Source organism: Roseateles noduli, from assembly GCF_050626985.1.
GTDB classification, from domain to species: domain Bacteria; phylum Pseudomonadota; class Gammaproteobacteria; order Burkholderiales; family Burkholderiaceae_C; genus Roseateles; species Roseateles noduli_A.
In genome coordinates this window covers 222,984-672,027 of record NZ_CP192463.1, presented here as the reverse complement: position 1 = coordinate 672,027, position 449,044 = coordinate 222,984, and the positions used below count along the sequence as shown (strand labels likewise).

Sequence of the window (449,044 nt, the reverse complement as noted above, 5' to 3'; positions counted from 1 at the left end):
CAGCACGGTGCGCGCGGCCACGCCCAGGTCCACGCCGTCCAGCGTCAGCGCGCCGCCCGAGCGGGCCACGCGCGTCACGTCGCGGTGCATCTTCGGCGGCTTGCCCAGCAGCACGTCCATCGGCATGTCGATGGCGCGTTCACCGTCGGTGCCGTCCTCCAGCACCAGCTCGCGCTGCTCGGTCGTCACGCCGACGACGGCGAAGGGGCAGCGCTCGCGCTCGGCCATCGCGGTGAAGAGCTCGAGGCTCTCCGGCGCGATCACCAGGACGTAGCGCTCCTGGCTCTCGTTGCACCAGATCTCCTTGGGCGCGAGGCCGCTCTCCTCGAGCGGAACCTTGCGCAGGTCGAAGATCGCGCCCCGGCCGGCGTCGTTCACCAGCTCCGGGAAGGCGTTGGAGATGCCGCCCGCGCCCACGTCGTGCACGGCCAGGATGGGGTTGCGTTCGGCCAGGCCCCAGCAGTGGTTGAGGACTTCCTGCGCGCGGCGCTGGATCTCGGGGTTGCCGCGCTGGACCGAGTCGAAGTCCAGGTCGGCGGTGTTGGTGCCGGCGGCCATCGAGCTCGCCGCGCTGCCGCCCATGCCGATGCGCATGCCGGGACCGCCCAGCTGGATCAGCAGCGAACCGGCGGGGAAGGCGATCTTCTTCGTCAGGTCCGAGCGGATCGCGCCCAGGCCGCCCGCGATCATGATCGGCTTGTGATAACCGCGGCGGATGCCGTCGACGTCCTGCTCGAAGACGCGGAAGTAGCCGCCCAGCGCGGGCCGGCCGAACTCGTTGTTGAACGCGGCGCCGCCCAGCGGGCCCTCGGTCATGATCTGCAACGCGCTGGCGATGTGCGCGGGCTTGCCGACGGGGTTCTGCTCCCAGGGCTCGGACAGGCCCGGCAGGTGCAGGTTGGAGACCGAGAAGCCGGTCAGCCCGGCCTTGGGCTTGGCGCCGCGGCCGGTGGCGCCCTCGTCGCGGATCTCGCCGCCGGCGCCGGTGGACGCGCCCGGATGCGGCGAGATCGCCGTCGGGTGGTTGTGCGTCTCGACCTTCATCAGCACATGGGCCGTCTCGGCGCGCGCCTCGTACTTCGGCGCACGGCGATCGCCGGCGGCCATCCAGCGCTCGATCACGTGGCCTTCCATCACTGCCGCGTTGTCGGCGTAGGCGATCACCGTGTGCTGCGGGTGCAGCTTCTCGGTGTTGCGGATCATGCCGAACAGCGACAGCGGCTGCGCCTGGCCGTCGATGGTGAACTGGGCGTTGAAGATCTTGTGGCGGCAGTGCTCGCTGTTGGCCTGCGCGAACATCATCAGCTCGACGTCGCTGGGGTCGCGGCCCAGCTTCGTGAAGGCGGCGACCAGGTAGTCGATCTCGTCGTCGGACAGCGCCAGACCCCAGGCGCCGTTGGCTTCCTCCAGCGCGGCGCGCCCGCGGCCCGACACGTCCACGTGCGCGAGCGGCTGGGCCTGCTTGTCGTCGAACAGGTGCGCGCCGGCTTCCCGCGACAGCAGCACGCTCTCGGTCATGCGGTCGTGCAGCAGATCGGCGCAGGCGAGGATCTCGGCCTCGGTCAGCGGCTTCGCGCCGCCGGTCAGACCGGCCGTCAACTGGTTGAGCAGGCCGGACTTCAGCGTCAGGCGGAATTCGGTGACGCGCTCGACGCGGTGGATCGCGAGACCGCAGTTGTGGGCGATGTCGGTGGCCTTGGAGGCCCAGGGGCTGAGCGTGCCCAGGCGCGGGGCGACGACGATCAGCGCGCCATCCGAGGGGCCAGACGGGCCTTCGTAGGCGTCGCCGTAGTCCAGCAGCGCGGCCAGCTTGCCGCGGCCTTCGGCGTCGATGGCGGCGTCGGTCCAGACCCAGTGGACGTGGCGCGCGTGCACCGCGGCGATGCGATCGCTGACGGCCTGCAGACGCGCCAGCAGCGCCGCGGCCCGGAAGGACGAGAGGGCATTGCCCCCCTCGAAGTGAATCAGATGCTTGGAGGAGGTGGTGCTGGCCATGGGGTCCCAGGGGTTTGCGCCGCGCGCGCCGCGACGGTGAGCCCGCCATTCTAGCCAGCGCGCTCGCGCGGCCCGGGTTTACTCCCTCCGCCGACCGCCGCCGCCTCGCGTCAGCGGCAGTCCGTGAGGCGCTCCAGCGCCAGATGGAACTGCTGGTCGGACAGCTTGCCGCGCTGCGGCTGCACCCAGACGCCGGGCGTGCCGGTGATGAGCGGCTTGAGCGCCACCACCTTCACCGGCTCCGGCTGCAAGGGACGCTCCCGGTCCAGCGACCACCAGCCGTCCGGCACCGTGCAGGTCATACCGACGTCGACGGTGACCGGGGCCGCCACGGCACCGGTCGCATCGACGGCCAGGGCGCACCACCCGATGACAGCGGGCAATACGCGGGCAATTACATGCAACTTCACGCCAACTCCCTGGAACATTCTTTGAGTTTCCGAATGTATCGACGTCCCGCGACGTAATCGCCCGGGGATGTCGACATTCGCCCAAATTACTGTCCCTCATTCAGGGGGTGGCACCGCATTGCCCGTCCTTGCGCCGCCCCCTGGTGCGCCGGGCTCTTCCAACCGGCGTATGGCGGGGGTCACGGCTTGTCGCTACATTGGTCGGCTCTCGGACCCGGCGCGCGCCTCCAACGAAGCTGGCGCGCGCGGGTCGTCCATCGCCACTGGAGACCACCATGTCCCGCAAGACCCCCATCGAGCTCTACCGCAACATCGGCATCTCGGCGCACATCGACGCCGGCAAGACGACGACGACGGAGCGCATCCTGTTCTACACCGGGGTCAATCACAAGATCGGTGAAGTGCACGACGGCGCCGCGACGATGGACTGGATGGCGCAGGAGCAGGAGCGCGGCATCACCATCACGTCCGCGGCGACGACCTGCTTCTGGAAGGGCATGGACCGGTCGTATCCGGAGCACCGCATCAACATCATCGACACCCCGGGGCACGTGGACTTCACGATCGAGGTGGAGCGTTCCATGCGCGTGCTGGACGGCGCGGTGATGGTGTACGACTCGGTCGGCGGCGTGCAGCCGCAGTCGGAGACGGTCTGGCGCCAGGCCAACAAGTACAAGGTGCCGCGTCTTGCCTTCGTGAACAAGATGGACCGCGTGGGCGCGGACTTCTATCGCGTGCGGCAGATGATGGTGGACCGGCTCAAGGCCAACCCGGTGCCGGTGGTGCTGCCGATCGGCGCGGAGGAGCACTTCAAGGGCGTGATCGACCTGCTGAAGATGAAGGCCATCCTGTGGCACGACGCCACGCAGGGCATGACCTTCGATTACCAGGAGATCCCGCCGGAGCTGAAGGCGCAGGCCGACGAGTGGCGCGAGAAGATGGTCGAGGCGGCGGCCGAGGCCGACGAGGAGCTGATGAACAAGTACCTCGAGACCGGCGAGCTCGACGAGGCCGAGATCAAGCGCGCGATCCGCCAGCGCACGATCGCGGGCGAGATCCAGCCGATGCTGTGCGGCACGGCGTTCAAGAACAAGGGCGTGCAGCGGATGCTGGACGCGGTGATCGACTTCATGCCCTCGCCGGTGGACATCCCGCCGGTGCACGGCATGGACGACGACGACCAGGACACGACGCGCGCGGCCGACGACAGCGCGAAGTTCAGCGCCCTCGCCTTCAAGCTGATGACCGATCCGTATGTGGGTCAGCTGACCTTCGTGCGGGTGTACTCGGGCATCCTGAAGTCGGGGGATTCGGTCTACAACCCGACGCGCGGCAAGAAGGAGCGCATCGGGCGGATCCTGCAGATGCATGCCAACCAGCGCGAGGAGATCAAGGAGATCCTGGCCGGCGACATCGCCGCCTGCGTGGGCCTGAAGGACGTCACGACCGGCGAGACGCTGTGCGACCCCGAGGCCATCATCACGCTGGAGCGGATGATCTTCCCGGAGCCGGTGATCTCGCAGGCGGTGGAGCCCAAGACCAAGGCGGACCAGGAGAAGATGGGCATCGCCCTCGGGCGTCTCGCGGCGGAGGATCCTTCCTTCCGCGTGCGCACGGACGAGGAGTCGGGCCAGACCATCATCTCCGGCATGGGTGAGCTCCACCTGGAGATCATCGTGGACCGGATGAAGCGCGAGTTCAGCGTCGAGGCCAACGTCGGCAAGCCGCAGGTGGCCTACCGCGAGACGGTGCGCAAGGCGGTGACGGACGTGGAAGGCAAGTTCGTGCGCCAGTCCGGCGGCAAGGGCCAGTACGGGCACGTGGTGTTCTCGCTGGCGCCGCAGGAGCCGGGCAAGGGCTTCGAGTTCGTCGACGCGATCAAGGGCGGCGTGGTGCCGCGCGAGTTCATCCCGGCGGTGGAGAAAGGCGTCATCGACAGCCTGCCCAACGGCGTGCTGGCCGGGTATCCGGTGGTGGACGTGAAGGTCACGCTGACCTTCGGCTCGTACCACGACGTGGACTCGAACGAGAACGCGTTCAAGATGGCGGCGTCGCTGGGCTTCAAGGAGGCCTGCCGGCGCGCGAATCCGGTGATCCTGGAGCCGATGATGGCGGTCGAGGTCGAAACGCCCGAGGACTACGCCGGCACGGTGATGGGCGACCTGTCCAGCCGCCGCGGCATGGTGCAGGGCATGGACGACATGGTCGGCGGCGGCAAGATCATCAAGGCGGAGGTGCCGCTGTCGGAGATGTTCGGGTACTCGACCTCGCTGCGCTCTGCGACGCAAGGCCGCGCGACGTACACGATGGAGTTCAAGCACTACTCCGAGGCGCCGAAGAACGTGGCGGACGCGATCATGACGTCGCGGGCGAAGTAAGGCTCCCCCCCTACCGGCTGACGCCGGCCCCCTCAGGGGGCGAGCCCGGTGGCCTGGCAAAGCCAGTCCACGGGCTCCGCTTGGCTTTTCTTTGCCTGCGTTGCCTACGGCGCGCTCTGGTGACTCGGCAGGCCGGACTCGCGGACCTGCTGGTCGATGTTGGCATCGCTTTCGCGGGCGGCTTCGAGGTCCTGGCGTGCGCGCTCGGCGTCGCCCTGCTGCTGCCAGACGAGGCTGCGTCCGTACAGCGCCCAGGCGAAGCCGGGCTTCAGCCGGAGCGCCGCGTCGAAGGCCGTCCTGGCGCGCGGCAGGTCGCCCATGAGCAGCCTCGTCCAGGCCAGGGAGTCCTGGAAGTTGGACGAGGTCGCGTCGATCGCGACAGCGCGCTCGCAATCCTGCACGGCGATCGCCAGCTCCAGGTTGCGGACGGTGCGCATGAAGCAGCGATCGTTGTAGGCATTGCCGTAGTTGACGTCGCGCCGATGGGTGTCCATCCACAGCTCCCACTGCCGATGCGCCTCGGGCACCCGATCCAGGCCGCGGTAGATCACGGCCATCCTGAAACGCTGATCCGCGTCGCGCGACAGGCGGGCGTCCAGTTGCGCCAGGGCGGCGAGCGCGTCGTCCCGCCGGTTCAGCCGCGTATGGGCGCGCGCCTGCTCCATGATGGCGTCGTCCAGTTGGGGATCCAGACGGAGCGCCTCGTCCGCATCGTCGAGCGCGGCCTGAGCATCACCCAGCGCCACGTGGATGCGGGCGCGAGTCAGGAACTGGCTCGCCACGTCGGGTTTGAGCGCGATCGCGCGATTCATGCCTTCGAGCGCGGCCGGGTAGCGCCTCAGCTCATAGTCGAGCGCGGCCCGGCTCGCCAGTGCCAGCACGTCCTCCTGACGCGCTGGCGGCGGCGCCGCGAAACGCGCATCGAAGCGGTTCTCCGAGGCGCCTTCCCGAGCGGCGAAGACGTCGCCGCCGTTCCAGGTCGCATAGACCTTGCGCTGCAGGTACGAGACGTAGATGCGGTGGGCCAGCATGTAATCGACGCCCAGGCTCATGCCGTAGTCGCCGTCGCGTCCGGCGTCTTCCACCTCCAGCCGCTGGTGGGTGATGCGCTCGCCACCGAGCTGGAAGCTGTCGACGTCGGTCAGCCATTGGCGCGAGCGCCCGGCGGGCTCGGTGACCTGCAGGCGGCTCTCCGGGATCCCCGCCTTGCGGGCCGTGCTCCGCGACAGCGTGGACGTCTGCGAACCCGTGGAGAGCATGGCCACGGCCGGCGTGTCGTTGATGCTTACCGGCAGCCGGATCATGGTGTCGCGGTCATCCCGCAGCGGAGCCATCGGCACCTCGATGACCGGCGCGTCGCCGGCCCAGTACGCGAGGCTGACCTTCTTGCAGTCGCCCAGGGGGAAGACGAGCCGCACGACGCCGCGGGCCAGGTCGTATTCCGTGTCGCCCGCGGCGAGGATGTCGCGGCCGATGACGCCCTGAAGTTCGAGGCCGGGCCTGACGTCGGTCACGACGAAGTTCACGTTCCTCAGCGCCAGGCCGCCGAGCGTGAGCCGGTCCACGACCGTCGTGTGCGACTCGAGGTTTTCGCCGTTGCCCGAGAGGTGCTGCCCGAACGGCATCATGGTCAAGGGCAGCTTCAGCGCCGCGGCGATCTTGGGCGACAGCACGGAATACTGAGCGCTGCTGCCCACCATCATCGGCACGTCCAGGCCGTTGATCTTCAGGACGGCCACGACGCGGTTCTGCACGACGAGCACCGGGAGCGTGGTCGGCTGCATCTTGCAGTCGGCGGCCCAGGCGGGCGTGGACATCACGGTCAGCGCCGCAAGGACTGACCCCGCGATCGATCGCAGACGCGCTGCGGCTTCACTTCTTCCTTGCACCATGAACTCCCTCATCGGCGGGCGTTGAATACGCCCTCTCTTGTCGGTCCCGCGGCTCTGCGGCTGGCGGGGTGCGGCACTCTAACGCAGGGCGGGTTCGTGTCGGCGCGTACTGTCGCCAAAGAGTCGGTCGCAGCGGAAGGATCCGTGGCGCTTGTCGGCGGGATGAACTCAGCCGAACTGCTCGGCCCCGCCCGGATCGCTCGTGGCTGATCTACACCTGCACCTTCGAGGTCGGGCCGTGCGGGCTGCGATGGCCGCTGGAACCGCCCGTGGTGTGGATGTTTGATCGGCAGCCACGGCGGCGCTTTGCGAGGTTGCGGGCGTACATTCACCGCCACCGACAAGAGATCGAGCGGTGGCAGAGGGAACCGTCTTCATGACACCCCAACACCGCTTCCGCGCGTTCGAGGAGATTCGACGATGAGACTGCTGCTGCTCGGTGCCACGGGGCTGGTGGGAAGCGAGGCGCTGGAGCTTGCGCTTGCCAGTGATGCGATTTCCGAAGTCATTGCGCCAACGCGCAGGCCATTGACGCCCGCCGGGAAGCTCGTGAACCCGGTGGTCTCACGCCTCGAAGACCTGATTCCGCAGTTGGCGTCGTTCAGACCTCAGGCAGTGATCTGCGCGTTGGGCACGACCCAGGCCAAGGCTGGCTCGAAAGAAGCGTTCCGACACGTCGACCACGAACTTCCGGTCGCGTTCGGAAAGGCCGCGCACGCCGCGGGCGTCGAGACCTTCGCCCTCGTGAGCGCGGTCGGCGCGTCAGCGGACTCCCGGTTCTTCTATACGAGCATCAAGGGCGAAGTGGAACGCGACATCCAGGCCATCGGGTTCCGATCGCTGACGATCTGCAGGCCCAGCCTCATCGGCGGAGAGCGCCAGGAAACCCGGCGTGCCGAAGGCGCGGCCATGACACTGATCCGGCTCCTGACGCCAGTACTGCCGAAGAGGTTCCGCATCAATCCGGCGAGCCGCATCGCGGCGGCGTTGCTCGGCGCGGTCACGGAGGCAAAGCCGGGATGCCGGTGGATCTCGTCGGAGGAAATGAACTGACCTCCGCGCACCCGATACGCCCTCCGCACGGCCATTCGTCATGCCCTCGCAAACCCGGTCGGGTTTGCGCGTAGGCGGCCCCTATGCTGCCGGCACTCTTCATCCCAGGGTGCCCCATGACGAACAAGATGCTCACGAAGCAGGCCTCGCCGACGACCGTCCTGAACGCCTTCACCGTCACGCCCGCGCGCGCGGGCGTGATCGCTTTTGGCCTCGCGCTGCAGGCCGCGGCTTTCGCCGCTGACGCTCCCGCAGCGGCGCCCTCGCCCGCCGCGGCTGCCTCCGCGCCCGCCGCGAAGTGGAACGTCAACCAGCCCCCCGGCGAGAAGAAGATCGCCAACATCGACGTGCGCACCGGCACCTGGATGTCGGTCGACGTCAGCCCCGACGGCCGGCAGATCGTCTTCGACCTGCTCGGCGACCTCTACGTGATGCCTGTCGGCGGCGGCGAAGCAAAGGCGCTGACGCACTCGATCGCCTGGGAGATGCAGCCCCGCTTCTCCCCCGACGGCAAGCAGATCGCCTTCGTCTCCGACGCCGGCGGCGGCGACAACATCTGGGTCATGAACGCCGACGGCTCCAACGCCCGCGCGATCTCGACCGAAGACTTCCGCCTGCTCAACAACCCGGTCTGGCATCCCAGCGGCAAGTACATCGCCGCCCGCAAGCACTTCACCGGCACCCGCTCGCTGGGCAGCGGCGAGATCTGGCTCTATCACCTCGACGGCGGCAAGGGCCAGCAGCTCAACGAGAAGCCGAACTGGCAGAAGGACCTCGGCGAGCCCGCGCTCTCGCCGGACGGCAAGTACCTGTACTACTCGCAGGACAGTACGCCGGGCCGCCAGTTCGAATACAACAAGGACAGCACCGGCGAGATCTTCCGCATCTACCGCCAGGACCTGACCGACGGCACCAACGAGCCCTTCGTCACCGGCCCCGGCGGCGCGATCCGGCCGACGCCCTCCCCCGACGGCAAGTACCTCGCCTTCATCCGCCGCCTGCGCGACGCCTCGGGCAGCCGCACGACGCTGTTCCTCAAGGACCTGAAGACCGGCCGCGAATTCCCCGCCTGGACCGGCATGGAACGCGACCTGCAGGAGTCCTGGTCCGTGCACGGCGTGTACCCCGGCATCGCGTGGATGCCCGATTCCAAGCAGGTTGTGGCCTGGGCGCAGGGCAAGCTCTGGCGCATCGATCCGTTCAAGTCCAGCGCCGCGGAGATCCCCTTCCACGTGAAGGACGAGCGCCAGATCACGCCCGCCCTGCGCTTCGCGCATGAGGTCGCGCCCGCGACCTTCGACTCGAAGATGCTGCGCTGGGTCAAGGTCTCGCCGGACGGCAAACGCGTGGTGTTCTCGTCCGCCGGCTATCTCTACACGAGCGAGCTGCGCGACGGCCAACCGGTCGGCGAAGCGCGCCGACTCACGTCGCAGACGGAACGCTTCGAGTACTTCCCGGCGTTCTCGCGCGATGGGAAGCAACTCGTCTACGTGAGCTGGACCGACGCGGACCAGGGCCGCGTGCGCGTGCTCGACCTCGCCGGCGCCCGCGACACGATCGTCACGCCGGAGCCCGGCAAGTACCTGTCGCCGGCCTTCTCGCCCGACGGCAGGACCGTCGCGTATCAGAAGGCCAAGGGCGGCTTCCTGACCTCGCCCTGGAACAGCCTGGAGCCCGGCGTCTACGTCGCCGCTGCAGACGGCAAGGGCCAGCCGCGCCGCGTCACCAAGGACGGCGAGGCGCCCCAGTTCGGCGCCGACAACGACACGCTCTACGTCACGCGCAAGCAGACGACGGGCGAGGTCGATTCGAATCACCAGCTGGTGCGCCTGAACCTGGTCGAGCGCAGCGAGTTCGCCGTCGCCAAGAGCGAATTCGCGACGCGCTTCACCGTGTCGCCGGACGGCCAGTGGCTCGGCTTCACGGAGCGCTTCCATACCTACGTCACGCCGCTCGCGCCCGCGGGCAAGCTGCAGACGGTCGGCCCGAAGGCCGAGGCGATGCCGGTGAAGAAGCTCGACGTCAACGCGGGCGACGACCTGCAGTGGTCGGGCGACGGCAAGTCGCAGCCGTATGCGCTGCACTACGCGCTGGGCAACGAGCTCTTCACCGTGCCGCTGACGCAGGCGCTGCAGCCGGGCTTCAAGCCGGCGGAACGCGGCGCGCCGATCAAGCTGACGCTGACCGCCGACAAGCCCAAGGGCCGCATCGCGATCGTCGGCGCGCGCATCGTCACGATGAGCGCGAGCAAGCCCGATGAAGTGATCGAGGACGGCGCGATCCTCGTCGACGGCGACCGCATCGCGGCGATCGGGCCGCGCGCGTCGGTCACGATCCCGGCGGGCACGGAAACCATCCAGGCGGCCGGCAAGACGGTGATCCCGGGCCTCATCGACGCGCACTGGCACGGCACGATGGCCGAGAGCGAGATCGTCCCGCAGCAGAGCTGGATCAACTACGCGTCGCTGGCCTTCGGCCTGACGACGCTGCACGATCCGTCCAACCGCACCAGCGACATCTACACGCAGTCGGAGATGCAGCGCACGGGCCGCGTGGTCGGCCCGCGGATCTTCTCGACGGGCACGGTGCTGTACGGCGCGAAGGCCGATTTCTCCGCGGTGATCAACAGCCTCGAGGACGCGCAGACGCATCTGAAGCGGTTGAAGTCGGCCGGCGCGATCAGCGTGAAGAGCTACAACCAGCCGCGGCGCGATCAGCGCCAGCAGGTGCTCGAAGCCGCGCGCGAGACCGGCATGATGGTCGTGCCTGAAGGCGGCTCGCTGTTCCAGCTGAACATGTCGATGGTCGTCGACGGCCACACCGGCGTGGAGCACGCGCTGCCGGTGGCCAAGGTCTACGACGACGTGAAGCAGCTGTGGCCGCAGACCCAGGTCGGCTACACACCGACGCTGAACGTCGCCTACGGCGGACTGGACGGCGAGCACTACTGGTACGCGCGCACGGACGTGTGGCGCCATCCGATCCTCAGCAAGTTCGTGCCCAAGGCCGTGCTGGAGCCGCGCAGCGTGCGCCGCGAAACCGCACCCGAGGAAGACTTCAACGTCATCCAGGTCGCAAAGACCGCGACCGAGCTGCAGCGCGCGGGCGTGCCGGTGAACATCGGCGCGCACGGGCAGCGTGAAGGGCTCGGCGCGCATTGGGAAATGTGGATGATGGGCCTGGGTGGGATGACCTCGTTGGAGGCGATCCGCACCGCGACGCTCAACCCGGCGCGTTACCTCGGCCTGGACAAGGACATCGGCTCACTGGAGGCGGGCAAGCTCGCGGACCTGGTCATCATCGACGGCGACGTGTTGAAGGACATCCGCCAGAGCGATCGGATCAGCCAGGTCATGCAAGGCGGCCGCGTCTTCGACATCCCGTCGATGAACGAGGTCTGGCCAGCGAAGAAGGCGCGCAAGCCGTTCTTCTTCGATGGGGCGAATGCGAGCGCGCCGGTGGATGCGATGGCTGCAGGCGTCGAAGAAGGACACGGGCACGGGGATTGACCCCGGTCGGCCATGCGCGGGTAGACCGCGGTCAGCCCAGCACGGCTGGACTCCGGTTAGCCGAGCGCGGGCAGACCCCGGTCGGCCAAGCGCGGGCTCTCCACGGGGCATGGGGCATCCCTCCGGGAACCCCAAGCCCCATTCCGGCCCCACTCACTCTCGCTGACTCCAGTCTGCGATTGACCGGTCCAACTGCAAAGTCGGTGTCGGTGTCGGTGTCCGAGTCGACTTCAACGTCCGAGTCCGAGTCCCAGTCAGGTTGGAAAAGGGTGAATGGGGTCAGGCCTTGCCGGTCGACCCGAAACCGCCCTCGCCGCGCGAGGACGCGTCGAAGTCGTCGACGACACGGAAGGTGGGCTGCACCACCGGCACGATCACCATCTGCGCGATGCGCTCCATCGGCTGGATCGTGAACGTGTCCTTGCCGCGGTTCCACACACTGACCATCAACTGGCCCTGGTAGTCGGAGTCGATCAGGCCGACCAGGTTGCCCAGCACCACGCCGTGCTTGTGGCCCAGGCCCGAGCGCGGCAGGATCATCGCCGCCAGGCCCGCATCGCCGATGTGGATCGCCAGACCCGTGGGCACGAGCACCGTGTCGCCGGGCGCCAGCGTGATCGCCTCGTCGAGGCAGGCGCGCAGGTCCAGGCCGGCGCTGCCGGTCGTCGCGTAAGCAGGGAGTTGCTCGGCCATGCGGCGGTCGAGCACCTTCAGATCAATGGTGGTCATGGAATCAGTCGAAGAAGCGGTCGAAAGGGAAATCGGAAGATCTGAAGGTCGCTGAAGGCGGCCTCGGCTTCAGGCGCCGTAGGTCGTCAGCCGCTGCGCGATCTCGCGCACCAGCTCGCGGGCCAGCGTCAGCTTGTCGGCGCGCGAGAGTTCGCGTTCGCCGCGCGCGTCGACCAGCGTCAACGCGTTGTCTTCCTGGCCGAAGGCGGCCGGGCCGATGTTGGCCACGATCAGCGGCACGTTCTTGCGCTGGCGCTTCTCGCGCGCGTGCTTGATCAGGTCCTGGCTCTCCGCCGCGAAGCCGACACACAGCGGCGGATGCGGCAGCGCGGCGACCGTCGCCAGGATGTCGGGGTTCTCCGCCAGCGTCAGCGCGGGCGCGACCGCCTCGCCGGCCTTGGCGTTCTTCTTGATCTTGTGTTCGGCCGTCTGCGCCGGCCGCCAGTCCGCGACCGCCGCCGTGGCGACGAAGACCTGGTGCGTCGCGGCGCGCGGCAGCACCGCGTCCAGCATCTCGCGCGCGCTCTGCACGTCGATGCGGGTCACGCCCAGCGGCGTGGGCAGGTGCACGGGGCCGGCGACCAGCGTCACCTCGGCGCCCGCCTCCGCCGCCGCGCGCGCGACGGCGAAACCCATCTTGCCGCTCGAGCGGTTCGTGATGCCGCGCACCGGATCGATCGCCTCGTAAGTCGGGCCGGCCGTGATCAGCAGCTTGCGTCCGGCCAGCACCTTCGGCTGGAAATGCGAGACCACGTGCGCCAGCAGTTGCATCGGCTCCAGCATGCGGCCGTCGCCGACTTCGCCGCACGCCTGGTCGCCGGAACCGACACCCAGCACCAACGTGCCGTCCGCCTGCACCTGCGCCAGGTTGCGCTGCGTGGCCGGATGCGCCCACATCTCGCGGTTCATCGCCGGGGCGAGCAGCAGCGCGCACTTGTGCGCCGGACGCGCCAGCGCCGTCAGCGACAGCAGATCGTCCGCGCGGCCTTGCGCCAGCTTGGCGATGACATCCGCGCTGGCGGGCGCGATCACCATCACGTCGGCCTCGCGCGTCAGGTTGATGTGCGCCATGTTGTTGTCGGGGCGCGCATCCCATTGGCTGGTGAAGACGGGGCGGTTGGAGAGCGCCTGCATGGTCACCGGCGTGATGAAGGACTCGGCGGCCTCCGTCATGATGACCTGCACCGTGGCGCCGGCCTTCACGAGCAGCCGCGTGAGCTCGGCGATCTTGTAGCAGGCGATGCCGCCGGACAGGCCCAGGAGGACGTGCCGACCGGCGAGGGAGTTGGATTCGGACATAGGAAGGAACTCTACCAGCGCGACCTTTTGGCGATGCCTGAAAGCCCTTGCAGGTCCTTCCGTGCCTGACCTTCGTCACGCACGTTCCCGCCGCGCCGGGCGCGGTGGGGGAACTCGCCCCGACGGGCCCGATGAGTGACTTGCCTCGACGATGGGAGCAGTCGGCGGGTCAGACCTTGCGCTTGAAGACCAGATCCCACACGCCATGGCCCAGCTTCAGGCCGCGGTTCTCGAACTTCGTCAGCGGGCGGTACTCGGGCTTGTCGGCGTAGCCGTCCGCGCGGGTCGAGGTGTTCTCCAGATCCGGATCGGCGCGCAGCACCTCCAGCATCTGCTGGGCGTAGGGCTCCCAGTCGGTGGCCAGGTGCAGGTAGCCGCCGGGGGCCAGGTGTTGCACCAGCTTGGCGACGAACGGCGGCTGCACGAGCCGGCGCTTGTTGTGGCGCTTCTTGTGCCACGGATCGGGGAAGTAGATGTGCACGCCGGCCAGCGAGCCCTTGGGGATCATGCCGTCCAGCACCTCGACGGCGTCGTGCTGGAAGATGCGGATGTTGGGGATGTCCTGCTCGCCGATCAGCTTGAGCAGCGCGCCGACGCCGGGTTCGTGGACCTCGCAGCCGATGAAGTCGACGCCGGACAGGGTCTGCGCGATCTGGGCGGTCGGGCCGCCCATGCCGAAGCCGATCTCGAAGACGACGGGCGCCTTGCGTCCGAAGGTGGCCTCGTAGTCCATCGCTTCAGGCTTGAACGGCAGCACGAACGTCGGTCCGAGTTCCGTGAGCGCCTTGACCTGTCCGGTGCCCATGCGACCGGCGCGCACGACGAAGCTGCGGATGCGTGCCTTCGGATGGTTGACGCCCTCGCCCGCCGCCGGCGTGCCGGCCTTGTCGCTGGCGTCGTCACTGTCGATGGGATGGTCGATGGGGTCGATGGAATCGGACATGTCGGGAATCAGGAATCGAGGGCCGGGATTCTACCGAGCCCGAGGCCCGATCACCTGACTCGTCCGGTCTGCGGGACCCGGTGCCGGCCGACCGATTTGCGGAACATGTGCAGCGTATGAGGGCGGCCGGCACCGGGTCCCGCAGACGTGCTCGGTCTCAGCCGAGTTCCGCCATGACGAGCGGCGCTGGCGTCCAGGAGGGCGCGTCGCCGATGGTGACGGCGGCGAGCACCTGCGCGATGGCGCGGTCGGCCGAGGCCTCGTCGGCGGCGTGGACGAAGGCGATCGGATCGCCTGCGGCCACGACATCGCCGAGCTGCGCGAAGCGGTCCAGCCCGACGCGCATGTCGAGCGCATCGCCGGGCAGGCGGCGGCCGCCGCCGAGCTCGACGATGACGAGCCCGAGGTCGCGCGTGTTCATGCCGACGATGCGGCCCGCGCGCGGTGCCGGGATCGGAAGGACGACCGGCGCTGCCGCGAGGTGAACCTCGGGCCTCTCCAGCAGATCCACCGGGCCGCCGAGCGCCGCGACCATCTTCGCGAAGCGTTCCGCCGCCGCGCCGCTGTCCAGCGCCGCCAGCAGCTTCACGCGCGCCGAGGCCGTGTCGGCCGCGATGCCGCCCAGCACCAGCATCTCGGCGCACAGCGCCAGCGTGAGTTCATGGGTGCGGGTTTCGCGTGGCCGGCGTCCGGTCAGGTAGTCGATGGCGCCGCGCACTTCCAGCGCGTTGCCGACTTCCTGTCCCAGCACCTGGTTCATGTCGGTGATCAGCGCCCGGGTCCGCAGGCCCGCGCCGCCGGCCACGTCGACGATGCTCTGCGCGAGCTCGCGTCCGAATTCCGGCGTGGACGCGAACGCGCCGTTGCCGCACTTGATGTCCATCGCCAGGCCCTGCAGCCCGGCCGCGAGCTTCTTGGACAGGATGCTCGCGGTGATCAGCGGCACGCTCTCCACCGTGGCCGTGATGTCGCGCACCGCGTAGAAGCGCTTGTCGGCCGGCGCCAGATCGCTGGTCTGGCCGATGATGGCGCAGCCCAGCGTGCGCACGATGCGGTCGAAGTCGGCCGGCGCCGGCGTCGTCGTGTAGCCGGGGATGGCCTCGAGCTTGTCGACGGTCCCGCCCGTATGCCCGAGCCCGCGTCCCGCGATCATCGGCACGTAGCCGCCGCAGGCCGCCACCATCGGCGCGATCATCAGGCTCAGCTTGTCGCCGACGCCGCCGCTCGAATGCTTGTCCAGCACCGGGCCCGGCATGTCCGGCCAGCTCAGCACGCGGCCGCTGTTCATCATGGCGCGCGTCAGCGCGACCGCTTCGTCGCGCCCCATGCCCCGCAGGAACACCGCCATGCCGAGCGCGGCCACCTGGCCCTCGCTCCAGCTGCCGTCCACCAGCCCGCGCACGAAGTGCCCGATCTGGGTCTCGTCCAGCGCGCGCCCCTCGCGCTTGGTCCGGATGATTTCCTGCGCCAGCATGATCGCCGCGTCCCTTCGATGTGTTGTCGTTGTGCGCCCGCCCCTCGTCGGTCGGGGCGGGTCGTCGCGGCTTGCGCGCTGTTTGAGCGCTTCCCGTGCGCTTGTCGAGCGCTGCTTCAGTGGTGCTTCAGCGCTTCTTCGGCGCCTCAGTACGCGGCGCTGACCGCCGCGCTGCCCTGCCCGGCCAGCACCGCCTCGATGTCGCCCAGCAGCCCGCTCGCGCCGAAGCGCAGGCGATGCGGCGTCAGCGCGGCGGCGCCGAGCGCCTCCGCCGCCAGCTGCAGATAAGCGCGGGCCTCCACCACCGAGCGGATGCCGCCCGAGGCCTTGAAGCCCGCGTTGCCGAGCCCGCTGCCGGCGATCTCGCGCAGCATCGTCACGGCCGCTTCGGGCGTCGCCGACACCTTGGTCTTGCCGGTGCTCGTCTTGACGAAGTCCGCCCCCGCCATCAGCGCCTGGCGCGTGGCCTCGGCGATGCGCGCGGTCGAACCGAGTTCGCCCGACTCGATGATCACTTTCAGCGTCAGCGGCCGCGTCGCATGCCGGACCTCGGACAGGAATTCACCGACCTCGGTCGACTGCCCCGCCATCAGCGCGCGGTACGGCAGCACGACGTCCACCTCCTGCGCGCCGGCCTGCGCGATCGCGTCGATCTCCGCCAGCACGCGCGGCAGATCCAGGCTGCCATCGGGGAAGTTGGCGACCGCGGCGACGCGGATGTCCTTGGGCAGCGCGGCGCGCGCCTGCGCGACGAACTTCGGCCACACGCACACGGCGGCGACGTGGCCGCGCTCCGGCGCGCCGATCGCGCGCGTGCACAGGGCCTCGATGTCGGCGGCGGTATCGCCGTCGTTCAGGCTCGTCAGGTCCAGGCATTGCAGCGCCAGGCGCGCCGCTTGTTCGAGACTCATCTCCGACTTCATCGACTACTCCTACTGCTCTACCCTGAAGGTCGCGCGCGACCGCCGCGGCCCGTCACGTCCGTGGACACGGGGCCACCGGGACGCGGCGCGTCCCGATCTTCGCTCCCGGCCGCTCAGGCCTTGAGCGATTCCAGCGTCGCCAACGAGGCCAAGTAGTGGCCCAGGTAGGCCGCCGCGCGGTCGCCCGAGACCTTCGCCTGCTGCAGCGTCAGCGCGTGCGTCAGCGCCTCGTCGGACATGCCCGCGGCCATGTTGGTGATCAGCGCAAGACCGGCAACGCGCAGGCCCGCGTGACGCGCCAGGATGGTCTCCGGCACGGTGCTCATGCCGACCGCGTCCGCGCCCCAGGCGGCGAACATGCGGATCTCGGCCGGCGTCTCGAAGTGCGGGCCGACGGCCCACACGTACACGCCCTCGGTCAGCACCATGTTGTGCTCGCGGGCGATCTTGAAGCCCTGCTGGCGCAGCTCGGCGTCGTAGGCGACGCTCATGTCGCAGAAGCGGTCGCTGCCCGGCAGGCCCGTCAGCGGCGAGCGCTGCGGCGCATTGATGTGGTCCGAAATCAGCATCAGGCTGCCCGGCGGCTGGTGCGAGCGCAGGCTGCCCGACGCGTTCGTCAGCACCAGCACCTTCACGCCCCAGGCCTTCAGGCTGCGGATCGCGCCGGCCATGCCGGTGCAGTCGCCGCTCTCGTAGGTGTGGGCACGGCCGCGCAGCATCGCCACGCGTTGCTGGCCGACGCGGCCCACGGCGATCTCGGCCACGTGGCCTTCGACCTTGGGCTGCGGGAACGCGGGCAGCTGCGCGTACGGCAAATGCTGCACGTCCTGCAGTTGGTCGACGGCGCCGGACCAGCCGGAGCCCAGCACGACGGCGACTTCAGGCCCTTGTTCGCCGAAGATCGACTTCAGCGTGGCGATGCTGGCGGTGATGGCGGCGTCGAGCTCGGCGCCTTGCAGGGGGATGGACATGTTCGTTCTCCTGTCGCGGCCACGACGGCCGCGTCGATTGGGATGTTCAGGGCTTCAGGTGATCCGGACCGAAGCTGGCGGGCAGCAGCTGCTCCAGGGTCCAGTGCGCGCGCACGCCGGTGGCGTCGCCCGCGATCACGATGAGGTCGTCGGGCCGCGCGAACTCGCGCAGCTTCTGGCGGCAGCCGCCGCAGGGGGTGATGATCTCCGAGCCCGCGCCGGTGACCATCACCGCGCGGGCCACGCGCCCGCCGCCCATGATCATGTGACCCAGCGCGTTGGTCTCCGCGCACCAGCCTTGCGGGTAGGCGGCGTTCTCGATGTTGCAGCCGGCGTGGATGCGGCCGTGCTCGTCGAGCACCGCGGCGCCGACGAAGTACTTCGAATACGGCGCATGCGAATGCTGCCGCGCATCGAGCGCGGCCTTCAGCAGGCGTTCGATGACGTCGGCGGGCAGCGGGATCGCCGCGATCAGGCTTTGGTTCGCGCTCATGATCAGCGCTCCTTCACGTAGGGCTTGCTCAGCGCCTTGGGCGCGATCGCCTGGCCGATGAAGCCGGCCAGCAGCACCACGGTCAGGATGTAGGGCAGCGCCTGGATCAGTTGCACCGGCACCTCGCCGATGCCCGGCAGCGACACGCCTTGCAGGCGGATCGCGACGGCGTCCAGGAAACCGAACAGCAGGCAGGCGCACAGCGTCGGCACGGGCTTCCACTTGCCGAAGATCATCGCGGCCAGCGCGATGAAGCCGCGGCCCGCGGTCATGTTGGGGGAGAACGAGGCGTTCTGCGCCAGCGTCAGGTAGGCGCCGCCCAGGCCGCACAGGATGCCGTTGAGCGCCAGCGCGGTGTAGCGCAGCCGCGGCACGGAAACGCCGGCCGCGTCGACCATCGCCGGGTTCTCGCCGACCGCGCGCAGGCGCAAACCGGGGCGGGTGCGCTCCAGGAAGAACCACACGACGACGACCAGCGCGAAGGCCAGGTAGACCAGCGCGTTGTGGCTCAGCAGGCCGTGGCCGATGACCGAGGCCACCCAGCTGCCCGGCGTCGGCTCGGCCCACTGCGGCAGCAAGCCGGTGATGCGCTGCTCGGCACCGATCGGCGGCGTCTGGCCGCCCTGCGCGAACCACGCGATGCCCAGCACCACGGTCAGCCCGGCGGCCACCATGTTGAGCGCGACGCCGGAGACGACCTGGTCGCCGCGGTGCGTCACCGTCGCGAAGCCGTGGATCATCGACATCGCGATGGCCACGCCGATCGCGGCCAGCAGGCCCAGCGTCGTCGAGTGCGACACGCTGGCCACCGCCGCCGCGGCGAACGCGGCGGACAGCATCTTCCCTTCCAGCCCGATGTCGACGACGCCGGAGCGCTCCGACAGCAGGCCGGCCAGCGCGGCGAACAGCAGCGGCGTGGTGACGCGCAGCGTCGACGCCAGCACGGAGCCGATCAGGACCTCATCCATTCGACTTCCCTCCAGCGACGCCTGCGCCGCCTGCAACGCCTGCGCCGCGTTTGCGGGCCACGGCCGCATACAGCTTCGCGAACATGGGCGCGCTGACCATCGCCATCGCGCCGGCGAACAGCACGATCAGGCCCTGCACCGTCACGACCATCTCGCGGCTGAAGCCGGGGACCTCGAACGAGACCTCGACGCCGCCTTGATACAAGGTGCCGAACAGCAACGAGGCCAGCACGATGCCGACCGGATGGTTGCGCCCCATCAGCGCCACCGCGATGCCGGTGAAGCCCGCGCCCGCAACGAAGTCCAGCGTCAGCTTGCCCTGCACGCCGGCGATCTCATTGACGCCGACCAGCCCGGCCAACGCGCCCGACAGGCCCATCGCGGCCAGCACCTGCCAGCGCGGCTTGATGCCGGCGTAGTGCGCGGCGCTCGGGTTGGAGCCGACCGCGCGCAGCACGTAGCCGGCGCGGCTCTTCCACAGGAACCACCAGACGAAGACGCAGGCCGCGACGGCCAGCAGGATCGACAGGTTCAGCGGCGAGGACGGCCATTCGATGCCCACCTTCGCCAGCAGCTCATGCACCGCCGGCATGCGCGCCGAGTCGGCGAACGCATCGCTCTCGACCGACATCGAGCCGTTCGGGCGCAGCCAGTTCACGAGCAGGTAGCCGTTGAAGCTGGCCGCGAGGAAGTTGAACATGATGGTCGTGATGACCACGTGGCTGCCGCGCCAGGCCTGCAGGTAGCCGGGCACCGCGGCCCACACCATGCCGAACAGCGCCGCCGCGACGATCGCCAGCGGGATCATCACGAACCCGGGCAGCTTGGGCGCGAGCCACAGCGACAGCAGCGCCACGCCGATGCCGCCCAGCGTCGCCTGCCCTTCCCCGCCGATGTTGAACAGGCCGCCGTGGAAGGCGACCGCGACGGCGAGGCCGGTGAAGATGAAGGTGGTCGTGTAGTACAGCGTGTAGCCGAGGCCACGCGCGCTGCCGAGCGCGCCTTCCAGCAGCACCGACAGCGCCTGCATCGGGCTCGCGCCGATCAGCAGCACCACGCCGCCGGCCACCGCCAGCGCGATCAGCAGGTTCCACAGCGGCAGGAGGACCAGGTCCATCCAGCGCGGCATCTGCAAGGCTTGGCTGCTCATGGGGCCACGGCCGCGCCAGCGGCCTTCTCGTGAGTGGGGGAAGCGGACATCAGCAGGCCCAGGTTCTTCTCGGAGCACTCGTCGATCGCGAGCTCCCCAGTGATGCGCCCGGCGTTCATGACGATCACGCGATCGGCCAGCGCCAGGATCTCGTCGAGCTCGCTGGAGACGACCAGGATGGCGCAGCCGGCGTCGCGCAGCCGGCGCAGCTGGTTGTGGATGAATTCGATCGCGCCGATGTCGACGCCGCGCGTCGGCTGGCCGACCAGCAGCACGGCGGGACTCTGGCCGATCTCGCGCGCCAGGATCAGCTTCTGCTGGTTGCCGCCGGAGAACTTCGACGAGCCCAGCTCCGCGTTGCGCGGGCGGACGTCGAAGCGCTCCATCATCTCCGCGGTCTGAGCGCGGAGGTGGCGCTGGTTCATGCCCAGGCCCATCGGGCCGGCGCGGTAGGCGTCCTGCTCGTGATAACCGAGCGCGGCCGTTTCCCATGCGGGGAAGCTCAGCACCATGCCGAGCGCGTGGCGGTCCTCGGGCACGTGCGCGAGCTTGAGCTCACGCGCCGTGCGCGGATCCATCCACGACGTCGGGCGGAAGTCGCGGCCCGCGACGTGCAGCGTGCCGGCGTCCGGCGCGCGCATGCCCGCCAGGACTTCCAGCAGCTCGCTCTGGCCGTTGCCGGAAACACCGGCCACGCCGACGATCTCGCCCGGACGCAGCGCCAGCGTCGCGTTGCTCAGCAGGTGCACGCCGGAGCCGCTGTCGCCGGCGACGGTCAGGCCGCCGGCCTTCAGCACCGGCTGGTCCGACGGGGGCTTGACGGCACCGCCGTCGCGGCCCAGGTTGACCTTGCGGCCGACCATGCTCTCGGCCAGGTCCTCGGGACTGGTCTCGCCGATCGCGCAGGTCTTGATCACGGCGCCCGCGCGCATCACGGTCACAGCGTCGCACAGCGCCATCACCTCGCGCAGCTTGTGCGTGATCAGCAGGATGGTCGTGCCGCGCTCGCGCAGGCGGCGCAGCACTTCGAAGAGCTGGTCGGTTTCCTGCGGCGTCAGCACCGCCGTCGGCTCGTCCAGGATCAGGATCTTCGCGCCGCGGTACAGCGCCTTCAGGATCTCCAGCCGCTGCATCTCGCCGACCGGCAGGTCGGCGACGGTCGCGTCCAGACGCACCGTCAGGCCGGTGTCGCGCATCAGCGCCTCGAGCTCCTGGCGCACCTGGCGCTTCGCGCGGGACAGGAAGAACGCCGGCTCCGCGCCGAGCATCACGTTGTCCAGCGCGGACAGCGTATCCACCAGCATGAAGTGCTGATGCACCATGCCGATGCCCAGTGCGATGGCCTGCTGCGAACTGGCGATGGTGACGCGCTGGCCGTCGACCTCGATGTGGCCCTCGTCGGCGTGGTAGTAGCCGTAGAGGATGGCCATCAGCGTGCTCTTGCCGGCGCCGTTCTCGCCGACCAGGCCGTGCACCGTGCCGCGCTCGACGGCCAGGCTCACCGCCCGGTTGGCCTGCACCGCGCCGAAGCGCTTGGAGATCTCGCACAGACGGACCGCGGGCGCGGCGGCGCCGCGTGGGGACTGTGTCATGTCAGGAACGCTCGCTCGCGAGGGGTCAGTTCTTGCAGGCGTTGTCTGCCATGTAGTCCGCGACCTTGATCTTGCCGGCGATGATGTCGGCCTTGTACGCGTCCAGCCGGGTCTTGATCGCGGGAGCGATCAGCTTGGCGTTGTTGGCGTCGACGGCGTACTCGACGCCGCCTTCCTTCAGGCCCAGCACGCTGATGCCGGGCTTCCATTCCTTGAGCACGTTGTAGACGGCAACGTCCACGCGCTTGACCATCGAGCTCAGCATCGTGCCGGGCTGGATGTGGTTCTGGTTGCTGTCGACGCCGATGGCCAGCTTGCCGGCATCCTTGGCCGCCTGGTAGACGCCGACCCCGGTGCCGCCGGCCGCGGCGAAGACCACGTCCACGCCCTTGGCGAACTGGGCCTTGGCCAGCTCGCCGCCGCGGGTCGGGTCGTTCCAGGCCGAGGCCGTCGTGCCGGTCATGTTCTTGAAGACCTCGACCTTGGCGTTGGCCGCCTTGGCGCCCTGCTCATAGCCGCACTCGAACTTGCGGATCAGCGGGATGTCCATGCCGCCCACGAAGCCGACCTTGCCGGTCTTGCTGGTCAGCGCGGCCAGCGCGCCGACGAGGAAGCTGCCTTCCTGCTCCTTGAACAGCACCGACTGCACGTTGGGCTGGTTGACCTTCTCGTCGATGATGACGAACTTGGTCTTCGGGAAGTCCTTGGCCACCTGGTTCAGCGCCGAGGCCTGGGCGAAACCCACCGAGATGATCGGGCTCGCGCCGCGCTCGGCCATGCGGCGGATCGCCTGCACGCGCTGGGTCTCGTTGCTGATCTCGAACTCGAGATACTTGCCGCCCGTGTCCTTCTTCCACTGCTCGACGCCGCGGTACGCGGCCTCGTTGAACGACTTGTCGAACTTGCCCCCCATGTCGAAGATCACCGCCGGGGTGGTCTGCGCGGCCGCCGCGCCGGCGGTCAGGGCCAAGGCCAAGCCAGCCGCGATGGGGGAGAACGACAGGAAGGACTTCATCATTTGCGGTCTCGATGCGAAGGTGAGGAGCAGCCGGGCATTCTAAGAAGGCGCGAGTGTAAGCCACCTCAAGGTAAACGCTAAACGTTTGCGGGGGCGTCATTTCCAGGAGGTCGCTCCCTGGTCGGAGTCATGGCGCCACGCTGGAAATGCCGCTATCGAGTAGCACGTCTTGTGCCTGCGTTGCTCGACGCCGATCTGCCAGGCGCGGGCTCTCCACGACTCAGGGGGCGTCCCTCCGGGAACCCCCAGAGTCATTCCGGCCCCACTCCCACTGGCTGACCTCGGTCCGTCTGGCGCTCGTTGACTTCGGGCGAGGCGACGTCGCCTCGTCTCGCTGCGGTCGCCCCCTTTCGAGGGACCACGTTTTGGGCGAATCGCAGTGCGCCCTCGGGTTGACCGAACCCTCACCCCCGTTCGGCGAGAGAAGTTGAGAATCACTATCATTTAGAATCTTTCGCTTCGCAAGCCCGCAGGCTCCTCCCGAGATACCTACGACATGAGCGCCGTTCTCCAAGTCCCCACCCTCGCGCAGGCCACCATCGGTCAGGCGCACCGCGTCAAGGCGCTGCAGGCACCGGCGCATGCGCCGGAATGGAAACAGATGCTGGAGGAACTGGGCTTCGTCGCCGGCGAGCACGTCGCCGTGCTGGCCCGCGCCATGCCCGGCGCGGACCCGCTCGTCGTGCGCATCGGACAGTCGACCTTCGCGCTGCGCCGTGCGGAAGCGGAATGCGTGGAGCTCGAAGGCGCCGCGCCCGGCGGCCTCACGGCGGCGGTCGACGCGGGCGCGGGCCAGGCGGGAGCCGCCCATGCGTGAGTCCGTCGTCCACATCCACCCGGCCGGGCCGCTGCTGGCCTTGGTCGGCAATCCGAACTGCGGCAAGACCGCCCTGTTCAACCGCCTGACCGGCAGCCGGCAGAAGGTCGCCAACTACGCCGGCGTGACCGTGGAGCGCAAGGAAGGCCGCCTCAAGACCGCCGCCGGCAAGCTGCTGCGCGTGCTGGACCTGCCGGGCACCTATTCGCTGTATCCGCGCTCGCCGGACGAGCGCGTCACCGTCGACGTGCTGGCTGGTCGTGCGCAAGGCGAGAAGCGCCCCGACCTGATCGTCTGCGTGCTGGACGCGACCAATCTGCGCCGCAACCTGCGGCTGTTCCTGTCGGTGCAGCGTCAGGGCCTGCCCTGCGTGGTCGCGCTGAACATGGCCGACCTGGCGCAGCGCCGCGGCATCGTGGTCGACACGCAGAAGCTCGGCACGCTGCTCGGCGTGCCGGTGATCCGCACCGTGGCCACCGACGGCGAAGGCATCGACGACCTGCGCGCGGTGCTGGACGAGCCGGAGCGCTGGCGCACCGAGTCCGTCACCGCCGAGGGCGAGGACACCGCGCGCATCAACCACATCCTGAAGGAGCTGGGCCTCGACGCGCTGCAGGGCGAGCTGCCCAGCGACAAGGTCGACCGCTTCGTGCTGCATCCGGTGCTGGGACCGATCCTGCTGGCGGTGCTGCTGTTCTTCCTGTTCCAGGCGGTGTTCGCGTGGGCCGAGGCGCCGATGGGCTGGATCGAGGCCGGCACCGCGTGGCTCGGCGAGCAGGCCGGCGCGCTGCTGCCCGAAGGCCATCTGCGCAGCCTGGTCGTGGACGGCCTGATCGCGGGCGTGGGCGGCGTGCTGGTGTTCCTGCCGCAGATCCTGATCCTGTTCTTCTTCATCCTGCTGCTGGAAGAGTCCGGCTACCTGCCGCGCGCGGCCTTCCTGCTGGACCGGCTGATGGGCTCGGTGGGCCTGTCGGGCCGCAGCTTCATCCCGCTGCTGTCGAGCTTCGCCTGCGCGATCCCCGGGATCATGGCGACGCGCTCGATCGCGAATCCGCGCGACCGGCTCGTCACCATCCTGATCGCACCGCTGATGACCTGCTCCGCGCGGCTGCCGGTGTACGCGCTGCTGATCGGCGCCTTCATCCCGCAGCGCGAGCTGTGGGGCGGCATCGAGCTGCAGGGGCTGGTGCTGTTCGTCCTGTACTTCGCCGGGATCATCGCGGCGATGGCCGTGGCCTGGCTGCTGAAGCGCTTCACCGACGCGGGCCGCCAGGTGCGCCCGCTGATGATGGAGCTGCCCAGCTACCACTGGCCGCATGCGCGCAACGTCGCGATCGGGCTGCTGCAGCGCGCGGAGATCTTCATCAAGCGCGTGGGCGGCATCATCCTGGCGCTGACGCTGCTGCTGTGGGTGCTGTCGACCTTCCCCGGCGCGCCCGAAGGCGCGACCGGTCCGGCGATCGAGTACAGCTTCGCCGGCTACCTGGGCCGCGGGCTGGCGACGATCTTCGAGCCGATCGGCTTCAACTGGCAGATCAGCCTGGCGCTGGTGCCGGGCATGGCGGCGCGCGAGATCGCGGTCAGCGCGCTGGGCACGGTGTATTCGCTGTCGGCCACCGGCGACGAGGCCGCGCAGGCGCTGACGCCGCTGATCGCCTCGACCTGGGGCCTGCCGACGGCGTTCTCGCTGCTGGCCTGGTTCGTCTTCGCGCCGCAGTGCCTGTCGACGATCGCGGCGGTCAAGCGCGAGACCGGCGGCTACAAGATCCCGGCCGTCATGCTCACCTACCTGTTCGTGCTGGCCTACGTGGCCTCGTGGCTGACCTTCCACATCAGCCGGTGGTTGCTGACGTGATGCCGGGCTGACGTCGGACCGACGCAGGACGGCGGTCGGATCGATGTCGACCTGAGGCCGGACACGGCATCGACACACAAGGGCGCCGTTCGCATCGAACGGCGCCCTTTGCTTTTGGCACGCTGTCGCCGCGGGTCGCGCAAAGCTATGCTCGCGCCCCATGATGAATCGCCCCACCCGTCACACCCTCTCTGCGCTGGCCGTGGCCGCGCTATCCAGCTTCGGCGCGCTGTCCGCCGGCATCGCCTCCGCCGCCGACGCGCCCCAGCCGACGCGCGGCGTCATCAAGCTCGCGCCGGACCAGACCCTGGACGCCGACACCCGCTTCCAGCGCCTGGCCGACGACTACATCGAAGCACTCTGGCGCCTGGACCCGGACGCGGCCATCGGCGCCGGCCGCTATGAATTCGCCGCGGAGCTGCCCGCGCCCGACCGCGCCATGCGCGCCCGCTCGCTGAGCTTCACGACCGAGTGGCTCAAGCGCTTCGAGGCCGTCGACGTGAAGACGCTGAGCGCGGCCTCGCGCACCGACCTCGGGCAACTGCTCAACAAGCTGCGCAGCGACCGCTTCCAGCTGACCGAGCTGCGCGAGTACGAGTGGAATCCGTCCTTCCTCAACATCGCCGGCCCGATCGACTACATCCTCGCGACGGACTACGCGCCGCTGCCGGTGCGGCTGAAGACGATCTCGGCGCGACTGGCGCAGGTGCCGGCGTACTACCGCGCGGGCGCGGCGCTGCTCAAGCAGCCGACGCTGGAGCACACGCAGCTGGCGATCGACCAGGCGCCGGGCGTGCTGAGCGTGCTCGATGAAGTGGCCAAGGCCGCGCAAGGCGCGGACGCCGCCTCGCTGACCGACGCGGAGCGCAAGCAGCTGGCCGATCGCATCGCGGGCGCGAAGGCTGCCGTCGATGGCTATCGCACGCACCTGAAGCAGTTGCTGGCCGACGGCAAGGCCAGCGGCAAGGCGCGCAGCTTCCGCCTGGGCAAGGCGCTCTACGAGCAGAAGTTCGGCTACGACATCCAGTCGGCGCATTCGGCCGAGCAGATGTACCAGCGCGCGTTGGCGGCTCGCGAGACGCTGCTGAAGCAGATGGCGCAGATCTCCGACCAGTTGTGGACGCAGACGATGGGCGACGCGCCCAAGCCGGAGGACCGCTTCGCCCGCATCGGCGCGGTGATCGGCAAGCTCAGCGAGCAGCACGTCAAGCGCGAGGACTTCGTCAAGGAGATCCGCGCGCAGATCCCGCAGCTGGAACGCTGGATCACCGACCACGACCTGCTGACGCAGGACGCGAGCAAGCCGCTGATCGTGCGCGAGACGCCGGTCTACCAGCGCGGCGTGGCCGGCGCCGGCATCGAGGCGCCCGGCCCCTACCGGCCGCAGGACCGCACCTACTACAACGTGACGCCGCTGGACGACCTGACCCCCGAGCAGGCGGAGAGCTCGCTGCGCGAGTACAACCGCTGGATCCTGCAGATCCTCAACATCCACGAGGCGGTGCCGGGCCACTACACGCAACTGGTGCACGCGAACAAGTCGCCGTCGCTGGTGAAGACGCTCTTCGGCAACGGCGCGATGGTCGAAGGCTGGGCGGTCTACGGCGAGCGGATGATGCTGGAGTCCGGCTACGGCGGGAACGCGCCGGAGATGTGGCTGATGTGGGGCAAGTGGAACCTGCGCAGCGTCACCAACACGATCCTGGACTACAACGTGCACGTGCTGGGCATGACCGAGGCGCAGGCGCTGGACCTGCTGCAGCGCCAGGCCTTCCAGACCGAGCGCGAGGCACGCGAGAAATGGCGCCGCGTGCAGCTGACCTCGGTGCAGCTGACGAGCTACTTCAGCGGCTACAGCGACATCATGGAACTGCGCGATCAGCGCAGGGTGGCGATGGGCAAGGACTTCAAGCTGAAGGACTTCCACGAGCAGTTCCTGAGCTACGGGAACGCGCCGGTGTCGGTGATCGCGGACCTGATGTCGCAGCCGGTCGCGAAGGCGTCGCAATGAGCGGGGATCAGGGCGAGACCGGCAACACCGACGGCAGCGATGCCACGGCGCCGGAGGTCCGGATCCTCGAGGCCCGCGTCACGGAGCTGGAGATCAAGGCCAGCTTCGCCGAAGACCTCGTCGACCACCTGAACGCGCAGGTCGCGAAACAGCAGGAGCAGATCGACGCGCTGGTGCGCGAGGTCATGCAATTGCGCCGGCATGTGCCGGAAGGCCGCGGCGACGGCACCGGCGGATTGCGGGACGAGTTGCCGCCGCATTACTGAGTGAGGCCGCTGGCCCTCACCCCTGCCCTCTCCCGCAAGCGGGAGAGGGAGCAAGAATGGTGGTGGCATGGCTCTCTCTTCCGCTTGCGGAAAAGACGCAGGAAGGGCGCCAGTCGGCCCCCTCTCCCGCTTGCGGAAACGACGCAGGAAGGGCGCCAATCGGCCCCCTCTCCCGCTTGCGGAAAAGACGCAGGAAGGGCGCCGGTCGGACTCCCTCTCCCGCTTGCGGGAGAGGGTGGGGGTGAGGGCCAGCAGCGGTGGAAGTACTGAGCCTTTTCAGGCTGCCGGACGCGCCGGGATGTTCAGTCCGCGCTTGACGGCATCGCGCGCCAGGAACGCTTCCAGCACGCGCTGGACGTTCTTGAACTCGCTGAAGCCGACCAGGTCGCCCGCGCCGTAGAAGCCCACCAGGTTGTTGACCCAGGGCCAGATCGCGATGTCGGCGATCGTGTACTCGTCGCCCATGATCCAGCCGCGGCCGGTCAGGCGCTGTTCGAGCACGCCCAGCAGGCGCTTCGACTCGTTGAGGTAGCGGTCGCGGGGACGCTTGTCCTCGAAGTCCTTGCCGGCGAATTTGTGGAAGAAGCCGACCTGGCCGAACATCGGCCCGATGCCGCCCATCTGGAACATCACCCACTGCAGCGTCTCGTAGCGGCGTGCCGGGTCTTGCGGGATCAGCTTGCCGGTCTTCTCGGCGAGGTAGACCAGGATGGCGCCGGACTCGAACAGCGGCAGCGGCTCGCCGCCGGGGCCGTCGGGATCGATGATCGCGGGGATCTTGTTGTTCGGGTTCAGCGACAGGAACTCGGGCGTGAGCTGGTCGTCGGTCTGGAAGCTGACCAGGTGCGGCTCGTAGGCCAGGCCCAGTTCCTCGAGCGCGATCGACACCTTCACGCCGTTGGGCGTCGGCAGCGAGTACAGCTGCAGGCGTTCGGGGTGCTGCGCGGGCCACTTCTTGGTGATGGGAAAACTGGACAGGTCCGTCATGAAAGTTCCGTCGGAATGTTGTGAAGGCGCCGATGAGGCGCCAACGAGGCGTGATTGACGAACCATTCTCTTCGGCGCCCGAGAGACCTTGCGCGCGACGGGTCAATGCGATCCGTGTCTGCTTAACGCAGCGGTGCCGCGAACCGATCCCAGCGCGGCGCCCAGTGCCCGGTGATGTCGGCCGAGACCAGCACGCGATGCGCCTGCCCGATGATCAGCCGCCGCGGCACGAGGCCGATGAAGCGCGAGTCCTCGCTGTTGTCGCGGTTGTCGCCCATCATGAAGAACTGGTCGGCCGGCACGACGATCGGGCCGAAGTCGCGCCGCGCGCGGACCTCGGGCAGGAACTGCACGACGCGGCGCTGGCCGCCCCAGTGCTCGACCGCGCGCACGCCGCGGACCTCGACGCCGGGCGCGAGCGCCTCGGCCACCTCCTCCACCGGCGCGTAATCCGCCGGTTGCCCATTGAGGATGAGCCGGTCCGCGCGCAGCTCGACGGTATCGCCGGGCACCGCGACGATGCGCTTGATCAGCCGCGTGCCGTCGCGCGGCGAGCCGAAGGTGACGACGTCGCCCCGCTGCGGCTCGCCGACGCGGCGCAGCGAGATGTCGGTCAGCGGCAGCTTCCAGTCGTAGGCGACGCGCTCGACGAAGACGACGTCGCCTTCGAGGATCGTCGGTCGCATCGAGCCGCTGGGCACGGGGTTCCAGTCCGCGATCGCGGTGCGGAAGAACAGGAAGCCGGCGAGGAACAGCAGGAAGCTGCGGTTCTCGCGGAACCAGACGGCGACGGGGATCTTCATGGCAACACTCCAGGGTCGGGCGACGATGCACCAGTGTGTCCAGCAGCCGGGCCCCATGGCGGTCATGTGCGGCGATTGGCGGGAATCCGCGCCTGAGTGGCGGCATGCCCAGCGTCTGCCCGACGATTGCCCCGCATTCATCGGCAGCTTGCCCGCGGTCCGCTCGCCCTTCGCCTGCTCTTCGCCTGCTTTCGCCCACAGTTCGCCCACAGTTCGCCCCCGGCATGACGACAGCTTCGCGACAGCCTGACGTTCGGCCGGACGCCTCGCGACCCTCATAATTCCGCGCCATGCGCAAGCACCTCCTGCACTTGCTGCTCCCGCTGTTCATGCTGCTGTCGCAGCAGGGCGCGGTGTGGCACGGCATCGGTCACCTGACCGGTGCGCGGGGGCATGCGCCCGCCGGGCCCGTCCTGGCGCAGGCGCCCACGACGGCCACCGCGCAGGATGGGCACGACGACGTCGCCCACGCCGATCCGGACGACCTGTCCGCCAATCAGCTGTGCGAGGTCTGCCTGGCCTTCGACGACCTGGCCGCGTCGGCCCGCGCCGAGGCGCCGGTGCTCGCACTCGCCGAGGCCGTCCACGTCCAGGCGGCCGCCGTCGAGCGCGCCACGCGCTCGCTGCCCGCGCCCCCGCCGCGCAGCCGCGGCCCGCCGCTGGCGATCTGAGCTCGACCTCCTGACCGCAACGCCGTCCGCCCGCGCCTGAACGCTTCGAACGCTTCGTCGAAGCCTTCGGCGACCGGGCCTCGATGGCCGGCCTGCGTTCGACCGATTTCAGATTTCCAGAGTCTCACCATGACCCATCCTCCTCTGCGCGTGCTCGCGCTGTCCCTGTCGCTCGCCTATCCGCTGCTGCACGCGCTGCCGGCACGCGCCGACGACACCACCGCCCCCTCGTCCTCCGTCTCCTCCGCCGCCGCGACCAGCACCGTCGAAGCGCCCACCGCCGCCGGCGGCACGCCGCTGCCCACGGTCCAGGTCCAGGGCGCGCGCAGCCGCCTGGACGCGGCGCGCAACGGCCTGTCGCCCGACACCGGCAGCACGATCTACAAGTTCGACAGGAACGACATCGCCCGCCTGCCGCAAGGCGACGACACGCCGCTGAACCAGGTGCTGCTGCAGACGCCCGGCGTCGTGCAGGACTCCTACGGCGGCCTGCACGTGCGCGGCGACCACGCCAACCTGCAATACCGCATCAACGGCGTCGTCATCCCCGAGGCCATCAGCGGCTTCGGCCAGACGCTGGAGACGCGCTTCGCCGACAGCATCAGCCTGCTGACCGGCGCGCTGCCGGCGCAATACGGCTACCGGACCGCCGGCATCGTCGACATCACGACCAAGGGCGTCGGCGACGACGACAAGCCCTTCGCCGGCAGCGCCGGCATCACGCTGGGCACGCAGCGCTCGCGCGAGCTCGACCTGTCGGTGCACGGCACGCAGGGCCGGCTGAGTTACGAGTTCAGCGGTTCCTTCCTCGGCAACGACCTGGGCATCGAGAACCCGACGCCGTCGCGCGACGCGCTGCACGACCGCACGCACCAGGGCAAGGGCTTCGGCCTCGTCTCCTACCTGCTCGACGACGACAGCCGCATCACCGCGATGGCCGGCGTCACCGACAACCGCTTCCAGATCCCGAACTCGCCGGGGCAGTCGACCGCGTTCACGCTCGACGGCACGCCGGACAAGGACTCGAGCACGCTGGACGCGCACCAGCGCGAGCGCAACCGCTTCGCCGTCGTCAGCTACCAGAGCGTGATCGGCAGCGACGTCGACTACCAGGTCTCGCTGTTCCACCGCTACACCGACGTCCACTACTCGCCGGACCAGACCGGCGACCTGCAGTACCTGGGCGTCGCCGCCAACATCCTGCGCCGCAACGAGGCCAACGGCGTGCAGGCCGATGCCAGCTGGCGACTCGACAGCGCGCACACGATCCGCACCGGCCTCTTCGCGCAGCGCGAGCACGCCAGCACGGTCAACGACGCGCTGGTCTTCCCGGCCGACGACGACGGCAACCAGACCAGCGGCACCCCGGTCAGCATCGCCGACAGCGGCCGGCTGAGCGGCCACCTGTGGGGCGCCTACCTGCAGGACGAATGGAAGCTGGATCGCACGCTGACGCTGAACTACGGCGCGCGTTACGACGAGGTCGACACGGTCACGAAGGAGCACCAACTGAGCCCGCGCATCGGCCTCGTCTGGGACGCGGCGCCGACCGTGCGCCTGCATGCGGGCTACGCGCGCTACTTCACGCCGCCGCCGACCGAGAAGATCGACACCACCTCGGTGGCGGCATTCGCCGGCACGACCAATGCGTTGCCGACCGACGCGGACACGGCGGTGCGCTCGGAGCGCTCGAACTACTACGACGCCGGCGCGGCCTGGCAGGTCACGCCCAAGCTGACCTTGGGCGTCGATGGCTACTACCGCGCGGTGCAGCACCTGCAGGATGAGGGCCAGTTCGGCAACGCGCTGATCTATTCGGCCTTCAACTATGCGAAGGGCCGCATCTACGGCGTCGACCTCTCGGCCAGCTACAAGGAGAAGACCTGGTCCGCGTACGCCAACCTCGGCACGACGCACGCCCGCGCGCAGCAGGTCGAGACGGGGCAGTTCAACTTCGAGCAGGACGAGCTGGACTTCATCGCCAACCACTGGGTGCACCTGGACCACGAGCAGAAGCTGAGCGCCTCGGCGGGCGTCAACCTGCGGCTCGACGACGGCTACGCGGTCGGCGCGAGCGCGCTCTTCGGCAGCGGTCTGCGCAACGGCTTCGCCAACACGACGCACCTGCCCTCCTACACCAGCGTCAACGCCGACGTGAGCAAGAAGTTCGACCTCGGCGGCGGCGGTCCGGTGGAAGCGCGCCTCTCGGTGCTCAACCTCTTCGACAAGGGCTACCAGCTGCGTGACGGTTCGGGCATCGGTGTCGGCGCGCCGCAGTACGGCCAGCGCCGCACGGTCTACGTGAGCCTGACGAAGGAGTTCTGACCGCAGGAACGACAGCGGCTGCGAGGGGCCGCTGTTCGTTGCCGTGCGTCGTCCTGTCGCTTGTATCGGGCGAAGGTGGGATGGCGCACGGCGAAGGCGATCTGCTCGCGGTAGGCTGTGGCGCATGAGTGCCGAGCCGACCGCCATCCCTCCTCACCCCGACGACGCAGCGCCCGCCGCACCGCAGGGCGACCGGCTCGCTGCATCGCAGCCGGAGGCGCCGGGGCCCCTTGAAGCGAATGCCGAGCGTGAGGAGGCGATTGAGCGGAAAGGGGCCCCGGCGCCTCCGGCTGACGCTCGGTCATCGCCCGGTGAAGTGCCCTTGCCGTCCGACGTCTGGGATCGCCGCTACGCCGCCCAGCCCCTGAGCCAGGACGAAGCCTGGTTGAGCAACTGGCAGCACCGCCTGCCCGGCGTACGCCGCGCGCTGGACATCGGCTGCGGCGACGGCTGGGAGACGGCTGCGTTGCTGGAGCTGGGCGTCGACGTCACCGGCATCGACATCTCGGCCGAGGCGCTCGCGCGCTGCCGACAGCAGTCGCCGCGGGCGCGACACGTGCTGGCCGACGTGCGCGCGATGCCGATGCTGGCCGACGGCGAATTCGACCTGGCCGTGGCGCAGTTGTCGCTGCACTACTTCGACCGCGACGACACGCGCCGCGCGCTGTGCGAGATCGCCCGCGTGCTCGCGCCGGGCGGTCGGCTGATCGGTTGCGTCAACGCCGAGGACGACTGGCACTACGGTGCGCCGGACGACGCGTCGTCCTGGACGCTGACGGTCGTCGACGGCGTCGCCAAGCAGTTCTTCACCCGCGAGAAGATCGAGGACGCGCTCGCCGCGTGCTTCGACATCGAACACCTCGACAAGCGCACGCTGAGCCGTTACGGCAAGCCGAAGTCGGTGTGGGAATTTTTCTGCACGCGCAAGGCGGAGTGAGCGGGGGCCGCGCGGCCTCGCCGTCCGCGTCGCGCGGCTTCGTCAAAAATTCGCTTGCAATTCATTCGTACACGAATTAAAGTTCACCCCATGGCACGCACCACCACCCCCAAGCAGCAGAAGGCGACCGGCACAGCCGCCAACGCCAGCGCCGTCTGCCCGCCGCTGGAGATCGATCAACAGCTCTGCTTCGCGCTCTACTCGACGATGCTGGGCATGAACAAGGTCTACCGCGAACTGCTGAAGGACCTCGATCTGACCTACCCCCAGTACCTCGTGATGCTGGTGCTGTGGGAACGCGACGGCCTCACCGTCGGCGAGATCGCCGAGCGGGTGTTCCTCGACTCCCCCACCGTGACCCCGCTGCTGAAGCGGCTGGAAGCCGCGGGCCTGGTCAGCCGCGACCGCTCGCCGCAGGACGAGCGCCAGGTGCTGATCACGCTGACCACCGCCGGCCGCGCGCTGCGCAAGCGCTCGACGCATCTGCCGCAGTGCATCGTCGACGCCTCGGACTCGGACCTCTCCGAACTGATCGAACTCCGCGATCGTCTGCTCGTGCTGCGCGAACGGATGGCCCGCAGGGCCGGTTGAGCGCCAACCTGACGAACTCGAACACCGCTTTCCCGCACCATTTACTTCGCACACAAACAATTAGCAAGCAACTCTAATCCCTGACACCTGATCCCGCAGCACCAACCCACCTTTCCACCCCTCTCACCCCACCCAAGAAGGAGCCCACCATGAACGCCATCGCCACCCTCGCCCGCCAATCGCGTCGTCAACTGCTGGTCCTGTCGACGCTGGCCGTCGCCGCCGCCGGCGCGATCGCCACGCCGGCCCTCGCCGCCGACGCCAAGTCCTCGCCGGCGCCGGTTGTCAGCGCACAGCCCTCGGGCTCCTACATCACGACCAAGGACGGCGTGCAGCTCTACTACAAGGACTGGGGTCCGAAGAACGGCCAGCCCATCGTGTTCAGCCACGGCTGGCCGCTGAACTCGGACAGCTGGGAATCGCAGATGATCTTCCTGGCCGACCAGGGCTACCGCGTGATCGCCCATGACCGCCGCGGCCATGGCCGCTCCAGCCAGCCCTGGGACGGCAACGACATGGACCACTACGCCGACGACCTGGCCACCGTCATCGAGACGCTGAACCTGAAGAACGCCGTGCTGGTCGGCTTCTCCACCGGCGGCGGCGAAGTCGCCCGCTACATCGGCCGTCACGGCACCTCGCGCGTGGCCAAGGCCGTGCTGGTCTCGGCCGTGCCGCCGATCATGGTCAAGTCCGACAAGAACCCCGGCGGCCTGCCCATCGCGGTCTTCGACGGCATCCGCAAGGCCCAGCTCGACAACCGGTCGCAGCTCTACAAGGACATCCCCGCCGGCCCGTTCTACGGCTTCAACCGTCCCGGCGCCAAGGTCTCGCAGGGCCTGATCGACAACTGGTGGTTCCAGGGCATGCAAGGCGGCCACAAGAACACCTACGACTCGATCAAGGCGTTCTCTGAAACCGACTTCACCGAGGACCTGAAGAAGTTCGACAAGCCCACGCTGATCATCCACGGCGACGACGACCAGATCGTGCCGATCGACGCCGCGGGCCGCGCCTCGGCCAAGCTGATCAAGGGCTCGGTGCTGAAGGTCTACGCGGGCGCGCCGCACGGCCTGACCGACACCCACAAGGATCGCGTCAACGCCGATCTGCTGGCCTTCATCCGCCAGTAAGGCCCTGCAACGCCGGAGCCCCGGCCGCCTTCCAGGGTGGCCGGGCGACCGGGTAGCAAGACCCGTCCCCCACCTTCGGGGGAAGTCAGACGCGGGGTTTCGCCAGTCGCTTCGTTTGGTACGCTTGGTGATCTTTCCGATGGCCGGCGTCTCGACGCGCCGGCGCGTGGACCCGCCGATGCCGACCCCCCTCCCGCTCTCCTCTTCGCTGCCCAATGTCCGCGTGTTCGAACTCCAGGCCAGCGATGAGGACCTGCTCCAACGGTTCTACGAACGGAATCCGCTGTACTTCGAGCAGGTGAACGGCGCCCCACCCCGTCCCGACGAAGCCCGCGAGGAGATCCGCGACCTACCGCCCGAGGGCTGGAGTTTCAGTGCCAAACGGTTGCTGGGCTACGCCGACGACGCGGGCGAACTGGTCGCGATGGCCTCGATGGTCTCGGACCTGATGGCGCCCCGGGTCTGGCTGGTGGGACTGTTCATCGTCGCCACGTCCCTGCACGGCTCGCCGGCCGCGCGCGAGATCTACGGGGAACTGGAGCGCTGGATGCAGCGCAACGGGGCTCAGTGGGTGCGGCTGGGGGTGGTCGTCGGCAACCAGCGCGCGGAGCGCTTCTGGGAACGCCAGGGCTTCACCGAGGTCCGCCGTCGCGACGGGCTCACGATGGGACAACGCATCAACGAGCTGCGTGTGATGGTCAAGCCGCTGGCCGGCGGCCGGATCGACGATTACCTGGCACTGGTCCCCCGCGACCGACCCGGGGAACCCTGATCAGCCTCCCCCGCCGGAGGGACGTCGGAAAGAACGAAGGGTCCTAGCGGACCCTTCGTCGTCATGCATGCCGGCATGCACCTGATCACGGGGCGCCGGCCGTGACCGGCGCCGCGGCGAGGCTTACTTGCCGACTTACTCGCCGAGGTAGGCCGCGCGCACCTTCGGGTCGTTCAGCAGCGTCTTGCCGTCGCCTTCCATCGTGATCGCGCCCGACTCCATCACGTAGCCGCGGTTGGCCAGTTCCAGCGCGCGGCTGGCGTTCTGCTCGACGAGCAGCACGGTCACGCCCTGCTGGTGGATGTCGTTCACGACCTCAAAGATCTTGTCGACCATGATCGGCGACAGGCCCATCGACGGCTCGTCCAGCAGCAGCAGCTTGGGACGCGCCATCAGCGCGCGGCCCATGGCCAGCATCTGCTGCTCGCCGCCGGACATCGTGCCCGCGAGCTGGTTGCGCCGTTCCTTGAGCCGCGGGAACAGGCCGAAGACCTTCTCGATGTCGGCCTCGATCTCCTTGTCCTTGCGGATGAAGGCGCCCATCTGCAGGTTCTCGGTGATCGTCATGCGCGTGAAGGTGCCGCGGCCTTCGGGCACCATCACCAGGCCCTGCTTGGCCAGGTTCCAGGCGCCCTGGCCCTTGATCGACTGGCCCAGGAACTTCACGTCGCCGACGTTGAGCGGCTGCAGTCCGGTGATGGCCTTGAGCGTGGTGGTCTTGCCCGCGCCGTTGGCGCCGATGAGCGAGACGAGCTCGCCCTCGCGCACGACGAAGTCCACGCCCTTGACCGCCTGGATCCCACCGTACGCGACCTTGAGGCCCTCGACCTGGAGGAGGATGTTGTCTGCCATCTTTTCGATTTCCTTGGGTCGCGCTCAGGGAGCCGCGTGGACTTCTTGCGCCGCATGGGCGCCGAGGTAGGCCTCGATCACCTTGGGGTTGCGCTGCACGTCGGCCGGCGTGCCTTCGGCGATCTGCTTGCCGTAGTCCAGCACCGAGACACGGTCGCACAGGCCCATCACCAGCTTCACGTCGTGCTCGATCAGCAGGATCGTGCGGCCGTCGTTGCGGATGCGGTCGATCAGCTCGCGCAGCACGACCTTCTCGGTCGCGTTCATGCCGGCGGCGGGCTCGTCCAGCGCGATCAGCTTCGGATCGGTGGCCAGCGCGCGCGCGATCTCGAGGCGACGCTGGTCGCCGTAGGACAGCGTGCGCGCCTTGAAGTCGGCATGCCGGCCGATGCCGACGTAGTCCAGCAGCTCGCGGGCGCGGGCGGTGATCTCGGCCTCTTCCTTCTTGAAGCCCGGCGTGCGCAGCACCGCGCCGATCAGGCCCGAGTGCGTGCGCACATGGCGCCCGACCATCACGTTCTCCAGCGCGGTCATGTCGGCGAACAGCCGGATGTTCTGGAAGGTCCGCGCGATGCCGGTCTTGGCGACCTGGTGCACCGCCTGCGGCTTGTAGGGCTGGCCGCCGAGCTCGAACGTGCCGCCGTCGGGCACGTAGAGCCCGGTGATCACGTTGAAGAAGGTCGTCTTGCCGGCGCCGTTGGGTCCGATCAGGCCGTAGACCTGGCCCTGCTTGATCTCGATGCCCACATCCGACAGCGCCTGCAGGCCCCCGAAGCGCTTGGAGGCGCCGGCCACTTTCAGTACGGTTTCAGTCATTGGTTCTTGCTCCTGGCGCGGGTCAGGTGGCGTTGATCGCATTGCCGGCATTCGCGGGCGGCTGCGCGCCCGGCGGCAGCGGCCGCGACTTGCCGTGCTCCGGCGAGGGCCACAGGCCGCGCGGACGGATCAGCATGATCACGATCATGGCCAGCGCCACCAGCAGCTGACGCAGGATGGACGCGTCCAGGCGGCCGTCGGTCATCTCCTGCAGCGGGCCGGCGACGTAGCGCAGCACTTCCGGCAGCGCGGCCAGCAGCAGCGCCCCCAGGATCACGCCAGGGATGTGGCCGATGCCGCCCAGCACCACCATGGCGACGATCATGATCGACTCCTGCAGGCTGAACGATTCCGGCGAGACGAAGCCCTGGAACGCGCCGAACATCGAGCCCGCCACGCCGCCGAAGGTCGCGCCCATGCCGAAGGCCAGCAGCTTCATGTTGCGGGTGTTGATGCCCATGGCCTTGGCGGCGATCTCGTCCTCGCGGATGGCCATCCAGGCGCGGCCGATGCGCGAGTTCTCGAGCCGGTAGCAGACCAGCACCGAGCCCACCACCAGCGCCAGGAACAGGTAGTAGTACATCGACACCGAGTTGACGGCGAAGCCGAGGATCTCGTGGTTCTGGCTGAACTCGAAGCCCCAGAAATGGACGCCGTCGATCTGGCCGATGCCGCGCGGGCCGTTGGTGATGTTCAGCGGATATTCCATGTTGTTCAGGAACACCCGGATGATCTCGCCGAAGCCCAGCGTCACGATGGCCAGGTAGTCGCCGCGCAGCTTCAGCGTCGGCGCGCCCAGCAGCACGCCGAACAAGCCCGCCAGCAGCGCCGCCAGCGCGATCGCCAGCAGCAGCGGCAGATGCAGCCCGTTGGGGAAGGCGGCGGCGATGTGCTCGAAGTTCTCCGCCAGGTGCGGGCTGTTGAGCAGCGCGAACAGATACGCGCCCACCGCGTAGAACGCGACGTAGCCCAGGTCGAGCAGGCCGGCGTAGCCGACGACGATGTTCAGGCCCAGGGCCAGCAGCACGTACAGCAGGGCCAGGTCGATGATGCGGACCGGGCCGTTGCCGAACTGCTGCGCGAACAGCGGCAGCACCAGCAGCAGCGCGCCGGCGATCAGGAAGGTGATCAGCTTGGAGGATTTGGTCTGGAACATGTGCGGCTCCTCAGGCGCGGTCGGCGACGCGTTCGCCCAGCAGGCCGGACGGCCGCAGCGTCAGCACCAGGATCAGCGCGATGAAGGCGAAGATGTCGGAGTAATGGCTGCCCAGCACGCCGCCGGTCCAGTCGCCGAGGTAGCCGGCGCCGATGGCCTCGATCAGGCCCAGCAGCACCCCGCCGACCATCGCGCCGGCCAGGTTGCCGATGCCGCCCACCACCGCGGCGGTGAAGGCCTTCAGGCCCGGCAGCACGCCCATCGTGTGCTGCGCGGTGCCGTAGTTGGCGGCCCACATCAGGCCGGCCACCGCGGCCAGCGCGGCGCCGATGATGAAGGTCAGCGAGATCACCGCGTCGGGCTTGACGCCCATCAGCGAGGCGACGCGCGGGTTCTCGGCCGTGGCGCGCATCGCGCGGCCCATCTTCGTGTGGTTCACCAGGAACAGCAGGCCGCCCAGGATCACGACCGTCGTCACCAGGATCACGATCTGCGTCACCGTGATCACGGCGCCGCCGATGTGGATCGGATCAGCCGGCAGCAACTGCGGGAAGGGCTTGGGGTTCGGCTTCCAGATGATCATCGCCAGCGTCTGCAGCAGCAGCGACATGCCCATCGCGGTGATCAGCGGCGCGAGTCTGGGCGCGCTGCGCAGCGGCCGGTAGGCGATCTTTTCGATCGTGTAGTTGAGCAAGGTGCAGATCACGACCGCGCAGAGCAGCGCGATCAGCATCAGCGCCCAGCCGGGCAGGCCCAGCGACGCCAGCGCCGTGACCACGGTCCAGCTGACGAGGGCCCCCACCATCAGCACGTCGCCGTGCGCGAAATTGATGAGGTTGATGATGCCGTAGACCATCGTGTAGCCCAGCGCGACGAGGGCATACATGCTCCCCAGCACCAGGCCGTTGATGATCTGCTGAAAAAGTATCTCCATAAGGCCCCAGCATGTAGTTGGACGCGGCTCGCACCGCGTGACGGCGCTTCGGGGTGCAACCCCCGTGCCAAGCGCTGCGTTTCAAGGGTATTCACCGACAAGGTGACATCCGTGCGTACGAGGCGACGTTGTGTTCCCAGTCTCGGCGACGCAACGAGGTGCGGAAATCCGCACAAACCGCCTAGCCAGCCGGGCGATTCCTCGCCAGTCACAAAAAAGCCGCCGCGCCGGGTGCAAGGCGTGCGCCAAGTTGGGCACACTGGGCGTCGATTTTTCGTCTCCCATGCCCTCGGTCGCCTCCTCCTCCTTCGCCTCGACATCGGTCCGCCAGCGGCTGGCGCATTTCCTCGGCCGGCCGACCTTCTACCTCTACCTGACCGGTGTGCTGATGCTGCTGGGCCTGCTGCTGGGCCATCGCTTCAGCGAACGCGCCAGCCTGGACCAGCTCAGCGCGCTGGCCACCGAACGGCTGGAGCTCTACGCGTCCAACCTGCAGACCGAACTCGGCCGCCACGCCTATCTGCCCAGCCTGCTGGCCATCGACGGCGATGTGTCGCGCCTGGTCGAACATCCCGAGGACGAGGCCCTGCGCAAGGCCGCGAGTCTGCTGCTGGCCCGGGTCAACGTGCGCGCGGGGACGACGCAGATCTTCGTCGCCGATCCGGACGGCCGCGTGCTCGCGGCCAGCGAGCCGCTGACCCCGCCGCTGCGGCTGCAGCAGGCGATCGAGCAGGACCGGCACCACTTCTTCGCCTCCGACGCCGGCCAGACGGGGCTGAGCGGCTCGACCAACTTCTTCCTGCTGCATCCGCTGCGACGCAACCAGCAGCTGCAGGGCGTGATCGTCGTGAAGCTCAACCTGGCGCCGCTGGAGTCGACCTGGGTGGACCTGGGGCTGCGCTCGCAGGGGGAGCGGATCCTGGTCTCGGACGACCAGGGCGTGGTGATCATGAGCTCGGTCGAGGACTGGCGCTACGCGGTGCTGAACCGCGCCGACGCGTCCGAGCGCGACCGCCTGCAGGCCAGCGCGCGCTACCCCAAGGTGGGGCCGGACCTGGGCCTGCCGGGCGCGCTGGAGGCCTACAACAGCCTGCTGGTGCGGGCGCCGGCGCCGGCCAGCGCGACACTGCTGGCGCAGGAGCGGCAGCTGCTGCCGCTGGGACTGCGGCTGCTCGCCCTGTCCGACCTGTCGGAAGTGCGGCGCCAGGCACGCCTGGCGGCGTGGAGCGGCGCGGCCTTCGGCGCGGCGATCGGCATGCTGCTGCTCTACCTCGCGTCGCGACGGCGCGCGCTGCGGCAGCTCTTCCACGCGAAGACCGAATTGCAGAACGCGCATGCGCAGCTGGAGCTCATCGTCGATGAACGCACGGCGGAACTCCGCCAGACCAACGAAGAATTGCTCGACCAGATCGCCCAGCGCCGACAGGCCGAGGGCGAGCTGCTGCAGACCAGCAAACTGGCGGTGCTGGGGCAGATGTCGGCGGGCCTGTCCCATGAAGTGAACCAGCCACTGACGGCGCTGCGCGCGCTGGCACGGAATTCGCAGAGGTTGCTGGAGGCCGGCCGCACGCAAGCGGTCGCGGACAACCTGCAGACGATGGACGACATGGTCGAGCGGATGGGTCAGATCACGCGCCAGCTCAAGAGCTTCGCCCGCAAGGCGGAGCCCTCGCGCACGGCGGTGTCGCTGCTGGCGAGCGTGAACAACGCGAGACTGCTGCTGGAGCACCGCACGCGTCAGCTGGACCTGCCCGTGGAGGTCGACGTGCCGCCGGGGCTGCGCGTCAGCGCCGAATCCAACCGGCTGGAGCAGGTGCTGGTGAACCTGCTGGCCAACGGCATCGACGCGATCGCGTCGGAGCCGGCGCACGATGGCCACGAACGGCGGCTGCGCGTCGCGGCCGTGCCGACGGACGACGGCCGGCGCGTGCTCGTGCAGGTGCAGGACACGGGACCGGGGCTCAGCGAATCGCTGCTGCCGCGGCTGTTCGAGCCGTTCTTCACCACCAAGCCCGCCGGCGAAGGCCTGGGGCTGGGGCTGGTGATCTCGTCCAAGATCGTCCACGAGTTCGGCGGCGCGCTGCGGGCGCACCGCCTGGACCATGGCATGTGTTTCGAGTTCGACCTGGAGGTCGACACCTGGCAGGCCGAGGAGGGGCAGTATGTTTGAAGGCTACAAGGTCGTGTTCGTCGAGGACGACCTGCCGGTGCGGGTCAGTCTGACCCAGACGTTGGAACTCGAGGGGCTGGCCGTGGTGCCGTGCCGCTCGGCGGAGGAGGCGCTGCCGCATGTGCAGCCCGGCGCGCAGGTCATCGTCATCACCGACGTGCGCCTGCCCGGCATGGATGGACGCGCGCTGCTGGCGCACGTGCAGGCGACCGATCCGCAGATCCCGGTGATCCTGATCACCGCGCACGGCGACGTGAACATGGCCGTGCAGGCGATGCGCAACGGCGCCTACGACTTCATCGAGAAGCCCTTCGCGCCGGAGCGGCTGCTGGACACGGCGCGGCGCGCGCTGGACCTGCGCCTGATCCGCCACTCGGCCGACGAGTTGCGCGCGCAGTTGTCGGCGGCCAGCGGCATCGAGGCGGCGCTGCTCGGCAAGTCGGCCGCGATGCAGCAGTTGCGGCGGCAGGTGCTCAACCTGGCGTCGACCTCGGCCGACGTGATGATCCTCGGCGAGACCGGCACCGGCAAGGAACTGGTCGCGCGCTGCCTGCACGACCAGAGCCCGCGGCGCGATCGCAACTTCGTCGCGATCAACTGCGGCGGCTTGCCCGAGGCGCTGTTCGAGAGCGAACTCTTCGGCCATGAGTCCGGCGCGTTCACGTCGGCGGGCAAGCGCCGCATCGGCAAGATCGAACACGCCAACGGCGGCACGCTGCTGCTCGACGAGATCGAGACCATGCCGGTCGCGTTGCAGATCAAGCTGCTGCGCGTGCTGCAGGAACGTCGCGTGGAACGGCTCGGCTCCAACGAGGAACAGGTCATCAACGTCCGCTTCATCGCGGCGAGCAAGGCCGACCTCAAAGAGATGGGCGAACGCGGACAGTTCCGCAGTGACCTCTACTATCGGCTCAACATCGCTACGCTGGTGCTGCCGCCGCTGCGCGAGCGCCGCGAAGACATCCCGCTGCTGTTCGAGCACTTCGTCGCCCAGGCCTGCAAACGCTACGAGCGCGACGCGCCCGAACTCACGCCCGAGAAGCTTCGCGAACTCATGGCCCACGACTGGCCAGGCAACGTGCGCGAGATCCGCAACGCGGCCGACCGGTTCGTGCTGGCGCTCGATGACCTCGATTCATCGGCCGCGATCCAGGCCGTGCCCAACCTGGCACTGGCGCGTCAGATGGAAATGGTCGAGAAAGCACTCATCGAACAGGCGCTGCGGCGCTCAGGCGGCAAGGTGCCGGCGGCGATGGAGCTGCTCGGGACACCGCGCAAGACGCTCTACGACAAGCTGCACCGCCACGGGATCCAGCTCGACGACTTCCGCTGATCCGCTAATCCGCTGAACGCGAGCCCGCTCTTCTTCCCCCTCTCCCGCTTCTTACCCCTCTCCCGCTTGCGGGAGAGGGCGGGGGTGAGGGCCAGCGGCGGTGGAAGTGCGGAATCCCTCTTCCTTCCCCCTCTCTGCGTCCGCATGGGGGAAAGATTTTCCCGGCTCCGCCGCGAAAACCCTTCCCCCATACACCGACACAGCACCGCCCTTCGACGGTCGCGCACCAAGGACTTCGGAAGACGTTGTTCGTGGCGTTCGGGCCTTCAGACGTTCGGCCTTCAGGCGGCCTGACGCGACGTGAGCGGCGCAGCATCCAGCACCGCCTTCAACTGATCGATCGTCGCGGGCTTGACCAGGTAGGCGCTCGCGCCGCGACGGATCGCCTCGGCGGCATCGCCAGGATCGGACGTGCCTGTCAGCATGACCACCGTCATCGGTCCCTGCAGCAAGGCCTCCGTCAGGAAATCCATGCCCTGCCCGTCCGGCAGCGCCCGGTCCAGGATCAGGACGTCCGGCCGGTGTTCGGCGATGCGCTGGCGCGCTTCGCGCAAGGTGCCGGCAGTGGCGGCGGTGTAGCCCTCCAGTTCGAGGAGGATGCCCAGCGTTTCGCTGGACTCGAGGTTGTCGTCGACGATGACGGCGTGGGGAGGCATGGCAAACCCTGCGGCAAGAGGTCCACGGAACAAGCCGGCGGGCGCGGCGCGAGCCGGCGCGCGACGAGCGTGCGATAAGAGGAATCGGGGCGACTCGGCAAATGGCGTGCCTCCCTCGACGACTCCCCTCTGAAGGACGGTTCGACATTCTTGCCGCGATCGCTCGCGTGCGCTGGACCCCTCGTCCGTAGGGGGCGGGACGGATGTTTGCCCTGGGCCTTTCTGACCATAATCCGCGCCTTCGCGGAGAGGGGTTGCGGCAAGTCCTCAACGTGCCCAACCCGCGACGCGCGCCCGCCTTGTTTGCCGAGCTTCATGACGACGACCGACGCCACGATCGACACCGACCTGCTCCCCCGCCTGCGCCGCAGCACCGGGCCGCTGCATGACGACATCGAGGCGCTGCTCCGGCTGGAGGCGCCGATGCCGCTAGTCCGCTACGGCCGCATCCTGCGCGGCTTCCACGAATTCCTGCAGCTGTGGGAACCGCGCGCGCGCCAGGCGCTGCCGGAGCGGCTTCGCCCCTGGTTCGACGCCCGTGTGCGATCACCGTTCGCCGCGCACGACCTCGCCGCGCTCGAGATGCCGGAGGACGCCGCGGACACCGCGATGCGCGCGTCGGCGCTCGCGGCGCTGCACGGGCTGCGGCTGGACTCGCCGGCGGCGGCCTTCGGATCGCTGTACGTCATCGAGGGCTCGGCGCTGGGCGGCCAGGTGCTGACGCCGAAGCTGCTGGCCGCGCACGGCCTGACCCCCGAGCACGGGGCGGCCTACTTCCATGGCTTCGGCACGCGGACCGGCGCGATGTGGCGCGAGTTCCGCCAGCTCGCCCAGGCCGAAGCCGGCGGCAACGAAGACGATCGCACCACCGTCTGCCACGCGGCGGTGGAGACCTTCCGTGCGTTGATCGCGACCTTCGGGCCGCTGGACGCGCCAGCAACGTCCGCAGCGCCGCCGAGGTCATGATGAATACCGACACGCTGGCGACGTCGCCGACGGACCTGCAGGTCGCGCAGTGCGCGAGCGAGCCGATCCGCATCCCCGGCGCGATCCAGCCGCACGGCTGGTTGGCGGTGGTGGACTGGCGCAACGGCGGCCTGGTCGCGTTCAGCGAGAACTGGTCGACCTTGCTGCAGTCCACGCCGGACATGCTGGCCGCGCGCATCGAAGGCGCGCTGGACGCGGTCAGCGGTGTGCGGCCGGGGCTGATCGACGGCGAAGGCCCCGTGTCCTGCGGCACGTTGACGATCGGCGGACGGCGCCTGCACGTGTCGGGCCACCGGCTCGGCGGGCTGGCCTACTTCGAGCTGGAAGCCGACACCGACGACGCCGGCAACCGCGCGCCGATCTACAGCCTGGCGCGACACCTGGTGCCGATGATGCAGCGCACCGACGCGGTGAACGAACTCTGCCGCATCGTGGTCGCGGAGATGAAGCGCCTGACCGGCTTCGGCCGCTGCCTGGCTTACCGCTTCGACGCGGACGGCCACGGCGAGGTGCTCGCCGAGGCGCTCGACCCCGGCTACGAGGCCTACGCCGGCCACCGGTTCCCGGGCTCGGACATTCCGCCGCAGGCGCGCGAACTCTACCGCATCAACCACATCCGGCTGATCGCCGACGCGCACTACGAGCCGGTGCCGGTGCGCTTCGTCGACGGGCGCGACGGCACGGCGCTGGACCTGTCGCAGGCCGCGCTGCGCAGCGTGTCGCCGGTCCACCTCGAGTACATGCGCAACATGCGGACGCTGGCGTCGATGTCGGTGTCCATCATCGTGGACGGGCAGCTGTGGGGACTGGTGTCCTGTCACGACCATGCGCCGCGCCAGTTGTCCTGGCAGGCGCGCATGGCCTGCGAGCACCTGGGCCAGCTGCTGTCGCTGCAGATCGAGGCCAAGGAAGAGAACGAGCAGGTCACCGAGCAGTTGCGGCTGCGTCAGCAGACGCTGGCGATCGTGGCGCACCTGGCCGACAGCGACGCCACGCTGCAGCGCCTGGTCGAGGAACCCGGCCCGCTGCTGCGCCTGGCGCGCGCCACCGGCGCCGCCGTGATCCTGAACGACAGCTGCTGGGCCGTCGGCGAGACGCCGGACCACGCCACGCTGCTGGCACTCGGCCAATGGCTGGGCAACCGCATCGACCAGGTCTGGCACAGCGACCGGCTGCCGGTGGAGGCGGCGTCGCTGGGCAGCGAGGCAGGCGACGAGATGGGCAACGCGGCCGGCGACAAGATGGGCAACCCGCTGGGACCGACGGCGGGGCTGCTGGCGATCTCGATCTCGAAGCTGCATCGGCATCACATCGTCTGGTTCCGGCCCGAGATCGTCCAGACCATCCTTTGGGCCGGCGACCCGCGCAAGGAATCGTCCATCGGCGAAGACTCGCGGCTGCATCCGCGCCGCAGCTTCGCCAGTTGGAAGCAGCAGGTCAGCGGCCGGTCCCTGCCCTGGACGCCAGGCGAGGTCCACGCAGTGCAGGAACTGCGGCAGGCGCTGATCGGCATCGTGCTGCGGCGCGCCGAGGAGATGGCTGAGGTCGCGATGGAACTGGGCCGCGTCAACAAGGAGCTGGAAGCCTTCTCCTACACCGTCTCGCACGACCTGCGCGCGCCGATGCGCCACATCGCGGGCTTCGTCGACCTGGTGCTGGAGATGGAGGGCGGCGCGCTGTCCGAGCGCTCCCGCCGCTACCTGGCGCATGTGAAGGAGGCCTCCGCGCATGCCGGCCAGTTGGTGGATGCGCTGCTGGATTTCTCGCGCATGGGGCGCTCGGCGATCAAGCCCGGCTCGATCAACACGGACCACCTGATCGACGACCTGATCGCGGAGCAGAACACGCTGAACAAGGACCGCCGCATCGAGTGGGCCGTGTCACGCCCGCTGCCGCGGCTGTGGGGCGATCCGATCCTGCTGCAGGTCGCCGTCCGCAACCTGGTCTCCAATGCCGTCAAGTACACGCGGCCGCGCGATCCGGCGCGCATCGAGATCGCCGGCTTCGAGACCGGGGACGGCGTCGGACTCAGCATCTCGGACAACGGCGTGGGCTTCCAGATGAAGTACGTGAACAAGCTGTTCGGCGTGTTCCAGCGCCTGCACCAGACCGAGTCCTTCGAAGGCACCGGCATCGGCCTGGCGAGCGTGCGACGCATCGTCGAGCGGCACGGCGGCCAGGTCGAGGCCTGGGGCGAAGCCGACCGCGGCGCACGCTTCCGCTTCACGCTGCCCACCCGCGAGATGGCGGAAGCCCAAGCCATCGACCCCGCCCCCGGCCACGGGGCATTCCCCCCTGACGGTGCCGCCGTGACCGACTTCGAGCGATCGGTCGGCACCGGCAACTCCCTTCTCTGACCCCCAAGCCCCCCCCGAACGCCATGCTCAAGCCCATCCTGCTTGTTGAAGACGACGCCCGCGATCTCGAACTGACGCTGGTCGCCCTCGAACGCAGCCAGCTCGCCAACGAAGTGATCATCGTGCGCGACGGCGCCGAGGCGCTGGACTACCTGAACCGCGAAGGCGTCCACGCGGACCGCGCCGAGGGCAATCCGGCCGTCATCCTGCTGGACCTGAAACTGCCGAAGGTGAACGGGCTGGAGGTGCTGAAGGCGGTCCGCGCCACGGAACGGCTCAAGAGCATCCCGGTGGTGATGCTGACCTCGTCGCAGACCGAGTCGGACGTGGTCCACAGCTACGAGCTGGGCGTGAACGCGTATGTCGTGAAGCCGGTGGAGTTCAAGCAGTTCGTCGCGGCGATCGCGGACCTGGGCGTGTTCTGGGCCGTGCTGAACGAACCGCCGCCCGGATCGCTGCGCGCCACGCGCCGCTACGAATGAGCCATGACTGACACGTCACCGCCGCCCGACGACGCGGGTTCGCCGCCGCTGGAGATCCTGCTGCTGGAGGACTCGACCTTCGACGCCGAACTGCTGCTCGCGTCGCTGGAGACGACGCATCCCCGCGCACGGGTGACCTGGGTGAAGGACGAGCCGCAACTGCTGGGCGCGCTGGAGACACAGCGCTTCGACCTGATCCTGTCCGACTACCAGTTGCCGGGCTTCACCGGGGCGGAGGCGCTGACGCTGGCGCAGCGGCTGGTGCCCGGCACGCCCTTCATCTTCGTGTCCGGCGTGATCGGCGAGGAGAACACGGTGGAGCTGCTCAAGCGCGGCGCCACCGACTACGTGATGAAGGGCCGGCTGACGCGGCTGCCGGTCGCGATCGACCGCGCGCTGCGCGAGGTGCGCCAGCGCGAGGCGCAGATCCAGGTCGAGGCGCAACTGCGCGAGGCCGACGCGCTGTATGCGCGGGTGGTCGATTCGCTGCAGGACCACGCGGTGATCCTGCTGGACACCGAAGGCCGCATCCGGGACTGGAACCGCGCGGCGGGGATGATCTTCGGCCATGCGCTGGACGACGTGCGTGGCATGTCGGCGGAGATCCTGCTGACGCCGGAAGACCGCGCGGCGGGCGTGCTGGAGAACGAACTGGCGCAGGCGCTGACGCAGGGCGCGGCGCGCGACGACCGCTGGCTGATGCGGCAGGACGGCACGCGGCTGCGCGCCGAGGGCGTGGTGACGCCGCTGTTCAGCGCGGCGGGCGTGACGACGGGGTTCTCGAAGATCATCCGGGACACGACGCCGGCCTACGAGGCGCAGCAGGCGCTGCGACAAGGCAAGGAAGAGGCGGAGCGGGCCAACGAGCTCAAGGACCAGTTCCTCGCGGTGCTGTCGCACGAGCTGCGCTCGCCGCTGAGCGCGATCACCGGCTGGGCGGACATCCTGACCAATTTCTCCGACGCTCATCCGCTGCTGGGCAAGGCCTCCACGGTGATCCGGCGCAACGCGCAGCTTCAGGCGCGGATGATCAACGACCTGCTCGACATGAGCGCGGTCGTGGCCGGCAAGCTGATGCTGCAGACGACGCCGATGGACCTGGCGGCGCTGGCGGCGGACTCGGTGCTGGGCGCGCTGCACGAGGCGCAGGGCAAGGGCGTGGCGCTGAACTGCCATGCGGCCGCGCCGGTGTGGATCCCGGGCGATGCGCAGCGCCTGTCGCAAGTGATCACGAACCTGATCGGCAACGCCATCAAGTTCACCGAGAGCGGCGGCCGCGTCGACGTGCAGGTCGAGGTCGAGAACGGCTGCGCGCTGCTGCGCGTGCGGGACACGGGTCGCGGCATCTCGCCGGAGTTCCTGCCCTTCGTCTTCGACCGGCTGCGGCAGGAGGACGGCTCGAAGACGCGCAAGGTCGGCGGCCTCGGCCTGGGCCTGGCGATCGCGCGCGCAATCGCGCAACTGCACCAGGGCCGCATCAGCGCCGACAGCCCGGGCCCGGGCCGCGGCGCGGTCTTCGAGCTGCGCCTGCCGATGCTGGCGGAGCAGGCCCTGGCGCCCTCGCCGTGCGCGGAGCCGGTGGAGTTGTCGGAAGACACGCTGTCGGGCGTGCGGGTGCTGCTCGTCGATGACGAGGAGGACGCGCGCGAGGTCGGCCAGGTGGCGCTGAGCCGCCTGGGCGCGAAGGTCAGCGTGGCGACGAGCGCGGCGGAGGTGCTGTCGCGGCTCGAAGATGGCGAGGAGCACTACGACCTGCTGGTGTCCGACATCGGGATGCCGGAGATGGACGGGCGCTCGCTGATCCGCGCGGTGCGGCAGCTGCCGGGAGGCAGCCCCGACAAGCTGCCGGCGGTGGCGCTGACGGCCTTCGCGATGGTCGCGGATCGGCAGGAAGGCCTCGCGGCCGGGTTCCAGGGCTACGTGGCCAAGCCGATCGAACTGGCCGCGCTCACGCGCGCGGTGCAGGAAGCGCTGGGGCGCAAGGCGGGCGGGGATTGAGGGTCAGCGTCGAGGACCAGCGGCAGTCAGTGCACGGCGCTTGTGCGGTCGAAACGGTTCCGCAGATTCGCGAGGTTGCAACCGAGGTCGATAGCGGGCTTGTACCCCCATGTACTGCGCCTTAGTGACGGCGCCACTCTTATAGAGGTCGAAGAACGTTCCGCGCATCATCAGCTGAGAAATGTTCAGGGACTTGTGCATCGCAATCCATTTCGAAGAGGTGTCCAGAATCAACGTGGCACTCGCGCGCCCTTGCATCGAGCGACAAGAAGTGCCGAGCGACCTCTCGGCAATCCTGCTCCGTCTGGCGATCCATATTCGCCTGATCGCTCTTGGTGAAACCGTAAACGAAAAACCAATGCCCCGATTGACGAGTGGCCACGATCGTCCGAAAGCCACCACGCTTTCCTTGACCATTTCGAGCAACGCGCTTCTTCACCAGACCGCCGCCAAGCCTCGCATCGATCAATCCCTGCGCCATCTCGTGCACAGCTCGACACAGATCGGTTTCCGCAAGCCCGTACTGATCCATCCAGCGCCTGAACCAACGCACCACGTACACCGCCACATCGACCTCCGCGCATCACTGCGATGAAGGTCAGTGCCAGGTCTTGCGTGCGAACGATTCGTTCTGAAGACGGCCTACTGATGGGGGGCGTGGCGCCAGCCCGATTTCAGAATGTGGATCTGCGGCGTACCAGACTCGGCACGGCCAGCAGGACGATCAACACCGCCTCGAAGAGATCGAAGGCGAAGGGACCGTCCGATGCGTACAGCTCCATCACGTGGCGCCAGCCGAAGAAGACGATGCTGAGCGCATACAGCACCAGCAGCAGCACCGCGCCGATGCGGCGCACCGGTTGCGGCACGAGCAGCATGATCAGCAGCCCCGCGAGCACACCCGCCGGCACGAGCGCCCAGAACGGCGGGGACGCATACGTGAACGCGTAGGCAAAGAGCCGGAAGCAGATCACGGCGATGACGGTCAGCGTCAGCAGCACCGTGAGCAGCACGCGAAGGGCCTTGAGGAGCGCCTCGAGCGACTGCGTTTCCTGATTCATGAACTCATCCTGATGCCGGTTGATCGAGGACCGATTGTGACGCCACGGCCCCTGCCCTCGGCTCAAGGGCTCGCCACAAGCGGAACGGGCCGCGCCCCTTTCGAAGTGCGGCCCGCGATCAGCGGATGTCGTTGCGGACGTCGATCCGGATCAGAACCGCTGCGACTGCATGTAGTCGTCGAAGCCCGCTTCCGCGAAGCGGAACCACAGGTTCTGGTCACGCCGGAAGTTGGCGTAATCCTCGTAGACCTTCTTCCAGTTCGGGTTCTTCGCCGACAGCTCGGCGTACAGCGCCATCGACTCCTTGAACGCCAGGTCCATCGTGTCCTTCGGGAAGCGCATCAGCTTGGTCTTGGCCGCCACCAGTTGCTTGAGCGCCTGCGGATTCAGCACGTCGTACTTGGCTTGCATGTCCACATGCACGTACGCGGACGCCGCTTCCACGATCGCCTTGTACTCGGGCGACAGCCCTTCATAGGCCTTGGTGTTGATGAAGAAGTCGACCTGCGGGCCGCCCTCCCACCAGCCGGGGTAGTAGTAGAACGGCGCGACCTTGTTGAAGCCCAGCTTCAGGTCGTCGTACGGACCGACCCATTCCGCGGCGTCGATCGTGCCCTTCTCCAGCGCCGAATAGAGCTCGCCGCCCGGCAGGTTCTGCGGCACGCCGCCCATGCGCTCGATCACCCGGCCGGCGAAACCGCCGATGCGGAACTTCAAGCCCTTGAAGTCCGCCGCCGACTTGATCTCCTTGCGGTACCAGCCCGCCATCTGCGCGCCGGTGTTGCCGCCGGGGAAGTTGATGATGTTGTAGTTCCGGTAGAACTCGCGCATCAGCTTCAGGCCGTTGCCGTGGAAGGTCCACGCCGTCATCTGCCGCGAGTTCAGCCCGAACGGGATGGACGCGCCGATCGCGAAGGTCTCGTCCTTGCCGAAGAAGTAGTACGGCACCGTGTGCGCGATCTCGACCGTCGCGTTCTGCACGCCGTCGACCACGCCGAACGCCGGCATCAGCTCGCCGCCCGCATGCACGCTGATCTGGAACTTGCCGCCGCTCAGCTCGCTGACCTTCTTGGCGAAGACCTCGCCGCCGCCGTAGATCGTGTCGAGTTGCTTGGGGAAGCTCGACGCCATCCGCCACCGGATGTTGGCCTGCGCATGCACGATGGCCGGTGCCGCACCTGCGGCCAGCACGCCGGCCAGGCCGGCATTCTTGACGAACGAACGACGCTCCATGAAGTCTCCTTTTTCGTTGGTATGGAGCACCCTCCTGGGTGCCCGAGCGAAAACAGGATTAACCACTGGACGGCTGGCGTCAACCTGACAACCACCACCCCACACACCGCCGACGGATCACGGAAGCCCGAGAGGCCCGAGAGACCCGAAAGACCCAGGAGGCCCAGGAGGCCCGGAAGGCCGGCAGGCCCGAGGAGGAATGCGGAGCCTGCGACGCGATTGACGACGCGGGCCTGCCGGCCTTCCGGGCCGGCGCTCGGTGATCGCAGGACGGAACGCCGCGTCAGGCGCCGGCGAGCTTCATGTTCTCCAGCAGGATCGATCCCACCGTCTTGCTGCCCAGCGTGTAGGTATCGGCGCCGATGCCCACGATCTGCTTGAACATCTCCTTGACGTTGCCTGCGATCGTGATCTCGTTGACCGGGAAGGCGATGACGCCGTTCTCGACCCAGTAGCCGCTCGCGCCGCGCGAGTAGTCGCCGGTCACGTAGTTGACGCCCTGCCCCATCAGCTCGGTGACGAACAGGCCGGTGCCGAGGCGGCGCAGCATCGTCGGCAGATCGTCGCCGGGTGCGGTCGCCTTGCTGCGCATCGTCAGGTTGTGCGAGCCGCCTGCGTGGCCCGTCGTGCGCAGGCCCAGCTTGCGCGCCGAATAGGTCGACAGGAAGTAGCCCTTGAGCACGCCCGCCTCGACCACGGTGCGGGCCTTGGTGACCACGCCCTCGTCGTCGAAGGGCGAGCTGCCCTTGCCCTTGACGATGTGCGGATCTTCGACGACCTCCACATGCGGCGACAGGATCTGCTGGTCCAGGCTGTCGAGCAGGAAGCTCGCACGGCGGTAGAGCGCGCCACCGCTGGTGGCCTGCACCAGCGCGCCGAGCAGGCCGGCCGCGACCGGGGCCTCGAACAGCACCGGCACGCTGGCCGTCTTGACCTTGCGGCCTTTGAGTCGCGCCAGCGCACGCTCGGCGGCGTAGCGGCCGATCGATTCGGCGGAGGAGAGATCCGCCGCGTCACGCATCGAGCTGTACCAGGCGTCGCGCTCCATGCCCGCGCCACGGCCAGCGATCGGCGCCACCGACACGGAATGCCGCGAACTCGCATACCCGCCGCGGAAACCGCGCGAGTTGCCCGAATAGAAGTGCGACTGCTGCGCCGAGACCGCCGCGCCTTCCGAGTTGGTGATGCGCGCGTCCGTCTTCAGCGCCGCGTCCTCGCAGCGCAGCGCCAGCTCGGCGGCCTGCTCGGCGGTGATCGCCCACGGATGGAAGAGGTCCAGCGACGGCCGCGCCGCTTCGTCGAGCGACAGGTCCTGCTCGTCCGGCAGGCCGGCGAATTCGTCCTCGGCCGTGAAGCGCGCGATGTCGTAGGCCGCGCGCACGGTGTCCTTCAGCGCCTGCGGCGAGAAGTCCGAGGTGCTCGCGTTGCCTCTGCGCTGGCCCAGGTAGACCGAGATGCCCAGCGACTTGTCGCGGTTGCGCTCGACGTTCTCGAGCTGGCCGCGCCGCACCGACACCGACATGCCGCTGCCTTCGGAGACTTCCGCGCCGGCGTCGCTGGCGCCCTGGCGTTTGGCCTCGGCGAGCACGTCCTCGATCAACTGGCGGAAATGGTCCTGGCTGTAGGCGAATCCTTGCTCGGCTTGACTCATGAATGCGGTCTCTTTGGAAAGCAGCGCGGCCTGGGGGAATCCGAGGCCGCGGCGGGGTGGCGACTATCATACGGGCGCTGTGCCCCGCCCTTCCGGTCGGGGCTTCTCGCTTTCTTCCCCTCATGAACGCCGACCACGACGACCACGACGACCGCGCGGACTTCGACGACTTCGAAGACGACCGCCCCAGCAAAAGCCAGCTCAAGCGCGACATGGACGCGCTGCAGGCGCTGGGCGAAGAACTGCTCACGCTGCCCGAGAAGCGCGTGGCCGCGCTCGACCTGCCGGAATCGCTGCTTGATGCGATCAAGGAAGGCCGCCGCATCGTCGCCGGCACCGCCCGCAGCGGCAAGAAGCGCCACCTGCAGCTGATCGGCAAGCTGATGCGCCAGGTCGACCCCGAACCGATCCGCGAGGCGGTCGCCGAGTTCAAGCTCGGCCGCGCGCAGGACTCGCTCGAACTGCACCAGGCCGAGCGCTGGCGCGTGCGACTGGTCGAGGACGACAACGCGCTGCAGGGCTTCCTCGACGCCTTCGACGAGGTCGATACCCAGCAGCTGCGCAGCCTGATCCGCGCCGCCCGCAAGGACCGCGCCCAGGCGCCCGAGCAGCGCAACGGCCGCGCCTGGCGCGAGCTGTTCCAGTTCGTGAAGGGCCACGTGCTCGCGGGCAAGGGCGACGCGGTCGACGACTCGGAAGCGGCCGGCGAGGATGACGATGAGTGAGCCCGCGGCCCTGCCGGCTGACGGCGTGGCGCTGCCCCCGCCGGAGCCGGTGCGCATCGGCATCGTCTCGATCAGCGACCGCGCCTCCAGCGGCGTCTACGAGGACAAGGGCCTGCCCGCGCTGCAGGACTGGCTGCGCTCGGCGCTGATCAATCCGATCGAGTTCCAGCCGCGGCTGATCCCCGATGAACGCGAGCTCATCGCGCGCACGCTGCGCGAGCTCGTCGACGAGACGCGCTGCGACCTCGTGCTCACCACCGGCGGCACCGGCCCCGCGATCCGCGACGTCACGCCCGAGGCGACCGTGGACGTCGCCGACCGCGTGATGCCGGGCTTCGGCGAGCAGATGCGGCAGATCTCGCTGCGCTTCGTGCCCACCGCGATCCTGTCGCGCCAGGTCGCGGTGATCCGCGGCCAGGCCTTGATCATCAACCTGCCGGGCCAGCCCAAGGCGATCGCCGAGACGCTGGCCGGCCACGAGGCCGCCAGCGGCATCTTCGCCGCGGTGCCGTACTGCATCGACCTGATCGGCGGCCCCTACCTTGAAACACGCGACGCGATCTGCGCCGCGTTCCGTCCCAAGACCGCCCAACGGCCCAAGCGCCCGGGCTGACCACCCCCGCGGCCTCCACGAGGGGCCTCCACAAGAAGCACGCACTGAGCAACACCCCATGAAGATCACCAAGGACACCATCGCCACCGTCGAACTGAAGGTCGCGAACAAGCTCGGCCAGATCATCGAGAAGACCGACGAGCCGATGGCGCTGCTGATCGGCGGCTACGGCAACACGCTGCCGGTCGTCGAAGCCGCGCTGGAAGGCCAGGAGAAGGGCTACGCCACCACGATCGAGCTGACGCCCGAGACCGGCTTCGGCGAGCGCGACGAGAGCCTGCTGATCACGATCCCGAAGAAGGACTTCCCGCCCGGCGTGAAGGTCGGCGGCCAGATCCAGATCCGTCAGGCCAAGGAAGGCGAGGAAGAGCCGGCGGCCGACGATGGCTTCCATGTCTTCACCGTCGTGAAGGTCAAGGGCGACACCGTGCACCTGGACGGCAACCACCCGCTGGCCGGCCAGCACCTGAAGATCAGCGTGAAGGTCACGGACGTCCGCGCCGCGTCGCAGGAAGAGATCGAGCACGGTCACGCGCACGGCGCGCACGGGCACCATCACTGACCTGTCCCCGCTCTTCGCGCTGCCACTCCTCTTTCCCCCTCTCCCGCTTGCGGGAGAGGGTGGGGGTGAGGGCCAGCGGACGAGGCAGTCAGCAAGAAGTCTTCAGCACTTCCACCGCCGCTGGCCCTCACCCCTGCCCTCTCCCGCAAGCGGGAGAGGGAGTGAGCCAGGCTCTGCCGCTTGGCGAATCCAACGGCTCACTTCACCAGCCGCGACAACTCCGCCGCGTCGAAGTGCTCGCCCTGCTGCGCGCCTTGCGGCACGCAGTCCCTGCGCTCTTCCTCGGACAGCTTCGCGATCGCCTGCCACAGCAGCGCGATCTGGTGCTCCTGGGTCGAGGCGTTGTCGATCAGGCCCTTCATGGCCAGCGCCACCGGGTCGTCGCCCTGCGTCACGCCGTAAGCCGAGAAGCCCATGCGCGCCGCCGCCTCCTCACGTCTGGCATCGAGCTTGGCCTCGATGACGCGCGCCGGATTGCCGACCGCCGTCGCGCCCGGCGGCACCGGCTTGGTGACCACCGCGCCGGAGCCGACGCGCGCGCCCTCCCCGACCGTGAAGCCGCCGAGGATGCAGGCATTCGCGCCGACGATCACGCCGCGCTCCAGCGTCGGGTGCCGCTTGGCGCCCTTCACCAGCGAAGTGCCGCCCAGGGTCACGCCCTGGTAGATCGTGACCTCGTCGCCGATCTCGGTCATCTCGCCGATGACGACGCCCATGCCGTGGTCGATGAACACGCGCCGGCCGATGGTCGCGCCGGGGTGGATCTCGATGCCGGTCAGGAAGCGGCCGACGTGGGAGGTGAAACGTCCCAGCCAGCGCAGGCCACGGAGCCAGAACCAGTGCGCACAGCGATGCACCACCAGCGCGTGCAGACCCGGATAACAGGTCAGCACCTCCCAGGCCGAGCGGGCGGCGGGGTCGCGTTCGAGGATGCAGGCGATGTCTTCGCGAAGACGCTGGAACATGGTGGGGGGACCCGATGGCAGCCCGCGAGGGGCTGGAGCTGAGGGTCGGCCAGTTTAGCGGCGGGTCCCGACCTTGCCGGCCGCAGGCCTACTGGGCTGCCGCGCGGGCACCACGACCTCGCCTATTCGTCTCCCCCGAGTGCGGGGGGCGTGCCGGCGGCGGGGTGGGTCTTCTCGATCGCACGGGCGATGCCGCGCAGGATGTGGACCTCTTCCTTCGTCAGCCCGGCGCGGTTGAAGAGCTGGTTCAGCCGCGGCATCAGCTTCTTGGGTGAGGCCGGGTCGAGGTAGCCCAGGTGGACGAGGCTGCCTTCCAGATGCGTCAGCAGCCCCTGGACCGCCTGCGCGTCGGCCAGTTGCGGATCGGCCGTGCGCGGCGCCACCGCGTAGCCGCCCAGCGCCTGGCGCCAGTCGTAGGAGATCAACTGGACCGCCTGCGCCAGGTTCAGCGAGCCGTAGTCCGGATGCGTCGGGATCGACAGCACCGCATGCGCGCGGTAGACGTCCTCGTTGCTCATGCCGTAGCGCTCGGAGCCGAAGAGGAAAGCCACCTGATGGGGGAGCGGCTCCCCCATCGCCAGTTCGGCGAACAGCGATCTGGGCTCGCGCGTCGGCGGTCCGAAATCGCGCGGCGTCATCGCCGTGGCGCAGACGAAGGTACAGCCGTCGAGCGCGTCCTCGACGCGGTCGACGATGCGCGCGCGGGCCAGGATGTCGGCCGCGCCGCTGGCCATGGCCACCGTCTCCTCCTGGCTCAGCACGTCGGCGAAGCGGGGCCGCACCAGCACCAGGTCGCGGAAACCCATCACCTTCATCGCCCGCGCGGTCGAGCCGACGTTGCCGGGGTGGCTGGTCTCGATCAGCACGAAACGTGTCGGATCCGACGTCGGAGGGCGGGCGGTCGTGCCGGAGTCAGCCGGGGGCATAGGGGAAACCACGAGTCTGTGTCAAAATGGTCGATTATCCGCGCCGGTCCCCTCGCTCGCGATTCAATTCGCGCCCGAGGTTCTGACCACAGGCCCCAGGGCCGACGCACGCTCTTTCCTTTCGCCAGTCCACTTCCCACAGGAACCGTCCCGCATGACGCAAGCCGCTCACCATCCCATGCTCAACGTCGCCATCAAGGCGGCGCGTACCGCCGGCGCGATCATCAACCGCGCGTCGATGGACCTGGACATTCTGAAGATCAACACCAAGTCGCCCAACGACTTCGTGACCGAAGTGGACCAGGCCGCCGAGCAGGCGATCATCGAGACGCTGCTGCAGGCCTACCCCGACCACGGCATCCTGGCCGAAGAATCCGGCCGCGAATACGGCGCGAGGCACTCCGAGTACCAGTGGATCATCGACCCGCTGGACGGCACGACCAACTTCATCCACGGCCTGCCGTTCTACTGCGTGTCGATCGCGCTGGCGCACCGCAACATCGTGCAGCAGGCCGTCGTCTACGACCCGACCCGCAACGACCTGTTCTACGCGACCAAGGGCCGCGGCGCCTACCTGAACGACAAGCGCATCCGCGTCAGCAAGCGCACCCGCATGAGTGACGCGCTGATCGGCACGGGCTTCCCGTTCCGCCGCGGCGACAACTTCAAGCGCTACCTGAAGATGTTCGAGGACGTCATGACCCAGGTCGCCGGCGTGCGCCGCCCGGGCGCGGCCGCGCTGGACCTGTGCTACGTGGCCGCGGGCCACTACGACGGCTTCTTCGAGACCGGCCTGAACCCGTGGGACGTGGCCGCGGGCTCGCTGATCATCCAGGAAGCGGGCGGCCTGGTCGGCAACTTCACCGGCGAACCCGACTTCCTGCATCAGCGCGAGATCGTCGCGGGCACGCCGCGCATCTACGGCCCGCTGGTGCAGATCCTGGCGCCGTATACCCGCGTGATCACGCAGGACGCGCTGGACGCGGACGCGGACGCGGCTGCGGGCGGCGAGCCCGCTGACAAGGCAGCCCCCCGGAAGAAGGCCGCGGCCACCACCGAAGGGGGAAGCGAGGCGCCGAAGAAGCGCGCGCCGGTGCGCATCAAGAAGAACGACGGCGGCGCGGAAGCCTGATTCCATCGGCCTTCCCGACGATCCGCGGCGTCCTTGACGCCGATCAACGAAGCCCTCCCCTTGGAGGGCTTTGTCGTTTTTGGCGCGAACGGTTGGAGCGCGAGCCGCTGGAGCAGACCTAGCATGGCTGCAAGCATTTCGCACAACGACCCGTGAGGTGAACGCCATGCCCTCCACCGCCAAGAAGATCTCCGAATACATCCTGGCCCATTTCCTAGAGATCGGTGACCCGATCACGACGGCCAAGCTGCACAAGCTGCTGTACTACGTGCAGGGCTGGCATCTCGCCCACTTCCAGGAGCCCGCCTTCGAAGACCGGATCGAGGCGTGGATGCACGGCCCCACATGCCCTGCCATCGAGCAGCTCTACGACGGTCATTGGCATGTACCCATCGTCAAGCGCACTCCTCCGCCGGAAGACCTGGGCGAGCGATTGCAGAAGCTGGTCGAAGAGATCCTGGAGATCTACGGCGAAGACACGGGATACGCCCTGCATCAGCGCACCCGCAACGAACCGCCTTGGAACGAAGCACGCAAGGGCCTGTCGCGACATGATGACTCGTGCACGGCGGTGATTTCCCATGCCTCGATGCAGCGATTCTTCGCAGCAGAGGGCACTCGCCAGGAGGTCGCATGAACACCAGGAAGACTCCTTCGCGGGCGCAGGTCATTCGAGAGCATCTGGAACAGAAACTTCCGGACCCCTGCCTCCGCTTCTCTTTCAAGCACCTGCAGACCACTCCCAAGTTTGGTTTGCCTGACCTTGACCATGCTGCGTCCTACTTGCGGCAACTGCTCGACCGTTTGCAAGCGGTCTCGACCCTGCATCCGGCGGAATTCCGAACGTCCAAGGGAAAATCTCTTCGCGCGCATCGCCACCTCTGGAGCAAGACCACCGAACAGAATGGCTTTGCCCACCTGCCGCCCTCCTGGCAGCGTGAGGAAGCCTGGCAGTTCCAACTGAGCGCCAACAAGCACGGTCGCGTTCACGGCATCCTGGTCGACGAAGTGTTCTACATCGTCTGGCTCGATCCCGAACACCGTCTCTACCAGTGATACCGGCAGCCCCGATCATGTCCAGCCATGCCCTACACTCTTCTCCCAGTCAGCCACCACAGCGCCCTCCGCACGAGGGCGTTGTCCATTTCCCGTCCGCACCGCTCCCGATGACCAGCGCCGTCCCTGCCGATTTCAGCCACCACACGCCGATGATGCAGCAGTATTTCGGCCTCAAGGCCGAGCATCCGGACACACTGCTCTTCTACCGGATGGGGGACTTCTACGAGGTCTTCTTCGACGACGCCCGCAAGGCCAACGCGCTGCTCGATGTCACGCTGACCACCCGCGGCCAGAGCGGCGGCGAACCGGTCGTCATGGCCGGCGTGCCGGTGCATTCGCTGGAGTCCTACCTCGCCAAGCTGCTCAAGCTGGGTGAGTCCGTCGCGATCGCCGAGCAGACCGGCGAAGTCGGCGCCACCAAGGGGCCGGTCGAACGCAAGGTCGTGCGTGTCGCCACGCCCGGCACCGTCACGGAATCCGAGCTGCTCGCCGACAAGCAGGACTCGATCCTGCTGTCCATCGCCACGCAGGGCAAGACCTTCGGCCTGGCCTGGCTCTCGATGACGCAGGGGCAGATCGGTCTGGCGCAGTGCGGCGAACGCGATCTGCCCTCGTGGATCGCCCGCCTGTCGCCGGCGGAGGTCCTGGTCGATCGCGAGAAACATCCGCAGGCAGTGCTGGGCGCCAAGCTGCCGATCACCAATCGCCAGAGCTGGCAGTTCGATACGAACCTGGGCAATCGCAAGCTCTGCGAGCAACTCGGCGTTGCGAACCTGCAGGGCCTCAACGCGCAGGACCTGCCCGCCGCGCATGCGGCCGCCTCCTGCCTGCTGTCCTATGCCGAGAGCACCCAGGGCAGCCGCGCGCTGAGCCACGTGAAGAGCCTGCGCGTGCTGCGCGCGTCCGACCTCCTGGACCTGCCGCCCGCCACCCAGCGCAACCTGGAGTTGACGCAGACGCTGCGCGGCGAGACCTCGCCGACGCTGCTGTCGCTGCTGGACACCTGCCGCACCGGCATGGGCAGCCGCGCGCTGCGTTTCTGGCTGCTGCACCCGGAGCGTGAACGCACGGTCGCCCGCGAACGTCAGGAGGCCATCGCCGAACTGATGAGCACCGGCTTCGAGCCGCTGCGGGAAGCCTTCCGGCAGGTCTCCGACGTGGAGCGCATCGCCGCGCGCATCGCGCTGCGCCAGGTGCGTCCGCGCGAACTCGCCGGCTTGCGCGCGACCTTGCTGATCCTGCCCGAACTCGCGCAGACGGTCCCTGCCGGCGCGAAGTTGCTCGACGAGTTGTCCGAAGGCCTGCGCGCCTCGCCGCACATCGCGGAGCTGTTGAGCCGCGCGATCGCGGAAGAGCCGCAGGCGCTGATCCGCGAAGGCGGCGTGATCGCCAAGGGCTTCGACGAGGAGCTCGACGACCTGCGCGCCGTGCAGACCGACTGCGACCAGTTCCTGCTCGCGATGGAAGTCCGCGAACGCGCGCGCACCGGCATCGGCAACCTGCGGGTCAAGTTCAACAAGGTGCATGGCTTCTACATCGAGGTCACGAACAGCGGCCTCGAGAAGATCCCCGCCGACTACACCCGCCGCCAGACGCTGACGAACGCCGAGCGCTTCATCACCCCCGAGCTCAAGGCCTTCGAGGACAAGTCGCTGTCCGCGAACGAACGCGCGCTCGCCCGCGAGAAGATGCTCTACGAGATGGTCATCGACCAGCTCACCGAGGAGATGCCGGCGCTTGGACGGCTGGCGCGCTCGCTGGCGTCGCTGGATGTGCTGGCCGCGCTCGCGGAACGCGCCGCCACGTTGAACTGGTGCCGCCCCGAGTTCGTCCCGCATCCCTGCATCGACATCCAGGGCGGCCGCCATCCGGTGGTCGAGGCCCGCCTGCGCGAGACCGGCGCCGGCGAGTTCATGGCCAACGACTGCCGGCTCGACGCGCGCACCAAGCTGATGGTGATCACCGGCCCGAACATGGGCGGCAAGAGCACCTTCATGCGCCAGGTCGCGCTGATCGCGCTGCTGGCGGCCATCGGCGCCTACGTGCCGGCGACCGCCTGCCGGCTGGGGCCCATCGACGCGATCCACACGCGGATCGGCGCGGCGGACGACCTGGCCAACGCGCAGTCCACCTTCATGCTGGAGATGACCGAAGGCGCCGCGATCCTGCACAGCGCGACCGAACAGTCGCTGGTGCTGATGGACGAGATCGGCCGCGGCACCTCGACCTTCGACGGCCTGGCGCTGGCCGGCGCGATCGCCACCCACCTGCACGACAAGTGCCGCGCGTTCACGCTGTTCGCGACGCACTACTTCGAGCTGACCGAGTTCCCGGCCAAGCATCCGCAGGCGGTCAACATGCATGTCTCGGCGGTCGAGAGCGGCGAGAACATCGTCTTCCTGCACGAGATCCAGCCCGGTCCGGCGAGCCGCAGCTACGGCGTGCAGGTGGCGCGGCTGGCCGGCATGCCGGGTCCGGTCGTGCGGCAGGCCCGCGCGGCGCTCGAAGCCCTTGAAGCCCGCGCCACCGAGGGCGAGACGCAGATCGACCTGTTCGCCCCGCCGCCGGAGCCAGCGCCGGGCGCGGTGGCCGAGGAGCCGTCCGAGCTGCTGGACGCGCTGCGGGACCTCGATCCCGACGCGCTGAGCCCCCGCGAGGCCCATGCGGCGCTGTACCAGCTCAAGCTGCTGGCCGCCGGCCGGCACTGAACCCTCCGCCGATCCGACGCGCCAGACCTGACCCCATGGACTCGACCAAGACCCTCGTCTTCTCGCATGCCAACGGGTTTCCGGCGGGCTGCTACCGGGTGCTCTTCGACCGCTGGCGCGACGCGGGCTGGACGGTGCACGCGCTGCCGCGCATCGGCCACGACCCGCGTTATCCGGTGACCAGCAACTGGCCACACCTGCGCGACGAGCTGCTGCACTTCATCCAGGACGAGGTCAAGCCGACCGCGCCGGTGATGCTGGTCGGACATTCGCTCGGCGGCCTGCTGTCGCTGCTGGTCGCCTGCCGCAAGCCGTCGCTCGCGCAGGGCCTGGTGATGCTGGACTCCCCGGTGATCGACGGCTGGCGCGCGCACAGCCTGCGCGTGGTGAAGTCCGCCGGCCTGATCAAGCGCGTCTCGCCGGGCAAGGTCTCTCACCAACGGCGCTACGAATGGCCCAGCCTCGAAGAGGCGCACGCGCATTTCGCCGCCAAGAACAAGTTCGCGCGCTGGGATCCCCGCGTGCTGAAGGACTACATCGCCAGCGGCTTCGACGCGCACGAGGACGGTCAGGTGCGCCTGGGCTTCACGCGCGAGATCGAGACCCGCATCTACAACACGCTGCCCCACAACCTGCCGCGCATCCTGCACGGCCACGCGCCGAAGTGTCCGGTGGCGTTCATCGCGGGCACGCAGTCCGAAGAACTGCGGCAGGCCAACGCGGCCGGGTCCAAGGCGCTCGCCAAGGACCTGTTCCGCTGGTTCGAGGGCACCCACCTCTACCCCTTCGAAAGACCGGACGACACGGCGGCGCTCGTCCTCGAATTGATGGGCGAGATCGAGGCCAAATCGGCATCGCTATAATCTCCTTTTACCACCACGGCGTTTTTGGTTTCCTGCTCGGAAAACCGGCGCTGCAAGACAATGACCAAGTACGTCTTCGTCACCGGCGGTGTCGTGTCCTCTCTCGGCAAGGGCATCGCATCGGCCTCTCTCGCGGCCCTTCTCGAGTCCCGCGGCCTCAAAGTCACCCTGATCAAGCTGGATCCCTACATCAACGTGGATCCGGGGACGATGTCGCCGTTCCAGCACGGTGAGGTGTTCGTGACCGACGACGGCGCGGAGACCGACCTGGACCTGGGTCACTACGAGCGCTTCATCACCACGCGGATGAAGAAGAGCAACAACTTCACCACCGGACAGATCTACATGTCGGTGCTGGAGAAGGAGCGCCGCGGCGACTACCTCGGCAAGACCGTCCAGGTGATCCCGCACATCACCAACGAGATGCAGGACTTCATCCGTCGCGGCGCCGGTCACGGCACGGCGGACGCGGTGGACGTGGCGATCGTCGAGATCGGCGGCACGGTCGGCGACATCGAGTCGCTGCCCTTCCTGGAAGCCGCGCGCCAGATGAGCCTGAAGGCCGGCGCGAACAACGTCGCGTTCGTGCACCTGACCTACGTCCCGTGGATCGCCGCCGCCGGCGAACTCAAGACCAAGCCCACGCAGCACACCGTGCAGAAGCTGCGCGAGATCGGCATCCAGCCCGACGCACTGCTGTGCCGCGCCGATCGCCGCATCCCGGACGACGAGCGCGAGAAGATCTCGCTGTTCACGAACGTGCCCGAGTACGGCGTGATCTCGATGTGGGACGTCAATACGATCTACAAGGTCCCGCGCATGCTGCATGAGCAGGGCCTGGACCAGATGATCTGCACCAAGCTGCAGCTCAACACCAAGTCCGCGGACCTGAAGCGCTGGGACACGCTGGTCAACGAGGTCGAGAACCCGAAGACCGAAGTGACCATCGCCATGTGCGGCAAGTACACCGACCTGTCGGACAGCTACAAGTCGCTGAACGAGGCGCTGCGCCACGCCGGCATCCACAACCACGCCCGCGTCAACATCGAGTATGTGGACTCGGAGACGCTGGACGCCGAGCACTCGCAGCAGCTCGACAAGTACGACGCGATCCTGGTGCCGGGCGGCTTCGGCAAGCGCGGCGTCGAAGGCAAGATCCTCGCCGCCCAGTACGCCCGCGAGCACAAGACGCCCTACCTGGGCATCTGCCTGGGCATGCAGGTCGCGACCATCGAATACGCGCGCCACAAGGCGCACCTGGACGGCGCGAACTCGACCGAGTTCGAACCCGACGCGCCGCACAAGGTGATCGCGCTGATCGACGAATGGCAGGACGCGGACGGCTCGATCCAGAAGCGCAACGCCCAGTCCGACCTCGGCGGCACGATGCGCCTGGGCGCGCAGAGCTCCGACGTCAAGCCGGGCACGCTGGCCTACGAGATCTACGGCCCGGTCGTGAACGAGCGTCACCGCCACCGCTACGAGGCCAACGAGCAGTATCTGGACCAGCTGCAGGACGCCGGCCTGGTGATCTCGGCGATCACGCAGCGCGAGAAGCTGACCGAGATCGTCGAGCTGCCGCGCAATGTGCACCCGTGGTACATGGGCGTGCAGTTCCACCCGGAGTTCAAGTCGACCCCGTGGGACGGCCACCCGCTGTTCATCGCGTTCATCAAGGCCGCGCTGGAACACAAGGCCAAGGCCGGCCACGAGGTCAGCGCGCCCGCGGCGGCCTGAGCCCCGACCGGGTCCGGGACGACTTCAGACACCAACAACAGAGACACCGCCCATGCCCGCCTTCATCATTGCCGACGTGACCGTGACCGACGCCGACCAGATGGCCAAGTACCGTGAATGGAGCACCAAGGCGATGCAGGAGCACGGCGCGGAAGTGCTGGTCCGCGGTGGTGAGATCGAGGTGCTGGAAGGCCCCTGGACGCCGAGCCGCCTGGTGGTGCTGAAGTTCCCCGACCGCGCCGCGGCCAAGGCCTTCTACGACTCGGAGACCTACCAGCATGCGAAGTCGCTGCGCGAGCACGCCGGCGTGATGCGCATGATCGTCGTCGACGGCGTCTGATCCCCCGCCATGCCCTGCACGAGCCATCGCGCCGCCAGCCTGTCCAGACGGACGGCCAGCGGCCCGGTGGCTTTTTTTCGCCTCCGCATTCCATCCTCCGTTTCGTCCCCCAATATCCGGACGCAGGTTGTTCAGCCAAGGTAACCCGTTGCTGGCACCATGCGCGCCGACCGCGTTTTTTCACTTCTGGAGACTGTTCCCATGAGCGCCATTGTTGACATCGTCGGCCGAGAGATCCTCGACAGCCGCGGCAACCCCACCGTGGAATGCGACGTGCTGCTGGAGTCCGGCGTGATGGGCCGCGCCGCCGTGCCGTCGGGCGCGTCGACCGGTTCGCGCGAAGCCATCGAGCTGCGTGACGGCGACAAGTCGCGCTACCTCGGCAAGGGCGTGCTGAAGGCCGTCGAGCACATCAACACCGAGATCTCGGAAGCCGTGCTGGGCCTGGACGCCTCGGAGCAGGCCTTCCTGGACAAGACCCTGATCGACCTGGACGGCACCGAGAACAAGAGCCGCCTGGGCGCCAACGCGATGCTGGCCGTGTCGATGGCCGTGGCGCGCGCCGCCGCGGAAGAATCGGGCCTGCCGCTGTACCGCTACTTCGGCGGCATGAGCGGCAACCAGCTGCCGGTGCCGATGATGAACGTCATCAACGGCGGCGCGCACGCCAACAACTCGATCGACCTGCAGGAACTGATGATCATCCCCGTGGGCGCGCCGTCGTTCCGCGAGGCGCTGCGCTGGGGCGCGGAGGTCTTCCACGCGCTCAAGAAGATCATCGACGCCAAGGGCATGTCGACCGCCGTCGGCGACGAAGGCGGCTTCGCCCCGAACGTCGAGAACCATGAAGCCGCGATCCAGATGATCCTGGAAGCGATCGACAAGGCCGGCTACACCGCCGGCGAGCAGATCGCCCTGGGCCTGGACTGCGCCGCCAGCGAGTTCTACAAGGACGGCAAGTACGTGCTGGAAGGCGAAGGCGGCATCCAGCTGACGGCCGAACAATGGACCGACATGCTGGCCACCTGGGTCGACAAGTACCCGATCATCTCGATCGAGGACGGCATGGCCGAAGGCGACTGGGACGGCTGGAAGCACATCACCGAAAAGCTCGGCGACAAGGTGCAGCTGGTGGGCGACGACCTGTTCGTCACCAACACCAAGATCCTGAAGGAAGGCATCGACAAGGGCATCGCCAACTCGATCCTGATCAAGATCAACCAGATCGGCACGCTGACCGAGACCTTCGCCGCCATCGAGATGGCCAAGCGCGCCGGCTACACCGCCGTGATCTCGCACCGCTCGGGCGAGACCGAGGACTCGACGATCTCCGACATCGCCGTCGGCCTGAACGCTGGCCAGATCAAGACGGGTTCGCTGTCGCGCTCGGACCGCATGGCCAAGTACAACCAGCTGCTGCGCATCGAGGAAGACCTGGGCGACGTGGCGGTGTACCCGGGCCGCGCCGCGTTCTACAACCTGCGCTGAACCACGCGGACGTCCGCTGAGCGGGCGCTCCCCGCGTTCGAAGGGCAGGCCCACGGGCCTGCCCTTTTTCGTTGCAGCTAAACTCGCGGCCTGTGAAAGCCCTGGCCATCGTCCTCACCGCGTTCCTTGTCGCCATCCAGGCCCAGCTCTGGTTCGGCAAGGCCGGCCTGGCCCGCGGGGTCCAGCTGCGCGCCGAACTGCGCGAGCAGGACGAAGCCAACGAGAAGGCCCGCGCGCGCAACACGCAGCTGCAGGCCGAATTGCTCGACCTGCGCGAAGGCCTCGAGATGGTCGAGGAAAAGGCCCGCATGGAACTGGGCATGGTCAAGCCGGACGAAGTCTTCGTCCCGCTGCGCCGCTGAATCACAATTCCGCCTCCCGCCACTCCTGCATGCGCTCGCCGATGGATGCCTTGCTCGCCTGGGCGCTCTCGCCCGCCTTCCACGCCCTCGGCAGCCCGATCAGCTGGCTGGAGCTCGTCGCGTTCGCGCTGGCGATCTGGATGGTCGTCTGCAACATGCGCGTGCAGGTGCTGGCCTGGCCGCTGGCGCTGACCAGCTCGCTGCTCTACTTCCTGCTGTTCTGGAGCGGCAAGCTCTACGGCGAGGCCTCGCTGCAACTGCTGTTCGCCGCACTCGCGCTGTGGGGCTGGTGGCAGTGGATGCGCGGGCGCACGGCCGACGGCCACACGCTGCATGTGCGCACGCTCGGTCCGAAGGGCCGCGTCACCGCGCTGCTGTTCACCCTGGCGGCCTGGCCGCTGCTGGGGATGTTCCTGCAGCACCGCACCGATTCCCCCCTCCCCTATTGGGATGCCCTCCCGACGGTGGCCAGCATCACCGGCCAGTGGCTGCTCGGCCGCAAGTACCAGGAGAACTGGCCCGTCTGGGTGATGGTCAACCTGGTCAGCATCGGGCTGTTCGCGCTCAAGGGCTACTGGCTGACGGTCGTGCTGTACGCGGTGTTCGTGCCGATGTCGGTGGCGGGCTGGCGCGCCTGGCAGCGCCAGCTGCGGCCAGCAGCGATGGCCGCTTGACCGATCGCTCTCACAGCGCAGCTCGTCTGACGCCCCTGCGCGACGCCCTGCCATCATTCCCACCATGACGCTGCACATCGCCCTCGTCGGCGCCGAGAGCACCGGCAAGAGCCGCCTCGGCGTGGCGCTGCTGGAGCACCTGAGCGCCCAGACGCGGCTGCGCTGCGCGCTGGTCGGCGAGTACCTGCGCGAGTGGTGCGAGCGCGAGGGCCGCACGCCGCGCCCCGACGAACAGCGCGCGATCGCCGAGGAGCAATGGCGCCGCGCCGAAGCCGCCGCCGTCGATCACGACCTCGTCCTGCACGACACGACGCCGCTGATGACCGCGGTCTACAGCGAGCAGCTGTTCGACGACACCAGCCTCTATCCATTCGCGCTGCAGGTCCAGGCCCGCATGGACGCCACGCTGCTGATGGCGCTGGACCTGCCCTGGGTCGCCGATGACATGCGCGACGGCCCGCATGCGCAACAGCCGACGGACCGTCTGGTGCGCCGCGCGCTGCGCGAGGCCGGCCTCGGCTACAGCCTGGTCTCGGGCGCCGGCCCGGAGCGCCTGCAACAGGCGCTCAACGCGCTCGGTCCGCTGCTCAGACCGCATCTGGGCCGCGAGGACGGCCTGTTCGGCCGCCTGCTGCAGCGCGAGGAATGCCTGGGCGGCGACTGGCGTTGCGAGCTCTGCGACGACCCCGCCTGCGAGCACGCCAGCCGCACCGCCGAGCGCCTGCCGCGCGCCTGAACGCGGCGCTCACGGCCCGGCCACACAGCCGAGGCACAATCCGCCACTTCGCCGTCGCAAACATTTGCGGACGTCGAGGATTTTCGAGATCACGGCGTTCCTGGAGCCTCCCCGATGAACCGTTCTTCCGTCCGCCCGCTAGGCGCTCTGTCGATGCTGCTGAGCGCGGCACTGCTCGCCGCCTGCGGATCGTTGAGCTCCTCCGGGCCGCAGGCGCCGCTGCCGCCCTCGCTGGAGACATCGGCCGCGGCCACGAAGACCGCGACGCCGACCAGCGGTTCGGTCGCCGTCAAGGTGCTGGCGATCAACGACTTCCACGGCAACCTGCTCCCGCCGGCCGGCGGCATCAAGCTGCCCGATCCGCAGAACCCCGACAAGACGATCACGCTGCAAGCCGGCGGCGCGGAGCGCATGGCCACGGTGGTCGCGCAGATCAAGGCGAAGAATCCCAACCATGTGTTCGTGGCCGCCGGCGACCTGGTCGGCGCGAGCCCGCTGCTGTCGGCGCTGTTCCATGACGAGCCGACGATCGAGTCGCTGGGCATGATGGGACTGGACATCTCCTCGGTCGGCAACCACGAGTTCGACCAGGGCATCGACGAGTTGCTGCGCAAGCAGCGCGGCGGCTGCCACCCGAAGGACGGCTGCAAGGGCCCGACCGAGTTCAAGGGCGCGAAGTACCAGTACCTCGCCGCCAGCACCATCGATGAGAAGACCGGCCAGTCCGTGCTGCCGGCCTACGCGATCAAGCGATTCGACGGCGTGCCGGTGGGCTTCATCGGCCTGTCGCTGAAGGGCACGCCGGAGCTGGTCAGCCCGACCGGCATCAAGGGCCTGCGCTTCGACGACGAGGCGCAGACGATCAACCGCCTGGTGCCCGAGCTGGAACGCCAGGGCGTGCACGCGTTCGTCGTGCTGATCCACGAAGGCGGCTACCCCAGCGGCGGCATCAACGACTGCCCGGAGATCTCCGGGCCGATCGTCGACATCGTCAAGCAGCTGGACAAGCGCGTCGGCCTGATCGTGTCCGGCCACACGCACCGCGCCTACAACTGCCGCATCGACGGCCGTCTGGTCACCAGCGGCGACAAGTACGGCACCCTGGTCACCGAGATCGACCTGACCCTGGACCGCGCCACCGGCACGATGACCGAGGCGCGCGCCAACAACGTGGTGGTGCGCCCGGAGACGGCGAAGGACCCGCGCCAGACGCTGCTGATCAGCAGCTACCAGCACGTCGCTCAACCGCTGATCGAGCGCCAGGTCGGCTTCCTCGCTCTGGCGCTGAGCAAGGAAGGCGAAGACAGGAACGAAGGCGGCGGCTCGACGATGGGCCAGCTCGTGGCCGACGCGATGCTGGCCGCGACGCGCGCGCCAGAGAACGGCGGCGCGCAGGTCGCGTTCCAGAACATCGGCGGCGTCCGCACCGGGCTGATCCATCGCGCGGACGACACGGTCACCTTCGGCGATCTCTTCGCGGCGCTGCCGTTCTCGAATGCACTGGTGGTGGTCGAGATGACCGGCACGCAGTTGCAGGCGGTGCTCGAAGAGCAATGGTGGGCCAGCGATGCGAAGAAATTCCTGCCGCTGCAGACCTCGCAAGGCTTCAGCTACCGCTGGGACAAGCGCCGGCCGCTCGGCTCGCGTGTGGTGCCCGGCAGCATGACGCTCAATGGCCGGGCGATCGCCCCCGATCAGAAGGTCCGCGTCGTCATCAACAACTTCCTGCAGGTCGGCGGCGACAGCTTCAATACCTTCACGACCGCGCGGCTGGTGCAGACCGGGCCGATGGACGTGGATGCGCTGGAGGCCTACTTCAAGGCTCATGGCACCCAGCGCGTGAAGGCAACGGCGCTGGATCGGGTCGTGCGCGTCGATACGCCCTGACGCGACCGGGAAGAACGAGGTCGGAAGGCGGAGCGCGGGCTCTCCGCGAAGCAGGGGGCATCCCTCCGGGAACCCCCAGCATCACTCCGGCCCCACAAGCGCTCGCTGCCCCCCGTTCTTGGCGGGGCGCGGCGCTGGCTGACTCCGCTTCTTGGCGGAGCGCGTAGGCACCGTTACTGGACCTGCTTCGATCCCGGGGCCTGGTTTTGCGGGTCGGTGAACAGCTCGCCGACATCCACCGGGTCGAAGACATAGTGGTTGCCGCAGAACTCGCAGCCGATCTCGACGCCGCCCAGCTCCGCCAGGATCTCGTCCACCTCCTGTCTGCCCAGACCCAGCAGCATGCGCCCCACCCGCTCGCGCGAGCAGGTGCAGGCAAAGCGCGGGTACTGCGGATCGAAACGGCGGACGTTCTCCTCCCAGAACAGACGGCGCAGGATGGTGTCACTGTCCAGCGTCAGCAACTCTTCCGCCGTCAGGGTGGCGGCCAGCATGCTGATGCGGTTGTAGGCATCCTCCATCTCCTCGCGCGCGACGCCCGAGCTGGCACCCGGCTCGAGGTTGCCCTCGCCTTCGATCGGCAGGCGCTGGATCAGCAGGCCGGCGGCCAACTGGTCGTTGGCGGCGAGCACCAGCGTGGTCTCGAGCTGCTCCGACTGCCGCATGTAGTGCTGCAGCACGTCGCTGAGCTTCTCCAGCGGCTGGCCCTGCGGGCCGCTCAGCGGCACGACGCCCTGGTACGGCTGCTGGCCCGGCAGGCGGTCCTTGGGATCGAGCGTGATCGCGACGCGGCCCTGGCCGTGCACGTTGAGCATCTGCTGCAAGGTCGCATCGTCCACCACCGTCTCGCGCGTCTTGGCGGTGGAGCGGAAGCTGGCGTCCGGCTGCACCTCGACGACCGCCAGCTTCAGCGGCCCGTCGCCCATCACCTGGAAGATCAGCGCGCCGTTGAACTTGATGTTGGCCTGCATCAGCACGCCGGCCGCGGTCATCTGGCCGAGCAGGTCGCGCACCGCCGGCGCCAGCGGCTCCTTGCGGCGACCGAGCAGTTCCTTCCAGCTGTCGTCGAGCCGGACCAGCATGCCGCGCACGGGCAGCCCTTCGAAGAGGAATTTGTGGAGCTCGCTCGGAGCGGGTTTGATGGACGTGGCCATGGGCTTCCTTTGAATTCGAGTTATCTGAGGACGGATTGCGGATCGTCAATGCGGACGAGTTCCTCGGCATACCGCCGCCCGTTCTGGACGTAATGGGCGGCGCTCATCGCCAGGCCCTGGATCTGCTGCGGCGTGAGCTCGCGCACGACGCGGGCCGGCGAGCCGACGATGAGGCTGCCGTCCGGGAACTGCTTGCCCTCGGTGACCAGCGCGCCAGCGCCGACGAGGCAGTTGGCGCCGATGCGCGCGCCGTTGAGCACCACCGCGCCGATGCCGATCAGCGCGTTGTCGCCGACGGTGCAGCCATGCAGCATGACCTGGTGGCCGACGGTGACGTTGCGGCCGAGGACCAGCGGCATGCCCGCGTCGGCGTGCAGCACGCTGCCGTCCTGGATGTTGCTGCCGGCGCCGATGGTGAGGTGCTCGCTGTCGCCGCGCAGGACGGCGTTGAACCAGACGCTGACGTCGTCCTCCAGCGTGACGCGGCCGACGACCTGCGCGCTGTCGGCGACCCAGACGCCGGTGCCGAGTTCCGGCGTGTGTTCGCCAAGGCGGTAGACGGCCATGCGATTCTCCAAAAGGGATAATTCTACGAATGGAACTTCGAACCCGCGCGCTGCAGGTGCTTCTGATCGCCGATCCGCAGGCCAAGGCGCGGGCGGCCCGTGAGCTGTACGGCGCGGCCGATGCCGCTGAGCTCGACACCGCCGCCCTCCTCACGCCCGACACCGAGCCGCCCGGCCGCCCGGAGCGCCCCCGCCTCGTCGCGGCGCTGCAGGTGGCGTCGCGCTCGCCGTTCACGCCCGACGGTCGAGCGGCGCTGATCCACGCGATCGCGCACATCGAGTTCAACGCGATCAACCTGGCGCTGGACGCGGTCTGGCGCTTCCCCGGCATGCCGCGCGCCTACTACTTCGACTGGCTGCAGGTCGCCGCCGAGGAGGCGTTGCACTTCACGCTGCTCGACGAGCACCTGCGCAGCCTGGGCCGCGCCTACGGCGACTTCGACGCGCACGACGGCCTGTGGACGATGGCGATGCGCACGGCCGGCGACGTGCTCGCACGCATGGCGTTGGTGCCGCGCACGCTGGAGGCGCGCGGGCTGGACGCGACGCCGCCGCTGCAGGCCAAGTTCGCCAAGGCCGGCGACGCGCGCGCGGTGGAGATCCTCGACGTGATCCTGCGCGACGAGGTCGGCCATGTCCGCATCGGCAACCACTGGTACCGCCACCTGTGCCGCGAGCGCGGGCTGGATCCGCTGACGCTGTATCCCGAGCTCGTCGAGCGCTACGAGGCGCCGCGTCTGCGCCCGCCGTTCAACGTCGAGGCGCGCAGCGCCGCCGGCTTCAGCGACGAAGAGATCGCCTACCTGAGCAGTTGATGGCCGAGCCCCCTCAGGGCCCCTCAGGCCCCTCAGAGCCTCTTAGCGCTCCTCTGAGCTCCTCGCCGACGCTCCGCAAGCCTCCCCTGCCAGCCGAAGAAGGCTGACCCGCCCGTGCCATCCGGCGCGGGCGCCGAGATCCCCGACACTCCCTCCCCATGACCCGCATCCAAGCCAACCTGCTGCTGACCCTCATCGCGATGATCTGGGGCTCGGCCTTCGTCGCCCAGGCCCATGGGATGGAGAGCATCGGCCCGATGATGTTCACCGGCATCCGCTTCCTGATCGGCGCGCTGGTCGTGCTGCCGCTGATCGTGCGCGAGCGGCGCGCCCCGGGCGCGACCGTGCTGCGCGGCAGCGACGCGCTGAAGATCATGGGCCTCGGCGCGCTGCTGACGACGGGCGCGGCGCTGCAGCAGATCGGCATCCAGTACACCTCGGTGACCAACGCGGGTTTCCTGACCGCGCTGTACGTGCCGCTGGTGCCGCTGCTGGGCTGGCTGGTGCTGCGCCACCTGCCGCATTGGTCGGTGTGGCCGGGCGCGCTGGCCTGCCTGATCGGCGCCTTCCTGCTGTCGGGCGCGCATGAGCTGAACATCGGCGTGGGCGACGCCTGGGTGATCGCCTCCTCGCTGCCCTGGGCCGTGCACGTGCTGCTGGTCGGCATGGTGGCGGACCGGATGAACTCGCCGTTCACCGTGGCCGGCGGGCAGTTCCTGTTCTGCGGCGTCGTCGCGCTGGCCTGGGCGCTGGGCTTCGAGTCGTGGAGCTGGGCCGGCATCGAGGCCGCGGCCGGACCCATCCTCTACACCGGCGTGCTGTCGGTGGGCGTGGCCTTCACGGGCCAGGTCGTCGCGCAGCGCTACGCGCACGCAGCGGACGCCGCGATCATCCTGTCGTCCGAGACGCTGTTCGCCGCCGTGTTCGGCTACCTGATGATGGGCGACCGCCTCAACGGCGCCGGGCTGCTGGGCTGCGCGCTGATCCTCGGCGCGATGCTGCTGATCCAGCTGCTGCCGATGCTGCGCGTGCTGCGGCCGCGCACGGCCTGACCCTCGGCGCCCACACGCGATCGGGCGCTCGTTGCCATGCTCGTTTCGATGGGCGATCCAACGCTCAGTCCAGCGGGAACGCGCTCGTCTTCTTGACGGTGCGCAGGACCAGCATCGAGTTCGCCTTCGCCACGCCGGGCAGTTGCATGAGCACGTGGGTGTGCAGGCGTTCGAGGTCCTCGGCGTCCTTGTAGGCGAAGCGCAGCAGGTAGTCGTTGCTGCCGGCGACGTAGAAGCAGTCGAGGATGTCCGGCGCGTCCTTGACCGCCTGTTCGAACTCGGCCAGCGCGGCGGGCGTCATGCGCTCGACGTTGACGATGGTCCAGCTGGTGCCGGGCTTGCCGATCGCCTTGGGGTTGAGCAGCGCGACGACGCGGTCGATCACGCCGGAATCCTCCAGCCGCTTCACCCGTCGCAGACACGCGGACGGCGACAGATGGACCTGCTGCGCGAGGTCCTGATTCGAGATGCGCGCGTCGCGCTGCAAGACCGCGAGGATCGCGCGGTCGATCGCATCCAGTTGCACTTCCTTGATCATGGGCGGCATTCTGTTCGAAGAATCCTTCCGAACGCCGCATCGGATTGCGTCATTGCGGGTTTTCCCGCCGCCGGAACGCTCACCGATTGCGCGTGCGCTTGCCTAGACTGGCCGGATCGATCACGCGCGCCGAACGCGCTCCGGGAGCTCCACCATGTCCACCCCTACCCGCCCCGACCTCGACGCCTACTGGATGCCGTTCACGGCCAACCGCCAGTTCAAGCAGTCACCGCGCCTGCTGACGCGTGCCGACGGCATGTTCTTCACCGACGACCAGGGGCGGCAGATCCTGGACGGCGTCGCGGGCCTGTGGTGCGTGAACGCGGGCCACAACCGGCCGCGCATCGTGAAGGCGATCCAGGAGCAGGCGGCGGAGCTGGACTTCGCGCCACCCTTCCAGATGGCGCATCCGAAGGCCTTCGAGCTCGCGTCGCGGCTCGCGGAGATCTCGCCCGAGGGCATGAACAAGGTGTTCTTCACCAACTCCGGATCGGAGTCGGTGGAGACGGCGCTGAAGATCGCGCTGGCCTACCACCGCGTCCGCGGCGAGGGCCAGCGCACGCGCCTCATCGGCCGTGAGCGCGGCTACCACGGCGTCAACTTCGGCGGCATGTCGGTGGGCGGCATGGTCGCCAACCGCAAGATGTTCGGCACGCTGCTGTCGGGCGTCGATCACCTGCGCCACACGCACGACATCGCGCGCAACGCCTTCAGCGTCGGCCTGCCTGCCCATGGCGCGGAACTGGCCGACGACCTCGAACGCATGGTCGCGCTGCACGACGCGTCGACGATCGCCGCGGTGATCGTGGAACCGGTGGCCGGCTCGGCCGGCGTGCTGATCCCGCCGCAGGGCTACCTGCAGCGCCTGCGCGAGATCTGCGACAAGCACGGCATCCTGCTGATCTTCGACGAGGTCATCACCGGTTTCGGCCGCACCGGCAGCCCCTTCGCGGCGCAGACCTTCGGCGTGACGCCGGACCTGATGACGGTCGCCAAGGGCCTGACCAACGGCTGCGTGCCGATGGGCGCGGTCTTCGCGCAGCAGCGCATCCACGACACCTTCATGACCGGTCCGGAACACCTGATCGAGTTCTTCCACGGCTACACCTACTCGGCGCATCCGCTGGCCTGCGCGGCGGGCCTCGCGACGCTGGACACCTATGCGGAAGAAGGCCTGCTGACGCGCGCGTCGGAGCTGCAGGGCTACTTCGCCGAGCAGTTGCATTCGCTGCGCGGTGAACCCAACGTCATCGATGTGCGCAACCTCGGCCTGGTCGGCGGCGTCGAGCTGGCGCCGCGCGCGGGCGAGCCGACCAAGCGCGCGTTCGAGACCTTCCTCGACTGCTGGCAGCAGGGCGTGCTGATCCGCACGACGGGCGACATCCTGGCGCTGTCGCCGCCACTGATCGCGGAGCGCGAGCACCTGGATCGGATGATCGACGCGATCCGGGTGGCGCTGCGGCGGCTGAAGTAAGTCTGCTTTCCACCTGCCCCGGCCCGGGCGTTGGCCGCCAGGTCGCAGGGCCCTGGCGTCAAGCGCCAGAACCCCGCGACCAGCCGTCCCCGATCACTTGCTGACTGCTCTCAGTTCTTTGCGTACGACGAGCTTGAGACCCGACCACACATCGCTCACGGCGCAGACCTTCACGTCGACCCAGCCCAGCGGCAGACACTCCTCGCGGATGACGTCCTCGGTGATCGTGGTCGGAACCTTCGAGGCCTTCTTCGGCCACGAGATCCACAACGCCGCATCGTCGCGCAGCTTGCCGCGCAAGGCCTTGAGTTGATGCGCGAGTTCCTGTCGCTCGACGAGGAACACATGCGCGACGTCGACCCGGGTCGACGGCTGCTTCGCGCGTGCGACGCCCTCTGGCATCGGCGCGAGCCAGTCCTCGTAGCCCTCGGGCGCATTGAACGTCCACACCGTGCTGCCCGCCTGGATCCCGAGCTTGCGTGCGAGGGGCGTTCCCGAGTAACCCGCCGACGTCGCTCCCACCCCTGTCGCCATGTCTGATCCCTCCCTGCGTCGGGCATCATCACCCACCATGTCCAGCGCCACAACCGACCGGAAACCCGCGTCCTCCGCCACGGCCCCCTCCACGTCTTCCGCGGCCTCCGACGCAGCGTCCGGGACGATCGGCGCACACGGTCACCACGTGCCGTGGCTCTCGTACCTGAGCCTGGCCGCCAGCACCAGCGTGATCGGCAGCTACGTCGGGCTGTCCAAGCTGCTGGTCGTCGTCTTCCCGGTCTTCCTGCTGGCCTTCCTGCGCTTCGGCATGGCCGCCGTGTTCATGCTGCCTTGGCTCAGGCGCGGCCCGGCCGAGAAGCCGCTCACCGGCCGCACGCGCTTCCTGCTCTTCCTCGAATCCTTCTTCGGGAACTTCCTGTTCTCGATCTGCCTGCTGTTCGGGATGAAGCACAGCTCGGCCGTCGTGGCCGGCGTGATCATGGCCGGCATCCCCGCCACGGTCGCGCTGATGAGCTGGATCTTCCTGCGCGAACGCATCGCGCCGCGCACGCTGTTCGGCATCGCGATGGCGGTCGGCGGCATCGTGATGGTGGCGCTCGACCGCCATGGCGGCGGTGAACACCTCGGCGACACCTCCGCCTGGGGCGCGCTGCTGCTGGTCGGCGCGATGTGCTGCGAGGCCAGCTACGTCGTCATCGGCAAGCGCCTGACCGCCGACCTGCCACCGCGCCGCATCAGCGCGCTGATCAACCTGTGGGGCCTCGTCCTCGTCACGCCGCTGGGCCTGTGGCAGGCCGTCGATTTCGACTTCGGCACCGTCGCCATGAAGGACTGGGGACTGCTGCTCTTCTACGCGATCGCCGCCAGCACCGTCACGGTCTGGCTGTGGATGAAGGGCCTGCAGCACGTCAGCGCCGCCAAGGCCGGGGTCTTCATGGTGTTCCTGCCGATCTCCACCGCGCTCGTGGGCCTGGTGCTGCTCGGCGAGCAGATGAGCGGCATCCAGTTGCTCGCCTACGCGCTGGCGCTGGGCGGGGTCGTGCTGGCCACCTGGCCGGGCCGTCCCACGGCTTGACGAAGGCCGGCCGGCCCCCCCCCCTGACGGCGCCCCCTCCCGCGGGAAGGGTCGCCGGCAAGCTCGCGGACGATCCCGACCGGTCCGCTCCGGGACTACACCGGTCTTCATCCAGTTTTACTACCAATGTAATACCATTTCCGGATTCGACCCGCTAAGATGGGTCGATCGAACTTGCCTTGGCGCCTGCCGTCCGGGCCGCCAACCTCCCGCCGATGAACGCGACCGCTCCTTCCCCGGCCTCCACGCCTGGTCTTCCGACAGCCGGCAGCCCCGCCGCCAGCCAGGCCCCCAGCCAAGCCGACTGGGAATCCTGGATCGCCAGCTGGTATGCCGTCCTGCGGCAGCCCTTGCGTACCGGTGTGAGTCCTTTGGCCCCGGATGGTTCCGGTACCACGCCAGGCATTCCAGCCAAGCGCGCGCCGCACGTGCTGGTGTTCGCTCCACATCCGGACGATGAATGCATCGTCGGGGCGCTGCCGCTGCGGCTGCGCCAGGAAGCCGGCTGGCGCGTCACCAACATCGCCGTGACGCTGGGCAGCAAGCAGGACCGCCGCGCCGAGCGCTGGACGGAACTGGGCGCCGCCTGCGACGTGCTGGGCTTCGACCTGAGGCTGCTGGCGGCAGACGGTTTCGAGCAGGTGAAGCCCGAAGCCGCCGCCGCGCGCACGCCGCTGTGGCAGCAGCAGGTCCGGCTGGTCGCCGAGCTGCTGGTCGCCGAGCAGCCCGCGCTGATCCTCGTGCCGCACGCGGGCGACGGCATCCCGACGCACATCGGCGTGCACCTGCTCGTGAGCGAGGCGCTCGCGCAGGCGCGCATCAGCACCGTCTTCGCGCACACCGAGTTCTGGGCCACGCAGCCCTCGCCGACGACGCTCATCGAGACCGGCCAGCGCGACACCGCGCGGCTGGTGCGCGCCCTCGCCTGCCACCATGGCGAGATCGCCCGCAATCCGTATCACCTGCGCCTGCCGGCCTGGATGGCCGACAACGTGCGCCGCGGCGGCGAGCTGCTCGCCGGGCCGGGCGAAACGCCGCCGGACTTCGCCTTCGGCACGCTGTACCGCCTGACACGCTGGATCGATGGCGGCGCCGCCGGCGAGCTGCCGAACACGCACTGGTCCTGCGACGCGCCGCTCGACCCGGACGCGCTGCTCGGCGGCTGAACGGCGCCGCCCCAACCTCAACTCATCGCTGCCCGCGCTTTCGGCATACGCGCCGCGCACGCGGGCGCGGTGCGCGGGCTTGTGCGGGCCTATGCTTCGGGTTCCCTTTTTCGAGCCCATCCGCCCCGCCATGAGCGACGCCCGCACCGATCACCCGACCCACCTCCGCGTCCACCAGTTCGCCGGCCTGAAGCCCGGCCCCAAGCTGCTGGTGACGGCCGCCGTGCATGGCAACGAGGTCGCCGGCGTCGGCGCGATCCAGCGCGTGATGGCGATGCTGGACGAGGGCGTGCTGACGCTGCTCAAGGGCACGCTGACGATGATCCCCATCGTCAACCCGCTGGCCCACCGCCTGCAGCGTCGCGAGGGCGAGCGCAACCTGAACCGCAACCTGCGCGTCAACCCGATCCCGCAGGACTTCGAGGACCGCATCGCCAACCGTCTGTGCCCGTGGATCGCCGCCAGCGACGTGCTGCTGGACCTGCACAGCTTCAACAACCCCGGCCCGGCCTTCGCGATGATCGGTCCGCGCGACAACGACGGCGAACTCGAGCCTTTCCGCCACCAGGCCGCCGAGAGCGCGCTGGCGATGGCGGTGGGCACCTCGCGCATCGTCGAAGGCTGGCTGTCCACCTACGCGCTCGGCCTGAAGCGCCGCGCCGAGAAGGCCGCGGACGGCTCGCGCAGGATGGCGCTGCAGCAGGATCCGCATTACGGCGTCGGCACCACCGAATACATGCGCAGCACCGGCGGCTACTGCATCACGCTGGAATGCGGCCAGCACGCCGACCCGCAGGGCCCCGACGTCGCTTTCAAGGCGATCCTGCGCACGCTGGTGCTGCTGGGCATGATCGCCGCCGAAGGCGTCGAGCTCGCGGACCCGAAGCGTCCCGTCGAGCTGCTGCAGCTCTACGAGGTCGTCGACCGCGAGCGCATGGACGACACCTTCACCCGCGCCTGGGCCAGCTTCGACCCGATCGCGGAAGGTGAGCGCATCGGCACGCGCGCGGACGGAACGCCGGTGCTGGCGCCCTTCGGCGGGCGCATCGTCTTCCCGAACAACAACGCGGAACCCGGCCACGAGTGGTTCTATCTGGCAAAGCCCAGCGACCGCGTGTTGACTTGAGCTTCTGGCTAGAGTCGGCGGCATGAACGACACCACCGCTTCCGCCGCTGCCGCCACGAGCCCGCTGCAGCCCCTGCGCATCGATTTCGTCTCCGACGTCGCCTGCCCCTGGTGCGCCGTCGGCCTGAAGTCGCTGGAGACCGCCCTCGCCCGCGTGCCGGATGTGCAGGTCGACATCCACTTCCAGCCCTTCGAGCTGAACCCGCAGATGGTTCCCGAGGGCGAGGACATCGAGGAGCACCTGACGCGCAAGTACCGCTCGACGCCCGAGCAGCGCAAGGACATCCGCGCGCACCTGAAGCAGCGCGGCGCCGACGTCGGCTTCACCTTCACCGAAGGCGCGCGCAGCCGCATCTGGAACACCTTCGACGCGCATCGCCTGCTGCACTGGGCGGGACTGCAGTCGGCGCAGGCGCAACGCGACCTGAAGCTCGCGCTGCTGACCGCGTATCACACCCACGGCAAGAACCCGGGCGACCGCGAGACGCTGCTGGAGACGGTGCGCGAGATCGGCCTCGATGCCGCCGAAGCGGCGCGTGTGTTCGACAGCGGCGAGTTCGCCGACGACGTGCGCGAATCCGAATCGCTGTGGCAGAGCCGCGGCATCAGCTCGGTGCCCGCGGTCGTGATCAACGAGAAGTACCTGATCTCGGGCGGCCAGCCGCCGGAGGCCTTCGAACAGGCGCTGCGCCAGATCGCCGCCGAACAGGCATGAGGAAGCCCGGGGCCACTGCGCAGCCCTGAGCAGACCTGGGTCGGCAGGCAGCGAGCGCTGCTGGGGCCGGAATGGTGCTGGGGGTCCCTGGAGGGGCGCCCCCTGCACCGTGGAGTGCCCGCGCCAGGCTTCCCGAAGTCCCTCGAGTGACGTAACGGTTCCAAACGCAAGGGGGTTGTTCCGCTGCCGACAGGACCGCCAGACCTGAGACAATCAAGCCATCGTTTGAACGGGGCCCGCGTCGTCCGCGTGGCCCCGTTTTCATTGCTGTCGCTGTATCGTTGTCGCGAGTTGTCGTCCGTATGTTCAAGAACCTGATCGTTTACCGTCTGGCTGCTGACTGGCAGCCCAATGTCGAGAAGCTCGAGGATGCGCTCGAGAACGAGCGTTTCGTCCCGTGCGGTGCCACGGAGGCGCTGTCTGCCGGCTGGGTGCCGCCGCGTGGCGAACCTGGCGCCCGCCTGCTCGAGGAGATCGGCGACCACTGGCTGCTGAGCCTCCGCATGGAAAAGCGTGTGCTGCCCGGCTCGGTCGTGCGAGAGAAGGTCGAGGAGATGGTCGAGCGCGTCGAGCTGGAGACCGGTCGCCGCCCTGGCAAGAAGCAGCAGCGCGACATGAAGGAGCAGGCCACGCTGGAGCTGCTGCCGCGCGCGTTCACGCTGCAGTCGCACCTGCGGGTGTGGATCTCCCCCAAGCAGGGGTTCCTGATGGTGGACGCGGGCTCGATCGGCAAGGCCGACGAGTTGATCACGCTGCTGGTGAAGGCCGACTCGTCGATCAACCTGCACCTGCTGCAGAGCGCCGAGTCGCCCGCCGCCTGCATGGCTGCGTGGCTGATGGACGGCGTGCCGCCGAAGGACTTCGTCATCGACCGCGACTGCGAGCTCAAGGCCGCCGACGAGATGAAGGCCGCCGTGCGCTACGCCCGCCACAACCTGGACACCGACGAGGTGAAGGCGCACCTGACCAGCGGCAAGATGCCGACGCGCCTGGCGATGACCTGGAAGGAGCGCGTGTCCTTCACGTTGACGGACACGATGCAGATCAAGGGCATCAAGTTCCTGGACGTCGTGTTCGACGGCCGCGACAAGCCGGCCAAGGACGAGGCTTTCGACGTCGATGCGGCGCTGGCCACCGGCGAACTTGCGCAGCTGATCCCCGACATGATCGAGGGTCTGGGCGGCGAGCTGGACTTCATCGGCCAGTCGGCCAAGATCGCGGCGGAACACGCGCCGGGCGGCGCGACGGCGAAGCCCGCGGCCACCGAAGCCAAGGCGGCAAAGACACCGGAAGCGGCCTCCTCCGCGAAGGACGAGGACCTCGCCACCGAAGCGGCGCCCTGGGACTGAGCCCGCCATGACGGACGCCCCCGCCGCGGACACCGACTGGGTGCGTCACGGCGCGGGCCACGACGGCCTCGATCGACTCGAGGCCTTTTTTCATGGCGAGGCCTATACGCCGCATCGCCACGACACCTACGCCATCGGCAGCACGCTGAGCGGCGTCCAGTCCTTCACCTACCGCTCAGCGCTGCGCCACAGCCTGGCCGGACACACGGTCGTGCTGCATCCGGACGAGCTCCACGACGGGCACGCCGGCACCGACGCGGGCTTCCGCTACCGCATGCTCTACCTGGCGCCGGTGCGGCTGCAGGAGATGCTCGGGGGCGTCGCCCTGCCCTTCGTGCCGGGCGGTGTCTCCACCGATCCTCGGCTCGCTCGCGCGACGCGCGCGCTGCTGGCGCAACTCGCCGCGCCGCTCGACGCGTTGGAGCAGGACGACGGGCTCTTCGAACTCGCCACCGCGCTGCAACTCGCGACCGGTTCATCGCCGCGGCCCGTGCGGGGCGACTACCGCGCCGCGCGTATCGCACGCGAGTTCATGGACGACCGACTGGACAGCGACATCACGCTCGAGGAGCTCGGCGCCGCCGCGGGCCGCGATCGATGGAGCCTCTCGCGCGATTTCCGCGCCAGCTTCGGCACCAGTCCGTATCGCTATCTGACGCTAAGACGGCTCGACCTCGCGCGACGGTTGATGCTCGCCGGGCAGACCCTCGCGGACTGCGCCGCCCAGGCGGGCTTTTCGGACCAGAGCCATCTGACGCGCCAGTTCGCGAAGGCGTTCGGTGTCACACCAGCACGGTGGCTGCGCATGTCGGGCGAGTCGGGTTCGAACTAGGGCTCGGACCCGGCATCGGGCTCGGGCTCGGACTCGGACTCGGACTCGAAGTTGACGTCGAACCCACGCACGATCGTTCAAGACGGAACGCGGGCGGGTCGCCAAGATGGGCGCTCCGACAGACTTCCACGCGCTGACCGCCTTGAATGCCATGACAACGCCTGCCCCCCAGCCGATCCCCGGCCCCGCCCCGCTCCGGGACTACCGCGCCGTCAATCTCGCCGACAAGCTCTCGTTGCTGCACGAGCAGTGGTCGCAGCGCGTGGTGGCCGAGATGAACGACTACCAGTTCAAGATCGCCAAGGTCGAAGGCGAGTTCCTCTGGCACGCGCATGCCGAGACGGACGAGGCCTTCCTGGTCGTGGCCGGTGAACTGCGACTGGACTTCCGCGACGGCGCGGTCACGCTGCGCGCGGGCGAGCTGTTCGTCGTCCCGCGCGGCGTGGAGCACAAGCCCAGCGCCGCGCAGGAGACGCACATCCTGGTCATCGAGCCCCGCGGCGTGCTGAACACAGGCGCCGCGCACAACGAGCGTACTCAGCCGAACGACCGATGGGTCTGAGAGGCGGACTGACGCCTCTTCCACCATCACGTCAACGTCGGCTGCCAGCCGGATGGGTCGTCTTAGGCCGAGGCCGTGCAGGCGCGTCCGAGGACGGCCGATGCCTGGCCGACGCGAGGGACGGCCGTGGGCTGAACAGGGCAATGCGAGCCCGGGCGTTTGCAACGAATCGCCTCGCAGCGCTGCCAATGAGCCATGAGGGCGCTTCAGCGGAATGATCGTCGGCGGGGGCCTTCCGCGCCGGGAATTTCCCGGCGGCCTCACCATCCCCGACGCCCGGATCTCGCGGTCGCGGCTTGTCGGGCACGGAACCGCAAGCCGGCACCGCCAGGGACCTGCCCTTTGCGGGGACACGCGTGGCGGGTGCTTGGGGTGCCGTCCAGGGTTGCCAAGCCTCGACGTCGGTCAGTTGAAGGAAAGCCGTGGCATCCGACTTCGCCAGGTGAAGCATCCGACGAATGAACTCATCCCTGAAAGACTGGGCCTCGATCCGATCGAATCCCTCGACAGGCCTGGCGCCTTGCGCGATCTTGATGGCGTGGTGCAAGGCGTCGAGGAACCCACGCGTGGTCGCCGGAGCAGCGATGCGGTTGGCGTCGGCCTCCGCCACGGAGCCGCCGCGGACCCGCAGGGTCGCCATGAACTGCTCGGCCGAGCCTCGACGGCGGTGGCCGAAGTAGAGGACTTGCGACGCCCCTTCGCAGTCTCCAGGCAGCTCGCGTCGTTGGTCCTCTTCGCTGAAGCACACGACCGCGGTATCGCCCAGTTCCAGAAGCTCGACAGCCAGGGCGGTCAGTTGCTTGATCGCTCGCTCCCGCATTTCCGGGTCCCACCACTCCCGCTCCAGCCGACTCAAGTTGAAATGAAGCCCCTCCGACTGAACGCGCCGATCAAAGCGCGTCTCCGACGGGCTCAGGGGCCTCCGGACGGTATGCGGCATCAGGACGCTGGTTTCTCCGCGCCAGGTCGTCGGGACATCGGGGCGCTCCCACCACTTGGCAGCGTCCGCGTCCGCGACTGAGGCTGAGGCGCCTTGGAGATTGTTCGATAGGTCGTACAAGGATCGATCTCTGCAATTGACAACGATCCTTGAGTAGCCTGTCCCTGCCGAACGTTCATGCTGCGAGAGCGTCCTGAGACGCAGCCGCTGCGCGACGAAGGACGTGCTAGAACAGATCCTGCTGTTCGCCGACCTGCTGCCCCGTTGCGCGCGCTTCGATCGCGAGGATCTTCAGCTTCGTCACGACGCCCCCCGGCGCGGAGAAGCCCGTCAGGTTCGCCGCCTTGCCGGCGGTTGGCGCTCCCATCACGCGATGGCAGGGGACGATCGGCGCGAACGGGTTGTGGCCCTCCGCGCGGCCGACGGCGCGCGCCGCGTTCGGTTGCCCGAGCCGCGCCGCCACCTCGCCGTAGGTCAGTGTCTGCCCCACCGGGATGCGCCGCGTGAACGCGAGCACCTCGCGATCGAAGGCCGGCACCGCGCTGTCGTCGAGCTCGACTTCCAGCAGATCGCGCGCCTCGCCGTCGAGCAGCGCGCGCACACCGACGCAAGCCTGCTTCACCGGCTCGGGCAGGCGCTCGAAATCCGCCACCTCACGCCCCGCGGGGAAACGCACCTGCATGCGGTCGCGCGTGACGGACAGCGTCTCCTCCGGCAACTGCGAGCCGACGACGCCGCGCTCGGTCCACGCGATGCCGCAGTGGCCGAGCACCGTCGGATAGCAATGGAAGAACACCTGGGGCGCCATGGCGGGATGCTGAGCCGAGGCGCGGTCAGTTCGTGACAGGAGCCTGGGCGGCCGGCTCAATCGCCGCGTCGACGGGCGGCTTGAACGCGGGATGCTGGCTGGCGATCTCGGCAGCCTGCAGGCGGGCGGCGGTGGCGAGCTTCGCGACCTCGCGCGGCGTCATCGCCTTGAGCTTGTGATCCGACCACACCTGACGCCAGCGGCGCGCGCCGGGCAGGCCGTTCCACAGGCCGAGCGCGTGTCGCATCGCCTGCGACCACGGGCGGCCGAGCGCGACCTGCCGATCAAGATAGTCGAGCCACTGGTCCTCGACCTCTTCACGGCTGGCGACGGGGGCGGCCTGCTCGCCGAAGAAGCGCTGGTCCCACTGCGCCATCTGCCAGGGCTCGTGATAGGCCTGCCGGCCGATCATCACGCCGTCGACATGGTCGAGCTGCTGGGCGATCTCGTCGTCCGTCTTGAGGCCGCCGTTGATGGCGATCGTCAGATGCGGGAACTCGCGCTTGAGGCGATGCACGAGTTCGTAGCGCAGCGGCGGGATGTCGCGGTTCTCCTTCGGCGACAGGCCCTGCAGCCAGGCGTTGCGCGCATGGACGAGAAAGACCTCGCAGCCTGCGTCGGCGACCTGGCCGACGAAGTCGCGGACGAAGTCGTAGCTCTCGATCCTGTCGATGCCGATGCGGTGCTTGACGGTGACCGGGATCGCGACCGCGTCGCGCATCGCCTTGACGCCGTCGGCGACCAGCGCGGGCTCCGCCATCAGGCACGCGCCGAACGCGCCGCGCTGGACGCGCTCGCTCGGGCAGCCGCAGTTCAGGTTGACCTCGTCGTAGCCCCATTGCTCGGCCAGCTTCGCGCAGGCGGCGAGATCGGCCGGCTCCGAACCGCCGAGCTGCAGCGCCACGGGGTGTTCCTGCTCGTTGAAATCGAGGTGCCGGGGCTTGTCGCCGTGCAAGATTGCGCCGGTCGTCACCATCTCGGTGTAGAGCAGCGTATGGCGGGTCAGCAGCCGGTGGAGATAACGGCAGTCGGCCGTCGTCCAGTCCAGCATCGGGGCGACGGACAGGCGCCAGGGGGAGAACTTCGAGGACATAGGGGGCGGATTATCCCGCGCCGCCCGGGATCGGGCGCCGGACGGGGCTTCCCCCGGCGTTCACCCGCCGCGGAGCCGTCAACCCCTCCTTAGAGGCAGCTTCTTGTTTCCAATTGCTTCCACGCCGCTGAAGCCGGCGACGCCGGGGCTTGCGTACGTCGTACCATCCCCGCCGCCTCCGCGGTCTCCTGCCCCACGTCCGATGTTCCCGTCCCGCCGCCCGCTCGGCTCCGCCAGCGGCCTTACGCGCCTTCATGGCACCGTCCTCGCGCTGCTGATCGCCGCGGGCGTGGCGCTGCCGTCGGCGCATGCGACGCAGACACCGACGAAGGGCAAGGCGACGAAGGCGACGAAGGCGGCGACGTCAGGCCCCTCGGCGAACGAGCCGGCGTCGAACCTGGCGAAATCCGAACTCGCCGACATCGCCGATCTGCGCAAGCGCATGTCAGCGAAGACGGTGGCCCTGACGCGGCATGCCGAGGTTGCCGACATCGCCATCCAGGTCTGGGCGCGGACGACGCTCCCGAAGAAGTACTACGTCGCCGTGACGCAGCAGGGCACGCTGCGGCGCACGCTCACCGCCAACGATGAAGCCGAAGCCTGGCGCAGCTACGACAGCTTCCGCCGGATGGCCGGCCTGGGCGAGGTGGGACGGCCGGTGCTGCTGGGTCAGCAGATGACCGCCATTCCGGTGCAGCCCTTGCCCCCGCTGGCGCCGCCCCCGCCGCCTTCGTTCTCATCCCCACCGCCGGCCCGCACGCCGGTGGCCACCGCGGCGGTCGGGATGTCAGAGCCGGAGAGCCTCACGCGCGCGCCGTCGTCGAGAAGCAACGTGCCCATGGCCGCCAGGGAGATCTCCGCGACGACGGGCGAGACCGTGGAGTCGCGTGTCGCCGGCTATGCGGTCGAGACACTGCGCCGCGCACGCTTCGGCGACGAGGTGGCGCGGCTGGTCTGGAACGCCGAGAGCGCGCTGTACTTCGTGTCTCTCACGCGCCAGGGCTCGGTCGTGGTCATGCTGCGCAGCCGCGACGGCGCCGAGGCGACCCGGGCCTACGAGGACTACGTGCGGCAGGCCGAGACGCGCGCGGCGTTGCTGCAGGGACGCACGGCGGGGCCGATGTCGTCGGCGTCTCGCTAGCCGCGGCGCCTCGTCCTACAGACATCGCCCCGGGAACGGCGAAGACTCGGTGCATCCGGCCGCCACGGCCATCGAGAGGCACCTCATGATCCGCAAGCTCAGCAACGGTCAGTACCGCCTCTATTCCCGCAACCCGGATCCGAAGACGGGGAAGCGCCGCAACCTCGGCACCTTCGACACCCGCGAGGCCGCGGAGAAGCACGAGCGGGAGGTGCAGTACTTCAAGCGGCATTGACCCCTCAAGGAGCTCGTGGTCCATGCCAGCCGTCACAGCAGTCGAATACCTCCTTCGCTTCGCGCTGTTGATTTCGCATTTCCTCCTCGGAGATATCGCGCCAAAGCTTGTAGTCGGCCATCACTCGACGCTCGCGCAATGTGGTTAGTTGCTTCGCCAAGTGATGGGCCACGCGCATCTGCCGCGCGGGACAAGACTTGGGAGGATCCGCGAGACGTTCGATCAGTTGCTGATGAACACCGTGGACCTTCCGGCTCGACGGGGTCGGTCGAGGAAGCGACTTCGCCCATTCCCGACAGCGGTGATACGCCGCGTAGTAGGCACGACTGATCATCGCCCGCCGACGCGCTTCGGGCGTATGTCCACGCAGGCCTTGCGCATGCACAAGCAGATCCTTGCTTGACGTCGACATCACTCGTCCTCCTCGTCGCAATCATCGTAATGATCGTAGGGGTCCAATTCGTCTTCACCGTCTTCGACGTCCTTGTCGCCGGCAGCCTCCTGGTCGACCGGACCGTCCCAGCGCCCCCTGAATGCAATCTGAAAGCCCAGCGACTGGAGATCACAGTCGATGATTCGCCATGAGCAGGCCGTCGACACCACATGCCCGACTTCCCAAGGGGCATCGATGCGCAGCTCGTAGCGCATGCCAACGAATCCTGCTTCCTTCGGCGAGAAGGTCACTCGTGCCGGGCAATTGCACAGCTGCAGCGAATGTTCCTTCAGGACGTCTGCGGCCACCTGCAGCATCTGCACGACCTGCGACCAACGCAATCGGTGATGCCGCAGCACCTGATCCATGTCTTCGGCCACTTGGTGCCAATCCACGGCCTTCGTCGATCCGGAACAGCTCCCGTCGCACGCCGTCGATGGCTCGCCGAACAGCGCCGTCGGCGCTGCAAGCAGAGCCACGATCTCGTCGAATTCCGCCACAGGCCGTCCCACCACCGGCGGTAGTCGTTTCACCAGATTCTTCGCCTGCGCCAAACGAACATCCATCACCATCACCGTCCTCGCTTTCTCTTGCACTCAAGCAGTCGTTCGATCCGAATGCACGCAGTGTCGAACCGGATCCGCCGATGTCGATTCCCCTCGAAGGGCGATTAAATGGGGGACACACCTTCGTGTGAGTCGCTCCCCCTGCACAAACCGATGCAGGTCATTGCGTCGAAGCCTCTATGCTTGAACGGAACCGGCCCGCCCCGGCGCGCCGACTACCAGAGAGCACAGGGAGACAACATGCGACTTTCCGTTCGACGCGGCCGTGGGCCGCTGCATGCACTGGTCTTGGCCTTGACCGTGGTATCGGCCGTTGGTTCGGCCGCGCTGCTCGCGGGCTGCAACGGCGATGACGACGGGGACGGGACACCCGCCTTCAAGTACAACGCCGAGGTCCGGCGCACCGCCCTGGGCGTGCCCCACATCAAGGCCGCCGACTGGGGCGGCGCCGGTTACGGGTACGGCTACGCGCAGGCGCAGGACGACCTGTGCACCATCGCCAACTCGATGCTCACCTTCCGCGGTGAACGCGCGCGCCACTTCGGCGCCGATGCCGTCATCCCCTTCCAGGGCACCATCGGCCAGCCGAAGAACCTCGACTCGGACTTCTATCACCGCCACGTCCTCAACGACGACGTGATGCAGCGGCTGATCGCCGCGCAGCCGGACAAGCTCAAGCAGCTCGTCGCCGGCTTCGCCGCCGGCTACAACCGCTACGTGCGCGAGATCAAGGCCGGCGCGGAACCCACCGCCCATGCGGCCTGCCGCAACGAGGCCTGGGTCGTGCCCGTGTCGGACACGGACATCTTCCGCCGGATGTACGCCGCGCACTTCGCGGCGGGCTACAGCAACTTCATCGCGCAGATCGCGAACGCCACGCCACCCGCGGCGGCGACACCCGCAGCGGCGACACCGGCGATGGCGACACCCGCGATGGCGACGTCCACGATGGCGACGTCCACGATCGTCCTGGGGGCCGCAGCCACCGAAGCGACCGCAACGACTGCAACGACCGCAGCGACCGCAGCGACCGCAGCGACGGTACAGGCTGCGGCGGCCAAGGCATCGCGACGTGCGCGCACCGCGGCGCCGCAGCGACTCGCCATCGCCACGCAGCACCTGCCCGACTTCCAGGTCGGCGGCAGCGACGGCGTGGGCAGCAACATGATCGGCTTCGGCACCGCCGCGACCGGCGACGGCAGCCCGCTGCTGTTCGGCAACCCGCATTGGTACTGGCGCGGCCCCGACCGCTTCTACCAGGCGCAGCTCACGATCCCCGGCGAACTCAACGTCGCCGGCACGTCCTTCCTGGCGATCCCGGTCATCCAGATCGGCTACACGGACAACGTCGCCTGGAGCCACACCGTCTCCACCGCGCGCCGCTACGGCTTGTTCCAGCTCACGCTGACGCCCGGCGACCCGACCAGCTACCAGCGCGACGGCGCCCCCGTGAAGATGACGGCCCGCGCGATCACCGTGCAGGTCAAGCAGGGCGACGGCAGCGTCGCGCCGGTGTCGCGCACGCTTTATGAGTCGCAGTACGGCCCGATCGTCAACCTCGGCGCGCTCAACGCGGCGCTGGGCTGGAACACGAACACCGTCTTCGCGATCCGGGACATCAACGGCGACAACTTCCGCGTGTTCCGCGTCTGGCTGCGCTGGAGCCAGGCCAAGACGCTGGACGAGCTCGCCGCCATCCAGCGCGAGGAATCCTCGATCCCCTGGGTCAACACGGTCGCCGTCGCGCGCGGCAGCGGCCAGGCCTGGTACGCCGACATCGGCGCGATGCCCAACGTCTCCGCCTCGCAGCTCGGCAGCTGCGCGACGGCCTTGACGACCGCGCTCAGCGCCGCGCTGCCGCGCACGCCGGTGCTCGACGGCTCCAAGAGCAGCTGCGACTGGCAGAGCGATCCCGACTCCAAGCAGCCCGGCGCGCTGGGCCCCGCCCGCATGCCCAGCCTGCTGCGCGACGACTACGTGCTCAACAGCAACGACAGCTACTGGCTGGCCAACACGGCCGCGCCGCTGACCGGGTATCCGGACATCCTCGGACCGGCGGGCACGACGTCGATCAGCTTCCGCACGCGTCTGGCGCATCTGCTGGCCCAAGGACGCCTGGCCGGCACCGACGGCTATGGCAGCAACAAGGCCACCAGCGAGACCGTGCGCGCCATGGTGCTCAACAGCCGCACGCTCACCTCGGAGCTCTTCAGGGACCAGGCGGTCGCGATGTTCTGCGCGCCGCCGACGGCGTTCACCGTGGGCGGCGATCCGGCCACGGGCGAGACCTTCAGCCCGGCGCGCAACGTCGACCCCACCGAGGCCTGCGCGGCACTGCAGGCGTGGGACGGCAAGGCGCTGCTGGCGTCGCGCGGCGCGCACCTGTGGGACGAGTTCTGGACGCGCGCGTCGCGCATCCCTGAGGCCTCGCTGTTCGCGGTGCCCTTCAGCAGCGCCGATCCGCTGCACACACCGCGCGACCTGAACGTCGCCGTGAAGACGACGCTGCAGCAAGCCTTCGGCGCGGCGATCCTGCGCGTGCAGGCCAGCGGCTTCGCGCTGAACGCGACGCGCGGCGAGACGCTCTTCGCCACCCGCGGCAGCGAGAAGATCCCCCTCTTCGGCGGCTGCGGGCAGCCGCAGGGCTACTACACGGTGGCCTGCGCGCTCAGCCGGCTGGACCAGGGCGGCTACGACCTCAACACCGCCACCAGCGCCAACAGCTACATGCAGGTGGTGCGCTTCCCCGGAGAGGGTGTCGAGGCCTACACCTTCCTGACCTTCTCGCAGTCGGACGACCCGGCCTCCGCGCACTACAGCGACTACACGCGCGCCTACAGCGCCGGGCAGTGGCAGAAGGTGCCCTTCTCCGAGGCCGACATCGCCAAGGACACGGCCTTCACGACGAAGACCATCAGCGAATAGCGCGACGGACACGCGCTTGCGACGGCCTGACCGATGGCCAGGCGCGTAAGCCGCCTCGGCAAGGTGGGGCTGAGGTCAGGGCTTGCGTCGGCCATCGCAGCAGTCGAAGACCTCCTGCGCGAGCCCTACTTGAACGCTGAGTTCCCTTCGGTCCAGCTCCTCCGACAGCTTGTAGTCGGCCCGGACCCTCAGCTTTCGCAGTTCGTCGAGGCTGTCGCCAAGCCATCGAGAAAGCTTGGCCTGTTCGCCGGTGCATTGCGTATCAGGTGTTTGAAGTCGCAGGATCAGGCGTTGATGGACGCCGCCGCGCCGCCTGAGTGGATTTCCACGAGCGGGCAACGATCGCTCCCACTCGAGGCAACGGTGATAGCTGGCGTAGTAGGCGCGACTTGCCAGATTGCGCCGGCGTGCCTCAGGCACGACGAGCGGTCGTTCTTTCGCTTGATGAAGCAGGTCATGACTGGTGACGGGCATCGCACTTACCTCACTCCAGGTCCGCTTCACGGCGATCCAGTTCGGCCAGCTCTTCCTCGGTCCATTCGCCGACGAATCCGAACATGAAACCATGCCGATGCATGTCGCGATCGATCAGGCGCCAAATGAACTTGTCGGTGAGCGCCCGAGCCACCTGATGAGGCGCGTCAATTCGGAGGTTGTAGCTGAAGCCGGGCTCCTCCATCTCCGGCGGATAGATGTCGACACACTCGGGATTGCCGCGACAGATTTTCAGGCCACTCTCGCGCAACACTTCCGCTGCAACCTGCAGGACTTCCACCATCGTGGTGGCCGTCATCCAATGCTCTGCTGCGGTCTGATGAGCGACTTGCAGCAACTCATCCCAATCTACGCGTGGACACCTGGCATTCGGATCGACCTCCTTGTCGCCAGGTTCCCCGAACAGCGCGCTCGGTTCTCGCAGTATTGCCATCAGATCATCGAAATGGAACGTCTGCCGGGGCGGAAGCCGCGACATGCCGGCCACCACCATGGTTGCCCGTTCCAACTGCGCATTCATCGTCATTGCACATCTCCTGTTGCCGAGTCCTCGACCCGTGAAGGCATGCAGTGTCGAATCAGAAGCGCGTTTGTCGATTCCCCTCGAAGAGCGAATCGATGGGGGAAATCACTTCGAGTAGGTGAGTCCCCCCGCACATACACATGAGGGTCATTGCGAGGGAACCACCGATGCTCACAGCCCCATTGCTTGCGGCGCCTGCGCCGCTTCGGAGCGCACGGGTCCGTGACGCTGCCGAAGCGGGGTCGATGGCATCAGGCGGGTCGGCGGACGTCACCGACTCCGTCATCCGCTGAACCCGATCGTGTAGCCCCATGAGTTCAGGCGCGCCGGGATCGCGTTGAACGCGAGGCTGATGCGCGTCTGGCCGTCGTTGGGCGGCACCGCATGCATCAGGTAGCTCGGGAACAGCATCAGGTCGCCGGGCGACGGCGAGGGGCTGATCCACTTCTCCGCATTGAACGGCCCCGCGACCATGCCGGGGTGGTCGTTCTTGAAGCTGAAATCGGTGCCGCCCGGCGACTTCATGAACACGGTCCGCGCCGAGTCGTCCGTCCCCGTCAGGTACACGATCCCCGAGGCGAAGCTGTTGGCGTGGTTGTGCATCGCCTGATGGCCGCCGTGCGCCATCACGTTGACCCAGAGCTCCTTGACGCCCCAGGCCATGCGTTCGCCGAAGAGCAGCGCGCCGAACTCCGACAGCGGCCCCGCCAGCAGCGCCGCGACGTCGACCAGCAAGGGGCTGTCGCCCGGCTGGAGCATCCGCGTGTGCACCAGCTTCGCGGAGCTGTTGTTGTCCCGCACGGCCTCCGCGCTGAAGTGCGCCACGAGGGCCGCCACCAGCGTCGGCGGCAAGGCGCCCGGCACGCGCATCACGGGCGTAGGGAACAGACTGAAGGTTTCGGATGCAGGCATCGACGCTCCCCTCACCCGGCGATCGCCGCGATGCGCAGCCACGACCAGTACGCCGCCGCCGAGCCGATCAGGTACAGCAGCGCGGTGCGCAGCCGCCCGGTCCACGGCCATCGGCGCGAGACCCGCCACAGCGCCCAGCAGGCGCCGACCGTCATCAACTGGCCGATCTCGACGCCGACGTTGAAGGTCAGCAGCGCGACCAGCAGGTGGTTCTCCGGCAGGCCGATCTCCCGCAGCGCGCCGGCAAAGCCGAGCCCGTGCACCAGCCCGAACAGGAAGGCCACCAGCGCCGGCCAGCGGCGCGCCAGCGTCTCGTGGCCCTTCGATGGTTTCAGCGCCTCGCACGCGACCAGCACGATGGACAGCGCGATCGTGGCCTCCACCGGCGGCGGCCGCAGCTGCAGCCAGCCCAGCGCGCTCATGCCCAGCGTCAGGCTGTGCGCCGCGGTGAACGCGGTGATCGTCCACAGCAGCTGGCGTCGGAATCCCACCAGGAACAGCAGCCCGATCACGAACATCAGGTGGTCGATGCCGGCCAGGATGTGCTCCACGCCCAGCAGCGTGTAGGCGCGGGCGATCTCGCCCATGCCGCGCCTGTCCTGCGCCGAGCCGAACAGCTGCACCGACGGCTGCCCCGCCGTCAGCGTGTAGACGCTGGTCTGGCCGTCGATCCAGAACACCTTCACCAGCGCGGCCGAGTACTGGCGGCCGACACCGTCCATCGTCAGCGTGCCCGTCAGGCCCGACTTGCCGCAATGCAGGGTCAGGCCCTCCGCCGTGCAGCCCTCGGGCCACGCCGGCGCGAGCACTTCATCGGCGGCGCGCTTCTCGCTCGCCGTCCATTGCCAGATGAATTCACCGGGCGCGGTCTCGCGCACCTGCATCTCGGCCATGCTCATCTCGTGCGCCCGCGCACTGCCGCCCGCCAAGGCGGCCGCCGCCATCAGCAGGCCGAGCATCCGTCGCATCCAGAGGCTCATTTCGATTCGCCTCCGAGGCCGGCGGCCGGCGCGGTGGTCGACGTGGTCGCCGATGTCGCCGTCGTCGGCGCCGTCGAAATGGTCGTCGCCGTCGTCGCGGCGGTCTCACGGCGGATCGTGTACTTGCGGCTCAGCGCGAGGACTGCCGCACTGCGCTGCTCCGACAGCGTCGCATCGGTCCAGTCCTGCAGCACGACGCCGCGCAGCCTGTTGAAGTCGCCGGGTCGGGCCGGTGTCGTCGAGACCAGCCGCATGGCGCGCCAGGCCGGATTGCCGCCTTCAACGGTGCGGAACACACGCCACTCCCCGACGGTCGACGACTCGATCGCCTTCGCGAAGTCCGCGCCGTAGCTCTGCACGAGGTTGGCATGCGGACGGCCCTTGAAGACGCGCAGGCCGGCGCCGGTGTCGCCTGATGCGCCGCCATTCGCGCCATTCGCGCCACCCGCGCCGCCATTGAGCTTGGCGACGAAGGCGCGAAGCGCCGCCTCATCGGCGTCGCCGGCCAGCACGGCCTCCTCGAAGTCGAAGCGCGCGGGATCGTCGTACTTCTCGCGATGCGATTCGAACCAGCCGCGAAGGTGCGTGTCGTCGGCCGGCGGCAGCTTCACGCCGGCGTCGATCATGCTGAGCGACTTGAAGATCACGCGCTCGCGGATGGCGGTGTCGCCCTTGTCGAGCTGCAATGCGAGGCCTTCGCGGTACAGCACCTCGTTGTCGAGCCAGACCTGGCGCAGCGCGGCGAGCTCCTTCGCATCGGGCGCGCGGCCGCGCGAGGCGGTGAACACCTGCGTCGCCTCCGCATCGACCTCGGGGCCGATGACGATGCGCATCGGATCGTCCGCGCGGCTGACCATCACGTGGTCCACGCCGAACAGCACGCCGCCCAGCAGCAGGAAGTGCAGCAGCGGCTCGCGCGTCCACGAGGGCCAGCCGCCCTTGGACGACGAAGAAGAGGTAGAAGCAGCGCGCGCTTCGGCGGGGGGCATCGTCATCGACATGGCAATCGGATCACTTCTGAAAATGGAAATGCGCCGCGCGTCGAAACGCGCGGCGCCGAGGGCTTCAGTGCGACTGGCTTACTTCACACCTGCCACTTGCGTCGAACCGCTCACTTCGATGTAGACGGGGTTGCTGTAGAACCAGAGGTCCGACCAGGCGGCCACGTCGTAGGCCACGTACTTCACGCCGCCGACGGTTGGCAAGTGGTTCGGGCAGCCGTCGATGGTCGTGCCGGTGTAGGTCGTGCCGTTGGCCGGGACGTTGGTTCCCACCGTCGTGCAGGCGATGCGCAGCTTGGACGAGTCGTTGGCGTTGGTGTACAGGTCCGCCAGCGGATTGCCGCTGCCGTCGGTCTCGAACGGCACCGACGCCGGAAGGTTGGTGCCGCGCAGCCGCACGTACTGCGAGGCGGTCACCGCCGGGATCCGGGTGCTCATCTTCAGGAACTGCGTGCTGTCCGCGCCCGAGATCACCTTGACCCACGGCGACGAGCCGGCGCCGTTGAAGCTGCGGATCACCGCGGCCGTCGTGTTCTTCGCCGCGGCGGGGACGTTGGCCAGACCGGTGGTCGTGCCGTCGGTGCGCAGCCAGTTGGTGTTGCGCGGCCATTCGCCGGCGTAGTCGGCCGAGCCCGGCGCGCGGTAGCCGCTGACCAGGCCGCGGATCAGGTCGATGTGGTCCAGCACCGGCTGGTTGATCGGCTGCTCGATGCCGACCTGCTTCAGCGACGGATTCGGGAAGCTGTAGGGCGAGTAGTTCGTGCCCGCCGGATCGCGCACCGCGACGGCGACGACGAGCTCGGCGCCGGGACGCACCACCAGCTTCTCGCCCATCGTGGCGCAGCCGGTCACGTCGGTGTCGGTGTTGCCGGTGGCGGCGTTCAGCGCGAGCTGCTCCACCGAGGCGCTGCTGCGCGCGCCCGGGCCGGCGTAGGACGCGCAGACGACCACGGCCAGGCGGTCGATCAGTTGGCCGGTCGTCGACCAGGCGTTGCCCGAGCGCAGACCGTTGACGATGGCTTGCGGGCGCAGCTTGTCGGTGCCGTTGCGGACCATCGCGTAGGTGCGCTGGTACTCGCCGGGATAGAAGTCCTGCGTCGAGCGGCGGTCATCGGGACCGAAGCTGCCGCGGTTGTGCCAGTCGGAGCTGGCGAAGAACCAGAAGTTGCGGCCCTCGCCGAGCAGCGCGTCCCACACGCCGCCGACCACGCCCGCGTACACGCCGGTGCCGCCGAAGGTCGTGCCGCCGACGGAGTCGACCTTCTCGCTGCCGAAGGTGTTGCGGTTGACCTGGTACTCGCCGCGGTTGGCCGAGGCGCCGTGGCCCGGCTGCGATTCGAAGCCGAAGGCGATGCCCGGGGCGGCGTTGTTGAAGTTGCGCAGGTGCTCGACGTTGAAGCCCTGGTTGCCGTCGGCGTAGAACGGGCCGGCGCGCTCCAGGTGGGCCGGCACGTAGTAGCTGGCGGTCGCATGGTTCTGCGCCATCCACTTCAAGGCCTCGACCGTCTTCAGGTGGCCGCGCGTGCCGACGCCGGCGCCGCCGGCGGGCATCAGTTTCTGGGCCTGTGCGTTCCAGCTCACGTCGGCCTGGCTGTTGCTGCCCGGGACCGCGCAGTTCCAGTTGTTGCCCACGTTGGAGCCGGTGACGTTGCCGCGGCTGCGGTCGGTGTCGCCGCGGTCGAAGCAGTAGGACCACTGCGCCAGCGCGTCCGCGTTGCCCAGCGCGGAGAAGCTGCCGCTGGCGGGCAGCTGCGTGCCATCGATGCCGTTGGGCATCTGGCCCGTGACGATGGACATCGAGCTGTGCTCATGGCCGGCCACCACCGATTCCATGCCGATGAACAGCGGCAGGTTCTTCGCGACCGACAGGTACTCCAGCACCGGGTACTGGAACTCCTGGATCGACTGCCAGCGCCACATGTTGCCGTTGCCGCCGACGCCGCCGTTGTCGCCCTTGATCGCGGCCGCGCCGATGCTGGCGGACCAGGTCGTCGTCGGGCCCCGGCCGGCGACGAAGGGGTAGGACGGCGTGGACAGCGAGGCGTCCTCGACCAGCGTGCAGTTGCGGTTGCCGTTGCCGCCGTGGCCGGCCTGGACGAACCAGTCCAGGCCCCAGGGGGTGTCCTGCTTGTCGGTGACCTTCTTGACCAGCTTCTGCATCGAGATCGAGCCGTCCGAGCAGGTGGTGTGGTTGTGGAAGTCGCCGCTGACGTAGCGGCCGGGGGTCTTGCCCGCGGCGGCTGCCGGCGCGGGGACGGTGCTCAGCGAGAGGGAGCCGAGGGCGGCGAGCGCGGCGAGGGCGACGTCGCGTCGGGCGAAGGGGAAGCGCATGGTGGTTGCTCCAGGAGTCAGCGAGGACCGGATGAGGAAAAAGTCACGCGCAGCGTAGAAAGCCGGCTTGACCGAGCCGTGACAGCGCCGTGGCAGGACCCGGAATCGCGTCCCCTGAAACCAGGGACGCGGGAAACCCGTGGAGCGGGACTTCCGTCACGCGACTGCCTTGGACGGATTCGAGACTCGCGGCCGAAGCGTCCCGACGTGCAGGCCCGATCCGCGCGGCTTGCATGCGGGAGGCAACCCCTGACCCCCACCGGAGAACTCCCATGAAGCGTGCTGCTTCCACCGCCTTGATGTCCCTGGCCGCGCTGTCGGCCCTCGCCCTGTCCGCGGCGCCGGCCCATGCCGCCAACGCGTGGATCGACTTCGACGGCCCGACGAGCTTCGCCTCGGTCGCCGACTACTACAACGGCGGCACCGACGGCGCCGGCCTGAGCGGCGTCAACCTGGGCGTGTCGTTCAGCGGTTCGATCCTGGGCCTGGCCAACGACGGCCTGGCCGACAGCCCGAGCGGCAACTACTTCAGCAACGCCCCGACGATGGGCGGCGTGATGTTCAACAACATGGGCGAGACCGGCCTGATGAACGTCGCCAAGGGCTTCACCGGCGAAGTGTCGCTGTACTACTCGTCGGCAAGCGCGCTGGCCAGCGCGGTCACGATCTACAGCGGCCTGAACGGCACGGGGTCCATCCTGGGTTCGTTCTCGCTGGCCAACAACGCGCAGCTGGGCTGCTCGGAGTCGTCGTACTGCCACTTCGACCTGGCGTCGGTGAGCTTCGCCGGCGTGGGGCGCTCGCTGGTGTTCAGCGGCGGGCTGAACGCGGCGGTCGACAACATCGCCATCACGGCGGTGCCGGAGCCGGGGACCTACGCGCTGATGCTCGCCGGCCTCGCGGCCGTCGGGTTCGTGGCGCGGCGCAAGCGGGCGCAGTAAGTCTCGCCCGGGGGGCTTCCGGCCCCGCACCGACGATCAATGCGCCTGGAGGCGCATTGATCGTCATCAGCTGCCGCAGGTCTTGAAGAGCAGGCGCGCGTCGTAGAGTTGCTTCTTGAGATCGATCTCACTCACGGAGCGGCGCAAACGATAGTCCGCGATCACACGCTGATCCTTCTGGCGGCTCAGGAGCCGGTGCAGGTCGACCGATTGACACTTCTGCTTCGGCGTGCAGGCACCGTTCGGCGCGCCGAGCCTGTCGATCAGGCGCTGATGAATGCCGCCCTGCGGTTTCGCGACTTGGCCGCGCCGGGCCAGCCCACGCTCCCACGCCAGACATCGGTGGAAAGACGCGTAGTACGCGCGGGAAATGGCAGAACGCCGCCACGGCTCACCAACATGCCGGGCTTGCTCGCTGGCCAGTTCCAAAAGGTTTTCGGGTTTGATTGACATGCGATCTCCTCAGTCCAGGTCTTGATCCCAATCAAGACTCTCATCCGCTTCGTCGTCTCCAGCCCCTTGAACGAAGCTGAAGCAGAATCCGTGATAAGGCACGCCAACCTGATTGGCGAGCCCATCGAGTTCACGCGTCAAGTCACTGGCTCGCCTCCAGTCGGTGTCGACGCTCAACTCGATGAAGATATCCATCGTGTCCTCCTCATGGAGGAGAAGGATCGCCATCTCACCAGTGCAGATCCGGACACCATGCTTGAGGAGCACCTCGGCCCCCAAGTGCAGGTGAAACAACACATCGCTGCAGCGAGTTTCCCAGTAGGCGAGGAACTTGCCGATCTCCCGCGGCGCCGATGCCCAGTCGACCGACTCTCCCCGGTCCCTGGCTTTGCGCTCAGACGGAGTTCCAAAGAACTCTTCGGGCACGCGCAACATGCGCATCAGCCGAGCCAATCCAGGCATGCTTTCCAGCGCATCAAGCTCTGCCGCGGTCGACGGGTTGACGGGCGACAATGAAGGCACCGACGCCGTCTCCGGCTCGGTCACGCGTTCATCGAGTGACTCCACCTCCGGCTCCATCTCCAGCTCAGATTCCATTTCTGCAAACGCCATTTGCATCTCTCCATGTCTACTGCAACAACCACCGAGCTCACGGCTCGAATGCATGCAGTGTCGAAGCGAAGTGGCGTTTGTCGATTCCCTCCGAAGGGCGTTCTGATGGGGGGCGTTGATTGAAGTAGGTCAGTCCCCCTGCGTCTACGCAGAAGAGGTCATTGATTCAGCGCAGCGTCAGAAGCTGCGGCGCAGCGTGACGCGCACGGTGCGCGGTTCGGCCGGATGCACGTGGCGATCGGCGACCGGTGCGGCCTCGCCGGGCAGCTGCGACTCGTAGTAGTACTCGATGTCGTTGACCTTGCGGTCGAAGAGATTGAAAACGTCCAGCGTCAGCTCGGTCTTCGTGCCGAAGCGCCGGCTCACGCGCAGGTTGGTCGTCAGCGACGAATGCGAGCGGACGCTGTTGTCCTCGATCAGCGCGCCGCTGCCCAGGTAGCGCCATTGCAGGCTCGCCGACCAGGGCCCGAGTTCCCGCACCGTCACGCCCATCGAGGCGACCTTGTCGACCGCATTGGGAATGCGATTGCCAGCCGGATCGGCGTCGGAGAAACGCGCGTGCGTCCACGCGAGATCCGCATCGATCAGCAGCCAGGGCAGTGGCACGTAGCGGTTGTTCCACTCGATGCCGCGCCGCCGGCTCGGCCGGTTGGCCTCGGTCGCGCCGGCGTCGCCGACATAGACCAGCTCCGAATCGAAGTCCAGCTTCCACAGCGCCACCGAGCTCTGAAGCCCGGGCACGATCTCGCTGCGCAGGCCGAGCTCGTAGCCCCTGGCCTTCACCAGGCCCTGCGCCGGATCGATCGCGCTGGTCACCCCGCGCGCGTCGTTGCTGTGGAAGCCGCGGCCGGCGTTGACGAACAGCTCCGTCTTCGCCCAAGGTCCCAGCACCAGCGAGAACTTCGGCGACACCAGCGTCTCGCGCGCATTGCCGGAGTTGCCTCCCCCAGCGCGGTGGTCCACGCGGAAGCGCCCCTGGTCGGCGCGCACGCCGAGCACCGAACGCGCCCACGGCGCGAGCTCGACGCTGGTCTGGCCGTACACGCCGGACAGCGTCTCGCGCACGTCGTCGTCGCGCGTCGTGTCGGTCGCCGGATCGACGACCACGCGCGCCACCGTCTTGAACAGCCCCAACCGCGCCCGGTCCTGGCGCACCTGGAAGCCGAACTCGGAACGCGCCGGCAGGCCGCCGAGCACGTGGTCGAACGCGTGACTGCCGCTCAGGCCGTAGACCTTGCGGTCGTCCTTCTGCGCGAACTGGTCGCCCACGTCGGGGCGCTCCATCGCGTAGGTGAAGTTGGAATACAGCGCCAGTTGATAGGCCATCGCATAGGCGGCCAGTCGCGTGCTGCTGCCCTCGGCATCGCGCTGCCATTCGGCGGACAGGCTGCTGCGGCGCGTGTCGCCGCCGTCGCTCGGGTCGACCGCATCGAAGCGCCCGAAGGGCCGCCCCTCGAAGCGGCCCGCATCGATCAGCCGCTGCGGCACCTGGTCCGTCGAGGTCCAGTCCGCGCGGTAGTCCATCAGCCCGATGCGCCAGCGGTCGGCCCCGGTGCCGCCCGTGCCCGCGGTGCCGCCCGACAGGCTCAGCACCACGTTGCGACGGCTCAGGTCTTCCGGCAGCTTCCACGGACCGTCGTTGCGCATGCCCTCCGCGGCGCCGAGCAGCTGCATGCCGCCGCCGATGTCCGTCGATCCGGCCGCCAAGGCGCGCCGGTACTTGCCCTCCCCCAGCGTGAGCGCGACGAAGGGATCGTCGAGCCGGCGGAAGTAGCCGATGTCCGCCGACCCCGCGGCTGCGAAGTCGCCGTTGCCGGCGAAGTACGGCCCCTTGCGGTAGTCGATGCGCTCGACCAGTTCCGGGATCAGGAAGTTGAGGTCCGAGTAGCCCTGCCCGTGCGCATGGCTGGGCATGTTGACCGGCAGTCCCATGACCGACGTGGCGAAGTCGGTCCCGTGGTCCAGGTTGAAGCCGCGCAGGAAGTACTGGTTGGCCTTTCCGTCGCCGCTGTGCTGCGTGACGATCAACCCCGGCACGAACTCGAGCACTTCGCCGGTCCGCAGCGCCGGGCGGCTCTTCAGCAGTTCGGCGCGAACGGCACCCTGCGAGGCGGCGTCCGTCGTGCCGATGGCGTTGTCGTAGTGACGGCCGCTGAGCTCGACGCGATCCAGCGTCACGGGCTCCGCCCTGGCGACCTGGACTGGCCTCGAGGGCGGGCTCGGTGTCGGGGTCAGGTCTTGCATCGGCGAAGCCGACTTGGCCTGTGGCACGTCCGCGCTCCCTGGAATCTGGGCACACGCGTGGCCGCAGACCGCCAACACCACCGCGCCGATGCGCGCCCTGTTCGCGGCCCTGGGCCCTCGCCTGATCGTCATCCGTCCGTCGCTCCGAAATCCATCCGCACGGGAGGTGCGAAGTGCGGCGACTCTAGGCGGGCGCTGTGAAGGTTCTCTGAAAACGCGGGGGTCGGGTTTTGCCCGTCACTCACGTGGGGGACAACGCGGGCGATGGGCGACCCGCGGCGTCATCCGCCAGCCCGTCGAACCGCCGGCGGGCCGGTCGAGCCGACGAGCCGACGGACCTCGATCAGTCGATCAGTCGAGCCCGCGCAGCGGGTGCTCGGCGGCCGTCCAGGGGCTCTGGAAGAAGGCCTCGACGTCGGCGCGCGTCACGTCCTCGACGCGGGCCGGGTGCCATTTCGGCGCGTGGTCCTTGTCGATGGCCAGCGCGCGCACGCCCTCGACCGTCTCGCTGGCGGCGCCGGGCCGGAGGTGGAAGCAGTGATGCACCAGATCGCGCTCCATGCGCAGGTCGTCGGCCAGGCTCATCGACGCGGCGCGCCGGATCTGCTCCAGCGTCACCGCCATCATCAGCGGCGAGCGCTGCTTCAGCGTCGCCAGCGTGTGCTGCGCCCAGGGATCGGCGTCCGCCTCGAGCGAGGCGAACAGCGCCGGCACCGAAGCCGCCGAGAAGTGCCTGTTGATCAGCGCGCGCGAGTTCCAGTGCTCGGCGACCGGCGCCAGGTCCACGCGTTCCATCACCGTCGCGACCACGTGCTCGGCGCTGTCCTGCACGCCGGTGCGGAACGCCTCGACGATCGCCGGGAGCTCGCTGCTCTGGACGAAGACATCGCCCAGGCCGAGCTCGATCGCGTCGCCCGCGCCGATGACCTGGCCGGTCAGCGCCAGCCACTCGCCGCTGCGGCCGGGGCAGCGGGACAGGAAGTAGCCGCCGCCGACGTCCGGGAACAGGCCGATGTTGGTCTCGGGCATCGCGAGCCTGGAGTGCTCCGTCAGCACGCGCAGCCGCGCGCCCTGGCTGATGCCCATGCCGCCGCCCATCACCACGCCGTCCATCAGCGCGATGAAGGGCTTGGGGAACTGGTGGATCAGGTGGTTGAGCGCGTATTCCTCGGTGAAGAACGCGTCCAGCGCATCGTCACCGGCGAGCGCGGCCTGGTGGAAGAAGCGGATGTCGCCCCCGGCGCAGAACGCCGCGGGTTTGCCCTCGCGCCCCGCGCCCATCAAGGCGACGGCCTGGATCGCGGGATCCCGGGCCCACGCGGTCAGCAGCGCGGTCATGTCGCGGATCATGGCCAGCGACAGCGCGTTCAGCGCCTGCGGACGGTTCAAGGTGATCAGGCCCAGGCAGCCGTTGACCTCGGCCAGGACCTGCCCTTCGGATTGCAGCGACGGAATCACAGCGACATCTCTCCACTCGTAGAAGCTGCCGGGCGGCGCCACGCGGCCAGCAGCTCATTGCCTATCAATGCGGCCAGCACCATAACACCGCCGAGCCGCGCGGCCCGCCGCATCAGCGGGACGGCGACACGCTGGCTCATGGCATCGGTCGACCTCATCCGGCCCCGTTCATGTTCGTCCGTCCTCATTCTTCCTGGTAGATGCCGACCACCGGCGCGCCGCCGGCCTCGACCCAGCCGCGGTACATGCCTTCGGTGTTGAAGCCGAGCCAGACGTTGCCCAGCGTGTCGACCGCGATCAGGCCGCCGTCGCCGTCCACCGTCGGCAGCTCGTCGAACACGACGCGCGCACAGGCCTCCGCCAGCGGCAGGCCGCCGATGCGCATCAGCGCGCCGACCTCGTGGGCCGCGGCGGCGCGGATGAAGGCCTCCCCGGTGCCCGTGCAGGAGACGGCGACGCTGCGGTCGTCCGCATAACAGCCGGCGCCGGGGATCGGCGAATCGCCGACGCGACCCGGCCGCTTGTTGGTCATCCCGCCGGTGGAGGTCGCCGCGGCGAGGTGGCCCGCCGCGTCGCGCACCACCGCGCCGACGGTGCCGAACTTGGTCTGCTCGTCGATGGGGCCGCCGGCGGTCCCGGGCACGGCGCCCGCATCGGCGAGCGCCTGCTGCCCGTCGTGATCCAGCACCTGGCCGAGCGCCGACGCCCTCGCCTTCTCCAGTTGCGCCAGCCGCTGCGGCGTGCCGAACCAGTCCGGCGCCACGCGCTCCAGGCCCTGCTCGAAGGCGAAGGTGTCCGCCGCCGTGCCGACCAGCAGCACGTGGCCGCTATGCGCCATCACCGCCCGCGCCGCGAGCACCGGATTGCGCACCCGCGTCACGCCGGCCACGGCGCCGGCGCCGCGATTGCGGCCGTCCATCACGCTGGCGTCGAGCTCATGCCGCTGGTCCGCCGTGTAGACCGAGCCCTTGCCGGCGTTGAAGAGCTCGCACTCTTCGAGCCGGCGCACGGCCTCCACCGCCACGTCCATCGCCGCGTCGCCGCGCGCCAGGCGGGACGCGCCGTCGGCCAGGATCTCCGCCAGCGCGGCGCGGTAACGCGCCTCCATGTCCGCGCTCATGCCGGCGCGGCGGATCGTGCCCGCGCCGCCGTGGATGGCGAGCACCGGCCGCGGCAGGGACGTCGCGAACAAGCTGGGAAGCGCGGTCGAGGTGGAGGGCGCGGTCGAGGTCGGGAGCGAGGCGGTCATGGCGGATCTTCGGAGCCCGGAAGCCGCGCATTCTCCCCCCACCCCCGGGATGCCCCTGGCTTTGTCCCGGTCGGGACAGGAAAAAATCGAACGCTCGTGCTAAAACCCGCCGCAGTCCGCAAGGACCACGACCAGTTCAACAAACGCCCGTAGCCTCGATCTGGGATGCACCGTCAGGCGCCAACCGCAGCCATGGCCCGGCCATGGCGAGGATTTGCAACGACGCGGGGCGCCCAAGGCGGGGCTGCGGAGGAGACGACATGGACCTCAACTTCACGCCTGAAGAGCAGGCCTTCCGGGCCGACATCCGCCAGTGGGTGGCCGAGCATCTTCCGAAGGACATCAGCCACAAGGTGCACAACGCGCTGCGGCTGAACAAGGACGATCTGCAGCGCTGGGCGCGCATCCTGGGCAAGCAGGGCTGGCACGGCTGGGCCTGGCCGAAGCAGTTCGGCGGCCCGGGCTGGAACGCCGTGCAGCGCCACCTGTTCGAAGAGGAATGCGCGCTGGCCGGCGCGCCGCGCGTCGTGCCCTTCGGGCCGGTGATGGTGGCGCCGGTGATCATGGCCTTCGGCTCGCGCGAGCAGCAGGAGCGCCACCTCCCCGGCATCATGAGCGGCGACGTCTGGTGGAGCCAGGGCTACAGCGAACCGGGCTCCGGGTCGGACCTGGCCTCGGTGAAGACGCGCGCCGAACGCCGCGGCGACACCTACGTCGTCAACGGCCAGAAGACCTGGACCACGCTGGGCCAGTACGGCGACTGGATCTTCTGCCTCGTGCGCACCGACACCAGCGTCAAGCCGCAGGCCGGCATCTCCTTCCTGCTGATCGACATGAAGTCGCCGGGCGTGACCGTGCGCCCGATCACCATGCTCGACGGCGAGCACGAGGTGAACGAGGTCTTCTTCGACGACGTGGTGGTCCCCGCGGAGAACCTGGTCGGCGAGGAGAACAAGGGCTGGACCTACGCCAAGTACCTGCTCGCGCACGAGCGCACCAACATCGCCGACGTCAACCGCGGCAAGCGCGAGCTGGAACGCCTCAAGCGCATCGCCAAGGCCGAGGGCGTCTACGACGACCCACGCTTCCGCGACCAGATCGCGTTGCTGGAGGTGGACATCGTCGCGCTCGAGATGATGGTGCTGCGCGTGCTGTCGGCCGAGTCCAGCGGCAAGCAGTCGCTGGACGTCGCCGGCCTGCTGAAGATCCGCGGCAGCGAGATCCAGCAGCGCTACACCGAGCTGATGATGCTGGCCGCCGGGCCGTATTCGACGCCTTTCATCCAGGAAGCGATGGAGGCCGGCTGGCAGGGCGACCAGGTCGGCGCGGCCCACTGCGCGCCGCTGGCGAGCCACTACTTCAACTATCGCAAGACGACGATCTACGGCGGCTCGAACGAGGTGCAACGCAACATCGTCGCGCAGACGGTTCTGGGCTGAGGCAGGAGACACGACATGGATTTCGATTTCACCGAAGACCAGAACTCGCTGCGCGACGCGGTGCGGCGCTATGTGGACAAGGACTACGGCTTCGAGCAGCGCCGCGCGATCGTGAAGGCGGGCGGCTTCTCGCGCGAGGCGTGGAACGCGCTGGCCGGACTGGGACTGACCGCGCTGGCCGTGCCCGAAGCGCATGGCGGCCTGGGTTTCGGCCCGGCCGAGGCGATGGTCGTGATGGAAGAGCTGGGCCGCGGGCTGGTGATGGAGCCGTATGCGCAGGGCGGGCTGGTCGCGCCGGCCGTGCTCGCGCACGCCGGCGATGACGTTCAAGGCGAGTGGCTGCCGCGCATCGCGGGCGGCGAAGCACTGGTCGTGCTGGCGCATCAGGAGCGCAAGGCGCGCTACCGGCTCGACGTCTGCGACACGCTCGCGACCGCCGATCACCGCTTGACCGGCGCGAAGAGCGTCGTCCCCGCGGGCGACTCGGCCGACGCGTTCATCGTGCCGGCATGCGCGGGCGGCGCCGGCGCGAACATCGCGCTGTACCTCGTCGCGAAGGACGCGGCGGGCGTCGCGCTGCGCGGATATGCGCTGCACGACGGCTCGCGCGCCGCCGAACTCACGCTCCAGGACACGCCCGCCACACTGCTGGTCGGGCCGGACCGCGGGCTCGCGGTGCTGGAGCACGCCGTCGACATCGCCATCGCCGCGCAGGCCGCGGAAGCGGTCGGTGCGATGGACCGCTTCGTCGCGTTGACGGCGGACTACCTGAACACGCGCAAGCAGTTCGGCGTCGCCATCGCGAGCTTCCAGGCGCTGCGCCACCGCATGGCCGACATCAAGATGCAGCTGGAGCTGGCGCGCTCGATGAGCTACTTCGCCACGCTCAAGCTGAACGAGCCGCCGGACGCGCGCCGCCGCGCGATCTCGCAGGCCAAGGTGCAGCTGGGTCAGTCGATGCGCTTCGTCGGCCAGCAGTGCACGCAGTTGCACGGCGGCATCGGCGTGACCGACGAGTACATCGGCAGCCACTACTTCAAGCGCCTGGCCGTCATGGAGATGCAGTACGGCGACTCGCTGCACCACCTCGGCGAGGTGAGTGCGCGCATGCAGGACACGGCCGGCGTCTTCGCCTGACGCAGCGGCGATTCGGGCGCACCGCGTCGTTGGAAATCCTCGCCATAGCGCTGCTATGGCTCCGGTTTCCGCCTAGCGGTGCATCCCGACTCGCCGCTGCGTACACTGGCGTGGCTCGCCCCTCCTGCGGCGAGGGAGCCTGCCATGTCTTTCGCCCCCTCCTCCCTGATCGTCGGCCTGCTGCTCGCGGCCGGCGTCGTGTCCGCCTCCGCCCAGGACTTCAAGCCCGGGTTGTGGGAGATCAAGCAGAAGCCCCAGCTCGATCCGCAGCGTCAGGCGCAGATGGAGCAGATGCAGAAGCAGATGGCGGCGCTGCCGCCCGAGCAGCGCAAGCAGATGGAATCGATGATGTCGCAGCACGGCGTCAGCATGAACTTCCAAGGCGGCGAGCTGACGCTCAAATCCTGCGTCACGAAGGAACAGGCCGACCGCGCCGCGATGCCCCGCACCGACGGCAAGTGCGAACACGACAGCAAGCGCACCGGCGACACGATGCTGGTGAACTTCCGCTGCACCAATCCGGCCTCGGAAGGGACCAACGAGATCACCTTCCTCGGCCCGGACCATTACAAGACCAAGAGCGAGATCCGCGCGCAGCGCGACGGCAAGACCGAGGTGATCCGTTCCACCGGCGAAGCCCGCTACCTGGGCAGCGACTGCGGCTCGCTGAAGCCGCAGGGTGGCAAGCCTTGAGCGGATCACCGACCGGCGCTTTGACCGGTGGCTTGCCTGACGGGTTGCCCGGCTCGTTGTCCGACGCGGTGTCCGACGCATTGCACGACGCGTTGCCCGAAGCATCGCCCGACGCCGGCGCCCTGTGCGACGTTGCCGGCCTGAAGGTCGGCCACTTCACGCATCCGTCGGTGCCCACCGGCTGCAGCGTCGTGCTGTGCGAGGCCGGCGCGACCGCCGGCGTCGATGTGCGCGGCGCCGCGCCGGGCACGCGCGACCTCGAACTGCTCCGTCCCGAGAACACCGTGCAGCAGGTCCACGCGATCCTGCTGACCGGCGGCAGCGCATTCGGCCTCGCCGCCGCGGACGGCGTGATGCGCTGGCTCGAGGAACGGGGACACGGCTTCCGTGTCGGCCAGGTGCGGGTGCCCATCGTGCCGGCCGCGGTGCTCTTCGATCTCTGGCTGCACGGGGCGCAGACCGCGCCCGATGCGGCGGCCGGCCGCGCGGCCTGCGACGCGGCATCGGCCGATGAGCGCTCGCGCGGACGCATCGGTGCCGGCACCGGCGCGACGGTGGGCAAGCTGCTGGGCGTCGAGCGCTCGATGCCGGGCGGACTGGGTATGGCCTCCGTCCGCATCGGCGGCGTGACGCTGTCGGCGATGGTGGCGGTGAACGCGGTGGGCGACGTCGTCGATCCGCGCGGCGGCGAGGTGATCGCGGGCTCGCGCGGCGCGGACGGCCGGCCGCGATCGACGGTCCAGGCGCTCCTTGACGGCGAACGCCCCGGCGGTGCGCTGCAGGGCAGCGCCACGACGATCGGCGTCATCGCGACCGATGCGCGCCTGACGAAGGCGCAAGCCACCAAGCTGGCCCAGATCGCGCACGACGGCCTGGCGCGCGCGATCCAGCCGGTTCACACGGTGATGGACGGGGACGTGATGTTCGCGCTCGCCACCGGCGCCGCCGACGTCGACGGCGACATGACGTTGCTCGGTGGGGTTGCCGCGGAAGTGGTGGCGCGCGCGATCGTGGACGCGGTCCGGGATCAGTCGCGCTGAGGGTCCGCTCTGGTTTGAGAACCCCGGCCGGCTGTCAGCCTTCCATCCCCGCGACCCGCGCCGGACGGTTCATTGGTCAAGGCAGATCCCGCGCCTCCAGCATCAGGCGGCCGAAGGCCATCAGTGACGCGAGGTCCTCGGGCCGGAACAGCTCCGGGCCGCGATCGCGACGGATGCTCAGGCATTCGTCCAGCACGACATCCTGCAGTTCGTCCGCGAAGATCGGGAAGCGGCGATGCACCTCGAGCAAGGCGTGGGCGGCCGCGAACGTGGCGCCGGTGTGCTGCCCCTGCGCGCACTGGAACGCCACGTGCGCCGTGGACGCCGTGCGGGCCAGATGCACGCTGGTGTCGAGCAATCGCTGGGGCGAAATGGGCTCGTCGTCGTCCACGTGCACCCGGATCCAGTCCAGCGACAGGGACAGGTCGCGCGGCGCATCGCCATCCGCGGCCGGGGTCTGCCGACCGGGCTGGAGGCTGAGCTCGATCTTGCGGACATGGTCTTCGGCCGCGCCCGGCCCCACGCCGCGCAACGGGGTCTCGCGCCCCTTCCGCGCAAAACGGGCGACCCCGTCCTCATTGACGAAGGCCGACTTGTCGCCGTCCAGGGGACTCGCGTGTGCAGGCTGTCTGTCCTTCGACGATCGAAGATCCACCACGCAGCCGATCTGGTGCTTCACGCAGGCACGGGCAAAACACAGCGCCTCCTGGACGGTCGGCGAGGCCATCAGCACCGGACCGTCGCGCAGGCGGCTGGCGTGGGGCAGCCCGTCGCCCAGCAGCGTCTCCTCGTTGAGATGGGCCGGCGTGCGCGAGCCCGCCGGCGCGCGGGGACAGCGCGGCAGCGTCGCTGTTTCGGCTCCCAACTGGTCGTGGAGGCGCCGGCCCTCGACATGATTGCCGGCCTGATTGCCGGCCTGAGCGTCGACCTGAGCGTGGGGGTCGACCTGCCCGTTGAAGGAGATGGAGGTGCGTTGGACGATGGATGGCATGGCGGCGAGGACCGGTTCGGAGGTGCCGTGTAGGTGCTCCTCACGTCCCCACCCATCCCACTGACGAACGTCCAACGTTGACATCGCTCAATTCCTGAACACATTCGCCCGCGAAGCGACAATTCCTCCCCATGACCTCGAGTTCCGCAATCTCCAACAAGTCCGCCAAGCCGGTGGCCCTCGCCCAGATCCTCTTCAGCCAGGGCTTCGGCACCCGCCGGCACTGCGCCGCGCTGGTCCACCACGGGCTGGTCTCGATCGGCGGCACGGTCGTCGACGATCCGCACCAGGCCTTCGACACCGCCGGCCTCGTCTTCGAGGTGGAAGGCCAGACCTGGCCCTACCACGACAAGGCGCTGATCCTCCTGTACAAGCCGGCCGGCTACGAGTGCTCGCGCAAGCCGAGCCACCATCCGAGCGTGTTCTCGCTGCTGCCCGAGCCGGTGCGCAACCGCGACATCCAGCCCGTGGGTCGCCTCGACGAGGACACCACCGGCCTGCTGCTGCTGACCGACGACGGTCCGCTGCAGCACAAGCTGACCAGCCCGAAGTACCACGTGCCCAAGCTCTACCAGGCGGTCTGCAAGGCCGATGTGGACGAGGAACAGCTGCGCCGGCTCGTCGCCGGCGTGCTGCTGGAGGAACGCAACCCCAAGCTCGCCGAGGAACCGGTGCGGGCGGTCTCTGCCGAACGCCTGCCCGACGGGCGCCTGCAGATGGCGCTCACCGAGGGCCGTTATCACCAGGCCAAGCGGATGGTGGCCGCGGTCGGCAACCGGGTGATGAGCCTGCACCGGCAGCGCATCGGCGCGCTGGAACTGCCGGCCGAGCTGAAGGAAGGCGGCTGGATGTGGCTCGACGAGCGTCAGCGCGAGCTCGCCATGTCCGAACCGCCGTCCGGCCCCGGCACTTCGGCGCCCGGCTCGGCCGGCTGACCCGGGGTCCGCGCCCCGGGGCGTCGCCGGACAGCGCCCATTCGCGGGAAGTCCCCGAGTCCATGGGGCGCCATCCTTGGGTAGAAACGCGCCACCGAAGCGCCGCCCTGGAGCAGCGCCAGCAGCAGGAGCCGCATCGGTCGGACACCTCGCCGACCGGGTCGTATGGGAATTTCAGACATCGCACATCACGAGGACAGCGCCGCCAGCGTGGCGATCCAGGTCCGGGCCGAGCGCCTGAGCAGCCTGCAGGCCCGCGTGGCCATGCCCGCGGCCGTGGGCGCGCTGTTCGGCCTGCTGCCGGTCGTGCTGCTGTGGCCGCACCTGCCCGTCGTGGACCTGCTGGGCTGGCTGGGGGCGCGCTGGATCATCTCGCTGTGGCGCACGGTCCAGGCCCGACGCTTCCTCGCCCTGCCGCTGCGGGAGCGCGCCTCGCCGCGCGAGGAGCGGCGCTACCTGGCCGGACTCGGACTCGACGGCCTGGCCTGGGGCGTGATCGGCGCCCTCTTCGCCACCCCCAACCTGCCGGAGATCGACGGCGCGGTCATGACGACACTGGTCGGCCTGGTCGCCTTCACGATGGTGTCGCTGGGCCACTGGGCGCGCGGGCAGGCGCTGTTCGCCTCGCTGGTGATCGCGCCGCTGGCGATCCGGCTCGCGCTGCAGGGCGGCGTGACCGGCTGGCTCAGCGTCGGCGGACTGGCGATGTTCTGGCTGCTGACGGTCCTGGAGTCCCGCCGCATCGAGGCCGGCACGCTGGAACTGCTGCGCCTGCGCTTCGAGCAGGCCCGCCTGGCCGAGCAGCGCCGCCTGGCGCTCAACGCCGCCGAGGAGACCAGCAGCAGCAAGAGCCGCTTCGTCGCGGTGATGAGCCACGAGATCCGCACGCCGCTCAACGGCATCATCGGCATGACCCAGTTGCTGGAGCGCGGCGACCTCAGCGCGCAGCAGCGCGAGCAGGTCGAGATCGTGCGCCGCTCCGGCCGGCACCTGCTGACGCTGGTCAACGACATCCTGGACCTGGCGCGCATCGAATCCGGCAAGCTGGTCGTCGAGGCGCGGCCCTTCGACATCCGCGAGGTCGCCGGCGACGTCGCCCGGCTGCTGGGCGAGTCCGCGCGGGCCAAGGGACTGGACTTCACGCTGAGCGTCGCGCCGCAGCTCCCCGCCCGGGCGATGGGCGACGCCTCGCGCATCCAGCAGGTGCTGCACAACCTGGTGGGCAACGCCATCAAGTTCACCGACCACGGCCGTGTCGGGCTCGAGGTCTCGTCGGTGCTGGACATGCGCGCCGGCACCCTGCTCCACTTCGCGGTCCGGGACACCGGCGACGGCATCCCGGCGGACCAGCTCGAACGCATCTTCGCGCCCTTCGAGCAGGCGGGCGGCCCCGGCACGGACCGCGCCCGCCGCGACGGCGCCGGCCTCGGGCTGACGATCTCCCGCGAGATCGCCCGGGCCATGGGCGGCGACCTGCGCTGCGCGTCGGCGCCGGGCCAGGGCTCGGTATTCGAGTTCACGCTGCCGCTGCAGGCCTGCGCCGCCGAGGCCGCCGCCCCGACGCGCGCCCCGTCCGCCGGCACGCCGCCGCCGCTGCCGCGACTGGAAGGCCGCGTGCTGCTGGTCGACGACAGTCCGGTCAACCTGCTGGTCGCCACGACGATGCTGGAGCGCTGCGGCCTGCGCGTCGTGCCGGCCGAGCACGGGCGCGAGGCGCTCGAGTTGTTGCGCGCCCAGCGCTTCGACCTCGTGCTGATGGACTGCCACATGCCCGAGCTGGACGGTTATGCGACCACGACCGCGTGGCGGCAGGAGGAGGCGCGCCGGCTGCTGCCGCGCACGCCGGTGGTCGCGCTGACCGCCAGCACCGTCGACGAGGACCGCGCCCGCTGCCTGGCCAGCGGCATGGACGGTCTGCTGGTCAAGCCGTTCGAGATGGACGAGCTGCTGGCCGTCGTCGCGCAGCACCTGCCCGGCGCGCCGGCCGCCGCGGCCGCCTGATCGGCGCCTGATCCATCGGATCCGCCAGATCCGCCCGAATCCACGCATCGGCGGCGGCGCCTCGCGCGGCGGCTGATAATCCCCGCCCATGCAGGTTTTCCGCGGCTTCCACCATCCCGGCATCGCGGCGCAATGCGCGCTGACGATCGGCAACTTCGACGGCGTCCATCGCGGCCATCAGGCCATGCTGGCGCTGCTGCTGTCGGAGGCCCGCCACCGCGGCCTGCCGACCTGCGTGCTCAGCTTCGAGCCGCACCCGCGCGACTTCTTCGCCAGGAAGCTCGGCAAGCCCGAACTGGCGCCGGCGCGCATCGCCACGCTGCGCGACAAGCTCCAGGAGCTGGAGCGCTGCGGCATCGACCAAGTCGTGGTGCTGCGCTTCGACGAGGCGCTGGCCTCGCTGCCGGCGCAGGACTTCATCCAGCAGGTGCTGGTCGACGGACTGGGGACGAAGTACGTGCTCGTCGGCGACGACTTCCGCTTCGGCGCCAAGCGCCAGGGTGACTACGCGACGCTGGATGCCGCGGGGCAGCGCCTGGGCTTCGACGTCGCGCGGATGATGAGCTACGAGGTGCACGGCCTGCGGGTGTCCAGCTCCGCCGTGCGCGAGGCGCTGGCCGCCGGCGACATGGACGGCGCCGCGCGGCTGATGGGACGGCCATACGCGATCTCCGGCCACGTGATCCACGGCCAGAAACTGGGACGCCAGCTGGCGGAGACCGCGCCCGGCCGGGGCGACGGTTTCCGCACGCTGAACCTGAGGTTCGACCACGACAAGCCGGCGGCGCACGGGATCTTCGCCGTGCGCGTGCACGGGCTCGACGGCCAGGACCGCCATGATGGCCAAGCGGGCGGCCAGGGCGGCGGCATCGTGCTGGACGGCGTCGCCTCGCTGGGCGTGCGACCGACGGTGGAGGACGCCGGCCGCGTGCTGCTGGAGGTCCATGCGCTGGACTGGCCGGCGGCGCTGGCCGACCGCCTGGGCCCGGGCGAGGCCTACGGTAAACTCGTGCGCGTGGAACTCCTGCACAAACTGCGTGACGAAGCCCGTTTCGACGGTCTGGACGCCCTGACCGCCGCGATCCGCGAGGACGTCCGCCAGGCACGCGCGTACTTCGCCGAACCGGCGACGACCCACGCCGCCGTCCGCCGCCAGACCACCCGCGACCGAATTTGAAGGGCTGAGCACCCGATCGCTCATCTCGACCGCTCATCTCGACCGCTCAGCCGGCGCGCGGGCCCGCCTCTTGTGCCTCCTGCCCCACCGCGCCACCCCTCTTCTCTCGCGGCCCCGTCCACCGGCCGCCTCCTTCGATTGCCGCCGCCATGACCGACGATTCCAAGTCCAACCCCTTGTCCGACGACAAGTCGGGTGCCAAACCTGACTACCGCTCGACGCTGAACCTGCCCGACACCCCGTTCCCCATGCGCGGCGACCTGCCCAAGCGCGAGCCGGGCTGGGTCCAGGAATGGGAAGACCAGGGCGTCTACCAGCGCCTGCGCGTCGCGCGCCAGGGCAAGCCGAAGTTCGTGCTGCACGACGGCCCGCCCTACGCCAACGGCCAGATCCACATGGGTCACGCGGTCAACAAGATCCTGAAGGACATGATCGTCAAGGCGCGTCAGCTCGAGGGCTTCGACGCCGCCTACATCCCGGGCTGGGACTGCCACGGCCTGCCGATCGAGAACCAGATCGAGAAGACCTTCGGCCGCGGCCTGCCGCGCGACGAGGTGCAGGCGAAGAGCCGCGCCTACGCCACCGAGCAGATCGACCAGCAGCGCCTGGACTTCAAGCGCCTGGGCGTGCTCGGCGACTGGGACCATCCGTACCGGACGATGGACTTCAAGAACGAGGCCGGCGAGCTGCGCGTGCTGAAGCGCCTGTTCGAGCGCGGCTTCGTCTACCGCGGCCTGAAGCCGGTGTACTGGTGCTTCGACTGCGGCTCCTCGCTGGCCGAGTTCGAGATCGAGTACGCCGACAAGGATTCCCCGGCCGTCGACGTCGCCTTCCTGAGCGCGGAACCGGAGAAGCTGGCCGCAGCCTTCGGCGTGCCGACGCTGGACAAGGAGGCGTTCACCGTCATCTGGACGACGACGCCCTGGACCATCCCCGCCAACCAGGCGCTGAACCTGAACCCGGAGCTGCCGTACGCGCTGGTCGACACGGAGCGCGGCTACTTCGTCGTGGCCGAGGCGCTGGTCGAGAAGTGCCTGGCCCGCTGGGGCATCGAGGGCAAGACCGTCGCGGTCACGCCGGGCAAGTCGCTGGAGCTGCTGAAGTTCAAGCACCCGCTCGCGCACGTGCACCCGGGCTTCGACCGCGAGAGCCCCGTCTACCTGGCCGACTACGCCACCGCCGACGACGGCACCGGCGTGGTCCACTCGGCGCCGGCCTACGGCGTGGACGACTTCAACTCGTGCATCGCGCACGGCCTGGCGTTCAAGGACATCCTGAACCCGGTGCAGGGCAACGGCGTCTATGAGGCCGAGCTGCCGCTGTTCGGCGGCCAGCACATCTGGAAGGCCAACCCGGTGATCGCCGCGGCGCTGCAGGACGCCGGCCGCCTGATGGCGCACAGCAAGATCCGCCACAGCTATCCGCACTGCTGGCGTCACAAGTCGCCGGTGATCTACCGCGCGGCCGCGCAGTGGTTCGTCCGCATGGACGAGGGCGACGGCGTGTTCACCGTCGACAAGGCCGACAAGACCCTGCGCCAGCTGGCGCTGGACGCGATCGAGCAGACCAGCTTCTATCCCGAGAACGGCAAGACGCGCCTGCACGACATGATCGCCGGCCGGCCCGACTGGTGCATCTCGCGCCAGCGCAGCTGGGGCGTGCCGCTGCCGATCTTCCTGCACAAGGACAGCGGCCAGCCGCATCCGAAGACGCTCGAATTCATCGAGCGCGCCGCGCAACTGGTCGAGGCCGGCGGCATCGAGGCCTGGTCCAAGCTGGACCCGGCCGAGTGGCTGGGCGATGAAGCCGCGCAGTACTCGAAGGGCCAGGACATCCTGGACGTGTGGTTCGACTCGGGCTCCACCTTCCAGCACGTGCTCAAGGGCTCGCACGCCGGCGCTGCGCACGAGACCGGCCCGGAGGCCGACCTCTACCTCGAGGGCCATGACCAGCATCGCGGCTGGTTCCACTCGTCGCTGCTGATCTCCTGCGCGATCAACGGCCGCGCGCCCTACCGCGGCCTGCTGACCCACGGCTTCACCGTGGACAGCAAGGGCCGCAAGATGAGCAAGTCGCTGGGCAACGGCGTCGACCCCCAGGAGACCAGCAAGAAGCTGGGCGCCGAGATCATCCGGCTGTGGGTGGCGGCGTCCGACTATTCGGGCGACATCGCCGGCGACGAGAAGATCCTGGCGCGCGTCGTGGACGGTTATCGCCGCATCCGCAACACGCTGCGTTTCCTGCTGGCCAACACCTCGGACTTCGACGCGGCGACGGATGCCGTGCCGCTGGACCAGTTGCTGGAGGCGGACCGCTACGCGCTGGCCCGCGCCGCGCAGTTCCAGGAGGAGATCCTGGCGCATTACCAGCGCTATGAGTTCCACCCGGTGGTGGCCAAGCTGCAGGTGTACTGCTCGGAGGACCTGGGCGCGTTCTACCTGGACGTGCTGAAGGACCGGCTGTACACGAGCGCGCCGAAGTCGGCGGCCCGCCGCTCGGCGCAGACGGCGCTGTGGCACATCACGAACGCGATGCTGCGCTGGATGGCGCCGTTCCTCAGCTTCACCGCCGAAGAGGCGTGGAAGGTCTTCGCGGGCAAGCAGGCCGGCGACACGATCTTCACCGAGACCTACTGGTCCGTCGGCGTCGCGCACGACGACGGACTGATCGCGAAGTGGAATCGCATCCACGAGATCCGTGACGCGGTGAACAAGGCGATCGAGGAAGTCCGCACGACCGGCGCGATCGGTTCGTCGCTGCAGGCCGAGGTCGCGCTGGGCGTGAACGCCGAGGACCTCGCCCTGCTGAACAGCCTGGGCGACGACCTGAAGTTCGTGCTGATCACGTCGGCGGCGAGCGTGACGCTGGCCGGCGAGCTGAGCATCACGGTGACGCCGTCGACCCATCAGAAGTGCGAGCGCTGCTGGCACTACCGCGCGGATGTCGGCGCCAATCCGGCGCATCCGACGATCTGCGGGCGGTGCGAGAGCAATCTCTACGGCGAAGGCGAAGCACGAACGATCGCGTGAGCGTGGCCGTGATGGCGGACCTGCTGAGGCGCTGATGGGCTGATGCGGTGAATCGCTGTCGAATCAAGCCGCCAGGCCCTGCGCCTTGGCGGCTTTTTTTCGCCCGGATCGTCCGCTCAGCTCAGAGCGTGTCCAGGTCGACGTCGATCTCGATCAGTTGATCGAAGGCCCGGTCCGTCCAGCCACGCGCCTGGAGCGTCACGCGACCGCGGTGGAGACCGGCGGGCAGCTGGGGGTTGTCCTCCCGATGGAAGCGCACCATCACCCGCCCCGCCGACCGCCGCTGGCAGGTGACGGCATCCTCCATGCGCGTCATCTGCCCGCTGCAGAGCGGATCGCGCTGCGCTCGCAGCACGACCTGCCGGTCCCGCTGCGTCACGGCATCGCGGACGGTCACGTCAATCCGGCTGGGAAGCTGGCTGCCACTCCACAGGCCGGTCGCCGGTCCCCACGCCCGCGGCTGCGGCAGCACCGTGTAATAGACCGGGCCATGGGCCGCGAGCTCGGCCAGGTTGGGCGAGACGTAGGCGGCCGTGGTGGAGACCTGACCCCGCAGCAGGTGCCGGACGTCGACATGGAGGGTCACGCGCTCCTGACGGGATCGATCCGACCAGGACAACGCCTCGACATCAAAGCGGCCGACGTACGCGCCGGGCTTCAAGCCGGGGTTGTCCTCCGCTCGAAACGCCACCTTCAAGCGGTTGTCCCGCGAGCCGGGGCACGGCACCGCATCGTCGATCGGCGTGCGGCGGCATCCGGCATCCCGAACCGCGCGGAGCCGGACCTGGGCGGTCGCGCCGGTGCGGGATTCCCTCACATCCACCGTGATCCAGCTCATCCCCGCCGTGCCCGACCATCGCCCCACGGCCGGACCGGCGGCGCCCGCCTGCGGCGGAATGACGAAGAAGACAGCGGGGCCCGACGGATCGTGGGCATGGTTTCGCGAGACGAAGGGGGCGGAAGCGGTCACCGACATGCGCTGCGACTGCAGCACGGCGCCCGGAAAGATGCCCGCGATCCAGGCCGCGTGGCGCGACACCTGCGGGGACATCGCCTGGACGGGCCTCGTCGTGCCTCCGGCGGTCATCCCCGACAACAGCCAATAGCCATCCTGCAGGCGCCACCAGGCGGAGCCGCTGTCGCCCCTGAACGGGAACGCCCAGGACGTACCGGCATTCACCGGGTCATAGCTCGTGTAGATGCCCCGACCTTCGGAGAAGGGACGGCTGATGACCGCTTCGCCTGCCATGCGGCGGTCCTCCCTGGGCAGGTCAAGACGCGTCATGCCCACGCCCGTCAGTCCGTATCCGGCGAAGTGGACGGTCTCCCGGGCCTGCAGATCCGTTTCGGAGATCGTCGGTCGCTCCAGGGGCCTGCCCGCGGCATCGACGGGCGTGGCCCACCGGGGCAATCGCAGCACGGCGATGTCCTCGGCATAGTCCCAGCGCGGTGCGGCATCCGCGGACTGGGGCGGCTTGAACGCCCAACCCGGTCCCGCGGCCACGACGTGGCCGTACCAGTCCTGGAACGTCTGGCGGATGGCCTTCGCCTGGCCGCTGCTCGAGTCGATGCAATGAGCGGCCGTCAAGAGGTAGGTGTGGGGCCCCTGCTCGCCCAACCAGGTGGCCGTGCATCGGTCGATCCAACCCGTGGTCAGGAACTGTGCCGACAGACTGCGCGCACGAAGCTTCGCGGCGACAAGAGGGAAGGTCTGGTCCACCGCTCCCAGGTTCCCGCCGAGCTCGACGAATTTCGCCTCGTTGATGATCAAGGCATGCGCCGTCGGAACGACGGTCAAGCCGCCGACCAGGGCGAATGCCAGCCCCGACATCGGGACGACGATGCCCCCTCTAAAAAATCTCACCGCGACTCCTCGCTTGGAAATGGAGCCGCTCAGTAGATGGCGGGGGCAACCTGTGTCAGGCGTTTTCCCGTCGAGTCGGGAACAACCAGCCGAGACCGGCGCTGGTACCGCCAGGGACCGCGCCGCGCCAGGGTCGATATTCGCAACCGATCCAGCCGTCCCATCCGGTCGCCGCCGCGATCTCGTCGATCGCGGCAAGGGCCCCTCGCCAATCGAGCGAGCCTTCATCCGGCTCGTGCCGGTCCGGGACGCCCGCGATCTGGAAGTGCCCCACACGCCCCGTCGGCAAGTACCGGCGCACCTGCGCGACCACGTCGCCTTCGACGCGCGCGCAGTGGTACAGGTCCATCTGCACCTTCAGGTTCGATGCACCGACACGCTCAACAATCGCGTGCGCCTCGTCCTGCCGCTGCAGCAGGTAGCCGGGGATGTCGTGCGGATTGATGGGCTCGATCGTCAGCCCGATACCGGCGCTCGCAGCCTGCGCCGCGGCCCAATGCAGCCGCTCCTCGTAGCGCGCAATCGCCGCATCGCGGTCGCTCCCCTCAGGCAGCAGCCCGGCCAGCACATGCACGCGCGGCGCGACAACCGCCGAGGCATAGGCGAGCGCACGCTCGATGGACTCGCGGAACTCCCGTTCGCGGCCCTCGACCGACCCCAGGCCCCGATCCCCCGCCGCCCAGTCGCCCGGTGGGGCGTTGATCAGCACGATGTCCAATCCCTCGGAAGACGCGCGGGCGCGCAGCTCGGCCGCAGGGACGTCGTAGGGGAACAGACACTCCACAGCCTTGAACCCATCCCGCGCAGCAGCCGAGAAGCGATCGAGGAACGGCAGCTCCTGGTACAGGAAACTCAGGTTGGCAGCGAAGCGGGGCATGCCCCGTAGTGTCACCGAGCAACGGCGCAAAGTCGCCCGGGGCCGGCGGAGCGGCCTCGCCGGGGCACCAACTCGCTCCGCTCACCTGCGGTTCGCTGTGCTCGAACAGACGGTGCCCCAAGTCAGCCCCAGGGCTCGGCCACTCCGCCGGCCCCGGGCGACCTTGCGCCTATCGACGATTCAAGCGCTTGTCGACGATTCAAGCGCCTATCGACGATTCAAGCGCCTATCGACGATTCAAGCGGACGCAGACGTCCGGTGCCCGCCTGTTGTCGATGCTCAGCAGCAGCGGCCGGTGCGGGAGCTGTAGCGAGCCTCCTGACGCTCGCGGAAGAAGGCTTCGTAGCTCAGCGGCGCCTGGTCGGGATGCGTGCGGGCCATGTGCGCCAGATAGGCGCCGTAGTCCGCGCCGATCAGTTGCTGGCGCACGCCTCGGGCCATGTAGCGGCCGGCCTGCAGCACGTCCGAGGCCGCCGACAACGCGGCCTGGGCCGCTTCCGCCGCCTGCTTAAGCATGACCGCCCGCCGTCGCGCCTTCGGGCATGCGCTCGAACGGCGTCTCTTGCACCGACGGCCTGCGCTCGGCTCGCGCCTTCAGCACCGCCTTCACGCTGTAGACGAGCACGCTCACGACCACGAACATGAAGAGCGCGCACAGCGCCGCGTCGAGGCGGTCGTTGAAGATCACGCGCTCCATCGCCTCCAGGCTCTTGGCCGGTGCCAGCACCTTGCCCGCCGCCAGCGAATCCGCGTACTTCGCGGCATGCGCCAGGAAGCCCACCTTCGGGTCGTCGCTGAAGATCTTCTGCCAGCCCGCCGTCATCGTGCAGATCAGCAGCCAGGCCGCCGGCAGGATCGTCGTCCAGGCGTAGCGGTCCTTCTTCATCTTGAACAGCACCACCGTGCCCAGCAGCAGCGCCACCGCGGCCAGCATCTGGTTGGCGATGCCGAACAGCGGCCACAGCGTGTTAATGCCGCCCAGCGGATCCACCACGCCCTGGTACAGGAAGTAGCCCCAGGCCGCCACGCACAGGCCGGTGGCGATCAGGTTGGCGGGCAGCGACTCGGTGCGCTTCAGGGCCGGGACGAAGGTGCCCAGCAGGTCCTGCAGCATGAAGCGGCCGGCGCGCGTGCCGGCGTCGACGGCGGTCAGGATGAACAGCGCCTCGAACAGGATCGCGAAGTGGTACCAGAAGGCCATCATCGCCTTGCCGCCGACCACCTGGTGCAGGATGTGGGCCATGCCCACCGCCAGCGTCGGTGCGCCGCCGGCGCGCGCGAGGATGGTGTTCTCGCCGACGTCCTTGGCCGTCTGCACCAGCATCTCCGGCGTGATCACGAAGCCCCAGGTGGACAGCGTCGCGGCCACCTGGTCCGGCGTCGAGCCCACCAGCGCGGCCGGGCTGTTCATCGCGAAGTAGACGCCCGGCTCGATGCACGAGGCCGCCACCAGCGCCATCACGGCGACGAAGGATTCCGCCAGCATGCCGCCGTAGCCGATGAAGCGCGCATTGACCTCGTTGTCCAGCATCTTGGGCGTCGTGCCCGAGCTGATCAGCGCGTGGAAGCCCGACACCGCGCCGCAGGCGATGGTGATGAACAGGAACGGGAACAGGTTGCCCGACCACACCGGGCCGTTGCCGGCCGCGAACTGGGTGAACGACGGCATCTGCATCGGCGGCGCGACGATCACGATGCCGATGGCCAGCGCGATGATCGTGCCGATCTTCAGGAACGTGGACAGGTAGTCGCGGGGCGCCAGCAGCAGCCACACCGGGATGCTGGCGGCGACGAAGCCGTAGCCGATCAGCATCCACGTCAGCGCCTTGCCGTCGTAGGTGAACAGCGGCGCCCACGCGGGGCTCTCATGCACCCACTGGCCGCCGATGATGGCCAGCATCAGCAGCACGAAGCCGATGATGGAGACCTCGCCGATGCGGCCCGGACGGATGAATCTCAGGTACACGCCCATGAACAGCGCGACCGGGATGGTCGCCGCCACGGTGAATGTGCCCCAGGGCGAATCGGCCAGCGCCTTCACGACGATCAGCGCGAGCACCGCCAGGATGATGATCATGATCATGAACGCGCCGAACAGCGCGATCACGCCGGGCACCGTGCCCATCTCCTGCTTGACCAGGTCGCCCAGCGAGCGGCCGTCGCGGCGCGTGGAGATGAACAGCACGATGAAGTCCTGCACCGCGCCGGCGAAGATCACGCCGGCCAGGATCCAGAGCAGCCCCGGCAGGTAGCCCATCTGCGCGGCCAGCACCGGACCGACCAGCGGGCCAGCGCCAGCGATCGCCGCGAAGTGGTGGCCGTACAGCACGTACTTGTGGGTCGGAACGAAGTCCAGGCCGTCGTTGTATTTCCAGGCGGGGGTCTTGCGGGTGGGGTCCAGTCCCAGGACCTTGGTGGCCAGGAACAGGCTGTAGTAGCGGTAGCCGATCAGGTACACGCAGATCGCCGCGACGACGACCCACAGCGCGCTCACCGCCTCGCCGTTGGCCAGCGCCACGGTGGCCAGGGCAAAGGCCCCGAGGATGGCCACGCCCGCCCAGGCGAGGTGGCGACTCATGTTTGACATCGATGTCTCCTTTTATCGTCGCGCGCCCGGCGCCCATGAAGAGCGACGACACGCGCGGGCTGTCTTGCGGCGGCAGTTTCCGTTCCTGTGCGCTTTCGCACATCCGTCGCGTGGACTAGCCGACCGGCGTAGGAGCGCTTAAGTGGAAACCCTCGGCGACGTCGCATGACACCCATGGCGGGCGCCTTCGCAGGACACCCCGCGTCCGCGGAGCGAAGCGATGGCGATGGCGATGGCGATGGGCCCGGGCCCGGGCCTCAGGTGTCGTCCCGATGCAGCCCGCGCGCGTGCTCGACCGCGTAGCGGATCAGTTCCGCCTGGCCTTCCAGGTCGAGCTTGCGCTTGATGTTCTGGCGATGGGTCTCGACGGTCCTCACGGACAGGTCGAGCGCCCGGGCGATCTGCTTGCTGGATTCGCCGCGGGCCAGCGCGGAGAGGATCTCGCTCTCGCGCGGCGAGAGGATGGGCCGCGGCTGCTGCGTGCGGAACATCCGCTTGGAAACGCCCGGGCTGAGGAATGTGCCGCCGGCCGCGACCGCGTCGATCGCGGCCACGATCTCGCCCGCCGGCGCATCCTTGAGGACATATCCCCGCGCGCCGGCCTGCAGCGCGCGCTGCACGTACTCGGGGTTGTCGTACATGCTGTACATCAGGACGCGCAGGTCGGGCGCGCGATCCAGCATGGTCTGCGCGAGCTGGATGCCGTTGTGGCCCTTCAGGCCCACATCCAGCAGCACCACCTGCGGCTGCGTGGCGATCAGCATCATCATCGCCTCCTCCGCGGTGCCGGCCTCGCCGACGACGAGGTAGCGCGCCTCGCCCTGCAGCCGCGAGCGCACGCCCTCGCGGACCAGCGGGTGGTCGTCGACCAGCAGGATGCGGACGGGCGCGGACGCGCCGGCCGATGCGGCGGCCGCGGTGGTTGTCGCGGTGGTTGTCGCGGTGGTTGTCGCGGTGGTGCTGGAGGAAGGATCGGCACTCATGGCACGGGATTGTCGCGCGCCAGGCGGCTGATCGCCGACGCCGGCACGATGGCCTCCACCTGCGTGCCGTGGCCCGGGCTGGACTGCAGGTCCAGCACCCCGCCGACCGACGCCATCCGCTCGCGCATGTTGCGCAGGCCGATGCCCTGGCTGGGGTCGGCGCGCTCGGCGTCGGCGGGATCGAAGCCGGCACCGTCGTCGAGCACGCGCAGCAGCACCGTGCCGGTGTCGCCGCGCACCGCCTCCGGCGCGAACTCCAGCGTCATCTCCACGCGCGCCGCGCCGGCGTGCTTGGCGACATTCGTCAACGCCTCCTGCGCGACGCGGAACAGCACCGTGTTGAGCAGCTCCGGCAGCTCGCGCGGCGCGCCGGTGACGCGCAGGGCCACCGGCACCGCGCCCGCCTCGTCGAACTCGCGCGCGAGATGCTCCAGCGCCGCCGGCAGCCCCAGCGTGTCGAGCAGCGCCGGGCGCAGGCGGTGGGACAGGCCGCGCACCTCGCTCAGGCTGGCGTTGAGCCGCTCCAGCGCGCGCGGCAGCAGCGCGGTCGAGCCCGCCTGCTGCGCCGATTCGATCAGCAGCTTCGTCGAGACCAGCGTCTGGCTGACGCCGTCGTGCAGCTCGCGCGACAGGTGCGCGCGTTCGTCCTCCTGAGAACGCACCACGTCGTGCGCCAGCGCGCGCAGCCGCGCCTCGGACTGCCGGTGTTCGCTGAGGTTCAGCGCCAGCGCGCAGGCGCTGATCAACGCGACGCCGAACACCGCGATCGCGGCGATGCCCCACATCGTCCGCGCGATGTTGGCCTGCGCCTCGCGGTCGAGCTGCTCGAGCGTCGCGCGGATGCCGTCGAGGTACAGGCCCGTGCCCAGCATCCAGTTCCAGCGCTCCATCGCGACGACGTAGCCCAGCTTGGGCGCCATCTCGCCGCTGGACGGCTTGCGCCAGAGGTACTCGACATAACCGCCGCCGGCCTTGGCCTGTCCGACCAGCTGCTGGATCGTCGGCCGGCCCAGCGGATCGCGCAGGCCCCACAGGTCGCGGCCGAGCAGCTCCGGCTGGCGCGAATGCATCAGCACCTTGCCCTGCAGGTCGTAGACGAAGAAGTAGCCGTCCTCGCCGTAGTCGAGCGAGGACAGCAGCCGCAGCGCCTCGCGCTTGTCGCGCTCGATATCGGCGTCGGTGGCGCGGGCGGCGAGCGCGGGCGAGCGCTCGTACAGCGGCTGCAGCGTGCTGACGGCCAGCTCCACGTAATGGCGCAGCTCGTCGCGGCGCGCGTCCATGTAGGCGCGCTGCACGGCGGCGTGCTCGCGCTCGAGCAGCTCGCGCTCCTGCTGGCGCACCGCCACCGCGATCAGCAGCAGCGAGGCGACCAGCGGCAGGAGCGCCAGCAGCAGGATCTTCAGGCGCAGTCTCATGGGGTCATCATCGGAACGTCGTCGGAACGTCGTCGGAACGTCATCGGATCGGCTTCGGGGGAAGCGCTCCGGTGCCGCACTCTAGCCGCACGGCGCGGCCTCGGCGGGGCGCTACAGTTGCGGGTTCCGTCCGACGTCCCCATCCCGCAGCATCCATGGCCACCAAGTCCCCGTCCTCGTCGAACAACCGCCTGATCCAGTGGCTGGCGATCGCCCTGCTGGTCATCGTGGCCGATCAGTTCACCAAGGTCCTGATCCTGCACAGCTTCCAGTACGGGGACAGCCACTACGTGCTGCCCTTCTTCAACCTGGTGCGGGTCCACAACACCGGCGCGGCGTTCAGCTTCCTGGCCGGCGCGTCGGGCTGGCAGCGCTGGTTCTTCGTCGGACTCGGCGTCGTGGCGACGATCTTCATCATCTGGATGCTGCGCCGCCACGGGCACCAGACGCAGTTCGCCTGGGCGCTCAGCCTGATCCTGGGCGGCGCGGTGGGCAACATCGTCGACCGGCTGCTGCACGGCTATGTCGTCGACTTCATCCAGCTGCACTGGGCCGGCTGGTACTACCCGTCGTTCAACATCGCCGACAGCGCCATCACGATCGGCGCCGTCCTGCTGATCTGGGACGAGCTGCGCCGCGTCAAGCGCGGCTGAGCGTCCGGCGCGCGGGAGCGCGCCCGCCACGCACGTCCCCTCGCGCCCCTCGGACCGAGGGTTCCTCCGGAGAAACGAGGCTGGCGCTCCTGCATCGGCCTGCGTAGCCTTGCGCCATCGAGGGTTGCCGCCACGCATGCGGCAGCTCGGAGGGGGTTCTTTCGGGCACCGACGCGGACACGCCGCAGGCAGGGCGTCGAGCCGCGCATGGGCGGTCTTCACGCACCGTCGCGCGCTTCGGCACGCCCGCGCGTCCGACGTGACGGAATGGACATCAGGACCATGGACAGGACACGGCCGACGGCGACAATCCGCTGCGACCAAACGTAACCAAGAACAGGGCCTCGCCCCCATGCTCGACTTCTCCTGTCTGACCCACTATGACTGGCTCGATGTGCCCATGTGGGTCTACGACCAGGAGCGTCAGCGCAACCTCTGGGCCAATGCCGCCGCGCTGGGTTTCTGGCGCGCCGACAGCGCCGAGGAATTCCTCTCCCGCGACCTCAGCGACATGAGCCCGTCGGTCGCGGAGCGGCTGGCGGTGACCGCCGCCGACCACACGCAGGGCAAGCTCGTGCGCGAGCAATGGACGCTCTACCCCAAGGGCCAGCCGACGACGGTGATGCTGGTCTCCCGCGGCATCCGCACGCCCGACAAGCGCCAGGTGATGCTGTTCGCGGCGGACTCGCTGGTCAGCGGCGTCGACAAGAGCCTGCTGCGCGGCGTCGAAGCGCTGCAGCACACCTCGGTCCGCATCGCGGTGTTCTCGCTGCGCGACGGCAGCACCCTGATGCGCAACCCGGCCGCGGCGATGTGCTTCAACGGCCTGCGCAAGACCATCGGCGCGACCGACTTCAGCGCGATCTTCCCCGAGCCCGACCTCGCGCGCCGCATCGTCGCGCAGGTGCGCGGCGGGCAGACCTTCGGCGCCGAACTGGAGATCAACACCGCCAACGGCCGCCGCTGGCACGCCATCGACGCGCGGCCGATGCGCGACCCGGTCAGCGGCGAGGTCGTGCTGCAGCTCAACGCGCGCGACGTCGGCGACTTCAAGGCGACGCAGGCGCAGCTCGAGGCCGCGCGCGAGGCCGCCGAGGCCGCCAGCCAGGCCAAGAGCTCCTTCCTGGCCAACATGAGCCACGAGATCCGCACCCCGATGAACGGCGTGCTGGGCCTGACCGAGCTCGTCCTGCAGACCGAGCTCAACGAGCGCCAGCGCAAGTTCATCGAGCTCGCGCACAGCTCGGCCAAGGGCCTGATGGTGATCATCAACGACCTGCTGGACATCGCGAAGATCGAGGCCGGCCGCGTGATCATCGACCAGGCGCCGTTCAGCCTGCACGATTGCCTGCGCGAAGCGCTGCACCCGCTGCTGCTGCAGGCGCACGAGAAAGGTCTGCAGCTGCACGCGCGCGTGCAGCCGGGCGTGCCGCAGCATCTGCTGGGCGATGCGCTGCGGCTGCGCCAGATCATGGTGAACCTGGTCGGCAACGCCTTGAAGTTCACCGAGAAGGGCGAGGTCCGCGTCGACATTCAGCGCGTGGACGGCGGCGGCGACGAGCCGGTCCACGCGGGGCCGCTGCGCCTGCGCATCGCCGTGCACGACACCGGCATCGGCATGACGCGCGAGCAGATCGCGCAGATCTTCAGCCCGTTCACCCAGGCCGACGGCAGCATCACGCGCCGCTACGGCGGCACGGGCCTGGGCCTGACCATCGTGAAGCGCCTGGTGGAACTGATGGGCGGCGAGGTGCAGGTGGAAAGCCAGCCGGGCGCCGGTTCCTGCTTCAGCTTCGAGGTCAAGGTGTCGCAGCCGCTGGTGCTGGACGAAGTGCTGCGCACCGAGACCGTCGACGTGGACGTGCACGAGACGACGGCGGGCTCGCTCGACGGCGAGCCGGCCACCGACTTCGGCGCCGACACCGTGCCCGCGGGGCTGGACGACCTGCCCGCGCCGCGGCGCATCGTCAGCGACGAGGGCGCTCCGGAATCACGGGAATCCCGGGATCCCCGGCATGACCCGCGCGCCGACGACAGTGCCAACGACGCGCTGCTGGACGCCGAGACGGTGGCGGCCGATCTGGATCCGCCGCTCGCTGCCTCCGCCGGTTCAAACCAGCAGCACGCCTGAGCCCGTCGTCGTGCGGGCTTCCAGCTCGCGATGGGCGCGCTGGACCTCGTCGAACGGATAGCGCTGTTCGACCTCGATCTTGACCTCGCCACGCTCGACGGCCTGGAACAGGGCGCCCGAGATCTCCTGCGTCGCCTCGAGCGACGAGAGATGCACGAACAGCGACGGCCGCGTCAGGTAGAGCCCCGACGCCGCCAGCGCCTTCAGCGGCACCGGCGGCACCACGCCGGACGCGTTGCCGAAGCTGACCATCAGGCCGAAGGGCCGCAGGCTCGCGAGCGAGCCTTCCCAGGTCGACGCGCCGACCGAGTCGTACACGACCTTCACGCCCTTCCCGCCGGTGATCTCCTTGACGCGATCGGCGAAGTTCTCCTTCGAATAATTGATCGCGAACTCCGCGCCGTGGTCCAGCGCGAGCTGGCATTTCGCGTCGCTGCCGGCGGTGCCGATCAGCCGCAGCCCGAGCGCCTTCGCCCACTGGCACGCGATGAGTCCGACGCCGCCCGCCGCCGCGTGGAAGAGCACGTGGTCACCGGCCTGCAACCCGCCCTGCGGCAGCGTGCGCTGCAGCAGGTATTGCACCGTCATGCCCTTGAGCATCATCGAGGCGCCCTGCTCGAAGCTCAGGAAGTCCGGCAGCTTCATGACGCACTTCGCAGGCATCACGCGCGCGGTCGCGTAGGCGCCGATCGGCTGGCTCGCGTACGCGGCACGGTCGCCGGGCTTCAGGTGGGTGACGCCCTCGCCCACCGCCTCGACGATGCCGGCGCCTTCCATGCCGATCCCCGTCGGCACCGGCAGCGGATAGACGCCGCTGCGGTGGTAGATGTCGATGTAGTTGAGGCCGCAGGCCGCGTGGCGGATGCGGATCTCGCCGGGGCCCGGGTCGCCGACCTCGACCGATTCGATCGTCAGGACCTCCGGTCCGCCGGGTTGCGAGATGCGCACGGCTCTGTCGCTCATCAGGGTTCTCCTCATGGGGGGGTGTCGCTCGCGCGTCGCCCGACGCGTCGATCGCGGCTATCGTGCCAGTCTCGCGACTCGGGCGCATCGCCGCAATGACCTTGACCCCACGACTGGCCCTGATGCTGACGCTGCCGCCGCTGCTGTGGGCGGGCAACGCGGTGGTCGGGCGCTCGGTCGGGCCGCTGGTGCCGCCGCTGCTGCTCAACGCGACGCGCTGGACGCTGGCCTTCGTGCTGCTGGTGCTGATCGCGCGTCCGGCGCGCGCGCTGCTGCAAGACCTGACCCCGTTGCGCGCGCGCTGGGGCTACTTCGCGCTGACGGGTCTGCTGGGCATGGGCTGCTACAACGCGCTGCAGTACCAGGCGCTGCACAGCTCCACGGCGCTCAACGTGACCCTGATCGCCGCGAGCCTGCCCGTGTGGATGCTGGCTGTCGGCGCCCTGTTCTACCGCGTGTGGCCGACGCGCCGCCAACTGGCCGGCGCCCTGCTCTCGCTGGCGGGCGTGGCGCTGGTCATCTCTCGCGGTCATCTGGAGCGGCTGGCGCAGGTGCAGTTCGTCGTCGGCGATCTGCTGATGCTGCTGGCCGTGCTGAGCTGGGCCTTCTACAGCTGGCTGCTGGCGCGACCGCCCGCCCACATGCAGGGCGAGCGCCGGCCCGACTGGGACTGGGCCGCGCTGCTGATGGCGCAGATGCTGTTCGGGCTGGCCTTCGGCTGGGCCTCGGCGGCCGTGGAGCAGGCCGTCGGCGTGCCGCCGGTGCAATGGGGATGGCCGCTGGTGGCGGCGCTGCTCTACGTCGCGATCGGGCCGTCGCTGATCGCCTATCGCTGCTGGGGACTGGGCGTCGCCCAGGCCGGGCCGACGCTGGCCGCCTTCTTCGGCAACCTCACGCCGGTCTTCGCGGCGCTGATGTCGGCCGCGCTGCTGGGCGAATGGCCGGCGTGGTTCCACGGCGCGGCCTTCGCGCTGATCGCGGCGGGGATCCTGGTGTCGTCGGCGAAACGCTGAAAGGCCGGCTGAGAGCGCCGCTCGGAAACCGCCAGGGAGACTTCCGGCGGCTCAGGCACAGGCACCGGCTTCGCAAAGCCGATGCCGACGATCAGAACGTGCCCGGGTAGGAACCGCCGTCCAGCAGGATGTTCTGCCCGGTCAGGTAACCCGCGTGCGCCGAGCACATCAGCGCGCAGATGGCGCCGAACTCCGCCGCGCTGCCGAAGCGCTGCGCCGGGATCGCGCCCATGCGCTTGGCGCGCACGTCGTCGACCGGCTGTCCGGACTTCTGCGCGCCGGCGGCCATCGTCTTCTGCAGGCGTTCGGTGTCGAACGCGCCCGGCAGCAGGTTGTTGATCGTCACGTTGCGGCCAGCGATGCGCGACTGGCGCGCGATGCCGGCGACGAAGCCGGTCAGACCCGAGCGCGCGCCGTTGGACAGCCCAAGCACATCGATCGGCGCCTTCACCGCGCCCGAGGTGATGTTGACGATGCGGCCGAAGCCGCGCCCCGCCATCTGGTCCACCGTCGCCTTGATCAGCGCGATCGGCGTCAGCATGTTGGCGTCCAGCGCGGCGAGCCACTGCTCGCGTTCCCAGTCGCGGAAATCGCCGGGCGGCGGGCCGCCCGCGTTGTTGATCAGGATGTCCACCTGCGGCGCGGCGGCCAGCGCGGCGGCGCGGCCGGCCTCGGTGGTGATGTCGCCGGCCACGGCCACGACCTGCACGGTCGGGTTGAGCGCGCGCAGCTTCGCGGCTTGCGCCTGCAGCGCCTCCTCACCGCGCGCGGTGATCACCACGTTGACGCCTTCGGCGGCCAGCGCCTCGGCGCAGCCCGCGCCCAGGCCCTTCGAGGCCGCGCACACCAGGGCCCACTTGCCCGTCAGTCCCAAGTCCATGTCGATCTCCGTTCTAGATTCGTCGGCCCTCGCAAGAAGGCGTCAGCACTGCCACCGCCGCGGGCCCTCACCCCTGCCCTTTCCCGCAGCGGGAGAGGAAGAGGGAGCAAGAGGGCTTCAGCTCGTCAGCGCCGCTGGCGCGCGAGCAGCCACACGCCGCCCAGCACCAGCACCGTGCCCGCGACGACCCAGCCGGTCAGCGGCTCGTCGAGGATCAGCACGCCCATCAGTATCGTGGACATGGGGCCGACCATGCCGGTCTGCGCGGCGACACCCGCCCCCATGCGCTCGATCGCCATCATGACCATCAGCACCGGCGCGAAGGTGCAGGCCAGCGCGTTCAGCACGGACAGCCACCACACGGCCGGCGCAAGATCCGCCAGCCCCGACACCGGCCGCGTCAGCAGGAACTGCGCGATGCAGAAGCCGCAGGCGACCGACGTCGCCAGCCCGGTGAGCCGCATGGCGCCGAGGCGCTTGACCCATTCGCCGCTGTAGACGAGGTACAGCGCGTACGACACCGCGCTGCCGAAGACCAGTGCGCCGCCGAGCCACACGTTGGCGCCGGCGACCTGCAATTCATGCCCGAAGACCAGGAGCACGCCGGCGTAGCTGACCGCCAGCGCGCCCGCCTGGCGCAGCGTCACGCGGCGTCCGAACATCGCCCACGAGAGCAGCAGCACGATGGTCGGGTTGAGGTACAGGATGAGCCGCTCGAAGCTCGCGCTGACATAGGCCAGGCCGGCGAAGTCCAGGAAGCTCGCGAGGTAGTAGCCGCTGAAGCCCAGGCCGAGCACGGCGAGCTTCTCGCGTCCGGTGAGGGCCGGCTTGCCGCGGCCCGCCCACCAGGCCAGCAGCAGGAACAGCGGCAGTGCGAGCAGCATGCGCAGCATCAGCAGCGTGATCGCGTCGACGCCGTGGCGATAGGCGAGCTTGACGATGATCGCCTTGCCGGAGAACCCGATCGCGCCGCCGACGGCCAGCAGCAGCCCGCTCAGCGGCACGCGCGACGAGGCCGCATCGGGGGAAGCGACCGGCGTCGCGGAAGGGGAACTGCTCATGCGGTCGATTCTAGGAATCGGGGCGTGGGCCGCATTCGCGAAGGGGCAATGCACGCTTGCCGCCCGAGACTCGAGGCCCAAAGCCCGAAACCCGAACCCCACGGTGCCTCGAAGCCGGCGGCGCCGGTGCCCTTCGAAGCGAATGCCGAGCGTGAGGAGGCGATTGAGCGAAGAGGGGCACCGGTGCCGCTGGCTTCTGCTCGGTCTTCGAAGGCGTGTCCCCTCCCTGTCCCTTATCGCGTGAATAGTTGCGGCCCGCGCCGCCAAGGTGCGGTGGTGCCCTCAAGACCTGGCCCCACCGCGCCGAAGTCCGGGAGCGCCTGCCGCCATCGAGCGGCGCACGGCGGAAGTGGAAGTGGAAGTGGAAGTGGAAGTGGAAGTGGAAGTGGGGATAGGAAACGACAAGGGACCGCGCGTCGACGGACGTGACAGGTTCCGGACCTGCGAGGGACCCTGCCGATGAGGTACACCGAGAGCATTGCCGCCAGCGCACAGGCGCTGCGGACCGCTTTGCCGTTGATGTCCAGACAGCGCGCCGCGCTGCATCCGGTCACGTATGCCGTCTGGTACGAGCACGTGACCGCGATGAACGGCGCGCTCAGCCGCGAGCTGATGGGACTGACCCAGGACGGTGCGACGCTGGACGAGCTGCAGACCTGGGCGCTCTACCGCAAGCACATCGCCGAGCTCGATGAACAGATGGCCGTCACGCTGGCGCGGGACGTCGGCGACGTGCTGCGCGGCGTGTCCGACTGCACCGACCAGGCGGGCCAGCAGGTGCAGCAGTACGCGCGGGCCCTGCAGGGCTGGGAGCGCTCGCTGCGCGACGCCGCGCCGGGGCAGCATGTCCAGGTGCTGGCGGCCGCGCTGCAGGGCACGCAGGACATGGGCCACGCGGTCCTCGGCCTGGTGGCGAAGCTGGAGGCGAGCCGCCAGGAGGTCGCGTCGCTGCGGCAGGAGGTCCACCGCGCGCGCAGCGAGGCGCTGCTGGATCCGCTGACGGGCCTGAGCAACCGACGCGGTTTCGACCGCGCGCTGGCCGACTGCCTGCGCAGTCCCGACGTCGGCACGCCGACGGCGCCGTGCCTGCTGCTGGGCGACATCGACGATTTCCCGGCGCTGCGCGAGCGCCTCGGCGAAGCTCGCCTGAACGACACGCTGCGGCAGGTCGCCAACGCCGTGCGCAGCGTCGCGCAGAGCCACCACGTCGCCGCGCACATCGAGGACGACGAGTTCGCGCTGCTCATCCCGGGCGCCGGCCTTCACGAGGCCTACACGCTCGCTGAACAGTTGCGCCATGGCGTCGCGCAGCTGCAGGTGGACGCGGACCGGCGCCTGAGCCTGTCCGTGGGCGTCACGCAGCTCGGCCAGGGCGACAGCGCGCGGGACTTCATCGGCCGCGCCGACCAGGCGCTGCAGGCCTCGCGCGCCCAGGGCCGCAACCGCGTGACCGTGCTGGCGGCGGATGAGCGTTTCGCCGCATGAGGTCGTTCATCGTCGACTTGCATAATCGGCCGTCACAAGGGTTGAGAGGGACGGACGTGGCCCTGATGAAGACTTCTCTGCGCAGCGCCGTGATCCTGGCGTTGCTGGCGGGCCTGGCCCTGCCGACCGGCGGCGTGCTGCTGTACGAGCAGCAGCTGAGCCGCCGCGTCGTGATGGAGGACCTGCAGCGCGACCTGTCGCGCGTCTCGGAGGTGCTGGCGCTGTCGCTGGCGGAGCCGATCTGGCAGGTCTCGCCCGACCTGGCCGAGCCCATGGTCAAGGCGCAGGTCGACGATCCGCGCTTCGTCTCCGTCGTCGTGACCGAGAACGCCGCGCAGCAGGCCTTCATCGAATTCCACCGCGGCACGCCCGACGACGCGATGACGCTCAGCGAGACACGCTCCGTGCTGCGCGACGGCCGCGAGATCGCCAAGCTGACCGTGGTCATGAGCGCCGAGCCGCTGATGGCGCGCAAGCGCGTCGATCTCTGGAACGCGCTGTGGCGCAGTCTGCTGACGCTGACGGTGTCGTTGGGGCTGATCCTGGTCGTGATGCAGCGCCGCGTGCTGCGCCCGATGGCGCGGCTGTCCGAGGCCGCCGACGAGCTGGCGTCCGGCCAGCTCGACAAGCCGCTGGCCTTCGGCGGCGAGGACGAGATCGCGCGCGTCGGCAAGGCCATGGAACGTATGCGGCTCGCGCTGCTGAAGGCTTTCGACGACCTGCGCGGTCATGCCAGCACGCTCGAGGACCAGGTGGCGCAGCGCACCGTCCAGCTGACCGAATCCAACGCGGAACTCACGCAGGCGCTGGCCAACCTCAAGACCGCGCAGCGCGAGCTGGTCGAGTCGGAGAAGCTCGCCTCGCTCGGCCGGCTGGTCGCGGGCGTCGCGCATGAGCTGAACACGCCGCTGGGCAACGCGCTGACGGTGGTGTCGGCGCTCGAGGACCGCTGGGGCAAGCTCGACCGCATGTTGACCGACAACACGCCGATGCGGCGCAGCCAGCTCGAGGAGCTCGTCAAGGACACGCGGCGCGGCCAGGACATCCTGCACCGCAACGTCCAGAAGGCGGCCGACCTCGTGCGCGACTTCAAGCAGGTGGCCATCGACCAGACCAGCGACACGCGGCGCGACTTCGAGCTGGCGCAGGTCGTCGAGGACGTGCTCGTGATGGTCGAGCCGAGCTTCAAGCACACGCCCTTCCGCATCGTCACCGACCTGCAGCCGGACCTGCGCATGAGCAGCTATCCCGGCGCGCTGGGTCAGGTCTTGACCAACCTCCTGATGAACACGCTGGTCCACGCCTTCGAGGGCGAGGCGCAGGGCGAGGTGCGGGTCAGCTGCCACCGGCTCGACGAGGCCACGGTGGAGCTCTGCGTCGACGACAACGGCCTCGGGATGGACGCGTCGATCGTGCGCCGGATCTTCGATCCCTTCTTCACGACCAAGCTCGGCAAGGGCGGCTCGGGGCTGGGCATGCACATCGTGCACAACATCGTGACGAACGTGCTGGGCGGCCAGATCGAGGTGATCTCGCGGCCAGGCGAAGGCACGTGGATGATGATGCGCCTGCCGGTCGACGCGCCGCTGCGCGCCGCCGGCGAGGACCGGGTCGGGTGACCGGTCCGCGGGGCCGCGTCGCTGGTTGCGACGCGGGCTGACTCGTTTACTGCGAGGCGCCGGAGGCGGCCACCGATGCCGCTTCGGCCGGCAGCGCCGCGGAAGCCGCCGCCATCGCCGCCGAGGCCGCGTCGCTCGCGGCCTGATCGGCGTGACCGCCGGTCACGTCGTGCTTCTCGCCCGTCAGGTCGATGTTGCCGCCGCTCTTCATCAGCACGAACAGCGCGATGGCAGCGAAGACGATGAATCCAACGACGATTTTCCACATGGTTCCGAGATCCTCTTGAGGTTGCCGGTCGCGACAGACTGACCGGGTCGGGGGCCATTGTGGGAAGCAAGCCTGACAGCAGGCTGAGCGCCACCTGTATCCAAGCGTGACGCCTCGCCCCCGCATCCCGCAGGACGGACGCAGAAAGGAACAAGGGCGGCCGAGAGGCCGCCCTTGTCGTTGGCAGCATCAGCGCCGGAGCGCCGATGCCATCGTGCTTGCGCTCGCTCAGTCGCGGGCGTAGATGTCCACGTCCTTGGTCTCGCGGACGAACAGCAGGCCGATCACCAGGGTGAGCGCGGCGATGCCGATCGGGTACCAGAGGCCGTGATAGATGTTGCCGTTCTGCGCCACCATCGCGAAGCTGATCGAGGGCAGCAGGCCGCCGAACCAGCCGTTGCCGATGTGGTACGGCAGGCTCATCGAGGTGTAGCGGATCCGGGTCGGGAACAACTCCACCAGCATCGCGGCGATCGGGCCGTAGACCATGGTCACGTACAGCACCAGCACCGCGAGGATCGCGATCACCAGCGGCGTGTTGACCTTGGCCGGGTCGGCCTTGGACGGGTAGCCCGCGGCCTTCATCGCGTCGGCCAGATCCTTCTTGAACGCGGCGATCTTCTTCGTGCTGTCCTCGTCGAACTTGTGGCCACCGGCGGTCAGCGTCGCGGTCGGCGCCTCGACGATCTTGTCGCCGACCTTGACCTGACCCGAACCGGCCGCGCCGGGCACGGTCTCGTAGTTCGCCGCGGCTTGCGCCAGGGCGCGCTTGGCGATGTCGCAAGGCGTCGTGAAGTCCACGTCGCGCGCGATCGGGCTGCCCTGGAACGAGCACTGCGCCGGATCGGTCGTCAGCGTGATCTGCGCGGTCGCCTGCGCCTTCGCCAGGTCCGGGTTGGCCGCGTTGGTCAGCGCCTTGAACAGCGGGAAGTAGGTCAGGATCGCCAGCAGCAGGCCCGCCATGATGATCGGCTTGCGGCCGATCTTGTCGGACAGCGTGCCGAACACGACGAAGAACGGCGTGCCGATCAGCAGCGCCACCGCCACCATGATGTTGGCCGCGGCCGGATCGACCTTGACCACGCTCTGCAGGAAGAACAGCGCGTAGAACTGGCCCGTGTACCAGACCACGCCCTGGCCGGCCACCAGGCCGAACAGCGCCAGCAGCACGACCTTCAGGTTCTTCCACTCGCCGAAGGACTCGGACAGCGGCGCCTTGGAGGTCTTGCCCTCGGACTTCATCTTCTGGAAGGCGGGCGACTCGTTCATCGACAGCCGGATCCACACGCTGATCGCCAGCAGCAGGATCGACACGAGGAACGGGATGCGCCAGCCCCAGGCCGCGAACGTCGCCTCGCCGAGCGCCGTGCGGGTGCCCAGGATGACGATCAGCGACAGGAACAGCCCCAGCGTCGCCGTGGTCTGGATCCACGAGGTGTACGCGCCGCGCTTGCCGTGCGGGGCGTGCTCGGCGACGTAGGTCGCGGCACCGCCGTATTCGCCGCCCAGTGCCAGGCCCTGCAGCAGGCGCAGGCCGACCAGGATCACCGCCGCGGCGGGACCGATCGTGTCGTAGGTGGGCAGCACGCCGACGATGAAGGTCGACAGGCCCATGATCAGGATCGTCACCAGGAAGGTGTACTTGCGGCCGATCATGTCGCCCAGGCGGCCGAACACCAGCGCGCCGAACGGACGCACGATGAAGCCCGCCGCGAACGCCATCAGCGACGCGATGAACTGCGCCGTCGGATCCAGGCCGGTGAAGAACTGCTTGCCGATGATCGCGGCGAGCGAGCCGTACAGGTAGAAGTCGTACCACTCGAACACCGTGCCCAGGGAAGAGGCGAAGATCACCTTCTTCTCTTCGGCCGTCATCGGCGCATTGGTGGTCACTGCGCTTGCAGTTGCCATGGGATTGTCTCCTCGGGATTTCCCAGAGCCATCGACCGATGGCCCTTGGGGAGCGACTATCCGAGCGCGCTCTGACCCGTTTCTGACGACTTGCTTGCCTCAGGCTGACAAACCCGGGTGCAACCCTCGCTTCGTATTTCTCGATGCGGAATTTCGGTGCCTGCGCGCCGCATCAGAGGGTATGTCCCTACGGCGACATTCGAGGGCGGAGCGCCTTCGTTCCCCTCTTCTCGCGACCTCGTCGTCATCACGACGACCGCTCGCGCTCAACCGCGCTGCACACCCACCGGCAAGGTCCGCGCCGCGTCCCACGCGGGGCCGTCGAACCACGCGTCGCCGTCCAGATAGCCGGTCAGCATCCCGATCGCGTCGAGGCCCCAGAACAGCTTGTCGTCCACGGCCATCGTCGGCACGCCGAAGACGCCGCGCGCGACGGCGGCGTCGGTGGCCTCGCGCAGCGCCGCCTTGACCTCGGCCGAGGCGGGATCGCGCCTGGGCGCGAGCTCCGCCGTCAGCTCGGCCAGGCGCTGCGGATCCGCCGCGTCGAGCCCGCCGCGCCAGACATGGTGGAAGATGCGTTCGACCGCGTAGCGGCCCGGCGTCCCCGGTCCGTCGTGGGCGCTTGGCGCGGTGGCCCACAACAGGCGCAGCAGGGGCAAGGGATTGAAAGGATGCGCCGCCGGCAGGTCCAGCGGCACGCCGAGCCGGTGGCCGAGCCACGACACCTGGCGGTAGGTCCAGTCGCGCTTGCCGGGGATCTCGGCGGGGCCCTTGTGGTCGAGCGCGTTCAGCATCGCGCCGAAGAGGATGGGCACGTAGCGGACCGCGACGCTGCGACCGGCCAGCGCCTCGGGCAGCCGCTCGAAGGCGAGCGCCGCGTACGGCGAGATCGGGTCGAAGTAGAAATCGATCGTGACCATCGTCGCTCCGTTCAGACCTTGGGCAGCGGCTCGGTGGCGAGCGCGCCGTGCGCGATCAGCAGCGCGCGGCGCTCGGGCAGCAGCGCGAGCAGGCGGATGCGCGACTCGTCGTCCGACTTGCTCCAGCCGGCGATCTCGGGAATGGTGCGCGCGCAGCCGCGACACAGCGCGGTGGGCTCATGCATCTTGCAGATGTTGATGCAGGGCGAGGCGACGCGGCCTTCGGGCGTGCGGGCGACGTCGCTCACTGCGCGACCTCGATCACCGGCGCGCCGGTCAGCGCGACCAGCTGTTGCGGCGTCATCAGGAACACGCCGTTCGGATGGCCGGCCGCGGCCCAGATCGCGTCGAAGCGGAACAGCTCCTGGTCGATGAACAGCTGCGGCGCGGCGCGCTCCTCCGCCGGCTGAAAGCCGAGTGGCGACACGCCGCCGATCGAGAAACCGGTACTCGCCTTCACGTAGTCGGCGTCGGCCCGGCCGAGCTTGCCGGTGTGGACCTCGAGCTTGCGCTCGTCGACGCGCTTGTCGCCGGAGGCGATCACCAGCACGGCCGCGCCGTCGGACTTGCGCTTGAACACGACGCTCTTGGCGATCTGCCCCAGCGCGACGCCGAGGGCGTCGGCCGCCTCCTGCGAGCTGCGGGCCGAGACCTCGAGCCATCGCGGCTCGTGTTCATGGGACAGCGCGCGCAGCGCGGCGCGCACGCGGAGGAAACCGTCGGGCCGGGCGGCGTCGCTGGCCGTGGAAGTCGCAGGGGAAGTCGTGTCGCTCATGCCGCGCATTGTGCCAAGGCGCCCGGTGCGCGATTGGCGCATCGGCGTCAGACCACACGGCGCGCACTTCGGTATGGTGTGAGGGGCCGCACCCTGAGCGGTCTCTGGAGATCATCTCGTGGAACTGCGCCAGCTGAGGTATCTGATCGGCGTCGCCGACGCCGGCAGCCTGCTGAAGGCGTCCAGGCTGCTGCACCTGGCCCAGCCGGCGCTCGGCCAGCACATCGTCGCGCTGGAGGAGGAACTCGGCGCGCCGCTGTTCATCCGCTCCAGCCGCGGCATGGCCTTGACCGACAACGGCCGCCGCTTCGTCGAGCAGGCGCGCAAGGTGTTGGCGGAACTCGAGACCGCCAAGGCCTCGGTGCTGGCCGACGAGCAGCACCTCGCCGGCGAGGTCATCCTGGGCCTGCCCACGACCGTCGCGCTGGCGGCGACGGTGCCGCTGCTGCGCCTGGTGCGGACGCGGCTGCCGCTCGTCAAATTGCGCATCGTCGAGAGCCACAGCGGTTTCCTGCGCGAATGGTTGCAGGCGGGGCGGCTGGAACTCAGCATCCTCTTCGAGGACCGCCAGGAGCCATGGTTGTCGCAGCGGCAGCTGCTGACGGAGCAACTGGTGCTGGTGGGCGCCGCGGGTGCCGGCGCGCAGCCGTTGGGGCGCGAGCTCGCGCTGCGCGAGCTGAGCCGCTTTCCCATGATCCTGCCCAACACGGAGCACGGGCTGCGGCGCATCATCGATGCGGCCTGCCGGGCCCATGGCGTCGAACTCGACGTGGTGGCCGAGATCGACTCGCTGCCCGCCGTCAAGAGCGCCATCGCCGCGGGCCTCGCCTACACGATCCTGTCGCCTGGCTCGGTGAGCGAGGAACTGCGCCAGGGCCGCCTGCGCCAGTCCGTGATCCGCGATCCGGAGATCCGGCGGACCATCTGCAGCTGCTTCGCGCTGACCCGTTCGCCAGGGCCCGCGGCGCGCGCGGTGAGCGACCTCGTCGATGAAGTGATCCGGGAACTCGTGCTGACCGGGCAGTGGCCCGCGACGCTCGCGTAACGCGTCGTCGACGTCGTCCCTGACTTCCCGCTTGAGCCCGCGCCTGAGCCCACGCGTGAAGTCGCGCGCCACTCCGCGCGGCGCTCTCCGCAAGCCCGCTAGTCCGGATCCGACTAGCGCCTAGTCGACATCCGTATTTCCCAGCGGCGTCGCGCATCCGTAGGCTGCTTCCATGAAAGGAAGCGCCTCCATGAGCCTTGAGCCCTCCCTCCCCGACGAGCGCCAGCCGCTGTCGGATGTCCTCGTGATCGACCTGTCGCGGCTGGTGTCGGGCAACGTGCTGACGCATGTGCTCGCCGATCTCGGCGCGTCGGTCGTGAAGATCGAGTCGCCGGAGCGCGGCGACGACCTGCGCGCCTGGCAGCGCCAGGGCGTGAGCACCTACTGGATGGAGTACAGCCGCAACAAGGACAGCGTCGCGCTGGACCTGCGCTCGGACGACGGCATGACCTCGTTGAGATCGCTCATCGCGCGCGCCGACATCCTGGTCGAGAACTTCCGCCCCGGCACGCTCGAGAAGATGGGGCTGGGGATGGACGTGCTGCAGCGGCTGAACCCGCGCCTGATCGTGGTCCGCATCTCCGGCTGGGGACAGACCGGCCCGTTCGCGAAGAAGGGCGGCTTCGGTTCGCTGATCGAGGCGATGAGCGGCTTCGCCGCGATGAACGGCCATGCGGACCGGCCGCCGGTGCTGCCGCCCTTCTCGCTCGCCGACTCGGTGGCGGGACTGCACGGCTCGACCGCCGCGCTGGCCGCGCTGCATCGGCAGCGCGCCCATCCCTCGCCGACGGTCCAGGAGATCGACCTCTCGCTCTTCGAGCCGCTGTTCTCGATGCTCGGCCCGCAGGCCTCCGAGTTCCAGCTTACCGGCCAGGCCACGCAGCGGTCCGGCAGCCGCTCGCCGACGCATGCGCCGCGCAACGTCTACGCGACGAAGGACGGTCGCTGGGTCGCGCTGTCCGCCGGCATGGCGGGCACGCTGCAGCGGCTCTTCGCCGGCATCGGGAAGCCCGAGGCCCTGAAGGACGAGCGCTTCGCCACGCACGAGGCGCGGCTCGCCAACATCGACGCGCTCGACGCGCTGATCCAGGGGCACCTGTCGACGCTCACGCTGGCCGAAGCGCTGGCGTTCTTCGAGGAACGCGACATCACCGCCGGCGAGGTCTGCGACATCGAGGACCTGCTCAAGCACCCCTACGTCCGAGAGCGCGAACTGCTGCTGGACGCGCAGACGCCGGACGGCCGCACGGTGTCCGTGCACGCCGTGCCCTTCAAGATCAACGGCGCGCGTCCGCCGGTGCGCCGACCCGCACCGGCGCTCGGCCAGGACAACGACAAATGGCTGAAGGACCAGTGATGAACGCCCGCCCCGCATCGCCCGCATCGCCCGCATCGCCCGCATTGCCGGCATCACCCGTATCCCCCTTGTCGACCGCTCCGTCGCACCGCTTCTACCGGTCCTACCTGTTCGTCCCCGCCGACAGCGAGCGTCTGCTTCAAAGCGCCTTGAACAAGACACCCGATGTCGTGATCCTGGATCTCGAGGACGGCGTGCATCCGAGCAGGAAGGCGGCCGCGCGCGCCGGCGTGGCGACCGCGATCGGGCGCGTGCACGCGGGCGGCAAGGCCGCCGCGGTGCGCATCAACGGCGCGCTGAACACGGCCATCGACGACCTGCGCGCCGCCGTGTCGCCGGGCCTGCGCCTGCTGGTACTGCCGAAGGTCGAGCACGCCCGCGATGTCCAGCTGCTGGCCGGCGTCGTCGACGAGCTCGAACGATCGGCCGGTCTGCCGGCGGGCGAAGTCCGCTTCCTGCTGCAGATCGAGTCCGCCGCGGCGCTGCCCCGGCTCCACGACATCGCTGCGGCCTCGCCGCGCGTGCAATCCATGATGCTGGGCAGCGAGGACTTCTCGCTCGACGTCGGCGGCCTTCCCACGCCCCAGGCGCTGCTCACGCCGAGCCTGATGGTGCTGTACGCGGCGCGCGCGGCCGGCGTGCTGCCCGTGGGCTTCGTCGGCTCGATCGCCAACCTCGGCAAGGTCGAGGAATTCGAAGCGCTGCTGCAGCAGGCCCGCTCGCTCGGCTTCCGCGGCGCGGTGGTCGTGCATCCGAAGTTCGTCGACGCGATCAACGCCTGCTACACGCCGACGCCCGAGCAGGTGACGCAGGCGCGCGCCATCGTCGCCGCCTTCGACATCGCCGATCGCGACGGCCTCGGCGCCACCAAGCTCGGCGATCTGATGATCGACAAGCCGGTCGTCCTGCGCGCGAAGGCCCTGCTCATCGAGGCCGGTCTCAGCCCCTTCGGCGACGGCTGAGCGCACTCGCCGCTTCTGCGTTCCGCGGCCCCGGCGCACGTGTGGACTGAGGCAGTTCAAGGGGAGCGGCGCCCGCACGGCGTACGTGTGCGCGCGGATTAGGGCGAGCGCTCTCCTGCGGTGCACGGCCTTGCGTTATGGTCCGCGCCCATGACCGACGTGAAGAGCCCTTTCGAGCCCGAGTTCACCACCGCCCTGTGCGAGATCTTCGAAAAGCTGATCACCTTCAACCAGGTGCTCGGCGTGAAGATCGACGAGCTGCAGCACGAGATCGTGCGGGCCCACATCCCCATGCGACCGGACCTGGTCGGGCACTACGCCCACAACCGGCTGCATGGCGGCGTGATCAGCGCGACGCTCGATTCGATGGGCGGCCTGGCGGTGATGGCGGCGATCGGCGCGCGCCATCTCGACGAAGCGCCGCAGCAACGGCTGCAGCGTTTCGCCAAGCTCGGCACGATCGACCTGCGCGTGGACTACCTGCGACCCGCCATCGGCGCCCTCTTCCGCTGCGAGGCGGAGGTGATGCGCCTGGGCAGCCGCGTCGCCAACACGCGGATGGCGTTCACCGATGAGCAGGGCCGACTGCTGGCCACCGGCGCCGCAGCGTACATCGTCTCGTGACATTGGCGCCCTTCTTACTCCCTCTCCCGCTTGCGGGAGAGGGTGGGGGTGAGGGCCAGCGGACTCCGCAGTCCACTACACCGCGCTGATCCGATAAGCACAGCGCCGCGCGCCCGCGAGCAGATGCTCGGTGCGCTCGACGGCAAGTCCAGGACCCAGACAGCGCTCGAACAGCGCCAGCTCCGAACGGCAGAAGCCTTGGCAGCTCTGCGCCGCGGCACAGATCGGGCAATGATCCTCCACCAGCAGCCAGTCCTTGCCGATGCGCTCGGCGCGCGCCATGTAGCCCTCTTCCGCGCGCAGCCTCGCGAGTTCACGCACACGGTCACCGGTCGTGCGGCACCGGTCGATCGCCGCTCGATAACGCAGTTCGCTGTCGCGCTCTCGCGCGCCGATCAACTGATCGAGCCCCGCCTCGCCGAAGACCGCGCGCGCCTGCTGGATCAATTGCACCGTGAGATCGGCATGCCGATCCGGGAAACGCCCGTGGCCCGCCGCCGTCAACGACCACAGCTTGCGCGGCCGTCCGGCCTCGCCGCGCTGATCGTCCTGCGCGACGACGAGTCCCTGCTCCTCCAGGCGCGCGAGCAGCTTGTGCGCGCCCATCGGCGTGATGGCGACGGTTGCCGCCAGCGCGGCCGCCGCCTGTGGGCCGCGGCTCTTGAGCTCGAACAGCAGCCGGTCCTCGTTCCCTTGACTCATGAATGGCGCCTCGCGAAGCGGATGAAGCCGATCGCCGCGCCCAGGCACATCGTGCCGCCCAGCAGCATGATCCAGCGCGCGGACAGCATGCCCAGCGCGCCGCCGATCAGCGCGATCAAGGTGTTGGACAGGCAGAAGACCGTCGTCAGCAGACCCATCACGCGGCCTTGGCCATGCGCGGCGAAGCGCTCCGACATCCATGCCGGCATCAGCGCGTTGTAGAACGAGAGCGGCACCCCCAGCAACGGGATCAACGCGAGTCCCAGCCACGAGGGCGCGAGGCTCAAGGCCAGCAGCCCGATCGCCGCGACGACCGCGAAGCGCGCCGCGCGGTGCAGCGGCGTCGGCCCGGAGCCGATGCGCGCCGCGAAGATGCTGGCCGCCGTCATCGCCGCGCACTGCACCGCGGTGACCAGCGCGATGCCGCGGCTGTCCAGCCCCGCCTGCTGCAGCATCCACAGCGGCGCGAACTCGTACAGCGCATTGACGCCCAGCGTGTACGCCAGCTGCAGCAGCGCGAGGTGGCGCAGCACCGGATCCTGGGCGATCAGCCCCAGCGACTGCTGGCGCCGCATCGCGGCGAGCATTCCGCCTTCGGGCTTGGCGGTCGGCCGGTCGTCGGGCAGCCCGAAGCCGAGCAGCACCAGGCAAGGCAGGATCACGACGGCCGCCACGATGAAGGGCACCGCCTCGCCCCAGGGCAGCGTCAGGCCGCCGAGCAGCGGCCCGACCAGCCAGCCGATGTAGAGGCTCGCGTTGAGCCACGCGAAGCTGCGCGTGCGCTCGAGCTGCGGATGCCAGTCGGCCAGCAGCGCCCGCACGACGGCGACGTTGCCTTCGGTCAGGCCCGTCGCGAAGCGCGACAGCACGAACAGCGGATAGTCCCGCGAGGCCAGCGCGAAGGCGCTCAGCCCGTAGCCGACGAGTGTCGCGGTGATGGTGACGCTGAGCACACGGCGCCGGCCGTAGCGGTCGGACATCGGCCCGATCACCAGGCTGCCGACCAGGATGCCGGCCGGGTTCACCGCCAGCGCCAGGCCCATCAGCAGCTCCGGCCGCAGGCCGAGGAAATGGGTGAAGTCGTCGACCGGCCCGCTGACGAAGATCGGCGCCAGGATCGGGTACGGCAGCGCGACGCCGGCGGTGCTCATCAGCGCGAGCGCGCAGACGGCCCAGAGCAGCAGATGCGGATGGCGCAGCGGCGCCGGCGAGGTGGCAGTCGCGGAGGACTCGGAGGAAGACAGCACGGCGCTCATTGTGCGGCCCCTTCGCGGCGCAGACACAAGGCATAGCCGGGCCAGCCGCGATGGCGCCATTCCTCGCGCGCGGCGTCGGCGACCTTGATGCGGTGGTCGTTCATCGACGCGTGCAGCCCGGGCAACTCGCGCGTCCAGTCCTCCTCCGTCGCCTGTCCCGCGTGGACCAGCGCCCAGGCCGGCGCCGGACGCAGTTCCGACAGATAGGTGCCCAGCCAAGCGCGCCAGACGGTGCGCAAGACCTGGCCCTCGTCGACGGCCAAGCCACGTGAGGCGGCGGCCTCCAGCAGCACGCGCAGCGCATGCGTGCCCGTCACCAGGTGCAACGAGGCGAACTGGTGCCGCGACAGGTACACGGCCAGCGAGGCTTCCGCCAGCGCGTCGAGCGTCAATCGCGGGCGCTCCACGTAGCCGTCGAAGCCCGGCAGCGTCGCGGCGCGTTGCATCCGCGTCGTGATCAGCGTGCCTGGCATCAGCGGCATGGCGAGCGCGGGATCGGCACGCACCGCATCGATGACCTCACGAAGGCTTTCACGCCCCTGCCCCGCCGGCACCGGCGCGCCGAGCGGGCTCTCCAGCCCGATCGTCGTTCTCAGCGCCGCGTCGAGTTCCTGACGATGCCCCGACTGCAGCGCATAGGCGAGCCGGATCGCGACATGGAAGGCCTGCGCTTCGGGCGCCGCCAGCACACGACGCAGCGCGTCCTCGACGGAGGGTGGCGGCACCTCGTCATCGTCCGCGACACGTGACAGCGGCGCCCAATGGTCGATGTGACGTTGCAGCGACTCGCGCGGCGCGCCCAGCCGGCCCAGCGCGCCGAGCGCCATCGGCAGATGGTTGAAGAGCGGCAGCGCCTCGGTGCCGTACATCGGGCCGAACTTCACCGCCTGGTCCAGCGCCTCGTGCAGCCCCGCCGGCCAGGGCGGGCCCTTGAGCTCGAGGGCATTGCCGTCGGGATCGAACAGGTACAGCGACGGTCCGTCGCCCTCAGCGCCGTAGCGCGAGCCATAAGTGTCGACGGTGACGCCTTGCGACGTCAGCCAGCGACGCAGCGCGGGCTCGTCGAGCGTCTCGACGCGCAGGCAGAAGTGGTCGACATTGCGCCCCTCCGCGCCCGGGCCCGCGCCACCGACACGGCCGAGCTTGCCGTCCAGCGGCACGAGGTCGATCAACTGCGCGCCCGCACGCAACTGCACCAGCCCGATCTCCTCCTGACGACGCTCGACGGTGCAACCCAGCAGGTCCACGTAGAAGTGCAGCGCCGCCGGCAGATCACGCACGCGCAGCACGAGATGGTCGAGTCCCTGGATCCTGATCATGGCGAGCTCCTTCTGCTTGCGTTGTTGTGACTTCGCGCCTGGCTCCGGCATGGCGTCGAACGAGGCGCTGAACGCCGTGCCGCCATGATCGCGCCGTCCGTTCAATTAATAAACTTTTAGTTGATTAACATCGCCTACAGCAGGGAGACCCGACAATCGGGGGCATGGCTTTCCGACCCCTTCCCCTCCCCGACGCCATCCCGGGCCGGCTGTGGCTGCAGTCGATGCCGGGCCGCCGCGAGTCCTGGGGCGCCTTCCTCGACGAGGCGCGCCTGAATCAGCTCAACGTGGTGGTCTGCCTCAACCCGCTCGAGGAAGTCGCCGAGCTCTCGCCGCCGTATCACAAAGCGATCGCCGAGGGCCGGCTGCCCTTCCGCTGGCTGCATGTGCCGATGCGCGATTTCGGTCTCGCGTCGGACAGCGCGGCGTTCCGGCAAGGTGTGGAGCACATCGCTCAGGGCCTGCGCATGGGCGACCGCGTGCTGCTGCATTGCGCCGCCGGCATGGGCCGCACCGGCACGATGGCCGCGTGCGTGCTGAAGCGGCTGGGCGTGCCCGCGGCGCAATCGCTCGAGGCGGTCAGCGCGGCAGGATCGAATCCGCAGTCGGCGATGCAGTCCGGGTGGATCCACCAGTTCTGAACTGCAACGCCCTTGGGATGACACCTGGACGATGCTTCAACGACGCCTCCATGATTGATCCCACCCTGCCGGCACTGACCATCGTCCATGCGGACAGATGGCGCGTCGTCGTCGACAAGCCGTCGGGCCTGCTGTCCGTGCCCGGCCGCGGCGAGCACAAGCAGGATTGCGCCTGGGCGCGCGTGGCGGCTGAATTTCCGGATGCGCTGATCGTGCATCGGCTGGACCAGTCGACCTCCGGCCTGATCGTCTTCGCGCGCGGCGAGGCGATGCAGCGTGCGCTCAGCGAGGCCTTCGCCGCGAGGCTCGTCGACAAGCGCTATGAGGCGGTCGTGGCGGGCCTCATCGAACGTGACGCGTTCGAGATCGACCTGCCGCTGATCGTCGATTGGCCGAATCGCCCGCGGCAGATGGTCGACCACGAGCGCGGCAAACCCAGCCTGACCCGCGTGCGGGTGCTCGGCCGCGACGTCGCGGCACGCACCACGCGCGTCGAGCTCGAGCCGGTCACCGGGCGCTCGCACCAGCTGCGCGTGCATCTGCTGGCCGCCGGTCATCCCATCCTCGGCGACGCGCTGTACGCGCCGCCGGAGGTCCTCGCGCAGGCACCCCGCCTGCTGCTGCATGCACGGGACCTCAGCCTGCCGACGGTGCTCGATGCGCCGCCGCTTTCATTGCATTCGCCGCCCGATTTCTGAGCGAGCATCCCGCCATCCGCCCAAGGAGCATTCCCGATGTCCTCGACCGTGTCCACCGACTCTTCCCAAGCGCATTCCCTCACGATCATCACCGGCAGCTCGCGCGGCCTGGGCGAGGCGCTGGCGCGCCAGTCGCTCGAGGCCGGCCATCTGGTCATCGGCATCGCCCGGGGCCGCAGCGAGGCGTTGGAGCGCTTCGCCCATGAGCGCGGTCTGCCGCTGCAGCAATGGCAGGCGGATCTGTCGAGTCCGCTGACGATCGCGCAGCACCTGGCCGACTGGCTGCGCACGCAGCCCCGCGACTGGACCACCGCGACGCTGATCAACAACGCCGGCGTCGTCACCACGCCCGGCCCCATCGACGGGGAGTCGCTGGAGGCACTGTCCGCCGCGCTGCGCGTCGGCCTGGAGGCGACCGTGCTGCTGAGCGCGGCCTTCCTCGACGCCACCCGCGACTGGCCCGCCGAGCGCAAGGTGCTGAACATCTCGTCCGGGCTGGGCCGCCGCGCCATGGCCGGCAGCGCGCTCTATTGCGCGGCCAAGGCCGGCATGGACAACCTCAGCCGCGCCATCGCGCTGGACGAGGAACACAAGGCAGCCAAGGGGGAACACGCCGCACGCGTCGTCTCGCTGGCGCCCGGCATCATCGACACCGACATGCAGGCCCAGTTGCGCGGCGGCGATTCGTCGAAGTTCCCGGACCGGGACCGCTTTGCGGCCTTCAAGGCCGAAGGCCAGTTGGCCAGCGCCCAGGACACCGCGGCTCAGGTGCTGAAGTTCCTCGCCAGAAAAGACTTCGGCCAGCAGGTGCTGGCCGATGTGCGGGACGCTTGAACTTCAGGTTGGGGCGTGCGCAGAGCTTGGCCGGGTCCGGCGGCTCGGGCCTCGCGGGCGCGCCAACTCGCTTTGCTCACCTGCGGTTCGCGCCGCTCGGACAGACGGCGCTCAAGTCAGTTTTGGAACGCTCGGCTTCGCCGCCGGACCCGGCCAAGCTCCGGAGATCGTCTGCGCGCGGAAGGCGCGCTCAGCCCACCAGGTTCGCCAGCGTCAGTAGCGCCAGCAGCATCATCCACAAGACAACCGAGCGCCAGACGAGGCCGACCACGCTCTGCAGGTGACCCAGTTGGGGTGGGACACCACCAGTGGAACCTTCCGCCCGCGTCGCATCCATGTCGCCGCCAGATTCGAAGGTCTTGCTGCGGTCCGGCGTGACGCCTGGGGCGGCGCTGCCGCCCAATTGCACGCCGACGGCACCTGCGGCGGAAGCGAGGATGATCCCCTCGTTGTCGTGGGCCCACAGCGCCGAGTCGCGCCGCCAGGAACTCACCGCCTCCTCGAAGTTGCCCACGATCGCAAAGCCCGTCGCCGTCAGGCGCGCAGGGATGTGGTCGATCATCCCGAACAGCTTGCGGGAAAGCTCCATCAGGCGCTCGTTGGTCGGCGCGTCCAGTGTGCGGCTCTTGAAGGCCCAGTAGCGGCCAGCGAATTCAGCCATCCGGTACAGCACCGCCCCCGCCGGGCCCAGGCCCAGCGTCGAGAACAGCACGAACCAGAAGAACACCCCGAAGACATGCCGGTGCGCGGCAAGCAGCGAGTGCTCCAGCACGTGTCTCAGCAGCTCGGTGCGCGGCAGCTCGCTGGCGTCGAGGTGACGCCATTCAGCAAGCAGGCGGCGGGCCTCGAGCTCGTCGCCACGCTCCAGCGCGTCACGGATGTCGGTGAAGTAGTGGCTGAACTGGCGGAAGCCCAGCGTCAGATAGAGCACCAGCACATCCATCGCCAGCGAAAGCAGCAGGCTGTAGGGCCGCACGAGCGCGTAGATCGCCCCGACCAGCAGGGCCGGACCGACGACGGTGATCGTCCACACGACGGCCGCATGGTGCGACCGGCCCGCGTCGAAGTTGCGCCCGGTCCAGCGCACCCAGGCGATCATGCCTTGGTGGACCGGATTCCCGTGCGGCAGAGGCTTGAGCTGCTCGCACACCAGCGCCAGCAAGACCGCGAAGAAGTTCATGGCCCGGGATGATAGCGGCCCGCACACCCGTCGAAGAGGGATCGGTGTCCCCCTGCCCCCTGCCGTGGCTCAGACCTGCAGGAAGCGGTAGAGATTGCGCAACATCGCGGCGGTCGCCCCCCAGATGAAGAACTCCTTCGAAGCGCCCGCCGTCAGCGCCACGTCGGGGTCCACGTTCGACACCGCAAGACCTGGCCCCGTCCACGGCATCGACAGGAACTGCCGTCGGCCTTTCAGGGGGCCGTTGTCGCTGGCGGCCTCCCCGGTCGCGTCGCCCGCGTCGTACTCGAAGGTGTGGCGCTGGTGGTGCGCGGGGTTCATCAGGAACTCCAGCGGGACCTCGAACGCCTCCGCCACCTCGAAGGCATCCAGCCTCAGCGAGAAGCCCGGACGGATCAGTCCCACCACCGGCGTGACCTCGTAGGCCGTCACCGTGCGGTAGACGGGGAGTTGACCGATCAGGTCCACGTAGCGCTCGTCGAGGCCGATTTCCTCCTCCGCCTCGCGCAGCGCGGTGCGCTCGGGCGAGCCGTCCTCCGGCTCGGCGCGGCCGCCGGGGAAGCTGACTTGGCCGGCGTGGTCCCGAAGATGCGCCGTGCGTTGCGTCAGCAGCACGTGCAGGCCTTCGGCGCGCTGGACCAGCGGGATGAGCACCGCGGCCTGCGTCGTCGTGCGGCCCGGGAAGAGGCCGCCGTCGCCGGGCAGCTCCGGGTCGATGCTCAGCGGGTGCAGGAAGCGCTCACGCAGCCAGGCCGGGGTCAGGCGCTCGCGGGGGACGGCGGGGAGATGCGCATCGGTGCCGGTGACGGGGATGGCGCGGGGATCCTGGATGGCGGGACGGCTGGAAGGAGGCGTCGGCATGCGGCAGGGTCGTCCGGTGTGCCGGACTTGTTCGTGGGCGCTCGGGGCGCGAAGCCCCGATTGGACGCCAGAAACGACAAAGCCGCTCCGGGCAGGGCCTTGGAGCGGCTTTGGGGTGGCTTGCGCCGAGGATCAGGCCGACTTGATGGCCAGCTTTTCCTTGATGCGCGCCGACTTGCCCGAACGCTGACGCAGGTAGTACAGCTTCGCGCGACGGACGTCGCCGCGGCGCTTCACTTCGATCGAAGCGATCAGCGGGCTGTACAGCTGGAACGTCCGCTCAACGCCTTCGCCGCTCGAGATCTTGCGGACGATGAAGTTGGAGTTCAGACCGCGGTTGCGGCGGGCGATCACGACGCCTTCGTAGGCCTGCACGCGCTTGCGGGTGCCTTCGACGACGTTCACGTTGACGATCACCGTGTCGCCAGGAGCGAAAACGGGGATGGTCTTGTTCAGGCGAGCAATTTCTTCTTGCTCGAGGGTTTGGATCAGATTCACGAGGATCTCCTGTGATCTTGCCGGCGCGAATCAGGATGATTCCAGGACAGGACACCTTCGAAGGAATTCTTCGGCGCCGCCCGCGTGGGGATTCAACCAACGGTGTCAAAGCACCGCCCTTGCCCCATCAGCCCAGTAGAGGATCGGAAAAACCCGCGATTATAGACGTGGTTGGGCGATCGTCAAACTTCGCCCGTCTTGGCGATCGTTCCGCCCTGGGTCGTGCGCAGCGACGCGAGGAACTTCTCGTCCTTCTTGTCGAGCTTGCCGTCGCGGCGCGCGGCCTCGATCAACTCGGGCCGGCGGCGCCATGTCAGGGCCAACGACTGCTCGCGACGCCAGCGGGCGATCTCGGCATGATGGCCGGACAGCAGCACCGGCGGCACCGGCAACGGGCCGTCGGGCGTCTCCAGGACCTCCGGGCGGCTGAAGTGCGGGCAGTCCAGCAGTCCGTCCGAGAAGCTGTCCTGCTGGTGCGAGGCGGCGTCGTTCAGCACGCCTTCCTGCAGACGCGCGATCGCATCGAGCATCGCGATGGCCGGCAGTTCGCCGCCGGACAGCACGAAATCGCCGAGGCTGATCTCCATCGACACGTGGCGGTCCAGCACACGCTGGTCGATGCCTTCGTAGCGGCCGCAGAGCAGGATGGCGCCCTCGCCTTGCGCAAGCTCTTGAGCCAGCGCCTGGTCGAGCTTGCGTCCGGTGGGGCTGAAATGGATCACCGCCGGAGCGCCGGGATGGGTGGCCGCACGATCGGCCTTCACGGCCGTGAGCGCGCGCTCCAGCGGCGCGGCCAGCATGACCATGCCGGGACCGCCGCCGAAGGGACGGTCGTCGACACGACGGTAGTTGTCTTCCGCATAGTCGCGCAGCTGCCAGAGCCGCACGTCGACCTGTTTGCTCTCGTACGCGCGACGCGTCACGCCGACCCGCAGGAAGGGGTCGAAGAGTTCAGGAAAGAGGGTGAGAACGTCGAAGCGCATGGGCATCGGGCCCGACGGCTTCAATAGTCCAGATCCCAGTCCACGGGGATGACCCGCGCGGCCTTGTCGACGGTGCCGACAAACGCGTTCACGAACGGGATCAGGATTTCCTCGTCCGGCTTGACCGGCGCCGTCTTGCCGGCGGGCAGGATGCGCAGCACGCAGTGCGGGCCGGTGTCGATCAGGTCGATCACCTCGCCCAGCGTCTGGCCGTCCTTGTTGACGACGCTCATGCCGATCAGGTCGACCCAGTAGAACTCGTCCTCGCCGGTGTCCGGGAACACGCTGCGCGAGACGAAGATGCGGGCGCCCTTGAGCGCCTCGGCGCCGTTGCGGTCCGCCACGCCTTCGACCTGGGCGACGATGCCGTCCGCATGGTCGCGGACGGAAAGAATCTTGAGCACGGGGGGCACGACATGCGGCTTGCCCGGCAGGGCCTTCTCGCTCGGTTTCATGAACCAGCGGCGGGAGGCGAAGAGCGCCTGGGCATCGGCGGAATGGCTGAGGATCTTCAGCCAGCCCTTGATGCCCCAGGCGTCCAGCACGCGCCCGACCTCGATGGCGTCCTCCGGAAAGGCCGGGGAACTCTCGATGACGTCGTCGGGCGCCTGCTTCATCTACTGCGATCCGAAGGATTAGGCAGCGACGGCGGCGGCCGGAGCGGCAGCCGACTTCTTGGACACGTCGACCAGGCGGGCGACGGCCGGCGACAGCTGGGCGCCGGTGCCGACCCAGTAGGACACGCGGTCCTGGGCGACACGCAGGCCTTCGGCGTTGCCGGTGGCGACGGGGTTGTAGAAACCGACGCGCTCGATGAAGCGGCCATCGCGACGATTGCGGCTGTCGGTCACGACGATGTTGTAGAACGGACGCTTCTTGGAGCCACCGCGGGAGAGTCGAATAACGACCATGATCTATCCTTCAGGTTTTGAGCGTTCCACCGCACCAGGGAGACACACAGGGGCAAGCAGACAATTGAATCGACTTTTCAAAGGGCACGCGTGTGTCGCGAAAGATCCCCACGAAAGGTCGACAGCTGGCCCTGTAGATACGCCCCCGGACTGTCATCGCACAAGCTCCGGATCAGGAAGCTTCGAAGCGTGACAGCCACACCCAGGGGCCAGCGCCAAAACCCGGCATTATAAACTCGCGTTTGACGCTTTGTCCTCCTCCCCCAATGACGACGACCACCAGCAGTTCCTCCCCCCTCCTGATCCGCCCCAGTCTGGAGGGCGACATCGCCGCGATCCAGCAGATCTACGAGCACGCGGTGCTGCACGGCACCGGCACCTTCGAGACCGACGTGCCCGACCGCGCCGAGATGGGCCGCCGCCGCACCGAGGTGCTCAGCCGCAGCCTGCCGTACCTGATCGCGGAGCGTGACGGGCAGGTGCTCGGTTTCGCCTACGCCAACTACTTCCGCCCGCGCCTGGCCTACCGTTACTTCGTCGAGGACTCGATCTACCTGTCGCCCCAGGCCCAGGGCCAGGGCGTCGGCCGCTTGCTGCTGGCCGAACTGATCGCCCGCTGCGAGGCGGCCGGCGCCCGCCAGATGGTGGCCGTGATCGGCGACTCGCAGAACCTCGGTTCGATCGGCGTGCACCGCAGCCATGGTTTCGAGGACATCGGCGTCATGAAGGCCGCCGGCTGGAAGTTCGGCAAGTGGCTCGATGTCGTGCTGATGCAACGCCAACTGGGTCAGGGCGACACCAGTTCGCCCACCGGTTCGACGCCCGCGACCGCGGCGGCCTCGCCGGCGGCCCCTTCCGCGCCAGCAGAAACGCCCGCCGCATGAGCGCCGTCGCCCCCGACGCCGACGGCGCGGCGGACCTCAAGTCCAAGACCGTCGCCACCTGGCTGAGCTTCGCGCTCGGCAGCCTCGGGGCACATCGTTTCTATCTGCACGGATTCAGCGACAAGCTCGCCTGGCTGCATCCGCTGCCGACGCTGCTTGGCCTGTATGGCGTGCACCGCATGGACACGCTGGGCCAGGACGACGTCGCCGCCTGGTTCCTGATCCCGCTGCTCGGGCTGATGATCGCCCAGAGCATGCTGGCGGGCATCGTCTACGGTCTGATGCCCGACGAACGCTGGGCCGACCGCTTCAACCCCGGACAACCGGTGCACAAGACCGGCTGGCTGCCCATCCTGGGCGTCATCGCCTGCCTGATGGTGGGCGGTGCCTGCCTGATGGCGACGATTGCCTTCTCGGCGCAGCGCTACTTCGAATCGCAGGTCGAGGCGGCCCGCGAGATCAGCCAATAACCCCACACGGCCTCAGCGCCAACCCGATCACTCGTACTCCCCTGGCCCATGGGCAGCGAGCGTGAGTGGGGCCGGAATGAGGCTGGGGGTTCCCGGAGGGATGCCCCCTGCCTCGTGGAGAGCCCGCGCCCGGCCTTTCGCAGGCAAGGCGGGCGGGCAAGGCGGGCAGGCAAAGCGGCCAGGCAAACCTGCCTTAGAACAGCGTGAAGCTGATCCAGTAGAACAGCCCGGCGATGAACGCCGACGCCGGGATCGTGAAGATCCAGGCCCACACGATGTTCCCCGCCACCCCCCAGCGCACCGACGACGCGCGCTGCGTCGACCCCACGCCGACGATGGCGCCGGTGATGGTGTGCGTGGTGGACACCGGAATGCCCAGGGAAGTCGCCAGGAACAGCGTGATCGCGCCGCCGGTTTCTGCGCAGAAGCCGCCAACCGGTTTGAGCTTGGTGATTTTCTGCCCCATCGTGCGGACGATGCGCCAGCCGCCGAACATGGTGCCCAGGCCGATCGCCAGATAACAGACGACGATGACCCAGGTCGGGGGCGAATGTTCGCCGGCGCCCGCGTAGCCGGAGGCGATCAGCAGCATCCAGATCAGGCCGATCGTCTTCTGCGCGTCATTGCCACCGTGGCCCAGGCTGTACAGCCCGGCCGAGACCAGCTGCAACCGCCGGAACCAGTTGTCCACCCGCAGCGGCGAACTGCGTCTGAACACCCAGGCCACGGCCACCATCAGCAGCGAGCCCAGCAGGAACCCCAGCAACGGCGAGACGAAGATGAACAGCACCGTCTTGCCGATGCCGCTCATGATCAGGCCCTTGGTGCCTGCCTTGGCGATCGCCGCGCCGACGAGGCCGCCGATCAGCGCATGCGACGAGCTCGACGGGATGCCGTAGAACCAGGTGATCACGTTCCACGCGATCGCGCCGATCAGCGCGCCGAAGATCACATGGTGATCGACGATGGACGCGTCGATCGACCCCTTGCCGATCGTCGCCGCCACCTTCAGCTCGAAGAAGAGCACCGCGATCACGTTGAAGAAAGCCGCGAACAGCACGGCCTGCTGCGGCTTGAGGACGCCGGTCGACACGACCGTGGCGATCGAGTTCGCCGCGTCGTGGAAGCCGTTCATGAAGTCGAAGGCGACGGCCAGCACCACGAGCATGGCCACGACCCAGAAGGCCACGTGCATCGTTCCCATGGGAGACGCTCCGGGACCGGGTCAGGAATTCTCGAGGACGATGCCCTCGATCAGGTTGGCGACGTCCTCGCAGCGGTCGGAGATCGATTCCAGCTGCTCGTAGATCGCCTTGAGCTTGATCAGCTCGCGCACGTCCTCCTGCTCGCGGAACAGCTTGGACATCGCGGCGCGCATCACGCGGTCGGCGTCGGACTCGAGCTTGTCGATCTCCTCGCAGGCCTTGATGGCGGCTTCGGCGGTCTTGGGCTCGCTCAGCTTGGGCAGCAGCGTCACGGCGTGCTTGACACGCTCGCAGCACTTGGCCGACAGCTCACCCAGGCGCAGCACTTCCTCGGGAATGGAGCGCACGTCGTAGAGCTGCATCGTCTCGCTGGAGTCCTGCAGCAGGTCCAGGATGTCGTCCATCGCGTTGATCAGGCCGTGGATCTGCTCGCGGTCGATCGGCGTGATGAAGGTGCGATGCAGCAGCCGGTTCACCTCGGCGGTGACGCGGTCGGCGTGGTGCTCGGCCTTGTCGACCTCGGCGGCGTATTTCTCGCGCAGCGTCAGGTCGTTGTAGTTCTGGATCATGAGCATGAAGGCGCGCGCGCCTTCGACGATCTGCGTGCCGTGCTCATTGAACAGTTCAAAGAAATTGCCCTCTCGGGGCAGCAGCTTGCCGAAAAACATGGGGGGAGGCTCCGCGCCGTGCGATCCGCGCCGGATCGTCACAATTAATTCATTTCCGTGTCACGGAAAACCCGCGAGTGTAGCCGCCCGTAGCCCGTTGGAGCCATGCCTTGCTCATACCCCGACGATCGCGGGTCTTCCCGCGTCATTCCAGGGACGCCGATTTCAGCTGCGGAAGATGAAGTAGACGGCGCCCATCAGGCACAGACCGGCCCAGAGGTAGTCGGTCTTGAACGGCTGGTTCATGAAGAACATCGAGAAGGGCACGAACACCGCCAGCGTGATCACTTCCTGCGTGATCTTGAGCTGCGCCAGCGTGAAGCCGCCCTGGTAGCCGATCCGGTTGGCCGGCACCTGCAGCAGGTACTCGAACAGCGCGATGCCCCAGCTGATCAGCGCCGCGACATACCAGGGGCGCGCCGCCAGGTCCTTCAGGTGGCCGTACCACGCGAAGGTCATGAACACGTTGGACAGCGTCAGCAGGACGATCGTCTGCCAGCCGGCGGCGGTTGCGAACATGGGGCGAGCTCCCGAAAAGCCTGGACGTTGATTCGATTCGTCAGGGACGGCGAAGGCGCAAGGGCGCGTCCTCGCGTTCGACCACCTGATCGGCGACCGACGGCAGGTAGCCTGCCAGTCCACCAAGGCCCGGCGCGTCCAGCGTCGGAGCCAGCTCCAGCAGCGGGCGCAGCACGAAGGCGCGCTGATGCAGCCGAGGATGCGGGACGATGAGCCGATCCAGGTCGACGGTCTGGTCACCGTAGAGCAGCAGGTCGAGGTCGAGGGTGCGCGGCGCGTTGACGAACGGACGCTCGCGACCATGACGCAGCTCGATGGCCTGCAGCGCCGAGAGCAGCGTCAGCGGCGGCAGCGTTGTCGCCACGCGGGCGACGGCGTTCAGGTAGTCGGGGCCCTCGCAGCCGACCGGCGCGCTGCGCCAGGCGGAGGAGACGGCCTCCAGGGTCAGGTCTTTCACGTCGGCGAGGTCGGCCAGCGCCGCCTCCAGCGTGCGCCGCAGGTCGCCGAGGTTGGCACCCAGACCGACGTAGGCCGTGGTCATCCGCCGGCGATCACTCGTCGTTGGACGGCGTCGTGTCCGCGGGACCCGCGCCGCCTGCCGCGCCACCCGCGGCCTTGGGCTTGCGACGGCGGCGGCGCTTCTTGGCGGGATGACCGGTGCCGCCCTCGCCGTCCATGGCGTCGACCGCTTCGGCATCGATCGGCAGGCCGGCTGCCGACTCGCCACTGACCGGCATGGTCGAGGGCGTGCTCACGGCACCGCGCGGCACGGAGTGCACGCGCCCGCCGCCCGCCTTGGGCTTGCTGCGCGGACCGCCCTGGCGTTGCGTCTCGCGCGCCAGCTCGAGGAGCGCACGACGCTCGTCCTCGGTGCCCAGCGCGAAGTCTTCCCACCAGTCGGCCAGGGCCGGATCGATCTCGCCCGCCTCGGCGCGCAGCGCCAGGAAGTCGAAGCCGGCGCGGTAGCGCGGCTGCTCGATCAGCCGGTGCGGACCGCTGCCGGTGCGGCGCTCGAAGCGCGGCTGCATCATCCAGATCTCGCGCATGTCCGCCGCGAGCTTGCCGCGGCCGGAGATGTCGCCGACGCGCGCGTCGAAGACCAGGTCGACCGCCTGCTGCAGCGCCGCCACCGCGCCTTCGCCGCCGTCGATCAGGCGCGTCCAGCGCTGCTGGACCTCGCCCCACAGCATGCAGGCGAGCATGAAGCTCGGCGCCACCGAGCGGCCCTCTTCGACCCGCTTGTCGGTGTCTTCCAGCGCCAGGCGGACGAACTTGCCGTGCACGTTGTCCGGCAGCGCGCCGTCCTTGTCGAGCACCGCGTCCAGGATCGGGAACACGCCGCGCGCCAGGCCCTGCTTGCGCAGCTCGTCGATGCTGGCCAGCGCGTGGCCGGTCTGCAGCAGCTTGATCATCTCGTCGAACATCCGCGACAGCGGCACGTTCGCGAGCAGCGGCGCCATGACGGGGATCGGCGCGCGGGTCTTGGGCTCGATCGTGAAGCCCAGCTTCGCGGCGAAACGCACCGCGCGCAGGATGCGGACCGGATCCTCGCGGTAGCGGGTCTCGGGGTCGCCGATCATCCGCAGCACCTTCTTGCGGGCGTCGGCCAGACCGCCGTGGTAGTCGACCACCAGCTCGCGCTCCGGGTTGTAGTACATCGCGTTGACGGTGAAGTCGCGTCGCGCGGCGTCCTCGATCTGCGGGCCCCAGACGTTGTCGCGCAGCACGCGGCCGGACGCGTCGACGACGTGCGACTTGCCCTCCAGCGCGCCCTTGGACGTCTTCTCGTTGCCCTGCACCTGCTCGGCGTCGTCTTCCTTGAGCAGCGCGCGGAAGGTCGAGACCTCGATCACCTCGTGCTCGCGGCCACGGCCGTAGACCACGTGGACGATGCGGAAGCGCCGGCCGATGATGAAGGCGCGGCGGAACTGGTTCTTCACCTGTTCCGGCGTGGCGTCGGTGGCGACGTCGAAGTCCTTGGGCCGGCGGCCCAGCAGCAGGTCGCGCACGGCGCCGCCGACGATGAAGGCCTCGTAGCCCGCGTCGGTCAGTCCCTTGACGACCTTGACGCCGCGCTCGTCGAGCAGCGCCGGATCGATGCGGTGTTCCTCCGCGCCGATCTCCACGCGCCTGCCCAGGGGCGTGGCGGTACTTTCGGGCTTGCCCAACAACTTGTTGATGAATTTCTTGATCATTCGAACAGCTTCAATATCGGCCAGCCGCGCTCGCGCGCCAGCGCCTCGAGGGCCGAGGTGGGGTTGGTCGCCACCGGATGGCTGACCCGCTCCAGCAGCGGCAGGTCATTCATCGAGTCGCTGTAGAAATGCACGCGCTCGAAATCCTCCCAGCGGCGCCCCTGCGCCGCCAGCCATTCGTTCACGCGCACGATCTTGCCCGCCTGGAAGGACGGAGTTCCGTGCACGCGCCCGGTGAACGACCCGGTCGCGTCGCGCTCCAGCTGCACGGCGATCAGGTGGTCGATGCCGAAGGCCCTGGCGATCGGCGCGGTCACGAATTCGTTGGTCGCCGTCACCACGACCACCAGATCCCCGGCGTCCAGGTGGCGCTGCACAAGTGCGCGCGCATTGTCGCGCAACATCGGCGCGATGATCCGGGCCATGAAATCGGCGCGGGCCGCCTCGGCCTCGGCCAGCGGCCGGGCGCGCCAGACCGAGGTGGCGAACTCGACGTACTCGTCCAGGTCGAGGTTCCCGCGCTGGTAGTCGGCGTAGAACCCGTCGTTGCGGGCGGCCCAGGCGGCGCCGTCGGCCCAGCCGATCTCCACCATGTAGCTGCCGAAGGCGTGGTCCGAGTCCTGCGGGATCAGCGTGCCGTCGAGGTCGAACAGGGTCAGGTCCACGTCGAAATCCTTGAAAGATCTTGAAAGCGAAGCAACCGGCGGCGTCGCGCCCTCAGGCGTGCGCCCCCTGGTCGGCGAGCATCTGGCGCAGCAGCGGCACGGTGACCGCCCGCTTGCTGGCCATGGCGAATTCGTCCAGCCCGTCCAGCAGCGTCATCAGGTGCTTGAGGTCGCGGGCATAGCGGTTGAGCAGGTAGTCGATGACGTCGTCGGTCAGCGCGATGCCGCGCCGGTCGGCCTCGCGGCGCAGCACGGCGCGCACCTCGGCCTCGGACAGCGGCTGCAGCGCGAAGGTCGGGCCCCAGCCGAGCCGGGTGCGCAGGTCCTCGCGCAGGTCCAGGTCCACCGGCGGCGCGGTACCGGTCGAGACGACCGCCAGCCCCAGCGTGGCCGCCTCGACGAACAGCGCGAAGGCCGCATGCTGCTGGCCCGGGTCGAAGCGCTGGGCGTCGTCGAGCAGCAGCAGGCTGGGGTGGTTCGGCAGTTCCCAGGGCAGCGGGGTGTCGGCGTCGTACCAGCCGACCTGCGCGCCGGCCTGCTGCCAGTGGCGCGCGAGCGCGCGCAGCAGGTGCGTCTTGCCGCTGCCGGGCGGCCCCCACAGGAACACCGGCGGCGAGCCAGTCCCCAGCGCCAGCACATGCGTGAGGGCCGCGGTGTTGGCACCGGTGAGGAGCGTGTCAAAGGTGTAGTCGGGCTCGGGACCGAGCGACAGCGGGATCTGCTTCAAACCACTTCAGCGTTGGATGGCGGGGCGACGTCGGCGACGCGGAGGTCGGCAACAGGGAGGTCACACCCTCAGGAAGAGGGGGATTCTATGCGTCGCCCGGCGCCCCTCCCCCCGTCGTGCACCCTCAATGGAGGGTGGCGGGTCCGCCACCCGCATCGCGCAGCTGCTGCAGACTCTGCTCGAGCTCCGCGCGCTCCCCGCGATCGTCGGGCAGCAGCGCCACGAGTTTGCGCTGGACCGCCAGCAGCCGGGGCAGGTCCTGCTGGTCCATGTGGATCTGCTTGAGGTTGCGCAGCATGCGCGCCAGGATCTGCCGCGGCGCCGCGGTGCCCAGGAAGGCATCCAGCGACATCGGCTCCTGTGGCATCAGGCCCGCGCGCTCGCGCCAGGGGCTGAGGAACTCGTCGAGTTCGCCGCGTCCCAGCGAACGTCCGCTGAACGGGTCCAGCACGACCTCGCCCTGCGGCAGGCGCAGCTTCATCAGGAAGTGGCCGGGGAAGCTGACGCCCTTGACCTGCAGGCCGACGTGCGAGGCCAGCTCCATGTAGATGATCGCCAGCGAGATCGGGATGCCGCGACGCGTGGCGAGCACCTGGTGAAGGTAGCTGTTGCCGACGGCGTAGTAGTCGTTGACGTTGCCCGCGAAACCGAGTTCGCCGTGGAAGTACTGGTTGAGCATGCGCAGCCGGTGGCTGGGCGGCGCATCGGCGGGGAGACGGTGGCGCAGCCGCTCGCCGAGACGATCCAGCTCGGCCATCACCTGCTGCACGTCCAGCCGGGGCACCTCGTCGAGCGCGATCGCCGTGGCGGCCTCGGCCAGGTTCAGCGTGTCGTCGTCGGCAACCAGCGTCGAAAAATAGTCCAGCGCCGACGGCACCGTCCACTGCAAAGGCGAACTCATGCGCCCGAGTCTACGCCCACCGCCGCCGCCGGAAACCGGAGACGACGCCCCCCGGGTTCAGGCCCGGCGGGCGAACTGGCGCAGCTTCACGCCCAGCAGCAGCAGCACGCCGAAGTACAGCAGGGCCGAGGCGCCGAGACTCAGCGCCATCCAGCCGGCGCGCGCCAGCTCGAAGTGGAAGCCCTTGCCGCCGACCCAGGCGACATGCCCGGCCAGCCACCATTGCAGCGCGCCCATCGCGGCGCTGGCGATCAGCACGCGCAGCAGGAACAGCATCCAGCCGGCTTCCGGCGCGTAGGTGCCGAGCTTGCGCAGGCCACGCAGCAGCAGCAGCGCGTTGACGACGGCGCCCAGGCCGATCGACAGCGACAGGCCCGCGACGCCGATCTTGAATCCGAAGACGAAGATCGCGTTGAACACCTGCGTCAGGATCAACACGCCGACGGCGATGCGCACCGGCGTGCGCATGTCCTGGCGCGCGTAGAAACCGGGGGCCAGCACCTTGATCGACACCAGGCCCATCAGGCCCAGCCCGTAGCCCATCACGGCCTGCGCGGTGTGGGCGACGTCCTCCGCCCGGAAGGCGCCGCGCTGGTAGAGCACCGCCACCAGCGGCTCGGCGAAGACCAGCAGCGCGACCGCGCAGGGCAGCGCCAGCAGCAGGGTCAGGCGCAGGCCCCAGTCGAGCAGGCCGGAGTACTTCTCCGTCTCGCCCTTGGCCGTGCTGGCCGCGAGTTGCGGCGTCAGCACGACGCCCAGCGCGACGCCGAGCAGCGCGATCGGGAACTCCATCAGGCGGTCCGCGTAGGTCAGCCAGGAGGCGGCGCCCTCGCCCACCGCGATCGCGATCTGCGTGTTGATCAGCAGCGAGAGCTGGGCCACGCCGACGCCCAGCAGCGCCGGGCCCATCTTGCGCAACACCTGGCGCACGCCTTCGTCGCCGGCGGCGCGGCGCAGGCCGGAGAGGTTCAGCGCGAAACGCGGCATCAGGCCGATGCGGCGCAGCGCCGGCACCTGCACGGCCAGTTGCAGGATGCCGCCGATCATGACGCCGAGCGCCAGCGAGTAGATCGGCTCATAGCCGTGGCGCGCCAGCACGGGTGTCAGGCCGTAGCCGCAGGCCAGCGAAGCGAGGTTCAGCAGCACCGGCGTCACCGCCGGCACGATGAAGCGCTTCCAGGTATTCAGGATGCCGGCCGACAGCGCCACGAGCGACATGAAGCCGATGTACGGGAACATCCACCGCGTCATCACGACGGCGGCCTCGTGCGCATCCCGGGACAACCCCGCTCCCAGCGTCCAGACCAGCACCGGGGCGCCGATCACGCCGATGACGCAGGTCGCCAGCAGCGCCCACAGCAGCACGGTTGCGACGGCGTCGATCAGGTGGCGGGTCGCCTCGTCGCCGTCCTTGGCGCGCGCGGCGGCCAGCGACGGCACGAAGGCCTGCGAGAACGCGCCCTCGGCGAACAGCCGCCGCAGCATGTTGGGAATGCGGAACGCCACGTTGTAGGCGTCGGTCATCGCGTTGGCGCCGAACAGCCCCGCCACCATCTGTTCGCGGACCAGCCCCGTGATGCGCGACAGCAGCGTGAAGACCGAAACGACGGAGGCGGTGCGGAGCAGGTTCATTCAGGCGACGGCGCGGAGGCTCTACGAAGGCAGCACGGAAACGGTGCGTGGAACAATTCCCCTGGAGCGTGAAGCCCCGGCGAACGACCGCGCATTATGGGTGGCCCGCCGCGGACGCCATGCCTCGGGTTTGGTTTTTCCAATCCTGGCTGCTATACTCGCCGTCTTTGCACCAACTGGACCAATAAGACAATGGCAAGCTCTTCCAAAGCCAAGAAGAAAACCGTGCGTCTGGCCTCGGGCCGCAAGCGCGCACGTCAAGACGTCAAGCTGAACGCCGCCAACTCGGCGCTGCGTTCGAAGTTCCGCACGGTCATCAAGAACGTGCAAAAGGCGATCGTCACGGGTGACAAGGCCAAGGCCGCCGACCTGTTCAAGACCGCCCAGCCCGTGATCGACTCGGTCGCCGACAAGGGCATCTTCCACAAGAACAAGGCTGCTCGCCACAAGAGCCGCCTGTCTTCGAAGATCAAGGCGCTCGCCGCCTGATAGCAAAGTCCAGCTCTGGTGCACGGAAAGCCCGCCAATCGGCGGGCTTTTTCGTTGGGCTCAGAGCGGCATCGGCGTCGTGATCTGTCCGACGACCTCGCGCACGTGGAGCCAGTCCACGACATTGCGCGCCACCCATTCCCCATCGTCGAGCGGCAGGTCGTGCCCCGCGTGCCGGTGCAGCCGCAGCGGCGCACCCCACGCCCGGCTGATGGCCTGCGAGCAGCGCCAGTCGACCAGCGAGTCGCCCTGGCTGCACAGCAGCAGCATCGGCGGCTCGGGCTTGGCCAGGCTGGCGCGGTAACGCGCCGCCGCCAGCAGCTGACGCAGCGCATTGCGGCGTCGCACCGGGTGCTGGCGCTGGATCGAAACCCAGTCGTCGATCACCTGGTCCGGCTGACGCTGCATCCGCGTCGTCATCTGCAGCACCTTGGCCTCGCGCTGGCGCAGGCTCAGCCGCGTCAGGCTGAGCAACAGCAATGACCAGTAGTTCGACGGCCTCAGCCGCCGGAAGAAGGCGCTGAAGGGCCGCAGGCTGGTGTTGATCAACACGATGCCGTCGAGCTCGCGCGGATGGCGCGCCGCCCATTCGCTGGCGACCATGGCACCCAGCGACATCGCCAGCACCTGATACGGCGGGGGAACGCCGCGACGACGCAATTCCGCACGGCAAGCCTCCATCATGGCGTCGACGTGGGTCGGACTGCTCTGCCGATGCTTGTCGCCATTGCCGGGCAGGTCGAGCAATTCCAGCCGGGCGTCCGGCTGCTGCACCCGCAACGCGCGCAGCAGGCGCGCGGGGAAGTCCCCCCAATGGCCGCTCTCGCGGGTCAAGCCGCGCAGCAGCACCCAGGTGTGGACGCTCATCGAGCGGTCCTCCGATACCAGCGAATCAACGCCTGCTCCCCGTGATCGATTCTTGTGTCCGGCCCTGGCAACCACCGCAACGCGCTCTGCGTCGCACGTGTCATGAAGTCCATCCAGGCCATGTGCCGTCGCAACACGCGCTGCTGTCGATGTGCGATCAGCGGGTTGAACATGCCGTGCCGGGAGAGTAGCTGGCGCGGGTTTTTCTTCACCCACAGCCATGACCCCATTTCGAGCGTCATCGGCAGGAAGATCCCCCGATCAAGGGAGAGGGACTCGTCGTAGAGGTGGTCCCACAGGTCGCCGTGGGTCAGGTAGTGCCGGCTCTGCGGCTCCATCACGTAGGGATGCGGGGACAGGCATTGATCGAGCACCTCGCACAGCGCGTGGATCTCGGCGAGGTGGTGCATCGGACGGCGCGTGCGCGCATAGGGGAACCAGATGCGGTCGCGCAGGCCGAAACCGCTGTGGAAGTCGATGGCCACGGAGATCGGCCGCCCCAGCAGTTCCTCGCGGACGAAACGGCAGAGCGCGTCGCTCTCGACCTGCAGCGGCGCGCCGGCCAGCCCGCGGTAGTACGGCAGATGCGGGGACAGGCGATGCCCGCCCACCAGGAAGGGCACGCCGCGGTCGGCATCCTGCGGCGCGTTGCGCATCAGGTCGACGCCCTTCGGATTTGCGCGCGACCCGGCCAGCACGCCGCCCGGATTGACGACCGGCAGGAAGACGAGCCGCAGCGACTCGAGCTGCTGATGCAGGCTGAGGTCCCAGCGCAGCCGGCGCACCAGGCTGCCGAGGTAGGCCAGCACCACCTGCGCGCCGATGCGCTCCAGGCCGTGGACCCCGCCGATGAAACCGAGCGCGGGCACCGCAGGATCAGGATTGCCCAGGGTCACGCCGATCACCGGCAGCGGGCCGCCGACGGTGCTCACGGTCGCGAGCTCGCGGGCCTGCAGCATCGACCCGCCCTGGTCGATCAGGCGCAGCAACTGCTGCATTTCCGGCAGGACGGCCGCGGCCCGGGAGCCCGCGTCGGCGGTGAAGACGGCCATTCCAGGGAGCCCGGTGGGGAGGTCGCGGCGAACCCGGCAGCGTAGTCGCAAGGACGCGGGCCGGCGATGGCCCGAACGGGCCAGCGGGCCTTCAGCGCTTCAGGCCTTGCCGGATTCCCGATCGCCGGGCAGCAGGCAGGCGTCGACGACCTGCAGCTTGTTGTCACGGGCGAAGTTCATGACGAACTCCCAGGCCATCGGTTCGACGGACTTCAGCGCCTCGTTGACGATCACGCACTTGATGCCGTCGATGACGCGCGGTACGCAGTAGGGGGAGTAGCCGAGGTAGGCGTCGCGGCCGCTGCGGGTGCCGCCGGGACGGAAGCAGGACATGGCGCCAGCCAGACGTTCGGCCCAGTCGCTCGGGCGGAAGGTGCGGCCATCCGTGGTGATCCCCTGGATGAACACTTCTCGCGGCTTGGGCTGCTCAGTCATTGGCTACGGTCTCACGCGTCCCGGCAAAAACGCTATTGTGCCCTGGATGTGTTGCGCCGCAGCACGGGCGGGCTTTTGCTCGCCCGCTGGTCAGCGCGGCTTGTCTGGCTGTGCAGGAGGAATCTCCTCACCCGCCAGGGTCGACCCGTAGAATCGATCGGCTCCCGCAACCCCGGTCCCGGACCGGGGATTGCCGGGTGCCTTCCTGGAGATGATTCCCCCACCCCTCCCACGTTTTGGAGACTTGATGAACGCCCCGGACTCCTCGTTCGCCGCCCCGACCGAACCCCATGTGATGCACACCTACGGCCGCCTGCCGATCGCCTTGTCGCACGGCGAAGGCGCCTGGGTCTGGGATACGGCCGGCCGACGATACCTGGACGGCCTCGGCGGGATCGCCGTCAACACGCTCGGACACAACCATCCGAGGCTGGTGGCGGCCTTGCGGGACCAGGTGGGCAAGCTCATCCACACGAGCAACTACTACCACGTCCCGCTGCAGGAGCAGCTCGCGGCCAAGCTCTGCGCGCTGTCGGGGCTGACCAACGCCTTCTTCTGCAACTCCGGCCTGGAGGCCAACGAGGCCGCGCTGAAGATCGCGCGCAAGTACGGCCACGACCGCGGCAACGAGAGCCCCGAGGTCATCGTGTTCGAGAAGGCCTTCCATGGCCGCTCGATCGCGACGTTGTCCGCGACCGGCAACCCGAAGGTGCAGGCGGGCTTCGGTCCGCTGGTGCCGGGCTTCGTCCGCGTGCCGTTGAACGACATCGCGGCGATCCGCCAGGCCATCGCCGAGCACCCGAACGTGACCGCGATCTTCCTGGAGACCATCCAGGGCGAAGGCGGCATCAACCCCGCCCACATCGACTTCCTGAAGGACCTGCGCAAGCTGTGCGACGAGCACGACCTGCTGCTGATGCTGGACGAGGTGCAATGCGGCATCGGCCGCACCGGCAAGTGGTTCGCGCACCAGTGGGCCGGCATCGTGCCGGACGTGATGCCGCTGGCCAAGGGCCTGGGCTCGGGCGTGCCGATCGGCGCGGTGGTGTGCGGCGACAAGGCCGCCAAGGTCTTCGGACCGGGCAACCACGGCACGACCTTCGGCGGCAATCCGCTGGCGATGCGCGCGGGCGTCGAGACGCTGACGGTGATGGAAGAGGACGGCCTGCTGGCCAATGCCGCGACCGTCGGCGCCGAGCTGAAGGCCGCGATCGAGCACGGCCTGGCGGGCGAAGCGGGCCTCGTCGAGGTGCGCGGCCACGGCCTGATGATCGGCATCGAACTCGACCGCCCCTGCGGCGTGCTGTTGACGCAGGCGATGGAGGCGGGCCTGCTGCTGAGCGTGACCGCCGACAAGGTCATCCGCCTGGTGCCGCCGCTGATCCTCACGAGCGCGGAAGCGGCCGAGATCGCCGCGCGTCTGGTGCCGCTGGTGAAGGCCTTCCTGGCCGCCCCGGCGTCCGCGCCATGAAGCCGGGGAACACGCTCATGCGTCATTACCTGCAGTTCAAGGACCTGCGCGCGGAGGAGTACACCCACCTGTTCGAACGGGCGGCGACGATCAAGCGACGCTTCAAGAACTACGAGAAGTACCAGCCGCTGCAGGACCGCACGCTGGCGATGATCTTCGAGAAGGCCTCCACGCGGACCCGCGTGAGCTTCGAGGCGGGCATGTACCAGATGGGCGGCTCGGTGGTGCACCTGACCACCGGCGACAGCCAGCTGGGCCGCGCCGAGCCGATCGAGGACAGCGCGCGCGTGATCAGCCGCATGGTCGACATCGTGATGATCCGGACCTACGAGCAGACCAAGCTGGAGCGCTTCGCCGCGCACTCGCGGGTGCCGGTCATCAACGGGCTGACCAACGAGTACCACCCCTGCCAGATCCTGGCGGACCTGTTCACCTTCATCGAGCAGCGCGGCATGGACCGGCGCGGCGCGATCGACATGGACTGCCTGAAGGGACGCGTGGTGGCCTGGGTCGGCGACGGCAACAACATGGCCAACACCTGGTTGCAGGCGGCGGAGATCCTGGGCTTCACCGTGCATGTCAGTACGCCCAGCGGCTACGAGATCGATCCGGCGGTCGCCGGCATCAAGGACACGCGCTGCTACAAGGTCTTCAAGGATCCGAAGGAAGCCTGCCGCGACGCCGACCTGGTGACGACGGACGTGTGGACCAGCATGGGCTACGAGGCCGAGAACGAGGCGCGCCGCACGGCGTTCGCGGACTGGTGCGTGGACAAGGACATGATGGCCCAGGCCAAGCCGGATGCGCTGTTCATGCACTGCCTGCCGGCGCACCGCGGCGAAGAGGTGGCGGCCGACGTGATCGACGGCCCGCAGTCGGTGGTCTGGGACGAGGCCGAGAACCGCATGCACGTGCAGAAGGCGCTGATGGAGTACCTGCTGCTCGGACGCATCGGCTGAGCGCCCTGCCCCGCTCCTGAAACGACAAGGCCCGCCGAGCGCGGGCCTTGTTCCATGGCGCGACGATCGCCGCGCTACTTCGGGACGACGATCGCCTTCAGGCCGTCTTCATACGACCCGGTCGGGTAATGCTTCTGCAGCGTCTTCCAGACGGTGCCGGAGCGTGAGTTCCGCTCCAGCGCGTCGCTCAGCACCTCGCGGTCCTTCGCCGGCAGGTGCCGCGACAGGTAGATCCCGCTGTCGGTCCAGGTGAGCTCCGCCATCGCCTCCAGGCGCAGACGGTCCAGCAGCGGCCGCGTCTTCGAGTCCTGCAGCAAGGTGCCCGCCAGGATCGACGGCGCCATCACCGTCACGTCCGCCAGGTTGCGCTCCAGCGTGCGCACCACCGCCGCCGGATCCGCTTCCACGACCAGCCGGCGCTGCGCCTTCAACGTCCTCAGCAACTGCTGGTAGGGCTCGCCGTAGTCGAAGCCGCGCACCACCGCCACGCGCAACTCCCGCCGCTCGCCGAGCTCGGCCAGGCTCTCGACCGGCGCACGGTCCGACGAGATCGAGATCAGCATCGCCCGCGCCTTCATCATCGGAATGAAGTCGCCGTGCAAGTCCCGCTGGGAGGTGCGCGTCGCCGGCACCAGCACGTCCGCGCCGCTGCCGGCGAACATCGCCTCGACCCGCGCCCGCGGCACGACGACGAAATCGAACTGGCAGCCGGTCTCCGCCGACACCTTGCGCAGCAGGTCCGGATAGACCCCGCTGACCTCGCCGCCCGAGGTCACCACGCTCATGCCGATCGGCGCCATCGGCACCCGGATCGGCCGCGAGCAGTCCGCCCGCGCGGACCCGGTCGCCGACGCGAGCATCAGCCCCACCGCCAGACCACCCGCAGCGCGCGCGGCGAGCCGCAGACGGCCCCGCCAGGGCACGCATGCCCAGCGCTCGATCGCCGGCCCCAGCCCGCGCTCGCGCGCGGGCGGGTCCGGCCGCCCGGATTCCCACGTGTTCATCTTCTTTCTCTCCCATGCCGGAACTGCCGGCGGCGCTGCGCTCTTGCCACATCGCCTCCTGGGCGTCCCATGTCGCCGGCCAGATTAGCAAAGCCCGGGACATCCACAACGCGTCAAACCCGCGAGTCCCCCGATCCATCGCCCATCCGCAGGGGCGTGCCCCTGCGCTTCGGGGGGCTTGCGTCCGCCACTCGCCGTCTTGCGAAGGTTGACGTCAGCCATGCGTGGCATGCTTGCCCCTCGCATCCATGCTGCTTCCATGAAGACCGCCCTGATCTCCGACCTGCACGCCAACCGGCAAGCCTTCGAGTCCGTCCTCGACCACGCCCGGCGGCAGGGCGCCCGGCATTTCGCCCTCCTGGGAGACTACGTCGGTTACGGCAGCGACCCCGGCTGGGTGATCGACCAGGTGCGGACCCTGCGCGCGGAAGGCGCGATCGTCGTCGCCGGCAACCACGACCTGGGCGTGACGCAGGGCCCCCGCCCCACGATGAACGACGACGCTCGCGCCGCCATCGCCTGGACGCGCGCGCGGCTCACCGACGACCAGGTGGCCTTCCTGGCCGGGCTGCCGATGTCGGAGGAAGAGGACGACTGCCTCTACGTGCACGCCAACGCGTTCGACCCGACCGGCTTCGCCTACGTGCAGGGCAGGCTGGAGGCGATGCGCAGCCTGCACGCCACCGAGTGCCGCTACACCTTCTGCGGCCACATGCACGAGCCGATGCTGTACCACCTCTCCGGCACCGGCAAGGCGGGCGACTTCAAGCCGCAGCCCGGCGTGCCGATCCCGCTGCTGCCCAACCGGCAGTGGCTCGTCATCCCCGGCGCCTGCGGCCAGCCGCGCGACGGCAACCCGGCCGCCGCCTACGCGCTGTTCGACCACGACAGCGAGGAACTCAGCTTCCAGCGCGTGCCCTACGATGTGGAAGCCGCCGCCGCCGCGCTGCGCGCCGCGCCCGGCCTGCCCGCCGGCCTGGCCGACCGGCTCGCGCAACGCCTGGTGGCGGGCCGATGAAGATCGATGACCGCAGATGACGGCCGGCCACTTGCTCACTCTCCCGCTTGCGGAAGAGGGCGGGGGTGAGGGCCAGCGGCGGCAGCAGTGCCAATGAATCGATGAACGACGCCCACCCGACGCACGCTTCAAGCTCAGTCCCCGTCCCGATCACCTCGCCGCTGCAACCCGGCCAGGTGCTGGACGGTTTCGTGCTCGAGGCGCGGCTTCACCAGGGCGGCATGGCCAACCTCTGGCAGGTGCGGCGGCAGGATCCGGCGGACCCGGCACATCCTGCCGACGCCCACGCCGTCGACGTCCATCCGGCCGAGGACTTCCCGCTGATCATGAAGGTCCCCCGCATCAAGGGCGGCGAGGACCCGGCCAGCATCGTCGGCTTCGAAGTCGAGCAGATGATCATGCCGGCGCTCAAGGGGCCGCACGTGCCGCGCTTCGTCGCGCGCGGCGACTGGCGCCGCCAGGCTTACATCGTCATGGAGCGCATCGAGGCCGAGAGCCTGCGCCCGCGCCTGGATCAGGCGCCGCTGCCGCTGGTGGAAGTCGTCGAGATCGGCATCCAGGTCGCGCACGCGCTGACCGACCTGCACCGCCAGCACCTGGTCCACCTCGACATCAAGCCCAGCAACATCCTGCTGCGCCCGGACGGCACCGTGGTGCTGGTCGACTTCGGCCTGTCGCGGCACGACTTCCTGCCCGACCTGCTGGAGGAGGAATTCTCCCTGCCGATGGGCACCGGTCCGTACATGTCGCCGGAGCAGGTCCAGTTCGTCCGCAACGATCCGCGCAGCGACCTCTTCGCGCTGGGGGTCATGCTGTACCACCTCTCCACCGGCGAACGGCCCTTCGGCCAGCCGACATCGGTGCGACAGCTGCGGCGACGGCTCTACGTCGACCCGATCCCGCCCCGCGCGATCCGGCCCGAGCTGCCGCCGTGGTTCCAGGAGATCGTCCTGCACTGCCTGGAGGTGCGCGCCGAGCGCCGCTACCAGAGCGCCGCGCAGCTCGCGCTGGACCTGCAGCGGCCGGACGCGGTGCCCTTGACGGCCCGGGCGCACAAGCTGCAGCGCAGCGGCATGGTGCGACGCTTCAAGCGCTGGTTCCTGGCGATGGGCGAGGAACCTCGCGCGCCGGCCTCGGTCGGCGCGCAGGTCGCGCGCAGCCCCGTGATCATGGCCGCCGTCGACGTGTTGGGCGCCACGCCCACCTTGCTCGAGGAATTGCGCGAGGTCGTGCGCCGCCTGATGCAGACCGAGCCCGGCGCGCGCCTGGCCTGCGTCGGCGTGATGAAGACCAACCGCATCGGCATGGACGAGCTCACCGACGCGCAGGGCCGCAGCCATCACGTGCAGCAGCTGATCGCGCTGAAGAACTGGGCGCATCCGATGACGCGGGAACTGGCCCTGGAAGACGGCCGGCTGACCTTCCACGTGCTGGAAGCACCGGACGCCGCCGATGCGTTGATCGAGTTCGCCGCGAAGACCGGCGTCGACCACGTCGTGATGGGCGCGCGCGCCAGTTCGATGATGCGCCGCTACCTGGGCAGCGTGTCGGCGCAGGTCGTCTCGCAGTGTGCCTGCACCGTCACCGTCGTGCGCGAACCCGTGCTGCCCGACGACACGCCCGCGCCCGACAGCACGCTGATCAGCCCGTCGGCGTCGAACTGAAGCCCTTCCCGCGCCGCCCTGCCCTCACCCGTCCTCCGTTGACATGCCGGCCTTCACCGACAACCCCTGCACCCGCTGCGGCGCCTGCTGCGCGAGCTTCCGCGTCGACTTCTCACGCCAGGAGCTGCTCAGCGAAGGCGGCACGGTACCGGACGGCCTGACGGTGGAAGTCACGGACTCGACCTGCCGGATGCGCGGCACCGACCATGCGCGGCCACGTTGCGCCGCCTTGCAGGGAAAGCTCGGCGAGCACGCCGGCTGCGGCATCTACGAATGGCGACCGTCGCCGTGCCGCGACTTCGGCCTGCGCTCCCCCTTGGGCATCGGCGACGACGCCTGCGCCCGGGCGCGCGCGCGTCACGGCCTGCCGCCGCTCGACGCCTGAGTTCCCAAGCCGGCGTCCCCGGCCCGCGGCTGCCGCGGGCTAGCGGACCTGAACCTTCGCCGGCTGCATCTTCGCCTTCAAGCTCTCCAGCTTGGCCGCATAGAGCTGCCGCTGCGGCGCGGTCACGCTGTACTCCTGGGCCTTGGCCAGTTCCGTGCGCACGACATCCCACTTGCCCAATCCCACGTTGGCCAGCGCCATCCAGAAATGGAACTCGTGGTAGTAGGCCGAGCGGTCGATCTCCTTGGCGAAGAGGTCGCGGGCCTGGGCGTAGTCGCCCGCCTTCATCGCGGCCACGCCGAGGTCGAAGAACTTGAACGGCGGATACGGCTGGAGCAGGGCCAGTTGGGTCTCGAGCTTCTGCGCCTCGGCGAACTGACCCTGGAAGCGCAGCGCCTGGGCCAGGTTGGACATGGACTGCACGTTGGCCGGCTCGTGCGCCAGCACATGGCGGAAGGCGCGCTCGGCGAGCACGGTGTCGCCGTGGCGGCGGTAGATCACGCCCAGCGTGTTGAGCGCCGTCAGCATCCGCGGATCGTGCAGCCAGGCGGCGCGGGCCCACCAGTAGGCGCGGGCGATCTGGGCCTGCGCCAGCAGCTCCGCGGCGCGGTTGTTCATGTACATCGCGACGATGCCGCGCTCGTCGATGGGCATCGCGCGCTGGCGCGAGATCTGGGCGCCGGGCAGGAAGTCGACCACCAGCGAGGGCTCGTCGTTGCCCAGCACGCGGAAGTCCGTCCGGCGCCGGCCCAGCGCGATGTTGACGTGGCCGGAGACGACCTGCAGGTCGCCGACGCGGCTCCACTGCTCCTCGTCGTAGATCTGGCGGAACACGAAGGGCAGACCCATCTCGCGCGCGAAGGCGGCCGTCATCATCGCCAGCGACAGGCAGTTGCCGGCCTTGGCATCGAAGGCCTCGGCGGCGGTGCGCGTGGTCTCGGCGTCGTACTCCAGCTGGAGCTCGTTGCGGTTGTAGAGCGCATCCAGCAGCAGGTGGCGCATGTCGCGCGCATCCATCATCAGCGTCGTGCCGTTGGCGCTCGCATTCGGGATGCGGCTGCGGATGAACTCGCGCATCTTCGGCGTCAGCGCCATGACCTGCGCCGGATCGATCACGTCGCGCGACGGCGGGAAGAGCTCGTCGTGGATCAGCGAAGCCGCCTCGATCGGCGGCGTGGCCTCGGGCGCCGTGGCGCACCCTGTCACCGCCAGCGCCGCCAGCAGCGCCGCGCCGAGCATCAGCGCCTTGCGGGCCGAATGGATCGCCTGGATCGTTCCCATGACCGTCTCCGATGCGACCTCGGACGGGGCCGCTGGTGAGCCATGCTACTCCGCCGCGCGAGGCGCGCAGCCCCGTGCGACGGATGGGGTGATCCCTGGCTTGAAAGTCGCCCGGCGAAGGTCCAGACCCGGACGCCCGCGAGGCTACGGCGTCGTAAAGGAACCGTTCAACGAAGCTCGACGACGAACACCGCGACGCTGCGCGCCGGCACCCGGAATTGCCCGCGCACGCCGTCGACCCGCGACTCGTTCCGGATGCGCGTATCCGCCGCGCCGGCGGCGCGCTGCACCGGATGCAGGCGCCAGGTGAAGCCGGCTTCGGCCGGCAAGGTCAGCGACGTCGGCTCGGCGGTGGCATTGACGACGTACAGCAGCCGCTCGAACACGGCATCCGCGCGTCCAGCGCCGTCGAGTCGACCCACGATCACGCCGGCCTGCTGAGCCGGGCCGGTGTTGTGAAAGACGAGCCGGCGCCGGATCTCCTCCGGATCGGCGAGCCGGAACAGCGGCGTGCTCGCGCGGATCCGCAACTGGTCGAGGAACACGCGCCCGGTCCAGTCGATCTGCGCCGGACCGGGCTTGATCGCGGGATCGGCCAGCAGCGGCCGCAGCAGTGCGAAGTCCTGGCCGCTGTCGCGGGCGGGCGGCAGGCCGGCGCCGAAGCCGTTGTCGCGACCGCTCCAGTCCAGCCGGTTGAACCAGTCGCCCGAGTCGTAGCTGTTGCGGTCCATCGACTTGGAGCGCAGCAGCTCCCCGCCCGCATGGAAGTAGGCGACGCCCTGGCTCAGCGCATTGAGCCCGAGCGCGACCGCCTGCGTGCGGGCGCGGTCGTCGGCGCTCGTGGTGCGCGGCAGCTTCAGCACCAGCGCGTCGAACAGCGTCTGGTTGTCGTGGTTCTCGACGTAGTTGACGACCTCCGCCGGCACCGAGGCGTAGCCGGCCGGCTGATCGCCGTAGGGCAGACGTTCGCCGGCCACGCGGCGCCCGTCGGCGGTCTCCAGCTCGAAGCCGCGCAGCGTGCCCGCCATCGCGAGCTTGAGCAGATCGCCCTGGCGCAGCAGTTCCTCGCGGCGCGCGGCATCCCCCGACTGGGCCGGCACGATGAACCCAGGCCGGCGCGCCGAAGTGGCCGCATCGTCACCCGCCGCGCCGCCGCGCACCGCATCGCGGCCGCGATCGCTGAAGGTGCCGATGCCGGTGCCGTTCAGCGACAGCTGCGAGGCCTGCACGAATCGCGCGCTGTTGGCGACCTCGCCGAAGTTCCAGCCTTCACCGATCAACTGGACGTCGCGACCCAGCTCGCGCTTCAGGCGCGCCTGGAGTTGCGTCATCACGGCGCGCGGCTGGTGCCCCATCAGGTCGAAGCGGAAGGAAGCGATCTTGTACTCCCGCGCCCACAGCACCACCGAGTCGACCAGCAGCTTGCCCATCATGCGGTGCTCGGTGGCGGTGTTGTCGCAGCAGGTCGAGCGCTCGACACGGCCCAGCACGTCCAGGCGCTGGTAGTAGCCGGGCACGATGCGGTCCAGCACCGAATGCGGATGCTGCCCGGAGGCCGTCGTGTGGTTGTAGACCACGTCCATGCCGACGCGCAGTCCGGCCGCATGCAGCCCCATCACCATCGCGCGCAACTCCCGCACGCGGACCGCGCCGTCATTGGCATCGCTGGCGAAGCTGCCCTCCGGTACGCTGTAGTGGTACGGGTCGTAGCCCCAGTTGAAGCAGTCGCTGTCGGCGACGGCCATGACGGCCGCCTGCTGCGCGTCGCTGTCGGGCGCGGCCCTCGGCACGCGCGGGACCGCGCAGTGGCGCTCCGGCACGGTGGCCAGATCGAAGACCGGCAGCAGGTGCACGTCCGTCAGGCCTGCCTCGCTGAGCGCGCGCAGGTGGCGCATGCCGGCCGAGCCGGACTGCGTGAAGGCCAGGTACTTGCCGCGCATCGCGGTGGGCACGCTGCGGTCGTCGCGCGAGAAGTCGCGCACGTGCAATTCGTAGACGACCATGTCCGTCGGCGTCTTCACGCGGTCGGGGATGCGGCTGGCCGACCAGCCGCGCGGCTGCAGGCGCGGCTCGGACAGGTCGGCGACGTAGCTGCGCGCCGAATCCGCCGACAGGCTCACCGAATACGGATCGGTCACGAGGTTGCGCACGCGACCGACGCCCGGTACGAAGAGCTCGACGAGGTAGCGGTAATAGGAGCCACTTCGCACGCCCGCCGCGCCGGGTGCGCCGGGTGCGCCGGATACGCCGGGTGCGCCGGGTGCGCCGGGTGCGCCGGGTGCGCCGGGTGCGCCAGCCTCGCCGGACCTGCGCGCCGTGTCGACGGCCCAGATCCCCGTGCGGTCGTCGCGCGCCAGCGGGAGGCGCACGCGGGCAGCGCTGTCGGGGCCGTCGTAGACGCACAGCGCGACGCGATCGGCCGTCGGCGCCCACAGCTTGAAGGCGGCGCCCTTCGGTCCCACCGTGACGCCCAGCGCCGGCTCGTCCTCGGCGGCGGCGTAGATCGCATCGAGCGCGCGCGCCGTCTGCGCCGGACTCCAGCGCCGCACGCGACCCTGCGCGTCCTCGACGACGACCAGCGACTGACCGCGCTGCAGCACGGCCGCATCGACGCCTTCCTCCAACGCGAACTCCGGGCCGGCGCCCAGATAGGCGCCCTGCGCGGCGATCTCCGCGCTCAGCGGCTCGCGGGCGACGTCGACGATCCGGAGCGCAAGGCTGCGGTCGCTCCCGGCCACGCGCCCTTCATTCAAGGTCAATCCGCCAGCCGCCGAGTGATGCCACCGGACGGTCTCGCCGGCGGCCAGCGTCAAGCCCGGCCAGCGCAGGCGGCGTGCATCGAGCCACACCGGCTGCGGCATCGCGGGCGCGGCGGACTGCGGCGCCAGCACCGGCGACTGCGCTGCCAGCACCGTCGCCGTCCCGGCGTCGCAGGCGGCCAGCGAAGGATCGCCCGCAGCGACCCGGGGATCGCTGGCGGTGAACAAGGCATCGCCCGCGGCGATCGAGGAATCGCCTGCGGCGATCAAGGAATCGCCTGCGGCGATGGCCATCGGCACTCCGGCCAGGCCGCTCAGCATCAATACCGCCAGACGTGGCCAGGGGCGGGACAAGGTCGAGCGGACGCCCATCGGATCTCCATCGGAAGGTGGTTCTGGCGCCGGATCCGCCTTCCTTGAAGGCCATGCCGGCACGGCGCTTCAGATGGTAGCAAAACTACATACGAGGGCGATCAGGACTTCCCTTCATAGCCCATACCTTCTATGCTGCGGCGCGATGACGCCTCCGAAGCTTCTTCCGGCGACACCCAGATTTGTACTTTTGCTACAGACAAGATCACAAGACCAGGAGATTCGCGAGATGACTCGTCGCCCCTTCGCCCTCGCCACGGCCACGGTGCTGGCCGTCGCGACGGCCGCCGGACTGACGGCGCCGACGGCGCACGCGGCGCCGACCGCCGCGGTGACGCCGGCCAGGGCCGCGACGCCCGTGGACCTCTCGCCCGTCCAGGAGGTCCGCGGCCACAGCACGCTGCCCGAGGGCTGGCAGCACGGCGCCTTCATCGAGATCTTCGTGCGCGGCTTCCAGGACAGCGACGGCGACGGCATCGGCGACCTGCGCGGCGTGACGCAACGGCTGGACTACCTGAAGGACCTCGGCATCAAGGGCATCTGGCTGATGCCGATCACCGCCAGCGCCGACCACGACCACGGCTACGCGACGACGGACTACCGCGCGATCGAGCCGCAGTACGGCACGCTGGCCGACTTCGACGAGCTGATCCGCGAAGCCCACCGGCGCGGCATCGGCGTCGTCATGGACTACGTGATCAACCACAGCGCGCGCGAGCATCCGCTGTTCCGCGCGGCAGCGGCGGATCCGGCCAGCCCGTGGCGCGACTGGTTCGTGTGGACCCCGCGGCCGCTGGCCGAGCTGAAGGACTGGGACATCTGGGGCAAGACGCCCTGGTACCTGCCCGGCGAGGACGTCCCGCCCGAGCTGCCCGAGGGCGCGAGCGCGCCGCCCAAGCCTGAATCGACGGCCCAGGCGGGCGCCGGATCGCCGCGCTACTTCGCGGTGTTCGGACCGCACATGCCCGACTTCAACATGCGCAACCCGGCGGTGGTGAAGTACCACGCGGACAGCCTGCGCTTCTGGCTCAACCGCGGGCTGGACGGCTACCGCCTCGACGCGGTCCCGCACCTGATCGAGAACAGCGCGAAGGACTGGAACGACCAGCCGGAGAGCCGCGTCCTGACCGGCGACTTCACGCGCCTGATCAAGCGTTACCCGCGGCGCTTCGTCGTATGCGAGGCCACCGCCGAGCCCAAGGTCTACACGCGCGACGACATCTGCGGCAGCGCCTTCGCCTTCGGGCTGGAGCGCGCGGTGATCGATGCCGCCAAGGGCGGCGACGGTTCGGTCGAGGCGGTGACCAAGGTCGCGCGCTTCTTCACCGAGGCGCCGTTGTCGATGGCCACGATGCTGAGCAATCACGACATCTTCGCCGGCAAGCGGGCCTGGGACCAGTTCGAGGGCGACGAGGCACGCTACAAGCTCGCCGCCGCGACCTACCTGCTGCTGCCGGGCACGCCGTTCATCTACTACGGCGAGGAGATCGGCCAGGCCGGCGTCGCCGGTCTGCCGGGCGATGCGCCGTTGCGCGCGCCGATGAGCTGGACCCCGGCGCCGGGCGGCTTCTCGACGGGCACGCCGTTCCGGCCGGCCTCGCCGAACCTCTCGACGCACAACGCACAGGCGCAGGCCGCCGATCCGGGCTCGCTGCTGAACTTCTACAAGGCGATGCTGGCGCTGCGCAACGGCCAGCCGGCGATCGCGCGCGGCCGCTACGAGGCGCCGCTCGCGCAGGGTCAGGTGTTGAGTTTCCAGCGCGCCTACAAGAACGAGCGCGTGCTGGTCGTCATCAACTACGGTCGGAATGCCACCGACGTGACGCTCCCCGGCCTGCCGGCGAAGGCGCGCCTTCGCCCTTTGCACCCGCAGCCTCCGTCGGGCTCGGCGACCGCCATCCAGGCCAGGGCGCTCGCCGCCGATGCGCGGGGTCGGGTCACGCTGACTGCCGCGCCGCTGTCGGTGCAGGTCTTCCGCCTTCGCTGAAGGGCGTGCAGGATGCTGACCACGACGCGCTTCATCGCACGGTTCTCCCCGCGGGCCTCGCTCAAACCTTCCGCCCCCATCGTCTCCACCGTCTCCACCGTCTTCCTCGCCTTGAGCCTTCTTGTCATGACAAACGCTCCCTCCGCCGCGACGGCCGCTCCCGCCTCTTCAACCTCTTCCACCGCTTCCACCGCCCCGGTGACGCTTGATCACGTCGAGCCGCCGGACTGGTGGGTCGGCATGAAGTCGCCCGACCTGCAGCTGATGCTGCACGGCGCGGGCATCGGCGCCTTGCAGGCGGAGCTGGCGCCCGCGCACGGCGTGACCCTGGTCGGCACGCGGCGCGGCGACAGCCCCAACTACCTGTTCGTCGACCTGCGGATCGAATCGTCGGCCCAGCCGGGCACGCTGACGCTGCGCCTGAAGCGCGACGGACAGGTCGTCGTCGAGCATGGCTACGTCCTGCGCGAGCGCGCGCCGGGCTCGGCACAGCGCGAAAGCTTCGGACCGAAGGACGCGATCTACCTGGTGGTCCCGGACCGTTTCGCCAACGGCGATCCGCGCAACGACGAGGTGCCGGGCCTGGCCGAAGGCCTGCGCCGCGACGACCCGGGCGGCCGCCACGGCGGCGACCTCGCGGGCCTGACGGCGCACCTCGACTACATCGCCGCGATGGGTTTCACGATGCTGTGGCCGACCCCGCTGTCGGTGAACGACAGCCCGAAGTGGAGCTACCACGGCTACGGCGCGACGGACTTCTACCAGGTCGATCCGCGCTTCGGCAGCAACGCCGACTACGTGCGGCTCGGCGTCGAGGCGAAACGCCACGGCATCGGCCTGATCCAGGACATCGTGCTGAACCACATCGGCGTGCATCACTGGTGGATGGCCGACCTGCCGACGGCGGACTGGGTCAACGCCTGGCCCCAGTACACCGAGACGCATCACGCGCGCATGTCGCTGCAGGACCCGTACGCCGCGCCGAGCGACCGCAAGCGCTTCAGCGACGGCTGGTTCAGCCCCGGCATGCCCGACCTCAACCAGCGCCAGCCGCTGATGGCGACCTACCTGACGCAGATGAGCCTGTGGTGGATCGAGACCGCCGGCCTGGCCGGCGTGCGCACGGACACCTACAGCTACTCCGACAAGGACTTCCTGGCCGCCTGGTCGCGCCGCCTCAAGGACGAGTATCCGAAGCTGAACATCGTCGGCGAGGAATGGAGCCCCCACCCGGCCGTGGTGTCGTACTGGCAGGCGGGCAAGCACAACCACGACGGCTACGTGTCCTCGCTGCCGAGCCTGATGGACTTCCCGCTGCAGGAGGCGCTGCTGGCCGCCCTGAACCAGCAGGACGCGCACGACGGCGGCTTCACGAAGCTCTATGAGGCGCTGGCGCATGACTTCGTCTATCCGGATCCGGCCAACCTGGTGCTGTTCGAGGGCAACCACGACACGCCGCGCGTCTACAGCGTGCTGCACGACGACGTCGAGCTGACGAAGATGGCCTGGGCCTACCTCGCCTTCGTGCGGCGGATCCCGCAGTTCTTCTACGGTTCCGAGATCCTGATGACCAGCCCGCGCCATCGCGACGACGGCGCGGTGCGCGCGGACTTCCCCGGCGGCTGGGCCGGCGACGCGGTCAACGCCTTCACCGGCGCGGGGCTGGGCGAGCGCCAGGCCGGCGCCCAGGCGTGGCTGAAGCGGCTGCTGAACTGGCGCAAGACGGAGGCGCTCGTGCACGGCGGCGCGCTGATGCAGTACGCGCCGCTGGCCGAGAGCTATGTGCTGTTCCGCTACGACGCGGCCCAGGGCCTCGGCGGCAGGCGCCTGATGCTCGTGCTGAGCAAGGCGAAGGAGCCGCGCGAGCTGGACCTGTCGCGCTTCCCCGAGATGCTGCGCGAGGGCGACACGGCGGTCGACGTCATGACCGGCGAGCGCAGGACGCTGGGCCGGACGCTGACGCTGCCGGCGAGGTCGGTGACGCTGCTGTCGATCGAGTGAGCGACTGAGTAAGAATAGACTCCAGTCCCATCGACTGGAGCCGTCCATGCGCTCTGCCCTCCGGCGGCTGATGTCGCTTGTCTCCGTGTTCGCGTCGTTCACCGCGCTCGCGGTGTCCTTGACCGGCGGCAGCGCGGCCCACGCCGCCGACTACGTCGGCCCGATCTTCGACGCCCACCTCCACTACAACGAGGAAGCCTGGAACGGCCTTGACGGCCCGCATCCGCCGTCGGACGTACTGGCGCGCATGCAGCGCAGCGGCGTGAAGGCGATCCTCGCCAACTCGCGGCCGAACGACGGCACGCGCACCCTCGCGTCGCTGCCGGAGACACGAGCGGCCGGCGTCACCGTCGTGCCGTTCATCCGCCTCTATCGCACCCGTTCCGACTACGACGGCTGGTTCCGCAACGAGAGCATCTATCGCATGGTGCAGGATGAACTCGCGCGCGGGACGGCATCCGGCCCCTACCGCGGCATCGGCGAGTTCCACCTCTACGACAGCGCCAACGCGCGCGGCCCGGTCGCGCAGAAGCTGATGGCGCTGGCGGAGGAGAAGTCGCTCGTCGTGCTCGCGCACGTCGACGACGAGGCGATCGACCTGCTGATGGAAGCCACGCCCAGCAAGGGCCGCGAAGCGCGACTGATCTGGGCCCACACCGGGATCAACGGCGCGCCGGTCGAGCGCGTGGAGGCGCTGCTCGCGAAGTACCCGCGGCTCATGGGTGAACTGTCCTACCGCCCCGGGCTCACCTGCGACGACGGCAAGCTCTGCCCCGCGTGGCGCGCGTTGATCGCGAAGTACCCCGACCGGTTCCTCGTCGGCTCCGACACGTGGGTCAACCAGCGCTGGCAGTCCTACGAGGCGACGATGAAAGGCTACCGCGTCTGGCTGGGCGACCTGCCCGCGGACGCGTCCCGCAAGATCGCCTGGGGCAATGCGGCGAAGCTCTTCGGACTCGGCGACTGACGGCGCTCGCCGGCGCCGAGCGCCCCCTCTGGCAGTTCCAGCATGGCTGCGGCAGCGGCAGAGGCAGAGGCAGAGGCTTCAGCAGCGGCTGCGACGATCATCGGCATCGACGCCAGAGAACAGCCTCACACGTAGCAGCTGCATCCCATCGCGCCCCAGAACGCCTGCGCCGCCGACGCGTCGCGCGCCGCGCTCGCGACCGCCGTGTGATCGTGGGCGTGCACACCGCACGCGCTCGCGCAGGCGCACTGCGCGGCGTACTGGTAGCGGCGCTCGGCATCGCTCAGCGACGACGACGCCGCGGATCTGCGCGCCTGGTAGCCGCCATAGGTGCGCACCGGCGACCAGTCCGGCATCGCCGGCGGCAAGGCCGGCGCGAGCGACGCATAGGCGCCGCTGCCGTGCACCGGCTTGCCCGCGACCACGGTCAGCACGGACGTGATGTCCTGGATCTGGTCCTCCGCCACGGTGAGGAAGTCGCGGTCCAGCACCGCCAGGTCGCCGAACGCGCCCGGCTTCAGCACGCCCTTCTTCCCGGTGTCGCGCGAGAACCAGGCGCCGTCGGCCGTCATCAGCCGCAGCGCGGCGACGCGGTCGAGCCGCCGCTCCTCCGGATACAGCAAGGTGCCGCCGATCGTGCGGCCCGACACCAGCCAGTACAGCGCCTGCCACGGGTTGTAGCTGTTCACCCGCGTCGCGTCGGTGCCCAGCGATACGGGGATGCCCATCTCCAGCATGCGCTTGACCGGCGGCGTCTCGGCCGTCGCCTTCAGCCCGTAGCGGCGGATGAAGTACTCGCCCTGCATCGACATCCGGTTCTGCACCGCGATGCCGCCGCCCAGCCGCTTGATGCGCTCGAGGTTCTGCGGCGTCACCGTCTCGCAGTGGTCGAAGAACCAGCCGAGCTTGTCGATCGGGTGGTCGCGATGGACCTTCTCGAACACGTCCAGGCTGCGCGACACCGTCTCGTTGTAGGTCGCATGCATGCGCCACGGCCAGCCGTTGCCCGCGAGGAAACGCACCACGCCTTCGAGGTCGTTCTCCATCGCCGCCGGCATCTCGGGCCGCGGGACGAGGAAGTCCTCGAAGTCCGCCGCGCTGAAGGCCAGCATCTCGCCGGCGCCGTTGAGCTTGTAGAAGTCGCTGCCGTCGCCCGGCTTGCCGGTGCGCGCCCAGCGCTGGAAGTCGGCCAGCTCCTGCTTCGCCTTCTGCGGGAACAGGTTGTAGGCGATGCGCACCGTGAGGCGGTCCTCCCTGGCGAGCTTGTCGATGATCGCGTAGTCGTCGGGATAGTTCTGGAAGCCGCCGCCCGCGTCGCCGACCGAGGTCACGCCGAGCCGGTTCTCCTCGCGCATGAAGTGCAGCGTCGAGTTCAGCTGCTGCTCGGGATCGAGCTTGGGACCGAGGTTCAGCGTGTTGTAGAGGATGAAGGCGTTGGGCTCGGCCAGCAGCAGCCCGGTGGGCTCGCCGCGCGCGTCGCGCTCGATGATCGCGCCGGCGGGCTGCGGCGTGTCCTTCGTGTAGCCGACCGCGCGCAGCGCCGCGCGGTTGAGGAAGGCTTGGTTGTAGAGGTTGAGCACGAACACCGGCGTGTCGGGCGCGGCGGCGTTGAGCTCGGCCAGCGTCGGCATGCGCTTCTCGTCGAACTGGAATTCGTTCCAGCCGCCGACCACCCGCACCCACTGCGGTGCCGGCGTGCGCGCGGCCTGGTCCTTGAGCATCTGCAGCGCCGCGCCCAGCGAGCGCACGCCGTCCCAGCGCAGCTCCATGTTGAAGTTGAGCCCGCCGCGGATGATGTGCATGTGCGAGTCGGTCAGCCCCGGGATCACGCGACGCTTCTCGACATCGACGACGCGCGTCTTCGCGCCGGCAAGCCTGGCGATCTCCGCGTCCGTGCCCACGGCCATCACGACGCCGTCGCGCAGCGCGATCGCGGTGGCCTCCGGCCTGGCCGGATCCATCGTCGTGATGCGGCCGTTGCGCAGGATCAGGTCGGGCGCGCCGCCCGGCCCCGCCTGCGCAAGCACCGGGCCCGCCATCACGCTGATCCCGAGCGCGGCGGCCGCCTCCATGAAATCTCGGCGGTTGCCCTGCGGCGCGTCCTCGCGGCCGGTACGGATCAGGTCGGTGAACATGGCGAGCTCCTGTGCATGGGAACCGGCCGATTCTTCGCCTGATCGAGGCGCTTCGCTTCTCCCGAAAGGGGGGACACCGATGGGGGATGCGATACCTACGTCGAGGTGATTGCGAGAGATACCGCGAGCCGAATACGCTGCAAGCCCAAGGAGTCGCTCATGAAATCAATACGCGAATTGCACGAGAAGTACGGCATCCCTTACGTTGAACGCACGAGGAAATACCCACCAAAGAATCTCCCACGCCCCGGGGAAGAACGCGCCCCCTCACGCGAAGTGAGTCCGGAGTTCATGGCCATCGTCGAACAGGTCATCGCGGAACATCGCGACGTCCTTCGCGCGCTTGCAAAGCGTTGAACCATGCTGGACGCGAATGAGGTCTTGCGAATCCACGACTCGATCCTTCGAGATGAAGGTGGATTACCCGGTGATCACGGCATGGGCGCGCTGGAGAGTGCACTGTCACGTGTCATCAATCGTATGCAGTTCGCAGGCATGGATGACATCTTTGAGAGATTGCCGCCATGTACGCGGTGGCCATCGCTCGAGGACATGTTTTCAACGATGGCAACAAGAGGACGGCGCTTGCCAGTGCCCTGGCGTATCTGAAGGCCGAGGGGATCAACTTGCAACGGAGCATTGAACTTGAAGAAGTCATGGTCGACGTTGCGCAGGGGCTGCTGAACGAATGCGACCTGGCAGAGTTCCTCCAGTCGCTCCAGCCCGCGACTCATCGGCCACCGGCCGAGTGAGCCGCAATGAGGCGTCATCCCGACGCCTCATCGCGGCCACTTTGGCAGACCACCTTGTCAGGGCCGATCGCGCTTGGGCACCCGCGTCTCGATGGCCTTCACCTGGTACTTCGGCTCGAAGCGGCAGGTCTGCCCCAGCTTCTCCCTGGCCCTCTCGCAGCCGGCGGCGATGGATTCGGGCGTCGGCTTCTTCCCTTGCGTGGCCCAGGTCGTCAGCGCGTCCATCAGCGCCGCGTAGGTCGGGTCGCTGAGGTAGCTGTGGTCCTTGTCGCCGGTGAAGGTCTGCACCAGCGCATCGCCGCGGCCCGCCGCCGTCATCGTACGGCCGAAGCTCTCCTGCAGCTCGACCATCGCCGTCGGGTCGTGGATGGCGTGCACGGTCAGCACCGGCACCGGGATCTTCCCGCCCAGGTCCGCATCGGCGGACAAGGTCGCCACCGCCTTCGCATCGGCCGCGTAGCGCAGCACGCCGGCATTCAGCGCCGCGTCGTCGCTCGAGCCGGCATACACCGCGCCGACGTTGCCGAACGGGCTCGCGCCGCCGGTACGCTTCTGCGCGATGTCCTGGAAGTGCCAGGTCGCCCAGTTCAGATGCGACTGGATGCTGCGCTCCGGGATATGGATCACGTCGACGATGGTCTTGATCTTCGACGCCTGCTCCGGCGTGCGCTCCGCCGCCGGCTTGTTCAGGCCCAGGCAGTCGTCGACGCGCATCGCAAGATCAGGCTGCTTCATGGGCGAATCCGCCGGCAGCCCGATGTTGAGCGGGTACTGCGGTTCGCTCGGCAGCGGATGGTTGTGGCAGAGGTACTGGTAGACGACACGCAGGTCGAGCCGGAAGTCGTAGCTCCGTGTCCCGCCGCCCAGCACGCCGGAAGTCAGCAGCACCGCGTCGTAAGGCTTGCCCTCGGCGAACAGCTCCGCGCCCTTGGCCGCCACGCTCGCGCCCCAGGACTGGCCGTGCAGGTAGACATGCCTGGGCTTGGCGACCTTGTCGATGAACAGGCGCCGCAGGCGCTCGTTGTCCTCGGCCGCGGCGGTGACCGCCACGCCGCCCTGACGGTAGCTCGACGTCGCGAACGCGTAGCCCAGGCGCGGCATGATGGTCCAGCGCTCGACGTCCTCCGTCACGCGCTTGATCGTCGGCGCGCCGAGGAAGGGCCCGCCGTGCGCATGCACGACGAGGTCCCCGTTCCACTGCCTGGGCATCACGATCATGTAGAGCGCGCCGGCGCTGTCCTTGCCCGACAGGCAGCTCGCGCCCTCGCCGACGCCCGACGGACAGGCAGCCGGGGCCGGCGCGATCTCGGCCGCCATGTCGAAGCTCGCGCCCGCCGGGCCCTTCGCGAAGGCAACCGGCGCGCCGGCCACCAGCGACAAGGTCGTCGACAGCGCGACCCACACGCTCGCGCCGCCGATTCCGTTCGTTCGCATCATCCGCTTCATCGTCATCCTCTTCTCCCTTCGGATCATTGCAGTCAGGCCGCCGCGCCGCCGCGCACGAGCGCGGCGGGCATGATGGCCATCAAAGGCGCCGCGGCCGACGCCGCCGCGCGACGTCGACGCAGCATCCACAGCAGGCCCAGACCCAGCCCCGCCAGCGCGAACGACGCCGGCTCCGGCACCGCCGCGGCGAAACCGAGCTGGTCGCTCGCCACGCGCTGCAGCAGCAGCGCGTCGGCCGCGCTGATGCCGAGGTCGCGCGCGGCGATCTCGTTCAGGCCCAGCACCGCCGGATCCAGCCCCGTGATCGTGCCGAACAGCGTCAGCGCGCTCAGGTAGGAGCCGTACTTGCTCGCATGGGTGCCGTCGTCGAACCACAGGTCCAGCAGGCCGTCCGTCGCCGCCGTCGAGGCATACATGTCAGGCGTCGCGATGCCCGCCGCGATCGCGCGCATGAAGGCCTCGCCCACCGGCGCGACGCCGGCGATACCGCCCGAACCGTCCGCGCCCGCCATCAGCGCCGCCGCGGTGTACGCCTGCTTCAGGTCGTCGGTCATCGCCTGCAGCGTCGGGTAGAAGGACGGCGCGGGCTGCCCCGTCGGGATGACCTCGCCGGTGTTCTCGTCGGTGACCGTCGTGCTGGGCGCGTTGACCAGGTTGGGCCGCGCCCAGGTCTGGTACAGGTACACGTCGGCGTTCGCGTTGGCATGGGTGTTCGCCGGCACGTTGCGCAGCAGCGAGCAGGTCCCCGTCGACGCGCCGGTGATCTCCGCGCACTTGGCGTTCGTGCCGCCGATCAGGTCCCGCTCGCGGTAGCTGAGCGCGTTGCCTTGATGGATCCAGTTCTCGATCAGGTTGGTGTAGGTGTTGAAGTAGGCCGGGTTGGAGGCCAGGCCGGGCTGCCTGGTCAGCGGCTCGTCGCTCTGCTCCTGCAGCACCACCTTGTCCCAGGCCTGCGAGCCGATGTTGCCCCGCAGGTCCCAGCCGGCGTTGTTGGTGTTGAGGAACTGCCCGCGCAGCGAGGCCGCATTGCGCGCCGAGATCGAGACGTCGTAGTCCAGCCCGACCTGCACGGTGAACTGCTTGAAGATGCCGGCGACGCCGCCCCACGGATGGGGCTCGAAGCTGTTGGCGCCGCTCGGGTTGCTGGCGTACATCGCCGCCGTCAGGTCGTGGACGTTGGCGGCGTTGTAGCTCATCACCGGATCGACGCGGCCGAAGGTGTAGCTGTTGCCGACGAAGAGGATCTTGGTCGCTTCCGCCTGCGCGCCCAGCGGCACGCAGGCGCCCAGCGCCGCGAAGGCGAGCGCGACCGCGCCGGCCAGGTTCGAGCACCGCCGCGATGGCCGCCCCGAGGACGGCCCCGCGGACTGCCAGGATGACCGCCATGACGTGGTGGAGAGCATGCTGTTCGACATGGTCGTACTCCTTCGTTGCTGCTGGTTGAAGCGAGGGTCAGAAGTTGTGGCGCACGCCGGCCTCGAAGCCGCCGCTGTCGCCGCCGGGCTGCGTCGTCGCGAGACCGACGTTGAAGCGCGTGCCGCGGCCCTTGTTGTCCACCTTGGCGACGTTGGTGTAGAGCGCCGTCCGCTTGGACAGGTCATGCACATAGCCGATCGCGATGTGCGTCGCGTCGCTGGCGACGTTCTTCGCCTTCAGCCAGGTGTAGGCGAAGCGCAGCTCGCCCTGCGGCCACACCTGCCACTGGGTGCCCAGCATGGTCGCGGTCGTGCTGGTGATGCCGACCTCGTTGCGGCCCCACAGCGCCATCAGCTTGGCCGGCCCCCAGGTGTAGGCCATGCCCACGTTGCTCTGCGTGTAGTCGCCGGTGGCATAACGCGTCTTGGAGATCGCCGCCGAGCCGTTGAAGGTCTCGTTGCGCCAGCCAATGCGCACGCCGGTCAACTGGCCGTCCTTGTGCGTCGGACCCGCGCCCTGCTCGCCCAGCGCCAGCATCGCGTGGCCGTAGAAGCCGTTGAGGCCCGACGGCGTGAAGTAGCCGATCGAGTTGGACGCCCGCACGTTGGTGCGCGCCGTCGTGCCGTTGGCGGGCGCCGGGTAGTACATGATCCCGGAGCTGCCCACGCCGTTGGTCCCGAACGGATGCATGGACGTGGTCAGGTTGCCGAAGGACGGCACGTAGTCGCGGCCCAGGCGCAGCTCGCCCCAGTCGGCCGAGGAGATCTGGACGGTCGCACGGCGACCCCAGGTCAGGCCGCCGCTGACCGAGTCCTTGTTGTTGGTGCTGGTCGCGCCGCTGGTGCCGTCGTCGACGGACACCGCCGACTCCAGCCAGAAGCCGACCTTCAGCCCGCCGCCCAGGTCCTCCGTGCCGCGCACGCCGAAGCGGCTGGACGTGTTGCCGTCGCTGTTCACGAAGTAGCGGGTGTCGCTGCCGCTGGCCTTCAGCGCCTGCACGCCGATGTCGAGCAGGCCGAACACCTGCACGCTGCCGCCGCTCTGCGCCTGCGCGCCGCTGGCCGCTCCCACCGCGGTGGCGGCCAGGACCAGGGCCCTGGATGCGTTCCACGCGTTCCTCGACTGTCGTTTCGTCTTCATCAAGCTTGTCTCCGTATGGTTGTCGTCGTGTCCTCGTGCGGGACCGCTCGTCGTACTGCTCACCCGACCGCAGTGGGACCGTTCTCGGACGGTTCTTGGATCGCTTTTCTCGGTATCCGGGCCGGACCTTAGTGACCGGCCTCCATAGCGTCAAATACACTGATCCGCAGAGTCCGAGACGTTTTGAATATGGGACGTACGTAGCTTTGCGCATGGCAGGGCGACGGCGAGCCCGAGGACCAGGAGACAACGCAGACATGGACCTTCGACATCTGCGCTACTTCGTGACGGTCGCGGAGACCGGCCACATGACGCGCGCGGCGGCGCTGCTCGGGATGCAGCAGCCGCCGCTGAGCCAGCAGATCAAGACGCTGGAACAGGAGCTGGGCATCGCCCTGCTGCACCGCCATCCGAAGGGCGTGAGCCTGACCGACGGCGGTCGCCAGTTCCTGGACGAAGCGCGACGGTTGCTGCGCGACTACAACGACATGCGCGACCGCATGGACCGGCTGGCCGGCGGGCAGCACGGGCTGCTGGCGATCGGGTTCACCAGTTCGGCGGCGGCACATGCGTACACGCCGGCGGTGCTGCGCGCCTGCCGCGGCGAGCACCCGGGCATCGCGCTGACGATGACCGAGAACCACGCCGCCGGATTGATCGAATCGATCGTGAAGTCGCGGCTGCATTGCGCCTTCCTGCGCGTGCCGGTCGCGCAGCCCGAAGGCGTCAGCTTCGAGACGCTGCTGACCGAGCCCGCGCTGCTGGCGCTGCCGCTGGACCACCGGCTCGCGACGGTGCCGCGCGCGGGGTCCACGCCGGTGCCGCTGGCGGAGCTCGAGGACGAGGACCTGATCCTAGTCCGCCGCCCGGGGGCGCCGGGCCTCTACGCCAACCTGCTGGCGCTGTGCGAGCGCGACGGCGTCAAGCCGCGCAGCTTCGTGGAGGTCGACCGGATGATGATGAACCTCAACCTGGTGGCGGCCGGTGCTGGCATCACGGTCGTGCCGGCGTCGATGCGCGGCGTGCACGCGCACTCGATCGTGTTCCGGCCCCTGGAGAAGCATGCGCGGCTGGAAGCGCCGTTGACGATCGCGTATCGCTCGCATGACCAGGAGGGTCCGACGGCGACCTTCCTCGCGCTGGCCCGCCGCATCGCGATGGAGCACCGCGATGCGTAGGCGCGCGTTGCTGAACGCCGCCGCGTGGACCGCGGTGGCGGTGCCAGGTCTTGCGCAGGTCGCGGGCGAGCCCTGGCCGACGCGCCCGATCCACCTGATCGTCGCCTACCCGCCCGGCGGCGTCAGCGACGAAACCGCGCGCGCGCTCGCGCAGCACATGAGCGCGCGGCTGAAGGTGCCGGTGATCGTCGAGAACCGCGCCGGCGCGGGCGGGCTGACCGCGTTGGAGTCGCTCGCGCGCGCGGCGCCCGACGGCCACACGCTGGCCTACTGCGCCATCTCGCCGCTGGTGTTCGCGCCGGCCGGCGCCGGCCCCTCCGCGATGGCGCCCGAGGTGGCCCCCGTCGTCAGCATCATGGACACGCCGGTGCTGGTGCTCGCGCATCCGTCGTTCAAGCCGAAGGACTTCGCCGCGATGCTCGCCGCCGCGCGCGCGGCCCCGGGCCGCCTGCGCTGGGCGACGTCGGGCCACGCGACAGTCGGGCACATGGTGCTGGCGCAGGTGCGCGCCGCGGCGCGCGTCGACATCATCCACGTGCCCTACAAGGGCGGCGGCCAGCAGTTGACCGACGCGATCGGCGGGCAGTTCGAGCTGCTGTCCTCGAACGTCGCGTCGCAGCAGCTGCAGTTCGTGCGGCAGGGCAAACTGAAGGCGCTGGCGATCGGCTCGCCGGTGCGGCTGCCGGTGCTGCCCGACGTGCCGACGCTGGCCGAACTCGGCTTTCCGGACGCGAACCTCGTCTCGACGTTCGGGCTCTTCGCGCCGCGCGGTGTGCCGGAGGAGCGGCTGCGATTGATCAACAGCGTCGTCAACGAGGCGCTGCGGCTGCCGGAGATCCGCTCCAAGATCCTCGACGTCAGCAACCTGCCGACGGGCGGCTCGGCGGCGGACTTCGCCGCGCGCATCGCGAAGGAGCGGGAACGCGCGCTGCGCGTGCCGGCGGATTGAGCGTCGTCAACCAAGCCGCGCCACGACCTCTTCGGCGATCGCCAATGCACTCGTGAGTCCGGGCGACTCGATCCCCATCAGGTTCACCAGTCCCGGCACGCCGTGCTGCGCGGGGCCGTCGATGCGGAAATCGGGCGCCGGCTCGTGCGGCCCATGGATCTTCGGCCGCACGCCGCTGTAGGCGGGCTGCAGCGCGCCATCCGGCAGCGCGGGCCAGTAGCGGCGCACGTCGTCGTAGAACACGTCGGCGCGGGCGGGATCGACGGCGTAGTCGATGTCTTCGGGGCTCGCGACATCCAGCCATTGCGCATCGGGGCCGAAGCGCGCCTGGCCGCCGAGGTCCAGGGTGAGGTGCACGCCCAGCCACGCGTCCTGCGGCATCGGGTACACGAGCCGCGAGAACGGCGCCCATCCCTGCAGCGCGAAGTAGCAACCCTTGCTGAAGCGCGCCGCAGGCGGCGGCGGCAGGCCCTCGATCGCTGCAGCAAGCAAGGGGGCGTGCAGCCCCGTCGCGTTGACGACAAGGCGGGCGCCGAGCGTCATGTCGTCGGTGTGGACCACGTGCGCGCCACCGTCGCGACGCACCGCGGTCACCGCCGCGCCGAAGGCGACCGCGCCGCCATGCCGCTCCAGATCGCCTTGCAGCGAGAGCATCAGCCCGTGGCTGTCGACGATGCCGGTCGAGGGCGAGAGCAAGGCGGCCTCGCACTGCAACTGGGGTTCGAGCGCGAGGGCCTCCTCGCGCGTGAGCCAGCGCAGGTCGTCGACCCCGTTCGCTGCAGCCTTCGCCTGCAGCGCGCGCAAGCCCGGCAGTTGTTCGGCCGCGGTCGCGACGACGAGCTTGCCGCAACGCCGGTGCGGCACGCCGTGCGATTCGCAGTGCGCGTAGAGCAGCTGCTTGCCGCGCACGCACAGGCGCGCCTTCAACGATCCCTCGGGGTAGTAGAGGCCGGCGTGGATGACCTCGCTGTTGCGCGAGCTCACGCCGGTACCGATGTTGAGCTCTCGCTCGAGCACCAGCGTCTCCAGGCCGCGCATCGCCAGCGCCCGGCCGACCGCGAGGCCGACGACGCCGGCCCCGATCACCACTGCATCGACTTGATCCATGCCGACGATTGTGCCGAGCCGCTTCTGCCTTCGTCCGTCCTCGGACGGCGATCATGCGCGCAGATCGATCAGCGCGTGCGAATGCTGGAAACCGAAGGCACTGACCGCGGCGGCGTCGTGGCTGAACTCGCCCGCGGCGAGTCGTTGGGCGAGCGTCTCCAGGTCCAGCGTCAGGAACTCGCTGACCTCGCCGTCGCCGTTGCGCGGCGAGAAGCCGGCGGGCAACTGGAGGCTGAAGACATGCAGCACCTCGTCGTGCAGTCCTTCGGGTTCCATGCGCGTGCTGCGCAAGGCGCCGCGCGCTTGCACGGAAGCGCTGACGACCATCGGCACGCCGGCCTCTTCCAGCAGCTCACGACGCGCGCAATCGACGAGGTCTTCATCGGCGGTCAGCCCACCGGCGGCGAGGTTGTCGAGCTTGCCCGGATCGGTCGCCTTCGACAGCGCGCGTCGACCGCACACGAGCCGCGCGCCCGGCAGGAACCCATTGATGTGGACGGCGCGGCTCATCAGGCCGAAGAAGCGGAAGGCGGCGCGCTCCAGACGGAACAGCACCTCGCCGCGCGCGGTGCAAGCATCCTCGACGGGCCGCTCGCAGGCGTAGCGTTCGCCGCGCCAACCGGTGATGGCGCCACGTTCCTTCAGCGCGAGCGCCACGGCGCCGATGCGCTCGGAACGTGCGTCGACATCGAGCGCCTCGGCGTCCCAGCACAACGCGCCCTCGCGGCGCTTCAGCTCAGGCCAGACCTCGCCTAGCAAGACCTGGCGCATCGGATGCACCCGGCCGATCGTGGCGTCACCGAGCCGCAGCGCCATGAGCCCCTCCGGCAGCGGCTGACTCGCCAGTTGCAGACAGCGCGGAAGGACGGCGACGAGCGATGGCGGCAGCAGCGGAGACATGCGCTGATTCTCTCCGCGCATCCCCCGGAAATGACTGAAATGTGCGAGAGACGAGACCCTGTGAACGCAGGATGATCCCGCCCTTTCAGGAGACGCACATGCCCAACAACGAAGCACCAATGGGTTCGCCAAGTAGCACGCCAAAAGTGAGGGTCTTCACCTCCGGCTACTGCCTGATTCTTTTGCTGATACCGCTTTGGACCTTCTTCTGCATTGACTGCATTGCCGCCCTCGCCGACAGGGCACATGTAGAGAAGATTCGCCAAGAAAAAACCCCGCCAACTGGCGTTGACGGGGTTGATCTGGTGGGCGGTGCAGGGTTCGAACCTGCGACCCCTGCCGTGTGAAGGCAGTGCTCTACCGCTGAGCTAACCGCCCGGTATCTGGACCGGGTCTTCCTGAAACTTCCAACAAGAATCCAAAGCGACTCCGACGAAAAACTTCGATGAAGAGACTTTGGTGGGCGGTGCAGGGTTCGAACCTGCGACCCCTGCCGTGTGAAGGCAGTGCTCTACCGCTGAGCTAACCGCCCGGTCTTGTCGTCCGCCACCACTGCTTGCGCTACGGTTTTGGATGTCCGGGAAAGTCGAAGATTATGCCATGAGAATTTGAGTCGATTCAAGCACTCTTTGACTCTCGTCTCTGAGACTCGTCCCCGAGTCGCGCTTCTCAGGCCGCCACGGGCACCTGCCAGATGCGCTTGCCGCCGCTGGCCTTGTCGAGGTCGACCAGCGCCTTGTCGTGCAGCGCCAGTTCCTCGGCCGTCGCCGCGATCACCGGCAGGTCGAAGGCGCTGAAGTCGATGGCCACGACCTCCAACTGGCCGCCCTCGCCCGACGAGGACGACGCGTTGTCGTCGATGACCAGCGAGTCCTGACCCCGCGTCAGCCGGATGAAGACCTCCGCCAGCAGCTCCGCGTCCTTCACCGCGCCGTGCAGGCCGCGGTTGCTGTTGTCGACCTCGAGCCGGCGGCACAGCGCGTCCAGCGAGTTCGCCTTGCCCGGGAACATGTCCCGCGCCATCAGCAGCGTGTCGCGCACGCTCTCCACGCATTCATGCAGCGGCGCTCGCCCGCAGCGCTTGAGCTCGGCATTGATGAAGCCGACGTCGAAGGCCGCGTTGTGCGCGATCAGCTCCGCGTCGCGGATGAACTCGAGGAACTCGTCGACGATCTGCGCGAACTTGGGCTTGTCCGACAGGAACTCGCTGCTCAGCCCGTGGACGCGGAACGCCTCCTCGGGCATATCCCGCTCGGGGTTCAGGTAGAAGTGCAGATGGCGGCCCGTCAACTGACGGTTGACCATCTCCACGCAGCCGATGTCGACGACGCGGTCGCCCGATTCGGGATTCAGGCCGGTGGTTTCGGTATCGAAGAAGATCTGGCGCATGTCTGGTCTCGAAGAGGGATCGCCCCGCTCAGCGGGCCGCGGGCGCGGCCTGCAGCCGGGCGGCGCGCCGGTAGGCCCACAGCATCATGAGGACGCCGATGACGATCATCGGCGCGCTCAGCCACTGGCCCTGGCTCAGGTGCAGCGGCTGCTTGTCGAGCGTGAGGAAGCTGTCAGGCTCGCGGAAGTACTCGGCGACGAAACGCGCCACGCCGTAGCCGACCAGGAACAGCCCCGACACCGCCGCCATCGGCCGCGGCTTGCGCGCGAACAGCCACAGCACGATGAACAGCAGCACGCCCTCGCCCAGGAACTGGTACAGCTGCGACGGATGGCGCGGCGTCAGCACCGCATCATGGGCCTGCGGAAACACCATCGCCCACGGCAGACTGGGATCCGCCTGACGGCCCCACAACTCGCCGTTGATGAAATTGCCCAGTCGCCCCGCGGCCAGACCGGTAGGCACGCAAGGCGCGACGATGTCGCCGACCTCGAGGAAATTGAAACCCCGCCGCCACGCGAAGAAGGCCAGCGCCACGATCACGCCCAGCAACCCGCCGTGGAAGGACATGCCACCCTGCCACACCGCAAGGATCTCGCCCGGATGGCTCAGGTAGTAGCCCGGCTTGTAGAAGAACACGTACCCCAGCCGCCCGCCCAGCACCACACCCAGCACGCCGTAGAACAGCAGGTCGTCGATGTCGCGGCGGGTCCAGCCGCGCGCCGCGTTCCACGGCTTGCGGACCATCCGGTTGCCCAGCCACAGGAACAGGCCGAAGGCCGTCAGGTACATCAGCCCGTACCAATGGATCGGCCACCCGAAAATCGAGATGGCCACAGGGTCGAACTGGGGATGGACCAACATGGAGAAAGCTTTACCGCGTCGCGAAGGGGCGAATCATAAATGGCACCCGTGGGGCAACCAGCGAAGGAGCGACCGCGAGGCAGGCCGGTGCCCCTTTCCGCTCAATCTCCTCCTCGCCGCTCGGAATTCGCTCCAAGGGGCACCGGCCTGCCTCGCTCCGACCCACCGAGGTGATCGTCAGGACCTGCCGAGGTGATCGTCAGGATCCACCGAGGTCCTCGTCGGGAAGCACGAGGCCCTCGTCAGGGAGCGCCGAGCGCGGCGAGCTGCTTGCGGCAGTCCTCGATGTCACCGTTGCTGCCGCGGCGGTTGTCGATGCAACGCTGCAGCGCGACGCGCGCGCCGGCCTTGTCGCCCTTGCCCGCCAACGCGCTGCCCAGGCGCCGGTCCAGGCCCAGTTGCTCGGCACCCAACATGCCGCGGGCGCGTTCGAAGGCGGCCACCGCCTTGTCGTACTGGCCCAGCGCGTCGTATGCGCGGCCCAGACCGTAGGCGCCCATCGCCTGGTTGGGCTGACTCTTGAGCAATTCCTCGAACCAGGGCACCGCCCGTTCCTTCTGCTCGCTGAAGAACAGGTGGCGACCGTAGTCGCTCCACAGCACGCGTTGCTCCAGCAGCAGCTCGGGCCGCTGCGTGCGCACGGCGCGCAAGGCCTTCTCCATCGCCGGCCAGTCCTTCTTCGACGCCGCCACCCGCGCGCGCATCAGGCTCAACTGGGCCGGGTCCTTCACGTCCTGCTCGAGGGCGCGCGCCTTCGACTCCCCGCCCCCGACGAAGCTCGGCAGGGCCAGGTAGTACTGCTGCAGCGCACTGCGGGGCTCGGGCGCGTCGGGCAGCAGCGTCATCGCGCGCTGCGCCAGCTCGCTGACCCGACCCAGCGACCCCAGCGCCTTGAGCTTGCTGCCGCCACGCGCCTGCATCACCAGCGCCAGCGCCAGCGCGTAATGGCAGGCGCCTTCGTTCGGCGTGCGCTGCACGCATTGCTCCAGTCGCTGCGTGTTCTGCTTCAACACCGCGCCGTCGACCAGATCGAGCTGCGCCAGCGCCAGCGCGGCCACCGCCTGCGGATCGTCCGGATCCGCTTTCAGGCGCTGTGCGGCGAGCTTCTCCAGGTCGTCCGCGCGGCCGGCGTCGAGCAGCGCCTGCAGTTCCGCCTCCTTCAACACCGCGGCCTGAGCCGTCGTCGCGAAGGCCACGCTCATGAGCATCGAGAAACCGGTCACGACGCAGATCGCGCCGATCAGGCGACGCCAGGTGACGCGGCGGGCGGTTTCGTCGTTCTTGCGGGGAGCTTTCACGGGAGAAGGTCCTTTCATCAGCGGATGGTCGCAGAAGTCCGCCGGGCCTGCATGCCCCCTGCATGCCGAATACGGAACTTCACCTTCGTCTCCACCATCGGCAACAAACAGGCCGGACCTGCCCCTTCGAGCCCGGTCCGCGCGGGGTCACGCCTTGACTTTCACCTGCCCGCGGACATGGTCGACGAAGCGATGCACCACCGGCGACGCATCGCGGCGCCAGATCAGGCTGGTGTCGCAGGCCGGCACGCGGGCCGACGGCCACGGCCGGTAACGCACGCCGGGCCGCTGCAGCGCGCAGACCGACTGCGGCACCCAGGCCACGCCCATGCCCGCCGACACCAGGTTGACGATGGTCTGCATCTGGATGGCCTCCTGCGCGATGTGGGGCGTCGCGCCGTGCGCGCGGTAGAAACCGAGCAGCGCGTCGAACAGCGACGGCGCGATCTCGCGCGGGAACACGACCAAGGGCTCGCGCAGCACGTCCTCGAGCGACGGACCGCGGCGTCGCGCCAGCGCCCAGTCCTCGGGATGCGCGAGCACCAGCGGCTCGGTCGACACGGTCAGGCAGTCGAAACCGGCCGGTTCGGCGCCCGGCGCGTGGATCGCGAAACCGGCGTCGAGTTCGCCCGTCTCGAAACCGCGCAGCTGGACATCGAGCGTCGCCTCGCGCAACGCGAGCTGCACGTCCGGCAGCGCCTCGCGGAACAGCCGCAGCCAACGCGGCATGTCGCCGTAACCGACGGTCGACACGAAACCCAGGCTCAGCCTGCCGGCTTCGCCGGTGGCCGCCGCGCGGACGCGGGCGGGCACCTGGTCGGCCTGTTCCACCAGCCTGGCGGCGGCCTCGACCAGCGCCAGGCCGGCCGCCGTCAGCGCGACGGTGCGGCGACCGCGCTCCAGCAGCTGGACGCCCAGCTGCGCCTCCAGCTTCTGCACGGCCAGGCTCAGCGGCGGCTGCGTCATGTGCAGCCGCTCGGCGGCGCGGCCAAAGTGCAGTTCCTCGGCCAGCACCAGGAACTGACGCAGGGGGCGGAGTTCGATCATCGATATACAACATGAATCAAAACGCCGACAACTATATATTGGACCCGCAGGAAAGCGCGACGCATACTGGCGCGCTCCAAGCCTCGCTCGCCAGGATGACGCCATGACCGATCCCAAGAACAACGCCTCCGCGCCCCACGACGACGCGCCCAACCGCCGCTCGAAGCACATCACCGAGGGCGTCGCGCGCGCCCCGAACCGGTCGATGTACTACGGCATGGGCTACCAGGAAGGCGACTTCGGCAAGCCGATGATAGGCGTGGCCAACGGCCACTCGACGATCACGCCGTGCAACTCCGGCCTGCAGAAGCTGGCCGACGCCGCGGTGATCGGCCTGAAGGCCGCCGGCGCGAACGCGCAGCTCTTCGGTACACCGACGATCTCCGACGGCATGGCCATGGGCACCGAGGGCATGAAGTACTCGCTGGTCTCGCGCGAGGTCATCTCCGACTGCGTCGAGACCTGCGTCGGCGGCCAGTGGCTGGACGGCGTGATGGTCATCGGCGGCTGCGACAAGAACATGCCCGGCGGCATGATGGGCATGCTGCGCGCCAACGTGCCGGCGATCTACATCTACGGCGGCACTATCAAGCCGGGCCACTACAAGGGCCAGGACCTCAACATCGTCAGCGTCTTCGAGGCGGTCGGCCAGTTCAGCGCCGGCAAGATGAGCGAGGAAGACTTCTGCCAGATCGAGAAACGCGCCATCCCCGGCAGCGGCTCCTGCGGCGGCATGTACACCGCCAACACGATGAGCTCGGCCTTCGAGGCGCTGGGCATGTCGCTGCCCTACTCATCGAGCATGTCCAACGTGGAGGACGAGGTCGTCGAGAACACCAAGCGCGCCGCCGACTACCTGGTCGCCGCCGTCAAGGCCGACCTGAAGCCGCGCGACATCGTGACCAAGAAGGCCATCGAGAACGCCGTCGCCGTGATCATGGCCACCGGCGGCTCGACCAACGCAGTGCTGCATTTCCTGGCGATCGCGCATGCGGCCGAGGTGGACTGGACCATCGACGATTTCGAGCGCATGCGCACGAAGATCCCGGTGCTGTGCGACCTCAAGCCCAGCGGCCGTTTCCTGGCCGTGGACCTGCACAAGGCGGGCGGCATCCCGGCCGTCATGAAGCAGCTGCTGAAGGCCGGCCTGCTGCACGGCGACTGCATCACGATCACCGGCAAGACCGTGGCGGAGAACCTGGCCGACGTGCCGGACCTGTCGCCCGACCAGGAGGTCATCCGCGCCGTCGACGATCCGATCTACGCGCAGGGCCACCTGGCCATCCTGAAGGGCAACCTGTCGCCCGAGGGCTGCGTCGCCAAGATCACCGGCCTCAAGAACCCGGTCATCACCGGCCCGGCGCGCGTCTTCGACGACGAGCAGTCGGCGCTCGCGGCCATCATGGCCAACCAGATCAAGGCGGGCGACGTGATGGTGCTGCGGTACCTCGGACCCAAGGGCGGCCCGGGCATGCCGGAGATGCTGGCGCCGACCGGCGCGCTGATCGGCCAGGGCCTGGGCGAGAGCGTCGGCCTGATCACCGACGGCCGCTTCTCGGGCGGCACCTGGGGCATGGTCGTCGGCCACGTCGCGCCGGAAGCCTACGAGGGCGGCACGATCGCGCTGGTGAACGAGGGCGATTCCATCACCATCGATGCGCTGCAGCTGCTGCTGCAGCTCAACGTCGACGACGCTGAACTCGCCCGCCGCAAGGCGGCATGGAAGCAGCCCGCGCCGCGCTACACGCGGGGCGTGCTGGCGAAATTCGCGAAAAACGCATCGAGCGCCAGCTCCGGCGCGGTGCTCGACAAGTTCGAGTGAGCGGTCCGGCGCCGGCCGACCGGCGCCGAGGACAGCGGATGCGACAGCGGGGCCCTCGGGCCCCGCTGTCGCATCCGCCGGGCGTCTCGTCTCAGCGCTTCTTGCGCGTCTTGTCGCCCTGGCCGATGGCGTCGAGCTGGCGTTGGCGGCGCGATTCCTTCTTCTCGTCCATCTTGTCCATCTCCTTCTTCTTCGTGTAGCCCGTCTTGTCGGCGATCTCCCACCACACGACGGCCACCGGGAAGGGCGACAGCACCCACCACCAGCTCAGCGTTTCAAACGGGCCGACGGCGGCCAGTTTGAGAAGGATCAACAAGACACCGATCACCATCAACCACATCGTCGTTCTCCTCGTGCGCACGCCCGGTCGGCGCGTCCCTCAACACTACAATCGCGCGAGCCCGGAGTCTCCCAGCCACTCGTCGACTTGCGTCGCGACTCGTCATGTCGCCGCGGCGATTGTGGCGCCATTCGGAGGCCCGGCGACACCTGAAAGGATGCCATGAGAAACGCCTTGTTCATCTCCGCGGCCCTCGCCGCTACCTTGACCGCGCCCAGCGCCTTCGCCAGTCCCGAACTGGCGCAGAAGAAGAACTGCATGGCCTGCCATGCGGTCGACAAGAAGCTGGTCGGCCCCGCCTACAAGGACGTCGCCGCCAAGTACGCCGCGGACAAGGACGCGGTGAAGAAGCTGGCCGAGAAGATCATCAAGGGCGGCTCCGGCGTCTGGGGTCCGGTGCCGATGCCGGCCAACACGCAGGTCAGCCCGGCGGAGGCGGAGCAGCTCGCCAAGTGGATCATGTCGACGAAGTGACCGCGGGAAGTGATCGGTCCAAGTGACCGTCGGCGGGGCGTCCCGCGACGCCCCCACCCTGCAGGCCCTTCGGGGCCTTTGCTTTTTCAGGATGGTCGGGCGGGCCCGTGGTGGCCTCGTCAGGCCACGAGCTTGAGCAGTTCGTCGCGCCGCCGCTCGTCGAGGTGGCGGCTCTCGCGGGCGAGATTGACGGCCTTGGCCACCGTCGCGAGCTCGAGGATGGCCTCGTCGATCTTGTAGCCGCCGCGTCCCTGCATCCAGCGCAGCACGTCCCACAGATGCCAGACCGAGGACGAGTTGCCCTCATGGATCGGCGACGGAAAGCTCATCGGGTGCGTGAGCATCAGCTTGCGCATGTTCTGGCGGGACACCCCCACCAGCGCCGCCACGTCGGTCAGGCCGACCATGTCCGGCCCCGCCTCGATCAGCCGCGCGCCGGGGATGGCCTTGCGGACCTCGCGCAGCGCGCCCAGCAAGGCCTGGTCGGCGCGCTCGGCGCCTCTGGCGAAGCTCAGCATCATCCTGCCGCGCAGGCCCACGGCGACCCGCACGTCCTTGCAGCCGACGGATGCGAGCCGTTGTTTCAACGGCTCTTCCTCGCAGTCCGACGGCGGCATCTGGTACTTGAGCGTGAACGAATATTCCACAAACGACTCCTTCTGTGAGGGCGGCGTCTGGCGCGCCGTGTCGCCCGAGCGCCGCCATGATCGCGGGCACCGCTCCTGACGGAACGGAGCCGGCATTCTTGGCCCGGGCGCGTCCGGGCTCCACAACCCGTCGGAGTGTGGATCGCGCGTCCGCTGCCACGTGAAGGTCAGCCGCTCACCAAGGTCGAGGCATCGAGGCGGTTGTCCGCTTGCGCCAGCGCAAGAAAAAGCCCCGCGAAAGCGGGGCTGCGAGGGTCTTCAGAGGAGAAACGCCTGAGGAACCGATGACAACGGGGATGCCACGCGCATCCCGCGCGCGGCATCGGACCGGTGTCCTCAATAGGCCTGTCCGAGCTGTTCCAGGATGGCCGGGTTCTCCAGCGTGGACGTGTCCTGCGTGACGCTCTCCCCCTTCGCGACCGAGCGCAGCAGGCGCCGCATGATCTTGCCGCTGCGCGTCTTGGGCAGGTTGTCGCCGAAGCGGATGTCCTTGGGCTTGGCGATCGGACCGATCTCCTTGGCCACCCAGTCGCGCAGCTGCTTGGCGATGGCCTTGGCCTCGTCGCCGCTGGGACGCGCGCGCTTGAGGACGACGAAGGCGCAGATCGCCTCGCCGGTCGTGTCGTCCGGACGGCCGACGACCGCCGCCTCGGCCACCAGCTCGGTGCAGCTGACCAGCGCGGACTCGATCTCCATCGTGCCCATGCGGTGGCCCGACACGTTCAGCACGTCGTCGATGCGGCCGGTGATCGTGAAGTAGCCGTTGTCGGCGTCGCGGATGGCGCCGTCGCCCGCCAGGTAGTAGCCCTTGAGCTCCGGCGGGTAGTAGCTCTTCTTGAAGCGCTCCGGATCGCCGTAGATCGTGCGGATCATCGACGGCCACGGCTTCTTGACGACCAGGATGCCGCCCTGCCCGTTGGGCACGTCGTTGCCGGTCTCGTCGACGATGGCCGCGGTGATGCCGGGGAACGGCAGCGTGCAGGAGCCCGGCACCAGCGGCGTGGCGCCCGGCAGCGGCGTGATCATGTGGCCGCCGGTCTCCGTCTGCCAGAAGGTGTCGACGATGGGGCAGCGGCCGCCGCCCACATGCTCGTGATACCACTCCCACGCGGCCGGGTTGATCGGCTCGCCGACCGAGCCCAGGATGCGCAGGGAGCTGAGGTCGTAGCGCTTCGGGTGCACGGCCTCGTTCGCCTCGGCCGCCTTGATCAGCGAGCGGATCGCCGTCGGCGCGGTATAGAAGATCGTGACCTTGTGCTTCTCGATCATCTGCCAGAAGCGGCCGGCGTCCGGGAAGGTCGGGATGCCCTCGAAGACGACCTCGGTGCCGCCCAGCGCCAGCGGGCCGTAGGTGATGTAGGTGTGGCCGGTCACCCAGCCGATGTCGGCGGTGCACCAGAAGACGTCGGAGTCCTTCAGGTCGAAGGTCCACTTCGTCGTCAGCGCGGCATGCAGCAGGTAGCCGCCGGTGCTGTGCTGCACGCCCTTGGGCTTGCCGGTCGAGCCCGAGGTGTAGAGCAGGAACAGCGGGTGCTCGGCCTCGACCCATTCCGGCTCGCAGCTCGAGGACTGGCCGGACACCGCGTCGTGCAGCCATTCGTCGCGGCCGTCGACCCAGGCGATGTTGCCGCCGGTGCGCTTGTAGACGATCACGTGCTTGATCGTCGGGCAGCTGTTGTCGGCGAGCGCCTCGTCGACGATGGCCTTGAGCGGCAGCGACTTGCCGCCGCGCGCCTGCTCGTCGGCGGTCAGCACCATCACGGCACCGGCGTCCTGGACGCGGTCGCGCAGCGATTGCGCCGAAAAGCCGCCGAACACCACCGAGTGCGTCGCGCCGATGCGCGCGCAGGCCTGCATCGCGACCACGCCCTCGACCGACATCGGCATGTAGATGACGACGCGGTCGCCCTTCTTCACGCCGCGCGCCTTCAGCGCGTTGGCCAGCTGCGCCGTCCTGGCCAGCAGCTCGGCATAGGTGACGCGGGTCGTGGTGCCGTCGTCGGCCTCGAAGATGATCGCGACCCGGTCGCCGCGGCCGGCTTCCACGTGACGGTCCAGGCAGTTGTAGGAGACATTGAGCTTGCCGTCCTCGAACCACTTGAAGAACGGCGCGTCCGATTCGTTCAGCACGGTCGTGAACGGCTGCTTCCAGGTCAGCAGCTCGCGCGCCAGGCGCGCCCAGTAACCTTCGTAGTCGTCCTCCGCCTCCTTGCACAACGCCTCATAGGCGGCCAGTCCGGACACGTGGGCGCCCTGGACGGCGGATGCGGGGGGGTTATAGATCTTGTCGCTGATCTTGTCGCTCATGGCCTATGTCTCCGTACAGGCAGGGATCTTCGAACTCAGGTTCACACTCGGGCGAACTCTCCGCTTTCACACTGACGATGTGCTTACTCTTGTAGAAGAGGCGTCCGTGCGAACACCGTGCACCTCGCCCGTCCGGAGGCACCGGCGCCCCTCTGCGCTCAATCGCCTGCGCATGCTCGGCATTCGCTTCGAGGGGCGCCGGAGCCTCCGGACTCGGAACGCTTCGTCGGGACGATGCTCTCACTAAAATCGACCGGTTTGGCGGTTCCCGCCAGTTACGACTTGAAGGACTTACCCCGATGACCGACAGCCCGAAGCCCCCGGCCGAGTCCGCGCGCAAGCGCATGCACCCGCTCTCGCATCTGATGTTCGGGAGCCGCTGGCTGCAGTTGCCGCTGTACATCGGGCTGATCCTGGCGCAGGCGGTCTACGTCTTCCAGTTCTGGACCGAGCTCGTGCATCTGGTCGAGGCTGCCTTCGGCAACCAGGAGGCGTTGAAGCTGCTGGTCAGCAGCGTCGGCTACCAGCCCGATGTCCAGGTGACGAAGCTCAACGAGACCATCATCATGCTGGCCGTGCTGGCGCTGATCGACGTGGTGATGATCTCCAACCTGCTGATCATGGTGATCATCGGCGGCTACGAGACCTTCGTGTCGCGGCTGCACCTGGAAGGCCACCCCGACCAGCCCGAGTGGCTGGACCACGTCAACGCGTCGGTGCTGAAGGTCAAGCTGGCGACGGCCATCATCGGCATCTCGTCGATCCATCTGCTCAAGACCTTCATCAACGTCGAGAACCTCCAGGAGAAGACGCTGATCTGGCAGACCGCCATCCACCTGGCCTTCCTGCTGTCGGCGCTGGCCATCGCGATGACCGACAAGCTGCTGTCGCACGGCCCGGCCGAGAAGCACTGAGGCTCGCGCCGAAGCGGCGCACTGGTGTACCAACGACAACGGGGCCCGCGGGCCCCGTTGTCGTTGAGGGATCGCCGCGCCCGGCCGCGTTCAGCGGCGCTTGCGCAGCAGGATCAGCGTCCCGGCGACACCCGACAGGATGGACCCGCCGAGCACGCCTAGCTTGACGCGGGTTTCCCAGTCCGGACCGTGCCCCTCGAACGCCAGGCCGCCGATGAACAGGCTCATCGTGAAGCCGATGCCGCACAGCACGCACACGCCGAAGAACTGGACCCAGTCCGCGCCGCCCGGCTTCTGGGCCAGGCCCAGCCGGATCATCAGCCACGAGCTGCCGAACACGCCGATCGCCTTGCCCAGCAGCAGGCCCAGCGCGATGCCCAGCGACACCGGATGGAGCAGGTCGCCGGCGTGCAGTCCGAGCAGCGACACGCCCGCGTTGGCGAAGGCGAACATCGGCAGGATCAGGAACGCGACCCAGGGATGGAGCGCGTGTTCGAGGTCCTCGGCCGGCGAATGGCCGTGGCCGTCGTCATCGGACGGGATGAAGAGCGCGGTGGCCACGCCCGCCAGCGTGGCGTGGACGCCCGACTTCAACACGCAGGTCCACAGGACGAGACCGACGACGATGTAGAGGTCGGCGCGTCTGACCTTGGCGCGGTTGAGCGCGAAGAGGACGGCGAGGCAGACCGCGGCGCCGGCCAGCGCCGTCAGCGACAGCTGGCTCGTGTAGAAGAGCGCGATGACGACGATGGCGCCGAGGTCGTCGATGATCGCGACCGCCGTCAGGAAGACCTTCAGCGAGGACGGCACGCGGCTGCCCAGCAGCATCACGATGCCGATGGCAAAGGCGATGTCGGTCGCCGCCGGAATGGCCCAGCCGTGCAGCGCGACGGGGTCGCCGAGGTTGAGGCCGGCGTAGATCAGCGCCGGCGCGGCCATGCCGCCGAACGCGGCGACGATGGGCAGCACGGCCTGCGACCGATCCGACAGTTCGCCGCCGACGAACTCGCGCTTGATCTCCAGGCCGACCAGGAAGAAGAAGATGGCCATCCACAGGTCGTTGACCCAGACCAGCAGCGGCTTGGCCAGCACCAGCCAGTCGCCGCCGATGCGGACCTCGCCCTCGATGCGGGTGAAGGCGGCGTAGAGCTCCCGCCAGGGGGAGTTGGACAGGATCAGCGCGACGACCGCGGCGATGGCGAGCACGATGCCGCCGGCCGATTCGCTGGCGAAGAAACGTTTGAGTCCCGGGGTCAAGAAAGTTCCTCCCAAAGTGGTGAATCCAGGGGTGAGTCGCATGGCGCGTCAAGGCGACATCATCGCCGGTGCGCATGACGCTCCCTCGAAAGGGGTGGATCGCGTTCTCCCCAGGACGGCCGTCAAGGGAGCGTTGCTAGCATCGCCGGCTTCATCAATGCGCAGGGACTCGCATTCTTGCGCCGCCAGGGAAACCCACCATGATCCGATTGTTGTTCGCCGCCGCACCGTTGCTCGCCCTCGCCGCCTGCGCCAGCGATGGTGTCACCGCGCAGCCGACGCAGACCGCGCAAGCCGAAGCGGGCCAGAAAGTTGTCTGCGAACGTGAACAGCGCACCGGGTCCATGCTGGGCAAGCGCGAATGCGCCCCCGCGCTGAGCGAGGACGACAAGCGCCGCCTGTCCAATGAGGTCGGCAACATGGTCAAGCCACGCGGTACCACGGCACCGGGCACCTGAGCGCAGGCGTCAGAAGCTGAAGCGCGATCGAGGTACCGGGCGCCGAGGATGGGCGCCCTGTGGCGTTCGCACAAGCGTGCGCACCGCGTCCCGCCGACGCCTCTGGCGACGGGGATTTCATCGGGTAACGGGATAAAAAGGATAATCGCCGTCTCCCGTGACCAGCCTGTCCACGACCATGACCACCATCCGCTACGCCGACCTCGTCGAAAGCGTCGCCGCCGCGCTGCAGTACATCAGCTACTACCACCCGGCCGACTACATCCAGCATCTGGCGCGCGCCTACGAGCGCGAGCAGAGCGTGGCCGCGAAGGACGCGATCGCGCAGATCCTGACCAATTCGAAGATGTGCGCCGAGGGCCGCCGTCCGATCTGCCAGGACACCGGCATCGTCAACGTCTTCCTGAAGATCGGCATGGACGTGCGCTGGGGCGATTTCCCCGGTTCCATCCAGGACGCAGTGAACGAAGGCGTGCGCCGCGCCTACAACCATCCGGACAACAAGCTGCGCGCCTCGGTGCTCAGCGATCCGATCTTCGAGCGCAAGAACACCAAGGACAACACGCCCGCGGTGATCTTCATGGACGTCGTGCCGGGCAACACCGTCGACGTGATCGTCGCGGCCAAGGGCGGCGGCTCGGAGAACAAGAGCAAGGTCTACATGCTCAACCCGAGCGAGAACATCGTCGACTGGGTGCTGAAGACCGTGCCGACGATGGGCGCGGGCTGGTGCCCGCCGGGCATGCTGGGCATCGGCGTCGGCGGCACGGCCGAGAAGGCCGCGCTGCTGGCCAAGGAAGCCCTGATGGACGACATCGACATGTACGAGCTGCTCGAGCGCGGTCCGAAGGACAAGCTCGAGGAGCTGCGCATCGAGCTGTACGAGAAGGTCAACGCGCTGGGCATCGGCGCGCAGGGCCTGGGTGGCCTGACCACGGTGCTGGACGTCAAGATCAAGACCTACCCGACGCACGCGGCCTCCAAGCCGATCGCGATGATCCCGAACTGCGCCGCCACGCGCCACGCGCACTTCGTGCTCGACGGCTCGGGCCCGAGCTACCTGACGCCGCCGAGCCTGGACCTGTGGCCCGACGTGAAGTGGGCGCCGGACTACAACAAGAGCAAGCGCGTCGACCTGAACACGCTGACCAAGGATGAAGTCGCCAGCTGGAAGCCGGGCGACACGCTGCTGCTCAACGGCAAGATGCTGACCGGCCGCGACGCCGCGCACAAGCGCATCCAGGACATGCTGGCCAAGGGCGAATCGCTGCCCGTGGACTTCACCAACCGCGTCATCTACTACGTCGGCCCGGTCGATCCGGTGCGCGATGAAGTCGTGGGACCGGCCGGTCCCACGACGGCGACCCGCATGGACAAGTTCACCGACATGATGCTGGAGAAGACCGGCCTGATCGCGATGATCGGCAAGGCCGAGCGCGGCCCGGTCGCGATCGAGTCGATCAAGAACCACAAGTCGGCCTACCTGATGGCGGTGGGCGGCTCGGCCTACCTCGTGTCCAAGGCGATCAAGCACGCCAAGGTCGTCGGCTTCGAGGACCTGGGCATGGAAGCGATCTACGAGTTCGACGTGGTCGACATGCCGGTGACGGTGGCGGTCGACGCCGGCGGCACCAGCGCCCACATCACCGGCCCGGCCGAGTGGCAGCAACGCATCGCCGCGGGCAAGCCGATCAAGATCCCGGTGGCGGCGGGCTGATCGCCCTTCCCCGCGTGATCGCCAGCGTCGCGATCACGAATGACAAGACCACCCTCGGGTGGTCTTTTTCTTTGGCGATGCCTTCCGGCACTCCGTGTCGTGGTCGCTTCCCGCGTATCACTGCGGGCATGAACGATCCCACCAACAGCTTGGCGCGCCTTCCCCGCCGAACCTTCACGGGCGCCGCCCTGGCGATGCTCGCCACGCCGCTGATGTCCGCGAGGGCCACGACGATGGCGGACGACGCGGCTCCGGCGGCGCCATCGAGCCGTCCGCGGCTGATCGCACCGGGAGGCACGGTCCGCGTGGAAGGCGAGGACGAACTCGTCGGCGAGATCCATCTCGCCTGGCCCGCCGGAGAGCCGTCGCCGACGACGGTGCGGCTGCTCGATGCCGATCGCGGCGATACCTTCGCGGCATTCCAGGACGCCGCGCTCACGCGGCGTCTCGCGCGCATCGACGAGGATCGACTCCTCATCCACGTGGAGCTGCGCTCGCGACCCGGACGGCCTCTGCCACCCCGCCTGTTGCCGGTCGTCGCATGGGCTCCGGACCGCGAGGGTCGAGGCGACGCCCTCGTCGTCTCCGCGGAGAGCGCGACGGTCTTCGGTCCACCGCTCGGAGCAGGCCTGTGGGTCGCGATCCACGATCCCGCCTGGGCGCGCGGTCACCGGCGCGTCGGATTCCAGCAGCCGGATCGTTGGACGATTCCCGGGCGGCATGCCATCGACTTCGTGCAGGTGGACCCGGACGGACGCATCGCGCGAGGCGACGCCGATCGACCCGCCAGCCACTTCGGATATGGGGCACCGGTGCTGGCCGTCGCGGACGGCGTCGTGAGCGCGACGCGGAACGACATGACCGAGGCGACGTCGATCGCCGGCAACCGCCGTCATCCCTTGATCGACGCGCCGGGCAACCACGTCATCCTGTCGCTGGCGGGCCGGGGACACGTCCTCTACGAGCACCTGCGCCCGGGCAGCCTGACCGTTCGCCCCGGCGACCGCGTGCGCAAGGGCCAGGTGCTGGGCGAGCTGGGATTCACCGGCGACTCCACCGGCCCCCACCTGCATCTGCACCTCTGCGACGAGGGCGTGCCGAACAGCGGGGAAGGCCTGCCGTTCGTGTTCGACCGCTTCGAGCGGCTGGGTGGCTATGACGACCTCGCGACACTTGGCCGCGCGCGGTGGCAAGCCGCGCCGGAAGGCGATTCAACGGTCCGCATCCGGGAGAAGCCAGCCCCTCATCGGGTGATCCGCTTCACCACGACGTAGGCCCACCGACAAATGCGCTCACTTCTCCGCGGGCGCGATCGGGCCTTCGATCATCGTCCGCACGACGCGTTGCGGGAACGGAATGTCGATCTCCAACCGGTTCAGCAGCCGCAGGATCGCCAGGTTGACGTCGGAACGCACGCCGCCCTGCCCGTTGTGCGGATCCGAGATCCAGAAGCCGATCGTCAGCTCCAGCCCGTCGGCGGCGAAGTTGCTCAGCGACACCGACGGCGACGGCTCGGACAGCACGCGCGGGACGCGCTTCACTTCCTCGATCAGTTGCGGGAACAGCGCGTCCACGTCGGTGCCGTAGGCCACCTGCACCACCGTCGACACGTTCACCTGCGGGTCGGCGAGCGAGAGGTTCTCGACCCGCGTCGTGATCAGCGACTCGTTGGGCACGATCGCCTCGCGGCCGTTGAGCGCGCGGATCACCGTGTAGCGCGTCTTGATGTCGCTGATGCGGCCTTCGAAGTTGTCGACCTTCACCATGTCGCCGATCCGCAGCGATCGCTCGGCCAGGATCATGAAGCCGGAGACGTAGTTCGCCGCGATCTTCTGCAGCCCGAAGCCCAGGCCCACGCCGACCGCGCCGCCCAGCCAGGACAGCGCGCTCAGGTTCAGGCCCACCATGTTCAGCGCCACCATCGCGCCGACCACGAGCAGCGCCGTGCGCGTCAGGTTGACCGCGATCTTGCGCATCGAGAGGTCGAGCATCGACTTGCCGCGCAGCAGCCGCGACTCGATGGCCGACGACAACCACAGCACGACCAGCATGATCGCGCCCACCTGCAGCACGCCGATCAGGAGGTCGTACACCGTCGTCGATTCGCCCCTGGCGTTCTTCGGCAGGAAGCCCAGCTTGTAGTCGTCGAGCTCGTCGATGAGGATCGGCAGCAGGCCGACGATCCACAGGATCGATCCCAGCCACGCGACCCACGACACGCTGCGCTCCAGCAGCTTGATGCCGATGGAATCGGGCATCGTGGCCCGCAGCACGCGCGCGACAAGGCGGATGACCACCAGCGACAGCAGCACCGGGATCACCACGCGGAACAGCGCGACCGGTTCGCCGATGAACGGCATCAGCCGGCGCGCGCCCAGCGCCAGCAGCAGCGCGATGACCGGGAACAGGACGCCGTCGAAGATGCGGTGGCCGAGCAGCACGGAATGCTGGCCGGGCGCCGACGTGACGTGTTTGCTGATGCGGTAGACGATCAGCCAGGACAGCGCCAGGCAGGCGAGCACCAGGCCGACCTCGATCAGCGCGCGCGGCCGCGCCAGCATGGTGAGCAGCGACTCCAGCTCGCGCAGGCTCAGCGTGTGGTTCAGGGAAGAGGTGGTACCCAAGGTGGCGTTCAAGGAAGAGATCAAGTCGGCATCCGGCGCGGGCCGGGTCGTTCAGTCGAGGGGAATGCGGGGTGGTCGCCCGTGCGTGACGAGTGGGGCGAGCGCGGCTCGTACGGCGAGCGCGTGCGGCAAGCGCGCGCGGCGGGAGCTTGCGGAAGAAGACCGAGGCACCGGCTCAGATCCCGGCCAGCGTCCGCAGGTGCACGCCGACGCTGCGCGCCAGCGCGCCCAGGTCGTAGCCGCCCTCCAGGCAGGACACGATGCGGCCCTTCGCGTGGCGCCGGGCCACGTCCATGATGCGCAGCGTGATCCATTCGTAGTCGGCCTCGACCAGGCCGAGCTGCGCCAGATCGTCGTCGCGGTGCGCGTCGAAGCCGGCCGAGACGAAGATCATCTGCGGCTTGAAGCGCTCCAGCGCCGGCATCCAGAGCGACTCGATCATCTCGCGCACCTCGGCGCCGCGCGTGTAGGGCGGCACCGGCACGTTGAGCATGTTCGCGCCCTTGGGCTCGGTGCCGGAGTACGGATACAGCGGGTCCTGGAAGATGCTGACCATCAGCACGCGATCGTCGCCGGCAAGGATGTCCTCGGTGCCGTTGCCGTGGTGGACGTCGAAGTCGATGACCGCGACACGGTCCAGGCCGCGCACGTCCAGCGCATGCCGGGCCGCGACGGCCACGTTGTTGAAGAAGCAGAAGCCCATCGCCTGGTCGCGCGTCGCGTGGTGGCCGGGCGGACGCACCGCGCAGAAGGCGTTCTCGGCCCGGCCGTCGACGACCAGATCGGTCGCGTGCACCGCCGCGCCCGCCGCGCGCAGCGCCGCGGCCCAGGTGTGCGCGTTGGCGCTGGTGTCGGGATCGAGCGCCTTCGTCGGATGGGGCACGCCCTGCTTCGCCTGCGACTCGAGCGCCTCGAGTTCCGCCTTCAACTCCGCGACGTAGCGGGCCGAATGCGCGCGCTCCAGCGACTGCAGCTCGGCGCGCGGCGCCTCGTGACGGTCGAGCGCGACGTCGACGCCGTGCGCGATCAGCCAGTCCTCGATCGCGCCCAGGCGCTGCGGGCATTCCGGGTGACCGGCGCCCATGTCGTGACGATGGCAATCGGGGTGGCTGATGAAGGCGGTGGACATGGTCGGGGCATGTTCGGAGCTTCGTCGGAGCGAAGGGATTCTGAGATATCGTGCGCCGATGAGTTCCGCCGCTCCGACCCTCGCCTCCCAGCCGCTGACCGACCTGCGCCGGCAGATTAGCACGATCATCAAGGGCAAACAGGCGCAGACGGAGGACTGTCTGGCCTGCCTGCTGGCCGGCGGCCACCTGCTCATCGAGGACCTGCCCGGCGTCGGCAAGACGACGCTGGCGCATGTGCTGTCGATCTCGCTGGGGCTGCGCTTCTCGCGGGTGCAGTTCACGACCGACCTGATGCCGTCGGACCTGCTGGGGGTCAACATCTACCAGCCGGGCGCGCAGGCGGCCGGCGGCAGTCCCTTCCAGTTCCACCCCGGACCGGTGTTCAGCCAGGTCCTGCTGGCCGACGAGATCAACCGCGCCGGCCCGAAGACGCAGAGCGCCCTGCTCGAGGCGATGGAGGAGTACCAGGTCAGCGTCGACGGCACGACGCATCCGCTGCCGCTGCCCTTCTTCGTGATCGCGACGCAGAACCCCAGCGAGCAGCTCGGCACGCACCCGCTGCCGGAGTCGCAGCTGGACCGTTTCCTGATGTGCATCAGCCTGGGGTATCCGGACCGCCAGGCCGAGCGCGAGCTGCTGATGGGCGGCGACAGCCGCGAGCTGCTGCGCGCGCTCAAGCCGGTGATGACGCCGGACCAGCTGCGCGAGCTGCAGCGCGCGGTCCTGGCCATCCATGTCTCGCCGGCGCTGCTGGACTACCTGCAGGCGCTGCTGGAGGCGACGCGTTCCGGCGAATGGTTCCAGGAAGGCCTGAGCCCACGCGCCGGCCTGGCGCTGCTGCGGGCGGCGCGAGCGAAGGCGCTGCTGAGCGGGCGCGACTACGTCTCGCCGGACGACGTGCAGGCGATCCTGCCGCAGACCATCGCGCACCGGCTGCGGCCGCGCGGCGGCAGCGCCCGCGGTGCGCGCGAACAGGTGCGCGCGATGATGGCCGCGGTGCCGCTGCCCTGATCGCGACGCCGCGATCCGCCGACCGCCGACCGCCGCAGCCGAACACCGCCATGCGCGTTCCATCCTGGAAACTCCCCTCGCTGAAGCTGCCGGCGGTGCGCTGGCCGTGGCAGCGGCGCTGGGAGAAGTGGTGGCAGGGCCGCCACCCGGCCAGCGACACGACCGCGCTGACGCAGCGCAACCTGTACATCATTCCGAGCCGCCCGGGCGCCGCGTTCGTCGCGACGCTGCTGGTGCTGCTGCTGGCCTCGATCAACGACCAGCTGAGCCTGGGCTACCTGCTGACATTCGTGCTGGCAGGCGCGGGCATGGCGTCGATGAACGCGACGCACGCCAACCTGCGCGGCCTGAAGCTGGACCTGAAGACACCGCCCGCGACCTCCGCCGGCCAACCGCTCGCGCTGGACATCCGGCTGCACAACACCGGCGCGGCGCGTTTCGGCGTCGGCCTGAGATTGCCCGACGCCAAGGCGGCGGACACGGCCTACGCCGATGTGCCGGCGCAGGGCCATGCGCAGCTCCACCTCCAACTGAGCTTCGCGACGCGAGGCCGGCATGCGCTGCCGCGCTTGCGCATCGAATCGCAATTCCCCTTCGGGCTGTTCGTGACCTGGAGCTACTGGCGCCCGGCGGCGCAGGCCTGGGTCTATCCGGCGCCGGAGCTCGACGCGCCGCCGGCGGCGGCCGTCGAGGAAGGTCTGCCGCAAGGCCAGGGCCAGCCGGGCCTGGGCGACGATCCGGGGCTGCGGCCCTACCGGCACGGCGACTCGCCGCGACAGATCCTGTGGAAGAAATCGGCGCTCGCGCTGGCGCAACCGCAGCCGGCGTCGGGCAGCGGCGGCGGCGCGTCACTGCTGGTGCGCGAGCGCCTGGGCAGCCGCGCCAGCGAGCAATGGCTGGACCTCGCCGCCACACGCGGCCTGCCGTTCGAGCAACGCGTGTCGCGCTTGACGGCCTGGGTGCAGCGGGCGGAGGAAGAGGGCCTGCCCTACGGCCTCAAGCTGCGTGACATCGCGATCGAGCCGGACCTCGGACCGGACCACTTCCGTGTGTGCATGGAAGCGTTGGCGCTGATCCAGGAGTAGTTCGAGCTTGCGGCGCTGGGCAATGCTGGCAGCGTCGCGACCACAGGAATCAGTGGGTGGCGTGGCTCAATCCGGTTGGACTTGCCGCGTAGTTGACCCTCATCGGCCATAGCCAGCAAGACCCGACCCCGCAAGACTGTGCGTCATGACTCTCCGTCAACGCACAGCCTCCATGGCGCGGGTATTGCTCGGCCTTTACCTGATCGGCAATGTCACCTACAGGTTGAGCCTGTGGATCTGCCAGAACCTCCTTCAGGTCCCGTCGATCCACGCGCCGCTGGCCGCGTCGGTGCTGACGTCCCTGCTGGACCTGTCCGTCGTCTACCTCCTCTTCGGCCGCGTACTCCTTGGGAGACTGACCAGCGGCCGAACGTGCCAGTGCGCCGTTCCGCTCGGCGTGTTGATGGCCATCGGCCTCGTCGCATCGATGATCCTCGGAGCGACGTTCGGCGCGGTCAGATGGATCCCCCACGACACCCGCGACGTCCAATGGCTCTACCTGGTCGGCTTTTCATTCCATGCCGCGGTGTCCGAAGAACTCCTCTGTCGATTCCTCGTCCTGGACCGGCTCGGACCGGTCATCGGCAGAGCGCCTGCCTTCGTCTTGCAGATCCTGCTGTTCGTCTACCTCCACCTGTTCGGTCCGCCGCTCGACCTGCGCGCCGCGCTTCACCTGGCCCTGGGCGCCGTCATGATCGGATCGTTCTATCTGTGGAGCCGATCACTGCTCGGCGCGATGGCCTTGCACCTGGCCTACGACGTGCTGGTCTCGCTGGCCTTCGGCGGATCCTTGGACGGGCTGGCCATCTACCCCCTGGTCGCCGGAGACAACTTCTCCCTGCTTCACAGCTATCAGGCCAGCGCCCTCTTCATGTCCTGCCTGTCGGTCTGGATGCTGTGGAACGCCCGACGGCCACGGCGGCTTCCGACCTACATCCTCTGACCCCAATGTCACCCTGACCTGTGCTACGTTGCGTCCTTCCGAGCAACTCCCCTGAACCACCGCCGCGAGACCCGCGATGCGGACGCCGACGCGATGAGCGCCTCCTTCCCTCCGACCGCCGCCGCAGGCGGCTCGATCAAGCACCGCAGCCCCCTGCCGCGCGAAGCGCGCGACACGCTGTTCCTGCTCGCGATCATCGCGGCCACGCTCGTCCCGCACGCCGGCCATCTGCCGTGGTGGTGCAGCCTGCTCACCGCCCTGATGCTCGGCTGGCGCGCGCGCCTGGCCTGGCGCAGCGAGGCGCTCCCCGGACGCTGGAGCCTGCTGGCCGTGCTCGCGCTCGTTATCGGCCTGACCTTCGCCACGCACAAGACCATCCTCGGCCGCGAAGCGGGCATCACGATGCTCGCGATGCTGATGGCGCTGAAGACGCTCGAGCTCCGCGCCAAGCGCGACGCCTTCGTCGTGTTCTTCCTCGGCTTCTTCCTGGTGCTGACGCAGTTCCTGTACTCGCAGTCGCCGCTGATCGCGATCTGGATGATCGCCTGCGTCTGGGCGCTGCTGTCGGCCCTGGTGCTGGCGCAGATGCCGCAGGGCGTCCCCAGCCTGAAACTCGCCGCGCGCATCGCCGCCCGCAACACGCTGATCGGGCTGCCAGTGATGGTGGCGCTGTTCCTGCTCTTCCCGCGCTTCCCGCCGCTGTGGGGACTGCCCAAGGACTCGGGGGCGCGCACGGGCCTGTCGGACTCGATGAGCTTCGGCGCCTTCGCGGACGTCGCCACCGACGACACCATCGCCATGCGCCTGCGCTTCGACGGCGCGCCGCCGCCCCAGCCGCAGCTGTACTTCCGCGCGCAGGTGCTGACGCGCTTCGACGGCAAGACCTGGACGACGCCGCGCGTGACCTGGTCGCCCGGCGACGACGCGCCCGCGCTCGAAGGGCCCGTATTCCGCTACGAGGTCACGATGGATCCGTTGCGCGTGACCGCGATCCCGCTGCTCGAATTCAGTCCCGGTGCCAGCGGGGCACGGCTGCCGCTCGGGCGCCTAACCGCGACCCGCGCGCCGCAGGGCCAGTGGCAGGTGCCGCTGCCGGTCGCCGAGGTGCTGCGCTTCCGGCACGAGGCCTGGCCGCGCGCCGTGCCGAGCACCCGCCTCGGCCGGGCCGACCGCAATGAATCGCTGAGCCTGCCGCCGGGCGTCAATCCGCGCGCCCGGGCCTACGGCGCGTCGCTGAACCAGCGCTTCGCCACGCTGGACGAGGACGCGCTCGCCCAGGCGGTGAGCCGGGAGCTGCTGACGCAGATCCGCCGCGACAGCTTCGGCTACACGCTGGCGCCGGGCGTCTACGGCGAGACGACACCCGATGCGATCGACGAATTCTGGTTCGATCGCAAGCTCGGCTTCTGCGAACACTTCGCGTCCGCCTACGTCGTGCTGATGCGCGCGGCGGGCGTGCCGGCCCGGGTGGTCACCGGATTCCAGGGCGCCGACCCCAACCTGCAGGACGGCGACCTGATCGTGCGCATGAGCCAGGCGCATGCCTGGGCCGAGTTCTGGACGCCCTCGGGCGGCTGGCAGCGCGCCGACCCGACCGCGGCGGTCTCGCCGGAGCGCATCCAGGGCCGGCCGCTGCGGCCGGAACCGGGCCTGTTCACGGGCGCGCTCGACCAGTTGCGCCCCGGCCTGCTGACGGACCTGCGCGCCGTCTGGGAGCGGCTCAACAACCGCTGGCAGCAGTCGGTGCTGAACTTCTCGACCGGCGACCAGATGAGCCTGCTCAAGCGGCTCGGCTTCGACAACCCCGACTGGACCACGCTGGGACAGGTCGCCGGCGCGCTGCTGACGGCGACGGCCGTGATCGGCGCCGGCGTGGCCGCGTGGCAGCGGCGGCCGCACGACCCGTGGTCGCGCCAGCGCCTGCGGGTGCGGCGCGAGCTCGATCGCCTCGGCCTGCCGACCCGCGACGACGAGACGCCGCGCCGCTGGGCGGCCTCGCTCGTCGAACGCCATGGCGCGCGAGCCGAGGCCGTGGCGGCGTCGCTGTTGCAATTGGAAGCGCAGCGCTATCGCCAGGACCTGGCCGCGGCCACGTCACAATGGCAACGCCTGTTCGCGGCGCAATGCGCCGAGCTCCGGCAAGGCCTGACCCGCTGATCCGCTGAGCCGCTGATCTGCCGACCCGCTTCCCCTTGCGCTGCCGTTTCTCCTCCCGATCCGCCGCTCCGCGTCCCTGCATCACCGCCGCGCCCCGCGCGCTCCCGTTCGCAAGACCGCCCGCATGACCGCCCTCCGCCGTACCCGCAGTTCCTCTCCCCGTCGCCTGTTCCTGAGCACGCTCCTGCAGACCGCGATGACCGCCTCGCCGCTGATGGCCGCGCTGGCGGCGACGCCGGCGATGGCGCAGTCGCCGGCCGGATCGCAGGCGGCCCCGCATGCCGCGTCGAAGGCCGCATCGAAGGCCGCCCCGAAGAAGGCGGCGAAGAAACCCGCCCGCAAGCCGGCCGTGCTGCCGGAGTACGGCGATCGTGCCGACGTGATGGCTTTCGCCGATGCGCAGGCCGAGTCGCTCGGCTACCGGCGCGAGGAACTGCGCGCGGTGCTGGCGCTGGCGCGTCCGCAGCCGACGGTGCAGCGGCTGATCCTGCCGGGGCCGCCCGGACAGGCGAAGGACTGGGGCGCGTACCGGCAGCGCTTCGTCGAGCCGCAACGGCTGCAGGCCGGTCTCGCGTTCTGGGCGACGCACGAGGCGGCGCTGGCGCGCGCCGAGGCGACCTACGGCGTGCCGGCGGAGGTCATCGCGTCGATCATCGGCGTGGAGACCTTCTACGGCCGCATCATGGGCGGCTTCCGCGTGCTGGACGCGCTGGCGACGCTGAGCTTCGACTACCCCTCGCCGCTGCCGCCGGGCGCGCGCGACCGCAGTCCGTTCTTCCGGGAGGAACTGCGCCAGTTCCTGATCCTGGCGCGCGAGAACGGTCTGGACCCGATGTCGATGAAGGGCTCGTACGCGGGCGCGATCGGCTGGGGCCAGTTCATGCCGGGCAGCTGGCGCCGCTACGCGATCGACTTCGACGGCGACGGCCACGTGGACCTGGTCAACAGCCCCGTCGACGCGATCGGCTCGGTGGCCAACTTCCTGCGCGAGCACGGCTGGCAGCGCGGCATGCCGACGCATTACGAGGTGCAGGTGCCCAACGACACGGCGGCGCGGGCCCAGCTGCTGATCAGCGACGTGCTGCCGCAACTGGACGCGCGGCAGTTCGAATCGGTCGGCGCGCAGCTGTCGCCGCAGGGCCGCGCGCACACCGGACCGCTGGCGCTGATCGAACTCCAGATGGGCGGCGCAGCGCCCGTGTACGTGGCGGGTACGCAGAACTTCTACACGGTGACCCGCTACAACCAGAGCAGCTACTACGCGATGGCGGTCATCGAGTTCGCCAACACGCTGGCGAGCTGGAGGAAGGCGACGGGGGCCACGGGCTCGACCAGCACGCCCAGCACGACCGGCACAACGGGCGCGACGCCGGCGTCGGGCGCGGCGAGCGGGAACTGAGGCGCATGACCACCCGGGATGCGGAGGAACACCAGCATCCATCTGCATCGCTTCGCGGTAGCGTTGGCCCATGAAAGCCTCGCCTCGTCTTTCCCGCCGCGTGTCGTGCATCGCGCTGCTGATGCCGCTGCTGGCGTCCGGCCAGGCGCCCGCGCCGCAGGCTGCGGAGGCGCCAGCCTCTCCCGCCTCTTCGGCCTCGATGCCCGTTCTGCCGCCGATCGCGGCCAGCCTGCGCTACGACTCACGCCTCGTCGAATTCAAGAAGCCCTTCGGCGCCTTGCCCGCCAAGACCTGGATCGACTTCCAGCTGACCGCCCTGCCCGGCGTCGACAAGCTCGAGCTTGTCATCGAGCGCCGCCGCGTCGAGGGCAATGAAGACCTGATCGCCTACGCCGAAGAAGCCCGCGTGCCGCTGCACAAGGCCGGCGTCGCCGCCGGTCGCGATCGATGGCAGGCGCGCCATCGCTTCGGCTCGCCAGGGGTCTACGGCTACTACTTCATCGCCACGATCGGCGGCGCGCGCTACGTCGTGCAGAACAACGCCGACGCCATCTACTGGACCAAGGAGAAGGGCTCGATGGGCCCCGCGGCCATCGCCCCGCTGCCCGATGGCTCCGATGCCAAGGGGCCGTTCTCGATCCGCCGCTACCGGCAGACGATCCATGCCTCCGACTTCGCCGTGCCCGACTTCGCCCGCGATCTCGTCTACTACTACGTCTTCCCGGAGCGCTTCCGCAACGGCGACAAGCGCAACGACCCGCAGGTCGGCCAGGCGAAGTACCAGGACCACGGCATCGAGCGTCACCCGCGCTGGCTGGACCGGCCCTACAAGCCCGGCAGCGGCGACGGCTCCGACGCGGTCTACAACAACGACTTCTTCGGCGGCGACCTCGCCGGGATCATCGAGAAGCTCGACGATCTGCGCGACCTCGGCGCCAACGCGCTCTACCTGACGCCCGTGTTCCAGGCCGCCAGCAATCACAAGTACGACACCGGCGACTACAAGCGCATCGATCCGGCCTTCGGCAGCAACGCCGACTTCGAGCGCCTGACCAGCGAGGCCGGCAAGCGCGGCCTGCGCGTGATCCCCGACACCTCGCTGAACCACGTCGGCGCGGACTCGCCCTACTTCAACCGCTTCGGCAACTTCCCCGCCGGCGGCGCCTTCGACAACGGCAAGCCCAATCCCGCGTCGCCGTATGCGCGCTGGTTCAAGTTCGATCTTTCCAGGAGCCAGCCCGACGAGCAGTACGCCGCCTGGATCGGCATCAAGGACCTGCCCGAGCTCGACAAGTCCAGCCGCGCGTTCCGCGACTACGCCTTCGGCCGGGACGGCGTGATGCAGTTCTGGCTCGACCGCGGCGCGGCGGGCTGGCGCATGGACGTGGCGCCGTGGGTGCCGGACGATTTCTGGCGCGCTTGGCGTGTCGCGGTGAAGCGCCACCAGCCGGGCGCACTGACGATCGCGGAGACCTGGTTCGACGCGAGCAAGTTCTTCCTCGGCGACACCTTCGACGCGACGATGAACTACATCTTCCGCAACACGGTGCTGGACTACGCGGCCGGCGCGCCGGCGGACCGCGTCTACCAGAACCTCGAGCTGCTGCGCGAGTCCTACCCGGCGCCGTCGCTGTTCGCGTCGATGACGCTGCTGTCGTCGCACGACCAGCCGCGCGCGCTGCATCACTTCGGCGTGCGCGACGACAGCCCGCCCGAGAAGATCGCCGACGGCAAGCGCCGCCTGCTGCTGGCAGTCTTTTTCCAGATGACGTATCCGGGTGCGCCGACGATCTACTACGGCGACGAGGTCGGCCTCGGCGGCGGCGAGGACCCGTACAACCGCGCGCCGTATCCGTGGGCCGACGAGGGCGGCCAGCCGGACCTCGCGCTGCGCGACCAGTTCAAGCGCCTCGTGGCGCTGCGACACGCGCAGCCGGTGCTGCGGCACGGCACCCTGTCGGCGCCGTTGTGGCTCGACGAACACGTCATCGTGCTGCTGCGCCAGGACGGCCGGCGCAACGCGATCGTCGCGATGAACAACGCCACCGAGCCGATGCGCGTCGAACTCACGCTGCCCGCCGCGCTGCGCGGCATCCCATTCATCGATGCGATGACGCCCGGCGCGCCGATGAAGGCGACGACGAACGGCAAGCTGTTGATCGAGATCGGGCCGATGTCGGGGCGGGTGCTGGTGGGGGATTGAGGTCAACCGCCATACGCAGCGCGCTGCAAGGCAAGGTGCGGGCGATCGATCTGCTCGGCAAGCAACTCAATGTCGCGGGAGGCAACACCGGCCCGGAGGAAGTGCTCCTTCCATCCTCCAACGACCCCGGCAACACGAGCGATTTCCGCCTTGGCGTCCTGATCCTTGAGGCCGAACAGTCGGGCCTCCGTCATTGCGTTGTCGATCGTCGAATCGTGCCCTTGCGTGCCAACACGCAATTGTTGATAGCCCAACGCCTGGCCCGATGGCAACACGTCGAACGCCGGCGACAACGCGAGATCCCCACGCTCCGTCCTCAATAGAACATGGTTCTTTTCATGGTCGTCGGTGTTGTCGATGAGGATGTTGAACACCATGCGGCGGAACAGTTCGCGCATCTGCTCCTGGGCCTTTCCATCGACCGTCCCACCTCGGCGCCGCAGCAGTTGAGCCAGCTCCGGGTAGCCGAGTTCCGCTTTCATCGCCTTGAGCGCCACGTTGGCGGACATGGCATGTAAACGGCGGCCGCCCACCCGATCGAAGCGACGAACCGCGACCGCATGTCCCTGCGGCAATCGGATCGCTCGCGTCTTGGCGACGTCGATGCCGGCCAGCGCGCACAGCGTCATCGTCGCGTGCTCAATCAGGGGCATGTCGTAGTCCTCCCCCTGTTCGGAGAACTTGATGACCCACTGGTGACCGTCCATGTCGATCAAACCCTTCGGCCGCGCTCCACCGAAGGTCACGCCCGGTGCGATCAAGCGCCGGTTCGCATCATCCACAGGCTCGCCCGCGAGGATACGGCGTGCGAGCTCCTCCATCGTCGACACGTCGGCGAGCTGCGGCAATGGTCCGAGCCGGCGCGGCAGATACACGTCTTTGGAGGTCGAGACGCCCAGCGCACCGAACCGCTCGTGCCCTGCGTAGTAGAGGTAGTCGAGTACCGACAGGCGCTTGGGACGATCGAGAAAACGGATCACTCGCTCGCCCCACCGGTCAGGACGCGCATCGTCGACCGCGCCGACCGCCGTTTCCTTCTCCGCTGGCAGGATCTCTCCCTTGTCCAGTAGCAGATCCTCACTGAGCGCAAACCCGTGATGGAGCCACGCTTCGGCGTAGGTCAAAGACACGCCCTTGAGCGAACGCACGAGGCGCAGTTCACCGATCAGCCGTGGCAACTCCGGATTCGTGAGCTCCCACAGCCAGAGCATGTCGGTGGGTTCGTAGTTCCCTCGGGACTCTGTCATTCCTCACCCTTCCCCTGCCGTGTGCTCGCGCGTGCGGCCGCATCGACAGCCGCAAGACGCTCGTCGATCGTTGTGCGCTTCCTGACAGCCCGCTGCCGGGCGACCCGTACCGCTTGCTCCAACGCACCGCGGTCATGCTCCGGCGCAGCAAGTTCCGGCAGTGCGGCATCCCGACCCATGAGCCACAACGCCGTCGCGTAGACGGCCATCGAGACCGTGGGATCCCCCTTTTCCATACGCATCAACGTGGGCTCGGAGACTCCGATCCGTTGCGCCCACGACTTCAGCGGCTCTTGTCTGCGCTTGCGAGCGAGCGAGAGGTTTTCCCCAAGCTCGCGCAGATGGGAAAGCACCGCAACCGGCATCTGATCAATCGCGACAGGTCGCTTCGGCATGAAATAGATATTAGTACATTCTTACTTCTATGAATATCTATGTTTGTTCAAAAGAGAATGACTCACCGATCGTCAATGACAACAGCCCCGCCCGGCTTACGCCGGACGGGGCTGCATCGTTCGCAGAACCGGACCCGATCGGGCCCGGCGGTTCAGCCGTTCATCAGAACTTGTAAGTCGCGCCGATCAGGTAGGTCCGGCCCCACTTGATGTACTCCAGCGGACGGTCCTTCGTGGCCGCATACGTGCGGTAGGCCTCGTCGGTCAGGTTGTTGACCTGCGCCAGCAGGCCCAGTCCCTTGAACGGACCCTCGGTGAAGTTGTAGCCGATCTGCGCGTCGACGATGCTCTCGCCGACCACGTAGCGCAGCGTGCGCGCACCGTTGAAGTTGCCGATCTCGCCGATGAAGTCCGAACGCTTGCGCTGGCTGATGCGGGCCTCGAAGCCGTTGGCCTCGTAGTACGCGGTCAGGTTGTACACGCGCTTGGACAGGCCCGGCAGCGAGATGAAGCCCGACCCCACGCTGCTCGCGCTCTCCGGATCCTTGATCTCGATGTTGCTGCTATTGAAGCTGGCGCTCGCGACGATGCCGAAGCCGTTCAGCGACTTGCTGAACAGGTTGAACGGCAGCGAGGCCGTCAGCTCCATGCCGCGCAGCTTGCCGCCCTGGCCGTTGTACGGGGCCGTGTACGTGCCGGTCAGCAGCGCGTCGGGCTGGCCCGGCTGCGGCGTGTAGCCGGCGACGAAGCGCGAGAAGTCGTAGCGGTCGTTGCCCTGCGTGTAGATGTAGCTGCGCAGATCCTTGTAGTAGCCCGCCACCGACACGTAGGCCTTGGAGCCGAAGTACTTCTCCCAGGACAGGTCGACCGCGTTGGCGCGCCACGGATCCAGCTCCGGGTTGCCGCCGCTCGCGCCCGGCTTGCCTGTCGTCGCGTCGACGCCGAAGTCCAGCGCCGAACGCAGCTGGTCCACCTTCGCGCGCGCCATCTGCTTGGCGATGGCGAAACGCAGCGTCTGGTCATCCGTCAGCGACCACGCCAGGTTCAGCGCCGGCAGGTAGTCGGTGTACTTCTTGCCGCCGTTGAGCGGCTTGACCTGCTGGCCCGCCGGGGCCGTGCCGTCGAAGTAGTTCGACTGCGACGACTGGTCCGTGTGCACCACCTGCAGGCCGATGTTGCCGCGCATCGGGATGCCGAAGGTCGACGAGTCGATGTTGCCCTTGAAGAACACCGTCGCCACCTTCTCCTTCACGTCCCAGGCCTTGGAGATCAGGTAGCTCTCCGTGTCCGTCGGGTTGAAGGTCATGTAGCGGCCGACCGCGCCCGGCACGTTCCACGCCGGAATCATGCCCAGACCCGAGAAGCTCAGGTCCACCGGGCTGTACTGCAGGTCCGACCCGATCGCCGTGTTGCCCTGCGCGCCGACGTTGATGTTGCCTTCCGGCTGGCGCTTCTTCTTCGAACGGTCCGCGTAGTTCACACCGACGTCGAAGTCCGAGAACCAGCCGTTCACCACGGCGGGCGCCGGCATGTTGCCCACCAGCTTGAAGCCGGTCAGCTCATCCTTGACGCTCGGCGTCTTGCCGTAGCCCGAGCCGTAGATGGTGTTCTGCAGGTAGAGCTTGGTCGGGTCGGAATAGTTCAGGCCCGGCACGATCTGCGAGAAGTCGCCCGAGTTGAACGCCAGCTTGACGTTGTCCAGCGGGACCGCGCCCGGCGCCGACAGCAGCTGCGTGTTGTTCTCGAGGTTGATCTCGTTGCGCGTGGCGCGCGAGTAGTTCACGTCGGCCGTCAGCGACAGGCCGCTGTCGAACTTCAGCTTGTTGTTCCAGCCGGTGGCGACGATCTTGTCGTCGCGCTTGTTGTACATGCCGCGGACCAGCGGATACGCGTTCAGCAGCGTGCCGCCGGTCTGCGTGTTGGCGCTGTTGGTCGTGACGCCGGACCAGTCGAGCGGCGCGTTGTTGCCGTTCCAGGTCATGCTCATCTCGAACTGGTTGGCCGTGTCCACCGCCTTGGCCTTGGTCCAGAAGCCGTCGACGACGCTGGTCCAGTTCTTGGTCGGGCGGAACTCGACCGTGCCCATCAGCGCGTCGCGTTCGGTCTTGCCGGTGCGGCGCAGCGCCTTGATGCCGCCGGAGTTGTAGGTGCCCGCGGCCAGGCCGGTGCGCGCCGAGGTGTCCCAGGGCTCGTACAGGCCGACCTGCTCTTCCTGCGTCGGCGTCTCCTGGTGCGCGTAGCCCAGCGACACGCCGATGGTGCGGTCGGCGAATTGGTCGATGTAGCTGGCGCTCAGGCGATTGCCGGTGGCGCTGGCGTTGGCCGCCGAGCCCAGCGAGTTGCGCTGGCCGCGCGCGTTCAGCGTGATGACGCGGTTGCTGAAGTTGAGCGGACGGACCGTCTGCATGTCGATCGTGCCCGACAGGCCCTGGCCGACCAGACCGGCGTCCGGCGTCTTGTAGACGACCACGCCGCTGAGCAGCTCGGACGGGTACTGGTCGAACTCGACGCTGCGGTTGTCGCCGGTGGAGACCAGCTCGCGGCCGTTGAGCAGCGAGGTCGCGAAGTCCGGCGACAGGCCGCGGACCGAGATCACCTGCGCGCGGCCGGCCACGCGCTGGGCCGACAGGCCGGGCAGGCGTGCGATCGACTCGGCGATCGACACGTCGGGCAGCTTGCCGATGTCTTCGGCCGACACGGCCTCGACGATGGAGTCGGCGTTCTTCTTCACCGAGATCGCGGCCTCGATGCCGCGGCGGATGCCGGTGACGGTCACGGTTTCCAGCTGGCGGTCCGCGGCGGCCTTCTCGGCCGCCTGCTTGTCGGCTTCCGTCTGGGCCTGGGTCTGGGCTTGTTGCGCGTGCGCGGCGCCGGCCATCAGGGCCAGCGTCATCAGGCAACCGGCAGCGACGGGCTGCACCCGGAACAACTCGCGCGAGGCGTGCGATGTCTTCATTTGTTTGTCTCCTGTTTGAACGACGGTACCCAACGTTCTGAAAGAATTCTGTACTAAAACTAGATCACGATCCAAGCTCTCGCAAACCCTGGACAACAGGAAACGCAGCTTCCATGGTGGAAAAACGACGAAGTTACTTCGGGTTTCCACTGATAAACCTGCAAATTAGGGACGGGAAATGAAAAACGGCGGCCACTCGGGCCGCCGTTGAGAAGTCGTTATGTAGCTGGACTACAACCGACTGTGGCACTCAGCGCACCGACTGCTCCAACGCGAACGCGGCGCCGGCCAAGGCGGTCAACGTGTCGGTGATCAGCACGCAGGGCACCGAGGCCAGGTAGGGCGCGAAACGGCCCTTGTCCTCGAAACGCGCCCGGAAGGACGACTGGAAGAAGCGCTCCCCCAGGCGCGGCACGATGCCGCCACCGATGTAGACGCCACCGCGCGCGCCCAGCGCCAGGGTGACACTGCCGGCGAAGCTGCCGAGGAAGGCGCAGAACTGGTCCATCGTCTTCGCGCAGATCGCATCGCCGGACAGGGAGCCCTCGACGATCTGCTCCGCCGTCAGGCGCTGCGCCGACGGCTGGCCGGCCACGGCCGCCACCGCCGCATGCAGCGTCGGCAGGCCGATGCCGGACAGGAAGCGCTCGGCGGAGACATGCGGGAACTCCTTGCGCGCGGCCGCGAGCAGCTCGCTCTCGTAGTCGTTGGTCGGCGCCAGCGTCATGTGACCGCCCTCGCCCGCCAGCGCGACCCAGCCGCCCGAAGTCTCGATCACGCCGCCCACGCCCAGGCCGGTGCCCGGCCCGATCACCGCCAGCGTGCCGCGCGGCGTCGCCAGCGACGGGCCCGGCACGGCCGCGACCTGGTCCGCGCGCAAGCCCGGCAGTGACAGCGCCAGCGCTTCGAAGTCGTTCAGCAGCCGCAGTTCATCCAGACCCAGGTCGGCCTGCAACTGGCTGCGCGAGAAGGTCCAGTGGCTGTTGGTCAGCTCGATGCGGTCGCTGTTGATCGCGGTGGCCAGCGCCAGCGAGGCCCGCCTCGGCCGCGCCGATACGCCCAGCCCGGCGAGTTCCTTCAGATAGGCCTCGGCCGCGGCCCGCAGCGAGTCATAGTGGGCGACCGGCAGCTTGCGCACGTGCTGGACGCGCTGGCCGGCGCCGTCGACCCAGGCGAAGCGGGCATTGCTGCCGCCGATGTCCGCCACCAGCCACGGATATCCCGCGGCGTCCCCTGTCTGGCTCGAAGCCACACCCTGATCTGCTTGCACTGTTCTTGTCCTGCTGCTGGTTCGGCGGAGTCGCCGGTTCGGCTCGTTGGCGGCGCGTGGCGTGTGTCCGTCGCCGCGCCGGGGGCCGCCCCAATGGCGGCATCCGCGCAAGGTAGCAAAACTACACACATCGCACAAGAGCGAAGTCACCGGGTCGTCGCTCGCCCGCCGCACGATATCAGAGGACGGTTCGACTACCGTCCGCAAGTGATTGTCAGTGATGGAGTTTTCACTCCACCAGATCCGGCCGTAACGTGTTCATATTGCTGTAGTCACACTACACCACCAACCGATGCAAGCCGGCAAACCGCAGCCTCCGCGCGCCTCGCCGCCGCTAGGGCGAACCCTTCCGATCCATCCAGGGCGGCGCGCCATAATCGCCTCCCGGTCACCGCCCCTCCTTCATGCGTGAATTCGACAGTCCCCGGTTGATCGCCGACATCGGCGGCACCTTCGCCCGCTTCGCCCTGGAGACCACCCCGGGGGAGTTCGAGCACATCGCGCTGCTGCGCTGCGCCGAGCACGCCGACTTCCACGCCGCGGTGCGCGCCTACATGGACCGGCTGCCGCGCCAGCTGAAAGTGGCCCACGCGGCGATCGCGATCGCCAACCCGGTCGAGGGCGACCTGGTGCGCATGACCAACTACCACTGGCAGTTCTCGATCGAGGAAGCCCGCCAGCGCCTGGGCCTGGACACGCTGGTGGTCGTCAACGACTTCACCGCGCTGGCGATGGCCCTGCCCCGGCTGCACGGCAGCGAGATCCGCCAGATCGGCGGCGGCGAGCCGCGCGCCCACAGCGTCATCGGCCTGCTGGGCTCGGGCTCCGGCCTGGGCGTCTCGGGCCTGATCCCCGCCGGCGACGGCTGGATCTCGCTCGGCTCCGAAGGCGGCCACACCAACTTCGCGCCGCGCGACGAGCGCGAGATCGCGCTGCTGCGCTTCGCCTGGAACGAGTACGAGCACGTCTCCTTCGAGCGCCTGCTGTCGGGGCCAGGTCTTGAGCTGATCCATCGCGCGATGGCGGACTACCTGAAGCGTCCGTCGGAGCCGCTGAGCGCGCCCGACATCACCGCGCGGGCGCTCGAGGCCGCCGACCCGGTCTGCGAGGCGACGCTGGACCTCTTCTGCACGCTGCTGGGCACCGCCGCGGCCAACCTGGCGGTGACGCTGGGCGCGCTGGGCGGCATCTACATCGGCGGCGGCATCGTGCCGCGGCTGGGCGAGTACTTCGACCGCTCGCGTTTCCGCGAACGCTTCGAGGACAAGGGCCGCTTCACCGACTACGTCGCCGCGATCCCGACCTTCGTGATCACGGCCGAACACGCGACCTTCAAGGGGGCCTCGGCGATCCTGGAAGCGCAGCTGCGCAGCCTGCAGACCAGCGGCGGCGCCTCGGCGATCGTCAGCCAGATCCGGCGCGCGCGCGACGGTCTCTCGCCGGCCGAGCAGCGCGTCGCGGACCATGTGCTGGCGCATTCGCGCAAGGTGCTGAACGACCCGATCGCGGAGATCGCCCGCGCGGCCAGCGTCAGCCAGCCGACGGTGATCCGCTTCTGCCGCTCGCTGGGCTGCGAGGGCCTGTCCGACTTCAAGCTGCGCCTGGCCTCGGGCCTGACCGGCACCGTGCCGGTCAGCCACACGCAGGTCACGCAGGACGACTCGATGGTGGAGCTGGGCGAGAAGGTGCTGGGCAACACCGCCTCGGCGATCCTGCAGGTGCGCAGCCAGCTCAACCGCGACATGATCGACCGCAGCATCGAGCTGCTGCTCAAGGCCTCGCGCATCGAGTTCTTCGCCATCGGCCATTACGGCGTCGTGGCGCAGGACGCGCAGTTCAAGTTCCTGCGGCTGGGGGTCGCCTGCAATGCGTATGTCGAGCCGCGGCTGCAGCTGCTGGCCGCGCAGACGCTCAAGGCCGGCGACGTCGCCGTGCTGATCAGCAGCAGCGGCAAGCTGCCCGAGCTGATCGCGGTGGCGGATGCCGCGCGCGAACGCGGCGCGCATGTGCTGGCGATCACGGCGAGCCAATCGCCGCTGGCGAAGAAGGCCGACGCGGCGCTGATCGTCGACCACGTGGAGGATGTCGCCACGCACCTGCCGATGATCAGCCGCATCCTGCACCTGCTGGTGATCGACATGCTGGCGGTGGGCGTCGCGATGCGACGCGACAACGCGGGCGCGGCCGGACTGGCGCTCGGCGCGGCGCATCCGGAGCTCGACGAGACCGACGCGGACGGCCGCCCCAGCGCGCGCCGTGCCGCGCCCGGGATCAGCCTGGCCTCGCCGCTGGCGAAGCTGACGGCGCACAGCCGCTGAGCCTGCGCGGACGCCGCCGGCAGGGCGGCGGCACGGTCGGCGGAAAGCACGGCAGAAGGGTCGGCAAAGCGCTGCACCAGCAGCGGCGGCGGTTGTCATGCCCCCTCGCAGGCGGTGCTCACTGAAGCGTCTCACTCCTTCGCGTGAGACGCCATGATTCCCTTCTTCCCTGCCTCCCATGATCACGCCGCTCCGCCAGCCGATGCGGACGGCCTGGCCGCCAGCAAGCAACGCGCGGCCGCCGTGGCCAGGACGCTGCAGGGCGAGCTCAAGGACCCGCCGCTGCGGGACACGACGGCGGAGCAGATGCGTCGCCTCGGTGCCCCGCTCGGCACCATCGCCCGGCGGATCTTCGTCAGCGACAGGCCGGATCTGCTGGCCAAGGCGGCGGGTCATGTCGCGGTCGGCATGCTGGACGGGTCGTTCGCGCAGCTCGCGCGGGCCTACGACGACCTGCTGGACGCCTTCACGCGCCCGGGTCTCTCGCTGTCCCAGATCGAAGCGCAAGCGCTGCGGGGGATCGAGCGCCTGAAGGACAAGCTGGTCGAAGGCCTGGACGACCTCCCCACCCACGAGCGCGAAGCGTCGAATGCCCTGGCGGCGTCGTTCCTCCAGCGGCTGCGTGAACCGGCGGCGCCGTCCGTCGACGTGACGCCGCGACGGGCGAGGTCCGCGCCGCAGGACGATCCCGGGCGCGGGGCGGTGATCGCCGTCATGCTGGATCAGCTCACCGATTCGTGGCCCGACGACGAGGCCCTGCTGCCGTCGCTGAGGACCGGGCTGCGCCAGGCCTTCGACCGCCTGCCGCTGTCCGGCATAGACTCGCCGCTGGGCTCCACCGACCTGCGCGCATTGGCGGGGCGCTTGTTCGACGCGATCCTGGACGAGGGTCCGCTGGGGCTGGGTCAGGTCTACACCGCGCTGCTCGAGGCCGAACGCCAGGACCAGGGCGACGCCGGCGCCGGCGCGCGCGCGACAAAGGTCTTCCAGGCCCTGGTCGAGGAGGCGGGCGGGCTCCTGGTCGGCCATGCCGACCCCACGGCCCGGACGGGCACGGTCCGGGGCCGCGAGCTCGCGACCTTCTTCGGCGAACTGCTCGAGGCCAACGGTCCCGACCGACCGTTCACGGTCAGGCTCGACGACCTCCTCCGGGCGCGCCACCGCGGCGTGGCGCAGCCTTCGCGGTTCCGCGCGGGTCTGCGGCTGGCCGCGCTGGACCGTCTGCGCCTGCTGGAAGCCACCGGCGTGATCGGCCCGCTGCGTTTCGTGGCGGCGCCGATCCTGCCCGGGACGCAGGCCGCGGGAATCGACTGGACCCGTGGCCCTGGCGGCTACGAGACCAGCCCCGCCGGCGCCGCGCGCGTGCTGGCGGGCCGCTTCTTCGATCCCGTCCGCGAGCGGATCACCCGGCTGAGCGACTCCGAACTCATCGCGATCCTGCGCGAGCCGTGGAAGAAGTTCATCGCCTTCACCGACAGCATCGCCACGCCGCCCGGCACACCCTCGCGGCAGGGGCTGTCCCGACTGAGGGACCTCGCGAAGGCGATCCTCGCCGACATCGACGGCCTGGGCCGGCTCCCGCTGCTGCAGCGGGCCGTCGTCATGGGGCCGCAGGCCTGGGAGCGCCGGCAGGCCGAGGCGACGGAGCGGATCAAGGCGCTGCGCGCCGAGCCCGCCGTGACGCCGGAGGTCCTCGCCCGCGCCGAGCGGCTGGAAGCGTTGATGACCGACTTCCCCGATCTCTGGCTGGGAGAGTGGGTGAGGCAGTCGGCGCTCGGCTGGCACGCGTTGGGCGGCCTGACGGACACGCAGCCCCTGCCCCTGCTGGCCGCGCTGGCGCCGCAGGTGGGCCAGCGGCTGGATCGGACCACGGGCACCCTCGAACTCGACCTGGGCGCGACCGGCACGCGGGTCTGGCAGGTGCGGGCCTTGAGCGATCCTGCCGACACCGCGGCCCGGGTGGCGCAGGACATGGCGCTGCGCCGGATGGATGCATCGATCATCCGCCGCCATTGGCGCGGCGACGCGGGATCGCTGCAGGAGCTCCCCGCCGCGCTGCGCCTCGTCGACGACGCCCTGGAGGTGGACGGCGGCGTCATCGAGCGGTTCGCGCCCGTCGTCGACGCCACCGTCCTGGCCGAGGCGCTGCCGCCTGTCGATCCGGCGCGTCCGCAAGAGGACGTATCGACGACAACGACCGAGTCGGAGTCGGAGTCGGAGTCGGAGTCGGAGTCGGAGTCGGAGTCGGAGTCGGGCTCGGAGTCCGAGTCGGGCTCGGAGTCGAAGTCGAAGTCGAAGTCGGGCTCGGGCTCGGGCTCGGGCGCAGACTCCGCCTCCGAGGCCACCGGGACCGATCCGGCAGCCGACGGCCACACGACGCCGAGCGACGCCGGTCGCGGGCGGGCCGGCGGGTCCGGCGTCCCCCGGCCGTTGTCGCGCTGGGCGCCGGATCCCACCGGCGCGCTGACGATCGAGCAGCGCGCCACCACGATCGCGGCGGCATTCCAGGCGGCCACCGCCGACTGGAACCTGGCACTTCCCCAGGCCGCCTCACTGCGCGAGCCCCTGCTGAAGGCGCTGCGCGCCGCGGCGGCGGCCCAGCCCAAGGCCTTGCCGGCGGCCGTTATCGACGCCGCGGCCGCGCACCTGCTGGACGCCCTGCTCCTGGGCTCGCCGCTGCGCTGCCGCGATGCCTACCTGGCGCTGCTCGACGCCGTCGATCCGTCGCGGCGCCGCGCGCCCGCCCAGCTGGCGGAGGCCTCTTCCCGTTTCGCCGCGCTCAAGCGCCTGGCCTGGGACCAGGTCGCGCAGGCGAGCCCGGCGTATCAGGCGTCGACTTCCCAGGCGCTGGCCGACCGCTACCTCTCGGCGATCGACGCCGGACCGGGCAAGCCGCTCAAGCTGGGCTTCGACGAGATGAACTTCTCCTCGATGGACAACCGGTCGCGCTCGAAGGACGTCGCCGCCGGCGTCGCCTTCGAGCTCTACGACGTGCTGCGCCAGCTGGAACACGCGGGGCTGATCGGACCGGTGACCTGGACCTCCGGCAAGCGGCACGCCGAAGGGTACTGGCAGCCTGAGCCGGAGAGCACCCGCTTCCTGTCGACCGACGACATGCGCGGCCTGCGCAGCCGGTGGCGTTTCGAGCCGACGGCCGGCCTGCTGGAACTGCTCGAGCGCCGGCCGCTCGAGCCCGTGCCGGTCGACGCCTCCCGACCGCTGCGCACCCTGGCCGCGCTGGCCCCCGACCTGCGGCAGACGCTGGACCGGGACGCGGGCACGGTGCGACTGGCCTGGACCTCCGGGGACACGCGCGGCTACGCGCTCCTGGCCTTCGCCGGCAAGGATCCGCTCACCGCCGCCGAGACGGATGCGCAACTGCGCCAGCTCGACCTGCTGGTCTCGGCCCACGTCGCGCGCGCCGATGCCGCCGACCTGAATGCGCTGCCGGCCCGCCTGACCTTGTCGGACAGGCAGCTCGCCGACAGTGCCCACGTCATCGCCCGCGGCACGCCGTCGGGGTGGACCTTCGAGCACGCGCCGGCATCGTCGGGAGCGAGCGGCGCCGCCAGGCCGATGCCGGTGGACGGCGCCGGCCGCGTCGAGGTGATCGCCTCGCTGCTGCACGGGGCCACCGCCGCCTGGTCCGCGCCGGCCGGCTGGACCGAGGACGGGAAGATCGGCCTCATCGACGCCTTCGGCCTGAGCGCCTTCGATGCCCCCGCCGGCAAGGACAGCCGCACGCTCTCGATGCGCCCCGTGGCCGAGACCCTGCTCGCCGGGATCCTCGATGCCTCGGTCCCCACGCTGCGCCGGGCCCATGACCTGATCATCGGCGCGGCCAGGCCCGGCCGGGATCCCGCGACCGTGCACCGGCAGGCGGCCCGGGTCTTCCGCGAACTGGTCGACCGGGCGACCCCCTTCCTGTCCACCCGGCCCGACAACGGGCAGGCGGCGATGCGCAGCCTCCCCGGGCGCACCCTGGCCGGCCTGTTCGCCGACCTGTTGACGTCCGCCGCCGGCGATGCGCCGCTCACGCTGGACGTCGAGGCGCTGAGGACCGCGCTGGAGCGCCCCTACCGCAACGATCCCGCGGCCACGCGCTACGCGGGCCTGGTGCTGTCCTTGCGCGACCAGCTCCGGCTGATGTCGGCCACCGGCGTCATCGGTCCGATCCGCTACGTCGCCGACCGGGTGCCTCACGACGACGACACGCCGGGCTGGACCTTCGAGGACGGTCGGTGGGCGACGCGGCGCGACATGCTCGCCAAGTGGCCGACGGCCGTCGCCGATCCGGTCACCGCGGAGGTCGAGATCCTGCCCCGCGACGACCTGCGCGAGACCTGGCAGGACTTCGTCGCCGAGCTCGACAGCTGGTCGTACGAGGACGCCGACGACGCCGCGGCGGCCCTCCGGCTCACGGACTGGGCCGACGACATCGGCGACGAGCTCCATGCCTTGTCCGCCAAGCCGGCGGCCGACCGGTCGGCCGCGATGGGCGCCGCCGCCTGGACCCGTCGCCTGGCCCAGGCGCGCGCGCTGCGCGACGAGATCCACGCGATGGACGTGGGCACGGAGATCTCCGGTTTCGCGAACCAGTTGGTGGAGGTCACGAAGGCCGCCGAGCGCCTCGCGGCGACGCCCACCCGACAGGCCGCCTTCGGCCGCGGCACGCTGCCCGCGATCGACGAGACCGCGCCGCTGCCCCTGCTGCGACGGATCGCGCCCGGCGTGTCGCAGCGGCTGGACCGCGCCGCCGGCGTCGTCCACCTGAGGGAGGGCGCGACGACCGTCACCTGGCGCCTGCCCGCGGCGCCCACGACGTCCGTGACGTCCGTGACGTCCGCGAGGCCGGAGATCGACGTGGCCAGGACCTGGCAGCAGGACGAGGCCCTGCGCGAACTCGACGTCTTCGTCGCGGTCCGGCGCTTTTCCCCCGCCGGCCCGCTGTCCCTGGACGGCCTGCCGCCGTCCCTGAGCTACGACGGCAGCGACCTGCGCTCCGGCACCGGCGACCTGCTCGCCCGACGCCAGGTCATCGATCCCGTGCGTCCGCCGTCGACGCGCGCCGCCGTGCGCTCCCCCTACGACACCGGCGCCGACGGCGACATCAGCATCGTGGAATCGACGCCGAGCCCGGACGTCATCCGGGTCGCGCGCCGTCGACCCGCTCCCCGCGAGCTCCCCACCGTAGACAGCCCGTCCGGCAGTCCGTCCGGCAGCAGTCGCGACACGGCCATCGATGTCGACGCGGAGCCGGACGGACTGCGCGCGCCGACCGGCGACCGGGCCCTGCACCGATGGGGCCTCTCCGCGATGGATGTGCTGATCGAGGCCTGGCTCAACAAGCAGTGGCAGGTGGCCGCCAAGGTGCCGGGATGGAGCGCCATCAGCGGGGACGCCCCCCTCCCCCCGCTCCACAAGGTCGCGGCGGCGGCCAAGGACCTGGGCCTGGAAGGCGCGCCGAGGCTCTTCTCGGAGTGGGATGCGTTCACGGCCACCTCCAGCAGCCTGCTTGTCCTGGACGAGAGCCTGCGTCGGCTCGCCGTCGCGCGGCGACGCTCGCGGCCCTGGACGAGGGACGACACCGTCGCGCTGCTGGACGCCGTCTACGACACGCGCCGCTCGCCGTCCGCCCCGGGATCCAGCGCCGGCATGCGAGCCAGGATGCTGTTCGACGTCATCGACGCGGCGCGTCAACGCACGCCCCTGCGGATCGACGTCGACCGTCTGAGGCGATGGCATGACGAGGGCGGCCACCTCGGGCAGCAGATCGCCGCGGAGGTCGCCGACCTGGGCCCCGTCTTCAGGGAACTCTCGCGCCGCGGCGTCATCGGCGACGTGCTCTGCGTGTCGTCCGAGGCCGGCTCCCGGCAACGCGGCCGCTGGCGCCAGGAAGGCGACCGCCATGTCTCCGACAGCCCCTTGCATGAAGTCCTGGGCTTCGGCGAGGAGCTGCCTCACGTCTACAGCCGGGACGACGCGCTGCCCGGCGCCCACCTGACGTCGAAGATGGATTGGACGTCCCGCCAGGTCGGCTTTCCCCGCGCGCGGCTCCGGCCCTCGGGACTGCTGAGAATCCAGATCACCCGCACCGGGAAAGTCAGCGGATTCGACTTCGATCCGCGGGACCGTGGCGACCTCGGCGCCTCGGCGATGGATCTCGACGTGGCGATCGCGCGCCTGATCGGCGACGGGCCGGCGACCCGGCGCCTGCCCCGCGCGTTGTCGTGGGACGGAGAGGATCTCCTGCTGGCGAGATCGGCGCAGCGGCGCGGGCACGCGCCCCCGCTGCTGAGGCGCCAGCTCACCGGGGCCCTGGTGGCGGACGAGACCGCGATCCGGGGCTATCAGGCGTTCGCGGACGACACCGGCGCCCCGGCCGAGCTGCTCGCCCGCCCCGTCGCCCGATGGCGCGACGAACTGACGCCGGGCAAGCAGTTGTCCACCGCCTGGACCCTGCTGAAGCACGAGGTGATGTCGGCGGAGCCGGCGGCCAAGCAGGCCCGCCGCGATCTGAAGATCGTCGTGCTGCAGATGGACGATTCGCCGCAGGCCTTCGAGGCCAGCCTGCGGCATGCCGCGCAGTCCATCGAGCGCTGGCGCGGCGTGCTCTGGCTGCAGGTGGACCGCGAGGGCGGATCCCGCATCGTGACGGGCGAAGGCTTGACCCGGCCGACGACACAGGGCGACGAGATCCAGCTGGTCGTCGTGGGTCAGGGATCCACCGACGACGCTCAGTCGCGACGCCTGAGCGGCTACAGCGGCAGGCAGTTGTCGGAGCGCATCGACCAGGCCCTGCGCCGGCACCTCGACGGCCCGGCGGCCCCGGCCCGCAAGGTCACGCTGCTGGCCTGCGACCTGGAGTCGCCCTACGCGCGCCGTCGTTTCGTGGAGGACTTCGTCGACCACTTCCAGCCCGGCGCCACCTACGAGGTCACCACCTTCCGGGGCCGGGTGCTGTTCTCCGCCGACGACCCCGCCGACCCCGCGCTCACCCGGCGATGGACGCTGGGCTTCGGCGACAGCCAGGCGCTGAACCGCGCCAAGGACGGCGTCTTCGTCACCCGGGTCCTGTCCGATCCGGTCGGGCGGGGGGGCGACACGGTCGCCAAGTACGCGGGCAACAGCCGGCCGGACCGGCTGTCGGAAGCGGAGACCATCGCCGCGCTCGAGTCGGCGCTGGACGTCGACCCGCAAGCCGCCGCGGAGCGGGCCGCCGCCCGGTTGACGCCGCGCCAGCGGACCCTCGAGGCCCGACGGGTGCGGCTGGTGCTGGAGGTGCTGGGGCAACTCCGGCCGGAAGAACTCCTGCGCTTCCAACGCGACCGCGGAGAGCGCGCCTTCGCCATGTCCGACGCGGTCCTGGCCCAGTTGTCGATGGTCTTCGGCCGCACCGACGAGGTGGCCGCGGAGCAGTTGCGCCGGGTGGCCGACCACATCACGCAAGGCCTGCTCAGCGACCCCGCCCGACTGCTGGACGCCTACGAACTCCTCGGTCATCTGAGCCCGCGCGACAGGGCCTCGGTCGCGTCGCGCGGCTGGCAGGCCCGCGCGCAAACCTCGCCGCACATCGCGCGGACCTTGACCGAGATTGCCGGCGGCACGTCCAGCATCACCACCGCGTCCGCCCTGTTCATCCACGCGCTCATCGCGGCACGGGACGGCCTGATCGGGGGCAACCGGACCGGCACCGAGTCCACCAACAGGATCTACGGCCGCACCATCCTCTTCATCGCGGCCGTCGGGGCCGCGGCCTCGGACAGCGCCCTCTACGTCGACCTCTCGGCCCCCCCGCCGGGCGCCGACGGATCTCCGGCGCGGGACATCGATCTCCTGCGCGCCCGCGCGGCGCTTCGTCATCTGCGGGACCTCGGCGCGCTGCAGGAGGTCGTCGCCCTGTCCATCGATGCCCCGCACGCGACGCCGCGCCCGATCGCGCAGGGATGGGGAGAGCCGGACCTCGTCCATCTCCGTTCCCACGGCGATCTGGCCTCGCTCGCCGTCGCCGTCCAGGCCGCGCCCCTCACGGACGCGCTGATCGAGCAGGCCATGCCGCAGGTGACGAGGATCCTGCGGGACGGACAGATCACCTGGTCGAGCACCAGCGCCGCCACGTTCGCCCTCGCGGCAGGCAGGCTGGCGGAGCCGTTCTCGGAGGCCTTCGAACGCCTGCAGACCTGGCAGCGGGAGGCCGAGGGCGCCGCCGCGGACCGGACCGAGCAACTCGTCCTCAAGACCATGATCGACGACCTCGAAGCGAGGCTTCGACGGCAGCACGGCGCCAATGCGCGCGCGTTGACATTGGAGACGCTGCTCCGCGAGGTCCTCGATGCTTCCGGCGTCGAGCACCTGCGCGGTCAGGCGCTCACCGTGGCGGACGTCGCGACCTGGGTCGAGCAACTCGGATCCGACCGGAGCGCACGGATCAACCAGGCCCTGGAGACCTACCGGGACGCCGTGCGCGTGCACGGGGAGCGGGTCGAGCAGCTCCGGGAGGCGCTGGCCGGTCACCTGCCGGGCACGTCCGCCGACGCGATGGACCTGCTGCCCGACGACCGGCCGTTCGCGGCACTGGTGGACCAGGCGTCGAACATGCGCCAATCGCTGGACCGCGCCGCGGGCCTGATCCGGCTCGAGTACCCGAACACCCCGATCGACACGACGCTGCAGCTCGACCCGCTGAGCGCCTATCGATCGGACGGCCTGAGCGAGCACGCCGCCAAGGTCCTGCAGGACATCGACATCCGGACCGCGGAAGCGCTGATTGTCCGGCTCCTGCAGACGTCTCCGCTGGCGCCGCTCGACCATCCGGAAGCGCTGGGGAACCTGCCGCGCCGCATGAGCCTGCGCAACGGCGAATTCAGCGTCAACGAGCAGGTGGTCGCCCGGCGACGCACCGGTGCGCTGGCCGTCGACGACGCCTCGGGCCCGGCGGCCTGGATCCCCGATCCCGACGGCGTCGCCTCGGCGCTGCGTCCGCTTCGATCCTCGGACGGCTGGACGGCGCCGTCGTTCGACAGGAACGATTTCGGCCTCGGACCGCTGCCCGAGCCCGAGGTCCATGGCGTGCCCTCGAAGCTGAAGCTGATCGTCCAGGTGGGGGCCGACCGCGACAGCACCGTCGCGGCCTGGCTGCTGGCCCGCAAGTACGCCGGGATCGCGGCCTGGGTGCAGATGGAAGAGAGCCGCGACCTGTTCCAGCGGCCCCACTTCTACAAGGGGGTCGGGCAGGCGCTGCTGGCAGCGGCCACGTCGGCCACGGAGATCGACATCCTCGTGGTCGGTCACTCCGGGATGCAGCTGGGCGGGCACCAGACCTTGAGCGGCTGGGACCCCTACACGCTGGCCAAGAGCCTGCGCACGGGCGTGTTCGACCACGACGAGGACCCCGCCCTCCTGCCCCGGCTGCGACGCGTCAGCCTGGTCGCCTGCGACATGCACGCCCCGTCGATGGAGACCTCCTTCGCCGCCGAGTTCCTGAAGCATCTGGTCCGCCATCCCGGCTGGACGGACCGCGCCGAAGTGACGGCGCGAACGGGCCACGTCCATGTGGCGGAGGTCGAGGTCGACGAGGGCCCGATGCGGATCATGAAGCTGACCGGGCGCCTGGACGCGCAGGAACGGCTGACCCTGCGGCATCAGATGCCGGGCGATACGAAGCTGCTCCGCATGGACCCGTCCGACGGCGGATTCACGGTCACCGACGTGCATCCCGACACGGACGAATACGACGTCAGGCAGTGGCAGCGGCCGGCCGACGAGCTCCACCTGATGTTCGACTCGGTCCTGCGCGACACGGTGCCGACGCCGCTGATCCGGCTCTTCACCGACGCGGACGGCCAGGTCGACGAGGCCCGCATGCGCCGCGTGGCGGCCGACCCCGCCGAGGTCCGCGTGCTTGCGGACGACCTCGCGTCGGCCCTCGCGTCGCTGCCCGAATCGGCGCGTGACGCCGTCCAGGCGCACGAGCTGCTGTCGCACTCGCTCGCCGGACGTGTCGTCGCGCTCGACGGCCGGATCGACGGCCGGGTCGACGGCAGGGTCGACGGCAGGGATGTGCCGGCGACGGCCGTCCTGCGCGACGAGCGCCTGATGGACGAGCTCGCGCGCCAGACGCTGGACGAGGACACGCTCGGCCTGGACGCGATCTCGCGCACGACGACCGAAGGGGCCCTGCGCTCGCTGCGCGACAGCGGCCTCGTGGCGGTCGATGCGCACGGCCATGCACGACTGGTCGAGCAGCGCCTGCAGGCGCTCGTGGCCGGTGAGGACGATGCCGGACTGATGCGCGCGGGGGCCTCGCTGCTGCATCTGTCCGATGCGGAGTTCGAGGCCTTGCGCGTGGGCGCGGGCCCGGAGGGGGAGCGTCTGCTGGGCAAGGCCCGGGCGGTGCGCGCCGGCTTCGCGGGCCAGCTCGGCACCCAGGCGGAGGCCCTCGCCGGGCACGGCGTGGGCCTGATGAACACCGTCATCGCCACCACGCAGCTCGTGCAGGGCTGGCGCCACATGGACGCGGCGATGAAGGGCCTGCTCGTCACGCAGACGGGCAGCATCGTGATCACGCCGATCACGGTGAAGGTGGGTCAGTGGTTGCGCGAGGCCGCGCGCTCCGCCTCGCTCTCCTCGACCTTGTCGGCCGGGAGCAAGGCCGCCTCGACCCTCGAGTCCGCGCTCTCCACCATCGGCACGGCGCTGGAAGGCGGAGCCGCCGACCTCGGCCTGTCCGCGCTCGGCCTGGTCGTGATCGGCCTGCAGTGGGACGAGTTCCGCAAGAGCGGCCAGGGCACGGACAGCTTCGCCTTCAGGAACCTGGTCGCGAACACGACCATCATGACCTTCTTCACCGCCACCTCGCTGGTGTCGGCCGGCATCCAGGTCGGCGCGGCCTTCGCCGGCGGCGCGGAGGCGATCGCCGGCACCGCGCTCGGCATGGCCGCCGGCGTGGCGGGGGCCGCGGCCCTGCCGCTGGCCTTGCTGATGATCGCGGTCAACGGCGCGGTCGGCAGCTTCATGTGGCTGGAGGAATACGGCGACTACATCCGCCCGTCGACCGATCTGGGCGACCTGATCGGCGCGGGCATCGCCAAGTTCTTCGGCATCGAGACCGACGTGATGAAGCGGGCGGAGGTCGAGAAGAGCGCCGTCGGCGCCGCGTCGGCGCGCGAGCGGATGCTGGACCAGGACCGACGGGCCTACATGGCCTTCCGCGGCGAGCAGCTCGCCAAGTCCGGCTACGGCTCGATCCGGTATCCGCATCTGGATCACGCCGTCGGCCATGCGACCTTCAGGGTGCCGAAGCAGGACCCCGACTACACCTTCGTCCTGCAGGACCGGGAGATCCCCTTCAAGGACCGGGTCCTGGCCGGGTATCTCGCCGGGCAGACCGACCGCTGGGAGTCGCCGACCGCGGAAGGCGCCGGGGCCCGGTCCGGCACGGCCTGGCTCGATCTTCGCCATCACGTCGGCTACGGCCGGTCGGCGACCGCCGACCACGGGCCGCAGATGTTCGAGCTGCAAGGCGCCTGGGGTCAATTCAGCGGCGGCGCGGACCGCGATGTCTTCCTGCTGGACGGGCACAGCCACGCGGACGTGCACGGCAACGGCGGGCAGGACGAGGTCGACCTGGACGCCAGGGACCGTCTCGTGAGGATCCGCCATGACGACCGGCTCGGCGGCCTCCGGCTCGCCACCGACGACCCGGACCAGCCCGCGGACCACTTCATGGACGACGTGCTGCTGGGCATTGAAAGCGTGACCATCCGCGATGCCCTCCGTGCGGAGGTGAGCGGCGGCCCCGGCGACGAGCGCTTCGACGTGACCGCCCTGCAGACCGCCATCACCGGCGGCGGCGGTCGCAACACCTACGTGCTGCGCGAGGGCAACCGCATCGCCAGTTCGTCGAACGATGCCGCCCTCTGGTCCGGCGGCGTGAACGCGTTCATCGACGTCGGCGGCAAACGGCCCGGCAGCCTGCTGCTCAAGGTCGACGTGCCGCACGAGGATCTGAGCTTCCGGCGCTACCACGGCCACCGCCTCGTCATCCGCAACGGCGCGGGCGACGGCGCGGGTTCGCTGACGCTGGAGGGCTTCTTCCCCCGCGTGGCCGCCGGCGCGACGGCCTCGGCCCCCGGGACCGCCGCGGCCCCGGCGTCGCTCTTCATCGTCGATGCCCTCGGCACCCATCTGACGCTGGTCGACCCGCGCCGCCTGGACGAGCGCGAGTCCGCCTCCGCCACGCTCGACAAGCACCTGTTCTTCGACGCGTCGACGCCCGACGCCCGAAGGGCGCTGACCGGCGACCACGGTCACACGCGCCATCACCTCGCCTCGGGCAGCGGCGACTTCCTGCTGCGTCCCCGCACGTCCATGCCGATGGACGTCACGCTGGACGTGCCGCTCGACCGGCTGCGCTATCGCCGCGAGGGCGACGACCTGGTGCTCATCGAGACGCCGTCCGCGCAGGCCCCGGCGGACGTCACGCCCTTGCGACTGACGCTGCCCGGCTACGCCCGGCGCGACTGGGCCGCGTCGCACGGCCTGCTGGCCTTGTGGGCGCGCGGCACCGCGGACCCGGAAAACCGCGCCGTGATCAAGCTGAGCCATCCGTCTCCCCAGGATCCGGACGAAGGCGCCCTGCGGGCCGCGGCGCCGGACGTCGCCCCGGGTGCGGCGTCGACCACGGCTGCCCCGGCGCCTGTGCCATCCACGCCCACATCGACGTTCACATCGACGTTCACATCGACGTCCACACCGACGCCCACATCGACGCCCACATCGACGCCCATACCGACGTCCACATCGACGTCCACGCCGCCACCGGTGGCAGGGACCGAGGCCCTGACCGGCAGCGACGGCGTCGATACCTACGAGGTGGCGACGCGCCGGCATGTCGTGATCGACAACACCGCGATGACGACGACGCGGGACCTCCTCCAGCTCGACGCGATGCCCCGGCGGCTGTGGCGTTCCGGCGCGGACCTGGTGATCGAGACCGAGGGCGGCAGCATCACCGTGCGCCGCCATGCGGTGGAGCCGCTGGCCCGGCACCTCTCGATGGCGATCGACGGCAGGCGCTACGCACTGCCGGTCATCCACGACAGCGGCGTCATGGTCTACGGTCCCGACGCCGAGGACGGCGACATCCTCGCCACGCTGCCCGGCACGCACCTCGTGCTGGGCGCTCCGGACGCCGCGTGGGCGACGGCTCCGGCCGCCCGGTCGGTGGTCGTGGCGTCTCCCTCGGCGGTGCACCGCATCGGTCGCAGCATCGATCTCCGGTCCGACGAGACGCGCAGCCGGGTGATCCTCAAGGAATTCCCGACCTGGGCGAGAGAGGGAGGCGGCCTGCAACTCCGCCTCCCGGACGGGTCGGCGCCGCGGCTCGCGCCTGCCCTGCTCGACGCGGCGTGGCGCGACGCGGTCGAGCGCCAGCAGCGGGCCGGACTGCCCGACGACCTCTTCCTGGCCCGGGCATTCGCGGACGACGGTCTCTGGGACGCAGCGCTGATGACGGCGGTCGTCGCGCTGAGGCAGGACCTCGTCGACGACAGCACGCCCTCGGAGCGCGTCCATCCGGTCGAGGCCGTCCAGGCCTTCCTGCGCATGAGCGGACTCCCCGTCGACATCGCCGATGCCGTCCGCTCGACCACGATCGGTCAGGTCCGACGGATCCGGTCGCTGCTCGCGGCGCTCGGCGATGGCAAGACCTGGCCCTCGGCGGCGCTGCTGGACGACTACGCGACGAGCACTTCCGTGCTGGCGCTGTCGGCGTCGCGCCACGGCGCGATGCTGCGCCGTCTCGTGGCCGCTCAACGGCCCTGGGCCTACCAGGAGGTGGTGCTGGGCGGCGACCTGTCGCCGCAGGCGCTGGACGCTTTCGAGACCTGGGCCACGACCCGGCACGCCGGCATGCCGGACGACGACGCGCTGCTGGAGGACCTGAAGGAATTCAACCGCTTGCTCCTCGGCAGGCCCGATGCCGACGAGGTGATCTCGGCCGATACGCGGGAGCTGCTGCGGATCGCGCTGCGGGTGAAGGGCCGCCCCGACGAGGTGGCGGACCAGATGACCCGCGCGATGATCGCCGTGACGATGGACGAAGCCTGGATCGACGGCATGCTGCAGGCGGGCGTCGTCGATCACGCGGTGCTGCGGGCGTTGTGGGACGCGAAGATCCCGGTGCGGGACGTGCTGCTCGCCAACGCCAACCGCCTGGCCTACGAGGGCACGGGCAATCGCTCCGGCCTGATCGAGGTCCGCGCGGCGGACGCCTTCAGGACGCCCGAGACCACGGTGTCGCGCTACGTCGTGAACCGCTACCTGAAGCTCGACGACAACGGCAACGACTTCATCGTCCATGAGCGGCCCCGGCGCGGTGTCACCTACGACCTGCGGCCCGGCCCGGTGCTCGACGCGGCGGGGCAATCGCCCGCCGCGCTCTCCCCCGCGGAGCGGGCGCGCTTCGAGCAGTCCGTGAGGAGGGACTTCGACCGGGATTGGGACAAGGCCGAAGACCGGACGCCCCGGTCGCCCTGGGACTCCGCGCTCACCTTCAGCCACCTGACGCCCAAGCCTGCCTCCCGGCGCGAGGAGCACTGGCCCGCCACCCGGTTCGCCGCCTTCGCGAAACGCTCGTCGCTGTACGCGATGCTGGAGAAGGGCCTGGTCACCGTGACGCAGGAGACGCTGCCCGGCCGCGACAGCGACGGACGCAGCAGCCCCGCCAACCTGGTGGACGGCGTCGCCCGGGCGGGGGAAGCGACGGCCTGGCGGCCGCCCGCGGACCTTCAGCGGGTGTCGTCGTCCGCGGACGGGAGCGAGGCGCTTCGTGCCCTCGAGTTCGACTTCCAGCACCCCATCGCCTTGTCCGGGTGGCGTCTTGCCCTCCAGCACGAGGGCCAGGTCGACGGCGGCGGCCCCGTCATGGAACGCTGGACGCTGCAGGCGCAGAACCGGCAAGGCGACTGGGTGCATGTCGACGACGGCATTCCGTATCGTCGCTACCGGATCGTCGGCATCCAGGAGGACCTCCCGGCCGGCACCTGGTTCACCGAGGTGAGCTTCACGACGGCCGAGGTCGGCGCCAGCCCGCTGGTCGCGCGACTCCAGTCGGGCGGCTACGACCGGCGGGACGCGCAGGCCCTGCTGGCGTTGGGCCTGCAGACCGACAAGGCGGTGGACCGGGCGATCGAGCTGCGCCGGCTCGGCGGCCCGCTGCGGCCGGACGTGGTCGCACGGCAGGTGCTGGACAAACGGGTCCATGTCTCCGTGCTCATCCAGCGGGCCACGGCCTTGATCGGCCACCTGGCCTACGGCGATTGGAGCAACGGCCGGATCCGTGATCGCGAGCTCGCCCCCTTCCGGTCCGATGTGAAGCGGTCGCTGACGGAGACCCTGCTCGCGGGCGTCGACGCGCCGCCGTCGACGCCGGTCGACGAGGGCCTGGGGCGCCTGTCCGATCTGGTCCTCCGAGCGGCGACCTGCGATCGCGATGCGCTCCTCGAGGCGATCCCTCTGGCCAGCGGCCTGGCCCACCAGGCGCGCACCGGTGACGCGGACGACACGCAAGCCGGTCATGAGACCGAAGCCATTGCGCTGTCGTCCTTGAGCCGGGCCCTCCGCGTCGTGCTGGGATTCTGGGAGTCCCGGCGGGAGCACCTCAGCCTGCAGGAGCAGAGGGCCAGCACCATCGCGCCGTCGATGGTCGCGGACATGCTCTCCGCCCTCGCTTCGGGCACGCCGTACGAGTTCCGGCTGCCGTCCCTCGATCTCACCGAGACCCCGTTCACGCGCGTCCATTCGGGCTCCGGTGTCCGACTCCGCCCCGAGCTGCAGACGAACAACTTCGAGATCCTCACGCGGCAACGCAGTGCCGCCGACATCCAGGCCGCCCGCGACGCCGGTCTGCTGGCGGTGGCCGTGACATCGGAAGAAAAACCCGCGTTCGGCATGCTGGACTGGCGGCAGCGCGGCGACTCGACGGACTGGACCACCGACGCGCCCCTGCCGGCGGTGTTCAACGAGCCCGGCCTGTACATGCTCTCGCACGGCATCGCGGCGACGCGGATCGACGGGATGTTCGCCGCGGGCATTCGGACGCCCGCGCAGCTCGACCGGGCCATCGAGTTCCAGCACGCGCTCCGCGACCACGATCTCGGCATCGCCTGGGCGCTGAGCGATCCGCGTCCGCCGCTCGATGCCGACACCGTCGCCTGGATGCGCCGCATGCGCCAGGAGGGTCTGGGGCCGACGGACGTCCTGCGGATCCTGGCCAACGGCGTGCCGGCGAGGGACCAGGGGGGCGCTGGGACGAGCACGACACGCCCGCCAGGCCCTCAGGGGAGCGAGCCGGTCACGGCGGTGCGACTCGCCGCCGGGCTGGTCCAGGCGATGGCCGCGTCGGACGAGCGCCCGCTCGGCGCGGCAGCTGCGGTCGCGATGTCCGCGTTGCGACCGGATGCGCTGTCGCCGTTGTCGCCGTTGGCGCCGTCACCCGCCTGATCGATCGACGACACGGAGTCCCGGTCGTCCGCACTCACGCGTCTTTCCCGAGACCGTGAGTCCCGATGGCCGATACGACCCTTCCCCTCCGCCTGCCGCCTCCCGGCCCGACGCCGCCGCGGGTCTCCCCGCTGGCGGCGTTGTGCCTGGTGGCCGCCTTCCATGAGATCGCCGCCGAACCCGACGCACTGGCGCACCAGCTCGGCCTCGGTCCGAACGATCCCGTCGAGCCGGACGACCTGCTGCGCGCCGCGCGGCTGCTCGGCCTGAAGGCGCGCCGTCTGCGCGGCGACGCGGCCCGGCTCGCGCGCGTGCCGCTGCCCACGGTGATCTGGCTGCGCGACGAGGGCAGCGCTCCCGACGAGCCCGACGCCCCGGTGCGTCCGGTCGTGCTGGGCCGCATCGGCACCAGCGAGGCCCTGATCGCCGATCCCGCCGTGGACGGCGGCCGCCCCGCCAAGCTCACGCGCGACGCATTGCTGGCGCGCTGGAACGGCGAGCTGATGCTCGTCGCCAGCCGCGCCAGCCTCGTCGGCGAGATGGCCCACTTCGACTTCTCGTGGTTCATCCCGGCCCTGGTCAAGCACCGGCGCCTGCTCGGCGAGGTGCTGCTGATCTCGTTCGTGCTGCAGGGCTTCGCGCTCGCGCACCCGCTGTTCTTCCAGGTCGTCATGGACAAGGTGCTGGTGCATCGCGGGCTGTCCACGCTGCACGTCATCGTGGTGGGCCTGGTCGTGGTGATGCTCTTCGAGAGCCTGCTCTCCGGCCTGCGCCATTACATCCTCAGCCACACGACCAGTCGCATCGACGTGGAGCTCGGCGCGCGGCTGTTCCGTCACCTGGCCGCGCTGCCGCTGGCCTACTTCCAGGCGCGGCGCGTGGGCGACTCGGTGGCCCGCGTGCGCGAGCTGGAGCACATCCGCGCCTTCCTCACCGGCCAGGCGCTCACCGTGGTGCTGGACCTGTTCTTCTCGATCGTCTTCATCGCGGTGATGTTCCTCTACAGCGTGCCGCTGACGCTGATCGTGCTGGCGAGCCTGCCCGGCTACGTGCTGCTGAGCGTGCTGATCGTGCCGGTGCTGCGACGGCGGCTGGACGAGAAGTTCGCGCGCGGCGCCGAGAACCAGGCCATGCTGGTCGAGTCCGTCACCGCGATCCAGACGGTGAAGGCCGGCGCGCTCGAACCCGCCTTCGCGCGCCGCTGGGACAAGCAGCTGGCGGCCTACGTGTCGGCCAGTTTCCGCACGCAGAACCTCGCGGCCTGGGGCCATGAGGGCGTCGGGCTGGTCGGCAAGCTGACGCAGGCCGCGACGCTCTGGTGGGGCGCGCAGGAGGTGATGGACGGCGCGCTGACGGTGGGCCAGTTCGTCGCCTTCAACATGTTCGCGCAGCACGTCGCGCAGCCGGTGATGCGCATGGCCAACCTGTGGACGGACTTCCAGCAGACCGGCCTGTCGATGGCGCGGCTGGGCGACATCCTCAACACGCGCACCGAGGCGCCGCCCGCCAGCGCCGCGCAACTGCCCGCGCTGCGCGGCGCGGTGGCGCTGCGCGACGTGACCTTCCGCTACCGGCCCGAGGCCGCGCCGGCGCTGCGCGGCGTGGACCTGTCGATCCGCGCCGGCGAGGTGGTCGGCATCGTCGGCCGCTCCGGCAGCGGCAAGAGCACGCTGACGACGCTGGTGCAACGCCTGCACCTGCCGCAGGAGGGCCGCGTGCTGATCGACGAGGTCGACAGCGGGCTGATCGACGCGGCGCAGCTGCGGCGCCAGATCGGCGTGGTGCTGCAGGACAACGTGCTCTTCAACCGCACGCTGCGGGAGAACATCGCCATCGCCGATCCGGCCGCGCCGATCGAGGCGGTGGTCCGCGCGGCGCGCCTGGCCGGCGCGCACGACTTCATCAGCGAACTGCCCGAAGGCTACGACACGATCGTCGGCGAACAGGGCGGCTCCCTGTCCGGCGGCCAGCGCCAGCGCGTGGCGATCGCGCGGGCGCTGTTCACCGACCCGCGCATCCTGATCCTCGACGAGGCCACCAGCGCCCTCGACTACGAAAGCGAAGCCGTGCTGCACAGGAACATGGCGCAGATCTGCCGCGACCGCACGGTGCTCATCATTGCGCACCGGCTCAGCGCGGTGCGCCACGCCGACCGCATCATCGTGATGGAACGCGGCCGCGTCGTCGAAGAGGGACCGCACGACGCGTTGCTGGCCTTGCAGGACGGCCTGTACCGGCGCTTGTGGTCGATGCAGGACGGACCGGGAGCACGCGCATGAACGGCCGTTGGAACGCCCGGTGGAACGCCCGGGCCGGGGTCCGGATCCGGCGACTGAGGCGATTGCAGGAGCTCGGCGCCGCACTGAGCCACCGCTTCGGCGCACCGGTGGAGATGCTGCGTCGCCATCGCGAGGTGTTGGCCGCGGCGTGGGCGGCGCGCCGCGACCTCGTCGGACCGGCGCGCCACGCCGAGGAGGCGGCCTTCCTGCCCGCGGCGCTGGCGGTGCGCGACACGCCGCTCCATCCGGCGCCGCGGCGCACGGCCTTCGTGCTGATCGGGCTGGCGGCGATCGCGCTGGTGTGGTCCCTGGTGGGTCGCGTGGACATCGTCGCCGTGGCCGAAGGCAAGCTCGTCGTCAGCGAGCGCAGCAAGATCGTGCAGCCGCTGGAGCGCTCCGTGGTCCACCGCGTGCGGGTGCGCGACGGCGAGCACGTCACGGCGGGCCAGACGCTGGTGGAGCTCGATCCGACGGCGCCCGCCGCGGACCGCGAGAGCCTGGACGAGCAGCGCCTGGCGGCCCTGGCCGAAGGCTGGCGCGCGGAGCGGCTGCTGGCGTCGCTCCAGGCCATCCCGTCGATCCAGTCGCTCCCGTCGATCCAGGAGCCCGGGACGATGGAGACCATCGGGACGACCGGGACGGGTCATGCGGGACGCGGTGCAGCGAGGTCCGTCGCATTGTCCGCCCCCGCTCTGGCGGAGACACCGCCGTCGGACTGGCCCGCGCCGCGACAGCACGAGACGCTGGCGATGCTGCGCGCCGAGTGGGGCGATCTGCAGGCCCGCCTGGGGCGACTGGACGCCGAGGCCGACCGCCGCCGCGCCGAACGCGACACCGCCCTGGCCGCGGCGACGCGGCTGGCATCGGCGCTGCCGCTGGCCGCGCGGCGCGAGGACGACCTGCGCGCGCTCGCGGGCCAGGGATTCGCCTCCACGCATGCGTGGGAGGATCGGCGGCGCGAGCGGCTCGACCTCAGCGGCGAGCTCGACACCCAGCGCGCGCGATCCCGCGAGACCGACGCCGCGTTGACCGAGACGCAGGCGACACGCGCCGCGCTGATCGCCGAGGTCCGCCAGCGCTGGCACACGACGCGCGAGCAGGCCGCCGCGCGGCTGGCGCAGATCGAGGCCGAGCGCCGCAAGGCCGGCCGGCGCGAGGAGCTGACGCGGCTCGTCGCGCCGGTGGACGGCACGGTGCAGCAGCTGGCGATCCACACGCCCGGCGGCATCGTGACCGAGGCGCAGGCGCTGATGGTGATCGTGCCCGACGACGCGCCGGTGACGGCGGAGGTCATGCTCCAGAACAAGGACATCGGCTTCGTGCGCGTCGGCGACGTGGCGGCGATCAAGCTGGAGGCCTTCCCGTTCACGCGTCACGGCACGCTGCCGGCGACGGTCACGCGGGTGAGCCCCGACGCGATCGACCATGAGCAGCTGGGACCGCGCTTCGCCGTGACGCTGACGCTGGACGCGCGCGACATCGAGGTCGACGGCGCTCGCGTGCCGCTGCGACCCGGCATGGCGCTCAGCGCCGAGGTGCGCACCGGGAGCCGGCGCGTCATCGGATTCCTGCTGAGCCCGCTCGAACGCGTCAGGAGCGAGAGCTTGAAGGAACGCTGAGGTGCGATGCGGAACTCCCTCCCGCTTGGGGGAGAGGCGCCGTGCGGAACTCCCTCTCCCGCTTGCGGGAGAGGGGCGGGGGTGAGGGCCAGCGGCGGTGGAAGTACTGAAACCCTTACCAGGCGGCGAGGACCTCTTCCGCCAATCCGAACGCGGTGCTGGCGCCCGTGCCGCTGGTGACCATCACGAGCCGGGTGCGCTCGTCCGGCGCCTCGACGAGGCACGGTGCGGCCGCGCTCACCGGATAGACACCGGTCCAGCGCTCGACCACCTCCACCGACGGCAGCGCCAGCTGGCGCTGCAGTTCGTCGAGGATCAGCCGATCCACTGCCTCGCTCGCGAACGGCGGCAGCACCGGACCGTAGTGATGCGAGTCGCCGACCACCAGCGTGCCGTCGGCGCTCTGCACCACGATCAGGTGGATGCCATGCGCCAGCGCGTCGTGCCGCTGCGCCGACAGGCGTCGCAGCAGCGGCTGCGCCTCGGGCAGCGCGGCGTAGCCTTCATAGCGCACCAGGCTCAGGTCGGCCATCAACGCGGCATTCAGGCGGAAGCCCGACGGCGGCCGCACACGCAGCATCTGCAGCTGGCACAGCGACAAGGCATGCGGTGTCCATCGATCGGCGAAGAGCCCGTGCAGCTCCGCGCCCGAACACACGACGACGAGCTCGGCGCGGTAGCTCGCGCGGGACGTGCGCACGTGCGGGGCCTCGACCTCGAGCACCGATTCGCCGAAGCGGAACTCCACGCCATGCCGCTCCGCCAGCCAGGCGGCGATGCGCGGGATCGCGTCGCGCGATTCGACGCGCAACTCGTGCGGGCTGACCAGCGCGCCGATCAAGCCGTCCTCGCGCAGGCCGGGTTGGCGCGCCGCCGCGTCCGCGGCACCGAGCCACGCGCAGCCCTCCCCCATCTCGGTGGCGAGGAAGGCCTCGAGCAAGGCTTCGGATTCGGCGCAGCGCGCGGCCAGCAGCAGGCCGGCGTGTTCGATGCGCAGGCCGGCCTGCGGCGCGAGCTCGGCCCAGAGATCGCGCGATCGCCGCGCCCGGCGCCAGTGCGCGCCGCGCTGCTGACCGGTCACGGTCACGAAGCCGAAGTTGCGGATCGACGCGCCGATGCAGGCCGCGTCGCGCTCGACGACGACGACGCGCCAGCCGCGCTTCGCGCCGGCCCAGGCATGGGCCAGGCCGACGATGCCGGCGCCGACCACGAGAAGGTCACAGTTCATGGGAATGCCTATCGAAGGAATGAAGCTCGCTGGCTTGGCCCCCTCTCCCGCTTGCGGGAGAGGGCGGGGGTGAGGGCCAGCGGCGGTGGCAGTACGGAAGCTTTCTGGCTGGGGCTATCGGGCTCGCCACCGCTGGGTCCGTTGCACAAGGACGTGGCCGACCAGGCCGATGACACCTCGCCCGATCGCCGCGGTCACGAACAACAACGTCGCCATCGCGGCGGCCGGCGCGGTATCCCCGGCGTCGTCCATCGCGAGCACCGCGATCGCGGCCAGCGTGGTGTCGGGCGAGTACAGGAACACCACCGCCGACACCGTCGTCAGCGCGCTGACGAAGAAGTAGCCCGCCACCTGCACCAGCGTCGGGATGGCGATGGGCAGGTGCACGCGGCGCAGGTGCGTCCAGAACGGCAGGCCGAGCGATTCGGCGACGCGTTCGTATTCAGGGTCGAGCTGCCGCAGCGCGCCGAGCTGCGTCAGGTGCGCGACCGAGTAGTAATGCGCCACCGTGCACTGCACCAGCAGGCCGAGCCCGCCGTACCAGCCGCGCAGCGGATTCCACGGCGCGTTGAAGAACAGGATGTAGCCCAGCCCCAGGGCAAGACCCGGCACCGCCATCGGCAGCGTCGCCAACGCGTTGAGCACGCCGCGCGCGGCCACGAAACCGCGCGGCTTGTCCACGAGCCAGGCCAGCACGAAGCTCAGGCCCGCGCCGGCGAGCGCGGTCCACGCGGCCAGACGCAGCGAGTTCCCATAGCTGGCCCAGCCGCCGCCGTCGCTCATGTCGAACTGGTAATGCGTCAGCGTCGGCGCGAGCTGGTACGGCCAGTACTGCGCGAACGACGCGTACACCGCGATGCCGAAGACGCCGACCAGCGCCGCCGCGACCAGCGCGCAGTACAGCAGCGCGGCGAGGTCCCGTCCCGCGCGCGGCGACGGCACGTGCGGGACGGCGCGCAGGCTCAGCACCGCGCGCTGGCGGGCGCGCAGGCGCTGCTCCAGCACGAAGGCGCCCAGCGCCGGCAACAGCAGCAGCATCGCGACGACGGCGCCGCGGTCCAGGCGCTGCTGGCCGACGACTTCCTTGTAGATGTCGGTGGCCAGCATCGCGGTCTGCCCACCGACGACCTTGGGCACGCCGAAGTCGGTCAGCACCAGCACGAATACCACGACCAGCGAGATCAGCAGCCCGTAGCGGCTGGCCGGCAGCGTCACCGTGCGGAACACGCGCCAGCCGCTGGCGCCCAGGCAGCGCGCGGCTTCGATCGTCCGCGCGTCGCTGCTGGACAAGGTGGTGACGAGGATCAGCATCGCGTGCGGGAAGGTCCACAGCACCGAGCCCAGCACGATGCCGGCCGGGCCGTAGATGCTGTCGATCCCGAGCGCCAGCATCGGGCCCTTCAGCAGGCCCTGGTTGCCGAAGGCGTAGACCAGCCCGATGGCCGCCAGCAGCGAAGGCGCGAGCAGCGGCAGCAGCGCGAGCGCGCGCCACAGGCCCTTGGCCGGCAGCGCCGTGTGCGTCAGCGCCCAGGCGTAGCCGTAGGCGAGCGCGACGCAGACGACGGCGGAGACTGCCGACAGCGCGACGCTGTTCCACAGCGCGCTCCATCGGCCGGTCGAGAAATACGCGATGAAATGCGACGCGCCGACGAAGCGGCCCTGCCCGTCGAGCACGCTCTGCGCGAGCAGCGCCACCAGCGGCAGCAGGATGATCACGGCCAGCGCGACGAGGGCGGCAGCCAGCAGGCCGCGCAGCACCCACGATTCGAGGTGGCGTCTCCGCCGGCGCGGCAGCGGCACCTGAGGTGCCCGCGATGTCTGATCGAACACCAGGCTCACGCGGCTCTCCGCATCGACAACGGCGCGTCGAAAAGCTGGAGCGCCGCGGCGGGCAATCGCAGGCCGCGGACCTCGCCTTCACTGAGACCGGCGGCTTCGCCGCTGGGGATCTCGAGCATCAACGCCCCGCCGACGCCCGCACCGGTGCCAGCGCCCAGCGCTTCGCAACGCAGCAGCACCTGCGTCACCGCGCCATGGAACTGCAGCGTCTCGATGCGGGCGCGGAGCATCGCTCCCTCCCCGTCGATCAGGCGGATCGCTTCCGGGCGGATGCCCACGCGCACGACACTGCCGGTCTTGTAGAGGCGGCTGTCGCAATCGAGCAGCGTCGTGCCGACGCGCACGCGTCCCTCGGCGACGACCTGCCCGTCCATCCAGTTCATCCGGCCGACGAATCCCGCCACCAGCGCGCTGGCCGGCTGGTCGTAGAGCTGCCGCGGCGCGCCCTGCTGCGCGATCTGTCCCTTGGCCAGCAGGACCACGCGGTCGGACATCGCCAGCGCCTCGTCCTGGTCGTGCGTGACCATCAGCGTCGTGATGCCCAGCCGCTGCTGCAGCGCGCGGATCTCGGTGCGCAGCTCCTGCCGGACCTGCGCGTCCAGCGCCGACAGCGGCTCGTCGAGCAGCAGCAGCTTCGGTCCCGGCGCCAGCGCGCGGGCCAGCGCGACGCGCTGCTGCTGACCGCCGGACAGCTGCGCGGGAAACTTGCCGGCCTGCTCCAGCAGGCCCACCAGCGCGAGCATCTCGTCGGCGCGGGCGGCGGCCTCGCGCCGGGGCAGCTCGTTCAGTCCGTAGCGGACGTTCTCGCGCGCCGTCATGTTGGGGAACAGCGCATAGGACTGGAACACCACGCCGAAGCGGCGCTGCGACGCCGGCCAGGCGGTGATGTCCTGGCCGTGCATCAGCACCTGGCCGGCCTCGGGCGTCTCGATGCCGCAGACGATGCGCAGCAGCGTCGTCTTGCCGCAGCCCGACGGGCCGAGCAGCGACACGAACTCGCCCGGGCCCAGGTCGAGGTCGATGCCTTGCAGCACCGTCTGCGGGCCGAAGCGCTTGGTGATCTGGCGCAGATGCAGCATGGGAGGTCCGGATCACTTCTTCTCGGCCTTGGCCTCGTAGCGGCGCGACCACTCGGCGAGGATGCGATCGCGGTTCGCGGCGGCCCAGTTGAAGTCGTTCTTCGCCAGCAGCTTGTCGAGGTCGGAGGGCACGTACTCCAGCTGTTCCTGCACCGAGGGCAGCGCCAGCACGGCGAAGTTCTTCGCGTAGAGCTCGTTGGCCTTTCGGGTCACGGCCCAGTCGGCCAGCGCCCGGGCGGCGTCCGGCTTCTTCGTCGTCTTCATGACGGCGGTGGCCTCGACGTCCCAGCCCAGGCCCTCCTTCGGGAAGACGATGTCGATGGGCGCGCCTTCCTTCTTGGTCTTGTTGGCGCGGTACTCGAAGGACAGGCCGACCGGGAATTCGCCGGCGCCGGCCTGCCGGCAGGGCTTGGAGCCGCTGTGCGTGTAGACGCCCATGTTCTGGTGCAGCGCGTCCATGAAGGCCCAGCCCTTGGCCTCGCCCATCATCTGCAGCCAGGCGGAGACCATCAGGTAGCCGGTGCCGCTGGAGGCCGGATGCGGCATCGTCAGCAGTCCCTTGTAGACGGGCTGTGTCAGGTCGGCCCAGGAGGCGGGCTTGGGCAGCTTGTGCTTCGCGGCCTCGGCGGTGTTGAAGCAGACGGCCGACGACCACAGGTCCATGCCGACCCAGGTCGGCTGCGGACGCGGGTCGCGCATCGTGGCGCGGACCTGCTCCAGGCCCTTGGGCGCGTAGGCCGCGAGCATCCCCTCCTTGTCCAGCAGCATCAGCGAGGTCGCGGCCAGGCCCCAGACGACGTCGGCCTGCGGGTTGGCCTTCTCGGCCAGCAGCCGGGCGGTGACGATGCCGGTGGACTCGCGGACGAACTTCAGCTCGATGGCGGGATGGTCCTGCTCGAAGGCGGTCTTGTAGGCCTTGATCTGGTCGGCTTCGAGCGCGCTGTAGACCAGCAGCTCGGTCTTGCCCTGAGGGCCTTGGGCGCCCTGGGCATGGACCTCGGGGCTGGTGAACGCGGCGATCGCGGCCAGGGCCAGCGCCGCGGCGGCGTGGAGGACGGTCGAGAGGGAGGTCGACCGCGAGGTCGTCAGGGGAGAGATCGGCATGGGCGCTCCATCGGGGGAATCGATGGGGGACACTGTAGGAATGGCATATGTCATTGACGCGTCAAACGCCCCAAGTTCGCGGAAACCGGTATTGGCCGTTTTTGGAGATCCGGGAGATCCGGGAGATCCGGGAGGCCTGCCGTGCTCGTGAACCAGCTGAAGGCCTTCTTCGCCGTGGCGCGGCTGGGGTCTATCACCGGCGCGGCCAAGCAGCTGGGGCTGTCGCAGCCGACGGTGACGACGCAGATCCGCGCGCTGGAGGAGCAGTACGGGGTGGAGCTGTTCCACCGCGGCGGCGGGCGCCTGAGCTTGAGCGACGCGGGCCGGCGGCTGATGCCGCAGGTGGACGCGCTGCTGCAGCAGGAGCTGGACATCGAGTTCGCGCTGCGCGATTCCGCCGAGCTGCGCGGCGGCACGCTGCGGCTGGGCGCGACCGCGCCGTACTACACGCTGACGCTGGCGCAGCGGTTCCGGACGCGGCACCCGCGGGTGGAGCTGAGCATCGCGGCCGGCAATTCACGGCAGATGGTGGACGCGCTGCTGGCTTACGAGGTGGACCTGGCGACCTCCAGCCACCTGGTGGACGACGCGCGGCTGCACCGCGTCGAGCTGGGTGCCGACCCGCTGGTGCTGCTGCTGCCGCGCGGCCATGCGCTGGCGCGGCGCGCGGCGGTGTCGCTGACGGCGCTGGCGGAGGAGACGCTGCTGGTGCGGGAGCGCGGCTCGATGACGCGGACCTTGAGCGAGCAGGCGCTGGACGCAGCCGGCGTGCGCCCGCAGGCGCAGATGGAGATCGCCAGCCGGGAAGCATTGCGCGAGGCGGTGGTGCGCGGGCTGGGGCTCAGCATCTTCGCGGCGCACGAGACCGGGCGGCACCCGGACCTGATCGCCCTGCCCTTCGAGCAGGACGTGCCGCTGGTGCGGGAGTACCTCTACTGCCTGCGGGAGCGGCAGGGGGCGACGCTGGTGGCGGCGATGCTGGCCTGCGCGCGGGCGGAAGACTGAGGTCGGATCGAGTCTTCTGCCGCTCAGGTGACACGCGCGCGGGCGCGGCGGCTTACTGCCCGCCTGGTGGGGTGCCTTGCCCGTCCTTCAGGTGCTTGGCGAGGAAGACCTCCACGCGCCTGGCGAAGTCGACACTGTTGTCTAGGTTCCCGAAGCCGTGGGCTTCGCCGCGGTACGTGATCCATTCGGGCGGACGGCCCGCCTTCACGAGCGCGTCGCGCATGCGCTCGCCATGCTCGATGGGGACGCGGACGTCGCGTTCGCCGTAGGCCAGCAGCAGCGGCGCACGGATGCGGTCGGCCAGCAGCACCGGGGAATTGGCCTTGAGCATGTCGGCATCCTTGACTGCATCGCCGACCATCGTGGGCGCCATGTAGCTGCGGTAGGAGCTGCCGAGGTCGTCATCCACCCAGCTGTCGCCCTTGACCAGCAGCATCAGGTCGGTCACGCCGAGCCAGGCCACGCCGCAGCGATACAGCGCGCCGTCCTTGGCCAGCCCCATCAACGTGGCATAACCGCCGTAGCTGGCGCCCGCGATGCAGGCGCGGTCCGAGGCGAGCTTCTGCTGGCGCGCCCAGACCAGCGAGTCGGCGATGTCGTCCTGCATGGCCTGACCCCATTGGCGGAAGCCGTCGCGATAGTGCTTGTCGCCGTAGCCCTCGCTGCCGCGGAACTCGGGCTCGATGACGAGATACCCGCGCGAAGCGAGGAATTGCGCCCAGCCGTCCCATTCCCAGACGCGGCCGCGCACGAAGGGGCCGCCGTGAACCAGCACCACGGCCGGCGCCGGCTTGCCTGGCGCGACGCCCCGCGGCAGCGTGAGCCACACCGGCAGGTCGGCGCCGTCACGGGCCTTGATGCGGTGCAGCTCCTGGCCGGCCATCGCCCGCGGGTCGACGTCGGGGCGCTGGCGGCCGACCGCCTGCCAGCGGTCGGCCTCGGCGGCGGCGGCCCGGTAGATCCAGTACTCGCCAGGCTCCCGGTCCGAGAAGTTGCGCACCACGGCGACCATGTCCGCCTTGCCGCATCGCGCGCACTGGACGACGTTGACGCCTTCGGTGAAGCGCGCGTCGACCAGTTTCTGGAAGTCACGCATCGCGGGGTCGAACCACGCCGTCGCCTGCGCGTCGGTCTGGTAGCGCAGGCCGACCGTGCGCCCCGCATCCCGAATCACCGCGCTCTGTGCGTCGAACCCTGGGGCACTGAGCAGGGCGCGGGGTTCCGGCTTGCCGGTCTGGAAATCGAAACGGGTGAGCACCTCATAACGTTGCGCGCCTTCGAGCCGTTTCACGAAGAGGCGGCCGGTGTCGTCCACCGCGACGGGAACGAAGGGCAGACCCAGCAGGTCGCCGCGCGTGAGTTCGGACCAGGTCTTCTCGCCCGGTCCGCGCCAGTGGACGACCTGCACGTTCTCCTGTTCGGTGATCACGAGGCGGGCCTCGCCATGACTGTCGAAGAGGAAGCGTACGGCGCCGCGAGGTTCGTCGAAGGTCGCGGGCAACGCGCGGCCGGTGTCGACGTTCAGCCAGAACGGGGTGTAGGCGCTGCGGTTGTTGGAGCGGTTGAGGCCGAACTTGCCGACGAGCACCCGATTGCCCGGTTCGCCCTCATGGGGGAAGGGCACGGTAAGGAGCCGATGATTCCAGGTCAGCGCGCCGCCGAAGGCCTTGCGCTCGCCTTCGGTCTCGTGCTCGCGCTGGACCAGTTGCCGGATGCCGGAGCCATCCGCCGCGACCGAGAACAGCCCGCTGGCCTGGTAGTGGGTCCCGGAGGCGATGCGCCGATCGGTCGCGGAGAAGACCAGCTTGTCGTCGTTGACCCAGTAGAAGTCGCCGACGTCGTCGTTGCTGAACTGGACGACGCGACGGGCCTCGATCTTGGCCCCCAGTTCGAACACGTAGAGGCCGACGCGCAGGCCGGGGCCGCCCGGCGCGGCGACGGCCAGGCGCTTGCCGTTCGGCGAGAGCTTGGCTTCATTGAGCTCGGCGTTCTTGAAGAACACCTCCGGCGGCACGGAGGCCGGCACGGGCGCCGGCTGCGCAAGGGCGACGCCCTGCAGGCCGGCCAGCGCAAGGGCGAGCGACAGCGCGCAGCGGCGCGCGACGGAGATCGGTGTCATCGGGTACTCCCTCGTTCCGCCGCGCCGCGCAGGCGGCCGGCGATGGTCTTTTCTTGGCGGGGGATGCTAGCCGCGTCGCGAGGGGCGATGTCTGGGGGATGTCCCGGAGCGGCCCCACCCCTCGGAGGAACTACCTCCCCGGAGATTCGCCCGGAAAGTGCCACCGCTCGCATCGCAGAGAATCCCCCGATGCGCATCCCGTCCCGCCGAATGCCGAAGGCCAGCCCCGAGTCCCCCAACCGCTGGCAACGGGTTGCCGCTCCCGTGATGGTTTGGGGCGTGCTCGTGGCCCTCGCCGGTTGGTACTTGTGGAAGCTGGTTCGAGATCCCGTCGGCGTGCTCACAGTGACCGCCATGATCGCGGGCGTGGCGGCCGCCTGGTACCTCGGGCGGGGCCTCCCGCAGCTGAGGCGGACGGAAGCAGCCCTGCGCGACCTGGCGGCCGCCCGCGCGGGCCAGTCGATCTGCGAGTTCTCGCGCGATTTCGATCTCCGCGAGGTCGACCCGTGGATCGTGCGAGCAGTCCATGAAGCGTTGCAGAGCGAGATCCACGTCGCCTACCGCTTGAGCGGATTCCCCGTCCGGGCCGACGATCGGATGGTCGCCGACCTCCACATCGATCCCGAGGAGCTCGACTTGAGCGTCGTGGAGACCGTCGCCGACCGCGCGTGCCGATCGCTGGACAACTGGGCCGCCAACCCGTTCCACAAGGACACCGACACCGTGCGCGGCCTCGTGCTGTTCCTCAACGCCCAGCCGCTGGTCCGACCGAAGGCGGCGGCCGCAGCGGCTGCAGCGGCTGCAGCCGCCGCGTAGATACTCGGCGCCTGCGGCCGACAGCGCCGCGCGCCAGCGACCCGAATCGAACGCCACCGATGTCCATTGAAATGCGCCCCCCGATGAGCTCGCTCGTGATCGGCACGATCAGCGCGGCGTTCTTCTTCTGGCTCGCCGCCGTGTCCTTCATGACCGGCACGCACCCCGCGGCCACGCTCGGCACCGCGCTCTGCTTCGGCGTGCTCGGGCTGATGGCGCTGCCCATGGTCGCGGACTACTTCTTCGCCCGCCATCGTCTGTCCGACGAGGCCATCGACTACGGTCGCCGTTTCGGCGGCCGCGGCACGATGCGCTGGGCCGACGTGCGACTCGTCCGCTTCTCGCCGACGATGAAATGGTTCGTGCTCGAGGACCCGTCCGGACACAAGGCGAGGGTGTCGGCCAGCCTCGCCGGGCTGCCGGAGTTCGCGAGACTCGTTCTCGCGCACGTGCCGCCCGAGGCGGTCGACAAGAAGACGCACAAGCTGCTCGTCGATGCAGGCCTTGGCAGGCGGCCCCGCGTGTGGCTCTGAGCGAGGCAAGACCTGACGCTCGAAGGAGCGCGCGGCATCAATCCGCGGTGATCCCCCGCTCCTTCACCAGCTTCGCCCATTGCGGCAGTTCCTTCTCCAGCCGCGCGCGTGCCTGCGCCGGCGTCGACGGCGTAGCCTCGAAACCTTCCTTCGCCATCCGGTCCTTGACCGCCTGGGCGGTGAGCACCGCGTGCAGCGACGCGTTCAGCTTGTCGATCACGGGCCGCGGCGTGCCCGCCGGCGCGAAGACCATGAACCAGGTCTCGAAGGAATAACCCGGGACGCCGGCCTCCGCGATCGTCGGCACGTCCGGCATCAGCGGCGAGCGCTTCGGTCCGGTCACACCCAGCGCTCGCAGCTTGCCCGACTGCACGTGGCCCTGCGCCGCCGACAGCACCGGGAAGGACATCTCGACCTGCCCGCCGATCGTGTCGCTCAACGCGGGACCGCCGCCGCGATACGGGATGTGGACGATGCTCACGCCCGCGACCGCCTTGAAAAGCTCCGCCGACATGTGGAAGGTGCTGCCCGTGCCGGCCGACGCGTAGGAGAGCTTGCCGGGCCGGCTCTTCGCCAGCGCGATCAGCTCCTTGACCGACTTCGCCGGCACCTGCTCGTTGACGACGAGCACGTGCTGCGAGCTCGCGACCATGCCGATCGGCGCCAGGTCCTTGAGCGTGTCGTAGGGCATCTTCGGCGTCAGCGCCGGATTGATCGCGAGCGAGACCGTCTGCAGGCCGATGGTGTAGCCGTCGCCGGCGGACTTCGCGACCTCGGCCACGCCGACGTTGCCGCCCGCGCCGGCCTTGTTCTCGACCACCAGCGGTCTGCCGAGCGCCTTGCCCCACTCATCCGAAATCAGGCGCGCGACGATGTCCGCGCTGCCGCCGGGCGCGTACGGCACGATCAGCCGCACGGGGCGGTCCGGGTAGGTCTGCGCAAAGGCGGTCGCCGGCAGCATCATCGCGGCCAGCGCCGCCGAGCCTGCCGCGATCAGGGATCTGCGAATCATCTTGTCTCCTGTGAAGCCCCGGTCGTGCGCCGGAGTCGGCCCATGCTAGGCCGGAGACGGCCGTCCGGCATGTCGACCCGGATCATTCTTTCGTTCCTGGGGGTTATGAAACCCGCCGCCTGCCGCGCGGCTGTCGATCACCGCTGGCCGAAGCTATTCCGATAGGCGCTCGGGCTGACACCGGCGATGCGCTGGAACTGGTTCCGGAAATTCGCGGCCGAGCCGAGGCCGACGGCCTCGACGATCTGCTCGATGCTCGAGGACCCGGTCTCGAGCATCTCCTGCGCGCGGCGGACCCGCGCCTGGATCAGCCACTGCACCGGCGCGACGCCGAACTGCTCCTGGAATCGTCGATGCAAGGTCCGCGGACTGACGCAGCCCTTGCCGGCGAGCTCGGTCATCGGAATCGGACGGTGCAGCTGCTTCAGCGCCCACGCGATGACTGGCTGCAGGTCGCGATCCGGCGGCAGGTCGGCGGGCTGGATGAACTGCGCCTGGCCGCCCTCGCGCTGCAACGGGACGACCGACAAGCGCGCCATCCTCGCGGCCACGGCCGTGCCGTAGTCGCCGCGCACCATGTGCAGGCAGAGATCGATCCCGGCGGCTGCGCCGGCCGACGTGAGGATCTGCCCGTTGTCGACGAAGAGCACCGAGGGATCGAGGTCGACCTCCGGATGGCGCTGCGCCATCAGCGGAGCGGCGGCCCAGTGCGTCGTCGCGCGCAGTCCGTCGAGCAGTCCCGCCTGTGCGAGCACGAACGCGCCCGTGCAGATCGACGCGATCCGCGCGCCGCGCGCGTGCGCCGCCACGAGCGCGCGCTTCACCGCTGGACTGATCGACGTCGCCGGCGACTCGATGCCCGGCACGACGATCGTGTGCGCACGCCTGAGCGTGGCGAGGCGGCGCTTCACGCCGATCGTGAAGCCGCCGGTGTCGATCTCGTCGGGCTCACTGCAGACCGTGACCGCGTAGCCCTTGCGCCCGTCATCCAGCGCGACGCGGCCGAAGACCTCGCCGGCGATCGTCAAGTCGAAAGGCACCACGCCCGGCAACGCGAGCACGGCGACCTGGATCGGAGAGGCCGCGACAGGTAAAGGCACGGTGGCGGCGGATCGCGAGGTGGGCATGGACAGAAACTCCAACACGGGACATCGACAGATCGCCATTCTCCACGCCTCTGGCTGAAAACAGTCGAAGGACGTCGATTCAGCCACTTTCGGAGACGGCACCAGATCGGAAGAATCCACCGTGTTCCGCCTGGACCTCACGGAGTTCCCGTTGCCTCATTCGTCTCCTCGCTCCGCCGCTCATCGCCTCTCGATGCTTCGACGGCTCTGCCTGCTGGAAGCGTTCACGCTGCTGGCGCTGGTATTGATCGCCGTCCCCTTGAAGCACCTGGCGGATCTACCGATCGCCGTGTCCGTCATGGGCCCGGTACACGGCATGGGCTTCCTCGTCTTCTGCTGGCAGCTCGCGCAAGCCACGACGGAGCGTGCGGTCGACGCACCGACAGCGTGGCGACTGCTGCTTGCCGCGTTCATCCCGCTCGGTGGTCTCTACAGCTGGCGCATGTTGCGTCGTGGAGCCGTGGCGTGATCTACCTCTGGCTCAAGGGACTGCACCTGGCGGCCGTGCTCACCTGGGTGGGCGGATTGGTGCTGCTTGCCATCGCGACTGCCGCGCTCCGCCCCGTCAAGGAGGCGGTCCTGCTGCCGCACGAGAAGCGCCTGGCGACGGCGATCCTGAAGTGGGACCGACGCGTGACCACACCGGCGATGCTGACCGCATGGGCCCTGGGCATCGGCCTTGCAAGTTGGGGCGGCTGGTTCGGCGCGCTCTGGCTGAACGCCAAGCTGCCGATCGTCGTGGGGCTGTCCGGGCTGCACGGCGCCCTGTCGGCGACGCTGCGCCGGCACGTCGATCAGGACGAGCGCCCTGCCCCGGCGTGGATCCGTCATGCGCCGGTCATCGCGATCGTCGGCATCAGCGCGATCGCGCTGCTGGCGGTGATCAAGCCGTGAGCGTTCCCCGGCCCGTGCTCAGACGTCGAAGCCGGGACACTGCCTTCTCGCCTGCCGCAGCAGCGTCGGCCACACGAACGCCCCGCCCAGGCCGCCGGTCTGCACGCGCATCGACTCGGCGGTCCCGCGGATGATCGCGTCGTGGACGGGCGTCAGCTCGACGCCGCCGGCCTGCGCCGCGATCTGGATCTGACAGGCGCTCTCGAAGGTGTACATCGACAGGAAGGCATCGCCGATCGTCTTGCCGACGGTCAGCAGCCCGTGGTTGCGCAGGCAGTAGAAGATCTTGTCGCCGAGGTCGTTCTGCAGCCGCGGCTGCTCGTCGGGGCGGATCGCGACGCCCTCGTAGTCGTGGTACGCGAGCGAGGCCAGCACGAAGGTCGATTGCTGCGAGATCGGCAGCACCCCGCCCTTCTGCGCCGACACCGCCACGCCGGCGCGCGTGTGCGTGTGCAGCACGCAGCCGATGTCGTGCCGCGCCGCGTGGATCGCGGAATGGATGATGAAGCCGGCCTGGTTCACCGGGAACGGCGTCTCCTGCAGCTTGTTGCCCGACGCGTCGACCTTGATCAGGCTGGAGGCGGTGATCTCGTCGAACATCAGCCCGTAGGGATTGATCAGGAACTCATGCGCGTCGCCGGGCAGGCGCGCGCTGATGTGCGTGAAGATCAGGTCGCTCCAGCCGTAGCGCGCGACGAGCCGGTAGCACGCGGCGAGGTCCACGCGCAGTTGCCATTCGGCGTCGCTGACCTGGCCCTTGAGCGAGGGAATGCGGGCGGTGATGTCGTCCATGAGCGTCTCCTGATCGCGCCGGACCATCGAACGGGGCCGGTCAGCGGGGGATCGTGCTACTGGCCGGCCCTACTCGCTGTCGCGTTCACGACAGATTGGATGACGCCTCGGCTCGCTGACATCAGAGATCTAGCGGATCTGAGTTCTATCCATGTCAGCACCTTCTTCGGAGAATGGACCGCCATGTCGCCCATGAGCATCCAGCCGAAGCAGCGGCCCGATCGCCGCCTCGACCCGCAGCGCGCCGCACCGGACCTCACCGATCCGCTGCTCGTCTATTGCCTGAAGGTCACGATCCTGTCGCTGCTGGCAGCCGCGTCACTTCAGGGACTCGCGACCTTCGTCGTCCAATCGATCGGAATACCAACGCCGCGCTTACCCAACCCGCCGCTCCCGGCCGTCGACTGGTTCGGCGCAACGCTTCTTGCGCCGCTCGTCGAGTCGCTACTCGCCTGGGCCGCCGGATCACTGCTCCGAAGCATGACCCGGGCGCGATGGGCCTCAAGCATGGTGATCGGCCTCATCGCAGGAGCCGCTCACGGTGCGATTCATCCCATGTGGTTCTTCGGACCGGCAGCGTCCTTCGCTGTCTTCGCATGGGCGTGGTTGCGATGGAGAGACGCCGGGCGCTCGCATCACTTCCTGATCCTTCTTGTCCCACACATGCTTCAGAACATCGTCGCGATGTCTCTGCAGGCCCTCGTCGAGCGCTTCTGACCGGGATCGTCACGATTCGCCCGGAGACCTCGATGGAAAGGAACCTCCAACGATTTTCACCCGCCCAATCCATATGCAGAAAGATGCAAAACTGCGGTGTTCTGCATATGACTTGGGCAAAGTGACCCGAACAGCTACACGCCTTCGAGCAGGCGCGGAAACTTTCGGGTGCGGAATTCATCCAGCACGTCGGAGGTCCGCTTCCATGCATCGCCAGGGAGATGGGCGATCACCTTGCGCCAGACGTTCTCAAACGCAGCGATCGCATCCGCCTCCTCGAAACGCCTGCCCGCCGGCAGCAGTGGCCCGATGTCGTCGGTCAGACTGGCGATCAGCTTCTTGAGCATGCGCTCTTCGGCATGGGCTCGAGTGATCGTTGTTCCTTCCAGGCCGAGGTAATGGTCGAAGGCCATGATGACCATGCGCGCATCAAGACCGAGAGACTCCAGCCCGTGATGCAGATCGAAGAGGTCGCGATTCTTCCGGCGCTGGAGCAGCGCGCGCAACTTCGTCCCGAAGAGCTCCTCCGGCGCGAAGGTGGTGATGTCGCATGCGCCGCTGTACCAGCCGTTGCGCACGTCGAAAGGCATCTCGTGCAGCCCCATCAGGTTCGCGTGCTCCCGGGTGTTCATCTCGACCTTGAGCAGCAGTCGCTCGTCCGGCGCCCCTTCCGGATTGAACCTGTAGTTCAAGTGCAGCGAATGCGCGGCCACCTTTCGCGACGGCACGCCGAGCCACGCCAACGCCTCCCGGATGGCATCGATGGTCTTGCCGATCGGCTCGGGCCTCGTCTGCACGAGATCGATGTCTTCCGAGTAACGCAGCGGCTCGGGGAACAGCAGCTTGTTGATGGCAGTGCCGCCACGGAAGGCGATCCGGCCCTTCAGGGCCGGCGAGTTGAACAGGTCACACAGCGCGCGGCAGATGATGAGGTCTTGTTCAACCTGTCGTTCATCCACCCAAGGGGCAGTCTGCGCCCAGGCTTCCAGGTACTTCCGAGTAATCAAAGATCGATCTCCACCTCCTGGTTCAACAGGAGTTTCCATTTGGCGTTCTTCTCGAAGTCTTCTGCCAACGAAGGGATCACGGGCTTGGCCACCGGATCCAGCAACACCGTTGTCTTCGCGCCAGCGGCGAAAGGCTCCAGAGCCCTCGCCTGCTTGTCGTGATGAAAGTGCTCGAAAAGAAAACCGAGTCTTCGCACACACGGCGTCTCGTAGTGGGAGGCCAACTGCGCCAAGCGCCCTGATCGGGCCTTGTCGCCGAACGTCATCACCAGCTGCGCGACGCCGTTGATGCCGCCCGCCTTCTCTGAATAGCGAGCCGCATCGAGGAGCGTCAATTCGACCCCCGCCGCTTTTGCAAAGCCAGCCCGCGTCTTGATCGTTGTCAGAAAATCAGCTTGATTCACCGCAAAAAAATCTTCCGCCCCCTGCGTCAGGAACTGGATCCTGCTGCGCCCGATCTCGAAGCTGCGAAGTTGCCTTGGGACGATCACCTGGAAGACCATCGCGGCCTGGTGCGAAGAGCCATGGAGCGCGGCGGCCCGATACAGCGACACGCGATAGTCCAGGTCCAGGTAGGCCATGAGCGGTCCGATCCACTGGGCCGGATCAGGAATGCCATAAGCCCGGTCCTCGGGCCGCATGACGACATAGAAACCCTTGTGGACGTTGACGATCCGTCCGCGCTTTCCCAAGCGCACGAGGGCTGCATCGAGCCCCGCCTTCGTCAAACCCAGCGCCTGCTCCGCTTCTTCCCGCGAAAACGTCGCCTCCCCGACGGTGAGGCGCTGATCCACGAAAAGGTCGAGTGCAGACATTCCCAAACCATATGCAGAAACTTGCAGATTTGCAAGTTTCTGCATACAACTTGGGCACGAAAAAGGGCGCCGTGGCGCCCTTTTCCCCCTAGAAAACCCAGCCTCAGAACGCCGCGATCCCCGTCTGCGCGCGCCCCAGGATCAGCGCATGGATGTCGTGCGTGCCCTCGTAGGTGTTGACCACCTCCAGGTTGACCAGGTGTCTGGCGATCCCGAACTCGTCGCTGATGCCGTTGCCGCCCAGCATGTCCCGCGCCGTGCGCGCAATGTCCAGCGACTTGCCGCAGCTGTTGCGCTTCATGATGGACGTGATCTCCACCGCCGCCGTGCCCTCGTCCTTCATGCGGCCCAGCCGCAGGCAACCCTGCAGGCCCAGCGTGATCTCGGTCTGCATGTCGGCCAGCTTCTTCTGCACCAGCTGGTTGGCCGCCAGCGGCTTGCCGAATTGCTGGCGGTCCATCGTGTACTGCCGCGCCGTGTGCCAGCAGAATTCCGCCGCGCCCAGCGCGCCCCACGCGATGCCGTAACGCGCGCTGTTCAGGCAGGTGAACGGGCCCTTGAGACCGCGCACGTCGGGGAAGGCGTTCTCCTCCGGGCAGAAAACCTCGTCCATCACGATCTCGCCGGTGATCGACGCCCTCAGGCCCACCTTGCCGTGGATCGCCGGCGCGCTCAGGCCCTTCCAGCCCTTCTCCAGCACGAAGCCGCGGATCTGGCCGCCGTCGTCCTTGGCCCAGACGACGAACACGTCGGCGATCGGGCTGTTGGTGATCCACATCTTGCTGCCGCTCAGCGAATAGCCGCCGTCGACCTTGCGCGCCCGCGTCACCATCGAGCCTGGGTCCGAGCCGTGATTCGGCTCCGTCAGGCCGAAGCAGCCGATCCATTCGCCGCTGGCCAGCTTGGGCAGGTACTTGCGCTTCGTCGCCTCGTTGCCGAATTCATTGATCGGCACCATCACCAGCGAGCTCTGCACGCTCATCATCGAGCGGTAGCCGCTGTCCACGCGCTCCACCTCGCGCGCGATCAGGCCGTAGCAGACGTAGTTCAGGCCGGCACCGCCATATTCCTCGGGGATCGTCGGGCCGAGCAGGCCCAGCTCGCCCATCTCGCGGAAGATCGCCGCGTCGGTCTTCTCGTGCCGGAAGGCCTCCAGCACGCGCGGCGCCAGCCGGTCCTGGCAGTAGGCCGCCGCGGCGTCGCGCACGGCGCGTTCGTCGTCGGTCAGCTGCTGCTCCAGCAGCAGCGGATCGTCCCAGTGGAATGCGGCCTTCGCGGCCTTGGATGCGTGGCTCATGTGTCTCTTCCGTTCTTGAATGCGTGGAGGCCGGCGGTGCGCGCTGGCCAAATGCCGTCGTTCGCGGCGGGTCGATGTCGATCCTAGTCCCGTGCCGGCACCACCGCTGTCACCTCGATTTCAAGCTTCGCACGGTCCTCGATCAGACCCGCGACCTGGACGGCGGTCATCGCGATGCCGTACTCGCTGCCCAGCACCTCGCGGTAGGCCTGCCCGACCTCGCGGCCACGGGCGACGTATTCCCGCTTGTCGAGCAGGTACCAGGTCATCCGCACGATGTGCCGCGGCTGCGCGCCGGCTTCGGCCAGCACCGCCTTGATGTTGAGCAGCGCCTGGCGGCACTGGTCGATGAAGTCGTCGCTCTCGAACTGGCATTGGCCGTTCCAGCCGATCTGCCCGGCCACGCTGACCACCGTGCCGGTCGCGGCCACGCCGTTCGCGTAACCGCGCGGCGGCGCCCAGCCCGCGGGCTGCAGCACGCGCTTGGCGGCGCCTGTCCTCTCGTTGTCGTGGCCGTTGTCGTTGTTGTTGTCGTTGTCGTTGTCGTTGTCGTTGTTGTTGCTCATCGTCGTGACTCCTCTACTGCTCTGACGATTGATGGGATTGCTGCTGCTGGACCGCCCGCACCAGCGCGGCGCGGACGTCCTCGGGGAAGGGTTGCGACTGGTGCGTCTCGAGCGAGGTGCACACCAGCACCTGCCCGAAGCTGACGCGCGGACTGTCCGCGCCGTCGAAGCTCACGCGCAGCGACAGCGAGCTGCGCCCGACGCGCTCGATCCACAGCCGCTGCACCAGCCGCTCGCCCAGGCGGCTGATGCGCTCGAAATTGGTCTGCAGCTGCACCGTCGGCAGGCCGACGCGGCGCGGGCCGAGCAGCTCGGCGTACGGCACGACCAGCCCCTCGTTGAACCAGTCCTCGACGAAGGCGTTCAGCATCTCGAAATAGCGCGGGAAGAACACGATCCCCGCCGGGTCGCAATGCCCGAAGCGGATCAGCACCTCGCGCTCGAAAGCAGCCGTCATGTCGTCCTCCTGCTCCTGTCGTTCCGAGTCTCGCCGTGTCCTGCGGGGTCGCTGCGCGTCGCGTGCCGTCATACGCCCAGATGCCGGTGCCACAGCCCGTGATCGGCCGCCAGCGCCGCCGAGTCCCCGCGCCACACGACCTGGCCCCGTTCCAGGATGCTGTGCCGGTCCGCCAGCCTGATCAGCCGCTTCACGTACTTGTCGACCACCAGGATCGTCTGCCCGGCCTGCCGGAGCGTGTCCAGGCAGCGCCAGATGTCCTCGCGGATCAGCGGGGCCAGGCCCTCGGTGGCTTCGTCCAGCACCAGCAGCCGCGGATTGGTCACCAGGGCGCGGCCGATGGCGAGCATCTGCTGCTCGCCGCCCGACAGCTGCTGGCCCATGTTGCTCTCGCGCTCCTTCAGCCGCGGGAAGAGCGCAAAGACGCGCTCGACGGTCCAGGGCTCCGTCGCGCGGCAGCGGTTGGCCTCGAAGGCCCGCAGGTGCTCCAGCACGCTGAGGTTGGGGAAGATCTGCCGGCCTTCGGGCACGATCGCCAGCCCCAGGCGCGCGATGCGGTCGGCGCGCCACCCGGTGACGTCCTCGCCCGCGAAGCGGATGCGGCCGCCGTTCGGCGCCAGCCAGCCGGTCAGGCAGCGCAGCGTCGTGCTCTTGCCCATGCCGTTGCGGCCCAGCAGCGTCGCGACCTCGCCCGCCGCGATGCGCAGGTCCAGGCCGAAGAGCACCTGGCTGTCGCCATAGCCGGCGCGCAGGCCTTCGATCTCGAGCAGCGCGTCGCTCATGGCATGGCCTCCGCGGGTGGCTTCGCCGCCGGCTCGGCATGGCGTTCGCCGTCGCCGTCCGCCTCGTCTCCGTCCGCCTCGTCGCCAAGGTACGCCAGCTTCACCGCCGCATCGTTGCGGATTTCCTCCGGAGAGCCGGTCGCGATCACACGCCCGCTCACCAGCACCGAGACCCGATCGGCGAGCTTGAACACCGCCTCCATGTCGTGCTCGACCAGCAGCAGGGTCAGGTGTTGCGCCTTCAGCGCGGACAGCAGCTCGACCATCCGCGCCGATTCGTCCGGACCCATGCCGGCCATCGGCTCATCGAGCAGCAACAGCCGCGGCCGCGCGGCCAGCGCCAGTGCCAGTTCCAGCTGACGCTGCTCGCCATGCGCCAGACTGCCCGCGACGCGGTCGGCCATCGCCGCGAGACCGACCAGCGTCAGCATCGCCTCGGCGTCGGCATAGGCGGCCTCGTCCGCGCGCGCCGCACGCCACCATGGCGGCGCCGACGGCCGTCGCGCGAGCACCGCCAGCACGACGTTGTCCAGCACGGTGAAGCGGCGGTAGATGCTGGTGATCTGGAACGAGCGCACCAGGCCCTCGCGCACGCGGCGCGGCATCGGCAGCGCGGTCACGTCCTCGCCGTCGAAGAAGATGCCGCCGCCGTCGGGCGACAGCGCGCCGGAGATCTGGTGGATCAGCGTGGTCTTGCCGGCGCCGTTCGGGCCGATCAGCGCGTGGGTCTCGCCGGCGCGGACGTCGAAGCTGGCCTCGTCCGTCGCCGTCAGCGCGCCGAAACGCTTCACCAGACGATGCACCTGGAGCAGCGAGAGCTCCGGCAGCGGCGATGACGTCAATGGCAGCGATGACGGCAGCGGCGATGGCATGGGCGCCTTCGTGGTGTCACGCATGCGCGGCTCCCTTGGACTTCGACGGCGCCGTCGAGGACCTCGCCTGCTTCACGCCGAAGCGGTCGAAGATCCCCGCCAGCCCGCGCGGCGCGAAGAGCACCACGACGAGCAGGATCGCGCCGAGCGCGAACTGCCAGTGGATGGTCACGCCGGACAGCAGTTCCTCGAGCAGCAGGAACACCGCCGCGCCGATCGGTCCGCCCCACAGCGCGCCGGCGCCGCCGAGGATCACCATCACCATCAGCTGCCCCGACTGCGACCAGTGCATCAGGTGCGGCGAAACCAGCCCGTTGAGATTCGCGAGCAGCGCACCGGCGAGCCCCGCGATCGCGCCCGCGACGACGAAGGCCATCCACTGCACCGCGAAGACGCGACCGCCGGTCGCGGTGACGCGGGTCTCGTTCTCGCGCGCGGCCTGCAGCAGCCAGCCCAGCGGCGAATTGACCAGCCGCCGCAGCCCCGCGAAGACCAGCGCGAACAGCCCCAGCGCGACCCAGTAGAAGGACGCGTCGTCGGCGAGGTTCACCGGCAGGCCGTCCAGCACGGACCGCGCCGGCACCGGCAGGCCGTCGTCGCCGCCGTAGGCCTTCAGCGAGACGGCCAGGTAATGGAACATCTGCGCGAAGGCCAGCGTGATCATGATGAAGTAGACGCCGCGCGTGCGCAGGCTGATGGCGCCGATGAGCGCCGCCGCCGCGCCGGACACGGCCATCGCCGCCGGCCAGGCGATCCAGGCCGAGGTCACGCCGGCGTCCGCCAGAACGCCCACCGCGTAGGCGCCGATGCCGACGAAGGCCGCATGGCCGAAGCTCACCAGGCCGCCGAAGCCGAGGATCAGGTTCAGGCTTGCCGCCGCGATCGCGAAGATCAGCACGCGGGTCGCGACCACCGTGTAGAACTCCAGGCCCAGCGCTTGCAGCAGCGGTGGCAAGGCCGCGAGCGCGAGGAACGGCGCCCAGACCCAGGCCCCGCCGGCGCGGTGGTGCAGCAGGGTGCGCCGGGGACGCAACGGGCCGGTGGGGCTGGTGATCGGATCGGTCATCGGATCAGCCTCTCGCGGGGAACAGGCCGCGCGGTTTCCAGAACAGCACCGCCGCCATCAGGACGTAGATCAGGATGGCCGCGAGCGACGGGCCCAGCGTGGACGCCACCTCCGGCGACGCGACCTGCCGCAGCACCGCCGGCAGCAGCGTGCGCGAGCCGGTGTCCACCAGCCCCACCAGCAGCGCGCCGACCAGCGCGCCGCGGATCGACCCGATGCCGCCGATGACGATGACGACGAAGGCCAGGATGAGGATGCTTTCGCCCATGCCGACCTGCACCGCCAGCAGCGGCCCGAGCAGCGATCCCGCCAGCGCGCACAGCGCCGCGCCGATGCCGAAGACCGCGGTGAACAGCCGGTCCGCGGGCACGCCCATGGCCGTGGTCATCGCGCGGTTGGACGCGCCGGCGCGCACCCACATGCCCCAGCGCGTGCGGGTCACCAGCAGGTAGAGCCCGACGGCCACCGCCAGCCCCACGCCGATGATCAGCAGCCGGTAGGCCGGGTACATCAGGCCGGGCAGCAGCTCGACCGGACCGGACAACGCCGCCGGCGTGTTGAGCAGCAGCGGCTGCTCGCCCCAGATCATGCGCACGCCCTCGTTGAGCATCAGGATCAGCGCGAAGGTCGCCAGCACCTGGCTGAGGTGATCGCGCTGGTAGAGCCGGCGCAGCAGCGTCACCTCCAGCAGCATGCCGAACAGCGCCGTGCCCGCGACCGCGGCCAGGACCGCCACCCCGAAGGACGCGCCCGCCGCGATCGCCGCCGCGGCCAGGTAAGCGCCGACCATGTACAGCGAGCCGTGCGCCAGGTTGATCAGGTCCATGATGCCGAAGACCAGCGTCAGGCCGGCCGCCAGCAGGAACAGCATCAGCCCGAACTGCAGGCCGTTGAGGGCCTGCTCGGCGATCAGGATCGCGTCCATCTCGATGGGCTCCCGCTCGTCACTTCAGTCACGTCAGTCACTTCATCTTGCACTGCGGCGCGTACGCGTCCGCGTGCTGCTCGAAGATCTTGCCCAGCGTCCGGTTGGTCACGCGGCCCTGCGGGTCCTTGGTGATCACGCGCAGGTAGTAGTCCTGCACCGGGTACTGGTTGTGGTTGAAGCGGAAGGGGCCGCGGACCGACTCGAACTTCGCGGCCTTCAGCGCCTTCAGCAGCGCGGGCTTGTCCTCGATCTTCCCCTTCACGTCGCGCACCGCCGCGCCGATCAGTTGCGCCGCGTCGTAACCCTGGCTCGCGTACAGCGAGGGCAGCCGGCCGTAGGCCTTGACGAAGTCCGCGACGAAGCGCTTGTTGGCCGGGTTGTCCAGGTCGTGCGCCCAGTGCGAGCTGTTGAACATGCCCAGCATCGGCTCGCCGACGGCCTTGATCACGTCCTCGTCCGCGGAGAAGCCCGGCCCGAACAGCGTGATGTCCCTGGACAGCCCCGCGCCGACGAACTGCTTGATGAAGTTGATGCCCATGCCGCCGGGCAGGAAGATGTACATCGCGTCGGGCTTGGCCGCGCGCGCCTGCGCCAGCTCCGCCGAGTAGTCGAGCTGGCCGAGCTTGGTGTAGATCTCGTCGGCGACCGCGCCCTTGTAGTAGCGCCGGAAACCCGCCACCGCGTCCTTGCCCGCCGGGTAGTTGGGCGCGAGCACGACGACCTTCTTGAAGCCCTTGTCCATCACCGTCTTGCCGATGGCCTCGTGCAGGTTGTCGTTCTGCCAGGCGACGTTGAAGAAGTAGGGGTTGCACTGCTCGCCCGCGTACTGTGACGGGCCGGCGTTGGCGCTGACGTAGGGCACCTGCGCGGCGAAGACGCTGGGGCCGACCGCCAGCATGACGTTGGAGAACACGATGCCGGTCATGACGTCGACCTTGTCGCGCTTGAGCAGCCGCTCGGCGGACTGCTTGGCGACCTCGGGGTTCTGCTGGTCGTCGGCGGTGACGGTCTCCACCGTCAGGCCGCCGAGCTTGCCGCCGTTGTGCTGCACCGCGAGCGCGAAGCCGTCGCGGATGTCGACGCCCAGGCCGGCGCCCGCGCCGGACAAGGTGCTCAGCATGCCGACCTTGAGCTTGTCGGCCGCCTGCGCGGCGGGACCGGTCATGGCCAGCGCGGTGGACACGGCGAACGCGGCGAGCGTCTTGAGTGCGCCGGCCGCGTCGCGGTCAACGGTCGGGGCGGGCAGGAACGCGGGGGACTTCGACGGCTTCTTCATCGGCTTCTCCGGGGAGGAAAGGGGACGGTCGGTCGGAAGACTGCGGTTACTGCTCACGCAGGCGGAAGCGCTGCAGCTTGCCCGTTTCGGTGCGGGGCAGACTGGCGCGGAACTCTATCGCACGGGGGTACTTGTACGGGGCGATCGTGGCCTTGACGAAGTCCTGCATCGCCTTGATCAGCGCGGCTTCGTCGGTCCCGCCGAGCGAGCCCGGCTTGAGCACCACGAAAGCCTTCACGACCTGGCCGCGCTCGTCGTCGGGCACGCCGACCACCGCGCATTCGGCGACCGCCGGATGCGCGAGCAACGCGGACTCGACCTCGGGGCCGGCGATGTTGTAGCCGCCGGAGATGATCATGTCGTCGGTGCGCGCCTGGTAGACGAAGTAGCCGTCGGCGTCGATGAGGTAGGCGTCGCCGGTGAGGTTCCAGCCGTGCTTGACGTACTTGAGCTGCCGGTCGTCCGCCAGGTAGCGGCAGCCGGTCGGGCCCTGCACCGCGAGCTTGCCGACGCTGCCCCGTGGCACGTCGTTGCCCTCGTCGTCGACGACGCGCGCGCGATAGCCGGGCACCGGTTTGCCGGTCGCGCCGGACCGTGCCGTCTCCTCGGTGTGCGAGACGAAGATATGCAGCATCTCGGTCGCGCCGATGCCGTCGATCATCTCGATGTCCGTCGTGTCCTTCCACAACTGACGCGTCGCGGCGGGCAGCGCCTCGCCAGCGCTGACGCACTTGCGCAGCGAGGACAGGTCGTGCGCCTGGACCGCGCCGGTGCCTGCCGCAGCGATCGCCGCGGCCATCGCGCGATAGGACGTCGGCGCGGTGAAGCACACCGTCGCGCGGTACCGGGCGATGGCCGGCAGCAGCGCGTCGGGCGACGCTTTCTCCAGCAGCACCGCCGTCGCACCGACGCTCAGCGGGAACAGCAGGAGGCCGCCGAGGCCGAAGGTGAAGGCCAGCGGCGGGCTGCCGATGAAGACGTCGTCGGCCTGAGCGCGCAGGCAGTGCACCGGCCAGCAGCGGCAGATCGCGAGCACATCGCGGTGGAAGTGCATCGTGCCTTTGGGCTGTCCGGTCGTGCCGGAGGTGAACGCGATCAGCGCGCAGTCGTCGGAGGCGGTGTCGACGTTCTCGAAGCTGGTCGACTGTCGCTCGGCCAGCGCTTCCAGCCCGTGCGGCGCATCGCTGCGGAACAGGCACACCCGCGCCAGGACGGGACACTGCGCGCGCGCGGTCTCCAGTTCGTCGGCCAGCGCCGCGTCGCACAACGCATGCGACACGCGGGCCTTGTCGATGACCTGGCCCAGTTCCTTGGCCCGCAGCAGCGGCATCGTCGCCACCGCGATCGCGCCGGCCTTCATCACCGCGAACCAGCACGCCGCCATCTGCGGCGTGTTGGCGCCGCGCAGCAGCACGCGGTTGCCGGGCACCACGCCCAGCTCGTTCACCAGCACGTTGGCGATGCGGTTGGCCTGCGCCTGCAGCTCGGCGTAGGTCCAGCGGATCTCGCCGCCGCGACCGTCGCCGCCGATCACGCACGTCCGATGGCCCTGCCCTTCGGCCACCCAGCGGTCCAGCAGGTCCCGCGAGCAGTTCAGCCGCTCGGGGAACTGCAGCTCCGGCAAATCGAAGACCAGCGCGGGCCACTGGTCCTGCGGCGGCAGGTGGTCGCGGGCGAAGGTGTCCTGGTGGGCGGTGCGGTGCATGAGGAAGTCCTTATCCGTGCCTGTCCGTGCTCGTGCGTGCTCGTGCGTGCTCGTGTGTCCTGGCGCGTGCTCGTGAGCTCAGCCGTTCTTCAACAGGTCTCGTCCGATGATCAGCTGCTGGACCTCGCTGGCCCCTTCGTAGATGCGCAGCGCGCGGATCTCGCGGTACAGGGACTCGACGATCTCGCCGCGCCGCACGCCGCGGCCGCCGTGCAGCTGCACCGCCGCGTCGATGACGCGCTGCGCGCCTTCGGTGGCCATCAGCTTGGCCATCGCCGCCTCGCGCGTGATCGTGCGGCCCTGGTCGCGCTCCCACGCGGCGCGGTAGACCAGCAGCGCGCTGCTGTCGACGGTGCAGGCCATGTCGGCCAGCTTGGCCTGCGTCAGCGGCAGGTCGGCCAGCGTGGCGCCGAACATGGCGCGCTCCTTGGCCTGGTTCAGCCCTTCCTCGAGCGCCCGCCGCGCGAAGCCCAGCGAGGCCGCGGCGACCGAGGTGCGGAACACGTCCAGCGTCCGCATCGCCACCTTGAAGCCCTCGCCCGGCGCGCCGACCATCGCGGTCTTCGGCACGCGGCAGGCGGTGAAACGCAACCGCGCCAGCGGATGCGGCGCGATCACGTCGATGCGCTCGGCGATCTCGAAGCCCGGCGTGCCGGCGTCGACGATGAAGGCGCTGATGCCGCGCGATCCGGGCGCTTCGCCCGTGCGTGCGAACACGACGTAGAAGTCCGCGATCCCGCCGTTGGAGATCCAGGTCTTCTCGCCGTCGATGACGTAGTGGTCGCCGTCCTCGCGCGCCGCGCATTGCATCGCGGCGACGTCCGAGCCAGCCTCCGGCTCGGAGAGCGCGAACGCCGCCAACGCCTCGCCGCGCGCGACGCGCGGCAGGTAGGCCTCGCGCTGCGCGGGCGTGCCCATCAACGAGATCGCGCCCGATCCCAGTCCCTGCATCGCGAAGGCGAAATCCGCGAGACCATCGTGCCGCGCGAGCGTCTCGCGCAGCAGGCAGATGGCGCGCGTGTCGATGGCCTCGCCCTCGCCCGCCACCGCATGCCGCAGCCAGCCGCCGGCGCCGAGCGCCTTCACCAGCGATTTGCAGCTCGTGTCGACGTCGTCGTGATCGACCGCGCCATGCGCCAGGTTGCGCGCGCACCAGCCGTCCAGCTCGCTGGCGAGCGCGCGGTGCCTGTCCTCGAAGAACGGCCAATCCAGATGCTTCTGATGATTCATGGTCGGCCTCAATCGCCCTTGAACTCGGGCCGCTGCTTCGCGACGAACGCGTGGTACGCGCGGTGGAAGTCCTGCGTCATCATGCAGATCGCCTGCGCCTGCGCCTCGGCCTCGATGGCCTCGTCGACGCCCATCGTCCACTCCTGGTGCAGCATCCGCTTGGTCATCGCATGCGCGAAGTTCGGACCGGCGGCGATCTCCGCGGCCCAGGCCACGGCCTGAGCCTCCAGCGCGTCCGGCTCGGCGATCCGGTTGAGGAAACCCCACTGGTGCGCCTCTTCGCCACCCAGGCTGCGGCCCGTGTAGAGCAGGTCCGACGCGCGCCCCTGCCCGACGATGCGCGGCAGCAGCGCGCAGGCGCCCATGTCGCAGCCGGCCAGGCCGACGCGGGTGAACAGGAAGGCCGTCTTGCTGCGCGCCGTGCCGACGCGCAGGTCCGAGGCCATCGCCATGATCGCGCCCGCGCCGGCGCAGACGCCGTCGATCGCGGCAACCACCGGCTGCGGGCAGGCGCGCATCGCCTTGACCAGGTCGCCGGTCATGCGCGTGAACGCCAGCAGGTCCGGCATCGCCATCGTCGTCAGCGGGCCGATGATCTCGTGCACGTCGCCGCCGGAGCAGAAGTTGCCGCCCGCGCCCTGCACGACGATCGCGTTCACCTCGTCCACGTAGGCCAGCGTGCGGAACAGGTCGCGCAGCTCGGCATAGGATTCGAAGGTCAGCGGGTTCTTGCGCTCGGGGCGGTTCAGCGTGATGACGCCGACGGCGCCTTCCTGGCGCCATGCGAAGTGTTGGGGCTCGAAGCCCTTCAGGCTGCGCGTGTTGCCGCTGATGAGATGGCTGTCCATCGATGGGTACTCCTGTTTTCCCGGGTTCGCCGCGGCGATCAGTCGCTGGTGGCGGTCATTGCCCGGTGAGGTTCATTTGCGGGCGGCGTCGAGCTGCGCGAGGTGGCCCTTCAGCCCCGCGAGCAGCTCGTACACCTGCGTCTTCTGTTCGGGCGGCCAACCGGCCAGCAGCTCGACGATCCAGCCCTCGTGCGTCGCGGCCATGCGCTTGAACTGGCGTCGCCCGGCCGGCGTCAGCCGCACCGTGACGCTGCGCCGGTCCGACGGATGCGGCTCGCGCACGACGTGGCCCTCGGCCTCGAGCTGGTCGGTGATGCCGGTGACGTTGCCGCCGGTGACCATCAGGCGCTGCGACAACTCGCGCATCGTCAGGCCGTCGGGACTGCGCTCGAGCTGCGCGAGCAGGTCGAAACGCGGCAGCGTCGTGCCGAAGTCGTTGCGCAGGCGTTGACGGATCTGGTCCTCGATGCGCGTCGTGCAGGCCAGCAGACGCAGCCAGAGCCGCAGCGCCTGGTGATCGCCGTCGTGCATGCGCGACTCCAGGTCGGGGCCGAACTCCGCGCCGGACTCGTCGTCGACGTCTTGAGCCGCGCCCTTGGCCGAGGCGCGCGTCGCACCGTGGGTGGCATCCCGTGCAGCGTCACGCATCACATCACCTCCCCGCCGGCGACCGCGATCGCCTGTCCCGTGATCGAGCCGCTGTCGCGGCGCGCCAGCCACGCCACCGACGCGGCGACCTCCGCCGGGTCGATCAGCCGCCCTTGTGGATTGGCCGACGCCAACTCGGCGCGCGCCTCATCCGGCGTGCGGCCGGTCTTGGCGACGATGGTGTCGATCGCGCCGGCGACGATGGCGGTCTCGGTGTAGCCCGGGCAGACCGCGTTGACGGTCACGCCCTTGCGCGCCGTCTCCAGCGCCAGCGCGCGTGTGAGGCCGAGCACGCCGTGCTTGGCCGCGCAGTAGGCCGCGACGTAGGCGTAGCCCTTCAGCGCCGCGGTGCTCGCGATGTTGACGATGCGGCCGAAGCGGCGCTCGGTCATTGCGGGAAGCACCTCGCGGCTGCACAGGAAGCTGCCGGTGAGGTTCACGTTGAGCAGGCGCTGCCAGGTGTCGAGCGAGGTCTTCGCGAGCGGCGCCGTCTCGACCTGGCCGGCGTTGTTGACCAGCAGGTCGATCGGTCCCGCCGCGGCCACAGCCGCCGCGAAGGCCTGGCGCACGCTGGCCTCGTCGCCGACGTCGCAGACCTGCAGCTCGACGGACGGGCCGCCGTCGATGTTCAGCTGGTCGCGCTGTTCCTTCAGCCTGTCGATGCGCCGGCCCATCAGCGTGACGCGCGCGCCGTCGGCGATCAACGCCTGCGCGATCGCCGCGCCGATGCCGGAGCCGCCGCCGGTGACGACGGCGTGCAGGCCTTCGAGCGGGTACTTGTTGCTCATGCCGTTTCCTCGCCCCTGTTTCCAGTCGTCATGGCCGCCACCTCAGACGCCGAGCGCCCGGTTGGCTTGTTCCTGCGCGGCCGCCCCGCCGCCCGTGGCGCGCTGGCGCTCGAACTCGCGCTCCATCTGGCTCTTGCCGGAGAGGTACTGGGTCGGCCAGTCGAGGCCCGGGCCCGACAGGTAGCCGATCTTCGCCGCCTCGGTCAGCGTCCACGCCGGGTTGGCCAGGTGCGGACGCGCGATCGCGCAGAGGTCCGCGCGGCCGGCCGCGATGATGCTGTTGACGTGGTCCGCCTCCGAGATGGCACCCACCGCGATCGTCGCGATGCCGGCACGGTTGCGCACGCTCTCGCTGAACGGCGTCTGCCACATGCGGCCGTAGACGGGCTTCTCCTGTTTGCTCACCTGGCCCGAGGAGACATCGATCAGATCGGCCCCCGCGGCCTTGAAAGCCTCCGCCATCGCGACCGCGTCCTCGGTCGTCGTGCCGCCGGGCACCCAGTCGTTCGCGGAGATCCGAACCGACATCGGCCGATCCTGCGGCCACACGGCGCGCATCGCGGCGAAGACTTCGAGCGGATAGCGCAGGCGGTTCTCCAGCGAGCCGCCGAACGCATCGCCGCGCTGGTTCGTCAACGGCGACAGGAAACTCGACAGCAGGTAACCGTGCGCGCAGTGCAGTTCCAGCCAGTCGAAGCCGGCCTCGGCGGCCCGGCGCGTCGCGGCGACGAAGTCCGCCTTGACGCGGTCCATGTCCGCGCGGGTCATCTCGCGCGACCACTGGCTGACGCCGTCCAGATACTGCTGCGGCGAGGCCGAGATCAACGGCCAGTTGCCCTCGTCCAGCGGTTGGTCGATGCCGTCCCAGGCCACGCGCGTCGAGCCCTTCGCGCCGGCGTGGCCGAGCTGCATCGCGATCTTCGCGGTCGAGCTGCGATGCACGTGGTCGACGATGCGCCGCCAGCCGTCGCGCTGCGCGTCGTTCCACAAGCCCGGGCATCCCGGCGTGATGCGCGCGTCCGGCGAGACGCAGGTCATCTCGACGAACACCAACCCCGCGCCGCCCATCGCGCGGGCGCCGAGGTGGGCCAGGTGGTAGTCGCCGGGCTGGCCGTCCTCGCAGGAGTACTGCGCCATCGGCGACACGACGACGCGGTTCTTCAAGCTCACGCCGCGCAGCGTGAACGGCGTGAACATCGGGGGCGCCGCGCGGTCCAGGCCCGCGCGTCGCGAGAGCCAAGACTCGTATTCGCCGACATAGCGCGCGTCGCGCAGCCGCAGGTTCTCGTGCGAGATCCGCTGCGAGCGCGTCAGCAGCGAGTACGCGAACTGCTCCGGCGCCAGCCGCGCGTGGCGCTCGACGTTCTCGAACCACTCCGTCGAGTTGCGCGCGGCGTTCTGGATGCGCAGCACGTCGATCGACCGCGTGGCTTCGTATTCCTCCAGCGCTGCGGTCAGGCTGTCGACGCCGCCGCCGTGACGCTCGATGTCGCGCGCCAGCGCGATGGCGTCCTCCAGCGCGAGCTTGGTGCCCGAGCCGATCGAGAAATGCGCCGTGTGCGCCGCGTCGCCCATCAGCACCACGGGCGCGCGGCCGTTGTGATGCACCCAGCGCTTGCAGACAACGCGCGGGAAACGGATCCACTGCGCCGAGCCGCGCAGGTGCGCCGCGTTCGAGATCAGCGGATGGCCGTCGAGCACCTTGGCGAAGAGCTTCTCGCAGAAGGCGATGCCCTCTTCCTTGCTCATGTCCTCGAGGCCGGCGGCCTGCCAGACGTGCTCCGGCGTCTCGACGATGAAGGTCGAGTGCGTGTCGTCGTAGCGGTAGGCATGCGCCTGGAACCAGCCCCATTCGGTCTTCTGGAAGTCGAAGGTGAAGGCGTCGAAGAGCTTCGTGGTGCCCAGCCAGACGAAACGGCAGTTCCGCAGGTCGATGTCGGGCTGGTAGGTCGCGGCGTACTTCTGGCGCAGGCGGCTGTTGAGGCCGTCGGCGGCGATGATCAGGTCGGCGTCGATTTCCGCGTCGTCGGCGACATCCGTCTCGTAGCGCAGGACCACGCCCAGTTCCTCGCAGCGCTCGCGCAGGATGTCCAGCAGCTTGCGCCGGCCGATGCCGCAGAAGCCGTGGCCGCCGGACACCATCGTGCGTCCGTCGATATGGACGGCGATGTCGTCCCAGTGGTTGAAGGACTGCAGGATCTGCTCGGCCGTCTTCGGGTCGGCCTCGCGCAGCGCGGCCAGCGTCTGGTCCGAGAACACCACGCCCCAGCCGAAGGTGTCGCCGGCGCGGTTGCGCTCCAGCACCGTCACGTCGTGCGCCGGGTTCTGCCGCTTCATCAGCAGCGCGAAGTACAGGCCGGCGGGACCGCCGCCGATGCAGGTGATACGCATGGTGGGAAACCCGGCGAGCGTCGGGCGAGGACTGCTTGACGGGATCACTTTAGGCATTGATAGTTGAAGTGTCAACGATCAAGGGCTGGTAGATAACCCTGAGTCGATCGACGTCGTCGGACCGGGCGGCTTGCGCAAACGCTCCGGCCTTGTTGGAATTAACCGACACCACGGCCCAGGACGCCGCGCTAAGGTGCGCGCCGTCGTGCCGCAAGCCCGGCAGGAGCAGCAGATGAAGTCAACCAGTCCTTCCCCTCGGCGATCGCTGTGGGACATCTCGCCGGTGGTGGCGCCCGACGCGCCGATCTTTCCCGGCGACGAGCCCTACGCGTTGAAGTGGACCGCCCGCCTGTCGCCGGACTGTCCGGTGAACCTGAGCGCGATCACGATGTCGCCGCACGTGGGCGCGCATGCCGATGCGCCCTTGCATTACGCCGACGGCGTCGCGAGCGCGGCGGAGGTCGCGCTCGATCCCTACCTCGGGCCCTGCCGCGTGATCCATGCGATCGGCTGCGGACCGCTGATCCGCATCGAGCATCTGGAACACGCCGGGCAGGACATGCCGGCGCGCGTGCTGGTGCGCTGCAACGAGCGCGCGGACACGGTCTGGAATCCCGACTTCAGCGCCTATGCGCCGGAAACCGTCGAGTGGCTCGCCGCGCGCGGCGTGAAACTGATCGGACTCGACACGCCGAGCGTCGATCCCGCGACCAGCAAGACGCTGGACAGCCATCAGCGGCTGTTGCGCCTGGATCTGCGCGTGCTGGAGAACCTCGTGCTCGACGATGTGCCCGAGGGCGACTACGAGCTGATCGCGCTGCCGCTGAAGCTGGCCGGCGCTTGCGCGTCGCCGGTGCGCGCGGTGCTGCGATCGCTCTGATCGCTTCAAACGCTCCGAACGCTTCGATCGCCGAGCCCTTCTCCGTTCCACCGATTTTTCCTTCTTCCCTTCCTCCCTTCTTTCATCGCACTTGCCTGGAACGCCGATGACGACAAGACAAGACTGCCTGGCCCTGGACGCCGCCGATCCGCTGGCGCCGTTGAAGGACCAGTTCTCGCTGCCCGCGGGCACGCTCTACCTGGACGGCAATTCGCTCGGCGCGATGCCCAAGGCCACCGCCGCGCGCGTGCAGCAGGTCATCGCCGAGGAATGGGGCCGCGACCTGATCAAGAGCTGGAACACCGCGGGCTGGATCGATTTGCCCACGCGCATCGGCGACAAGATCGGCCGCCTGATCGGCGCGAAACCCGGCGAGACCATCGTCGCGGATTCGACCTCGCTCAACCTCTACAAGGTGCTGAGCGCGGCGCTGCGCATCGTCAAGGCGGAGGAGACCGACACGGGCGGCCATCGCCGCACGGTCGTCGTCTCGGAACGCAGCAACTTCCCGACCGACCTCTACATCGCGGAAAGCCTCGCCGAGCAGTTCGGCATGACCCTCCACCTGGTCGACCACGTCGATGAGATTCCTTCGCTGCTGAACGATCGGCTCGCGGTGCTGATGCTCACCGAGGTCAACTACCGCACCGGCCGCAAGCACGACATGAAGGCGGTGACCGCCGCGGCCCACGCGGCCGGCGCGCTGACGGTGTGGGACCTCGCGCACTCGGCGGGCGCGATCCCGGTCGACCTGAACGGCGCGGATGCGGACTTCGCCATCGGCTGCGGCTACAAGTACCTCAACGGTGGTCCGGGCGCTCCCGCCTTCGTCTGGGCGCATCCACGCCACGCGGACCGCTTCTGGCAACCGCTGTCGGGCTGGCTGGGCCACGCATCGCCGTTCCAGTTCACGTCGAACTACGCGCCCGCGCCTGGCATCAAGCGCTACATCTGCGGCACGCCGGCGATCCTCTCCACGGCGGCGCTGGAGTGCGGCGTGGACACGCTGCTGGCGGCCGAGCCCTTCGGCGGCATGGCGGCGCTGCGCGAGAAGTCGATCGCCTTGACCGAGCTGTTCGCGCGCCTGGCCGAAGAGCGCTGCGGCGGGCAAGGCATCGACGTCGTCTCGCCGCGCGACGCCGCGCAGCGCGGCAGTCAGGTCTGCCTGGCGCTGAGGGCGCCGCTGCACGAGACCACCGGCTATGCGGTCGTGCAGGCGCTGATCGAGCGCGGCGTGATCGGCGACTTCCGTGCGGGCGATCCGACGCGCCTCGACGAGGTGCCGCACATCCTGCGCTTCGGCTTCACGCCGCTGTACATCGGCTACACCGACGCGTGGGATGCGGTCGAGCACCTGCATCAGGTGCTGGCCACCGAGGAATGGCGCGAGGCGCGCTTCAACAAGAAGGCGGCGGTGACATGAGTTGCCCGATGGGACATGGGTCTGGGTCCGGCGCCGCTGAGGCGAGCGACAAGGCCTCGCAAGGGGTCGGGAAAAGCATCGACCAAGCCGTCGGGCAAGGCGGCGAGGCGATCGTCCGCGAGGAGGGCGCGCAGCTCGATTTCTCCAAGGACATGAGCTACGGCGACTACCTGCGCCTGGATCAGGTGCTGAGCGCGCAGCACCCGCTCTCGCCCGACCACAACGAGATGCTGTTCATCATCCAGCACCAGACCTCGGAGCTGTGGATGAAGCTGATGCTGCACGAGCTGCATGGGGCGGTGACGCACGTGGCCTCGGACCAGTTGCCCGAGGCCTTCAAGATGCTGGCGCGGGTGTCGCGGATCATGGAGCAGCTCGTCCACGCCTGGGACGTGCTCAGCACCATGACGCCGCCGGAGTACTCGGCCATCCGGCCTTACCTCTCCAACAGCAGCGGCTTCCAGAGCGCGCAGTACCGGCGCATCGAGTTCATGCTCGGCAACAAGAACGCCGCAATGCTCAAGCCGCACGCGCATCGCGCCGATCTGCTGGCCGATGTGCAGGCGGCTTACGAAGCGCCCTCGCTGTATGACGAAGTCCTGCGGCTGCTGAAGCGCCGCGGCATCGACGTGCCGGCCGCTGCGCTCGATCGCGACTGGACGCAGCCGCGCTCCGCCGACGACGGCGTCAAGGCCGCGTGGCTCGAGGTCTACCGCGATCCGAAAGCACACTGGGACCTGTACCAGATGGGCGAGGAACTCGTCGACCTCGAAGACGCCTTCCGGCTTTGGCGGTTCCGCCACGTCACGACCGTGGAACGCGTCATCGGCTTCAAGCGAGGCACCGGCGGGACGGGCGGCGTCAGCTACCTGCGCAAGATGCTCGACGTCGTGCTGTTTCCCGAGCTGTGGGCGTTGCGGACGGAGCTCTGAATTCAGGGACCGAGCGCTCGCGGAGCAACCAGGCCCCCTTGACTCCATCTCCCTCCTTTGGCGGCCGCCACGGCCGCCAAATTCCCTCCTTAAGTTCCGTCAAGGGGGCCTGGTCGCCCCGCTCCGGAACGACCTCGCATGCTCGTTGGAGGGGGCGGGGCGGTCGCTCCTACAATTCGGGGACTTCGAAGTGGGGGATCTATCCGGTCACCCACGGTCCGCTCGCCAACCCGCCGAGGCCCGCCATGGATACCCGCCTTTCCCAGATCAAGCTGCGCATCTCCAGATTGCGCGACGCACTGCGCAACGCCGGCGCCCACGCCATCCTCGTCCCCTCGGCCGATCCACATCTCTCCGAATACCTGCCGCGTCGCTGGCAAGCCCGCGAAGTCTTCTCCGGGTTCACCGGGTCGATGGGCACGCTGGTCGTCACGCTGGATGACGCCCAACTCTTCGCCGACAGCCGCTACTGGACCTCGGCCGAACGCGAACTCGCCAACAGCGGCATCAACCTCTTCAAGATCCCCACCGGCGCCTCCAGCCAGCACATCACCTGGATCGCGGACAAGCTCCAGAACGGCCAGACCCTGGTCGTCGACGGCCAGGTGCTCGGCCTTGCAGTGGCCCAGCAGCTGCGCGCCGCGCTCGGCGCCAAGGGCGTGCTGATCAACACCGCCATCGACCTGATCGACCAGGCCTGGGACGACCGCCCCGGACTGCCCGACGCCCCCATCTACGAACACGCCTCGCCGCAAGCCACCGTCAGTCGCGCCGACAAGCTCCAGCAGGTCCGCGAAGGCATGGCCAGGCACGGCGCCTCGCACCACCTGATCTCCAGCGTCGACGACGTCGCCTGGCTGTTCAACCTGCGCGGCTCGGACGTCACCTACAACCCGGTGTTCCTGGCGCATGCGCTGCTCGACAAGAACGGCGCGACGCTGTTCGTGCAACCCGGCAAGATCGACGCGGCCCTCGAGCAGCGTCTCTCGGCCGACGGCGTGCGCCTTGCGCCTTATGCCGACACCCGCGCCTCGCTGGGCGCCCTGCCCGCGGATGCCAAGGTGCTGATCGATCCGCGCCGCGTCACGCTCGGCCTGCGCGAGGCGCTGCCCGCGTCGGCGACCGTCGTCGAAGCCATCAACCCCAGCACCCTGCTGAAGAGCCGCAAGAACGCCGCCGAAGCGCAGTTCATCCGTCAGGCGATGGAGCAGGACGGCGCCGCGATGTGCGCGTTCTACGCCTGGTTCGAAGCGGCGATGGCACGCGGCGAGGCGATCTCCGAACTCACCATCGACGAACGCCTGACCGCCGAGCGCGCCAAGCGCCCCGGCTTCGTCGGCCTGTCGTTCTCGACGATCGCCGGCTTCAACGCCAATGGCGCGATGCCGCATTACCGCGCGGTGCCGGAGTCCTTCTCCCAGATCGACGGCAACGGCCTGCTGCTGATCGACTCGGGCGGCCAGTACCTCGGCGGCACGACCGATATCACCCGCGTCTGGCCGATCGGCACCATCACCGACGACCACAAGCGCGACTACACGCTGGTGCTCAAGGGCACGATCGCGCTGTCGCGCACCGCGTTCCCCCGCGGCACGCTGAGCCCGATGCTCGACGCCATCGCCCGCGCCCCGCTGTGGGCCTACGGCCTGGACTACGGCCACGGGACCGGCCACGGCGTCGGCTACTTCATGAACGTTCATGAAGGCCCGCAGAGCATCTCCAAGGCCGTGCCCGATGCGAACATGGCCATGGAGCCCGGCATGATCACGTCGATCGAACCCGGCCTCTATCGCCCCGGCCAATGGGGGGTGCGAATCGAGAACCTGGTGCTGAACGTGGCCTTCGACACCCCCGAAAAGGGGCAGTTCGGCGAGATGTTGGCGTTCGAGACGCTGACGCTGTGCCCGATCGACACGCGTTGCATCGCGCTGGCCTTGCTGTCGGAAGACGAACTGGCATGGCTGAATGCGTATCACGCCGAGGTGCGCCGCCGCCTGGCGCCACTGGTCGACGGCGAGGCGCTGGCGTGGCTGAACACCCGCACCGAGGCGCTGCAACGTTGATCGCCGGACCGTCCGTGCGACGGATGGGGGAAAAGCGCGGTTGAGCCGCGCTTTTTTACGTCCGGCCTCGCTGGAAGCGCTCCGGGCCGCCACCTAGACTTGTTCCAGGTTGTCGACGAGGAGCAGAGACCATGGACACCCGACTCTCTCAAGCGTGGAACGGCTGGCGCGCCTTGGTGCGACACAGGCCATCGACCAACGACGAGCACGAGCTGCACCGTTTCTCCGACGGCGCCATGCACACGGCCTTGATGGTCGCGATCATCGCGGTGGCCGTGATGGCCGTCGTGCAGATGGTCAACGTGGCCGCCCCGATGTGGCAGCTGGAACCCGTCGTCGTGCAGGGCAAGGCGCAGCAGGTGCCGCTGCCCGCCGCGCCGCAGCCGCTGGAACAGTCGCAACCCGGGCGCTGAGCCCCGCGGGACCGGCCACGCCGGTCTCCGCTGCCGGGCCTTCTCACATCTGCCGGAACAGGTGCAGGTAACTGCGGCTGACCGGCAGCACTTCAGGGCGGGCCTTCAGGTGGAGGTCCGCCGTTTCATTGGGACCACGCGTGACGTGACTGATCGCGTGCAGGTTCACGACGACCGAGCGATGGACCTGCACGAAGCGCTGCGCGTCGAGCCGCTCGATCAACTCGCGGATCGGCGTGCGGATGAGGGCCTCACCCTCCGCGGTGACGACCAGCGTGTACTTCTCATCCGATCGCAGGAACAGGATGTCGTCGACCGGGATCAGCTTCAGCGTCGAGCCGACCGAGGCCCGGATCCATTGCAGCGGTCCGGTGTCGGTCGCCAAGCCGCCGGCCGTCGGCGCGGGCGCGCCCGGCGGACGGGCCATGCGCCGGGCGAGTTCGTCGATGACGGCTTCGAGCGCCGCCTGACTCCCCTCCGCGCGCGATCGCTGGGGCGATTCGGCCAGACGCTCCTTGAGCCGCCCGACCGTGTCGGCAAGGCGAACCTCGTCGACCGGTTTGACCAGGTAGTCGATCGCGCCGCGCTCGAAGGCCTGCAGCGCATAGTCCTCGAAGGCGGTCACGAACACCACCTGCGCCTGCCGCGCGATCTGCCGCGCCGCTTCCATCCCGTTCAGGCCCGGCATGTGGACGTCGAGGAAGGCGATGTCGGGCCGATGGACTTCGAACATCTCGACCGCCTCGCGTCCGTTGCGCGCCTGCGCGACGACGCGCAACTCCGGCCACAGCAAGCCGAGACTGCGCTGCAGGCTGTCGCGGAGCAGCGGTTCGTCATCGGCGATCAGGGCCGTCGGCGCGTGGGCGGAGTGGGTGGAGAAGCTCATGTCATTGCGGTGTGAAGCGCAGTTCGGCGCACAGGCCGTGCGGCAGATTCTCGGTGAGCGCCAGCGTGGCGCCGAGGCCGTAGAACAGCGTCAGCCGCTCGCGCAGGTTGCGCAGCCCGGTGCCGCTGCCCATGCTCTGCGTCATGCCGACACCGGAATCGCTGACCCACAGCCGGACCTGCCCGTCGTGCAGGGCGCCGCCGACCTCGATGCGGCCGCCCTCCTCGCTCGGATCGATGCCGTGGCGCACGGCGTTCTCGACCAGCGTCAGCAGGGCCATGGGCGGAAAGCGCAGGCCGCCGAGCTCCGGCGGCAGCTCGACGACGTAGTCCAGCCGGTCCGGCATCCGCAGATGCATCAGCTCCAGGTAGGCACGGACCAGCGCCACCTCGTCCGACAGCGTCGTGGCATCGCCTTGCAGTCGCGGCATCGCCGCACGCAGGTAGGCGATCAGGCTCCGCAGCACCGGTGCGGCTTGCGGCGAACCGGTCTCCACCAGCGCGCGGACATTGGCCAGCGTGTTGAACAGGAAATGCGGCTCCACCTGCGCTTGCAGCAGTCGCAGCCGGGCGTCCAGCGCCTGGCGCTCCAGCTCGCTCCGTTCGAGTTCGAAGCTGAGCGCCTGGTTGCGGGCCTCGGCGTCCCGCTGGCGGTAGAGCGCGCCCATCGCCAGCAGCGGCCCGACCACCAGGCCCGAACCCGCGATCCAGAGGAAGCCGAGCATCCGGGATTCGGACTCGACGAAGCTGGAAAAGTCGCCGCCGACGGCGACCATGTAGACCGCCAACGTGGCCAGCGGCACCGCCGCCGCCACCACGACGACCTGGAACAGCCAGCGCGCCCACCAGCGCGGCAGACGGCGCGGCCACTGCCCCGCCGCGGAGAACGCCAGCAGCGCCAGCATGCCCACGAACATCGTCCGCCCCAGCAGGACCGGGAACGGCGTGATGAAGATCGGTTGCAGCGCCAGCGCGAAGACGGTGGCCAGCGCCAGGGCCAGCAGGACGCGCTGGGGCGTCAGGTAGGAGACGAAACCATGCCAGGCCGGGTGCGGGGGCTCGACGGGGCTGACAGGGAGGACCGGGGTCGACATGCCCGCACGATAGCGGGCCCGCCGTGACGATCCAAGCGCGGGCAGGCTCTCACGCGACGAAGCACGGGATGGGCCGCTTGAGCCACGAAGACCGGGCCGGCAATCGCCCCCACCCGCGGCAGCGTGGCAAAGAAATCTTCGAACAGCCTGTCGTCGGACAGGGGGGCGTCGGAAAAGTCGGCGGAAAAGTCGTCGGACAGGCCGTCCTCGAACGGGCCGGCCGCGCTCATGCGTACATCCCGATCCGGCACATCACCGCTTCCTTGCCGGCGTTGATGGCAAAGCGCAGCGCCTCCGCCGGCGTCGCCCAGCCGTAGCCGCCGGCCAGGTTCTCGTCACGGAAGGCCTCGCGCTTGTTCATCGCCTCGCTGTGCCCCGTCCGCACCACGACGACCGCCGCCACATAGCCGAACTGGCGCGGGCGTTCGATCGCGCCGGCATAGATGCGGTAGTCCCCGGTCTCGATTTCGGCGAAGTGCATGGCTGACTCCTTCAACGACAGGCAGCTCGTCGGGAGCCGCGATGGAGTCAACTGTGCGCGCTGCAACGCGCGATGCATACCCAACTGAGGAGGGCCCTCGGAAGGGGGAGTCCGTCCCGGATCCCCCAATCGGGCGATGGGCCCGGGTTCAGAACTGGTTGTTCGCGATCGAGGTGTACTCGCGCAACTCGGCTTCGACGACGCGCTTGGGCGGCACGTCCGCCGGGCGCTGGCCCAGCGTGGGGTGGAGGACGTCGTAGGCCCGACGTTCCGACGGCGAGATCACGCCGTTCTGGTCGGAATCGGCTTCGGCATAGACCAGGTTGGGCACCAGGCTGATCGGCGCGGGGAACTTCTCGTCCGTGGACACCACGGCGGCGCGGGCATTCGACGGCTGGAAGGAGGTGCTCTGCGCCGTCACGGTCGTGGGGGCGGCAGGCGCCGGAGCCGGAGCCGGTGCCCGTGTCGGAGCTTGAACTGAGGCCGTTTGAGTCGACGCCGCTTGAGCGGGCGCCGATTGAGCGGACGGCGTTTGAGCGGACGGCACTTGAGCGGACGGCGTTTGCGCCGGCGCCGCCGCGCCGGAAGCCGCCAGGCTCGTCGCCTGCGGTGACAGGCTGACCACGGCGGACGCCTCGGCCTGCGAAGCGGTCGAGGGGTCGTAGACATCGGCTTCGCGCACGCGGGCCGACTGCCCGGTGCTTGCACCGGGTCCATTCACATTTGTCGAGTTGTTCAGGGCAGCAATCATGGCGAGCCTCCCGCGAGGTGTCCGCACATTTCGGCCAGCGGATGCCGGGACCGGGACACGTCCCGGGCCAACGCCCTTTCAGGGCATGATCGGTTTATCGGCGGGCGATCTCCGGACTTTAGGCTTCAGTCCGCGCCTTTCGCACTTTCTTGATAGGGATAAACCCCTAATCCCGTGCCGGAAGGAGCTTCGAGCCCGCAAGCCCACTCACCGGAAACCCCTGTCGCCATCGGTTAAATTGCACCGCATGGGTCTCCGCTCCTTCGCAACCGCTCACATTCCAGGTCTGACCGGACTGGCAGGCCCCAAGGCCACGCCGGACACGGCCGCCGAGGCGTCCTCGTTCGACGCGCTCGTCGATCGCCTGCACTACCTCCCCAAGGCCGACGTCAAGCGCATCCGGGAGGCCTACAAGTTCGCGGACGAGGCCCATCTGGGCCAGTTCCGGGCCAGCGGCGAGCCCTACATCACCCATCCGATCGCCGTCGCCGGCCTGTGCGCCGACTGGCGCCTGGACGCGCAGGCCATCATGGCCGCGCTGATGCACGACGCGATGGAGGATTGCGGCGTCACCAAGACCGAACTGATCGAACGCTTCGAGGCGCCGACCGCGGAACTGGTCGACGGCCTGACCAAGCTGGACAAGCTGCAGTTCTCGACCCGCGAGGAATCGCAGGCGGAAAGCTTCCGCAAGATGCTGCTGGCGATGGCGCGGGACGTCCGCGTCATCCTGATCAAGCTGGCCGACCGCCTGCACAACATGCGGACGATGCAGCACATGGCGTTCGACAAGCGACGCCGCATCGCCCGCGAGACGCTCGACATCTACGCCCCCATCGCCCACCGGCTCGGCCTCAACGAGATCTACCGGGAACTGCAGGAACTGTCGTTCCAGTACATCCACCCGTGGCGCCACGGCGCGCTGGCCAAGGCCGTCACGAAGGCGCGCGGTCACCGGCGCGACCTGGTGTCGCGCATCGAGCGCGACGTGCAGAAAGCCTTCGCCGAGGCCAACCTGCGCGTCGAGATCCAGGGCCGCGAGAAGACGCTCTTCAGCATCTACAAGAAGATGAGAGAGAAGCACCTGAGCTTCGCCCAGGTCAGCGACATCTTCGGCTTCCGCGTCATCGTGCAGGACCTGCCGCAGTGCTACTGGTCGCTGGGCGTGCTGCACCAGCTCTACAAGCCGCAGCCGGGCCGCTTCAAGGACTACGTCGCCATCCCCAAGCCCAACGGCTACCAGTCGCTGCACACGACGCTGGTCAGCCCGCTCGGCACGCCGGTGGAATTCCAGATGCGGACCGAGGCGATGCACATGGTCGCCGAGAAGGGCGTGGCCGCGCACTGGCTGTACAAGAGCAAGGGCGACGCCAAGGGCGCGCAGCAACTGGGATCGCGCTGGCTGCAGTCGCTGCTGGACATCCAGGACGAGACCCGCGACGCGACCGAATTCCTGGAGCACGTCAAGATCGACCTGTTCCCCGACGCGGTCTACGTGTTCACGCCGAAGTCCAAGATCATGGCGCTGCCCAAGGGCGCGACGCCGGTGGACTTCGCCTACGCGATCCACTCGGACGTGGGCGACCATTGCGTCGCCGCCAAGGTCAACGGCGAGCCCGTGCCGCTGCGCACCGAGCTGCGCAGCGGGGACGTGATCGAGGTGGTCACCGCCGCCGGCGCGCGGCCGAATCCGGCCTGGCTGAGTTTCGTGCGCACCGGCCGGGCGCGCTCCAAGATCCGGCACTTCCTGAAGAACCTGGAGCAGGAGGAATCCCGCGAGCTCGGCCACAAGATGCTGGCCCAGGCGCTGCGCGCCGAAGGCCTGGCGCTGCCCAGCCTGCAGCCCGAGGACGAGACCGCCGCCGCGCTGTGGCAGGACCTGGCCCGCTGGGCGGGCAACCGGCATGTCGACGAGCTCCTCGTCGAGATCGGCCTGGGGCGCAAGATCGCGACGATCGTCGCGAAGAAGCTGGCGCGCACGCTGTCCGACCAGGGGCAGCGGCCCGACGCGGTGCTGCTGACGATGGGGCGTTTCGCCACCGATGACGCACCGGCCCAGGGTCAGGTCTTGATCGACGGCAGCGAAGGCGCGTCGGTGCGGCTGGCCACCTGCTGCCGGCCGATTCCCGGCGACGACATCAAGGGCTATCTCGGCCGCGGCGAGGGGCTGGTGGTGCACACGGCCGAGTGCTCGGTCGGAAGACGCCTGTTCCAGCGCGACAGCGAGCACTGGATCGCCGTGGGCTGGGGCGAGGAACTGAGCCGCAGCTTCGAAGCCGAGGTCGGCGTGCTGATGCGCAACGGCAAGGGCGTGCTGGCGCAGATCGCGACCGCGGTCAGCAGCGCCGAGGCCGACATCACCCACATCGCGATGAGCGACGACTCCCAGCAGCGCGAGACGGCAGAGATGACGCTGCTGCTGGCGGTGCGCGACCGGCTGCACCTGGCCGACGCGCTGCGCACGCTCAAGCGCTCGAGCGCCGTGATGCGCGCGTGGCGCGTGAAGCCCTGATCAGGCGCCGGGCTTGGCGGGCGTCGGGTAGCGGACCTCGACGACCTCGATGGGCTCCACGCCGACCGGCGTCACCAGCTGCAGCTCGTCGCCCTCGCGCGCCTTCAGCAGCGTGCGCGCGATCGGCGACACCCAGCTCACCTCGCCCGCCAGGCTGTCCGACTCGTCGATGCCCTTGATGGTGATGGTCCGCTCCTCGCCCTTCGAATTGGCGTAGGTCACGGTCGCGCCGAAGAACACCTGGTCGCTGCCGTGATGGGCGCTGGGGTCGACGACCTCGGCGATGTCCAACCGCTTCGTCAGGAAGCGCAGGCGGCGGTCGATCTCGCGCAGCCGCTTCTTGCCATAGAGGTAGTCGCCGTTCTCCGAGCGGTCGCCGTTCTTCGCGGCCCAGGAGACGATCTCGACGATCTTCGGGCGCTCGACGTCCAGCAGCTGCATGAACTCGGCGCGCAGCCGGGCGTAACCCTCCGGCGTCATGTAGTTGCGCGCGCCCTGCGGCAATGCGGGCAGCGACGGGCCGTCGTCATCGTCGTCGCTCTCGGATTCCTTCGTGAATGCCTTGCTCATGAGGCTATTGTGTCGCGCACCGGGCCTGCCCTGATCGTGTCGTCGTCCAGCCGTCCAGAGAATCCGGTCCCAACGCGCTATGGTGTGACGACTCCACATCCCCAGGGAAGGCGCGGCATGAACGACACCACGGACCCGGGCGCGAGCGGGCCCTTGAGCGGATTGCGAATCGTCGAGTTCGCCGGCATCGGCCCCGCGCCCTTCGCAGGGCTCGTGCTGGCTGATTTCGGTGCCGAGGTGACCGTGGTCGAGCGCCCGGGCGGCGAAACCCGGCTCGGTGGCGGCGCGACGCTGAATCGCGGCAAGACCGTCGTGCAGGCGGATCTGAAATCCACCGCCGGGTTGGCACGGGTGCGCGAGATCGTCGCAGGCGCCGACGCGCTGATCGAAGGCTTTCGCCCGGGCGTGATGGAAAGGCTAGGACTGGGCCCGGACACGCTGCTGGCGGCCTATCCCAGGCTGGTTTACGCCCGGCTCACCGGTTGGGGCCAGACAGGGCCGATGGCGCAGCGTGCCGGCCATGACATCAACTATGTCGCGCTGAGCGGCCTGATGCCCTTCGCCGCGCGTCCCGGTCAGGCGCCCGCGCTACCGGCCACCCTGCTCGGCGACATCGGCGGCGGCGCGTTGACGATGCTCTTCGGACTGATGTGCGCATTGTGGGAGGCGCGCCAGTCAGGGCGGGGGCAGGTCGTGGACGCGGCGATCGTCGACGGCGTCGGCTACATGGGGACCCTGATCCAGGCCCTGCGCGCCGGTGGCCGGTGGGACGACGATCCGTCGCGCAACCTCTTTCTGCATCGCTCGCATTTTTACGATTGCTTCGAATGCGCGGACGGTCGCTGGCTGTCGCTGGGGGCGATCGAAGCGCCCTTCCAGCAGCAACTCATGGCGCGGCTTGGCCTCCCGGCGGCGTCGCCGGACGATCCCGCGCATTGGCCGGCGTTGCGCGACGCGGTCGCCGCGCGGATCCAGCAGGAGCCGCTCGAGCACTGGGTGGCTGCATTCGAAGGAAGCGACGCCTGCGTCGCCCCGGTGCTGACCGCCGCTGAAGCGCCCCTGCACACCCATCAGCAGGCCCGTCGCAACTTCTTCATGCAGGACGGACTGGCGTGGCCGATGCCGGCGCCGAAACTCTCCCGCACGCCAGCCCGGCCCGGTCCCCCGGTCACCGAGAACGATCTCCCGCAGGAGTTATTTGGCGCGCACGATATTCGCCCAAGATAATCCCCCGCGGTCAGTCAATCTGTCTCGCGAATGGATTCACGGGGAATCAGCGGAAATCCGAAAATGCGTCGGGCAAAGAAAAACGCCAGCGTCTTGCAACGCTGGCGTTTCGATTTGGTGCGGCTGGCAGGATTCGAACCCACGACCCCTTGGTTCGTAGCCAAGTACTCTATCCAACTGAGCTACAGCCGCTCGACTTTTACTGATCAGGAACCGCCGTCGTGGAAGCGATCCCAGGTTTTTGTTGTTACTTTTTCTTCTGCTTGCCGAATCTCCGGTGACCCGGACATTCAGCAGTTTTTCTGGTGCGGCTGGCAGGATTCGAACCCACGACCCCTTGGTTCGTAGCCAAGTACTCTATCCAACTGAGCTACAGCCGCTGAAAGACTGCGACTATAGCATGCGTTTTTGAGGGTCTGCAAGTATCTCGGCGAAAAATCATTCCATCGACCGGGCTGCGGTCCATGCGAACCCTCAGCCCAAGCGCGCGGCGGCTTCGTAGCAACGCGCGCGACGTTCCGCGTCGTCGTCCTGATCCGCCATCTCGGCCAGTCGCAGCCAACTGCGGCGACGCGCGTTGACCGTCAGTTCGCGGTCCTCGGCGGCCTGCTCCAGCATCAGCCGCGCCTTGCCCCACAACTGCCGTTCCGCCAACGCGTGGCCCAGCGCGAACGCCATCATGCCGTCGCGCGGGAAGCGCTGCACGGCGCCCTCCAGCCGCTGCAGCCACTCCGGCCCCAGGCCCGGCATGCACAACACCAGCGCCTCGGCCAGCGCCTGGCGTTCGTCCGAGCCCTGCTCGGCGATCGATTCCCAGAACGGCCGCAGCCAGCCCCGACCGTCCTCCGGCGCCCCGAGACCGGCCGCGCAGTTCGCGGCCCGCGAGGCCACGAACACATCGCGCCGATCCGACGCGTCCAGTTGCTGCCAGATGCCGCGCAGTTGATCGATGTCGCGCGCGGTGTCCAGCGCCTCGCAGGCGAGCGAGCGCAGCAGCCCCTGCGCTGCCGCCTTCGAAAAGCCCTGGTGCTTGGCCAGCAGACGCGCGGTGCGCAGCGCCTCGAGCGGCTCGTGCGCGAGTCGGCTGCCCTGCAGCTTCAACCGCAGCGCCTGCGTGCGGCGCGCGACACCCGGCGTGAGTTCCCCCAGCAGCCCCAGCGCGCGCGGCGCGTCGCGATCGTCGAGCGCCCATTCGGCGGCCAGCAATCTCGCACCCTCTTCCTGCACGCGGGCACCGGCCGTCGTCGCCGCCACCTGCAGGGCCTGACGGAGGTGCTCGTCGCGGTTGCGTCTGTCCTGCAGCCGGTGCGCGCTCTGTGCCGCCACCAGGTGCGCCAGGGCCATGAAGGCGCCGTCCTGCGCCAGGTCGGGCGTCTGCGCCTGGATGGCGAGCGCGCGTTGCGCCGCCTTCTGCGCGCGGCTGTAACGCGCGCCGAAATACTCCGCCCACGCCTCGCGCAAGGCGATCTGGGCACTGCGCTCGCGCTGGGCCATGCGCCACAGGCGCGCGCGCTTGGGCAGCGTCAGCAGCGCGTCCAGCGTCTGCATCAGCGTCATCAGCGCAAAGCAGCCCGCCACCAGCAGCAGCAGGAACAGGTTGAGCGACAGGTCCATCCGCCAGCCGCGCCAGTAGAAGCTGGCGAGACCGTCGTTGTTGCCCAGCGTGAGCGCCGCCACCACGGCGGCGACGAACAGCAGCACCAGCCAGATCACCATGCGCATGGCGATCTCCTCAGCGCGCGACCGCGCTCAGCGCGGCCAGCGTGTCGTCGGGGCGCGGCACGCTCACCTGACGGGACTGGCCCTGCACCTGACGCAGCAACTCCGTCGTCTGGGTCAACTTGCGTGAGCGCGCGTCGAAGTAGCGGTCCAGCATCGCCTGCGCCTCGCGCAGGTCGACCTGCGCGGTGTCGAATTGCCGGCTCAGCAGCGCCAGTCGGGCGTTCAACAGCCGCAACTTGAGGTTCTCGCGGAGGAAGAAGGACTGCTCGGGCGCGATCAGCGCGGCCTCGGGATGGTCGATGCGCGTCACGCGCAGCAGACCGCGCGCCTCGCGCCAGACGTCGCCCGACAGCGTCGTCCAGCGATCGCCGGCCTGGTCCCAGAGGCGGGTCCACCAGCCAGGTTCACCGTCCCCGCCGGCCTGCGAAGCGCCGGCCGATGCTCCGGAGGCCGGCTTGCGCGGCGCGGCGGTCTTCACGGCGACGGGCGACGGGGTCGGGTGTTGCGCGGCCGGAGCACCCGACGCGGCGGTCGCGCCGGAGGGATCCTGGCCCGGCTGGGCGACCGCCAGCAGCGGGAGGTCGTCGACCTGGCGCACGACCTCGTCCAGCTTGATCGTCAGCGTCGACACGTCGACGACGCTGACCGCCTTGATGCGTTCCAGGTCCCGCGTCACGGCGCGGCGGACGCCTTCCAGTCGCGGTTGCTTGTAGCGGCCCAGCCGCTCGTCGGCCTGCCGCAGCGCGGCCACCAGCGGTTCGGCGCTGCCGGTGATGGTGCTCTGCTGCATCGCGACCCGCAGCGAGGCCTCGATGTCACCGACGACGTTCTCGTCGCGCGAGCGGTTCATCGACTGCATCAGCGTCTCGAGCTGCTCGCGCTGCACGGCGACCTCGGACAGACGCGCGTCCAGCAGCGCGACCTTGGCCGCGGTGTCGCGGCTGAGGTCCTGCGCCTGGCGCGCCTGGTCGCGGGCGATGTTGGCTTCGCTCTGGCTGCTGTCCTGGCGCCGGACCAGCTCCTGTTCGACCTGCTTGAGCCGCTGCTGGCTCTGCCAGGCCAGACCGAGGGCCAGCAGGGCCACCAGGCCGACGCCGGCCACGACGGCCTGGGTCAAGGTGGCGCCGGATTGCCGGGCGGGCTTGTGGGTCGACGAAACGTCGGCTGCGGGGGTGGTGGTCTCGCTCACGTCGGCGATTCTAGGGTGGACCCTGACAGCATCCGGAACCCGGCCGCGACGGCCTCCGCTTCCGGTCGCACCAAAACCACATGCCCCACCCCGAGGGCTTGTGCGCGAGCCGCGATGCGTTCGTGGGTCGCCAGCGCCCGGACGTGCCCCCAACCGGGGAGAGACGGGTCGCCACGCCCGCCCTCGACGCTGTCCACCCGCGTCCCCTTTTCGAGGGCCTCCAGGTGGCCGATCGCCTCCGAACTGCTGAAGAGCCAGACATGACGCTCCGGCGCGGCCAACGCCGCGCGTAGCAGCGCGGCGGTCTCCTCCGAGAGCCGGGGGCAGGTCCGGCGGTAGACGCTGACCGCCTCCACCTCCGCGCCGGCGTCGCGCAGCCGGTCACCCAGCCATTCCCGCCCGCCATCGCCGCGCACCAGCAGCGCACGGCGGCCGGACCAGTCCGAGCCCGCGACGCGGACCAGCTCCGGCCAGAGGTGCTCCGAGTCGAGGCTGTCGGACGCCGCCGGCGGCTGGACAAGGCGCGCCTGCGGCACGCCGCGCTCGGCCAGTGCCCGCGCGCTGCCGGGGCCGACGGTCGCCGCCCAGGTCCGTTCGGGCCAGGCGGCTCCGGCGGGACGATGGTCGAAGAAGTGCTCGACCGCGTTGGGACTGACGAACATCGCCAGCGCCATGGCCGGCAGGATCGACCAGGCAGCCGCGATGGGCGCCGGATCGTCGGCCGGTTCGATCTCGATCAGGGGCAGCGCGTCGGTCGGCACCCCCAAGGCGGCCATGCGTCTCGCCCAGTCGTCGGCCTGGGCCCGCGGACGGGTCAGGATCAAACGGACCGGGGCGACGGCGCCCGGCATCAGACGTCCTTCAGGTACGCGGCAGCCCCGAGCTCGCGCAGCGCCGAGGCGGCGGCGATGCCCAGGGCCTCGGCGGCCTCCAGGTCCGCCACCGCCGCCTGCGCGCCGGATCGCAGCAGCGCCCGCTCCGGCTCGATCGGATGTCCCAGGGCGACGGAGAGCGTCAACTGGTCATCGGCCGTCCAGACCGCGTGCGCGGCCAGCGGCATCGAGCAACTGCCGCCGAGTTCGCGCGAGACCGCGCGCTCCGCCGCGGCGGCCAGCCACGTCGGCCGGTGCGCCAGCGCCTCCAGATGCGCGCTCAAAGGCGCTTGACCCGCACGGATCTCGATGCCCAGCGCGCCCTGCCCCGCGCACGGGATCATCTCGTCGATGTCGAAGTACTGGCGGATGCGACCGTCCAGGTTCAGGCGCTTCAGGCCGGCGGCGGCGAGCACGATCGCGTCGTACTGGCCCTCGTCGAGCTTGCGCAGCCGCGTGTCGAGGTTGCCGCGCAGCGGCTCGATGCGCAGGTCCGGGCGCAGGTTCTTCAGCTGCGTCACGCGGCGCAGGCTGGACGTGCCCACGCACGCGCCTTGCGGCAGCGCCGCCAGGTTCGCGTAGGTCGACGACACGAGCGCGTCGCGCGGGTCCTCGCGTTCCAGCACCGCCGCGAGCACGAAGCCCGGCGGCAGCTCCATCGGCACGTCCTTCAACGAGTGCACCGCCAGCTGCGCGCGGCCGTCCTCGAGCGCGGTCTCCAGCTCCTTCACGAACAGGCCCTTGCCGCCGACCTTGGACAAGGTCCGGTCCAGGATCTGGTCACCGCGCGTCGTCATCCCGAGCAGCGTCACGTCCAGGCCGCGTGCGCGCAGCAGCGCCTGCACATGTTCCGCCTGCCAGAGCGCCAGCCGGCTCTCGCGCGTGGCGATCACGAATTCTTGGTTCATGGGCCGGCATGCTAGCCGAGCGGATGCGCCTGTCGTCCCTCCATGGAGGGAAGCTCGTTTGCCGCGAAGCGTCGCTTGCGCGATCCCGGAGCAAATCGCGGCGCGCGCGCCACGCCAGGCCACCCCAACGGGCGAGCCGCGCACGAAGAAACTGCTAAAGTCAACCGAAGGTAACTTCGTTACATCACCCCTCCCCCCGGTCCCTGACGAACCTCTGACGCCGCCATGCCCGCCAGTACCACCCCCGCCTCCTCGAAGTCCCGCGCCAAGGCCCCTGCCAAGCCGGCGGCAACACCTGCCCCCAAGTCGGTGCCCAAGTCGGCGTCCAAGTCGGCGCTGAAGTCGACGAGCAAGGCGGTCGCCAAGCCCGTCGCGAAGCCCACCCTCAAGGGGACGACCGGCACCCGTTCGATCAGGACGATCAAGGACAAGAACCAGCCGCTGATGGACGACATCCGCCTGCTGGGCCGCATCCTGGGCGAGGTGATCCGCGAGCAGGAAGGCCGCGAGGCCTACGAACTGGTGGAGCGCGTGCGTCAGCTGTCGGTGGCCTTCCGCCTGAAGCGGGACACCCAGGCCGGCAAGCAGATGGACAAGCTGCTCAAGGGCCTGTCGGGCGAGCAGACGGTGAGCGTGATCCGCGCGTTCAGCTATTTCTCGCACCTGGCCAACATCGCCGAGGACCGCCACCACGTGCGCCGCCGCGAGGTGCACGAGCGCGAGGGCTCGCTGCAGCCGGGATCGCTGGGCTATGCGCTGGAGCGGCTGTTCGACGCCGGCGTGCGGCCGGCGGAGGTCGCGAAGACGCTGGCGCACGGCTTCGTGTCGCCGGTGCTGACGGCCCACCCGACCGAGGTGCAGCGCAAGAGCATCCTGGACGCCGAACGCGCCGTCGCCGAACTGGTCGGCGCGCGCGACCGCCTGCACACCGAGCGCGAACTGGCCGCGAACGAACTCCTGATCCGCGCCCGCGTCACGCAGCTGTGGCAGACGCGGATGCTGCGCTACTCGAAGCTGACCGTCGCCGACGAGATCGAGAACGCGCTGAGCTACTACCACGCGACCTTCCTGCGCGAGATCCCCAAGCTCTACACCGAGCTGGAGGAGGCGCTGCCCGGCGAGGACGTGCCGCCCTTCCTGCGCATGGGCCAATGGATCGGCGGCGACCGCGACGGCAATCCCAACGTCACCGCCGACACGATGCGCCTCGCGCTGCGCCGCCAGAGCGAGCTGGCGCTGCGCCACTACCTGACCGAGATGCACGAGCTGGGCGCGGAGCTGTCGATCTCGCTGCGCCTGGCGGGCGTCACGCCGGCGATGCAGGCCCTGGCCGAGCGCAGCCCCGACCAGAACGAGCATCGGATGGACGAACCCTACCGGCGCGCGCTGACCGGCATGTACGCGCGGCTGGCGGCGACGCTCGAGTCGCTGACCGGCACCGAGGCGCTGCGCCACGCGGTCGCGCCGCAGGACCCGTACCTGTCGCCGGAGGAACTGCTCGCGGACCTGCGGATCATCAAGGAATCGCTCGAGCACCACCATGCGCACGCGCTGATCGCGCCGCGGCTCAAGCCGCTGATCCGCGCGGTGCAGGTCTTCGGCTTCCACCTGGCGACGCTGGACCTGCGCCAGAGCAGCGACCAGCACGAGCTCACCATCGTCGAGCTGCTGAAGACGGCGCGCGTCTGCGAGGACTACTCGGCACTCGGCGAGCAGGAGCGCCGCGCGCTGCTGATCGACCTGCTGAACCAGACGCGCCCGCTGCGGGTGCTGGGCGTCGACTACAGCGAGCGCACGCTGGGCGAGCTGGCGATCTTCGAGACCGCGCGCGAGTCGCTGAAGCGCTTCGGCCGCGAGGCGCTGCGCCACTACATCATTTCGCACACCGAGGACGTCAGCGACCTGCTGGAGGTCCAGCTGCTGCTCAAGGAAGTCGGCCTGCTGCGCGGCACGCTCGACGGCGACGCGGTCAGCGACCTGATCGTGGTGCCGCTGTTCGAGACCATCGCCGACCTGCGCAACGCGCCCGGCATCATGCGCGGCTTCTACGAGCTGCCCGGCATGGCCGCGCTGGTGCGGCGCTCCGGCGGCGAGCAGGACATCATGCTGGGCTACTCCGACTCCAACAAGGACGGCGGCGTGTTCACCAGCAGCTGGGAGCTGTACCGCGCCGAGATCGCGCTGGTGAAGCTCTTCGACGAACTGCGCCAGCAGGGACCGCTGACGCTGCGGCTGTTCCACGGCCGCGGCGGCACGGTGGGCCGCGGCGGCGGCCCGAGCTACCAGGCCATCCTCGCGCAGCCGCCCGGGACGGTGAACGGGCAGATCCGGCTCACCGAGCAGGGCGAGGTCATCAACTCCAAGTACGCCAACCCGGAGATCGGCCGGCGCAACCTGGAGACGCTGGTCGCCGCGACGCTCGAGGCCACGCTGCTGCATCCCACCAAGCAGGCGCCGCAGGCCTTCATGACCGCGGCGCAGGCGCTGTCGGACGCGAGCTTCGCGGCCTACCGCGGGCTGGTCTACGACACGCCGGGCTTCGCCGACTTCTTCTTCGCCACGACGCCGATCCGCGAGATCGCCGAGCTCAACATCGGCTCGCGTCCCGCCTCGCGCAAGGCGACGCGCGCGATCGAGGACCTGCGCGCGATCCCGTGGGGCTTCAGCTGGGGACAGTCGCGCATCACGCTGCCGGGCTGGTGCGGCTTCGGCTCGGGCATCCAGGACTTCCTCGGCAAGGACAAGGCGGGCCGCGACGAGAAGCTGGCCCTGCTCAAGCGCATGCACAAGCAATGGCCGTTCTTCAAGACGCTGCTGTCCAACCTGGACATGGTGCTCGCGAAGGCGGACCTGGACATCGCGCGCCGCTACCTGGAGCTCGTCGAGGACAAGCGCCTGGCCAAGCGGATCTTCGGCGCGATCGAGACCGAGTTCGCGCGCACCGAGGAAGCCATCGCGCTGATCACCGGCGAGAGCGGCCGCCTAGCGGCCAATCCGGCGCTGGCCCGCTCGATCGAACACCGGTTCCCCTACATCGATCCGCTGAACCACCTGCAGGTCGAGCTGATGCGGCGCTACCGCGCGATCCCGGCGGAGAAACGCGCGGAGGATCCGCGGCTGGAACGCGTCCAGCGCGGGATCCACCTGTCCATCAACGGCATCGCGGCGGGCTTGCGCAACACCGGCTGAGTCCGCGCGGGCCGGTGCGTCAGCGCTGGCCTGCCAGCGCCTCCCGCACGGCGGCGACCTGACGCCGCGAGACGGCGAGCCACTCGTTGACATGAGCGATCCGGACGGCCCATCCGAGTTCGCCGCCGTTGTCGCCGTCGCCGTCGGCGGGCCCGTCGGTCGGCACGTGGCGCTCGAGCTCGCGCACCGCCGACCGCGCGACCAGCGCGTTGCGATGCACGCGCAGGAAGCGGTCGCCCAGGCGCTGCTCCAGATCGCTGAGCGAGCCGTCCATGACATGGCTCTGCGTCGCGGTGCGCAGCGTGAGGTACTTGAGCTCGGCCTTGAAATAGAGCACTTCCGCCAGCGGCACGCGCAGCAGCCGTCCGCGCTCGGTGATGTTGATGACGGGCGCCTCCGTGCCCGGCGACGATTCCTGGCCGTTGACGTCGCGCTCCTCGCGCGCCTTGGCCGCGGCCCGTTCGTCCATGCGCTGCACGGCTCTCGACAGGCTGGCCTGCAGCCGCTCGCGCCGCACCGGCTTGGTCAGGTAGTCCAGGGCCTCCAGCTCGAAGGCCAGCAGCGCGTGCTGCGCATGCGCGGTGACGAACACGATGGCCGGCGCGAAGGGCCGGCCGCGCAGCGCCTGCGCCAGTCCCAGCCCGTCCAGGCCCGGCATCTGCACGTCCAGCAGGATCAGGTCGCAGGCATGGTCCTTGAGCCACGCCAGCGCCTGGTCGCCGCTGCCGGCCTCGGCGACGACCTCGGCGCGCGGTTCCTCGTTGGCCTCGACGAGGCCGCGCAATCGCAGCCGCGCCAGCGGCTCGTCGTCGACGATCAAGACCCTCAGCGGCGGATGCGTCAGCATGTCCTTCCCTCCCGTCCCATTGCTTTCATAACCCCCGTGATCGTCGCGATGGGCCGTCTCAGCGCGGCATCACGATGCGCACCACGAATCGTCCCTCGCCGGGACCGGCCTCCAGGCGCGCCGCCACGTCGTGCATCAGCCTCAAGCGCTGCCGCACATTGCGCAGCGCCAGTCCGTGCCCCTTGCCGCGCGACGGCAGGCCGACGGTGTTGACGACGCGGATCTCGATCTCGCTGCCGCGCGCGCGCGTCACGATGTCGACATCGCCGCCGCCGTCGTTGGGCTCGACGCCATGGCGCACGGCGTTCTCCACCAGCGGCTGCAGCAGCAGCGGCGGCACGCGCGCTTCCGCGGCATGCGGATCCAGCTGCCAATGCACGCGCAGCCGGTCGCCGAAGCGCAACTGCTCGATCGCCAGGTAACGTCGCGCCAGTTCGACCTCCTGGTCCAGGCGCACCCCTTCGGCGGTCGGTCCCGCGTCCGCGAGCGCCACCCGGAACAGCTCGGCCAGATCCTCCAGCACCTCCTCGGCGCGGTTCGGATCGACGCGCACCAGCGCGATCGCGGTGTTCAGCGTGTTGAAGAGGAAGTGCGGCCGGATGCGCGATTGCAGCTCCACCAGCCGCGCCAGCGCGTCGGCCGGCGCCTGCGCGCGCTCGCGCAGCTTGAGCCAGCCGAGCAGCACCCCCGCCGCCATCGCCCCCGCCAGCACCGCCGCGGTGCGCTGCAAGCTGCCCAGCATGCCGATGTCCACGGCCTCCAACAGGAGCGCGCCGCCGTGCGCGCAGATCGCGCCGAGCCCGATCGGCAGCGTCCATTGCGCCCACTCGGGCAAGCGCGCCAGCACGCGCTTGGCCGCGCACACGATCAGCAGCCAGGCCAGCACGCCGCTCAGCGCCGCGACGGAGGCGCCGCCCATCGACCAGGTCCATTGCGCCACGGTCTCCGAGGTCATCGCCAGCCCCAGCGACAGCACCAGCTGCACGCCCAGCACCGCGCGCAGCACCAGGCCGACATGGCAGACGTCGAAGCGCCGCTGCGCGTCGATCAGGCGCGGCGGTTCGGCCGCCCGCGCGTCCAGGCGGGTTTCTTCCCAGGCGGGCTGCATCGGCATCGGCCGGCTGTCCAGCGGTTGCGTGCTCATGGGTTGGGTGGACGGCGCCAGCGCGTCCATCGCCTCCGGCGACGGCTGGGTCGACCGCCACGGGTCCTTCCCCGGCGAGCTCCCGTTCCTTGCCTTCGTGGCCATCGGATCCTCCCGTCCCCGCACTGTCCTGCCCCCTGACTGCAGCCCCTCGGGCGCCACGGCGGCGCCCCTTTAGAATCGGCGGCTCATTCTCACCCAGGCGTCCGGCCGCTTCCCATGCGGATACGCCCGGGGCGCCGCGAAGTCGTAACGCCTTGCAAGCCGATGTCCTCCTCCCCCACTGACTCCTCGTCCACCCCGCCGGTCGCCGACAACCAGCTCGCCAACAAGACGCAGGCCTGGTCCGCCCTGTTCTCCGAGCCCGTGAGCGAGCTGGTCAAGCGCTACACCGCCAGCGTCGACTTCGACAAGCGCCTGTGGGCCGCCGACATCCAGGGCTCGCTGGCCCACGCGGACATGCTGGCCGCGCAAGGGATCATCGGCGCCGAGGACCTGGCCGCGATCCAGAAGGGCATGGCGCAGATCCGCGAGGAGATCGCCTCCGGCCGCTTCGAATGGAAGCTGGACCTGGAAGACGTCCACCTGAACATCGAGGCCCGCCTGACCGAGCTGGTCGGACTGGCCGGCAAGCGCCTGCACACCGGCCGCAGCCGCAACGACCAGGTCGCCACCGACGTGCGCCTGTGGCTGCGCGGCGAGATGGACACGCTGGTCGGCCTGCTCACCGAGCTGCAGCGCGTGCTGGTCGACCAGGCCGAGCGCCACGCCGACGTGATCCTGCCGGGCTTCACCCATCTGCAGGTCGCGCAGCCGGTGGCCTTCGGTCATCACATGCTGGCCTACGTCGAGATGTTCGCCCGCGACGTCGAGCGGCTGCTCGATGCCCGCAAGCGCGTGAACCGCCTGCCGCTGGGCGCCGCCGCGCTGGCCGGCACGAGCTACCCGCTGGACCGCGAGCGCGTCGCGCGCACGCTGGGCATGGAAGGCGTCGCGCAGAACAGCCTGGACGCCGTCAGCGACCGCGATTTCGCGATCGAGTTCAGCGCCGCGGCCGCGCTGATCATGGTGCACATCTCGCGCCTGTCGGAGGAACTGATCCTCTGGATGAGCCAGGCCTTCGGCTTCATCGCGCTGCCGGACCGCTTCTGCACCGGGTCGAGCATCATGCCGCAGAAGAAGAACCCGGACGTGCCCGAGCTGGCGCGCGGCAAGAGCGGCCGCGTGGTGGGCCACCTGATGGGCCTGATCACGCTGATGAAGGGCCAGCCGCTGGCCTACAACAAGGACAACCAGGAAGACAAGGAGCCGCTGTTCGACACCGTCGACACGCTGAGCGACACGCTGCGCATCTTCGCGGAGATGATGGCCGGCCTGACGGTCAAGGCCGACGCCATGGAGCGCGCCGCGCTCAAGGGCTACGCGACGGCGACCGACCTGGCGGACTACCTGGTCAAGCAGGGCCTGGCCTTCCGCGACGCGCATGAGATCGTCGCGCACGCGGTGAAGACGGCGCAGGCGCAGGGCATCGACCTGTCGGCGCTGCCGCTGGAGTCGCTCCGGCAATTCGATCCCCGCATCGGCGAGGACGTCTACGAGGTGCTGTCGCTGCAGGGCTCGCTGAACGCGCGCAACATCCTCGGCGGCACGGCGCCGGCGCAGGTGCGCGCGCAGGTGGCGCGCCACCGCGCGCGCCTGGCGACCAACGATGTGAAGGCTTGAGCATGAGCGCGCTGGCCTGGACCGACGAGCTCGTGCTGAATCAGCCGGAGCTCGACCACACGCACGAGGAATTCGTCGCGCTGCTGAACCGCTACGCCGACACGCTCGATCGTGGCGAGGACGCGCTGCCGGCGTTCAAGGAACTGCTGGCCCACACGGAAGAGCACTTCGCGATGGAGGAACGCTGGATGGCGGCGACCGGCTTCGAGCCGGAGAACTGCCACAGCAGCCAGCACGCGATGGTGCTGAACGTGATGCGCGAGGTCGTGCGCTACGCCGAGGAACTGGGCGACCGCGAGCCGCTGGCGATCGTGCGCACCGAGCTGTCGCAGTGGTTCCCCGGTCACGCCGAGATGATGGACGCGGCGCTGGTCTACACGATGGAACAGCGCGACTTCGATCCGAAGACCGGCGAATGCCGCGACCCGATCCGGGCCGCGGGAAGTGCCGAGGCCAAGGCCGCAGACACCGTGTCGGCCGTGGCGGCCTGCGGGTCGACGAGCTGCGGACATTGACGCCTGCGTCATCGGCCATCGTCGTGTGATCGACGAGGCCCTGGGCGGGTGCCGGACAGGCGCCCGCCCTGCTGACAGCGAGTGTCAGCCGACACGCTCACAATCCCTCGCATGGCCGAGCCGACGCCAGCGTTGCCCGATCGCCTGATCGCCCATCTGGACATGGACGCGTTCTACGCGTCCGTGGAGCTGCTGCGTTATCCGGAGCTCAAGGGCCAGCCGGTGGTGGTCGGCGGGCGGCGCGCCCACACGCCGCAGGAGCGTCCCGACGGCACGCGCGAATTCTTCAAGCTGGCCGACTACACCGGGCGCGGCGTCGTGACCACGTCGACCTACGCGGCGCGTGACCTGGGCGTGTTCTCCGCGATGGGGCTGATGAAGGCGGCGTTGCGCGCGCCGCAGGCGATCCTGCTGCCGGCGGACTTCGATTCGTACCGGCACTTCTCGCGGCTGTTCAAGGCGGCGGTGCGCGAGATCGCGCCGGTGATCGAGGACCGCGGCATCGACGAGATCTACATCGACCTCACCGACGTGCCCGGCGCGCGCGACGCGGTCGGGCACGACCCGCTGGGCGGCGTGCGGGCGATCGCGCGGGAGATCAAGAATTCGGTGCAGCGCGCGACCGGGCTGACCTGCTCGATCGGGGTGACGCCGAACAAGCTGCTGTCGAAGATCGCATCGGAGCTCGACAAACCTGACGGCCTGACGCTGATCATGATGGAGGACCTGCCGACGAAGATCTGGCCGCTGCCGGTCCGGCGCATCAACGGCATCGGGCCGAAGGCCGGCGCGAAGCTGGAGAGCCTGGAGATCCACACGATCGGCGAGCTCGCGGCTGCGGCGCCGGAGCTGCTGCTGCAACATTTCGGCGCGGGCTACAGCGCTTGGCTGCACCAGGCGGCGTGGGGCCTCGACGAGCGGCCGGTGGTGACTTACAGCGAGCCGGTGTCCATCAGCCGCGAAACGACCTTCGAGCGCGACCTGCATGCCAAGCGCGACCGGCCGGAGCTGTCGCGGATCTTCACCGCGCTGTGCGAGCAGCTGGCATCGGACCTGCAGCGCAAGGGCTACCTGGGGCGCACGATCGGCATCAAGCTGCGCTTCGAAGGCTTCCGCACGGTGACGCGCGACCTGACCCTCGCCGCGCCGGTGCAGGACGCGGCCTCGATCCGGCACGCGGCGGGGCTGTGCCTCAAGCGAGTGGACCTGAGCCAGCGGCTGCGGCTGCTGGGCGTGCGGGTCGGCAAGCTCAGCCGGCCGGGCGATGTCGAACCGAAGACGCGGGGGCGAGCGGCGCCCGCACCGAAGGACGACTCGCCCGCGAGACCGAAGCCGGAGAACCTGACGCTGTTCAGTTGAGGCGCGAACTCATCGAGGCAACGCTTCAAGAGGCGCACAGGAGCGGTTCCGCATGGCGTCAAGCGGTGGGGAGCCTCCACAGCCAGAGCCCCACCGCCAGGCAGCAAACCGCCGGCAGCCACGGCACCACCGGCATCACCAACGCCGAGATGATCGAGCTGATGGTCATCATGACCCACGCGGCCTGCTTGGCCCGGAGCGGCACGGCGCGCGTGGCGCGCCACTGGACGATCATGGGTCCGAAACGGGGATGGTCGACCAGCCACGCCTCGCAGCGCGCAGACCCGCGCGCGAAGCAGAATGCCGCCAGCAGCACGAACGGGGTCGTGGGCAACAGCGGCAGGAAGATGCCGATCACACCGAGCACCAGGCTCAGCGCGCCGCCCACCATCCACGGCAGACGGCGCCACAGGGAAGCCTGCTCCAGCACGCGCACGGTGGCGTCGTCGGCAGCGGCGTCATCTGCGGCGTCATGCGCGACCTCATGCACGACCTCATGCACGACCTCACGCGCGACCTCACGCGCGACCACCTCGCGGGCCGCTGCATCAAGCACCCGGGCGGGGCTTCTCTCGGGAACTTCGGACATCGCGCCACTGTAGCCGCGCTGTGCGGCGTCGCGGGCGCCCGATATACGTCGCCCTTGAAGGCCGAGGGCCCGGACCGCTCCGGACGCTACAGTCGCGCCCATGAGCGATTCCTCGCGCCTCGCCCCTGACGAGCCCCTGGCCGACAGCTTGCGCCTGCCCTCGATCGACGGCCTGCTGGCCTTCGAGGCCGTCGCGCGGCTCGGCAGCCTGGAGCGCGCCGCCGAGGGACTGCACGTCAGCGCGAGCGCCGTCGGCAAGCGCATCGCGACGCTGGAGGAACGCCTCGGCCAGCCGTTGCTGACGCGCAACCCGCTGCGCCTGACCGCCGCGGGCAAGGAGTACCTCGCCCAGGTCCGGACCGCGCTGTCGCTGCTGGCCGCCGTGCCGCTGCACCGGCGCGAGCAGCAGCGTGTCGTCCGGCTCAGCATCTCCAGCCCCCCGACCTTCGCGCGCCAGGTGCTGGTCCCCGCCCTGCCCGGCTTCGAGGCCGAGCATCCGGACATCGAGCTCGAACTGCTGTTGTCCACCCCGTTTCTGGACCAGCCCGCGCCTTCCGCCGAGGTCGAGATCTTCGCCGGCACCGTCCCGGCGGGCGGCGATGTCCTGCTGGTCGACGTCATCACGCCGATGGCCGCGCCCTCGCTGCTCGCGCGTCTGCCCGCCATCCACGCGCCGGCCGACCTGGCCTCGGCCCCGCTGCTGCGCACGCCGCTGCAGCCCTGGCAACCGTGGCTGCGCGCCGCCGGCCTCGACTGGCCCGAGCCCGCGCAGGGCACGCGCTTCGTCGACCTGGGCCTCACGCTGGAAGCCGCCGCCTGCGGCCAGGGCATCGTGCTCGGCCGGCCGAGCCTGGCCGCGACCTACCTGCGCAGCGGCGCGCTCAAGCGCCTGTTCGATCTCGCCGTCCCGGCGGCGATGCCGTATGGCCTGGTGAGGCACGCGGACGGCGACGCGGCGCGTTCCTTCGCACGCTGGCTCGTCCAGCATTGCCGGTCGCTGAGCGCCGACGGCACCGCTGCGCAGACGGGTGGGCATCCGGGTGCTCAAGCGGGTGAGCAAGCGGGTGCCGGCGCGGCCTGATCCACTCAGCCCGGCTGCTCCGCCCCGGGAACTCCCTGAGTCCGTCGGAACGATCCTCCGACCCGGCCCGCGAAAGTTTCCGGTCATGGTCCGCGCGGCTCGCCTAGCATGCGGCGCATGAACGTCATCACCTGCATCGAAGACCTGCGCGTGCTCGCGCAGCGCCGTGTCCCGCGGATGTTCTACGACTACGCGGATTCCGGGTCCTGGACCGAGAGCACCTACCGCGCCAACGAATCGGACTTCCAGTCCATCAAGCTGCGCCAGCGCGTGGCCGTGAACATGGACAACCGCAGCACGGCGACCACCATGCTCGGCCGCCCCGTCGCGATGCCCGTCGCGATCGCGCCGACCGGCATGACCGGCATGCAGCACGCCGACGGCGAGATCCTCGGCGCGCAGGCCGCCGAGGCTTTCGGCGTGCCCTTCACGCTGTCGACGATGAGCATCTGCTCGATCGAGGACGTGGCGGCCAACACGACCGCGCCGTTCTGGTTCCAGCTCTACGTGATGAAGGACAAGGGCTTCATCCACAGCCTGATCGATCGCGCCAAGGCCGCCAAGTGCGAGGCGCTGGTGCTGACGCTGGACCTGCAGATCCTCGGCCAGCGCCACAAGGACCTGAAGAACGGCCTGTCCGCGCCGCCCAAGCTGACGCTGCCCAACCTGATCAACATGGCGACCAAGCCGCGCTGGTGCCTGGGCATGCTGGGCACGCCGCGGCGGCAGTTCGGCAACATCGTCGGCCACGTGAAGGGCGTCGGCGACATGAGCTCGCTGTCCGAATGGACCGCCAAGCAATTCGATCCGCAGCTGAGCTGGAGCGACGTGCAATGGATCCGCGACCGCTGGGGCGCCAAGCTGATCATCAAGGGCATCATCGACGAGGAGGACGCGAAGCTCGCCGCGGCCACCGGCGCCGACGCGCTGATCGTCAGCAACCACGGCGGACGCCAGCTCGACGGCGCGGAGTCCAGCATCCGCGCGCTGCCGCGCATCGTCGACGCGGTCGGCGACCGCATCGAGGTGCACCTGGACGGCGGCATCCGCTCGGGCCAGGACGTGCTCAAGGCCTGGGCCCTGGGTGCGCGCGGCACCTACATCGGGCGCGCGTTCCTGTACGGCCTCGGTGCGATGGGTCGGCCCGGCGTGACCCGGGCGCTGGAGATCATCCACCGGGAACTCGAGCTCACGATGGCCTTCTGCGGCCACCGCGAGCTGCGCAACGCGGGTCGCGACATCCTGCTGCCGGGCACCTTCCCGCAGTGACTCTCAAGCCGCGTACTGCGTCGGCAGCTGGCCCTCACCCCCGCCCTCTCCCGCAAGCGGGAGAGGGAGTCACCCCGTAGCCCCTCCTTACCCCCTCTCCCGCTTGCGGGAGAGGGTTGGGGTGAGGGCCAAGGGACGAGGCCGTCAGCCGCTTCGGAAAGTGAAACGCCCCGCGCGAGGCGGGGCGTTGATCGGAGCGACCGCGAGGATCGCTCAGCCGGAAGACCGCGCCATCACAGCGCGTTCATTTCCTTCAGCAGGCGGTCCGCCTTGTCGACGACCTTCATCTGCCACAGCATGTAGCGCGCATCCAGGCAGATGCTGCGGTTCATGTGGTCGTTGAAGTCCCAGTCGGAGATCACCGCGTCCAGCGTGCCGTCGAACAGCAGCCCGACCAGTTCGCCATTGCCGTTCAGCACCGGCGAGCCGGAGTTGCCCCCGGTCGTGTCCAGCGTCGCCAGGAAGTTCACCGGCACCGAGTCCAGCGCCTTCACGCCGTACTTGTCGAACTGGCGCGCCTTGATCGCGGCGAGCTGCTCGGCGGGCGCGTTGAACTCGCCCGTGCCGGTGTGCTTGGCCACGATGCCGCGCAGCGTCGTGAACGCGGTCCAGGTCGTGCCGTCCACGCCCGGCGTGCGGCCCTTCACCTGGCCGAAGGCCACGCGCAGCGTGCTGTTGGCGTCCGGATAGACCGGCTGGCCGCGGCTGGCCTTGAAGTCGATCTCGGCCTGCATCGTCGCGGCATAGGCCTGCTGCAGCTTGCCGGCCAGTTCCTTGTCGCGGTTCTCGCGCGCTTCCTCGTCGGCGTGCAGCGCCACGGCGGCCTTGACCAGCGTGTCGGCGCTCGCCTCGAAGGCGGCGGCATCCCGCGACAGCCAGGCGGTGCGCTCGGCCTTGTCGGTCAGCGTCGTGCCCGCGTACAGCGCATCGACGCGCGCCGTCACGGCCGCCGCATCCATGCCGGCACGCACGCCCAGCGCGTTCAGGAACGCGGCATTCAGTTGATCCGCCGGCAGGGACAGGTATTGCGTCAGGAAGTGGCTGACCACCTTCTTCTCGGTGATCTCGTCGAAGCGGCGGTCCACCGTTTCCACGGCCTGCTTGCGACGCAGCTGGTCGCGGTCCTGGTAACCGGCCTTGCGCTCCGCATCGGGCTTCTTGCGCTGCAACGACTGCTCGTACAGGTCGCTCGCGCTCTTGACCAGCGAGGGCGTCGCGTAGTTCAGCAGGAACTCCCGGCGCACGATGCCCTGGCGCTCCGCGATCAGGCGTTCCACCTCGATCAGCGACGGGCCGTAGGCGGCGCGGCGCTTGGCGTCGGCGTTCACCCAGGTATTCATCGCGTCGAAGGCCGCCTGCTTGCGCGCGAGGATGTCGCTGCCCGCATAGCTGGCCATCTGGCCCTGGTAGTTCTTGTAGTAGTTGTTGACGCCGGCGACCGTGTTGGCCAGCTTGATCTCGGCATCGCGGCGGCCCGTGGTCGCCTCCTTGATCAGGTCGAGCTGCTCGCCCATCGCCTTGACGCGATGCGGGAAGTCCCACGAGAACGCGAAGTCGACTTCGCTGGGCAGGCGATGACGGTTCGTGCGGCCCGGATAACCGGCCACGGCCACGAAGTCGTTCTCGTTCAGCGGCGTGCTCGCCAGCTTCAGGAACTGCTGCGGCTGGAAGGGCTTGTTGTCCTTGCTGAAGTCCGCCGGCTTGCCGTCCGGACCGACGTAGGCGCGGTAGAAGCTGTAGTCGCCGGTGTGGCGCGGCCACATCCAGTTGTCGGTGTCGCCGCCGAAGACGCCCACGCCTTCGGCCGGCGCGTGGACCAGGCGCACGTCGCGGATCTCGAGCTGCTTGGTCAGCTGGTACATCAGGCCGCCGTAGAACGCGCCCACCGAGCAGCGGTGGCCGGCGTCCTTCTCGCACGCGGCGACCAGCGACTTCTCGTTGGCCTCGATCGCATCGACGCGGGCCTTGCCCTGCAGCGCGGCGGTCTTCTTGTCGATCACCTTGTCGGTGACGTCGGTCAGCGCGACGGTGACCAGGATGCGGCTGCCGGGCGCGGCCGGCAGTTCATCGGCCAGCGACGCGGCCAGGAAGCCGTTCTTCAGCAGGTCCTTCTGCGGCGTCGAGTTGTACTGGATGCTGCCGAACGCGCAGTGGTGGTTGGTCACCACCAGGCCTTGGGGGGACACGAACGAGGCCGTGCAGCCGCCCAGGCTCACCACCGCGCCCATCGGATACCCCAGCGGCTGCGACAGCCGCGCCGGATCGAACTTCAGGCCCAGGGCCTTCATGTCCTTGGCCACCAGGGGCAGCTGCTGCGGCATCCACATGCCTTCATGCGCCTGGGCGCCGGCCGCGGCGTACAACGCCAGCGCGGCCCACATCAGTCGTTTCATTCGCGGGACTCCTGTCCACCTTCTGAGAAGGGGCGAACCATACACGAGGCCGCCGACCCGTCCCCCGTGCCAATCGGCACCCGGCCCCCATGCCGCATGGCGGGATAACCCGGAGTTCCACTCGGGCTCCACGAGCGTGGGATGGGGGAACCCTGACTCCAAACTTACACTTCCACCCATCCGGTTTCCCGCTCATCGAGGCGGGTCCAGGCCCCTCTCCCTCGTCCAGGAGCCCGTCATGACTCTCACGCAGCTCAGCCAGGTGAAGCGCTGGATGGTGATGCACAGTGCCCGCCACCCGGTGGAGCTGGCGGTCTGGAACATCGTGCTGACGATCTGGATGCTGGGCTTCATGGGTGTTCCGGGCGCGTTATTGATCCAGGCGTGGATCGCACTGCCGTTGTGCCTGATGGCCTGGCTGCTGCCGATGGCCTACACCGGCGGTCGACGGAGACTGCACCGATCGGGTCGCCTGCGCTGCGACTGGCTGACGGCGCTCTGACCGCCGCACGCCAAGCACGACCGCAGACCTCGGTGATTCGAAGCCGGCGGAGCCGGTGCCCCTCGGAGCGAATTCCGAGCGGCGAGGAGGAGATTGAGCGGAGAGGGGCACCGGCTCCGCCGGCTTTCGCTCGACCGACCGACCGACCTCCCGCCTCCCGCCTCCCGCCTCCCGCCTCCCGCCTTGACATCATCGTCACTTCTGACGATGATCCGGCACATGAAGTATCCAGGCGGCAAGGGAAAGACGTACCAGCACGTCATCAACCTGATGCCTCCGCACCGGATGTACATCGAGACGCATGTCGGCGGTGGCGCGGTCCTGCGCCACAAGCTGCCGGCGGCGCGATCGATCGCCATCGACGCTGACGAGCGGGTCATCGCGCACTGGCAAGACCTGGCCCTGCCCGGTGTCGAGCTGGTGCATGGCCGCGCGGAGGATTTCCTCGCACGGCATGTGTTCGAGGGGGACGAGCTGGTCTACGTGGACCCGCCCTACCACCCCGAGACGCGTCGGCAGACGCGCATCTACCGGCATGAATACGACGCCGCGGACCACGAGGCGCTCCTGGCGCAGCTCGCCTCGCTGCCGTGCCGGGTGATCGTGTCGGGCTACGCGCATCCGTCGTACGACGCCCTCCTGCGGGGGTGGCGGACGGTGGCGTTCCGCGCGAAGACCCACACCGACGTGCGGACGGAGACGCTGTGGTTCAACTTCGAACCGCCTGAGATGCTTCACGACAGCCGGCACCGCGGAGCCACCTTCCGCGAGCGCCAGACCCACAAGCGGCGTCTCGAACGCCTTCAAGAGCGTGTCCATGCCATGGATCCGGTCGAGCGCGCCGCGTTCGCCCAATGGCTCAACACCACCTATCCAGCCGCCCAGAGAGGCGGCGCTCCCCTTCTCCCATGACCCAGATCGTTGCCCTCGTCTCCCGCCACGGCTCCCTCCAAAGAGAACTTCCCGATCCCCACCACCTCCTGCTGACCGGCGTGCGCTGGGGCGCCGTCGAGGAATTCCCCACCCCCGCCTACTGGACGCAGCAGGCGCTGCGCCATCGCCTGGATCGCCAGGATGCGGCGGCGCCTACGGCGTCCGGCCGCTCGCTGGCCGAGGAGGTCGGCGCGTCGCTGCTGGGCGGTCCGGGGATCCCGGCCGCCGTGGGCCTCGCGGCGTTCGCGCGCATCCGCGAGCGCGGCGCCTTCGTGCAGCCCGGCGTCTGCGAGCTCACGCTCACCGCGTGGCTCAGCGAGCCGCTGCAGGTCGAGGGCAAGGCGCTGGGTTTCCGCTTCGCGGCGCAGAAGGCCAGGCACCTCGCGGCGGTGATGCCCGCACTGCTCTCTGCCCCGGACTTCGAGGCCGGCCAGGACGTGCGCAACTGGCTGATGGAACTGCCGGGCGTCGGACCGAAGACGGCATCGGCCATCGTGCGCGGCTGGTCCGCGTCGGAGGACGTTGCGCTGCTGGACGTGCATCTGCTGCGCGTCGGCCAGGTGATGGGCCTGTTCTCGCGCAAGCTGACGGTGGAGCGGCACTACCTCGAGGCCGAGGCGCGCCTGCTCAAGCTGTGCGCGGCGATGGACGTGCGTCCGTCGGAACTGGAGGCGGTCGTCGCGGCGGAGATGAGCCGCTCGCCGGAGACGGCGCGTTTCCTGGTCGACCACCTGAAGGCGACCGAGGTCGGCGCGAAGGTCGCGACCTCGGCGAAGGCCCGAGCCATGCGCGAGCCGGAGCAGATCGCGCTGGTGTTCACGGCGTAATGCACAGCCCCGGAGACAGCAGGTAACGCGGAACGCGCCCAGAGTGGAACGCCCTCAAGGGGGAACGCCTGGAGGAACGGCATCGGCGGAGTCGGGTTCCGGAAGGCTCGCGGCGAGGTCGGGGAGCCACGGCAAGGTCGGAGGGTCCTGGCGGACACCCGGCGGCAGGCGCAGCCAGTAGCGCCGACGCGCCGCCCGTTCGCAGTCGTCGATCGGTGGCGACCAGCGGTCGCTGCGCCAGCGCCACGCGCCGCAGTCCACGGTGTTGAGCAGCAGCGCGTCCGCGGCGAGGTAACGCGCCACGACGTCCGGCTTCGGATGGCCGAAGCGGTTCAGATACCCCGACTGAACCGCCGCCACGCGCGGCGCGACCGCCCCCACGAACGCGACCGTCGACGAGGTCCGGCTGCCGTGGTGCGGCACGACGAGGACTTCGGACCGCAGGCCGTCCCCACCCTCGTCGCGCACCAGACGCGCCTCCTGCGGCGCTTCGATATCGCCGGTCAGCAGCACGCGCCGGCCGGCGGCCTCGACGCGCAGCACGCAGGAACCGGCGTTGCGCCTGGTCTCCTTGCGCCTCTGGCCCGCTCCACCCGCCTCGCCCGGCTCGCCCGGCTCACTGTCGGCGATCGGCCACAACACCTCGAAGCGCACGCCGTCCCAGGTCCATCGCTGCCCGCGCCGGCAGCCCTCCCCGCCCGGCACGGCGCCGAGCCGCCGCTCGACCGGCATCCCCGCGAGCAGGCTCGCGGCGCCGCCCACATGGTCCTGGTCCGCGTGGCTGACCATCAGCAGGTCCAATCGCCGCTCGCCGAGTCCGTGCAACAGCGGCAGCAGCACGCGTTGTCCGGCATCGGAGCCCGGCCCCCACGACGGGCCGGCGTCGAAGACCATCGTGTGGCCCTGCGTGCGCAGGATCGTGGCGCCGCCTTGGCCGACATCGGGCAGCCAGAGGTCGAGGTGCCCCGGCGCGGGCCGCTCGATGACGGGCCAGAACATCGGCACGCACAGCGCGAGTCCGCCCAGCCGCAACCGCCATGGCCAGGGCATTGCGAGCACGGCACCGCCGACCAGTCCCAGCGCCTGCGCCCACGCCGTCGGCCACGGCAGGTGCCAGACCGCCAGCGGCAGGACGCGCAGCGCCTCCAGCATCGCGTTCATCAGCGCGACGCACCACGCGCCCAGCGTCCACAACGGCGGACACAGCACGCCGAGCATCGCCAGCGGCGTGATCACGTAGGACACCAGCGGGATGGCGAAGGCGTTCGCCACCACGCCCACGATGGACAGTTGCTGGAACAGCAGCAGCGTGAGCGGCGCGAGGCCGAGTGTCACCACCCACTGCGTGTGCCAGGCGTTGCGCAGCGCGCCGCGCCAGCCGGGATCGGCGCGATGGTCCGCCGCCATCAGCAGCGCGACGGCGACGAACGAGAGCCAGAAACCGGCCTGCGTCAGCGCCCACGGGTCGGCGGCGCAGACCCCGGCGGCGGCGGCGCACAGGCTCATCGGCCATGGCCAGCGCGCGCCGGCCTGACGCAGGAGCGCGAGGATCGCGAGCAGCCCGACCGTGCGCTGTGACGGCACGCCCCAACCGGAGAACAGCGCGTACAGCCCGGCGGCGACCACACCGATCCACATCGCCGCGCGCGGCGCGGGCAGGCACAGGCACAGCCGCGTGCTGCGCCGCCAGGCCCAGCCGGCGACCGCGCCGGCAAGCCACGCGAACATCGTCACGTGCAGCCCGCTCACGCTGAGCAGATGCGACACGCCTGCATCGCGGTACAGCCCCCAGTCGGCGGCGTTCACCGCGCCCTGATCGCCCAGGCTCAGCGCGGCGAGCACGCCGGCGCCGCGGCGGTCGCGCCGCTCGCTCAGCTGGCGGTCGATCGCGTCGCGCATCGACTGCCGCAACGCGTCGACACTGAAGCCGCTGGTCGCCAGTCGCTCCTGCCCCTTGCTGCGGCAACTGCCGGCGGCGGGCAGGTCCTGGTCGAGCATCCACAGCGCCTGGTCGAAGCCGTGAGGATTCATGAGGCCGTGCGGACGGCGCAGCTTGACGTCGAGGCGCCATCGCTCGCCGGCGCGTGGTCGGAACGGCATCTGATAGCAAGACAACAGCACGCGCGGCGGCGTACCGGCACTGACTGCGGACGGCTCGACCGCCAGGATGAAGCGCCAACCCTCCACGCCGCCGATGCCGTCGGTGCGCTGGGGAAGACTGTCGACGCGGCCGGTGAGGGTCATCACCTGGCCCTCGCGGTCGACGTCAGGCACCTCGGCCATGCGCGCGCCGGCCCGCGCCGCGGTGAGCCCGGCCCCGGCGATCGCCGCGAGCAGCGACCAGGCCAGCCAATGGGTGGTCCAGCGGCTCGGGCATCGGCGCCGATGCGCGGCGGCGGGGACAGGAGGAACGGACACGATCGAGGCGATTCCGTCGGCCAGCGCCGGACGACGACGTCGACCCGGGCGGGCGAGCGGCAACACCATCGTGAACGTCAGCATCACGGCGATCGCGGTCCAGGCCCGCCAGACGGCGGGACCGGGCAGTTCCGGGAGGACATGGACCAGCCCCATGCCCAGCAGGGCCGCGAGCGGGACGAGCGTCCAACGCCAGGCCGGGGTGTAGGATTCCCGGCGTTTTTTTCCACTTCCGCGCAGATCCTCATGAGCACTTCCGTCTACGACCGCCTGACCCAACTCGGCATCGAACTTCCGCCGGTGGCGGTGCCCGCCGCGGCCTACGTGCCGTTCGTCCGCACCGGCAACCTCGTGTTCCTGTCCGGTCATATCGCGAAGAGGGACGGCAAGCCCTGGGTGGGCCAGCTGGGCAAGGACACCGACACGAAGACGGGCCAGCAGGCCGCGCGCGCGATCGCGATCGACCTGCTGGGCACGCTGCACGCGGCGGTCGGCGACCTGAACAAGGTCAAGCGCGTCGTGAAGCTGATGAGCCTGGTCAACAGCACCGGCGACTTCACCGAGCAGCACCTGGTGACCAACGGCGCGTCCGAGCTGATCGGCGAGGTCTTCGGTCCCGAGAAGGGCGCGCATGCGCGCAGCGCCTTCGGCGTGGCGCAGATCCCGATGGGCGCGTGCGTCGAGATCGAGCTGATCGCCGAGATCGCCGACTGATGCGCGCCCTGACCCCCTCGCGCGTGCTGGCCTTCAGCGCGCTGGTGTCGCTCGCCGCCGTGGCGGCGGCCTTGGTGGCGCAGTACCAGTTCAACGTCAAGCCATGCCCGTGGTGCGTGATGCAGCGGGGGATCTTCCTGCTGATCGCGGTGGTCAGCGCCCTGGGATGGGTGCTGCAGCGCGTGGGCTTCGTGCGCGTGCTGTCGCTGCTGCTGTCGGGCGCGCTGGGCGTGGCGGGTCTGTTCGCCGCGGGTTACCAGCACGAGGTCGCCTCCAAGCTGGCCAGCTGCGACATGACCTTCGCGGACCGCGTGCTGACGATGTTCAAGCTGGAAGATCGGATCCCGAGCATCTTCATGGTCACGGCCAATTGCAGTGAAGCGTCCGCGTACACGCTGCTCGGTCTGCCCTATGAGATCTGGAGCGGCGCCCTGTTCACCCTGATCGCGCTGCTGTGTCTGCTGACGCTCAAGCGCGGAGCGGTGCATCGTCGGTGAGACGACCGTCGATGTCTTTGAGATCGATCAACTGTCGGGAGTTCCCACATGAAACGAGTCACTGGCATCGGCGGCATCTTCTTCAACGCCAAGGACCCGGCGGTCCTGCGTGACTGGTACAGGACGCACCTGGGCGTCGATGTGCAGGCGTGGGGCGGCGCGGCGTTCACATGGACCGATGACGCGGGCCAGCCCACGGGCGGCTCGACGATCTGGTCCATCGGCGCGGCCGAGGGCGGCGACGGCTTCGGGCCGAGCAAGGCGCCCTTCATGATCAATTACCGGGTGGCGGATCTCGCGTCGCTGCTCAAGGCGCTGCGCGACGAGGGCTGCAACGTCCTCGAGAAGACCGACGACTCGGAGTACGGCAAGCTCGGCTGGGTCATCGACCCGGAAGGCAACAAGGTCGAGCTCTGGGAGCCGCCGGCGGGGCAGTGAGGACAGTCGGCTGACGCTGGCCGGTCACCGCCTCGTCACACCCTCCCGGCAGCATCGCGGGCTTCGCCTTTCTGATCTCTCCGGGAGACCCGCATGGACCGCCGCCGCTTCCTCCACGCCAGCACCCTTCTGGGCGGCGCCTCGCTGCTGACGCTGCCTGGCGCGCACGCGCAGGCCCCCGCCGTCATCACGCGCGACGCGATGCGCCCGCAGATGCCGCACGGCATCCAGTCCGGCGATCCGATCGCCGACGGCGCCATCGTCTGGACCCGCGGCGACCGCCCGAGCCGGCTCTGGCTCGAGTGGTCCACCACCGCCAGCTTCGCCAACCTGCAGCGCGTGCGCGGACCGCATCTGCTCGAGGACTCCGACTTCACCGGCCGCATCGACCTGCGCGGCCTGCCCGCCGGGCAGGAGATCTTCTATCGCGTCGTCCTGCAGGACCTGCACAACGAACGCGTGCTGTCCGAGCCCGTCGCCGGGCATCTGCGCCTGCCGGCCGCCTTCGGCGCGAAGGGCCTGCGCGATGTCCGCTTCGCCTGGAGCGGAGACACCTGCGGCCAGGGCTGGGGCATCAACGAGCAATGGGGCGGCATGAAGATCTATGAGCAGATCCGCCGCATCAATCCCGACTTCTTCCTGCACAGCGGCGACACCATCTACGCCGACAGTCCCATCCCGGCCGAGATCAAGCTCCCCGACGGATCGCTCTGGCGCAACGTCGTCACCGAGCAGACCAGCAAGGTCGCCGAGACGCTCGACGAGTACCGCGGCCGCTACCGCTACAACCTGATGGACGCCAACGTCCGCCGCATGTCGGCCGACGTGCCGCAGATCTGGCAGTGGGACGACCACGAGGTCACCAACAACTACTCCGACAGCAAGGACCTCTCCGGCGACGCCCGCTACACCGAGAAGAACATCCCGCTGCTCGTCGCCCGCGCCACCAAGGCCTTCCAGGAATACGCGCCGATGCGCCGCTTCGGCGACGCCGAGAGCGAACGCATCTACCGCCACCTGCCGCAGGGTCCGCTGCTGGACGTCTTCGTCGTCGACATGCGCAGCTACCGCGGTCCCAACAGCGCCAACCTCCAGACCGAGGAGAACGCCGACAGCGCCTTCATGGGCCGGCCGCAGATCGCGTGGCTGCTCGAAGGACTGAAGCGCTCGAAGGCCGTCTGGAAGGTCATCGCCGCCGACATGCCGATCGGCCTGCACGTCAACGACGGCAAGGACGCCGAAGGCCGCGACAAGTGGGAGGCCATCGCCAACGGCGACGACGGCGCGCCGCGCGGCCGCGAGCTGGAAATCGCGCGCCTGCTCAGCGAGATCAAGCGCCACCGGCTGCACAACATCGTCTGGCTCACCGCCGACGTGCACTACACCGCCGCGCACTACTTCGATCCCGCCAAGGCGAAGCACACCGACTTCCTGCCCTTCTGGGAATTCGTCTCCGGCCCCTTGCACGCTGGCGGCTTCGGCCCCAACAAGGCCGACGGCACCTTCGGCATGCAGGTCGCGTATCAGAAGGGGCCAGGCATTGCCAATGCCGCCCCCGCGCCCGACACGCAGTTCTTCGGCCAGGTCGACATCGACGCGAAAACGCGCGCCATGACGGTCACCCTGAAGGATCTGGAGGGCTCGACCCTCTACAAGAAGACGCTCGAGCCCAAGCGCACCTGACCCCCCACGAAGTCCTCGGCAGCAAAACCGAGGCAGTACGGCGATGGTTGGGGACGGGAGGTCGAGGGGTTTTGGCGCTTGACGCCAAGGCCCCTTGACCTCGCGGCCAACGCGCGGTCCTCAGCAGGCAGGCAGCCTCAAACCCGCTCCATCACCCGCAACACGCCTTGCATCGGCGGCAACTGCGCCACCATCGACACCAGGTCGCGGATGCTTTCCGTCGCCGTCTTGGCCCGCACGCTCGCGATCTGCGTGCGCACGGTCGAGATGGCGACCCCGTGGCGATGCGCGATCTCCTGCGGCTGCAGCCCCGAGCAGAGCGACTGCAGCACCTGCAGCTCCGCCGCCGTCAGTTGATGTTCACGCGCGAAGGCGAGCATCGGCAGCTCCCCGCACAGGTTGCGTTTGCCGAGCACGACCATCGCCTGCGACGGCCGTCCCTGCCCGTCCTGCAGCGGCAGCACCGACAGCGACAGCCGCCCCGGGCCACGCCCGAGACAGATGAGATGCCGCAGCCCGCGCTGCACGTCGGCCAGCGCGCCTTCCAATCGCAATTGATCGTTGCGCTGCGCCGCGATCAGTTGACCGTCGACGATCTGCAGCGGCGACGTCTCGTCGAGCTGCCGCCGCGCGGTGCTGTTGGCGTAGAGCAGTTGCCCTTCGCCGGCGACGAGACAGACCCCGAGGTCGATCTCCTCCAGCGCATGGCGCCACCACCGATCCGGCGATCCGCGCCGGCGTTCCGGCCCTCGATAGGCCAGCAGGCGACCCAGCTCCGGGGTCCTCCCCAACAATCCGTCCATCTCAGCCTCCCTGGTCGGGCCATGCGTGGATCGCGCCCCTCGACTTGCGCTCGGTCTTGTTGTCGATAGTTGTGCGTGGGGGCGTCGTCGAGATGTTAGGAGAACGTCAGGGTCTTGCGTAGCAGAACATGACGTACGGTGCCCCCTAGGGTTGGGGGAAGCGGCGATGTCGGGTTCCGCGCCGATATTCCGGGAGCCCGCCGGACGCGGAGAAACCCGTATCCATCGGGGTCGTCCGCGATCCACGATGGTGCGTCAGGACATGAAGCCGAGGTCCGTGCCGGCGAAGTTGCCGATGTTGGGCAGCACCGTCCGCAGCTCGGAAGGCGGCACGCCCATCCACAGCGCCAGCGTCGACGCGAGCTGGTCCACCGAGGTGGTCGGCAGCAGGCGGCCCTGGCCGACGTCGTCCGGCCCGTTGATGCTGACCGACGGCGCCGTGCCGTAGAAGCGTCCGCCCTTGACCGCACCGCCCATCACCAGGTGATGCGCGCCCCAGCCGTGATCGGTGCCGTCGCCGTTGCTGCTGAGCGTGCGGCCGAAGTCCGACGCGGTGAAGGTCGTGACCTGATCGGCCATGCCCAGCTCCCGCAGCGCCGCGTCGAAGCTCGCCATCGCCCCGCCGACCTGCTGCATCAGCGCCGGATGGCGCGTCGTCAACCCGTCGTGCAGGTCGAAGCCGCCCAGGCCGACGAAGTAGACCTGCCGCGTCATGCCCAAGGAGGAACGCGCGGCGATCAGGCTCGCCACCATCTTCAGCTGACGCGCGAGCGCGTCCGCCGCGAAGGCGGTGGACAGCGTCGCCGCGCCGGTCAGCGCGGTGCTCAGCGTCGTCTGCAGATCGATCGATCGGGCGGTCACGCGGTTGAGCTCCGATTCCATCGGGTGGGTCCGCTCCTCGGTGATCAGCGCCCGGAGCAGTTTGGCGCAGGAGGTCGACCCGAACACCTGGCTGCCGATGCCGGTGATCGGCTTCTTGCCGCCCGGGCCGGTCAGGTACTGGAACGCGGCATCGCCGGCCTGGAAGATCGCGTTGCCGTAGACATTGATGCAGGTCAGCCCCGCGCGACCGTTGCCCGACAGCATGAGGTCGGCCATGCGACCGCCCCACCCGGTCCGCGCGCCCTCGACGTTGGAGGACTGCCAGAGGCTGGACTGGTCGTTGTGGGAGAACAGCTTGGGCGGCGCCGGCACCGCGCCGGACTTGAACTGCGCCAGCGTCATCGGCGCGGTCAGCGTGCCGATGTTCAGCATCACCGCGAGCCGGCCGGCGTCGAAGACGGGCTTGATCGCCGAGAGCCCCGGCGCGAGCGCCATCTGGCGGCCGTCCGGCAGCGCCACCGTCGGCGCCAGCGCGGTGGCCGCGAGCGCGTCACGTCCGATCGCCAGCGTCGGGCGGATGGCCGTATAGGCCTGGTGGCTGACGGCGTCGTACGGGATCACGGTGTTGCCGTGGTCGTTCCCGCCGTACAGGAACACGCACACCAGCGCCTTGTAGTCGCCGCCCGTCGTCGCGGCGGCGGCGTCGCCGATCGCGGCGAGCTGCAAGGCCCACGGCGCGGCGGCGCCCACGGCGGACGCGACCGAAGCGCGCTTGAGGAACTCGCGACGATGCAGCGAGGACAGCTTGGACACATGAGCCACGGAAGTTCTCCGGTGAACGTCGCCGCGCGGCGACGTCGTCATTTCTGGATCTGGTACTCGGGACAGGCGAGCAGCAGCATCCAACCGGCGCGAGCACGGTTGATCTTGCCGTCGTCGGTGTTGGCCGCGATCGTCGTGACCGCGGCCGCGATGCGCTGCTGCGTCGCGTCCGAGACCGCACCGCCGCCGAGCAGCAGCGCCTGCCGCGCCACCATCGCGCGTGCGTCGGTGGAGAGCGCCATGTCGTCCGTCAGGTCCGGCCTCGCATCGCCCTGCCCGGTCGTCAGCAGCGTCTGCATGAAGTTCAGGTAGCCGGTGACCGTCACCTCGTTGAGCAGCTGGAACTCCGGCGCGGTCACGCCGGTTGCCGTCATCGACGAGTTCGGCGGCACGTAGCCGGGCCGGTAGAAGTTGAAGACCGACGGGCTGAAGAACGGACTCTGGCCGAGCCGGGTCTCCGGGTCGCTGGTCTCGTGGATGGTCCACTGGCCGGCCGAGCTCAGCTTGACCGACCGCGCCACCTGGACGAAGCGCAGCACCGGCTCGCGCAGCTTGCCGGAGCTGCTCACGCTGGCCTCGATCAGGCGCGCCTCCGGATCCAGCAGCACGGCGCGCAGCACCGCCTTCAGGTCGCCGCGCACCCCCTGGCCGTTGTTGTTGAACACCTGCGCCACGCGCTGCACGTACGCGCCGCTCGGGTGGGAGCAGACGAAGCGCTGGATCAACTGGCGGCCGAAGAAGGGCCCGACGTTCGGATGATTGGCCAGCGTGTCCAGCGCCTGGCGCAGCGCGGTCGGGCCGTCGACGCCCGCGGAGATGGTGCTGCCGAGCACCGACTTCGCGCCGCTTGAGAAGTTGGCCGCGTTGTGCACCATCGGCCGGCGCATGAAGGAAGGATCGGCACCCGCGACGTTCGCGGTGTCGAAGTCCCATCCGGTGAAGGCGCGCGCCAGCTGCGTGACCACCGTCTGGTCGTAGGTCTCGACCGGCCGGCCGCCGCTGGCCTGCACCGTGCCATCGAGGTTCAGCTGCACCAGGCCGATGGTGAATAGCTGCATCACCTCGCGGGCGAAGTTCTCGTCGGGCTGACGGCCCTTGGCGTCCTCCTTCCTGCTGCCGCGCATCGCCAGGAAGGCGCCCATGGCCGGCGACAGCGTCACCGCCTCCAGCAGGCCGCGGAAGGTGCCGAAGGCGTTCTCCTCCAGCAGGTCCGCATAGGCGGTCATCGCCATGGTGCGCCACGGGATGTCGAGGCTCGGCGCCGAGACGGTGAAGATCTCCGAGAGCGCCAGCACCATGCGCTGGCGCAACTGGTCCGGCGAGCTGATGAACTTGCGCCAGACGGAGTTGTAGAAGCCGTTGTAATAGAAGTACTTGTTGGCCTCGATCGCATAACCGTTGCGGACCACCCAGTCCCAATGGGACTCGGTGCGCGGCGCGAGGAACTGCAGGTCCAGCCAGTGGTTGTAGCCGACGGACTTCAGCGTGGCGATGTCGGCCTCGCTCGCGGCGAAGCCGGCCTGCGCGAGGAAGCGCGAGGCCTGGGCGTCGTTCGGGAGCGGCAGGACGATGCTCGCCGCGGGAGCGGGCGACGGGGACGGTGCGGGGTCCGGCGCAGGCGCTGGTCCAGGCGGGGGTTCTGAAGCAGGCGCTGGTGCCGGCGCAGGCGTCGGGCCCGGCGCCGGCGAGGGCGCTGGAGCTGGCGAGCCGTCGGGTGACTGCCCGGAGCCGGACGGGGCTGCGGACGAATCGCCGCCGCCTCCCCCGCCGCCGCAGGCGCTGAGGGCAGCGGCAGCAGCCGTGACGGCTGCGGAAGACCAGGGGAAACGGAACATGGTGGGGGTGCGTCGTTACTGCTGACGGCCGCGACTCTAGAGAGTCCCGCCGCCGAAATCAGCATCCGATCCGCAACAGCGGAAAGGCCCGGAAACGCATCCGGTTACCGTGCCGTTCGACCTCGACAGTCGCCCGTTTCCCCCGTGATCATCGGCGTTCCCGGCGATCGACCGGTATTTGTTCCGGCTTCGTCGAACGGCCCGTGCGACTTCTCACGACCTGACCCTCCGGTCCCGTCCCGATCCCGTCGACGCGGTCCCGACGCGTCCTCGATCCCCTGTCCCGGCGACCTCGCCCGATGTAATTGGCGCGTACAAACCGGCCAGTCCCGGCGATCGCCGCCGAGATGTTCGAAATCAGGCCGCAAAGAGCCCGAGGTCTTTCTGGTTGAAGTTCACGATCCCCGGAAGGATCCCCGGCAGGTCGGTCGCCGGCACGCCCATCCACAGCGCCAGCGTCGCTGCCAGCTGGTCGACCGAGGTGGTCGGCAGCAGCCGGCCCTGGCCGACGTCGTCGGGTCCGTTGACGGCGACCGTCGGCGCCGTGCCGTAGAAGCGACCGCCCTTCACCGCGCCGCCCATGACCAGGTGGTGGCTGCCCCAGCCGTGGTCGGAACCGTCGCCGTTGGAGCTCAGCGTGCGACCGAAGTCGGAAGCCGTGAAGGTCGTGACGTTCTGGGCGACGCCGAGCTCGACGAGCGCCGCGTCGAAACTCGCCATCGCGCTGCCGACGTTGCCCAGCAGCACCGGCTGCTGCGACATCAGGTTGTCGTGCAGGTCGAAGCCGCCGATCGACACGAAGTACACCTGCCGCTGCACGCCCAGCGAGGCGCGGGCGCCGATCAGGCGCGCGACCGTCTGCAGCTGGGCCGCCAGGCCGTTGCCGTTGGTCTCGAACGGCGTCTGCAGCGTGGTGGTGGACAGCGCCGTGGTGATCGTGCCCTGCGCGTTGACCGAGCGCGCGGTGACGCGGTTCAGCTCCTGCTCCATCCAGTGCTGGCGCTCGCCCGTGATCATGCCGCGCAGCGCTTCCGCACACGCGGCGGAGCCGAACAGCGAGCGGTTCGCGCCGTTGATGGCGACGGCGCCGCCGCTGCTCATCTGGTACTGCACCGCCTGGCCGCCCGACATGAAGACGGCATTGCCGGAGACGTTGATGCAGCTGAAGGTGGCGTTGCCGTTGCTGGACAGGAACTGGTCGGCCACGCGACCGCCCCAGCCCGAGGTCGCGCCTTCGGGCCGCGACGATTGCCAGAGGCTGGACTGGTCGTTGTGCGAGAACAGCTTGGGCGGCAACGGCACGTTGGCGGCCTTGTACTGGGCGAGCGTCGTCGGCTGCATCAGCGGGCCGATGTTGAGCATCACCGCGAGCCGGCCCGCGTCGAAGACCGGCTTGAGCCGGTTCATCGTCGGCGCCAGCGCCAGCTGCCGGCCGTCGGGCAGCGCGAGGGACGGCGTCAGCGCCGTGGCGGCGAGCTGATCGCGCGGGATCGCCAGCGCCTGGCGGATGTTGGCGTAGGCCTGGTAGTTCGCCGTGTCGTACGGGATCACCGTGTTGCCGTAGTCGTTGCCGCCGTACATGAACAGGCAGACGATGGCCTTGTAGTCGCCCGGCGCGGCGGCCGCGGCGGCCTCGCCGATGGCGGCCAGCTGCAGCGCCCAGGGCGCGGCCGTGCCGGCGATGGAGACCGCCGAGGCGCGCTTGAGGAATTCGCGACGGCGCAGCGAGGGAAGCTTGGAGAGGTGGGTCATGGTCGGCACTCCGCTCACGGCTGGTTATTTCTGGACCTGGTATTCGGGCGCCGCCAGCACCATCAGCCATGAGGCCTTGACGCGGTTCAGCTTGTTGGTGTCGGTGTCGACCTTGATCGTGGCGACGGCGGTGGCGATCGTGGTGATCGTGGCCTCCGAGATGTCGCCGCCGCCCATCAGCTGCGCCTGGCGCCGCACCAGCGCGGGCGCGTCGGCGACCAGCGCGAGATCGGCGGTGTAATCGGGCTTCATGTCGCTGACGCCGTTGCCGATCAGGCCCTGCATGTAGTTCAGGTAGCCGGCGACGGTGCTCTCGTTGCAGAGCTGGAACTCGGGCGCGGTCACGCTGTTGGTGCCCAGCTGCGAGTTGGGCGGCACATAACCCGGCCGGAAGAAGTTGAAGACCGAGCCGCTGCGCATCGGGCTCTGCCCCAGGCGCGACGACGGGTTGCTGGTGTCGCCGACGGCCCAGAGGTCGCCGGGCGAGCTCAGGCCCACGGTGCGCGCCCACTGGATCATGCGCTGCAGCGGCTCGCGCAGCTTGCCGGCGCTGGGCGCGGTGGACCGCGTGCGGGCCTCGGTGTCGAGCAGGATCGCGCGGATCACCGCGCGCATGTCGCCGCGCACGCCCTTGCCGTTGTTGTCGAAGACCGCGGCGACGCGCTGCACGTAGGCGGGGCTCGGGTTCGAGGCCACCAGGCGCTGGATCAGTTGCCGGCCGATGAACGGGCCGACGTTGGGATGCGCGGTCAGCGTGTCCAGCGCGACCTTCATCGCGGCGGCGCCATCGGCCGTCGCGGGGATGACGGCGTCCAGCACCTTCTTCTCGCCGGTGGAGAAGCGCGAGGCGTTCTGCCGCATCGGGCGCTTCATGTAGCTGAAGTCGAGGCCGTCCACGTCGGAGGAGTCGACGTCGAAGTCCCAGCCCGTGAACACGCGCGCCAGATCGGTGATCTGCTGCAACGTGTAGGTGTCGACGGTCTTGCCGTTGACCATCTTGGGCGTGCCGTCGGCGTTGAGCTGGTTCAGGCCGATGGTGAACAGCTGCATCACCTCGCGGGCGTAGTTCTCGTCGGGCTGGCGGCCGCTCTTCACGTCTTCCTTGCGGTTGCCGCGCATGGCCAGGTAGACGCCCATCGCCGGGGACAGCGTCACGCCCTCGATCAGCGCGCGGAAGCTGCCGAAGCAACGCTCTTCCAGCATGTCGACGTAGCCGGCGGTCGCGAATTGCGGCCACGCGATCGGCAGGCCGTTCATCGAGACGACGAAAATCTCCGACAAGGCCAGCACCACGCGCTGGCGCAACTGGTCGGGCGAGCCGATCAGCTTGCGCCACAGCGTCGCGTCGACACCGTCCAGGCTGTAGCGGTTGGCCTCGGCGCCCTTGCCCTTGGCCACGAGCCAGTCATAGTGGCTCTGCGTGCGCGGCGCGTCGAACTGCTGATCCAGCCAGCGCGCGAAACCGACCGTCTTGACGCTGGTCAGATCCGCCGCGCTGGCGGCAAAACCGGCCTGGCCGAGGAAGCGCGCCGCCTCGGGTTCGGTCGTGGGCACGTTGGTCTGGGGATCGCTGTCCGGGCCGGCAGTGCTGTCGCCGCCCCCACCGCCGCCGCCGCAGGCCGCGAGCAGTGCCGCAGCAGCAGCAGCCGCGAGGGCGGCCGTCGTGCCGACGGTGGTGGTGTCGTCAACGACGCGATCGTCGTCGGGCAGTGCGGGCGGTGCAAAGTGGGTAGTGGCGGCGGCAGTCATCTCGGCATCGGCTCCAGGCAGCGGATGCGGGATGGTGGCGAGGACCGGACTTCAATTCACCGTCATTCGTACAACTTGTGAAAGGCGCGGCAACAGGCTGTTGCGGCGTGATTTATTCACGAGTCGAACTTGTCGGGGTGGGATATGCGCGAGAAACGAACTGGAAATACATCGCCCGCGCGTGGCACATGAGATGCCTGGACTGCCATTTTCCCGCGCGCGGCACGTGTGGCGTCACTCCCTCTCCCGCTTGCGGCAGAGGGTTGGGGTGAGGGCCAGCGGCGGTGGCATTGCGCACTCTCCTGCGAGGAGCCAAGCGCGGGCTCTCCAGGGTGCAGGGGGCATCCCTCCGGGAACCCCCAGCACCCTTCCGGCCCCACCCGCTCTCGCTGCCCAGGGGCCTGGGGAGTACGTGTGGCAGGTCTTGCCACGAGTGGTGCCAGGTCTTGCTCAGATCAGCGTCACGCCGGTCTTGCTCTGCACGAACTCGCGGGTCACTTCGGGGGCGAGCTCGACCAGCTTCAGGCCCTGCGGAGTCACGTCCATCACGGCCAGGTCCGTGATGATGCGGTTGACGACGCCCACGCCCGTCAGCGGCAGCGTGCAGGTCGGGATGATCTTCAGGTCCTCGGTGCCGTCCTTCTTGCGGGCGACGTGCTCCATCAGCACGATCACGCGCTTGACGCCGGCGACCAGGTCCATCGCGCCGCCCATGCCCTTCACCATCTTGCCGGGGATCATCCAGTTGGCGAGGTCGCCGCGCTCGCTGACCTGCATCGCGCCCAGGATGCTGAGGTTGATCTTGCCGCCGCGGATCATCGCGAAGCTGTCGTGGCTGCCGAAGATGGACGAGCCAGGTATCGTCGTCACCGTCTGCTTGCCGGCGTTGATGAGGTCGGCGTCGACCTCGTCCTCCGTCGGGAACGGGCCGATGCCGAGCATGCCGTTCTCGCTCTGCAGCCACACTTCCTTGTCCGCCGGCACGAAGTTCGCCACCAGCGTCGGAATGCCGATGCCGAGATTCACATAGAAGCCGTCTTCCAGTTCCTGCGCGGCACGTGCCGCCATCTGGTCTTGGGTCCAGGGCATGTCTCTCTCCTCAAGCCGCGGGGCGGATGGTGCGCTTCTCGATGCGCTTCTCAGGATTCGGGTTGTGCACGATGCGGTGCACGTAGATCCCGGGCAGATGGATGCTGTCGGGATCCAGCTCGCCGACCTCGACGACCTGCTCCACCTCCACCACCGTGACCTTGCCGGCCATCGCGCAGGCCGGATTGAAGTTGCGCGCCGTGCGCCGGAAGATCAGGTTGCCGCTCTTGTCGGCGATGTGCGCCTTGACCAGCGCCACATCCGGATTGAGCGCGCGCTCCATCACGTACTGATGGCCGTCGAACTCGCGGATCTCCTTGCCCTCGGCCACCAGCGTGCCGACGCCGGTGCGCGTGAAGAAGGCCGGGATGCCCGCGCCGCCGGCGCGCAGCTTCTCGGCCAGCGTGCCCTGCGGCGTGAACTCGAGTTCAAGTTCACCGGCCAGGTACTGGCGCTCGAACTCCTTGTTCTCGCCAACGTAGCTGGAGATCATCTTCCTGATCTGCCGCGTCTCGAGCAGCTGGCCCAGGCCGAAGCCGTCCACGCCCGCGTTGTTGCTGATGACGGTCAGGCCCTTGGTGCCGCTGTCCCGCAGCGCCGCGATCAGCGCCTCCGGAATGCCGCACAGGCCGAAGCCGCCGACAGCCAGCAACTGGCCGTCCGCCACGATGCCGTCCAACGCCGCCTCGGCATTGGGGAAAAGCTTGTTCATCCGATGTCTCCTGCTTGCCGTTGATCCACGGGTTTCAGAACTGGTCCAGAACCGGTCGGCCAATCTACTACGTAAGGCATTAGGTAAGCGCTACGTAGAATTGATTAAGCATCCGCCGCTGCCTCCTCGCGCAGCCATCCCGCCACCGAGTCCCCGAAGGAAGCCCGATGACCCTGCCCCCGGACGCCCTGTCCCTGGACGCGCTGCGCGCGCAGATCCCGAAGATCTTCGCGCCCTGGATCGTCGCACTCGGCCTGGAGCCCGTCCATGCGGAAGATGGGCTGCTGCGATTGACCATGCCGGTTGCGCCCGAGCTGATCCATGTCGGCGGCGTGATGTGCGGGCAGGCGTCGATGGCCGCGGCCGACACGGCGATGGTGCTGCTCATGATGCGCGAGCTGGGCGAGTTCCGCCCGATGACGACCGTCCAGCTGCAATCGACCTTCATCCGCCCGGTCTCCGGCGCCCGCTGCACGATCGAGGCGCGCCTGCTGCGCCGCGGCAGGAACCTGGCGTTCGGGCAGATCGACCTGCTCGACGAGCAGGGCCGGCTGGCCGTGCAGTCGACGACGACCTACGCGCTGTTGTGACTGCTGCGGCCCGTTCCGACCTGCCTCCCATGAGCCTCGACTACCGCACCGCGTTCGACCAGGCCCCGATCGGGCTGGTGATTTCCGAGAACCGCCTGATCAGAGACTGCAACCGGCTGGTGCTGGAGATCTTCGGCGCGCAGCGCGAGCAGTTGATCGGCCACAGCTTCGCGCTGCTGTATCCGAGCCCCGTCGAATTCGAGCGCACCGGGGAGCGCATCGTCGCGAGCCTCGATGCCGCCGGCTATTACGCCGACGAGCGCGTGATGAAGCGCGTCGGCGGATCGCGCGCGGGCGAGCTGTTCTGGTGCCACGTGTCGGGCCGCGCGCTGGACCCGTCGCAGCCGCATGCGAGCGGCATCTGGAGCTTCGAGGACCTGTCCGCGACACGCCAGCTCAAGGCCGACCTCACGCCGCGCGAGCGCGAGATCGCCGCGCTGCTGATCGAGGGCCTGACCAGCAAGCTGATCGGCCGCAAGCTCGGCGTCAGCCCGCGCACGGTCGATGTGTACCGCGCACGCCTGATGAAGAAATACGGCGCGGCGGCCGGACCTTGTCCATCGCCTGCTCGTGTCATGAGATTCCTTGCGTGACGTATTCCCGCGCAAGGCCTGACGCCTTGCGGAAATCACCTGGAATGCCCCCTTGGCAACATGATGGAAACCTCGTTGCAAGCGCTCACAAGATCCCCAGAAGCACCGATGGATACGGCAATCGAGCAAGACGTGACCCCGGATAGGCGATTTCATCGATGATTTGCGGGGCAACCCGGGGATGCGCGCGTGATTTCTCACGCACAATACGCGCCGTCCGGCGTGAAGCCGGGCCTTAACCGCAGAGTCAAACGAATGAACAAGACTGAACTGATCGAACACCTGGCTTCCAAGCACGAACTGACCAAGGCCGAAGCTGGCCGCATCCTGGAAACGCTGCTGGACGCGGTGGTGTCCACGGTGAAGAAGGGTGGCGCTGTCTCCATCCCGGGCTTTGGCGCCTTCAAGCAACACGCCCGTGCCGCCCGCACCGGCGTGAACCCCAGCACCGGCGACAAGATCAAGATCGCCGCCGCCAAGCTGCCGAAGTTCACCCCGGGCGCCGGCTTCAAGGCCGCCGTGGACCCGAAGGCTGCCGCTCGCAAGGCTGCCGCCAAGCCGGCCAAGGCCCCCAAGGCCGCCGCCGCCAAGCCCGCCAAGAAGGCCGCCAAGAAGTAATCCACTTCTGGCGCACGCCGATCGCCAGGGTCGCTTCAGCGATCCGGGCGGTACCGAACAAACCCGGCTTCTGCCGGGTTTGTTTTTTTGCTCCTACAGTTCCGACATGTCCGCCCCCGCGCCCACCGCCGCGCCCTCCTCCGCACCCGCCCTGCGCGTGCTGTCGCTCATCCCCCCGATGACGCAGCTCAACACGCCTTACCCGTCCACCGCGTACCTGACGGGTTTCCTGCGCTCGCGCGGCTTCCAGGCGGCGCAGCGCGATCTGGCGCTGGCCCTGGTGCTCAAGCTGTTCTCCCGCGACGGCCTGAAGCGCGTGCGCGAGGCCGTGCACGCGATCCCGCTGCCGGACCGCGGCATCGCGTCGCGCCATTTCGACGAGTCCTTCGACCGCTACTTCGCCACGATCGCGCCGGCGATCGCGTTCCTGCAGGGGCGCGACCCGACGCTGGCGCACCGCATCAACACGCGGACCTTCCTGCCGGAAGGCGCGCGATTCCAGACGCTGGAGGTCTACGTCGCCGATGACGGCGAGGATCCGCTGGCCTGGGCCTTCGGCGCGCTGGGGCTGCAGGACCGCGCGCGGCACCTGGCGACGCTGTACCTGAACGACCTGGCCGACGTGCTGCGCGAATCGGTCGATCCGCGTTTCGAGTTCGTCCGTTACGCCGAGCAGCTGGCGACCAGCCAGCCGACCTTCGATCCGCTGCACGACGCGCTGAGCGCGCCGCCCAACCTCGTCGACGACCTGCTGCGCGAGCTGACGCTCGCCGCGATCGACGCGGAACAGCCCGACGTGGTGCTGCTCTCGGCGCCCTTCCCCGGCGCCGTCTACGCGGCGTTGCGCATCGGGCAGACGATCAAGCGCGAGCGGCCCCACATCAAGATCCTCTTCGGCGGCGGCTTCGTCAACACCGAGCTGCGCGAGCTGACCGAGCCGCGCCTCTTCGACTACGTGGACTTCGTGTCGCTGGACGCGGGCGAGCGGCCGCTGCTGGCGCTGCTCGATCACATCGCCGGCAAGCGCAGCCGGCAACGGCTGGTGCGATGCTTCATCCGCGAGGACGACGGTGAGGACGCGGAACGCGCCGAAGGCACGCGGGCGGGCCAGGTCCGCTACATCAACTTCGTCGAGCCGGACGTGCCCTTCGAGGACGTCGGCACGCCGACCTGGGACGGCCTGCCGCTGCACGACTACCTGTCGCTGCTGGACATGCTGAACCCGATGAACCGGCTCTGGAGCGACGGCCGCTGGAACAAGCTGACCATCGCGCACGGCTGCTACTGGAAGAAGTGCAGCTTCTGCGACATCACGCTGGACTACATCTCGCGTTACGAGGCGGCCTCGGCGAAGACGCTGGTGGACCGCATCGAGGCGATCGTCGCGGAGACGGGCCAGACCGGCTTCCACTTCGTCGACGAGGCAGCACCGCCCAAGGTGCTGAAGGCACTCGCGCAGGAGCTGATCGATCGCGGCGTCTCCATCAGCTGGTGGGGCAACGTGCGCTTCGAGAAGACCTTCACCCCCGAGCTCTGCCAGCTGCTCGCCGACAGCGGCTGCATCGCGATCAGCGGCGGCCTGGAGGTCGCGTCGGATCGTCTGTTGAAGCTGATGCAGAAAGGCGTGTCCGTCGAGCAGGTAGCGCGCGTGACGCGCGCGTTCACCGATTCCGGCATCCTGGTGCACGCCTACCTGATGTACGGCTTCCCGACGCAGACGGTGCAGGACACCGTCGATGCGCTCGAGTACGTGCGCCAGCTCTTCGAGAACGGCTGCATCCAGAGCGGGTTCTTCCACCGCTTCGCCTGCACGGTGCACTCGCCGGTGGGGCAGGACCCGAAAGCCTTCGGCGTCGAACTGCTGCCGCTGCCGCCCTCACCGTTCGCGAAAAACGACGTCGGCTTCGTCGACCCCACCGGCACGGACCACGATGCCATGGGGGAAGCACTCAAGAAGGCGCTCTACAACTTCATGCACGGCATCGGCGTGGAGCAGGACGTGCGACGCTGGTTCAGCGTCAGGGTGCCGAAGCCCAAGGTGTCCAAGCAGTTCATCGCGGAAGCGTTGGACGCGTGAGGATGCCGGCGTCCGCGCTGCCAGGCGCGGGCTCTCCACGGTGCATGGGGGATCCCTCCAGGACCCCAAGCACCATTCCGGCCCCACCATCACTCGCTGACTTCGCGCCTTCTGACTTCGACAGGCTGCTTGCGGGAGAGGGCGGGGGTGAGGGCCAGCGGCCGATGCCTAGCGCATGCCGGCGGGCGCGATCATCGTTGCGGCCGGGACCGCGTTCGTCGTGGGACCCGCGCCAGGATCGGGCAGGCGCACCGGCCGGATGTCGAGCCGCACGTCGAGCAGCGTGACGTCCTTCGCGTTGCCATCGGGGTCGATCCATCCCTGCGTGTCCGCACCGCGATAGAGCCGGAAGACAAAGCCGGTGCGGTCGCGATCGCCGGTGGCGTCGGGACGGATGCGCGCCGCCATCGCGCGCACCTCGGCCGCAGGCGAACTCAGCAGCTCGGTCATCGCCTGGACGATGCGGTTGTCGCCGAGGATGTCGGGCTGGAAGCTGTCCACCGGCCCGCGTGAGGGCACCGCCCCTCCCTGCGTCGATGCACGGACCGGCACCGGGGATCCGGCGGCCGTCTTTCTGGGCGCCGGCATCGTGACGCCGGAGCGCAGGTCGTGGCGATCGCCGTTGTCGAGGTAGCTGAGCCGCGCGCCGCGCACGTTGAACATGCCCAGCGACGGATCACTGCGCGCGTCGCGCAGGTCCACGAACAGCGCGCCCCGTCCGCCGATGACGTCGATGCGGTCGCCATGCACGACGGCGGCGCTGTTCTCCTCGACGCCGAGCCCGAAACGGTAGCCCTTGGCCATCATCAGCGGCAGCATGCGGCCGATGCGCCCGCGCTTGAGGAAGTGCTGGTCGACGAACAGCTCGCTGCCGACGAAGCCCAGCCCCCGGTCGATCTCCTGGCCCTCGCGCAGCGTGCCGCGCATGACTTCCATGACGTTGAGCGCATCGCGGAACATCACGCGGCTCATGATGGCCGCCCCGGCGCTGGTGCCCGCGACGACGCCGCCGCGCCGGTAGACATCCCAGATGGCATCGAGCATCGCCGTGCGCCGTCCGTCAGGCTGCAGCGTGTCGACGATGAAGCCCTGCGCGCCGCCCGAGAAGAAGACGGCGTTGGACGCGCGCACCTTCGCGATCAGCTCGGGGTCGTTGAGGTTCTTCTGCAGGTCGGCGCCTTCCAGGCGCGGCGCCACGGGGATGTGCTCGGCCTGCGCGCCGTGTTTCCTGAGCACGTCGATGATGAGTTTGGCGGAGAGCTCCGGATTGGCCGCGGCGGTGGCGAGTACGGCGAAGTGCGCCTTGCCGGGGCCACCGGCCTCCTGGACGATGCGCTGCCAGACGGCGTCGTTGTCCATGCGCAGCGCACCGCCGATGACGATGGCGGTCTGGCCCGAGGCGGCGCCGGCACCCAGCAACGCCGCCGCGGCGAGCAGCGCGCGGACCCGGATCGAGAGGAGTCGGAAGGCATGCATGCCGCCTATCTTGCATATCGCATGCCAGATGGGAAGCAGGCTCCACCTTCAACCTGGGGATGCGAACGGGCATTACGGCCCGCCCTCCCCTGAACGGATGGGTATCGATCGGGGCGGACACCGCACGGCAGACGCGGGCGCGGAGTGTCCGAGCGCGTCCCCTCCCTGTGGGATGACGCATGACAAGCGCGTTTCCATACTCGTCCACGGTCCGATCCGGGCCGAGGAGACGCGCGATGACGCTGGAGATCTACTCGCATCAGGACCTGATGCAGGGGCGTACCAATTTCAACCAGTTCGTGCCGGTGATCGCGCACGGCGACTCGTGGGGCTCGTTCGGCTCATTGCCGCCGTGGATCACGGGCAGCCTGTTCAACGCGATGGACTTCGGCAAGGACGTGGGCATCGTCAACTACGCCATGCCGGGCCAGTTGCTGCGCGATCTGCCGGACCCGAAGAAGTTCTCGCACTTCCACCTCGCGATGACGCTGCGGGGCATGCCCGACTGGCGGGCGATGCTGATCTCGGGCGGCGGCAACGACCTGATCGACTGGGTGAAGCGCGGCCAAGGTCACGACCTGGCCCAGCGTGTACTGCGTTATCCCTCGGAATGGCTGCCGGCGGACCAGGGGACGACGCGCTTCCTGTCGCAGAAGGGCTGGAGCAGCCTGTGCGATGAACTGCTCGACGCCTACGTGGCGCTGGACGCGCTGCGCGACGGCAACTACGAGCAGATGGAGATCATCACCCACGTCTACGACTACATGACGCCGCGCTTCGCGCCGGCTGTCAACGGCGTGTCCGGTCCGTGGATGGCGCCGGCCTTCCACGCCGCGGGCATTCCGGACGATCAATGGCAGGCCCTGGCACGCGTGCTGGTGGACTGGTTCCACGACTTCCTCGAGCATCAGGTGAAGACCCGCATCGGCGGATTTGTCGTGCTGGACACGCGGGGCGGCAGCACGCCCGCCGCGCCCGGCACCACCGGCGTCAGCAATGACTGGGCCAACGAGATCCACCTGACGGCCGCCGGCTACAGGAAAGTCGCGAAGGCGAAGTGCAATGCGACGCTGCAGGCACATGCGGTGAACTGGACGACCGGAGAGATCGCCGAGGTCTTGTCGCCCTCCCCCGCCGCATCCCCCGCATCCGCGGCGAAGTCTGCCAAGTCCATCAAGGGAGCCAGGACGACGAAGGTGGCAAAGGCCAGCAAGTCGAAGGCAGCCCCGTCCGCTGGCAGCAAGGCCGCGAAAGCGCGCCGACGTTAGAGCCCGCGTCGGGTCGGGTCAGGCGGCTCCCTTGCGGTCCTTGCGCTGCTTCTGCCTCGCCTTGCGGACGCGATAGATCAACAGCGGCACGAAGACCGCGAGTCCGACGACGAGCATCGAGGTGGCGCTTCCGCCGTTGCCGGGCTTCGTCAGGCCGCGCAGCGCATCCATCAGGTGGCCGAAGCCGCGCGTGATCAGCCAGAGGAAGAAGAGCGTGACCAGCGCCGAGAGCGCGAGGCCGAAGAGAGTGCGTTTCATGAAGACCGCGATGCTACGCGGTCCGGCCCCGTCGACCGATGCACCGGGTGAGCGAGCTCAGGCCCGATGCGCGAGATCGATCAATCGCTTGAACGCTGTAGCGACGACCTCGTCGTCCAAGGCGAGCAGGTTGTCGCCGACATAGATCTCCGTCACCGCCCGACCCGGCGAGCCCGTTTCGCGCGCGGCATTGAACAGCCAGAGGCCTTCGGCTTCGGCGATCGCGTTGCGTGCCTCCACGAGGCCTTGCGCCTCGCCGTCCATGTGGACATGGAACATGTTCGCGTGCGGCGCGGCCGGATTGATCCGGATGCCGTCGACCCGGCTCAAGGCCTGGACCACCTGCACCGTGCGCTCGAACAGGCGTGGCATCAGCGCCAGCCGCTCGTCGAGGCGGCAGACCGCCGATGCGGCAAGCGGCGCCAGCTGATAGATCGTTCCGCCCATGCGTCGCCGCCACAGGCGCGCCTGGGCCATGACGCGTTCCTCGCCTGCGAGCAGCGCGCCAGAGAAACCGCCGAGTCCCTTGTAGGTCGAGACATAGACGGTGTCGAAGCCGGCCACGATGTCGGCGTAGTCCTTCCCGTACCACGCGGCCGCCTCCCACAGGCGCGCGCCGTCGAGGTGGAGTCGCGTGTCCGTCTCCGCCGCCCAGTCCTTGATGGCGGCCAGTTCCTCCCACGTGGGGGACTGCCCGCCGATGGCGCGCGCCGGGAGCTCGAGTACCACGGCGGCCAAGGCCTCCGCGGGCTGTTCCAGATCGCTCCTGTTGAGCGTCCGGTGGGACTGCCCGAGGAACGCCGCATGCAGGCCCATCACATGGGAATAGGCCTGCTCCTCTTCCGTTGCCAGATGGCAGGTCGCGTGCATGCCGAAGCGCGGCAGACCTTGGTCGTCCGCGTGGAGGCGCAAGGCGATCAACTGCGCCATGACGCCGCTGGGCATGAAGACCGCGGCCGGTTTTCCCAGCAGGCCCGCGACGCGCTGCTCCAGCAGTGCGACTGCGCCGCCGTCGCCGTACACGTCGGCAGCGACGTCGTTTGCCCGCGCCCAGGCCGCAACAGCTTCCAGATCCTCGGCGAATGATCGGGGCGCAAAACCTGACACCCAGCGGGTGCAGCGCTTCTTCAGGGCTTGGATCTCAGAGGGCGTCATCGCTGTCTCGCTCGCGGCAATCGGATCGCGATTGAATCACGATCGCAGACTCGCAGCGCGCGGCACGGGGCTCGACGAGGCGCTGTCTTCGCGCCTCGCCCCGCTCCGGTCCGCCTCGCCCCACACCGCCTGGCTTACAGCTTCGTGCCGCCGCTCGCGTCGACGATCTGCCCGGTGGTCCAGGCACCGTCCGGACCCGCCAGGAAGGCGACCACGCCGGCCACGAACTCCGGCTTGCCGACGCCCGGCAGCGCCTGCACCTGCGCCAGCGTCTCCTTGCCGCCCGGCTCATTGATCCAGGCACTCATGCGGGTATCGATGGCGCCGGGCGCCACGACGTTGACCGTGATGTTGCGCGGACCCAGCTCGGCCGCCAGCTGCAGCGTCAACGCGTCAACGAAACCCTTGCTCGCGGAGTAGGCCGTGATGCCCGGGAAGGCGATGCGCGTCGCCGCCGTGCCGATGTTGATGACACGCCCGCCGTCGGGCATCACCGGCACCACGCCCTTCGTGACGTGGAACAGGCTGCGCATGTTGACGCTGACGAGGCGCTCGAAGTCCTCGACGCTCGTGTCGGCCAATCCGGCGAACACGGCGATGCCGGCGTTGTTGACCAGGATGTCGACGCGCGGCAGCTTCAGCGCCGTCACGCGTTCGACCAGTTGCTGGCCGCCGTCGACGGCCGACAGGTCCGCCTGGACCACATGCGCCTTGCCGCCGGCAGCGCGCACCGACGCTGCCAGCGTTTCCACTTCATCGCGGCCGCTGCCGTAGTGCAGCACGACCTCGGCGCCGTCGGCCGCGAGACGCTGCGCGATGGCGGCACCGATGCCGCGCGAGGCGCCGGTGACCAGGGCGATTTTTCCTGCAAGGGACTTGCTCATGACGTACTCCAATTAGACCGATTGGTCAAAATAAGGGGAAAGAAAAGCCGCGCATGCGGCCGGAAGGAAATCAGGGGTGGTGAGACAATGTCTGTTGGTGGTCGCCGTTATCGGCGTGATCGAGGCGGATCACTCCCTGTCAAGCACCGACATCGCAAGCGCCACGGAGCGCTCCATCTGCGCGCGGCTGCGGCCCGCCTGCGCGGCGACGCGCAGCCCGCTGGTCATCGCGATCATCAGCTCGGCGAGTTCCGTCGATGGCGTCCTGCTGACGATCGAGCCATCGCGCTGGCCGCGCTCGATTTCGGAGCGCAACAGCTCGTGCGTCGCTTGCCAGCGGCTGGTCAGGGCCCAAGCGAGCGGCGCGTCGGAGAGTCCTTCCAGCAGACCGCTGGTGACGATGCAGTGCTTGTCGACCGTGTTGTCGCTGGTACAGCTCGCGACCATCGCCTCGAAGTACACCTCGATGGCCAAGCGTCCTGTCTTGGCCGCCTGCACCGCGGCGATGGTGTGCGAGGCGCGCTGCACCGCGCAGTCGATCGCCTGCAGGTACATGGCCTGCTTGTCGCCGAAGGTGTTGTACAGGCTCTGCTTGCCCAGCCCGGTCGCTTCCTGCAGGAGCGAAAGGCTCGTGCTCGCATAGCCGTGCGTCGCGAAGACGTCGGTCAGACGATCCAGGACTTCGGCTTCGGAAAAGCGGCGTTCGCGTGGCATGGGACGGATCCTACGGCGTATTGGACCGATCGGTCAATAGCCGTGGTGTCCGTCCGGTCTCACGCCGATCGCCGAGCTCACGCCTTCGACAGATCCGTGTCCTTCAACGGCAAGTGCCGGATCCGCTTGCCGGTGGCCGCGAACACCGCGTTGAGCACGGCCGGCGCGGCCACCGCGATCGTGGGCTCACCAACGCCGCCCCAGAAGCCGCCCGAGGGCATGACGATCACCTCCACCGCGGGCATGTCGTACAGACGCATGACGCCGTAGGTGTCGAAGTTGGTCTCCGCGATGGCGCCGTCCTTCACGGTGTTGCCGCCGAAGAGCGCCGCGCCCAGCCCGTACACGAACGAGCCCGCCACCTGCGCTTCCACCTGCTGTGGATTGACGACATGGCCGGGGTCGGTGGCCGCGACGATGCGGAGCACCTTGAGTTGCCCGTCCTTGACCGACACCTCCGCGACCGCGGCCGTGTAGCTGCCGAAGCCCATGTACTGCGCGATGCCGCGGAACACGCCCTTGGGCGCGGGCTTGGTCCAACCGGCGCGATCGGCCACGGCCTGCAGCACCGCCAGGTGCTTGGGCCGCTTGGCCATGTGCTGCTTGCGGAACTCGAAGGGATCCTTGCCGGCGGCGTGCGCGAGCTCGTCGATGAAGCACTCGCTGTAGATCGCGTTCTGGTTGGTGTTCACGCCGCGCCAGTAGCCGGGACGCACATGCGGATTGCGCATCGCGTGGTCGATCAGCAGGTGCGGCACCTCGTAGCCGAAGTGACCTTCCGGCGAATCCGCGAGCAGCCCCTGGAACACGGTCGCGTCGCCGTTGGCGGTGATCGCCTTCGGGTTGACGAAGGATGTGATGGACTGGCCGGCGATGCGCATGTGCAGTGCGGCGATGCGACCCTGCCCATCGAGCGTCGCGCGCAGTCGGCACTGCGTCACCGGGTGAAAGCGACCCTGGAGCATGTCCTCCTCCCGCGTCCACATCATCTTGACGGGCACGCCGGGACGCTGCCTGGCGATGCGCACCGCCATGGCCAGATAGTCGGTCGCGAGGCGGCGCCCGAAGCTGCCGCCGATGCGCATGGGGTGGACCTCGCAGGCAGTGATGTCGAGCCCCGCGGCGTCGGCCACCGTCGCGAGCGCCGCTTCGGCCACCTGCGTCGGCGCCCAGACGTCGCAGCGCTGCGGCGTCCACTGCACCGTGGCGGACAGCGGCTCCATCGGCGCGTGGTTCTGGAACGGCGTGCCGTAGTCGGCCTCGATCACGCGCGAGGCGCCCTGCAGCTGGCTCTTCGCATCGCCCTGGCGGTTGCCGACGAACGGCGTGTCGCCTTGCAGTCCCTCGCTGATCAGCGCGGCGATCGAGGCGCTGGTGACCGCCGCGTTGAGTCCCTTGTCCCAGACGATCGGCAAGGCGTCGAGCGCGCGCTTGGCCTGCCAGAAGCGGTCGGCCAACACGGCGACGGTCGCGTCGTCGACCTTGATGACATCGCGCACGCCCGGCATCTTGGCCACGGCCTGCTTGTCGAAGCTCACCAGCGTGCCGCCGTGGACCGGACAGGCCCTGGGCAGCGCGACGATCATGCCGGGCAGGCGCAGGTCCGTGCCGTAGACCAGGGATCCGTTGAGCTTGTCGGCGGTGTCCAGACGCTTCAGCGGCTTGCCGGCGATGCGCCATTGCGACGGGTCCTTCAGGACGACGTCCTCGGGGATCGGCAGCCTGCTCGCGGCCTGGGCGACAGCGCCGAAGGTGGTCTGGCGCTTGGAAGCCGCATGACGGATCGTGCCGCTGTCCACGCTGCATTCGGCGACGGGCACGGCCCATTGCTGGGCGGCCGCGCTGACCAGCATCGAGCGCGCGGCCGCGCCGGCCTTGCGCACGTAGTCCTGCGAGCCGCGGATGCCGCGCGAGCCGCCCGTACCCATGTCGCGCCACACGCGGGCTCGCGCCCGGTTGGCGCCGGGCTTCACCAGCTCGAAGCGGACGTTCGCCCAATTGCACTCGAGCTCTTCGGCGACGAGCTGCGCGAGCCCGGTCAAGGTGCCCTGCCCCATCTCCGCCCGGGCGATCCGGATGACGACGGACTCATCGGGATGGATCAGCAGCCAGGCCGTCACTTCGGGCGACGGCGCGGCGCCGGGCGCCGTCGCCTGCGATGGCGTCTGTGCCAAGACCTGCGCCCCGGGCAGTGTGAACTCCAGGGCCAGCCCGCCCGCCGCGAGGCCGGTCGCCTTGAGGAAATGGCGTCGCGAGGCGCTCGGGCTTGCAGCGCTCGGGGTCGCAGCGCTCGGGCTCGTGCTCGCGCTCGCGGCGCCGGTCGTTGCGGCGCTCATCGCTGTGCTCCCGCGCCGCGCAGGCGTTGGGCGGCCAGCCGCGTCGCGGCCAGCACCCGCGGATAGGTTCCGCAGCGGCAGATGTTGGTGATGCCGGAGCGGATGTCGTCGTCGCTGGGATCGGGGGTCTGGGCGATCAGGGCGGCGGCGGCCATGATCATCCCGGGCTGACAGTAGCCGCACTGCGCGACGTCCAGCTCGGCCCAGGCTTCCTGCACGACCTTGAGCCGCGTCTGCCCCAGCCCTTCGATGGTCACGATCTTCGCGGTGGCCGGCAGCGCGCTGACCGGCACCACGCACGAGCGCATCGCCACGCCGTCCATGTGCACCGTGCAGGCGCCGCACTGCGCGACGCCGCAGCCGTACTTGGTGCCGGTGAGCTGCAGCTCCTCGCGCAGCACCCACAGCAGCGGCGTGTCGCCGTCGACGTCGGCGCGCATCTGGCGGTTGTTGACGTTCAATTCGGTCATGGCTTGCCTCCCTGCTCCAGGATCCAGGTCGAGAGCACCTGCGCGTCCTCCGCGCTCAGCTGCGGATTGGCCGGCATGGGCACGGGGCCCCACCGGCCCGAGCTGCCCTTGACGATGCGCGAGGCGAGCTCCGCGGCGGCGCCGTCCTGCTTCGCGTACTTCGCGGCGACGTCTTTGAACGAGGGCCCGACGAGCCGCTTGTCGACGGCGTGGCAGGCCATGCAGTTCTTCTTCTGCGCGAGCGCGGGGTTGGCCAGGGCAAGACCCGGCACGGCGACCAGCAGCGCGCAGCACGCGAGTGCGGACAGCTTCCTCATGAATGGCTTCTCCGGAGTGGCTTTTCGAGGCGGCGTTGGCGCCGTGCAGGCACTCTAGGCGCGAGAGCAGCCGCCCACAATGCGCGAAAGCCTGCTTTGGGCGGCGGGCGCCCCGCACCGCAGCGCATGGCGCGCAGACAGAGAATGCGCAAGCCGGAAGCCTCTCGGCATGCGTCTACCGGCGCGACATCACGGGTAAGGCATTCGCTGGCGCGAAGGCGGCGGACCGTCCGGTCGTTTGCTCGCCCTCGCTGCTTGCAAAACCTGGTTCATCGGCCGGTACGGCGATCCCTGGCCTGCCTTCACAGCCTTTGCCGCAGAGTGTCTTGCCAGGGGCTCACGACCAGCGCCAGTGCAGTCTCCATCGGCCAGCCAGGGGCGGTTTCGATCAGATGCAGCAGCGACCAAGCCAGGCCAAAGCAGTCATCAGGACCGAAGAGTCCGCAGAGCACCGTGGCCTCCGTGTCGGATACGGGCCTGCTGACCTGCTGCAATAGTCGCTCGAACATCTCCAACGTCGGCACTTCCGCCACGGCAGAGGCAGGGAGTGGCCCCAGCCCGACTATCGCTTCAACCGCTGCTTGTGCATTTGCGCTTCCTTAGTCGACGCTGGCCTGAACGCCTTCGTCATGCTCGCGCTAGTTTCGCAAAGCTGCGTCTCTGGCGTCAGCCTGACTGGCGCAGGACCTGAGCATCGCTGGCGATCTGGAACATGAACCAGATCGCACTTGGCCTTGACCCACTGCCCAAGAAGCCCCCCACCGATCGCTGACCAGCTTTCGTGGAGTCTTCGGCCAGTACCTGGGCGACTGAACTTGCGCCCATCTTCACGAGGAAGGAAATTGAACGTGCCGAGCCCCCCCTTGACCAGCGCAAATGCCGCACAGCCTTTCGGATCGGCGCGCCCCACGGCCCCTCCGACGGTGATGACGTACGGGCTTCTTTCCGCTACCGCCCGGCACCTATACCGTGCTCCTGCCTGATGTCCCGCACGATGCAAACATGACCCGCTTCCACCGGCGAGTGGAACCCCAATCCCACGAAACGCTGCTCAGCCATCGCACCGCCGACGGACGCGGGGTCGCTCTGTTGACCGTCAAGGGCAAGCCGGAGCGTGAACGATGAGTACGAAGCCACTCTCGCGGTCCGCGCTCGCCCCCATCCTCGCCTCGCTGCTTGCACTTCCTCTGGCATGTGCCGGAGGACCCAACGCTGCGGCTGAAGAAGATCGGAAGGCCGCGGCTTCGCTCAACCGCGAGGGTGACCGCGCCTATCAAGAAGGTCGATTCGACAAGGCGCTGAAGGCCTACATGAACTCGTATCCCAACCACGCGACTTCGCACGCCTACCTGATGGCCGGCGACGCCTACTGGCGAGCTGTTCTTGCGGCCAACCAGACGCCGGCGTCGTCGAAGGGAAAGGATGCCTGTCCGCTGACCAACGCCTACTTCGCGCAAGACGCTGGTCGAAGCCTGGATCAGTACTACCGCCCCGGATTGGCGTTGATCGACAAGGAACCTGCCGACGCCAAGGGTGTGATTCAACTTCGCGAGCGCTCGCGTACAGCAGCGAGCTGCCTGGCCGCCGTCCAGGCGAAATATGCAGCGTTACCCAAGAGTGCCTGTGTGGACCTGCGTGACGTCGCTTCGTGCGTAGGCGAGCCGCTCAAGCCGTGAGGTCAGGTGTTGTTCGACTTGCTCAGGTTCTGGCATTCGCTCCTGCCGCGATCACGGCGGCGCAGTCACCCTTCCGAAGTTCAGCCGCAGCCCAGTACCCGAGCGCCACCACGCTGATCCCCGCACCGAGCAAGCACACCGCCGTCCATCCCCCCATGGCATAGACCATCGTCGACGCCATCGCCCCTGCCCCGCTGCCGACCGCATAGAACAGCATGTAGCCCGCGACGAGCCGACCGTGCGACTCTGCCGGCCCGCGCAGGATCAGCGCCTGGTTGGTGACGTGCAACGCCTGGCACCCCAGGTCGAGCACGACGACGCCCACCATCAGCCACCAAAGGGAGGATGGCATCCCCGCCAACGGCGCCCACGCGAGCACCATCAGCAGCAGCGCACCGGCGCTTGCCTGCCGGCTCCAGCCTCGGTCGACCCATCGCCCTGCCCTGCCGGCGGCCAACGCCCCGACCGCACCCAGCAGCCCGAACGCCCCAACCGCCGAATGCGAGAGCGAATACGGCGCCGCTGTCAGCGGCAACGACAGCGCACTCCAGAAGACGTTGAACGCGGCGAAGAGCAGCAGGCCGAGGATGCCGCGTCGTAGGAGCAGGCGATCCGTCCCCAGCAATGCCAGCGTCGAACCGACCAACTGCGGATAGCTCAAGCTCGACCGGGTCGTGGGCATCGACGGGAAGCGTCGCCAAGCCACGATTCCGACACCCGCCACCACGGCCGCAGACGCCAGATAGACGCCTCGCCATCCGAGCAGGTCCGCGACGCCGCCTGCCCAGACGCGAGCCATCAGCAATCCGATGACCACGCCGCCTTGCGTGGCGCCCACCACGCGCCCGCGCTCATGCATCGCCGCGGCGCTGGCCGCATACGCCAGGATGCCTTGCGTCATCGCCGTGCCCAGCGCGCCGACGAGCACCATCGCGCCCATCAGCAAGACGTAGTTGCCGGCCAAGGCGACCGCCAGCAGGGACAGCACGAGCCCGATCAACTGCAGCCGCATCAGACGGCCTCTGGCGTACCGGTCACCGAGCGGCACCACCAGCAGCAGTGCCAGCACCGACCCGACCTGAGTCGCCATCACGATCGAGCCGATCGCACCCGGTGCCACGTCGAAGTCGGCCGCCAGACAGTCGAGCAGCGGCTGAGCGAGATAGACGTTGGAGACGCTGACGCCGCCCGTGACGGCGAACAGCGCGAGTTGATGAGTGGGCATCGAGCCCGAGGACGAAGGTTCCGGCATGGACGTGACTGGTTTTACTTTGAAACCAGTTCAGCATATCAGCTAGTTTTAAAATGCAACCTGATGACCTGACCTGCCGATGGGAGATCGAGATGGCTGAACGCAAACGCATGAACGACGCGACGTGTCCCGTGGCCCGCGCGGTGGACATCGTGGGGGACCGGTGGTCGCTGCTCATCGTGCGGGATGCCTTCGATGGCATCACCCGCTTCGGAGACTTCCAGACCAGCCTGGGGGTCGCGAAGAACATCCTCGCGACGCGCCTGAAGACGCTGGTCGCTGAAGGCGTGCTGGAGGTCCAGCCCGCGACGGATGGCTCGGCCTACCAGCAGTACGTGCTGACCGCCAAGGGAGAGACGCTGTTCCCGATCGTCGTGGCGCTACGCCAGTGGGGCGAGGACCATCTGTTCCGCCGCGGCGAACGTCATTCGCGCCTGGTGGAGAAGCAGACGGGACAGCCGGTCGGCAGGCTGACGGTCACGAACAAGCGCGGTGAGGCCTCAGGCTTCGACGACTTCGAGGTCGTGGGCAAGACCTGACCCGAGGCCTGCTCATCTGCCAACCAGCTTGAAATCGAAGTTGATCGACAGCTTGTTGTCTGCGGCCTTGACCGAGTCGATCTTCAACGCGTGCACTTCCCCCTGCAGGCGGCTCCCTGAGCCCTTGAGCATCTCCTCGACCGCCTTCTTCACATCGAACTCGACGGCACCAGGCAACGCCGGCGCGAGGCCGAGGTTCAAGAGGTTGCGCGTGTTGGGATCCTCCACCTCGTCCACGCGGATCTCGGTCAAGCGCACGACGTGACCCTGCGCGACCGGAGCCGCCGACACCGTCGCCCAGCTCGCCAACGCGACGCCGAGGCAGTCCCGTCCCGAGGGAACACCCAGCTTGCTGTTGAGGTGGACCCGGATGATCACGCGCCCACCCTGGAGCGACACCTTGGGATCCTCGAGATAGGCGTAGCAGGCGCCCTTCTGCAGATAGAGCCGCCCTTCTTCCTTGAACAGTCCTTCGAGCAACAGCGACTGCACCGCGGACTGCTCAAGCACGATCTCCGCGCACCGACCGATACCGGGCACGCCGAGCAAGGCGGCGGCGAGGCTTCCACAGATGAGGAGTTTCTTCATGGTCTCCCCAGTCTGCCACGGCACGCCGAAACGGCGTCCCAACGAAAAAAGGCCGTGGCATGCCGCCACGGCCTTCGTGTCGATGAACGGGCGCGCGAAGCGCCCGTCACGTTCAACCCATCACAGCGTCCGCAGCCACGCCAGCAGCGCGTCGCGATCCGCCTTGGACAGCTGCTCGAAGCGCTGACGCGACTTCTCGCCTTCGCCGCCGTGCCACAGGATGGCTTCGGTCAGCGTGCGGGCGCGGCCGTCATGCAGGTAGCCGACCGGTTGACCCTGGGCCACCTTGTCGGTGTAGCCGATGCCCCACAGGGCCGGCGTACGCCACATCGCACCGGTCGCCTGGCCTTCCGGCAGCGTGTCCGCCAGGGCAGGACCCATGTCGTGCAGCAGCAGGTCGGTGAAGGGACGGATCGTCTGGTCGCGCAGTTCCGCGAACGGATGGTTCTTGCCCGTCTTCATCTCCGCCGTGTGGCAAGCCGCGCAACGCAGCGCGTCGAACACCTTGCGGCCGTTGGCCACCACCACCGCATCCACGCGATGCTCGTCCGTCGGCGCGACACCCTTCGGGAATCCGCTCGGGATGCTCCGTTGGGCCGGCACCGCCAGCAGCTGCATGTACTGCGTCAGCGCGGTCAGGTCGGCTTCCTGGATGCCCTTCTGCGCCGGCGCCGTGCGGCAACCCTGCGGGTCGGTCGCGCAGCTGCGGTTCGGGTACACCGGCGAGGTCACCGACATGTCGTTCAGCAGCGCGTTGGCCACCTGGTGACGGATGCTGACCTTGCTCGCCTTCGCGCCGAACCGGCCCAGGCGCGTCGCGCCCGTTTCCGGATCGAAGCCGAAGTTGGCCTTGCCCAGCACGCCGTCCTGGTCCGGCGTGGTGCGCACGCGCGACAGGATGTCGGCTTCAGGCACCGCCTCCAGCAGACCGACCCCCAGCAGCGGCAGGGCGGCGCGCGCCGACCACAGCTGCGGGGTCGGACCGTCGAAGGCGAACTTCGGCTTGCGCAGTTCGACCTTGGTGCCGTCGCCCAACGTGACGCTGGTGGTCTCGAAGCCCGCGACCTTCACCGCGTTGCCCCAATCCTGAGGTGCGCCCGACGCGGACGTCGAGTTCATCTGGATGGTCGAGCCGTAGCGCGGGTCCGGACGGATCGAGCCGTCAGCCGCCTTCATCGCGACGTGGAAGGCCATCTTGTCCATGCGCTGGTCCACCGTGAACGGCGCGGGGCTGCGACCGTTGTTGGTGTGGCACTGGATACAGGCCGTCGCGTTGTAGCGCGATCCCGCCAGACCCTGGATCGAGGTCATCGGATCGTTGCCCTCCTCCGCGTGCACACCCGTCACGAAGCTGCTGTGCACCGTGCGGCGACCTTCAACGAAGCGCTGCAGGTTCTGCATGCCGGCGTTGCTGAAGGGCTGCTGGAACATGCGCCAGCCTTCGTCCGTGTAGTTGTACGACACGGAACCGATGCCGCCCGACAGGACGGAATCCGGCAGCGGCTTGCTGTCCAGGCGCGGCTCGACGCCATACCACGGACGCAGGCCCGTGCCCATGACGTAGACGACCTCCGAGGTGTAGTAGCGGGCGGCGCCGCTGTCACCGATCGCGTCCATCGCGGCGCGGTTGGAGAAGAACGAGCCCGTGAACTCGATCGCCTCGCCCAGCTGCAGCGGACGTGCCGGGATGTTGACGCCGTTGGGCACCAGCACGCCGTTGGCGTTGCGCGACAGCGCCTGGTGGCCGGGCATGTTGTCCAGCACCACGGAGCAGCCGTCGTTCGCGCCGATCACGCCGTTGTAGCCCGAGTTCGGCCTGGCCAGCGCGCCCTGCGGCGGCTTGGGCACGACCTTGCACGAGGTCACGTTGCGGAAACCGTCCGTGTAGGTGGTCGGATCCAGCAGCTGACCCGGCGACATCCAGCCGAAGCCGGTGACGTTCGGATCGTCGATGCGACGGAAGAACGAATGTCCGCCGCCGTACTGCGCCTGCGGGAAGTACTGGTTCACGATCAGGCGCGGCTTCGTCACGCCCGCGACGCGGCTGTCGTCGATGAATTCGACACCCCACACGCGGTTCTTGAAGTAGTTCTCGACGAAGTTCAGGTAGTTGCCCGGGCCCTTGTCCCTCGGATTGCCGTTGGCATCCACGGTCTCATTGGGTCCGAAGCCGATCTCGTTCCACTCCTCGCCGCGCTCGCGGCCGTGACGGCCGATGCCGCGCTGGCCGAAGCGGGTGACCAGCGTGCCGTCGGGCAGCGTGAACTGGATCTGCTCGATCGGCGCCTGCGGCTGGTACAGCGCGCCCAGGGCCGCGCCGTTCACCGGGAAGGGGAACGGCGTGGTCGTCGTGGTCGGGATGCTGTTGTCGCTGCCGACGGTCTTGAACTCGACCTCGAAGAGCGAGTAGCCGTAGTTCGTCGCCCGGGTCACGCCCTGGATGCGGACGAAGCGCTTCTTCACGCCGAGGTTGAAGTACTCCTCGGTGCCGCCCTTGCCGGCCGGCTGGTTGCGCAGACGGGTCCAGGTCTTGCCGTCGTCCGAGACCTGGATCTCGTAGGCCTTGCCGTAGGCGTTCTCCCAGACCAGCTTCATGTAGCCCAGCGCTTGCGCCGTGCCGAAGTCGTACTGGATCCAGGCGCCGTCTTCCGGCTTGGACGCCCAGCGCGACGCCAGGTTGCCGTCGATCGAGTTCTTGGCGGACAGGCCGTCGTTCTCGGGCGTCGACGAGATCGCCGCCACGGGCTTGATCGCCACGCCCGGCTTGCTCGTGTCGCCCACGGGTTCCGTCGGCTGCGTGGGCGTCGTCGGATCGGTGGGCGTGGTCGGGTTCGTCGGCGTCGTCGGATCGGTGGGATTCGTCGGCGTGGTCGGGTCCGTCGGGGTGGTCGGCGGGACCGGCGTGCCGGTGAAGGCCTGGATCTCGAAGATCGAGTAGCCGTAGCCCGTCGAGCGGGTCACGCCCTGCACGCGCAGGTAGCGGCCCTGGCCGCCGAGGTCCTTCAGGTCCTCGACGCCGCCCGGGCTGTTCTCGACCGTCTTGATCGTGGTCCAGGTCTTGTTGTCCTCGGACGTCTGCAGCAGGTACTTCTTCGCGTGGGCGTTTTCCCAGTTGATGCGCACGCGGGTGATGGTGACGCTGCTGCCGTAGTCCAGCGTCAGCGATTCGTTGTCGGTGAACGCGGAGCCCCAGCGGCTGTTGTCGTCCTTGTCGATGGCCTTGGCGCCGTTCAGGTCGCCGCGCTCCATCGAGCTGCCGGTGGCGGAGACGGGCGTGAGCGCCGTCTCCGTGCCGCTGTCGCCGGCCATGCGCTTGGCGCGTGCCGCGGAATCGGCGCTGCCGCCGCTGTCGTCGGATGCGATCTGGACGCCGCCGTCCTGCTGACCGTTGCCGCCGCCGCATGCGGCGAGCAGCGCACTACCCAGCAGGGCAGGGACAAATGCCCTGCCCATCAAGATGCCGAGTTGCTTGAACTCCATGGTGGTTCCCTCCCGTGCCTGTGGGTGCGATCGGTGCCGCGGAGGGTGGTGTCCGCGGCCGCTCTCATGTGGACCTGGTCTGGTCCGGCGCACGTGCCGCCCATCGGCACGCGTCGCAGCTTGTCCCTCCTGAGAGGGGCAGGCGGCGGCAGTGTCCGTGTTTGTTTTGCCGGGCGGCAAGTTTTAATGTGTGTCGAATTGATGCCCCTCTTGATGCGGCAGCAACGGTATCGATACCAACGCACCAAGACGGGCAACACGGGCGATACGCAATTGAAATTCAAGCTCGAAAGCTACCTCCGCCGAGGTAGCACGGCGCGCGACGAAGGCATGATGGCGGACATGAGCACTCCGGATACTTCCACGCCCCGCCGCCGCGAGCAGCAGCGCTCGGCCGACACGAAGCAGGCGATCCTGAAGACCGCGCTGAAGGAATTCGCCGAGCGCGGCTTCGAGGCGGCGAGCATGCGCGCGATCGCGGAGCAGAGCGGGCTGACGCATCAGCTGATCACCTACCACTTCCAATCGAAAGAGGTACTGTGGCAGGCGGTGGCGACGCTGGTCTATGAGGAGCTCGCCCGGGCACGCGAAGGAATGATCCGGCAAGCGAAGCCGGCGACCGCGATCGGGCAGCTGCGGCAGGAGTTCATCGCGTATTTCCAGTTCACGCTGGACCAGCCGCACCTGCACCGCTTCATGATGCAGCGGCGCGAGGGCACGCACAGCGAGGACCGGCAGGAGTGGCTGGCGCAGCATTTCCTGCGGCCGCACTTCGAGCTGGCCAAGCCGCTGATCAAGGCGGCGCAGAAGGCCGGCGACCTGCCCAAGGGCGAGCCGGTGCTGCTGTACTACGCGATGGTCTCGCTGGCCAACTCGCTGGCGGTGATGGGGCCGGACATCGCCGCCACGACGGGCGTGCGGGCCGACGACGCGAAGACGGCCAAGGCCTACATGAAGGTGATGGACGCGGTGCTGTTCAGCCGAGGGGCCGCGACGAGCTGAGGCCCGGGAGCCGGCGTGGCGGGGAAATCCGGCGCCGCGCGGCGCGGGATCGACGCTTGCCCTCCAGGGCAGCATCATTCCTACCGCTCTGGAGTTCCGCATGGCCACCAAGAAGAAGTCTTCCCCGAAGGCGGGTCGCGTCGACGCCGCCCACGCCGCCACGACCCCGACGATCGACAAGTCCGTCAAGACCCAGTCGCAGGAGACCCAGCGCTTCGGCGAGGTCATCAAGATGCCGCACGGGCTGCCCGAGGCGGTCGTCAAGAAGAGCGTGAACTCGCTCAACCAGGTGCTGGCCGACACCATCACGCTGCGCGACATGTACAAGAAGCATCACTGGCAGGTCGTCGGGCCGACCTTCAACCAGCTGCATCTGCTCTTCGACAAGCATTTCGAAGCCCAGGTCGAGCTGGTCGACCTGCTGGCCGAGCGCATCCAGATCCTCGGCGGCGTGTCGCTGGCGATGGCCGCGGACATCGCGGAGGAGACGCGCATTCCCCGCCCGCCGCGCGGCCGCGAGCCGGCCACCGTGCAGCTCAGCCGCCTCATCGAAGCGCACACGATGATCCTCACCTACGCGCGCGAGCAGGCCGAGAAGGCCAGCGACGCCGGCGACTCGGGGACGGACGACCTGCTCGTCAGCGACGTCGTGCGGACCAACGAGCTGCAGGTGTGGTTCCTGTCCGAGCATCTGGTGGCCGCCTCGCCGATCTGACGCCTCGCGATGCGGTGACGCCGTGATCGTCGCGACCTGGAACGTCAACAACGTCCGGAAGCGACTGGACCAGCTGCTTGACTGGCTGGCGCGGCGCCGACCCGACGTCGTCGCGCTGCAGGAGTTGAAGACGCCCACGGAGGACTGCCCGGCGACGCCAAGGACCGACAAGCCCGCTATGTCGAAGCCGCCATCAACGGCGTGCTGGTGGCGGCGATCTACCTGCCCAATGGCAATCCGTTTCCCGGCCCGAAGTTCGACTACAAGCTCGCGTGGATGGCGCGGATGCGCCAGCGCGCCGATGCCCTGTGGCAGGCGGGCCATCCCACCGTGCTCCTGGGCGACTGGAATGTCGTGCCCACCGACGCCGACATCTACAAGCCGGACACGTGGCGAGACAACGCGCTTCTGCAACCGGAAGCGCGTGACGCCTTCGCGGCCATCCTGGAACAGGGCTGGACCGATGCGCTGAAGACGGCGCACCCCAAGGACACGCCGTTCACGTTCTGGGACTACCGCCGCAAGCGGTGGGAGCGGAATGCAGGTCTGAGGATCGACCACATCCTGGTGAACGCCGCGTTCAAGGTCGTGGCCGCCGGCGTCGACCGCGAGGAGCGCGGGACGGACAGCCCGAGCGACCATGCGCCCGTGTGGGCGGAGCTTGCTGCGTCGAGGCCGGGCAGGAAGAAGACAAGCAAGGCGGCCGTTTGATCCCGTGCGCCCTCCCCGCCCCGGGCGAATCGAGCGCACTGCCTTGTTCGGATTGAATGCGGAGCCTCTTCTTCAAGTGCTCGGCGTTCGGCGCCTTCGAGAACCAGAGACGGCTGACGACCAATGCGTTGACGACGAGTCATCAAGACCGACGAGAATCCGCGTCCGTGGAAGACGCGCTCAATCCCGCAGTCATTCCAAGTCCGCACTCGTTCTCTCGGCGCCGCCCAGAGAATCACAGATGGTCTTTGAGAAGTCATGTCGATCAACGCAGCCCGCATGCCCGAATACGTCGGACCGCAAGCCGCAACAACCTCCCCGCCCGCCACGCGCCGCTTTTTCGGCCACCCCGCAGGACTCGGGTGGTTGTCCTTCTGTGAATTCTGGGAGCGCACGTCGTTCTACGGCATGCAGGCGCTCCTGGTCTTCTATCTGAGCAACTACCTGCTTTTGCCCGAGCACGCAGGCAAGGTTGTCGGACTCTCGTGGCTGCGATCAGCGGTGGAATCCCTCACCGGGCCTCGATCGAGCCAGCAGTTCGCCTCCATGCTGTTCGGGTTGTACGTCGGTCTCGTGTACTTCCTGCCTCTGCTGGGCGGACTGGTGGGAGACCGGTGGTTGGGACGCACGAGAACCGTGGTGGCCGGTGCGATCCTCATGGCGACTGGTCACTTCCTGATGGCCGTCGAGGCGGCGCTTCTGCCCGCGCTTGCCTGCCTGGTCGTCGGCGTCGGCGCCTTCAAGGGGAACATCGCGGCTCAAGTCAGCGGCCTGTATGCGGAGGACGACACCCGACGGCCCGCCGCCTTTCAGATCTTCATTCTGACCGTCCAGTTGGCGGCGATCGTGGCACCGGTCCTGTGCGGCACGTTGGGGGAACGGGTGGGCTGGCACTGGGGTTTCGCGTCGGCCGGCGTCTTCATGCTGTTCGGTCTTGCCGCCTACTTGTGCGGTCGACGCTGGCTGCCGCCGGAGCCTCCGCGCGCCAAGGCAGCAGGGCCTCAAGCGACATCCGCCGCCTTGTCGCGATCGGACTGGGTGAGGACCGGACTACTATTTTTGATTTTGCCCATGCTGGCCCTTGCCACCGTTGGCTACGGCCAGATGGGCAACGGCTACGCACTTTGGTCCCAGAAGCACATGGACATGAACCTGGCCGGGTTCTTGATCCCCGTCACTTGGCTGCAGACCGCCGATGGCATCTGCCGCACCCTCAGCATGCTGATCGCGATGGCGTTCTGGCGATGGTGGGCTCAGCGGGGCATCGAGCCCGATGAACTGGCCAAGATCGCGACCGCCACCCTCTTCGCCGCCATCGCGCCGGCGTTGCTCATGCTTCCCGCCCTTTCTGTCGAAGCGGGGGGAGGCAGGTTCAGCATCGCCTGGACGTTTGCATACAGCCTGGTGAATGCGCTGGCGTTCGCGACGATTGTTCCGGTCGGATTGGCGCTGTACACCCGCGTGGCGCCCGCAGGGCTGCGAGGCTTGATGATCGGCATCTACTTCCTGCACGTCTTCGCCGGATCGATCGCGGTGGGATGGCTCGCGGGCCTGCTGGAGACCGTCCCGGGCTCGACGTTCTGGGGCCTTCATGCGGGCCTGGTGGCCGCGGCCGGCATCGGCCTGCTGCTCGTGAAGCTGGCCTTCGGCCGCAGCCTGGCACCAAAGCCGGCTCCAGCAGGCGTGCCGGGCGCGCGCTGAACAGGCTCGTCGAGATCGGCCCGGTACCGCGTCCATTGGCAGGTCCCGGGCCGCTGAAGCCTCACTCTTCGATCTTGACGAGAGGCACGCCGATCCTGACCACGTAGGTGGCCAGTTCAGACGCGCGACCGGTGCCGACGTTGCGAGCGATGTGTGGCGTGCCCGCCGGGATGACCAGCGCGCTCCCGGCCTTGAGGGTCACTAGCGGGCGTCCCGCCAATTGATACTCCATGACGCCTTCGATCACGAAGGCCACCTCTTCTCCCGGATGGGAGTGCCTGGGTGACACCACGCCCGGCTCAAAGTCCACACGAGACTGAATCAGCTCGTAGCCGGCCGCCGACAAGGACTGTCGCGCCAGGTCCGTGCGAGACAAGCCCTTCTGCCACTTCTGCAGGGGCGCGGCGTCGACTGGCGGCGCATCTGCGGCATGCACCGCGCCAGACAGGCCGGTCAAAAGGGCCAGCGCAATCGCAGTGGAAGTTCGTTTCATCAGTCTGTTCTCCAGTATCAGGTCGATCGGGTTGATGACGAGGCCGCGCCGGTTCGGCGGGCTTGTCGTCGACGCGAATCAGATCCTGTCGATCGACCTGGCGCCATTGAACCGCGGCCTCATCCCTGCGATACCCAGGTATGGCTCGCGGCCCCGCTGCCGCACGCTTCAAGCGTTTGCATCGCTTTACTGGTGTTAATGGCTCCGCGCTTCGAGACTGCTTCTCAGCCGCTCATCCAGGGCGGCGCAGCAACCCAGTCTTCCGCATTCTCAGGAGCACACCATGACTTCCATTTCTCGCCTCGCCTTGACCACGACCCTGGCCGTGAGCGGCCTCGCCGCACAAGTCGGCGCCGAGGCGGCGCCCCCGGCGCCGTCCACCGCCGCAGTCGCCCCGACGGCCCAATACGTCACCGCGGCCGACGGCACGGCGCTGTACGTGAAAGACTGGGGACCGCGCAACGGCCAGGTGGTCGTCTTCAGCCACGGCTGGCCGCTGAACGCCGACAGCTGGGAGTCGCAGATGCAGTTCCTGGCCGAGAAGGGCTTCCGCGTCCTGGCGCACGACCGTCGCGGTCACGGGCGCTCCGGCCAGCCCTGGGCCGGCAACAACATCGATCAGTACGCCGACGATCTTGACGCCGTCCTGAAGGCCCTGGACATCAAGCGCGCGACGTTGGTGGGCTTCTCCACCGGCGGCGGCGAGGTCGCCCGCTACATCGGACGTCACGGGACCGGCCGGGTCGAGAAGGCGGTGCTCGTCAGCGCCATCACCCCGATCATGGGTCAGACGCCGACGAATCCGAACGGTGTCCCCAAGGCTGTTTTCGACAGCCTGCGTCAGGGCTCGCTGGACAACCGCGCGCAGCTGTACAAGGACATCGCGTCGGGGCCGTTCTTCGGCTTCAACCGCGAAGGCGCCAAGCCGTCCTCCGGCCTGGTCGACACCTTCTATGTACAGGGCATGCAAGCGAGCAGCAAGGCCACGTATGACTGCATCGACGCGTTCTTCTACTCGGACTTCCGTGAGGATCTGAAGAAGTTCACCGTCCCGACCCTGGTCGTGCATGGGGCCGATGACCAGATCGTGCCGATCGACACCACGGGCCGCGCCACGGCTCGGCTGGTCAAGGGCGCCCGTCTCATCGAGTACGCGGGCGGCCCGCATGGCATCACCGACACCCACAAGGATCGCCTGAACCAGGACCTGCTGGCGTTCCTGCGCAGCTGAATCGCACACACCCCTTTGACGCAACGGAAACTGACATGACGCTCAATCGAAACGCCGCCTCCTCGCGGACACCCGGACATCGCCTGCTCTTCTCCTTGATCCTGGGCGGATCGCTGCTTTCGGGACTGACGACGGTCGCGCTGGCCGCGCCTGCCGAGGCGCAGCCGGCCGCCACTCGCGCATCGGTCCTGATGGATCTGAAGGATTACCAGGACTCGGGCCTTGCCGCACTGGAGCAGGACGAATCCCGCTCGCAGATCGATTCGCCGGCATGGCTTGCCGCACGGGATCGCTACCTGATGCTCAGGATGATTTCCACTCAGCACCAGGGACTCAAGGGCACGACGCGGGCGGAAGTCCTCGCGGACTTCAAACGGTACCGCGACTCCGGTCTGGCGGAGATCGAGCGACGGGACGGTGAGGCCTCTCACGAGTCGAATGAGCTCGACGCGGCGCGGGCTCGATACGACGCCCTGCGCAGCGTGCGCGCGATGTCCGAGCGCACTCTCTCGCGAGCCGAGGTTCTGGCCGACCTGCACATCTACCAGGAGTCGGGACTGGCGGGTTTTGACCGCAGCGAAGCCGGGCCCGCATTTGAGGCGCCTGAGTACCTGGCCGCGCGGGCGAAGTACGAGCAGCTGCGCAGCAGCGGTCGCTATGAGGCGCTGCTCACACGGTATCGCGACGCGAGCCGCAAGCCGACCTGACCTGACCGCTTGGCGTCACATATGCCCGGCCGCCCACGCGGTCGGGGAGAACAGCCGGTCATGCGCTCGCCTTGCGCCGCTGGCGCATGACCGCCCGACACCCGGAGTTGCCCCAGTGACCTACTACATCACCGCCCGAGACGGCGCCAGAATCTTCTACAAGGACTGGGGCAGTGGTCCTCCCATTGTCTTCAGCCATGGATGGCCCATGAACGCCGACAGCTGGGAGTCGCAGATGATGTTCTTGTCATCCAGAGGCTTCCGGACCATCGCGCATGATCGACGGGGCCACGGTCGGTCGACGCAGACCTGGGACGGCAATGACATCGACACCTACGCCGACGATCTGAGCAGCCTGCTGGAGGTTCTGGATCTCCGCCAGGCCATCCTGGTCGGATTCTCCGCCGGGGCCACCGAGCTCGTCCGGTATGTGGGTCGCCATGGGCTACGCCGCGTCGCCAAGCTCGTGCTGGTCAGCGGAATGCTCCCGCAGGCCGCGAGTTCGGGGGGCACCGCAACGGATCCCTTCAAGCGCGTCTTGCACGATCTGCTTGAACGCGAGCAGCAAAGCAGAGTGCGGCTGTACGCAGAACTCGCCGCCGGGCCTCTCTACGGCTTGAACCTGCCCGGCGCCGGCCGACACAAGGGGCTCGTCGATCGATTCGTCGCACAAGGCCTGCAGGCGAGTCATCGAAGCGCGCACGCGTGCCTGCAAGCACTCGCCGAGACGGACCTGAGTGCGGACCTGCCCGCGCTGACGGTGCCCACGCTGCTGGTGCAGGGACAGGATGATCAGATCGTTCCTGGTGGCACGACCTGTGCGGACGCCGCGCCGCGCCTGCGCTTCGCAGCACTGCGGCTGTACCAGCACGGGCCCCACGGCCTCATCGAGACGCATAAGGATCGTCTCAATGACGACCTGTTGGCCTTCATCCAAGGTGAACACCAATGATCGAATCATCGATTCCCCTCTCGTGCGCCACGACCGGAATGAACCTGTACGGACGCTCGCGGAGCGCGCGCGCCCCGGCCGCGTTCGACTCGACGATGCACTTCGACGCCGGCCCCGCGGTGCCCCCGCGCACGGTCTATCTGCTCGACCAGGATCCGCTGCTGCGCTTCAAGCTCGCCGATGCCCTGCGAGGTGTGGCGATCGACGTGCGCGAGTTCGCCTCGGTCCCCGAGTTCTTCGCGGGGCCGCCGCTCGAAGGTACGTCCTGCCTCGTCGCTGAAATGCGCCCTCACGGCGGCAGCGGGCTGTTGCTTCAGCAGACCCTCAAGAGCACGGCGCTCGCGCACATGCCGGTGATCTTCATGAGTGGGCCGTGCGACGTTTCCACCACGGTGCGCGCGATGAAGGCGGGCGCCTGGGACTTCCTGGAGAAGCCCTTCCGCGACCAGGAGATGATCGACGCGATCGTCGGCGCGCTTGAGCATGACGAGCAGCGCAGAAGCGCCGAGCGCTCGCGCGCGGTGGTTGCCGGGCGCTGGCAGTCGCTCACCCGAAGAGAGAGAGAAGTCCTGACCGCGGTGGCGAAGGGCCGCCTGAGCAAGCAGATTGCGGCGGACCTTGGCATCGCCGAGATCACGACGAAGATCCATCGCAGCAACGGGATGCGAAAGATGGTTTGCCGAACGGTGGCCGAGTTGATGACTCAGCTCCATGCCTTCGACCTGCTTCAAGGCGATGCGAGGCCGGGCGCAAGCCGCCGCCCGACATCGCTCACGGCTTAGGGCCGCAAGGCTGCGGCAGCCCTTCAAGAGCGCAAAGGACCGCTCTTGCCGCGGCCTGCATGGCATCGCCGTCCCAGCGCCCCCCGGCTTCGTACGCGGCTTGATAGTCGTCTGGCCCCAGGGCCAGCAGGGCGGCCTCCGCGGAGACGGCGCGGAAATGCGCTTCAACGCCGGGCCGCTGAATGCCCACCGACGCATAGAAGCGATCGCCGTATCCGTTGAGCCCGGCCGCGTGGTCATGGACCTGGGCCAGACATGCCAACTGCGCCAGCACGTCTGCCCACGCGTAGAGGAGCTCGTTGCTGACGTCGACCTCGAGGCGGTCCTGGGCAATGCGAAGCGCCTTGAGCGGCTCGCCGATGCTCAGGTACGCCTCCGCCAGACTGATCGGAAGCCAGTGCAACGCCCGTCGGTACTGGCCGTCCCTGTGCTCGTCGTACAGGGCCTGCCCCAGCAAGATGGCTTGACGAGCGCGGCCGCTGGAAATCTGAATGCTCATCAAGCGGGTGACCAAGCCCATTCTGCCGTGGGCATCCCCTGCGGGCACATGGGCCGCCCAGCGCTCGGCCGATTCGACATCTCGTGTCCGGCCCAGGCGGTGAGCGGCCATCACCAGCCCCGAAGCGCAAAAGGTCCGCAGCCGGTCAGGAAGCTCTTGCGTATCCATCGCCGCAATCTCGTCCAGCAACTCAGCCAGCTTGGCGTCATCGTCGCGCGCGAGATCAAGGCAGTTGGCCTTCAGGACGAGAAAATCGATCAGCGCGGCGTTGTCCTCGCCAGCCCGGTACGCCGATTCGGCCAGGCGCACCCAGTGCATGGCCTTGGCACGGTTTCCATACGTCCAGTGGATGATGGCCTCCCGAACCCATCCGGTGGACAGCGCGTGCTCGAAGTCCTGGTCGGCGAAGCGTTCAGTCTTCGCGAGGTACTGCCCGGATTCGCAGATGCCGCCTGACCTGCGCAGGACAAATGCGAGGGTGGAGGCCAAACTGAGCGCCAGCGGGCCGTCATGTTCGATCGCCCACTGCACAGCCGCCCGAGCGTGGTGCAGTTCGGCTTGAAGCGTGCGAACGCCGTCGTCGAGCCGCATCGCCCCGCCAAGCGCTGCGACACGAACTCGATCAAAGAATCGCCCCACCACTTCCGCGTGACGCCCGCGCAGCGTGGACAACTCCCCCCTCGAACTGAGTTGCTCGAGCGCAAATGCGCGCGTGCTCTCGAGCAGCCTGTATCGCGCAATGTCGCCGTCGTCCTCAGGAACGACGAGCGAGCGATCGATCAGCTCGGACAGGGCGTCCATGACACGCCATGGATCCTCGCCTTCGAGGTTGATCACCGGCTCCAGCAGCTCCATGGACGTGCTGCCCAGGAAGACGCCCATGCGTCGGACGACAGCCTGCTCATACGGGCCCAGCAGCGAGACACTCCAGGACAGGGCTGCGCGGAGGGTGCGTTGTCGCTCAGGCGCGTCTCGCCGTCCGGCCGTCAGCGCGAGTCTGCGCGCTTCGAGCGCCTTTGCAACGCCATTGATCCCGAGCAGCGGCACGGCTGCGGCAGCGTACTCAATGGCGAGCGGCACGCCATCCAGGCGCTGGCAGACGTCGCCGACAAGGTCCAGGTTCTGCTGGTCGATCGGCAAGGGGCGGCCGGACTGCCGGCAGTGCCGCAGGAACAAGGCCTGCGCCGGCCATCTCTGCGCTTCACCGAAGGCCATGCCGATCTGCGCGACCTCCAACGGCGGCACAAGAATCACCGACTCGGCCGCCAGCTTGAGCCGGACCTGGCTGGTCACCAGCAAGCGGACTTGAGGACATCCCTCCAGGAGCTCGTGGACGAGGGCCGCCACGGCTTCCACAAGATGTTCGGCGTTATCAAGGATGAGCAGCGCTTGCGTGGTGCGCAGGGCTGCCACCAAGCCCTTGGCGCTCCCGTGGTCCGCAACCGTCACGTCACACGCGCGAGCAATGGTGGCGATGATCAGTTGGTCGTCGGTCAGCGTTGCAAGGTCGATCCAGTGGACGGTGGAGGACGCCAGCATGCCGACGCCGGGCGCCCGGGCAGACTGGAACTCCTTGGCCAACGTCGTCTTCCCCGTCCCGGGGTGCCCCGTCAGAGTCAGCAGACGGGTGGAAGAGAGCGTCTCGACGATCTGCTGGAGCAGCGCGTCCCGGCCGATCAGCCTCCGGGCGTCATCCATCGCCGGTCCGTCCACGACCGCCTTCAGGACGTCGCGTGCCTCATTGGCAAGGGACAAGTCCTGGTCCCGGTGCACCTGCGCCGTGAACTGATAGCCGCGACCGGGAACAGTCGCAATGAGGTGCGGGCCGAGTTCCTTGCGCAGGGCACTCATGCCGACTCGCACGTTGGCCTCCTCGACCACGGTGGTCGGCCACACGACACTCATGAGCTCCTGTTTGGAAACGACGCGCCCGTGTCGTTCCACGAGCGCCACAAGAATGTCAAAGGCGCGCGCTCCGAGGGGGACCGGCTGTCCGGCCTTCCATAGTTGGCGGCCATCGGGAGACAGCTCGTAGGCATCGAACCTGATTCGACGCGCCGCTGAGGAGGAACCGGAAGGTTCGTTCTGAGACAAGTAAGAGACTTTCTGGAGACGAGGTCGCTGTGGCGAGGCCGCGGACTGGGGGGTCGCGAACCTTCCCCCGGGGTCTCACGTTCCACCGTCGCATGGTTTCACCTGCACGGTGATGAACCGAGACGCGGGAATTCTACGGGCGGCCATGTCGCAGGCCTCACGTCGGCGATGGTCGTCAATCTGGCGCTGCCCTCCTTGCCCTTCCAGTGGCTCACCGCCGGCGCCACGGTGCGCGTCACGGTGGCGGAAATCGCCGCGTTCGTGCTCGTTAGCCACGCCGTCGCGCATCCGACCGGATCGTGGCTCGCACAGCCGTTGATGGCGTGGCTCGGCCGCCTGTCCTACGGCCTCTTCCTGTGGCACTTCGCGGCGATCAGCGCATTCGGTCGCGGCCACGGGCCCTGGGTCCTCCTGGCCGTCGCCCTGCCCTTCGCCCTGCCCTTCGCCCTGGCCATGGCGATCGTGTGCCACTACCTGATCGAGCGGCCGGTGAGCCGATGGCGCCGCCGCCGCTTCATGCCGGACAGCCCGGGCGGCTCCGCGACGGCGGCCACGGACATTCGTGTCCGCCATTCAACAGGCCGGTGATCGGGACGCGCCTGTCGAGGCGGGCCTTGCCCGTCTAGCATCCGGCGATATCCCCCCAGTCCTGGAGCTTTCATGCGAGTCCTTCTTCAAACCACGATCGCCGCGGACCCGGACGATTGGTCCATCGCGCGGTTCAGTCTGCTCAAGGAGTTTCTGGCGTCGCGTCGCGATGGCGACGGCCGCCCGCTGTACGAGGTCACCGCGCGGGACCGCGACCCCGGCCCCGGGCCGGACGCCGTGCTGCGCAGCCTGGACACCTCGTCCTTCGATCAGATGTGGCTGTTCGCGGTGGACGTGGGCAACGGCCTCACGCCCGAGGACTGCGACGGCATCCGGCGCTTCCACGAGCGCGGCGGCGGCCTGATGCTGACGCGCGATCACATGGACCTGGGGTCGTCGCTCTGCGGGCTCGACGGCTGGCTCGGGCGGGCGCACCACTTCCACTCCCGCAACGAGGAGCCGGACGAGCAACGGCGCTGCGTCGACGACACCTTCACGTCCTCGATCCTGTGGCCGAACTATCACTCCGGGGCCAACGGCGACTATCAGGAGGTCCGGGTGATGGAGCCCGCGCACCCTGTGCTGCGCGACCCGCTGTCCGAGACCGGCCTGCTGCGTGATCTGCCGGCCCATCCGCATGAGGGCGCGGTGTGCTCGCCGGGGGACGACGGCGGCGCCCGCGCGATCCTGCAGGGCACCAGCCGCGTGAGCGGGAATCGCTTCAACCTGGCCGTGGTGAGCGAACGCACGGCGGAAGGTGGACCGGTGCTGGCGCAATCGACCTTCCATCACTTCTGCGACTTCAACTGGGACGTCAGCAAAGGCTCGCCGTCCTTCGTCAGCGAGCAGCCGGGGGACGGGATGCGACGCCATCCGGAGGCGCTGCGGTCGACGCAGCAGTATGTGCAGAACGTGGCGCGGTGGCTGGGGGGCAAGGACTGACCCCAGGGGGCCTGAGCGCCCCGTCAACCATCCACGATCGCCATCACTCCAGATGCTGCCGCAGCCAGTCCGGCAACGGCACGGACCTCTGGATGGTGGCGTCCTGCCACACGGTCGTGGCGCCGCCCGAGGCGTAGATGACGCCGGGCTCGTCGAGCCGCTCCAGCGTGATCCACGTGTCGAAGCTGGAGCGCCCGGGATTCGAGACGTAGTGCTTCGCCAGGATCTCGCCCGGATAGGCGAGCTGCCGGTGGAAGTTGCAGAACGCGTTGACGATGACCGGCCCCTGGCCGTCGGGGCTCGGCGGATGGCCGAGGCTGGCTAGCCACTCCACACGCACGATCTCAAGATAGCGGAAGTAGACCGTGTTGTTCACATGGCCCATCGCGTCCATGTCGCCCCAGCGGATCTGGATGCGGGTTTCATGGACGAGCTTCTTGGCGTCGGGGAGTTCGAATCGCATGGTGGTCGGACGTGTGGGGCAAACCCAGCCATTTCAGCACCGATCGACGACGCGGATCGTCGCGATCGCGACCCTTGTCACGTCGCGACTTCACGGTCACTTCACCGCCAGGCTTCATGCTCCTTACCACCGCGCACGAGACCGTGCGTCCCGCAACGAGGAGTCGCCGATGAACCACCCCACCCGCCGATCACCGTCGTGGCGCCTTGCCCTCTGGGGCGGTGCCCTGCTCCTGCTCGTGCTGCCCTGGGCGGCCATGCAGGTCACCGCTGAAGTCCGCTGGGACCTGGCCGACTTCCTCGTGTTCGGCGTCATGCTCGCCGTGGCCTGCGGGGCGTTCGAAGCAGCGGTGCGTCTCACCGCCGACCGGCGTCGCCGCTGGTGGGCCGGCGCCGCGATCCTGGTCGTTTTCCTGCTCGTGTGGGCGGAGCTGGCGGTCGGCATCTTCCACTGACAAGACCGGGCGTCTTCGGGTTCGGCGCGAGCGTATCCTTCGCGCGCCACCACCGAAGGGAGACGCCCATGACCCGTGCCTGGTCGACGCTCGCCGTCGCGCTCGCGATCCTGATTCCCCGCGCCGAGGCGCTCGCCGCGGACGCCACGCCGCCGCGCGAGCTGCGTCGCTTCCACGATATCTTCAAGGAGCTCGTGGAGACCAACACGACGAACTCCTCGGGCAGTTGCACCGTCGCCGCCGAGGCGATGGCCAGGCGGCTCAAGCAGGCCGGTTATGCGGACGGCGACATGCAGCTCATCGTCCCGCCCGATGCGCCGACGAAGGGCAACCTCGTCGTGCGCCTGAAGGGCAACGGCGAGAAGCGCCCGCTGCTGCTGGTCGCGCACCTCGACGTCGTCGAAGCGAAGCGGGAGGACTGGGTCCGCGATCCCTTCAAGCTGATCGAGGAGAACGGCGTCTACTACGGCCGCGGCACCTCCGACGACAAGTCGCAGGTGGCCACGCATGTGAGCAACCTCATCCGCTACAAGGAAGAAAAACTCGTCCCGAAGCGCGACATCATCATGGCGCTCACCTGCGACGAGGAGATCATCCCGTCGAAGTGGGACGGCCTGGACTACCTGCTCAAGCACCACCGCGCGCTGATCGACGCCGAGCTCGCGCTCAACGAGGGCGGCGGCGGGACGCTCGACAAGAACGAGCAGCCGGTCTCGTACAGCCTGCAGATCGGCGAGAAGGTCTTCGTCGGCTATGAGCTCGAAGTGACGCACCCCGGCGGCCACAGCGCCGTGCCCGTGCGGGACAACGCGATCTACCGCCTCGCCGAAGGGCTCGCGCGTCTGTCGAAGTTCGACTTCCCCATCCAGTTCAACGACACGACGCGCGCCTACTTCGAGCGCGTCGCCCAGCTCGACGGCAACAAGGACATCGCGGCGGACCTGCGCGGACTGCTCGCGAGGCCGACCGACACCGCGGCGCTGGAGCGCCTGTGGGCGAAGTCGCCGGTCTACAACTCGAGCGTGCGCACGACCTACGTGGCGACGATGGTCGAGGCCGGTCACGCGACGAATGCGCTGCCGCAGCGCGCCCGCGCGACGGTGAATTGCCGCATCCTCCCGGGCCAGTCGGCCGAGGAGGTGCAGAAGACGCTTGTGAAGGTGATGGCCGACGAGCGCATCACCGTGCGCGCGACCAACGAGGCGCTGGCCTCGCCGCAGCCGCCGATGTCGCCGCTCGTGATCCAGGCGGTGGAAAGCACCGCCGCCGAGTTCTGGCCCGGCGTGCCCGTGATCCCGACGATGCTGGTCGCGACGACCGACGGCCGCTTCCTCAACAACGCCGGCATCTGGACCTATGGCGTGGGCACCTTCTCCGGCGTGGAGCCGAGCGGCGTGCACGGGCTCAACGAGCACATCCGGGTGAAGTCGCTGAACGACTTCCAGGAATTCATGTATCGCCTCGGGAAGAAACTGTCGTCATGACGCTGAAGCTCCCCGCACGTCCGCACTTCGATCTCACGACGGTGCACCTGTTCATCGCCACGGCGGAGTTCGGGAGCGTCACGCGTGCGGCGGAGCGACTGCACATCGCGCCGGCGGCCGCCTCGCGGCGCATCGCCGAGCTGGAAGCGCAATTCGGCCTGCCGTTGTTCCTGCGTCGCCCCCACGGCATGGCATTGACCGACGCGGGCCGCGCGATGCTGGCCCATGCGCGCAACATCACCCACACCGTGCTGCGCATGCAGGACGACGCTGCGTCGTTCGTCGGCGGCGCGCAGGGCGTGGTCCGGCTCGCCGCGCCGAAGTCGGCCGTGCTGCAGTTCGTCCCCGCCGACATCGAACGCTGCGCCGCCGCGTGTCCCGGCGTGAGCATCGACCTGCAGGAGATGAACAGCCTCAATGTCCAGCAGGCGCTGACGCGCGGCACCGCCGACATCGGCATCTTCGAATCCTCGCTGGGCGCCGTCGATCTCCCGACGATGCCTTATCGGGCCGATGAACTCGTGCTGGTCGCGCCGCGCGGTCATGCGCTGTTCTCGCACGCGCCCGCCACGCTCGACAACATCCTGTCCTGCGACGTCATCGGCCTGGGGGAAGGCTCCGCGATCTTCGCCCTGCTCGAGCGGCTGGCCAACGAGTCCGGCCGCCTGCTGCGCATGCGCATGCGCGTCGGCGGCTTCGACAGCATCGCGGCGCTGATCGCGCAGGGACTCGGCGTCGGCGTGATGCCCAAGGCCGTGGCGAAGACCGTCGCGGGCGGCGCCCGCTTCCTGCGCGTGGCGATCCCCGAGCCCTGGGCGCATCGCCAGTTCGTCCTCTGCTGCCGCCCCGCCGACAGCCTGTCGCCCGCGGCGGTCAGCGTCGCCGAGGTCTTCGCGCGTACGAATTTCGCGAAACCTGATCCGCCGAATTAGCGATGGCCGGCAGGCCCCTCGTTGCTCAATAGTCGTCCTCACGGAATTTCACGAGAACGACAGGAGACAACGATGCGCCGCAGAACCTTCACCCGTGCCGGCCTCTGTGCCGGGATGGGCGCCCTCGCCCTCCCCTCGCTGCTGCGCGCGGCCCCGCTGCCGACATCCCCCGTGCGGATCATCGTCGGCTTCGCCGCCGGCGGCGGCACCGACGTGCTGGCACGCGTGCTCGCGCAGAAGCTCACCGGGATGTGGGGCACGCAGGTCCTCGTCGAGAACAAGCCCGGCGCGACCGGCGTCATCGCCGCGGACTACGTGTCCAAGCAGCCGGCGGACGGCACCACGCTGCTGATGGCGCACGTCAACAGCAACGCCATCGCACCGGCGTTGATGCCCAACGTCAAGTACGACCCGCGCCGCGACTTCTCCCCCATCGTGATGGTCGGCGTCACGCCCAACGTGCTGACCTGCGTGGACACGCAGAAGGTGCGCACGGTGCCGGAGATCGTCGAGCTCTGCCGTAGCAAGCCGGGCCAGGTCTCGTTCGGCTCGTCGGGCATCGGCTCGGCGCAACACCTGGCCCTCGAGATGTTCATGCTCGCGACCAAGGTCAAGGCCACGCACGTGCCCTACAAGGGATCGTCGGCGCTGCTGGTCGACCTCATGGGCGGCCAGATCGACTTCGCCTTCGACACGATGACCGCGGCCACGCCCTTCATCAAGCAGGGCAAGGTCACCGCGATCGCGCAGACCCGGCTCAAGCGCGCCAAGAGCTACCCCAACGTCCCCACGCTGGCGGAGTCGGGATGTCCCGGCCTGGACGCGGCATCGTGGTACGGCCTGGTCGGCCCCAAGGGCCTGCCCGCCGAGATGGTCCAGCGCATGAACCAGGACGTGAACAAGGTGCTCGCGCTGCCCGAGATCGCGGCGAAGCTCGATGAATTCGGCGCGGAAGACGCCGGCGGCAGCAGCGAGAAGTTCGGCGCCTACATCCAGACCGAGTGCACGAAGTGGGCCAAGGTCGTGAAGGACGCGAACGTCCGCGTCGAAGCCTGAAAGGAGTACCGATGACCGCATCGACCGCATCCACCCGCCCGTTGCCGCTCAAGGGCGTGCGCGTGCTCGACATCAGCCAGGTCATGGCCGGCCCGTATGCCTGCATGCTGCTGGCCGACCTCGGCGCCGACGTCGTGAAGATCGAGCCGCCCGAAGGCGACCAGACGCGTGGCGCGATGGGATTCAAGATGAAGGGGCCCGACAGCATGGGTTTCCTCAACATGAATCGCAACAAGCGCAGCGTGACGCTCGACCTGAAGTCCGAGGCCGGCAAGCAGGTGCTGCACCGCATGGCCAAGGAGGCGGACATCCTCGTCGAGAACTACCGGCCCGGCGCGATGAAGCGGCTCGGCATGGACTACGAGACGCTCAGCGCCATCAATCCGGCGCTGGTGTACGTGAGCATCTCGGGCTTCGGACAGTCGGGGCCGTGGTCGGAGCGGCCCGGCTTCGACCTGATGGCGCAGGCGATGTCCGGCGTGATGAGCGTGACGGGTTATCCCGGCGGCCCGCCGGTCAAGGCGGGCGTGCCAGTGGCCGACATCGGCTGCGCGCTGTTCGCGGTCTACGGCGCGCTGTCGGCCTACATCGGCGCGAAGGCCAGCGGGCGCGGGCAGTACGTGGACGCGTCGCTGTTCGACTCGGCGCTGGCGTTCTCGGTCTGGGACACCTGCGAGTACTGGGGCACCGGCCGCGAGCCGACGCCGCTGGGCACGTCCAATCGCATGAGCGCGCCGTACCAGGCGGTGAAGGCCTCGGATGGCTACTTCGTCATGGGCGCGACCAACCAGAAGCTGTGGCAGAAGCTGTGCGGACTGCTGGAGCGTCCCGACCTGCTGGCGGAAGAACGCTTCGGCTCCGTGGCCGCGCGGCTCGCGAATCGCGAGGAACTCATCGAGTCGCTGGAGCGCAGCTTCGCCGCCGACACCACCGAGCACTGGATCGATCGCATGCTGGCCGCGGGCATTCCGGCGGGTCCGATCCTGACGTATCCGCAGGCGTTCAACAGCGAGCATGGCAAGCATCGCAAGATGCGCATCGAGATCGATCATCCGAACGAAGGCAGCGTGCCCAACATCGGCTTCGCGGTGAAGCTGCTGGGCACGCCGCAGGAAGTGCGGCATCCGCCGCCGCTGCTGGGTCAGCACATCGACGAGGTGCTGGCGGAGTACGGCATCGAGGCGGCGGAGCTGCGCGCGCTGGCGGAGGCCGGCGCGTTCGGCGAGAAGCGCGCGAAGGCTGGCGCATGAGCGAGGGCACGAGCCAACAAGGCGCCACCCGCCTGAGCCGCGAGGGCTCGATCGCGACGATCACCTTCGATCGACCCGAGGCGCGCAATGCCATGACGTGGGAGATGTACGGGCAGTTGGCCGAGCACTGCGAGTCGCTCGCGCGTGATCGGGCGATCCGCGTCGTGGTGTTCCGCGGCGCGGGTGGTCAAGCGTTCGTCGCCGGCACGGACATCGCGCAGTTTCTCGCCTTCCGGAACGGGATCGAAGGCGGCGACGACGGCGTCGCCTACGAGCAGCGCATCGACAGCGGCATCCAGCTCGTCGAGCAACTACCGATGCCGACGGTCGCGGTAATCGAAGGCTGGGCCGTCGGCGGCGGGCTGGCGATCGCCACCGCCTGCGACTTCCGCATCGCGACGACGGATGCGAAGTTCGCGGTGCCCATCGCACGGACCTTGGGCAACACGCTGTCCGCGGCCAACATCGCGCGGCTGCAGGCGGCGTGGGGACAGCAGCGCGTGCGGCGCATGCTGCTGCTGGCGGAGTCGCTGCTGGCGGATGAAGCGCTGGCGTGCGGCTACCTGCACGCGGTCTGCGCCGCGAGCGAGCTGGACGCCGCACGCGACGCGCTCTGCGACAAGCTGAGCCCGCTCGCGCCGGTGACGCAAGCGGTCAGCAAGGAGATCCTGCGCCGCATCACCTCAAGCAACCTGCCCGACGTCGACGACCTGATCCGGCAGTGCTACGGCAGCGCGGACTTCCGTGAAGGCGTGGGGGCGTTCACGGAACGCAGGAAGCCGGTGTGGCGGGGTGCGTAGACCCCGGCCCTCACCCCTGCCCTTGTATGTAGCAAAGTAGCCCAGGCCGTTACAGGCCGACCAGCCCAGGGTAGGCGCTTCGGCGCCATGCCGAGGGAGAGCGAGGGTCGTGGTGGCCGACCTCATTCGCCATGACGGACAGCCCGAACGGTTGTGAGGTCCATTGAGGCCGTATCGAACGCAAGGAAGGGCGCTGTCATGAGCGAAGAGATCTTCATCGGTATCGACGTTTGCAAGGCTTGGTTGGACGTGGCTCAGGTGCCCGCTCCGCCTGCCGACAAGTCCGGTGCGTTGGCCACGAGGGTGGACAACGACGAGCCCGGACGAGCAGTGCTGGTGTCGCAGCTCAAGAAGCTGGGGCCCACGCTGGTGGTGATGGAGGCCACCGGTGGCTTCGAGGCGGCGCTGGCGGGTGAGCTGTGCGCGGCGGGAATCGCCGTGGCGGTGGTCAATCCCAAGAAGGTGCGCGACTTCGCCCGGGCCGCCGGCGTCCTTGCCAAGACGGACCGGCTGGACGCGAAGGTGCTGGCCGAGTTTGCTCAGCGCATGCGTCCGCAGGTGTACGCGCTGCCGGATGAGACGCAGCAGGAAATCATCGAACTGGTGGATCGGCGAGCGCAGTTGGTGACCATGCGCGCACAGGAAAAGAACCGCTTGTCCACGGTCAAGCACGTGGCGCGCACGAGCGTGCGACAGCACATCGAGTGGCTGGATAAGCGGATCAAGGAGATCGACAAGGATCTGGACGGTCGCTTGAAGGACTCGACGATCTACCAGCCCAAGTACGAGCTGCTGGACAGCGTGCCGGGTATTGGCCGAGTCACGATCACGATGCTGCTGGGACGCCTGCCGGAGTTGGGCAGCTTGGACCGCAAGCGCGTGGCGGCGCTGGTGGGCCTGGCGCCGTTTGCCGACGACAGTGGCAAGCGGCGCGGCCAGCGCTACATCCAGGGCGGACGAGCAGACGTCCGCACGGCGATGTACATGGCTGCGCTCACGGCCAAACGATGCAACGGGCCCATCAAGGCGTTGTACGAACGCCTGCGCTTGGCGGGCAAGCCCTTCAAGGTCGCGATGACTGCATGCATGCGCAAGCTGCTGATCATCCTCAACGCCATCCTCAAAACCGGCCAACCCTGGAGAAACGCCGAAGGCGCTTGACACGGTTGCTCTCCCGCAAGCGGGAGAGGGGGTAAGAACGGCGCCGATCGGACTCCCTCTCCCGCTTGCGGGAGAGGGCGGGGGTGAGGGTCAGCAGCCTCGGCAGTCAGTCGGAAATGCCGAGCTCTGCCTGAATCTTCGCCACGACCGCTTTCAGTTGGTCGAGCTCCGCGCGCAGCGCCGCGATCTCTTCATCGCGCGCGCTGTTCGATGACGAACTGGCGCTCGACGACGCTGCCGACGCCACGTACACCGGCACCGCCGGCTCTCCGCTCAGCAGATGCGCCCATCGCGCCTCTCGCGCGCCGGGCGCCTTCGCCAGCTTCACCGCCAGCGCGGGCTCGCGCGCCGCGAGTTCCTCGAGGAATCCCTCCACCGACGACACGTCCGCGAAGCGGTGCAGGCGCTCGCAGTTCAGCCGCAGTTCCGCCGAGGTCTGCGGACCGCGCAGGATCAGCACCGTCAGCAGCGCTTCCGCCTGCCCCGGCACGCCCAGCACGCGCTTCATGTTGTGCTCGAAACGCGCCACGCGGCTGCCGCTCACCGTGTTGACCAGGCTCATCGCCTTCAACTCGTCCAGCACCGCGGCCACGTCGGACTCGCTCGCGGTCATCACCGGATCGCGCGCGGTCTTCTGGTTCACGCCCAAGGTCAGGCTGTTCAGCGACATCGGGTAGCTGTCCGGCACCGTGGACTCCTTCTCCACCAGCACCGCCAGCACGCGCGCTTCCAGCGCGCTCAGTTCTCTCACAGCCATCGACTCGTTTCTTTCCTCAAACTCCGAATCCGTCGTCCGCCTGGATGACCGCGCCGTTGATGAAGCGGCTTTCCTTCGCGCACAGCATCAGCAGCGTCGTGTCCAGGTCCTGCGGCGTGCCCACGCGCTTGCGCGGCAGCAGCTCCACCAGCTTGCGGCCCTGGTCGGTCTGCCAGTGGTGGCGGTTGATCTCCGTGTCGATGTAGCCGGGGCAGATGGCGTTGACGTTGATGTCGAACTTGCCCCACTCCAGCGCCATCGCCTTGGTCATGTGGATGACCGCCGCCTTGCTCATCGCATAGACGCCGATCTGCGACAGCACGCGCAACCCCGCCATCGACGCGATGTTGACGATGCGCCCGCCCGTGTACGTGCCCGGCGCCGCGCCGCGCGCCCGCGCCAGCATGCGCTTGCCCACTTCCTGCGCGACGAAGAACGCGCCGCGCACGTTCGTGTCCATCACGAAGTCGAAGTCCTCCGGCGACACGTCGACCAGTCGCTGCGTCGTGCTGACGCCGGAGTTGTTGATCAGGATGTCCAGCGTGCCGACCTCCGTCTCCGCCCGCGCCACCGCCGCGGCGATGCTCTCCAGGTCGGTGACGTCCATCTGCACCACGTGCGCGTCGCCGCCGCCGGCCTCGATCTCCGCGCGCAGGTCCTTCAGGCGGTCCACGCGTCTGGCCGCCAGCACCACGCAGGCGCCCGACTTCGCCAGGGTCCTGGCGAACTGCGCGCCCAATCCGCTGGACGCGCCCGTGACGAGGGCCACGCGGCCCTCCAGATCGATGCTGTAGCTCATGGCAAGGTCTCTCGCAAAACTTCTCGTGTGACCGGACAGGTGCCGATCACGATAGCACGCAAGACCCGCCCCGATGATGATCCCGGGCCGCGGCCGGCCATCAACCGGCCCGTCAACCGGCCCGTCAATCGGACATCAACCGGCCATCACGGTTTCGATCTCCGTCTTCACCTGCGTCATCAGCTTGTGCACCGGGCACTTGTCCGCCACCGCCAGCAGCTGCTGGCGTTCCTCGTCACTCAGGGTGCCCACGAAGGTCAGCGACGCCTTCAGCTTGTAGAGCCCTTGCCGCTCCTGCGAGCGGTCGCTCTCCACGTCCACCAGCACGTCCTCCAGCGCCATGCCTTTGCGCCGCGCGTACCAGAGCACCGTCAGCGCCTTGCAGGACGCCAGCGCGGCGTCATAGAGCTCGTGCGCGTCGGGGCCGGCGTCCTCGCCGCCGCCTTCGACCGGCTGGTCCGCCGTCAGCACATGCTTGCGGATGCTCACCGTCTGGCGCATCGGGCCGGTCTTGTCGCGTTGAACGTGAATGCTCATGAGGGTCCTCGGTTCGAAGGCTTGGAAGATGAATCGCTTCGCAGCCATGGTACGGCGCGTGCCCCTGGCACAGGAGCCCCATTCGGGTCGGCCCGGATGAAGGTCGCGCGATCGACACCCCTCTCTATTTCATAAAAAGCACGACCGTTCTTTTTTCCCTTCACGCGGCTAGAATGCGCCGCAAACCGCCCCAGCCAGACAGCGAGCCGGCCCCCGCCGATCCGCGCGTGCACGGCCAGGACTCCGACTAGAACGAGCAAGGATGACCATGACCTCCGAAGAACTCATCGCCCAGTACGGTCCGCGCGACAGCATGGACTACGACGTCGTGGTCGTCGGCGGCGGTCCCGCCGGCCTGGCGACCGCGATCCGGCTCAAGCAGATCGCCGCGGAGAAGGGCCAGGAGATCTCGGTGGTGGTGCTCGAGAAGGGCTCGGAGGCCGGCGCGCACATCCTTTCCGGCGCGGTCATGGACCCGCGCGCGCTCACCGAGCTGTTCCCCAACTGGAAGGAACTCGGCGCGCCGCTGGGCCAGCCGGTCACCGGCGACCAGGTGCTGTTCCTGAGCGAGTCCGGCCACACCGACACGCCGCAGGCGCTGATCCCCCGCTGCTTCCACAACCACGGCAACTACGTCATCTCGCTGGGCAACGTCACGAAGTGGCTGGCGCAGCAGGCCGAGGCGCTGGGCGTGGAGATCTTCGCCGGCTTCGCCGCGGCCGAGGTCGTCTACGACGAGCAGGGCCGGGTCAAGGGCGTCGCCACGGGCAACGTGGGCCTCGGCAAGGACGGCGAGCCGCATGAAGGCTTCCAGCTCGGCATGGAGCTGCACGGCAAGTACACGGTCTTCGCGGAGGGCGCGCGCGGCCACCTGGGCAAGCAGCTGATCGCGAAGTTCCAGCTCGACGCGGGCAAGGATCCGCAGACCTACGGCATCGGCATCAAGGAGCTGTGGGAAGTGCCGGCCGACAAGGCGCAGCCCGGCCTGGTCGTGCACACGGCCGGCTGGCCGATGGACAACTCGACCTACGGCGGCGGTTTCCTGTACCACCTCGAGGGCAACAAGGTGACGCTGGGCTTCGTGGTCGGCCTCGACTACCAGAACCCGTGGATGTCGCCGTTCGAGGAGATGCAGCGCTGGAAGACGCACCCCGCGATCCGCAAGCACATCGAAGGCGGCAAGCGCCTGGGCTACGGCGCGCGCGCGATCACCGCCGGCGGTCTGCTGAGCCTGCCCAAGCAGGTCTTCCCGGGCGGCGCGTTGGTCGGCGACGACGCCGGTTACCTGAACGCCGCGCGCATCAAGGGCAGCCATGCGGCGATCAAGTCCGGGATGATGTGCGCCGACGCCATCGTCGAGGCGCTGGCCGCGGGCCGCTCGTTCGACGAGCTGAGCGCCTACCCGGCCGCCTTCGAGAAGAGCTGGCTGCGCGAGGAGCTCGATCAATCGCGCAACTTCAAGGCCTGGTTCAAGAAGGGCACGACCGTCGGCGCGCTGATGACGGGCATCGAGCAGTGGCTGCTGCCCAAGCTGGGCATCAAGAGCCCGCCGTGGACGCTGCATCGCGACAAGCCCGATCACGTCTTCCTGCGCCCCGCGTCGGAGATGCCGAAGATCGAGTACCCGAAGCCGGACGGCAAGCTGACCTTCGACCGGTTGTCGTCGGTGTTCGTGTCCAACACGAACCATGAGGAGAACCAGCCGGCCCACCTGACGCTGAAGGACAACAGCATCCCCGTGCAGGTCAACCTGGCGAAGTACGCGGGCCCCGAGGCCCGCTACTGCCCGGCCGGTGTCTATGAGTTCGTGAAGACCGACGACAACGTCGAGCGGCTGCAGATCAACGCGCAGAACTGCGTGCACTGCAAGACCTGCGACATCAAGGACCCGACGCAGAACATCGTCTGGGTCACGCCGGAAGGCGGCGGCGGGCCGAACTATGTGAGCATGTGATCGAAGGCGGCTTCACAGCCGCATCGCTCGACAACGAGAAGGCCCGCTTGCAGCGGGCCTTCTTCTTTTCTCGACGTCAATCTACGTCAGAACACTGGGCGGCAGATCACTGCAGCATGTTCTTCGGCGGCGGGTTGCGGAAGCACCCGCCAGACATTGCCCCTCCAAGCATGCCTCCCACCGATGCCCCTGCAAGGCCAATCAAGTTCCCAGTCGCAAGGCCACCAAAGAGGCCAACGATCATTCCGCCAAGAATGCCTTCGGTGCACGATCCGTGGCCGGCCCCCTTATCGAGTTGCGAGACCTTCATCGGGCCGCCGCCGCCATTGCCCATGCCACCGTACACACAGTCGATCTCTTCTTCAGTGAGCTGTTCAAACATCTTCTTCTCCAATGGGTTGATCGCCCTTCGCGCCAGACGGGCGACGGGCTCTATGACGGCGATGCCGCCATGTTCGACACAACAAGTCCAGGAGATAGACGATGCAAAGCATCGAGCCCGTCATGAGGACAAAGTTCGGAATCCTTTCGCCGAACCCTGCGAGTTTCACCATGAACGCGACGAAGAATCCGAAGCCGCAGCGCAGAAGAAATTTCCACACTTCTCGCCGCGCCCAACCCTTGTCTTCATTCCCAGACACGTCGCCATCTCCTTGCGTTGTTGCAGAGCGCAACGTTAGGAGGACACGCGTCGAAGATCACTGACCCAAAGTTGCTGGGCGTGTTCGGGGAAGTCCTAGATGGCAGTCCGAGCGCGATCAGGCAAGACCTGACCCCATGAGCAATCCCTCGCTCAGCGCGGCGCGAGCTCCCTCACCCATCTCGCCAGGATCTGCTCCTCCAGCGAGCCGTGGTGCTCCTGATGAGCCAGGATGCGCTCGCGCTCGGCGGCGCTGCGGTTCTGGCTGATCTTGGCCTTCATCGTCCAGCGCTCCACCGGCACGCGGAAGCCGACGATCGCGCCCAGCATCTTGCGCTGGAAGTCTTCCGGCAGGCCGCGCCATTGCGCTGCGTAGTCGGGTTCCTGCGTCGCGATGAGGCGCTTGAGCAGCGCGTCCTTCGCGTGCTCCTCGTCGATGATCTGCACGCGGCCATGGACCTGCAGGGTCAGGTAGTTCCACGTCGGCACCGACAGCGGCGTGTCGTAGTGGCTCGGCGAGATGTAGGCGCCGGGACCGTTGAACTGCACGAGCACCTCGCCCAGCTCCGGCGACATCAGCGCGGCCACATGCGGGTTCGCGCGCGCCAGGTGACCTTCGAGCCACCAGCCCTCGCCATCGGCGGGATCGGTCGGCGCACCCCAGATCATCGGCACCGGCGTCGCCGACAGGCCGTGCGCCGGATCGATCAGCATCAGCGTGGACAGCGGATGCTCCTGGATCATCAGCCGGGCATGCGACAGGTCCGGCAGGTCGAAATGCTTGGGCGTGTACATGCGATGACTTTAGGACACATCGCCCGAAGACCGCTGAAAGTTTTCCTGACCCACTGCAGTAGTCTGGAATGCATTCAGTCGCCCCGGAATGCAAAAACCCCCGCAACTTGCGCTGCGGGGGTTTCACATCTGGTTGGCGGAGACGGAGGGATTCGAACCCTCGATGCAGGTTTTGCCCACATACTCCCTTAGCAGGGGAGCACCTTCGGCCACTCGGTCACGTCTCCAACCGGAGAAGCAGCGACTATAGCATGGCTTCTCGCGCGCTCAAGTGAAACGCAGGCCTCATTCCTTCATCAGGCCTCGATGTCCTGATCCAGATCGAACGCGCGATGCAAGGCGCGCACAGCCAGCTCCATGTACTTCTCGTCGATGACGACGGAGGTCTTGATCTCGCTGGTCGTGATCATCTGGATGTTGATGCCCTCTTCCGACAAGGAGCGGAACATCTTCGACGCCACGCCCACGTGCGAACGCATGCCGATGCCCACGATGGACACCTTGCAGATGCGCTGGTCGCCGGTCACCTTGGCGGCCTGCACCGCCGGTCCCACGACCTTCTCCAGCAACTCCATCGCGCGCTGGTAGTCGTTGCGGTGCACGGTGAACGAGAAGTCGGTCTTCCCGTCCTGCGACACGTTCTGGATGATCACGTCGACGTCGATGTTGGCGTCGGCCACCGGGCCCAGGATCTGGAACGCGATGCCGGGCTTGTCCGGCACGCCCAGCAGCGTCACCTTGGCCTCGTCGCGGTTGAATGCAATGCCGGAGACGACGGCTTGTTCCATTTGTTCGTCCTCTTCAAAAGTGATCAGGGTGCCGGACTTGGCTTCTTCGTCGATGTCGATGTCCCAGGGCGTGAAGCTGCTCAGCACGCGCATCGGGACGCGGTACTTGCCGGCGAATTCCACCGAGCGGATCTGCAGCACCTTGGAGCCGAGCGAGGCCATCTCCAGCATCTCCTCGAAGCTGATGGTGCTCATGCGGCGCGCTTCCGGGACGACGCGCGGATCGGTCGTGTAGACGCCGTCGACGTCGGTGTAGATCAGGCATTCGTCGGCCTTGATCGCCGCGGCGATCGCCACCGCCGACGTGTCCGAGCCGCCGCGGCCCAGCGTCGTGATGTTGCGGTCCTCGTCCACGCCCTGGAAGCCGGTGATGACGACCACGCGGCCGGCGTCGAGGTCGGCCTTGACCTTGGCGTCGTCGATGCTCTCGATGCGGGCCTTGGTGTACGAGTTGTCGGTCGACACGCCGACCTGCCAGCCGGTGTAGCTGACGGCGTCCATGCCCTCGGCCTGCAGCGCGATCGCCAGCAGGCCGACGGAGACCTGTTCGCCGGTCGAGGCGATCATGTCGAGTTCGCGCATCAGCGACGGCGACGAGCTGCCCGGCGACAGTTCCTTGGCCAGGCCGAGCAGGCGGTTGGTCTCGCCGCTCATCGCCGAGGGGACCACCACCATCTGGTGACCCGCTCGCGCCCATTTGGCGACGCGCTTGGCCACGTTGCGGATGCGGTCGGTCGACCCCATCGAGGTGCCGCCGTACTTGTGAACGATCAATGCCATGGGAGTGTCAGAGGCCTGCTGCGGGTGGATCGGCGATTCTAAGACCCGCCCTTGCCCGCAACGTCGCTGTCCATGCGGGATCCGCATGCCTCGGGCACCCAGCGCAGTGCCATTTGTGCTTCATCGGCCGGCGCGATCCAGCGCGCGTCGATGCCCAGTCCGGGCGCGAAAAGCAACGCGCCATCGACGTAGATCAGCGGCCCTTCCCTCTGGACAGCGGGGATTCCGGCGGTCTGCCAGCACTTCCTGAGCGAGCGGGCCAGGCCCTTGGCATGTGCCTGGAACTGCTCGCCGCCTTCGCGCGGGCGCAACTCGACATTGCTGAGCGCAGAAAGCGAAACACCCCCCGTGCTCACGGGTTCGACATCGAATGCGCCGCCCCACGCCGCCACCGGGTGGCGCCCGGGCCGGGTGAGATCGATGCGCATCGCCGTGTCGTCCACCGCGGCGGCGACCCCGAGTCCCAGCAGCGATGCGGGCAGTGCCTCCGCTCGAGCGGGACTTCGCACCCGCGGTGGCGCTTGCACGAAGAACCTACCGCGATAGAGATGCAGCTCGGCCTCGCCCAAGGGCCAGCGCGCCACGGTTGCGGCCGGCGCCTCCGCCATCAGGCGACGAATCAGGGTCGCGGGTGCGGTCCGTCCTGTCGCGCGATGCAGCCAGGCGCGCAATGCGTTGGACGCGCGCGCCGGACTGAGCGTACCCAGCATGGCCTGCGACAAGCCGTCGTCATCGGACCAGCGGGTCAGATCCTCCTCGGCGATCTCGCGCTGGAGTTCCGCCGCTTCCTGCGCCCATGAGGCGGCCTGCGCCAGCGCGGCTTCCGCGCCGGGAGCCTCCGCGGTCAGCGCGGGCCATGCCTGCAGGCGAAGCCGGTTGCGGGCGAAACGCGCGTCGCCGTTGCTGTCGTCCTCGATGAAGCGCAAGCCATGCTCGGCGACATAGGCCTCGATGGATTCGCGCCGACGATCCAGCCAGGGACGAACCCAGCAGACGCCGTCGCGCCACTGCGTGCGCGGCATGGCGGACAGTCCGGCCACGCCGGCGCCGCGCATGGCCTGCAGCAGGAAGGTCTCCGCCTGATCACGCCGGTGATGCGCCAGCAGCAGCAGATCGGCGCCGGCCGCGAGGGTCAGGCGTTGCAACGCCTGATGTCGGCCGGCACGAGCCCAGGCCTCGATGCTGTCGCCGGGTCCGGGCGCGCCGCCCAGCCGCTCATGCACGAGCGACACGGGCAGGCCTTCCGCCGCCCAACCCTCGATCTGCGCCTGCAGATGCGTCAGCCACGCGTCGGCGTGATCGCTCAGCCCATGATGGATGTGCAACGCCACCACGTGCAGCCCGAGCGGACGGGCGGCAACAGCGGTGGCGTGGAGGAGCGCCGTCGAATCGCGGCCGCCGCTGGTGGCGACCGCAATCACGCGGCGGGAGGCTTCGTCGGAGCCGGCTTGAGCCCCGGGCTGGTCGCCGGTAGCAGCACCGGCGTCGACGCCGGCGTCGGAGCGCAGATCAGCGGCTCTTGGTGTCGCCGAATCGACCATAGGCCTGCAGACGCTCGTAGCGGCGGTCCAGCAGTTCCTTGGTCTTCAGGTCGGAGACCTGGCGGAGCGCATCGCCGAGCGCGCGCTTCAGGTTGGACGCCATCTGCTTCGGATCGCGATGCGCGCCGCCCACCGGCTCGCTGACGATCTTGTCGATCAGGCCCAGCGCCTTCAGGCGGTGCGCGGTGATGCCCAGCGCCTCGGCGGCCTCGGGAGCACGCGCCGCCGTCTTCCACAGGATCGACGCGCAACCTTCCGGCGAGATCACCGAATAGGCGGAGAACTGCAGCATCAGCACCTGGTCGGCCACGCCGATCGCCAGCGCACCGCCGGAGCCGCCCTCGCCGATCACGGTCGCGATGATGGGCACTTCAAGTTGCGCCATCTCGAAGATGTTGCGGCCGATCGCTTCGGACTGGCTGCGCTCTTCCGCGCCGATGCCCGGGTACGCGCCCATCGTGTCGATGAACGTGAACACCGGCAGGCCGAACTTCTCGGCCAGCTTCAGCAGGCGCAGCGCCTTGCGGTAACCCTCGGGGCGCGGCATGCCGAAGTTGCGCAGCGTGCGCTCCTTCGCGTCGGAACCGCGCTGATGGCCGATGACCATGCAGGCCTGGCCGTTGAAGCGCGCGAGACCGCCGACGATCGCGGCGTCATCCGCGAAGTGGCGGTCGCCGTGCAGCTCTTCGAACTCGGTGAAGACTTCGCTGCAGTAGTCCAGCGTCTGCGGACGTTGCGGATGGCGCGCGACCTGATAGACCTGCCACGGCAGGACATTCGAATAGATGTCCTTCGTGAGCTGCAGGCTCTTCTTGCCGAGGCGGTCGATCTCTTCCGAGATGTCCACCGCGGACTCGCTCTGCACGTAGCGGAGCTCGTCGATCTTGGTTTCGAGCTCGGCGATCGGCTGCTCGAATTCGAGGAAGTGTTTCTTGCTCATTCTCAGTAATCCACGGGTAGCGGATCGAGGCTCCGCCAAATGTACCATGTGGCCACCGAGCGATACGGGGCCCAGCCCTCGCCCAGCTCTCGGGCCTCCGCGCGCGACACGGGTTCGTCGCTGAAGTAATGCTGGCTGATGCCTTTCAGCAGTCCCAGATCGTCCAGCGGCAGCACGTTCGGCCGCATCAGGTGGAAGATCAGGAACATCTCCGCCGTCCAGCGGCCGATGCCGCGGATCGCGACCAGCTCGTCGATGATGGCTTCGTCTTCCATGTGCGCCCATTGACGCACATGGACCTGACCGGTTTCGAAATGCTGGGCCAGGTCGCTGAGGTACTCGACCTTGCGCACCGAGAGCCCGACGGCGCGCAGCGCGGTCTTGTCGAGGCTCAGCACCTCGGTCGGCTTGATGCGGTTGGACGGTCCCGAGGTCAGCTCGGCGAACTTGTCCCACACGCTCTGCGCCGCCTTCACCGAGATCTGCTGGCCGACGATGGAACGCGCCAGCGTCGTGAACGCGTCGCCGCGGCTCTGCAGCCGCGCCTCGCCGAATTGCGGGATCAGCTTCTTCATCACCCGGTCGCGCTTGACCAGATGTCTGCAGGCTTCGTCCCAATAGTCCGGGGTCACCCCGGCGGTCGCGACACGCGCCATCAGGCCTGCTCTCCAACCTTCGATGCACGAACCCAGGTCGTGCCGGTCGGGGAATCCTTCAGCTCGATGCCTTGTTCGGCGAGCGCCTTGCGGATGCGGTCGGCCTCGGCGAAATCACGGCCCGCCTTGGCGGCGGCGCGCGCGGCGATCTGCGCGTCGATCGCGGCCTCGTCCAGGCCCGCGCCGGCTTGCAGGAAGGTCTTCGGCGCCTGCTGCAGCACGCCCAGCACGCCGCCCAGCGCCTTCAGCAGACCGGCGTCCTGCGCGGACCGGTCGCGATTGACCTGATTGGCCAGTTCGAACAGCACGGCCAACGCGCCGGGCGTATTGAAGTCGTCGTCCATCGCGGCCTTGAACGCCACCGCCGGACCTTGCGTCCAATCGATGGTCACGTCCGCCGGCGCGACCGCGTCCAGCGCCGTGTACAGCCGGCGCAGCGCGGTGCGTGCATCGTCCAGGCTGACATCGCTGAAGTTGAACGGGCTGCGGTACTGCGTGCGCAGCATGAAGAAGCGGATCGACTCGCCGTCGAACTTCTCCAGCACTTCCCGGATGGTGAAGAAGTTGCCCAGGCTCTTGGACATCTTCTCGCCGTCGATGTTCAGGAAGCCGTTGTGCAGCCAGTAATTGACGAAGTGGCCGAAGGCGCCTTCGCTCTGCGCGATCTCGTTCTCGTGGTGCGGGAACTGCAGGTCCATGCCGCCGCCGTGGATGTCGAAGCGCTCGCCCAGCAGCGCGCAGCTCATGGCCGAGCACTCGATGTGCCAGCCCGGGCGGCCTTCGCCCCAGGGGCTGGCCCACTTGGCCTCGACGGGCTCCTCGGCCTTGGCCGACTTCCACAGCACGAAGTCCAGCGGATCGCGCTTGCCGTCGTCGACCGCCACGCGTTCACCGGCGCGCAGCTGGTCCGGCGACTTGCCGCTGAGCTTGCCGTAGCCGTCGAACTTGCGCACCGCGTAGTTCACGTCGCCGCCGCCGTCGGCCTGGTAGGCCAGGCCCTTGGTCTCGAGCCTGCCGATGATGTCCAGCATCTGCGGGACGTACTCGGTGGCGCGCGGCTCATGCGTCGGCTTGGCGATGCCCAGCGCGTCGAAGTCGCGATGCATCGCGGCGATGTTGTCGCTGGTGAGCTGGCCGATCGTGATGCCGCGTTCGAGCGCGCGACGGATGATCTTGTCGTCGATGTCGGTGATGTTGCGCACGTACGTGACGTCGAACCCGCTGGCCTGGAGCCACCGGTAGACGACGTCGAACGCGATGTTCATGCGCGCATGGCCCATGTGGCACAGGTCGTAGACCGTGATGCCGCAGACGTACATGCGGACCTTGCCCGGCTCGATGGGTTGGAAGTCCTGGAGCTGGCGGTCCAGCGTGTTGTAGATGCGCAAGGAAGACATACGGGGCTCGCGCCGCGCTGGCGACGGGTCGCGAGGGGCGGCGCAATCGACAGTTCGGACGGTGCGGTGCGGGTGGGCCGGAGAGCCGGCCGGGAGGCGAGCGGGAGACGAAAGCTCGCTCTAGAATGCCCGGCAGTATAGCGGCCCGACCCCATGCCAAGACTTCCGTCAAGACTTCCCGCCCTGATCCGCTTCTGCTGCGTCGCCCTGGCGCTGACCGGCGCGACCCTGACGCATGCCGCGACGCTCGACGACGCGCAGGCCCTGTGGGCCGCCGGCAAGCGCGACCAGGCGATCCAGACCGCCGAGACCGGCCTGAAAGCCACGCCCGACGACCCGCGCCTGCGCTTCGCGCTGGGCACGATGCTGCTCGAGCAGCAGCAGCTCGAGCGCGCCCGCGCCCTCTTCACCGGCCTGACCGAGGACTTCCCCGACCTCGCCGACCCGTACAACAACCTGGCCGTCATCCACGCCGCGCGCGGCGAGTACGAGGCGGCCCGCCAGGCGCTGACCCGCGCCCTGGACCTGCAGCCCGACCACGCGCAGGCGCAGGAGAACATGGGCGACGTGCTGATGCGCCTGGCCCAGCAGTCCTACGAACGCGCACTGAAGCAGGCGCTCGGCGACGACACCGCGCTGAAGGTCAAGTTGCAACGCGTCACAGCGTTCAACAACGCCAAGGGCGTCCAGGCGCGATGATCGCGGGCGGCGCGCCGACGGCGCGTCGTCGAACACCGCCCCTTCCACCGTTCCCCACACAGACATCAGGACCATGCGGACATCCAAACTCCTGCTCGCCGCCGGCGCCGCCGTGCTGGGCCTCGCGGCCTCGTTCGCCCAGGCCCAGGTCGTCAAGCTGAGCACCACCGCCGGCGACATCACGATCAAGCTGGACGCGGAGAAGGCGCCGAAGACGGTCGCCAACTTCCTCGCCTACGTGAAGGCCGGCCACTACAACGGCGTGATCTTCCATCGCGTCATCGGCGACTTCATGATCCAGACCGGCGGCTACACGCCCGACCTGAAGCAGCGCCCGACGCGCGCGCCGATCCCGCTGGAAGCCGGCAACGGCCTGATGAACATCCGCGGCTCGATCGCGATGGCACGGACCAACGACCCGAACTCGGCGACCTCGCAGTTCTTCATCAATACCGTGGACAACCCGGGACTGGACCCGGGCTACGCGTCCGATGGCCGCGGCTACGCCGTGTTCGGTTATGTCACCGAGGGCATGGACGTCGTCGACAAGATCCGCGCGGTGCCGACCGCGCCGTCGCCGAAGAACCCGGCGTTCCAGAACCTGCCCAACACCCCCGTCCTCATCAACAAGGCCACCGTCGAGAAATAAGGAGTTGACGACATGAGCAAGAAAGTCGAACTGCACACCAACCATGGTCTGATCACCGTGGAGCTGGATGACGCGAAGGCCCCCAAGAGCGTCGAGAACTTCCTGGCCTACGTGGCCAAGGGCCACTACGACGGCACGATCTTCCACCGCGTCATCAAGGGCTTCATGGCCCAGGGCGGCGGCTTCGAGGAAGGCATGAAGCAGAAGCCGACCGACGCCCCGATCCAGAACGAGGCCAACAACGGCCTGAAGAACGACAAGTACACGCTGGCGATGGCGCGCACGAACGCGCCGCACTCGGCCAGCGCCCAGTTCTTCATCAACACGGTCGACAACGACTTCCTGAACTTCAAGAGCGAAAGCCCGTCGGGCTGGGGCTACGCGGTGTTCGGCAAGGTCGTCGGCGGCCAGGACATCGTGGACAAGATCGAGAAGGTCAAGACCAGCCGTTCGGGCTTCCACGACGATGTGCCGGTCGATCCGGTGATCATCGAGCGCGCCGTCGCGGTCGAGTGAGTCCCGGGTCCGTCGCCTTGCCGCTGCCCCGTGCGGTGGTGCCCCTGGTACCGCTGCGGGCGGCGGGCGGCTGGCGGCGGATCGACCTGCTCTCCGACCTGCACCTGTCGCCGGACATGCCGGCGACGCTGGCGCGGTTCCGCGCCCACCTGGCGGCAACGTCGGCCGACGCGGTCTTCCTGCTCGGCGACATCTTCGAGGCCTGGATCGGCGACGACGCGCGCTGGCAGGCCGGGACCTTCGAGCAGTTCGCGCTCGATCTGCTGCGCGAGGTGTCCTCGCGCAAACCCCTCTTCTTCATGCATGGCAACCGCGACTTCGCGCTCGGCGAGGCGATGGCGGCGGATGCCGGCATGCGGCTGCTCGGCGATCCGACACGCCTGGAGGCGTTCGGACGTTCGTGGCTGCTGAGCCATGGCGATCAACTCTGCCTGGGCGACGTCGGTTATCTGAAGGCCCGCGCGGTGGTGCGCCGGGCCGACGTGCTGGCGGCGCTGCGCGCGATGCCGCTCTTCGCGCGGCGCGCGTTGGCGCGACACCTGCGCGCGAAGAGCCGGATGCATCAGTCCGATCCGTCCACGTGGGCGGATGTCGATGACGACGCGGCGCGTGCGTGGCTGCGCGCCTCGGGCTGCGACACGCTGATCCACGGCCATACGCACCGGCCCGCGGTGCACGATCTCGGCAACGGGCTCACGCGCGCCGTGCTGTCCGATTGGGACTACGACCATGGCGGCCCTGGCGGCGGTCGCGGCGACGTCTTCGTCCTCGATGCCGACGGCCTGCGCCGGATTGCCCCGATGACATCGGCCATCGAGGTCACCCTCGCATCATGATCGGCAGCCTGTTCCAACGCTGGCGCGATCGCCGCGAGCGCAAGCTGCTCGACCAGTTCGCGATTCCCGACCCGCTGTGGGAGCTCACGCTCACGCAGTACCCCTTCATCGCCCGCCGCAGCGAGGCGGACCGCACCGAGCTGCGCCGCCTGTGCTCGCTCTTCCTGGCGGCCAAGGAGTTCCACGGCGTCAATGGCTTCGAGGTCACCGACCAGGTCGCGGTGGCGGTCGCCGCGCAGGCCTGCCTGCCGGTGTTGCGCCTGGGGCTCGAGTGGTACGACGGCTTCGTCGGCATCGTGATGCACGAGGGCGAGGTCATCGCCGCGCGCGAGACCATGGACGAGGACGGCGTCGTCCACGAGTACGACGAGACGCTCGCCGGCGAAGCCATGGAAGGCGGGCCGCTGATGCTCGCCTGGAGCGAGATCGCGCCCGAGGCCACCGAGCGCGTCGAGGGCCACGACTCCGTCTACAACGTCGTGATCCACGAGTTCGCGCACGTGCTCGACATGCGCGACGGCGAACCCGACGGCGCGCCGACCATCGACGATCCCGCGCTGCGGCTGCAGTGGGGAGCGACGATGGAAGCAGAGTGGAATTGGTTCTGCGATCAGGTCGACGCGGGCGTCGCAACGCTCATCGATCCCTACGGCGCGGAAGCCCCCGAAGAGTTCTTCGCCGTCGCCGTCGAAGCCTTCTTCGTCGCGCCGCGTGAGCTGCTCGCGGAGCAGCCCCGGTTGTATCGGCTCCTCGCCGGGTTCTTCAGGCAAGACCCGGCACACGGCTGAGCAACATCAAGGGAACCCGGGCCCCGTCTCCTCCGTCTCCCTCCTTTGTCGGCCGCCCCGGCCGACAAATTCCCTCCTTAAGCTGCGGAGACGGGGCCCGGGTTCCCTTGATGCGATACATCGAGCACCGCACCAATGAAAAAGCCCGCGTGAGCGGGCTTTGGGGGTCAGGCGTTGACTAGCGTCAGTCGGCCGTCGCCGGTTCGGACTTGGGCTTGTTGTCCTTCTTGTTGGGCGTGATGTCCAACTGGACCTCGCCCTTGTCGTCGACGTCCACGCTGAGGCGGCCGCCGTCGATCAGGCGACCGAACAGCAGTTCGTCGGCCAGGGCGCGACGGATCGTGTCCTGGATCAGGCGCTGCATCGGACGGGCACCCATCTGCGGATCGAAACCCTTGGCGGCGAGGTGCTTGCGCAGCGCGTCGCTGAAGGTGACCTCGACCTTCTTCTCGGCCAGCTGGCTTTCGAGCTGCAGCAGGAACTTGTCCACCACCCGCAGGATGATGTCCTCGTTCAGCGCGCCGAAGTTGACGATCGCGTCCAGGCGGTTGCGGAACTCCGGCGTGAACAGACGCTTGATGTCGGCCATCTCGTCGCCCTGCTCACGCTTGGTCGTGAAGCCGATCGTCGACTTGGTCATCGCCTCCGCGCCCGCGTTCGTGGTCATGATGATGATCACGTTGCGGAAGTCGGCCTTGCGTCCGTTGTTGTCCGTCAGCGTGCCGTGGTCCATGACCTGCAGCAGCACGTTGAAGACGTCCGGATGCGCCTTCTCGATCTCGTCGAGCAGCAGCACCGCGTGCGGCTTCTTCGTGATCGCCTCGGTCAGCAGACCGCCCTGGTCGAAGCCCACGTAGCCCGGAGGCGCGCCGATCAGGCGGCTGACGGCGTGACGCTCCATGTACTCGGACATGTCGAAGCGGATCAGCTCGATGCCCAGGATGTAGGCCAGCTGCTTGGCGACTTCCGTCTTGCCCACGCCCGTCGGGCCGCTGAACAGGAAAGAACCGATCGGCTTGTCCGGCTTGCCCAGGCCCGAGCGCGCCATCTTGATGGCCGCAGCCAGCGCGTCGATGGACGGATCCTGGCCGAAGACCACGCTCTTGAGGTCGCGGTCCAGGCTCTTGAGCTTGCCGCGATCGTCCGACGACACCGAGGCCGGCGGAATGCGCGCGATCTTGGCGACGATGTCCTCGACCTCCGCGCGGGTGATCGTCTTCTTCTGCTTGCTCTTCGGGAGCACGCGCTGGGCGGCACCGGCCTCGTCGATGACGTCGATCGCCTTGTCGGGCAGGTGACGGTCATTGATGTACTTGGCCGAGAGCTCCGCAGCGGCCTGCAGCGCGGTCAGCGCGTACTTGACGCTGTGGTGCTCTTCGAAGCGCGACTTCAGGCCCTTGAGGATCTCGACGGTCTGGTCGACGGTCGGCTCGACCACGTCGATCTTCTGGAAGCGCCGCGACAGCGCCGCGTCCTTCTCGAAGATGCCGCGGTACTCGCTGAAGGTCGTCGCGCCGATGCACTTCAGCTGACCCGAGGACAGCGCCGGCTTCAGCAGGTTGCTCGCGTCCAGCGTGCCGCCCGACGCCGCGCCGGCGCCGATCAGGGTGTGGATCTCGTCGATGAAGAGGATCGCGCCGGGCTGGTCCTTCAGCTGCTTGATCACCGCCTTGAGGCGCTGCTCGAAGTCGCCGCGGTACTTGGTGCCCGCCAGCAGCGCGCCCATGTCCAGCGAATAGACCACCGCCTCGGCCAGCACGTCGGGCACCTGGCCCTCGGTGATGCGCCAGGCCAGGCCTTCGGCGATCGCGGTCTTGCCCACGCCGGCCTCGCCGACCAGCAGCGGGTTGTTCTTGCGGCGGCGGCACAGCACCTGCACCACGCGCTCGACCTCGAGCTCGCGGCCGATCAGCGGATCGATCTTGCCGTCGCGGGCCAGCTGGTTGAGGTTCTGGGTGAACTGCTCGAGCGGGCTGCCCTTGCCGCCGCCCTGGCCCTGGCCGCCCTCGCCTTCCTCGCGCTCGGACTCGCCGCTGTTGCCTTCCGGACCCTTCGGGGGCTCGGGCGGCTCGCTCTTCTTGATGCCGTGGGCGATGAAGTTGACGACGTCCAGCCGCGTCACGCCCTGCTGGTGCAGGTAGTAGACGGCGTGGGAGTCCTTCTCGCCGAAGATCGCGACCAGCACGTTGGCGCCGGTCACTTCCTTCTTGCCGTTGCCGGTCGACTGGACGTGCATGATCGCGCGCTGGATCACGCGCTGGAATCCCAGCGTGGGCTGGGTGTCCACCTCGTCGGTGCCGCCGACGGTCGGCGTGTTCTCCTTGATGAACTGCGCAAGCGACTTGCGCAGGTCCTCGATATTCGCCGCGCATGCGCGCAGCACCTCCGCCGCGGACGGGTTGTCCAGCAGCGCCATCAGCAGGTGTTCCACGGTGATGAACTCGTGGCGCTGCTGGCGCGCTTCGACAAACGCCATGTGCAGGCTGACTTCAAGCTCTTGCGCAATCATGCGGCCTCCATAATGCACTGCAGGGGGTGACCGGCGCGCCGTGCGGCCGCCAGCACCATTTCGACCTTGGTGGCCGCGACGTCCTTGGTGAAAACACCGCAGACGCCACGACCGTCGTGATGGATCTTCAACATGATCTGGGTGGCCGTATCCAGGTCATGGCGGAAGTACTCCTGCAAGACCATCACCACAAACTCCATCGGTGTGAAGTCGTCATTGAGCATCAGCACCTGGTACAGGCGCGGCGGCTCCGTCTTCTGAGCGACACGCTCCAGGGTGGTCGAATTCCCACCGTCCTCCGGACCCGGCGGCTGAGGGCCGGGCGGTCCCGCGGGTGGGGGCTGTTGGGCAAACAATGGCATGAACCGATTCTATAAACAGCGGGAGCACCCTACATGGGGACAGGCTTCCGCCTGTCAATGCCCCGAGTTTGTCACCTTCGCGGCTCCTTACCCCGGGGAGTTCCTCAATTGACACTGACTTGACACGGATTTGAGAATCCGCCCCGGTGCGAGAAAGACACCGGGATGGAGAAGAACATGGCAACAGGCACGGTCAAGTGGTTCAACGATGCCAAAGGGTTTGGCTTCATTGAACCCGAACAAGGCGGAGGCGACGTTTTCGCGCACTTCTCAGCCATTCAGATGGACGGCTTCCGGACGCTCAAGCAAGGCGGCAAGGTGAGCTACGAGCTGGTGCAAGGCCCGAAGGGCCAGCTGGCGCAGAACATCCGTCCCATGGACGGTGGCGACGGCGGCGACGCGATCGAGGCGCCCCTGGACGCGCCGATCGGGATTCCGCTGATGGCGGACGCCCACGCCGGGCAGCAGGCAGCGGCCTGAACAACCCCCGCTGGTCTGGATCGCACGCAAGAAAGCCCGCGCAAGCGGGCTTTCTGCATTCCGGCCACGAGCGCTGGCCGGCATGCCGACCAGTGCGGTTGGCGGCCGGCCCAGCGACCGGGCCGCCCTGTGGTCAGAAGGAAACATCGACTCAGGATCGGTCAAGGACTCGGTCGAGAAACCGGGCTTCGGGACGCCCGATTTCCCTCCCGGACCTACCGATTTCAACGTACCCCGGCAAACGCGCCGCGTTCGTCGGAGAACACGATCTCCACGCGTCGGTTCTGCTGACGCCCCGCGGCGGTGTCGTTGGAGGCCACGGGCCGTGCCTCGCCGTTGCCGCGGACGTCGATCCGGCCAGCCTCGACACCGCGCTTCGCCAGCGCATCCCGCACAGATTCCGCGCGGGCGCGGGACAGGGTGAGATTGCTCTCCGCGCTGCCCGTGCTGTCGGTGAAGCCCTCGATCAGGATGCGGCGTTCCGGGTGGTTGCGCAGGGCCGAGGACAGGGTGTCCAGGCGGCTGTACGCCCCCTCCTTCAGCGTCGCCTTGCCGGTGTCGAACAGGACGTCCTGCAGCATGACGACGAGGCCTTGCGGCGTCGGCTTGGCCTGGATTTCCGCGAGCTCGCGCTGCAGGCGGTTGGCGCGCTCGGAAGCAGCCATGGCGGCGGCCTCCGCGGTGGCCGCCTGGCCCTGCGCGACCTGGGCCTGTCCCTGTGCGACCTGGGCCTGACGGGTGCGGACCTCCGCGCGCAGGCGCTCGCGTTCGAGGCCGGCCGATTCGACCTTGGCGTCGGCGGCGCGCGCGGAGCCCAGGTTGATCGCCGTCTGCGCACGTTGGGAAGCGATCGTGGCGGCGCTGTCCAGCTCAGACGGGTCCTTGCGCTCCCGCCAGGCGAAGTCGGCCCGGTCCAGGGATTCCCTGGCCTTGGCGAGCTCCGTCGCGGCGTAGCGACTGGTGTTCGGATCGCTGCTCGCTTGCGCGTAGTCGCGCTTCGCCGCTTCCAGACCCGCGTGGGGAACGGGCACCGACGAGCAGGCGGCCAGCGCCAGGACCGTGAGTCCGCCAGCGAAATTCCAATATCGATTCATGGTGTCTCCTTGGAGTGGAAGTCGCTGACGGGTCAACGGTTGGGCGCGGCCGATGCCGGACCTCGGTTGAGTTCCTCGCGCAAGGTCGAGAGGCTGCGGTCGAGTTCGGCAGCGGCCTTCTCGGAGCGGTCGCGCGCGGACTTGGAACGCGCCAACGAGGCGGCGGCCTCGGCTTCGTCGGCCTTGCGGCGGGCGAGCGCGTGATCGCCCTTCTTCTGGGCCTCCTGGGCTTCAGCCAGGCGTGCGCGGGCCACGACCAGGTCGGGCGAATCGCCGGCGCCGATGCTGGTCTGCGCGGCATCGAGGGCACCGCGGCTCTCGCCGACCTGCGAGGCGGTCTCGACCTTGTTGGTCGAGCATCCGGTCAGCGCGGCGACGGCGAGAACGCCCGCGGCGATGAGGACGCTCCTGGGCGAGCGAGGTGAGGGTTGGTGTCGCATGAACAGTCCTTTGATGTCTGGATGTTCATGGACAGGCAAGCGCGGGGCCCGCGCCCCTCAGGAATGAAAAAACCCCAGGCGCCTTCGCGCACTGGGGTCCTTGATCGCAGCCCGGTTCAAGCCCGGGCCTGGAACGATCAGTTCGCGATCACATGTTCTCGATCATCACCTGACCGAAGCCCGAGCACGACACCTGCGTCGCGCCGTCCAGCAGGCGGGCGAAGTCGTACGTGACCTTCTTCGACAGGATCGACTTCTCGATCGACGAGATGATCAGGTCGGCCGCTTCGGTCCAGCCCATGTGACGCAGCATCATTTCAGCCGACAGGATCTCGGAACCGGGGTTCACGTAGTCCTTGCCCGCGTACTTCGGCGCCGTGCCGTGGGTGGCTTCGAACATCGCGACGGAGTCGCTCAGGTTCGCGCCCGGGGCGATGCCGATGCCGCCGACCTGCGCCGCCAGCGCGTCGGAGATGTAGTCGCCGTTCAGGTTCAGCGTCGCCACGACCGAGTACTCGGCCGGACGCAGCAGGATCTGCTGCAGGAACGCGTCAGCGATGCTGTCCTTGACCACGATGTCCTTGCCGGTCTTCGGGTTCTTGAACTTGCACCACGGGCCGCCGTCGATCAGCTCGGCACCGAATTCCTTCTGGGCCAGGGCATAGGCCCAGTCACGGAAGCCACCTTCGGTGAACTTCATGATGTTGCCCTTGTGGACGATCGTGACGCTCGGCTTGTCGTTGTCGATCGCGTACTGGATCGCCTTGCGGACCAGACGTTCCGTGCCTTCGCGCGAGACCGGCTTGACGCCGATGCCCGACGTGTCCGGGAAGCGGATCTTCTTGACGCCGAATTCCTCTTGCAGGATCTTGATCAGCTTCTTGGCCTTCTCGCTCTCGGCTTCGAACTCGATGCCGGCGTAGATGTCTTCCGAGTTCTCACGGAAGATGACCATGTCCGTCTTGTGCGGTTCCTTGACCGGCGACGGCACGCCTTCGAACCAGCGCACCGGGCGCAGGCAGACGTACAGGTCCAGTTCCTGGCGCAGCGCGACGTTCAGCGAACGGATGCCGCCGCCGACCGGCGTCGTCAGCGGGCCCTTGATCGAGACGACGTAGTCCTTCAGGACCGTCAGCGTCTCTTCGGGCAGCCACACGTCGGGACCGTAGACCTTCGTCGACTTCTCGCCGGCGTAGATCTCCATCCAGTGGATCTTCTTGGCGCCGCCGTAAGCCTTCGCCACGGCCGCGTCCACCACCTTGATCATCACCGGGGTGATGTCGAAGCCGGTACCGTCACCCTCGATGTAAGGAATGATCGGGTTGTTCGGAACGTTGAGCGAGAAGTCGGCGTTGACCGTGATCTTCTGGCCGCCCTCGGGCACCTTGATGTGCTGGTACATGGAGTCGTCTCCGCGAGTCGCGTGGGTGGTTTGGGGTAAACCGGAAGCGCCGATTCTATGACAGCGAAACTTTCAATCGGCTGATGCCCGGGCCATGTCCCTGGGACCGTCAGCCGCAGAACGCGCGGATCTGCGCCCACAGGCCGTGACCGAGCGCCCAGAGCGACCCCGCCGCCAGCATCGCGCCGGACAGACGGGTTGCCATTCGCACACCCGAGCCGCCTGCGGGACCACTCCGCATCCCCGCTCCGCCCAGGCGGGCCAGCAGCCAGGGACCGGCGAGCAAGCCCGGCGATGAGCCGAGCGCGAAGGCCGCCATCACGCCGGCGCCCTGCCAGGGGCCCTCGGCGAGCGCCGCGACGGTCAGCGCGGCATGCAGCAACCCGCAGGGCCAGGCCAGCCACGCCAGTCCGGCCAGACCGGCGCCGGCCGTGCGCGCCGGAGACAACGCGACGGCGCCTGCGCCCAGCGACTCGACCGGAATCCCGACTGCCGCCGGCGCCCGGGTCGTCCAGAGCCGCAGCACCCACCGCGGCGGCTCCGCGCGCCAGAAGAGGAATGCCCCCATCGCCAGCGCCGCGAGATGCACCATCAACCACAGCGGCCGCAAGGCCCCGGAGGTCGCCTCCCAACCCAACAGGCCGCCGACGCTGGCCGCGACCACGGCCCCGGCGGCCGCGTAGCCCAGCAGCCTCCCCGCGTGGAAGGCGGCCATCCCGCCGCGCCGGCCGCCGGTCACCGCCGCACAAGGCGCGACACACATCGCCGCGCAATGGAGGCTGCCGGCGGCGCCCATCACGAGCGCGGTCCCGGCAAGCGCGAGCGACAGCATCCCGTATCCGTCCATCGACTTCAGAAGATGCGCGAGAAACGCACCGGCGACTCGACCGGCGCGCCGTCGGCGGCGCGCATCGCATCGGCGGCGCTCATCGGCGTCGTCGCCGAGGTCGCCGAGGTCGCCGAGGTCGCGAACGATGCGCCCACCGCGCTTCCCGGCCTCAGGTACCGGTCGAACACCATGGCGACCGCCCGAACGAAGAACCATCCCATCGGCGTCACCTGGATCGCTCGCGGCTCGATCGTGACGAGTCCATCCTCCGCCATCTGGCGCAGACGATCGAGTTCCCCCGCGAAGTACTCGACCGCGACGATCCCGTGCGAGCGCTCGATCGGCTCGAAATCGAGCCGTCCCTGGCACATCAGCGCCATGATCGCGTCGCGCCGCACGAGGTCGTCCTGGTCGAGGACCAGACCGCGCTCCACCGGCAGCCGGCCCTCGCGCAAGGCCGCGTAGTACTCGGGCAGCGTCTTCACGTTCTGAGCGAACGAGGCGCCCAGCTTCGAGATCGCCGAGACGCCCAGCGCCACGAGGTCGCAGTCCGGCTGCGTGCTGTAGCCCTGGAAGTTGCGATGCAGGCGCCCTTCCCGCTTCGCGACGGCCAACGGATCGTCCGCGAGCGCGAAGTGGTCCATGCCGATGTAGCTGTAACCCCGCGCGAGGAAGCCTGCGATCGCGCCGGACAGCATGCGCAGCTTGTCCCCGGGCGGCGGCAGCGCGGCGGGCTCGATGCGCCGCTGCGGCTTGAAGCGGTGCGGCAGGTGCGCGTAGCCGTAGAGCGCGATGCGATCGGGCCGCAGCGTCGCCACCTGTTCGATCGTGCGCGCGAACGAGGTCGGCGTCTGCAGCGGCAGGCCGTAGATCAGATCGACGTTGATCGAGCGGAACCCCAGGTCGCGCGAGGCGCCGATCAACGCGGCAACGCTCTCCAGGCTCTGCTCGCGATGCACGGCGCGCTGCACGTCGGGGTCGAAGTCCTGCACGCCGAAGCTCAGCCGGTTGAAGCCCAAGGCGCGCAGATGACGCAGGCGCGCGACGTCGATGGTGCGCGGGTCCACCTCGATCGAGATCTCGGCATCCGCGGTCAGGCGGAAATGGCGGTGCAGCAGCGCCATCAGCATCGACAGCTCGCGATCGGCAAGGAAGGTCGGCGTGCCGCCGCCGAAGTGCAGCTGCGACACCAGCGCGCGATCGCCGAGCCGGCGATGCACCAGGCCCATCTCGACCTCGAGTGCGTCGACGTAGGCCGCCGCGCGCTCATGGTGCCGCGTGACCACCTTGTTGCAGGCGCAGTAGTAGCAGACCGACTCGCAGAACGGGATGTGCACGTAGACCGACATCGGCTGCCGCGCCGCGGGGCCGAAGGCGCGCAGCGCCAGCATCTCGCCGTGGCGCTCGGCATCGACGCCCGCGTGGAAGCGGTCCGCCGTCGGGTACGAGGTGTAGCGGGGTCCCGCGATGTCGAAGCGGCGCAGCAGATCGGCATCGGGGATGCTGCAGTCCCAGGGGGTCGGGTCAGGGCACATGGGCGCCATCCTCACCCTTTGTTGGCAAAGCGTCATTGATTGATGTCATTGCCGGCGTCGATGCCCCGGCAAAGAATCCGCCGCTTCCTCGCATGTCCGACGAACTCATGCCGAGCGCCACCACCCTGCCCGCCCCACCCTCTCCTCCCGCCTCGGCGCCCGCGCCTGCGCGGCCTGTGCTGTCCGCTCCGCCCGACACGACCCGGATCACCTGCGCGACCTGCACGGTGCGGCAGGTCTGCCTGCCGACGGGACTGCCGGCCGCGGACGTCCATCAGCTCGAGCGCATGGTCTCGGACCGACGGCATGTCACGCGGGGCACGGTGCTGTTCAAGCCCCGCGATCCGTTCGATGCCCTCTACATCGTGCGCACCGGCTTCTTCAAGACCTCCGCCTCGGCGGAGGACGGCCGCGACCAGATCACCGGCTTCCACATGGCCGGCGAGATGCTCGGCTTCGACGGCATCTTCAGCGGCGCCTACGCCAGCCAGGCGGTGGCGCTGGAGGACTCGCACATCTGCGTCGTTCCCTACGGCCGCATCGAGGACATCACCCGCGAGGTCGACCGGCTGCGCCGCCAGTTCCACCGCCTGATGAGCCGCGAGATCGTGCGCGACCAGGGCGTGATGATGCTGCTCGGATCGGTGCGCGCCGAGCAGCGCGTGGCGACCTTCCTCATCAACCTGATGCGGCGGCTGCGGGCGCGCGGCTTCTCGTCGTCGAGCGTCGTCCTGCGGATGACCCGCGACGAGATCGGCAGCTATCTCGGCCTGACGCTGGAGACGGTGAGCCGCACCTTCTCCCGGATGCAGGACGACGGCCTGCTCGAAGTGCGGGCGCGCGAGGTCCGCGTGCTCAAGCCGCGACAGCTGCTGCAACTGGTCCGGCGCACCGCCTGACGGCGCATCGGCGACGTCGCCGACATCTGCAAGGTCGGCCACGTCATCATCAACAACGTCATCGACCTCATCGAGGATGGCGACCTCAGCGCGACTGTCCGCCCGTCGCCGCATGGTTGCGTGCCTTCAACGCGGGCGTCGTGGCAGGGTCACTCACCTCCTCCGCAGCGACGCCACTGCGATCGACCGCACTCGTCGACTGCACCACCGGGTCGGGATGCACGATGGCGAGCGTCAGTGTCGCCATCGAGGCCACCACCACGATGCTCGGGCCGCCGACGACCAGCCACATCATCGGGTGTCGCCACCAGGGACCGCTGGCAGGCAAGTCGGCGTCGTTCAGGCGTGCTGTAGTCATGTCCGCTCCTGTTGAAGAGGGATGGGTTGAAGGGAGGAGACGCCCGCGCTCATCGCGGCACGACGAAGGTCGATTTCTCGAGCAGCTCGCGCTCCGTGGCATCGACGGGGTCCATCGAGGCGCCAGACGGCGCAAGCCGCCGGACGGCGAAGCGCATCGGATGCGCGCCGGGGCCGAGTTCACGCGCGACATCGGGCGGCAGCCGCAGCGCGACAGTGACCCAACGCGCCTCCGCGGGCCCGAGCGCCACCTCGCCGGACGGCGAGGCGACGCGAAGGCGATCGATGCCCCGCACGTCCACGACGAAGCGCTGCGTCGATTCCGCGGCGTTCATCAGCTGCAGGCGGTAGAGGTTCTCGATCACGCCGTCCTCGACCTCGCGCGCAAGCGTCGCGCGGTCGCGCACGACGTCGACCTTGAACGGCAGACGGACCGCCAGGCTCCAGACCAGACCGCCCGAGACCAGCAGCAGGATCGCGCCGTAGACCAGCACGCGCGGCCGCAGCACGCGACGCCACTGCTGAGCCGCCGTCCAGCGATGGTGCATGCCGTTCTGCGTCGCATAGCGGATCAATCCGCGCTCGTAGCCGAACTTGTCCATCACGTCGTTGCAGACGTCGATGCACGCGGCACAGCCGATGCATTCGTATTGCAACCCCCGGCGGATGTCGATGCCGGTCGGACAGACGTGGACGCACTGCTGGCAATCGACGCAGGACCCGAGGCCCAGGACCGACGGGTCTGCCTTCTTCGAACGCGCGCCGCGCGGATCACCGCGCGCGGTGTCGTAGCTGATGATCAGCGTGTCGCGGTCGAGCATCGCGCTCTGGAAGCGCGCGTACGGGCACATGTACTTGCAGACCTGCTCGCGCAGGTAGCCGGCGTTGCCGTAGGTGGCCAGGCCGTAGAACAGCACCCAGAAGAGCGCCCACCCGCCGAGCGCGAACGCGGCCGCGTTGCCGCCCAGCGTGCGGATCGGCTCGAAGTAGCCCACGAAAGTGAAGCCCGTCCACAGCGACACCGCCAGCCACGCGGCGTGCTTGCCGCCCTTGCGCAGCAGCTTCTCCGCGGTCCAGCCCGCGCGGTCGAGCCGCATGCGCGCGGCGCGGTCGCCTTCGGTGTGGCGCTCGATCCAGAGGAAGATCTCGGTGTAGACCGTCTGCGGACAGGCGTAGCCGCACCACAGCCGTCCCGCCACGGCCGTGAAGAAGAACAGCCCGAACGCCGACACCACCAGCAGCGCCGTCAGGTAGATGAAGTCCTGCGGGTAGAGGATCAGGTCGAAGATCAGGAAGCGCCGCGCCTCCAGATCGAACAGCACCGCCTGGCGGCCGTTCCACTGCAGCCACGGCAGGCCGTAGAACAGCAGTTGCGTCGCCCACACGAGCGCCCAGCGCCAGACGGCGAACCAGCCGTGCACGGCGCGGGGGTAGATCTTCGCTTCGGCTTCGTAGAGCGAGACCGTCTGGCGCTCAGGGCCGCTCATGGGACAGTCCCCAGACATACCCGGCGAGGACGCGGATCTGTTCCGGGCTCAGGCGCGAGCCGTGCTCGGGCATGTGGCTGTGCTTGCCGTTGTTGACCATGGTGACGATGGCGGACTCGCCCCACCCGTGCAGCCAGACCTTGTCGGTCAGGTTGGGCGCGCCCAGCGCCAGGTTGCCCTTGCCGTCCGTGCCGTGACACGCCGCGCAGGCGCTGAACTTGGACTTGCCGAGCGCCGCCGCCACCGAGTTGTGCGGACTGCCCGACAGGCTCAGCACGTAGTGCGCGAGGTTGCGCACGTCCTCGCCATTGCCGACCGCCGCCGCCATCGGCGGCATCGTGCCCTCGCGCCCCTGCGTGATGGTCTGGACGATCGTGTCGCCGCTGCCGCCGTAGAGCCAGTCGCTGTCGGTCAGGTTGGGAAAGCCCTTCGAGCCCTTGGCGTCCGAGCCGTGGCAGGTCGCGCAGTTGTTGGCGAAGAGCCGCTCGCCGATGGCCTGGGCCTGCGGATCCGCCGCCAGCGACTCGACCGGCTTGCCGTCGAATCTCGAGTAGATCGTGTGCATGGCGGCGCGCGCCTGTGCCTGCTCGGCCTCGTACTGGCCGGTGCTGGACCAGCTCAGCGAGCCCTCGTATGTACCAAGGCCCGGATAGAGCGCCAGGTAGAGCCCCGCGAACACGATCGTCAGCACGAACAGCACCATCCACCAGCGCGGCTGCGGGTTGTTGAGCTCGCGGATGTCCTCGTCCCAGACGTGGCCGGTGGAGTTGTCATCGGCCATCACCTTGCGGCGGCTGGCGATGATCAGCAGCGCCAGGCACAGCACCAGGCCGAGCACGGTCGCCGCGGCCACGAACAGCGACCAGCCGCTCGAAACGAAATCACTCATGACGACCTCCTCGCGGCGCGTCCTCGTCCGTCAGGACAAGCGCGCCCAGGTCTTCGAAACGTTCGCGGTTGTGCCGGGCATAGGCCCAGACGACGATGCCGACGAACACCAGCAGCGACACCACGGTCACCGCCGAGCGCAATGCATTCAGATCCATGTCGGGCATGGGGTCCTCCGATCAGGGCTTGAGCGCGGTGCCCAGCACCTGCAGATAGGCGACGACCGCGTCCATCTCGGTGTGTCCCTTGACCTCGTCGCCCGCCTGGGCGATCTGCTCGTCGCTGTAGGGCACGCCGACGATCCGCAGCCCGCGCATCTTGGGCGCCAGCTCGTTCGGATCGAGCGCCGCGCCCGCCAGCCAGGCATAGGCGGGCATGTTGGACTCGGGCACCAGGTCGCGCGGGTTGGTCAGGTGCAGGCGGTGCCACTCGTCGCTGTACTTGCCGCCGACACGCGCGAGGTCCGGCCCGGTGCGCTTGCTGCCCCACTGGAAGGGATGGTCGTAGACGAACTCGCCGGCCACCGAGTAGTGGCCGTAGCGCAGCGTCTCCGCGCGCAGCGGCCGGATCATCTGCGAATGGCAGTTGTAGCAACCCTCGCGGATGTAGACGTCGCGACCGGCGAGCTGCAGCGCCGTGTAGGGCTTGAGGTGTTCGACCGGCTGCGTGGTCGAGCGCTGGAAGAACAGCGGCACGATCTCCACGATGCCGCCGACGATGACCGTCAGCAGCACCAGCACGATCATCAGGAAGTTGCTGGTCTCGATGCGCTCGTGACCGGCGGGGCGGGCATGGGTGTTGGCCATGGCGTGCTCCTGTCGATGCGATCAGGCGGCGGCCGCGAGCGCGGCGCCGGGGATGGGGTGGCGGGCCGGCCGGCCGGCGCGGACCGTCATCACGACGTTCCAGGCCATCAGGCACATGCCGCCCAGGTACAGCAGGCCGCCGAGCAGGCGCACCACGTAGAACGGATAGGTGGCCTTGACGCCTTCGGCGAAGGTCCAGGTGAGCGTGCCGTCCGGGTTCACCGCGCGCCACATCAGGCCCTGCATCACGCCGGCGATCCACATCGCGGCGATGTAGAGCACGATGCCCAGCGTGGCGATCCAGAAGTGCAGCTCGATGGCGCGCTTCGAGTACATGTCGATGCGCCCGTACATGCGCGGGATCAGGTGATACAGCGCGCCCATGGAGATGAAGCCCACCCAGCCCAGCGCGCCGCTGTGCACGTGGCCGACGGTCCAGTCGGTGTAGTGCGAGAGCGCGTTGACGGTCTTGATCGACATCATCGGTCCCTCGAAGGTCGACATGCCGTAGAACGACAGCGCGACGATCAGGAACTTCAGGATGGGGTCGTCGCGCAGCTTGTGCCACGCGCCGCTCAGCGTCATGACGCCGTTGATCATCCCGCCCCAGCTCGGCGCCAGCAGCACCAGCGAGAACAGCATGCCCACGCTCTGCGCCCAGTCGGGCAGCGCGGTGTAGTGCAGGTGGTGGGGCCCCGCCCACATGTAGGTGAAGATCAGCGCCCAGAAGTGGACGATGGAGAGCCGGTAGCTGTAGACGGGCCGGTTGGCCTGCTTGGGGATGTAGTAGTACATCAGCCCGAGGAAGCCCGCCGTCAGGAAGAAGCCGACCGCGTTGTGGCCGTACCACCACTGCACCATCGCGTCCTGCACGCCGGCATAGGCGGAGTAGCTCTTCGTGAGCGAGACCGGGATCTCCGCGCTGTTGACGATGTGCAGCAGCGCGACCGCGATGATGAAGGCGCCGAAGAACCAGTTGGCGACGTAGATGTGGCGCACGCGCCGCACGCCGATCGTGCCGAAGAAGACGATCGCGTAGGACACCCAGACGACGGCAATCAGCAGGTCGATCGGCCATTCGAGCTCGGCGTATTCCTTGCCGGTCGTCAGGCCCATCGGCAGCGTGATCGCGGCGAGCACGATCACCAGCTGCCAACCCCAGAAGGTGAACCACGCCAGGGCCGGCGCGAAGAGCCGCACATGGCAGGTGCGCTGGACGACGTGGAAGGCCGTGGCCATCAGCACGCAGCCGCCGAAGGCGAAGATCACCGCGTTCGTGTGCAAGGGCCTCAGCCGGCCGTAGCTGAGCCAGGGGATGCCGAAGTTCAGTTCCGGCCAGGCGAGCTGCGCGGCGATGATCACGCCGACCAGCATCCCCACCACGCCCCACAACACCGCGGCCAGCGAGAACGCGCGGACCACGCCGTCCTCATAACTGGGCGCATCACCGGCCGTGATGGCGCGTCCTCCCTCCCACCCTGATCTGCTTGCCATGCTGGCTCCTCGAGGCGCTTGTTGCGCGGATGGCGACAATTGTTCGGCGCCATGTCGAAGAGCGTGTTGATGTGCGTCAAGCTAACGCGTCGTCCTCGAGGATTCGTTGACCTTCCCGGTCCAGCGACTCCAGTTGACCGTCCTGCACGGCCCAGCCGAACACGGCCAGCACCAGCAGCACGAGCACCACCGACAACGGGATCAGCAGATAGAGGATGTCCATCGCGGCAGCGTCCTTCAGGTATCGGTCGATCGCGGGACGATCACCGCGGCCCCCGTCGCATCGCGGCCCAGTCGGGCCGCATTGGCGACGACGAGCAGCGAGCTCGTGGCCATGCCCAGACCGGCGGCCCACGGCGGCAGCCAGCCGATCAGCGCCATCGGCACGCACACGGCGTTGTAGAGCGCCGACCAGGCCAGGTTCTGGCGCACGACCCGGCGCGTGCGCCGCGCCAGCGTCAACGCGACGGTGATCGCGTCGAGGCGATCGGCGGTCAGCACCGCGTCGGCGCGCGCTTTCGCGAGGTCGGCGCCCTGCCCCATCGCGATCGACACCTGCGCCCGCGCGAGCACGGGCGCATCGTTGATCCCGTCGCCGATCATCAGCACGCGATGGCCGCGCGACTGCAACGCGGTCACGTGCTGGAGCTTGTCCTCCGGCCTGGCGCCGCCGCGCCAACGCGCGATCCCGGCCTGCTTCGCGACGGCTTCGACGCGCGCGGGCGTATCCCCCGACAGCAGTTCGACCGTCGCGCCCATGGCCTGCCATCCGGCGATCGACGCCGTCGCGCCAGCGCGCAGGTGTTCATCGACGTGCCAGGCGGCGCGGACGACACCGTCGCGGGCCAGGACGATCTGGGCGTCGAACGGGTCCGGTGTCGGGCCTGGCGTCGGGCTTGATATCGGGCCCGCTTCGACCGCCCAATGCGGCGATCCCAGCCGCCATCGATGTCCGCAGGCATCGCGGCCTTCGACGCCCCGGCTGCTGAACTCTTCGATCGCCCACCCGTCATCGATCGGGGATGGCTCCGCGAGCGACGCCGCCAGCACGCGAGACAGCGGATGACGGGAGGCTGCGGCCAGCACCGCGGCGGCCGTCATGGCCTCCGCCCCCTCCCCCTCCCCCGCATCGGCATCGGCATCGGCATCGGCATCGGCATCGGCATCGGCATTCTGAGCATCGGACCGCACGCGACGCAGACACGGCGCGGGGTCCGTCAGCGTGCCGGTCTTGTCCATCACGATCCGGTCGACGTCAGCGAGCGACTCGATGGCGTCGAGCCGCGACAGCAGCAGCCCGCGCCGTGCCAGCGCGCCTGCGGCCGCGACCCAGGCCGCGGGCGCCGCCAGCGACAGGGCGCAGGGGCAGGTCACGATCAGCACCGACACCGCCACCGCGACCGTCCGCGACGGATCGACGAACTGCCAGACGAGCGCGGCCATGCCGGCGAGCACCAGGACCGCCGCGAGGAACCAGCCCGCGACGCGGTCCGCCGTGCGCAGCATCGCCGGCCGGTCCTGGAACGCCTGTGCCATCAACTGGCGGATGCCTGCGAGACGAGTCTGCTCGCCGACATGGCGCACGCGCAGCGTGAGCACGCCGGCGAGATTCAGACTGCCTGCGAGCACGACATCGCCCGGCGCTTTCGCCACCGGGCGCGCCTCGCCGGTCAGCAGCGACTCGTCGGCCGCGCCGTTGCCGGCCTCGACGACCGCATCGGCCGGCACGCGCTGCCCCGCGGCGACGCGCACCCGGTCGCCGACCACAAGCGCCTCGATCGCCACGCGTTCCGCCGTGCCGTCCGGCTCCAGCCGTTCGACCTCCTCCGGCAGCGCTTCCGTGGCCTGTTCGATCGCCGCCGCCGCGCGATGGCGCGCGCGCAGTTCCAGATACCGCGCGCCGAGCAGGAAGGTCACGAACATCGTGATCGAGTCGAAGAAGACCTCGTGCCCGAACGGGCCGCCGGGATCGAGCGTCGCGCCGCTGCCGGCCACGAAGGCGACGGCCAGGCCCAACGCCACCGGCACGTCCATCCCGAGGCGCCGTCCGCGCAGCTGACTCAGCGCGGCGCGGAAGAACGGTCCCGCGGCCAGCAGCATCACCGGCAGGGTCAGCACCCACTGGCCCCAGCGCAGCAGCGCGGCCTGGTCGGGCTCAAGCTCCCCCGGGGCGGCGACGTAGGACGGCCACGCCAGCATCATCACCTGCATCATCAGGAAGCCGGCGACGAACAGGCGCCAGAGCGCCTGGCGATGCTCGCGCCGCCGCAGGTCGCGCGCCGGCCCGGCGACGTCGGGCACGAAGTCGTAGCCGGCGGGCGCGAGCGACTGCCGCAACTGCTCGATCGTCACGAGCGCCGGTCGCCAGTCCAGCACCAGCGTCTGGGTCGACGGCTGGACCTCGGCCGATCGCACGCCCTGCTGCGCGAGCAGGAGGGACTCGACCAGACCCGCGCAGGTCGCGCAATGCAGGCCCGACAAGCGGAACCGGGCGCGCGTCAGCGCTGCGTCGGGGCCGGGGCGATTGGCGCGTCCGGCATCGGCGCCCAGGGCGCCGGCGGACACCGAGGCGGCTGGGGCGGGCAACATGGCCGCGATAATCCGCCAAACCTTGAGGTGACAACATGCTCAATATCAAACAAGCGGCATCGTCCGTCGTTCTTTCGACCCTCCTGTCGACCGTGTTGTCGATGGCCGCCCTGACGGCGGCCGGTCCGGCGGCGGCCCAGCAGATCCCCCAGACCGGACTGCCGGTGGTCGAGCTCGGCGCCGGCATGCACCTGATCCATGCCGAGGTCGCCCGCACCGACGAGCAGCGCGCCATCGGCCTGATGGCCCGCAAGGAGATGGCTCAGAACGCCGGGATGATCTTCATCTTCGAGCAGCCGTCGCAGCAGTGCTTCTGGATGCGCAACACACTGATCCCGTTGTCGGCCGCCTTCGTCGCCGACGACGGCACCATCGTCAACGTCGTCGAGATGCAGCCGCTGTCCGACACCTCGCACTGCTCGACCAAGCCGGTGCGCTACGTGCTCGAAATGAACAAGGGCTGGTTCGACAAGCGCGGCCTCAAGGCCGGCACGAAGCTGCGCGGCGGTCCCTGGCCCAAGTGATCGCGCCGCCGGCGTCGAACGGCGACTCCTGCGCGTCGGATCCCCTGCGATCCGGACGCTGAAATGACAACGGCCCGGGAGCGATCCCGGGCCGTTCCTTCATCGGCTCCCGCGGAGCGGGCGCCGGTGGGTCAGTTGCCGAAGTTGGCCTGGGCGAAGTCCCAGTTCAGCAGGCTCTTCAGGAAGGTCTCGACGAACTTCGGACGCGCGTTGCGGTAGTCGATGTAGTAGGCGTGTTCCCACACGTCGATGGTCAGCAGCGGCGTGTCGCCGGTCGTCAGCGGGGTGCCGGCGGCGCCCATGTTGACGATGTCGACCGAGCCGTCGGCCTTCTTCACCAGCCAGGTCCAGCCGGAACCGAAGTTGCCGACGGCGCTCTTCTGGAAGGCTTCCTTGAAGGCGTCGACGCTGCCCCACTTGGCGTTGATCGCGTCGGCCAGCTTGCCGGTCGGCGCGCCGCCGCCGTTGGGCTTCAGGCAGGACCAGAAGAAGGTGTGGTTCCAGATCTGCGCGGCGTTGTTGTAGATGCCGCCGCTGGAGGTCTTGACGATCTCTTCCAGCGTCTTGTTCTCGAACTCCGTGCCCTTCTGCAGGTTGTTCAGGTTGTCCACGTAGGCCTTGTGGTGCTTGCCATGGTGGTACTCCAGCGTCTCGGCGCTGATGTGCGGTTCCAGTGCCTTCTTGTCGTACGGCAGCTCGGGCAGGACGTGTTCCATGAGGGACTCCTAATCGGTGGGTTGATGGGACGGATGTCGCGGGCGATTGTAGGCAGCGAAACCATCTCCCTAGGGTCAGCGCGCATACGTCGCCGCTGCTGACGCGGGCCCGATTTGGGATGCACCGCCAGGCGCAAACCGGAGCCATAGCAGCGCTATGGCGAGGATTTGCAACGACGCGGTGCGCCCAAAGCGGGGTCGCGTCAGCGGCGGCGAACGACGCGCCCGACTGTCAGATCGGCTTCGCCGTCGGACAGGACGGCGCGCAAGTCCTGACCCTCGCGGAGCTGGTCGACCGAGCTGAGCGCCCGACCCTGCCCGTCGTCCAGCCAGGCGTAGCCGCGGGCCAGCACCTGGCGCGGATCGAGCGCCTGCAGGCGCGCCTCGAGCGCGTCCAGCCGGTGCGCGCCGCGTTGCGCCTGCTGCGGCAGCGCGCGGTCGAGCCGCTCCGCGAGATGTCTCAGCCGCTGCGTCTGCAGCGCCGCCGCGCGCGGTGCGATCTGGTTCAGCCGCTGTTCCAGGTGACGCAGACGTTGCGATTCCAGGGAGACCGTCTTCGGCGCCACCTGACCCAGCCGCTGCGACAGCAGGTCCAGCCGGCGCCGCTGTCTCGCCAGTGCGTCACCTGGCCGGGCCAGCCGCAAGGCCAGCCGGTCGAGCCGCTGCGCGGACGCGTCCAGGCGCTGTTCGACCCGGCGCGTCAACTGGCGTTCCAGCGCGTCCAGCGTCTCCAGGCACTGCTGACGCGAGACCGTCGCCAGTTCCGCCGCCGCCGTCGGCGTCGGGGCGCGCAGGTCGGCCGCCAGATCCGCCAGGGTGATGTCGGTCTCATGACCGACGCCGCAGATCACCGGCAGCGGCGACTCGGCCACCGCCTGCACGACGCGCTCGTCGTTGAAGGCCCACAGGTCCTCCAGCGAGCCGCCGCCGCGCACCAGCAGCAGCACCTCGGCGTCGGCGCGCTCGTTGGCCGTGGCCAGCGCCCGCACGATCGCCGGCGGCGCCTCGGCGCCCTGGACCAGCGTCGGATAGAGGAAGACACGCGCGTGCGGTGCTCTGCGGCGCAGCGCGGTCAGCACGTCCTGCAGCGCGGCGGCACCGGTGGAAGTGATCACGCCGATCCGCCGCGCGTACCTCGGCGGCTGGCGTTTGCGATCCGCGTCGAAGTAGCCCAGCGACTCCAGCTTCGCCTTCAGGCGCAGGAACTGCTCGTAAAGCGCGCCCTCGCCGGAGCGGCGCATCGCCTCGACGATGAACTGCAGTTCGCCGCGCGGCCCGTACAGGTCGAGCCGGCCGCGCAGCTCGACCGTCATCCCGTCCCGCGGCGCGAAGTCCACCATCGACGCCGCGCGCCGGAACATCGCGCAGCGCAGCATCGCCGGCTGGCCTTCCGCGTCCTTCAGGCTGAAATAACAGTGGCCGCTGGCCGCGCGCGTGAAGCCCGACAGCTCGCCCTGCACCGTGATGACGGGGAATCTGGCCTGCAATGCGTCGGAGAGGGCCGTCAACAGGGCCGCGACCCCCCAGACCATCCGTGGTGATGCGGGTTTCGGGGCGTCAATCATGCGCAAACCCAATGCCGGCGCGGGTCCGGAACTCCACAGCCGCGTCAATGCTGGCTCCGCGGGCCATATTGGCCGTCATGCCCGCGTCACAGATCGATAAGCGCTTGTTTTTCAAAAGCTTTTTCCTGCCTTTTTTTGGAGCAGCCTAATCCTTGCCGTTTGGCGACGGGGCCTGGCGCGGTTCCGAGACCAGTTGCCCACAAAGTTATCCACAGGAACGGTGGATGTTTGTAAGGGCTTGTGATGAGGACCCGGAGTGGTCGGCGTCGGCGTTGCGGGGCGCCATAATGCGCCGCCGGGCCGGAGATGCCCGTACGGAGGGAAAGCCTTGTTTTCGATCATACAAGCCGCCGGCTGGCCGATCTGGCCCTTGCTGCTGTGTTCCGTCGTGGCCCTGGCGCTGATCATCGAGCGCGTCGTCAGCCTGCGTGCCGCGCGCGTCGCGCCGCCCAGCCTGATCGAGGAAGTGCTGGGCGTGACCCAGCTGCAGATTCCGAGCGGTGAAGTCGTCGGCAAGCTGGCCGAGAACTCGCTGCTGGGCCAGGTCCTGGCCGCCGGGCTGCGCACCTCGCAGGCCGATCCGCGCGCCGGCGAGACCCGCCTGCGCCAGTCCTTCGAACTGGCCGGCCGCCATGCGATCCACCAGATGGAGCGCTACCTCAACACGCTGGGCACCATCGCCGCGGCCGCGCCGCTGCTCGGCCTGCTGGGCACCGTGGTCGGCATGATCGAGATCTTCGGCAGCCAGGGCCCCGGCCCCGGCGGCAACAACCCGGCGCTGCTGGCGCACGGCATCTCGATCGCGCTCTACAACACCGCCTTCGGCCTGATCGTCGCGATCCCGTCGCTGATGTTCTACCGCTACTTCCGCGGTCGCATCGAGTCCTACGTCGTCGACATGGAGCAGGCCAGCGAGCGCCTGCTCACCCACCTGGTCAACCGCGCGATGCCCGGCGTCCACGCCGTGAACGCCGGACCGGCCACGGTCCCGCCGCCGGTCGCCGCGCCCGCCTCGGGGAAGGCCAAGGCATGAAGTTCCGCCGTCGCCAGGGCGAGGAACCGGAGATCAACCTGATCCCGTTCATCGACGTGCTGCTCGTCGTGCTGATCTTCCTGATGCTGTCGACGACGTACTCGAAGTTCACCGAGCTTCAGCTGACGCTGCCGACCGCCGACGCCCAGCAGCTCAAGGAGCGGCCGGCGGAGATCATCGTGGCGATCTCGGCGGACGGCCGCTATTCGATCGACCGCAACGCCGTCGAGGGCCGCAGCGTGGACCTGCTGACCGCCGCGCTGCTGCAATCGGCGCAGGGCAAGCAGGAGCCGGTGGTGATCATCTCCGCCGACGCGGCCACGCCGCACCAGGCGGTGGTCAACGCGATGGACGCGGCCCGCCGCGCCAACCTCACGCGACTGACCTTCGCGGCCAACAAGCCTCAATGATTGCCGCAATGGGCGCGGCCATGGACCGGGACCGGACATGACCCGGCCGGCCCTCGAGGACCGGCTGCAGCGCGCCTGGCGCGATGACGACCGCCTCGCCCACCTGCTGCGGCCCTTGGCCGCGCTGCACGGCGCGGTGCTGCGCCTGCGCGTGGCGCTGTACCGCTTCGGCCTGAAGAAGGCCGAGACGCTGCCCGTGCCGGTGATCGTCGTCGGCAACTGGGTGGTCGGCGGCGCCGGCAAGACACCCACGACGCTCGCGCTGCTGGACACGCTCCGGCGCATGGACATCCGCGCCGGGGTCATCTCGCGCGGCTACGGACGAGCGGACGACGCGCAGGTCCGCGTGATCGCCGACGGCGACCGCGCCGAAGACGTCGGCGATGAACCCCTCCTGATCAAGCTGCGCGCCGGCGTGCCGGTCGCGGTCGGCCGCGACCGCATCGCGGCGGCGCGCGCGCTGCTCGACGCCTGCCCCTGGATCCAGGTGCTGGTGTCCGACGACGGCCTGCAGCATTGGCGGCTGCCGCGGCAGCTCAGCGTGCTCGTGTTCGACGAACGCGGCCTCGGCAATGGTCGCCTGCTGCCGGCCGGGCCGCTGCGCCAGGCGCGGGCCCTGCCGCCGCCGCCGGGGTCCTCGCCGGACACGCTGGTGCTCTACAGCACCGGTCGGCCGAGCACCGCCCTGCCCGGCTACGTCGGCACCCGCCAACTGGCCGGCGCCGTCGCGCTGGCCGACTGGTGGCGCGGCGAACCGGGACGCCTGGAGCGGCTGCACGCGCTGCGCGGCAAGCCGCTGCTGGCCGCGGCCGGACTGGCGAGGCCGCAACGCTTCTTCGACATGCTCGGTGAGCAGGGCCTGAACTTCCGCGCGCTGGCGCTGCCCGACCACGCCTCGCTGGACCCGTTGCCCTGGGCCCGCACCGACGAGGTCGTCATCACCGAGAAGGACGCCGTCAAGTTGCGTCCGGAGGCGCTGCAGGGCTGCCGCATCTGGGTGGTGGCGCTAGACTTCCGCCCCGAACCCGCTTTTGAAGAGGCGTTGCAGCGCGAGCTGCAACGGCTGCTCCCCCATGGACCATCGACTGATTGAGATGCTGGTGTGCCCCGTCTGCAAGGGCCCGCTGGACGACCGCCGCAATGCCCCGGGCACCGGCCTGCCGGACCGCGAACTGCTGTGCCCGGCCGACCGCCTGGCCTTCCCGATCCGCGACGGCATTCCGGTCATGCTGGCCAACGAGGCCCGTTCCACGGACGCCGAAGGCGACACCGCGTGAGCACCGGCTTCCACATCGTCATTCCGGCCCGGCTGGCGTCGACACGCCTGCCCAACAAGCCGCTGGCCGACATCGCCGGCGCGCCGATGATCGTGCAGGTGGCGCGACGCGCGGCGCTGGCCGGCGCGGCGCAGGTCGTCGTCGCGACGGATGCCGTCGAGGTGAAGGCCGCCTGCGAGGCCCACGGCGTCCGCGCGCTGATGACGCGCGCCGACCACGCCAGCGGCAGCGATCGCCTGGCGGAGGCCGTCGAGCTTCTCGGCCTGCCGGATGACGCGCTGGTCGTGAACGTCCAGGGCGACGAGCCGCTGATCGCGCCGGAGATGATCCGTGCCTGCGCCGACCTGCTCGCCGCGAAGCCGCAATGCGCGATGGCGACGGTCGCGCACGCGATCGACGACGACGCCGAGTTCGCGAACCCGAACGTCGTCAAGCTGGTCACCGATGCCCAGGGCCTGGCGCTGTACTTCTCGCGCGCGCCGATCCCGTGGTGGCGCGACGCGCCCGGCGGCGGCGCCCGCGTGAAGCCCGAGGCCGTGCTGCGACACGTCGGGCTGTATGCCTATCGCGCCGGTTTCCTGCGCCGCTTCCCGACGCTGGCGGTGTCGCCGCTGGAGCAGATCGAGGCGCTGGAGCAGCTGCGCGTGCTGTGGCACGGCGAGCGCATCGCGGTGCATGTCAGCGCCGAGCGGCCGGGGCCGGGCGTGGACACGCCCGAAGACCTCGAACGCGTCAGAAGGCTGATGACAAGCTGAATCGCGGCCCGGCCCGACAGGGTTACACCGCAGTTCATTCGCCTGCCGCGTCAGCGGGCCGTAGGCCAGCGCGTGCTATTCTCGCCCGCAGTTTTCGAGGGCGCGTCGACCCGTGCGGCGCGCCCTCTCCCTATATCGAGGAGACCCATGCGACTGATTCTTCTGGGCGCCCCCGGCGCCGGCAAAGGCACTCAGGCCTCTTTCATCTGCCACAAGTTCGGCATCCCGCAGATCTCCACCGGGGACATGCTGCGTGCCGCCGTCAAGGCCGGCTCCGAACTCGGCGTCGCGGCCAAGAAGGTCATGGATGCCGGCGGCCTGGTCAGCGACGACATCATCATCGGCCTGGTCAAGGAACGCATCGCCCAGCCGGATTGCGCCAAGGGTTTCCTGTTCGACGGTTTCCCGCGCACGATCCCGCAGGCCGACGCGATGAAGGCCGCCGGCGTGAAGCTGGACTTCGTGCTCGAGATCGACGTCCCTGACAGCGCCATCATCGAGCGCATGAGCGGACGGCGCGTGCACGTCGGCTCGGGCCGCACGTACCACACCAAGTTCAATCCGCCCAAGGTCGAGGGCAAGGACGACGTCACCGGCGAGGACCTGATCCTGCGCGACGACGACAAGGAAGAGACCGTCAAGAAGCGCCTGGAGGTCTACCAGTCGCAGACGCGTCCGCTGGTCGACTACTACTCGTCCTGGGCCGCCAGCGGCGACGCGCAGGCGCCTCAGTACCGCCGCATCGAAGGCATCGGCACGGTCGACGAGATCACCGGCCGCGCCCTCGCCGCGCTGAGCTGAGAACGGGCGGATCCGCGACGCGCGTCGTCGCGGCCAGGATCGATGGCGGCCCGCGTGGCCGCCATTTTTTCGCCGACAATTGACGTTTACGTCAACGGCAACCAATGCGTCGCCCGGCCATCGCGGGCCCGGCGACCGACACACGGACAACGTGGAAGGAGACATCCCATGGACATCGCGAACAAGGTCTTCATCGTCACCGGCGGCGCGTCGGGCCTGGGCGAGGGCACGGCCCGCATGCTGGCGCGCGAAGGCGCGACGGTGGTCATCGCCGACCTGCAGGTCGAGCGCGGCGAGGCGCTCGCCAAGGAGCTGAACGGCGCCTTCGTGAAGTGCGACGTCAGCCAGGAGGCCGATGCCCAGGCCGCCGTCGCCAAGGCGGTCTCGCTGGGCAAGCTGATGGGCCTGGTGAATTGCGCCGGCATCGCGCCGGCCGCGAAGACCGTCGGCAAGGACGGCGCGCATGCGCTGGCCACCTTCTCGAAGGTGATCACGGTCAACCTCGTCGGCAGCTTCAACATGATCCGCCTGGCGGCCGAGGCGATGAGCAGGAACGAGCCGGAAGCCACCGGCGAGCGCGGCGTGCTGATCTCCACGGCCTCGGTGGCGGCCTACGACGGTCAGATGGGCCAGGCGGCCTATGCGGCCTCCAAGGGCGGTGTCGTCGGCATGACGCTGCCGATCGCGCGCGACCTGGCGCGCAACGGCATCCGCAACATGACGATCGCTCCCGGCATCTTCGGCACGCCGATGCTGTTCGGCATGCCGCAGGAGGTGCAGGACGCGCTGGCCGCCAGCGTGCCCTTCCCGTCGCGCCTCGGCCGTCCGGAGGACTACGCCAAGCTGGTCCACCAGATCGTGACCAACGACATGCTCAACGGCGAAGTGATCCGACTGGACGGCGCGATCCGCATGGCGCCGAAGTAAGCCGACGCACGTGCCGCGAGATCGCGGCCGTCGCCGCAAATGACAAGGCCTCCCGGCGCGAGCCGGGAGGCCTTGTCGTTGATCGCGACGATCGCGACCCGGCGGACCGGATCGCGACGCGGCGGGATCAGCGCTTCGCGCTGCGCGAGTACACGGTCCACAGGCCGGCCAGGTCGGCCGAACCGTCGGTGCCCTTGACGGTGCGCCACGTGGCTTGCGCCTTGGCCTTGTCGCCGCCCAGGAACTGCGCCAGGCCCAGGTAGAGCTTGGCGTCGTCCGGACGCTTCAGGTTGCCCTTGGCGATGCCCTCTTCCATCAGCTTGATGCCGACGGCGGACTGGCCGCGCTGCACCTGGGCGAAGCCGACCTTCACCAGCTCGTCGCCTTCACGGGCGCCGCGGGCGGCCTTCTCGGCATCGGCAGCGCCGGCCTTGGCTTCGGCGATGCGCTTGTCCAGCAGATCGGCCAGACGCTTCGGACGGGCGTTGTCGTCGGTCGGCTTCAGGACACCGGCGGCGAAGCCCTTGTCCAGCACCTTCTTGCCTTCTTCCGGATAACCGGCGGCACCGGCGAGCTGCGCCAGCTCCATGTAGTCGCTGGCACCCTGCATGTTGTCGGTGACCAGCTTCAGACGCAGCACGTCGACCTGGTAGCGACCCGCGGCAAAGCCCTTCTTGGCCTGCAACGTGCCCAGCGACTGTGCCCACAGCTGCTTGGTCGGGTAGTAGTTCAGCAGCTTCTGGATCAGCACCGACTCCGTGGCGCCGTCACCCTTCTTGTTGGCCGCCCACAGCGCCGTGTTCAGCTTGTCCTGGGACGGCACGCGACCCGCCTTCTCGTCGGCGGAGATGTCGGCCAGCGTGTCCTTGAGGATCGTGGTCACATCGCCCGAACGCAGCTGCGCCGCGGCCTGGACCTGCTTCATTGCCGGGCTGTTGCCGCCGGCGGCGTTGTACTTGTTGACCCACTCCAGCGCCTTGGCGCCGTTGCCCGCGCGCAGGTAGGTGCCGGCGATGGCTTCCATCGTCGGCAGCTTGTTGGCGGCCGGCAGCTTGCCGGCGGCGCTCAGCGCGTCATAGGCCTTGACCATGCCGTCGGCATCGCCCAGGCGCGAGGCGGCGGACAGGCGCAGGCCTTCCAGCGTCGCGTTCTCGTCCGCGTTGCGGCCGGGCACGGCCTCGGCTTCGCGGATCTTGGCCATCGCTTCCTGCGCCTTGCCCGCCTTCAGCAGATCGGACGCGGCCTTCAGGGCGCCGCCGACTTGCGGACGCACCTGTGCGGCGGCTTGGGACAGGACGCTCAGGCTGCCTTCGGGCGTGGAGCCCAGCACCAGCGCAGCGGCGCCGACAGCGGCGGTTGCCAGCAGTTTGAGTTTCATTCGCTTGCTCTCCAAAGAAGAAAAACGCGCCGCCCTTTCGGGCAGGCGCGTTCTGGTCAGACACCGATCAGGCGGTCATCCGGCTCAGTTCAGGAACTGTTCGTTCCCGACCATCGCCATTTTCTTGACGCCCAGGCGCTGTGCCGACGCCATCACATTGGCCACGTAACCGTACTCGGCCAGCTTGTTCGGCTTGATGTGCACTTCCGGCTGGTCCGGCATCGCGGCGATCTCGGACATCCTGGCCTCCAGCGCCGCGTGGTTCGGCACGGCAGCGCCGTCCCAGAACACCGTGCCGTCGAAGTCGATCGCCACTTCGTGGACGACCGGCTCGTTGGGCGGCGGATTGTTGTTCGGCGGCGGCATGTCCAGGTTGACCGAGTGCAGCTGGATCGGGATGGTGATGATCAGCATCACCAGCAGCACCAGCATCACGTCGATCAGCGGCGTCGTGTTGACGTCCAGCATGGTTTCCGGCTCGTCACTGCCGCTGGAGCTTCCAACGTTCATACCCATGTTTCAGCTCCTTCAGCCACCGCGAGCCGGCGGCTCGGTGACGAACTTGATGGACATGATGCCAGCACGCTGGCACGCCACCATGACCTTGCCCACGTTCTCATAGCGGGACTTGTCGTCGCCGCGGATGTGAACTTCCGGCTGAGGATTCAGAACCGCCACCTTCTTCAGGCGCGCCACCAGCGTTTCCACGTCGGGAACCGGCTGCACGCCCCAGTAGATGTCGCCATCCTTGGTCACCGCGATTTCGATGTTCTCCGGCTTCGTGACGCGGACGACGTTCGTCTCCTTCGGCAGGGTCACCCCCACCGACTGCGTCACCACCGGCACGGTGATCAGGAAGATGATCAGGAGCACCAGCATCACGTCCACGAGGGGCGTGGTGTTGATGGTCGAGACCACTTCGTCGTCGCCACCGGACGAACCTACGTTCATCCCCATATTGCGTCTCCGGAAACTGCGGTGCGGATTAGCGGCCTGCGACCTTGCGGCTGCCCATCAGGACGCCGTGCAGGTCAGCAGCGAAGGCACGGACCTGGCCCATCACCGTCTTGTTGCGGTTGACCAGCCAGTTGTAGCCCAGCACGGCCGGAACGGCGACGGCCAGACCGATGGCGGTCATGATCAGCGCGGCGCCCACGGGGCCGGCCACCTTGTCGATCGAAGCCTGACCGGCGACGCCGATCTGCGTCAGCGCCTGCAGGATGCCCCACACCGTGCCGAACAGGCCGATGAAGGGGCTGGTCGAGCCGACGGTCGCCAGGAAGCCCAGGCCGCCTTGCAGGCGGGTGTTGACTTCGCTCACGGCGCGGTCGATGTTCATCGTGACCCACGTGTTGTGGTCGATGTTCTCGGTCAGGGCGCCTTCATGGTGCTCCGAGGCTTCCACGCCGGTCTGGGCGATGAAGCGGAACGCACCGGATTCGCTCAGGCTCTTCAGGCCTTCCTGCAGGGAAGCCTTCTTGAAGAACGACGCGCGGACGTCCTTGGCTTCACGCGAGATCTTGGAGGTGTCCCACAGCTTCGTGAACAGGATGTACCACGAGCCCATGGACATGATGGCCAGGATGGCCAGCACGGCCTGGTCGACCACGTTGCCGTGGGCGACGATGTTGCCCAGGCTGTAGGGGTTGTCGACCGGCTTGGCGGCGGCCGGCTCGGAGACGGCGGCAGGAGCGATGTCGGCAGGAGCGGGGGCGGTGTCAGCGGCGGAGGCGGCGGCCGAGGCAGCCTGGTCCTGCGCTTGGGCGGCCAGCGGGGAGACGGCCAGGGTCGCGGCGCAGGCGACGGCCGCAAACAAGGCAGACAGACGAGAGATCATGGAGGGTGCTCCTACGAGAAAAGTCTTGAACTCAGGTTGAGAGGTCGGGGCGCGTCAGGCGCCCCGTGTTCGATCGATCGCGGGTGGGACAGTCCCGCGGATCATTCCATGTTGAACACGAATTCCTGTTCGAGGATCGCGTCCGTGCACTGGTATTCCGTCAGCGCGGCCTGGATGGCGTTCTTGAGCGCGCGTTCGGCCTTGCGGTCGTTGGCGCCGCGCAAGGCGGTGAAGGTCACGTCAGCCACCTTGCCGCCCTTGACGGTGAAGGTCGCCTTGTAGCTCGCGGTGCCGCTCCAGTTGAGGGCCGGCATTTCGGGCTTGGCCATCTTGGTGCAGTTGCCGATCGCCGAGCGCGGGCGATCCGACGGCGGAGCCGGCGGCGCGGGAGCCGCTTGCGGCGGAGCCGGACGGAACTCCTGCGCCGGGGGCGGCGTCGTCGACTGCACGGCCACCGTCTGCGTCGGCGGCGGCGGAGCCGTCACGACCACTTCGGGCGGGGGCACGAACGGGGGCGGCGGCGCCTTGATGTCCGGCGGGGGCGGCACGACCTTGTCGGGCGGCGGCGGCGGCTTGACCTTTTCCTCGACCACCTTGACGTCGATCGGGCCCTTGACGGCCTCCTTGATCTTGGTCGCCAGACCGCTCGCCAACGCCCAGATGATCAGGGCGTGGATGACGATGACGATGCCGATGCCAGTCACGCGCGATGACCCAGCTTTATCCTGCGCAAAGTTCATGCGCGCTCCTTCATCAAACTGCGAATTTCTTTCATCGAAGCTACAAGGGGAGTTCGACTCAACACAGCGTCTGGTCGGATCAGGCGTTCGCGCCGCAACCTGGGGTCAGCAGCGCCTGTCTTGCCGGCTGTGCGAGCGGCGGAAACGAACGGTGCCACATCGCCGAAGCGCCACGGACCGCCGCCCCGCCGAAGGCAGGAGGGACACACGAAGACTCGAAAACCCAGGGCACGATACGAACCCGACTCAACAAAAATGCCCGTCAGCTTGTGGCCGCGGGCGTCTCGAGGATCAGTCAAAATGCTGTAGCAAAACTACAGAATTCGACTACCTTTCACGACCTTGATCATAAACGACATGCACAAGCCGCAAGCCATGGGGTTTGCCCGAGCATGCGCGCATCGCCCATCGCACGGATCACCTGCGGTTACAGCGGGTGCGCCGTTCAACGGTCGAGTGCATCGACCCTGGTATTCTACTGGTATGCACCTTCGACCCTACCCCGGGAGTCCTAGGGCTAACCCGCAAAGCCGTTACCAGACGAACCGCTCTTCGTACGAGGCAATCCTCGTGCCAGCTGGCGTCCTCACGCGGCTTTCGGTGCGGCAATCAGCCAGCCGGTGATCGCCTGGCGTTCGGCCATCGCAAATGGCGGCACATAAGAGACGAAATGTCGCTGTGGCACGGTGAACAGCGACAGTGAGTTGAAGTGCGGGAAGTAGGTATCCAGTACCGATCCATCCTCGCCCGTGAAGTGGAGCAGCCCGCCCCAATCCGGACGCCAGCGCCGGGTGAGGTTGATCACGTAGGCGATCCGGCGGTCCTCGCGGTCCACATGATCGTCGTGAGTCGTCAGAAAGTTACCGCGCGAGTACATCGTCGCTTGCGCGTAGACGCCGTTGATTTGAGGGTCACCGCTCAGTTCCCGCATGCGCGACAGGAAATCGTCCCCCGCCATCCAGCGCATGAAGCGGGCCAGCAGATCTTCGCGGCCGGCACGGAGCGCATCGACCAGCGAGTCCGAGAAGAACGAGAACTGGAAGCTCTCCCGCGCGACCGAATGGATGCCTTCGGTCAGTTGCATCCGCTGTTGCGGCGTCAGGCTGCGCAACTGTTCGCCCGTGAGGCGCCGGTCGCCGTTCAGGTCGCGGTAGACGAGTTCCCAGTCGATCGCCTGCAGCGCCCGGTCGAGCGCGTCGGCCACCTCCGGCGCGAAGAAATCGCGGATCTGCACCCGCCCCTTGGCGCGCAGCGTGCCGCCGAGGGCGGCGTAGTCGAGCGTGGGATTCAGATAGTCCATGGAAGCCTTCTCTTGCCCGCCCTAACGAAAGCAGGCCCCGAAGGGCCTGCGGAGTCAGGTCAGGATACCTGCAGGATCAGAAGCGGTAGGTGCCGCGCAGATAGAAGGTGCGGCCCTTCACGTCGGCGTACGTCGGGTCGAAGCCGACCTGGAAGTAGTCTTCCTGGACGGTCGCCGGCGGCTTCTTGTCGAACAGGTTGCGCAGGCCGACCGTGAAGACCATGTTCTTCACGCCCTTGTACGTGCCCTGCAGGTCCGCCAGGCCGTAGGCCTTGACCTTGCGGATTTCGTCGTAGTCCTCGTAGCCGTTCTGGCGGTAGTAACGGGTGCTGACGCCCCAGTTGCCCATGTCCCAGTCCAGCGTGAAGGTCTGCTTGAAGCGGACGACCGGCCCACCCACGGCGTACTTGCCAAGGTTGTCGATGGTGTCGCCGGAGATGATGTTGGTCTCCTCGCTCTTGGTCAGGATCGTGCCTTCCCAGCCCGGCGTGAAGTTGCCGAACTCGGTGCGCAGCCGGGTGCGGGCATTCAGGTCGAAGCCGCTGACCTTCGCCTGACCGACGTTCTCGAGCGAGGCGTTGACGTAGTCCAGGTAGCCCGTGACCGGGTCGCGGATCAGACGGTTGGAGAACACCGAGGAGCTGGTCGTCGGGCCGGTCTGGTTCTTGAACCAGTCCTTCAGGATGTCGTCGCCGGTCAGCGCGCGGATGCCGTTGGTGATCTTGATGTTGAAGTAGTCGATGCCGAAGCTCGTGTCCTTGATCATCTCGAAGACCAGGCCGGCGGTGAAGGTCTTGGACTTCTCCGGCTTCAGGCCCGGGTTGCTATTGTTCACCGCCGTCAGCTGCGTGGAGCAGTGATCGGTGTTCGGGAACGCCGTGCAACCACGGATCGAGTCATAGAACGGGTCGGTGTAGTTGCTCCCCGTGTTCGTGCCTGCGGACGGCGCGTACAGGTTGTCCAGCGCCGGAGCGCGGAAGCCCTTGCCGGCCGACGCGCGGAACAGCAGGCCCGCCATCGGGGTGAAGCGGACGGAGAACTTCGGGCTCGTGGCCGACAGGTTCGGCGAGCTGAAGGAGCCATCGCGCGAATTGCCCTTCGTGCCGCTGTACTTGTCGTAGCGGACTGCGGCGTTCAGCTCCAGCGACTTGAGCACCGGGAAGTTGGCTTCCGCGAACACGCCGCTGACGTCGCGCTGACCCGTGACCGCGCCGGCATTGCCGGAACCGCCCACGATGTCGCCCGAGCCGGCGATGTCCGAATAGCCGTCGGTGTACTTTTCCTTGCGGAATTCGCCGCCGAAGGCCACACCCATGTTGCCGCCGCCGACATTGAACAGTTCGCGCGACAACGTGAAGTCACCGCCGGTGTTGCTCGTCTTGGACTTGCGGTTGTTGCCCGACAGCTCGGCGCCCTTCAGCGCAGCCAGGCCGGCGGCGTCGTTCGGGCCGAACGGGTTGATCAGGCCGGTCGCCAGCGCCTGCACCAGCTTGGCATCGGAGAAGATGCCGCTGACGAAGTCGTCGCGGGCCTTGCCTTCGGCATAGACAAAGGCGGCCTTGTAGTCGAAGCCGGCGAAGGTGCCTTCGGCGCCGGCGACACCGCGCAGCACTTCGTTGGTCACCTTGTCACGGCGCTGGCCGCCATCCACCATCCGCCAGGAGATCTGCAGCGGGCCGCGATAGCCGGGCTGCACGGCATCCACGGCCGCGGTCGGGTACCACTTGCCGCCGCCGGGGTACAGGTAAGCCGGCTTGCCGGTCGTCGTCGACGGGGTCTGCGAGGAGCCCAGCACGATCTCGTTGCGGCTGTAGACAGCCTCGGCGAACAGTGTGTGATCCTGCGACGGGGCGAAGGTGGCCTTCACCAGGGCGCCGTAGCGATCCTGCTCGGGCACCAGGTCGATGTAGTGCGTGTAGTCGTAGCGGCAGTTGGATGCGCCCTTGAAGCTGTCGGGCGGTGCGCACACCGGGTAGTTCGCAGCCAGCGGCACGTAGGTGCCCGTGGACGGGATCACGGCATTGGCCGGGAAGGTGTTGCCGGAGTCCTTGACGATGCCGAGGTCCGGACGGTTGCCGGTGGACGCGTAACCGCGGTCCATGGCGCGGATCGGGTCGTACTTCTGGTAGTTGAACGTGCCCATCACGTTGAACTTGTCCTTGTTCAGGTCGCCGACGCCCATGCCGCCGGACAGCGAGAACACGTCGCCGACCTTGTGCGGCGACTCCAGGCCGATCGACAGTTCACCACCGCGCCAGTCCTTGCGGGTGATGAAGTTGATCACGCCGCCGATGGCGTCCGAGCCGTAGGTTGCCGAGGCGCCGTCACGCAGCACTTCGACGCGTTCGACGGCCGCCAGCGGGACGGAGTTCAGGTCGACGCCCTGCCCCGAGAACGGGTAGGTCGGCAGACGACGGCCGTTCAGCAGCACCAGGGTGCGGGCGCGACCCAGGCCGCGCAGCGAGGCGCCGGTCTGGCCGGTCGCCGAGGAGTCGCCGATCGACTGCCCCAGCGCGATGCCGCCGCCGTTGTTGTAGCTCAGGCGATCGACCAGTTCCTGCACGTTGGACGCGCCGCTCTTGTCGATGGTGTCGCGGGTGATGACGCTCACCGGCAGCGCGGTCTCGGCATCAATCCGCTTGATCGAGGTACCGGTGATTTCCACGCGGTCGAGCTGTTGCTGGGCAATCGCCGGCAGCGCAATGGCGCCCAGCGCGAGAAGCGCAGCGGCGTTGATGCTCTTTCGTTTGAACATGAGGACTCCTTATCCAGAAACACTTGTGACTTGTTCCCGGGAACACGGGCGGCCGGGGTTCGACCAGCGCCCTCCGAGCGGTGTTCCCGGGTCAGGGCCGAGCCAGTTTCTTGTCGGCGGTGAAAAGGAATCCCCCGTAATCTCCCTATGCAAGTCGTGACTAGCCTGTTTCTGGCAGGAAAACGCGGGTAAACACCAAAGTGCGCATTGCGACACACGTTGCGGCGGCGCGACGCGCGCTCAGCGCCCGAAACGAGGTCTTGACCGATGCAAATGGCCGCAAATTGCACCATCTGTGCGCACTACTTCGAACGATCAAACCACCAATCGCCCTGACGCCCGGATGGCGTGCAAATGAGGGCCAGCGCATCAAGGCCACCGCACGCCGTACGCGAAAACGCAGGTTCACGGCGCCGCCCCGGCACCAGAACAGTGCGAACGTTCAGCGACTGGTCGACGCCATGAAAAAGGGCCGCAAGAGCGGCCCCAGGTGAGGAGGATCGGTCGGATCAGGGATCAGGCGATCGTCCCGCGTTCGACGCGGGGAACGGCGGCGAGCAGCGTGCGGGTGTAGTCCTCCCGCGGGGCGCCGAGCACCGCGTCACAGGCGCCCGACTCGACAATGCGGCCCGCCTGCATCACCGCCACCTCGTCGGCGATGTATTCGACGACGCCGATGTTGTGGGTGATGAACAGGTAGGACAGGCCGCGGCTGCGCTGGAGTTCGCGCAGCAGGTTCAGGATTTGCGCCTGGACCGACACATCCAGCGCCGAGGTCGGCTCGTCGCAGACGATCAGGCGCGGCTCGACGGCCAGCGCGCGGGCGATGGCGATGCGTTGGCGCTGACCGCCGGAGAACTCGTGCGGGAAACGGGCCAGCGCGTCGCGGCGCAGGCCCACCTGGTCGAGCAGATCGTGCAGCAGGCCCAGGCGTGCTGGCGCGTCCAGTTCGGGCCGCAGCGCCAGGAGGCCCTCCTCGAGCACCTCCTGCACCCGCAGACGCGGATTCAGCGATGCGAACGGATCCTGGAAGATGATCTGCACCTGACGCCGGGCCTCCCGCAGGGCCACGCCGTCGAGATGGAAGAGATCCGTCGGCGCCCCGCCCTGCCCCGCCGGACCGGCGGTCGCGGCGGCGGGCGGATGCAGCAAGGCCTGACCCTCGATGACCGCGACGCGGCGCAGCAACTGGACGATGGCCTTGCCGGACGTGGTCTTGCCGCAGCCCGATTCCCCGACCAGCGCCAGCGTGCGACCCGCCTCGATCGAGAACGAGACGCCGCCCACCGCGTCGAACCAGCGCTTCGCGCCGCCGAAGAACCCGCGCGACATCGGATACCGGACGTGCAGGTCCTTGACCTCGAGCAGCATCGCCGGCGACTGCTCGGAGCCGGCGGCGCCGGTGCCCCTCGGAGCGAATGCCGAGCGTGAGGAGGCGATTGAGCGCAGAGGGGCACCGGCGCCGCCGGCGCTCTCGGACACTGCCACCGGCTCCCTGGGATCCGTGTAGAGCAGGCACCGGACCTCATGCGCCGCGGCCCCGCCCGCGACCGACGCCAGCGCCGGCGGTGTCGATCCGCAATGGACCATCGCCCGGTCGCAGCGCGGCGCGAAGCGGCAGCCTTCGAAGATCTGCCAGAGCGGCGGCACGGTGCCCGGAATCGCGGCCAGCGGCTCTCCGCGGCGCTGCGCGTCCGGCAGTGCCTGCAGCAACAGCCGCGCATACGGATGCTTCGGCGCGGCGAAGAACTCGGCCGCCGGCGCCACCTCGACGATCTGCCCCGCGTACATCAGGGCCACCTGATGCGCCATGCCGGACACCACGCCCAGGTCGTGCGTGATCAGCAACAGGCCCAGGCCCCGCTCGCGCTGCAGGTCCTTGAGCAGGTCCAGGATCTGCGCCTGGATGGTGACGTCGAGCGCGGTGGTCGGCTCGTCGGCGATCAGGAAGTCGGGCTCCGCCGCCAGCGTCATCGCGATCATGATCCGCTGCTTCTGACCGCCGGAGAGCCGGAACGGATACTCGTCGATGCGGCGCTCGGGCTCGGGGATGCCGACGCGGCGCAGCCAGTCGATGGCCTTCTTCCGGGCCGCCTCGCCGCGCAGCGGCGTGTGCGCCTCGATCGCCTCGACGATCTGTGCGCCGACCTTCATCACCGGATTCAGGCTGGTGCCGGGCTCCTGGAAGATCATGCCGATGCGCCCGCCGCGCACGTCGCGCATGCGCGCCTCGCTCAGGTCGAACAGGTCCTGGCCGTCGAGTTCCAGCCGGCCGCCGGCGATGCGGCCGTTGTCGGGCAGCAGCCGCATCAGGGCGAGCGCCGTCATGCTCTTGCCGCAGCCGGATTCCCCCACCAGGGCGAAGGTCCGGCCCTGCGCCAGCGTCAGCCGCATGCCGTCGATGGCGCGCACCAGGCCGGCGTCGGCGTCGAGGTGGACGTGGAGGTCGTCGATCTTCAACATGTCGCGGCGTCCCTCACGAAGCCTTGGCGGCCTTGCCGGCCGGACCGACGGGCTCGCCGGTCTTGTTCTTCTTCAGCGACAGCACCTGCGGCCGCAGCTTGCGCGCGCGTGGATCGAAGGCATCGCGCACGCCGTCGGCGAACAGGTTGGCCGCCAGCACCAGGCTCACCATGAAGCCGAAGGCCGCCACGAAGCTCCACCACACGACCGGGTCGCGGCTCATTTCCGAGCGCGCCAGGTTGATCATTCCGCCGAAGCTGTTCATGCCCGGATCGACACCGACGCCGACATAGGTCAACACCGCCTCGTAGAGGATCAGGTCGGAGAAATTCAGCACCAGCGAGATCAGCACCAGGTGCATCACGTTGGGGACGATGTGACGGACCATGATCGTCGTGTCTCGCACGCCGAAGGCCGTGGCGGCCTGGACGAAGTCGGCCTCGCGCAGCTTGAGCGTCTCGCCGCGCACCAGCCGGCACAGCGTGGCCCAGCCGGTGACGCCCAGGATCACGCACAGCAGGAAGATCTTGAGGTCCGCGCGCTCGGCGCCGGTCTCGAAGGCTTCGGGATGCTTGTCCAGGAAGACCTGCACCATCAGCACGCAGGCGGCGATCAGCAGCACGTTGGGGACCGAGGTCAGCACCGTGTAGAAGTACTGGATGACCTCGTCGACCCAGCCCTTCAGGTAGCCGGCCAGGATGCCCAGCACCAGCGCGAAGGGCAGCGTCGCCAGCGTCGACAGCGCGCCGATGACGAAGGCGGTGCGGATGCTCTTGAGCGCCTGGTACAGCACGTCGTTGCCGGTCTGGTCGGTGCCGAACACGTGGTAGTGGCCCATCAGCGCGATCACCGGGCCGGCCAGCAGCGCGATCACCGACAGGGTCGCGAGCGCCGCACGCCACGGATAGTGCGTGCGATCGCCCAACAGGTCCTTCAATCCCTGACGGAAGCCGCCGTGATGGGGCGCGAGCACCGCCGCCATCAGCAGCGCCATCAGCACCGACGCGACGGCGCCCAGCGCCAGCCCCGTCAGCGCGCGTCGCGACAGGTCGCCGTGCCAGTCGCGCTGCGGATCCTGCAGATGCGCGCCGCCGAAGGCCAGACGGGGGAACTCACGCACCATCTCGCTGCCGTGCGCCACGCTGTCTAGCGTGAAGCCCTGGTACGCGAGCGGCGCCGAGTAGCTGGTCTCGCGCATCTCGATCTGGCGCGCCAGCAGCAGGTCCAGCACGGACTCGGTGCGGGTCTCGTAGAACTGCTGGCCGGCGGGGCTGTCGGCCAGCGCGCGGCGGAAGTGCAGGCTGTCCAGCGCGGTGACGCCGAGGAACAGCACCAGCACCACGCCCGCGCTCAGCGCCGCCGGATCACGCAGCACGCGCTGCCAGTTGGCGCGCAGGTGCGGGCGGCGGACCAGCCGCACGATGTAGAGGACCAGCGCCGCGAACATCGCCCACAGCGCCACGTCGGTCCAGAGGAAAACGACCTTGAATCCCATGTCGACTCTCGTGTCCTGTCTCGAATCCCGAACGCGCCGGGCGCGTCAGGTCAGCCTCACGCGCGGATCGACCCAGGTGTAGATCACGTCGATCAGCGCGTTGCTCGCGATGTAGAGGAGCGCGCCCAGGAACACCATGGTGCGCACGATGGCGAAGTCCTGCCCGGTGATCGCCTCGATGACGAAGGCGCCCAGGCCGGGGATGCCGAAGAAGCTCTCGAACACCAGGCTGCCCAGGAACACGTACGGCAGGTAGGCGCCGGCGCTGGTGATGATGGGGATCAGCGCGTTGCGCAGCACGTGGCGCATCAGCACGCGCGGCTCGGACAGGCCCTTGGCGCGGGCGGTGCGCACGTAGTCCTTGCCGACCTCCTCGAGCAGCATCGCGCGGTACAGCCGCGCCTCGCCGCCCAGGCGTGACAGCAGCGACAGCGCGATCGGCAGCGCCAGGAACTTGATCGCGTCCAGGCCCGGCTCGTAGCCGTTGATCGGCACCAGTCGCAGGATGCGGGAGAAGAAGAACTGGCCGACGATGATGTAGAACAGGCTGGAGATCGACAGCATCAGCACGCACAGCACGACGCCCCAGAAATCGATGCGCGAGTTGCGGAAGAAGGTGAGCAGCAGCGCGAAGGCGACGCTCACGATCAGCTGCAGCACGAAGATCGGGACCGCGAGCTGCAGGCTGACGCCCATGCGGGTCTTGATCTCGTGGCCGATGTCGACGGCCTGGCGCGCGTCGGAGCGGCCGAACTCCAGCAGCATCAGCGAGACCGAACGCTCCCAGAAGACCGTGTGCGTGACCTGCTCCGTCCCGGCGCGCGACGCGTCCCAGTACAGGGGCTTGTCGTAGCCGCGTTCGGCCTTCCACTTGTCGATCTGCTCCTGCGACACGCGCTTGCCGCCGATGTTCAACCGGGCCATGTCGTCCGGCGTGTTGACGGTGAAGAACAGGAAGAAGGTCAGCAGGTTGACGCCGACGAGGATGGCCAGCCCGTAGACCAGGCGGCGGGTGAGGTACTTGAACATCAGGCGGCTCCCCGGGGAGCGCTCGTGGCGGATTCTGCGGAACGGGCGGCCGGCGCGGCCGTGCCGCGCGCGGTGGCGGTCTCGCGCTTCTGGAAGCTGCGGCGCGTCATCCAGACGATCGCCACGCCGCCGATGGCCAGCACCAGCAACGGCCACCAGACGGGCCGGTTCCATGCGCCCTGCAGTTGCGCGCGCTGCTGCGGATCGATGCGGTAGTAGCGCACCGGATCGCGGATCACGATGCTGGGCTTGCCGTTGTGCACCCAGCTCTGGAACGCCTGACCGGTCCAGGCCCAGTAGCCGAAGGCCCAGGGCGAATCCTGCTGGACGATCTCGACCATGCGATCGATCACCTGCTGCTTGGCGGGGCCGTCGTCCAGCACCTGGATCTGCTTGAACAGGCGGTCGTACTCGGTATTCTCGTAGTTGGCCGAGTTCTCGCCCTCATGCAGCGACTTGCTGTTGGGACCGTACAGCAGGAACAGGAAGTTCTCCGCGTCCGGGTAGTCCGCGAACCAGCCCCACCAGAACACCTGGTGCTTGCCTTGATGCAGCTTCTCCTGGAACTGGTTGTAGTCGGTGGCGCGCACGTCGAGCTGAACGCCCAGCTTCGCGAACTGCTTCACCAGCCAGTCGTTCTCGGCCTTCACCTCGGGCGTGACCGTCCGCATGAAGTCGTAGTTCAGCACCAGCGGCTGGCCGCTCTTCGCGTCGCGGCCGTCGGGGTAACCGGCCTCGGCAAGCAGCTGCTTCGCCTCCTCGATCGAGCGGCGCTCGATCCTGCCGTCGACCCGCTTGTGCGTGACCGGATTGAAGAAGCCCGGCTGCGCCTCGCGCGAGCCGAACACGCCCGGCGGCACCGGTCCGAACGCGGCCACGCCGCCGCGGTTCTTGAAGATGCGGCCGTAGCCCTCCTCCCAGTCGATCGCGATGGACAGCGCCTGGCGCAGCTTGCGATGACGGGTCTCGTCCTCCGGCGTCTTCCCCTTGCCGATCACCGGATCGAGCATGTTGAAGCCGAGGTACCAGTTGTTCGGGTCGGTCGATCGCGGGAACGCGAAGCCGCGCTGCTTGAAGAAGGCGTCCGTCTCCGCGGAGTCGCTGGCATCGGCGTAGAACTCCACGCCCCAGTCGCCGCGCTCGAGGTCGGGCACGTCCAGGTAGCCCTGCTTGAACATCTCCTTGCGCGGCACCTTTTCCTTGATGAGCGTGGCCACGATCCTGTCGATGAAGGGCAGCGGCTTGCCGCAGTCGGCCAGACGGCCGGCGGGACCGTCGTCGGGCATGCCCTCGCAGGGATAGAGATCGTCCTTGCGGTAGTTCGGGTTGCGCGACATCACGTGACGGCGGTCCTGCTGGTACTCCGTCATCATGTAAGGCCCCGTGCCCACGGGCCACTGGTTCCAGGACAGGCCGTGCTCGGCCATGCCGGGCTGGGCGTAGAACAGGTCCACCTCCCACGGGATCGGCGCGACGAAGGTCGTCGACAGCCAGTACGACCACTGCGGGTACTTGCCCTTGATGCGCACGCGCAGCAGGTGCTTGTTCACCGCCTCGGCGCCGGCCAGCGGCCACTTGCGGAAGTCCAGGAACGGCTTGTCGGGCGAGCTCTCGGGCAGGCCCTTCAGCAGCTTGGCGTTCTCCTCGCGGATCAGCGCGCCGTATTCCTTCAGCCCGACGACGTGTTCGGAGAACAGGCCGTAGATCGGCGCCTCGACGCGCGTGGTCGCGTGGCGCTTGAGCGCGTAGACGAAGTCCTCGGCCTCGAGCTCGCGCGTGCCCAGGTGCTCGAACTGCCACGGCGAGCGCTTGTCGCCGAGGTCCTTCGCGCTCAGGTGGTGATAGAGGTAGTGCCCTTGCGCGTCCTTCGCGAACGCGGGGCTGGGCGCGTACTTCACGCCTTCGCGCAGGGGCACGTCGTAGACGCTCTGCGCGATCTGCTCGACCGGCGCGTCGTCGGGCAGGCGCTTGCCCTGCGCATCGACGTAATACGGCTTGACGACGGCCGCCGCGGCGCGCGGGATCAACTCGTAGGGCCGCTTCAGATAGTGGTAGCCGTAGGGCGGCTCCATGATCTGGTAGGTGTAGACCGACTCCGGCGAGGTGTAGGACGCGGTCGGGTCGAGGTAGCGCGGCGAGCGCTCGTCGAAGGACAGGTAGAGCGTGTTGTCCTTGGCCGCGCCGGCCGGATACGGGCTGTTGTTGCAGGCGGCCAGGAGCACGGCGGCGAGCAGCCCCGCCATCCGGGCCATCGGGGCCACCCACGTCCCGCGCCAGCCTTCAGCCGCGTTCAGCGACGCGTTCCACAGCCCCGACGACATCGTCATCCTTCCAAAAAGCAAACGCCGCATCCTGAGGATGCGGCATTGCCAGATTGTTGCCAAGGCCGCTCCTCGCGCAGAGGCCGGCCGATGCCGGGGCGGATCATAGCGGCCCGGTTCGCGGGGCGCGTGTGACGTCAGTCAGTGGTCGTGAGGCCCGTGGTCATGGTCATGATCGTGGCCGTCGTGACCATGATCGTGCGCGTGTCCATGGCCGTGGTGATCGTGGTGATCGTGGCCGTGATCGACATGGCCCCAGGCGACGATGACGTCGCGGCCCTCGACCATCATCTCGGCCTTCGCGCCGACGGGCAGGCAGACCTTGGTCGGCACGTGCCCGAAGGGCAGGCCGGTGAGGATCGGCACCTTGACGCGTTCGCGCAGCGCCGCGACGCAGGCCTTCATCGAATAGCCGCGATCCAGCGGCGACTTCTTCCAGCCGCTGAAGCTGCCCAGCAGCACCGCCTTCTGCGCGTCCAGCACGCCCGCCTGCCAGAGTTGCAGCAGCATACGCTCGACGCGATACGGGTGTTCGTTGACGTCCTCGAGGAACAGGATGCCGCCCTTGATGCGCGGGAAGTGCGGCGTGCCCAGCAGCGAGCACAGCACCGCCAGGTTGCCGCCCCACAGCGTGCCGCGGGCCTCCACGCCGTCCAGGCCGGCTTCGGTGCGGAAGCCGATGGCCTCGAGCGATCCGTCCATCGCCTCGAGGAAGCAATCGCGGGTGATCTCGTCGACGCCGCCGTCCGTGTCGGCGCGGCCGAAGTCGTCGCAGGCGAGCGGGCCCGCCCAGCTCGTCTGCTTCGTGTGGGCGAGCAGCGCCAGCTGCAGCGCGGTCACGTCGCTCAGGCCGACCCAGCGCGTGCCGCGCTCGACGCTGCGGGCGATCGTCGGCCAGTCGATGCGGTCCAGCAGACGCGTCAGGCCGTAGCCGCCGCGCGTGGCCAGCGCCACCGACGGCGCGGCCTGCGCCACGCGGTGCAGCGCGGCCAGCCGCGTCTCGTCGTCGCCGGCGAAGCGCTGATGCTTCGCGAGCGCCGCGTCGTCGATCGCCACCTCGAAGCCGAGCGCCGTCAGCCGCTTGGCCGCGCGCTTGAGCGCTTGCGATTGCGCCAGGACGCCGGACGGGGTGTAGAGGGTCAGGGAGCTCATCGCTGCTTGTCGTCCTGCGTGTTGTCCTGCGAGGGATCGGAATTCATGGGAAGGTACTGCGCGTCGCCGACGGGGATCTCGGGAAACTCGTGGACCTCGGGCAACGCGCCCAGCGTGTCGAGGCCGGCGTCATCGAGGCCGTCGCCCGTGGCCCCGGTGTCGACCGCGGCGCGGCGACGGGCCTCGCGCAACTGGCGCGCCGCCTCGCGGCGTTCGGCGAAGAACTCGCGCAGCAGCCGCGACGACGCCTCCGCGAGCACGCCGCCGTGCAGCGCGGTGTGGTGGTTCAGCTGCTTCTGCCCGAACAGGTCGAGCACCGAGCCGGCGACGCCGGTCTTCGGATCCGGCGCGGCGAAGACGACGCGCTTGAGCCGCGCATGCATCATCGCCATCGCGCACATCGCGCAGGGCTCGAGCGTCACGTAGAGCTCGCACTCCGGCAGCCGGTAGTTGCCGAGCAGTTGCGCGGCGTGCCGCAGCGCGACGATCTCCGCATGGGCGGTCGGATCGTGGGTCGTGATCGGCCGGTTGTAGCCGGTGGCGATCACCTGGCCGGCGCGCATGATGACGGCGCCCACCGGCACCTCGCCGACGAGCCAGGCGTTCTGGGCCTGGTCGAGGGCGAGCCGCATCGCGTATTCATCCGCGGGGTCGGCGGGGTCGGCGGGGAGGATCTGGGGGGACTCGGTGGTCATGGCGGCGCTCGCGCGGCAGTGTAGCCGCGCCCGCTATGCTGCCGGCCCATGCAACAGGAGTTCCCCGGTCACCAGGACGATCTCTTCGGCGAGCTGCTGCCGCCGGCGCCCGCCGCGCCGACGCCGCGGGTCGCCGATCACGACGACCTCGATGGCGACGAGGACGTCGGCAGCGACGGCGCGGACACGCCCGCAGCCGGCGCCGCGCCGAAACGCCGCCGCGCCGGCATCCAGCCCCAGTCGCCGGACGAGGACCAGGTCGCGCTCGCGGCCGCGTTGTCGCCGAGGATCCGGCTGGGCACCTCCTCGTGGAGCTACCCGGGCTGGCAAGGCATCGTCTGGGAGCGCCGGCATGGCGAGTCCAACCTCGCCCGCAACGGCCTGACCGCCTATGCGCAACAACCGCTGCACCGCACGGTGAGCATCGACCGCGGCTTCTACCAGTCGCTCACGGCCAGCCAGTACGAGCGCTACGCGCAGCAGGTGCCGGAGGACTTCCGCTTCACGGTCAAGGCCCCCAGCGTGATCACCGACGCCCAGGTGCGCGCCGAGGACGGTCGCGGCCGCCAGGCCAACACGGCCTTCCTCGATCCGCGGCTGGCGATCCAGGAGTTTCTCGAGCCGGCGATGGCTGGACTGGGCACGCGCATCGGCGCGCTGGTGTTCCAGCTGAGCCCGTTGCCGCTGGCGATGCTGGACCGCATGACGGAGCAGCTCGACCGCCTGCACGCGATGCTGGCCGCCCTGCCCTCGCTGCGCGACGTGGCGCCGGAGGCGGTCGTGGCCGTCGAGGTCCGCGACCCGGAATGGCTGACACCGGCATTCGTCACCGTGCTCAAGGACTGCGGCGCGCGCTACTGTCTGGGCCTGCATCCGAAGCTGCCGACGATCGAGGACCAGTTGCCGCTGCTGCGCGCGATGTGGCCGGGACCGCTGGTCTGCCGCTGGAACCTGCACCGGATCCACGGCCCCTTCGGCTACGAGGACGCGGAGAAGAAGTACGGGGAATACGCCGAGCTGATGGATCCGGATCCGGAGACGCGGGCCGTGCTCGCGAAGGTGATCCGGGCGACGGCGGAGGCGGGCCATCCCGCGTACGTCACGATCTCCAACCACGCGGAGGGCTCCGCGCCGCTGAGCCTGCGCGCGCTGGCGCGGGAGATCGTCTCGCCGGGCAAGGCCTGACCCTCGCGCATTGCGGCGCATCGCGGCGCATGACGACCAATCTCGGCGAAGTGCGGCGAAGTGCGGCGAGGGCGGCGACCGGCTCAAGCGAGCGGCCAGCGCGCGAGCTCGACGTGCGTGGACAGCCCCTGCAAGCTGTCCACCAGGAGGACCTCCGTCGCCGTCCAGCCGGGCACGATGAACGGCTGCGGCGCTACGACGTGATCGTCGTAGAACAGCGTCAAGTGCGGCGTGAAGTGGGGATCGGTCCGCAGGCCTTTGGCGAGAAGGCGCTCGCCGAGCGCGGCCCGCATCGTGCGCACGGGGTCGAGACACGCGCCGCCGCTGAGCACGAGCGGCAGGTTCCGCCGCTTTCGGGTGAAGCTCAGGAGCTGGTCGAAGTCCACCCGGACCGGACCGTGTCGCAAAGCGGCCGCGGCCGCTTCTGCAAGCTGCCTCACCTCCGCCATCACCTCGGCCTGGTCGGTCCGGTCGTCGTACCAGCCCAGGTGGTGCAAGGTCACGTGGAGGCGTTCGGTACGCGCCGCCTTGGCGCGCAAGCTGAAGCGACGCACGAGCTCCCCGGAGATCGCGCTCAACCGCGCCGCGGTACCTGGATCGGGCCGCAGGCAGAAGAAGAGCGCATGGACGGTCACGATGCGATCACGACGCCATCACTGCGACATCACGGCGACATCACGGCGCGCTCATTCCGCTTCGGACGCGCGCTGCTCGCCCTGCTTCATCAGGTCCTGCACCTGGCGGCCGACGGCCTCCGGCTGAGGCAGCGCCGACGATGCCGCGGACGCCGCCGGGTCCGCCGAGACTTGCGGCTTCATCGCCTGCATCTGCTTCTTCGCGGTCAGCATCACGATGGCGAGCACGATGACGAGGGCGAGGATGGACAGGGCGCTGCGCATGCAAGAACTCCGGAGTGGAAGCGGGGATGACGCGAAGCATAGCCACACTCCGCCGACCCGCCGTCACCCGCCGGTTCAGCGCGGCACCGAGGCGATGCCCGGTCGCAATCGCAGGATCTGCGGCGATCGCTCCTGCGCGTCACGCCAGCGCGGCTCGAGCGCACGCCACGCGGTCGAGTGCCGGCAGGCGCTCCACCGAATGGCCCAGTCGTCGGCGTCCGCGGCACGGGTCATCCAGACGAAGACCTTCTCCCCCTCGCGGACCGGCAGGCGTGGGAAGTTGTTGGGCGAGCGCTCCGGCACGAAGCTGCCGATCACCGGCAGGCCCGCCGCCGCGATGACGGGCGCGGCCTCGTGCTCGAAGAAACGCGCGAAGCCGTCCTCGGGATCGGCCGGGTCCTTCCAGAGGGAGCAGAGGTGCAGGACCACGAGCCCCGGCGACGCTCCTCGCCGGAACATGCTGGCATCGCGCGCGCCGTCGATGCGCGCGGGCTGCGGCCCGACGCCCGGGCTCCTCATCAACAGCACGTTGTCGTTGTCGACGAGCATCGGATTCGCTTCGTCGCGATGCGCCTGCCACACGGGGCCGAAGTAGAACTCGCTCAGCGTCTTCTCGCGCGCCGCCATGTCGTCGAAGCCGCGGATCCAGACAAAACGGTCCGGGTCGTCGAGATCGGCGAACTGTCCGTACAGCCGCATGCCGACGGCCTCCTGCGATTCGACGAAGGCCGCGTCGAACAGCCGCATGAAGCGTTCGCGCTCGCCCTTGACGATCTTGTACTGGCGCAGCTCGTAGACGGGGTGGTCGTCGGCCATGGGGTCTCCGGAGTGGTGGCTAAGCGATCCGCCGATTCTGGACAGAGGCCCTGACATCGCGTGTCAGCACAGGAACTTCGTGAATTCATCCTATGGCCATGAACGTCAATCACACAAGCAAGTTGAAGCGATACCGATCGTCGCCAGTACAGACTGACTGCCCACCGATCGAGGCCGTGGATCAGGAAGAACCGGAAGCGAAGAATCGCCAGTCTTGTTTCGCTAAACGCACTGGAGTCCACATGCCCGCGCCCGTCGCCATCCTGTCCTCACGACACCGCGTCGCGCTTCCGAAAGAGATTCGAGACACGCTCGATTGGAAGCCAGGAGAGGAACTCAAAGTCGTCCGACACAAGGACGGCATCTTCATCTACAAGCGCATCACCATCGACCAGATCATGGGCATTGCAAAGGGCGCTGACACGGGCAACTACCGGGATCGCAATGACCGCTACTGACCACTCCGGCTCACAGAATTCAGGACGAAACGTGGTCGTAGACACGTCCGCCTGGATCGAGTGCTTTGCCGAATCTGACTTGGGTCGATTGATCTGGCCCAACCTCCCTCCCTTGCAGCACTGCATCGTCCCGACGATCGTGCAACACGAGATTGAGAAGTGGGCACTCCGAACCTTGGACGCCGAGCGCCATGAAAGTCTTGAACGGACCTTGGAAGATTGCCCTGTCGACGAGCTCGACACCGCCACGGCCAAGGAAGCCGCAAAGATCAACGCCAAGTACAAGCTCGCGTCGGCAGACGCTTTGATCTACGCGACAGCGCAGAAGTTCGGTGTCGAAGTGATCACCTGCGATGCTCACTTCAAAGACCTTCCCTCGGTCAGGTTCTACCCGAAGAACGCCAAACCCCGCAGCGTCGGCATCGGACCTGACGGGTGTTGGGAAGGCTGGCCGACATCGGCTCAAATGTCTCCGCTGATTCAATGAATGGGTTGAGAGCTCAAAAGCAAACAAGGGCCTGACGGGCCCCTGTTTGCTTGTCAGCGCGAAGCGCTCATTCCCATTCGATCGTCGCCGGCGGCTTGCTCGAGACGTCGTAGGTCACGCGGTTGATGCCGCGCACCTCGTTGATGATGCGGCCCGAGCAGCGCTTGAGCAGGCTGTACGGCAGTTCCGCCCAGTCCGCCGTCATGAAGTCGCTGGTCTGCACCGCGCGCAGCGCGACCACGTAGTCGTAGGTCCGGCCGTCGCCCATCACGCCCACGCTCTTCACCGGCAGGAACACCGTGAAGGCCTGGCTGGTCAGTTCGTACCAGGTCTTGCCCGTCGCCTCGTCGCGCGTGTTGCGCAGTTCCTCGATGAAGATCGCATCGGCGCGGCGCAGCAGGTCCGCGTACTCCTTCTTCACCTCGCCCAGGATCCGCACGCCCAGGCCCGGGCCCGGGAACGGGTGGCGGTAGACCATCTCCGGCGGCAGGCCCAGCGCCACGCCCAGTTCGCGGACCTCGTCCTTGAACAGCTCGCGCAACGGCTCCAGCAGCTTCAGGCCGAGCTGCTCCGGCAGCCCGCCCACGTTGTGGTGGCTCTTGATCGTCGTGGCCTTCTTCGTCTTCGTGCCGCCGCTCTCGACCACGTCCGGATAGATCGTGCCCTGCGCCAGGAAGGTCGCGCCCTTGTGGACACCCTTGCCGCCGTCACCGGACTTCAGCCGCTCGGCCTCGGCCTTGAACACGTCGACGAACAGGCCGCCGATGATCTTGCGCTTGCGCTCCGGATCGGTCACTCCCGCCAGTTGGCCAAGGAACAGCTCGCTCGCATCGACGCGGATCACCTTCGCGTGCAGCTTGCCCGCGAACATGTCCATCACCGCGTCGCCTTCGTTCAGGCGCAGCAGGCCGTGATCGACGAACACGCAGGTCAACTGGTCGCCGATCGCGCGATGGATCAGCGCCGCCGCCACCGACGAATCGACGCCGCCCGACAGGCCCAGGATGACTTCCTCGTCACCCACCTGCTCGCGGATCTTCGCGACGGCTTCGGCGATGTAGTCGCCCATGATCCAGTCGCCCTTGCAGCCGGCGATCTCGCGCACGAAGCGGTTGAACACCGCCGCGCCCTGCACCGTGTGCGTGACCTCGGGGTGGAACTGGAACGCGTAGTAGCCCTTGTCCTCGTTGGCCATGCCGGCGATCGGGCAGCTCGGCGTCGAGGCCATCAGCTGGAAGCCCGGCGGCAGCGCGGTGACCTTGTCGCCGTGGCTCATCCAGACCTTGAGCATGCCGTGGCCTTCGGGCGTGGCGAAGTCCTGGATGCCGTCCAGCAGCTTGGTGTGACCGTGCGCGCGGACCTCGGCGTAACCGAACTCGCGGTGATCGCTCCACTCGACCTTGCCGCCCAGTTGCACCGCCATCGTCTGCATGCCGTAGCAGATGCCCAGCACCGGCACGCCCAGGTCCCACACCGACTGCGGCGCGCGCAGTTCGTGGTCCTCGTAGGTCGACGCGTGGCTGCCCGACAGGATGATCGCCTTCGGCGCGAACGAGCGGATGAAGTCGTCGCTGACGTCGTTGGGATGGATCTCGCAGTAGACGTGGGCCTCGCGCACGCGGCGCGCGATCAGCTGCGTCACCTGGGAGCCGAAGTCGAGGATGAGGACTTTGTCGTGCATGGTCAGCTTCTGGGGATGCTTGGGAATGCTGGGATGTCGGGGATCGGGCGGCAACCGGCGGCGCGCCGGTTCAGGCCTTGGCCGCGGCGGCTTGCGCCGGCGGGTCAGAGTTGAAGTGGCGCCACGCGAAGCCCAGCGAGGCCAGCTGCAGCAGCGCGCAGAGGTAGAACGGCGCGCCGATGCGCCAGTCGGTCTTGGGGAGCTCGGCGACCAGCGCCATCAGCCCCAGGCCGGCGATCGGCGAGATCACCGCCATCAGGCTGTTGATCGCGGCCACCGCGCCCATCGTCTCGCCCTGCGTGCGGGCGTCGGCGGCGTTGGAGATCAGGCTCTGCATCGCCGGGGCCGCGGCCACGCCGGCGATGTTCAGGAAGATCGCGCCGACCATCATCCAGGCCTCGGTCGACAGGCCCCAGATCAGGTTGGTCAGGATCGAGGTCGTCAGACCGATCAGCACCAGGCGCCGCGCGCCCAGCCAGCGCATCAGCGGCTGCAGCAGCACACCCTGCACCACCACCGCGACCAAGCCCACGACGAACAGCGACAGGCCGTTCTCGCGCGGTCCCCAGCCGAACTTGTGCTGGTTGTAGAGCACCCAGCTGGTCTGGATCACCAGCTGCGCCAGGCCCGAGCACGCGATCACGTAGATCAGCGGCCCGACGCCGTTCAGCTTGCGCAGCCGGCCCAGCGCCACGACCGGATTGGCCTTGCGCCACTCGAAGGGTCTGCGGTGCTCCGGCGCCAGCGACTCGGGCAGCACGAAGAAGCCGTACAGCCAGTTGAGCAGCGCCAGCGTGCCGGCGACGTAGAAGGGCAGGTGCAGGTCGATGCTGCCCAGCAGCCCGCCCATCACCGGACCGAGGATGAAGCCCATGCCGAAGGCCGCGCCCAGCATGCCGAAGCGCTTGGCACGATCCGCCGGCGGCGTGATGTCGGCGACGTAGGCGTTGGCGACGGCTGCGTTGGCCTGCATCGCGCCGGAGAACAGCCGCACCACGACCAGCATCCACAGCGCGTTGGCCAGCGCCGTCACGAAGAAGCTCAGCGCGAGGCCGCTGAAACCGATCAGCATCACCTTGCGGCGGCCGAAGCGGTCGGACAAGCCGCCCAGGATGGGCGAGCCGAAGAAATTCGCGATGCCGAAGGCGAACGCCACGGCCAGCTGCGCCAGCGTGTGCTGCGTCTCGCTCTGCGTGAAGGTTCCGACCAGCGGCGGCAGCACCGGGATGATCAGTCCGATCGACACCATGTCGATCAGCACCGCGATCAGGATGAACGACATGGCGGCCTTGCGGCCGCCATGCGTCGTCGTTGCTGCGACGGCGTCGGGGCCGGAGCCCCGCGCCGCGTCGACCTGTTCGGACAAGGGCGTCACTCCAGGCGGTAGTTGGGCGCTTCCTTCGTGATCTGCACGTCGTGGACGTGGCTCTCACGGATGCCCGCCGAGGTGATCTCGACGAACTCGGCCTTCTCGTGCATGTCCGAGATGCTGCCGCAACCGCAGTAACCCATCGAGGCGCGCACGCCGCCGGCCATCTGGTGCACGATCGCGACCATGGACCCCTTGTACGGGACGCGGCCTTCGATGCCTTCCGGCACCAGCTTGTCCGCGTTCGGGTTGGTCGTCTCGTCGTTTTCCTGGAAGTAGCGGTCCGCCGACCCGGCCTTCATCGCGCCGATCGAGCCCATGCCGCGATAGCTCTTGTAGCTGCGGCCCTGGTAGAGGATCACTTCGCCCGGGGCTTCCTCGGTGCCGGCGAACATGCCGCCCATCATCACCGTGCTCGCGCCGGCGGCGATGGCCTTGGCGATGTCGCCCGAGTAGCGGATGCCGCCGTCCGCGATCGCCGGCACGCCCGTGCCCTTCAGCGCGGTGGCGACGAAGTCGATCGCCGCGATCTGCGGCACGCCGACGCCGGCCACGATGCGGGTCGTGCAGATCGAGCCCGGGCCGATGCCGACCTTGACCGCGTCCGCGCCGGCTTCCACCAGCGCCAGCGCCGCGGCGCCGGTGGCGATGTTGCCGCCGATGACCTCGACGTTCGGATAGTTCTTCTTGACCCAGCGCACGCGTTCGATGACGCCGCTGCTGTGGCCGTGCGCGGTGTCGACGACGATCGCGTCGACGCCGGCCTTGACCAGCAGCTCGACCCGTTCCTCGGTGCCCTCGCCCACGCCGACCGCCGCGCCGACGCGCAGCTTGCCGTGCGCATCACGCGCGGCGTTCGGGAAGTTGGTCTGCTTGGTGATGTCCTTGACGGTCATCAGGCCGCGCAGTTCGAACGCGTCGTTGAGGACCAGCACGCGCTCCAGCTTGTGCTTGTGCATCAGCGCCTTGCCGTCGCTCAGCGAGGCGCCCTCGGGCACCGTGATCAGGCGCTCCGCCGGGGTCATGATCTCGCTGACCGGGATGTCCATGCGCGTTTCGAAGCGCAGGTCCCGGTTGGTGACGATGCCGACGACCTTCTGCCCCACCAGCACCGGGAAACCGGACACGCCGTGGTGCTCGCTCAGCTGCTTGACCTGGCGGACGGTGGTCTCGGGCGTGATCGTGATCGGGTCGCGGAGCACGCCGGACTCGTACCGCTTGACCCGGGCCACTTCCGCGGCCTGCTGCTGCGGGGTCAGGTTCTTGTGGACGATGCCGATGCCGCCTTCCTGGGCGATGGCGATCGCCAGGCGCGCCTCGGTCACGGTGTCCATCGCGGCGGACACGAGCGGCAGGTTCAGGCGGATGCCACGCGTGAACTGCGTGGCCAGACTGGTGTCGCGCGGCAACACCTGGGAGAACGCCGGCACCAACAACACATCGTCGAAGGTGAGGGCCTTTCCGAGTAGGCGCATGAGGGAAGCTCCAGACGCAAAGGCGCATTATAGAGAAGCCCGGCGGTACACTCCACGACCATGATGAATCCCCCACTCTCGCGACGCCCGCGACACCCGCTGGGCATGATCTGCGCGCTCGCGCTGATGGCGCTGACCTCGGTCGCGCACGCCCAATGGAAGTGGCGCGACGCCGATGGCCGCACGCAATACAGCGATCGTCCGCCGCCGCCGAGCGTCGCCGAGAAGGACATCCTGCAGCGCCCGTCCAACGCGGCGCGCGCGGCCCCGTCGCCGGCGCAGGTGGCGCTGGCAGGCGCCTCCGCGGCGGCTTCGGCCGCTTCCGCGCCGGCCCGTGCGGCAAGCGAGGCCTCCTCGCGCGAGAAGGTCGAGCGCGAGCGCAAGGCCCAGGAAGACAAGGCCCGCGCGGACGCGATGGCCGAGAACTGCCGCCAGGCCCAGAACCGCCAGCGCGTGCTCGAGTCCGGCGTGCGTCTGCGCAGCGGCACCCAGGCGGGCGAATCGCAGCCGATGACCGAGCAGATGCGCCAGGAAGAGATCCGCAACATGCAAGCCGTGGTCACGGCGAACTGCAAGTAAGGCCGGAACGAGTCCCGGAAACAACACCGGCGGGCAAACCGCTCGTAAGTCCGGTGACCGCTGGTAAGACGACAGGCCGCTGATGCGGCCTGTCCTGTTTCCGGCCCGGACCTGCGTCCGGTGTCAGGCCTTGCGGCCCAGCGGTCGATGCCGCGTGACGATGCGGCTGCCCGCGGCCTGGAAGCGCTGGCGGCGTGCTTCCTTCGGATCGACCGTCAACGGACGGTAGACCTCGACGCGGTCCTGTTCGCGCAGCGGGGTCTCCAGCGGCACGGTGCGCCCCCAGATCCCGGCCGTCAGCGCGGCGATCTGGTCCGGCGCGAACCAGGCGCTGGCCGCCAGGGCGTCGCGCAGGGTGCTGCCGGCGGGCAGGGTCAGTCGTTGCTCGCGCAGCTCGCCCTGGGCCGGGCTCCAGAAGAGCTCGATCGACAGCTCAGCGGGCGCCATGGACCTGCTCGGCGCGCTTCACGAAGCTGTCGACGAAGGTGTTGGCGATGCGGTCGAACACCGGACTCACGACCGCCTCGAGCGCAAAGCTCGAGAACGCGTAGCGCAGCTCGAACTCGATCTTGCACGCGCGCGGCTCACCGTCGGCCGGCGCACCGGGGCGGCTCAGCGGCAGGAACTGCCAGTCGCCGTCGAGCATCGAGAACGGCCCGTCGACGAGCCTCATGCGCACGCGCTGGTTCGGCTCGTTCGTGTTGCGGGTGGTGAACGCATGACGCAGGCCGGCGTACTGCAGGGACAGCTTCGCGGTCACGCCGTCGTCGTGGCGTTCCAGGACCTCCGCGGACGAGCACCAGGGCAGGAACTCCGGATAACGCTCGACCTGGGTGACCAGGTCATACATCTCGCGCGGCGAGTACCAAAGGAGGACGGTCTTCCGGACGTGCTTCATGGCGGTTCTTAGAATGGCGGGATTGTAGGCGGCCCGATCGACCCCATCTGGGCGTCACCGGGCCGCCATCCGGCCCGCCTTCCCTCGGCGCTTGCGCCGACCTGGCGCGCCCGCGACCCGCACAAGAAGAGCTCCCATGTCCATTGCAGAAAACCGTCGCGCCCGATTCGAGTACCACCTCGAGGAGCAGTACGAAGCCGGCATCGTCCTCGAAGGCTGGGAGGTCAAGGCCATCCGTTCCGGCCAGGTGCAGCTGCCGGACGGTTATGTCGTCATCCGCGACGGCGAACTGTTCCTGATCGGCTGCCGGATCGATCCGCTGCGCACGGCGTCGACGCACGTCAACCCGCTGGCCGACCGCACGCGCAAGCTGCTGATGAGCGGCGCCGACATCCGCCGGCTGATCGGCAAGGTGGAGCAGCGCGGCTTCACGCTGATCCCGCTGGACCTGCACTACAAGAATGGCCGCGTGAAGGTGCAGATCGCGCTGGCCAAGGGCAAGGCCCAGCACGACAAGCGCGAGACCGAGAAGAAGCGCGACTGGGAACGCGAGAAGGGCCGCCTGATGCGGCACAAGGTCTCGGGTCCGTCGAAGGACTGAACGGCCGGCGACTCCCGCGCCCCGTCGCGGCAGGCGCCGCTTCCCAACGGATTGAACCTCGCCCGCCCCGGGGCAACTCAGCGCGCCTTCGTCGACGAGCGCGCGCCGCTTCGTCGCTCCTTCAAGCAGCGGCAGCGGCAACGATGCCGGGGAGTCGACCGTGTTCATCCCTTCCCATCCGGGCCCAGCGACACCTCTCCCATCGGACGACCTGTCGCCGGAGGGCTCGTCCGCAGGTCCCGATCCGTCATGCGATCCGGACGGGCCTGACAGGCCTCGGCAGCCCCATCGCTCGCGCCTCGGGCCGGCCCCTCGGCTTCCGGCCACCAACTCCCTGCTGGTCGCAAGAGGGCTGACCGATCTCGACGCCACGCTGCGACACGTCGTCCTGCCCCTGCCACCGGGCAGGGACGGCAGCGCCGAGACCCTGATCCGCCTGCGCGCGATCAGTGCGCACCTGGCGCAGTCCGCCGCGGACACCGCCCAGCGTCGCTCGCTGGCCGAGCAGTTGCTCCGGTGGGATGTGGTGTCGCACATGAGCCGGATGAACCGCGCCGATGGCCATCAACAAAGGTTTCCAGACTCCGCGATGGGCGGACACGACCAGGAATCCTGGCATCAGCTCGACGCCCTGCAGGCCTGCGCGAACGCCAACTACATGACGCTGCTGGGACGCCTCGCGACGAGTGGCGTGCTCACGCCCGAGGAGGTCTGGAGCGCCCTGTCACGGCGCCGCCACGCTTCTACGACCGACTGTTGCCGGAGAACTCGCGGACCCTGTCTCTCCCGCTGGCCCTGTTCTGCCGCGAGCTGGACGCATTGGACGCCGGCGTTCCACCGCCCCGTCGCGCGCCGATGCTGCTCCGCTGCTGCATCGGCGCGCCGCCTCCTTCCTTGGCCCGCCGCTTCGAGGCGGCATTGAAGGCCGCGCGTTCCTCGGACGAGTTCCCCCCGCCCGGGCAACGGCATGCCAAGGGTTTCGCGGCGATCAGCGATGACCTGGCGAGTGCACTCGACTGGGACGAACCGAAGTCGCGCTGGGGTTACCGCAACGCGGTGTCGCGGTTCCCCTTGCCCCTGTACCGGCAATGGAAAGCGGAGGACTTCGTCGATCGGCAGATCCGCGACGTGCTTCAGCGTCAATGGCAGTCGGAGGCGCGGAGAACTTCGCGCTCTGGGGATTGCAGCGGCCCGGCGCGCATGCCCGCCGCGCTGATGGAGACGCTCTGCGGCGAGACGATGAGGTCCTCCGTCGCCGCCGATTGGATCCGGGAGGTGACAAGGGCCCCGGCGGAGCTGTTGCCGTCGGTCCAGGAGCGATTCATGAGCGCCATCGAGACGCACCTCGCGCACAACGGCGGCCTGACGGCACGTGTGGTCTACGCGGCCGTCACCGCGAAAGAGCGACCGGCCGGCCCTCCGGTCGCGACGCAGGCGCGCGACGCGCCCTGAACGCGGCTCACGCCAGTGCCGTCAGGGCCTGCGTGAGATCGGCCCGCAGGTCCTCGACCTCCTCGAGCCCGATCGCGAAACGCACCAGCGTGCCGCCCTCCTCCGCTGTCCACGGCAGCCCCAGCGAGCGGCTGCGACTGAGGTCGTAAGGCACGACCAGGCTCATCGGACCGGCCCAGGAATAGCCGATCCCGAAGCAGGTCAGCGCGTCCACGAAGGCGTCGACGCGACGCGCGTCGAACTCGGGACGGAACACCGCGGAGAACAGGCATCCGCCCGCCTGCGGGCAGACGCGCTGCCAATGCGCATGGCCGGGCGAGTCCGGCAACGCCGGATGCAGCACCCGCGCCACTTCCGGTCGCGCGGCCATCCAGCGCGCAAGTTCGCGGGCAGCCGCATCCTGCGCGCGGTAGCGCAGCGCGATGCTCGGCAGGCCGCGCAGCACGGCCTCGACGTCGTTCTGGCCGACGCCGTAGCCGAGGTACTCGTGCGTGGCCACCAGTTGGCGGTTGAGCACGACGTCGCGCGTGCAGACCGCGCCCATCAGCAGGTCCGCGCCGCCGGACGGGAACTTGGTCAGCGCCTGCATGCTGATGTCGGCACCGAGTCCCGGCGCGACGTCCGGCGCCACCTCGAAGGCATTGAAGGCCAGCCCCGCGCCCCAGGTGTTGTCGAGCGCCGTGAGCACGCCGCGCGCGCGGCAGGCCTGGAGCAGGCCGATCAGATCGGGGAACTCCAGCGTGATCGATCCGGCGGCCTCGAGCCAGACCAGCTTCGTGCGTGCCGAAAGCAGCGCCTCGAATGCCGGCACGTCCAGCGGATCGTAGAAGCGGTGCGTGATGCCGAGCCGGGTCAGCAGGCCGTTGGCGAGGTGCCGGTTCTGGCCATAGACGTTGTCGGGCAGCAGCACCTCGTCGCCGGGCCGCAGGAAGGCCAGGCTGGTCAGCGTGATCGCGGACACGCCGCTGGGGGTGAGCACGCAGTGCTCGGCATGTTCGAGCGTCGCGATGCGCGCGGCCAGCGTGTAGGTCGTCGGCGTACCCGGCAGGCCGTAGCGGTAGCTGACGCCGTCCGTCGCGCGAGGCCGGTGCAGTTCCGCGGTGTTCTTGAACAGCACCGTCGACGCCTTGGCCACGGGCACGTGGATGGCGTCCCAGCCCTCGGGCGCCCGGTAGGGGTGGTGAATCTGTTCGGTGGACGGGCCGCGTCGGGTCACGACATCTCCTTGGAGTCAGGGGAACCAGACGGGCATTCTCCGGCACGCGTCAGGTCCGATGTCGAATGCGTCAAGCGGGCGCCCCGTGAATGGCGCCTGCCTGGCGCCGGATGGGTTGTCGACCGGAAACACCCACTGAGCCCGACGACTCCACTCCCAAGGACCCGCGATGCCGTCGATTTCACGCCTGCTCTCCCACCTCATTCCCTGCTTCAGGCAGTCACCGCCGCGGACGCCACCTGGCCGGTCGCGCCCTTCCGACGACGGCCCGGTGACGCTGTCCGATCGGCTCGCCCCGTTGAAGGAGGAATGGCCTGCGGCCGATTGCGCGGCCAGCGCCAGGATGAAGACGCTGAACCAGAGGACGGCCATGCCCACCGCGACTCAACAGCTGCTGCACGCGATGCATCTTCACCTGGCGCTGAGAGCAACGGTGAGACGCGGCGGGAGCGAGTCCGGCCCGCCCCCACCCGACCTGACTCGAGCCATCACGCAGGCTGCCACCGCGCTGACCCAGACCGAACGCCGGGCGTTGCAGCCCCATCTTGCGGAGCCGCAAGGATGGCTGGAATGGTCGAGATCCCAGCTGCTGCGCCGAGGCGATAAGGCCGTGGCCGCGCGGAAACAGGGCGCCCTGGTCGAGACCGATGCCCAGCGCCTGCTGCAGTCGTTACGAGACGCCTTGAGGTCGCCCGCCCCGCGTGACGGGACGAGGATTTCCGCAAGAGCCGCGCAGATCGACGATCCGGACGACGTGCATCAACAGCTTCGGAAAGCAGCGGCGGAGATCCGTACCTCCGGACATTGGACTGGAGCGGGGGGCGACCTGGCGCCGCATCTGGTCACGACCATGCCGGGCTGGCCCGAGGGCCTCTCACTGCGAATCGAGGACAAGGCGGGGATACGGGCGCCGATGGAATTCGGTCAATCGGCGCCGGGCCGGACGCCCGTCACGGTCCAGATCGACCATGTCCGCCACCACTATTCGCCGATCGTCGATGGACGACCGCGCGACGTGCCGGCGAAGGGAGACTGCTTCTACGAATCGGTCCTTCGGGCGATGCGAGTGAAAGACCAGCGCGCGCTCTTCAAAGGCATGCGCTTCCAGAAAGGCGCCGGCATGGGCGATCTGATCCGGGCCATGCGTCGCCAGGTGGCGGATGAACTCGAACGCCAGATCGAGCGTCCGGGCGGTCCACCGGATGAACTGTGCGCACAGGTGATCGCCCGGTGGGAGCGGGCGGATCTCCGCGCGCTTCCGGAGCGGCGCGCATCCCACGGATTGACCCAGGGATTCAGATAGGCAATGCGATCAGGTCGTGGCCTTCGGCGCCGACGATGCGGGCGCGGGTGAACTCGCCGACGCGCAGTTGCTTGCTGGCCTTCTCGGGCGGCAGCAGGCGCACGGTGCCGTCGATCTCCGGCGCGTCCGCGTACGAGCGGCCGACGCCGCCCTTGCGGCCGAGCGCCGGCGCGGAATCGACCAGCACCTGCATCGTCGCGCCGATGCGGCGTTGCAGCTTGGCGATCGAGACTTCCTCGGCCACCGCCATGAAGCGCGCGCGGCGTTCCTCGCGCACCTCGTCCGGCAGCGCGCCGTCGAGCGCATTCGCCGGCGCTCCTTCAATTGGCGAGTAGGCGAAGCAGCCGGCGCGGTCGATCTGGGCCTCGCGCATGAAGTCGAGCAGGTACTGGAACTCCGCCTCGGTCTCGCCGGGGAAGCCGGCGATGAAGGTCGAGCGGATGACGAGCTCCGGGCAGATCTCGCGCCAGCGCAGGATGCGCTCCAGGTTCTTCTCGCCGTTGGCGGGGCGCTTCATGCGCTTCTGCACGTCGGGGTGCGCGTGCTGGAACGGCACGTCCAGATACGGGAGGATGAGGCCCTCGGCCATCATCGGCACGATCTCGTCGACGTGCGGGTAGGGATAGACGTAGTGCAGGCGGACCCACGCGCCGTAGGGCTTGGCGATCTCGCCGAGCTGGGCCACCAGGTCGAACATGCGCGTCTTGACCGGCTTGCCGTCCCAGAAGCCGGTGCGGTACTTGATGTCGACGCCGTAGGCGCTGGTGTCCTGGCTGATGACCAGCAGCTCCTTGACGCCGGAGTCGAACAGCGCCTTGGCTTCGGACAGCACGTCGCCGATCGGGCGCGAGACCAGGTCGCCGCGCATGCTCGGGATGATGCAGAAGCTGCAGCGGTGGTTGCAGCCTTCGGAGATCTTCAGGTAGGCGTAGTGCTTGGGCGTCAGCTTGATGCCGGCGATGCCGCGGGCCTCGGGCACGAGGTCGATGAACGGGTCGTGCGGCTTGGGCACGTGGGTGTGGACGGCGTCCATCACTTCCTGCGTCGCATGCGGACCGGTCACGGCGAGCACGCTCGGGTGGATCTCGCGGACCATGTTGTCGGAGCTCGCGCCGGCCTTCGCGCCGAGGCAGCCGGTGACGATGACCTTGCCGTTCTCGGCCAGCGCCTCGCCGATGGTGTCCAACGATTCCTTGACGGCATCGTCAATGAAGCCGCAGGTGTTGACGATCACCAGGTCGGCGCCGGCGAAGGTCTTGGAGGTCTCGTAGCCCTCGGCGCGGAGCTGCGTCAGGATCAGCTCGGAATCGGTCAGCGCCTTCGGGCAGCCGAGGCTGACGAAACCGATCTTGGGCGCCTGGCCGCCGGTGGGGCTGCCCGTCTTCGCGGCGGCGGTGGGGTCGTAAGTCGTTGATTCCATTTGGGTTCCGCCGGGCGATCTGGCTGATGGGCTGGGGCGGCATTGTAAGCGAGGCGCCACTTTCCAGACAGGGGCCGGTTCTTTGCGCCCGGCCCGGCACCGTGGACGAGTGCCGCTGCACGCGCCCGGACACGGCCCCCGCCCCCGCCCCAGCGCCGCGTGCCGGCCCTGCCGGTCGCTGCGTGGATACTCGCGCTCCGGTCTTTCCTCACGTCCGCCTCGATGTCCGACCTTTCCTCGCGCTCCGAGCTCCTGCCCCTGATCGGCGACCGTGCCTCGGTGGAAATCGCCGCGCTGGTGATTCCGCCGGCCGTGATCGCGACCACGCAGGCGGGCCCGGCCAGTTGGGCGTGGACGTGGGCGTGGGCCTGGGCGACCGCCTGTGCGCTGGGATCGATCGGCGTCGCCGTCGCGCGCCGCCGCTTCCGGCGCGAGGCCGCGCTCATGCAGCCCGCCGACTTCGTGACGCGCTGGTCGCGACCGCTGGAGCGCTTCGCGCTCGCCTCCGGTCTGCTGTGGGGTCTGCTGCCCTGGGTCGCCGCCACCGGCGGTGTCTTCGAACACGCGGTCTTCCTGTACCTCCTGCTCGCCGACACGACGGTATCGACGGCAGCCTTCGCGGCCGCGGACCTCGCGTTCCTCGCCCGCTTCCTCTGTCCCGCGTGGGCAATGGCGGCGGTGGCGGTGCCGTTTGCCTTCCCCGCGCAATGGACGATCGTCCTGCCGCTGTGCCTGCTCTTTCCGTGGCTGGTGTGGCGATACGCGCGGACGTCCAACGGCCTCCTCGTCCAGCAGTCCCAGCTCAAGCGCCAGAGCGAGTCCCTCGCGCTCTCGCACCAGGCGGCACGCGATGTCGCGAACGCCGCGTCGCGCGAGAAGAGCCTGTTCCTGGCCACCGCCTCCCACGACCTGCGCCAGCCGCTCTACGCGCTGACGCTGACCGCGCAGGCCGCGCTCCAGCGCAACCGGGATCCGTCGCTGCGGCCGCTGCTGGTCGACATCGCCCAGGCCGCCGGCCACGTCAACGATCTGCTGAACTCGCTGCTCGATGTCTCCGTGCTGGACAGCCGCAGCGCCGAACTCGCGCTCCAGCCGATGGCGCCGGTGCCGCTGCTGTCGGAACTGCATGAGCGCTTCCAGCCGGAGGCGCAGGCGCGCGGCCTCGACTGGCGCATCCGGGGCCCGGAGGCGCCCGCCTGGGTCATCGCCGAGCCGGTGCTGCTGCGCCGCGCGCTCGCCAACCTGTTGCACAACGCCTTGCGCTACACGCCCGAAGGCGGCGTGCTGCTCGCGGTACGGCGCCGCGGTGGGAACTGGGCCATCGAGGTCTGGGACACCGGCATCGGCATGGCCGCGGCCAAGCGCGAGGCGCTGTTCTCCGCATTCCATCGCGGCGACGACGCCGCGCAGGTCACCGGCGACGGCCGGGGACTGGGCCTGTCCGTCGTGCGCGATTGCGTGCAACGGATGCAGGCTTCGATCGACTGGCACTCCACGCCGGGACGGGGCTCCTGCTTCCGCATCACCTTGCGCGGCGCGTCCCTCCCGTCAACGCCGATGACACGCGCGTCCGCGGCGCCGCATGCGTTCGAGCCGCTCATGGGCCGCGTGCTCGTGGTCGACGACGACCTCGGCGTGACGCGCGGCCTCGTCCATCTGCTGGGCGAATGGGGCCTCGACTGCCGCATCGCCAGCGACGCCGCCCAGGCGCATGCGGCGCTTGATGCGGGCTTCGCGCCCGATGTCGTGATGAGCGACCTGCGGCTGCGGCATGACGACGGCGGCTACGCGCTGCTGCAGGACCTGCTGGACCGGCGCCCGCTCGCGCGCGGCCTGGTGGTCACCGGCGAGTTCGACCTGCCCGACCTGCGCCGCGCCGAAGCCGACGGCCACCTCGTGCTGCGCAAGCCGGTGCAACCGGGGCCTCTGCATGCGGTGCTGCGGTCGATGCTCGCGTCGCGGGGGTGGTCGTCACCAGGCTGATCGAGCACCCGTGGCATGCGCGTTGCCGGTACGGAGCGACGAAGGACAGCATCCCCATGCACCTCGAAGGCTCCTGCCACTGTGGCCGCATCCGCTTCTCGGTCGACTCGACCGAGCCGTATCCGTTCATGCGCTGCTACTGCACGATCTGCCGCAAGACGGCCGGCACGGGCGGCTACGCGATCAACATCGGCGCCGACCGCCGCACGTTCAAGCTGATCAAGGGCAAGCGCGACCTGCGGGTCTATCGCGCTGTCCTCGACGGCAAGGAAAGCAGCGGCCAGCGCCACTTCTGCGGGCATTGCGGCACCGCGCTCTGGATGTATGACGACAACTGGCCGGACCTGATCCATCCGCACGCCAGCGCGATCGACACGCCGCTGCCGGAGCCTCCGGAGAACGTACACGGCCTGCTGGACTCCAAGGCGTCCTGGGTCAAGATCGAAGGCCAACCGGGCGATGCCCGCTTCGGGCACTTCCCCGACGAATCCCTGGCCGACTGGCACCGGCGGCACGGCTTCTAGGGAAGCGCTTGTGCCGATCACCGGCGAGCGTTGCCGGCCCCCTCGACCCGGGGGACCGCGGCGCCGGATCCTCGCGCGCCGCGCATTCGGTCACGGCGACGCGGACGCCACCCGCCGACGATGCAGGACCGGCTGACTAGCATCGCGCCCATGTCGAACACACGCCCCGCCCCGCTCCTGGACGTCGCGCCGCGCACGCGCGCGCAGCCCTTCGCCTGGATGAAACGGCGACCCGTGCTGGCGGCGCTCGCCCTGATCGCGGCGATCGTGCTGCTGGCGGTGTGGACGGGGCAGGACCCGTACGCCGATCGCGACGACTGCCTGGCGCGGCAAGGCACGCCGGTGGTCGTGAACGCAGCCCTGCATCAGACCGAGTGCCGCATCGTCGGCGAAGGCGCCGACGACGGGCTCAAGCGCTGAACGTGCTGAACGCGCCGCTCACTTCTTGGGCGGAGGCGGGAAGCCCGGCATGCCGGGAACGCTGGGGAAGATGTTCCCCGCGCTCTGGAACTGTTCCTGCATCTGCAGGAACAGGTTCTTGGACTGCTCGAGATAATTGCCCATCAGGCCCTGCATCATCGGCGCCTGACCGCTCATGAACTGCGACCACAGCTGCGGATCGAAGCCCCCGCCCTTGCTCGGGTCGGCGAAGCGGCTCTGCAGTTCGGTGACGGCCTGCAGGTTCTTCTCGAGGTAGGCCCCCATCAGGCCCTGCATCGCATGGCCGTAGAAGCGGATGATCTGCGCCAGCAGCGGCGTCGAGAACATCGGCATCCCGCCCATCTCTTCCTCCAGGATGATCTGCAGCAGGATGGAACGGGTCAGCTCATCGCCCGACTTCGCGTCGCGGACCTCGAAGTCCTCGCCGCCGAGCACCATCTTCTTGACGTCCGCCAAGGTGATGTAGCTGCTGGTCTGCGTGTCGTACAGCCGCCGGTTGGGGTACTTCTTCAGCACCCGCGGCCCCTTGGGGTGCGCGGGGTCCTCGCTGCCGGTTGCGGTCTTGCCGCGTCGGGCCGTCGCCATGCTGTCTCCTCTGAGGGTCTTCAACCCATTCTAGGAGGCGCCCGGCAAGCGGCCCGCCGGGTGATTTCCCTTGCTGTGCGGGAGGCGGATGGGACTGCCGTCGATGAGCCGGCAGTCTCCCACCGGCTCGGTCCGGCTCCGTCTGGCTCAGTCCGGCTTGACGTTGCCGTCCTTGATCACCTTCGCCCACTTGGCCTGCTCGGCCTTCTGGAACTCGAGGAACTGCGCCGGCGTGTTGGGCGTGTACTCCAGGCCCAGCGATTCCATCTTGGCCTTCACCTCGGGCAGCGCGACGATCTTCTGCACTTCGGCATTGAGCTTGGCCACGATGGGCGCCGGGGTGCCCGCCGGGAAGTACAGCGCCTGCCAGCTCGAGACGTCGAAGCCCGGCACGCCGGATTCGGCCAAGGTCGGCACATCGGGCAACTGCGCGCTGCGCTTCGCCGAGGTCACCGCCAGCGCCTTCACCTTGCCGCCCTTGATCTGAGGCAGCGCCACGGTCACCGTCTCGAAGCTCATCGGCACCTGGCCGCCCATCACGTCCTGGATGGCCGGCGCACTGCCCTTGTAGGGCACGTGCGTCAGATCGGCGCCGGTCATCAGTCGGAACACCTCGCCCGAGAGATGCTGCGACGTGCCCTGCCCCGCCGACGCGAAGGTGATGTCACCGGGCTTGGCCTTGGCTGCGGCGATGATGTCCTTCACCGTCTTGGCCTGCGAGCCCGGCCCGATCAGCAGCACGTTGGAGATCTTGCCCAGCAAGATCACCGGCGCGAAATCGCGATCGGCCTTGTACGGCATCTTGGCCAGCAGCGCGGGATTGATCGCATGCGTCGCGATCGTGCCCAGCAGCAGGGTGTAGCCGTCCGGCGCGGCCTTGGCCACGCTGTCCGCGCCCAGCACCCCGCCGGCGCCGGCCTTGTTGTCGACCACGATGGTCTGCTTGAGCGAGACCTGCAGCCGCGCCGCGATCTCGCGCGCCAGCACGTCGGACGTGCCGCCCGGCGCGAAGGGGACGATCAGCTTGACCGGCTGGGCCGGCCAGTTGCCGGCATCGGCGGCCTGCGCCGCCGTCATCGCCGTCATGCCCAGCACCACCGTCGCCGCCGCAGCGGCCAGGGCGCGTACGCGACCCCGCATCACCGAATTCATGTCGCTTGTCTCCATCCATGACGGCACGCGGCCCTCGCCGTGATCGACTCGGTACCGATACCATCTTCTTGATGAGCGGGATGGTATCGGTACCATCCAACGCGTCAAGATCGTGTTGATGAGGGATTTCACCGGGTCAGTGGCCGTTCATGCGCTGGCCCGCTGGACGAGTTCGAAACCGATGTCGACGGTACGGCGATCGACCGTGCCGCCGGCGCGGTCGAGGATGAAACGCGCCGCCTGCCGGCCGATGGCGAAGCCGTCGATGCGCACCGTGGTCAGTGCCGGTTCGAGGTCCCGCGCCAGCGCCAGATCGCCGAAGCCGACGATGGCGAGATCCTCGGGGATACGCAGGCCGCGCGCCTGCGCCTCGATCACGACGCCCAGCGCCAGCGAGTCCGAACTGCAGAAGACCGCGTCGACACCGTCCGGATGCGCCAGCAGTTCGGCCAGGCCGCGCCGGCCGCTGCCCAGCGTGGTCGGCGTGGCGACGGTGGCCACCGGCACGTCGGCGATGCCGAGCGCCCCGGCCTGGTCCTGGAAGGCGCGGAAACGCCGCATCGCGCGCTCGTCGCTGCCGGCCACGCCGGCCAGGCGGCGATAGCCGCGCGCATGCAGGTAGGACGCGACCTGGCGGCCCACCTCGACATGGGAGAAGCCGACCAGCATGTCGATCGGATCGGCGCTCTGGTCCCAGGTCTCGACGACGGGGACGCCGGAGGCGCGCAGCCGGGTGCGCGCCTGCTCGGAATGGCTGGTGCCGGTGAGCACCAGGCCGTCGGGCCGCCGGCCGATCATCGCGTCGAGCCAGGCTTCCTCGCGCGCGTTGTCGTAGCCGGTCTGGCCGAGCAGCACCTGATAGCCGGCCTCGAACAGCGCCTCGGTGAGGCTCTGCACGGTGTCGAGGAACACCGGCCCGGCGATCGTCGGCACGGCGACGCCCACCATGCGGCTCTTCATCGACGACAGCGCGCCGGCGAGCAGGTTGGGGACGTAGCCGGTCTTGCGCACCGCCTCGGACACCCGTTCGCGGACCTCGGGCGACACCTGCGCGGGGGTGTTGATCGCGCGGGACGCGGTGATCGGCGCCACGCCCGCGAGCTGCGCCACGTCGCGCAGCGTGACGGCGCCACTGCCCTTGCGGCGGCGGGGACGGGGGAAGGTCTCGATGTCGGACATATGGCGGCCGATCATAGGCGCGAGAGGTGAAAACGCCGTGCCGCACGGGGGCGCGACAGGCCTGTGCCCGACAGCCGTCGGCACCCGCGCGATGAATGCGTACCGACGCCGGAACCTTGACCGTGACCGTGACCGTGACCGTGACCGTGACCGTGACGAAGTGGAAAGCACAAAGCAGAACGCCCGCTGGGAAGCGGGCGTTCTGCCGAGGTGTCCCGAAGGACGTCCTACCGTCTGGTAGGCGCGATTGGATTCGAACCAACGACCCCCACCATGTCAAGGTGGTGCTCTAACCAACTGAGCTACGCGCCTGAAAAACTCGGCCAGCGGTGGTCAATCCACTGGTCCGTAAACAGAATCGCCCGCCGTTTGAAGCGGGCGACCTGTCGAGGTGTCCCGAAGGACTGCCTACCAATTCTGGTAGGCGCGATTGGATTCGAACCAACGACCCCCACCATGTCAAGGTGGTGCTCTAACCAACTGAGCTACGCGCCTGAAGAGCCTCGCAGTATATGCCGGATTTTGAGGTCCGTCCAGGAAGTCGCCCGAAACAGAACGTCAGACGCACGACGGACTCAACGACGGACTCAACGACGGACTCAACGACGGACTCAACGATGAGTCAGCGATGAACTCAGCGACGTCGCGCGCTCCGGATGCCCGAGACCTGCGACAGCGCCACCAGCGTCTGCTGCAGCCGCTGCGCATCGCTCACCTCGACGGTGAAATTCATCCGCGACAGGTCGCTGCGCGCGGGCTTGCCCTTGCCGCTCTGCTGGTTCACCGAGACCACGTTGAGCTTGTCCTTCGCGAACAGCTCCAGCACGTCCCGCAGCAGCCCCGGCCGGTCCGTGGCCTCGACGACCAGGTCCACCGGGTACATCGCGCCCTTGCCCGCCCGGTCGGGCGCGGGCTCGCCCCACGCGACCGCGATCACGCGCTCCGGCGCCGCCTGCGCCATCTGCCGCAGGTTCGCGCAATCGCAGCGATGGATCGCCACGCCCTTGCCGCGCGTCACATACCCCGTGATCTGATCCGGCGGCGCGGGCCGGCAGCAGCGCGCCAGACTCGTCAGCAACGAGTCCACGCCCACCACCAGCACGCCACCCTTGGGCGTGCGCCCTTCCCCGACCGCGCCCTTCGTGTGGCGCTGGACGAGCAGTTCCTCCTCGTCCGCCTCCGGCACCGGCGGACGCAGCAGCGTCTCGATGTTGCGCAGCGAGTACTCGTCCTTGCCGACGACCTCGAACAGCGCCTCGGCGCTCTTGAAGCCGAGCCTTCCCGCCAGGTCGTCGAGCTTGATCGCCGTCTTGCCTTCGCGCTGCAGCAGCTTCTCAACCAGTTCGCGGCCCTTGGAGATCGTGTGCG

398 protein-coding genes, 7 tRNA genes and 2 pseudogenes (2 of these 407 only partly in view) are annotated in these 449,044 nt (G+C 68.9%); 176 read left to right on the top strand and 231 right to left on the bottom strand.

What is annotated here, in order from left to right:
• Together purL and ACQ4L4_RS03045 are read right to left on the bottom strand one after the other, a co-directional pair.
• A protein-coding gene (purL, locus tag ACQ4L4_RS03050) for a phosphoribosylformylglycinamidine synthase (RefSeq protein WP_431102721.1) crosses the window boundary here: on the bottom strand, positions 1-1,995 show its 5' portion. Its footprint begins 2,031 nt before the window's first position; 1,995 of the gene's 4,026 nt are visible here — the first part of the coding sequence; it begins with the start codon at positions 1,993-1,995; its stop codon lies off the left edge, out of view.
• A 110-nt stretch (positions 1,996-2,105) separates the two neighbouring features.
• Entirely contained in the window at positions 2,106-2,405 is a 300-nt protein-coding gene (locus ACQ4L4_RS03045) for a hypothetical protein (RefSeq protein WP_431102720.1), read from the bottom strand.
• A 275-nt stretch (positions 2,406-2,680) separates the two neighbouring features.
• Between ACQ4L4_RS03045 and fusA the strand changes: the two genes are divergently transcribed.
• Positions 2,681-4,783 (top strand): elongation factor G, encoded by a 2,103-nt coding sequence (gene fusA, locus ACQ4L4_RS03040; RefSeq protein WP_377155821.1) that lies wholly within the window; start codon positions 2,681-2,683, stop codon positions 4,781-4,783.
• Positions 4,784-4,887: 104 nt separating this feature from the next.
• Here fusA and ACQ4L4_RS03035 read toward each other — a convergent pair whose 3' ends face one another.
• The gene (locus tag ACQ4L4_RS03035; protein ID WP_431102719.1) at positions 4,888-6,600 is read right to left on the bottom strand and encodes an aspartyl protease family protein; all 1,713 of its coding nucleotides are present in this window, start codon (positions 6,598-6,600) and stop codon (positions 4,888-4,890) included.
• A 495-nt stretch (positions 6,601-7,095) separates the two neighbouring features.
• On the opposite strand from ACQ4L4_RS03035, the gene ACQ4L4_RS03030 reads away from it, so the two are divergent.
• Positions 7,096-7,728, top strand: coding sequence for an NAD-dependent epimerase/dehydratase family protein (locus ACQ4L4_RS03030; protein WP_431102718.1), 633 nt, complete (start codon positions 7,096-7,098; stop codon positions 7,726-7,728).
• A 116-nt stretch (positions 7,729-7,844) separates the two neighbouring features.
• Complete coding sequence (locus ACQ4L4_RS03025) at positions 7,845-11,237, top strand: amidohydrolase family protein (RefSeq protein ID WP_431102717.1); 3,393 nt, start codon at positions 7,845-7,847, stop codon at positions 11,235-11,237.
• 279 nt (positions 11,238-11,516) lie between these two features.
• Here ACQ4L4_RS03025 and dut read toward each other — a convergent pair whose 3' ends face one another.
• The 11 genes from dut to ACQ4L4_RS02970 all read right to left on the bottom strand — a co-directional run bounded on the left by dut (position 11,517) and on the right by ACQ4L4_RS02970 (position 22,794).
• Complete coding sequence (gene dut, locus ACQ4L4_RS03020) at positions 11,517-11,966, bottom strand: dUTP diphosphatase (RefSeq protein WP_431102716.1); 450 nt, start codon at positions 11,964-11,966, stop codon at positions 11,517-11,519.
• A 69-nt stretch (positions 11,967-12,035) separates the two neighbouring features.
• The gene (gene coaBC / locus ACQ4L4_RS03015; RefSeq protein WP_431102715.1) at positions 12,036-13,265 is read right to left on the bottom strand and encodes a bifunctional phosphopantothenoylcysteine decarboxylase/phosphopantothenate--cysteine ligase CoaBC; all 1,230 of its coding nucleotides are present in this window, start codon (positions 13,263-13,265) and stop codon (positions 12,036-12,038) included.
• A 169-nt stretch (positions 13,266-13,434) separates the two neighbouring features.
• Positions 13,435-14,208: a tRNA (guanosine(46)-N7)-methyltransferase TrmB gene (trmB, locus tag ACQ4L4_RS03010; protein WP_431102714.1), complete on the bottom strand. Its 774-nt coding sequence runs from the start codon at positions 14,206-14,208 to the stop codon at positions 13,435-13,437.
• Between the two features lie 157 nt (positions 14,209-14,365).
• Positions 14,366-15,685: a thymidine phosphorylase gene (deoA, locus tag ACQ4L4_RS03005; protein ID WP_431104854.1), complete on the bottom strand. Its 1,320-nt coding sequence runs from the start codon at positions 15,683-15,685 to the stop codon at positions 14,366-14,368.
• Between the two features lie 143 nt (positions 15,686-15,828).
• Entirely contained in the window at positions 15,829-16,593 is a 765-nt protein-coding gene (gene deoC / locus ACQ4L4_RS03000) for a deoxyribose-phosphate aldolase (protein WP_431102713.1), read from the bottom strand.
• A 125-nt stretch (positions 16,594-16,718) separates the two neighbouring features.
• Complete coding sequence (locus ACQ4L4_RS02995; RefSeq protein ID WP_431102712.1) at positions 16,719-17,576, bottom strand: purine-nucleoside phosphorylase; 858 nt, start codon at positions 17,574-17,576, stop codon at positions 16,719-16,721.
• A 46-nt stretch (positions 17,577-17,622) separates the two neighbouring features.
• Positions 17,623-18,069, bottom strand: coding sequence for a cytidine deaminase (gene cdd, locus ACQ4L4_RS02990; RefSeq protein WP_377155846.1), 447 nt, complete (start codon positions 18,067-18,069; stop codon positions 17,623-17,625).
• Between the two features lie 2 nt (positions 18,070-18,071).
• Positions 18,072-19,037 carry an ABC transporter permease gene (locus ACQ4L4_RS02985; RefSeq protein WP_377155848.1) on the bottom strand — a complete coding sequence of 322 codons (966 nt, stop codon included), beginning with the start codon at positions 19,035-19,037 and terminating at the stop codon, positions 18,072-18,074.
• Positions 19,030-20,187 carry an ABC transporter permease gene (locus ACQ4L4_RS02980; protein ID WP_431102710.1) on the bottom strand — a complete coding sequence of 386 codons (1,158 nt, stop codon included), beginning with the start codon at positions 20,185-20,187 and terminating at the stop codon, positions 19,030-19,032. Before ACQ4L4_RS02980 ends, ACQ4L4_RS02985 begins: the two co-directional genes overlap by 8 nt.
• Positions 20,184-21,779 (bottom strand): ABC transporter ATP-binding protein, encoded by a 1,596-nt coding sequence (locus tag ACQ4L4_RS02975; RefSeq protein ID WP_431102709.1) that lies wholly within the window; start codon positions 21,777-21,779, stop codon positions 20,184-20,186. Before ACQ4L4_RS02975 ends, ACQ4L4_RS02980 begins: the two co-directional genes overlap by 4 nt.
• Before the next feature lie 25 nt (positions 21,780-21,804).
• Positions 21,805-22,794 carry a BMP family lipoprotein gene (locus tag ACQ4L4_RS02970; RefSeq protein ID WP_431104853.1) on the bottom strand — a complete coding sequence of 330 codons (990 nt, stop codon included), beginning with the start codon at positions 22,792-22,794 and terminating at the stop codon, positions 21,805-21,807.
• A 499-nt stretch (positions 22,795-23,293) separates the two neighbouring features.
• Here ACQ4L4_RS02970 and ACQ4L4_RS02965 point away from each other — a divergent pair, with 499 nt between their 5' ends.
• The 4 genes from ACQ4L4_RS02965 to ACQ4L4_RS02950 all read left to right on the top strand — a co-directional run bounded on the left by ACQ4L4_RS02965 (position 23,294) and on the right by ACQ4L4_RS02950 (position 27,746).
• Positions 23,294-23,614, top strand: coding sequence for a FeoA family protein (locus ACQ4L4_RS02965; RefSeq protein WP_377155852.1), 321 nt, complete (start codon positions 23,294-23,296; stop codon positions 23,612-23,614).
• Positions 23,607-25,469: a ferrous iron transporter B gene (feoB, locus tag ACQ4L4_RS02960; RefSeq protein ID WP_431102708.1), complete on the top strand. Its 1,863-nt coding sequence runs from the start codon at positions 23,607-23,609 to the stop codon at positions 25,467-25,469. Before ACQ4L4_RS02965 ends, feoB begins: the two co-directional genes overlap by 8 nt.
• A 163-nt stretch (positions 25,470-25,632) precedes the next feature.
• The gene (locus ACQ4L4_RS02955; RefSeq protein WP_431102707.1) at positions 25,633-27,480 is read left to right on the top strand and encodes a DUF885 domain-containing protein; all 1,848 of its coding nucleotides are present in this window, start codon (positions 25,633-25,635) and stop codon (positions 27,478-27,480) included.
• Complete coding sequence (locus ACQ4L4_RS02950) at positions 27,477-27,746, top strand: SlyX family protein (RefSeq protein ID WP_431102706.1); 270 nt, start codon at positions 27,477-27,479, stop codon at positions 27,744-27,746. The genes ACQ4L4_RS02955 and ACQ4L4_RS02950 overlap by 4 nt, the downstream gene beginning before the upstream one ends.
• A 276-nt stretch (positions 27,747-28,022) precedes the next feature.
• Here ACQ4L4_RS02950 and ACQ4L4_RS02945 read toward each other — a convergent pair whose 3' ends face one another.
• Both ACQ4L4_RS02945 and lepB read right to left on the bottom strand, forming a co-directional pair.
• Positions 28,023-28,733, bottom strand: coding sequence for a glutathione S-transferase N-terminal domain-containing protein (locus tag ACQ4L4_RS02945; RefSeq protein ID WP_431102705.1), 711 nt, complete (start codon positions 28,731-28,733; stop codon positions 28,023-28,025).
• Positions 28,734-28,855: 122 nt separating this feature from the next.
• Complete coding sequence (lepB, locus tag ACQ4L4_RS02940; protein ID WP_431102704.1) at positions 28,856-29,536, bottom strand: signal peptidase I; 681 nt, start codon at positions 29,534-29,536, stop codon at positions 28,856-28,858.
• Between the two features lie 290 nt (positions 29,537-29,826).
• On the opposite strand from lepB, the gene ACQ4L4_RS02935 reads away from it, so the two are divergent.
• The 6 genes from ACQ4L4_RS02935 to ACQ4L4_RS02910 all read left to right on the top strand — a co-directional run bounded on the left by ACQ4L4_RS02935 (position 29,827) and on the right by ACQ4L4_RS02910 (position 35,965).
• Complete coding sequence (locus ACQ4L4_RS02935) at positions 29,827-30,207, top strand: DUF2946 family protein (RefSeq protein WP_431102703.1); 381 nt, start codon at positions 29,827-29,829, stop codon at positions 30,205-30,207.
• 129 nt (positions 30,208-30,336) lie between these two features.
• A complete protein-coding gene (locus ACQ4L4_RS02930; RefSeq protein ID WP_431102702.1) occupies positions 30,337-32,532 on the top strand; it encodes a TonB-dependent receptor in 2,196 nt (731 codons plus the stop codon).
• A gap of 322 nt (positions 32,533-32,854) precedes the next feature.
• On the top strand, positions 32,855-33,469 hold the full coding sequence (locus ACQ4L4_RS02925; RefSeq protein ID WP_431102701.1) for a class I SAM-dependent methyltransferase: 615 nt from the start codon (positions 32,855-32,857) through the stop codon (positions 33,467-33,469).
• A 90-nt stretch (positions 33,470-33,559) separates the two neighbouring features.
• Positions 33,560-34,060 carry a MarR family winged helix-turn-helix transcriptional regulator gene (locus ACQ4L4_RS02920; RefSeq protein WP_431102700.1) on the top strand — a complete coding sequence of 167 codons (501 nt, stop codon included), beginning with the start codon at positions 33,560-33,562 and terminating at the stop codon, positions 34,058-34,060.
• Between the two features lie 149 nt (positions 34,061-34,209).
• On the top strand, positions 34,210-35,193 hold the full coding sequence (locus tag ACQ4L4_RS02915) for an alpha/beta fold hydrolase (RefSeq protein WP_431102699.1): 984 nt from the start codon (positions 34,210-34,212) through the stop codon (positions 35,191-35,193).
• Positions 35,194-35,371: 178 nt separating this feature from the next.
• On the top strand, positions 35,372-35,965 hold the full coding sequence (locus ACQ4L4_RS02910) for a GNAT family N-acetyltransferase (RefSeq protein ID WP_431102698.1): 594 nt from the start codon (positions 35,372-35,374) through the stop codon (positions 35,963-35,965).
• Between the two features lie 135 nt (positions 35,966-36,100).
• Here the strand turns inward: ACQ4L4_RS02910 and ACQ4L4_RS02905 are convergent, their stop codons facing one another.
• The 4 genes from ACQ4L4_RS02905 to ACQ4L4_RS02890 are packed head-to-tail and all read right to left on the bottom strand — an operon-like array spanning position 36,101 to position 39,723.
• The gene (locus ACQ4L4_RS02905; protein ID WP_431102697.1) at positions 36,101-36,817 is read right to left on the bottom strand and encodes an ABC transporter ATP-binding protein; all 717 of its coding nucleotides are present in this window, start codon (positions 36,815-36,817) and stop codon (positions 36,101-36,103) included.
• Between the two features lie 24 nt (positions 36,818-36,841).
• A complete protein-coding gene (locus tag ACQ4L4_RS02900; protein ID WP_377155881.1) occupies positions 36,842-37,633 on the bottom strand; it encodes an ABC transporter ATP-binding protein in 792 nt (263 codons plus the stop codon).
• 22 nt (positions 37,634-37,655) lie between these two features.
• Positions 37,656-38,789 carry an ABC transporter permease subunit gene (locus ACQ4L4_RS02895; protein ID WP_431102696.1) on the bottom strand — a complete coding sequence of 378 codons (1,134 nt, stop codon included), beginning with the start codon at positions 38,787-38,789 and terminating at the stop codon, positions 37,656-37,658.
• 10 nt (positions 38,790-38,799) lie between these two features.
• Positions 38,800-39,723, bottom strand: a complete 924-nt coding sequence (locus tag ACQ4L4_RS02890) for a branched-chain amino acid ABC transporter permease (RefSeq protein WP_431102695.1) — start codon at positions 39,721-39,723, stop codon at positions 38,800-38,802.
• Positions 39,724-40,006: 283 nt separating this feature from the next.
• Between ACQ4L4_RS02890 and ACQ4L4_RS02885 the strand changes: the two genes are divergently transcribed.
• Together ACQ4L4_RS02885 and ACQ4L4_RS02880 are read left to right on the top strand one after the other, a co-directional pair.
• The gene (locus ACQ4L4_RS02885; RefSeq protein WP_431102694.1) at positions 40,007-41,893 is read left to right on the top strand and encodes a sensor histidine kinase; all 1,887 of its coding nucleotides are present in this window, start codon (positions 40,007-40,009) and stop codon (positions 41,891-41,893) included.
• Complete coding sequence (locus ACQ4L4_RS02880) at positions 41,886-43,226, top strand: sigma-54-dependent transcriptional regulator (RefSeq protein WP_377155886.1); 1,341 nt, start codon at positions 41,886-41,888, stop codon at positions 43,224-43,226. The genes ACQ4L4_RS02885 and ACQ4L4_RS02880 overlap by 8 nt, the downstream gene beginning before the upstream one ends.
• Positions 43,227-43,507: 281 nt before the next feature.
• Here the strand turns inward: ACQ4L4_RS02880 and ACQ4L4_RS02875 are convergent, their stop codons facing one another.
• A complete protein-coding gene (locus ACQ4L4_RS02875; protein WP_431102692.1) occupies positions 43,508-43,882 on the bottom strand; it encodes a response regulator in 375 nt (124 codons plus the stop codon).
• 315 nt (positions 43,883-44,197) lie between these two features.
• Here ACQ4L4_RS02875 and ACQ4L4_RS02870 point away from each other — a divergent pair, with 315 nt between their 5' ends.
• Genes ACQ4L4_RS02870 through ACQ4L4_RS02855 form a run of 4 tightly spaced genes read left to right on the top strand, consistent with a single transcriptional unit; the run spans position 44,198 to position 49,706 of the window.
• Entirely contained in the window at positions 44,198-44,848 is a 651-nt protein-coding gene (locus ACQ4L4_RS02870) for a biliverdin-producing heme oxygenase (protein WP_431102690.1), read from the top strand.
• Positions 44,848-47,226, top strand: coding sequence for an ATP-binding protein (locus ACQ4L4_RS02865; RefSeq protein ID WP_431102689.1), 2,379 nt, complete (start codon positions 44,848-44,850; stop codon positions 47,224-47,226). The genes ACQ4L4_RS02870 and ACQ4L4_RS02865 overlap by 1 nt, the downstream gene beginning before the upstream one ends.
• A gap of 23 nt (positions 47,227-47,249) precedes the next feature.
• The gene (locus ACQ4L4_RS02860; protein ID WP_377155894.1) at positions 47,250-47,708 is read left to right on the top strand and encodes a response regulator; all 459 of its coding nucleotides are present in this window, start codon (positions 47,250-47,252) and stop codon (positions 47,706-47,708) included.
• A gap of 3 nt (positions 47,709-47,711) precedes the next feature.
• A complete protein-coding gene (locus ACQ4L4_RS02855) occupies positions 47,712-49,706 on the top strand; it encodes a response regulator (protein ID WP_431102688.1) in 1,995 nt (664 codons plus the stop codon).
• 139 nt (positions 49,707-49,845) lie between these two features.
• On the opposite strand, the gene ACQ4L4_RS02850 is transcribed toward ACQ4L4_RS02855, so the two are convergent.
• The 4 genes from ACQ4L4_RS02850 to pmbA form a co-directional block, all read right to left on the bottom strand.
• The gene (locus tag ACQ4L4_RS02850) at positions 49,846-50,238 is read right to left on the bottom strand and encodes a type II toxin-antitoxin system RelE/ParE family toxin (RefSeq protein ID WP_431104852.1); all 393 of its coding nucleotides are present in this window, start codon (positions 50,236-50,238) and stop codon (positions 49,846-49,848) included.
• 142 nt (positions 50,239-50,380) lie between these two features.
• Positions 50,381-50,767, bottom strand: a complete 387-nt coding sequence (locus tag ACQ4L4_RS02845; protein ID WP_431102687.1) for a hypothetical protein — start codon at positions 50,765-50,767, stop codon at positions 50,381-50,383.
• Positions 50,768-50,917: 150 nt separating this feature from the next.
• Positions 50,918-52,000 carry a TRAP transporter substrate-binding protein gene (locus ACQ4L4_RS02840; RefSeq protein ID WP_067270047.1) on the bottom strand — a complete coding sequence of 361 codons (1,083 nt, stop codon included), beginning with the start codon at positions 51,998-52,000 and terminating at the stop codon, positions 50,918-50,920.
• A 283-nt stretch (positions 52,001-52,283) separates the two neighbouring features.
• Positions 52,284-53,651 (bottom strand): metalloprotease PmbA, encoded by a 1,368-nt coding sequence (gene pmbA / locus ACQ4L4_RS02835; protein ID WP_377162023.1) that lies wholly within the window; start codon positions 53,649-53,651, stop codon positions 52,284-52,286.
• A 122-nt stretch (positions 53,652-53,773) separates the two neighbouring features.
• Here pmbA and yjgA point away from each other — a divergent pair, with 122 nt between their 5' ends.
• Genes yjgA through ACQ4L4_RS02820 form a run of 3 tightly spaced genes read left to right on the top strand, consistent with a single transcriptional unit; the run spans position 53,774 to position 55,551 of the window.
• Positions 53,774-54,376, top strand: a complete 603-nt coding sequence (gene yjgA, locus ACQ4L4_RS02830; RefSeq protein WP_431102686.1) for a ribosome biogenesis factor YjgA — start codon at positions 53,774-53,776, stop codon at positions 54,374-54,376.
• A complete protein-coding gene (gene mog, locus ACQ4L4_RS02825; RefSeq protein WP_431102685.1) occupies positions 54,363-54,989 on the top strand; it encodes a molybdopterin adenylyltransferase in 627 nt (208 codons plus the stop codon). The genes yjgA and mog overlap by 14 nt, the downstream gene beginning before the upstream one ends.
• A gap of 58 nt (positions 54,990-55,047) precedes the next feature.
• The gene (locus tag ACQ4L4_RS02820; protein WP_431102684.1) at positions 55,048-55,551 is read left to right on the top strand and encodes an FKBP-type peptidyl-prolyl cis-trans isomerase; all 504 of its coding nucleotides are present in this window, start codon (positions 55,048-55,050) and stop codon (positions 55,549-55,551) included.
• 197 nt (positions 55,552-55,748) lie between these two features.
• On the opposite strand, the gene cysE is transcribed toward ACQ4L4_RS02820, so the two are convergent.
• Together cysE and ACQ4L4_RS02810 are read right to left on the bottom strand one after the other, a co-directional pair.
• Complete coding sequence (gene cysE / locus ACQ4L4_RS02815; protein WP_431102683.1) at positions 55,749-56,516, bottom strand: serine O-acetyltransferase; 768 nt, start codon at positions 56,514-56,516, stop codon at positions 55,749-55,751.
• A 122-nt stretch (positions 56,517-56,638) separates the two neighbouring features.
• The gene (locus tag ACQ4L4_RS02810; RefSeq protein WP_431102681.1) at positions 56,639-57,442 is read right to left on the bottom strand and encodes an RNA methyltransferase; all 804 of its coding nucleotides are present in this window, start codon (positions 57,440-57,442) and stop codon (positions 56,639-56,641) included.
• Positions 57,443-57,596: 154 nt separating this feature from the next.
• On the opposite strand from ACQ4L4_RS02810, the gene ACQ4L4_RS02805 reads away from it, so the two are divergent.
• From ACQ4L4_RS02805 to ACQ4L4_RS02750, 12 genes are all read left to right on the top strand, one after another.
• Complete coding sequence (locus ACQ4L4_RS02805; protein WP_377155908.1) at positions 57,597-58,574, top strand: inositol monophosphatase family protein; 978 nt, start codon at positions 57,597-57,599, stop codon at positions 58,572-58,574.
• A gap of 166 nt (positions 58,575-58,740) precedes the next feature.
• The gene (locus tag ACQ4L4_RS02800) at positions 58,741-59,211 is read left to right on the top strand and encodes a Panacea domain-containing protein (RefSeq protein ID WP_431102680.1); all 471 of its coding nucleotides are present in this window, start codon (positions 58,741-58,743) and stop codon (positions 59,209-59,211) included.
• A complete protein-coding gene (locus ACQ4L4_RS02795) occupies positions 59,208-59,630 on the top strand; it encodes a hypothetical protein (RefSeq protein ID WP_431102679.1) in 423 nt (140 codons plus the stop codon). Before ACQ4L4_RS02800 ends, ACQ4L4_RS02795 begins: the two co-directional genes overlap by 4 nt.
• 110 nt (positions 59,631-59,740) lie before the next feature.
• On the top strand, positions 59,741-62,341 hold the full coding sequence (gene mutS, locus ACQ4L4_RS02790) for a DNA mismatch repair protein MutS (RefSeq protein WP_431102677.1): 2,601 nt from the start codon (positions 59,741-59,743) through the stop codon (positions 62,339-62,341).
• Positions 62,342-62,376: 35 nt separating this feature from the next.
• Complete coding sequence (locus tag ACQ4L4_RS02785) at positions 62,377-63,204, top strand: alpha/beta fold hydrolase (protein ID WP_431102675.1); 828 nt, start codon at positions 62,377-62,379, stop codon at positions 63,202-63,204.
• A gap of 60 nt (positions 63,205-63,264) precedes the next feature.
• Complete coding sequence (locus ACQ4L4_RS02780; RefSeq protein WP_377155916.1) at positions 63,265-64,941, top strand: CTP synthase; 1,677 nt, start codon at positions 63,265-63,267, stop codon at positions 64,939-64,941.
• A gap of 52 nt (positions 64,942-64,993) precedes the next feature.
• Positions 64,994-65,281 (top strand): DUF1330 domain-containing protein, encoded by a 288-nt coding sequence (locus ACQ4L4_RS02775; protein ID WP_377155918.1) that lies wholly within the window; start codon positions 64,994-64,996, stop codon positions 65,279-65,281.
• A 201-nt stretch (positions 65,282-65,482) separates the two neighbouring features.
• Positions 65,483-66,769: a phosphopyruvate hydratase gene (eno, locus tag ACQ4L4_RS02770; RefSeq protein WP_088405489.1), complete on the top strand. Its 1,287-nt coding sequence runs from the start codon at positions 65,483-65,485 to the stop codon at positions 66,767-66,769.
• Positions 66,770-66,861: 92 nt separating this feature from the next.
• Positions 66,862-67,131, top strand: a complete 270-nt coding sequence (locus ACQ4L4_RS02765) for a septum formation initiator family protein (protein ID WP_431102674.1) — start codon at positions 66,862-66,864, stop codon at positions 67,129-67,131.
• Positions 67,132-67,172: 41 nt separating this feature from the next.
• On the top strand, positions 67,173-67,805 hold the full coding sequence (gene pnuC, locus ACQ4L4_RS02760; protein ID WP_377155922.1) for a nicotinamide riboside transporter PnuC: 633 nt from the start codon (positions 67,173-67,175) through the stop codon (positions 67,803-67,805).
• A 64-nt stretch (positions 67,806-67,869) separates the two neighbouring features.
• Positions 67,870-68,541, top strand: coding sequence for an AAA family ATPase (locus ACQ4L4_RS02755; protein WP_431102672.1), 672 nt, complete (start codon positions 67,870-67,872; stop codon positions 68,539-68,541).
• Between the two features lie 114 nt (positions 68,542-68,655).
• Positions 68,656-70,428 (top strand): bifunctional metallophosphatase/5'-nucleotidase, encoded by a 1,773-nt coding sequence (locus tag ACQ4L4_RS02750; RefSeq protein WP_431102671.1) that lies wholly within the window; start codon positions 68,656-68,658, stop codon positions 70,426-70,428.
• Positions 70,429-70,601: 173 nt separating this feature from the next.
• Here ACQ4L4_RS02750 and ACQ4L4_RS02745 read toward each other — a convergent pair whose 3' ends face one another.
• A complete protein-coding gene (locus ACQ4L4_RS02745; protein ID WP_377155927.1) occupies positions 70,602-71,582 on the bottom strand; it encodes an Hsp33 family molecular chaperone HslO in 981 nt (326 codons plus the stop codon).
• A gap of 20 nt (positions 71,583-71,602) precedes the next feature.
• Complete coding sequence (locus ACQ4L4_RS02740) at positions 71,603-72,148, bottom strand: gamma carbonic anhydrase family protein (protein WP_431102670.1); 546 nt, start codon at positions 72,146-72,148, stop codon at positions 71,603-71,605.
• A gap of 29 nt (positions 72,149-72,177) precedes the next feature.
• On the opposite strand from ACQ4L4_RS02740, the gene ACQ4L4_RS02735 reads away from it, so the two are divergent.
• Positions 72,178-72,963 (top strand): ferritin-like domain-containing protein, encoded by a 786-nt coding sequence (locus ACQ4L4_RS02735; RefSeq protein ID WP_431102669.1) that lies wholly within the window; start codon positions 72,178-72,180, stop codon positions 72,961-72,963.
• Between the two features lie 158 nt (positions 72,964-73,121).
• Complete coding sequence (locus ACQ4L4_RS02730; RefSeq protein WP_431102667.1) at positions 73,122-74,015, top strand: DMT family transporter; 894 nt, start codon at positions 73,122-73,124, stop codon at positions 74,013-74,015.
• Positions 74,016-74,079: 64 nt separating this feature from the next.
• On the opposite strand, the gene ACQ4L4_RS02725 is transcribed toward ACQ4L4_RS02730, so the two are convergent.
• Positions 74,080-74,553, bottom strand: a complete 474-nt coding sequence (locus ACQ4L4_RS02725) for an Lrp/AsnC family transcriptional regulator (RefSeq protein ID WP_377155933.1) — start codon at positions 74,551-74,553, stop codon at positions 74,080-74,082.
• A 154-nt stretch (positions 74,554-74,707) separates the two neighbouring features.
• Here ACQ4L4_RS02725 and ACQ4L4_RS02720 point away from each other — a divergent pair, with 154 nt between their 5' ends.
• Positions 74,708-76,027 (top strand): aspartate aminotransferase family protein, encoded by a 1,320-nt coding sequence (locus ACQ4L4_RS02720; protein ID WP_431102666.1) that lies wholly within the window; start codon positions 74,708-74,710, stop codon positions 76,025-76,027.
• Between the two features lie 93 nt (positions 76,028-76,120).
• On the opposite strand, the gene ACQ4L4_RS02715 is transcribed toward ACQ4L4_RS02720, so the two are convergent.
• Positions 76,121-76,642 (bottom strand): DUF3052 domain-containing protein, encoded by a 522-nt coding sequence (locus tag ACQ4L4_RS02715; protein ID WP_431102665.1) that lies wholly within the window; start codon positions 76,640-76,642, stop codon positions 76,121-76,123.
• A 67-nt stretch (positions 76,643-76,709) separates the two neighbouring features.
• Here ACQ4L4_RS02715 and ACQ4L4_RS02710 point away from each other — a divergent pair, with 67 nt between their 5' ends.
• From ACQ4L4_RS02710 to ACQ4L4_RS02680, 7 genes are all read left to right on the top strand, one after another.
• Entirely contained in the window at positions 76,710-77,600 is an 891-nt protein-coding gene (locus tag ACQ4L4_RS02710) for a DMT family transporter (RefSeq protein ID WP_431102664.1), read from the top strand.
• Positions 77,601-77,779: 179 nt separating this feature from the next.
• Complete coding sequence (locus ACQ4L4_RS02705; protein WP_431102663.1) at positions 77,780-78,766, top strand: PIG-L deacetylase family protein; 987 nt, start codon at positions 77,780-77,782, stop codon at positions 78,764-78,766.
• 130 nt (positions 78,767-78,896) lie between these two features.
• Entirely contained in the window at positions 78,897-79,892 is a 996-nt protein-coding gene (locus tag ACQ4L4_RS02700) for a succinylglutamate desuccinylase/aspartoacylase family protein (RefSeq protein WP_431102662.1), read from the top strand.
• 22 nt (positions 79,893-79,914) lie between these two features.
• The gene (locus ACQ4L4_RS02695; RefSeq protein ID WP_377155942.1) at positions 79,915-80,607 is read left to right on the top strand and encodes a DsbA family oxidoreductase; all 693 of its coding nucleotides are present in this window, start codon (positions 79,915-79,917) and stop codon (positions 80,605-80,607) included.
• A gap of 302 nt (positions 80,608-80,909) precedes the next feature.
• Positions 80,910-81,956, top strand: a complete 1,047-nt coding sequence (locus ACQ4L4_RS02690; RefSeq protein WP_431102661.1) for a recombination-associated protein RdgC — start codon at positions 80,910-80,912, stop codon at positions 81,954-81,956.
• Between the two features lie 7 nt (positions 81,957-81,963).
• The gene (locus ACQ4L4_RS02685; RefSeq protein WP_431102660.1) at positions 81,964-82,788 is read left to right on the top strand and encodes an AraC family transcriptional regulator; all 825 of its coding nucleotides are present in this window, start codon (positions 81,964-81,966) and stop codon (positions 82,786-82,788) included.
• 151 nt (positions 82,789-82,939) lie between these two features.
• The gene (locus ACQ4L4_RS02680; RefSeq protein ID WP_431102658.1) at positions 82,940-83,350 is read left to right on the top strand and encodes a cupin domain-containing protein; all 411 of its coding nucleotides are present in this window, start codon (positions 82,940-82,942) and stop codon (positions 83,348-83,350) included.
• 31 nt (positions 83,351-83,381) lie between these two features.
• On the opposite strand, the gene ACQ4L4_RS02675 is transcribed toward ACQ4L4_RS02680, so the two are convergent.
• The 3 genes from ACQ4L4_RS02675 to dusA form a co-directional block, all read right to left on the bottom strand.
• Positions 83,382-84,290, bottom strand: coding sequence for a hypothetical protein (locus tag ACQ4L4_RS02675; RefSeq protein ID WP_431102657.1), 909 nt, complete (start codon positions 84,288-84,290; stop codon positions 83,382-83,384).
• A 226-nt stretch (positions 84,291-84,516) separates the two neighbouring features.
• The gene (locus ACQ4L4_RS02670) at positions 84,517-85,098 is read right to left on the bottom strand and encodes a methylated-DNA--[protein]-cysteine S-methyltransferase (protein WP_431102656.1); all 582 of its coding nucleotides are present in this window, start codon (positions 85,096-85,098) and stop codon (positions 84,517-84,519) included.
• Positions 85,099-85,123: 25 nt separating this feature from the next.
• Positions 85,124-86,191 (bottom strand): tRNA dihydrouridine(20/20a) synthase DusA, encoded by a 1,068-nt coding sequence (gene dusA / locus ACQ4L4_RS02665; protein WP_431102655.1) that lies wholly within the window; start codon positions 86,189-86,191, stop codon positions 85,124-85,126.
• Between the two features lie 202 nt (positions 86,192-86,393).
• Between dusA and ACQ4L4_RS02660 the strand changes: the two genes are divergently transcribed.
• Together ACQ4L4_RS02660 and ACQ4L4_RS02655 are read left to right on the top strand one after the other, a co-directional pair.
• Positions 86,394-87,332, top strand: coding sequence for a hypothetical protein (locus ACQ4L4_RS02660; protein ID WP_431102654.1), 939 nt, complete (start codon positions 86,394-86,396; stop codon positions 87,330-87,332).
• 85 nt (positions 87,333-87,417) lie between these two features.
• Positions 87,418-87,567 carry a hypothetical protein gene (locus ACQ4L4_RS02655; RefSeq protein WP_377155956.1) on the top strand — a complete coding sequence of 50 codons (150 nt, stop codon included), beginning with the start codon at positions 87,418-87,420 and terminating at the stop codon, positions 87,565-87,567.
• 4 nt (positions 87,568-87,571) lie between these two features.
• Here the strand turns inward: ACQ4L4_RS02655 and ACQ4L4_RS02650 are convergent, their stop codons facing one another.
• Positions 87,572-87,979: a hypothetical protein gene (locus ACQ4L4_RS02650; protein WP_377155957.1), complete on the bottom strand. Its 408-nt coding sequence runs from the start codon at positions 87,977-87,979 to the stop codon at positions 87,572-87,574.
• Positions 87,979-88,596, bottom strand: a complete 618-nt coding sequence (locus ACQ4L4_RS02645; RefSeq protein ID WP_431102652.1) for a hypothetical protein — start codon at positions 88,594-88,596, stop codon at positions 87,979-87,981. The genes ACQ4L4_RS02650 and ACQ4L4_RS02645 overlap by 1 nt, the downstream gene beginning before the upstream one ends.
• A 210-nt stretch (positions 88,597-88,806) precedes the next feature.
• Here ACQ4L4_RS02645 and ACQ4L4_RS02640 point away from each other — a divergent pair, with 210 nt between their 5' ends.
• Positions 88,807-91,491 carry a penicillin acylase family protein gene (locus tag ACQ4L4_RS02640; protein ID WP_431102651.1) on the top strand — a complete coding sequence of 895 codons (2,685 nt, stop codon included), beginning with the start codon at positions 88,807-88,809 and terminating at the stop codon, positions 91,489-91,491.
• Between the two features lie 75 nt (positions 91,492-91,566).
• Here ACQ4L4_RS02640 and ACQ4L4_RS02635 read toward each other — a convergent pair whose 3' ends face one another.
• The 6 genes from ACQ4L4_RS02635 to ACQ4L4_RS02610 all read right to left on the bottom strand — a co-directional run bounded on the left by ACQ4L4_RS02635 (position 91,567) and on the right by ACQ4L4_RS02610 (position 97,733).
• Complete coding sequence (locus ACQ4L4_RS02635; RefSeq protein WP_431102650.1) at positions 91,567-91,965, bottom strand: hypothetical protein; 399 nt, start codon at positions 91,963-91,965, stop codon at positions 91,567-91,569.
• A gap of 10 nt (positions 91,966-91,975) precedes the next feature.
• Positions 91,976-92,512: a hypothetical protein gene (locus ACQ4L4_RS02630; protein WP_431102649.1), complete on the bottom strand. Its 537-nt coding sequence runs from the start codon at positions 92,510-92,512 to the stop codon at positions 91,976-91,978.
• 279 nt (positions 92,513-92,791) lie between these two features.
• Positions 92,792-93,421, bottom strand: coding sequence for a putative 2OG-Fe(II) oxygenase (locus ACQ4L4_RS02625; protein WP_431102648.1), 630 nt, complete (start codon positions 93,419-93,421; stop codon positions 92,792-92,794).
• A gap of 11 nt (positions 93,422-93,432) precedes the next feature.
• Complete coding sequence (locus tag ACQ4L4_RS02620; RefSeq protein ID WP_431102647.1) at positions 93,433-94,401, bottom strand: HupE/UreJ family protein; 969 nt, start codon at positions 94,399-94,401, stop codon at positions 93,433-93,435.
• The gene (locus tag ACQ4L4_RS02615; RefSeq protein ID WP_431102646.1) at positions 94,398-95,396 is read right to left on the bottom strand and encodes a peptidyl-prolyl cis-trans isomerase; all 999 of its coding nucleotides are present in this window, start codon (positions 95,394-95,396) and stop codon (positions 94,398-94,400) included. Before ACQ4L4_RS02615 ends, ACQ4L4_RS02620 begins: the two co-directional genes overlap by 4 nt.
• A gap of 84 nt (positions 95,397-95,480) precedes the next feature.
• Positions 95,481-97,733, bottom strand: a complete 2,253-nt coding sequence (locus ACQ4L4_RS02610; RefSeq protein WP_431102645.1) for a hypothetical protein — start codon at positions 97,731-97,733, stop codon at positions 95,481-95,483.
• Between the two features lie 272 nt (positions 97,734-98,005).
• On the opposite strand from ACQ4L4_RS02610, the gene ACQ4L4_RS02605 reads away from it, so the two are divergent.
• Entirely contained in the window at positions 98,006-98,674 is a 669-nt protein-coding gene (locus ACQ4L4_RS02605; protein ID WP_431102644.1) for a PEP-CTERM sorting domain-containing protein, read from the top strand.
• A 66-nt stretch (positions 98,675-98,740) separates the two neighbouring features.
• On the opposite strand, the gene ACQ4L4_RS02600 is transcribed toward ACQ4L4_RS02605, so the two are convergent.
• From ACQ4L4_RS02600 to ACQ4L4_RS02575, 6 genes are all read right to left on the bottom strand, one after another.
• A complete protein-coding gene (locus tag ACQ4L4_RS02600; RefSeq protein WP_431102642.1) occupies positions 98,741-99,127 on the bottom strand; it encodes a hypothetical protein in 387 nt (128 codons plus the stop codon).
• Between the two features lie 9 nt (positions 99,128-99,136).
• The gene (locus ACQ4L4_RS02595) at positions 99,137-99,739 is read right to left on the bottom strand and encodes a hypothetical protein (RefSeq protein WP_431102641.1); all 603 of its coding nucleotides are present in this window, start codon (positions 99,737-99,739) and stop codon (positions 99,137-99,139) included.
• A 177-nt stretch (positions 99,740-99,916) separates the two neighbouring features.
• The gene (locus ACQ4L4_RS02590) at positions 99,917-101,917 is read right to left on the bottom strand and encodes a TonB-dependent receptor (protein ID WP_431102640.1); all 2,001 of its coding nucleotides are present in this window, start codon (positions 101,915-101,917) and stop codon (positions 99,917-99,919) included.
• Between the two features lie 417 nt (positions 101,918-102,334).
• Positions 102,335-103,441, bottom strand: a complete 1,107-nt coding sequence (locus tag ACQ4L4_RS02585) for an enoyl-CoA hydratase/isomerase family protein (protein WP_431102639.1) — start codon at positions 103,439-103,441, stop codon at positions 102,335-102,337.
• On the bottom strand, positions 103,438-103,581 hold the full coding sequence (locus ACQ4L4_RS02580; RefSeq protein ID WP_431102637.1) for a hypothetical protein: 144 nt from the start codon (positions 103,579-103,581) through the stop codon (positions 103,438-103,440). The genes ACQ4L4_RS02585 and ACQ4L4_RS02580 overlap by 4 nt, the downstream gene beginning before the upstream one ends.
• Before the next feature lie 44 nt (positions 103,582-103,625).
• Positions 103,626-104,690, bottom strand: a complete 1,065-nt coding sequence (locus ACQ4L4_RS02575; RefSeq protein ID WP_431102636.1) for an isoaspartyl peptidase/L-asparaginase family protein — start codon at positions 104,688-104,690, stop codon at positions 103,626-103,628.
• A gap of 260 nt (positions 104,691-104,950) precedes the next feature.
• Here ACQ4L4_RS02575 and ACQ4L4_RS02570 point away from each other — a divergent pair, with 260 nt between their 5' ends.
• From ACQ4L4_RS02570 to ACQ4L4_RS02555, 4 genes are all read left to right on the top strand, one after another.
• On the top strand, positions 104,951-106,129 hold the full coding sequence (locus ACQ4L4_RS02570) for an acyl-CoA dehydrogenase family protein (RefSeq protein ID WP_088405453.1): 1,179 nt from the start codon (positions 104,951-104,953) through the stop codon (positions 106,127-106,129).
• Between the two features lie 15 nt (positions 106,130-106,144).
• Positions 106,145-107,266: an acyl-CoA dehydrogenase family protein gene (locus ACQ4L4_RS02565; protein ID WP_431102635.1), complete on the top strand. Its 1,122-nt coding sequence runs from the start codon at positions 106,145-106,147 to the stop codon at positions 107,264-107,266.
• A 144-nt stretch (positions 107,267-107,410) separates the two neighbouring features.
• Positions 107,411-107,959 carry a DUF3617 domain-containing protein gene (locus ACQ4L4_RS02560; protein WP_431102634.1) on the top strand — a complete coding sequence of 183 codons (549 nt, stop codon included), beginning with the start codon at positions 107,411-107,413 and terminating at the stop codon, positions 107,957-107,959.
• Positions 107,960-108,051: 92 nt separating this feature from the next.
• Complete coding sequence (locus tag ACQ4L4_RS02555) at positions 108,052-108,999, top strand: P1 family peptidase (protein ID WP_431104851.1); 948 nt, start codon at positions 108,052-108,054, stop codon at positions 108,997-108,999.
• Between the two features lie 76 nt (positions 109,000-109,075).
• On the opposite strand, the gene ACQ4L4_RS02550 is transcribed toward ACQ4L4_RS02555, so the two are convergent.
• The gene (locus ACQ4L4_RS02550) at positions 109,076-110,065 is read right to left on the bottom strand and encodes a hypothetical protein (protein ID WP_431102632.1); all 990 of its coding nucleotides are present in this window, start codon (positions 110,063-110,065) and stop codon (positions 109,076-109,078) included.
• A gap of 56 nt (positions 110,066-110,121) precedes the next feature.
• Between ACQ4L4_RS02550 and ACQ4L4_RS02545 the strand changes: the two genes are divergently transcribed.
• The 4 genes from ACQ4L4_RS02545 to ileS all read left to right on the top strand — a co-directional run bounded on the left by ACQ4L4_RS02545 (position 110,122) and on the right by ileS (position 117,132).
• Positions 110,122-110,925, top strand: coding sequence for a pseudouridine synthase (locus ACQ4L4_RS02545; protein ID WP_431102631.1), 804 nt, complete (start codon positions 110,122-110,124; stop codon positions 110,923-110,925).
• A 165-nt stretch (positions 110,926-111,090) separates the two neighbouring features.
• Complete coding sequence (locus ACQ4L4_RS02540) at positions 111,091-112,926, top strand: ATP-binding protein (protein WP_431102630.1); 1,836 nt, start codon at positions 111,091-111,093, stop codon at positions 112,924-112,926.
• A gap of 88 nt (positions 112,927-113,014) precedes the next feature.
• On the top strand, positions 113,015-114,103 hold the full coding sequence (locus ACQ4L4_RS02535; RefSeq protein ID WP_431102629.1) for a bifunctional riboflavin kinase/FAD synthetase: 1,089 nt from the start codon (positions 113,015-113,017) through the stop codon (positions 114,101-114,103).
• 149 nt (positions 114,104-114,252) lie between these two features.
• Positions 114,253-117,132, top strand: a complete 2,880-nt coding sequence (gene ileS / locus ACQ4L4_RS02530) for an isoleucine--tRNA ligase (RefSeq protein WP_431102628.1) — start codon at positions 114,253-114,255, stop codon at positions 117,130-117,132.
• Between the two features lie 121 nt (positions 117,133-117,253).
• Here ileS and ACQ4L4_RS02525 read toward each other — a convergent pair whose 3' ends face one another.
• The 6 genes from ACQ4L4_RS02525 to ACQ4L4_RS02500 all read right to left on the bottom strand — a co-directional run bounded on the left by ACQ4L4_RS02525 (position 117,254) and on the right by ACQ4L4_RS02500 (position 124,858).
• Positions 117,254-118,963, bottom strand: coding sequence for a trypsin-like serine protease (locus tag ACQ4L4_RS02525; protein ID WP_431102627.1), 1,710 nt, complete (start codon positions 118,961-118,963; stop codon positions 117,254-117,256).
• A gap of 88 nt (positions 118,964-119,051) precedes the next feature.
• Positions 119,052-119,873, bottom strand: coding sequence for a hydroxypyruvate isomerase family protein (locus ACQ4L4_RS02520; RefSeq protein ID WP_431102626.1), 822 nt, complete (start codon positions 119,871-119,873; stop codon positions 119,052-119,054).
• Positions 119,874-120,152: 279 nt separating this feature from the next.
• Entirely contained in the window at positions 120,153-120,389 is a 237-nt protein-coding gene (locus ACQ4L4_RS02515) for a YbdD/YjiX family protein (RefSeq protein WP_297523945.1), read from the bottom strand.
• Positions 120,382-122,460 (bottom strand): carbon starvation CstA family protein, encoded by a 2,079-nt coding sequence (locus ACQ4L4_RS02510; protein WP_431102625.1) that lies wholly within the window; start codon positions 122,458-122,460, stop codon positions 120,382-120,384. Before ACQ4L4_RS02510 ends, ACQ4L4_RS02515 begins: the two co-directional genes overlap by 8 nt.
• Before the next feature lie 257 nt (positions 122,461-122,717).
• Complete coding sequence (locus ACQ4L4_RS02505; RefSeq protein WP_431102624.1) at positions 122,718-123,443, bottom strand: response regulator; 726 nt, start codon at positions 123,441-123,443, stop codon at positions 122,718-122,720.
• The gene (locus tag ACQ4L4_RS02500; protein WP_431102623.1) at positions 123,440-124,858 is read right to left on the bottom strand and encodes a cache domain-containing protein; all 1,419 of its coding nucleotides are present in this window, start codon (positions 124,856-124,858) and stop codon (positions 123,440-123,442) included. Before ACQ4L4_RS02500 ends, ACQ4L4_RS02505 begins: the two co-directional genes overlap by 4 nt.
• Positions 124,859-125,013: 155 nt before the next feature.
• Here ACQ4L4_RS02500 and lspA point away from each other — a divergent pair, with 155 nt between their 5' ends.
• Together lspA and ACQ4L4_RS02490 are read left to right on the top strand one after the other, a co-directional pair.
• The gene (gene lspA, locus ACQ4L4_RS02495; RefSeq protein WP_431102622.1) at positions 125,014-125,511 is read left to right on the top strand and encodes a signal peptidase II; all 498 of its coding nucleotides are present in this window, start codon (positions 125,014-125,016) and stop codon (positions 125,509-125,511) included.
• Between the two features lie 352 nt (positions 125,512-125,863).
• Complete coding sequence (locus tag ACQ4L4_RS02490; RefSeq protein ID WP_431102621.1) at positions 125,864-127,642, top strand: ATP-binding protein; 1,779 nt, start codon at positions 125,864-125,866, stop codon at positions 127,640-127,642.
• Here the strand turns inward: ACQ4L4_RS02490 and ACQ4L4_RS02485 are convergent.
• The gene (locus ACQ4L4_RS02485) at positions 127,622-128,605 is read right to left on the bottom strand and encodes a quinone oxidoreductase family protein (protein WP_431102620.1); all 984 of its coding nucleotides are present in this window, start codon (positions 128,603-128,605) and stop codon (positions 127,622-127,624) included. The genes ACQ4L4_RS02490 and ACQ4L4_RS02485 overlap by 21 nt on opposite strands.
• A gap of 95 nt (positions 128,606-128,700) precedes the next feature.
• Here ACQ4L4_RS02485 and ACQ4L4_RS02480 point away from each other — a divergent pair, with 95 nt between their 5' ends.
• A complete protein-coding gene (locus ACQ4L4_RS02480) occupies positions 128,701-129,618 on the top strand; it encodes a DMT family transporter (protein WP_431102619.1) in 918 nt (305 codons plus the stop codon).
• Positions 129,619-129,709: 91 nt separating this feature from the next.
• Here ACQ4L4_RS02480 and ACQ4L4_RS02475 read toward each other — a convergent pair whose 3' ends face one another.
• The gene (locus ACQ4L4_RS02475) at positions 129,710-130,498 is read right to left on the bottom strand and encodes an SDR family NAD(P)-dependent oxidoreductase (RefSeq protein WP_431102617.1); all 789 of its coding nucleotides are present in this window, start codon (positions 130,496-130,498) and stop codon (positions 129,710-129,712) included.
• A 125-nt stretch (positions 130,499-130,623) separates the two neighbouring features.
• Positions 130,624-131,559, bottom strand: a complete 936-nt coding sequence (locus ACQ4L4_RS02470; protein ID WP_431102616.1) for a DMT family transporter — start codon at positions 131,557-131,559, stop codon at positions 130,624-130,626.
• Positions 131,560-132,018: 459 nt separating this feature from the next.
• Between ACQ4L4_RS02470 and ACQ4L4_RS02465 the strand changes: the two genes are divergently transcribed.
• Both ACQ4L4_RS02465 and ACQ4L4_RS02460 read left to right on the top strand, forming a co-directional pair.
• Complete coding sequence (locus ACQ4L4_RS02465) at positions 132,019-133,044, top strand: GGDEF domain-containing protein (RefSeq protein ID WP_431102615.1); 1,026 nt, start codon at positions 132,019-132,021, stop codon at positions 133,042-133,044.
• Positions 133,045-133,109: 65 nt separating this feature from the next.
• On the top strand, positions 133,110-134,663 hold the full coding sequence (locus ACQ4L4_RS02460; protein ID WP_431102614.1) for a sensor histidine kinase: 1,554 nt from the start codon (positions 133,110-133,112) through the stop codon (positions 134,661-134,663).
• 46 nt (positions 134,664-134,709) lie between these two features.
• On the opposite strand, the gene ACQ4L4_RS02455 is transcribed toward ACQ4L4_RS02460, so the two are convergent.
• From ACQ4L4_RS02455 to ACQ4L4_RS02435, 5 genes are all read right to left on the bottom strand, one after another.
• Positions 134,710-134,931 (bottom strand): hypothetical protein, encoded by a 222-nt coding sequence (locus ACQ4L4_RS02455; protein WP_377156019.1) that lies wholly within the window; start codon positions 134,929-134,931, stop codon positions 134,710-134,712.
• Between the two features lie 228 nt (positions 134,932-135,159).
• On the bottom strand, positions 135,160-136,842 hold the full coding sequence (locus tag ACQ4L4_RS02450; protein ID WP_431102613.1) for an MFS transporter: 1,683 nt from the start codon (positions 136,840-136,842) through the stop codon (positions 135,160-135,162).
• Positions 136,843-137,108: 266 nt separating this feature from the next.
• Positions 137,109-137,762, bottom strand: coding sequence for a 2-hydroxychromene-2-carboxylate isomerase (locus ACQ4L4_RS02445; protein WP_431102612.1), 654 nt, complete (start codon positions 137,760-137,762; stop codon positions 137,109-137,111).
• An 11-nt stretch (positions 137,763-137,773) separates the two neighbouring features.
• Positions 137,774-138,010 carry a DUF1289 domain-containing protein gene (locus ACQ4L4_RS02440; protein WP_377156027.1) on the bottom strand — a complete coding sequence of 79 codons (237 nt, stop codon included), beginning with the start codon at positions 138,008-138,010 and terminating at the stop codon, positions 137,774-137,776.
• Positions 138,007-138,537 (bottom strand): YbaK/EbsC family protein, encoded by a 531-nt coding sequence (locus tag ACQ4L4_RS02435; protein WP_431102611.1) that lies wholly within the window; start codon positions 138,535-138,537, stop codon positions 138,007-138,009. The genes ACQ4L4_RS02440 and ACQ4L4_RS02435 overlap by 4 nt, the downstream gene beginning before the upstream one ends.
• Positions 138,538-138,655: 118 nt before the next feature.
• On the opposite strand from ACQ4L4_RS02435, the gene ACQ4L4_RS02430 reads away from it, so the two are divergent.
• From ACQ4L4_RS02430 to ACQ4L4_RS02415, 4 genes are all read left to right on the top strand, one after another.
• Positions 138,656-139,582: a LysR substrate-binding domain-containing protein gene (locus ACQ4L4_RS02430; RefSeq protein WP_431102609.1), complete on the top strand. Its 927-nt coding sequence runs from the start codon at positions 138,656-138,658 to the stop codon at positions 139,580-139,582.
• 190 nt (positions 139,583-139,772) lie between these two features.
• Complete coding sequence (locus tag ACQ4L4_RS02425; RefSeq protein WP_431102608.1) at positions 139,773-140,939, top strand: CaiB/BaiF CoA transferase family protein; 1,167 nt, start codon at positions 139,773-139,775, stop codon at positions 140,937-140,939.
• A complete protein-coding gene (locus ACQ4L4_RS02420; RefSeq protein ID WP_431102607.1) occupies positions 140,939-141,901 on the top strand; it encodes an HpcH/HpaI aldolase/citrate lyase family protein in 963 nt (320 codons plus the stop codon). The genes ACQ4L4_RS02425 and ACQ4L4_RS02420 overlap by 1 nt, the downstream gene beginning before the upstream one ends.
• 150 nt (positions 141,902-142,051) lie before the next feature.
• On the top strand, positions 142,052-142,525 hold the full coding sequence (locus ACQ4L4_RS02415; protein WP_431102606.1) for a thioesterase family protein: 474 nt from the start codon (positions 142,052-142,054) through the stop codon (positions 142,523-142,525).
• A gap of 75 nt (positions 142,526-142,600) precedes the next feature.
• On the opposite strand, the gene ACQ4L4_RS02410 is transcribed toward ACQ4L4_RS02415, so the two are convergent.
• The 4 genes and pseudogenes from ACQ4L4_RS02410 to ACQ4L4_RS02395 all read right to left on the bottom strand — a co-directional run.
• The gene (locus ACQ4L4_RS02410) at positions 142,601-143,227 is read right to left on the bottom strand and encodes a helix-turn-helix transcriptional regulator (protein ID WP_431102605.1); all 627 of its coding nucleotides are present in this window, start codon (positions 143,225-143,227) and stop codon (positions 142,601-142,603) included.
• On the bottom strand, positions 143,224-144,474 hold the full coding sequence (locus ACQ4L4_RS02405; RefSeq protein WP_377156043.1) for an MFS transporter: 1,251 nt from the start codon (positions 144,472-144,474) through the stop codon (positions 143,224-143,226). The genes ACQ4L4_RS02410 and ACQ4L4_RS02405 overlap by 4 nt, the downstream gene beginning before the upstream one ends.
• A 5-nt stretch (positions 144,475-144,479) precedes the next feature.
• Positions 144,480-144,929, bottom strand: coding sequence for a questin oxidase family protein (locus tag ACQ4L4_RS02400; RefSeq protein ID WP_431104850.1), 450 nt, complete (start codon positions 144,927-144,929; stop codon positions 144,480-144,482).
• A gap of 465 nt (positions 144,930-145,394) precedes the next feature.
• Positions 145,395-145,802 (bottom strand): annotated as a pseudogene (locus ACQ4L4_RS02395) (VOC family protein); the annotation flags it as partial.
• 164 nt (positions 145,803-145,966) lie between these two features.
• Here ACQ4L4_RS02395 and ACQ4L4_RS02390 point away from each other — a divergent pair.
• The 3 genes from ACQ4L4_RS02390 to ACQ4L4_RS02380 are packed head-to-tail and all read left to right on the top strand — an operon-like array spanning position 145,967 to position 147,975.
• Positions 145,967-146,443, top strand: a complete 477-nt coding sequence (locus tag ACQ4L4_RS02390) for a protein-tyrosine phosphatase family protein (protein ID WP_431102604.1) — start codon at positions 145,967-145,969, stop codon at positions 146,441-146,443.
• A 50-nt stretch (positions 146,444-146,493) separates the two neighbouring features.
• The gene (locus tag ACQ4L4_RS02385; RefSeq protein ID WP_431102603.1) at positions 146,494-147,141 is read left to right on the top strand and encodes a pseudouridine synthase; all 648 of its coding nucleotides are present in this window, start codon (positions 146,494-146,496) and stop codon (positions 147,139-147,141) included.
• A gap of 36 nt (positions 147,142-147,177) precedes the next feature.
• A complete protein-coding gene (locus ACQ4L4_RS02380) occupies positions 147,178-147,975 on the top strand; it encodes an SDR family NAD(P)-dependent oxidoreductase (protein ID WP_431102602.1) in 798 nt (265 codons plus the stop codon).
• Positions 147,976-148,165: 190 nt separating this feature from the next.
• Here ACQ4L4_RS02380 and ACQ4L4_RS02375 read toward each other — a convergent pair whose 3' ends face one another.
• The 6 genes from ACQ4L4_RS02375 to rpsP all read right to left on the bottom strand — a co-directional run bounded on the left by ACQ4L4_RS02375 (position 148,166) and on the right by rpsP (position 152,408).
• Positions 148,166-149,155, bottom strand: coding sequence for a CobD/CbiB family protein (locus ACQ4L4_RS02375; protein ID WP_377156050.1), 990 nt, complete (start codon positions 149,153-149,155; stop codon positions 148,166-148,168).
• 69 nt (positions 149,156-149,224) lie between these two features.
• On the bottom strand, positions 149,225-150,016 hold the full coding sequence (locus ACQ4L4_RS02370) for an NUDIX hydrolase (RefSeq protein ID WP_431102601.1): 792 nt from the start codon (positions 150,014-150,016) through the stop codon (positions 149,225-149,227).
• Positions 150,017-150,148: 132 nt separating this feature from the next.
• On the bottom strand, positions 150,149-150,514 hold the full coding sequence (gene rplS, locus ACQ4L4_RS02365) for a 50S ribosomal protein L19 (RefSeq protein WP_431102600.1): 366 nt from the start codon (positions 150,512-150,514) through the stop codon (positions 150,149-150,151).
• A 182-nt stretch (positions 150,515-150,696) separates the two neighbouring features.
• Positions 150,697-151,497, bottom strand: coding sequence for a tRNA (guanosine(37)-N1)-methyltransferase TrmD (trmD, locus tag ACQ4L4_RS02360; protein ID WP_431102599.1), 801 nt, complete (start codon positions 151,495-151,497; stop codon positions 150,697-150,699).
• A 20-nt stretch (positions 151,498-151,517) separates the two neighbouring features.
• Positions 151,518-152,114, bottom strand: a complete 597-nt coding sequence (gene rimM / locus ACQ4L4_RS02355; RefSeq protein ID WP_431102598.1) for a ribosome maturation factor RimM — start codon at positions 152,112-152,114, stop codon at positions 151,518-151,520.
• 18 nt (positions 152,115-152,132) lie between these two features.
• Positions 152,133-152,408, bottom strand: a complete 276-nt coding sequence (gene rpsP / locus ACQ4L4_RS02350; protein WP_377156057.1) for a 30S ribosomal protein S16 — start codon at positions 152,406-152,408, stop codon at positions 152,133-152,135.
• 266 nt (positions 152,409-152,674) lie between these two features.
• On the opposite strand from rpsP, the gene ACQ4L4_RS02345 reads away from it, so the two are divergent.
• Positions 152,675-153,292 carry a GNAT family N-acetyltransferase gene (locus tag ACQ4L4_RS02345; protein ID WP_431102597.1) on the top strand — a complete coding sequence of 206 codons (618 nt, stop codon included), beginning with the start codon at positions 152,675-152,677 and terminating at the stop codon, positions 153,290-153,292.
• The gene (locus tag ACQ4L4_RS02340) at positions 153,289-153,762 is read left to right on the top strand and encodes an NINE protein (RefSeq protein ID WP_431102596.1); all 474 of its coding nucleotides are present in this window, start codon (positions 153,289-153,291) and stop codon (positions 153,760-153,762) included. Before ACQ4L4_RS02345 ends, ACQ4L4_RS02340 begins: the two co-directional genes overlap by 4 nt.
• Positions 153,763-153,955: 193 nt before the next feature.
• On the opposite strand, the gene ACQ4L4_RS02335 is transcribed toward ACQ4L4_RS02340, so the two are convergent.
• The 9 genes from ACQ4L4_RS02335 to murJ form a co-directional block, all read right to left on the bottom strand.
• The gene (locus ACQ4L4_RS02335) at positions 153,956-154,966 is read right to left on the bottom strand and encodes an inorganic phosphate transporter (protein WP_377156061.1); all 1,011 of its coding nucleotides are present in this window, start codon (positions 154,964-154,966) and stop codon (positions 153,956-153,958) included.
• Positions 154,967-154,987: 21 nt separating this feature from the next.
• Complete coding sequence (locus tag ACQ4L4_RS02330) at positions 154,988-155,635, bottom strand: DUF47 domain-containing protein (RefSeq protein WP_297523981.1); 648 nt, start codon at positions 155,633-155,635, stop codon at positions 154,988-154,990.
• A 165-nt stretch (positions 155,636-155,800) separates the two neighbouring features.
• Entirely contained in the window at positions 155,801-156,154 is a 354-nt protein-coding gene (locus ACQ4L4_RS02325; protein WP_377156063.1) for a DMT family protein, read from the bottom strand.
• Between the two features lie 40 nt (positions 156,155-156,194).
• Entirely contained in the window at positions 156,195-156,695 is a 501-nt protein-coding gene (folK, locus tag ACQ4L4_RS02320) for a 2-amino-4-hydroxy-6-hydroxymethyldihydropteridine diphosphokinase (RefSeq protein ID WP_431102595.1), read from the bottom strand.
• Positions 156,696-156,705: 10 nt separating this feature from the next.
• Positions 156,706-158,349 (bottom strand): polynucleotide adenylyltransferase PcnB, encoded by a 1,644-nt coding sequence (pcnB, locus tag ACQ4L4_RS02315; protein ID WP_431102594.1) that lies wholly within the window; start codon positions 158,347-158,349, stop codon positions 156,706-156,708.
• On the bottom strand, positions 158,346-159,014 hold the full coding sequence (locus tag ACQ4L4_RS02310; protein WP_431102593.1) for an HAD family hydrolase: 669 nt from the start codon (positions 159,012-159,014) through the stop codon (positions 158,346-158,348). The genes pcnB and ACQ4L4_RS02310 overlap by 4 nt, the downstream gene beginning before the upstream one ends.
• Before the next feature lie 52 nt (positions 159,015-159,066).
• A complete protein-coding gene (gene hda / locus ACQ4L4_RS02305) occupies positions 159,067-159,741 on the bottom strand; it encodes a DnaA regulatory inactivator Hda (protein WP_431102592.1) in 675 nt (224 codons plus the stop codon).
• A 124-nt stretch (positions 159,742-159,865) separates the two neighbouring features.
• Positions 159,866-160,642, bottom strand: a complete 777-nt coding sequence (locus ACQ4L4_RS02300) for a SirB1 family protein (protein ID WP_377156073.1) — start codon at positions 160,640-160,642, stop codon at positions 159,866-159,868.
• Between the two features lie 57 nt (positions 160,643-160,699).
• Entirely contained in the window at positions 160,700-162,274 is a 1,575-nt protein-coding gene (gene murJ, locus ACQ4L4_RS02295; protein ID WP_431102591.1) for a murein biosynthesis integral membrane protein MurJ, read from the bottom strand.
• A gap of 192 nt (positions 162,275-162,466) precedes the next feature.
• On the opposite strand from murJ, the gene rpsT reads away from it, so the two are divergent.
• Positions 162,467-162,763 carry a 30S ribosomal protein S20 gene (gene rpsT, locus ACQ4L4_RS02290; protein WP_067269869.1) on the top strand — a complete coding sequence of 99 codons (297 nt, stop codon included), beginning with the start codon at positions 162,467-162,469 and terminating at the stop codon, positions 162,761-162,763.
• Positions 162,764-162,823: 60 nt separating this feature from the next.
• Here rpsT and ACQ4L4_RS02285 read toward each other — a convergent pair whose 3' ends face one another.
• The 3 genes from ACQ4L4_RS02285 to ACQ4L4_RS02275 form a co-directional block, all read right to left on the bottom strand.
• Positions 162,824-163,630: an alpha/beta fold hydrolase gene (locus tag ACQ4L4_RS02285; protein WP_431102589.1), complete on the bottom strand. Its 807-nt coding sequence runs from the start codon at positions 163,628-163,630 to the stop codon at positions 162,824-162,826.
• Entirely contained in the window at positions 163,627-164,682 is a 1,056-nt protein-coding gene (locus tag ACQ4L4_RS02280; RefSeq protein ID WP_431102588.1) for a M14 family zinc carboxypeptidase, read from the bottom strand. Before ACQ4L4_RS02280 ends, ACQ4L4_RS02285 begins: the two co-directional genes overlap by 4 nt.
• A gap of 99 nt (positions 164,683-164,781) precedes the next feature.
• A complete protein-coding gene (locus ACQ4L4_RS02275; RefSeq protein WP_377156079.1) occupies positions 164,782-165,117 on the bottom strand; it encodes a DUF3579 domain-containing protein in 336 nt (111 codons plus the stop codon).
• Between the two features lie 247 nt (positions 165,118-165,364).
• Between ACQ4L4_RS02275 and ACQ4L4_RS02270 the strand changes: the two genes are divergently transcribed.
• Together ACQ4L4_RS02270 and argF are read left to right on the top strand one after the other, a co-directional pair.
• On the top strand, positions 165,365-166,588 hold the full coding sequence (locus ACQ4L4_RS02270; protein WP_431102587.1) for an aspartate aminotransferase family protein: 1,224 nt from the start codon (positions 165,365-165,367) through the stop codon (positions 166,586-166,588).
• Entirely contained in the window at positions 166,585-167,547 is a 963-nt protein-coding gene (argF, locus tag ACQ4L4_RS02265) for an ornithine carbamoyltransferase (RefSeq protein ID WP_431102586.1), read from the top strand. Before ACQ4L4_RS02270 ends, argF begins: the two co-directional genes overlap by 4 nt.
• A gap of 74 nt (positions 167,548-167,621) precedes the next feature.
• Here the strand turns inward: argF and ACQ4L4_RS02260 are convergent, their stop codons facing one another.
• Positions 167,622-168,551 (bottom strand): substrate-binding periplasmic protein, encoded by a 930-nt coding sequence (locus ACQ4L4_RS02260; RefSeq protein WP_431102585.1) that lies wholly within the window; start codon positions 168,549-168,551, stop codon positions 167,622-167,624.
• A gap of 259 nt (positions 168,552-168,810) precedes the next feature.
• Here ACQ4L4_RS02260 and ACQ4L4_RS02255 point away from each other — a divergent pair, with 259 nt between their 5' ends.
• From ACQ4L4_RS02255 to ACQ4L4_RS02245, 3 genes are all read left to right on the top strand, one after another.
• On the top strand, positions 168,811-169,569 hold the full coding sequence (locus ACQ4L4_RS02255) for a metallophosphoesterase family protein (RefSeq protein WP_377156083.1): 759 nt from the start codon (positions 168,811-168,813) through the stop codon (positions 169,567-169,569).
• Positions 169,570-169,670: 101 nt separating this feature from the next.
• Positions 169,671-171,233, top strand: a complete 1,563-nt coding sequence (locus ACQ4L4_RS02250) for a serine/threonine protein kinase (protein ID WP_431102583.1) — start codon at positions 169,671-169,673, stop codon at positions 171,231-171,233.
• Positions 171,234-171,276: 43 nt separating this feature from the next.
• A complete protein-coding gene (locus tag ACQ4L4_RS02245) occupies positions 171,277-171,618 on the top strand; it encodes a YkgJ family cysteine cluster protein (protein ID WP_431102582.1) in 342 nt (113 codons plus the stop codon).
• 39 nt (positions 171,619-171,657) lie between these two features.
• Here ACQ4L4_RS02245 and ACQ4L4_RS02240 read toward each other — a convergent pair whose 3' ends face one another.
• A complete protein-coding gene (locus ACQ4L4_RS02240; protein ID WP_431102581.1) occupies positions 171,658-172,899 on the bottom strand; it encodes a tetratricopeptide repeat protein in 1,242 nt (413 codons plus the stop codon).
• Positions 172,900-173,066: 167 nt separating this feature from the next.
• Positions 173,067-176,030, bottom strand: a complete 2,964-nt coding sequence (locus tag ACQ4L4_RS02235; protein WP_431102580.1) for an alpha-1,6-glucosidase domain-containing protein — start codon at positions 176,028-176,030, stop codon at positions 173,067-173,069.
• A 229-nt stretch (positions 176,031-176,259) separates the two neighbouring features.
• Here ACQ4L4_RS02235 and ACQ4L4_RS02230 point away from each other — a divergent pair, with 229 nt between their 5' ends.
• From ACQ4L4_RS02230 to ACQ4L4_RS02220, 3 genes are all read left to right on the top strand, one after another.
• The gene (locus ACQ4L4_RS02230) at positions 176,260-178,017 is read left to right on the top strand and encodes an alpha-amylase family glycosyl hydrolase (protein ID WP_431102579.1); all 1,758 of its coding nucleotides are present in this window, start codon (positions 176,260-176,262) and stop codon (positions 178,015-178,017) included.
• A gap of 126 nt (positions 178,018-178,143) precedes the next feature.
• Positions 178,144-180,018: a glycoside hydrolase family 13 protein gene (locus ACQ4L4_RS02225; protein WP_431102578.1), complete on the top strand. Its 1,875-nt coding sequence runs from the start codon at positions 178,144-178,146 to the stop codon at positions 180,016-180,018.
• A gap of 70 nt (positions 180,019-180,088) precedes the next feature.
• Positions 180,089-180,985: an amidohydrolase family protein gene (locus ACQ4L4_RS02220; RefSeq protein WP_431104849.1), complete on the top strand. Its 897-nt coding sequence runs from the start codon at positions 180,089-180,091 to the stop codon at positions 180,983-180,985.
• Between the two features lie 125 nt (positions 180,986-181,110).
• On the opposite strand, the gene ACQ4L4_RS02215 is transcribed toward ACQ4L4_RS02220, so the two are convergent.
• Together ACQ4L4_RS02215 and ACQ4L4_RS02210 are read right to left on the bottom strand one after the other, a co-directional pair.
• Positions 181,111-183,024, bottom strand: a complete 1,914-nt coding sequence (locus ACQ4L4_RS02215; protein WP_431104848.1) for an amidohydrolase — start codon at positions 183,022-183,024, stop codon at positions 181,111-181,113.
• Between the two features lie 363 nt (positions 183,025-183,387).
• Positions 183,388-183,513 (bottom strand): hypothetical protein, encoded by a 126-nt coding sequence (locus ACQ4L4_RS02210; RefSeq protein ID WP_431102577.1) that lies wholly within the window; start codon positions 183,511-183,513, stop codon positions 183,388-183,390.
• A 131-nt stretch (positions 183,514-183,644) separates the two neighbouring features.
• Between ACQ4L4_RS02210 and ACQ4L4_RS02205 the strand changes: the two genes are divergently transcribed.
• Positions 183,645-183,872, top strand: coding sequence for a type II toxin-antitoxin system death-on-curing family toxin (locus ACQ4L4_RS02205; protein WP_431102576.1), 228 nt, complete (start codon positions 183,645-183,647; stop codon positions 183,870-183,872).
• Between the two features lie 57 nt (positions 183,873-183,929).
• Here the strand turns inward: ACQ4L4_RS02205 and ACQ4L4_RS02200 are convergent, their stop codons facing one another.
• The 3 genes from ACQ4L4_RS02200 to ACQ4L4_RS02190 are packed head-to-tail and all read right to left on the bottom strand — an operon-like array spanning position 183,930 to position 187,874.
• Positions 183,930-185,309, bottom strand: coding sequence for a hypothetical protein (locus ACQ4L4_RS02200; protein WP_431102575.1), 1,380 nt, complete (start codon positions 185,307-185,309; stop codon positions 183,930-183,932).
• Between the two features lie 41 nt (positions 185,310-185,350).
• Entirely contained in the window at positions 185,351-186,733 is a 1,383-nt protein-coding gene (locus tag ACQ4L4_RS02195) for a PEP-CTERM sorting domain-containing protein (RefSeq protein WP_431102574.1), read from the bottom strand.
• Positions 186,734-186,770: 37 nt separating this feature from the next.
• Positions 186,771-187,874 carry a porin gene (locus ACQ4L4_RS02190; protein ID WP_431102573.1) on the bottom strand — a complete coding sequence of 368 codons (1,104 nt, stop codon included), beginning with the start codon at positions 187,872-187,874 and terminating at the stop codon, positions 186,771-186,773.
• 257 nt (positions 187,875-188,131) lie between these two features.
• Between ACQ4L4_RS02190 and ACQ4L4_RS02185 the strand changes: the two genes are divergently transcribed.
• Both ACQ4L4_RS02185 and ACQ4L4_RS02180 read left to right on the top strand, forming a co-directional pair.
• Positions 188,132-189,052 (top strand): LysR family transcriptional regulator, encoded by a 921-nt coding sequence (locus tag ACQ4L4_RS02185; RefSeq protein ID WP_431102572.1) that lies wholly within the window; start codon positions 188,132-188,134, stop codon positions 189,050-189,052.
• Positions 189,045-190,001, top strand: coding sequence for a Bug family tripartite tricarboxylate transporter substrate binding protein (locus ACQ4L4_RS02180; RefSeq protein WP_431102571.1), 957 nt, complete (start codon positions 189,045-189,047; stop codon positions 189,999-190,001). Before ACQ4L4_RS02185 ends, ACQ4L4_RS02180 begins: the two co-directional genes overlap by 8 nt.
• Before the next feature lie 6 nt (positions 190,002-190,007).
• On the opposite strand, the gene ACQ4L4_RS02175 is transcribed toward ACQ4L4_RS02180, so the two are convergent.
• The 8 genes from ACQ4L4_RS02175 to ACQ4L4_RS02140 form a co-directional block, all read right to left on the bottom strand.
• The gene (locus tag ACQ4L4_RS02175) at positions 190,008-191,108 is read right to left on the bottom strand and encodes an NAD(P)/FAD-dependent oxidoreductase (RefSeq protein ID WP_431102570.1); all 1,101 of its coding nucleotides are present in this window, start codon (positions 191,106-191,108) and stop codon (positions 190,008-190,010) included.
• Between the two features lie 51 nt (positions 191,109-191,159).
• Complete coding sequence (locus ACQ4L4_RS02170) at positions 191,160-192,008, bottom strand: DUF4743 domain-containing protein (RefSeq protein WP_431102569.1); 849 nt, start codon at positions 192,006-192,008, stop codon at positions 191,160-191,162.
• 303 nt (positions 192,009-192,311) lie between these two features.
• Positions 192,312-192,386 (bottom strand) — tRNA-Val (locus ACQ4L4_RS02165).
• Positions 192,387-192,465: 79 nt separating this feature from the next.
• Positions 192,466-192,540, bottom strand: a tRNA-Val gene (locus ACQ4L4_RS02160).
• 137 nt (positions 192,541-192,677) lie between these two features.
• Positions 192,678-193,397, bottom strand: coding sequence for a DNA polymerase III subunit epsilon (gene dnaQ, locus ACQ4L4_RS02155; RefSeq protein WP_431102568.1), 720 nt, complete (start codon positions 193,395-193,397; stop codon positions 192,678-192,680).
• Positions 193,398-193,425: 28 nt separating this feature from the next.
• Positions 193,426-194,262, bottom strand: coding sequence for a prolipoprotein diacylglyceryl transferase (lgt, locus tag ACQ4L4_RS02150; protein ID WP_377156113.1), 837 nt, complete (start codon positions 194,260-194,262; stop codon positions 193,426-193,428).
• 242 nt (positions 194,263-194,504) lie between these two features.
• On the bottom strand, positions 194,505-195,560 hold the full coding sequence (locus ACQ4L4_RS02145) for a hypothetical protein (RefSeq protein WP_431102567.1): 1,056 nt from the start codon (positions 195,558-195,560) through the stop codon (positions 194,505-194,507).
• A 147-nt stretch (positions 195,561-195,707) separates the two neighbouring features.
• Complete coding sequence (locus ACQ4L4_RS02140) at positions 195,708-196,607, bottom strand: LysR family transcriptional regulator (RefSeq protein WP_431102566.1); 900 nt, start codon at positions 196,605-196,607, stop codon at positions 195,708-195,710.
• 103 nt (positions 196,608-196,710) lie between these two features.
• Between ACQ4L4_RS02140 and ilvD the strand changes: the two genes are divergently transcribed.
• Complete coding sequence (ilvD, locus tag ACQ4L4_RS02135; protein ID WP_431102565.1) at positions 196,711-198,429, top strand: dihydroxy-acid dehydratase; 1,719 nt, start codon at positions 196,711-196,713, stop codon at positions 198,427-198,429.
• A 91-nt stretch (positions 198,430-198,520) separates the two neighbouring features.
• On the opposite strand, the gene ACQ4L4_RS02130 is transcribed toward ilvD, so the two are convergent.
• On the bottom strand, positions 198,521-198,769 hold the full coding sequence (locus tag ACQ4L4_RS02130) for a TIGR04438 family Trp-rich protein (RefSeq protein ID WP_377156120.1): 249 nt from the start codon (positions 198,767-198,769) through the stop codon (positions 198,521-198,523).
• A 162-nt stretch (positions 198,770-198,931) separates the two neighbouring features.
• Here ACQ4L4_RS02130 and ACQ4L4_RS02125 point away from each other — a divergent pair, with 162 nt between their 5' ends.
• Positions 198,932-199,243, top strand: a complete 312-nt coding sequence (locus ACQ4L4_RS02125; protein ID WP_431102564.1) for a c-type cytochrome — start codon at positions 198,932-198,934, stop codon at positions 199,241-199,243.
• A 119-nt stretch (positions 199,244-199,362) separates the two neighbouring features.
• Here the strand turns inward: ACQ4L4_RS02125 and ACQ4L4_RS02120 are convergent, their stop codons facing one another.
• Positions 199,363-199,890 (bottom strand): helix-turn-helix transcriptional regulator, encoded by a 528-nt coding sequence (locus ACQ4L4_RS02120; RefSeq protein WP_377156124.1) that lies wholly within the window; start codon positions 199,888-199,890, stop codon positions 199,363-199,365.
• Positions 199,891-200,226: 336 nt separating this feature from the next.
• Complete coding sequence (acs, locus tag ACQ4L4_RS02115) at positions 200,227-202,197, bottom strand: acetate--CoA ligase (protein WP_431102563.1); 1,971 nt, start codon at positions 202,195-202,197, stop codon at positions 200,227-200,229.
• Positions 202,198-202,496: 299 nt separating this feature from the next.
• On the opposite strand from acs, the gene ACQ4L4_RS02110 reads away from it, so the two are divergent.
• On the top strand, positions 202,497-203,111 hold the full coding sequence (locus ACQ4L4_RS02110) for a TIGR00645 family protein (RefSeq protein ID WP_431102562.1): 615 nt from the start codon (positions 202,497-202,499) through the stop codon (positions 203,109-203,111).
• A 90-nt stretch (positions 203,112-203,201) separates the two neighbouring features.
• Here the strand turns inward: ACQ4L4_RS02110 and nhaA are convergent, their stop codons facing one another.
• Entirely contained in the window at positions 203,202-204,410 is a 1,209-nt protein-coding gene (gene nhaA, locus ACQ4L4_RS02105) for a Na+/H+ antiporter NhaA (RefSeq protein ID WP_431102561.1), read from the bottom strand.
• A gap of 158 nt (positions 204,411-204,568) precedes the next feature.
• Here nhaA and ACQ4L4_RS02100 point away from each other — a divergent pair, with 158 nt between their 5' ends.
• The 3 genes from ACQ4L4_RS02100 to ACQ4L4_RS02090 all read left to right on the top strand — a co-directional run bounded on the left by ACQ4L4_RS02100 (position 204,569) and on the right by ACQ4L4_RS02090 (position 207,817).
• Complete coding sequence (locus ACQ4L4_RS02100; RefSeq protein ID WP_431102560.1) at positions 204,569-204,826, top strand: hypothetical protein; 258 nt, start codon at positions 204,569-204,571, stop codon at positions 204,824-204,826.
• Positions 204,827-205,004: 178 nt separating this feature from the next.
• Positions 205,005-206,543 carry a fumarate hydratase gene (locus ACQ4L4_RS02095; RefSeq protein ID WP_377156135.1) on the top strand — a complete coding sequence of 513 codons (1,539 nt, stop codon included), beginning with the start codon at positions 205,005-205,007 and terminating at the stop codon, positions 206,541-206,543.
• A gap of 14 nt (positions 206,544-206,557) precedes the next feature.
• The gene (locus tag ACQ4L4_RS02090; RefSeq protein WP_431102559.1) at positions 206,558-207,817 is read left to right on the top strand and encodes a M23 family metallopeptidase; all 1,260 of its coding nucleotides are present in this window, start codon (positions 206,558-206,560) and stop codon (positions 207,815-207,817) included.
• A gap of 18 nt (positions 207,818-207,835) precedes the next feature.
• On the opposite strand, the gene ACQ4L4_RS02085 is transcribed toward ACQ4L4_RS02090, so the two are convergent.
• Together ACQ4L4_RS02085 and ACQ4L4_RS02080 are read right to left on the bottom strand one after the other, a co-directional pair.
• Positions 207,836-209,179: a mechanosensitive ion channel family protein gene (locus ACQ4L4_RS02085; RefSeq protein WP_431102558.1), complete on the bottom strand. Its 1,344-nt coding sequence runs from the start codon at positions 209,177-209,179 to the stop codon at positions 207,836-207,838.
• 163 nt (positions 209,180-209,342) lie between these two features.
• Positions 209,343-210,296: a histone deacetylase family protein gene (locus ACQ4L4_RS02080; protein ID WP_431102557.1), complete on the bottom strand. Its 954-nt coding sequence runs from the start codon at positions 210,294-210,296 to the stop codon at positions 209,343-209,345.
• A 58-nt stretch (positions 210,297-210,354) separates the two neighbouring features.
• On the opposite strand from ACQ4L4_RS02080, the gene ACQ4L4_RS02075 reads away from it, so the two are divergent.
• The 6 genes from ACQ4L4_RS02075 to ACQ4L4_RS02050 all read left to right on the top strand — a co-directional run bounded on the left by ACQ4L4_RS02075 (position 210,355) and on the right by ACQ4L4_RS02050 (position 219,095).
• Positions 210,355-211,308 carry an AAA family ATPase gene (locus ACQ4L4_RS02075; RefSeq protein WP_431102556.1) on the top strand — a complete coding sequence of 318 codons (954 nt, stop codon included), beginning with the start codon at positions 210,355-210,357 and terminating at the stop codon, positions 211,306-211,308.
• A gap of 50 nt (positions 211,309-211,358) precedes the next feature.
• Positions 211,359-212,393 (top strand): DUF58 domain-containing protein, encoded by a 1,035-nt coding sequence (locus tag ACQ4L4_RS02070; RefSeq protein ID WP_431102555.1) that lies wholly within the window; start codon positions 211,359-211,361, stop codon positions 212,391-212,393.
• A 172-nt stretch (positions 212,394-212,565) separates the two neighbouring features.
• Positions 212,566-213,336, top strand: a complete 771-nt coding sequence (locus ACQ4L4_RS02065) for a CPBP family intramembrane glutamic endopeptidase (RefSeq protein ID WP_431102554.1) — start codon at positions 212,566-212,568, stop codon at positions 213,334-213,336.
• A 93-nt stretch (positions 213,337-213,429) separates the two neighbouring features.
• Complete coding sequence (locus ACQ4L4_RS02060; RefSeq protein WP_431102553.1) at positions 213,430-215,493, top strand: transglutaminaseTgpA domain-containing protein; 2,064 nt, start codon at positions 213,430-213,432, stop codon at positions 215,491-215,493.
• A gap of 241 nt (positions 215,494-215,734) precedes the next feature.
• Positions 215,735-216,892, top strand: a complete 1,158-nt coding sequence (mltB, locus tag ACQ4L4_RS02055) for a lytic murein transglycosylase B (RefSeq protein WP_431104847.1) — start codon at positions 215,735-215,737, stop codon at positions 216,890-216,892.
• Between the two features lie 70 nt (positions 216,893-216,962).
• Positions 216,963-219,095, top strand: coding sequence for a glycoside hydrolase family 13 protein (locus ACQ4L4_RS02050; protein ID WP_431102552.1), 2,133 nt, complete (start codon positions 216,963-216,965; stop codon positions 219,093-219,095).
• 2 nt (positions 219,096-219,097) lie between these two features.
• Here the strand turns inward: ACQ4L4_RS02050 and ACQ4L4_RS02045 are convergent, their stop codons facing one another.
• The 4 genes from ACQ4L4_RS02045 to glk form a co-directional block, all read right to left on the bottom strand.
• The gene (locus ACQ4L4_RS02045; protein WP_431102551.1) at positions 219,098-220,306 is read right to left on the bottom strand and encodes a type II toxin-antitoxin system HipA family toxin; all 1,209 of its coding nucleotides are present in this window, start codon (positions 220,304-220,306) and stop codon (positions 219,098-219,100) included.
• Positions 220,307-220,338: 32 nt separating this feature from the next.
• Positions 220,339-220,737, bottom strand: a complete 399-nt coding sequence (locus tag ACQ4L4_RS02040) for a helix-turn-helix domain-containing protein (protein WP_431102550.1) — start codon at positions 220,735-220,737, stop codon at positions 220,339-220,341.
• A gap of 163 nt (positions 220,738-220,900) precedes the next feature.
• Positions 220,901-223,693, bottom strand: coding sequence for a TonB-dependent receptor (locus tag ACQ4L4_RS02035; RefSeq protein WP_431102549.1), 2,793 nt, complete (start codon positions 223,691-223,693; stop codon positions 220,901-220,903).
• Positions 223,694-223,943: 250 nt separating this feature from the next.
• Entirely contained in the window at positions 223,944-224,963 is a 1,020-nt protein-coding gene (gene glk / locus ACQ4L4_RS02030) for a glucokinase (protein WP_431102548.1), read from the bottom strand.
• A 404-nt stretch (positions 224,964-225,367) separates the two neighbouring features.
• On the opposite strand from glk, the gene ACQ4L4_RS02025 reads away from it, so the two are divergent.
• The 4 genes from ACQ4L4_RS02025 to ACQ4L4_RS02010 all read left to right on the top strand — a co-directional run bounded on the left by ACQ4L4_RS02025 (position 225,368) and on the right by ACQ4L4_RS02010 (position 247,682).
• A complete protein-coding gene (locus tag ACQ4L4_RS02025) occupies positions 225,368-227,281 on the top strand; it encodes a glucokinase (protein ID WP_431102547.1) in 1,914 nt (637 codons plus the stop codon).
• Positions 227,282-227,434: 153 nt separating this feature from the next.
• Positions 227,435-243,784, top strand: a complete 16,350-nt coding sequence (locus tag ACQ4L4_RS02020; protein WP_431102546.1) for a C80 family cysteine peptidase — start codon at positions 227,435-227,437, stop codon at positions 243,782-243,784.
• Between the two features lie 65 nt (positions 243,785-243,849).
• Complete coding sequence (locus ACQ4L4_RS02015) at positions 243,850-246,063, top strand: type I secretion system permease/ATPase (RefSeq protein WP_431102545.1); 2,214 nt, start codon at positions 243,850-243,852, stop codon at positions 246,061-246,063.
• Positions 246,060-247,682 carry an HlyD family type I secretion periplasmic adaptor subunit gene (locus ACQ4L4_RS02010; protein WP_431102544.1) on the top strand — a complete coding sequence of 541 codons (1,623 nt, stop codon included), beginning with the start codon at positions 246,060-246,062 and terminating at the stop codon, positions 247,680-247,682. Before ACQ4L4_RS02015 ends, ACQ4L4_RS02010 begins: the two co-directional genes overlap by 4 nt.
• 115 nt (positions 247,683-247,797) lie before the next feature.
• Here the strand turns inward: ACQ4L4_RS02010 and ACQ4L4_RS02005 are convergent, their stop codons facing one another.
• The 4 genes from ACQ4L4_RS02005 to ACQ4L4_RS01990 all read right to left on the bottom strand — a co-directional run bounded on the left by ACQ4L4_RS02005 (position 247,798) and on the right by ACQ4L4_RS01990 (position 252,932).
• Entirely contained in the window at positions 247,798-248,910 is a 1,113-nt protein-coding gene (locus ACQ4L4_RS02005; RefSeq protein WP_431102543.1) for a TIGR03364 family FAD-dependent oxidoreductase, read from the bottom strand.
• 114 nt (positions 248,911-249,024) lie between these two features.
• Positions 249,025-250,749: a putative 2-aminoethylphosphonate ABC transporter permease subunit gene (locus tag ACQ4L4_RS02000; protein WP_431102542.1), complete on the bottom strand. Its 1,725-nt coding sequence runs from the start codon at positions 250,747-250,749 to the stop codon at positions 249,025-249,027.
• The gene (locus tag ACQ4L4_RS01995) at positions 250,746-251,828 is read right to left on the bottom strand and encodes an ABC transporter ATP-binding protein (protein WP_431102541.1); all 1,083 of its coding nucleotides are present in this window, start codon (positions 251,826-251,828) and stop codon (positions 250,746-250,748) included. Before ACQ4L4_RS01995 ends, ACQ4L4_RS02000 begins: the two co-directional genes overlap by 4 nt.
• Before the next feature lie 12 nt (positions 251,829-251,840).
• Positions 251,841-252,932, bottom strand: a complete 1,092-nt coding sequence (locus ACQ4L4_RS01990; RefSeq protein ID WP_431102540.1) for a putative 2-aminoethylphosphonate ABC transporter substrate-binding protein — start codon at positions 252,930-252,932, stop codon at positions 251,841-251,843.
• 141 nt (positions 252,933-253,073) lie between these two features.
• Here ACQ4L4_RS01990 and ACQ4L4_RS01985 point away from each other — a divergent pair, with 141 nt between their 5' ends.
• Positions 253,074-253,937, top strand: coding sequence for a LysR substrate-binding domain-containing protein (locus tag ACQ4L4_RS01985; RefSeq protein ID WP_431102539.1), 864 nt, complete (start codon positions 253,074-253,076; stop codon positions 253,935-253,937).
• Positions 253,938-253,989: 52 nt separating this feature from the next.
• Here the strand turns inward: ACQ4L4_RS01985 and ACQ4L4_RS01980 are convergent, their stop codons facing one another.
• Complete coding sequence (locus ACQ4L4_RS01980; RefSeq protein ID WP_431102538.1) at positions 253,990-256,056, bottom strand: alpha/beta hydrolase family protein; 2,067 nt, start codon at positions 256,054-256,056, stop codon at positions 253,990-253,992.
• Positions 256,057-256,245: 189 nt separating this feature from the next.
• Between ACQ4L4_RS01980 and ACQ4L4_RS01975 the strand changes: the two genes are divergently transcribed.
• Complete coding sequence (locus tag ACQ4L4_RS01975; protein WP_431102537.1) at positions 256,246-256,872, top strand: hypothetical protein; 627 nt, start codon at positions 256,246-256,248, stop codon at positions 256,870-256,872.
• An 83-nt stretch (positions 256,873-256,955) separates the two neighbouring features.
• Positions 256,956-257,405 carry a hypothetical protein gene (locus ACQ4L4_RS01970; RefSeq protein ID WP_431102536.1) on the top strand — a complete coding sequence of 150 codons (450 nt, stop codon included), beginning with the start codon at positions 256,956-256,958 and terminating at the stop codon, positions 257,403-257,405.
• Positions 257,406-257,442: 37 nt separating this feature from the next.
• On the opposite strand, the gene ACQ4L4_RS01965 is transcribed toward ACQ4L4_RS01970, so the two are convergent.
• Both ACQ4L4_RS01965 and ACQ4L4_RS01960 read right to left on the bottom strand, forming a co-directional pair.
• Complete coding sequence (locus ACQ4L4_RS01965) at positions 257,443-258,417, bottom strand: tripartite tricarboxylate transporter substrate binding protein (RefSeq protein WP_431102535.1); 975 nt, start codon at positions 258,415-258,417, stop codon at positions 257,443-257,445.
• A gap of 137 nt (positions 258,418-258,554) precedes the next feature.
• On the bottom strand, positions 258,555-259,544 hold the full coding sequence (locus ACQ4L4_RS01960) for a GlxA family transcriptional regulator (protein ID WP_431102534.1): 990 nt from the start codon (positions 259,542-259,544) through the stop codon (positions 258,555-258,557).
• A gap of 121 nt (positions 259,545-259,665) precedes the next feature.
• On the opposite strand from ACQ4L4_RS01960, the gene ACQ4L4_RS01955 reads away from it, so the two are divergent.
• Together ACQ4L4_RS01955 and ACQ4L4_RS01950 are read left to right on the top strand one after the other, a co-directional pair.
• Positions 259,666-260,013, top strand: coding sequence for a DUF3817 domain-containing protein (locus tag ACQ4L4_RS01955; protein ID WP_431102533.1), 348 nt, complete (start codon positions 259,666-259,668; stop codon positions 260,011-260,013).
• The gene (locus ACQ4L4_RS01950; RefSeq protein WP_431102532.1) at positions 260,010-260,438 is read left to right on the top strand and encodes a CopD family protein; all 429 of its coding nucleotides are present in this window, start codon (positions 260,010-260,012) and stop codon (positions 260,436-260,438) included. Before ACQ4L4_RS01955 ends, ACQ4L4_RS01950 begins: the two co-directional genes overlap by 4 nt.
• Before the next feature lie 18 nt (positions 260,439-260,456).
• Here the strand turns inward: ACQ4L4_RS01950 and ACQ4L4_RS01945 are convergent, their stop codons facing one another.
• A complete protein-coding gene (locus ACQ4L4_RS01945) occupies positions 260,457-261,230 on the bottom strand; it encodes a class II aldolase/adducin family protein (RefSeq protein ID WP_377156182.1) in 774 nt (257 codons plus the stop codon).
• A gap of 192 nt (positions 261,231-261,422) precedes the next feature.
• On the opposite strand from ACQ4L4_RS01945, the gene ACQ4L4_RS01940 reads away from it, so the two are divergent.
• Positions 261,423-261,947 carry a hypothetical protein gene (locus ACQ4L4_RS01940; protein WP_431102531.1) on the top strand — a complete coding sequence of 175 codons (525 nt, stop codon included), beginning with the start codon at positions 261,423-261,425 and terminating at the stop codon, positions 261,945-261,947.
• Between the two features lie 134 nt (positions 261,948-262,081).
• Here the strand turns inward: ACQ4L4_RS01940 and ACQ4L4_RS01935 are convergent, their stop codons facing one another.
• From ACQ4L4_RS01935 to ACQ4L4_RS01860, 16 genes are all read right to left on the bottom strand, one after another.
• The gene (locus ACQ4L4_RS01935; RefSeq protein ID WP_431102530.1) at positions 262,082-262,993 is read right to left on the bottom strand and encodes a nucleotidyl transferase AbiEii/AbiGii toxin family protein; all 912 of its coding nucleotides are present in this window, start codon (positions 262,991-262,993) and stop codon (positions 262,082-262,084) included.
• Positions 262,951-263,769, bottom strand: a complete 819-nt coding sequence (locus ACQ4L4_RS01930) for a type IV toxin-antitoxin system AbiEi family antitoxin domain-containing protein (protein WP_431102529.1) — start codon at positions 263,767-263,769, stop codon at positions 262,951-262,953. The genes ACQ4L4_RS01935 and ACQ4L4_RS01930 overlap by 43 nt, the downstream gene beginning before the upstream one ends.
• A 103-nt stretch (positions 263,770-263,872) precedes the next feature.
• Positions 263,873-265,066 (bottom strand): acyl-CoA dehydrogenase, encoded by a 1,194-nt coding sequence (locus ACQ4L4_RS01925; protein ID WP_377156193.1) that lies wholly within the window; start codon positions 265,064-265,066, stop codon positions 263,873-263,875.
• Between the two features lie 83 nt (positions 265,067-265,149).
• Entirely contained in the window at positions 265,150-265,632 is a 483-nt protein-coding gene (locus ACQ4L4_RS01920; protein ID WP_431102528.1) for a RidA family protein, read from the bottom strand.
• Positions 265,633-265,645: 13 nt separating this feature from the next.
• Positions 265,646-266,089, bottom strand: coding sequence for an acyl-CoA thioesterase (locus tag ACQ4L4_RS01915; protein ID WP_431102527.1), 444 nt, complete (start codon positions 266,087-266,089; stop codon positions 265,646-265,648).
• 68 nt (positions 266,090-266,157) lie between these two features.
• Positions 266,158-266,871, bottom strand: a complete 714-nt coding sequence (locus tag ACQ4L4_RS01910) for an ABC transporter ATP-binding protein (RefSeq protein ID WP_431102526.1) — start codon at positions 266,869-266,871, stop codon at positions 266,158-266,160.
• Positions 266,868-267,743, bottom strand: coding sequence for an ABC transporter ATP-binding protein (locus tag ACQ4L4_RS01905; RefSeq protein WP_431104846.1), 876 nt, complete (start codon positions 267,741-267,743; stop codon positions 266,868-266,870). The genes ACQ4L4_RS01910 and ACQ4L4_RS01905 overlap by 4 nt, the downstream gene beginning before the upstream one ends.
• A 16-nt stretch (positions 267,744-267,759) precedes the next feature.
• Complete coding sequence (locus ACQ4L4_RS01900) at positions 267,760-268,809, bottom strand: branched-chain amino acid ABC transporter permease (protein ID WP_431102525.1); 1,050 nt, start codon at positions 268,807-268,809, stop codon at positions 267,760-267,762.
• 4 nt (positions 268,810-268,813) lie between these two features.
• On the bottom strand, positions 268,814-269,734 hold the full coding sequence (locus tag ACQ4L4_RS01895) for a branched-chain amino acid ABC transporter permease (protein ID WP_431102524.1): 921 nt from the start codon (positions 269,732-269,734) through the stop codon (positions 268,814-268,816).
• A 37-nt stretch (positions 269,735-269,771) separates the two neighbouring features.
• A complete protein-coding gene (locus tag ACQ4L4_RS01890) occupies positions 269,772-271,013 on the bottom strand; it encodes an ABC transporter substrate-binding protein (RefSeq protein ID WP_431102523.1) in 1,242 nt (413 codons plus the stop codon).
• A 46-nt stretch (positions 271,014-271,059) separates the two neighbouring features.
• Entirely contained in the window at positions 271,060-272,718 is a 1,659-nt protein-coding gene (locus tag ACQ4L4_RS01885; RefSeq protein ID WP_431102522.1) for a benzoate-CoA ligase family protein, read from the bottom strand.
• Between the two features lie 78 nt (positions 272,719-272,796).
• Entirely contained in the window at positions 272,797-273,948 is a 1,152-nt protein-coding gene (locus ACQ4L4_RS01880; RefSeq protein WP_431102521.1) for an acyl-CoA dehydrogenase family protein, read from the bottom strand.
• A gap of 8 nt (positions 273,949-273,956) precedes the next feature.
• Positions 273,957-274,796 carry an enoyl-CoA hydratase family protein gene (locus ACQ4L4_RS01875; RefSeq protein ID WP_431102520.1) on the bottom strand — a complete coding sequence of 280 codons (840 nt, stop codon included), beginning with the start codon at positions 274,794-274,796 and terminating at the stop codon, positions 273,957-273,959.
• Between the two features lie 72 nt (positions 274,797-274,868).
• Positions 274,869-275,444 (bottom strand): MarR family winged helix-turn-helix transcriptional regulator, encoded by a 576-nt coding sequence (locus ACQ4L4_RS01870; RefSeq protein WP_431102519.1) that lies wholly within the window; start codon positions 275,442-275,444, stop codon positions 274,869-274,871.
• Positions 275,444-276,232, bottom strand: coding sequence for an SDR family NAD(P)-dependent oxidoreductase (locus ACQ4L4_RS01865; protein ID WP_431102518.1), 789 nt, complete (start codon positions 276,230-276,232; stop codon positions 275,444-275,446). Before ACQ4L4_RS01865 ends, ACQ4L4_RS01870 begins: the two co-directional genes overlap by 1 nt.
• 42 nt (positions 276,233-276,274) lie before the next feature.
• Positions 276,275-278,623 carry a bifunctional salicylyl-CoA 5-hydroxylase/oxidoreductase gene (locus tag ACQ4L4_RS01860; RefSeq protein WP_431102517.1) on the bottom strand — a complete coding sequence of 783 codons (2,349 nt, stop codon included), beginning with the start codon at positions 278,621-278,623 and terminating at the stop codon, positions 276,275-276,277.
• Positions 278,624-278,855: 232 nt separating this feature from the next.
• On the opposite strand from ACQ4L4_RS01860, the gene kynB reads away from it, so the two are divergent.
• The 5 genes from kynB to ACQ4L4_RS01835 all read left to right on the top strand — a co-directional run bounded on the left by kynB (position 278,856) and on the right by ACQ4L4_RS01835 (position 284,334).
• A complete protein-coding gene (kynB, locus tag ACQ4L4_RS01855; protein ID WP_431102516.1) occupies positions 278,856-279,503 on the top strand; it encodes an arylformamidase in 648 nt (215 codons plus the stop codon).
• A gap of 106 nt (positions 279,504-279,609) precedes the next feature.
• The gene (gene kynU / locus ACQ4L4_RS01850; RefSeq protein ID WP_431102515.1) at positions 279,610-280,926 is read left to right on the top strand and encodes a kynureninase; all 1,317 of its coding nucleotides are present in this window, start codon (positions 279,610-279,612) and stop codon (positions 280,924-280,926) included.
• Positions 280,927-280,934: 8 nt separating this feature from the next.
• On the top strand, positions 280,935-281,858 hold the full coding sequence (kynA, locus tag ACQ4L4_RS01845; RefSeq protein ID WP_431102514.1) for a tryptophan 2,3-dioxygenase: 924 nt from the start codon (positions 280,935-280,937) through the stop codon (positions 281,856-281,858).
• Between the two features lie 245 nt (positions 281,859-282,103).
• Positions 282,104-283,921: an aminopeptidase P family protein gene (locus ACQ4L4_RS01840; RefSeq protein WP_431102513.1), complete on the top strand. Its 1,818-nt coding sequence runs from the start codon at positions 282,104-282,106 to the stop codon at positions 283,919-283,921.
• A 131-nt stretch (positions 283,922-284,052) separates the two neighbouring features.
• Positions 284,053-284,334, top strand: coding sequence for a hypothetical protein (locus tag ACQ4L4_RS01835; protein ID WP_431102512.1), 282 nt, complete (start codon positions 284,053-284,055; stop codon positions 284,332-284,334).
• A 43-nt stretch (positions 284,335-284,377) separates the two neighbouring features.
• Here the strand turns inward: ACQ4L4_RS01835 and ACQ4L4_RS01830 are convergent, their stop codons facing one another.
• From ACQ4L4_RS01830 to ACQ4L4_RS01815, 4 genes are all read right to left on the bottom strand, one after another.
• Positions 284,378-285,220, bottom strand: coding sequence for a LytR/AlgR family response regulator transcription factor (locus ACQ4L4_RS01830; protein ID WP_431102511.1), 843 nt, complete (start codon positions 285,218-285,220; stop codon positions 284,378-284,380).
• A gap of 1 nt (position 285,221) precedes the next feature.
• Complete coding sequence (locus tag ACQ4L4_RS01825) at positions 285,222-286,313, bottom strand: sensor histidine kinase (RefSeq protein ID WP_431102510.1); 1,092 nt, start codon at positions 286,311-286,313, stop codon at positions 285,222-285,224.
• 226 nt (positions 286,314-286,539) lie between these two features.
• Positions 286,540-286,794, bottom strand: coding sequence for a hypothetical protein (locus ACQ4L4_RS01820; protein WP_431102509.1), 255 nt, complete (start codon positions 286,792-286,794; stop codon positions 286,540-286,542).
• Between the two features lie 148 nt (positions 286,795-286,942).
• Positions 286,943-287,545, bottom strand: a complete 603-nt coding sequence (locus ACQ4L4_RS01815; protein ID WP_431102508.1) for a hypothetical protein — start codon at positions 287,543-287,545, stop codon at positions 286,943-286,945.
• A gap of 247 nt (positions 287,546-287,792) precedes the next feature.
• Between ACQ4L4_RS01815 and ACQ4L4_RS01810 the strand changes: the two genes are divergently transcribed.
• Positions 287,793-290,057, top strand: a complete 2,265-nt coding sequence (locus tag ACQ4L4_RS01810; RefSeq protein WP_377156228.1) for a RelA/SpoT family protein — start codon at positions 287,793-287,795, stop codon at positions 290,055-290,057.
• On the opposite strand, the gene greB is transcribed toward ACQ4L4_RS01810, so the two are convergent.
• A complete protein-coding gene (gene greB, locus ACQ4L4_RS01805; RefSeq protein ID WP_431102507.1) occupies positions 290,058-290,627 on the bottom strand; it encodes a transcription elongation factor GreB in 570 nt (189 codons plus the stop codon).
• 117 nt (positions 290,628-290,744) lie between these two features.
• On the opposite strand from greB, the gene ACQ4L4_RS01800 reads away from it, so the two are divergent.
• A complete protein-coding gene (locus ACQ4L4_RS01800; RefSeq protein WP_431102506.1) occupies positions 290,745-291,854 on the top strand; it encodes a CaiB/BaiF CoA transferase family protein in 1,110 nt (369 codons plus the stop codon).
• A gap of 115 nt (positions 291,855-291,969) precedes the next feature.
• Here the strand turns inward: ACQ4L4_RS01800 and ACQ4L4_RS01795 are convergent.
• The 6 genes from ACQ4L4_RS01795 to hemC all read right to left on the bottom strand — a co-directional run bounded on the left by ACQ4L4_RS01795 (position 291,970) and on the right by hemC (position 296,545).
• Positions 291,970-292,046 (bottom strand) — tRNA-Arg (locus ACQ4L4_RS01795).
• Positions 292,047-292,157: 111 nt separating this feature from the next.
• Positions 292,158-292,234: transfer RNA gene (locus ACQ4L4_RS01790), tRNA-Arg, on the bottom strand.
• 94 nt (positions 292,235-292,328) lie between these two features.
• On the bottom strand, positions 292,329-293,576 hold the full coding sequence (locus ACQ4L4_RS01785; protein WP_431102505.1) for a heme biosynthesis HemY N-terminal domain-containing protein: 1,248 nt from the start codon (positions 293,574-293,576) through the stop codon (positions 292,329-292,331).
• A 10-nt stretch (positions 293,577-293,586) separates the two neighbouring features.
• On the bottom strand, positions 293,587-294,765 hold the full coding sequence (locus ACQ4L4_RS01780; protein WP_431102504.1) for a uroporphyrinogen-III C-methyltransferase: 1,179 nt from the start codon (positions 294,763-294,765) through the stop codon (positions 293,587-293,589).
• Positions 294,762-295,616, bottom strand: coding sequence for a uroporphyrinogen-III synthase (locus ACQ4L4_RS01775; protein ID WP_431102503.1), 855 nt, complete (start codon positions 295,614-295,616; stop codon positions 294,762-294,764). The genes ACQ4L4_RS01780 and ACQ4L4_RS01775 overlap by 4 nt, the downstream gene beginning before the upstream one ends.
• The gene (gene hemC, locus ACQ4L4_RS01770; RefSeq protein WP_431102502.1) at positions 295,616-296,545 is read right to left on the bottom strand and encodes a hydroxymethylbilane synthase; all 930 of its coding nucleotides are present in this window, start codon (positions 296,543-296,545) and stop codon (positions 295,616-295,618) included. Before hemC ends, ACQ4L4_RS01775 begins: the two co-directional genes overlap by 1 nt.
• 444 nt (positions 296,546-296,989) lie before the next feature.
• On the opposite strand from hemC, the gene ppc reads away from it, so the two are divergent.
• A complete protein-coding gene (gene ppc / locus ACQ4L4_RS01765) occupies positions 296,990-299,734 on the top strand; it encodes a phosphoenolpyruvate carboxylase (RefSeq protein WP_431104845.1) in 2,745 nt (914 codons plus the stop codon).
• A 19-nt stretch (positions 299,735-299,753) separates the two neighbouring features.
• Here the strand turns inward: ppc and ACQ4L4_RS01760 are convergent, their stop codons facing one another.
• Both ACQ4L4_RS01760 and ACQ4L4_RS01755 read right to left on the bottom strand, forming a co-directional pair.
• Positions 299,754-300,581 (bottom strand): LytR/AlgR family response regulator transcription factor, encoded by an 828-nt coding sequence (locus ACQ4L4_RS01760; RefSeq protein ID WP_431102501.1) that lies wholly within the window; start codon positions 300,579-300,581, stop codon positions 299,754-299,756.
• A gap of 58 nt (positions 300,582-300,639) precedes the next feature.
• On the bottom strand, positions 300,640-301,830 hold the full coding sequence (locus ACQ4L4_RS01755) for a sensor histidine kinase (protein ID WP_431102500.1): 1,191 nt from the start codon (positions 301,828-301,830) through the stop codon (positions 300,640-300,642).
• A 162-nt stretch (positions 301,831-301,992) separates the two neighbouring features.
• Here ACQ4L4_RS01755 and argH point away from each other — a divergent pair, with 162 nt between their 5' ends.
• From argH to dinB, 3 genes are all read left to right on the top strand, one after another.
• On the top strand, positions 301,993-303,447 hold the full coding sequence (gene argH, locus ACQ4L4_RS01750) for an argininosuccinate lyase (RefSeq protein ID WP_431102499.1): 1,455 nt from the start codon (positions 301,993-301,995) through the stop codon (positions 303,445-303,447).
• A 2-nt stretch (positions 303,448-303,449) separates the two neighbouring features.
• A complete protein-coding gene (locus tag ACQ4L4_RS01745; protein ID WP_431102498.1) occupies positions 303,450-303,962 on the top strand; it encodes a hemerythrin domain-containing protein in 513 nt (170 codons plus the stop codon).
• 111 nt (positions 303,963-304,073) lie between these two features.
• Positions 304,074-305,321, top strand: coding sequence for a DNA polymerase IV (dinB, locus tag ACQ4L4_RS01740; protein ID WP_431102497.1), 1,248 nt, complete (start codon positions 304,074-304,076; stop codon positions 305,319-305,321).
• Between the two features lie 58 nt (positions 305,322-305,379).
• Here the strand turns inward: dinB and ACQ4L4_RS01735 are convergent, their stop codons facing one another.
• Complete coding sequence (locus ACQ4L4_RS01735) at positions 305,380-305,910, bottom strand: YbaN family protein (protein WP_431102496.1); 531 nt, start codon at positions 305,908-305,910, stop codon at positions 305,380-305,382.
• Between the two features lie 100 nt (positions 305,911-306,010).
• Here ACQ4L4_RS01735 and ACQ4L4_RS01730 point away from each other — a divergent pair, with 100 nt between their 5' ends.
• Positions 306,011-306,991 (top strand): LysR family transcriptional regulator, encoded by a 981-nt coding sequence (locus ACQ4L4_RS01730; RefSeq protein ID WP_431102495.1) that lies wholly within the window; start codon positions 306,011-306,013, stop codon positions 306,989-306,991.
• Positions 306,992-307,108: 117 nt separating this feature from the next.
• Positions 307,109-308,260: an alpha-hydroxy acid oxidase gene (locus tag ACQ4L4_RS01725; protein ID WP_431102494.1), complete on the top strand. Its 1,152-nt coding sequence runs from the start codon at positions 307,109-307,111 to the stop codon at positions 308,258-308,260.
• Between the two features lie 233 nt (positions 308,261-308,493).
• Here the strand turns inward: ACQ4L4_RS01725 and ACQ4L4_RS01720 are convergent, their stop codons facing one another.
• Positions 308,494-310,653 carry a S46 family peptidase gene (locus ACQ4L4_RS01720; protein ID WP_431102493.1) on the bottom strand — a complete coding sequence of 720 codons (2,160 nt, stop codon included), beginning with the start codon at positions 310,651-310,653 and terminating at the stop codon, positions 308,494-308,496.
• A 238-nt stretch (positions 310,654-310,891) separates the two neighbouring features.
• Here ACQ4L4_RS01720 and ACQ4L4_RS01715 point away from each other — a divergent pair, with 238 nt between their 5' ends.
• The 3 genes from ACQ4L4_RS01715 to ACQ4L4_RS01705 all read left to right on the top strand — a co-directional run bounded on the left by ACQ4L4_RS01715 (position 310,892) and on the right by ACQ4L4_RS01705 (position 312,915).
• Positions 310,892-311,155, top strand: coding sequence for a hypothetical protein (locus ACQ4L4_RS01715; RefSeq protein ID WP_431102492.1), 264 nt, complete (start codon positions 310,892-310,894; stop codon positions 311,153-311,155).
• A gap of 219 nt (positions 311,156-311,374) precedes the next feature.
• The gene (locus ACQ4L4_RS01710; RefSeq protein WP_431102491.1) at positions 311,375-312,067 is read left to right on the top strand and encodes a DNA adenine methylase; all 693 of its coding nucleotides are present in this window, start codon (positions 311,375-311,377) and stop codon (positions 312,065-312,067) included.
• Positions 312,064-312,915, top strand: coding sequence for a hypothetical protein (locus tag ACQ4L4_RS01705; RefSeq protein WP_431102490.1), 852 nt, complete (start codon positions 312,064-312,066; stop codon positions 312,913-312,915). The genes ACQ4L4_RS01710 and ACQ4L4_RS01705 overlap by 4 nt, the downstream gene beginning before the upstream one ends.
• Positions 312,916-312,969: 54 nt before the next feature.
• Here the strand turns inward: ACQ4L4_RS01705 and ACQ4L4_RS01700 are convergent, their stop codons facing one another.
• Entirely contained in the window at positions 312,970-315,489 is a 2,520-nt protein-coding gene (locus tag ACQ4L4_RS01700; RefSeq protein WP_431102489.1) for a DNA internalization-related competence protein ComEC/Rec2, read from the bottom strand.
• A 90-nt stretch (positions 315,490-315,579) separates the two neighbouring features.
• Between ACQ4L4_RS01700 and ACQ4L4_RS01695 the strand changes: the two genes are divergently transcribed.
• From ACQ4L4_RS01695 to ACQ4L4_RS01680, 4 genes are all read left to right on the top strand, one after another.
• A complete protein-coding gene (locus ACQ4L4_RS01695) occupies positions 315,580-316,047 on the top strand; it encodes a RidA family protein (RefSeq protein WP_431102488.1) in 468 nt (155 codons plus the stop codon).
• Positions 316,047-316,544 (top strand): disulfide bond formation protein B, encoded by a 498-nt coding sequence (locus ACQ4L4_RS01690; protein ID WP_431102487.1) that lies wholly within the window; start codon positions 316,047-316,049, stop codon positions 316,542-316,544. The genes ACQ4L4_RS01695 and ACQ4L4_RS01690 overlap by 1 nt, the downstream gene beginning before the upstream one ends.
• 48 nt (positions 316,545-316,592) lie before the next feature.
• On the top strand, positions 316,593-316,982 hold the full coding sequence (locus tag ACQ4L4_RS01685) for a VOC family protein (protein WP_431102486.1): 390 nt from the start codon (positions 316,593-316,595) through the stop codon (positions 316,980-316,982).
• Between the two features lie 93 nt (positions 316,983-317,075).
• A complete protein-coding gene (locus ACQ4L4_RS01680; RefSeq protein ID WP_431102485.1) occupies positions 317,076-318,665 on the top strand; it encodes an alkaline phosphatase D family protein in 1,590 nt (529 codons plus the stop codon).
• A 137-nt stretch (positions 318,666-318,802) separates the two neighbouring features.
• Here ACQ4L4_RS01680 and ACQ4L4_RS01675 read toward each other — a convergent pair whose 3' ends face one another.
• From ACQ4L4_RS01675 to ACQ4L4_RS01645, 7 genes are all read right to left on the bottom strand, one after another.
• Positions 318,803-319,468: a helix-turn-helix transcriptional regulator gene (locus ACQ4L4_RS01675; protein ID WP_431102484.1), complete on the bottom strand. Its 666-nt coding sequence runs from the start codon at positions 319,466-319,468 to the stop codon at positions 318,803-318,805.
• 255 nt (positions 319,469-319,723) lie between these two features.
• Positions 319,724-321,112 (bottom strand): DUF1501 domain-containing protein, encoded by a 1,389-nt coding sequence (locus ACQ4L4_RS01670; RefSeq protein WP_431102483.1) that lies wholly within the window; start codon positions 321,110-321,112, stop codon positions 319,724-319,726.
• 38 nt (positions 321,113-321,150) lie between these two features.
• Entirely contained in the window at positions 321,151-322,947 is a 1,797-nt protein-coding gene (locus ACQ4L4_RS01665; protein ID WP_431102482.1) for a DUF1800 domain-containing protein, read from the bottom strand.
• A gap of 357 nt (positions 322,948-323,304) precedes the next feature.
• A complete protein-coding gene (locus tag ACQ4L4_RS01660; RefSeq protein ID WP_431102481.1) occupies positions 323,305-324,699 on the bottom strand; it encodes a DUF1501 domain-containing protein in 1,395 nt (464 codons plus the stop codon).
• A 24-nt stretch (positions 324,700-324,723) separates the two neighbouring features.
• Positions 324,724-326,448 carry a DUF1800 domain-containing protein gene (locus ACQ4L4_RS01655; RefSeq protein ID WP_431102480.1) on the bottom strand — a complete coding sequence of 575 codons (1,725 nt, stop codon included), beginning with the start codon at positions 326,446-326,448 and terminating at the stop codon, positions 324,724-324,726.
• 450 nt (positions 326,449-326,898) lie between these two features.
• The gene (locus ACQ4L4_RS01650) at positions 326,899-327,537 is read right to left on the bottom strand and encodes a CoA transferase subunit B (RefSeq protein ID WP_431102479.1); all 639 of its coding nucleotides are present in this window, start codon (positions 327,535-327,537) and stop codon (positions 326,899-326,901) included.
• A 10-nt stretch (positions 327,538-327,547) separates the two neighbouring features.
• Entirely contained in the window at positions 327,548-328,249 is a 702-nt protein-coding gene (locus ACQ4L4_RS01645; RefSeq protein WP_431102478.1) for a CoA transferase subunit A, read from the bottom strand.
• Between the two features lie 167 nt (positions 328,250-328,416).
• Between ACQ4L4_RS01645 and ACQ4L4_RS01640 the strand changes: the two genes are divergently transcribed.
• The 4 genes from ACQ4L4_RS01640 to ACQ4L4_RS01625 all read left to right on the top strand — a co-directional run bounded on the left by ACQ4L4_RS01640 (position 328,417) and on the right by ACQ4L4_RS01625 (position 332,127).
• Positions 328,417-328,839, top strand: a complete 423-nt coding sequence (locus ACQ4L4_RS01640) for a PaaI family thioesterase (protein ID WP_431102477.1) — start codon at positions 328,417-328,419, stop codon at positions 328,837-328,839.
• A gap of 29 nt (positions 328,840-328,868) precedes the next feature.
• A complete protein-coding gene (locus ACQ4L4_RS01635; RefSeq protein WP_431102476.1) occupies positions 328,869-329,432 on the top strand; it encodes a LuxR C-terminal-related transcriptional regulator in 564 nt (187 codons plus the stop codon).
• Between the two features lie 255 nt (positions 329,433-329,687).
• Positions 329,688-330,050 (top strand): HU family DNA-binding protein, encoded by a 363-nt coding sequence (locus tag ACQ4L4_RS01630; protein WP_067269564.1) that lies wholly within the window; start codon positions 329,688-329,690, stop codon positions 330,048-330,050.
• A gap of 106 nt (positions 330,051-330,156) precedes the next feature.
• On the top strand, positions 330,157-332,127 hold the full coding sequence (locus ACQ4L4_RS01625) for a B12-binding domain-containing radical SAM protein (protein ID WP_431102475.1): 1,971 nt from the start codon (positions 330,157-330,159) through the stop codon (positions 332,125-332,127).
• A 168-nt stretch (positions 332,128-332,295) separates the two neighbouring features.
• On the opposite strand, the gene ACQ4L4_RS01620 is transcribed toward ACQ4L4_RS01625, so the two are convergent.
• The gene (locus ACQ4L4_RS01620) at positions 332,296-333,603 is read right to left on the bottom strand and encodes a cyanophycinase (RefSeq protein ID WP_431102474.1); all 1,308 of its coding nucleotides are present in this window, start codon (positions 333,601-333,603) and stop codon (positions 332,296-332,298) included.
• A gap of 236 nt (positions 333,604-333,839) precedes the next feature.
• Here ACQ4L4_RS01620 and ACQ4L4_RS01615 point away from each other — a divergent pair, with 236 nt between their 5' ends.
• Complete coding sequence (locus ACQ4L4_RS01615; protein WP_431102473.1) at positions 333,840-334,871, top strand: hypothetical protein; 1,032 nt, start codon at positions 333,840-333,842, stop codon at positions 334,869-334,871.
• Positions 334,872-334,889: 18 nt separating this feature from the next.
• On the opposite strand, the gene ACQ4L4_RS01610 is transcribed toward ACQ4L4_RS01615, so the two are convergent.
• From ACQ4L4_RS01610 to ACQ4L4_RS01575, 8 genes are all read right to left on the bottom strand, one after another.
• Positions 334,890-335,129: a hypothetical protein gene (locus ACQ4L4_RS01610; RefSeq protein WP_431102472.1), complete on the bottom strand. Its 240-nt coding sequence runs from the start codon at positions 335,127-335,129 to the stop codon at positions 334,890-334,892.
• A 57-nt stretch (positions 335,130-335,186) separates the two neighbouring features.
• On the bottom strand, positions 335,187-336,284 hold the full coding sequence (locus ACQ4L4_RS01605) for a threonine aldolase family protein (protein ID WP_431102471.1): 1,098 nt from the start codon (positions 336,282-336,284) through the stop codon (positions 335,187-335,189).
• Between the two features lie 134 nt (positions 336,285-336,418).
• A complete protein-coding gene (locus ACQ4L4_RS01600) occupies positions 336,419-337,168 on the bottom strand; it encodes an SDR family NAD(P)-dependent oxidoreductase (RefSeq protein ID WP_377156288.1) in 750 nt (249 codons plus the stop codon).
• A 129-nt stretch (positions 337,169-337,297) separates the two neighbouring features.
• Positions 337,298-337,882, bottom strand: coding sequence for a TetR/AcrR family transcriptional regulator (locus ACQ4L4_RS01595; RefSeq protein WP_431102470.1), 585 nt, complete (start codon positions 337,880-337,882; stop codon positions 337,298-337,300).
• Positions 337,883-337,959: 77 nt separating this feature from the next.
• A complete protein-coding gene (locus ACQ4L4_RS01590; protein ID WP_431102469.1) occupies positions 337,960-340,218 on the bottom strand; it encodes a molybdopterin cofactor-binding domain-containing protein in 2,259 nt (752 codons plus the stop codon).
• Positions 340,215-340,688: a (2Fe-2S)-binding protein gene (locus ACQ4L4_RS01585; RefSeq protein WP_431102468.1), complete on the bottom strand. Its 474-nt coding sequence runs from the start codon at positions 340,686-340,688 to the stop codon at positions 340,215-340,217. The genes ACQ4L4_RS01590 and ACQ4L4_RS01585 overlap by 4 nt, the downstream gene beginning before the upstream one ends.
• Entirely contained in the window at positions 340,685-341,005 is a 321-nt protein-coding gene (locus ACQ4L4_RS01580; protein ID WP_431102467.1) for a c-type cytochrome, read from the bottom strand. Before ACQ4L4_RS01580 ends, ACQ4L4_RS01585 begins: the two co-directional genes overlap by 4 nt.
• Before the next feature lie 302 nt (positions 341,006-341,307).
• Complete coding sequence (locus ACQ4L4_RS01575; RefSeq protein ID WP_431102466.1) at positions 341,308-341,520, bottom strand: hypothetical protein; 213 nt, start codon at positions 341,518-341,520, stop codon at positions 341,308-341,310.
• A gap of 487 nt (positions 341,521-342,007) precedes the next feature.
• Here ACQ4L4_RS01575 and ACQ4L4_RS01570 point away from each other — a divergent pair, with 487 nt between their 5' ends.
• Together ACQ4L4_RS01570 and ACQ4L4_RS01565 are read left to right on the top strand one after the other, a co-directional pair.
• Positions 342,008-342,130, top strand: a complete 123-nt coding sequence (locus ACQ4L4_RS01570) for a hypothetical protein (protein WP_431102465.1) — start codon at positions 342,008-342,010, stop codon at positions 342,128-342,130.
• Positions 342,127-342,681 (top strand): hypothetical protein, encoded by a 555-nt coding sequence (locus tag ACQ4L4_RS01565; protein WP_431102464.1) that lies wholly within the window; start codon positions 342,127-342,129, stop codon positions 342,679-342,681. Before ACQ4L4_RS01570 ends, ACQ4L4_RS01565 begins: the two co-directional genes overlap by 4 nt.
• Before the next feature lie 22 nt (positions 342,682-342,703).
• Here the strand turns inward: ACQ4L4_RS01565 and ACQ4L4_RS01560 are convergent, their stop codons facing one another.
• Positions 342,704-343,933: an MFS transporter gene (locus ACQ4L4_RS01560; RefSeq protein WP_431102463.1), complete on the bottom strand. Its 1,230-nt coding sequence runs from the start codon at positions 343,931-343,933 to the stop codon at positions 342,704-342,706.
• 92 nt (positions 343,934-344,025) lie between these two features.
• On the opposite strand from ACQ4L4_RS01560, the gene ACQ4L4_RS01555 reads away from it, so the two are divergent.
• A complete protein-coding gene (locus tag ACQ4L4_RS01555) occupies positions 344,026-344,472 on the top strand; it encodes a winged helix-turn-helix transcriptional regulator (protein WP_377156299.1) in 447 nt (148 codons plus the stop codon).
• A gap of 12 nt (positions 344,473-344,484) precedes the next feature.
• Here ACQ4L4_RS01555 and ACQ4L4_RS01550 read toward each other — a convergent pair whose 3' ends face one another.
• Positions 344,485-345,102: a hypothetical protein gene (locus tag ACQ4L4_RS01550; protein ID WP_431102462.1), complete on the bottom strand. Its 618-nt coding sequence runs from the start codon at positions 345,100-345,102 to the stop codon at positions 344,485-344,487.
• A gap of 78 nt (positions 345,103-345,180) precedes the next feature.
• Positions 345,181-348,540, bottom strand: coding sequence for a di-heme oxidoredictase family protein (locus tag ACQ4L4_RS01545; protein ID WP_431102461.1), 3,360 nt, complete (start codon positions 348,538-348,540; stop codon positions 345,181-345,183).
• Between the two features lie 342 nt (positions 348,541-348,882).
• Here ACQ4L4_RS01545 and ACQ4L4_RS01540 point away from each other — a divergent pair, with 342 nt between their 5' ends.
• The 5 genes and pseudogenes from ACQ4L4_RS01540 to ACQ4L4_RS01520 all read left to right on the top strand — a co-directional run bounded on the left by ACQ4L4_RS01540 (position 348,883) and on the right by ACQ4L4_RS01520 (position 352,669).
• Positions 348,883-349,542: a TetR/AcrR family transcriptional regulator gene (locus ACQ4L4_RS01540; RefSeq protein WP_431102460.1), complete on the top strand. Its 660-nt coding sequence runs from the start codon at positions 348,883-348,885 to the stop codon at positions 349,540-349,542.
• Positions 349,543-349,642: 100 nt separating this feature from the next.
• The gene (locus tag ACQ4L4_RS01535) at positions 349,643-350,257 is read left to right on the top strand and encodes a Dps family protein (protein WP_377156319.1); all 615 of its coding nucleotides are present in this window, start codon (positions 349,643-349,645) and stop codon (positions 350,255-350,257) included.
• Between the two features lie 22 nt (positions 350,258-350,279).
• Positions 350,280-350,345 (top strand): annotated as a pseudogene (locus ACQ4L4_RS01530) (hypothetical protein); the annotation flags it as partial.
• Positions 350,339-350,968, top strand: a complete 630-nt coding sequence (locus ACQ4L4_RS01525) for an exodeoxyribonuclease III (RefSeq protein ID WP_431104844.1) — start codon at positions 350,339-350,341, stop codon at positions 350,966-350,968. The pseudogene ACQ4L4_RS01530 and the gene ACQ4L4_RS01525, both read left to right, overlap by 7 nt.
• Before the next feature lie 258 nt (positions 350,969-351,226).
• Positions 351,227-352,669 carry a peptide MFS transporter gene (locus tag ACQ4L4_RS01520; RefSeq protein ID WP_431102459.1) on the top strand — a complete coding sequence of 481 codons (1,443 nt, stop codon included), beginning with the start codon at positions 351,227-351,229 and terminating at the stop codon, positions 352,667-352,669.
• A gap of 61 nt (positions 352,670-352,730) precedes the next feature.
• Here ACQ4L4_RS01520 and ACQ4L4_RS01515 read toward each other — a convergent pair whose 3' ends face one another.
• The gene (locus ACQ4L4_RS01515; protein WP_431102458.1) at positions 352,731-353,162 is read right to left on the bottom strand and encodes a cupin domain-containing protein; all 432 of its coding nucleotides are present in this window, start codon (positions 353,160-353,162) and stop codon (positions 352,731-352,733) included.
• A gap of 283 nt (positions 353,163-353,445) precedes the next feature.
• Here ACQ4L4_RS01515 and ACQ4L4_RS01510 point away from each other — a divergent pair, with 283 nt between their 5' ends.
• The 4 genes from ACQ4L4_RS01510 (at position 353,446) to ACQ4L4_RS01495 (ending at position 356,834) form a co-directional block, all read left to right on the top strand.
• Positions 353,446-354,393 carry an alpha/beta fold hydrolase gene (locus tag ACQ4L4_RS01510; protein WP_431102457.1) on the top strand — a complete coding sequence of 316 codons (948 nt, stop codon included), beginning with the start codon at positions 353,446-353,448 and terminating at the stop codon, positions 354,391-354,393.
• Between the two features lie 35 nt (positions 354,394-354,428).
• Positions 354,429-355,100, top strand: a complete 672-nt coding sequence (locus tag ACQ4L4_RS01505) for a hypothetical protein (protein WP_431102456.1) — start codon at positions 354,429-354,431, stop codon at positions 355,098-355,100.
• Positions 355,101-355,215: 115 nt separating this feature from the next.
• Positions 355,216-356,052, top strand: coding sequence for an alpha/beta fold hydrolase (locus tag ACQ4L4_RS01500; RefSeq protein WP_431102455.1), 837 nt, complete (start codon positions 355,216-355,218; stop codon positions 356,050-356,052).
• Positions 356,049-356,834, top strand: coding sequence for a response regulator transcription factor (locus ACQ4L4_RS01495; protein WP_431102454.1), 786 nt, complete (start codon positions 356,049-356,051; stop codon positions 356,832-356,834). The genes ACQ4L4_RS01500 and ACQ4L4_RS01495 overlap by 4 nt, the downstream gene beginning before the upstream one ends.
• Here ACQ4L4_RS01495 and ACQ4L4_RS01490 read toward each other — a convergent pair.
• Positions 356,824-359,427, bottom strand: a complete 2,604-nt coding sequence (locus ACQ4L4_RS01490) for an ATP-binding protein (protein WP_431102453.1) — start codon at positions 359,425-359,427, stop codon at positions 356,824-356,826. The genes ACQ4L4_RS01495 and ACQ4L4_RS01490 overlap by 11 nt on opposite strands.
• Before the next feature lie 168 nt (positions 359,428-359,595).
• On the opposite strand from ACQ4L4_RS01490, the gene ACQ4L4_RS01485 reads away from it, so the two are divergent.
• Positions 359,596-360,015, top strand: coding sequence for a hypothetical protein (locus ACQ4L4_RS01485; protein ID WP_431102452.1), 420 nt, complete (start codon positions 359,596-359,598; stop codon positions 360,013-360,015).
• Between the two features lie 72 nt (positions 360,016-360,087).
• Complete coding sequence (locus tag ACQ4L4_RS01480) at positions 360,088-360,957, top strand: hypothetical protein (RefSeq protein WP_431102451.1); 870 nt, start codon at positions 360,088-360,090, stop codon at positions 360,955-360,957.
• Positions 360,958-361,000: 43 nt separating this feature from the next.
• Here ACQ4L4_RS01480 and ACQ4L4_RS01475 read toward each other — a convergent pair whose 3' ends face one another.
• On the bottom strand, positions 361,001-361,420 hold the full coding sequence (locus tag ACQ4L4_RS01475) for an acyl-CoA thioesterase (RefSeq protein WP_431102450.1): 420 nt from the start codon (positions 361,418-361,420) through the stop codon (positions 361,001-361,003).
• A 169-nt stretch (positions 361,421-361,589) separates the two neighbouring features.
• Between ACQ4L4_RS01475 and ACQ4L4_RS01470 the strand changes: the two genes are divergently transcribed.
• From ACQ4L4_RS01470 to ACQ4L4_RS01440, 7 genes are all read left to right on the top strand, one after another.
• A complete protein-coding gene (locus ACQ4L4_RS01470) occupies positions 361,590-361,874 on the top strand; it encodes a hypothetical protein (RefSeq protein ID WP_431102449.1) in 285 nt (94 codons plus the stop codon).
• A 68-nt stretch (positions 361,875-361,942) separates the two neighbouring features.
• Complete coding sequence (locus ACQ4L4_RS01465; protein WP_431102448.1) at positions 361,943-363,358, top strand: M20/M25/M40 family metallo-hydrolase; 1,416 nt, start codon at positions 361,943-361,945, stop codon at positions 363,356-363,358.
• On the top strand, positions 363,355-364,290 hold the full coding sequence (locus ACQ4L4_RS01460; RefSeq protein ID WP_431102447.1) for a LysR family transcriptional regulator: 936 nt from the start codon (positions 363,355-363,357) through the stop codon (positions 364,288-364,290). The genes ACQ4L4_RS01465 and ACQ4L4_RS01460 overlap by 4 nt, the downstream gene beginning before the upstream one ends.
• Positions 364,291-364,362: 72 nt before the next feature.
• Complete coding sequence (locus ACQ4L4_RS01455) at positions 364,363-365,346, top strand: Bug family tripartite tricarboxylate transporter substrate binding protein (RefSeq protein ID WP_431102446.1); 984 nt, start codon at positions 364,363-364,365, stop codon at positions 365,344-365,346.
• 11 nt (positions 365,347-365,357) lie between these two features.
• A complete protein-coding gene (locus ACQ4L4_RS01450) occupies positions 365,358-366,596 on the top strand; it encodes a CaiB/BaiF CoA transferase family protein (RefSeq protein ID WP_431102445.1) in 1,239 nt (412 codons plus the stop codon).
• Complete coding sequence (locus ACQ4L4_RS01445; RefSeq protein ID WP_431102444.1) at positions 366,593-367,396, top strand: enoyl-CoA hydratase/isomerase family protein; 804 nt, start codon at positions 366,593-366,595, stop codon at positions 367,394-367,396. Before ACQ4L4_RS01450 ends, ACQ4L4_RS01445 begins: the two co-directional genes overlap by 4 nt.
• 198 nt (positions 367,397-367,594) lie before the next feature.
• Entirely contained in the window at positions 367,595-368,557 is a 963-nt protein-coding gene (locus ACQ4L4_RS01440; RefSeq protein ID WP_431102186.1) for an IS110 family transposase, read from the top strand.
• A 106-nt stretch (positions 368,558-368,663) separates the two neighbouring features.
• Here ACQ4L4_RS01440 and ACQ4L4_RS01435 read toward each other — a convergent pair whose 3' ends face one another.
• From ACQ4L4_RS01435 to ACQ4L4_RS01425, 3 genes are all read right to left on the bottom strand, one after another.
• Complete coding sequence (locus ACQ4L4_RS01435; RefSeq protein WP_431102443.1) at positions 368,664-369,314, bottom strand: YceH family protein; 651 nt, start codon at positions 369,312-369,314, stop codon at positions 368,664-368,666.
• Between the two features lie 16 nt (positions 369,315-369,330).
• Positions 369,331-370,113 (bottom strand): SDR family oxidoreductase, encoded by a 783-nt coding sequence (locus tag ACQ4L4_RS01430; RefSeq protein WP_431102442.1) that lies wholly within the window; start codon positions 370,111-370,113, stop codon positions 369,331-369,333.
• A gap of 135 nt (positions 370,114-370,248) precedes the next feature.
• Entirely contained in the window at positions 370,249-370,650 is a 402-nt protein-coding gene (locus ACQ4L4_RS01425) for an OsmC family protein (protein ID WP_431102441.1), read from the bottom strand.
• 268 nt (positions 370,651-370,918) lie between these two features.
• On the opposite strand from ACQ4L4_RS01425, the gene ACQ4L4_RS01420 reads away from it, so the two are divergent.
• Positions 370,919-372,604: a 4Fe-4S dicluster domain-containing protein gene (locus ACQ4L4_RS01420; protein WP_431104843.1), complete on the top strand. Its 1,686-nt coding sequence runs from the start codon at positions 370,919-370,921 to the stop codon at positions 372,602-372,604.
• 106 nt (positions 372,605-372,710) lie between these two features.
• On the opposite strand, the gene ACQ4L4_RS01415 is transcribed toward ACQ4L4_RS01420, so the two are convergent.
• The 9 genes from ACQ4L4_RS01415 to cysS all read right to left on the bottom strand — a co-directional run bounded on the left by ACQ4L4_RS01415 (position 372,711) and on the right by cysS (position 380,141).
• The gene (locus tag ACQ4L4_RS01415; protein ID WP_431102440.1) at positions 372,711-372,986 is read right to left on the bottom strand and encodes a hypothetical protein; all 276 of its coding nucleotides are present in this window, start codon (positions 372,984-372,986) and stop codon (positions 372,711-372,713) included.
• Complete coding sequence (locus ACQ4L4_RS01410) at positions 372,979-373,245, bottom strand: hypothetical protein (protein WP_431102439.1); 267 nt, start codon at positions 373,243-373,245, stop codon at positions 372,979-372,981. The genes ACQ4L4_RS01415 and ACQ4L4_RS01410 overlap by 8 nt, the downstream gene beginning before the upstream one ends.
• Positions 373,246-373,397: 152 nt before the next feature.
• Positions 373,398-374,039 (bottom strand): FMN-binding negative transcriptional regulator, encoded by a 642-nt coding sequence (locus ACQ4L4_RS01405; protein ID WP_431102438.1) that lies wholly within the window; start codon positions 374,037-374,039, stop codon positions 373,398-373,400.
• A 134-nt stretch (positions 374,040-374,173) separates the two neighbouring features.
• Positions 374,174-374,266 (bottom strand) — tRNA-Ser (locus ACQ4L4_RS01400).
• 69 nt (positions 374,267-374,335) lie between these two features.
• Positions 374,336-375,607 carry an aspartate kinase gene (locus ACQ4L4_RS01395; protein ID WP_067269429.1) on the bottom strand — a complete coding sequence of 424 codons (1,272 nt, stop codon included), beginning with the start codon at positions 375,605-375,607 and terminating at the stop codon, positions 374,336-374,338.
• A gap of 38 nt (positions 375,608-375,645) precedes the next feature.
• The gene (tilS, locus tag ACQ4L4_RS01390) at positions 375,646-377,148 is read right to left on the bottom strand and encodes a tRNA lysidine(34) synthetase TilS (RefSeq protein ID WP_431102437.1); all 1,503 of its coding nucleotides are present in this window, start codon (positions 377,146-377,148) and stop codon (positions 375,646-375,648) included.
• Positions 377,117-378,088 (bottom strand): acetyl-CoA carboxylase carboxyltransferase subunit alpha, encoded by a 972-nt coding sequence (locus ACQ4L4_RS01385; RefSeq protein ID WP_431102436.1) that lies wholly within the window; start codon positions 378,086-378,088, stop codon positions 377,117-377,119. Before ACQ4L4_RS01385 ends, tilS begins: the two co-directional genes overlap by 32 nt.
• Before the next feature lie 2 nt (positions 378,089-378,090).
• Complete coding sequence (locus tag ACQ4L4_RS01380; RefSeq protein ID WP_431102435.1) at positions 378,091-378,744, bottom strand: DNA-3-methyladenine glycosylase family protein; 654 nt, start codon at positions 378,742-378,744, stop codon at positions 378,091-378,093.
• Positions 378,744-380,141 carry a cysteine--tRNA ligase gene (gene cysS / locus ACQ4L4_RS01375; protein ID WP_431102434.1) on the bottom strand — a complete coding sequence of 466 codons (1,398 nt, stop codon included), beginning with the start codon at positions 380,139-380,141 and terminating at the stop codon, positions 378,744-378,746. Before cysS ends, ACQ4L4_RS01380 begins: the two co-directional genes overlap by 1 nt.
• A 153-nt stretch (positions 380,142-380,294) precedes the next feature.
• On the opposite strand from cysS, the gene ACQ4L4_RS01370 reads away from it, so the two are divergent.
• The 5 genes from ACQ4L4_RS01370 to ACQ4L4_RS01350 all read left to right on the top strand — a co-directional run bounded on the left by ACQ4L4_RS01370 (position 380,295) and on the right by ACQ4L4_RS01350 (position 383,629).
• Positions 380,295-380,840 carry a tetratricopeptide repeat protein gene (locus ACQ4L4_RS01370; protein ID WP_377156414.1) on the top strand — a complete coding sequence of 182 codons (546 nt, stop codon included), beginning with the start codon at positions 380,295-380,297 and terminating at the stop codon, positions 380,838-380,840.
• A gap of 73 nt (positions 380,841-380,913) precedes the next feature.
• On the top strand, positions 380,914-381,489 hold the full coding sequence (locus ACQ4L4_RS01365; protein WP_431102433.1) for a peptidylprolyl isomerase: 576 nt from the start codon (positions 380,914-380,916) through the stop codon (positions 381,487-381,489).
• 12 nt (positions 381,490-381,501) lie between these two features.
• Positions 381,502-382,005: a peptidylprolyl isomerase gene (locus ACQ4L4_RS01360; protein ID WP_431102432.1), complete on the top strand. Its 504-nt coding sequence runs from the start codon at positions 381,502-381,504 to the stop codon at positions 382,003-382,005.
• 17 nt (positions 382,006-382,022) lie between these two features.
• On the top strand, positions 382,023-382,841 hold the full coding sequence (locus ACQ4L4_RS01355; RefSeq protein ID WP_431102431.1) for a UDP-2,3-diacylglucosamine diphosphatase: 819 nt from the start codon (positions 382,023-382,025) through the stop codon (positions 382,839-382,841).
• A complete protein-coding gene (locus tag ACQ4L4_RS01350; protein WP_431102430.1) occupies positions 382,838-383,629 on the top strand; it encodes a zinc-dependent peptidase in 792 nt (263 codons plus the stop codon). Before ACQ4L4_RS01355 ends, ACQ4L4_RS01350 begins: the two co-directional genes overlap by 4 nt.
• Positions 383,630-383,813: 184 nt before the next feature.
• Here ACQ4L4_RS01350 and clpA read toward each other — a convergent pair whose 3' ends face one another.
• Both clpA and clpS read right to left on the bottom strand, forming a co-directional pair.
• Complete coding sequence (gene clpA / locus ACQ4L4_RS01345) at positions 383,814-386,138, bottom strand: ATP-dependent Clp protease ATP-binding subunit ClpA (protein WP_377156422.1); 2,325 nt, start codon at positions 386,136-386,138, stop codon at positions 383,814-383,816.
• Positions 386,135-386,500, bottom strand: a complete 366-nt coding sequence (clpS, locus tag ACQ4L4_RS01340) for an ATP-dependent Clp protease adapter ClpS (RefSeq protein ID WP_377156424.1) — start codon at positions 386,498-386,500, stop codon at positions 386,135-386,137. Before clpS ends, clpA begins: the two co-directional genes overlap by 4 nt.
• 165 nt (positions 386,501-386,665) lie before the next feature.
• Here clpS and ACQ4L4_RS01335 point away from each other — a divergent pair, with 165 nt between their 5' ends.
• On the top strand, positions 386,666-386,980 hold the full coding sequence (locus ACQ4L4_RS01335) for a cold-shock protein (RefSeq protein WP_377156425.1): 315 nt from the start codon (positions 386,666-386,668) through the stop codon (positions 386,978-386,980).
• A gap of 224 nt (positions 386,981-387,204) precedes the next feature.
• Here the strand turns inward: ACQ4L4_RS01335 and ACQ4L4_RS01330 are convergent, their stop codons facing one another.
• The 5 genes from ACQ4L4_RS01330 to hemN all read right to left on the bottom strand — a co-directional run bounded on the left by ACQ4L4_RS01330 (position 387,205) and on the right by hemN (position 392,280).
• The gene (locus tag ACQ4L4_RS01330; RefSeq protein ID WP_431102429.1) at positions 387,205-388,074 is read right to left on the bottom strand and encodes an OmpA family protein; all 870 of its coding nucleotides are present in this window, start codon (positions 388,072-388,074) and stop codon (positions 387,205-387,207) included.
• Positions 388,075-388,106: 32 nt separating this feature from the next.
• Positions 388,107-388,514, bottom strand: coding sequence for a hypothetical protein (locus ACQ4L4_RS01325; protein ID WP_431102428.1), 408 nt, complete (start codon positions 388,512-388,514; stop codon positions 388,107-388,109).
• A 148-nt stretch (positions 388,515-388,662) separates the two neighbouring features.
• Positions 388,663-389,916 (bottom strand): NADP-dependent isocitrate dehydrogenase, encoded by a 1,254-nt coding sequence (gene icd / locus ACQ4L4_RS01320; protein ID WP_431102427.1) that lies wholly within the window; start codon positions 389,914-389,916, stop codon positions 388,663-388,665.
• Between the two features lie 109 nt (positions 389,917-390,025).
• Positions 390,026-390,748: a sulfite exporter TauE/SafE family protein gene (locus ACQ4L4_RS01315; RefSeq protein WP_431102426.1), complete on the bottom strand. Its 723-nt coding sequence runs from the start codon at positions 390,746-390,748 to the stop codon at positions 390,026-390,028.
• 20 nt (positions 390,749-390,768) lie between these two features.
• Positions 390,769-392,280 (bottom strand): oxygen-independent coproporphyrinogen III oxidase, encoded by a 1,512-nt coding sequence (gene hemN, locus ACQ4L4_RS01310; RefSeq protein ID WP_431102425.1) that lies wholly within the window; start codon positions 392,278-392,280, stop codon positions 390,769-390,771.
• 92 nt (positions 392,281-392,372) lie between these two features.
• Between hemN and ACQ4L4_RS01305 the strand changes: the two genes are divergently transcribed.
• On the top strand, positions 392,373-393,179 hold the full coding sequence (locus ACQ4L4_RS01305) for a cyclic nucleotide-binding domain-containing protein (protein WP_431102424.1): 807 nt from the start codon (positions 392,373-392,375) through the stop codon (positions 393,177-393,179).
• An 85-nt stretch (positions 393,180-393,264) separates the two neighbouring features.
• On the opposite strand, the gene ACQ4L4_RS01300 is transcribed toward ACQ4L4_RS01305, so the two are convergent.
• The 8 genes from ACQ4L4_RS01300 to ACQ4L4_RS01265 form a co-directional block, all read right to left on the bottom strand.
• Positions 393,265-393,537 carry a hypothetical protein gene (locus tag ACQ4L4_RS01300; protein WP_431102423.1) on the bottom strand — a complete coding sequence of 91 codons (273 nt, stop codon included), beginning with the start codon at positions 393,535-393,537 and terminating at the stop codon, positions 393,265-393,267.
• Positions 393,538-393,586: 49 nt separating this feature from the next.
• On the bottom strand, positions 393,587-395,023 hold the full coding sequence (gene ccoG / locus ACQ4L4_RS01295) for a cytochrome c oxidase accessory protein CcoG (RefSeq protein WP_431102422.1): 1,437 nt from the start codon (positions 395,021-395,023) through the stop codon (positions 393,587-393,589).
• Positions 395,010-395,912 carry a cytochrome-c oxidase, cbb3-type subunit III gene (gene ccoP / locus ACQ4L4_RS01290; protein WP_431102421.1) on the bottom strand — a complete coding sequence of 301 codons (903 nt, stop codon included), beginning with the start codon at positions 395,910-395,912 and terminating at the stop codon, positions 395,010-395,012. Before ccoP ends, ccoG begins: the two co-directional genes overlap by 14 nt.
• A complete protein-coding gene (locus ACQ4L4_RS01285; RefSeq protein ID WP_431102420.1) occupies positions 395,905-396,078 on the bottom strand; it encodes a cbb3-type cytochrome oxidase subunit 3 in 174 nt (57 codons plus the stop codon). The genes ccoP and ACQ4L4_RS01285 overlap by 8 nt, the downstream gene beginning before the upstream one ends.
• Before the next feature lie 12 nt (positions 396,079-396,090).
• Complete coding sequence (gene ccoO / locus ACQ4L4_RS01280) at positions 396,091-396,717, bottom strand: cytochrome-c oxidase, cbb3-type subunit II (RefSeq protein ID WP_431102419.1); 627 nt, start codon at positions 396,715-396,717, stop codon at positions 396,091-396,093.
• A 21-nt stretch (positions 396,718-396,738) separates the two neighbouring features.
• Complete coding sequence (gene ccoN / locus ACQ4L4_RS01275; protein WP_431102418.1) at positions 396,739-398,211, bottom strand: cytochrome-c oxidase, cbb3-type subunit I; 1,473 nt, start codon at positions 398,209-398,211, stop codon at positions 396,739-396,741.
• A 76-nt stretch (positions 398,212-398,287) separates the two neighbouring features.
• Complete coding sequence (ccoS, locus tag ACQ4L4_RS01270) at positions 398,288-398,434, bottom strand: cbb3-type cytochrome oxidase assembly protein CcoS (RefSeq protein ID WP_297530705.1); 147 nt, start codon at positions 398,432-398,434, stop codon at positions 398,288-398,290.
• Positions 398,435-398,448: 14 nt separating this feature from the next.
• A complete protein-coding gene (locus ACQ4L4_RS01265) occupies positions 398,449-400,800 on the bottom strand; it encodes a heavy metal translocating P-type ATPase (protein ID WP_431102417.1) in 2,352 nt (783 codons plus the stop codon).
• Positions 400,801-400,835: 35 nt separating this feature from the next.
• Between ACQ4L4_RS01265 and ACQ4L4_RS01260 the strand changes: the two genes are divergently transcribed.
• A complete protein-coding gene (locus ACQ4L4_RS01260) occupies positions 400,836-401,324 on the top strand; it encodes a DUF192 domain-containing protein (RefSeq protein ID WP_431102416.1) in 489 nt (162 codons plus the stop codon).
• Between the two features lie 131 nt (positions 401,325-401,455).
• Here ACQ4L4_RS01260 and ACQ4L4_RS01255 read toward each other — a convergent pair whose 3' ends face one another.
• Together ACQ4L4_RS01255 and xseA are read right to left on the bottom strand one after the other, a co-directional pair.
• On the bottom strand, positions 401,456-402,040 hold the full coding sequence (locus ACQ4L4_RS01255) for a superoxide dismutase (protein ID WP_377156454.1): 585 nt from the start codon (positions 402,038-402,040) through the stop codon (positions 401,456-401,458).
• A 203-nt stretch (positions 402,041-402,243) separates the two neighbouring features.
• Complete coding sequence (xseA, locus tag ACQ4L4_RS01250) at positions 402,244-403,605, bottom strand: exodeoxyribonuclease VII large subunit (RefSeq protein ID WP_431102415.1); 1,362 nt, start codon at positions 403,603-403,605, stop codon at positions 402,244-402,246.
• 328 nt (positions 403,606-403,933) lie between these two features.
• Here xseA and ACQ4L4_RS01245 point away from each other — a divergent pair, with 328 nt between their 5' ends.
• The 7 genes from ACQ4L4_RS01245 (at position 403,934) to ACQ4L4_RS01215 (ending at position 408,808) form a co-directional block, all read left to right on the top strand.
• Positions 403,934-404,638 carry a MotA/TolQ/ExbB proton channel family protein gene (locus ACQ4L4_RS01245; protein WP_431102414.1) on the top strand — a complete coding sequence of 235 codons (705 nt, stop codon included), beginning with the start codon at positions 403,934-403,936 and terminating at the stop codon, positions 404,636-404,638.
• Positions 404,635-405,048 carry an ExbD/TolR family protein gene (locus ACQ4L4_RS01240; protein ID WP_297530697.1) on the top strand — a complete coding sequence of 138 codons (414 nt, stop codon included), beginning with the start codon at positions 404,635-404,637 and terminating at the stop codon, positions 405,046-405,048. The genes ACQ4L4_RS01245 and ACQ4L4_RS01240 overlap by 4 nt, the downstream gene beginning before the upstream one ends.
• 37 nt (positions 405,049-405,085) lie before the next feature.
• Entirely contained in the window at positions 405,086-406,141 is a 1,056-nt protein-coding gene (lpxK, locus tag ACQ4L4_RS01235; protein ID WP_431102413.1) for a tetraacyldisaccharide 4'-kinase, read from the top strand.
• The gene (locus ACQ4L4_RS01230; RefSeq protein ID WP_431102412.1) at positions 406,122-406,325 is read left to right on the top strand and encodes a Trm112 family protein; all 204 of its coding nucleotides are present in this window, start codon (positions 406,122-406,124) and stop codon (positions 406,323-406,325) included. Before lpxK ends, ACQ4L4_RS01230 begins: the two co-directional genes overlap by 20 nt.
• Positions 406,322-407,080 (top strand): 3-deoxy-manno-octulosonate cytidylyltransferase, encoded by a 759-nt coding sequence (gene kdsB, locus ACQ4L4_RS01225; protein WP_431102411.1) that lies wholly within the window; start codon positions 406,322-406,324, stop codon positions 407,078-407,080. Before ACQ4L4_RS01230 ends, kdsB begins: the two co-directional genes overlap by 4 nt.
• Positions 407,081-407,227: 147 nt before the next feature.
• On the top strand, positions 407,228-407,881 hold the full coding sequence (gene adk, locus ACQ4L4_RS01220) for an adenylate kinase (protein WP_431102410.1): 654 nt from the start codon (positions 407,228-407,230) through the stop codon (positions 407,879-407,881).
• A gap of 168 nt (positions 407,882-408,049) precedes the next feature.
• Entirely contained in the window at positions 408,050-408,808 is a 759-nt protein-coding gene (locus ACQ4L4_RS01215; protein ID WP_431102409.1) for a 3-hydroxyacyl-CoA dehydrogenase, read from the top strand.
• Positions 408,809-408,935: 127 nt separating this feature from the next.
• On the opposite strand, the gene ACQ4L4_RS01210 is transcribed toward ACQ4L4_RS01215, so the two are convergent.
• From ACQ4L4_RS01210 to tadA, 13 genes are all read right to left on the bottom strand, one after another.
• Complete coding sequence (locus ACQ4L4_RS01210) at positions 408,936-410,186, bottom strand: hypothetical protein (RefSeq protein ID WP_431102408.1); 1,251 nt, start codon at positions 410,184-410,186, stop codon at positions 408,936-408,938.
• An 84-nt stretch (positions 410,187-410,270) separates the two neighbouring features.
• Complete coding sequence (locus ACQ4L4_RS01205; RefSeq protein ID WP_431102407.1) at positions 410,271-410,702, bottom strand: ExbD/TolR family protein; 432 nt, start codon at positions 410,700-410,702, stop codon at positions 410,271-410,273.
• A gap of 12 nt (positions 410,703-410,714) precedes the next feature.
• Complete coding sequence (locus ACQ4L4_RS01200; RefSeq protein WP_067269350.1) at positions 410,715-411,143, bottom strand: ExbD/TolR family protein; 429 nt, start codon at positions 411,141-411,143, stop codon at positions 410,715-410,717.
• A gap of 28 nt (positions 411,144-411,171) precedes the next feature.
• Positions 411,172-412,023 (bottom strand): MotA/TolQ/ExbB proton channel family protein, encoded by an 852-nt coding sequence (locus ACQ4L4_RS01195; RefSeq protein ID WP_067269348.1) that lies wholly within the window; start codon positions 412,021-412,023, stop codon positions 411,172-411,174.
• A 101-nt stretch (positions 412,024-412,124) separates the two neighbouring features.
• On the bottom strand, positions 412,125-412,763 hold the full coding sequence (locus ACQ4L4_RS01190; protein WP_431102406.1) for an energy transducer TonB: 639 nt from the start codon (positions 412,761-412,763) through the stop codon (positions 412,125-412,127).
• A gap of 586 nt (positions 412,764-413,349) precedes the next feature.
• Complete coding sequence (locus tag ACQ4L4_RS01185; RefSeq protein ID WP_431102405.1) at positions 413,350-414,063, bottom strand: 2OG-Fe(II) oxygenase; 714 nt, start codon at positions 414,061-414,063, stop codon at positions 413,350-413,352.
• Between the two features lie 76 nt (positions 414,064-414,139).
• Entirely contained in the window at positions 414,140-416,818 is a 2,679-nt protein-coding gene (locus ACQ4L4_RS01180) for a TonB-dependent receptor (protein WP_431102404.1), read from the bottom strand.
• A gap of 516 nt (positions 416,819-417,334) precedes the next feature.
• On the bottom strand, positions 417,335-419,281 hold the full coding sequence (locus ACQ4L4_RS01175) for an ABC transporter ATP-binding protein (protein ID WP_431102403.1): 1,947 nt from the start codon (positions 419,279-419,281) through the stop codon (positions 417,335-417,337).
• A gap of 13 nt (positions 419,282-419,294) precedes the next feature.
• The gene (locus tag ACQ4L4_RS01170; RefSeq protein WP_431102402.1) at positions 419,295-420,776 is read right to left on the bottom strand and encodes an ABC transporter permease; all 1,482 of its coding nucleotides are present in this window, start codon (positions 420,774-420,776) and stop codon (positions 419,295-419,297) included.
• 45 nt (positions 420,777-420,821) lie between these two features.
• On the bottom strand, positions 420,822-421,805 hold the full coding sequence (locus ACQ4L4_RS01165) for an ABC transporter permease (protein WP_377156482.1): 984 nt from the start codon (positions 421,803-421,805) through the stop codon (positions 420,822-420,824).
• Complete coding sequence (locus ACQ4L4_RS01160) at positions 421,805-424,126, bottom strand: ABC transporter substrate-binding protein (RefSeq protein ID WP_431102401.1); 2,322 nt, start codon at positions 424,124-424,126, stop codon at positions 421,805-421,807. Before ACQ4L4_RS01160 ends, ACQ4L4_RS01165 begins: the two co-directional genes overlap by 1 nt.
• 141 nt (positions 424,127-424,267) lie before the next feature.
• Positions 424,268-425,278: an LD-carboxypeptidase gene (locus ACQ4L4_RS01155; RefSeq protein WP_431102400.1), complete on the bottom strand. Its 1,011-nt coding sequence runs from the start codon at positions 425,276-425,278 to the stop codon at positions 424,268-424,270.
• Positions 425,275-425,910, bottom strand: coding sequence for a tRNA adenosine(34) deaminase TadA (gene tadA / locus ACQ4L4_RS01150; protein WP_431104842.1), 636 nt, complete (start codon positions 425,908-425,910; stop codon positions 425,275-425,277). Before tadA ends, ACQ4L4_RS01155 begins: the two co-directional genes overlap by 4 nt.
• A gap of 111 nt (positions 425,911-426,021) precedes the next feature.
• Here tadA and ACQ4L4_RS01145 point away from each other — a divergent pair, with 111 nt between their 5' ends.
• Entirely contained in the window at positions 426,022-427,158 is a 1,137-nt protein-coding gene (locus ACQ4L4_RS01145; RefSeq protein ID WP_431102399.1) for a DUF72 domain-containing protein, read from the top strand.
• Positions 427,159-427,241: 83 nt separating this feature from the next.
• Here ACQ4L4_RS01145 and ACQ4L4_RS01140 read toward each other — a convergent pair whose 3' ends face one another.
• The 3 genes from ACQ4L4_RS01140 to ACQ4L4_RS01130 all read right to left on the bottom strand — a co-directional run bounded on the left by ACQ4L4_RS01140 (position 427,242) and on the right by ACQ4L4_RS01130 (position 428,873).
• Positions 427,242-427,793, bottom strand: coding sequence for a 2'-5' RNA ligase family protein (locus ACQ4L4_RS01140; RefSeq protein ID WP_431102398.1), 552 nt, complete (start codon positions 427,791-427,793; stop codon positions 427,242-427,244).
• Between the two features lie 51 nt (positions 427,794-427,844).
• Complete coding sequence (locus tag ACQ4L4_RS01135; protein WP_431102397.1) at positions 427,845-428,057, bottom strand: hypothetical protein; 213 nt, start codon at positions 428,055-428,057, stop codon at positions 427,845-427,847.
• Positions 428,058-428,132: 75 nt separating this feature from the next.
• Entirely contained in the window at positions 428,133-428,873 is a 741-nt protein-coding gene (locus tag ACQ4L4_RS01130) for an NIPSNAP family protein (protein ID WP_431102396.1), read from the bottom strand.
• Between the two features lie 242 nt (positions 428,874-429,115).
• On the opposite strand from ACQ4L4_RS01130, the gene ACQ4L4_RS01125 reads away from it, so the two are divergent.
• The gene (locus tag ACQ4L4_RS01125) at positions 429,116-429,331 is read left to right on the top strand and encodes an AbrB/MazE/SpoVT family DNA-binding domain-containing protein (RefSeq protein WP_377156494.1); all 216 of its coding nucleotides are present in this window, start codon (positions 429,116-429,118) and stop codon (positions 429,329-429,331) included.
• On the top strand, positions 429,318-429,818 hold the full coding sequence (locus ACQ4L4_RS01120) for a type II toxin-antitoxin system VapC family toxin (RefSeq protein WP_377156497.1): 501 nt from the start codon (positions 429,318-429,320) through the stop codon (positions 429,816-429,818). The genes ACQ4L4_RS01125 and ACQ4L4_RS01120 overlap by 14 nt, the downstream gene beginning before the upstream one ends.
• Positions 429,819-429,885: 67 nt before the next feature.
• Here the strand turns inward: ACQ4L4_RS01120 and guaA are convergent, their stop codons facing one another.
• The 3 genes from guaA to guaB all read right to left on the bottom strand — a co-directional run bounded on the left by guaA (position 429,886) and on the right by guaB (position 434,343).
• Positions 429,886-431,499, bottom strand: a complete 1,614-nt coding sequence (gene guaA, locus ACQ4L4_RS01115) for a glutamine-hydrolyzing GMP synthase (RefSeq protein WP_377156499.1) — start codon at positions 431,497-431,499, stop codon at positions 429,886-429,888.
• Positions 431,500-431,569: 70 nt separating this feature from the next.
• Positions 431,570-432,865: an MFS transporter gene (locus ACQ4L4_RS01110; protein ID WP_431102395.1), complete on the bottom strand. Its 1,296-nt coding sequence runs from the start codon at positions 432,863-432,865 to the stop codon at positions 431,570-431,572.
• Between the two features lie 5 nt (positions 432,866-432,870).
• Complete coding sequence (gene guaB / locus ACQ4L4_RS01105; RefSeq protein ID WP_431102394.1) at positions 432,871-434,343, bottom strand: IMP dehydrogenase; 1,473 nt, start codon at positions 434,341-434,343, stop codon at positions 432,871-432,873.
• Between the two features lie 63 nt (positions 434,344-434,406).
• On the opposite strand from guaB, the gene ACQ4L4_RS01100 reads away from it, so the two are divergent.
• Complete coding sequence (locus tag ACQ4L4_RS01100; RefSeq protein ID WP_431102393.1) at positions 434,407-434,922, top strand: DUF4124 domain-containing protein; 516 nt, start codon at positions 434,407-434,409, stop codon at positions 434,920-434,922.
• 123 nt (positions 434,923-435,045) lie between these two features.
• Here ACQ4L4_RS01100 and ACQ4L4_RS01095 read toward each other — a convergent pair whose 3' ends face one another.
• Together ACQ4L4_RS01095 and ACQ4L4_RS01090 are read right to left on the bottom strand one after the other, a co-directional pair.
• Positions 435,046-435,369 carry an RnfH family protein gene (locus ACQ4L4_RS01095; protein WP_431102392.1) on the bottom strand — a complete coding sequence of 108 codons (324 nt, stop codon included), beginning with the start codon at positions 435,367-435,369 and terminating at the stop codon, positions 435,046-435,048.
• Positions 435,356-435,820 (bottom strand): type II toxin-antitoxin system RatA family toxin, encoded by a 465-nt coding sequence (locus tag ACQ4L4_RS01090; RefSeq protein WP_377156507.1) that lies wholly within the window; start codon positions 435,818-435,820, stop codon positions 435,356-435,358. Before ACQ4L4_RS01090 ends, ACQ4L4_RS01095 begins: the two co-directional genes overlap by 14 nt.
• 136 nt (positions 435,821-435,956) lie before the next feature.
• Here ACQ4L4_RS01090 and smpB point away from each other — a divergent pair, with 136 nt between their 5' ends.
• Positions 435,957-436,421, top strand: a complete 465-nt coding sequence (gene smpB / locus ACQ4L4_RS01085) for an SsrA-binding protein SmpB (RefSeq protein WP_377156508.1) — start codon at positions 435,957-435,959, stop codon at positions 436,419-436,421.
• 756 nt (positions 436,422-437,177) lie between these two features.
• Complete coding sequence (locus ACQ4L4_RS01080) at positions 437,178-437,873, top strand: hypothetical protein (RefSeq protein WP_431102391.1); 696 nt, start codon at positions 437,178-437,180, stop codon at positions 437,871-437,873.
• Between the two features lie 7 nt (positions 437,874-437,880).
• Here ACQ4L4_RS01080 and ACQ4L4_RS01075 read toward each other — a convergent pair whose 3' ends face one another.
• A complete protein-coding gene (locus ACQ4L4_RS01075; RefSeq protein ID WP_431102390.1) occupies positions 437,881-439,089 on the bottom strand; it encodes a PLP-dependent transferase in 1,209 nt (402 codons plus the stop codon).
• 271 nt (positions 439,090-439,360) lie between these two features.
• Here ACQ4L4_RS01075 and ACQ4L4_RS01070 point away from each other — a divergent pair, with 271 nt between their 5' ends.
• On the top strand, positions 439,361-440,392 hold the full coding sequence (locus ACQ4L4_RS01070) for a hypothetical protein (protein ID WP_431102389.1): 1,032 nt from the start codon (positions 439,361-439,363) through the stop codon (positions 440,390-440,392).
• On the opposite strand, the gene rimO is transcribed toward ACQ4L4_RS01070, so the two are convergent.
• Positions 440,385-441,812, bottom strand: a complete 1,428-nt coding sequence (gene rimO / locus ACQ4L4_RS01065; RefSeq protein ID WP_431102388.1) for a 30S ribosomal protein S12 methylthiotransferase RimO — start codon at positions 441,810-441,812, stop codon at positions 440,385-440,387. The genes ACQ4L4_RS01070 and rimO overlap by 8 nt on opposite strands.
• Before the next feature lie 222 nt (positions 441,813-442,034).
• Here rimO and ACQ4L4_RS01060 point away from each other — a divergent pair, with 222 nt between their 5' ends.
• The 3 genes from ACQ4L4_RS01060 (at position 442,035) to ACQ4L4_RS01050 (ending at position 444,739) form a co-directional block, all read left to right on the top strand.
• Entirely contained in the window at positions 442,035-443,795 is a 1,761-nt protein-coding gene (locus ACQ4L4_RS01060; RefSeq protein ID WP_431102387.1) for an ATP-binding protein, read from the top strand.
• Between the two features lie 56 nt (positions 443,796-443,851).
• Positions 443,852-444,319, top strand: a complete 468-nt coding sequence (locus ACQ4L4_RS01055) for a GFA family protein (protein ID WP_431102386.1) — start codon at positions 443,852-443,854, stop codon at positions 444,317-444,319.
• Positions 444,320-444,469: 150 nt separating this feature from the next.
• Complete coding sequence (locus ACQ4L4_RS01050) at positions 444,470-444,739, top strand: hypothetical protein (protein ID WP_431102385.1); 270 nt, start codon at positions 444,470-444,472, stop codon at positions 444,737-444,739.
• A gap of 18 nt (positions 444,740-444,757) precedes the next feature.
• On the opposite strand, the gene phaR is transcribed toward ACQ4L4_RS01050, so the two are convergent.
• From phaR to ACQ4L4_RS01020, 6 genes are all read right to left on the bottom strand, one after another.
• A complete protein-coding gene (gene phaR / locus ACQ4L4_RS01045) occupies positions 444,758-445,345 on the bottom strand; it encodes a polyhydroxyalkanoate synthesis repressor PhaR (protein WP_431102384.1) in 588 nt (195 codons plus the stop codon).
• 147 nt (positions 445,346-445,492) lie between these two features.
• Complete coding sequence (locus ACQ4L4_RS01040; RefSeq protein WP_431102383.1) at positions 445,493-446,497, bottom strand: tripartite tricarboxylate transporter substrate binding protein; 1,005 nt, start codon at positions 446,495-446,497, stop codon at positions 445,493-445,495.
• A 147-nt stretch (positions 446,498-446,644) separates the two neighbouring features.
• Complete coding sequence (locus tag ACQ4L4_RS01035; RefSeq protein ID WP_431102382.1) at positions 446,645-447,676, bottom strand: LacI family DNA-binding transcriptional regulator; 1,032 nt, start codon at positions 447,674-447,676, stop codon at positions 446,645-446,647.
• Between the two features lie 235 nt (positions 447,677-447,911).
• Positions 447,912-447,988 (bottom strand) — tRNA-Val (locus ACQ4L4_RS01030).
• 106 nt (positions 447,989-448,094) lie between these two features.
• Positions 448,095-448,171: transfer RNA gene (locus ACQ4L4_RS01025), tRNA-Val, on the bottom strand.
• A gap of 139 nt (positions 448,172-448,310) precedes the next feature.
• A protein-coding gene (locus ACQ4L4_RS01020; protein WP_431102381.1) for a RelA/SpoT family protein crosses the window boundary here: on the bottom strand, positions 448,311-449,044 show its 3' end. Its footprint extends 1,540 nt past the window's final position; the window shows 734 of its 2,274 coding nt (coding positions 1,541-2,274); the start codon falls outside the window, past its right edge; its stop codon occupies positions 448,311-448,313.

What these genes read in the sequence shown, in the direction of transcription:
- ACQ4L4_RS02945 (WP_431102705.1), bottom strand. Translation starts at nt 28,733, where the DNA reads ATGACGGACCTGTCCAGTTTTCCCATCACCAAGAAGTGGCCCGCGCAG.
- ACQ4L4_RS01775 (WP_431102503.1), bottom strand. Translation starts at nt 295,616, where the DNA reads ATGCCGGGCGCCGTCGCCCCGGTCCGTTTGATCCTGACCCGTCCGCGG.
- ACQ4L4_RS02130 (WP_377156120.1), bottom strand. Translation starts at nt 198,769, where the DNA reads ATGTGGTTGATGGTGATCGGTGTCTTGTTGATCCTTCTCAAACTGGCC.
- ACQ4L4_RS02325 (WP_377156063.1), bottom strand. Translation starts at nt 156,154, where the DNA reads ATGTTCGCAACCGCCGCCGGCTGGCAGACGATCGTCCTGCTGACGCTG.
- ACQ4L4_RS02970 (WP_431104853.1), bottom strand. Translation starts at nt 22,794, where the DNA reads ATGAAGTCCTTCCTGTCGTTCTCCCCCATCGCGGCTGGCTTGGCCTTG.
- ACQ4L4_RS01185 (WP_431102405.1), bottom strand. Translation starts at nt 414,063, where the DNA reads ATGGACTATCTGAATCCCACGCTCGACTACGCCGCCCTCGGCGGCACG.
- ACQ4L4_RS02660 (WP_431102654.1), top strand. Translation starts at nt 86,394, where the DNA reads ATGTTCCCGTCCCGCCGCCCGCTCGGCTCCGCCAGCGGCCTTACGCGC.
- ACQ4L4_RS01785 (WP_431102505.1), bottom strand. Translation starts at nt 293,576, where the DNA reads ATGCGCATGGTGATCTGGCTGGTGCTGCTGTTCGTCGCCGCCGTGGTG.
- ACQ4L4_RS01860 (WP_431102517.1), bottom strand. Translation starts at nt 278,623, where the DNA reads ATGCGTATCACCTGCATCGGCGGCGGTCCCGCCGGCCTGTACTTCGCG.
- trmD (WP_431102599.1), bottom strand. Translation starts at nt 151,497, where the DNA reads ATGCGCTTCGACGTTCTCACCCTCTTTCCTGAACTCTTCGACCCCTTC.
- ACQ4L4_RS02935 (WP_431102703.1), top strand. Translation starts at nt 29,827, where the DNA reads ATGCGCAAGCACCTCCTGCACTTGCTGCTCCCGCTGTTCATGCTGCTG.
- ACQ4L4_RS01395 (WP_067269429.1), bottom strand. Translation starts at nt 375,607, where the DNA reads ATGGCATTGATCGTTCACAAGTACGGCGGCACCTCGATGGGGTCGACC.
- ACQ4L4_RS02025 (WP_431102547.1), top strand. Translation starts at nt 225,368, where the DNA reads ATGCGTGAATTCGACAGTCCCCGGTTGATCGCCGACATCGGCGGCACC.
- eno (WP_088405489.1), top strand. Translation starts at nt 65,483, where the DNA reads ATGAGCGCCATTGTTGACATCGTCGGCCGAGAGATCCTCGACAGCCGC.
- icd (WP_431102427.1), bottom strand. Translation starts at nt 389,916, where the DNA reads ATGTACCAGCACATCAAGGTGCCCGAGGGCGGCCAGAAGATCACGGTC.
- greB (WP_431102507.1), bottom strand. Translation starts at nt 290,627, where the DNA reads ATGAGCAAGGCATTCACGAAGGAATCCGAGAGCGACGACGATGACGAC.
- ACQ4L4_RS01360 (WP_431102432.1), top strand. Translation starts at nt 381,502, where the DNA reads ATGAGCAAGAAAGTCGAACTGCACACCAACCATGGTCTGATCACCGTG.
- ACQ4L4_RS01930 (WP_431102529.1), bottom strand. Translation starts at nt 263,769, where the DNA reads ATGTCTGCACTCGACCTTTTCGTGGATCAGCGCCTCACCGTCGGGGAG.
- kynA (WP_431102514.1), top strand. Translation starts at nt 280,935, where the DNA reads ATGGGACATGGGTCTGGGTCCGGCGCCGCTGAGGCGAGCGACAAGGCC.
- ACQ4L4_RS02880 (WP_377155886.1), top strand. Translation starts at nt 41,886, where the DNA reads ATGTTTGAAGGCTACAAGGTCGTGTTCGTCGAGGACGACCTGCCGGTG.
- ACQ4L4_RS02480 (WP_431102619.1), top strand. Translation starts at nt 128,701, where the DNA reads ATGACCTTGACCCCACGACTGGCCCTGATGCTGACGCTGCCGCCGCTG.
- ACQ4L4_RS01570 (WP_431102465.1), top strand. Translation starts at nt 342,008, where the DNA reads ATGACCCGCTTCCACCGGCGAGTGGAACCCCAATCCCACGAAACGCTG.
- ACQ4L4_RS01705 (WP_431102490.1), top strand. Translation starts at nt 312,064, where the DNA reads ATGACCCAGATCGTTGCCCTCGTCTCCCGCCACGGCTCCCTCCAAAGA.
- ACQ4L4_RS02070 (WP_431102555.1), top strand. Translation starts at nt 211,359, where the DNA reads ATGCGCGTTCCATCCTGGAAACTCCCCTCGCTGAAGCTGCCGGCGGTG.
- ACQ4L4_RS01800 (WP_431102506.1), top strand. Translation starts at nt 290,745, where the DNA reads ATGAACGACACCACGGACCCGGGCGCGAGCGGGCCCTTGAGCGGATTG.
- ACQ4L4_RS01880 (WP_431102521.1), bottom strand. Translation starts at nt 273,948, where the DNA reads ATGAATCATCAGAAGCATCTGGATTGGCCGTTCTTCGAGGACAGGCAC.
- ACQ4L4_RS02035 (WP_431102549.1), bottom strand. Translation starts at nt 223,693, where the DNA reads ATGAAGACATCGCACGCCTCGCGCGAGTTGTTCCGGGTGCAGCCCGTC.
- ACQ4L4_RS02170 (WP_431102569.1), bottom strand. Translation starts at nt 192,008, where the DNA reads ATGTCTCCGCTGCTGCCGCCATCGCTCGTCGCCGTCCTTCCGCGCTGT.
- yjgA (WP_431102686.1), top strand. Translation starts at nt 53,774, where the DNA reads ATGAACGCCGACCACGACGACCACGACGACCGCGCGGACTTCGACGAC.
- ACQ4L4_RS02190 (WP_431102573.1), bottom strand. Translation starts at nt 187,874, where the DNA reads ATGAAGACGAAACGACAGTCGAGGAACGCGTGGAACGCATCCAGGGCC.
- ACQ4L4_RS02445 (WP_431102612.1), bottom strand. Translation starts at nt 137,762, where the DNA reads ATGGTCACGATCGATTTCTACTTCGACCCGATCTCGCCGTACGCGGCG.
- ACQ4L4_RS01485 (WP_431102452.1), top strand. Translation starts at nt 359,596, where the DNA reads ATGGTCGTCAATCTGGCGCTGCCCTCCTTGCCCTTCCAGTGGCTCACC.
- ACQ4L4_RS02615 (WP_431102646.1), bottom strand. Translation starts at nt 95,396, where the DNA reads ATGACGATGCCCCCCGCCGAAGCGCGCGCTGCTTCTACCTCTTCTTCG.
- ACQ4L4_RS01820 (WP_431102509.1), bottom strand. Translation starts at nt 286,794, where the DNA reads ATGCACTTCGCCGAAATCGAGACCGGGGACTACCGCATCTATGCCGGC.
- ACQ4L4_RS01520 (WP_431102459.1), top strand. Translation starts at nt 351,227, where the DNA reads ATGTCGATCAACGCAGCCCGCATGCCCGAATACGTCGGACCGCAAGCC.
- ACQ4L4_RS01555 (WP_377156299.1), top strand. Translation starts at nt 344,026, where the DNA reads ATGGCTGAACGCAAACGCATGAACGACGCGACGTGTCCCGTGGCCCGC.
- phaR (WP_431102384.1), bottom strand. Translation starts at nt 445,345, where the DNA reads ATGGCGACGGCCCGACGCGGCAAGACCGCAACCGGCAGCGAGGACCCC.
- ACQ4L4_RS02340 (WP_431102596.1), top strand. Translation starts at nt 153,289, where the DNA reads ATGAGCGCCGTCGCCCCCGACGCCGACGGCGCGGCGGACCTCAAGTCC.
- ACQ4L4_RS02875 (WP_431102692.1), bottom strand. Translation starts at nt 43,882, where the DNA reads ATGCCTCCCCACGCCGTCATCGTCGACGACAACCTCGAGTCCAGCGAA.
- ACQ4L4_RS01050 (WP_431102385.1), top strand. Translation starts at nt 444,470, where the DNA reads ATGTCGAACACACGCCCCGCCCCGCTCCTGGACGTCGCGCCGCGCACG.
- ACQ4L4_RS01405 (WP_431102438.1), bottom strand. Translation starts at nt 374,039, where the DNA reads ATGTACACGCCCAAGCATTTCGACCTGCCGGACCTGTCGCATGCCCGG.
- ACQ4L4_RS01615 (WP_431102473.1), top strand. Translation starts at nt 333,840, where the DNA reads ATGACGCTGGAGATCTACTCGCATCAGGACCTGATGCAGGGGCGTACC.
- ACQ4L4_RS02950 (WP_431102706.1), top strand. Translation starts at nt 27,477, where the DNA reads ATGAGCGGGGATCAGGGCGAGACCGGCAACACCGACGGCAGCGATGCC.
- ACQ4L4_RS02420 (WP_431102607.1), top strand. Translation starts at nt 140,939, where the DNA reads ATGAACGCCCGCCCCGCATCGCCCGCATCGCCCGCATCGCCCGCATTG.
- pmbA (WP_377162023.1), bottom strand. Translation starts at nt 53,651, where the DNA reads ATGAGTCAAGCCGAGCAAGGATTCGCCTACAGCCAGGACCATTTCCGC.
- ACQ4L4_RS02520 (WP_431102626.1), bottom strand. Translation starts at nt 119,873, where the DNA reads ATGCCCCGCTTCGCTGCCAACCTGAGTTTCCTGTACCAGGAGCTGCCG.
- ACQ4L4_RS02670 (WP_431102656.1), bottom strand. Translation starts at nt 85,098, where the DNA reads ATGGCGCCCCAGGTGTTCTTCCATTGCTATCCGACGGTGCTCGGCCAC.
- ACQ4L4_RS02620 (WP_431102647.1), bottom strand. Translation starts at nt 94,401, where the DNA reads ATGAGCCTCTGGATGCGACGGATGCTCGGCCTGCTGATGGCGGCGGCC.
- tilS (WP_431102437.1), bottom strand. Translation starts at nt 377,148, where the DNA reads ATGGTCGATTCGGCGACACCAAGAGCCGCTGATCTGCGCTCCGACGCC.
- ACQ4L4_RS02905 (WP_431102697.1), bottom strand. Translation starts at nt 36,817, where the DNA reads ATGGCAGACAACATCCTCCTCCAGGTCGAGGGCCTCAAGGTCGCGTAC.
- ACQ4L4_RS02920 (WP_431102700.1), top strand. Translation starts at nt 33,560, where the DNA reads ATGGCACGCACCACCACCCCCAAGCAGCAGAAGGCGACCGGCACAGCC.
- ACQ4L4_RS01665 (WP_431102482.1), bottom strand. Translation starts at nt 322,947, where the DNA reads ATGTTCCGTTTCCCCTGGTCTTCCGCAGCCGTCACGGCTGCTGCCGCT.
- tadA (WP_431104842.1), bottom strand. Translation starts at nt 425,910, where the DNA reads ATGCGGCTCGCCCTCGACCAGGCCCAGAACGCCTGGCTCGTCGGCGAG.
- ACQ4L4_RS02335 (WP_377156061.1), bottom strand. Translation starts at nt 154,966, where the DNA reads ATGGGAACGATGCACGTGGCCTTCTGGGTCGTGGCCATGCTCGTGGTG.
- ACQ4L4_RS02565 (WP_431102635.1), top strand. Translation starts at nt 106,145, where the DNA reads ATGGATTTCGATTTCACCGAAGACCAGAACTCGCTGCGCGACGCGGTG.
- ACQ4L4_RS02910 (WP_431102698.1), top strand. Translation starts at nt 35,372, where the DNA reads ATGCCGACCCCCCTCCCGCTCTCCTCTTCGCTGCCCAATGTCCGCGTG.
- ACQ4L4_RS01630 (WP_067269564.1), top strand. Translation starts at nt 329,688, where the DNA reads ATGAACAAGACTGAACTGATCGAACACCTGGCTTCCAAGCACGAACTG.
- smpB (WP_377156508.1), top strand. Translation starts at nt 435,957, where the DNA reads ATGTCCATTGCAGAAAACCGTCGCGCCCGATTCGAGTACCACCTCGAG.
- ACQ4L4_RS01315 (WP_431102426.1), bottom strand. Translation starts at nt 390,748, where the DNA reads ATGCTGTCGCTCGCGCTTGCCGGGACCGCGCTCGTGATGGGCGCCGCC.
- ACQ4L4_RS01690 (WP_431102487.1), top strand. Translation starts at nt 316,047, where the DNA reads ATGCGCGCCCTGACCCCCTCGCGCGTGCTGGCCTTCAGCGCGCTGGTG.
- ACQ4L4_RS02390 (WP_431102604.1), top strand. Translation starts at nt 145,967, where the DNA reads ATGGCTTTCCGACCCCTTCCCCTCCCCGACGCCATCCCGGGCCGGCTG.
- lepB (WP_431102704.1), bottom strand. Translation starts at nt 29,536, where the DNA reads ATGAAGATCCCCGTCGCCGTCTGGTTCCGCGAGAACCGCAGCTTCCTG.
- ACQ4L4_RS02220 (WP_431104849.1), top strand. Translation starts at nt 180,089, where the DNA reads ATGTCGCTTGTCTCCGTGTTCGCGTCGTTCACCGCGCTCGCGGTGTCC.
- argF (WP_431102586.1), top strand. Translation starts at nt 166,585, where the DNA reads ATGAAGCCGGGGAACACGCTCATGCGTCATTACCTGCAGTTCAAGGAC.
- ccoG (WP_431102422.1), bottom strand. Translation starts at nt 395,023, where the DNA reads ATGAGCGGCCCTGAGCGCCAGACGGTCTCGCTCTACGAAGCCGAAGCG.
- rimM (WP_431102598.1), bottom strand. Translation starts at nt 152,114, where the DNA reads ATGAAGCAGGCGCCCGACGACGTCATCGAGAGTTCCCCGGCCTTTCCG.
- ACQ4L4_RS02475 (WP_431102617.1), bottom strand. Translation starts at nt 130,498, where the DNA reads ATGGACTTGGGACTGACGGGCAAGTGGGCCCTGGTGTGCGCGGCCTCG.
- ACQ4L4_RS01995 (WP_431102541.1), bottom strand. Translation starts at nt 251,828, where the DNA reads ATGCTGCATCTGCGCCAGATCACCAAGCGCTTCGGCCCGCAGACGGTG.
- ACQ4L4_RS02215 (WP_431104848.1), bottom strand. Translation starts at nt 183,024, where the DNA reads ATGGCGGGCCCGGTGCTTGCGCAGGCGGGGCCGGGCGGCGCGCCCGAC.
- ACQ4L4_RS02005 (WP_431102543.1), bottom strand. Translation starts at nt 248,910, where the DNA reads ATGAACTGTGACCTTCTCGTGGTCGGCGCCGGCATCGTCGGCCTGGCC.
- ACQ4L4_RS01055 (WP_431102386.1), top strand. Translation starts at nt 443,852, where the DNA reads ATGCACCTCGAAGGCTCCTGCCACTGTGGCCGCATCCGCTTCTCGGTC.
- ACQ4L4_RS03030 (WP_431102718.1), top strand. Translation starts at nt 7,096, where the DNA reads ATGAGACTGCTGCTGCTCGGTGCCACGGGGCTGGTGGGAAGCGAGGCG.
- ACQ4L4_RS01810 (WP_377156228.1), top strand. Translation starts at nt 287,793, where the DNA reads ATGGGTCTCCGCTCCTTCGCAACCGCTCACATTCCAGGTCTGACCGGA.
- murJ (WP_431102591.1), bottom strand. Translation starts at nt 162,274, where the DNA reads ATGAACCTGCTCCGCACCGCCTCCGTCGTTTCGGTCTTCACGCTGCTG.
- ACQ4L4_RS01870 (WP_431102519.1), bottom strand. Translation starts at nt 275,444, where the DNA reads ATGCGTGACGCTGCACGGGATGCCACCCACGGTGCGACGCGCGCCTCG.
- ACQ4L4_RS02385 (WP_431102603.1), top strand. Translation starts at nt 146,494, where the DNA reads ATGATTGATCCCACCCTGCCGGCACTGACCATCGTCCATGCGGACAGA.
- kynU (WP_431102515.1), top strand. Translation starts at nt 279,610, where the DNA reads ATGACGACAAGACAAGACTGCCTGGCCCTGGACGCCGCCGATCCGCTG.
- ACQ4L4_RS02225 (WP_431102578.1), top strand. Translation starts at nt 178,144, where the DNA reads ATGACAAACGCTCCCTCCGCCGCGACGGCCGCTCCCGCCTCTTCAACC.
- ACQ4L4_RS01620 (WP_431102474.1), bottom strand. Translation starts at nt 333,603, where the DNA reads ATGCATGCCTTCCGACTCCTCTCGATCCGGGTCCGCGCGCTGCTCGCC.
- ACQ4L4_RS01680 (WP_431102485.1), top strand. Translation starts at nt 317,076, where the DNA reads ATGGACCGCCGCCGCTTCCTCCACGCCAGCACCCTTCTGGGCGGCGCC.
- ACQ4L4_RS01510 (WP_431102457.1), top strand. Translation starts at nt 353,446, where the DNA reads ATGACTTCCATTTCTCGCCTCGCCTTGACCACGACCCTGGCCGTGAGC.
- ACQ4L4_RS02750 (WP_431102671.1), top strand. Translation starts at nt 68,656, where the DNA reads ATGAACCGTTCTTCCGTCCGCCCGCTAGGCGCTCTGTCGATGCTGCTG.
- ACQ4L4_RS02630 (WP_431102649.1), bottom strand. Translation starts at nt 92,512, where the DNA reads ATGACGATGAATGCGCAGTTGGAACGGGCAACCATGGTGGTGGCCGGC.
- ACQ4L4_RS02605 (WP_431102644.1), top strand. Translation starts at nt 98,006, where the DNA reads ATGAAGCGTGCTGCTTCCACCGCCTTGATGTCCCTGGCCGCGCTGTCG.
- ACQ4L4_RS01095 (WP_431102392.1), bottom strand. Translation starts at nt 435,369, where the DNA reads ATGGCGCCCGCTGAGCTGTCGATCGAGCTCTTCTGGAGCCCGGCCCAG.
- dinB (WP_431102497.1), top strand. Translation starts at nt 304,074, where the DNA reads ATGGCCGAGCCGACGCCAGCGTTGCCCGATCGCCTGATCGCCCATCTG.
- ACQ4L4_RS01560 (WP_431102463.1), bottom strand. Translation starts at nt 343,933, where the DNA reads ATGCCGGAACCTTCGTCCTCGGGCTCGATGCCCACTCATCAACTCGCG.
- ACQ4L4_RS02455 (WP_377156019.1), bottom strand. Translation starts at nt 134,931, where the DNA reads ATGTGGAAAATCGTCGTTGGATTCATCGTCTTCGCTGCCATCGCGCTG.
- ACQ4L4_RS02655 (WP_377155956.1), top strand. Translation starts at nt 87,418, where the DNA reads ATGATCCGCAAGCTCAGCAACGGTCAGTACCGCCTCTATTCCCGCAAC.
- ACQ4L4_RS01660 (WP_431102481.1), bottom strand. Translation starts at nt 324,699, where the DNA reads ATGACCCACCTCTCCAAGCTTCCCTCGCTGCGCCGTCGCGAATTCCTC.
- ACQ4L4_RS01335 (WP_377156425.1), top strand. Translation starts at nt 386,666, where the DNA reads ATGGAGAAGAACATGGCAACAGGCACGGTCAAGTGGTTCAACGATGCC.
- ACQ4L4_RS02450 (WP_431102613.1), bottom strand. Translation starts at nt 136,842, where the DNA reads ATGGCAACTGCAAGCGCAGTGACCACCAATGCGCCGATGACGGCCGAA.
- ACQ4L4_RS01205 (WP_431102407.1), bottom strand. Translation starts at nt 410,702, where the DNA reads ATGGGTATGAACGTTGGAAGCTCCAGCGGCAGTGACGAGCCGGAAACC.
- ACQ4L4_RS01285 (WP_431102420.1), bottom strand. Translation starts at nt 396,078, where the DNA reads ATGCCCGACATGGATCTGAATGCATTGCGCTCGGCGGTGACCGTGGTG.
- ACQ4L4_RS01980 (WP_431102538.1), bottom strand. Translation starts at nt 256,056, where the DNA reads ATGACACCGATCTCCGTCGCGCGCCGCTGCGCGCTGTCGCTCGCCCTT.
- ACQ4L4_RS01940 (WP_431102531.1), top strand. Translation starts at nt 261,423, where the DNA reads ATGAGCATCCAGCCGAAGCAGCGGCCCGATCGCCGCCTCGACCCGCAG.
- ACQ4L4_RS02805 (WP_377155908.1), top strand. Translation starts at nt 57,597, where the DNA reads ATGACGCAAGCCGCTCACCATCCCATGCTCAACGTCGCCATCAAGGCG.
- ACQ4L4_RS02845 (WP_431102687.1), bottom strand. Translation starts at nt 50,767, where the DNA reads ATGAATCAGGAAACGCAGTCGCTCGAGGCGCTCCTCAAGGCCCTTCGC.
- cysE (WP_431102683.1), bottom strand. Translation starts at nt 56,516, where the DNA reads ATGTTCCAGCGTCTTCGCGAAGACATCGCCTGCATCCTCGAACGCGAC.
- ACQ4L4_RS02010 (WP_431102544.1), top strand. Translation starts at nt 246,060, where the DNA reads ATGAACGGCCGTTGGAACGCCCGGTGGAACGCCCGGGCCGGGGTCCGG.
- ACQ4L4_RS01835 (WP_431102512.1), top strand. Translation starts at nt 284,053, where the DNA reads ATGGACACCCGACTCTCTCAAGCGTGGAACGGCTGGCGCGCCTTGGTG.
- ACQ4L4_RS02725 (WP_377155933.1), bottom strand. Translation starts at nt 74,553, where the DNA reads ATGATCAAGGAAGTGCAACTGGATGCGATCGACCGCGCGATCCTCGCG.
- ACQ4L4_RS02570 (WP_088405453.1), top strand. Translation starts at nt 104,951, where the DNA reads ATGGACCTCAACTTCACGCCTGAAGAGCAGGCCTTCCGGGCCGACATC.
- guaA (WP_377156499.1), bottom strand. Translation starts at nt 431,499, where the DNA reads ATGCACGACAAAGTCCTCATCCTCGACTTCGGCTCCCAGGTGACGCAG.
- ACQ4L4_RS02685 (WP_431102660.1), top strand. Translation starts at nt 81,964, where the DNA reads ATGACGGACGCCCCCGCCGCGGACACCGACTGGGTGCGTCACGGCGCG.
- clpS (WP_377156424.1), bottom strand. Translation starts at nt 386,500, where the DNA reads ATGCCATTGTTTGCCCAACAGCCCCCACCCGCGGGACCGCCCGGCCCT.
- ACQ4L4_RS01460 (WP_431102447.1), top strand. Translation starts at nt 363,355, where the DNA reads ATGACGCTGAAGCTCCCCGCACGTCCGCACTTCGATCTCACGACGGTG.
- ACQ4L4_RS02780 (WP_377155916.1), top strand. Translation starts at nt 63,265, where the DNA reads ATGACCAAGTACGTCTTCGTCACCGGCGGTGTCGTGTCCTCTCTCGGC.
- ACQ4L4_RS02100 (WP_431102560.1), top strand. Translation starts at nt 204,569, where the DNA reads ATGATCCGATTGTTGTTCGCCGCCGCACCGTTGCTCGCCCTCGCCGCC.
- ACQ4L4_RS01890 (WP_431102523.1), bottom strand. Translation starts at nt 271,013, where the DNA reads ATGAAGAAGCCGTCGAAGTCCCCCGCGTTCCTGCCCGCCCCGACCGTT.
- ACQ4L4_RS02020 (WP_431102546.1), top strand. Translation starts at nt 227,435, where the DNA reads ATGATTCCCTTCTTCCCTGCCTCCCATGATCACGCCGCTCCGCCAGCC.
- guaB (WP_431102394.1), bottom strand. Translation starts at nt 434,343, where the DNA reads ATGCGCCTACTCGGAAAGGCCCTCACCTTCGACGATGTGTTGTTGGTG.
- ACQ4L4_RS01580 (WP_431102467.1), bottom strand. Translation starts at nt 341,005, where the DNA reads ATGAGGAAGCTGTCCGCACTCGCGTGCTGCGCGCTGCTGGTCGCCGTG.
- ACQ4L4_RS01300 (WP_431102423.1), bottom strand. Translation starts at nt 393,537, where the DNA reads ATGACTACAGCACGCCTGAACGACGCCGACTTGCCTGCCAGCGGTCCC.
- ACQ4L4_RS01590 (WP_431102469.1), bottom strand. Translation starts at nt 340,218, where the DNA reads ATGAGCGCCGCAACGACCGGCGCCGCGAGCGCGAGCACGAGCCCGAGC.
- ACQ4L4_RS02040 (WP_431102550.1), bottom strand. Translation starts at nt 220,737, where the DNA reads ATGCCGAAGCGACCTGTCGCGATTGATCAGATGCCGGTTGCGGTGCTT.
- ACQ4L4_RS02185 (WP_431102572.1), top strand. Translation starts at nt 188,132, where the DNA reads ATGGACCTTCGACATCTGCGCTACTTCGTGACGGTCGCGGAGACCGGC.
- ACQ4L4_RS02110 (WP_431102562.1), top strand. Translation starts at nt 202,497, where the DNA reads ATGACCGACAGCCCGAAGCCCCCGGCCGAGTCCGCGCGCAAGCGCATG.
- ACQ4L4_RS02505 (WP_431102624.1), bottom strand. Translation starts at nt 123,443, where the DNA reads ATGAGTGCCGATCCTTCCTCCAGCACCACCGCGACAACCACCGCGACA.
- ACQ4L4_RS01725 (WP_431102494.1), top strand. Translation starts at nt 307,109, where the DNA reads ATGAACGTCATCACCTGCATCGAAGACCTGCGCGTGCTCGCGCAGCGC.
- ACQ4L4_RS02755 (WP_431102672.1), top strand. Translation starts at nt 67,870, where the DNA reads ATGACGCTGCACATCGCCCTCGTCGGCGCCGAGAGCACCGGCAAGAGC.
- lgt (WP_377156113.1), bottom strand. Translation starts at nt 194,262, where the DNA reads ATGTTGGTCCATCCCCAGTTCGACCCTGTGGCCATCTCGATTTTCGGG.
- ACQ4L4_RS01260 (WP_431102416.1), top strand. Translation starts at nt 400,836, where the DNA reads ATGCTCAATATCAAACAAGCGGCATCGTCCGTCGTTCTTTCGACCCTC.
- ACQ4L4_RS02695 (WP_377155942.1), top strand. Translation starts at nt 79,915, where the DNA reads ATGAACGACACCACCGCTTCCGCCGCTGCCGCCACGAGCCCGCTGCAG.
- ACQ4L4_RS02230 (WP_431102579.1), top strand. Translation starts at nt 176,260, where the DNA reads ATGACTCGTCGCCCCTTCGCCCTCGCCACGGCCACGGTGCTGGCCGTC.
- ACQ4L4_RS02735 (WP_431102669.1), top strand. Translation starts at nt 72,178, where the DNA reads ATGGAACTTCGAACCCGCGCGCTGCAGGTGCTTCTGATCGCCGATCCG.
- ACQ4L4_RS02500 (WP_431102623.1), bottom strand. Translation starts at nt 124,858, where the DNA reads ATGAGACTGCGCCTGAAGATCCTGCTGCTGGCGCTCCTGCCGCTGGTC.
- ACQ4L4_RS01710 (WP_431102491.1), top strand. Translation starts at nt 311,375, where the DNA reads ATGAAGTATCCAGGCGGCAAGGGAAAGACGTACCAGCACGTCATCAAC.
- ACQ4L4_RS01470 (WP_431102449.1), top strand. Translation starts at nt 361,590, where the DNA reads ATGAACCACCCCACCCGCCGATCACCGTCGTGGCGCCTTGCCCTCTGG.
- ACQ4L4_RS02595 (WP_431102641.1), bottom strand. Translation starts at nt 99,739, where the DNA reads ATGGCGTTTGCAGAAATGGAATCTGAGCTGGAGATGGAGCCGGAGGTG.
- ACQ4L4_RS02255 (WP_377156083.1), top strand. Translation starts at nt 168,811, where the DNA reads ATGAAGACCGCCCTGATCTCCGACCTGCACGCCAACCGGCAAGCCTTC.
- ACQ4L4_RS01415 (WP_431102440.1), bottom strand. Translation starts at nt 372,986, where the DNA reads ATGTTTGAACAGCTCACTGAAGAAGAGATCGACTGTGTGTACGGTGGC.
- nhaA (WP_431102561.1), bottom strand. Translation starts at nt 204,410, where the DNA reads ATGCGACTCACCCCTGGATTCACCACTTTGGGAGGAACTTTCTTGACC.
- ACQ4L4_RS01865 (WP_431102518.1), bottom strand. Translation starts at nt 276,232, where the DNA reads ATGAGCAACAAGTACCCGCTCGAAGGCCTGCACGCCGTCGTCACCGGC.
- ACQ4L4_RS02415 (WP_431102606.1), top strand. Translation starts at nt 142,052, where the DNA reads ATGACCGACGTGAAGAGCCCTTTCGAGCCCGAGTTCACCACCGCCCTG.
- ACQ4L4_RS01825 (WP_431102510.1), bottom strand. Translation starts at nt 286,313, where the DNA reads ATGTCGACCCCGGTCCTCCCTGTCAGCCCCGTCGAGCCCCCGCACCCG.
- ACQ4L4_RS02015 (WP_431102545.1), top strand. Translation starts at nt 243,850, where the DNA reads ATGGCCGATACGACCCTTCCCCTCCGCCTGCCGCCTCCCGGCCCGACG.
- ACQ4L4_RS01175 (WP_431102403.1), bottom strand. Translation starts at nt 419,281, where the DNA reads ATGTTGAAGATCGACGACCTCCACGTCCACCTCGACGCCGACGCCGGC.
- ACQ4L4_RS02330 (WP_297523981.1), bottom strand. Translation starts at nt 155,635, where the DNA reads ATGTTTTTCGGCAAGCTGCTGCCCCGAGAGGGCAATTTCTTTGAACTG.
- ACQ4L4_RS01730 (WP_431102495.1), top strand. Translation starts at nt 306,011, where the DNA reads ATGAGCGATTCCTCGCGCCTCGCCCCTGACGAGCCCCTGGCCGACAGC.
- ACQ4L4_RS02635 (WP_431102650.1), bottom strand. Translation starts at nt 91,965, where the DNA reads ATGCCCGTCACCAGTCATGACCTGCTTCATCAAGCGAAAGAACGACCG.
- dnaQ (WP_431102568.1), bottom strand. Translation starts at nt 193,397, where the DNA reads ATGCGCCAGATCTTCTTCGATACCGAAACCACCGGCCTGAATCCCGAA.
- ACQ4L4_RS01385 (WP_431102436.1), bottom strand. Translation starts at nt 378,088, where the DNA reads ATGAGCAAGAAACACTTCCTCGAATTCGAGCAGCCGATCGCCGAGCTC.
- ACQ4L4_RS01090 (WP_377156507.1), bottom strand. Translation starts at nt 435,820, where the DNA reads ATGAAGCACGTCCGGAAGACCGTCCTCCTTTGGTACTCGCCGCGCGAG.
- ACQ4L4_RS01965 (WP_431102535.1), bottom strand. Translation starts at nt 258,417, where the DNA reads ATGATTCGCAGATCCCTGATCGCGGCAGGCTCGGCGGCGCTGGCCGCG.
- ACQ4L4_RS01430 (WP_431102442.1), bottom strand. Translation starts at nt 370,113, where the DNA reads ATGAGCTACAGCATCGATCTGGAGGGCCGCGTGGCCCTCGTCACGGGC.
- ACQ4L4_RS01325 (WP_431102428.1), bottom strand. Translation starts at nt 388,514, where the DNA reads ATGCGACACCAACCCTCACCTCGCTCGCCCAGGAGCGTCCTCATCGCC.
- ACQ4L4_RS02650 (WP_377155957.1), bottom strand. Translation starts at nt 87,979, where the DNA reads ATGTCGACGTCAAGCAAGGATCTGCTTGTGCATGCGCAAGGCCTGCGT.
- ACQ4L4_RS01565 (WP_431102464.1), top strand. Translation starts at nt 342,127, where the DNA reads ATGAGTACGAAGCCACTCTCGCGGTCCGCGCTCGCCCCCATCCTCGCC.
- ilvD (WP_431102565.1), top strand. Translation starts at nt 196,711, where the DNA reads ATGACCGATCCCAAGAACAACGCCTCCGCGCCCCACGACGACGCGCCC.
- ACQ4L4_RS02680 (WP_431102658.1), top strand. Translation starts at nt 82,940, where the DNA reads ATGACAACGCCTGCCCCCCAGCCGATCCCCGGCCCCGCCCCGCTCCGG.
- ACQ4L4_RS02785 (WP_431102675.1), top strand. Translation starts at nt 62,377, where the DNA reads ATGGACTCGACCAAGACCCTCGTCTTCTCGCATGCCAACGGGTTTCCG.
- dusA (WP_431102655.1), bottom strand. Translation starts at nt 86,191, where the DNA reads ATGTCCTCGAAGTTCTCCCCCTGGCGCCTGTCCGTCGCCCCGATGCTG.
- ACQ4L4_RS02850 (WP_431104852.1), bottom strand. Translation starts at nt 50,238, where the DNA reads ATGGATCAGTACGGGCTTGCGGAAACCGATCTGTGTCGAGCTGTGCAC.
- ppc (WP_431104845.1), top strand. Translation starts at nt 296,990, where the DNA reads ATGGACGACATCCGCCTGCTGGGCCGCATCCTGGGCGAGGTGATCCGC.
- ACQ4L4_RS01450 (WP_431102445.1), top strand. Translation starts at nt 365,358, where the DNA reads ATGACCGCATCGACCGCATCCACCCGCCCGTTGCCGCTCAAGGGCGTG.
- ileS (WP_431102628.1), top strand. Translation starts at nt 114,253, where the DNA reads ATGACCGACGATTCCAAGTCCAACCCCTTGTCCGACGACAAGTCGGGT.
- ACQ4L4_RS01755 (WP_431102500.1), bottom strand. Translation starts at nt 301,830, where the DNA reads ATGGCCACGAAGGCAAGGAACGGGAGCTCGCCGGGGAAGGACCCGTGG.
- ACQ4L4_RS02700 (WP_431102662.1), top strand. Translation starts at nt 78,897, where the DNA reads ATGAGCGACGCCCGCACCGATCACCCGACCCACCTCCGCGTCCACCAG.
- ACQ4L4_RS01035 (WP_431102382.1), bottom strand. Translation starts at nt 447,676, where the DNA reads ATGTCCGACATCGAGACCTTCCCCCGTCCCCGCCGCCGCAAGGGCAGT.
- ACQ4L4_RS02465 (WP_431102615.1), top strand. Translation starts at nt 132,019, where the DNA reads ATGAGGTACACCGAGAGCATTGCCGCCAGCGCACAGGCGCTGCGGACC.
- ACQ4L4_RS02915 (WP_431102699.1), top strand. Translation starts at nt 34,210, where the DNA reads ATGAACGCCATCGCCACCCTCGCCCGCCAATCGCGTCGTCAACTGCTG.
- ACQ4L4_RS01700 (WP_431102489.1), bottom strand. Translation starts at nt 315,489, where the DNA reads ATGGGGCTGGTCCATGTCCTCCCGGAACTGCCCGGTCCCGCCGTCTGG.
- mltB (WP_431104847.1), top strand. Translation starts at nt 215,735, where the DNA reads ATGGCGCAGTCGCCGGCCGGATCGCAGGCGGCCCCGCATGCCGCGTCG.
- ACQ4L4_RS01505 (WP_431102456.1), top strand. Translation starts at nt 354,429, where the DNA reads ATGACGCTCAATCGAAACGCCGCCTCCTCGCGGACACCCGGACATCGC.
- ACQ4L4_RS02740 (WP_431102670.1), bottom strand. Translation starts at nt 72,148, where the DNA reads ATGGCCGTCTACCGCCTTGGCGAACACACGCCGGAACTCGGCACCGGC.
- ccoS (WP_297530705.1), bottom strand. Translation starts at nt 398,434, where the DNA reads ATGGACATCCTCTATCTGCTGATCCCGTTGTCGGTGGTGCTCGTGCTG.
- ACQ4L4_RS01735 (WP_431102496.1), bottom strand. Translation starts at nt 305,910, where the DNA reads ATGTCCGAAGTTCCCGAGAGAAGCCCCGCCCGGGTGCTTGATGCAGCG.
- ACQ4L4_RS02270 (WP_431102587.1), top strand. Translation starts at nt 165,365, where the DNA reads ATGAACGCCCCGGACTCCTCGTTCGCCGCCCCGACCGAACCCCATGTG.
- ACQ4L4_RS02400 (WP_431104850.1), bottom strand. Translation starts at nt 144,929, where the DNA reads ATGCAACGCGCCGCGACGCTGCCGGGCTTCGACGGCTACGTGGAGCGC.
- ACQ4L4_RS01380 (WP_431102435.1), bottom strand. Translation starts at nt 378,744, where the DNA reads ATGGCGCGTGTCGCGACCGCCGGGGTGACCCCGGACTATTGGGACGAA.
- ACQ4L4_RS02600 (WP_431102642.1), bottom strand. Translation starts at nt 99,127, where the DNA reads ATGTCAATCAAACCCGAAAACCTTTTGGAACTGGCCAGCGAGCAAGCC.
- ACQ4L4_RS01990 (WP_431102540.1), bottom strand. Translation starts at nt 252,932, where the DNA reads ATGCCGATCTCTCCCCTGACGACCTCGCGGTCGACCTCCCTCTCGACC.
- ACQ4L4_RS01585 (WP_431102468.1), bottom strand. Translation starts at nt 340,688, where the DNA reads ATGACCGAATTGAACGTCAACAACCGCCAGATGCGCGCCGACGTCGAC.
- ACQ4L4_RS01540 (WP_431102460.1), top strand. Translation starts at nt 348,883, where the DNA reads ATGAGCACTCCGGATACTTCCACGCCCCGCCGCCGCGAGCAGCAGCGC.
- ACQ4L4_RS01600 (WP_377156288.1), bottom strand. Translation starts at nt 337,168, where the DNA reads ATGAGCAAGTCCCTTGCAGGAAAAATCGCCCTGGTCACCGGCGCCTCG.
- ACQ4L4_RS01840 (WP_431102513.1), top strand. Translation starts at nt 282,104, where the DNA reads ATGGATACCCGCCTTTCCCAGATCAAGCTGCGCATCTCCAGATTGCGC.
- ACQ4L4_RS02865 (WP_431102689.1), top strand. Translation starts at nt 44,848, where the DNA reads ATGAATACCGACACGCTGGCGACGTCGCCGACGGACCTGCAGGTCGCG.
- ACQ4L4_RS02640 (WP_431102651.1), top strand. Translation starts at nt 88,807, where the DNA reads ATGCGACTTTCCGTTCGACGCGGCCGTGGGCCGCTGCATGCACTGGTC.
- ACQ4L4_RS01370 (WP_377156414.1), top strand. Translation starts at nt 380,295, where the DNA reads ATGCCAAGACTTCCGTCAAGACTTCCCGCCCTGATCCGCTTCTGCTGC.
- ACQ4L4_RS02200 (WP_431102575.1), bottom strand. Translation starts at nt 185,309, where the DNA reads ATGATGCGAACGAACGGAATCGGCGGCGCGAGCGTGTGGGTCGCGCTG.
- ACQ4L4_RS01935 (WP_431102530.1), bottom strand. Translation starts at nt 262,993, where the DNA reads ATGGAAACTCCTGTTGAACCAGGAGGTGGAGATCGATCTTTGATTACT.
- ACQ4L4_RS02235 (WP_431102580.1), bottom strand. Translation starts at nt 176,030, where the DNA reads ATGGGCGTCCGCTCGACCTTGTCCCGCCCCTGGCCACGTCTGGCGGTA.
- ACQ4L4_RS01240 (WP_297530697.1), top strand. Translation starts at nt 404,635, where the DNA reads ATGAAGTTCCGCCGTCGCCAGGGCGAGGAACCGGAGATCAACCTGATC.
- ACQ4L4_RS01210 (WP_431102408.1), bottom strand. Translation starts at nt 410,186, where the DNA reads ATGAAACTCAAACTGCTGGCAACCGCCGCTGTCGGCGCCGCTGCGCTG.
- ccoO (WP_431102419.1), bottom strand. Translation starts at nt 396,717, where the DNA reads ATGGCCAACACCCATGCCCGCCCCGCCGGTCACGAGCGCATCGAGACC.
- ACQ4L4_RS02860 (WP_377155894.1), top strand. Translation starts at nt 47,250, where the DNA reads ATGCTCAAGCCCATCCTGCTTGTTGAAGACGACGCCCGCGATCTCGAA.
- fusA (WP_377155821.1), top strand. Translation starts at nt 2,681, where the DNA reads ATGTCCCGCAAGACCCCCATCGAGCTCTACCGCAACATCGGCATCTCG.
- ACQ4L4_RS01925 (WP_377156193.1), bottom strand. Translation starts at nt 265,066, where the DNA reads ATGAGCCACGCATCCAAGGCCGCGAAGGCCGCATTCCACTGGGACGAT.
- ACQ4L4_RS01975 (WP_431102537.1), top strand. Translation starts at nt 256,246, where the DNA reads ATGCGCATCCCGTCCCGCCGAATGCCGAAGGCCAGCCCCGAGTCCCCC.
- pcnB (WP_431102594.1), bottom strand. Translation starts at nt 158,349, where the DNA reads ATGATCAAGAAATTCATCAACAAGTTGTTGGGCAAGCCCGAAAGTACC.
- ACQ4L4_RS02820 (WP_431102684.1), top strand. Translation starts at nt 55,048, where the DNA reads ATGAAGATCACCAAGGACACCATCGCCACCGTCGAACTGAAGGTCGCG.
- mutS (WP_431102677.1), top strand. Translation starts at nt 59,741, where the DNA reads ATGACCAGCGCCGTCCCTGCCGATTTCAGCCACCACACGCCGATGATG.
- ACQ4L4_RS02560 (WP_431102634.1), top strand. Translation starts at nt 107,411, where the DNA reads ATGTCTTTCGCCCCCTCCTCCCTGATCGTCGGCCTGCTGCTCGCGGCC.
- ACQ4L4_RS02730 (WP_431102667.1), top strand. Translation starts at nt 73,122, where the DNA reads ATGACCCGCATCCAAGCCAACCTGCTGCTGACCCTCATCGCGATGATC.
- ACQ4L4_RS01545 (WP_431102461.1), bottom strand. Translation starts at nt 348,540, where the DNA reads ATGGAGTTCAAGCAACTCGGCATCTTGATGGGCAGGGCATTTGTCCCT.
- acs (WP_431102563.1), bottom strand. Translation starts at nt 202,197, where the DNA reads ATGAGCGACAAGATCAGCGACAAGATCTATAACCCCCCCGCATCCGCC.
- ACQ4L4_RS01350 (WP_431102430.1), top strand. Translation starts at nt 382,838, where the DNA reads ATGATCGGCAGCCTGTTCCAACGCTGGCGCGATCGCCGCGAGCGCAAG.
- ACQ4L4_RS02275 (WP_377156079.1), bottom strand. Translation starts at nt 165,117, where the DNA reads ATGACTGAGCAGCCCAAGCCGCGAGAAGTGTTCATCCAGGGGATCACC.
- ACQ4L4_RS02380 (WP_431102602.1), top strand. Translation starts at nt 147,178, where the DNA reads ATGTCCTCGACCGTGTCCACCGACTCTTCCCAAGCGCATTCCCTCACG.
- ACQ4L4_RS02140 (WP_431102566.1), bottom strand. Translation starts at nt 196,607, where the DNA reads ATGATCGAACTCCGCCCCCTGCGTCAGTTCCTGGTGCTGGCCGAGGAA.
- ACQ4L4_RS02375 (WP_377156050.1), bottom strand. Translation starts at nt 149,155, where the DNA reads ATGAACTTCTTCGCGGTCTTGCTGGCGCTGGTGTGCGAGCAGCTCAAG.
- ACQ4L4_RS02260 (WP_431102585.1), bottom strand. Translation starts at nt 168,551, where the DNA reads ATGAACACGTGGGAATCCGGGCGGCCGGACCCGCCCGCGCGCGAGCGC.
- ACQ4L4_RS02870 (WP_431102690.1), top strand. Translation starts at nt 44,198, where the DNA reads ATGACGACGACCGACGCCACGATCGACACCGACCTGCTCCCCCGCCTG.
- cdd (WP_377155846.1), bottom strand. Translation starts at nt 18,069, where the DNA reads ATGAGCGCGAACCAAAGCCTGATCGCGGCGATCCCGCTGCCCGCCGAC.
- ACQ4L4_RS02855 (WP_431102688.1), top strand. Translation starts at nt 47,712, where the DNA reads ATGACTGACACGTCACCGCCGCCCGACGACGCGGGTTCGCCGCCGCTG.
- ACQ4L4_RS02955 (WP_431102707.1), top strand. Translation starts at nt 25,633, where the DNA reads ATGAATCGCCCCACCCGTCACACCCTCTCTGCGCTGGCCGTGGCCGCG.
- ACQ4L4_RS01895 (WP_431102524.1), bottom strand. Translation starts at nt 269,734, where the DNA reads ATGGACGCGATCCTGATCGCCGAGCAGGCCCTCAACGGCCTGCAGTTC.
- ACQ4L4_RS01760 (WP_431102501.1), bottom strand. Translation starts at nt 300,581, where the DNA reads ATGCTGACGCATCCGCCGCTGAGGGTCTTGATCGTCGACGACGAGCCG.
- ACQ4L4_RS01875 (WP_431102520.1), bottom strand. Translation starts at nt 274,796, where the DNA reads ATGGACAGCCATCTCATCAGCGGCAACACGCGCAGCCTGAAGGGCTTC.
- ACQ4L4_RS01060 (WP_431102387.1), top strand. Translation starts at nt 442,035, where the DNA reads ATGTCCGACCTTTCCTCGCGCTCCGAGCTCCTGCCCCTGATCGGCGAC.
- ACQ4L4_RS03025 (WP_431102717.1), top strand. Translation starts at nt 7,845, where the DNA reads ATGACGAACAAGATGCTCACGAAGCAGGCCTCGCCGACGACCGTCCTG.
- ACQ4L4_RS01135 (WP_431102397.1), bottom strand. Translation starts at nt 428,057, where the DNA reads ATGCGCAGCGCCCTGTCCATCCTCGCCCTCGTCATCGTGCTCGCCATC.
- adk (WP_431102410.1), top strand. Translation starts at nt 407,228, where the DNA reads ATGCGACTGATTCTTCTGGGCGCCCCCGGCGCCGGCAAAGGCACTCAG.
- ACQ4L4_RS02125 (WP_431102564.1), top strand. Translation starts at nt 198,932, where the DNA reads ATGAGAAACGCCTTGTTCATCTCCGCGGCCCTCGCCGCTACCTTGACC.
- ACQ4L4_RS02485 (WP_431102620.1), bottom strand. Translation starts at nt 128,605, where the DNA reads ATGAGCGACAGAGCCGTGCGCATCTCGCAACCCGGCGGACCGGAGGTC.
- ACQ4L4_RS02175 (WP_431102570.1), bottom strand. Translation starts at nt 191,108, where the DNA reads ATGGATCAAGTCGATGCAGTGGTGATCGGGGCCGGCGTCGTCGGCCTC.
- ACQ4L4_RS01910 (WP_431102526.1), bottom strand. Translation starts at nt 266,871, where the DNA reads ATGAGCGACGCGCTGCTCGAGATCGAAGGCCTGCGCGCCGGCTATGGC.
- ACQ4L4_RS01640 (WP_431102477.1), top strand. Translation starts at nt 328,417, where the DNA reads ATGACCCTGCCCCCGGACGCCCTGTCCCTGGACGCGCTGCGCGCGCAG.
- ACQ4L4_RS01215 (WP_431102409.1), top strand. Translation starts at nt 408,050, where the DNA reads ATGGACATCGCGAACAAGGTCTTCATCGTCACCGGCGGCGCGTCGGGC.
- mog (WP_431102685.1), top strand. Translation starts at nt 54,363, where the DNA reads ATGACGATGAGTGAGCCCGCGGCCCTGCCGGCTGACGGCGTGGCGCTG.
- ACQ4L4_RS02965 (WP_377155852.1), top strand. Translation starts at nt 23,294, where the DNA reads ATGAGCGCCGTTCTCCAAGTCCCCACCCTCGCGCAGGCCACCATCGGT.
- ACQ4L4_RS01100 (WP_431102393.1), top strand. Translation starts at nt 434,407, where the DNA reads ATGAATCCCCCACTCTCGCGACGCCCGCGACACCCGCTGGGCATGATC.
- ACQ4L4_RS01425 (WP_431102441.1), bottom strand. Translation starts at nt 370,650, where the DNA reads ATGAGCATTCACGTTCAACGCGACAAGACCGGCCCGATGCGCCAGACG.
- ACQ4L4_RS02525 (WP_431102627.1), bottom strand. Translation starts at nt 118,963, where the DNA reads ATGTCGGGGCTGGCATTCGCCCTGGTCGGCGGCTTGACCGTCGTTCCG.
- ACQ4L4_RS02575 (WP_431102636.1), bottom strand. Translation starts at nt 104,690, where the DNA reads ATGACCGCCTCGCTCCCGACCTCGACCGCGCCCTCCACCTCGACCGCG.
- ACQ4L4_RS02345 (WP_431102597.1), top strand. Translation starts at nt 152,675, where the DNA reads ATGACGACGACCACCAGCAGTTCCTCCCCCCTCCTGATCCGCCCCAGT.
- ACQ4L4_RS02515 (WP_297523945.1), bottom strand. Translation starts at nt 120,389, where the DNA reads ATGCTTAAGCAGGCGGCGGAAGCGGCCCAGGCCGCGTTGTCGGCGGCC.
- ACQ4L4_RS01160 (WP_431102401.1), bottom strand. Translation starts at nt 424,126, where the DNA reads ATGTCGTCGGGGCTGTGGAACGCGTCGCTGAACGCGGCTGAAGGCTGG.
- ACQ4L4_RS02490 (WP_431102621.1), top strand. Translation starts at nt 125,864, where the DNA reads ATGCTCGACTTCTCCTGTCTGACCCACTATGACTGGCTCGATGTGCCC.
- lpxK (WP_431102413.1), top strand. Translation starts at nt 405,086, where the DNA reads ATGACCCGGCCGGCCCTCGAGGACCGGCTGCAGCGCGCCTGGCGCGAT.
- ACQ4L4_RS02690 (WP_431102661.1), top strand. Translation starts at nt 80,910, where the DNA reads ATGTTCAAGAACCTGATCGTTTACCGTCTGGCTGCTGACTGGCAGCCC.
- ACQ4L4_RS01635 (WP_431102476.1), top strand. Translation starts at nt 328,869, where the DNA reads ATGAGCCTCGACTACCGCACCGCGTTCGACCAGGCCCCGATCGGGCTG.
- ACQ4L4_RS02410 (WP_431102605.1), bottom strand. Translation starts at nt 143,227, where the DNA reads ATGAGTCAAGGGAACGAGGACCGGCTGCTGTTCGAGCTCAAGAGCCGC.
- ACQ4L4_RS02745 (WP_377155927.1), bottom strand. Translation starts at nt 71,582, where the DNA reads ATGGCCACGTCCATCAAACCCGCTCCGAGCGAGCTCCACAAATTCCTC.
- ACQ4L4_RS02180 (WP_431102571.1), top strand. Translation starts at nt 189,045, where the DNA reads ATGCGTAGGCGCGCGTTGCTGAACGCCGCCGCGTGGACCGCGGTGGCG.
- ACQ4L4_RS02460 (WP_431102614.1), top strand. Translation starts at nt 133,110, where the DNA reads ATGAAGACTTCTCTGCGCAGCGCCGTGATCCTGGCGTTGCTGGCGGGC.
- ACQ4L4_RS01155 (WP_431102400.1), bottom strand. Translation starts at nt 425,278, where the DNA reads ATGAGCTCCCTGACCCTCTACACCCCGTCCGGCGTCCTGGCGCAATCG.
- ACQ4L4_RS01745 (WP_431102498.1), top strand. Translation starts at nt 303,450, where the DNA reads ATGAGCGCGCTGGCCTGGACCGACGAGCTCGTGCTGAATCAGCCGGAG.
- ACQ4L4_RS01230 (WP_431102412.1), top strand. Translation starts at nt 406,122, where the DNA reads ATGGACCATCGACTGATTGAGATGCTGGTGTGCCCCGTCTGCAAGGGC.
- ACQ4L4_RS01130 (WP_431102396.1), bottom strand. Translation starts at nt 428,873, where the DNA reads ATGGCCGACGACCACCCCGTCTACGAGCTGCGCCAGTACAAGATCGTC.
- ACQ4L4_RS02425 (WP_431102608.1), top strand. Translation starts at nt 139,773, where the DNA reads ATGAGCCTTGAGCCCTCCCTCCCCGACGAGCGCCAGCCGCTGTCGGAT.
- ACQ4L4_RS02540 (WP_431102630.1), top strand. Translation starts at nt 111,091, where the DNA reads ATGGGAATTTCAGACATCGCACATCACGAGGACAGCGCCGCCAGCGTG.
- ACQ4L4_RS02095 (WP_377156135.1), top strand. Translation starts at nt 205,005, where the DNA reads ATGACCACCATCCGCTACGCCGACCTCGTCGAAAGCGTCGCCGCCGCG.
- folK (WP_431102595.1), bottom strand. Translation starts at nt 156,695, where the DNA reads ATGACCACGGCCTACGTCGGTCTGGGTGCCAACCTCGGCGACCTGCGG.
- ACQ4L4_RS02510 (WP_431102625.1), bottom strand. Translation starts at nt 122,460, where the DNA reads ATGTCAAACATGAGTCGCCACCTCGCCTGGGCGGGCGTGGCCATCCTC.
- ACQ4L4_RS02840 (WP_067270047.1), bottom strand. Translation starts at nt 52,000, where the DNA reads ATGGAGCGTCGTTCGTTCGTCAAGAATGCCGGCCTGGCCGGCGTGCTG.
- hemC (WP_431102502.1), bottom strand. Translation starts at nt 296,545, where the DNA reads ATGAACCAAGAATTCGTGATCGCCACGCGCGAGAGCCGGCTGGCGCTC.
- ACQ4L4_RS02075 (WP_431102556.1), top strand. Translation starts at nt 210,355, where the DNA reads ATGAGTTCCGCCGCTCCGACCCTCGCCTCCCAGCCGCTGACCGACCTG.
- ACQ4L4_RS01905 (WP_431104846.1), bottom strand. Translation starts at nt 267,743, where the DNA reads ATGCCATCGCCGCTGCCGTCATCGCTGCCATTGACGTCATCGCCGCTG.
- ACQ4L4_RS01720 (WP_431102493.1), bottom strand. Translation starts at nt 310,653, where the DNA reads ATGAAACGACTGATGTGGGCCGCGCTGGCGTTGTACGCCGCGGCCGGC.
- ACQ4L4_RS01165 (WP_377156482.1), bottom strand. Translation starts at nt 421,805, where the DNA reads ATGTTCAAGTACCTCACCCGCCGCCTGGTCTACGGGCTGGCCATCCTC.
- ACQ4L4_RS02795 (WP_431102679.1), top strand. Translation starts at nt 59,208, where the DNA reads ATGAACACCAGGAAGACTCCTTCGCGGGCGCAGGTCATTCGAGAGCAT.
- ccoP (WP_431102421.1), bottom strand. Translation starts at nt 395,912, where the DNA reads ATGAGTGATTTCGTTTCGAGCGGCTGGTCGCTGTTCGTGGCCGCGGCG.
- ACQ4L4_RS02045 (WP_431102551.1), bottom strand. Translation starts at nt 220,306, where the DNA reads ATGCTCTGGCTGTGGGAGCTCACGAATCCGGAGTTGCCACGGCTGATC.
- ACQ4L4_RS02370 (WP_431102601.1), bottom strand. Translation starts at nt 150,016, where the DNA reads ATGCCGACGCCTCCTTCCAGCCGTCCCGCCATCCAGGATCCCCGCGCC.
- ACQ4L4_RS02080 (WP_431102557.1), bottom strand. Translation starts at nt 210,296, where the DNA reads ATGTCCACCGCCTTCATCAGCCACCCCGATTGCCATCGTCACGACATG.
- dut (WP_431102716.1), bottom strand. Translation starts at nt 11,966, where the DNA reads ATGACCACCATTGATCTGAAGGTGCTCGACCGCCGCATGGCCGAGCAA.
- ACQ4L4_RS01515 (WP_431102458.1), bottom strand. Translation starts at nt 353,162, where the DNA reads ATGAAACGAACTTCCACTGCGATTGCGCTGGCCCTTTTGACCGGCCTG.
- ACQ4L4_RS01695 (WP_431102488.1), top strand. Translation starts at nt 315,580, where the DNA reads ATGAGCACTTCCGTCTACGACCGCCTGACCCAACTCGGCATCGAACTT.
- ACQ4L4_RS01365 (WP_431102433.1), top strand. Translation starts at nt 380,914, where the DNA reads ATGCGGACATCCAAACTCCTGCTCGCCGCCGGCGCCGCCGTGCTGGGC.
- ACQ4L4_RS01960 (WP_431102534.1), bottom strand. Translation starts at nt 259,544, where the DNA reads ATGCCCACCTCGCGATCCGCCGCCACCGTGCCTTTACCTGTCGCGGCC.
- ACQ4L4_RS02250 (WP_431102583.1), top strand. Translation starts at nt 169,671, where the DNA reads ATGAACGACGCCCACCCGACGCACGCTTCAAGCTCAGTCCCCGTCCCG.
- ACQ4L4_RS01715 (WP_431102492.1), top strand. Translation starts at nt 310,892, where the DNA reads ATGACTCTCACGCAGCTCAGCCAGGTGAAGCGCTGGATGGTGATGCAC.
- ACQ4L4_RS01170 (WP_431102402.1), bottom strand. Translation starts at nt 420,776, where the DNA reads ATGGGATTCAAGGTCGTTTTCCTCTGGACCGACGTGGCGCTGTGGGCG.
- ACQ4L4_RS01040 (WP_431102383.1), bottom strand. Translation starts at nt 446,497, where the DNA reads ATGAATTCGGTGATGCGGGGTCGCGTACGCGCCCTGGCCGCTGCGGCG.
- rimO (WP_431102388.1), bottom strand. Translation starts at nt 441,812, where the DNA reads ATGGAATCAACGACTTACGACCCCACCGCCGCCGCGAAGACGGGCAGC.
- ACQ4L4_RS01900 (WP_431102525.1), bottom strand. Translation starts at nt 268,809, where the DNA reads ATGACCGATCCGATCACCAGCCCCACCGGCCCGTTGCGTCCCCGGCGC.
- ACQ4L4_RS01970 (WP_431102536.1), top strand. Translation starts at nt 256,956, where the DNA reads ATGAGCTCGCTCGTGATCGGCACGATCAGCGCGGCGTTCTTCTTCTGG.
- ACQ4L4_RS01650 (WP_431102479.1), bottom strand. Translation starts at nt 327,537, where the DNA reads ATGCCCTGGACCCAAGACCAGATGGCGGCACGTGCCGCGCAGGAACTG.
- ACQ4L4_RS02060 (WP_431102553.1), top strand. Translation starts at nt 213,430, where the DNA reads ATGAGCGCCTCCTTCCCTCCGACCGCCGCCGCAGGCGGCTCGATCAAG.
- rpsT (WP_067269869.1), top strand. Translation starts at nt 162,467, where the DNA reads ATGGCAAGCTCTTCCAAAGCCAAGAAGAAAACCGTGCGTCTGGCCTCG.
- ACQ4L4_RS03035 (WP_431102719.1), bottom strand. Translation starts at nt 6,600, where the DNA reads ATGTCCACGCCCGCCTGGGCCGCCGACTGCAAGATGCAGCCGACCACG.
- ACQ4L4_RS02285 (WP_431102589.1), bottom strand. Translation starts at nt 163,630, where the DNA reads ATGAGCGTCCACACCTGGGTGCTGCTGCGCGGCTTGACCCGCGAGAGC.
- ACQ4L4_RS01465 (WP_431102448.1), top strand. Translation starts at nt 361,943, where the DNA reads ATGACCCGTGCCTGGTCGACGCTCGCCGTCGCGCTCGCGATCCTGATT.
- ACQ4L4_RS01195 (WP_067269348.1), bottom strand. Translation starts at nt 412,023, where the DNA reads ATGATCTCTCGTCTGTCTGCCTTGTTTGCGGCCGTCGCCTGCGCCGCG.
- ACQ4L4_RS01915 (WP_431102527.1), bottom strand. Translation starts at nt 266,089, where the DNA reads ATGACGGCTGCTTTCGAGCGCGAGGTGCTGATCCGCTTCGGGCATTGC.
- ACQ4L4_RS02995 (WP_431102712.1), bottom strand. Translation starts at nt 17,576, where the DNA reads ATGTCCATCCCCCTGCAAGGCGCCGAGCTCGACGCCGCCATCACCGCC.
- ACQ4L4_RS01440 (WP_431102186.1), top strand. Translation starts at nt 367,595, where the DNA reads ATGAGCGAAGAGATCTTCATCGGTATCGACGTTTGCAAGGCTTGGTTG.
- ACQ4L4_RS01475 (WP_431102450.1), bottom strand. Translation starts at nt 361,420, where the DNA reads ATGCGATTCGAACTCCCCGACGCCAAGAAGCTCGTCCATGAAACCCGC.
- ACQ4L4_RS01595 (WP_431102470.1), bottom strand. Translation starts at nt 337,882, where the DNA reads ATGCCACGCGAACGCCGCTTTTCCGAAGCCGAAGTCCTGGATCGTCTG.
- ACQ4L4_RS01625 (WP_431102475.1), top strand. Translation starts at nt 330,157, where the DNA reads ATGTCCGCCCCCGCGCCCACCGCCGCGCCCTCCTCCGCACCCGCCCTG.
- ACQ4L4_RS01330 (WP_431102429.1), bottom strand. Translation starts at nt 388,074, where the DNA reads ATGAATCGATATTGGAATTTCGCTGGCGGACTCACGGTCCTGGCGCTG.
- pnuC (WP_377155922.1), top strand. Translation starts at nt 67,173, where the DNA reads ATGGATGCCTTGCTCGCCTGGGCGCTCTCGCCCGCCTTCCACGCCCTC.
- ACQ4L4_RS01435 (WP_431102443.1), bottom strand. Translation starts at nt 369,314, where the DNA reads ATGGCTGTGAGAGAACTGAGCGCGCTGGAAGCGCGCGTGCTGGCGGTG.
- ACQ4L4_RS02535 (WP_431102629.1), top strand. Translation starts at nt 113,015, where the DNA reads ATGCAGGTTTTCCGCGGCTTCCACCATCCCGGCATCGCGGCGCAATGC.
- ACQ4L4_RS02810 (WP_431102681.1), bottom strand. Translation starts at nt 57,442, where the DNA reads ATGCCCCCGGCTGACTCCGGCACGACCGCCCGCCCTCCGACGTCGGAT.
- ACQ4L4_RS02545 (WP_431102631.1), top strand. Translation starts at nt 110,122, where the DNA reads ATGACCTCGAGTTCCGCAATCTCCAACAAGTCCGCCAAGCCGGTGGCC.
- ACQ4L4_RS01145 (WP_431102399.1), top strand. Translation starts at nt 426,022, where the DNA reads ATGCAACAGGAGTTCCCCGGTCACCAGGACGATCTCTTCGGCGAGCTG.
- ACQ4L4_RS02625 (WP_431102648.1), bottom strand. Translation starts at nt 93,421, where the DNA reads ATGCCTGCATCCGAAACCTTCAGTCTGTTCCCTACGCCCGTGATGCGC.
- rpsP (WP_377156057.1), bottom strand. Translation starts at nt 152,408, where the DNA reads ATGGTCGTTATTCGACTCTCCCGCGGTGGCTCCAAGAAGCGTCCGTTC.
- ACQ4L4_RS01420 (WP_431104843.1), top strand. Translation starts at nt 370,919, where the DNA reads ATGACCTCCGAAGAACTCATCGCCCAGTACGGTCCGCGCGACAGCATG.
- ACQ4L4_RS02435 (WP_431102611.1), bottom strand. Translation starts at nt 138,537, where the DNA reads ATGAGCGACACGACTTCCCCTGCGACTTCCACGGCCAGCGACGCCGCC.
- ACQ4L4_RS01190 (WP_431102406.1), bottom strand. Translation starts at nt 412,763, where the DNA reads ATGAACTTTGCGCAGGATAAAGCTGGGTCATCGCGCGTGACTGGCATC.
- coaBC (WP_431102715.1), bottom strand. Translation starts at nt 13,265, where the DNA reads ATGTCCGAATCCAACTCCCTCGCCGGTCGGCACGTCCTCCTGGGCCTG.
- ACQ4L4_RS01480 (WP_431102451.1), top strand. Translation starts at nt 360,088, where the DNA reads ATGCGAGTCCTTCTTCAAACCACGATCGCCGCGGACCCGGACGATTGG.
- trmB (WP_431102714.1), bottom strand. Translation starts at nt 14,208, where the DNA reads ATGTCCGATTCCATCGACCCCATCGACCATCCCATCGACAGTGACGAC.
- ACQ4L4_RS02720 (WP_431102666.1), top strand. Translation starts at nt 74,708, where the DNA reads ATGTCCACCCCTACCCGCCCCGACCTCGACGCCTACTGGATGCCGTTC.
- ACQ4L4_RS01200 (WP_067269350.1), bottom strand. Translation starts at nt 411,143, where the DNA reads ATGGGGATGAACGTAGGTTCGTCCGGTGGCGACGACGAAGTGGTCTCG.
- ACQ4L4_RS02205 (WP_431102576.1), top strand. Translation starts at nt 183,645, where the DNA reads ATGTACGCGGTGGCCATCGCTCGAGGACATGTTTTCAACGATGGCAAC.
- ACQ4L4_RS02050 (WP_431102552.1), top strand. Translation starts at nt 216,963, where the DNA reads ATGAAAGCCTCGCCTCGTCTTTCCCGCCGCGTGTCGTGCATCGCGCTG.
- ACQ4L4_RS02975 (WP_431102709.1), bottom strand. Translation starts at nt 21,779, where the DNA reads ATGACACAGTCCCCACGCGGCGCCGCCGCGCCCGCGGTCCGTCTGTGC.
- ACQ4L4_RS02980 (WP_431102710.1), bottom strand. Translation starts at nt 20,187, where the DNA reads ATGAGCAGCCAAGCCTTGCAGATGCCGCGCTGGATGGACCTGGTCCTC.
- ACQ4L4_RS02895 (WP_431102696.1), bottom strand. Translation starts at nt 38,789, where the DNA reads ATGTTCCAGACCAAATCCTCCAAGCTGATCACCTTCCTGATCGCCGGC.
- ACQ4L4_RS01255 (WP_377156454.1), bottom strand. Translation starts at nt 402,040, where the DNA reads ATGGAACACGTCCTGCCCGAGCTGCCGTACGACAAGAAGGCACTGGAA.
- ACQ4L4_RS01605 (WP_431102471.1), bottom strand. Translation starts at nt 336,284, where the DNA reads ATGACGCCCTCTGAGATCCAAGCCCTGAAGAAGCGCTGCACCCGCTGG.
- deoC (WP_431102713.1), bottom strand. Translation starts at nt 16,593, where the DNA reads ATGAGTCTCGAACAAGCGGCGCGCCTGGCGCTGCAATGCCTGGACCTG.
- lspA (WP_431102622.1), top strand. Translation starts at nt 125,014, where the DNA reads ATGGCCACCAAGTCCCCGTCCTCGTCGAACAACCGCCTGATCCAGTGG.
- ACQ4L4_RS02240 (WP_431102581.1), bottom strand. Translation starts at nt 172,899, where the DNA reads ATGGGAACGATCCAGGCGATCCATTCGGCCCGCAAGGCGCTGATGCTC.
- ACQ4L4_RS02470 (WP_431102616.1), bottom strand. Translation starts at nt 131,559, where the DNA reads ATGAGCAGTTCCCCTTCCGCGACGCCGGTCGCTTCCCCCGATGCGGCC.
- ACQ4L4_RS01265 (WP_431102417.1), bottom strand. Translation starts at nt 400,800, where the DNA reads ATGTTGCCCGCCCCAGCCGCCTCGGTGTCCGCCGGCGCCCTGGGCGCC.
- ACQ4L4_RS02885 (WP_431102694.1), top strand. Translation starts at nt 40,007, where the DNA reads ATGCCCTCGGTCGCCTCCTCCTCCTTCGCCTCGACATCGGTCCGCCAG.
- clpA (WP_377156422.1), bottom strand. Translation starts at nt 386,138, where the DNA reads ATGATTGCGCAAGAGCTTGAAGTCAGCCTGCACATGGCGTTTGTCGAA.
- ccoN (WP_431102418.1), bottom strand. Translation starts at nt 398,211, where the DNA reads ATGGCAAGCAGATCAGGGTGGGAGGGAGGACGCGCCATCACGGCCGGT.
- ACQ4L4_RS01445 (WP_431102444.1), top strand. Translation starts at nt 366,593, where the DNA reads ATGAGCGAGGGCACGAGCCAACAAGGCGCCACCCGCCTGAGCCGCGAG.
- ACQ4L4_RS01495 (WP_431102454.1), top strand. Translation starts at nt 356,049, where the DNA reads ATGATCGAATCATCGATTCCCCTCTCGTGCGCCACGACCGGAATGAAC.
- argH (WP_431102499.1), top strand. Translation starts at nt 301,993, where the DNA reads ATGTCCTCCTCCCCCACTGACTCCTCGTCCACCCCGCCGGTCGCCGAC.
- ACQ4L4_RS02280 (WP_431102588.1), bottom strand. Translation starts at nt 164,682, where the DNA reads ATGGCCGTCTTCACCGCCGACGCGGGCTCCCGGGCCGCGGCCGTCCTG.
- ACQ4L4_RS02985 (WP_377155848.1), bottom strand. Translation starts at nt 19,037, where the DNA reads ATGGATGAGGTCCTGATCGGCTCCGTGCTGGCGTCGACGCTGCGCGTC.
- ACQ4L4_RS01920 (WP_431102528.1), bottom strand. Translation starts at nt 265,632, where the DNA reads ATGAGCAACAACAACGACAACGACAACGACAACGACAACAACAACGAC.
- ACQ4L4_RS01675 (WP_431102484.1), bottom strand. Translation starts at nt 319,468, where the DNA reads ATGGACGGATTGTTGGGGAGGACCCCGGAGCTGGGTCGCCTGCTGGCC.
- ACQ4L4_RS02300 (WP_377156073.1), bottom strand. Translation starts at nt 160,642, where the DNA reads ATGAGTTCGCCTTTGCAGTGGACGGTGCCGTCGGCGCTGGACTATTTT.
- ACQ4L4_RS01655 (WP_431102480.1), bottom strand. Translation starts at nt 326,448, where the DNA reads ATGACTGCCGCCGCCACTACCCACTTTGCACCGCCCGCACTGCCCGAC.
- ACQ4L4_RS01180 (WP_431102404.1), bottom strand. Translation starts at nt 416,818, where the DNA reads ATGTTCAAACGAAAGAGCATCAACGCCGCTGCGCTTCTCGCGCTGGGC.
- ACQ4L4_RS01120 (WP_377156497.1), top strand. Translation starts at nt 429,318, where the DNA reads ATGACCGCTACTGACCACTCCGGCTCACAGAATTCAGGACGAAACGTG.
- ACQ4L4_RS01885 (WP_431102522.1), bottom strand. Translation starts at nt 272,718, where the DNA reads ATGCACCGCACCGCCCACCAGGACACCTTCGCCCGCGACCACCTGCCG.
- ACQ4L4_RS01305 (WP_431102424.1), top strand. Translation starts at nt 392,373, where the DNA reads ATGTCCGACGAACTCATGCCGAGCGCCACCACCCTGCCCGCCCCACCC.
- ACQ4L4_RS02775 (WP_377155918.1), top strand. Translation starts at nt 64,994, where the DNA reads ATGCCCGCCTTCATCATTGCCGACGTGACCGTGACCGACGCCGACCAG.
- ACQ4L4_RS01535 (WP_377156319.1), top strand. Translation starts at nt 349,643, where the DNA reads ATGGCCACCAAGAAGAAGTCTTCCCCGAAGGCGGGTCGCGTCGACGCC.
- ACQ4L4_RS02610 (WP_431102645.1), bottom strand. Translation starts at nt 97,733, where the DNA reads ATGCGCTTCCCCTTCGCCCGACGCGACGTCGCCCTCGCCGCGCTCGCC.
- ACQ4L4_RS02245 (WP_431102582.1), top strand. Translation starts at nt 171,277, where the DNA reads ATGCCGGCCTTCACCGACAACCCCTGCACCCGCTGCGGCGCCTGCTGC.
- ACQ4L4_RS01830 (WP_431102511.1), bottom strand. Translation starts at nt 285,220, where the DNA reads ATGAGCTTCTCCACCCACTCCGCCCACGCGCCGACGGCCCTGATCGCC.
- hemN (WP_431102425.1), bottom strand. Translation starts at nt 392,280, where the DNA reads ATGTGCCCTGACCCGACCCCCTGGGACTGCAGCATCCCCGATGCCGAT.
- ACQ4L4_RS01125 (WP_377156494.1), top strand. Translation starts at nt 429,116, where the DNA reads ATGCCCGCGCCCGTCGCCATCCTGTCCTCACGACACCGCGTCGCGCTT.
- ACQ4L4_RS02580 (WP_431102637.1), bottom strand. Translation starts at nt 103,581, where the DNA reads ATGAGCCAGCGTGTCGCCGTCCCGCTGATGCGGCGGGCCGCGCGGCTC.
- ACQ4L4_RS01815 (WP_431102508.1), bottom strand. Translation starts at nt 287,545, where the DNA reads ATGATTGCTGCCCTGAACAACTCGACAAATGTGAATGGACCCGGTGCA.
- ACQ4L4_RS02675 (WP_431102657.1), bottom strand. Translation starts at nt 84,290, where the DNA reads ATGCCGCATACCGTCCGGAGGCCCCTGAGCCCGTCGGAGACGCGCTTT.
- ACQ4L4_RS02890 (WP_431102695.1), bottom strand. Translation starts at nt 39,723, where the DNA reads ATGGAGATACTTTTTCAGCAGATCATCAACGGCCTGGTGCTGGGGAGC.
- ACQ4L4_RS02065 (WP_431102554.1), top strand. Translation starts at nt 212,566, where the DNA reads ATGGCGCGGGTATTGCTCGGCCTTTACCTGATCGGCAATGTCACCTAC.
- xseA (WP_431102415.1), bottom strand. Translation starts at nt 403,605, where the DNA reads ATGATTGACGCCCCGAAACCCGCATCACCACGGATGGTCTGGGGGGTC.
- ACQ4L4_RS02930 (WP_431102702.1), top strand. Translation starts at nt 30,337, where the DNA reads ATGACCCATCCTCCTCTGCGCGTGCTCGCGCTGTCCCTGTCGCTCGCC.
- kynB (WP_431102516.1), top strand. Translation starts at nt 278,856, where the DNA reads ATGAAGTCAACCAGTCCTTCCCCTCGGCGATCGCTGTGGGACATCTCG.
- cysS (WP_431102434.1), bottom strand. Translation starts at nt 380,141, where the DNA reads ATGTCTTCCTTGCGCATCTACAACACGCTGGACCGCCAGCTCCAGGAC.
- ACQ4L4_RS01645 (WP_431102478.1), bottom strand. Translation starts at nt 328,249, where the DNA reads ATGAACAAGCTTTTCCCCAATGCCGAGGCGGCGTTGGACGGCATCGTG.
- ACQ4L4_RS02195 (WP_431102574.1), bottom strand. Translation starts at nt 186,733, where the DNA reads ATGTCGAACAGCATGCTCTCCACCACGTCATGGCGGTCATCCTGGCAG.
- ACQ4L4_RS02900 (WP_377155881.1), bottom strand. Translation starts at nt 37,633, where the DNA reads ATGACTGAAACCGTACTGAAAGTGGCCGGCGCCTCCAAGCGCTTCGGG.
- ACQ4L4_RS01610 (WP_431102472.1), bottom strand. Translation starts at nt 335,129, where the DNA reads ATGAAACGCACTCTCTTCGGCCTCGCGCTCTCGGCGCTGGTCACGCTC.
- ACQ4L4_RS01685 (WP_431102486.1), top strand. Translation starts at nt 316,593, where the DNA reads ATGAAACGAGTCACTGGCATCGGCGGCATCTTCTTCAACGCCAAGGAC.
- ACQ4L4_RS01945 (WP_377156182.1), bottom strand. Translation starts at nt 261,230, where the DNA reads ATGGACGACATCACCGCCCGCATTCCCTCGCTCAAGGGCCAGGTCAGC.
- ACQ4L4_RS01455 (WP_431102446.1), top strand. Translation starts at nt 364,363, where the DNA reads ATGCGCCGCAGAACCTTCACCCGTGCCGGCCTCTGTGCCGGGATGGGC.
- ACQ4L4_RS02800 (WP_431102680.1), top strand. Translation starts at nt 58,741, where the DNA reads ATGCCCTCCACCGCCAAGAAGATCTCCGAATACATCCTGGCCCATTTC.
- feoB (WP_431102708.1), top strand. Translation starts at nt 23,607, where the DNA reads ATGCGTGAGTCCGTCGTCCACATCCACCCGGCCGGGCCGCTGCTGGCC.